This window comes from Streptomyces rimosus (assembly GCF_008704655.1).
GTDB classification, from domain to species: Bacteria; Actinomycetota; Actinomycetes; order Streptomycetales; family Streptomycetaceae; genus Streptomyces; species Streptomyces rimosus.
Genome location: NZ_CP023688.1, coordinates 171,385 through 632,757, shown reverse-complemented (window position 1 = coordinate 632,757; position 461,373 = coordinate 171,385). Strand labels below are relative to the sequence as shown.

At 72.4% G+C, this 461,373-nt stretch carries 309 protein-coding genes and 14 pseudogenes (2 of these 323 cut by a window edge); 184 read left to right on the top strand and 139 right to left on the bottom strand.

Features of this window, described 5'->3' with window-relative positions; genetic code table 11:
• Window positions 1-143, bottom strand: partial view of a MarR family winged helix-turn-helix transcriptional regulator gene (locus tag CP984_RS02360; RefSeq protein WP_063726413.1) — the 5' end (the start) only. Its footprint begins 349 nt before the window's first position; only the first 143 of its 492 coding nucleotides appear in the window; it begins with the start codon at window positions 141-143; its stop codon lies off the left edge, out of view.
• Window positions 144-288: 145 nt separating this feature from the next.
• On the opposite strand from CP984_RS02360, the gene otr(B) reads away from it, so the two are divergent.
• Window positions 289-1,980 carry an oxytetracycline resistance efflux MFS transporter OtrB gene (gene otr(B) / locus CP984_RS02355; protein WP_003981017.1) on the top strand — a complete coding sequence of 564 codons (1,692 nt, stop codon included), beginning with the start codon at window positions 289-291 and terminating at the stop codon, window positions 1,978-1,980.
• A 263-nt stretch (window positions 1,981-2,243) separates the two neighbouring features.
• The gene (locus CP984_RS02350) at window positions 2,244-2,999 is read left to right on the top strand and encodes an AfsR/SARP family transcriptional regulator (protein WP_032922872.1); all 756 of its coding nucleotides are present in this window, start codon (window positions 2,244-2,246) and stop codon (window positions 2,997-2,999) included.
• Window positions 3,000-3,013: 14 nt separating this feature from the next.
• On the opposite strand, the gene CP984_RS02345 is transcribed toward CP984_RS02350, so the two are convergent.
• From CP984_RS02345 to CP984_RS02325, 5 genes are all read right to left on the bottom strand, one after another.
• Complete coding sequence (locus tag CP984_RS02345; protein ID WP_003981014.1) at window positions 3,014-3,223, bottom strand: hypothetical protein; 210 nt, start codon at window positions 3,221-3,223, stop codon at window positions 3,014-3,016.
• A 237-nt stretch (window positions 3,224-3,460) separates the two neighbouring features.
• On the bottom strand, window positions 3,461-5,689 hold the full coding sequence (locus tag CP984_RS02340) for a xanthine dehydrogenase family protein molybdopterin-binding subunit (protein WP_003981013.1): 2,229 nt from the start codon (window positions 5,687-5,689) through the stop codon (window positions 3,461-3,463).
• Window positions 5,686-6,684 (bottom strand): FAD binding domain-containing protein, encoded by a 999-nt coding sequence (locus CP984_RS02335; protein WP_003981012.1) that lies wholly within the window; start codon window positions 6,682-6,684, stop codon window positions 5,686-5,688. The genes CP984_RS02340 and CP984_RS02335 overlap by 4 nt, the downstream gene beginning before the upstream one ends.
• Window positions 6,681-7,250: a 2Fe-2S iron-sulfur cluster-binding protein gene (locus tag CP984_RS02330; protein WP_003981011.1), complete on the bottom strand. Its 570-nt coding sequence runs from the start codon at window positions 7,248-7,250 to the stop codon at window positions 6,681-6,683. The genes CP984_RS02335 and CP984_RS02330 overlap by 4 nt, the downstream gene beginning before the upstream one ends.
• Before the next feature lie 195 nt (window positions 7,251-7,445).
• Window positions 7,446-8,888: a short-chain fatty acyl-CoA regulator family protein gene (locus tag CP984_RS02325; protein ID WP_003981010.1), complete on the bottom strand. Its 1,443-nt coding sequence runs from the start codon at window positions 8,886-8,888 to the stop codon at window positions 7,446-7,448.
• A gap of 202 nt (window positions 8,889-9,090) precedes the next feature.
• On the opposite strand from CP984_RS02325, the gene CP984_RS02320 reads away from it, so the two are divergent.
• From CP984_RS02320 to CP984_RS02310, 3 genes are read left to right on the top strand one after another with little or no spacing between them, the layout of a single operon-like run.
• Complete coding sequence (locus CP984_RS02320; RefSeq protein WP_003981009.1) at window positions 9,091-10,599, top strand: MmgE/PrpD family protein; 1,509 nt, start codon at window positions 9,091-9,093, stop codon at window positions 10,597-10,599.
• Window positions 10,599-11,504, top strand: coding sequence for a methylisocitrate lyase (gene prpB / locus CP984_RS02315; RefSeq protein ID WP_003981008.1), 906 nt, complete (start codon window positions 10,599-10,601; stop codon window positions 11,502-11,504). The genes CP984_RS02320 and prpB overlap by 1 nt, the downstream gene beginning before the upstream one ends.
• A gap of 50 nt (window positions 11,505-11,554) precedes the next feature.
• Window positions 11,555-12,694, top strand: coding sequence for a bifunctional 2-methylcitrate synthase/citrate synthase (locus CP984_RS02310; RefSeq protein WP_003981006.1), 1,140 nt, complete (start codon window positions 11,555-11,557; stop codon window positions 12,692-12,694).
• A gap of 65 nt (window positions 12,695-12,759) precedes the next feature.
• Here CP984_RS02310 and CP984_RS02305 read toward each other — a convergent pair whose 3' ends face one another.
• The 8 genes from CP984_RS02305 to CP984_RS02270 all read right to left on the bottom strand — a co-directional run bounded on the left by CP984_RS02305 (window position 12,760) and on the right by CP984_RS02270 (window position 24,709).
• Entirely contained in the window at window positions 12,760-13,629 is an 870-nt protein-coding gene (locus tag CP984_RS02305; protein WP_003981005.1) for a 3-hydroxybutyryl-CoA dehydrogenase, read from the bottom strand.
• Entirely contained in the window at window positions 13,626-15,224 is a 1,599-nt protein-coding gene (aceB, locus tag CP984_RS02300) for a malate synthase A (protein ID WP_003981004.1), read from the bottom strand. The genes CP984_RS02305 and aceB overlap by 4 nt, the downstream gene beginning before the upstream one ends.
• A gap of 133 nt (window positions 15,225-15,357) precedes the next feature.
• Window positions 15,358-16,641, bottom strand: coding sequence for an isocitrate lyase (aceA, locus tag CP984_RS02295; RefSeq protein WP_003981003.1), 1,284 nt, complete (start codon window positions 16,639-16,641; stop codon window positions 15,358-15,360).
• Window positions 16,642-17,019: 378 nt separating this feature from the next.
• The gene (locus CP984_RS02290) at window positions 17,020-18,042 is read right to left on the bottom strand and encodes a tellurite resistance/C4-dicarboxylate transporter family protein (RefSeq protein ID WP_030181490.1); all 1,023 of its coding nucleotides are present in this window, start codon (window positions 18,040-18,042) and stop codon (window positions 17,020-17,022) included.
• A complete protein-coding gene (gene narI / locus CP984_RS02285) occupies window positions 17,952-18,758 on the bottom strand; it encodes a respiratory nitrate reductase subunit gamma (RefSeq protein ID WP_003981001.1) in 807 nt (268 codons plus the stop codon). Before narI ends, CP984_RS02290 begins: the two co-directional genes overlap by 91 nt.
• A complete protein-coding gene (narJ, locus tag CP984_RS02280; RefSeq protein WP_003981000.1) occupies window positions 18,755-19,381 on the bottom strand; it encodes a nitrate reductase molybdenum cofactor assembly chaperone in 627 nt (208 codons plus the stop codon). The genes narI and narJ overlap by 4 nt, the downstream gene beginning before the upstream one ends.
• Window positions 19,378-21,018 (bottom strand): nitrate reductase subunit beta, encoded by a 1,641-nt coding sequence (gene narH / locus CP984_RS02275; RefSeq protein WP_078605237.1) that lies wholly within the window; start codon window positions 21,016-21,018, stop codon window positions 19,378-19,380. The genes narJ and narH overlap by 4 nt, the downstream gene beginning before the upstream one ends.
• Before the next feature lies 1 nt (window position 21,019).
• A complete protein-coding gene (locus CP984_RS02270) occupies window positions 21,020-24,709 on the bottom strand; it encodes a nitrate reductase subunit alpha (RefSeq protein ID WP_226048592.1) in 3,690 nt (1,229 codons plus the stop codon).
• Between the two features lie 413 nt (window positions 24,710-25,122).
• Between CP984_RS02270 and CP984_RS02265 the strand changes: the two genes are divergently transcribed.
• On the top strand, window positions 25,123-25,884 hold the full coding sequence (locus CP984_RS02265; RefSeq protein WP_003985582.1) for a MerR family transcriptional regulator: 762 nt from the start codon (window positions 25,123-25,125) through the stop codon (window positions 25,882-25,884).
• A gap of 459 nt (window positions 25,885-26,343) precedes the next feature.
• On the opposite strand, the gene CP984_RS02260 is transcribed toward CP984_RS02265, so the two are convergent.
• The 3 genes from CP984_RS02260 to CP984_RS02250 all read right to left on the bottom strand — a co-directional run bounded on the left by CP984_RS02260 (window position 26,344) and on the right by CP984_RS02250 (window position 30,355).
• Complete coding sequence (locus tag CP984_RS02260) at window positions 26,344-27,963, bottom strand: fibronectin type III domain-containing protein (protein WP_003985581.1); 1,620 nt, start codon at window positions 27,961-27,963, stop codon at window positions 26,344-26,346.
• Window positions 27,964-28,511: 548 nt separating this feature from the next.
• Window positions 28,512-29,330 carry an ABC transporter permease gene (locus tag CP984_RS02255; RefSeq protein WP_003985580.1) on the bottom strand — a complete coding sequence of 273 codons (819 nt, stop codon included), beginning with the start codon at window positions 29,328-29,330 and terminating at the stop codon, window positions 28,512-28,514.
• Window positions 29,327-30,355, bottom strand: coding sequence for a daunorubicin resistance protein DrrA family ABC transporter ATP-binding protein (locus CP984_RS02250; RefSeq protein ID WP_003985579.1), 1,029 nt, complete (start codon window positions 30,353-30,355; stop codon window positions 29,327-29,329). Before CP984_RS02250 ends, CP984_RS02255 begins: the two co-directional genes overlap by 4 nt.
• 268 nt (window positions 30,356-30,623) lie before the next feature.
• Between CP984_RS02250 and CP984_RS02245 the strand changes: the two genes are divergently transcribed.
• From CP984_RS02245 to CP984_RS02235, 3 genes are all read left to right on the top strand, one after another.
• Window positions 30,624-32,378 (top strand): glycoside hydrolase family 15 protein, encoded by a 1,755-nt coding sequence (locus tag CP984_RS02245; RefSeq protein WP_003985578.1) that lies wholly within the window; start codon window positions 30,624-30,626, stop codon window positions 32,376-32,378.
• A 253-nt stretch (window positions 32,379-32,631) separates the two neighbouring features.
• On the top strand, window positions 32,632-35,643 hold the full coding sequence (locus tag CP984_RS02240) for an FAD-binding and (Fe-S)-binding domain-containing protein (RefSeq protein WP_226048776.1): 3,012 nt from the start codon (window positions 32,632-32,634) through the stop codon (window positions 35,641-35,643).
• A 475-nt stretch (window positions 35,644-36,118) separates the two neighbouring features.
• Complete coding sequence (locus CP984_RS02235; protein WP_129820933.1) at window positions 36,119-36,409, top strand: hypothetical protein; 291 nt, start codon at window positions 36,119-36,121, stop codon at window positions 36,407-36,409.
• Window positions 36,410-36,519: 110 nt separating this feature from the next.
• On the opposite strand, the gene CP984_RS02230 is transcribed toward CP984_RS02235, so the two are convergent.
• Together CP984_RS02230 and CP984_RS02225 are read right to left on the bottom strand one after the other, a co-directional pair.
• Window positions 36,520-36,840: a hypothetical protein gene (locus CP984_RS02230; protein WP_129820932.1), complete on the bottom strand. Its 321-nt coding sequence runs from the start codon at window positions 36,838-36,840 to the stop codon at window positions 36,520-36,522.
• 148 nt (window positions 36,841-36,988) lie between these two features.
• Window positions 36,989-37,360: a helix-turn-helix transcriptional regulator gene (locus tag CP984_RS02225; RefSeq protein ID WP_003985573.1), complete on the bottom strand. Its 372-nt coding sequence runs from the start codon at window positions 37,358-37,360 to the stop codon at window positions 36,989-36,991.
• Between the two features lie 131 nt (window positions 37,361-37,491).
• On the opposite strand from CP984_RS02225, the gene CP984_RS02220 reads away from it, so the two are divergent.
• The 3 genes from CP984_RS02220 to CP984_RS02210 all read left to right on the top strand — a co-directional run bounded on the left by CP984_RS02220 (window position 37,492) and on the right by CP984_RS02210 (window position 39,862).
• The gene (locus tag CP984_RS02220) at window positions 37,492-38,274 is read left to right on the top strand and encodes an anti-sigma factor antagonist (protein WP_003985572.1); all 783 of its coding nucleotides are present in this window, start codon (window positions 37,492-37,494) and stop codon (window positions 38,272-38,274) included.
• Window positions 38,275-38,417: 143 nt separating this feature from the next.
• Window positions 38,418-39,404, top strand: a complete 987-nt coding sequence (locus tag CP984_RS02215) for an RNA polymerase sigma-70 factor (RefSeq protein ID WP_078575670.1) — start codon at window positions 38,418-38,420, stop codon at window positions 39,402-39,404.
• Window positions 39,392-39,862 carry an SRPBCC family protein gene (locus tag CP984_RS02210; protein ID WP_003985570.1) on the top strand — a complete coding sequence of 157 codons (471 nt, stop codon included), beginning with the start codon at window positions 39,392-39,394 and terminating at the stop codon, window positions 39,860-39,862. Before CP984_RS02215 ends, CP984_RS02210 begins: the two co-directional genes overlap by 13 nt.
• Here the strand turns inward: CP984_RS02210 and CP984_RS02205 are convergent.
• A complete protein-coding gene (locus tag CP984_RS02205) occupies window positions 39,835-40,725 on the bottom strand; it encodes an META domain-containing protein (protein WP_003985569.1) in 891 nt (296 codons plus the stop codon). The two genes, CP984_RS02210 and CP984_RS02205, sit on opposite strands and share 28 nt — an antisense overlap.
• A 242-nt stretch (window positions 40,726-40,967) precedes the next feature.
• On the opposite strand from CP984_RS02205, the gene CP984_RS02200 reads away from it, so the two are divergent.
• Window positions 40,968-42,212 (top strand): LPXTG cell wall anchor domain-containing protein, encoded by a 1,245-nt coding sequence (locus CP984_RS02200; protein WP_030180302.1) that lies wholly within the window; start codon window positions 40,968-40,970, stop codon window positions 42,210-42,212.
• A 96-nt stretch (window positions 42,213-42,308) separates the two neighbouring features.
• Window positions 42,309-42,908: a hypothetical protein gene (locus CP984_RS02195; RefSeq protein ID WP_003986683.1), complete on the top strand. Its 600-nt coding sequence runs from the start codon at window positions 42,309-42,311 to the stop codon at window positions 42,906-42,908.
• Between the two features lie 54 nt (window positions 42,909-42,962).
• Here CP984_RS02195 and CP984_RS02190 read toward each other — a convergent pair whose 3' ends face one another.
• The gene (locus CP984_RS02190; protein WP_032922286.1) at window positions 42,963-43,712 is read right to left on the bottom strand and encodes a DUF4253 domain-containing protein; all 750 of its coding nucleotides are present in this window, start codon (window positions 43,710-43,712) and stop codon (window positions 42,963-42,965) included.
• A 372-nt stretch (window positions 43,713-44,084) separates the two neighbouring features.
• On the opposite strand from CP984_RS02190, the gene CP984_RS41050 reads away from it, so the two are divergent.
• The 5 genes from CP984_RS41050 to CP984_RS02165 all read left to right on the top strand — a co-directional run bounded on the left by CP984_RS41050 (window position 44,085) and on the right by CP984_RS02165 (window position 48,902).
• Window positions 44,085-44,192, top strand: coding sequence for a keywimysin-related RiPP (locus tag CP984_RS41050; RefSeq protein WP_106970745.1), 108 nt, complete (start codon window positions 44,085-44,087; stop codon window positions 44,190-44,192).
• A 145-nt stretch (window positions 44,193-44,337) separates the two neighbouring features.
• On the top strand, window positions 44,338-46,194 hold the full coding sequence (locus tag CP984_RS02180; protein WP_003986679.1) for a lasso peptide isopeptide bond-forming cyclase: 1,857 nt from the start codon (window positions 44,338-44,340) through the stop codon (window positions 46,192-46,194).
• A gap of 22 nt (window positions 46,195-46,216) precedes the next feature.
• A complete protein-coding gene (locus CP984_RS02175; protein ID WP_003986678.1) occupies window positions 46,217-46,474 on the top strand; it encodes a lasso peptide biosynthesis PqqD family chaperone in 258 nt (85 codons plus the stop codon).
• A 45-nt stretch (window positions 46,475-46,519) separates the two neighbouring features.
• Complete coding sequence (locus tag CP984_RS02170) at window positions 46,520-46,936, top strand: lasso peptide biosynthesis B2 protein (protein ID WP_003986677.1); 417 nt, start codon at window positions 46,520-46,522, stop codon at window positions 46,934-46,936.
• 4 nt (window positions 46,937-46,940) lie between these two features.
• Window positions 46,941-48,902, top strand: a complete 1,962-nt coding sequence (locus CP984_RS02165; RefSeq protein WP_003986676.1) for an ABC transporter ATP-binding protein — start codon at window positions 46,941-46,943, stop codon at window positions 48,900-48,902.
• 75 nt (window positions 48,903-48,977) lie between these two features.
• On the opposite strand, the gene CP984_RS02160 is transcribed toward CP984_RS02165, so the two are convergent.
• Complete coding sequence (locus CP984_RS02160) at window positions 48,978-49,985, bottom strand: NADP-dependent oxidoreductase (protein WP_003986675.1); 1,008 nt, start codon at window positions 49,983-49,985, stop codon at window positions 48,978-48,980.
• 161 nt (window positions 49,986-50,146) lie between these two features.
• Here CP984_RS02160 and CP984_RS02155 point away from each other — a divergent pair, with 161 nt between their 5' ends.
• Complete coding sequence (locus tag CP984_RS02155; protein WP_032922287.1) at window positions 50,147-51,058, top strand: LysR family transcriptional regulator; 912 nt, start codon at window positions 50,147-50,149, stop codon at window positions 51,056-51,058.
• A 13-nt stretch (window positions 51,059-51,071) separates the two neighbouring features.
• Here the strand turns inward: CP984_RS02155 and CP984_RS02150 are convergent, their stop codons facing one another.
• Window positions 51,072-51,908 (bottom strand): AraC family transcriptional regulator, encoded by an 837-nt coding sequence (locus CP984_RS02150; protein ID WP_030180299.1) that lies wholly within the window; start codon window positions 51,906-51,908, stop codon window positions 51,072-51,074.
• Between the two features lie 289 nt (window positions 51,909-52,197).
• On the opposite strand from CP984_RS02150, the gene CP984_RS02145 reads away from it, so the two are divergent.
• Window positions 52,198-53,481 carry a hypothetical protein gene (locus tag CP984_RS02145; protein ID WP_032920718.1) on the top strand — a complete coding sequence of 428 codons (1,284 nt, stop codon included), beginning with the start codon at window positions 52,198-52,200 and terminating at the stop codon, window positions 53,479-53,481.
• Between the two features lie 71 nt (window positions 53,482-53,552).
• Here the strand turns inward: CP984_RS02145 and CP984_RS02140 are convergent, their stop codons facing one another.
• From CP984_RS02140 to CP984_RS02130, 3 genes are read right to left on the bottom strand one after another with little or no spacing between them, the layout of a single operon-like run.
• The gene (locus tag CP984_RS02140; protein ID WP_003981717.1) at window positions 53,553-54,047 is read right to left on the bottom strand and encodes an arsenate reductase ArsC; all 495 of its coding nucleotides are present in this window, start codon (window positions 54,045-54,047) and stop codon (window positions 53,553-53,555) included.
• Entirely contained in the window at window positions 54,040-55,161 is a 1,122-nt protein-coding gene (arsB, locus tag CP984_RS02135) for an ACR3 family arsenite efflux transporter (RefSeq protein ID WP_003981718.1), read from the bottom strand. Before arsB ends, CP984_RS02140 begins: the two co-directional genes overlap by 8 nt.
• Window positions 55,158-55,556 (bottom strand): ArsR/SmtB family transcription factor, encoded by a 399-nt coding sequence (locus CP984_RS02130; RefSeq protein ID WP_030180296.1) that lies wholly within the window; start codon window positions 55,554-55,556, stop codon window positions 55,158-55,160. Before CP984_RS02130 ends, arsB begins: the two co-directional genes overlap by 4 nt.
• A gap of 95 nt (window positions 55,557-55,651) precedes the next feature.
• On the opposite strand from CP984_RS02130, the gene CP984_RS02125 reads away from it, so the two are divergent.
• On the top strand, window positions 55,652-56,125 hold the full coding sequence (locus CP984_RS02125) for an ArsI/CadI family heavy metal resistance metalloenzyme (RefSeq protein WP_003981720.1): 474 nt from the start codon (window positions 55,652-55,654) through the stop codon (window positions 56,123-56,125).
• 429 nt (window positions 56,126-56,554) lie between these two features.
• On the opposite strand, the gene CP984_RS02120 is transcribed toward CP984_RS02125, so the two are convergent.
• From CP984_RS02120 to CP984_RS42745, 4 genes and pseudogenes are all read right to left on the bottom strand, one after another.
• Complete coding sequence (locus tag CP984_RS02120) at window positions 56,555-56,884, bottom strand: nuclear transport factor 2 family protein (protein ID WP_202480754.1); 330 nt, start codon at window positions 56,882-56,884, stop codon at window positions 56,555-56,557.
• Window positions 56,862-57,620: pseudogene (locus CP984_RS02115) on the bottom strand (GNAT family N-acetyltransferase). Before CP984_RS02115 ends, CP984_RS02120 begins: the two are co-directional and overlap by 23 nt.
• A gap of 375 nt (window positions 57,621-57,995) precedes the next feature.
• Window positions 57,996-58,988, bottom strand: coding sequence for an aldo/keto reductase (locus CP984_RS02110; protein ID WP_030180295.1), 993 nt, complete (start codon window positions 58,986-58,988; stop codon window positions 57,996-57,998).
• Window positions 58,989-59,293: 305 nt separating this feature from the next.
• Window positions 59,294-59,501, bottom strand: a pseudogene (locus CP984_RS42745) (NF041680 family putative transposase); the annotation flags it as partial.
• A 380-nt stretch (window positions 59,502-59,881) separates the two neighbouring features.
• Between CP984_RS42745 and CP984_RS02100 the strand changes: the two are divergent.
• From CP984_RS02100 to CP984_RS02085, 4 genes are all read left to right on the top strand, one after another.
• Window positions 59,882-60,790 carry a zinc-binding dehydrogenase gene (locus tag CP984_RS02100; protein ID WP_003981724.1) on the top strand — a complete coding sequence of 303 codons (909 nt, stop codon included), beginning with the start codon at window positions 59,882-59,884 and terminating at the stop codon, window positions 60,788-60,790.
• Window positions 60,791-60,813: 23 nt separating this feature from the next.
• Complete coding sequence (locus CP984_RS02095) at window positions 60,814-61,731, top strand: AraC family transcriptional regulator (RefSeq protein ID WP_030180292.1); 918 nt, start codon at window positions 60,814-60,816, stop codon at window positions 61,729-61,731.
• Window positions 61,732-62,146: 415 nt separating this feature from the next.
• Complete coding sequence (locus tag CP984_RS02090; RefSeq protein ID WP_050498857.1) at window positions 62,147-63,292, top strand: hypothetical protein; 1,146 nt, start codon at window positions 62,147-62,149, stop codon at window positions 63,290-63,292.
• Between the two features lie 351 nt (window positions 63,293-63,643).
• Window positions 63,644-64,627 (top strand): DMT family transporter, encoded by a 984-nt coding sequence (locus tag CP984_RS02085; protein WP_003981727.1) that lies wholly within the window; start codon window positions 63,644-63,646, stop codon window positions 64,625-64,627.
• Between the two features lie 4 nt (window positions 64,628-64,631).
• Here CP984_RS02085 and CP984_RS02080 read toward each other — a convergent pair whose 3' ends face one another.
• A complete protein-coding gene (locus CP984_RS02080; protein ID WP_003981728.1) occupies window positions 64,632-64,985 on the bottom strand; it encodes a cupin domain-containing protein in 354 nt (117 codons plus the stop codon).
• A gap of 238 nt (window positions 64,986-65,223) precedes the next feature.
• Here CP984_RS02080 and CP984_RS02075 point away from each other — a divergent pair, with 238 nt between their 5' ends.
• From CP984_RS02075 to CP984_RS02060, 4 genes are all read left to right on the top strand, one after another.
• The gene (locus tag CP984_RS02075) at window positions 65,224-66,711 is read left to right on the top strand and encodes an aminotransferase-like domain-containing protein (protein ID WP_003981729.1); all 1,488 of its coding nucleotides are present in this window, start codon (window positions 65,224-65,226) and stop codon (window positions 66,709-66,711) included.
• Window positions 66,712-66,863: 152 nt separating this feature from the next.
• On the top strand, window positions 66,864-67,544 hold the full coding sequence (locus CP984_RS02070) for a dienelactone hydrolase family protein (protein ID WP_003981730.1): 681 nt from the start codon (window positions 66,864-66,866) through the stop codon (window positions 67,542-67,544).
• Window positions 67,534-68,883 carry an erythromycin esterase family protein gene (locus CP984_RS02065; RefSeq protein WP_003981731.1) on the top strand — a complete coding sequence of 450 codons (1,350 nt, stop codon included), beginning with the start codon at window positions 67,534-67,536 and terminating at the stop codon, window positions 68,881-68,883. Before CP984_RS02070 ends, CP984_RS02065 begins: the two co-directional genes overlap by 11 nt.
• A 61-nt stretch (window positions 68,884-68,944) precedes the next feature.
• Window positions 68,945-69,631, top strand: coding sequence for a phosphoribosyltransferase (locus CP984_RS02060; protein WP_003981732.1), 687 nt, complete (start codon window positions 68,945-68,947; stop codon window positions 69,629-69,631).
• Between the two features lie 29 nt (window positions 69,632-69,660).
• Here CP984_RS02060 and CP984_RS02055 read toward each other — a convergent pair whose 3' ends face one another.
• Entirely contained in the window at window positions 69,661-69,954 is a 294-nt protein-coding gene (locus CP984_RS02055; protein WP_030180287.1) for a hypothetical protein, read from the bottom strand.
• The gene (locus CP984_RS02050; RefSeq protein WP_003981734.1) at window positions 69,951-70,418 is read right to left on the bottom strand and encodes a hypothetical protein; all 468 of its coding nucleotides are present in this window, start codon (window positions 70,416-70,418) and stop codon (window positions 69,951-69,953) included. The genes CP984_RS02055 and CP984_RS02050 overlap by 4 nt, the downstream gene beginning before the upstream one ends.
• 271 nt (window positions 70,419-70,689) lie before the next feature.
• Here CP984_RS02050 and CP984_RS02045 point away from each other — a divergent pair, with 271 nt between their 5' ends.
• The 3 genes from CP984_RS02045 to CP984_RS02040 all read left to right on the top strand — a co-directional run bounded on the left by CP984_RS02045 (window position 70,690) and on the right by CP984_RS02040 (window position 72,345).
• The gene (locus CP984_RS02045) at window positions 70,690-71,640 is read left to right on the top strand and encodes a GlxA family transcriptional regulator (RefSeq protein WP_030180285.1); all 951 of its coding nucleotides are present in this window, start codon (window positions 70,690-70,692) and stop codon (window positions 71,638-71,640) included.
• 168 nt (window positions 71,641-71,808) lie between these two features.
• Entirely contained in the window at window positions 71,809-71,982 is a 174-nt protein-coding gene (locus CP984_RS41045; RefSeq protein ID WP_156100317.1) for a hypothetical protein, read from the top strand.
• A 126-nt stretch (window positions 71,983-72,108) separates the two neighbouring features.
• On the top strand, window positions 72,109-72,345 hold the full coding sequence (locus CP984_RS02040; RefSeq protein WP_003981736.1) for an HAD-IA family hydrolase: 237 nt from the start codon (window positions 72,109-72,111) through the stop codon (window positions 72,343-72,345).
• A 27-nt stretch (window positions 72,346-72,372) separates the two neighbouring features.
• Here the strand turns inward: CP984_RS02040 and CP984_RS02035 are convergent, their stop codons facing one another.
• Window positions 72,373-73,224 carry a class I SAM-dependent methyltransferase gene (locus CP984_RS02035; protein WP_030180278.1) on the bottom strand — a complete coding sequence of 284 codons (852 nt, stop codon included), beginning with the start codon at window positions 73,222-73,224 and terminating at the stop codon, window positions 72,373-72,375.
• Window positions 73,225-73,334: 110 nt separating this feature from the next.
• Between CP984_RS02035 and CP984_RS02030 the strand changes: the two genes are divergently transcribed.
• From CP984_RS02030 to CP984_RS02020, 3 genes are all read left to right on the top strand, one after another.
• Complete coding sequence (locus CP984_RS02030; protein WP_003981738.1) at window positions 73,335-73,925, top strand: TetR/AcrR family transcriptional regulator; 591 nt, start codon at window positions 73,335-73,337, stop codon at window positions 73,923-73,925.
• Between the two features lie 195 nt (window positions 73,926-74,120).
• Entirely contained in the window at window positions 74,121-76,760 is a 2,640-nt protein-coding gene (locus tag CP984_RS02025; protein WP_078575671.1) for a SpoIIE family protein phosphatase, read from the top strand.
• A gap of 207 nt (window positions 76,761-76,967) precedes the next feature.
• Entirely contained in the window at window positions 76,968-77,510 is a 543-nt protein-coding gene (locus CP984_RS02020) for a GNAT family N-acetyltransferase (protein ID WP_003981740.1), read from the top strand.
• 67 nt (window positions 77,511-77,577) lie between these two features.
• On the opposite strand, the gene CP984_RS02015 is transcribed toward CP984_RS02020, so the two are convergent.
• Entirely contained in the window at window positions 77,578-78,366 is a 789-nt protein-coding gene (locus tag CP984_RS02015) for a GNAT family N-acetyltransferase (protein WP_003981741.1), read from the bottom strand.
• Window positions 78,367-78,406: 40 nt separating this feature from the next.
• Window positions 78,407-79,045, bottom strand: a complete 639-nt coding sequence (locus tag CP984_RS02010) for a YrhB domain-containing protein (RefSeq protein WP_003981742.1) — start codon at window positions 79,043-79,045, stop codon at window positions 78,407-78,409.
• A gap of 115 nt (window positions 79,046-79,160) precedes the next feature.
• Here CP984_RS02010 and CP984_RS02005 point away from each other — a divergent pair, with 115 nt between their 5' ends.
• The 3 genes from CP984_RS02005 (at window position 79,161) to CP984_RS01995 (ending at window position 80,723) form a co-directional block, all read left to right on the top strand.
• Window positions 79,161-79,382, top strand: coding sequence for a hypothetical protein (locus CP984_RS02005; RefSeq protein ID WP_003981743.1), 222 nt, complete (start codon window positions 79,161-79,163; stop codon window positions 79,380-79,382).
• Window positions 79,383-79,421: 39 nt separating this feature from the next.
• Window positions 79,422-79,805: a hypothetical protein gene (locus CP984_RS02000; protein ID WP_003981744.1), complete on the top strand. Its 384-nt coding sequence runs from the start codon at window positions 79,422-79,424 to the stop codon at window positions 79,803-79,805.
• 108 nt (window positions 79,806-79,913) lie between these two features.
• On the top strand, window positions 79,914-80,723 hold the full coding sequence (locus CP984_RS01995) for an SAM-dependent methyltransferase (RefSeq protein WP_003981745.1): 810 nt from the start codon (window positions 79,914-79,916) through the stop codon (window positions 80,721-80,723).
• Window positions 80,724-80,805: 82 nt separating this feature from the next.
• Here CP984_RS01995 and CP984_RS01990 read toward each other — a convergent pair whose 3' ends face one another.
• Window positions 80,806-81,390, bottom strand: coding sequence for an MSMEG_1061 family FMN-dependent PPOX-type flavoprotein (locus tag CP984_RS01990; RefSeq protein ID WP_003981746.1), 585 nt, complete (start codon window positions 81,388-81,390; stop codon window positions 80,806-80,808).
• A 288-nt stretch (window positions 81,391-81,678) separates the two neighbouring features.
• Between CP984_RS01990 and CP984_RS01985 the strand changes: the two genes are divergently transcribed.
• The 4 genes from CP984_RS01985 to ispH all read left to right on the top strand — a co-directional run bounded on the left by CP984_RS01985 (window position 81,679) and on the right by ispH (window position 86,135).
• Window positions 81,679-81,987: a hypothetical protein gene (locus CP984_RS01985; RefSeq protein ID WP_003981747.1), complete on the top strand. Its 309-nt coding sequence runs from the start codon at window positions 81,679-81,681 to the stop codon at window positions 81,985-81,987.
• Window positions 81,988-82,170: 183 nt separating this feature from the next.
• Window positions 82,171-82,947 carry an SDR family NAD(P)-dependent oxidoreductase gene (locus tag CP984_RS01980; protein ID WP_003981748.1) on the top strand — a complete coding sequence of 259 codons (777 nt, stop codon included), beginning with the start codon at window positions 82,171-82,173 and terminating at the stop codon, window positions 82,945-82,947.
• A gap of 386 nt (window positions 82,948-83,333) precedes the next feature.
• On the top strand, window positions 83,334-84,731 hold the full coding sequence (locus CP984_RS01975) for a hypothetical protein (RefSeq protein WP_003981749.1): 1,398 nt from the start codon (window positions 83,334-83,336) through the stop codon (window positions 84,729-84,731).
• A gap of 405 nt (window positions 84,732-85,136) precedes the next feature.
• On the top strand, window positions 85,137-86,135 hold the full coding sequence (gene ispH / locus CP984_RS01970) for a 4-hydroxy-3-methylbut-2-enyl diphosphate reductase (protein WP_003981750.1): 999 nt from the start codon (window positions 85,137-85,139) through the stop codon (window positions 86,133-86,135).
• 39 nt (window positions 86,136-86,174) lie between these two features.
• Here ispH and CP984_RS01965 read toward each other — a convergent pair whose 3' ends face one another.
• Complete coding sequence (locus tag CP984_RS01965) at window positions 86,175-87,332, bottom strand: FecCD family ABC transporter permease (RefSeq protein WP_003981751.1); 1,158 nt, start codon at window positions 87,330-87,332, stop codon at window positions 86,175-86,177.
• Window positions 87,329-88,417, bottom strand: a complete 1,089-nt coding sequence (locus CP984_RS01960) for a FecCD family ABC transporter permease (RefSeq protein WP_003981752.1) — start codon at window positions 88,415-88,417, stop codon at window positions 87,329-87,331. The genes CP984_RS01965 and CP984_RS01960 overlap by 4 nt, the downstream gene beginning before the upstream one ends.
• 142 nt (window positions 88,418-88,559) lie before the next feature.
• On the opposite strand from CP984_RS01960, the gene CP984_RS01955 reads away from it, so the two are divergent.
• The 4 genes from CP984_RS01955 (at window position 88,560) to CP984_RS01940 (ending at window position 95,081) form a co-directional block, all read left to right on the top strand.
• Window positions 88,560-89,537 (top strand): ABC transporter substrate-binding protein, encoded by a 978-nt coding sequence (locus tag CP984_RS01955; RefSeq protein WP_030180268.1) that lies wholly within the window; start codon window positions 88,560-88,562, stop codon window positions 89,535-89,537.
• A gap of 123 nt (window positions 89,538-89,660) precedes the next feature.
• The gene (locus CP984_RS01950; protein WP_003981754.1) at window positions 89,661-89,891 is read left to right on the top strand and encodes a phosphopantetheine-binding protein; all 231 of its coding nucleotides are present in this window, start codon (window positions 89,661-89,663) and stop codon (window positions 89,889-89,891) included.
• Entirely contained in the window at window positions 89,888-93,850 is a 3,963-nt protein-coding gene (locus CP984_RS01945; RefSeq protein WP_003981755.1) for a non-ribosomal peptide synthetase, read from the top strand. Before CP984_RS01950 ends, CP984_RS01945 begins: the two co-directional genes overlap by 4 nt.
• A gap of 142 nt (window positions 93,851-93,992) precedes the next feature.
• Window positions 93,993-95,081 carry a YncE family protein gene (locus tag CP984_RS01940; protein WP_003981756.1) on the top strand — a complete coding sequence of 363 codons (1,089 nt, stop codon included), beginning with the start codon at window positions 93,993-93,995 and terminating at the stop codon, window positions 95,079-95,081.
• A 19-nt stretch (window positions 95,082-95,100) separates the two neighbouring features.
• Here CP984_RS01940 and CP984_RS01935 read toward each other — a convergent pair whose 3' ends face one another.
• The gene (locus CP984_RS01935) at window positions 95,101-96,090 is read right to left on the bottom strand and encodes an ArsR/SmtB family transcription factor (RefSeq protein ID WP_003981757.1); all 990 of its coding nucleotides are present in this window, start codon (window positions 96,088-96,090) and stop codon (window positions 95,101-95,103) included.
• Between the two features lie 87 nt (window positions 96,091-96,177).
• Here CP984_RS01935 and CP984_RS01930 point away from each other — a divergent pair, with 87 nt between their 5' ends.
• Window positions 96,178-97,437 (top strand): MFS transporter, encoded by a 1,260-nt coding sequence (locus tag CP984_RS01930; RefSeq protein WP_050498852.1) that lies wholly within the window; start codon window positions 96,178-96,180, stop codon window positions 97,435-97,437.
• Here CP984_RS01930 and fes (CP984_RS01925) read toward each other — a convergent pair.
• Window positions 97,353-98,630: an enterochelin esterase gene (gene fes / locus CP984_RS01925; RefSeq protein ID WP_003981759.1), complete on the bottom strand. Its 1,278-nt coding sequence runs from the start codon at window positions 98,628-98,630 to the stop codon at window positions 97,353-97,355. The genes CP984_RS01930 and fes (CP984_RS01925) overlap by 85 nt on opposite strands.
• 71 nt (window positions 98,631-98,701) lie before the next feature.
• Window positions 98,702-99,304 (bottom strand): GNAT family N-acetyltransferase, encoded by a 603-nt coding sequence (locus tag CP984_RS01920; RefSeq protein WP_030180260.1) that lies wholly within the window; start codon window positions 99,302-99,304, stop codon window positions 98,702-98,704.
• A gap of 171 nt (window positions 99,305-99,475) precedes the next feature.
• Here CP984_RS01920 and CP984_RS01915 point away from each other — a divergent pair, with 171 nt between their 5' ends.
• A complete protein-coding gene (locus tag CP984_RS01915; RefSeq protein WP_003981761.1) occupies window positions 99,476-100,354 on the top strand; it encodes an alpha/beta fold hydrolase in 879 nt (292 codons plus the stop codon).
• Window positions 100,355-100,400: 46 nt separating this feature from the next.
• On the opposite strand, the gene CP984_RS01910 is transcribed toward CP984_RS01915, so the two are convergent.
• On the bottom strand, window positions 100,401-101,213 hold the full coding sequence (locus tag CP984_RS01910; RefSeq protein ID WP_078575823.1) for an AraC family transcriptional regulator: 813 nt from the start codon (window positions 101,211-101,213) through the stop codon (window positions 100,401-100,403).
• Between the two features lie 6 nt (window positions 101,214-101,219).
• Between CP984_RS01910 and CP984_RS01905 the strand changes: the two genes are divergently transcribed.
• Entirely contained in the window at window positions 101,220-101,795 is a 576-nt protein-coding gene (locus tag CP984_RS01905; RefSeq protein ID WP_003981763.1) for a class I SAM-dependent methyltransferase, read from the top strand.
• Between the two features lie 33 nt (window positions 101,796-101,828).
• On the opposite strand, the gene CP984_RS01900 is transcribed toward CP984_RS01905, so the two are convergent.
• The 8 genes from CP984_RS01900 to CP984_RS01865 all read right to left on the bottom strand — a co-directional run bounded on the left by CP984_RS01900 (window position 101,829) and on the right by CP984_RS01865 (window position 112,539).
• A complete protein-coding gene (locus CP984_RS01900) occupies window positions 101,829-103,061 on the bottom strand; it encodes a TolB family protein (RefSeq protein ID WP_003981764.1) in 1,233 nt (410 codons plus the stop codon).
• Between the two features lie 105 nt (window positions 103,062-103,166).
• The gene (locus CP984_RS01895) at window positions 103,167-104,240 is read right to left on the bottom strand and encodes a FecCD family ABC transporter permease (RefSeq protein ID WP_003981765.1); all 1,074 of its coding nucleotides are present in this window, start codon (window positions 104,238-104,240) and stop codon (window positions 103,167-103,169) included.
• Window positions 104,237-105,289, bottom strand: coding sequence for a FecCD family ABC transporter permease (locus CP984_RS01890; protein WP_391870097.1), 1,053 nt, complete (start codon window positions 105,287-105,289; stop codon window positions 104,237-104,239). The genes CP984_RS01895 and CP984_RS01890 overlap by 4 nt, the downstream gene beginning before the upstream one ends.
• Window positions 105,286-105,888 carry a dTDP-4-dehydrorhamnose 3,5-epimerase family protein gene (locus tag CP984_RS01885; RefSeq protein WP_003982090.1) on the bottom strand — a complete coding sequence of 201 codons (603 nt, stop codon included), beginning with the start codon at window positions 105,886-105,888 and terminating at the stop codon, window positions 105,286-105,288. Before CP984_RS01885 ends, CP984_RS01890 begins: the two co-directional genes overlap by 4 nt.
• The gene (rfbD, locus tag CP984_RS01880; RefSeq protein ID WP_003982091.1) at window positions 105,876-106,763 is read right to left on the bottom strand and encodes a dTDP-4-dehydrorhamnose reductase; all 888 of its coding nucleotides are present in this window, start codon (window positions 106,761-106,763) and stop codon (window positions 105,876-105,878) included. Before rfbD ends, CP984_RS01885 begins: the two co-directional genes overlap by 13 nt.
• On the bottom strand, window positions 106,760-107,758 hold the full coding sequence (rfbB, locus tag CP984_RS01875) for a dTDP-glucose 4,6-dehydratase (protein WP_003982092.1): 999 nt from the start codon (window positions 107,756-107,758) through the stop codon (window positions 106,760-106,762). The genes rfbD and rfbB overlap by 4 nt, the downstream gene beginning before the upstream one ends.
• Before the next feature lie 52 nt (window positions 107,759-107,810).
• Complete coding sequence (locus CP984_RS01870) at window positions 107,811-108,878, bottom strand: glucose-1-phosphate thymidylyltransferase (RefSeq protein WP_003982093.1); 1,068 nt, start codon at window positions 108,876-108,878, stop codon at window positions 107,811-107,813.
• 7 nt (window positions 108,879-108,885) lie between these two features.
• Window positions 108,886-112,539, bottom strand: a complete 3,654-nt coding sequence (locus CP984_RS01865; protein WP_078586881.1) for an ABC transporter ATP-binding protein — start codon at window positions 112,537-112,539, stop codon at window positions 108,886-108,888.
• 144 nt (window positions 112,540-112,683) lie between these two features.
• Here CP984_RS01865 and CP984_RS01860 point away from each other — a divergent pair, with 144 nt between their 5' ends.
• From CP984_RS01860 to CP984_RS01850, 3 genes are read left to right on the top strand one after another with little or no spacing between them, the layout of a single operon-like run.
• Window positions 112,684-113,844: a nucleotide disphospho-sugar-binding domain-containing protein gene (locus CP984_RS01860; protein WP_003982095.1), complete on the top strand. Its 1,161-nt coding sequence runs from the start codon at window positions 112,684-112,686 to the stop codon at window positions 113,842-113,844.
• Window positions 113,844-115,181: an enterochelin esterase gene (fes, locus tag CP984_RS01855; RefSeq protein ID WP_003982096.1), complete on the top strand. Its 1,338-nt coding sequence runs from the start codon at window positions 113,844-113,846 to the stop codon at window positions 115,179-115,181. The genes CP984_RS01860 and fes (CP984_RS01855) overlap by 1 nt, the downstream gene beginning before the upstream one ends.
• 36 nt (window positions 115,182-115,217) lie before the next feature.
• Window positions 115,218-116,189 carry an ABC transporter substrate-binding protein gene (locus CP984_RS01850; RefSeq protein ID WP_003982097.1) on the top strand — a complete coding sequence of 324 codons (972 nt, stop codon included), beginning with the start codon at window positions 115,218-115,220 and terminating at the stop codon, window positions 116,187-116,189.
• Between the two features lie 26 nt (window positions 116,190-116,215).
• Here the strand turns inward: CP984_RS01850 and CP984_RS01845 are convergent, their stop codons facing one another.
• Window positions 116,216-117,556 carry a cytochrome P450 gene (locus CP984_RS01845; protein ID WP_003982098.1) on the bottom strand — a complete coding sequence of 447 codons (1,341 nt, stop codon included), beginning with the start codon at window positions 117,554-117,556 and terminating at the stop codon, window positions 116,216-116,218.
• Between the two features lie 180 nt (window positions 117,557-117,736).
• Between CP984_RS01845 and CP984_RS41040 the strand changes: the two genes are divergently transcribed.
• The 4 genes from CP984_RS41040 to CP984_RS01820 all read left to right on the top strand — a co-directional run bounded on the left by CP984_RS41040 (window position 117,737) and on the right by CP984_RS01820 (window position 123,576).
• Window positions 117,737-118,333, top strand: coding sequence for a hypothetical protein (locus CP984_RS41040; RefSeq protein ID WP_226048590.1), 597 nt, complete (start codon window positions 117,737-117,739; stop codon window positions 118,331-118,333).
• Window positions 118,333-121,257 carry a M48 family metalloprotease gene (locus CP984_RS01830; RefSeq protein WP_003982100.1) on the top strand — a complete coding sequence of 975 codons (2,925 nt, stop codon included), beginning with the start codon at window positions 118,333-118,335 and terminating at the stop codon, window positions 121,255-121,257. The genes CP984_RS41040 and CP984_RS01830 overlap by 1 nt, the downstream gene beginning before the upstream one ends.
• Window positions 121,258-121,464: 207 nt before the next feature.
• Window positions 121,465-122,238, top strand: a complete 774-nt coding sequence (locus CP984_RS01825) for a helix-turn-helix domain-containing protein (protein ID WP_030180244.1) — start codon at window positions 121,465-121,467, stop codon at window positions 122,236-122,238.
• Window positions 122,239-122,400: 162 nt separating this feature from the next.
• The gene (locus tag CP984_RS01820; protein ID WP_003982102.1) at window positions 122,401-123,576 is read left to right on the top strand and encodes a 4-hydroxybenzoate 3-monooxygenase; all 1,176 of its coding nucleotides are present in this window, start codon (window positions 122,401-122,403) and stop codon (window positions 123,574-123,576) included.
• Between the two features lie 5 nt (window positions 123,577-123,581).
• On the opposite strand, the gene CP984_RS01815 is transcribed toward CP984_RS01820, so the two are convergent.
• Window positions 123,582-124,544 carry an RNA polymerase sigma-70 factor gene (locus CP984_RS01815; RefSeq protein WP_003982103.1) on the bottom strand — a complete coding sequence of 321 codons (963 nt, stop codon included), beginning with the start codon at window positions 124,542-124,544 and terminating at the stop codon, window positions 123,582-123,584.
• A 173-nt stretch (window positions 124,545-124,717) separates the two neighbouring features.
• Here CP984_RS01815 and CP984_RS01810 point away from each other — a divergent pair, with 173 nt between their 5' ends.
• Entirely contained in the window at window positions 124,718-125,206 is a 489-nt protein-coding gene (locus CP984_RS01810) for a carboxymuconolactone decarboxylase family protein (protein ID WP_003982104.1), read from the top strand.
• A gap of 59 nt (window positions 125,207-125,265) precedes the next feature.
• Here the strand turns inward: CP984_RS01810 and CP984_RS01805 are convergent, their stop codons facing one another.
• A complete protein-coding gene (locus tag CP984_RS01805) occupies window positions 125,266-126,093 on the bottom strand; it encodes an alpha/beta fold hydrolase (RefSeq protein WP_030180242.1) in 828 nt (275 codons plus the stop codon).
• Between the two features lie 357 nt (window positions 126,094-126,450).
• Between CP984_RS01805 and CP984_RS01800 the strand changes: the two genes are divergently transcribed.
• Window positions 126,451-127,974, top strand: coding sequence for a chitinase (locus CP984_RS01800; protein WP_003982106.1), 1,524 nt, complete (start codon window positions 126,451-126,453; stop codon window positions 127,972-127,974).
• Window positions 127,975-128,222: 248 nt separating this feature from the next.
• Here CP984_RS01800 and CP984_RS01790 read toward each other — a convergent pair whose 3' ends face one another.
• Complete coding sequence (locus CP984_RS01790; RefSeq protein ID WP_003982108.1) at window positions 128,223-129,950, bottom strand: RNA polymerase sigma factor; 1,728 nt, start codon at window positions 129,948-129,950, stop codon at window positions 128,223-128,225.
• Window positions 129,947-130,222 (bottom strand): hypothetical protein, encoded by a 276-nt coding sequence (locus CP984_RS41035; RefSeq protein WP_003982109.1) that lies wholly within the window; start codon window positions 130,220-130,222, stop codon window positions 129,947-129,949. The genes CP984_RS01790 and CP984_RS41035 overlap by 4 nt, the downstream gene beginning before the upstream one ends.
• Window positions 130,223-131,083: 861 nt before the next feature.
• Here CP984_RS41035 and CP984_RS01785 point away from each other — a divergent pair.
• The 11 genes and pseudogenes from CP984_RS01785 (at window position 131,084) to CP984_RS01740 (ending at window position 210,628) form a co-directional block, all read left to right on the top strand.
• Entirely contained in the window at window positions 131,084-132,115 is a 1,032-nt protein-coding gene (locus tag CP984_RS01785; protein ID WP_003982110.1) for a GDP-mannose 4,6-dehydratase, read from the top strand.
• A gap of 129 nt (window positions 132,116-132,244) precedes the next feature.
• A complete protein-coding gene (locus CP984_RS01780; RefSeq protein ID WP_003982111.1) occupies window positions 132,245-133,012 on the top strand; it encodes a thioesterase II family protein in 768 nt (255 codons plus the stop codon).
• A 132-nt stretch (window positions 133,013-133,144) separates the two neighbouring features.
• Window positions 133,145-136,048: a helix-turn-helix transcriptional regulator gene (locus CP984_RS01775; protein WP_003982112.1), complete on the top strand. Its 2,904-nt coding sequence runs from the start codon at window positions 133,145-133,147 to the stop codon at window positions 136,046-136,048.
• 19 nt (window positions 136,049-136,067) lie between these two features.
• A complete protein-coding gene (locus CP984_RS01770) occupies window positions 136,068-138,875 on the top strand; it encodes a helix-turn-helix transcriptional regulator (RefSeq protein ID WP_226048589.1) in 2,808 nt (935 codons plus the stop codon).
• Between the two features lie 13 nt (window positions 138,876-138,888).
• Window positions 138,889-141,621 (top strand): ATP-binding protein, encoded by a 2,733-nt coding sequence (locus CP984_RS42550; RefSeq protein WP_003982114.1) that lies wholly within the window; start codon window positions 138,889-138,891, stop codon window positions 141,619-141,621.
• Between the two features lie 308 nt (window positions 141,622-141,929).
• A complete protein-coding gene (locus tag CP984_RS01760) occupies window positions 141,930-142,691 on the top strand; it encodes a LuxR C-terminal-related transcriptional regulator (RefSeq protein ID WP_003982115.1) in 762 nt (253 codons plus the stop codon).
• A 369-nt stretch (window positions 142,692-143,060) separates the two neighbouring features.
• Window positions 143,061-171,482, top strand: a complete 28,422-nt coding sequence (locus CP984_RS01755) for a type I polyketide synthase (RefSeq protein ID WP_030180235.1) — start codon at window positions 143,061-143,063, stop codon at window positions 171,480-171,482.
• Between the two features lie 10 nt (window positions 171,483-171,492).
• Window positions 171,493-177,888, top strand: a complete 6,396-nt coding sequence (locus CP984_RS01750; RefSeq protein WP_003984482.1) for a type I polyketide synthase — start codon at window positions 171,493-171,495, stop codon at window positions 177,886-177,888.
• Window positions 177,889-177,914: 26 nt separating this feature from the next.
• A pseudogene (locus tag CP984_RS01745) lies at window positions 177,915-190,064 on the top strand (SDR family NAD(P)-dependent oxidoreductase); the annotation flags it as partial.
• Between the two features lie 209 nt (window positions 190,065-190,273).
• Window positions 190,274-190,351: pseudogene (locus CP984_RS43095) on the top strand (polyketide synthase docking domain-containing protein); the annotation flags it as partial.
• Window positions 190,346-210,628, top strand: a complete 20,283-nt coding sequence (locus CP984_RS01740; RefSeq protein WP_455569390.1) for a type I polyketide synthase — start codon at window positions 190,346-190,348, stop codon at window positions 210,626-210,628. The pseudogene CP984_RS43095 and the gene CP984_RS01740, both read left to right, overlap by 6 nt.
• Window positions 210,629-210,736: 108 nt before the next feature.
• Here the strand turns inward: CP984_RS01740 and CP984_RS01735 are convergent, their stop codons facing one another.
• Window positions 210,737-211,861: a tyrosine-protein phosphatase gene (locus CP984_RS01735; protein WP_043976681.1), complete on the bottom strand. Its 1,125-nt coding sequence runs from the start codon at window positions 211,859-211,861 to the stop codon at window positions 210,737-210,739.
• 241 nt (window positions 211,862-212,102) lie between these two features.
• On the opposite strand from CP984_RS01735, the gene CP984_RS01730 reads away from it, so the two are divergent.
• The 6 genes from CP984_RS01730 (at window position 212,103) to CP984_RS01705 (ending at window position 223,338) form a co-directional block, all read left to right on the top strand.
• Complete coding sequence (locus tag CP984_RS01730) at window positions 212,103-213,752, top strand: GMC oxidoreductase (protein WP_003985477.1); 1,650 nt, start codon at window positions 212,103-212,105, stop codon at window positions 213,750-213,752.
• A gap of 229 nt (window positions 213,753-213,981) precedes the next feature.
• A complete protein-coding gene (locus CP984_RS01725; RefSeq protein ID WP_003985476.1) occupies window positions 213,982-215,364 on the top strand; it encodes a glycosyltransferase in 1,383 nt (460 codons plus the stop codon).
• A 53-nt stretch (window positions 215,365-215,417) separates the two neighbouring features.
• Window positions 215,418-216,476 carry a DegT/DnrJ/EryC1/StrS family aminotransferase gene (locus CP984_RS01720; RefSeq protein WP_003985475.1) on the top strand — a complete coding sequence of 353 codons (1,059 nt, stop codon included), beginning with the start codon at window positions 215,418-215,420 and terminating at the stop codon, window positions 216,474-216,476.
• A gap of 28 nt (window positions 216,477-216,504) precedes the next feature.
• Window positions 216,505-217,767, top strand: a complete 1,263-nt coding sequence (locus CP984_RS01715) for a cytochrome P450 (protein WP_003985474.1) — start codon at window positions 216,505-216,507, stop codon at window positions 217,765-217,767.
• Between the two features lie 85 nt (window positions 217,768-217,852).
• Window positions 217,853-218,044 carry a ferredoxin gene (locus tag CP984_RS01710; protein ID WP_003985473.1) on the top strand — a complete coding sequence of 64 codons (192 nt, stop codon included), beginning with the start codon at window positions 217,853-217,855 and terminating at the stop codon, window positions 218,042-218,044.
• An 80-nt stretch (window positions 218,045-218,124) separates the two neighbouring features.
• Window positions 218,125-223,338: a type I polyketide synthase gene (locus CP984_RS01705; protein ID WP_003985472.1), complete on the top strand. Its 5,214-nt coding sequence runs from the start codon at window positions 218,125-218,127 to the stop codon at window positions 223,336-223,338.
• Between the two features lie 84 nt (window positions 223,339-223,422).
• Here CP984_RS01705 and CP984_RS01700 read toward each other — a convergent pair whose 3' ends face one another.
• The 3 genes from CP984_RS01700 to CP984_RS01690 all read right to left on the bottom strand — a co-directional run bounded on the left by CP984_RS01700 (window position 223,423) and on the right by CP984_RS01690 (window position 227,285).
• Window positions 223,423-225,102, bottom strand: a complete 1,680-nt coding sequence (locus tag CP984_RS01700; protein ID WP_076611972.1) for an IS1182-like element ISSdi1 family transposase — start codon at window positions 225,100-225,102, stop codon at window positions 223,423-223,425.
• Between the two features lie 129 nt (window positions 225,103-225,231).
• Entirely contained in the window at window positions 225,232-226,578 is a 1,347-nt protein-coding gene (ccrA, locus tag CP984_RS01695) for a crotonyl-CoA carboxylase/reductase (RefSeq protein WP_003980492.1), read from the bottom strand.
• Window positions 226,579-226,883: 305 nt separating this feature from the next.
• Entirely contained in the window at window positions 226,884-227,285 is a 402-nt protein-coding gene (locus tag CP984_RS01690; RefSeq protein ID WP_003980493.1) for a GNAT family N-acetyltransferase, read from the bottom strand.
• 51 nt (window positions 227,286-227,336) lie between these two features.
• Between CP984_RS01690 and CP984_RS01685 the strand changes: the two genes are divergently transcribed.
• A complete protein-coding gene (locus tag CP984_RS01685; RefSeq protein WP_003980494.1) occupies window positions 227,337-228,140 on the top strand; it encodes an alpha/beta fold hydrolase in 804 nt (267 codons plus the stop codon).
• An 11-nt stretch (window positions 228,141-228,151) separates the two neighbouring features.
• Here the strand turns inward: CP984_RS01685 and CP984_RS01680 are convergent, their stop codons facing one another.
• A complete protein-coding gene (locus CP984_RS01680) occupies window positions 228,152-228,271 on the bottom strand; it encodes a hypothetical protein (protein ID WP_003980495.1) in 120 nt (39 codons plus the stop codon).
• Between the two features lie 163 nt (window positions 228,272-228,434).
• Here CP984_RS01680 and CP984_RS01675 point away from each other — a divergent pair, with 163 nt between their 5' ends.
• Complete coding sequence (locus CP984_RS01675; RefSeq protein WP_003980496.1) at window positions 228,435-229,028, top strand: MarR family winged helix-turn-helix transcriptional regulator; 594 nt, start codon at window positions 228,435-228,437, stop codon at window positions 229,026-229,028.
• A gap of 44 nt (window positions 229,029-229,072) precedes the next feature.
• On the opposite strand, the pseudogene CP984_RS01670 reads toward CP984_RS01675, so the two are convergent.
• Window positions 229,073-229,599 (bottom strand): annotated as a pseudogene (locus CP984_RS01670) (gamma-glutamyl-gamma-aminobutyrate hydrolase family protein); the annotation flags it as partial.
• Between CP984_RS01670 and CP984_RS41795 the strand changes: the two are divergent.
• From CP984_RS41795 to CP984_RS01660, 3 genes and pseudogenes are all read left to right on the top strand, one after another.
• A pseudogene (locus CP984_RS41795) lies at window positions 229,591-229,759 on the top strand (fumarylacetoacetate hydrolase family protein); the annotation flags it as partial. The pseudogenes CP984_RS01670 and CP984_RS41795 overlap by 9 nt on opposite strands.
• A gap of 177 nt (window positions 229,760-229,936) precedes the next feature.
• The gene (locus CP984_RS01665; RefSeq protein WP_003980499.1) at window positions 229,937-230,578 is read left to right on the top strand and encodes a hypothetical protein; all 642 of its coding nucleotides are present in this window, start codon (window positions 229,937-229,939) and stop codon (window positions 230,576-230,578) included.
• A 310-nt stretch (window positions 230,579-230,888) separates the two neighbouring features.
• The gene (locus CP984_RS01660) at window positions 230,889-231,650 is read left to right on the top strand and encodes a DeoR/GlpR family DNA-binding transcription regulator (RefSeq protein ID WP_003980500.1); all 762 of its coding nucleotides are present in this window, start codon (window positions 230,889-230,891) and stop codon (window positions 231,648-231,650) included.
• Between the two features lie 46 nt (window positions 231,651-231,696).
• Here the strand turns inward: CP984_RS01660 and CP984_RS41790 are convergent, their stop codons facing one another.
• A complete protein-coding gene (locus CP984_RS41790; protein WP_003980501.1) occupies window positions 231,697-232,272 on the bottom strand; it encodes a sigma-70 family RNA polymerase sigma factor in 576 nt (191 codons plus the stop codon).
• 477 nt (window positions 232,273-232,749) lie between these two features.
• Here CP984_RS41790 and CP984_RS01650 point away from each other — a divergent pair, with 477 nt between their 5' ends.
• The 4 genes from CP984_RS01650 to CP984_RS01635 all read left to right on the top strand — a co-directional run bounded on the left by CP984_RS01650 (window position 232,750) and on the right by CP984_RS01635 (window position 235,808).
• Window positions 232,750-233,064, top strand: coding sequence for a hypothetical protein (locus CP984_RS01650; RefSeq protein ID WP_003980502.1), 315 nt, complete (start codon window positions 232,750-232,752; stop codon window positions 233,062-233,064).
• The gene (locus CP984_RS01645) at window positions 233,057-234,130 is read left to right on the top strand and encodes a polyprenyl synthetase family protein (protein WP_003980503.1); all 1,074 of its coding nucleotides are present in this window, start codon (window positions 233,057-233,059) and stop codon (window positions 234,128-234,130) included. The genes CP984_RS01650 and CP984_RS01645 overlap by 8 nt, the downstream gene beginning before the upstream one ends.
• Before the next feature lie 46 nt (window positions 234,131-234,176).
• A complete protein-coding gene (locus tag CP984_RS01640) occupies window positions 234,177-235,373 on the top strand; it encodes an oxygenase MpaB family protein (protein ID WP_003980504.1) in 1,197 nt (398 codons plus the stop codon).
• A 132-nt stretch (window positions 235,374-235,505) separates the two neighbouring features.
• Window positions 235,506-235,808 (top strand): DUF6506 family protein, encoded by a 303-nt coding sequence (locus CP984_RS01635; RefSeq protein WP_030183192.1) that lies wholly within the window; start codon window positions 235,506-235,508, stop codon window positions 235,806-235,808.
• Between the two features lie 81 nt (window positions 235,809-235,889).
• On the opposite strand, the gene CP984_RS01630 is transcribed toward CP984_RS01635, so the two are convergent.
• On the bottom strand, window positions 235,890-237,023 hold the full coding sequence (locus CP984_RS01630) for a hypothetical protein (protein ID WP_003980506.1): 1,134 nt from the start codon (window positions 237,021-237,023) through the stop codon (window positions 235,890-235,892).
• A gap of 305 nt (window positions 237,024-237,328) precedes the next feature.
• Between CP984_RS01630 and CP984_RS01625 the strand changes: the two genes are divergently transcribed.
• Window positions 237,329-237,766 carry an AAA family ATPase gene (locus CP984_RS01625; protein ID WP_106963015.1) on the top strand — a complete coding sequence of 146 codons (438 nt, stop codon included), beginning with the start codon at window positions 237,329-237,331 and terminating at the stop codon, window positions 237,764-237,766.
• Between the two features lie 43 nt (window positions 237,767-237,809).
• Here the strand turns inward: CP984_RS01625 and CP984_RS01620 are convergent.
• Window positions 237,810-238,181, bottom strand: a pseudogene (locus CP984_RS01620) (DNA-binding response regulator); the annotation flags it as partial.
• A 339-nt stretch (window positions 238,182-238,520) separates the two neighbouring features.
• On the opposite strand from CP984_RS01620, the gene CP984_RS01615 reads away from it, so the two are divergent.
• The 3 genes from CP984_RS01615 (at window position 238,521) to CP984_RS01605 (ending at window position 241,298) form a co-directional block, all read left to right on the top strand.
• Entirely contained in the window at window positions 238,521-239,549 is a 1,029-nt protein-coding gene (locus CP984_RS01615) for an NAD(P)H-dependent flavin oxidoreductase (RefSeq protein WP_003980508.1), read from the top strand.
• Entirely contained in the window at window positions 239,546-240,259 is a 714-nt protein-coding gene (locus CP984_RS01610; RefSeq protein WP_003980509.1) for an SDR family NAD(P)-dependent oxidoreductase, read from the top strand. Before CP984_RS01615 ends, CP984_RS01610 begins: the two co-directional genes overlap by 4 nt.
• Window positions 240,260-240,488: 229 nt before the next feature.
• Entirely contained in the window at window positions 240,489-241,298 is an 810-nt protein-coding gene (locus tag CP984_RS01605) for a bestrophin-like domain (protein ID WP_003980510.1), read from the top strand.
• A 127-nt stretch (window positions 241,299-241,425) separates the two neighbouring features.
• On the opposite strand, the gene CP984_RS01600 is transcribed toward CP984_RS01605, so the two are convergent.
• Window positions 241,426-242,175, bottom strand: coding sequence for a dienelactone hydrolase family protein (locus CP984_RS01600; protein WP_003980511.1), 750 nt, complete (start codon window positions 242,173-242,175; stop codon window positions 241,426-241,428).
• 107 nt (window positions 242,176-242,282) lie between these two features.
• Here CP984_RS01600 and CP984_RS01595 point away from each other — a divergent pair, with 107 nt between their 5' ends.
• Both CP984_RS01595 and CP984_RS01590 read left to right on the top strand, forming a co-directional pair.
• A complete protein-coding gene (locus tag CP984_RS01595) occupies window positions 242,283-242,762 on the top strand; it encodes a MarR family winged helix-turn-helix transcriptional regulator (RefSeq protein WP_003980512.1) in 480 nt (159 codons plus the stop codon).
• A gap of 125 nt (window positions 242,763-242,887) precedes the next feature.
• Complete coding sequence (locus CP984_RS01590) at window positions 242,888-243,631, top strand: CPBP family intramembrane glutamic endopeptidase (protein WP_226048587.1); 744 nt, start codon at window positions 242,888-242,890, stop codon at window positions 243,629-243,631.
• An 8-nt stretch (window positions 243,632-243,639) separates the two neighbouring features.
• Here the strand turns inward: CP984_RS01590 and CP984_RS01585 are convergent, their stop codons facing one another.
• The 3 genes from CP984_RS01585 to CP984_RS01575 form a co-directional block, all read right to left on the bottom strand.
• Window positions 243,640-245,424 carry an alpha/beta hydrolase gene (locus CP984_RS01585; RefSeq protein WP_078575818.1) on the bottom strand — a complete coding sequence of 595 codons (1,785 nt, stop codon included), beginning with the start codon at window positions 245,422-245,424 and terminating at the stop codon, window positions 243,640-243,642.
• A gap of 60 nt (window positions 245,425-245,484) precedes the next feature.
• A complete protein-coding gene (locus CP984_RS01580) occupies window positions 245,485-245,904 on the bottom strand; it encodes an SHOCT domain-containing protein (RefSeq protein WP_003980515.1) in 420 nt (139 codons plus the stop codon).
• Between the two features lie 192 nt (window positions 245,905-246,096).
• Window positions 246,097-246,648 carry a hypothetical protein gene (locus CP984_RS01575; RefSeq protein ID WP_003980516.1) on the bottom strand — a complete coding sequence of 184 codons (552 nt, stop codon included), beginning with the start codon at window positions 246,646-246,648 and terminating at the stop codon, window positions 246,097-246,099.
• A gap of 321 nt (window positions 246,649-246,969) precedes the next feature.
• Between CP984_RS01575 and CP984_RS01570 the strand changes: the two genes are divergently transcribed.
• The 4 genes from CP984_RS01570 (at window position 246,970) to CP984_RS01555 (ending at window position 252,808) form a co-directional block, all read left to right on the top strand.
• The gene (locus CP984_RS01570) at window positions 246,970-247,506 is read left to right on the top strand and encodes a SixA phosphatase family protein (RefSeq protein ID WP_003980517.1); all 537 of its coding nucleotides are present in this window, start codon (window positions 246,970-246,972) and stop codon (window positions 247,504-247,506) included.
• Between the two features lie 339 nt (window positions 247,507-247,845).
• Entirely contained in the window at window positions 247,846-248,835 is a 990-nt protein-coding gene (locus CP984_RS01565; RefSeq protein WP_003980518.1) for a polyphosphate kinase 2 family protein, read from the top strand.
• Window positions 248,836-248,873: 38 nt separating this feature from the next.
• Window positions 248,874-251,615 carry a cation-translocating P-type ATPase gene (locus CP984_RS01560; RefSeq protein WP_003980519.1) on the top strand — a complete coding sequence of 914 codons (2,742 nt, stop codon included), beginning with the start codon at window positions 248,874-248,876 and terminating at the stop codon, window positions 251,613-251,615.
• Window positions 251,616-251,923: 308 nt separating this feature from the next.
• On the top strand, window positions 251,924-252,808 hold the full coding sequence (locus CP984_RS01555) for a methyltransferase domain-containing protein (protein WP_003980520.1): 885 nt from the start codon (window positions 251,924-251,926) through the stop codon (window positions 252,806-252,808).
• Window positions 252,809-252,823: 15 nt separating this feature from the next.
• Here the strand turns inward: CP984_RS01555 and CP984_RS01550 are convergent, their stop codons facing one another.
• The 8 genes from CP984_RS01550 to CP984_RS01515 form a co-directional block, all read right to left on the bottom strand.
• Window positions 252,824-253,366 carry a flavodoxin domain-containing protein gene (locus tag CP984_RS01550; protein ID WP_003980521.1) on the bottom strand — a complete coding sequence of 181 codons (543 nt, stop codon included), beginning with the start codon at window positions 253,364-253,366 and terminating at the stop codon, window positions 252,824-252,826.
• A gap of 31 nt (window positions 253,367-253,397) precedes the next feature.
• On the bottom strand, window positions 253,398-254,126 hold the full coding sequence (locus tag CP984_RS01545; protein ID WP_003980522.1) for a CBS domain-containing protein: 729 nt from the start codon (window positions 254,124-254,126) through the stop codon (window positions 253,398-253,400).
• Window positions 254,127-254,175: 49 nt separating this feature from the next.
• Complete coding sequence (locus CP984_RS01540) at window positions 254,176-255,072, bottom strand: universal stress protein (protein WP_003980523.1); 897 nt, start codon at window positions 255,070-255,072, stop codon at window positions 254,176-254,178.
• Between the two features lie 24 nt (window positions 255,073-255,096).
• Window positions 255,097-257,790, bottom strand: coding sequence for a bifunctional acetate--CoA ligase family protein/GNAT family N-acetyltransferase (locus tag CP984_RS01535; RefSeq protein ID WP_003980524.1), 2,694 nt, complete (start codon window positions 257,788-257,790; stop codon window positions 255,097-255,099).
• 120 nt (window positions 257,791-257,910) lie between these two features.
• Window positions 257,911-258,750 carry an HAD family hydrolase gene (locus CP984_RS01530; protein WP_003980525.1) on the bottom strand — a complete coding sequence of 280 codons (840 nt, stop codon included), beginning with the start codon at window positions 258,748-258,750 and terminating at the stop codon, window positions 257,911-257,913.
• Window positions 258,750-259,034, bottom strand: a complete 285-nt coding sequence (locus tag CP984_RS01525) for a HypC/HybG/HupF family hydrogenase formation chaperone (protein WP_003980526.1) — start codon at window positions 259,032-259,034, stop codon at window positions 258,750-258,752. The genes CP984_RS01530 and CP984_RS01525 overlap by 1 nt, the downstream gene beginning before the upstream one ends.
• Window positions 259,035-259,040: 6 nt before the next feature.
• On the bottom strand, window positions 259,041-261,362 hold the full coding sequence (gene hypF, locus CP984_RS01520; protein ID WP_003980527.1) for a carbamoyltransferase HypF: 2,322 nt from the start codon (window positions 261,360-261,362) through the stop codon (window positions 259,041-259,043).
• A gap of 5 nt (window positions 261,363-261,367) precedes the next feature.
• Entirely contained in the window at window positions 261,368-261,907 is a 540-nt protein-coding gene (locus CP984_RS01515) for a hydrogenase maturation protease (RefSeq protein WP_003980528.1), read from the bottom strand.
• Window positions 261,908-262,114: 207 nt separating this feature from the next.
• On the opposite strand from CP984_RS01515, the gene CP984_RS01510 reads away from it, so the two are divergent.
• Window positions 262,115-262,996, top strand: coding sequence for a universal stress protein (locus CP984_RS01510; protein ID WP_030183216.1), 882 nt, complete (start codon window positions 262,115-262,117; stop codon window positions 262,994-262,996).
• Between the two features lie 45 nt (window positions 262,997-263,041).
• Here the strand turns inward: CP984_RS01510 and CP984_RS01505 are convergent, their stop codons facing one another.
• The 11 genes from CP984_RS01505 to ppk2 all read right to left on the bottom strand — a co-directional run bounded on the left by CP984_RS01505 (window position 263,042) and on the right by ppk2 (window position 272,750).
• Complete coding sequence (locus CP984_RS01505; protein ID WP_003980530.1) at window positions 263,042-263,749, bottom strand: response regulator; 708 nt, start codon at window positions 263,747-263,749, stop codon at window positions 263,042-263,044.
• A 7-nt stretch (window positions 263,750-263,756) separates the two neighbouring features.
• On the bottom strand, window positions 263,757-264,308 hold the full coding sequence (locus tag CP984_RS01500; RefSeq protein ID WP_003980531.1) for a flavodoxin domain-containing protein: 552 nt from the start codon (window positions 264,306-264,308) through the stop codon (window positions 263,757-263,759).
• A 21-nt stretch (window positions 264,309-264,329) separates the two neighbouring features.
• Window positions 264,330-265,361 carry a hydrogenase expression/formation protein HypE gene (gene hypE / locus CP984_RS01495; RefSeq protein ID WP_003980532.1) on the bottom strand — a complete coding sequence of 344 codons (1,032 nt, stop codon included), beginning with the start codon at window positions 265,359-265,361 and terminating at the stop codon, window positions 264,330-264,332.
• A complete protein-coding gene (gene hypD / locus CP984_RS01490; RefSeq protein ID WP_003980533.1) occupies window positions 265,358-266,470 on the bottom strand; it encodes a hydrogenase formation protein HypD in 1,113 nt (370 codons plus the stop codon). Before hypD ends, hypE begins: the two co-directional genes overlap by 4 nt.
• Window positions 266,470-267,153 carry a CBS domain-containing protein gene (locus CP984_RS01485; protein ID WP_003980534.1) on the bottom strand — a complete coding sequence of 228 codons (684 nt, stop codon included), beginning with the start codon at window positions 267,151-267,153 and terminating at the stop codon, window positions 266,470-266,472. The genes hypD and CP984_RS01485 overlap by 1 nt, the downstream gene beginning before the upstream one ends.
• Window positions 267,144-268,544, bottom strand: a complete 1,401-nt coding sequence (locus tag CP984_RS01480; RefSeq protein ID WP_003980535.1) for a Ni/Fe hydrogenase subunit alpha — start codon at window positions 268,542-268,544, stop codon at window positions 267,144-267,146. The genes CP984_RS01485 and CP984_RS01480 overlap by 10 nt, the downstream gene beginning before the upstream one ends.
• Window positions 268,541-269,326, bottom strand: a complete 786-nt coding sequence (locus CP984_RS01475) for an NADH-quinone oxidoreductase subunit B family protein (protein WP_003980536.1) — start codon at window positions 269,324-269,326, stop codon at window positions 268,541-268,543. Before CP984_RS01475 ends, CP984_RS01480 begins: the two co-directional genes overlap by 4 nt.
• 1 nt (window position 269,327) lies before the next feature.
• Entirely contained in the window at window positions 269,328-270,146 is an 819-nt protein-coding gene (locus CP984_RS01470) for an FAD/NAD(P)-binding protein (protein WP_030183222.1), read from the bottom strand.
• Window positions 270,143-270,619 carry a cyclic nucleotide-binding domain-containing protein gene (locus tag CP984_RS01465; RefSeq protein ID WP_003980538.1) on the bottom strand — a complete coding sequence of 159 codons (477 nt, stop codon included), beginning with the start codon at window positions 270,617-270,619 and terminating at the stop codon, window positions 270,143-270,145. Before CP984_RS01465 ends, CP984_RS01470 begins: the two co-directional genes overlap by 4 nt.
• Complete coding sequence (locus CP984_RS01460) at window positions 270,616-271,791, bottom strand: 4Fe-4S dicluster domain-containing protein (RefSeq protein WP_030183226.1); 1,176 nt, start codon at window positions 271,789-271,791, stop codon at window positions 270,616-270,618. The genes CP984_RS01465 and CP984_RS01460 overlap by 4 nt, the downstream gene beginning before the upstream one ends.
• Window positions 271,792-271,955: 164 nt before the next feature.
• A complete protein-coding gene (gene ppk2, locus CP984_RS01455) occupies window positions 271,956-272,750 on the bottom strand; it encodes a polyphosphate kinase 2 (RefSeq protein WP_030183228.1) in 795 nt (264 codons plus the stop codon).
• Window positions 272,751-273,048: 298 nt separating this feature from the next.
• On the opposite strand from ppk2, the gene CP984_RS01450 reads away from it, so the two are divergent.
• The 7 genes from CP984_RS01450 to CP984_RS01420 all read left to right on the top strand — a co-directional run bounded on the left by CP984_RS01450 (window position 273,049) and on the right by CP984_RS01420 (window position 281,316).
• A complete protein-coding gene (locus tag CP984_RS01450; RefSeq protein WP_100246501.1) occupies window positions 273,049-274,518 on the top strand; it encodes a serine hydrolase domain-containing protein in 1,470 nt (489 codons plus the stop codon).
• Window positions 274,519-274,628: 110 nt separating this feature from the next.
• Window positions 274,629-276,677 carry an APC family permease gene (locus CP984_RS01445; protein ID WP_003980542.1) on the top strand — a complete coding sequence of 683 codons (2,049 nt, stop codon included), beginning with the start codon at window positions 274,629-274,631 and terminating at the stop codon, window positions 276,675-276,677.
• A 105-nt stretch (window positions 276,678-276,782) separates the two neighbouring features.
• Complete coding sequence (locus tag CP984_RS01440; RefSeq protein WP_003980543.1) at window positions 276,783-278,516, top strand: GAF domain-containing sensor histidine kinase; 1,734 nt, start codon at window positions 276,783-276,785, stop codon at window positions 278,514-278,516.
• 65 nt (window positions 278,517-278,581) lie between these two features.
• Window positions 278,582-279,166, top strand: a complete 585-nt coding sequence (locus CP984_RS01435; protein WP_003980544.1) for an Rv1733c family protein — start codon at window positions 278,582-278,584, stop codon at window positions 279,164-279,166.
• A gap of 167 nt (window positions 279,167-279,333) precedes the next feature.
• Window positions 279,334-279,705 (top strand): substrate-binding domain-containing protein, encoded by a 372-nt coding sequence (locus CP984_RS01430; protein ID WP_317985633.1) that lies wholly within the window; start codon window positions 279,334-279,336, stop codon window positions 279,703-279,705.
• Window positions 279,706-279,820: 115 nt separating this feature from the next.
• Window positions 279,821-280,138, top strand: coding sequence for an NIPSNAP family protein (locus tag CP984_RS01425; protein WP_003980545.1), 318 nt, complete (start codon window positions 279,821-279,823; stop codon window positions 280,136-280,138).
• A gap of 374 nt (window positions 280,139-280,512) precedes the next feature.
• Window positions 280,513-281,316: a BPL-N domain-containing protein gene (locus CP984_RS01420; RefSeq protein WP_226048585.1), complete on the top strand. Its 804-nt coding sequence runs from the start codon at window positions 280,513-280,515 to the stop codon at window positions 281,314-281,316.
• 524 nt (window positions 281,317-281,840) lie between these two features.
• Here the strand turns inward: CP984_RS01420 and CP984_RS01415 are convergent.
• Window positions 281,841-282,560, bottom strand: a complete 720-nt coding sequence (locus CP984_RS01415; protein WP_030183246.1) for an SDR family oxidoreductase — start codon at window positions 282,558-282,560, stop codon at window positions 281,841-281,843.
• A gap of 652 nt (window positions 282,561-283,212) precedes the next feature.
• On the opposite strand from CP984_RS01415, the gene CP984_RS01410 reads away from it, so the two are divergent.
• From CP984_RS01410 to CP984_RS01385, 6 genes and pseudogenes are all read left to right on the top strand, one after another.
• Window positions 283,213-284,283 (top strand): cytochrome P450, encoded by a 1,071-nt coding sequence (locus CP984_RS01410; RefSeq protein WP_226048584.1) that lies wholly within the window; start codon window positions 283,213-283,215, stop codon window positions 284,281-284,283.
• Between the two features lie 367 nt (window positions 284,284-284,650).
• Window positions 284,651-294,181, top strand: a pseudogene (locus tag CP984_RS01405) (SDR family NAD(P)-dependent oxidoreductase); the annotation flags it as partial.
• Between the two features lie 3 nt (window positions 294,182-294,184).
• Window positions 294,185-295,447 (top strand): cytochrome P450, encoded by a 1,263-nt coding sequence (locus CP984_RS01400; RefSeq protein WP_003980550.1) that lies wholly within the window; start codon window positions 294,185-294,187, stop codon window positions 295,445-295,447.
• 27 nt (window positions 295,448-295,474) lie between these two features.
• Window positions 295,475-301,057, top strand: coding sequence for a type I polyketide synthase (locus CP984_RS01395; RefSeq protein ID WP_003980551.1), 5,583 nt, complete (start codon window positions 295,475-295,477; stop codon window positions 301,055-301,057).
• An 88-nt stretch (window positions 301,058-301,145) separates the two neighbouring features.
• Window positions 301,146-304,889 (top strand): annotated as a pseudogene (locus tag CP984_RS01390) (type I polyketide synthase); the annotation flags it as partial.
• Between the two features lie 440 nt (window positions 304,890-305,329).
• A complete protein-coding gene (locus tag CP984_RS01385) occupies window positions 305,330-305,863 on the top strand; it encodes a GNAT family N-acetyltransferase (RefSeq protein ID WP_003980553.1) in 534 nt (177 codons plus the stop codon).
• 341 nt (window positions 305,864-306,204) lie between these two features.
• On the opposite strand, the gene CP984_RS01380 is transcribed toward CP984_RS01385, so the two are convergent.
• On the bottom strand, window positions 306,205-306,831 hold the full coding sequence (locus tag CP984_RS01380) for a flavodoxin family protein (RefSeq protein WP_033019591.1): 627 nt from the start codon (window positions 306,829-306,831) through the stop codon (window positions 306,205-306,207).
• A gap of 119 nt (window positions 306,832-306,950) precedes the next feature.
• Window positions 306,951-307,100 (bottom strand): hypothetical protein, encoded by a 150-nt coding sequence (locus CP984_RS41030; RefSeq protein WP_156100281.1) that lies wholly within the window; start codon window positions 307,098-307,100, stop codon window positions 306,951-306,953.
• Between CP984_RS41030 and CP984_RS42905 the strand changes: the two are divergent.
• A pseudogene (locus tag CP984_RS42905) lies at window positions 307,093-307,299 on the top strand (IS481 family transposase); the annotation flags it as partial. The gene CP984_RS41030 and the pseudogene CP984_RS42905 overlap by 8 nt on opposite strands.
• 520 nt (window positions 307,300-307,819) lie before the next feature.
• Here CP984_RS42905 and CP984_RS01370 read toward each other — a convergent pair.
• The gene (locus CP984_RS01370) at window positions 307,820-308,209 is read right to left on the bottom strand and encodes an ATP-binding protein (protein WP_003985812.1); all 390 of its coding nucleotides are present in this window, start codon (window positions 308,207-308,209) and stop codon (window positions 307,820-307,822) included.
• 779 nt (window positions 308,210-308,988) lie between these two features.
• Between CP984_RS01370 and CP984_RS01360 the strand changes: the two genes are divergently transcribed.
• Both CP984_RS01360 and CP984_RS42900 read left to right on the top strand, forming a co-directional pair.
• Complete coding sequence (locus CP984_RS01360; protein WP_003979251.1) at window positions 308,989-309,327, top strand: MerR family transcriptional regulator; 339 nt, start codon at window positions 308,989-308,991, stop codon at window positions 309,325-309,327.
• Window positions 309,328-309,524: 197 nt separating this feature from the next.
• Entirely contained in the window at window positions 309,525-309,794 is a 270-nt protein-coding gene (locus CP984_RS42900) for a transposase (protein WP_003985811.1), read from the top strand.
• 271 nt (window positions 309,795-310,065) lie between these two features.
• On the opposite strand, the pseudogene CP984_RS41780 reads toward CP984_RS42900, so the two are convergent.
• Window positions 310,066-310,362: pseudogene (locus tag CP984_RS41780) on the bottom strand (SCO5918 family protein); the annotation flags it as partial.
• 460 nt (window positions 310,363-310,822) lie between these two features.
• On the opposite strand from CP984_RS41780, the gene CP984_RS01345 reads away from it, so the two are divergent.
• The gene (locus CP984_RS01345) at window positions 310,823-311,533 is read left to right on the top strand and encodes a hypothetical protein (protein ID WP_030186020.1); all 711 of its coding nucleotides are present in this window, start codon (window positions 310,823-310,825) and stop codon (window positions 311,531-311,533) included.
• Between the two features lie 207 nt (window positions 311,534-311,740).
• Here CP984_RS01345 and CP984_RS01340 read toward each other — a convergent pair whose 3' ends face one another.
• From CP984_RS01340 to CP984_RS01330, 3 genes are all read right to left on the bottom strand, one after another.
• Entirely contained in the window at window positions 311,741-311,944 is a 204-nt protein-coding gene (locus CP984_RS01340; protein WP_003985808.1) for a cold-shock protein, read from the bottom strand.
• Window positions 311,945-312,867: 923 nt separating this feature from the next.
• The gene (locus tag CP984_RS01335) at window positions 312,868-313,224 is read right to left on the bottom strand and encodes a hypothetical protein (RefSeq protein ID WP_003985807.1); all 357 of its coding nucleotides are present in this window, start codon (window positions 313,222-313,224) and stop codon (window positions 312,868-312,870) included.
• A 140-nt stretch (window positions 313,225-313,364) separates the two neighbouring features.
• A complete protein-coding gene (locus CP984_RS01330) occupies window positions 313,365-314,312 on the bottom strand; it encodes an SDR family NAD(P)-dependent oxidoreductase (RefSeq protein WP_030185314.1) in 948 nt (315 codons plus the stop codon).
• Between the two features lie 109 nt (window positions 314,313-314,421).
• On the opposite strand from CP984_RS01330, the gene CP984_RS01325 reads away from it, so the two are divergent.
• The 5 genes and pseudogenes from CP984_RS01325 to CP984_RS01310 all read left to right on the top strand — a co-directional run.
• On the top strand, window positions 314,422-315,087 hold the full coding sequence (locus tag CP984_RS01325) for a TetR/AcrR family transcriptional regulator (RefSeq protein ID WP_003985805.1): 666 nt from the start codon (window positions 314,422-314,424) through the stop codon (window positions 315,085-315,087).
• A gap of 221 nt (window positions 315,088-315,308) precedes the next feature.
• On the top strand, window positions 315,309-315,437 hold the full coding sequence (locus CP984_RS42545; protein ID WP_255304201.1) for a hypothetical protein: 129 nt from the start codon (window positions 315,309-315,311) through the stop codon (window positions 315,435-315,437).
• Complete coding sequence (locus CP984_RS42895) at window positions 315,434-315,709, top strand: DUF4357 domain-containing protein (protein WP_078575847.1); 276 nt, start codon at window positions 315,434-315,436, stop codon at window positions 315,707-315,709. Before CP984_RS42545 ends, CP984_RS42895 begins: the two co-directional genes overlap by 4 nt.
• A gap of 175 nt (window positions 315,710-315,884) precedes the next feature.
• On the top strand, window positions 315,885-316,313 hold the full coding sequence (locus CP984_RS01315; protein ID WP_003985803.1) for a hypothetical protein: 429 nt from the start codon (window positions 315,885-315,887) through the stop codon (window positions 316,311-316,313).
• 160 nt (window positions 316,314-316,473) lie between these two features.
• Window positions 316,474-317,162, top strand: a pseudogene (locus CP984_RS01310) (FAD-dependent monooxygenase); the annotation flags it as partial.
• A gap of 62 nt (window positions 317,163-317,224) precedes the next feature.
• On the opposite strand, the gene CP984_RS01305 reads toward CP984_RS01310, so the two are convergent.
• Window positions 317,225-319,027, bottom strand: a complete 1,803-nt coding sequence (locus tag CP984_RS01305) for a ricin-type beta-trefoil lectin domain protein (RefSeq protein WP_003985802.1) — start codon at window positions 319,025-319,027, stop codon at window positions 317,225-317,227.
• 506 nt (window positions 319,028-319,533) lie between these two features.
• On the opposite strand from CP984_RS01305, the gene CP984_RS41025 reads away from it, so the two are divergent.
• Window positions 319,534-319,905, top strand: coding sequence for a DUF4158 domain-containing protein (locus CP984_RS41025; RefSeq protein WP_156100264.1), 372 nt, complete (start codon window positions 319,534-319,536; stop codon window positions 319,903-319,905).
• A gap of 215 nt (window positions 319,906-320,120) precedes the next feature.
• Here CP984_RS41025 and exaC read toward each other — a convergent pair whose 3' ends face one another.
• From exaC to CP984_RS01275, 5 genes are all read right to left on the bottom strand, one after another.
• Window positions 320,121-321,644, bottom strand: a complete 1,524-nt coding sequence (gene exaC, locus CP984_RS01295; protein ID WP_003985801.1) for an acetaldehyde dehydrogenase ExaC — start codon at window positions 321,642-321,644, stop codon at window positions 320,121-320,123.
• A 251-nt stretch (window positions 321,645-321,895) separates the two neighbouring features.
• Window positions 321,896-323,155, bottom strand: a complete 1,260-nt coding sequence (locus CP984_RS01290; RefSeq protein WP_032923177.1) for a helix-turn-helix domain-containing protein — start codon at window positions 323,153-323,155, stop codon at window positions 321,896-321,898.
• Window positions 323,156-323,334: 179 nt separating this feature from the next.
• A complete protein-coding gene (locus CP984_RS01285; protein WP_003984170.1) occupies window positions 323,335-324,258 on the bottom strand; it encodes a hypothetical protein in 924 nt (307 codons plus the stop codon).
• Window positions 324,255-325,403 (bottom strand): DUF6114 domain-containing protein, encoded by a 1,149-nt coding sequence (locus tag CP984_RS01280; RefSeq protein ID WP_003984171.1) that lies wholly within the window; start codon window positions 325,401-325,403, stop codon window positions 324,255-324,257. Before CP984_RS01280 ends, CP984_RS01285 begins: the two co-directional genes overlap by 4 nt.
• Complete coding sequence (locus CP984_RS01275; RefSeq protein WP_003984172.1) at window positions 325,394-325,951, bottom strand: DUF6230 family protein; 558 nt, start codon at window positions 325,949-325,951, stop codon at window positions 325,394-325,396. Before CP984_RS01275 ends, CP984_RS01280 begins: the two co-directional genes overlap by 10 nt.
• Before the next feature lie 222 nt (window positions 325,952-326,173).
• Here CP984_RS01275 and CP984_RS01270 point away from each other — a divergent pair, with 222 nt between their 5' ends.
• Window positions 326,174-326,833 (top strand): TetR/AcrR family transcriptional regulator, encoded by a 660-nt coding sequence (locus CP984_RS01270; protein ID WP_030185321.1) that lies wholly within the window; start codon window positions 326,174-326,176, stop codon window positions 326,831-326,833.
• Between the two features lie 271 nt (window positions 326,834-327,104).
• Window positions 327,105-329,735 carry a PA14 domain-containing protein gene (locus CP984_RS01265; protein WP_003984174.1) on the top strand — a complete coding sequence of 877 codons (2,631 nt, stop codon included), beginning with the start codon at window positions 327,105-327,107 and terminating at the stop codon, window positions 329,733-329,735.
• A gap of 101 nt (window positions 329,736-329,836) precedes the next feature.
• Here CP984_RS01265 and CP984_RS01260 read toward each other — a convergent pair whose 3' ends face one another.
• Window positions 329,837-330,259 carry a MarR family winged helix-turn-helix transcriptional regulator gene (locus tag CP984_RS01260; protein WP_003984175.1) on the bottom strand — a complete coding sequence of 141 codons (423 nt, stop codon included), beginning with the start codon at window positions 330,257-330,259 and terminating at the stop codon, window positions 329,837-329,839.
• 214 nt (window positions 330,260-330,473) lie between these two features.
• On the opposite strand from CP984_RS01260, the gene eno reads away from it, so the two are divergent.
• Complete coding sequence (gene eno, locus CP984_RS01255) at window positions 330,474-331,781, top strand: phosphopyruvate hydratase (RefSeq protein WP_003984176.1); 1,308 nt, start codon at window positions 330,474-330,476, stop codon at window positions 331,779-331,781.
• Between the two features lie 917 nt (window positions 331,782-332,698).
• Here eno and CP984_RS01245 read toward each other — a convergent pair.
• A complete protein-coding gene (locus CP984_RS01245; RefSeq protein ID WP_003984178.1) occupies window positions 332,699-333,373 on the bottom strand; it encodes an SCO2322 family protein in 675 nt (224 codons plus the stop codon).
• Between the two features lie 367 nt (window positions 333,374-333,740).
• Between CP984_RS01245 and CP984_RS01240 the strand changes: the two genes are divergently transcribed.
• From CP984_RS01240 to CP984_RS01230, 3 genes are all read left to right on the top strand, one after another.
• Window positions 333,741-335,171: a cobyrinate a,c-diamide synthase gene (locus CP984_RS01240; RefSeq protein WP_003984180.1), complete on the top strand. Its 1,431-nt coding sequence runs from the start codon at window positions 333,741-333,743 to the stop codon at window positions 335,169-335,171.
• A 197-nt stretch (window positions 335,172-335,368) separates the two neighbouring features.
• On the top strand, window positions 335,369-336,922 hold the full coding sequence (locus CP984_RS01235) for a nitrilase-related carbon-nitrogen hydrolase (RefSeq protein ID WP_003984181.1): 1,554 nt from the start codon (window positions 335,369-335,371) through the stop codon (window positions 336,920-336,922).
• 215 nt (window positions 336,923-337,137) lie between these two features.
• Window positions 337,138-338,286, top strand: coding sequence for a M48 family metalloprotease (locus tag CP984_RS01230; RefSeq protein ID WP_129821022.1), 1,149 nt, complete (start codon window positions 337,138-337,140; stop codon window positions 338,284-338,286).
• Here the strand turns inward: CP984_RS01230 and CP984_RS01225 are convergent.
• Together CP984_RS01225 and CP984_RS01220 are read right to left on the bottom strand one after the other, a co-directional pair.
• Window positions 338,283-338,810: a hypothetical protein gene (locus CP984_RS01225; protein WP_139679681.1), complete on the bottom strand. Its 528-nt coding sequence runs from the start codon at window positions 338,808-338,810 to the stop codon at window positions 338,283-338,285. The genes CP984_RS01230 and CP984_RS01225 overlap by 4 nt on opposite strands.
• 95 nt (window positions 338,811-338,905) lie before the next feature.
• Window positions 338,906-339,262 (bottom strand): hypothetical protein, encoded by a 357-nt coding sequence (locus CP984_RS01220; protein ID WP_129821023.1) that lies wholly within the window; start codon window positions 339,260-339,262, stop codon window positions 338,906-338,908.
• A gap of 386 nt (window positions 339,263-339,648) precedes the next feature.
• Here CP984_RS01220 and CP984_RS01215 point away from each other — a divergent pair, with 386 nt between their 5' ends.
• A complete protein-coding gene (locus CP984_RS01215; protein WP_003984185.1) occupies window positions 339,649-340,482 on the top strand; it encodes a S1 family peptidase in 834 nt (277 codons plus the stop codon).
• A 606-nt stretch (window positions 340,483-341,088) separates the two neighbouring features.
• Here the strand turns inward: CP984_RS01215 and CP984_RS01210 are convergent.
• Window positions 341,089-341,658, bottom strand: a complete 570-nt coding sequence (locus tag CP984_RS01210; RefSeq protein WP_003984186.1) for a TetR/AcrR family transcriptional regulator — start codon at window positions 341,656-341,658, stop codon at window positions 341,089-341,091.
• A gap of 85 nt (window positions 341,659-341,743) precedes the next feature.
• Here CP984_RS01210 and CP984_RS01205 point away from each other — a divergent pair, with 85 nt between their 5' ends.
• Window positions 341,744-342,664, top strand: a complete 921-nt coding sequence (locus tag CP984_RS01205; RefSeq protein ID WP_003984187.1) for an NADP-dependent oxidoreductase — start codon at window positions 341,744-341,746, stop codon at window positions 342,662-342,664.
• A gap of 764 nt (window positions 342,665-343,428) precedes the next feature.
• Here the strand turns inward: CP984_RS01205 and CP984_RS01195 are convergent.
• Window positions 343,429-344,700: a glycoside hydrolase family 18 protein gene (locus CP984_RS01195; RefSeq protein WP_003984189.1), complete on the bottom strand. Its 1,272-nt coding sequence runs from the start codon at window positions 344,698-344,700 to the stop codon at window positions 343,429-343,431.
• Window positions 344,701-345,145: 445 nt separating this feature from the next.
• Here CP984_RS01195 and CP984_RS01190 point away from each other — a divergent pair, with 445 nt between their 5' ends.
• Complete coding sequence (locus CP984_RS01190; protein ID WP_003984190.1) at window positions 345,146-346,318, top strand: acyl-CoA dehydrogenase family protein; 1,173 nt, start codon at window positions 345,146-345,148, stop codon at window positions 346,316-346,318.
• A 37-nt stretch (window positions 346,319-346,355) separates the two neighbouring features.
• Here the strand turns inward: CP984_RS01190 and CP984_RS01185 are convergent, their stop codons facing one another.
• The gene (locus CP984_RS01185) at window positions 346,356-347,546 is read right to left on the bottom strand and encodes a pyridoxal-phosphate dependent enzyme (RefSeq protein WP_003984191.1); all 1,191 of its coding nucleotides are present in this window, start codon (window positions 347,544-347,546) and stop codon (window positions 346,356-346,358) included.
• A gap of 301 nt (window positions 347,547-347,847) precedes the next feature.
• On the opposite strand from CP984_RS01185, the gene CP984_RS01180 reads away from it, so the two are divergent.
• Both CP984_RS01180 and CP984_RS01175 read left to right on the top strand, forming a co-directional pair.
• Window positions 347,848-349,029 (top strand): hypothetical protein, encoded by a 1,182-nt coding sequence (locus CP984_RS01180; RefSeq protein ID WP_003984192.1) that lies wholly within the window; start codon window positions 347,848-347,850, stop codon window positions 349,027-349,029.
• On the top strand, window positions 349,026-350,126 hold the full coding sequence (locus tag CP984_RS01175) for a phosphotransferase family protein (protein WP_003984194.1): 1,101 nt from the start codon (window positions 349,026-349,028) through the stop codon (window positions 350,124-350,126). Before CP984_RS01180 ends, CP984_RS01175 begins: the two co-directional genes overlap by 4 nt.
• Window positions 350,127-350,150: 24 nt before the next feature.
• Here CP984_RS01175 and CP984_RS01170 read toward each other — a convergent pair whose 3' ends face one another.
• Window positions 350,151-350,564 (bottom strand): hypothetical protein, encoded by a 414-nt coding sequence (locus CP984_RS01170; protein ID WP_003984196.1) that lies wholly within the window; start codon window positions 350,562-350,564, stop codon window positions 350,151-350,153.
• 217 nt (window positions 350,565-350,781) lie between these two features.
• Between CP984_RS01170 and CP984_RS01165 the strand changes: the two genes are divergently transcribed.
• The 5 genes from CP984_RS01165 (at window position 350,782) to CP984_RS01145 (ending at window position 357,178) form a co-directional block, all read left to right on the top strand.
• Window positions 350,782-351,222: an Lrp/AsnC family transcriptional regulator gene (locus CP984_RS01165; protein ID WP_003984197.1), complete on the top strand. Its 441-nt coding sequence runs from the start codon at window positions 350,782-350,784 to the stop codon at window positions 351,220-351,222.
• A gap of 146 nt (window positions 351,223-351,368) precedes the next feature.
• Complete coding sequence (locus CP984_RS01160) at window positions 351,369-353,009, top strand: amidohydrolase (protein ID WP_030185343.1); 1,641 nt, start codon at window positions 351,369-351,371, stop codon at window positions 353,007-353,009.
• Between the two features lie 674 nt (window positions 353,010-353,683).
• A complete protein-coding gene (lnt, locus tag CP984_RS01155; protein WP_003984993.1) occupies window positions 353,684-355,294 on the top strand; it encodes an apolipoprotein N-acyltransferase in 1,611 nt (536 codons plus the stop codon).
• Complete coding sequence (locus tag CP984_RS01150) at window positions 355,291-356,049, top strand: polyprenol monophosphomannose synthase (RefSeq protein ID WP_003984994.1); 759 nt, start codon at window positions 355,291-355,293, stop codon at window positions 356,047-356,049. Before lnt ends, CP984_RS01150 begins: the two co-directional genes overlap by 4 nt.
• Window positions 356,050-356,212: 163 nt before the next feature.
• A complete protein-coding gene (locus CP984_RS01145) occupies window positions 356,213-357,178 on the top strand; it encodes an LLM class F420-dependent oxidoreductase (protein WP_003984995.1) in 966 nt (321 codons plus the stop codon).
• A gap of 92 nt (window positions 357,179-357,270) precedes the next feature.
• On the opposite strand, the gene CP984_RS01140 is transcribed toward CP984_RS01145, so the two are convergent.
• Window positions 357,271-357,516, bottom strand: coding sequence for a hypothetical protein (locus CP984_RS01140; protein WP_003984996.1), 246 nt, complete (start codon window positions 357,514-357,516; stop codon window positions 357,271-357,273).
• Between the two features lie 129 nt (window positions 357,517-357,645).
• Between CP984_RS01140 and CP984_RS01135 the strand changes: the two genes are divergently transcribed.
• Window positions 357,646-358,014: a VOC family protein gene (locus CP984_RS01135; protein ID WP_003984997.1), complete on the top strand. Its 369-nt coding sequence runs from the start codon at window positions 357,646-357,648 to the stop codon at window positions 358,012-358,014.
• Between the two features lie 140 nt (window positions 358,015-358,154).
• A complete protein-coding gene (gene fxsA, locus CP984_RS01130; protein WP_003984998.1) occupies window positions 358,155-358,742 on the top strand; it encodes an FxsA family membrane protein in 588 nt (195 codons plus the stop codon).
• Window positions 358,743-359,208: 466 nt separating this feature from the next.
• Here the strand turns inward: fxsA and CP984_RS01125 are convergent, their stop codons facing one another.
• From CP984_RS01125 to yczE (CP984_RS01110), 4 genes are all read right to left on the bottom strand, one after another.
• Window positions 359,209-359,592 carry an RNA polymerase-binding protein RbpA gene (locus CP984_RS01125; RefSeq protein ID WP_003984999.1) on the bottom strand — a complete coding sequence of 128 codons (384 nt, stop codon included), beginning with the start codon at window positions 359,590-359,592 and terminating at the stop codon, window positions 359,209-359,211.
• 392 nt (window positions 359,593-359,984) lie between these two features.
• On the bottom strand, window positions 359,985-360,806 hold the full coding sequence (locus tag CP984_RS01120) for a glycerophosphodiester phosphodiesterase family protein (RefSeq protein ID WP_003985000.1): 822 nt from the start codon (window positions 360,804-360,806) through the stop codon (window positions 359,985-359,987).
• 127 nt (window positions 360,807-360,933) lie between these two features.
• Entirely contained in the window at window positions 360,934-361,860 is a 927-nt protein-coding gene (locus tag CP984_RS01115) for an LLM class F420-dependent oxidoreductase (protein WP_003985001.1), read from the bottom strand.
• 170 nt (window positions 361,861-362,030) lie between these two features.
• On the bottom strand, window positions 362,031-362,744 hold the full coding sequence (yczE, locus tag CP984_RS01110; RefSeq protein ID WP_226048583.1) for a membrane protein YczE: 714 nt from the start codon (window positions 362,742-362,744) through the stop codon (window positions 362,031-362,033).
• Window positions 362,745-362,853: 109 nt separating this feature from the next.
• Between yczE (CP984_RS01110) and CP984_RS01105 the strand changes: the two genes are divergently transcribed.
• Complete coding sequence (locus CP984_RS01105; RefSeq protein ID WP_003985003.1) at window positions 362,854-364,356, top strand: SCO1417 family PLP biosynthesis transcription factor; 1,503 nt, start codon at window positions 362,854-362,856, stop codon at window positions 364,354-364,356.
• 34 nt (window positions 364,357-364,390) lie between these two features.
• Here CP984_RS01105 and CP984_RS01100 read toward each other — a convergent pair whose 3' ends face one another.
• The 4 genes from CP984_RS01100 to CP984_RS01080 all read right to left on the bottom strand — a co-directional run bounded on the left by CP984_RS01100 (window position 364,391) and on the right by CP984_RS01080 (window position 368,544).
• A complete protein-coding gene (locus CP984_RS01100; protein WP_030191251.1) occupies window positions 364,391-364,921 on the bottom strand; it encodes an HAD domain-containing protein in 531 nt (176 codons plus the stop codon).
• 414 nt (window positions 364,922-365,335) lie between these two features.
• A complete protein-coding gene (locus CP984_RS01090) occupies window positions 365,336-367,294 on the bottom strand; it encodes a hypothetical protein (protein WP_003985006.1) in 1,959 nt (652 codons plus the stop codon).
• Window positions 367,295-367,356: 62 nt separating this feature from the next.
• Window positions 367,357-367,551 (bottom strand): hypothetical protein, encoded by a 195-nt coding sequence (locus CP984_RS01085; protein ID WP_003985007.1) that lies wholly within the window; start codon window positions 367,549-367,551, stop codon window positions 367,357-367,359.
• Window positions 367,552-367,857: 306 nt separating this feature from the next.
• Window positions 367,858-368,544 carry a helix-turn-helix domain-containing protein gene (locus CP984_RS01080; RefSeq protein ID WP_202480496.1) on the bottom strand — a complete coding sequence of 229 codons (687 nt, stop codon included), beginning with the start codon at window positions 368,542-368,544 and terminating at the stop codon, window positions 367,858-367,860.
• 405 nt (window positions 368,545-368,949) lie between these two features.
• On the opposite strand from CP984_RS01080, the gene CP984_RS01075 reads away from it, so the two are divergent.
• From CP984_RS01075 to CP984_RS01045, 7 genes are all read left to right on the top strand, one after another.
• Window positions 368,950-369,828 carry a DMT family transporter gene (locus tag CP984_RS01075; protein ID WP_030191261.1) on the top strand — a complete coding sequence of 293 codons (879 nt, stop codon included), beginning with the start codon at window positions 368,950-368,952 and terminating at the stop codon, window positions 369,826-369,828.
• A 55-nt stretch (window positions 369,829-369,883) separates the two neighbouring features.
• Window positions 369,884-370,420, top strand: coding sequence for a GNAT family N-acetyltransferase (locus CP984_RS01070; RefSeq protein ID WP_003985011.1), 537 nt, complete (start codon window positions 369,884-369,886; stop codon window positions 370,418-370,420).
• Window positions 370,338-371,045, top strand: a complete 708-nt coding sequence (locus CP984_RS01065; RefSeq protein ID WP_078575836.1) for a serine hydrolase — start codon at window positions 370,338-370,340, stop codon at window positions 371,043-371,045. Before CP984_RS01070 ends, CP984_RS01065 begins: the two co-directional genes overlap by 83 nt.
• Window positions 371,046-371,230: 185 nt before the next feature.
• A complete protein-coding gene (locus CP984_RS01060; RefSeq protein WP_226048582.1) occupies window positions 371,231-372,868 on the top strand; it encodes a DUF2079 domain-containing protein in 1,638 nt (545 codons plus the stop codon).
• 135 nt (window positions 372,869-373,003) lie between these two features.
• Window positions 373,004-373,204, top strand: coding sequence for a DUF1918 domain-containing protein (locus tag CP984_RS01055; protein WP_030191267.1), 201 nt, complete (start codon window positions 373,004-373,006; stop codon window positions 373,202-373,204).
• A 220-nt stretch (window positions 373,205-373,424) separates the two neighbouring features.
• On the top strand, window positions 373,425-373,655 hold the full coding sequence (locus CP984_RS01050) for a cold-shock protein (protein WP_003985015.1): 231 nt from the start codon (window positions 373,425-373,427) through the stop codon (window positions 373,653-373,655).
• Between the two features lie 250 nt (window positions 373,656-373,905).
• On the top strand, window positions 373,906-375,831 hold the full coding sequence (locus CP984_RS01045; protein WP_052412569.1) for a SpoIIE family protein phosphatase: 1,926 nt from the start codon (window positions 373,906-373,908) through the stop codon (window positions 375,829-375,831).
• Window positions 375,832-376,050: 219 nt separating this feature from the next.
• On the opposite strand, the gene CP984_RS01040 is transcribed toward CP984_RS01045, so the two are convergent.
• Entirely contained in the window at window positions 376,051-377,154 is a 1,104-nt protein-coding gene (locus CP984_RS01040; protein WP_003986053.1) for a hemopexin repeat-containing protein, read from the bottom strand.
• Between the two features lie 350 nt (window positions 377,155-377,504).
• Here CP984_RS01040 and CP984_RS01035 point away from each other — a divergent pair, with 350 nt between their 5' ends.
• From CP984_RS01035 to CP984_RS01010, 6 genes are all read left to right on the top strand, one after another.
• The gene (locus CP984_RS01035; RefSeq protein WP_003986052.1) at window positions 377,505-377,987 is read left to right on the top strand and encodes a hypothetical protein; all 483 of its coding nucleotides are present in this window, start codon (window positions 377,505-377,507) and stop codon (window positions 377,985-377,987) included.
• Between the two features lie 117 nt (window positions 377,988-378,104).
• Window positions 378,105-380,246, top strand: coding sequence for a hypothetical protein (locus CP984_RS01030; RefSeq protein ID WP_003986051.1), 2,142 nt, complete (start codon window positions 378,105-378,107; stop codon window positions 380,244-380,246).
• A gap of 21 nt (window positions 380,247-380,267) precedes the next feature.
• Complete coding sequence (locus CP984_RS01025) at window positions 380,268-381,896, top strand: ABC transporter substrate-binding protein (protein WP_003986050.1); 1,629 nt, start codon at window positions 380,268-380,270, stop codon at window positions 381,894-381,896.
• 364 nt (window positions 381,897-382,260) lie between these two features.
• Window positions 382,261-383,091 carry a 2OG-Fe(II) oxygenase gene (locus CP984_RS01020; protein ID WP_003986049.1) on the top strand — a complete coding sequence of 277 codons (831 nt, stop codon included), beginning with the start codon at window positions 382,261-382,263 and terminating at the stop codon, window positions 383,089-383,091.
• 4 nt (window positions 383,092-383,095) lie between these two features.
• Window positions 383,096-404,623: a non-ribosomal peptide synthase/polyketide synthase gene (locus CP984_RS01015; protein ID WP_050504588.1), complete on the top strand. Its 21,528-nt coding sequence runs from the start codon at window positions 383,096-383,098 to the stop codon at window positions 404,621-404,623.
• A complete protein-coding gene (locus tag CP984_RS01010) occupies window positions 404,620-404,835 on the top strand; it encodes an MbtH family protein (RefSeq protein ID WP_003985596.1) in 216 nt (71 codons plus the stop codon). Before CP984_RS01015 ends, CP984_RS01010 begins: the two co-directional genes overlap by 4 nt.
• Before the next feature lie 147 nt (window positions 404,836-404,982).
• On the opposite strand, the gene CP984_RS01005 is transcribed toward CP984_RS01010, so the two are convergent.
• Entirely contained in the window at window positions 404,983-405,174 is a 192-nt protein-coding gene (locus CP984_RS01005; protein WP_125520498.1) for a hypothetical protein, read from the bottom strand.
• A 192-nt stretch (window positions 405,175-405,366) separates the two neighbouring features.
• Here CP984_RS01005 and CP984_RS01000 point away from each other — a divergent pair, with 192 nt between their 5' ends.
• Entirely contained in the window at window positions 405,367-405,669 is a 303-nt protein-coding gene (locus tag CP984_RS01000; protein ID WP_003985594.1) for a hypothetical protein, read from the top strand.
• 19 nt (window positions 405,670-405,688) lie between these two features.
• Here the strand turns inward: CP984_RS01000 and CP984_RS00995 are convergent, their stop codons facing one another.
• Window positions 405,689-405,889, bottom strand: coding sequence for a hypothetical protein (locus CP984_RS00995; RefSeq protein ID WP_003985593.1), 201 nt, complete (start codon window positions 405,887-405,889; stop codon window positions 405,689-405,691).
• A gap of 195 nt (window positions 405,890-406,084) precedes the next feature.
• Here CP984_RS00995 and CP984_RS00990 point away from each other — a divergent pair, with 195 nt between their 5' ends.
• From CP984_RS00990 to CP984_RS00980, 3 genes are all read left to right on the top strand, one after another.
• Complete coding sequence (locus CP984_RS00990; RefSeq protein ID WP_003985592.1) at window positions 406,085-407,302, top strand: serine hydrolase domain-containing protein; 1,218 nt, start codon at window positions 406,085-406,087, stop codon at window positions 407,300-407,302.
• A 115-nt stretch (window positions 407,303-407,417) separates the two neighbouring features.
• A complete protein-coding gene (locus CP984_RS00985; protein WP_003985591.1) occupies window positions 407,418-408,392 on the top strand; it encodes a hypothetical protein in 975 nt (324 codons plus the stop codon).
• Between the two features lie 63 nt (window positions 408,393-408,455).
• Window positions 408,456-408,869 (top strand): YchJ family protein, encoded by a 414-nt coding sequence (locus CP984_RS00980; protein WP_003985590.1) that lies wholly within the window; start codon window positions 408,456-408,458, stop codon window positions 408,867-408,869.
• A 208-nt stretch (window positions 408,870-409,077) separates the two neighbouring features.
• Here the strand turns inward: CP984_RS00980 and CP984_RS00975 are convergent, their stop codons facing one another.
• Window positions 409,078-409,452 carry an RNA-binding S4 domain-containing protein gene (locus CP984_RS00975; protein ID WP_003985589.1) on the bottom strand — a complete coding sequence of 125 codons (375 nt, stop codon included), beginning with the start codon at window positions 409,450-409,452 and terminating at the stop codon, window positions 409,078-409,080.
• A 54-nt stretch (window positions 409,453-409,506) separates the two neighbouring features.
• On the bottom strand, window positions 409,507-410,607 hold the full coding sequence (gene ku, locus CP984_RS00970; protein ID WP_030190374.1) for a non-homologous end joining protein Ku: 1,101 nt from the start codon (window positions 410,605-410,607) through the stop codon (window positions 409,507-409,509).
• 42 nt (window positions 410,608-410,649) lie between these two features.
• Between ku and ligD the strand changes: the two genes are divergently transcribed.
• From ligD to CP984_RS00945, 5 genes are all read left to right on the top strand, one after another.
• A complete protein-coding gene (gene ligD / locus CP984_RS00965; RefSeq protein WP_003985587.1) occupies window positions 410,650-411,537 on the top strand; it encodes a non-homologous end-joining DNA ligase in 888 nt (295 codons plus the stop codon).
• Between the two features lie 286 nt (window positions 411,538-411,823).
• On the top strand, window positions 411,824-412,489 hold the full coding sequence (gene snpA, locus CP984_RS00960) for a snapalysin (RefSeq protein WP_030190371.1): 666 nt from the start codon (window positions 411,824-411,826) through the stop codon (window positions 412,487-412,489).
• A gap of 280 nt (window positions 412,490-412,769) precedes the next feature.
• Window positions 412,770-413,081 (top strand): DUF2992 family protein, encoded by a 312-nt coding sequence (locus CP984_RS00955; protein WP_003985585.1) that lies wholly within the window; start codon window positions 412,770-412,772, stop codon window positions 413,079-413,081.
• 375 nt (window positions 413,082-413,456) lie between these two features.
• Window positions 413,457-414,659 carry a lycopene cyclase family protein gene (locus CP984_RS00950; RefSeq protein WP_003985584.1) on the top strand — a complete coding sequence of 401 codons (1,203 nt, stop codon included), beginning with the start codon at window positions 413,457-413,459 and terminating at the stop codon, window positions 414,657-414,659.
• Window positions 414,660-414,705: 46 nt separating this feature from the next.
• The gene (locus CP984_RS00945; RefSeq protein WP_043978170.1) at window positions 414,706-416,307 is read left to right on the top strand and encodes an FAD-dependent oxidoreductase; all 1,602 of its coding nucleotides are present in this window, start codon (window positions 414,706-414,708) and stop codon (window positions 416,305-416,307) included.
• Between the two features lie 75 nt (window positions 416,308-416,382).
• Here CP984_RS00945 and CP984_RS00940 read toward each other — a convergent pair whose 3' ends face one another.
• The 7 genes and pseudogenes from CP984_RS00940 to CP984_RS00915 all read right to left on the bottom strand — a co-directional run bounded on the left by CP984_RS00940 (window position 416,383) and on the right by CP984_RS00915 (window position 422,176).
• Window positions 416,383-416,526 (bottom strand): lasso RiPP family leader peptide-containing protein, encoded by a 144-nt coding sequence (locus CP984_RS00940; protein WP_106434794.1) that lies wholly within the window; start codon window positions 416,524-416,526, stop codon window positions 416,383-416,385.
• A gap of 204 nt (window positions 416,527-416,730) precedes the next feature.
• Window positions 416,731-417,726 (bottom strand): DUF5914 domain-containing protein, encoded by a 996-nt coding sequence (locus CP984_RS00935; protein WP_030190364.1) that lies wholly within the window; start codon window positions 417,724-417,726, stop codon window positions 416,731-416,733.
• A 150-nt stretch (window positions 417,727-417,876) separates the two neighbouring features.
• Window positions 417,877-418,539 (bottom strand): annotated as a pseudogene (locus tag CP984_RS00930) (phytoene/squalene synthase family protein); the annotation flags it as partial.
• A 140-nt stretch (window positions 418,540-418,679) separates the two neighbouring features.
• Window positions 418,680-420,230, bottom strand: a complete 1,551-nt coding sequence (gene crtI, locus CP984_RS00925; protein ID WP_003980253.1) for a phytoene desaturase family protein — start codon at window positions 420,228-420,230, stop codon at window positions 418,680-418,682.
• Window positions 420,227-420,376 carry a hypothetical protein gene (locus CP984_RS41020; protein ID WP_003980254.1) on the bottom strand — a complete coding sequence of 50 codons (150 nt, stop codon included), beginning with the start codon at window positions 420,374-420,376 and terminating at the stop codon, window positions 420,227-420,229. The genes crtI and CP984_RS41020 overlap by 4 nt, the downstream gene beginning before the upstream one ends.
• Window positions 420,373-421,545 carry a polyprenyl synthetase family protein gene (locus tag CP984_RS00920; protein WP_003980255.1) on the bottom strand — a complete coding sequence of 391 codons (1,173 nt, stop codon included), beginning with the start codon at window positions 421,543-421,545 and terminating at the stop codon, window positions 420,373-420,375. Before CP984_RS00920 ends, CP984_RS41020 begins: the two co-directional genes overlap by 4 nt.
• Before the next feature lie 409 nt (window positions 421,546-421,954).
• Complete coding sequence (locus CP984_RS00915; RefSeq protein WP_003980256.1) at window positions 421,955-422,176, bottom strand: helix-turn-helix domain-containing protein; 222 nt, start codon at window positions 422,174-422,176, stop codon at window positions 421,955-421,957.
• A 458-nt stretch (window positions 422,177-422,634) separates the two neighbouring features.
• On the opposite strand from CP984_RS00915, the gene CP984_RS00910 reads away from it, so the two are divergent.
• The 4 genes from CP984_RS00910 (at window position 422,635) to CP984_RS00895 (ending at window position 435,689) form a co-directional block, all read left to right on the top strand.
• Window positions 422,635-423,918 (top strand): MFS transporter, encoded by a 1,284-nt coding sequence (locus CP984_RS00910; RefSeq protein ID WP_003980257.1) that lies wholly within the window; start codon window positions 422,635-422,637, stop codon window positions 423,916-423,918.
• Window positions 423,915-427,316 (top strand): type I polyketide synthase, encoded by a 3,402-nt coding sequence (locus tag CP984_RS00905; RefSeq protein ID WP_003980258.1) that lies wholly within the window; start codon window positions 423,915-423,917, stop codon window positions 427,314-427,316. Before CP984_RS00910 ends, CP984_RS00905 begins: the two co-directional genes overlap by 4 nt.
• A gap of 47 nt (window positions 427,317-427,363) precedes the next feature.
• Complete coding sequence (locus CP984_RS00900; protein ID WP_050504590.1) at window positions 427,364-434,959, top strand: non-ribosomal peptide synthetase; 7,596 nt, start codon at window positions 427,364-427,366, stop codon at window positions 434,957-434,959.
• A gap of 304 nt (window positions 434,960-435,263) precedes the next feature.
• Window positions 435,264-435,689: a cold-shock protein gene (locus tag CP984_RS00895; protein WP_003980261.1), complete on the top strand. Its 426-nt coding sequence runs from the start codon at window positions 435,264-435,266 to the stop codon at window positions 435,687-435,689.
• A gap of 149 nt (window positions 435,690-435,838) precedes the next feature.
• Here CP984_RS00895 and CP984_RS00890 read toward each other — a convergent pair whose 3' ends face one another.
• Both CP984_RS00890 and yczE (CP984_RS00885) read right to left on the bottom strand, forming a co-directional pair.
• Window positions 435,839-436,810 (bottom strand): NADP-dependent oxidoreductase, encoded by a 972-nt coding sequence (locus CP984_RS00890; protein ID WP_003980262.1) that lies wholly within the window; start codon window positions 436,808-436,810, stop codon window positions 435,839-435,841.
• A gap of 48 nt (window positions 436,811-436,858) precedes the next feature.
• On the bottom strand, window positions 436,859-437,683 hold the full coding sequence (yczE, locus tag CP984_RS00885) for a membrane protein YczE (RefSeq protein WP_003980263.1): 825 nt from the start codon (window positions 437,681-437,683) through the stop codon (window positions 436,859-436,861).
• A gap of 178 nt (window positions 437,684-437,861) precedes the next feature.
• On the opposite strand from yczE (CP984_RS00885), the gene yczR reads away from it, so the two are divergent.
• The 6 genes from yczR to CP984_RS00850 all read left to right on the top strand — a co-directional run bounded on the left by yczR (window position 437,862) and on the right by CP984_RS00850 (window position 443,276).
• A complete protein-coding gene (gene yczR, locus CP984_RS00880; RefSeq protein ID WP_003980264.1) occupies window positions 437,862-439,349 on the top strand; it encodes a MocR-like transcription factor YczR in 1,488 nt (495 codons plus the stop codon).
• 158 nt (window positions 439,350-439,507) lie between these two features.
• Entirely contained in the window at window positions 439,508-439,996 is a 489-nt protein-coding gene (locus CP984_RS00875) for a hypothetical protein (protein WP_003980265.1), read from the top strand.
• Window positions 439,993-440,421, top strand: coding sequence for a transcriptional regulator (locus CP984_RS00870; protein ID WP_003980266.1), 429 nt, complete (start codon window positions 439,993-439,995; stop codon window positions 440,419-440,421). Before CP984_RS00875 ends, CP984_RS00870 begins: the two co-directional genes overlap by 4 nt.
• A 38-nt stretch (window positions 440,422-440,459) precedes the next feature.
• Entirely contained in the window at window positions 440,460-441,338 is an 879-nt protein-coding gene (locus CP984_RS00865; protein WP_078575769.1) for an ABC transporter ATP-binding protein, read from the top strand.
• Entirely contained in the window at window positions 441,335-442,207 is an 873-nt protein-coding gene (locus tag CP984_RS00860) for an ABC transporter permease (RefSeq protein ID WP_003980268.1), read from the top strand. Before CP984_RS00865 ends, CP984_RS00860 begins: the two co-directional genes overlap by 4 nt.
• 619 nt (window positions 442,208-442,826) lie before the next feature.
• Window positions 442,827-443,276, top strand: coding sequence for a nitroreductase family deazaflavin-dependent oxidoreductase (locus CP984_RS00850; RefSeq protein ID WP_003980269.1), 450 nt, complete (start codon window positions 442,827-442,829; stop codon window positions 443,274-443,276).
• A 304-nt stretch (window positions 443,277-443,580) separates the two neighbouring features.
• Here the strand turns inward: CP984_RS00850 and CP984_RS00845 are convergent, their stop codons facing one another.
• On the bottom strand, window positions 443,581-443,850 hold the full coding sequence (locus tag CP984_RS00845; protein ID WP_003980270.1) for a hypothetical protein: 270 nt from the start codon (window positions 443,848-443,850) through the stop codon (window positions 443,581-443,583).
• A 255-nt stretch (window positions 443,851-444,105) separates the two neighbouring features.
• On the opposite strand from CP984_RS00845, the gene hemC reads away from it, so the two are divergent.
• Both hemC and CP984_RS00835 read left to right on the top strand, forming a co-directional pair.
• Window positions 444,106-445,041 (top strand): hydroxymethylbilane synthase, encoded by a 936-nt coding sequence (gene hemC, locus CP984_RS00840; RefSeq protein WP_003980271.1) that lies wholly within the window; start codon window positions 444,106-444,108, stop codon window positions 445,039-445,041.
• A 131-nt stretch (window positions 445,042-445,172) separates the two neighbouring features.
• A complete protein-coding gene (locus CP984_RS00835) occupies window positions 445,173-445,757 on the top strand; it encodes a hypothetical protein (RefSeq protein WP_003980272.1) in 585 nt (194 codons plus the stop codon).
• Between the two features lie 155 nt (window positions 445,758-445,912).
• Here the strand turns inward: CP984_RS00835 and CP984_RS00830 are convergent, their stop codons facing one another.
• Both CP984_RS00830 and CP984_RS00825 read right to left on the bottom strand, forming a co-directional pair.
• Entirely contained in the window at window positions 445,913-446,812 is a 900-nt protein-coding gene (locus tag CP984_RS00830) for a CPBP family intramembrane glutamic endopeptidase (protein WP_063604354.1), read from the bottom strand.
• A 202-nt stretch (window positions 446,813-447,014) separates the two neighbouring features.
• On the bottom strand, window positions 447,015-447,977 hold the full coding sequence (locus CP984_RS00825) for a D-alanyl-D-alanine carboxypeptidase family protein (protein WP_030190356.1): 963 nt from the start codon (window positions 447,975-447,977) through the stop codon (window positions 447,015-447,017).
• 365 nt (window positions 447,978-448,342) lie between these two features.
• Here CP984_RS00825 and CP984_RS00820 point away from each other — a divergent pair, with 365 nt between their 5' ends.
• From CP984_RS00820 to CP984_RS00775, 10 genes are all read left to right on the top strand, one after another.
• On the top strand, window positions 448,343-450,007 hold the full coding sequence (locus CP984_RS00820) for a sigma-70 family RNA polymerase sigma factor (protein WP_003980275.1): 1,665 nt from the start codon (window positions 448,343-448,345) through the stop codon (window positions 450,005-450,007).
• Between the two features lie 634 nt (window positions 450,008-450,641).
• Entirely contained in the window at window positions 450,642-451,655 is a 1,014-nt protein-coding gene (locus tag CP984_RS00815; RefSeq protein ID WP_003980276.1) for a ParB N-terminal domain-containing protein, read from the top strand.
• A 137-nt stretch (window positions 451,656-451,792) separates the two neighbouring features.
• Entirely contained in the window at window positions 451,793-452,512 is a 720-nt protein-coding gene (locus CP984_RS00810) for a TetR/AcrR family transcriptional regulator (protein WP_003980277.1), read from the top strand.
• A gap of 31 nt (window positions 452,513-452,543) precedes the next feature.
• Window positions 452,544-452,948 (top strand): ester cyclase, encoded by a 405-nt coding sequence (locus CP984_RS00805; protein WP_003980278.1) that lies wholly within the window; start codon window positions 452,544-452,546, stop codon window positions 452,946-452,948.
• A gap of 28 nt (window positions 452,949-452,976) precedes the next feature.
• Entirely contained in the window at window positions 452,977-453,321 is a 345-nt protein-coding gene (locus CP984_RS00800; protein ID WP_030190354.1) for a hypothetical protein, read from the top strand.
• A gap of 155 nt (window positions 453,322-453,476) precedes the next feature.
• On the top strand, window positions 453,477-454,367 hold the full coding sequence (locus tag CP984_RS00795; RefSeq protein ID WP_043978225.1) for an SGNH hydrolase domain-containing protein: 891 nt from the start codon (window positions 453,477-453,479) through the stop codon (window positions 454,365-454,367).
• Window positions 454,368-454,539: 172 nt separating this feature from the next.
• Window positions 454,540-455,796, top strand: a complete 1,257-nt coding sequence (locus tag CP984_RS00790) for an acyltransferase family protein (protein WP_003980281.1) — start codon at window positions 454,540-454,542, stop codon at window positions 455,794-455,796.
• 126 nt (window positions 455,797-455,922) lie between these two features.
• Window positions 455,923-456,507: a TetR/AcrR family transcriptional regulator gene (locus tag CP984_RS00785; protein WP_003980282.1), complete on the top strand. Its 585-nt coding sequence runs from the start codon at window positions 455,923-455,925 to the stop codon at window positions 456,505-456,507.
• A 54-nt stretch (window positions 456,508-456,561) separates the two neighbouring features.
• Window positions 456,562-457,254 (top strand): nitroreductase, encoded by a 693-nt coding sequence (locus CP984_RS00780; protein ID WP_003980283.1) that lies wholly within the window; start codon window positions 456,562-456,564, stop codon window positions 457,252-457,254.
• Between the two features lie 220 nt (window positions 457,255-457,474).
• Window positions 457,475-458,806, top strand: coding sequence for a lanthionine synthetase LanC family protein (locus CP984_RS00775; protein WP_226048581.1), 1,332 nt, complete (start codon window positions 457,475-457,477; stop codon window positions 458,804-458,806).
• 99 nt (window positions 458,807-458,905) lie between these two features.
• Here CP984_RS00775 and CP984_RS00770 read toward each other — a convergent pair whose 3' ends face one another.
• A complete protein-coding gene (locus CP984_RS00770) occupies window positions 458,906-459,100 on the bottom strand; it encodes a hypothetical protein (protein WP_003980285.1) in 195 nt (64 codons plus the stop codon).
• Complete coding sequence (locus tag CP984_RS41015) at window positions 459,081-459,743, bottom strand: hypothetical protein (RefSeq protein ID WP_003980286.1); 663 nt, start codon at window positions 459,741-459,743, stop codon at window positions 459,081-459,083. Before CP984_RS41015 ends, CP984_RS00770 begins: the two co-directional genes overlap by 20 nt.
• A gap of 147 nt (window positions 459,744-459,890) precedes the next feature.
• Between CP984_RS41015 and CP984_RS41010 the strand changes: the two are divergent.
• Together CP984_RS41010 and CP984_RS00760 are read left to right on the top strand one after the other, a co-directional pair.
• A pseudogene (locus tag CP984_RS41010) lies at window positions 459,891-460,382 on the top strand (IS5 family transposase); the annotation flags it as partial.
• Window positions 460,383-460,436: 54 nt separating this feature from the next.
• On the top strand, window positions 460,437-460,859 hold the full coding sequence (locus CP984_RS00760; protein ID WP_003980288.1) for a VOC family protein: 423 nt from the start codon (window positions 460,437-460,439) through the stop codon (window positions 460,857-460,859).
• Window positions 460,860-460,886: 27 nt separating this feature from the next.
• Here the strand turns inward: CP984_RS00760 and CP984_RS00755 are convergent, their stop codons facing one another.
• Window positions 460,887-461,373, bottom strand: partial view of a serine hydrolase gene (locus CP984_RS00755; RefSeq protein WP_226048771.1) — the 3' portion only. The gene runs 95 nt beyond the window's last position; the window shows 487 of its 582 coding nt (coding positions 96-582); the start codon falls outside the window, past its right edge; it ends in the stop codon at window positions 460,887-460,889.

Genomic DNA, 461,373 nt, shown 5'->3' with positions numbered 1-461,373 from the left:
AGTCCGGCCACCTGCCAGCGCGCCGAGGTCAGCCCCGCGTGGGCGGTGAGGCTGTCGCCTTCGCGGAGCAGGCGGCCGTTGACCGCGAAGACCTCGGCGGTCACCTCGATCAGAGCGGCCAGGTCAGGGGCTGAGGAATCCATGGCCACAGCGTATGTACTCCCCGGAGAACGACAAGACCTTGTCAAAAGCCGCGGCGGTGATTACGCTCGGCACCCGGCCTCGGTGCCGATGGTGAACAACGTGTGTGTACGGGGCCGGAAGCGCCGGCCAGGAGAGTGAGGAACCGTGTCATCCGCAAATCCGGGCCCGGCGGGCACGGCGGACCAGGCAGGCGGGGCGTTCACGCATCGGCAGATCCTGACGGCCATGTCGGGACTGCTGCTGGCCGTGTTCCTCGCGGCCCTGGACCAGACGGTCATCGCCACCGCGATGCGCACCATCGCGGACGACCTCCACGGCCAGACCGAGCAGGCATGGGCGACGACGGGCTACCTCATCGCCTCCGTCCTGGCGATGCCGTTCTACGGCAAGCTGTCCGACATCTACGGGCGCAAGCCCATGTACCTGATCTCCATCGTGGTGTTCATCGGCGGCTCGGTGCTGTGCGGCACGGCCGGCTCGATGTGGGAGCTGGCCCTCTTCCGGGCCGTCCAGGGACTGGGCGGCGGCGGGCTGATGTCCCTGCCCACCGCGGTGGTCGCCGACCTCGCCCCGGTGCGCGAGCGCGGCCGCTACTTCGCCTTCCTCCAGATGGCGTGGGTGGTCGCCAGCGTCGCGGGCCCGCTGGCGGGCGGCTTCTTCGCGGAGGCGGGCCAGGTCTTCGGCATCGACGGCTGGCGCTGGGTGTTCCTGCTCAACGTACCGCTGGGCCTGCTGGCCCTGGTCACCGTGCGCAAGGCCCTGAACCTGCCGCACGAACGGCGCGAGCACCGCATGGACGTACTGGGCGCGGCGGCGCTGGCGCTGTTCCTGGTGCCCCTGCTGATCGTCGCCGAACAGGGCCGGACCTGGGGCTGGGGCTCGCCGGCCGCCCTCGCCCTCTTCGCGCTCGGCGCGGCCGGGCTGGCGGTCTTCATCCCCGTCGAGCTGCGGCGCGGCGACGAGGCCATCCTGCCGCTGGGGCTCTTCCGGCGCGGCAGCATCGCGCTGTGCTCCGCGGTCAACTTCACCATCGGCGTCGGCATCTTCGGCACGGTCACCACCCTGCCGCTGTTCCTCCAGATGGTGCAGGGGCGGACCCCGACCCAGGCCGGACTGGTGGTCATCCCGTTCATGCTGGGCACCATCGCCTCGCAGATGGTCTCCGGCAAGCTCATCGCGTCCTCGGGCCGGTTCAAGAAACTGGCGATCGTGGGCCTGGGCTCGATGGCCGGGGCGCTGCTGGCCATGGCCACCACCGGCGCGACGACCCCGATGTGGGGCATCGTCCTGATCGTCCTCTGGCTCGGCGTCGGCATCGGCCTGTCCCAGACCGTCATCACCCTCGCCATGCAGAACTCGGCCCCCAAGAGCCAGCTCGGCGTGGCGAACGGCGCCTCCGGCCTGTGCCGGCAGATCGGCGGCTCCACCGGCATCGCGGTTCTGTTCTCCGTGATGTTCGCGGTGGCGCTCGGCCGCCTCGCCGACCTGCTGCACACCCCGCGCTACGAGCGCCTCCTGACGGACCCGGCGATCACCGGCGACCCCGCCAACCACCGCTTCCTTGACATGGCCGAGTCCGGGCAGGGCGCGGGGATCAACCTTGACGACACGTCCCTGCTGAACGGCATCGACGCCCGGCTGATGCAGCCGGTGACGGATTCCTTCGCCCACGGCTTCCACATCATGTTCCTCGCCGGCGGCGTGGTGCTGCTGGCCGGGTTCGTCATGACCTGGTTCCTGCGCGAACTCCAGGAGGAGACCGCGCCGGAGGAGGAGCGGCCGGCCGAGAGCGGCGCCGGGGCGAAGAACGGGCCGCTGCCCGCGTCGGACGCCTGACCGTACGAAGACGGGCTCCGGCACCCGTACGACGCGCTCCGGCGCGGGGAACGTCCGATTCCCCGTGCCGGAACGGCCGGTTCCCGGCTCCCGGCCGCCCGTGCCGGGGTGTTCTGCCACCAAGGTTGCAGTTTCCCCTTCCGGTTTCCGCTGCCGGGCTGCACTTCCGTTGCCTTTGCTTGGGCCCCCGTTCCGCCGCCATTAGCGTCTGGATCCGTTCGGCCGACGGTGTGACCACAGATTCAGCGGAGGCGGAAGAAACCATGGACTTCAAGGCACTCGGCCCCATCCGGGCCGTCAACGACCGACTGGCCTACACCCCGAGCGCTCCGAAAGTGAAGCAGGTGCTCGCCCTGCTCGTGATGCGGGCCAACCAGATCGTCAGCCTGGAGTCCATCCTCGACGAACTGTGGGGCGACGCGCTGCCGCGTACCGCGGTCACCACCGCGCAGACTTACATCTACCAGCTGCGCAAGGACTTCATCGAGGAACTGGGCGTGGACCCGCAGGAGCGCGCCATCGTCACCGCGCCGCCCGGCTACCTGCTGCACACCCCCGAGGAGTCGCTCGACACCCACCACTTCGCGCGCCTGGCCGACCGGGCCCAGACCTGCTACGCCGCCCACGACGCCGCCGGCGCCGTCCGGTGGGCCGAGGAGGCGCTGGCCCTGTGGCGCGGCACCCCCCTCGCCGACGTGCCCTGCGGCCGGGCGCTGCGGGACTACGTCAGCAACCTCGACGAACGGCGCGTCTCCGTCCGCAAACTCCGCATCCAGGCAGCCATGGCCCTCGGCCGCTACGGCGAGCTGATCACCGACCTGCGCTCCCTGGTGATGGAGTACCCCTACGACGAATGGTTCCACGCCCAGCTCATGCTCGCCCTCGGCAAAGCCGGCCGCCGCGGCGAAGCCCTCCACGTCTACCACAAGGTCCGCCGCCTGCTCCGCGACGAACTCGGTCTCGATCCGTCGCACGATCTGCAACGTGCGCAAGAGGAGGTGTTGAGGTCGGCGTCTTGAGGGGGCCGGCGGCCTCACTGGCCGATCTGGGAGATGCCGTTCGCGAGGCTGCCCACGACCTGCAGGATCCAGCGGCCGAACCCGGTCTGGGCGACGAGTACGCCCAGGGTGAGGGCGAGCGCCACGGTCACGCTCTGGTCGACCCGGCTCCTGGCCTGTACACGCCGGCGTATGAGCAGGAAGACGATGACGGCGAGCAACACCGCCACGTTGATCGTCAGCACCGGCCGCTCCTCCCTCCGACGAGCACGTCCGCGCATTCCTGTGTAGCCCGAACGCAAAGGCCGGGTGGTGAGGTTGGCCAGGGTTGGCGGCAATATGTCCCTCTGGCCGAATCGTTCGGGCAGCGCGCGGTGAACGTGCTGCCGTCTGCGCCCGGGGCCGTGCCGACGGCTCCCGCACCCGGCCCCGTCGGCCGGGTGCGGGCAACGAACCGGCACGTCGTCCCGTACTCGCCGGGCTCAGTCCTCCACCGGCAGCCCGGGCAGCAGCTTCTCCAGCGTGATGGGGAAGTTTCGGACGCGGATGCCGGTGGCGTTGTGCACCGCGTTGGCGATCGCGGCGCCGGCGCCGCAGATGCCCAGTTCGCCGACGCCCTTGGCGCCGAGGGTGTTTGCCCGGGCGTCGTGGCCGTCCAGGAGGACGGCGTCGATGTCGGGGACGTCGGCGTGGGCCGGGAGCAGGTAGTGGGCCAGGTCCCGGGTGACGAAGGCGCCGGAGCGCGGGTCGACGACGGCCTCTTCCTCCAGGGCGGCGCCGACGCCCCAGATCATGCCGCCGATCAGCTGTGAGCGGGCCGTCTTGGGGTTGAGGGCGCGGCCCACCGAGAACACGCCGAGCATCCGGCGCAGCCGGATCTCGGCGGTGTCCGCGTCGACGCCCACTTCGGCGAAGTGGGCCCCGTAGGTGTGGATCGAGTACGCCGCGTAGTTCGGGTCGTCGGCCATGAAGAGGGTCTCGCCCACCGCCTCCAGTCCTTCGGGGTGGTGGCGCCGGACGAGCGCGCCCAGGGTCTCGGACGCATCGCCGATGCGTACGTGGCCGTCGGCGAACACGGCGCCCGCCGCGGGCAGCCCGTGCAGGGGCGAGTGCGGGTCGGAGCGTGCCGCGTCCAGCAGTTGGCTACGCAGGGCCGCGCAGGCGCGGTCCGTAGCGGTGCCGGAGTTGGCGGCGCCCCACGACCCGCCGGACCCCCAGCTGCGGGGATAGCCGGACCGGCCGAGCTCGATCCGTACCCGGTCGGGCGGCAGTCCGAGCCCGTCGGCCGCGACCTGGGTGAGGACGGTGTACGTGCCGGTGCCGATATCGGTCATATCCGTGCGGACGACGGCGGTGCCGTCCGCCTCCAGCCGCACCCGTACCGCTGTCGGCGCCTGGAAGTGCCCGCGGATGGCGGCCGCCATGCCGTAGCCGACCAGCCACCGCCCCTCGCGTACGCTCGCCGGAGTCGCGGGGCGGCGCTCCCAGCCGAACCGGCGCGCGCCTTCGCGCAGGCAGTCGACCAGGTGCCGCTCGCTGTAGGGCACGCCCCGCTCGGGATCGACGGTGGGCTCGTTGCGGATGCGCAGCTCGACCGGGTCCATGCCGAGCGCGTCGGCCAGTTCGTCCATCGCCGACTCCACCGCCAGCAGGCCGGGCGCCTCGCCCGGGGCGCGGACGTCCGCCCCGCGCGGCAGGTCGAGCGGCACCATGCGGTGGCTCGTCGCCCGGTGGGGCGCGGCGTACAGGCTGCGGCTGGTCGCGGCGGTCTGCTCGGCGTACTCCACGTCGGGGCTGGTGTGCATGGTGACGTCGTGGGCGATCGCGGCCAGCCGCCCGTCGCGCCCCGCGCCCAGCCGGACCCGCTGGCTGGACGTGGGGCGCATGCCGACGAGCTGGAAGAGCTGCTGCCGGGTGAGCGCGGCCTTGACCGGCCGGCGCAGGGCGCGAGCGGCCAGCGCCGCCAGGATCGTCTCGGCGTGGACGCCCAGCTTGGAGCCGAATCCTCCGCCGACATAGGGCGAGACGATGTGGATCCGCTCGGGGTCCATGCCGAGCGTGGCGGCGACCGAGGTCCACGCCGCGTCGACGATCTGGCAGCTGACGTGCACGATCAGATCCTCGCCCCGCGGTTCCACCAGGCACGCGTGCGGCTCCATCGGCATCGAGAACTCGTACGGCGTGGTGTAGCGCTGGTCGACGCGGACCGGCGCCCCGGCGAACCCGGCGGCGAAGTCGCCCACCGCGGTGTCGGCGGGGAGACCGGCGTTGACCACTTTCGGTACGTATGCCTCGGTTTCGTGCGCGGCGAAGTCGAAGCGTCCGCGCCCTTCGGCGTACTCCACGTGGATCAGGCCGGCCGCCCCGCGGGCCTCCTCGAAGGTGGTGGCCACGACGAACGCCACCGGCTCGCCGTGGTGGTGGACCTCCGGGCCGGTCAGCACCGGCTGGGCCCGCCAGTACTCGAACTGTATGGATTCGTCGCGCGGCCCCTGCGCCGGGGCGTTGCGATGGGTCATGACCATGCGTACGCCGGGGGCGCGTTCGGCCTCCGCGGTGTCGATGCGGGTGATGCGGCCCTTGCCGATCGTCGCGCCGACGACGACCCCGTAGAGCGGCTGCCCGGCTTCCCACTGCTCGTAGGCGTAGGTGGCCCGGCCGGTGACCTTCAGCGGGCCGTCGACGCGGTTCAACGCTCGCCCGGTGATCATCCCGCCTCCTCGGTCCGGCCGCCGGCCGCTTGCGCCAGTGTCCGGCACAGCGTGCGCCGGGCCAGCTCGATCTTGAAGTCGTTGTGCCCCTGCCCCACGGCGTCGCGCATCGCCGCTTCGGCGGCGGCGCGGTAGGTGCCCGTCGTGGCAGGACGGCCCCGTAGCGCGGCCTCCGCTTCGAGGGACCGCCATGGCTTGGGCGCCACGCCGCCGAACGCCACCCGCGCCGTGTCGATCGTGCCCTGGTCGGCCGAGACGACGACTGCCACGGAGACCAGCGCGAATTCGTAGGACGCCCGGTCGCGCACCTTGCGGTAGAGCTGCCGGCCAGGTGGCGAAGGCGGCAGGACCACGCCCGTGATCATCTCGGCCGGCCGCAGCACGGTTTCGATGTGCGGGGTGTCGCCCGGCAGCCGGTAGAAGTCCGCAATGGCCACGCGGCGTACGGACGCGCCGGGACCGAGCAGCTCGATCTCCGCCTCCAGCGCGGTCATCGCGACGGCCATGTCCGAGGGGTGGGTGGCGATGCAGGAGTCACTGGTGCCGAGGACCGCGTGGATACGGTTGAACCCGCCGATCGCCGAACACCCGCTCCCGGGCTGCCGTTTGTTGCAGCCCGCGGCCGTGTCGTAGAAGTACGGGCAGCGGGTGCGCTGCAACAGGTTGCCGCCGGTGGACGCCTTGTTGCGCAGCTGGCCCGAGGCGCCGGAGACCAGCGCCTGCGTCAGCACCGGGTAGCGGGTACGGACGCGGGCGTCGGCGGCCACATCGGAGTTGGCCGCCTGGGCGCCGATCCGCAGGCCGCCGTCCGGCAGCTCCTCGATGTCGCGCAGCGGAAGGCGGCTGATGTCGACCAGATGGGCGGGGCGCTCGATGCCGAGCTTCATCAGGTCGAGCAGGTTGGTGCCGCCGCTGATGAACTTGGCGCCGTCCCTGGACACCGCGGTGACGGCGGCCTCCGCCCCGGCCGCCCGCTCGTACGTGAAGGACCTCAACCCGGGCCCCCTTCCGCCACGCCGCGGATGGCCGCGACGATGTTCGGATACGCGGCGCACCGGCAGAGGTTGCCGCTCATCCGCTCGCGGATCTCCTCGTCGGTCAACGCGATCCGCGGGGCGGCCACATCGACGGTGGCGTGACTGGGCCAGCCCGCCGCCACCTCGCCGAGCATGCCGACGGCCGAGACGATCTGGCCGGGCGTGCAGTAGCCGCACTGGAAACCGTCGCACTCGACGAAGGCGGCCTGGAGGGGATGCAGGTCATCGGGGTCGCCCAGCCCCTCGATCGTCACCACGTCGTCGCCCTCGTGCATCACGGCGAGCGTCAGACAGGAGTTGACGCGCCGGCCGTTGACCAGCACCGTGCAGGTGCCGCACTGCCCGTGATCACATCCCTTCTTGGTCCCGCCCAGGCGCAGCCGCTCGCGCAGCGCGTCGAGCAGCGAGGTCCGCGGGTCCACCGCGAACCGCCGCTCCTGATGGTTGACGTACAGCGTGACCGTCGGGAGCCGGTCCCCCTCGTCCTGGCTCCGCCCCACGGCCTGCGTGACCGAATCGCTCATGGCAGCCCTCGCGGGTGTCGTCCGGATGATGTGCGCCGTCGTGCCGGGCGCGGCATTCGTCCTTAGATTCCCGCGAAGTCCCGGGTTTCGGGAGGGTTTGGTCGGAGACCGTTTCGCCGCCCGGGGGTCGTTGCTCTCACGCCCCGCCGCGCGGGGACCGCGCCGTCACGGCCCGCCGATCGGGGACGGCAGCCGTCACGGCCCGCCGGTCTCCACCGGGTACGGCACATACGTACGCCGGTCCGGGTCGATGGCCAGTCGCCCGCCGGCCGGGGGCCGTGCCCGCTGGGCGCAGTCGCGCCGTTCGCAGATCCGGCAGCCCAGGCCGATCGGTGTCGCGGCCCGCGGATCGTCCAGGGCGACGCCCTCGGCGTAGACCAGGCGGTGGGCGTGGCGCAGTTCGCAGCCGAGTGCGACGGCGAATTCGGCGCGCGGCGCGTGGTGCCCGAACCCGCCGCGGGTGATGGTCCGGGCGATCCAGAAGTACCGCTTGCCGTCCGGCATTTCGGCGACCTGGGTCAGGATGCGGCCGGGTGCGGAGAACGCCTCGTACACCGTCCACAGCGGGCAGGTTCCGCCGAGGCGGGAGAAGTGGAAGTCGGTGGCGGACTGGCGCTTGGAGATGTTGCCGGCCCGGTCGACCCGCAGGAAGGAGAAGGGCACGCCGCGGCGGCCGGTGCGCTGCAGGGTGCTCAGGCGGTGGCACACCGTCTCGAAGCCGACACCGAAGCGGGCGGACAGCATCTCGATGTCGTAGCGCACCTCTTCCGCGGACCGGTGGAAGGCGGCGTACGGCATGAGCAGGGCGCCCGCGAAGTAGTTGGCCAGGCCGATACGGGCGAGGGCCCGCGACTCGTGGGAGGACAAGTCGCCTGCTCCGTCGGCCAGTTGGCCGATCAGCGGCCCGTGTTCCAGCAGGGCGAGCTGGGTGGCGAGCTGGAAGGCGCGCTGGCCGTCGCTGAGCCAGGGGGAGAGGAACAGCAGCCGGGCGCCGGGGTCGAAGCGCCGGGCGTCGGCGGAGCGGCCCGGGGCCGCCTCGACCGCCCGGACGCCGTGCCGTTCGGCGAGCCGAGCGGCGAGCGCGTCCGCGGTCCGGCCCGGCCGCAGGCCCAGGGCTTCCGCCGCCCACTCGGCTTCGGTGTCCAGGGGCTCGAAGTGGTTGTGGTGGGCGTAGAAGAAATCTCGTACCTCGTCGTGGGGTTCGGCCGGGGGCAGCAGTGCGCTGCCCGAGCCGGGGGAGGCGAGGGCGGCGGCCTGTTCGGCGGCGTCCCGGTAGCGGCGGTGCAGCGCGACCAGGGCGCGGGCCACTTCCGGGTGATCGCGGGCGGCTTCGGTGATCTCCTCGGGCGCGGGCAGTGGCACGCCGCACGCCTCGTCGGAGAGCGCGGTCCGCAGGTCGGTGGCGAGTCGGTCCCCGTCGGCCTCGGAGAAGAACTCGGTGTCGACGCCGAAGACCTCCGCGATACGCAGCAGCACGGGCGCGGTCAGCGGGCGCTGGCTCTGTTCGAGCTGATTGGCGTAGCTCGTGGAGATGCCGAGGGCGCGGGCCATGTCGACCTGGTTCATGCCGTGCTCGCGACGCAGCCGGCGCAACCGGGCGTGGGCGTAGACCTTGCGGTCGGCCGGCCGTCGGGCCATGCCGCACCTCCTCCCGTCGCGGGCCGCCGGCCTCGGTGCCGGAGCGGCGGTTCTTGCGAACATAGCATTCGCAGAATTCGCAGGATTCGCGGATTCACCCGCCCGCGCTGTACGGATTCCGCAGATTGGAGCGGTGGTCCGGCAGACGCCGGAGGGGGCAGCCTCGGATACGTCAGCACCGACCGACAGCACGAGGAGTCCCGTGATCGAGCACCACGTCCGAGTCCACACCAGCGCCGACCGGCTGCCGCGCGAGGACCAGCTCGCCTGGAAGCTCGCGGCGGTGGCGACCGCCACCGGGGAACTGGACGCCGACAGCGTCACCATGGCCGTCAACCGCGTGATCGACAACGCCGCGGTCGCCGTCGCCTCCCTGCTGCGCCGCCCGGTCGCGGTGGCCCGCGCGCAGGCCGTAGCACACCGCGGCGCCGCCCCGGGGGCCTCGGTCTTCGGCACCAGCGTCCGCACCTCCCCGGAGTGGGCCGCCTGGGCCAACGGCACCGCCGTACGGGAACTGGACTTCCACGACACCTACCTCGCCGCCGACTACTCCCACCCCGGCGACAACATCCCGCCCCTCCTCGCCGTCGCCCAGCACACCGGCGGCACCGGCGCCGACCTGCTGCGCGGCATCATCGCCGCCTACGAGATCCACGTCGCCCTGGTCAAGGGCATCTGCCTGCACAAACACCGCATCGACCATGTGGCCCACCTCAGCGCCGCCACCGCCTGCGGCCTGGGCGCCCTGCTGCGCCTGCCGACGGAGACCGTGTACCAGGCCGTACAGCAGGCGGTGCACACCACGACCGCGACCCGGCAGTCCCGCAAGGGCGAGATCTCCAGCTGGAAGGCGTACGCCCCCGCCTTCGCGGGCAAGGCGGCGATCGAGGCCGTCGACCGGGCGATGCGCGGCGAGAACTCCCCGTCACCCATCTACGAGGGCGAGGACGGCTTCCTGGCCTGGATGCTCGACGGCCCGGCCGCCGACTACACCGTCCTGCTCCCGGAGCCGGACGAGCCGCGGCGCGCGATCCTCGACACGTACACCAAGGAGCACTCCGCCGAGTACCAGGCCCAGGCGATCATCGACCTGGCGCGGCGGCTGCGCGAGAAGATCCCCGCGCCGGACCACGTCCGCTCGGTGGTCCTGCACACCAGCCACCACACCCACCACGTCATCGGCTCCGGCGCCAACGACCCGCAGAAGTACGACCCCACGGCCAGCCGCGAAACCCTCGACCACTCGGTGCCGTACATCTTCGCCGTCGCCCTCCAGGACGGGGCCTGGCACCACGAGCGCTCCTATGCGCCCGAGCGCGCCCGACGCCCGGAGACCGTCGAGCTGTGGCAGAAGATCACCACGGTCGAGGACCCGGAGTGGACCCGCCGCTACCACGACCCCGACCCGGACCGCCGCGCCTTCGGCGGCCGCGCGGTGATCACCCTGGCGGACGGTTCGGTGATCGAGGACCAGCTCGCGGTCGCCGACGCGCACCCGGCCGGTGCCCGCCCGTTCGACCGCCCCGCCTACGCGCGCAAGTTCCGCACCCTCGCCGAGAACGCCGTCGCCCCGGACGGCCAGGACCGCTTCCTGTCCGCCGCCGAGCACCTGGCCGAGCTGTCCGCCCCCGACCTGGACGGCCTGTTCCCGGCTGTCGACACCGAGGCCGTCGCCGCGTACGACGCGAGCCTGCCGAAGGGCCTGTTCTGATGCTGCACACCCGCACCACCCCCGCCGAACGCCGCCGCGCGCTGCGCGAACGGCTGGCCACCGGCCGCCTGCTGCCCATGCCGGGCGCCCTCAACCCGCTGTCCGCCCGCCTCATCCAGGACACCGGTTTCGAGGCCGCCTACCTCTCCGGCGCCGTCCTCGCCGCCGATCTGGGCCTGCCCGACATCGGCCTGACCACGTCCACCGAGATCGCCGCCCGCGCCCAGCAGACGACCCGGGCCACCGACCTGCCCGTCCTCATCGACGCCGACACCGGCTTCGGCGAACCGATGAACGCCGCCCGCACCGTCCAGCTGATGGAGGACGCCGGGCTGGCCGGGCTGCATCTGGAGGACCAGGTCAACCCCAAGCGCTGCGGCCACCTCGACGGCAAGACCGTCACCTCGCGCGAGGAGATGGTCCGCCGGATCAAGGGCGCCGTCGACGCCCGCCGCGACCCGGACTTCCTGCTGATGGCCCGTACCGACGCCCGCTCGGTGGAGGGACTGGACGCGGCGGTCGACCGGGCGAAGGCGTACGTCGACGCCGGCGCCGACGCGATCTTCCCCGAAGCCCTCACCGGAGAGGCTGAATTCGAGGCGTTCCGCAAGGCGGTCGACGTACCGCTGCTCGCGAACCTCACCGAGTTCGGCAAGACGCCCCTGCTGGACACCCGCACCCTGGAGAACCTCGGCTACGACATCGCCCTCTACCCGGTCACCCTGCTGCGCCTGGCGATGGGCGCCGTCGAGGACGGGCTGCGCACGCTCGCCGCCGAGGGCACCCAGGAGTCCCTGCTGCCGCGGATGCAGACCCGCTCCCGCCTGTACGAGCTCCTCGGCTACGGGGACTACGCGGCCTTCGACTCGGCCGTCCACGACTTCACCCTCCCGCCCGGCACCTGACCCGCCCGGCACCTGAACCCCGGCACCTGACCCACGAAGGCAGGCACCCCATGTCCACCACCGCGCCCGCGATCCACCGCGGCCTCGCCGGTGTCGTCGTCGACACCACCGAGATCTCCACCGTCATCCCGGAGACCAACTCCCTGACCTACCGCGGCTACCCGGTCCAGGACCTGGCCGCCCACCGTTCCTTCGAGGAGGTCGCTTACCTGCTGTGGTACGGCGAACTGCCCGACGCCGCCCAGCTGCGCGAGTTCCAGGCCCGCGAACGCGCCCTGCGCCCCCTGGGCCGCACCACCTCCGAACTGCTGGCCCGGCTGCCGGAGACCTGCCACCCGATGGACGTGCTCCGTACGGCCGTCAGCTTCTTCGGCGCCGAGGACCCCACCGAGGACGACGGCAGCCCCGCCGCCCACCGCGCCAAGTCCCTGACCCTGCTGGCGAAGCTGCCCACCGTGGTCGCCGCCGACCAGCGCCGCCGCCGGGGGCTCGCCCCCGTCCCGCCGGACCCCGGACTCGGCTACGCCGAGAACTTCTTCCACATGTGCTTCGGCAGCGTGCCCGCCCCCGAGGTGGTCCGCTGCTTCGAGACCTCCCTCGTGCTCTACGCGGAACACAGCTTCAACGCCTCGACGTTCACCGCCCGCGTCGTCACCTCCACCCTCTCCGACCTCTACAGCGCGGTCACCGCCGCGATCGGCGCGCTCAAGGGGCCGCTGCACGGCGGGGCCAACGAAGCCGTCATGCACATGCTGGAGGAGATCGGCGATCCGCAGCGCGCCGCGGAATGGCTGGACGGGGCCCTGGCCGCCAAGCGCAGGATCATGGGCTTCGGACACCGCGTGTACAAGCACGGCGACTCTCGCGTACCGGTCATGCAGGAGGCCCTGGACCGTCTGGTGGCCCGTGCCGCCGACCCGGAGACGACCCGGCTGGCCACGCTGCACACCGCTCTCCGGAACGCCATGGCCGGCCGCAAGGGCATCCACCCCAACCTGGACTACCCGGCTGGCCTCGCCTACCACCTGATGGGCTTCGACACCCCCGTCTTCACCCCGGTCTTCGTGATGAGCCGTATCACCGGGTGGACGGCCCACATCACCGAGCAGCTCGCCCACAACGCGCTGATCCGGCCCCTCGCCTCGTACGCGGGGCCGGATCAGCGGGCGGTGCCGGCGATGGCCGGGTAGCGGGCCCGCCACCCTGCCACCCCCGTACCGCGGCGCGGGCCCCTCAGCCCGCGCCACCAGGTCCCTCAGCCCTGGCCGTAGGGGTGGAATCCCCGGCCGGTCTTGCGGCCGAGGAGTCCCGCCTCCACCATCCGGTGCAGCAGCGGCGGTGGCGCGTAGAGCGGTTCGCGGAACTCGTCGTAGAGGGACTCCGCGATCGAGGCGACGGTGTCCAGGCCGATCAGGTCGGCGAGCTTCAGCGGGCCCATGGGGTGGGCGCAGCCCAGTTCCATGCCCGTGTCAATGTCCGCGGCGGTGGCGAAACCGGACTCCGCCATCCGGATCGCGGCCAGCAGGTACGGGACGAGCAGCGCGTTGACGACGAAGCCCGCCCGGTCCTTGGAGCGGATCACGGTCCTGCCGAGCACGCGCGTCGCGAAGTCCTCGGCCGCGGCGGCCGTCGCGGCCGAGGTGTGCAGCGAGGTCACCACCTCCACCAGCGGCATGACGGGCACGGGGTTGAAGAAGTGCAGGCCCACCACCCGGTCCGCGCGGCCGGTCGCCATGCCGACCCGCATCACCGGGAGGGAGGAGGTGTTGGTGGCCAGCACGGCGGCCGGATCCTCGACGATCTTGTCCAGCGCGGCGAAGACCTCGGTCTTGGCGTCCGGGTTCTCCACCACGGCCTCGATGACGCAACTCCGGTCGGCCAGAGCTTCCAGGCTGCCGGTGAACACCAGGCGGGCCAGCGCGTCCCCGGCCGCGGCCTCCGTCAGCCTGCCGCGCCGTACCGCCCGGTCGAGCGATGCCGCCACCCGGTCCCGGGCGGCCCGGGCCGCGACCGCGTCCACCTCGCACACCACGGTGTCCAGCCCGGCCCGCGCGCACACCTCGGCGATGCCCGCGCCCATCTGCCCGCCGCCGACCACGCCGACCCGCCGGATGTCCGGGCTCATGCCCCGGCCTCCGTCCGCCGCACGAGGTGACGGGTGTACGCGTCCGGGGTGAAGAACAGCGGCAGCTCGCCCGCCAGCGCGGTCCGCTCGAACAGCGCGCGGATGTCGTCCACGGGCGCCCACGGATACTCCGCACCCAGCGCCGCGACCTCCTCGTCCAGCAGCCGCAGTACCGTCTCCCGGTCGATCACCCGGTGCCGCAGCCACTGCCAGATCTGCGCCCGCGCGATCTCGGCGGTGGCCGCGTCCTCCATCAGCCCGTACAGGGCGACGGCACCCTGGCCGCGCAGCCAGGCGGCGAAGTAGCGCAGCGCGACAGCGATGTCGGTGCGCACGCCCTCCGGGGTGGGCGGCCCGCTGATGCGGCGTACCGACAGCAGGTCGGCGGGCGTCACGTCCACGTCGTCGCGGGTGCGGTCGAGCTGGTGGGGCCGGCCGACGAGAACGCCGTCGAAGACCTCGCGGCACACCGGCACCAGGCCGGGATGGGCCACCCAGGACCCGTCGAACCCGTCCTCCGCCTCCCGCTCCTTGTCCAGCCGCACCTTGGCGAGCGCGGCTTCGTTCGCCGCCGGGTCCTTGCCGGGTACGTGGGCGGCCATGCCGCCGATGGCGTGGGCGCCGCGGCGGTGGCAGGTGCGGACGAGCAGTTCGGTGTAGGCCCGCAGGAAGGGCGCGGTCATCGTCACCTTCGCCCGGTCCGGCAGCAGGAAGTCGGCGCGGTGCCCGAACGTCTTGATCAGGCTGAAGAGGTAGTCCCAGCGGCCGGCGTTGAGCCCCGCACTGTGCTCGCGCAGCTCGTGAAGGATCTCCTCCATCTCGAACGCGGCGGTGACCGTCTCGATGAGGACCGTGGCACGGACCGTGCCGCGCGGTATGCCGAGCAGGTCCTGGGCGAGGACGAAGATGTCGTTCCACAGCCGGGCCTCGTGCCGGTTCTCCAGCTTCGGCAGGTAGAAGTACGGGCCGCGGCCGGCGTCGATCTGCCGCTGGGCGCAGTGGAAGAAGTACAGGCCGAAGTCGACGAGCGCGGCGGGGACGGGCCGTCCGTCGTACTCCAGGTGCTCTTCGTCGAGGTGCCAGCCGCGCGGGCGGACCATGACGGTGGCGAGCCGCGCGGGGTCCCCGAGCCGGTACTCCCTGCCCTCCGGCGTCACGAAGTCGATTCGCCGCCCGATCGCGTCGAGCAGATTGAGCTGACCGCCGATGACGTTCTCCCAGGTGGGCGAGGTGGCGTCCTCGAAGTCCGCCATCCACACCCGGGCACCGGAGTTGAGCGCGTTGACGGCCATCCGGCGCTCGGGCGGCCCGGTGATCTCCACACGCCGGTCGGTCAGACCCGGGGCCGGCGGCGCGACGCGCCAGGACGGGTCGGCGCGCACCGCGGAAGTGACCAGCGGAAAGTCGAGCGGCGAGCCCGACGCCAGACGCAACGCCAGCCTGCGGCGCTCCTTGAGAACGTCCCGGCGGCGATCCCCGAAGGCACCGGCCAGCCGGCCGACGAAGTCCAGGGCGGCAGGCGTCAGGATCTCGTCGTGCCGGTGCCCCGGAGCGGCGAGGACACGGACACGGTGGGTCAGTGCGCTGGTGAGCATCGGTTCTCCTGAAGAAAGGGGAGCGGAGGGGCGGGCGGGGACGATCGCCCGGCCCTCCGCTCGGGCGGAGGGGTGGGCCGCGCGGATGCTCGGGCCGCTGTGCGGCCTGGCCGGGGGCGGCCGCGAGGAGCGCCTAGTGGAACTGCTCCTCCTCCGTGGAGCCGGTCAGCGCGGTGGTGGAGGAAGCGGGGTTGACGGCACTGGCGACCAGGTCGAAGTAGCCGGTGCCGACCTCGCGCTGGTGCTTGACGGCGGTGAAGCCCTGCTTCTGGGCGGCGAACTCGCGCTCCTGGAGGTCGACATAGGCGGTCATGCCGTGCTCGGCGTAACCGCGGGCGAGGTCGAACATGCCGTGGTTGAGGGAGTGGAAGCCGGCCAGGGTGATGAACTGGAAGCGGTAGCCCATCGCGCCCAGCTCCCGCTGGAACTTGGCGATCTGGTCGTCGTCCAGCGCCGCCTTCCAGTTGAAGGACGGCGAGCAGTTGTAGGCCAGCAGCTGGTCGGGGTACTCGGCGTGGATCGCCTCGGCGAATTCCCGGGCCTGGGCCAGGTCGGGGGTGCCGGTCTCCATCCACAGCAGGTCCGCGTACGGGGCGTACGCCAGACCGCGGGCGATCACCGGGGCCATGCCGTTCTCGACCCGGTAGAAGCCCTCGGCGGTGCGCTCGCCGGTGCAGAAGCGGGCGTCGGTCTCGTCCACGTCGCTGGTCAGCAGCGTGGCGGCCAGGGCGTCGGTGCGCGCGACGAGCACGGTCGGCACATCGGCGATGTCGGCGGCGAGGCGGGCCGCGTTCAGGGTGCGGATGTGCTGGGAGGTGGGTACGAGGACCTTGCCACCGAGGTGGCCGCACTTCTTCTCGGAGGCGAGCTGGTCCTCGTAGTGGATACCGGCGGCACCCGCCGCGATCATCGCCTTGGTCAGCTCGAAGGCGTTGAGCGGGCCGCCGAAGCCGGCCTCGGCGTCCGCGACGATCGGCACCAGCCAGTCCAGGGCCTCCCCGTCCCCTTCCGCGGTGGCGATCTGGTCGGCGCGCAGCAGCGCGTTGTTGATACGGCGCACCACCTGCGGCACGGAGTTGGCCGGGTACAGGCTCTGGTCGGGGTAGGTGTGACCGGCCTGGTTGGCGTCGGCGGCGACCTGCCAGCCGGACAGGTAGACGGCCTGCAGCCCGGCCTTGACCTGCTGCACGGCCTGACCGCCCGTCAGCGCGCCCAGCGCGTGGATGTAGTCCTGCTCGTGCAGCTGACGCCACAGCCGTTCCGCGCCGCGCCGGGCCAGGGTGTGCTCCTCACGGACGCTGCCCGACAGCCGGACCACGTCCTGCGCGCCGAAGGTACGCTCGACACCCCGCCAGCGCGGGTCGGACGCCCACCGCCGCGCCAGTTCCGCGGCCGCCTGCGTGCTCGCTTCTGCCATGACCGTCTCCTTGCGTGCTGTTTCGTCTGCCAACCCGTGTGTCGCACCGCCACGGAATGGCACTGCGTGTCTCAACTGGGGTGCGGCCCGCTGCTGTGCCATGCGGCAAGGTGAGCAATGCTGCCGGTGCGGGCTGCCGTCCTGGCCGGGATCTCCGACGTCAGAGCGGGAATCGTGCCCCGGCCCCGGGCGGCTGCCGCCGGGCCCGGCGGGCCGCGTGGACACCACCCTGGCACTGGCACTGAGTGCCAACAAGGGTGTACGCATGCCAACCTTTGCGAATCTTCCCGCCGCGTTTTGCCAAGGTTGCGAAGGTCAGGGTGCGATGGCTGAGGGCGGCTCCGGCCGGCCTTCAGCGGTTGCCGGGCCCGCCCGCCGTCATTCGGCCACCCGACGGTGCGACCGTTCCACGAGTACGGCCGCGCCGACCAACGTCCACGCGCCCAGCGCCGCCCACGCCACCGCGTGCCCCGCGCCCTCCCACAGACCTGCCCCCGTCGCCCGGCCCGCCTGGTGCGTGGCCACGGCGTACATGCCGATCGGGAAGACCGCCGACCACCAGGACGGTTCGTAGCGCAGCGGTACGCGATGCCGGACGTGCCGCCACGCGCCGGCGGCCAGGAGCACCGGGATCAGCGCCGTCGCCCACCCGGCCACCGCCGTCAGCACCACGACGATCACCGCCCGGACCGGCCCGTCCCACGGCGTGGAGAGCAGTACGTCGGCTCCGGCCAGGACGCTGATGGCGCCCGCGCCCATGGCGATCCAGTACACCGGGGACAGGTCCGCCGGGGCGACACCGTGGCGGCGCAGGCGCGTCCACACCAGCGTGGTGATCGAGACGTACGCCAGGACGCCCGCCGCCCAGCAGCAGACCTCCGCCACGGCCGTCGTGGGCCCGGCCCGTAGCGCCGTGCCGGCCACGACGACCGACTGCGGCCCGACCACGAGCAGGAACCAGCTGCCGTCCGGCCGCACCGACCGGGACCGGGCCACGGTGACCAGCATGCGCGGGACCAGCGCAGCGCAGCACAGGGCGCCGCCGGTCAGCAGGGCCACGGCGAACGGGTGCCAGCGCCCCGCCGCCAGATCGGCGGCCAGCACGTCGGAGGCCGCCACGAACGTGAAGAACCCGAAGGCGCGGGCCGGATCGGCCGCGTCCCGCGCCACCCGGCCGCGGTACGCGGCGATCCGCCACCCGGTCGCGACGACGAGACCGGCGTAGAGGATCACGCCTACACCCAGCAGCACGCGGGCCACCCCTGCGCACCGATGGTGCCGTGCCGCCCGGGAGACGATGCCCGCGGCCATTACGGACGCGAAACATCCTGGCGGGAGTCGCGCGACGGCTTCCCGTGCCCGCGTCCGGCGGGTGTCCTGCCCGGCGGCCTCGTGGCCCATGGGTACTCCAGCTGCCTGGCTCCCGCGCGCCGGTATGGGCCGCGGCCACGGGAGCGGTAGACGACGTATGGGCGGAAGAGGTACCCGAGGGGCACGGTGAACGCGTGCACCAGACGGCTGAACGGCCACAGGGCGAACAGCGCCATGCCCAGCAGGGCGTGCAGTTGGTGGACGAAGGGCGCCCGGGCCATGGCGCCGACATCGGGTTCGAGGGCGAAGAGGCTCCGGAACCAGACCGAGACGCCCAGCCGGTAGTCGTACGGGTTGGTGACCGTGGAGGCGGTGGCCAGCAGCCCGGCGAGCAGGACGACGGCCAGCAGGGGATACACCAGGCGGTCGCTGCGGCTGGTCGCGGCGCGGACGGCGGGCACGCGCAGGCGGCGGTGGAGGAGGAGGGCCAGGCCCGCGACGGCGGCCAGGCCCGCCAGGCCGCCGATGGTCAGGGCCGTCAGGTGGTACAGGTGCTCACTGACGCGCAGCCGCTCGGTCAGCGCCTCGGGAACGAGCAGCCCCATGACATGACCGCCGATGACCAGGAACAGGGCGTAGTGGAAGAGCGGCCCGCCGATGCGCAGCAGACGGGACTCGTGCAGCTGGCTGGAGCGGGTGGTGAAGCCGAAGCGGTCGTAGCGGTAGCGCCAGGCGGTGCCGGCGACCAGGGTGGCCAGCACGAGGTAGGGCAGCACTCCCCACAGGGCGATGTGCGCGTGGGTCACCTGCGGGCTCCTTCCGTATGCGGCGATCCTGAGGCGGGAAAGGGATCGAGGCCCACGTTCTCGGTGGGCGGCCCGGTGCGGGCCAGGCCGAGGACGGCGGCGCGATCGGCGGCCGCGGGGGCCGGCAGGGTGTCGCGCACGGCGCGCAGCACGTCGGCGTAGGAGCTCCCGTACGTTTCCAGAGCGCGGCCGAGCAGGTCGAGTGCGGGCCGGTGCTCGCGCAGCAGAGAGAGCCCCGGCTCAGGACAGCGCGCGCTGAATTCCAGTACGGCGGGCAGGAAGTCGGGCAGCTCACCGCCGCTCGGCTGCCAGCCGTGGGCGCGGTAGAGGGCCTTGAGCCGGGCGAGGGCCGCGCCGCGGCGGCGGGTGTCACCGTCGGTGTAGTACGTCAGGTGCAGGGTGCGGCGTCGGCTGCGGTCGAAGGTGAGGACGTAACGGGCCGCCAGGTCGAGTGGCGGTACGGTCCGGGCGTAGGCGCAGAAGCGCGCTAGCGCGGCCGGTGACTCGCCCGGCAGCGCGCGCATCGCCTCGGTGACGGCGGCCAGCCGTACGGGCCAGTCGTCGTCGGGGTAGACCAGCAGCAGGGAAGCCGCCTGATGGACGGCGGGACGGACGGCGGTCACCGCTCGCTCTCCCGGCGGCGGGGGAACAGGCCGCGGGGAAGCCCCCTGCCGTCCCAGTTCAGCAGGTTGACACGACCGCGCAGCCCGTCGCCCGCCGCGACGGTTTCGGGAACCGGCGGGGCGTGGAAGGAGTCCATGCCCGGCAGGCCCGCGTCGTACATGCCCGGGCCGCCGTCCCCGTCCAGACTGCATCCGCCGTCCACCGAGTCCGGGGGAACCGTTCCTGTGTAGCTGGTCGGGATCACATAACGGTCCTCGTACTTGGCCAGGGCCAGCAGCCGGTACATGTCCTCGATGCCACGCTCGTCCAGGCCGACGCTCCGGGCGATCGCCGGATCACGAGGATCACCGAGGTTGATGCGCCGCATGTGGGCGCGCATCGCGGCCAGCCGGCACAGGGCGGCTTCGACGGGCGCCGGATCGCCCGCGGTGAAGAGATGGGCGAGGTAGTCCAGCGGGATGCGCAGCGCGTCGATGGCGGCGAACAGCTTGGCCGGGTCCTCGCCGTCGTGCCCGGTCGCGGTCAGCGACTCGACCACCGGCGACAGCGGCGGCACGTACCAGACCATCGGCATGGTGCGGTATTCCGGATGCAGCGGCAGCGCCACGCGGTAGTCCGTGATGAGCGCGCGGACGGGGGAGCGGCGGGCGGCGGTGATCCAGTCGTGGGGGATGCCGGATTCCTCGGCGGCGCGTGCGACGGTGGGGTCGTCGGGGTCGAGGAAGCAGGAGAGCTGGGCCTCGTAGAGGTCCTTTTCGTCGGGTGTGGCGGCGGCTTCGCCGACTTTGTCGGGGTCGTAGAGGATGACGCCGAGGTAGCGCAATCGCCCTACGCACGTTTCGGAGCACACGGTGGGCTGGCCTGCTTCGATGCGCGGGTAGCAGAGGGTGCATTTTTCGGCTTTGCCGGTCTGGTGGTTGAAGTAGACCTTTTTGTAGGGGCAGCCGGTGACGCACATGCGCCAGCCGCGGCAGCGGTCCTGGTCGACGAGGACGATGCCGTCCTCGATGCGCTTGTAGAGGGCGCCGGAGGGGCAGACGGCGACGCAGGACGGGTTGAGGCAGTGCTCGCAGATGCGGGGCAGGTAGAACAGGAAAGCCTGCTCGTATTCGAGGCGCACCTGGTCGTTCATTTTCTTCAGGACGGGGTCGTCGGCGAGGTGGTCGGGGCCGCCGCCGAGGTCGTCGTCCCAGTTGGGGCCCCAGGTGATGTCGGTGGGGCGGCCGTCGATGAGGGAGCGGGGCGGTGCGGTGGGCAGGTCGTCGCCGAGCGGTGCGGTGGTGAGGTTCGCGTAGTCGTACGTCCAGGGCTCGTAGTAGTCGCTCAGGGCGGGCAGTTCGGGGTTGGCGAAGAGACGGGCCAGTCGACGGGCCCGGCCGCCGCTGCGGGGTACGAGGCGGTCGCCCTTGAGCCGCCAGCCGCCCTTCCAGTGCTCCTGGTCCTCGTAGGCGCGGGGGTAGCCCTGGCCGGGCCGGGTCTCGACGTTGTTGAACCAGACGTATTCGGTGCCGGAACGGTGGGTCCAGGTCTGTTTGCAGGTGACCGAGCAGGTGTGGCAGCCGATGCACTTGTCGAGGTTCATGACCATGGCCACCTGGGCCATGACGCGGCGGGTGGGGGGTGTGCCGCGAGGCATGTCAGTACTCCACGTTCTGCGAGCGGCGTCGGATGGTGGTGACGGCGTCGCGCTGGTTGCCGGTGGGGCCGTAGTAGTTGGGGGCGAAGGACAGCTGGCCGTAGCCGCCGATGAGGTGGGTGGGCTTGATCAGGAGTTTGGTGAGGGCGTTGTGCACTCCGCCGCGCCGGCCGGTGGCCTGGGATTTGGGCACGTTCACCAGGCGTTCCTGTACGTGGTACATGAACACGGTGCCGGGCGGCATGCGGTGCGAGACGATGGCCCGTGCGACGACCACGCCGTTGGGGTTGACCGCCTCGATCCAGTCGTTGTCGGCCACCTCGATACGGGCCGCGTCCTGGACGCTGAGCCAGATGACCGGGCCGCCGCGGGCCAGTGTCTGCATGAGCAGGTTCTCCTGGTACTCGGAGTGGATGGACCACTTCGAATGCGGGGTGACATAGCGGACCGTCACCGAGCGCGCGCCCTCCACTCCTGCCGTCGGGGGGTGTTCGCCCAGGGAGGCGAGGTCCAGCGGCGGGCGGTAGACGGGAAGCTGCTCGCCGAGTTCGGCCATCCAGTCGTGGTCGAGGTAGAAGTGCTGGCGGCCGGTGAGGGTGTGCCAGGGCTTGCGGTGCTCGGTGTTGATCGTGAACGGCGCGTACCGGCGCTCCGGACCCTCCTTGCCCGACCACTCGAAACTGGCCCCTACCTGCACCGGGCGGGCCTGGGTGTCGGAGAAGACCACGCGCCGTTCGGCGACCGACTCGCCGAGCGCCGTCAGTCCGCTGCCGGGGCCGCAGCGTTCGGCGAGGCGCGCGAAACCCTCGGCGGCCAGCCGCCCGTTGGTGGTGCCGGACAGGGCGAGGATCGCCTCGCAGAACTTCACGTCCGTATCCAGCAGCGGCCGCCCGCTCGCCGCGCCCCCGGCGGCCGTCCCGCACCGGTCCGCCAGCCACCGGGCCTCCGCCCGCGGGTACACGGTCACGCCCTTGACGGTCATGCCCGACTCCTCGGCCAGCGGCCCCAGGCCGGCCAGCTTCGCGGCCACGGCCGTGTAATCCCGCTCGACGAGCGCGAACGCCGGCAGGTTGTGTCCTGGCCGAGGCCGACCCGCCTCCCGCCAGTCGGGCACCGTTCCGCCGGGCTGCGCCGTCTCGCCGGGGGTGTCGTGCGTCAGCGGGGTGGCCACCAGGTCGTACCGGGTGTCCAGGCGCCCACGGGCCAGTTCGCTGAGCTTCGACGCCAGGCCGTGGAAGATCTCGAAGTCGGTACGGGCCTGCCAGGGCGGGATGATCGCGGGCGAGAAGGCGTGTACGTACGGGTGCATGTCCGTGCTGGACAGGTCGTGCTTCTCGTACCAGGTGGCTGCGGGCAGAACCAGATCCGCCATCAGGGTCGTGGAGGTCATACGGAAGTCCAGCGCCAGCAGTAGGTCGAGCTTTCCGCGCGGCGCCTCCTCGTGCCAGGTGACATCGCGCGGGCGGGACTCTGGAGGCGCCTCTTCGGCACTCGCGTTGTCGGCGGCGCCCAGCAGGTGTCGCAGGAAGTACTCGTTGCCCTTGGCGGAAGAACCGATCAGATTCGCCCGCCACACGGTCAGCACCCGGGGCCAGTTCGCCGGATCGTCCGGGTCCTCACAGGCGAACCCCAGCTGCCCGTGCTGAAGCTGGTCGGCCACCCACTGCCCCGGTTCGCGCCCGGCGGCGCGGACCCGGTCCCCCAACGTCAGGGGGTTGTCGCTGAACGTGGGGGCGGAAGGCATCCAGCCCAGACGGGCGGACTGCGCCACCAGATCAGCGGTGTGCCGACCCGCGAACAGACCCCGGCCCGTCACCGAGGCCAGCGCATCGGCCCGGTAGGTCTCATACCGCCACTGGTCGGTGTGCAGGTACCAGAACGGTGTCCCGGCCATCTGCCGCGACGGCCGTACCCAGTCCGCCGCGCTCTGCAACTGCTGCCACCCGGCGTACGGGCGTACCTTCTCCTGGCCGACGTAATGCGCCCAGCCGCCGCCGTTGACGCCCTGGCAGCCGGTCAGCAGCAGGAGCGTCAGGAACGACCGGTAGATGGTGTCCGAGTGGAACCAGTGGTTGGTACCGGCGCCCATCACGATCATGCAGCGCCCGCGCGTCTTCTCGGCGGTGTGCGCGAACTCCCGCGCCGCCCGTACGACGGCGCCCGCCGGAACCGAGGTCAGCGTCTCCTGCCAGGCCGGGGTGCACGGCAGCGCTGCGTCGTCGTACCCCTGGGGCCACTGCCCCGACAGACCCTGACGGTGCACGCCGTACCGGGCCAGCAGCAGGTCGAAGACGGTCGTCACCCGGCGGCCGCCCAGTTCGCGCACCGGCACCGCCCGGCGCACGGTGCCGGCCTCACCTTCCGCGCCCTGGTCGAAGCGCGGAAGAAGGACCTCCACACTGGCCGCGCCCTGCGCCTCGTGGAAGGTGAGCAGCGGGTCCACGTCGCCCAGGTCGAGATGCCAGCGGCCCGCGCCGCCCTCGCTCCAGCGTTCCCCCAGCGTGCCGGGCGGAGCCACGGGAGCACCCCGCCCCGCGTCGAAAACCACCGGCTTCCACTGCCCGTTCTCCCCGCCGTCGTCCTCCTCGGACAGGCCCAGGCCGGCCGCCGTGACGAACTTCCCCGGCACGAAGGACGCGCCGCGCGGCTCCAGTTCGACGAGGAAGGGCAGGTCGGTGAAGGTTTTGACGTAGTCGGTGAAGTACGGGACCTGGCGTTGGACGAAGCATTCGCGCAGGATGACGTGGCCCATGGCCATGGCCAGGGCGCCGTCGGTGCCGGGGTGGGGATGCAGCCATTCGTCGGCGAATTTGGTGGCGTCGGCGTAGTCGGGGGAGACCACCACGACTTTCTGGCCGCGGTAGCGGGCCTCGGCCATCCAGTGCGCGTCCGGGGTGCGGGTGACCGGCACGTTCGAGCCCCACAGCATCAGGTAGGCCGCGTCCCACCAGTCACCGGATTCCGGGACGTCGGTCTGGTCGCCGAAGACCTGCGGGGAGGCGATCGGCAGATCCGCGTACCAGTCGTAGAAGGACAGCATGGGCGCGCCGAGCAGCGACATGAAGCGGGCGCCGACCGCGTGCGAGGCCATGGACATCGCGGGGATGGGGGAGAAGCCGGCGATCCGGTCCGGCCCGTAATGCTGGAGGGTGTGCACATGGGCGGCGGCCGCGATCTCCAAAGCCTCGTCCCAGCCGATCCGTACCAGGCCGCCTTTGCCGCGGGCCTGCTGATACCGGCGGCGTTTGGCCGCGTCCCCGGTGATCTCGGCCCAGGCCGCCACCGGGTCGCCGAGCCGGGCCCGCGCTTCCCGGAACATTTCCACCAGCACGCCGCGCGCATACGGATAACGCACCCGCGTCGGCGAGTACGTGTACCAGGAAAAGGACGCTCCGCGCGGACAGCCCCTCGGCTCGTACTCCGGGCGGTCGGGGCCCACCGACGGGTAATCCGTCTGTTGTGTTTCCCAGGTGATGAGCCCGTCTTTGACGAACACCTGCCAGGAACACGAGCCCGTGCAATTCACACCGTGGGTCGAGCGCACCACCTTGTCGTGCGCCCACCGCTCACGGTACGGCGCGTCATTGACTCCCTGATCCGCACGGAAGACCGCCCGCCGGTCCGCGGTCGTCGTGGTCCCCTGTAACTGTTGGCCCAGCCGCAACAGCCGCTCCGCCGCCGCACCGGCCACACGTTCCGTTGTCCTGCGTGATCCGCGATGCGCCACGGCCCGACGTCCCTTCTCTCCGCACAGCGACACCCTGTGTCCGCTCAGTGGGCAGGGCGCATTTCCGGCCCAAGTTTGACCCCGAAACCGCTCCTGGAACCACATCGCCGAGCACAATTGGACAGAGTTATACACAAGCTTCCATGTGCTTTGCTCTACATGCCGGGCACATATGCAAAGAGCGAATGCGTGTTTGTTTTGAGACACGAACAACGCGGGATATATGTTTCCCGCGACAGGCCAAGTAGGGGGTTTCCGGGACCGGTCGGCCCGCGCGGCCGGGGCTTTGTCCTTGAAGTTGCCGCAGCGGCAGCCTCTACCGTCCTGACCAGGGCCGGAAAACCGGCCCTGCCGAGCGTTTCGTGAAGGGGGCGGCGATGGCCTGGCCGATCGCGGAGGTGGCGCGGATGTCCGGTGTGACGGCACGGACGCTGCGCCACTACGACCACACCGGCCTGCTGCCGCCCGCCGGGACCGGCGCGAACGGGCACCGCTACTACGAGGAGCGGCAGTTGCTGCGGTTGCAGCAGATCCTCGTCCTGCGGGAACTGGGCCTGGGGCTGGCGGAGATCGGCCGGGTACTGGCGGCGCAGGTCGACGAACTGGAGGCGCTGCGCGGCCACCACCGTCGGCTGCTCGCCGAACGCGACCGGCTGGACGCCCTGGCCGCGACCGTGTCCCGCACGATCGGCGAACTGGAACGATCCAGGAAGGACGGCACCGCCATGGTCAGCATCAACCGGCCGGAGAACCTGTTCGAGGGCATCCGGCCGCCGCAGTACCTGAAGAGCCTGCGCGGCTTCCCCGAACTGGCCGCCGCCATCGAGCGGCACAACGCGGGCCTGGGCGAGGCCGAGATCGAGGCCGACCAGCGCGAGCGTACGGCGCAGATGGTCCGGCTGGCCGAGCTGCTGGCCGCCGGGGAGCCGGCCGGGGCCGACCCGGTGCAGGCCGAGATCGACCGGCAGCACCGTGCGCTGACCCGCATACGGAAGGTCAGCGCCGAGGAGTACCGCGCGATCGGACGCGCCTGCGTGGAGAACGAGCACTGGCGCGCCGCGTACGAGTCGATCGCACCGGGCCTGGCCGCGTACCAGCGGGACGCGATCGAGGCTTATGCGGAGGCGCGTCTGGGCTGAGGGGGACGCCGGGGCCGGGCTCCACCGGGGCTACATCGTGAAGGAGAACTCCTTCTCGTGCCCGCAGACGGGGCAGCGGCCCCGGTACCAGCTGGGCGACGCGGCGATGGCGTAGTTCTCGACGTCGTAACCGAGGTGGCCGCACGACTCGCAGTAGGTGCTCCCTATGGCCCGATGGGCTTCGGCGTTTGTGCGCGGGGGCCGGGGAGGCGCTGTGGGCGGTGGCCGGTGCGTGGCCCTGGGCGGGAGGGGCCCCGCGGAGTCCGCGGCCAAGGGCTTGGGAGCTGGGGGAGAGGGAGCAGGGTTCCGGCGTCGCTTACGGGAGCGGTGCCGGGACCAGGCCCTGGCCGTAAGGAGCTTGCGCCGCGGCGCAAAAGGGGGAACCGGCGCGCGCCTCGGTATCAGACACGGACGAACGACCGCACCGGGTGCGGCCGTTCGCCGGTGGACGAGGGCGTGTCACACCCGGGTCTGTGTCCCGATGGTCGGCGCTGCGCCGTTCTTGTAGAGGGCGATGAGCTTGCTGAAGTCGAACGGCCGCTGGTCCACGCAGGTACAGCGGTACGTGTCGCACGCGTCGCAGCCGACGGTGCACGGCGGCTGGACGTCGGGGTTGCCCTGGTTGTGGTCGCGGGTGGCGTCCCAGCCGGAGAGCGCGCCGAGCTGGTGCTCGTGGGCGAATTCGACCAGGCTGCGCTGGTTGTCGAGGGTGAAGACCCGCTTGTTGATGTTGCAGCCGAACATCGGGGTGGCGCCCGTACGGTGCCAGACCTTCCCGGCGTCCCAGGCGGACCACAGCGAACCGATCTGGCCGTGCATGGCCTTCAGTCCGATGACGCAGCACTCGTACATGTCCGGCGGCGCGCTCTGCCCGAACTCCATGAGCATGCCGTTGACCAGGCCGGGTTCGATACCGGCGGCGGCGACCTTCGCCAGGAACTTCACGCCGACCGGGCTGAAGCCCGCCGAGCCCTCACCGGGCTGCGCGTCGGCGGGGAGGGTGTACGAGACCTTGAGGCCGGGGTGCTTGACGAGGATCTGGGAGATCGCCGCGGTGTGCCGCAGGTGCGCCGCCTCGTCGGCCAGGAAGTCGCCCTCGAAGTCGAAGTCGATGCGCGCCACCCCGTAGTTGCGGAGGAACGCCTCGTACTGCTCGACGATCCTGGTGACGCTGGTCTCGACGGCCTCCAGCGGCCGGCCGGAGGCGCCGCCGCAGGAGAAGGCAACCCTGCCGCCGGTCGCGGCCAGCTGCTCGATGTCCTTCTTGCCGTACGAGCTCTGGTCGACCTCCCAGTCGGGACCGTCCTGCCCGGCCCACGCCAGCTTCTTGTTGTTGTTGGCGACGATGAAGCCCAGCATGAAGCCGTCCACGCCGGATTCCTGGGCGTACTGCGGCAGGCTCGGGTTCGGCCAGGCCATGTAGTCGACGTACGGCGCGCGCGGCATGTCCCAGGGGCCGCCGTCGGGGAGCTTGTCGGTCGTGGTGAACTCCAGCGGCTGCGACGGCTCGGAGCGGTTGCCCGCGAGGTCCACGGCCGTGACCCGGACCGTGTACTTGGTCGTCGGGGTCAGCCCGGAGATCACCGCGGTCTCGTCCTTGACCCGCAGGGGCTGCGGGCCGCCGTACGCCACCTCATAACCCATCACGCCGACGTTGTCGGTGGACGGGTTCCAGGACAGCGTGACCTGCGTCGGGCCGAGCGTGTCCGTGTGTACGTTGCCCGGTGTGCCCGGCGGGGTCCGGTCGTCCGGCACATCCGCAGGCTGGCCGTTGATCTTGAAATCGGTCGGCAGCGGGCCGGGGCCCGGCATCGACCGGGAGAAGCCGAGCCGGAACTCCTGGGTGCCGCGGTGCGGCGGTACGGTCTGCCGCTCGGGCACCAGGCGTCCGGTGATGACGTTGCCCTGCCGCTGCCAGACGAGTCCGTAGACGTTGGTGACGTTCTGGTCCGACTGCACGCGGAAGGAGATCTCGGCGTTGACGAGTGGTTCGCTTTCGAAATTCCAGACCGTGGCCTTCATGGTGCCGTACCACTCGCCAGGGGATTCCCATTCCGGTGTGACGTACTGCTTTGGCATGTCCACCCCTTCTTTTCGGCGTCCGGTTCCGGTGTGTTTCTCCCCCCGTTGCGACAGGGAACCTAGGCACCGCGAATTCCGGCGTCAATCACGGAATCAGGCCAGTGACGGACCGGCCGGAAGAATCCGCGAGGGCGGTGGAATTACGCCGCCGCCGGGCCGCCGGGGCGGACACGGAGGGTGTCCGGCCACCCGGCGGGCCCCATCCGGCCTGGGGGGAAGGCGGCATGGCGCGCTGCCGCCGATGACGCTCCGCCTTCGGCGCAGGCCCGTACGCGGCCTGTACCGGCTCCGGAATTCGACGGCACCACCGGGTCGCAACGGCTCCGAGGTGAGGGGGCGGAGAGTGATGCGATTGAGTGCGCCCGAATGAGCCCGCCAATTGCTGGGAGGGTCTGTGCCGATAAGGGCAGAGCAGCCGGGGGAGGGGAAACAAGGGAATTCAACTACCGCGAGGAGAGGCCCCTTGGCTGCTCCCCACCCAAGGCGGTCTGCGGGGACCGGAGTCGGCGGTCCGGCCCCCGCACGGCGAGGCTGAGCAGCCTCCCTTACGCGGACTTCCGGTAGGCCCGGAACGCCCGTGTCGCCAGGAATCCCATCACCAGAACCGCCGCCGCGAGCAGGGCCAGACGTCCCTGGACAGCGCTCCGGCCGGCCCCGCCGAGCATCGCCTGCCGGGCCGCGGCGACCGCCCACTCCACGGGGTTGTACGCGGCGGCGTCCCGGACCCAGCCCGGCGCGAGCCCGAGATCCATGACGGCCGAGCTGAGGAACATCAGCGGCAGCGTGGTGAACTGGGAGATCGCGGTCAGCGTGGCCTGCTGCCGGGTCAGCAGCGCGACGGCGTCGGACAGGGCCGAGAAGACCAGCGTCAGCAGGACCGCGGCGAGGACGGTGACGCCCATGCCGACGACGCCGCCGGGGAAGCGGGCACCGGCGAGCAGCGCGATGCCCACGATGACCAGGCTCTGGACGACGGTCTGGACCGCCTGGTGGACGAGGGTGGCGCACACCATGGCGCCGCGGCCGACGGGCGAGGTGAGCAGCCGGTCCAGCACCCCGCGGTCGATGTCCTGGAGGTATGTCGTCCCCGCCCAGGCGCTGGCGAACAGCGCGGTCATCATCACCACGCCCGGTGTGAGGAACTCCAGGAACCCGCCGCTGCCGGACGCGAAACCGGGCAGGTCCGCGACCGCGCGGAAGAGTTGCCCGAACAACAGCAGCCAGATCACCGGCTGGACGAGCCCGATGACCAGGAAGGCGGGCATCCGCCACAGCGTGCGCTGCAGACGGCCGGTGAGCAGTGCGGTGTGGGTGAGAAACGTGAGCGGACGTGCGGCGGCAGAGGTCGCGTACGAGGTGGTCACTTCGCCGCCTCCAGGGTCCGTACCGCCGCCGGGCCTTCCGCGCCCCCGCCGGCGGCGTCGAAGCCGCGCCCGGCGTGCCGGAGATAGACGTCGTCGAGCGAGGGGCGGGCGAGCGTGGCGGAGGTGACGGCGAATCCCGCTTCTTCGAGTGCGGCCAGTACGGCCGGCAGCGCCCTGGCGCCGTCGTCGGTGCGGCCCCGTACCGTAGCCCCGTCCATGGTGACGTCGCGCAGCACCGGCACCCGTTCCAGCACCGCCCGCGCCCTGGGGTCCGCCTCGGCGAGCTCGACCAGCACCGCGTCGCCGCGCAGGTCGCTCTTCAGCTCATCGGGTGTGCCCGAGGCGACGACGGTGCCGTGGTCGACGATCGCGATGCGGTCGGCGAGCCGGTCGGCCTCGTCCAGGTAGTGGGTGGTGAGCAGTACCGTCATCCGCTCGTCGGCGGCCAGCGTGGCGATCTCGTGCCACATCTCGCTCCGGGCCTGCGGGTCCAGCCCCGTCGTCGGCTCGTCCAGGAAGAGCACCTGCGGGCGGTGCACCAGCCCGAGGGCCACGTCCAGCTTGCGCGCCATGCCCCCGGAGTACGTACGAACAGGCCGGTGCGCGGCGTCCGTCAGCCCGAACCGGCCGACGAGTTCACCGGCGCGCGCCGTGGCGTCGCGGCGGGACATGCCGTGGATGCGGCCCGCGAGCAGCAGGTTCTCGGCCGCAGTCGCCATCGGGTCGGTGCCGGGCCGCTGGGCCACGACCCCGATCGCCCGGCGCACCCGGTCCGGCTCCGCCGCCACGTCGATCCCGGCGACGCGTGCCGAACCGGAATCGGCGGCCGCCAGGGTGGAGAGAATCTTCACCGTGGTCGATTTGCCTGCCCCGTTCGGGCCGAGGAGCCCGAACACGGTCCCCGGCGCCGCATGGAAGCTCAGCCCCCGCAACGCCCTGACCGGGGGTTTGTTCCTGCCTGCCGAGTAGGTCTTGAGCAGATCGACGGCTTCCAGAGCCGTTTCCGCGTGCCGAAGCGCAACCATCGCCGCACACCTTTGTCAGAAATCCGGTGTGACTCCCACCTTCCTGGTGTCACCGGACACGAGGAGGCTGATCGGCGAGGGCGGAACCCTACGGTGAGATGTCGCGGCAGAAGCTAGCAGGGCGTTCGAACAGCTGCAAGCGAGGCGTTCGGGCGGCCGGTGGTCATGCCGCGCGTGCGACGGGGTACTGGTGTGGCGTCCGAACGCCTACGGAGCGGACGAGGGCCGCGGTGCGGCCCCGGCCGTGCGCACCAGACGAAAGACGCAGATGGAAGACCTGCTCTCCGCGGCCGTGCCCGCCCCCGCCGTCCTGCGCGACTACGCGTTCCTCGGCGACGGCGAACGGGGCGCGGTCGTCGGCCCGCAGGGCGAGCTGGTGTGGCTGTGCGCGCCGCGCTGGCACGACGACGCGGTCTTCTCCGCGCTGATCGGCGGGCCGGGGCACTACACCGTACGGCCGCAGAACGTCTGGCGGGTGCGCGGCGGCCACTACGAGGACGGCACGCTCATCCACGTCAGCCGCTGGGTCACCGACGAGGCGGTCATCGAGAGCCGGGAGGCCCTGGCCCTGCCCGCCGCCCGCGACGGTCTGGTGCTGCTGCGCCGGGTGCGTGCCGTACGGGGCGACGCCCGCGTCCACCTCGTGCTCGACCCGCGGCCGGAGTTCGGTGCCGGAGTGATGGCGGAGGGACGCGACACGCCGGACGGCCACACCGCTGAGGGCGGCGGCCTGCATCTTCGGTTCAGCGGGGTGGCCCTCAAACGCAGGCCCGGCGGTGGCCGGCAGGCCGCCTTCACCGTCCCGGAGGGGCAGGAGCGCGACCTCGTCCTGTACATCGGCCGGCGGCCACCGGGCACCGCGCCGGATCCACGGCGGCTGTGGCGGGAGACGGAAACGGCATGGCACGAGGCCGTGCCCCGCTGCCTCGACACCGCCGCGCCCCGCGACGCCCGCCACGCCTACGCCGTACTGCACGGCCTGACCAGCAGCTCCGGCGGCATGGTCGCGGCCGCCACCACCTCCCTGCCCGAGCGCGCCGAGGCCGGACGCAACTACGACTACCGCTACACCTGGATCCGCGACCAGTGTTACGCCGGGCTCGCGGTGGCCGCCCACGGCCCGTACCCGCTGCTGGACCAGGCCGTACGGTTCGTGAGCGCACGTCTGCTGGAGGACGGCGACCGGCTCCGCCCCGCCTACACCGTGGACGGCGCCCCCGTCGCCGAGGAACGCCCGCTGCCCCTGGTCGGCTATCCGGGTGGCAGCGACTTCGTCGGCAACCGCGCGGGCCGGCAGTTCCAGCTCGACACGTACGGAGAAGCGCTGCAACTGTTCGCCGCGGCGGCCCGGCACGACCGGCTGGACCGGGACGGGCAGCGGGCGGCGGAGGTAGCGGTGCGGTGCGTCGAGCAGCACTGGCGGCAGGCGGACGCCGGGATCTGGGAGCTGGAGAAGCGCTGGTGGACGCATTCGCGGCTGAGCATCGTGGCGGGGCTGCGCGCCCTGGCCGACAGTGTTCCGGGCCCGGCGGCGCGGAGCAGGAGCGCGCTGGCCGACGCCGTCGAGGCGGAGACACGGCGGCGCTGCCTGCGGTCCGACGGCGTATGGCTGCGCGCGGAGGACGACGCGGGCGCCGAGGGCGCCCTGCTGCTGCCGCTGGCCCGCGGCTGCCTGCGCCCGGACGACCCCAGTACGTACCGCACCCGGCGTTTCATCGAGGAGCGGCTCGCCCACGACGGGTACCTCTACCGGTTCCGCCACGACGACCGGCCGCTGGGCGAGGCCGAGGGCGCGTTCCTGCTCTGCGGGTTCATGATGGCGCTGGCCGCGCAGGCCGGGGGCGACCGGGTCGGCGCCTTCCGCTGGTTCGAGCGGACCCGCAGCGCCTGCGGTACGCCGGGGCTGTTCGCCGAGGAGTACGACGTGGAGCAGCGCCAGCTGCGCGGCAACCTGCCCCAGGCGTTCGTGCACGCCCTGCTCCTCGAAGCGGGCGCCCGCCTGAACGGGCCGGAACCTGCCTGACCTCGGCCCCGGCCCGCGCGCGCCCGTCCACCGGACGGCGTAACGGCTGCCGGGCGAACGGAACAGATACGGCAAAGAGGGTAGAGCTCGCGTGGCGCGGTACCCGGTGGGAAGCGGAATCCGGCGGGGAACCGCCGTCGTACGTCAGGAAGCAGGAGGACGCCTCGTGGACAAGGGACCGGACGCAGGCCGCCGCACGCTCGCGCCGGGAGGAGCGAAGGACCAGGACGGCGGCGCGGCCCCGGCCGGGCTGGTGGACGCGCTGCGCCGGCGCGTGGACGGCGAGGTCCGTTTCGACGCCGGCAGCCGCGGCGCGTACACGACCGACGGGTCGAACTACCGCCAGGTGCCCATCGGCGTGGTCGTGCCGCGCACCGTGGACGCGGCCGCCACGGCCGTCGCGGTCTGCGCCGAACACGGTGTGCCGGTGCTCTCCCGCGGCGGCGGTACGAGCCTGGCCGGGCAGTGCACCAACGCCGCCGTGGTGATCGACTGGACCAAGTACTGCCACGGCTTGGTCTCGGTCGACCCGCAAGCACGTACCTGCGTCGTCGAACCCGGCATCGTCCTGGACGAGTTGAACCGTCAACTGGGCGAGTACGGCTTGCAGTTCGGCCCGAGGCCCTCGACGCACAGCCACTGCGCGCTGGGCGGCATGATCGGCAACAACTCCTGCGGCGCGTCGGCGCAGGCGTACGGCAAGACGGTCGACAACGTGCGGCGGCTGGAGGTCCTCACCTACGACGGCGCCCGCTTCTGGGCCGGCCCCACCTCGGACGAGGAGTACGAGCGGATCGTCGCCGAAGGCGGGCGCCGCGCCGAGATCTACCGGGGACTGCGCGACCTGGCCGACCGCAACCTCGCCGAGATCCGCCGCGGCTACCCGCGCATCCCGCGCCGCGTCTCCGGATACAACCTCGACTCGCTCCTGCCGGAGAACGGCTTCGACGTCGCCCGCGCCCTCGTCGGCAGCGAAGGCACCCTCGTGACCGTGCTGCACGCCGAACTGGAACTGGTGCCGGTTCCCGAGTACGAGGCGCTGCTCGTGCTCGGCTACCCGGACATCGCCTCCGCCGCCGACGACGTACCGAAGGCCCTGAAGCACTGCGAGCCCAGCCAGCTCGAAGCCCTGGACGGCCGGATGGCCCAGCTCATGCGCGAGGAGAACGCCCACACCGAATCCCTCGACAACCTGTCGGCCGGGGAGAGCTGGCTGCTGATCCAGTTCGCCGGGGACTCCCGCGAGCAGGTCGACCGGCAGGCGCACGGCCTGCTGGAAGCCATGGGACGCGGCGAGGACGACGACAGCGTGGCCTTCTCCGACGACCCGCGGCGCGAGCAGCGGATGCTCCGGGCCCGCGAGGCGGGGCTCGGCGTCACCGCCCGCCCGCCGGACGGACGCGACACCTGGGAGGGCTGGGAGGACTCCGCCGCACCGCCCGAGCGGCTGGGCGACTACCTGCGCGACCTCACCTCCCTCCTGCGCGAGTACGGCTACGAACACGCCACCCTCTACGGCCACTTCGGCCAGGGCTGCGTCCACACCCGTATCCCCTTCGGCCTGACCTCCGCCGACGGCGTCCGCGACTTCCGGGACTTCCTCTTCCGGGCCGCCGAACTCGTCACCTCCTACGGGGGCTCCCTCTCCGGCGAGCACGGCGACGGCCAGTCGCGCGCCGAACTGCTGCCGGTCATGTTCGGCGACCGGCTGGTACGGGCCTTCGGCGAGCTGAAGGCCCTCTTCGACCCGGACCACCGGATGAACCCCGGCAAGGTGACCAGCCCCTACCGCGTCGACGAGAACCTCCGCCTGGGCTCGCACTGGCGCCCCGCGTACGACGAGACCCACTTCGGCTACCCGGAGGACGACCACGACTTCACCCGCGCCGTCCTGCGCTGCGTCGGCATCGGCAACTGCCGCAGCCACCGCGGCGGCGTGATGTGCCCCTCCTACCGCGCCACCGGCGAGGAGGAGCACTCCACCCGCGGCCGCGCCCGGCTGCTGTTCGAAATGCTCGGCGGCCACGCGGACTCCGCGGTGACCGACGGCTGGCGCAGCACCGAGGTCAAGGACGCCCTCGACCTGTGCCTCGCCTGCAAGGGCTGCAAATCCGACTGCCCAACCGGCGTGGACATGGCCACCTACAAGGCCGAGTTCCTCGCCCACCACTACAAGGGGCGGCTGCGCCCGGCCGCGCACTACGCGCTGGGCTGGCTGCCGCTGTGGGCCCTGGCCTCCCGCGCCGCGCCCCGGCTGGTCAACGCGGCCCTGCACGCACCGGTGATCGGCAACCTCGGCAAGCGCCTGGCGGGTGTCGCCACACGGCGCGACGCACCCGTCTTCGCCGAGCAGTCCTTCCTCCAGTGGTGGCGCGCACAGGACCGGCCCGAGCCCGACCCCGCCGACCCCCGCACCGTCGTCCTGTGGCCGGACACCTTCAGCACGTACTTCCACCCGAACGTCGCCCGGTCGGCCGTCCGCGTCCTGGAGGACGCCGGTTTCCGGGTGACGGTGCCCACCGAAGTCGTGTGCTGCGGGCTGACCTGGATCTCCACCGGCCAACTCGACACCGCCAAACGCACCCTGCACCGCACCACCCGCATCCTGCGGCCGTGGCTCGAAGCCGGTACGCCGGTCGTCGGCCTGGAACCATCGTGCACCGCCGTCTTCCGCGCCGACGCCCCCGAACTGCTGCCGCACGACACCGACGTCCAGCGCCTGGCCGACCAGTTCCACACCCTCGCGGAACTGCTGGTGCGCCGCGCCCCCGACTGGCAGCCGCCCCAACTCGCGCGCGCCGCCACCGTACAGACGCACTGCCACCAGCACGCCGTCATGAAGACCGACCCCGACCGGGAGCTGATGCGCCGCGCCGGCATCGACGCCGACGTGCTGGACGAGGGCTGCTGCGGCCTGGCCGGCAACTTCGGCTTCGAGAAGGACCACTACGACGTGTCCATGGCCGTCGCCGAACAGGGCGTGCTGCCCGCCGTGCGCGACACCGCCCCCAGCGCCCTGGTCATCTCCGACGGCTTCAGCTGCCGCACCCAGATCGAGCAGTCCGGCACCGGACGGCGGGCCCTGCACCTGGCCGAGGTGCTCGCCCTCGGCCTGGACGGCGCCGCGCCCGCCCACCATCCCGAACGCAAGGTTCCCCGGCCCGGTGTGCGCGCCCGCGACGCCCGGATGATCACCGCGGCGGCCGTGACCGCGGCAGCGGCGCTCGGCTGCGGGGCGGTGGCTCTCGCCCGGCGCCGCACCTGAGGAACGGCCGCTCCCGGGTGGTCGCCCAGGGCGGTGTACGAACACGTCGGCGGCCGCGTTGGTGTCACCCGGCACGAGGTCGGCGGCTTCCGACGTGAAGGCCACTGCCTCGCCGTCCCGGGTGACCGACCCCGGGATGGCCCGTGCGGCCGGGCCGACCGCGGTACGTACGCCGGTACGCACGTCCAGCAGTGTGAGCCGGTCCTCCTCGGACAGCAGCACCTTCTGCCCGTCGCCGCTGACCGCCACCGCCGAGACGCCGGCCGGCGCGAGCCGTACGGTGGTGCCGGTCCGCAGGTCGCGGAGGTAGGCGTGCAGGCCCGGCTCGGTGGTCCCGGGGACCAGGTTGCCGGACGCGGAGTCGAAGAGCACGTAACGGCCGTCCCGGCTCATCCCCGCCAGCCGGCTCCGCCGGTCGTCCTGCACCCCGTCCAGCGGTACGTCCACCTGCCGCACGGTTCCGTCGGCCCGGTCCTTGACGAAGATGTCGTACGCGCCGCTGCGCGGGCCGGTGGCGAAGGCCAGCAGCCGCCCGTCACCGCTGAGCAGGCCCGTGCTGACGGTCGGCCGGCCCGTCGGGGTCTGCAGCGGGTCGATCTGCTCGTCGGTGCCGTCCGTCAGGTCGCGGACGAACAGCCGGGCGGGCCGGCTCGGGTTGCGGCTGCCGACCGTGACGGCGGCAAAGCGGCCGTCGGCGCTCAGCGAGTCGACGCTGCTCAGCTCGGAGCCGTTGGCCTGGGTGATCCGGCCGGTGACGCGGTCGTAGACGTAGGCCGAGGCGTAGCGGCTGCCCGACCCGTAGCCGACGTACCGGCCGTCGTCACTGATCGCCGTATAGCTGCCGCCGTACGTCCTGGCGCCGGGCACTCGCGTGACCTACCCGGACATCAAGTCCTTGACCAGCAGGGCGCGGTAGCCGTCGGCGCCCAGATTGGGCGCGGCCGACCAGAAGGCGACATACCGCCCGTCCGCGCTGATCGATGCCCCGTCGGACAGACCGTCGGCCTGGGCGCCGTCCGAGGTGGTGCTCACCCGCTCCGTACGTGCGGAACTGGCCGCGCCCGCCGTGTCCACTACGGGACGGGCCTGTGCCGCCGTGCCTGGCAGCAACACGGCGGCACAGGCCGAGGTCAGGACCGCGGCAGCGGCCACCCGCGTCCCGCGGGACGTACGCCCCGCGCGTAAGAGCCGTCTCATGGTCACCCTTCGGGAAGCAGGACACGTCCGCCCGCGCACACGGGACCCGCTCATCAAAGAGGCACCGGACGCCCCGGGCAATCAGCCGATTTCCGTACAACCAAGAGATGCCGTGAAGCGTCCTGCGGCGCCGGCGCGGACCATGCGCTCAGCCCGTGTGCTGACGCTGCCGCTCGCCGTCGGGGTGCGTGGTGCGGTGTTCCTCGTCCTGGACGAGCAGGGAGAGCAGCGAGGCGACGGTCAGTCCGGCTTCGGCGGGGTGGCGCAGCACCTTGCCGGGGTCGATCTCGTAGGTGTTGCTGCGGCCCTCGCGGGTGTGTGACAGGTACCCGTCGCGCTCCAGGTCGGAAATGATCTTCTGAACGGCGCGTTCGGTCAGCCTGCAGCGTGCGGCGATGTCGCGGATTCGGGCGTTGTGGTTGTCCGCGATGGCCGCCAGTACCCGGGCGTGGTTGGTCACGAACGTCCACCCCGTGTGCGGCTCGGGCACCCCGTTCTGCGTCTCGGACAGTCCATCCATGCCGTCATTCTAGCGACCCGGTGTTCATGTGTCCCGATACACGTACAGCTTTTCGTGTATTGGTTGACGTGTGTCCCTCGATCGGCAAGCCTGGAGGGAAACGGCTCAGCCGATGACGGGAAGGGAAGGTCATGCCGGAAGCTGCGCCCTGGGCGACTCCTCCCCCCGAGGTCGCCACCGGGACCGACGGGAGCAACGGCCCGCCGGCCCCGTACCCGCCCCGCCTGTCGCGGCTCGACGCCTTCTCGGGCAGCGGCCGGACCGGGGTGGCCGTACAAGGCGAACTGGACCTGCACGCCTGCGAGAAGGTCGAACACGGCCTGCGCGAGGCCCTGAGCCGGTCGGCCCAGGGCCTCGACCTCCACCTTGACGCCGTCCCGTTCTTCGACTGCTCCGGCCTGAACATGCTGCTGCGTCTGCGCGTGCGGGCCGTCGCACAGGGCAAGACCGTGGTCCTCCGCTCCAGCAGTCGCGCGGTCGAACGGCTGCTGGACCTGACCGGAGTCCGGAAACTGTTCATCTCTCCAGAGCCGTACGGGCAGTCCGCGCCGCCTTCCACCGACGGCGCGGTCCCGCACCAGGATTCCCGACAGGACGCGCACGAGGACTCCCAACAGGACTCCCACCAGGAGTTGCCCAAGGAAGTCGCCCAGTTGCGCCGCGCCATGCAGACCCGCCCGGTCATCGACCTGGCCCGCGGAATACTGATGGCCACCTTCACCCTGAGCCCCGACGCGGCCTGGGCCGTGCTGGTCACCGCTTCCCAGAACACCAACACCAAGCTGCACTTCCTGGCCCGGGAACTGGTGGACAGTGTGCAAGGGGGCGCGCTGCCGGAGGCGGTACAGGAGCAGTTGGCGGCCGCGGTGGCCAAGGCCAGGGAGACGTCCTCACGCGCGGCCACCGGCAGATAGCCGCGGCCGGCGGACGGCCGGAAAAAGCCGGGCCGCCCCTGTCACGTTTCGCCGCCGCGAAGTGTCCCGATGGGCAGGCGAAGAGAAAGGCAGGGCGATGTCGGTTCGTCACGATGGGGCCGGGGCGGGGGCGGGGGCTGGGCATGGTTGGTGACGCTGAGGTTGCTGGGGGCACTGACAGCACTGGGGACACCCAGGGACCTGCGGGCGCTGAGGGCCCTGCGAACCCCGCGCATGCCGGGGACGCATTCACCGAGCACCGCGGACTCCTGTTCACCATCGCCTACGAGATGCTGGGCAGCGCCACCGACGCCGAGGACGTGCTGCAGGAGAGCTATCTGCGGTGGAGCGCGGTCGATCCGGACACGGTCCGGCACCCGCGCGCCTACCTGGTGCGTACCGTGACCCGGCAGGCCCTCAACCACCTGCGCGCGGCCCGGGCGCGGCGCGAGGACTACGTGGGCGTCTGGCTGCCCGAGCCGATCCGTACCGCTCCCGAGGCGAGCGACGACGTGCTCCTGTCCGAGTCGGTGTCGATGGCCATGCTGCTCGTCCTGGAAACGCTGAGTCCGACCGAACGTGCCGTGTTCGTCCTGCACGACGTGTTCGGCTACACCCACGGCGAGATCGCCGAGTCGGTCGGCAAGAGCGAGGCCACCGTCCGGCAGACCGCCCACCGCGCCCGCCGCCACGTCCACGCGCGGCGCCGCCGTTTCGAACCGGACTCCGGCGCCGCCCGCGAGATCGTACGGCGGTTCCTGGACGCGGCGGCGACCGGCGACGTACAGGTGCTGATGGACCTGCTGGCGCCCGATGTCGTGCAGATCTCCGACGGCGGCGGAAAGGTGATCGCCGCGCGCCGCCCGGTCGTCGGCCGCGACGAGGTCGCCCGGTTCGTCCTCCGTGTCGCCCGTACGAGCCTCACGGCGACCCGTATCGAGCCCGCCACCTACAACGGCATGCCCGGGGCGCGGTTCCTGACCGACGGTGCGCTCGACTGGCTGCTGACGGCCGAGATCCACGACGGACGGATCACCGGCCTCTACGTCATCCGCAACCCCGACAAACTGCACCGCGCCGACATGGTGCGCCCCCTGGACAGGAAGGGACCCCAGCCGTGGAAACCGTGACCGTGGAACGCGTCATCCCCGCCCCGGTGGACGAGGTGTTCGCCTGGCTCACCACGACCACCCACTACACACGTTCGCCCCTGGCGCTCCGCTGCCGACTGACCCGCCCCGGTGAGGGCGCGCCTTACGGGGTCGGCGCGGTGCGCAGCCACCTCTGGCTGATCGGCTGGTTCCGCGAGCGGATCACCCGGTACGACCCGCCGTACGCCACCGAGTACGTCGTCGAACGCAGTTGGCCGCCGTCCCGTCACGAACTCGGCCGGATGACGTTCACCGCAACCGGCGACGGCACCCACGTCCGCTGGACCACCCGAGCCGAAGTCCGCCTCCCCCTGCTCGGCGCCCCTCTGACCCGCCTCCTCATGAGGCCCGTGCTCACCCGCACCTTCGGCAACATTCTTGCCACGGCCGAGGCTGCGCTGGCCCCGGATCAGTCGGGCAGCGCGGTGAACTCGTAGCCGTTGCGCAGCGGCGCGCCCTCGGACTCGTCGAAGGCGCTCATGGTGTCGTGGGTGACCGAGTAGGTGAATGTCTGCGGGTTCCGCTTCATGGAGAGCAGGTACCCCTCTCCCTTCATGATGTCCGGGGAACAGGTGCGTCGGCTGAGGCGGGTGGGCTCCCACATGGTCAGTGTGTCGCCCTCGAAGACGGCCTTGCTGGTGAAGTCGTTGCAGCCCAGGTTCCCGATGACCGTTCCGTCCTCGTGGAAGATGAAATACGCGCTCTTCGGCAGGTCCGGACTGTAGGTGTCGCCCACGATCAGCCTGGGCACCTGCCAGCGCCGGCCGTAGAACCCCTCGGGCTGCTGGAGTTTGATCGCCACGTAGTCGCCCTGCTGGTTCTTCAGGTCCAGCGTGAGATTGTCGACCCGGTAGGCGATCGTGAGCGGACCGTCGAAGACCTTCCGCAACTGCTCGGCGAAGGCGCGGTTCTTCGCCGGGCACCCGCCGTCCTCCGTCGCCTGTGTCCACTCCCCACCCAGGGTCAGCGCACTGTCGGTCAGGGTCGTGGACCTGCGGAAGGGCGCGCAGCCGTCGTTGCCCTTGACCGTGTTGTCGTAGTCGAACGCCATCCAGGAGGCGGCGTGTGGCGGCGCGCTGATCTCCCGGCCGTCGACGGTGACCCACTGGACCATCCAGCGCGCGCCCATCAGCAGTCCGCCGTATCCGCCCGGCCCCTTCTTGGCGGGCGAGGCCGAAGCCGGCTTGCCCTCGGCGGCCTTCCCGCCCCCGCCTCCCGCCGGTGACGGGCCGCATCCGGTGACGGTGAGCAGGGCGGCCAGCAGGGCGCCGGCGGCGGCGCCGGCTCGATGTATGCGCATGGTCGTACAAACGTCCGAGGCCGCTGCCCGGTTCCGACGATCTCAAGAAGTCACGTGTGCAACCTTTCCGTCGCATCGATGGTCTCGTATGAGGCGCAAGTATGTGCGAGTACACGCGTGTGCCTGCACGTACACCTGCGTCCCGCGCCTCGGCGTACGAGCCGAGGCGTGAACCACCGCACGACAATCGACGAGCGTGCCGTCCCGACGGAACGGCACGTGGGACCCGAAAGGTCTGCTGGATGAAGATTCGCCGCGCCCTGACGGCCGCCGCAGCGGCTGCCGTGATAGCGCCCGCCGCCGTACTGACCGCGCCCGCAGCCGCGTTCGCGACCGGAGCGGCCGGAGTGGAGACCGGTTCCGGTACGACTGCTTCCGGTACGACGGGTTCCGCCGGGACCGCGGCGACTACGGGGGGTGGATCGGAGGGGGCCGGGGAGAGCGGCGGCAAGGGCGGCACCTCGGACGGTGCGCAGCGCCCCGGTCAGGCCGGTGACGCCGGCGGGACGTCCCAGAACGGTGGCGGAACGGCGTCGTCCGGAGGCGCTGGGAAGGGTGGTACGGGCGGCTCGGGTGGTACGGGGTCGGCCGGTTCGACGGGGACGGGCGGTTCGACTGCCGGCAATGGTGGTACGACCGCCGGCACGGGCGGTACGACCGCGGGTGCGGGCGGTTCCGCCGGTACGGGAGGTACGGACAACGGCGCGGCCACCGGCGGGGGCAGCACCTCCGGTGACACCGGAGGCCAGACCTGCGACTTCGAGTCCGACCAGCTGCGGGTGACGGTCAACGGCCTGCCCTCCCAGCTGGTGGCGGGCGGCTCCTGGACCTCGTTCACCATGCGGCTCACCAACACCACGGGCAAGACGCTGACCGAGGTGCAGCCGTACCTGTACGTGTCCTCGGCCGAGGATGTCGACCGGCCGTACTGGGAACTGGACACCGAGTACCGCGACCGTAGGACGGGGGAGTGGAAGACGTTCCATGACGCCTCGCCCCAGGACCTGTTCGGCTCCCTCCCGATCGGCCCGCACAGCGTCGTCACGCTGACGCTGCGCACCCGCGTGGTCAAGGACGCCAAGCCCGGCGCCGGGTACGTGCTCGCGGCGGGCGATTTCCGCAACCGCGACGGCTCCTGTGGTTCGGCCAAGGAGGAGTGGTACGACTTCACCATCCTGCCCGTCGGCGGGAAGCCGACGGACAAGCCGGGCAAGCCCGGTAAGCCGGGCGGCGGTACGGCCGAGCCGACCGCCTCGGCCGAGCCCAGCGCGAGTGCCACCCCCGGTGGCGCCGCGGGTGGTTCGGGGTCGGGCGGCGGTCTCGCGGCGCAGGGCGGCGGCCACCTCGCCGCGACCGGTGCGTCCTCCGCGCTGCCGACGATCGCCCTGGCCGGCGCGGCCGCGGTCGCCGTGGGCGCGGGCGCGGTCTTCGCCGTACGCCGCCGCAAGCCCGCGACGGGCACCGGCCACACGGACGCCACCGCATAGGCGGCTGCCGCCGATTCTCTCTTTCCTCCTGGCCGACCGCGCTGAGAGCCGAGATCCGGGCCGGGTCCCGAGCCGATCCGCGAGAAAGAATTCCCCATGAAGCTGCGCCGCACCCTGTCCGTCTCGGCCGTGACGGCCGCCCTGATCCCGCTGGCGGTGGCCGCCGCACCGGCCACCCAGGCGGCCCCCGCCCCGAAGATGCCGACGTGTTCCGACGTCGACACCGCCTACGGGCAGTACCACAACAACTTCTTCGCCGGCCGGTCCTTCGGTGTGCCCGACACCGTTCGCCTCGGGGACGAGTGGCACGTCTTCACCGCCACGCTCACCAACGTCTCGAAGAAGGAACTGAAGTCCTTCAGCCTGCGGGCCAGGGTGGACAGCAACGTCTACAACGAGGGCGAGCACGGCCTGAGCCCCTACGCCGACCTCCAGTACTGGGATGCGGCGAAGCGCGAGTGGAAGACCCTGCGCCAGGGCGACGCCGCCACGGGCGGTATCCCCGGGCCCAGCACACTCAAGCCGCGCGAGTCCGTGCACGTACAGCTGCGGTTCCGGGTGCGCGAGGGACTGTCGCACGACCAGTCCTACGACTCCTACGCCTACCTCTACGGAACGTTCGTCGACCGGTACCGCGGCATCGACTGCACGACGAGCGATGTTGCCGGGTCCACCTTCAATCTCCGCTGGAAGTGAGGCCGGCTGCCGGCCGTGTCGGACATCGCGTGTCCGGCACGGCCGGCAGCCCGGTCAGTCCCACCAGAATTCCCAGTGCACGGCGCCGACGAGGCTTTCGGCGTAGGCGGCCAGGGTGCCGGGGCCTTGCCACACGAGATCCGGGCAGAAGGCGAAATGTTCCGCGGCGACGAGGAGCGCTTCCTCCGCGGATATCGGCGGTGCGGCAACGCTGAGGTGAAGGGTGTCGAACCCGACAGCCACCACACGCGCGCCGAATCGCCGCTCCCAGCCCCGTACGACCGCGGAATACTTGGCGGTGTCGTTGTCGTAATTGGCGGGGCCGCTCCAGCCGACGGCGGTGAGAGCGTCGGCGCCCCGGCCCGCGGCAACGAGCCCGAGACGTATGTACGGCCTGCGGGTGGCGAAGCCCTCGGCGAACTCGGCGGCCACTTCGTCGGGATGCCATTCGGGCTTCCGGCCCGGCGCGAGACCGGGCCACTCCTCCTCCCCGTACTTGTCCCACCAGGCTTCGAGGAGCGTGGCCGGATCATGGGCCTGTGGCGAGGACATGTCTTCCGGATACAGCTCGCCCGTTGCCCAGGGCCGGTATTCGCCCTCGTCGTCCGGCCGGAGCGGTTCGAGCAGCAGAGGCCACAGCCCGGAGCCGGCGTGCTCCTCGCGCAGGCGCTTCCACAGCCCGGCGGCCCCGGACACGGCGTCGTCGCTCAGCCACAGGACCGGTATGTCACCGCCGCCCTCGGCGGTGACCGTCCGGCCAGATGGGAGCACGACATCACGGGGCAAGCTCAGCTCAACGTTCACGCTATGGATGCTAGGGCCGGGGTCTGACAACGCCCGGGGAGCGGCTTCCCGTACGAACAGCGGCCCGCCTATCGCACGCCAGAAGCGGGCGATTGCCCGTCCCGCTCGCCGCGCATCACGGAATCGGTGCCTTCAAACCGGTCCGTGTCACCACTCGGGAGCGCGTGCATCACACCGCGCTTTCGCAACAGGAATTCACGCCCCCGGCGTACCACACGTCACCGCGAGCACATCATTGTGATGATGCGCTCAGCGCTCTTACGGTTGCGGCGCGGCATCAACCGCTCGCGGGAGTGCAGACGCAAATGCTTTCGCATGGCGTCGGTCCGGTCCCGTGATCCGCGTTATTCCTTGAGGAAAAGGAGTGCGACCATGACGTACGAGCGCCCCACACTCACCAAGGCCGGCGGCTTCCGCAAGGTGACGGGCGTCAAGAACACCGGCCCCAAGGATGTTCTCGGCGGCAAGCAGCTCCTCTGACGCGACCGGTGCGGAGCCGCTGAGCGGACCCGCACAGTGTCACGGGCCGGGCCGGTCTGCGCGCCGGCCCGGCCCGCGGCCGACCGGGCCCGCCCGCCGATGCCCCCTCCCGCTACCGACGTCACTTCGACCGAAGGCCGTAGCCGTGGAAGAGTCCCTGTCCTTGTCGGCCCTGTCCAGCTGGTTCGTCGTCCTTCCCGACACCGACGCGGCCACCACGGTTGCCGCGAAAGCACTTTCCCACGCGACGCACCACCTGCGTCATGCGTCCGGCAGGCCCTGGCTGGTGGGCCGTTGGACCGACCGGTCGGCCGTCGTGGGAGTGCACGGCAGGACCCGCGTCGCCGTGATCGGGGAGCATTCCGTCACCCCCCGGGAAGCCCGGCGTGCCGCCGCGGCGGCAGCCACCGCGTCGCTGACGGCGCTGGACCGGCACAGCAGCACCTGGGCGGGCAGCTTCCACCTCGTGGCCAGTTCAGGCGGACAGGTCCGGGTGCAGGGCGGAGTCGTCGATCTGCGGCGGGTGTTCCACGCCGAGGCCACGCCTCCGGTGTCCGCCCGGGTGAGCGTCGCGGCCGACCGGGCCGACGTGCTGGCCGAGCTGGTAGGCGCGGGGCTGGACGAACGCCGCCTCGCCCTGGAACTGCTCACCTTGGGCGTACCGCACCCGCTGTCGGGAGCACCGCAGTGGCGGGGCGTCCACGCTCTGCGCGGCGGCCACTGTCTGACGCTCGATGCCGACGGACGAGCGCGGCCACGCCGGTGGTGGTCACCGCCCGGCCCCGACGTCCCGCTGGCGGAGGGGGCCGTGCGCCTGCGTGAGGTGCTGACCGCCGCCGTCGATGTGCGCACGCGGGGACGTGACCTGGTGACGACGGACCTGGGCGGCCTGGACTCGACCGCCGTGTGCTGCGCCGCGGCACGCGGGGAGGCGAAGGTCGTCGCGTACACCGCCGCCCTCCATGACGAACTCGGTGACGATGTGCACTGGGCGCGGCAGACCGTACGGGCCCTGGGGTCGGTCGAGCATCACGTCGTACCCGCCCAGGATACGGCTCTGACCTTTAACGGTATCGATACGCTCCAGGACATTCTGGATACGCCCAGCATGCTCACGGTCGACCGCAACCGCCGCATGCACCTCCTGGAGCGGGCGGCCGTCCGGGGGTCCGGACTGCACCTGACCGGGCTGGGCGGCGATGAACTCCTGGCCGGAACGCCTGCCCGGCTGCACGCCTCGATATCCGCCCACCCTTTCCGCACCCTGCGGGACCTGCGCGGATACGCGGCCAAGTACCAGTGGCCCCGGCGCAAGGCGCTGCGCCAACTCGTGGACCGCCGCTCCTACCGGTCCTGGCTCGCCCGGGTCGCCCGTGACCTGATGGAGCCGGCGGCCGCCGCGGACGAACCGCTGCTCGACTGGTCCGTACCGCCCCGGATGCCGCCCTGGGCCACGCCCGAGGCCGTCGCGGCGGCGCGCGAGCTGCTGTCCGCCTGCCTGCCGGACGCCGAGCCGCGGGGGAGGGGCCACGGTGAACACCGGGAACTGGCCGCGATGGACGGTATTTCCCAGTGGACCCGGCACATCGGGCAGATGGCGGCACCCCTGGGGATCACCGTGGCGGCGCCGTACTACGACGATCGTGTCATCGAAGCGTGCCTCGCGGTCCGGACACCGGACCGGATCACCCCTTGGCGGTACAAACCGCTGATCGTCGAGGCCATGCGCGGCATCGTGCCCGAAGCCGTGCGCACGCGCGACACCAAGGCCAACGCCACCTTCGAGGAAGAGACCGGGCTGCGGCGCCACCGCGCCCGGCTGCTGGCGCTCTGCGAGGAATCCCGGCTTGGCCGGCTCGGCCTGGTCGACGTGGACGTCCTGCGGGAATGGTGCCGCCGCTCGCTGTCCGCGGAGACGGAGAGCTACCTGCTGCACCCGACCGTGGCCTGTGAAGCGTGGCTGCGCTCCCGCGAGATGACACCGGCACCGCCCGGCCCCTGACCTGACAGGAGAGGTGACGGCGATGTACGCGCTGAAACCCGGTGTTCTGCTGACCGAGACCGAGTACGGCATGGCGCTGCTCGACCAGAAGAGCGCCGAGTACTGGACCCTCAACCCCACGGCGGCAGTCGTCCTCCAGACCCTGCTGGACGGCCGCGGCATCGACCAGGCGGTGGAGGAACTGACCGCACACTACGAGGGCGTCGACACCGACCTGGCCACTCAGGACGTCACCCGCATCATCGACGACCTGCGCTCGGCTGGCCTCATCGCACCGTAGCCACCGCACCGGGCACACACCTGGCCCCCAGGGAAGAGGTACGCAATGTCGACGCCGGAAGCGGTCCCCTACCGCCCTCGCTCCATCCCCTTGGCCCGCCGCCTCACGGCCCGGGTGGCGGTGGGCTGCGCCCATGTACTGGCCACGCTGCCGCCCGGCCGTATCCGCGTCGTCCTGGGCTGGTTGCGGCGCGGGGCGGAGCCCGCCACGCTCGCCGAGGCCGCTCGCGCCCGGCAGACGGTCCTCGCGGTGAGCCTGGCCGCCGGAGGGAGCAAAGGATGCCTGCCCCGGTCCCTGGCCACGGTGCTGCTGTGCCGTCTGTACGGGCAGTGGCCCGCCTGGTGCGTAGGAGTCCGCGCCCGCCCGCCGTTCGCCGCACACGCCTGGGTGGAGGCGGAGGGTGAACTCGTCGGAGAGAACGTACCGGCCTCCTACTTCCAGCGCTTCTTCACCGTGGAGTGAGGCCGTGACCTCGGCGCCCCCGACCGAAGCCCGCCGCACCGACGGCCCGGCACACCCGGCGGAACAGCCGGCCGACCTCGCCGGCCACGGCTCCGCGTGGTCCGGCCTCCGGGCCCTCGCCGGTCACCTCCGGCCACAGCGCGGACGCATGCTCGCCGGTGTCGCGCTCGGCCTGCTGGGCAGCGTCCTGGGGCTGGCCCAGCCGCTGGCGGCCAAGCACGTCATGGACATCATCGGCCACGGGCAGCCGACCGCCGGCCCCGTGGTCGTCCTCAGCACGCTGGTGGTGGCCGGCGGACTTCTCGCGGGCCTCGGCCACTATGTGCTCGACCGCTCCGCCGAGTCCGTCGTCTGCGCCGTCCGGCGCAGGCTGACCCACCTGCTTCCGCGCCTGCGCGTACCGGTGATCGAACACACCGAGCCGGGGGACCTGATCGCCCGCGTCACCTCCGACACCGTACTGCTGCGACGCACCGCCCCCCAGGCTGTGTCGGCCGCGGTCACCGGCACTCTGATCACGGTGGCCACCGTCGTGATGATGGGGCTGCTGGACGCCGTCCTGCTCGGCGTCACCCTCACCGTGATCGCCTTCGTCGGCTGCGTCGTCATCGTGGTGACGCCGCACATCGGGCGGGCCACCCGGCACACCCAGGAAGCCGTCGGCCGCATGGGAGCCGGGCTCGAACGGACGCTGGGCGCGCTGCGCACCGTCAAGGCGGCGGGCGCCGAACAGGGGGAGACCGCGGCACTGCACCGTGCGGCCGAGCACGCCCGCCGTACGGGCGTCCGCGCCGCCGCGTGGGAGGCGGTGTCCGCGACCCTGTCGGCCGTCGTCCTCCAGGTCTGCTTCCTGGTCGTGCTCGGAGTGGGCGGCGCGCGCGTGACCTCCGGCTCCATCGGCGTCTCCACGCTCGTCGCCTTCCTGCTCTACCTCTTCGCCCTCACCCCCAGGATCGGGCAACTGGTCGAAGGCGTCGGGCAGTTGCAGATCGGATCAGCCGCGGCCGTACGTATCCGGGAGGCCGAGACGCTGGAGGCCGAGGAAGCGGAGGGCGGGGAAGCGGAGACCGGGGGAGCGGAGGGCGGGGAATCGGGGATCGGGGGAGCGGAGGGTGTCCAGGGGCGTGGCGACGAGGCCGCCGCGGCCCCGGGGCGGCCTTCCGGCTCTCATGAACGGCATCGGGACCGGCACCCCGCCACCGTGACCTTCCAGCAGGTGCACTTCGCCTACCGGCCAGGTCTCCCCGCGGTTCACCGCCATGTCTCCTTCGCCGTTCCCGCCGGCGGCGTGACGGCGATCGTCGGACCGTCCGGCGCGGGCAAGACCACCGTCTTCGCCCTCATCGAGCGTTTCTACGAGCCGGACACCGGCCGCGTGCTGCTCGACGGCACGGACATCCGCCGATGGCCTCTCGCCGAGCTCCGCGCCGCCATCGGCTACGTCGAACAGGACCCGACCGTCCTCGCCGGAACCTTGCGCGACAACCTGACGCTGGGCGCGGCCGACGCCACCGACGAGCAGATCGCCCACGTCCTGCGCGTGGCCCGGCTCGACACCGTGACGGGCCGTCTGCCGCACGGTCTGGACACCCAGGTCGGCCACCGCGGCAGCCGGCTCTCCGGCGGCGAACGGCAGCGGGTGGCGATCGCCCGGGCCCTGCTCCGACGGCCCCGGCTGCTCCTCCTCGACGAGGCCACCTCCCAGCTCGACGCGGCCAACGAGGCCGCCCTGCGCGAGACCGTCACGGACACCGCGCGCCGCACCACCGTCCTGGTCGTCGCCCACCGCCTGTCCACCGTGACCACCGCCGACCGCATCCTGGTCATGGAAGCCGGCCGGGTGCGGGCACGGGGAACCCACGCCGAACTGATGGCACATGACTCCCTGTACGCCGAGTTGGCGAGCACACAGCTGATCGCCTTCCGCCGGCGTCACGGCCCGTCGGCTCCGGTTCCGGAGTGCTGAGTCCCGCTTCGGGGCCCAGCTTCGGAGGGGCGGGAAGCCGCAGGGAGGCAGCGCCACCGCATGCCGATGCCGGCCCTAAAGCCGCTCCGCCCCCACCTCCACGATCATCTTCCCGCTGTTCGCACCGCCCAGCATGCCGAGGAACGCGTCCACCACGTTGTCAAAACCCTGCACCACCGTCTGCACGTCCACGACACGGCCCGCCTGAAGGTGGGGGACGAGGAAATCCTCCAGTTCGCGCTGGGCGTCGCGGTGATTGCGTACGAGGACGCCCTCCAGACGCAGGCTCTTCTCGACGATGTCGAAGAGGTTGCGGGGCGCGGCCGGCGGCCGGGCGCTGTGGTACTGCGCGATCGCGCCGATCCAGGCGATGCGGCCGAATTCGCGCAGGCCCTGGATGGCGCCCTCCAGGTGGTCGCCGCCGACGTTGTCCAGGTAGACGTCGATGCCGTCCGGAGCGGCCTTGGCCAACAGGTCGCCGACCGGGCCGTCGTGGTAGTCGAAGGCCGCGTCGAAACCCCACTCCTCGGTCAGCCGCCGGACCTTGGCCGGCGAGCCCGCGCTGCCCACGACACGGCCCGCGCCCAGCAGCCGGGCGAACTGGCCCGCCGCGCTGCCCACGCCGCCCGCCGCCGCGGAGACGAAGACGCTCTCGCCGGGCTTCAGGCGTGCCGTACGGGTGAGCGCGACGTAGGCGGTCAGGCCCGTACCGCCGAGAACGCCCAGGTAGGAGCGGGCCGGTACGCCCCGGTGGTCGGGCAGGACACGCACCTCGTCCGGCGTCACCAGGGCGTGAGTGCGCCACCCCTTGCGGTGGAAGACGAGGTCGCCCTCCGCCAGGCCCGGCGCGCGGGACACGGTGACGCGCCCGATGGAGCGCCCCTCCAGCGGGGTGTGCAGGTCCCAGCCACCGTCCATCAGCTCCCGCATGTACGGGTCGACGGAGAGATGGACGTTCTCCACCAGCGCCTGGCCCGGGGCGGGGGCGGGGACGGTCTCCTCGACGAAGGCGAAGTCACCGGCGGTCGGGAAGCCGTCGGGGCGCGAGATCTGGTGGACGAAGCGGGCGGCCGTGGCGGTCATGGGGGCTCCTTGGAGGGGGAGAGGGTATGCGGGGCGGCGGTACTCGGGTGATCTTCGGCCGCGCTCCGCTCACCGTAAGAAGCCGTCGCCGCCGTGGGCAGGGGCCCGCGTCGATGGAAGCGGGCTTTCCATGAATGCTGCTCATGGAATACTTGCGCGGCATGAGCGACCTCGCGCCGCACGAGCTGCGCATCCTGATCGCCGTCGAGCGGGAGCGGGGCTTCACCGCGGCGGCCGCGAGCCTGGGCATGACCCAGTCCGCCGTCTCCCATGCCGTACGCACCTGTGAACGCAAACTCGGGGCCGTGCTCTTCGACCGCGGCCGGCACGGCGCCCGCCCGACCGCCGCGGGCACCCGGGCGGTCGCCTACGCGCGCCGGATCGTGCGGCTGCTGGAAGCGATGGGACAGGAGGTGCGCGGCGCGGGCGACGGGGCGGTCACCGGCCCGCTGCGCATCGCGGCGTTCCGCAGCGCCGCCGCCCACCTGCTGCCCGCCGTACTGGAGCGGCTGACCGGCCGCCACCCGGGCCTGTCGCCCGAGGTGCGGATCGTACGGGAGATCGGCCGGGGCACCGCGGGGGAAGTCGCCGACGGGCGGGCCGACCTGGGCATCGCCACCCTGGACGGGGCGGGCCCGCCGCCGGGCCTGGTCGGCGCCCGGCTCTTCGAGGAGCCGTACGCGCTGGCGCACCCGGCGGGCGGCGCGCACGCCGATCCGCGGACCCTGCCGCTGATCGACTGGGACGAGAACTGCGGTTCGTACACCCGCGCATGGTGGGCCGGCCAGGACTGGATCCCGCCGGCCACGATCCGGGCCGAGGACGACACCGTGGTGTTGTCGATGATCGCCCGCGGCATGGGCATGTCGATCATGCCCATGATGACCCTGGCGGGCGCGCCCGCCGACGTCGCCGTCACCCCTCTGGCGCCGCGGCCGCCCCGGCGGGAAGTCGGTTACGTGACCACGCCCGAGGCGGCCGGGTCGGCGGCGGTACGGGCGCTGATCCGCGAACTCCGGTCGGCCGGGGCGGCCCCGGAGTGGGCCGCCGCCGGGCAGACCGCCGTGCGCTGAGCCGTGCCGGCGCTCAGGCGCGCCGGAAGGCCCCCGGCGTGATGCCGTACACGCGCTGGAACCACCGGCCGAAGTGCGCCTGATCGGCGAAGCCGCTGACCGAGGCTGCGTCGGCGGGCGTGGCACCGGCCCGGAGCAGCGTGCGCGCGTGGCGCAGGCGCAGCTGCCGCTGATAGTCGCTGGGCGCCAGACCGTACTCCGCGCGGAAGGCACGGTAGAGGGCGAACCGGCTGCACCCGGCGGCCTCCGCAAGGCGCTCGGCGGTCAGCCGTTCCAAGTAGGCGTCGTCCAGGAGCGCACGGGCCCGCCGGGCGGCCTGGCGGCGTGCGCGGTCGGCCGGGGTCCGGACGCGCAGGGGAGCGGCGACCGCGGACGCGCCACGCCGCGCCATGGCGGTGACGGCCGCGGCCAGCCGCTCGTCGCGCACCAGCGGATCCGCGGGACCGGCCAGCGCGGCGTGCAGCCGGGCGAGGGCCCCGGCGAGCCCATGGTCGGTCAGCACGGGGTCAGGGAACAGCGGCAGGGCGCCGGTACGCCCCTCCGTGGCGTCGCTGATCATGTCGCGGACCACGGACGGCCCGATGTGCACGATGCGGTACTGGTACCCCAGCTCGGCCGCGGCCCGCCCGTCGTGCACCTCGTCCGGGTTGAAGGCCATCACCATCCCCGCACCACTGGTGTGGTTGCCACCCCGGCAACGGAAGCGCTGCGCGCCGGCGTCGGTGATGCCGAACGAGTAGGTGTCGTGGCTGTGCGGCGGATAGACGTGATCGAAGAAGTGCGCGTGCATGGCCTCCACGGGACGGTCCCCGTCCCGCCAGTAACGCACCCAGCCGTCGGCCCTGGTCATGGAGGCATTATGGAAGACGCGACGGGGTTCGAGACGTGCGGGGGCGTGGCCGCCACAGACCGGCGCCTTTGTCCTGGTCATGAGCCACGTACGGGTGTGACTTCCACGAAACGCCACCACCCCGGAGCCGGGACCAACGGCCGCGAAATGGTCCGGCGTCCGTGCGCGCCAGGGGCGGAATAAGCCCCTCTATGATCCTTTTTGGCCAGTTCCGGGCTCTCGCCGCCACCCCCGTGGCCGCTACGTTCACCCCTTGACGGAACACACACAACCAGGGGGAAGGGCAACGATGCGCCCCATAAGACCCGTCAGCGGCATCGGCAGATCACTCATGGCGGTGACCGCTACGGCGGCCGCCTGGGCGGTCACCGCCATGGGCCTTGCCGCCTCACCGGCTGCTGCAGCACCCACCACCACGACGGCGCAGACGCCCGCGCCCGGCGACACCTGTACGGCGGCCGACCTCGGCACACGCCACCCGTACATCAAGTCCACCGAAGTGTCCCCGACGATCACCCACTTCAAGGGCTGGTACGTCACCGAGGGCACCACCGGCACCCAGACCGTCACCACCACCACCCAGACGACCATCACGGTCTCCGTCGGCCTCAGCGGCAAAATCGAGGGCGGTTTCGGCACCGAGGCCCTCGGCAAGGTCGGCGCGAGCCTGGGCTTTGACGTGAAGGTCGACTACACCTCCACCAGCAGCGAGACGAACGCGGTCACGTGGAACTTCAACCAGCCCGGCTACTACGGCGCCTACAAGGGCACCAAGAAGGTCACCGGTACGTACGTAAGCCTCAACTGCAACCGCGTCCAACAGGGCGACGGCAAGTGGGCGTTGAAGTGGATCGAGGGGCCCGACGGAGGTAACTTCACCACCTACACCACCCTTGAGGAAGGCGCGGTGCGCTGCCAGGACAAGGTGCCCGCAGGCAGCATCATGGCCAAGGCGCAAAGCCTCCTCGACTGCGGCTCGGCCGCCGCGAAGGCCGAGCACCCGGCGGGTGCGGTGGCGCCGACGGCGAAGCAGGTGCCAGACCGCCTCGCGCAGCGCCCGGCGCTCGCCGGCGGCACGTCCGCCGAACAGCCCAAGGCCACCGGGCGCGGCGCGCGGGCCGCTCTCGACTGCCAGGCCGAGGTCTACAAGATCGCCGTACCCGGCAAGCCCCTGTCCTGGGGCGCGCCGCTCCTGGCGTCGGACGGGGTCCGCCTGCGGCCCTCGTCGATCTTCAGCGCCCACCTGGACAACTGGCGCCTGTGCAACGTGACGGAGCGCAACGGGGTCATCGAAGCGTCCCTGTGGAACTGGGGCAACGGCGGGTGCGCGACCATCGCCGGGCAGAACGCGGGCACCGAACGGGCGGTCCTGCAGACGGCCACCTGTGCGGAGGACGACCTCCAGCGGTTCTACATCTACCGCGACGTACCCGGCAGCTCGAAGATCGGTGTGCAGAACAAGTACACCGGCTCCATGATGGGCCACGACCGGTACGCGGACGGCGAGTTCATACGCCAGTACTCCAGCGGCAGGCAGGACGGTACGGGTACGTACACCCTGATCGGAGTCTGACGGCCCACACCCCATGAGCGGCCCCGCACGGAACCCTGACCTCCCGGTTCCGTGCGGGGCCCTCCGCGTCCTTACTCCGAGCCCGGCCGGAACAACCCCCTCCCGCCAGTAGCCCGCGAGACCGTCCAAGGACAGGCTTCGCCGGGTCGGAGTTCGGCCGGCAAGCTCCGGACCCTTCGCTCGATCTCATCGCGGATCGGCCGGACGGCCTCGCCCCCCTGCCCGGCTGGGTCCGCGAGCTTCCAGTCCAGGTACTTCCAGTCCCGGTACTTCTTGCCGGGGAAGACGGGGCAGGCATCTCCGCAGTCCATGGTGATCACGATGTCGGACGCCTGCACGGTCTCGCTGGTCAGCACCTTGGGGATCCCGGCGGAGAGGTCGATCCCGGCCTCGGCCATCGCCGCCACAACGGCCGGGTTGACCGCGTCGGCCGGGGCCGAGCCCGCCGAGCGGACCTCGATGCGGCCCTGGCCGAGGTGGGTGAGGAAGGCGGCGGCCATCTGCGAGCGGCCGGCGTTGTGGACGCACACGAACAGTACCGACGGCTTCGGGGGAGTGTCAGACACGAGCGGAACCTTCCGCCTCGGCGGCGGCCGCGGGGTCCGGCAGGGGCTCAGGTCCGGGAAAGTACCGGCGGGCGGCGAGAGCGACATGGACCAGGCCGATCAGTACCGGCACCTCGATGAGCGGGCCGACCACCCCGGCCAGCGCCTGCCCTGACGTTGCACCGAAGGTGGCGATGGCCACCGCGATGGCCAGCTCGAAGTTGTTGCCCGCGGCGGTGAACGCCAGCGTCGTCGCCCGCGGATAGCCCAGCCCCGCGGCCCTGCCCAGGGCCATGGACCCGGCCCACATGAGGGCGAAGTACACCAGTAGCGGGAGCGCGATCCGCGCGACGTCCAGGGGCCGGGAGATGATCGCATCGCCTTGCAGGGCGAACAGGACGACGATCGTGAACAGCAGCCCGTACAGGGCGAACGGCCCGATCCTCGGTATCAGCTTGGCCTCGTACCAGGCGCGTCCCTTGGTCCTCTCGCCGATCCGGCGGGTCGCGAACCCGGCGACGAGCGGGATGCCGAGGAAGATCAGCACGCTGCGGGCGATCTCCCACACCGAGATGTCCAGCGTCGTCCGGTCCAGGCCGAGCCAGCCGGGCAGTACTTGGAGATAAAACCAGCCCAGCGCGGAGAACGCGATCACCTGGAACACCGAGTTCAGGGCGACCAGGACGGCGGCGGCCTCGCGGTCGCCGCAGGCCAGGTCGTTCCAGATGATGACCATGGCGATGCAGCGGGCCAGCCCGACGATGATCAGTCCGGTCCGGTATTCCGGCAGGTCCGGCAGGAAGATCCAGGCCAGGGCGAACATCACGGCCGGGCCGACGATCCAGTTGATCACCAGGGAGGGGATCAGCAGGCGGCGGTCGCGGGTGACGGTGTCCAGGCGGTCGTAACGGACTTTCGCCAGGACCGGATACATCATCACCAGCAGGCCCAGCGCGATCGGCAGGGAGACGCCGGTGACGCTGACCTTGGCCAGCGTGCCCCCGAGCCCGGGGACGAGGCGGCCCAGACCCAGGCCGAGACCCATGGCCAGCAGGATCCACATGGCGAGGAAGCGGTCCAGGAACGACAGGCGGGCTGCCACCGGTCCGGCGGCGGACGCGGTCGGGGCGGTCACGAGGCGGCCCCGGCAGGCTCGGCGGGTTCGGGCAGCGGCTGTTCGGCCGGACGGGTCAGGATGCCGGCGAGCCGGTCGGTCATCTCGGGCAGCAGCCAGTAATACACCCAGGTCCCGCGGCGTTCGCAGTCGATGAGCCCGGCCTGTCGCAGCAGCTTGAGGTGGTGGGAGATCGTCGGCTGGGACAGGTCGAAAGCAGGGGTCAGGTCGCATACGCACACCTCGCCGCCGGCCCGGGAGGCGATCATCGACAGCAGCCGCAGCCGCACCGGATCCCCCAGCGCCTTGAAGACCTTCGCCAGTTCGGTGGCCTGCTCCTCGTCCAGCGGGGCGGTCAGCAGCCCCGGGCAGCAGGCTTCGGTCCGGCCGGACACCTCAAGCTCTTGTTTCGACATGCTTCTATATTGACGACCGTCGATCCAGGGTGCAAGCTAACTTGCATCGGAGAGGCATCGAAAGCCATCGATGCAACGAGGTCAAGGAGGACGTCATGTCCCGTGTCCAGCTCGCCCTCAACGTCGCCGACCTGGAGGCGTCAGTGGAGTTCTACTCCAAGCTCTTCGGCGCCGAGCCGTCCAAGCGCCGCCCCGGATACGCCAACTTCGCCATCACGGAGCCGCCGCTGAAGCTCGTCCTCATCGAGGGGGAGGCGGGCCAGGAGACCCGGCTGGACCACCTCGGCGTCGAAGTCACCTCCACCGAGCAGGTCGCCGCCGCTACCGACCGCCTCAAGGAGGCGGGTCTGGTGACCTTCGAGGAGAACGACACTTCCTGCTGCTACGCCCTCCAGGACAAGGTCTGGGTGACCGGCCCCGGCAAGGAGCCCTGGGAGGTCTACGTGGTCAAGGCCGACGCCGACCAGCTGGGCAAGAGCCCCGCCCTGGGCGGCGACGCCTGCTGCGGCAGCGAAAGCACGGCTGCCGAGCCCATCCAGGGTGCCGCTGGCTGCGCCTGCGGTAGCTGACCTGCCGACACGACAGGGCAGCCGCGCGCCGCCGAGAACCCGCGCCGGAGACGCTTCGCGTAGAGAGAAGTGCAGCGAAGTCCGGAAAAGGACGATTCTCCAAACTCTCATTCGGTGCCGGAAACTCTCATTCGGTGCCGGTTCCTGGGCAGTGGCCCGGTTGGCGGAGCCGGTGGTGACGCACAGGGAGTGATCCAGGCAGCGTCGTACGGTCGTGCCGTGGTCGAGCGTGGCCCGCTCGGCGGATGTCAGCTCGGCGGCACGGGGGAGGGCGGTGACCTTGCCGGGCAAGTCGAGGTGACCGGTAGTTCCGGGCCGGATGTCCTCGGCGTCGGCGGCGTGCGGAAGGCGCGCGGGGTGTCCTCGGCCTCTGCGGCCCGCGGTCCGTCAATGCTCCCCGGCAAGGCCACCGTCAGGGGCCGCGTATCTCTAGGCCTGCCCAGTCTCGAAGCGGCTGACCTTGCCGTCCTCGACGGTGAATGCCCAGCGTGTCCGCATCGCGCCCCAGGTGTCGTTGCTGTAGAGAGCCGTCAAGGACCGCCCGCCATCTGCTTCGGACTCAACCTCCATGCGCCCGTTGGAGGAGAAGACCTCCCGTTCGGTCCAGTCGGCCAGGTCTCGCTCCGTACCATCGTCGGACATGGTCGCCCCCGGCGCGAGAGCGGCCTGAAACGCCCCTCGGTCCTGTGCGTTGAGGGCGGTGACGAAAGCGCGCACGGCGGGATCGGAAAGCCGGTCAGCAGCGATTGACACGATCATGCTCCCAAGAGTCGATAAGGCGAGGCTCGAGGCCGCAGGACAGTCCGAGCCTGCGATTGTCCGGCATACCCGTGCTCACCGGCACCACACGCGTCCGTGGGCCGATGAACCCGTTCGGGGCGGTGGAGTACTCACTGCGGTCGGTGGCGAGTGTGGCGATGTTGTAGGTCCCGGCGACGCCTGCGTGCAGGAAAACCTGGGCCGAGCAGACGGGACGGCCGTCGACGTAACCGATCAGGTAGCGGGTGGGTAGTCGGCGGTGAGTGCCAAATCGGCGGCATCCGCGAAGAACCGGCGCACCGTGGCGGCGGGTGGGTTCCAGTTTGCGGCGAGGACCGTGGCGTAGTCGGCGAGCTGCTCCGGAGCGGTCGTCGGGCGGATCTCCAAGCCGTCGACGTGCGCGTCGGGGAGGGGACCGCGTAGATCTCTCCACATGCCCGTCTCGGTTTCCGACGCTTGCAGGCCGACGGCCTCAAGGCACTCGGCGAGATTGCCCGGTGTGGAGGCGGGGCCCACCCACCAGGGGAAGGGGGGCGGCCGGTCGCGACCAAGGTCCGGACCGTCTCCGCGGCGCGAGCCGGGGCGGTGTTCGGGGCGAAGCGGGCCGCCGCGACGATGTTGGAGGTGTCATTGGCGAGACCGCTGTCGGCGGTCAGCAGGTCGCCGGTCTCGGTGATGGACGCGCTTTCCCAATCCGGTGCAGGTGGCAGGCATGCTCGGCGAGATTCTGCTCCATCGCGAGCGGAAGGTCGGATTCATTGGTCGACGGGAGATCCGCGGGCCTCGTGATGTTCCGGTCCAGCATGCTGACTGGGGTACTCGCAGGCGCTTATCTTGTCTTTTGCCCTCCGAGGCTGTCGCGCTCGGTGATGCTCCCCGGTCGCCTGATCGTCTGGTCGTTTTCCCGACGTCGTAGCGGGTTGTGGGCGGTGGTTCTTCGAGCCCAACGGCCCCCCTGGCCCGATCCTCCTTCCGGGAGCCCTCCACAACCAGGACGAGGACGCTTCCGTTCGTGGAACCGTCTCCGAGACGGTTCCACGAACGGAAGCGTTGGGACCACCTGCCCGCCGTCGGTGCGGTGACCTACGGTTTCAGGAGTCAGAACAGGCTTTCAGCGGCCGAACCGGGACTGCAACTGCTCAGGGAGACGTTCGCCCTGGATCCGGATGTTGGCCGCGGCTTCTTCGATCCGATGTAGGTCGCCGGTTGTCAGCTCGACGTCGAGTGCGCCCAGGTTCTCTTCCAGTCGGTGCAGCTTGGTGGTGCCGGGGATCGGGACGAACCACGGCTTCTGCGCCAGCACCCAGGCGAGAGCGATCTGGGCCGGCGTGGCTCCTTTGTCGTCGGCAATCTGCTGCAGCAGGTCGACCAGCACCTGGTTGGCTTGCCGTGCTTCAGGGCTGAAGCGTGGGAGCAGACGGCGGAGGTCGTTGTCGGCAAGCGACGTACTGGAATCGATCTTGCCGGTCAAAAACCCTTTGCCGAGCGGGCTGTAGGGCACCAGACCGATGCCCAGTTCCTCCAAGGTCGGAATGATTTCGGTTTCGTGCTCGCGCATCCAGAGCGAGTACTCGCTTTGCAGTGCCGTTACCGGCTGAACGGCGTGGGCGCGACGAATCGTCGCGGCACCGGCCTCGGACAATCCGAAGTGCTTCACCTTGCCTTCGGCGATCAGCTGCTTGACCGTGCCGGCCACGTCTTCAATGGGAACGTCGGGGTCGACGCGGTGTTGGTAGAGTAGGTCGATGCTTTCGGTTCGAAGACGCTTGAGCGAGGCCTCGGTCACTCGGCGGATCTGCTCGGGTCTGCTGTCGACCCCGGACATCGGGGTCGGCCCGTGCTCGCCGTGCTTGATTCCGAACTTGGTGGCAATCACCACCTGGTCGCGTACCGGCGCCAGCGCCTGACCGACCAGGTCCTCATTGGTGAACGGGCCGTAGACTTCGGCAGTGTCGAAGAAAGTCACGCCGCGGTCAACGGCCGCCCGCAGTAGCTTCGTCATCTCGGCTGTGTCTTGTGGCTGACCGTAAAAGAAACTCATGCCCATGCAGCCGAGCCCGAGAGCCGAGACTTCGAGGCCCTGCCCTAGTTTGCGTTGTTGCATCGGAGATGCTCCTGGGATATCGATCGCCTGGCTCCGGCTTCTTTCGTGTTTAGCCGGGAGCCGGCAGAGAACTTAGGCAGCCTTCCGGGGCGCTAGCGAGGCCCTGGTGCTACAGGCGTGCCCTCAACGCTATGGCCTTGGAGTGCACTCCAAGCAAGCGGAACAGGTAAGAGGGCGTTTTCTCCCGCCGCCCCACCGCGCATTAGCTTGTCACTTAACGATCGGCGCTGGCTCTCCGTGGTTTCGTGCCGACTTTGTGACGGGCGGGGCGGCGGTATGCCTCGCCGGTCGCGAGGACGCGGCCCACGTCGAGACGGCCGGCGATTCTTCGAACCAAGTGGCTCACCTAGTCCGGGCGTTGAGGATGACAGTGCGCTGGCTGGAGAGCCGGTCTTCGTGCGCAGGTTTCTGAACCCCCGTCGGACGCGAGCGGGGGGTAAGCCTGAGCGGTTCGGTCGATCTCTCCCAGGGCCCGCGGAGGTCGGTGGCCAGTGGCCGAGCGAGCCGGAGCCGGACGTCGGGGGGAGGACTGCCACCCCCCCCGTACGGAGACCCGGCGGAGCCCGCCGACCTGATCGAACGCGTCAGCAGAAACCGCACCTGGACACGCCATTGCTACATGCCACCCCCGACGAACCCAGCGATCCCCCCGGCCTGCCGCCCCGCCAGGGTGTCGCCGCGCCCGTCACAGCGTCATCCACCGTATGCGTGCAAAGTTCGCCGCCGCGCGCGAGCCGCACTGCTACAGATCGTCAACTGATCGACTCTCCCGGGACTGGTCGCTGAGCTGGTCCTGCGTAGGGTTTCCAGGAGACGGCAGTGCGACATTCGCGCTCTCCGTCCGTTGTCGCGCCGAGTGTTCAGGCGCATCCACGAGAGAAGGAAACACACGCATGCGCGCCCTTGTTGTCGATCACGGCGAGGCCGGGCCCGTCCGGTTCGCCGATGTCGATGAGCCCGTGCCGTCCAGCGGCGAGGTGTTGGTCGAGATACGGCATATCGGTCTCAACTTCGGAGAGCTGAATTACGTGGACCAGTGGCCGGCCGGGGCTGTGCACGGTCACGACGCGGCCGGTGTCGTGGTGCGCGCCGCGTCCGACGGCTCGGGGCCGCCCGAAGGTACGCGAGTCGCGCTCGGGATGTCCGCCCACGCGTGGGCGGAGCGGGTGGCGGTCAGCCCCGCCTCGCTCGGCATCGTCCCCGAGGGCGTGGATCTGGCCGACGCTGCCGCGCTGGGGATCGCGGGAGTCACCGCGCTGCGGGTGCTGCGCAAGCGTTCTCTGCTGGCGCGCGACGTTCTGGTCACCGGCGCCAGTGGGGGCGTGGGGCACTTCGCCGTCCAGTTGGCGGCGCTGGCGGGCGCCCGGGTGACGGCACTCGTGGGCTCGCCGGACCGGGCCGCCGGGCTCCGCGAACTCGGGGCCGACCAGGTCCTGACCGACCTGGCCGGGGCCGAGTGCCGGTTCGACCTCGTCCTGGACACGGTCGGCGGGCCGCTGGTGGCCCAGGCGTGGAGTCTCCTCGCCGAGGGCGGCACCATCCACGTGGTCGGTTACTCCTCGGGACAGGACACCACGTTCCCGTCAGGGGCCCTGTTCGGTTTCGGTGAACCGCGCACCATCGCCACCTACGGCGACATGACGCCGACCAGCGGGGAGCTGACGGACCTGCTGGGCCTCATGGCCGCCGGGAGGCTCTCGGCACCGGTCGGACTGCGAGGCAACTGGCTGGACGTGGACGACGCCGTCCGGGCACTGTTCGCGCGGAAGGTGCATGGAAAGATCGTTCTCGACGTGGTCTGACCCCCGTCGACGAGAAGGGAACGATGGACGTACTCGCGGAAGCCTTGCGTGTATCGGGTGCGCGAGGGGCGCTCGGGGTCGTACTGAAGGCCGGAGGAACCTGGGGCCTGCGGCTGGAGCCCTCTCCGGCAGCGGCACTGCACGTAGTGTCCCGCGGCACGATGTGGCTCCACGTCCCGGGCGGGAAACCTCTGGAAGTGCAGGCAGGAGACGCCGTCCTGTTGCCGCCGGGCACCGCCCACGGGATAGCCGGCGGGTCCGGTACGACGATGGGGCCCTGTGACCGGAAGGCGACGGACCAGGCACTCACCGACGGCAGCGCCCTGTACCTGGGCTCGACGCCGGCGCAGACGGAAGTGCTCGTCCTGCGCTATGAGCAGGACCCGGAGGTGAGCACGCCGGTGCTCACCTCCCTCCGCCGGCCGATGCACGTCACGAGCCGGGAGAACACGCAGTTCAGAAACACCGTCGAGCTTCTTACGGCGGAGCTCGCACAACCGCAGATCGGCACCACCGCCGCCGTCAACAGCATTGTCGACCTTCTGCTCATCCAGTTCGTACGGGCCTGGCTGGCCCGCCGCCCCGGGGAGCAGTCCGGCTCATGGCTGGGCGCGATGCGCGACCCGGCCGTGCGCGACGCCCTGGCATGTGTCCACGCCCGACCGGAACACCCCTGGACCACCGAGTCCCTGGCGGCCGCGACGGCGGTCTCCCGCACGACGCTGTCCAGGCACTTCCGGTCCGCGCTCGGACAGACGCCGGGCGCATACGTGACGCAGTGGCGCATGGACCTGGCGTCCGTCCGGCTCCGCGACACCGACGAGCCGGTCGAGTCGATCTCCGGCGCGGTCGGCTACGCCTCACCGCACGCATTCAGTCGTGCCTTCCGACGTGCCCGAGGCATGCCCCCGGGCGAGTACCGTTCCCGAATGCGCAAGTGATCGCAGGCAGGCGATCATCGGCGGCACTTGAGCACTGGTGCGGTCCGGGCAGGGGTGGGTAAGGGGGGCACTGCCGTCCAGTACCGGAGATAGTCGGAGATACGTTCCTGCCCTCGTCACGCGGCAACAGGACGTTGTCAGTAACGTCCCCCGCCTGGCCGCCGACTCGCACCACGAACGCGCCCTCCGGCCTCGCGTTTGAGGCCCCGACCGAAGGCGACATGCGGGGCCTCGTCCGCCTCGCGCAGCGCGACGAGATGCCGGTCGATGCTCTCGACGGCGTGGACCAACGGTGAGCCCTTCTTCGTGTGCTCGGGAGGCGAGTGCGGCGGCGCCTGGCACTCGGCAGCGCCGATGGATGACGAGCTGGCCGATTTCCCTTCGGGCCCCTGTGCGGCCCTGCGACGCTGAGTGCGTGACCTACGCCGTGACGGTGGATACCAGCATCCCGGTCGGATCGCCCGAGATGGACGCGCTGCAACGTGCCGGCGCCGTGGCACTCCTCGGAAAGGGCCTGGGCTCCGTGGAAGCCATCGAGGGGCCGGACGGTATGGAGGTCGACATCTTCGAGTCGATCGTGGCCGTTCATCCGGGCGGTGCGCTGTTAACGATCTTCGTCGATGCTCCGGCGCTGGAATTCGCCGAGGACGCGGTGCAGTCGGTGACCAGGGAGCTGCTGGAGCGTAGCGAGCTCTTGGCCGAGTGGACGGTCGAGCGGTGCGAGGTCCGGCTCCACCCGCAGCTCGCCCAGGAGAGCCTCGACGCCGCCGACGGCCCCGACACTCCGCCGGCCGACGCGGCCACCCGTAAGGCTCACCACGCCGCAAGGGAGACAGCCGCCGACGGTCGGGATGAGTGCGACGCGGAAGCAGAGGCAAAGGCTGCTCGGAACCGGATGCTGACCATGTCGGCTGAACTGCGTTCCTTCCCGCCGGTCATGTTCGGCGTGCTCGACCCCGAGGACGAGGACGGTGGGGAGGAAGAGGACGTCGAGGCCGGTGTACGGCCGGAAGATGCCCGGCTGGCCGCCGGCGCTCTGGTGTACGGGACCCATCTGCTGGTGGACGAACTCTTCCAGGACGTGCAGACCCTCACTCAGACGCGGAGCAACGTCGCTGAGTGCGAGAGGCCGCTGTGGCTGCTGGAGGAGCTTCCCGAGCGTTACGCCCTTGAATACGACGCGCACTTCGCACGCCGCTTCCTGGTGACGGCGATCGCCATGACCACCCGCTTCACGAACGGGAGTTTCCAGCAGCTCGGCTGTCTCGCGGAGGAACTCGCCTGGAGACTTCTGCTGCGCGAGGCGAGCGTCAGTCTGGAGACGTTCGGTCTCATGGACGAAGGTGTGGCGGTGGCCCTCGAAGCATTCGCCGAGAATGTCTACGAGGACCTGGACCACGAGTGGCTGTACGACGACTCGGTGGGCGAGATCGGCGAGGACGCCGCGGGAGAGGCTTTCGGAGTCACGCCCATGGCGATCGGCTCGTGGTTCACCCCCTTCAACGGGGGCCGGTACGCCCACCCGTACGCGATGGAAGCGTCGGAGGACGCGACGCAGTGAAGAGGCCCGTCGGTGTCGTGACGCGCTCCTGAACGCCGGTCAGGACCGCCGGTTCTGCCTTTCCCGTGGGCGGTCCGATCCCGGTCCGGCGTGCAACCGGGAAAAGCTTGGGAAACCGACGCGGTATATCGCGGCGAGGAACTACCGCGAGCTGCCAGAAACGGCGCGAAACAGTCGTGTGTGCGCGGGGGGGGGCACGGCAATACCTCCGGGCGCCCGTTCGTCACCCGCCGACTGCGTTTGCCCCCGCGCCCGAACGACCCCGACCGACAGCGGCGGTGGTCATGCCAAGCTCTGACAAGCGCACCAGCGTTCAAGACGCGTAGGCTCCACCGCCGCCATAGTCCCCCCATGACCAGAACGAAGGCCCCAACCAGCCCCTACCTCCTCCTGTCGATCACCATGGTGCTGTGGGGCAGCGCCTTCTCCAGCTCCAAGTCGGTGGTGGAACACCTGCCGCACTCCGTGGCCGCCCTCCTGCGTTTCGGCGGCGCCGCCCTGGCGCTGCTGATGGTGCCGGCGCTCTTCGGGAAGCGGTTCGGCGGTGCCAAAGGCAAGGTCTCACCCCGGGCCGCCGGCCGCCCCGCCCTGGCGGGCATCGTCGGCGTCTTTGCCTACAACGGCTTCTTCTTCTGGGGACTGTCGCTCGCACCCTCCCTGGACGCCGGCATCCTCATCCCGGTCATGAGCCCCGTCCTGACCAGCCTCTTCCTCCTGCTGACCCGGCGGGAACGGGCATCGAAGGTGCGCCTGGCGGGGCTCGGCCTCGGACTGGTCGGGGCTGCGATCTTCTTTCTGGGCGTGGGCGGCAGCGCGCACGGGAGTCCGACGCGGCTTGCCGGGGACGTGTTGTTCCTGCTCAGCGCGGTGTGCTGGGCGGCTTACACCCTCGCCGGCCCCCGCGTCCTCGCCGGTGTCGACCCGCTGCGCGCCACTACGTATGCCACCTGCGCCGGAGCCCTGCTGCTGGGCGTGGTCGCCGCCCCCGACCTTCCGGATGTGGACTGGAGCGGTCTGCCGTCCGCTGTCTGGTTGAACGCCGCCTATCTGGCGCTGGGTGCTGCCGCCGTCGCCAACCTCCTGTACTACCGGGGCGTCGCGGCCGTGGGGCCAGCCTCGGCCTCGCTGATGATGTTCACCGTGCCGGTGGTGAACACGGTGTGCGGCACGCTGTTCCTCGGCGAGACCTTCGGGCCCGTACAGGCAGTGGGTGCCCTGGTGCTGCTGGCGGGGGCCGTGCTCGCGGCGCTGCATGGACGACTCGCGCGGCGGAAGGGTACGCCGTTCGTTGCCGAGGAGGAGGGCAGGGGGCGGCGGGTCGTTGAGCGCTGCTAGAGCTTCAGTTCCCGTACTGCTTGGTGTCCGGGTGCTCGATGAGCAGGACGTGGGCGGCCTCCTCGGCCACGGGGCGGTGCCGTACTCCCGCGGGGACGACGAAGAGTTCGCCGGGCTTCAGCACCACCGGGTCGCGGCCCTCCAGCTCGACCCGGAAGGTGCCGTCCCAGCACAGGAACAGTTCGTCCTCGTCGTGGTAGTGCCAGGGGAACGAGCCTTCCAGGCGCGCGAGTCGGACGGCCGTGGTGTCGTTCACCCTCGCCAACTCGCGCTGCTGGAAGGGGCCGGGGAGCGCGGTGATGGCCTCCGGCACCGAGACGGCGGCGAGGTGGCCCGGGATCTCGTGTCGTGTCGTCATGTCATGATCCTCGCCGCCGCTCGGGGCGCGGCACAGAGCCAATGGGCGAGGATTGGTCCGCCCGTTGGGACGGACCCATAGCTGCCCGGCCCGGCGCGGTCGTACGAAAGCGTGTCTCCACGTACGAGGGCGTGCCTCCCCGTGCGAGGACGTGTCTCCCCCGTACGAGCGCGCACCCCCTACGAGGACATGCCCCTCCCCTCCATATCCACCACACCGAAAGCCGAAGCCCATGCCCATGGCCCCCACCGCACTGGCCGACCGCCTGGGCCGGTGGTCGTCCGGCCGCGGTCCGCTGTACCTCCTGCTCGCCGCGCGGCTACGGCGCCTCGTCGACCAAGGGGAACTCGCCCCGGGTACCGCGTTGCCGCCCGATCGGTCGCTGGCCGCCGCGCTTGCCGTGGGGCGTGGGACCGTCGTCGCCGCGTACGAGCAGCTGCGTACGGAAGGCCGGATCGTGCGGCGCCAGGGGAGTGGCACCCGGGTGGCCGGTCCGGTGCGCGACCGGCCCCGCGAGACGACAGGGGCGCCGGTTTTCCTTCATCTGCTGGAGCGGCAGGATGCCGATGTGATCTTGCTGGCGTGTGCCGCGCCCGCCGCGCCTCCGCCGGTTCTTCTGTCCGCGTACGAGCGGGCCGTGGCCCAACTGGCCCTGCTCACGGGTGACATCGGCTACCACCCGTCGGGCCATCCGCGGCTGCGCCGCGCTGTCGCCGACCACTACACGCGCCGTGGGGTGCCGACCGCCCCCGAGCAGATCCTCGTCACCAATGGTGGTCAGCAGGCCCTGTCCCTGCTCGCCCGCGCCTTTGTCGAGCCCGGTGGCGAGGTGCTGGTCGAAGCGCCCACGTATCCGGGCGCGCTGGAGGCGTTCCGTGAGCGGTCCGCCTTGCTGCGGACGCTGCCCGTCGGCCTGGACGGCTTCGAGACGGCGGTCCGCTCGCCGGCCCGCCGCCCCGATCTGGCCTACGTCGTCTCCACGCACCACAACCCGACCGGCGCGGTACTGCCGCCGCTGGCACGCCGTCGGCTCGCTGTCGCCGCGGGCGCGGCCGGTGTGCCGCTGATAGATGACGAAGTCCTCGCTCAGCTGGCCTTTCCCGGTGACGACACGCCGCCTCCGCTCGCGGCGTACGGCGCGACCGTGATCACCGTCGGGTCGCTCAGCAAGAGCGTCTGGGGCGGGCTGCGCGTCGGCTGGATACGGGCCACGGAAGCGATCGTGGACCGCCTCGCGCGGCTGCGCGCGGTGCATGACCTGGGCGGCAACCTTCCCGCGCAGCTCGCCGCCGCGGAACTGCTGCCCGGCCTGGAGCGGTGGTGCCGGGACACGGCGGCGGACCGCCGGGCACGTCACGATCACCTGCTCGCGGAGCTGGCGCGGCGGCTGCCGCAGTGGCAGGTCCGGCCGGTCGGCGGCGGTCAGACCCTGTGGGTACGGCTGCCCCACGGCGACGGGGACACCTTCGCGCAGACAGCCCTGCGGCACGGAGTCGCCGTACTGCCCGGCAGCGGACTGGACGCCTCCGGGGCGAGCAAGGACCACGTCCGTCTTCACTTTCTCGCCTCGCCGGACGACCTGACCGAAGCGGTACGCCGCCTGGCGGTGGCCTGGTGCGCGTACGGGGGCGGCCAAGGCGGGGGCGCTCCGGCCGGTGCCGGTGTGACGGCCCGGTCGTACGAGCGCTCGGCCGATAGGCGGAACCCGGTGCGGCGCACAGGATAAGAAGCGCGTGGCGCGGTACCTGACGAAGGCAGGTGGGCGTTTGTTTGCCCGGCGGGCCGTGAGGAACCCTCAGGGCCGAGGAGGAACGGTCCGGCCCGGGTGTGCGCGCGTGCGGCCGGTGCCTCGGGAGTGAGTGCCGGAAGGAGGATGCAGTGACAACGCAGGAAACCGTGTCCGCACCGGGCGGGGTGGTGCTCGACGGCGATCTGGAACTGCCGAATTCACCGCGTGCCGTGGTGTTGTTCGTCCACGGCAGCGGCAGTTCGCGGCGCAGTCCGCGCAACCGCGCGGTCGCCCTCGCGCTGCGTCACTCCGGCCTGGCCTCGCTGCTGCCGGATCTGCTGACCCCGCAGGAGGCCGAGGAGGACGCCGTCTCACGGAAGCACCGCTTCGACATCCCCCTGCTGGCCGAGCGGGTGGTCGCGGCGGTCGACTGGCTGGGCGAGCACCCGGCGACCCGGGAGCTGCCCCTGCATCTGTTCGGCGCGAGTACGGGCGCGGCGGCGGCCCTGGTGGCGGCGGAGCGGCGGCCCGCGCGGGTCCGGTCCGTGGTGAGCCGCGGCGGCCGGCCCGACCTGGCGGAGGAGTCGCTGGAGCAGGTACGGGCGCCTGTGCTGTTGCTCGTCGGCGAGCTGGACACCGACGTACTGCGGCTGAACCGTGAGGCGGCGGCGCGGCTCCAGGCGCCCTGCGAGGTGGAGATCGTGCCGGGCGCGAGCCACCTCTTCGAGGAGCCCGGGACCCTGGAGCGGGTGACCGAGTCCGCCCGGGACTGGTTCCTGCACCCGCCGGCGCCCGCGGGCAACCACGGGAGCGGCGGCGATGTCCGCTAAACCGGCGGCGTCGGACCTGGAGCTGATCCGCGGGACGGCCGTACCGCTGCCGGACCCCGGCGCGCTGGACCCGCTGCTGGACCGGATCGGTGACGCCCGCTACGTCCTCCTGGGCGAGGCGTCGCACGGCACCGCCGACTACTACTGGTGGCGGGCGCGGCTGACCGAGCGGCTGATCGCGGAGAAGGGGTTCTCCTTCGTCGCCGTCGAGGGAGACTGGCCCGACTGCCTCGACCTGCACTGCTCGGTCACCGCCGAGCCCGGCGCACCCGCGGACCCGCAGGCGGCCCTGGAAGGCTTCCGCCGCTGGCCGCGCTGGATGTGGGCCAACACCGACGTGGCCCGCTTCGCCCGGTGGCTGCGCGAACACAACACCGGTCTTCCGCCGCGGGAGCGGGTCGGCTTCTACGGTCTGGACGTCTACAGCATGTGGGAGTCGCTGGACGCGGTGCTGGCCTACCTGCGCGAACACCACCCCGACCACGTCGAGCAGGCGGTGGAGGCGTACCGCTGCCTCGAACCGTACGAGCAGGACCCGCAATCCTATGCCCTGGCGACCCGGATGCTGCCCTCCGGGTGCGAACCCGAAGTGGTCCGCCTCCTGGTGTCGCTGCGCGAACGGGCCCGGCGCCCGGAGGACACTTCGTCCGTCGCGGAACTCGCCGCCCTCCAGAACGCCGAGACCCTCGCCGGGGCGGAGCGGTACTACCGGTCGGTGGTCCACGGCGGGCCCGAGTCGTGGAACATCCGCGACCACCACATGGCCGACACCCTCGACCGGCTGACGGCCCACCACGGCCCGGACGCCAAGGCGGTGGTGTGGGCCCACAACACCCATGTCGGCGACGCGCGGGCCACCGACATGGCCGGCGCCGGACTGGTGAACATCGGGCAGCTCGTACGGGAGCGGCACTCCGCGGACGGCGTCGTGCTCGTCGGCTTCGGCTCGTACCAGGGGTCGGTCGTCGCCGGGAGCGAATGGGGAGCTACACCCGAGAACCTGACCGTGCCCGAGGCCCGTCCCGGCAGCGTCGAGGAACTGCTCCACCAGGTCTTTCCCGAGGAGCGGGCCCTCTTCGTCTTCCCGCCGCGGGACGCCGCCACCGGCCTGCACCCGGAGGTCCCGCGCCCGGCCGCCTGGTCCGGTGTACGGCGCGACCACCGGGCCATCGGCGTCGTCTACCGGCCGGAACGGGAGGCGTTCGCCAATTACGTGTCCACCACGCTCGACCAGCGATACGACGCTTTCCTGTACCTGGACCGCACCCACGCCCTGACTCCGCTGCACGCCGAGCCGCCCGCCACCGGTGAGGCCGAGACCTGGCCCACCGGCCAGTGACCCGCGCCCCGCCGCCACCGACTTCGAGCGCCCCTTCCGACCGAGGGCAAGGAGCAACACCATGCGCTTCACCGACCGCCGGCACGCAGGCCGGTCCCTCGCCGAGTGGCTGCGATCACCGGACGACGACACGGCCGGCGCCGCCGAGGCCGGTGTGTGGCCGTACGGGGCGGCCGATCCGCTCGTCCTCGCCCTGCCGCGCGGCGGCGTCCCGGTGGCGGCCGAGGTCGCCCGGGAGTTCCGGGCGCCCCTCGACGTCCTGGTGGCGCGCAAGATCGGCGTACCCGGCTCGCCCGAGACCGGCATCGGCGCCATCGTCGCCGAGGAGCCGCCCGTCTTCGACCGGCGGGCCCTGCAGTTCCTGGGTCTGGCCGAGGAAGAACTCGCCCCCTCCGTGGCCCGCGAACGCGCCGAACTCCACCGCCGCGAGGACCTGTACCGTCGCGGCCGCCCGGAGCCCGGCATCACCGGCCGGACCGTGCTCCTCGTCGACGACGGCCTCGCCACCGGCCTGACCGCCCTCGCCGCACTCCGCCATCTGCGCCGCCGGCAGCCCGCCCACCTGACACTGGCCGCACCCGTCGGCTCCCGCAACGCCGTCGGCGAACTCTCCGAGGAGGCCGACCGCGTACTCGTCCTGCACCAGCCGCACCACTTCCGGGCGGTCGGCGAGTGGTACGACGATTTCGGGCAGGTGAGCGATGACGAGGTGATCGCGCTGTTGGGGACGTCGTCTTCCGTGGCGTGAGGGGTGGTGCAGCCGGTTTCGGCCGACGTTCATTCCCGTACGGGAACCGGATCACCCCGCTCCGCGCCCCGCGTCAGCCGCCGTACGGCCAGCATGCCGCCGATGCCCGGCAGCAGGGACAGAGCGACGGCCGTGGCAGTACGGCGTGGATCGCGGGCGGTGGCGACCACGGTGAAGAGGTAGGCGCAGCCGTGCAGCGGGCCGGCCAGGGAGGAGATGGCGGGCAGGTGCGCGGTCGCGAGATTGCCCAGCAGGACGGCGAGCGAGGCGAGTTCGACGGCGGCGGCGATACGCAGCGCCCGGCGGTCGCGGTGCACGGTCACGCTCCCGTGGTGGAGCCGGGGCGGATGATCATGAGTACCGTCACCACGGCCCAGAGCAGGTTGAACGCGCCGGTGAGCATGGCCAGCCGCGCGGTGGCGCCGCGGTCCACCGGCGGCCCGGAACCGTCGAGCCGGCCGAGCAGCCGCTCCTGCCCCGGCAGGACCAGCAGCGCCAGCACCCCGGCCGCGGCGGCGGTGAGCACAATCGACGTGATCAGCCAGGCGTCGCCGAGGACCCCGAGGCTGCTGGCGGTGGCGAAACCGAACACCGGCACGGCCATGCCGAGGGCGGCGTAGACGCGGCAGATGCGGTGCAGCAGCCGTACGCCGGACCGGCCCGCGGCGTCCGGCCCGGCGGCCTGCGCACGGCGGACGGCCGCGGGGAACATGCTGGCCGCCACGGTCACCGGCCCGACCGCGATGATCGCGGCCAGGACGTGGATGGCGAGGAGGAACTTGGTCACCGGACGGCTCCGGACCGCTGAGTGGCTTTGTCGACAGACATGGGCATGGCGGAGTGCTCTTTCTCGTCGCTCAGGGGCGGGCGGTGCGCTTCTGCGCCACCGCCCGGGAACGTGCCGCGCCAGGCTAGGCCGGGCCTCGACCGGCACCCCAGGGGCTGAAACGACAATTTCCAACGGGTTCCCGCCACCGGGCGCTGCCTGCGGCAATCAGCAGACCCCCCACACCACCTGGGCATTTGTGAACGGCGGCTTCTCGTTTACCGTGTCCGGCATGCATACGGTGGCGGTCCTGGTGCTGGACCAGGTGGTGGCGGCCGACATGGCCTGCCCGGTCGACTCGTTCGGGCGCGCCCGGCTGGCGGACGGGCGCAACCCCTACCGGGTCCGGGTCTGCGCACCGGAACCCCAGGTGGCCTCCGAGGCTTTCACGATCATCGCGCCACACGGCCTGGAGGCGCTGCGGGACGCGGACACCGTGATCGTGCCCGGCTGTTCGGAGGCCGCAGCGCCGCCCGCCCCGGAGGTCCTCGACGCGCTGCGCGCGGCCGCCGCCGCGGGCACCCGTATCGCCTCCATCTGCACGGGCGCGTTCATCCTCGCCGAGGCCGGGCTGCTGGACGGGCTGCGCGCGACCACGCACTGGGTGGCGGCCGACCTGCTGGCCGAACGGTTCCCGCGCGTCGACGTACAGCCGGACGTGCTCTACGTCGACAACGGCCAGATCCTCACCTCGGCCGGGGCCGCCGCCGGGATGGACCTGTGCCTGCACCTCATCCGGCGGGACTTCGGCTCGGCGGTCGCGGCCGACTCGGCGCGGCTGGCGGTCATGCCGCTGGAACGGGAGGGCGGGCAGGCGCAGTTCATCGTGCAGGCCCGGCCGCCGGTGCCGCGGGGCTCGCTGCTGGAGCCGGTGCTCAAGTGGATCGAGGACCACCTCGCCCAGGAGGTGACCCTCGCCCAACTGGCCGCGCGCAGCGGGCTCAGCGAGCGGACGTTCAGCCGCCGCTTCCGGGAGCAGACGGGCACCACACCGTTGCAGTGGCTGCTGCGTGCCCGGGTGCGGCGGGCGCAGTTCCTGCTGGAGACCACCGACCACGGCGTCGAACGCATCGCCGCCCAGGCCGGTTTCGGCTCGCCCACCGCGTTCCGCGAACGGTTCAAGCGCGTCGTCGGGGTGACGCCGCAGTCGTACCGGTCGGCGTTCCGGGCCAACAGGTCCTGAGGGCGGCCGGACTTCTTTTCGGGCTGTGTACGGGGTGATGCCGGTGGGGCGGGGCGCGGGTGGACGGTCACCTGCCATGGACTCACCTGCCATGGGCATGGGCATGCCTGCGTACGACGTGGTGCTGTGCGACTTCGACGGGTCGTGAACCTGAGGGGCCCGGATGGAATGACCGCGTTGGACCGCTCCTGGGGGCCGGTCGGACGCTCCCTGGCCGCGGTGGCGTTCGAGGCCGGGCTGCTGGAGGCGGCCGTCACCGGACACCTCAGCGACGAGCAGTGGCGGCGCCGGGTCGTGGACGGCCTGACGCCGGTGTGCGGGGCTCGGCCGGGGGGCCCGTGATCTGGTCGCCGCGTGGAACGTGCTGACCGGGCGGGGGGACACCGAGGTCGTGGCCCTGCTGGCCGCGCTGCGCGGTACGGTGCCGGTGGTTCTGGGCTCCAACGCCACCACGCGTCTCTCGCCGCCGTGGGGCTGGCGGAGGCGTTCGACGCGGTGGTCAGCATCGCCCGTATCGGCGTGGCCAAGCCGGACCCGCGCGTCTTCACGACGGCCGCCGGCCGGGTCGGCACCGAACCGCGCCGCTGCCTGTTCGTCGACGACAGCCTCGGCAACGTCACCGCGGCCCGGGCGGTGGGCATGGCGGGCCTGCACTACCGGAACATCGGTCAGCTGCGGGAGGCGGTGGCGCCGCTGCTGGGGTGAGCGGCAGCGGCCCGCGTACAAACCGGCTCAGCTCTCCGCGTTCCGCTTCGCGGCGACCGCCAGCGTGCTGTACCGCATCGTGAAGCTGCCGCCCACCGCGTCGATGGCCGCGCCGATGCCCGCGAGCACCCTGTCCAGCTCGGCGGGAGAGAGCCGGGTGTGGCTGCCGGTGGTGGGGACCTGGTCCAGCCATGCGTCGCGGGTGTACGTGTGCTCCCAGTCGAAGCGCCACTGTTCCGGAGCGCCGTACGCGTTCGCCGCCCGTATGCCGTCGGCCGCCTTGGCGCACAGCGCTGCGTACCCGTCCACGGCCGAGGCCGACCACTGGCGGGCGGCGAGCGAGTCGGGCAGGAGGCGGCGATAGACCTCGGCGAAGGACGCCGCCAGTCGGGGCGGGGGACTGCCCGCATTCCAGAACACGGCCAGCAGTCCGCCGGGCCGCAGCGCCTGTGCCGCCTTGGCGGGCCCGGCCGCCGGGTCCACCCAGTGCCAGGTCTGCCCGGAGACGACGGCGTCGAAGATCCGGCCGGCCGGGTCCCACGCCTCGAACGCCGCGACCTCGGCTTCGAGCCCGTACTGCCGTGCCAGTCCGGCCATCCGCGCATCCACGTCGACTCCGAGCACCCGGCACCCGGCCGCCGCGAACTGCCGGGCCACGATGCCCGTGCCGCAGCCGACGTCGAGCACGCCGGTGCCGGGCGCGGCGGTGAGAATCCGGTCGATCAGGGCCCGGGGGTAGCGGGGGCGGGCCCGGTCGTAGCGTTCGGCGTCCGAGCCGAACGATTCGGCCACTTCGCGGTGCCGGTAAGGCTCCGGAGCGGGGCTGCGGAACGGTTCCCGGGCAGGAGGGAGCGAGCCCTCCGACGGTATAGTGGGCATGTGCCCACTATGAGTGGGCGAGCGCCCACTCGTCAACGGGGCATGCGGGATACGCGGGGATGCACGAGGTGCGCGGGGTACGCCCCGACGCGCGGAAGAGGAGACATACGGTGCCGACAGGGGTGGCCATCCGCGACGCACGCGAGCAGCTCTTCGACGCCGCCGAACGCGTCCTGCTCCGCGACGGGCCCAGCGCGCTCAGCAGCCGCGCGGTCACCACGGAGGCGGGCTGCGCCAAAGGCGTGCTGCACCGGCACTTCGACGACTTCGACGCCTTCCTCGCCGAACTCGTACGGGACCGCATCGCCCGGACGGACGGACGCGCCGCCGAGCTGCGTGATGCCGCCGGGACCGGCACCGTCGTCGGTCACCTGACCGAGGCGCTGACGGAGCTGTTCGGGCCGGTCGCGGTGGCGATCGTCGGTCTCGTCACCTCGCGGGACGAACTGCGCGCACGGCTGCGCCGTACCACGCCGGCCGGCATCCCCCTGCTCACCGAAGCCGCCGCCGCCCTGGCCTCCTACCTCGCCGCCGAACGCGAACTGGGCCGCATCGCGCCGGACGCCGACATCGACAGCCTCGCCCCCACGCTGATCGGGAGCGGGCATCTGCTCTTCGCCGACCGGATGGGGGAGCGGCCGGAGGGTGAGGCGGTGCGCAGGGTGGTGGCCGCGGTGATGGGCGGGGTTGTGCGGGAGTAGGCGTGGGCTTCCTGGGGTAACGCAGGGTGGCCGCCGGGGAGCCTCCCGGGTGTAACGCAGGGTGGCTGCCGGAGAGCCTCCCGGGCGGCCGGGTACCGGCCCCGCTCACCCGGTCGGCGGATTCCCGCGAGCGGGTCGGCGGAACTCGCTCCGCGGCGCAGAGCCCCGGGAAGCCGTGTGCAGCACACTGGCGGCATGGACCACATCAGTCAGCCGGAGGAGGCGTCCTCGCGGAGTTTTCCGCCACGGCCGGAGAGCGTGGCGTCGGCCCGGCACTTCGTGCGGGCCGCGCTCGCCGGGGCTGACCCGGACGCGGTGGAGACCGCCGAGTTGCTGGTCAGCGAGCTGGTGACCAACGCGGTGCTGCACGCGCGTACAGAGATCGACGTGTCGGCCCGGGCCCTCGACGGCGAGGTCCGGGTACGGGTCGCCGACCGGCGGCCGTGCCGCGCGCTGGTGCCGCAACGATCCCTTGCGCATGCCGGCCCCGGGCAGGGGCTGGCGATGGTCGAGGAACTGGCGTCCGCCTACGGGGTCGACACCGACGACGAGCGCAAGGCGGTGTGGTTCGCGCTGCGGAGTGACGGGCGGCCGCCCCCGCCGTCCGGATGGCAGACCGCCGAGCCGGCCTGCGGTCCCACCCGTACGGTGTCCCTCGTCGACCTGCCGGGCGCGCTCTACCTGGCGGCCCAGGGGCACCAGCACGCACTGCTGCGGGAGCTGACCCTCGCCGCCTTCGCCGGGACGGACACCGGCGTACGCCCGGAAGACCTCGCCATCGCCCACGACATGAACAACGTACTCGTCGCCGGTATGACGGCCGCGCTGGGGGAACAGCCGTCGGACACCCAGGGGCACTCCCTGAACGTATCCCTTCCGGCGGACGTCGCGCGGGCCCTGCCGACGCTCCGTCAAGTCCTCGACGCCGCCGAGAGACTGGCCCGGAACGAACGCCTGCTGGTCTGGCCGTCGCTGCCCCAGAACCGCGTCTTCCGGCAGTGGCTGTTCGACCAGATCACCGGACAGTTCGCGGGCGGGCCGCCCACCGCGTGGACCGTCATCCCCCGCGAGCCGAGCGCCAGCCCCTCGGACCTGGTGCCCTGGGACGCCAGCCACGCCTGGGCCAGCCGGGTCCCCACCATCGCCGCCGACGACGAGAACCGCATCATCGTGGCGAACGGGCCCGCAGCGGACATGCTCGGCTGGCAGACGGGCGAGCTGGTGGGGCAGCGGCTGACCGTGCTCATCCCGGAGCACCTGAGGGAGCGCCACATGGCGGCGTTCACCCGGCTCCTGCGCAGTGGGCAGCCGCACATCCTGGGCCGGTCCGTGCCGCTTCCGGCGCTGCACCGGGACGGCCGGCTGGTTCCCGTACGGCTGTTCATCCAGGCCCAGGGCACCGCGGACGGCCGTACGGTCTTCGTCGCGCAACTCGCCCCCAGAACGGCCCCGCCCGTCCCCGCACCGTTGTCACCGGGGGAGAGCCGGGCCGCGTCGCCGGAGCAGCCCGGCGGGCCGGACCTGACGCAGAGCCCGGAGCGCATCGCGACGAGTGCGGCAGGCGACGCGGCCGGCGGAGCGGCACTGGAGCGCAGACTGCTGGCCGACATCGGGGAGTCGCTGAGCAGCACCCCGAACCTGGACGAGGGACTGCAACGGGTCTGCCGGATCCTCACACGGCGGCTGGCCGACTGGTGCGTGGTGGACCTGCTCAACGACAGCGACCAGCTGGAGCGGTTCTGCGTCTCGCACCACAGCCCCACGCCCCTGCCGGCCGAGGCGTACGCGGGCCGGCTCCCGCCGGTGACGGGGGCCGCGCGGGGGCCGCTGGCCCGGGTGCTGCGCGGCGCCGGTCCGCTGCTGCTCACCGAGCCGCCGGAGCCGAGCGACGCCAGGAGCCCGCTCGACGCGCACTACGTCGAGCTGTTCGAGCGGGTGGGCGCGAACAGTGCCGTCGTCGCGCCGCTGCGGACCCGCGGAGCGGTCTTCGGCGCCCTGACCCTCGTCCGTACCGGCCGCAACCGGCCCTTCACCGAGGACTCGCTGCCCCTGATCGGCGATCTGGTCCGCAGTCTCGCCCTCGGGGTGGAACACGCGCGCCTCTACCAGGAGACCCGGCACATCGCCGAGCGCCTCCAGCGCTCCCTGCTGCCCGTACTGCCCGAGATCGAGCACCTTCAGATGGCCGCCCGTTACGCGCCGTCCTCCACGACCGCGCAGATCGGCGGCGACTGGTACGACAGCTTCGTGGTCCCCGGCGGGAAGACCGCCGTGGTCATCGGTGACGTCGCCGGGCACGACCTGGAGGCGGCCGTCGCCATGAGCCAGCTGCGCAGCATGCTGCGCGGCATCGCCATCGACCGGGAGGAGCCGCCCGACGAGGTGCTGCGCCGACTGGACATCGCGAACCACACCCTCTCCCAAGAGGCCACCGCCACCTGCATCTACGCCCTCGTCACGGGCCCCGCGAGCGGCCCGTGGGAGCTCAAACACTCCTCCGCCGGGCACCTGCCGCCGCTGCTGACCACCCGCGAAGGCGACACGCGCTATCTCGACGGAGGCTCGGGCCTGCTGCTCGGCATGGAACCGGACATGCCCCGCCCCGGCGCCACCGATGCCCTCCCGGCCCACTCGACCGTCCTGCTGTACACGGACGGCCTCATCGAACGCCGCGACGAATCCCTCGACCACGCCATGGACCGGCTCCGCCGCCACACCGCCGCCCTGGCCCGCGAACCCCTCGACGTCTTCTGCGACGAACTCCTCATCGGGCTGAGCGCCGACAGCGCCGATGACATCGCGTTGCTGGCGCTTCGGCCGGTGCCGCGGGGGTGAGGGGGCGGGCGGGGACCGTGGGGGTACCGCGCCTCCTCGATCACGACCCGCAGGAAGCCGAACGCTCACGCCGCTGCTTTGTTGCTCACCTCATGAGGGACGAAGTCCTCGGCTTTGGCGTCCACTTTGCCGATCAGCCGCCCGACCGCGTGGTGCATACGCTGATCGGCCACCGCTGTTGTCAGTGGCTGGTGCCACACTCCCGGGATGCACAACGACTCTCTTGAGCTGCGCCAGTTCGTGTCGTCCCATACGGTCGACGACCGGCTCCGTCAGGCCCTGATCGACTGCTGGGTCGATGTCACCAACGCCGGCGGGGCGGCCGGCTTTCCGCTCCCGCCCATCGACGACTGGCAGGCGGCACCCGCCCTCGACGCCATTCTCAGCAGCCTCGCCCCGGACACCTGCCGCCTGCTCGTGGCCCTGACCGAGGGGGAGGTGGCGGGCTGGCTGAACCTACGCCGCGACCCCTTCGCCCTCATCGCACACTGGGGAACCCTGCACCACGTCCAGACCCACCCCCGCCTCCGCGGCCGCGGCATCGGTGTCGCGCTGATGGAACTGGCCCAGCAGGTCGCCCGGGACGAGATGGGCTTGGAACACCTGCACCTCGCCGCACGCGGCGGAGTGGGGCTGGAACGCTTCTACGGACGGCTCGGCTGGAAGGAAATAGGCCGCTGGCCCGACGCCCTGCGTCTGGCTCCCGGGGACGACCGCGACGAGATCCTCATGATCCTCGCGCCTCTCTGATGGCGCGGCTTCAGGCGTCGCGGACTCGAACCGCCCCGGCCGGGACGGAACGGGGACTGCGTCAGGATTACGCCGCGAGGCGGGGGCGGTACACGTACGGAGTCGTGGTGGTCAGGGCGGTGAAGCCCAATCGTTCCAGGATGGGGCGGCTCTGGTCGGACGCGTCGACCTGGAGGTACTGGTAGCCGCGCTCGGCGGCGATGTGGGCGCGGAAGTCGATCAGTGCGCGGTAGATGCCGCGGCCGCGCCAGGCGGGCACCGTTCCGCCGCCCCAGAGCCCGGCGAAGCCGGTGCCCGGCACCAGTTCCATCCGGGCCGCGCTCACCGGCACGTCACCGGCCATGGCGACAACGGCGACGACCGTGTCCGGCCGCTCGGTGAGCTGAGCCAGGAGTTGCTGCCGGTGCCGGGTGCCGTCCCTGCCGAATGCCTCCTCCTGGGCCTGCGCCATCAGCTCCACCCCGGCGGCGTCCGTCACCGGGCGCAGTTCGATGCCAGTGGGGGGCGCGCTGCTGGTGGGGAGGTCGGCGATCCGCGCGACCATGAGCGTTTCCGGCTCCTCGGGGACGAACCCGGCGGCCTCCAGCCGATCGGCGAGGTCGTCCGGCTGGTCGTGACCGTACAGCTTCCACTCGAATTCCCGCCCGAGCGCCGTGTAGTGGTCCACCTGCTCCGCGATGGCCTCGTCCACGCGGGACCGGTCCAGCGCGGACCACAACACTCCGTTCCAGGCGGCGTCCGGGCCCGTCTGGCGCACCACGTCCCCTACCCGTTCGACGTACGCGCCGGGGGCGTCCGGCGGTGCGTTCTTCCTCATCCGGTCGTCGAACACCGCAAGCATCGTGTCGTGATCCATGCGCGAATGAGACCACCAGGGGTGCGCGTGCGGCAATCGGTTATGGAGTGGCGGGCCCGGCGGTGGGCGGCCTCCAGGGCAGGTGAACCGCGACGGATCGGAGCTGCCCGGGCTGAGGAGAGTGGTGGGTGGGCTGTGTCGCCCCGGCCTCCGGGCGCGCCGCGCGGACTGTCCGTACGCGATGGACGGGATTCGGTTCCGGGACGAGTGCTTTGGTGGCGATGGCTGCGAGAGGGGCGGGGGGAGGGCCGGAATGGAGGGCGGTTGTGTAGGTGGCCGCTTGGGTGGGGCTGAGGGCGGGGACTCGGGTGCGTAGCAGGCGTATGGCGGGGATGCGGCCGTGTACCGCCAGGGTTGCGCACAGTTCCTCGTGCAATGCGTCGACCGCTGTTCGCACCGGCAGCCTGCGGATGCGGGTGCGGTAGTCATGCTCCCATTCCCTGTTCAACGCGGCTGCCGATCCGACGGCATGCACGCTGCCGTCGACGCGGTCGACCACATAGGGGCCGTGGCCCACGAAGAAGTCCCGGTAGTCGCCGGAGCGGACGAATTCCGCGGACTGGAAGCTGACGATCCACACCAGTTCGTGTTCCTCGGCGCCGGTCACCAGCAGCCGGCCCGGGTTTTCGTGGTCCAGGATTTCCTGGACCGTGCGCATGGCGAATTCGCGCTCGATCATGGTGATAGTTTCCCGCACGCCCACCCGTCCCCATTCCGCGGCGGCGGCCGCCGGTTGGCCGAATCCGGGACGATGCCGGGTCGCGGTAGCCGGGGAGCGGGACCAGGGTGGGGGTATGACTGCGCCGATCACCGTGCACCGGCCGTCCGCGAGCGGCGGCCGGCGTGTTTCCGTGCGTACGGCCGGGCTCGACACCGACCTGGGCGTGGCGTACTCGGACGCCGATGTGGAGGAGTTCCTGCGGCGGGCCGGGCTGCCGGAAGGGGTGTCGCTGCTCGATGACCCGACGTGGGTGGACTGGTCCGGCGACCGCGGGTGGGATGCAGGGCAGCACTGACACCGCCCCCCAGGCGTGACGGGCAGCGGACCTGGCGATATGGCCCGGCGACCGGACCCGGAGTACGCCCCGGACCGGCTCACCGCATATGAGATTCCCCTGCGTACAGGCGACGCACTGCGCACACCGCACGACATCGCCGCCATCCTGCGCACCGTCCACACGGGCACCCACATCTACCCCCGCGACAAGCTCCCGGAGGCGCGTCTGTGCGGCTTCCTGTTCCTGGCCCCGGACCGGCTCCGTCTCTACCTCGACACCGAGGAGGCCCCCTCCGGAATGACGGCCGCCGACGTACGTCCCGGCGGCGCTCCGACGGCCCTGCTGGCGGCCCTGCCGTCGCTGCTCGACGAACAGCGGCTCACGACGACCGACGCCGACGATCCGCACTGTGCGCGTGTGGTCGACCTCACCGACTGGTAGGCAGCCGGTAAAACAGCAGGCCACTGGAGGGGCACTGATCGGCCGCAGCCTAGACTCCCCCTGGCACCGGACCGTCGTGGTGCCGTATGACCGTAAGGAGCAAGGGTGTTGGACCAGGGATACCCGGCGGACCGTATCGACACCGGTACGGCGCACTCGGCGCGTGTGTACGACTACATCCTCGGCGGCAAGGACCATTACGCCGTGGACCGCGAGGCCGGTGACGCGATGTGCCGGGAGTGGCCCGCGCTGCCCGTACACATGCGGGCCAACCGCAAGTTCATGCACCGTGCGGCCCGTTACCTCGCCCAGGAGGAGGGCATCGGGCAGTTCCTGGACATCGGCACCGGGCTGCCCACCTCGCCCAACCTGCACGAGGTGGTGCAGGGGATACGGCCCGACGCGCGGGCGGTGTACGTCGACAACGACCCGATCGTGCTGACCCACGCACGGACGCTGCTGACCGGCTCCGCAGAGGGCCGGACCGCGTACGTCGACGCGGACATGCGCGACCCCGAGGCCATCATCGGCTCCGCGGAGTTCCAGGAGCTGCTGGACCTGCGGAAGCCGGTCGGCCTGATGATCATCGGCATTCTGCACTTCATGCTTCCGCCCGAGGACCACAGCCTGGTGCGGCGCCTTCTGGAGCCGCTGCCCGCGGGCAGTTTCGTGGCCATGACGATCGGGACCGCCGACTTCGCGCCGCGTGAGGTCAACCGGGTCGCCGACGAGTACGCGAGCCGGGGCATGCCGATGAAGCTGCGGACGCGGGCCGAGGCCGAAGCGTTCTTCGCGGGAATGGACCTGGTCGCTCCCGGGCTGACGCAGGTGCATCACTGGCGACCGGACGCCGACCAGGAGGAGGTCGACGACCGGGACATCGCCATGTACGGGGCGGTCGCCCGCAAGACCGCCTGACGCGTATGTTCCGTAGCCCGTACGGCTCGTAGGCCCCCTCGGGGCGTCCGCGCCTCCGGCCCCGCACCGGCCCTCGCGCCGGTCAGCCGGAGGCGCTCCAGGTCTGCGGCTCCCACACGCCGGAGCGCCGCAGCGACGCGGGGCAGTGCAGGTAGATCTCGTCGATGTCGAGGAGCAGGGCGAGCGTCGGCCGCTGTCCCCGGACCGTCATGGCGTCGAAGAACGGCGCGTCGGTGAGGACGCGCGCCCTGCCGTTGATACGGAGCACGTCCTTGCTGCCCGGTATCAGATAGAGCAACCCGGCGTGCGGGTTCTCCAAGACGTTGTGGAAGGTGTCGGCCCGCCGCTTTCCCGGCCGGTCCGGCAGGGCCAGCGTGGTGGCGTCCAGGACGTGGGTGAAACCGGGCAGGTCGCCGCGCGGGGAGACATCGCAGTTGCCCTGCGCGTCGGACGTGGAGACCAGGCAGAACGGCGACCGGCCGAGCAGGTCGAGGTCGTCCGGCGTCAGGCGCTGCCGGACCTTGTCGATGACCAGCTGATGCGGCGGGCCGAGCAGCTCGCGCAGTTCCTCGGCGGAGCGCAGTTCGACGTGTCCGGCGCGGTCGGCGGGGCCGCGGGACAGTATGTCGCCGGCGGGGGTGGCGGGGGAGGGGGCGGTGGTCGGCAAGGTCTCTCCGGGGCGGCAGGGGCGGCAGGGGCGGCAGGACAGCAGGGGTGGCAGGGGCGGCAGGAGTCGGTTGGGAAGGGTTACCTTACTTGAGGGCCCGCAAAGGGGCGGCTGGTGGCGCGATTGGGTCGCTGACCTGCGGCTGAGCACCGTCCGGCCGTCCTCGGACACCGCCATACGGCGGAACACCCCCGGGGCACCCAGCTGCCTCCGCCGGCATGCGGCGGCCGGCGGGAGCGGGTGTGCTGAAGACGTACGTAGCTGGTTCACGACTTAGGAGCGATCTGCATGCGTATACGTCTCACCCTGGCCGGCGCGGCGCTGGCCGCGGTCACCGTCGTCGCCGGAGCCCCCGTCGCGGGAGCGACCGACGACCCCGGGGTACCGCCGAAGACGAACGGCCAGGCCGGCAAGACGAACGGCCAGGCCGGTAAGACAAACGGCCAGGCCGGTACCAAGAAAGACCCGGAAGCCACCGGTACCAAGAAGGACACGGCGGCCGCCGATACGAACACCAACACTCCCGACCTGGGCATGGCCGCGATTCCCGCGGGCAACCGGGAGCTCGTCGGGCGCATCATGACCGGCCTCGGCTGAGAGGGTTTCCCGGTTCCGGGACGCCGGCGTCAGCCCTTGGCGCCGGCGTCCTGCGGTGTGCGGTGCGGACCGCAGTGCTCGGTGTGGACCGCAGTGCTCGGTGCGGACGGGAACAGAAAGTCGGGCCCGTCAGTTCCCTGGGCAACAGCTTTCAGGTCTGCACCACTTGAGGGGACACTGATCATGAGCAGCGAGGGCCGCTTCGCCGGCAAGGTCGTGATCGTCACCGGCGCCGGGTCCGGGATCGGTGCCGCCACGGCGCACCGTTTCGCACGTGAGGGCGCCACCGTCGTCGCGGTCGGGCGTACGGAGGAGAAGCTGCGCCGGACGGTCGCCGGGGCGCCCGACGGTTCGACCGTCGTCGCCCACGTGGCGGACATCTCCGACGAGGCGGCGGTCACCGCCCTCGTCGAAGCGGTGACCGGCGACCACGGCCGGCTGGACGTGCTGGTCAACAACGCGGCGGTCGCCACCGGCGGCACCGTCGAGCACACCGACACGGCCAGTTGGCGCCAGATCATGAGCGTCGACGTGGACGGCACCTTCTACCTGTCCAGGGCCGCCGTACCGCATCTGCGTGCCGTCGGCGGCAGCATCGTCAACGTCGGCTCGGTCTCCGGCCTCGGCGGGGACTGGGGCCTGGCCGCCTACAACGCGGCGAAGGGCGCGGTGGTCAACCTCACCAACGCCATGGCGCTCGACCACGGGGCCGAGGGCATACGGGTCAACGCCGTACACCCGAGCATCACCGTCACGGAGATGGCCGGGCCCCTGCTCGCCGACGAGTCCCTGGTGGCCGCGTTCCGGCAGCGCATCCCGATGCGGCGCCCCGCCGAGCCCGAGGAGGTCGCCGATGTCATCGCGTTCCTGGCGAGCGACGACGCCCGGTTCGTCAACGGCGTGCACATCCCGGTCGACGGCGGCCTGAGCGCGTCGTCCGGCCAGCCCCGTATCTTCTGAGGGGGCGGACGCGGGGGTACGGCGCCCGACGGGCGGAATCCCGGAGCGGGCGCCTTCTCCGTACGCGGGAAACCCAGTGGTCTCATCTCATATTAGTAATTGCCCGATAGAGCGAATGTAGGGATATCGCTCACCGTGCGTGGGCATCGCGCCAGACGAAGAGTGCTCCCTGCATCCGCCTGGTCAGAAGGCGTCGCACGAATGCCACGCGTGCCGCCGCCGAGTCCCCGCTGACCGGTGCATACGCACCGGCGGGACGGCTTTCGAAGCCCTCCCGGCCGGACACGGAGGTGCGGGACACCTGCCAAGACGACGGGCGTTCAGCGGTGTGACGCTGCCCGGGTCGCGGCGAAATCCTGGTGTGTTCCACGCGTTGGAGGAGGGGGATGGCCGCCGACCGTCGCGCAGCCAACGATGCCCTGCGGGCACTGCTCTCGGCAGCCGGCTGGACCTATGAAGCCCTGGCAAGGAACGTCAACGCGCTCGGTGCCGAGAACGGTATACGGCTGCGCTACGACCGCACCTCGGTGGCGCACTGGCTGGCCGGTTCGGTTCCCCGCCCGCGTACCAGGGAATTGATCGCCGAGGCGTTCACCCGCAAACTCCGCCGCCCCGTTCCCCTCGGGGCATTGGGCATGGGGAAATCCGCCGCCCCTGATGTCCTCGGCAGCCTCGACGCGTACGTGCGGAAGGGCGCCGACGGGGAAAGGCGCGCGGTGCCGCTGCTGGCCATGCTGTGCGGAATGGACGCCGACCCCGCGCGGCGGCGTCTGGTGCAGCAGTCCGTCTACAACGCCGTGGAAATCGATGCGCCGGTGTGGCCGGGAAGGAGGGCCGAAAGCTCCGTTCCGGAGCGGCCGTTGCCGCGGAAAGACATCGGCCGCCCGGGAGGCGCCGCGGGACTGCGCAGCGCCACGGATTTCTTCCGCCGGGCCGGTGACTTCGGCGGCCGCCACGCCCGTTCGGCCCTGGTGTCCTATCTCCACGACGATGTCGTGCCCCGGCTGCACGCGGGAGGCCCCGAGAGCACGTACCTCCCGCTGCTGGCCGAGGCGGCGCGGCTGGTCCATGTGCTCGCCGGCATGTATGTCGACGACGTGCGCAACGGTGCGGCCCAGCACTATCACCGCGCCGCTCGCCTCCTGGCCGCCGAGGCCGGTGACCGTACGACGTACGCCGTCGTGCTGCGGAGCATGAGCGGCCATGCCCTCGACCTCGGCCACCGCCGTACGGCCCTGCGCCTGGCCGTGGCGGCCCTCGGCATCGCCACGGCCGACGCGCCCCCCGACGTGCGGGCGCCGCTGCTGGCCCAACTCGCCCTCGCCCAGGCCGCCGTCGGGGACCGCCGCCGCGCGCTGGCATCGCTGTCGGAAGTGGCGCGGCTGCAGTACGAGATGTCCGGTCGGCCCACGTCAGGGCGCTGCGTACCCGGTTCTTCCGGGGCCGCGCTCGCCTGCCGGAAGGGGCGGACGCTGGCGCTCCTGGGGGACCGTACGGCGGCGATCGCCGCCCTGCGCGCGTCCCTGGAGCAACGCTCGGCGACCGCGTACCTCCCCTGCGCGCTCACCCGCGCGGAGATCGCCCGGCTGCTCCTCGGCGACGGCTGGCTGGAGGAGGCGTGTGCGACCTGGCACCGGTTCCTCGACGACTACCTGCATCTGCGCTCCGGCCGCGCCGACCGCATTCTCGCCGGTCTGCGCGGGGAACTGCGGGTGCACGCCACGCGCCAACCGGTCCGGTCCCTGTTGCGCCGGGTGGACGCGTTCGTACGTAATCCGGAGTGAATGCCGCGCGTGCGAAGGCGCGTTGATGGGCCATTGCCGCACAACACGTTCAACACGCTGCGGTCGCCGAACCGGAATGAGGGCCTTTCGATGGGTGAACCCATGGAGTGACACCGCATTTTCCGCCGACGGGCCGGAGAGGTTCGCCCATGCGGACGTCCGGTCGTCGCTGAAAAGGGAGTCGCCGCACAGGGAAAGGCGGGAAAAGTGGGGAGCGGCCGGAGCCGTCCGTGCCGGGCACCCCACGCGCACAAACTCTCCGGCCGCGTCATCCGCCCCACGGGACGCGGCCGGAGGCCGGAATACGGCGCGCCCGGAACGTGCGGCTCCCTCGAAGGCTCCGTTCCCGTCGGCCGTACGGGCCGCGCCGTACCAGCTCGCCACCATCGCCACCGTGAGGACCCCATGCCGTACTTCGTATCGTCCGCTGCCCGTTCCGCCGCCGCGACCGCGGGCCCGGGGCGGGTCCTGCTCGCCTCGCCCCGCGGCTACTGCGCGGGGGCGGACCGTGCCGTCGTCACCGTGGAGAAGGCCCTGGACCGGTACGGGCCGCCGGTGTACGTCCGTCAGCAGACCGTCCGCAACGCGCATGTGGTCCGCGCCCTGGAGCGCAGGGGCGCGGTCTTCGTCGGGGCGACCGACGAAGTGCCCGAGGGCGCGGTGGTGGTCTGCCCGGAGCACGGGACCGCCTTCGAGGTCCACGCCGAGGCGGCGCGGCGCGGGCTCACCACCGTAGACGCGAGCTGCCCGCGGGTCACCAAGGTCCACCTGGAGGCCCGGCGGTTCGCCCGCGAGGGCTACGACATCCTCCTGATCGGCCGTGAGGGGCACGAGGAGGTGGTCGGCGCGTTGGGCGAGGCGCCGGACCGCGTCCACCTGGTGGGCGGTCCCGACGATGTCCCGTACCTCCGGGTCGCGGACGAGGGGCGGGTGGTCTGGCTGTCGCAGACGACGCTGTCGGTGGACGAGACGGCGGTGACCGTCCACGCGCTCAAGGCGCGGTTCCCCGCGGTGCTCGGCCCGCCCGGCGACGACATCTGCTACGCGACACGCAACCGGCAGGCGACGGTGCGACGGCTGGCCGGCATCTGCGACCTGGTACTCGTGATCGGCTCGCGGAAGTCCGCCGCCGCGGCCCGGCTGGCCGAGACGGCGGTCCTGGCCGGAGTGCCCGCGGCCCACCTGGTCGACTGCGCGGAGGAGATCGACCCGGCCTGGCTGCGGGGCATGTCCACCGTGGGCCTGACCAGCGGCGCTTCGGTGCCGGAGATTCTGGTTGCCGAGGCTTTGGACCGGCTTGCCGCGTACGGTTTCGATGATGTGGAGGTCATTGGTGCCGAGGCCGGGGGGCCGGAGTGGCGGCCTGCCGGGGTTGCTTGGTTGGGGGACGATCGCGGGTTCTGAGCCGGCCTGCCCGTACGGCAGTGCCCGCCACCCGCCGGGTCACCGCCGCCCCGTCCCCCGCTCCGGGCGGAAGAGCACCCACAGCAGGAAGGGTCCGCCGAGCACGCTGGTGACCACGCCGACGGGGATCTCGACGGGGGCGATCACCCGGCCCAGCGCGTCGGCCCCGGCGATCAGGGCGCCGCCCACCAGCCCGGAGGCCAGTACGGGTACCCGCGACCGGCCGCCCAGGCGGTCCGCGAGGACGGGTGCGGCCAGTGCGACGAAGGCGATGGGGCCGCCGACGCCCGCTGCCGCGCCGGAGAGCAGCACCGCGAGGGCCAGCGCCAGGGCGCGGATCCGGCGGACGGGCACGCCGAGTCCGGCGGCCGTGTCGTCGTCGAAGCGCAGCAGTTGCAGCCGGTTTCCGGCGGCGAGGGCGAACGGGAGCAGGAAGAGCAGGACCAGCAGCAGCGGCGTGCCGACCGACCAGTCGCGGCCGCTGAGGCTGCCGACCGTCCACAGGAAGACGCCGCCCGCGGTGTTGTCGTTCTGGCGGGACATCACGAGGTCGGTGACGGCCCCGACGACGGTCGAGACGCCGATGCCGACGACGAGGACGCGGTGGCCCCGGTGTCCGGCGCCGCCCGCGCACAGCACGACCAGCGCGGCGGCCAGCACCGCGCCGACCGGCCCGAGCCACCATTCGCCGATCATGCCGGTGGACGATCCGACGACGGAGGCGACGACGGCCGCGGTGGCGCCCTCGTTCACGCCGATGATGTCGGGGGTGGCGAGCCGGTTGCCGGCCAGCGTCTGGGTGAGGCAGCCGGCGATGCCCAGCGCCGCGCCGACCATGACGCCGACGGCGATCCGCGGCAGCCGGAAGTCCTGGACCAGCATCACGGTGGCCGGATCACCCGTACCGAACAGGCCGGAGAGCGTTTCGGCGAAGCCCATGCCGGTGGAGCTGGCGAAGGTGCCCAGCGCGACCAGTACCAGGATCAGCAGCCCCAGCGCCACGGCGACCAGCGCGCCGCGGCGGGGGAACAGCCAGGAGAGGGCGCCGGTCCGCAGGACGAGGCTGTCGGGCGGGGTGACGTCCGGGGGAGGTGCGGAAGCCGTGGTGGGGGCCGGGTCCGTACAGGGCCCGGCATCGGCGGGCGGCCTGGGGGAGGGGATACGGGCCGCCCGGTCCTTCGCCGTCGGGTCCGTCATGCTGTGCCTCCCGCCGTGGACAGCCGCCGGGAGCGGGCGATCCAGATCAGCAACGGTCCGCCGACGAAGGCGAGAAGGACGCTCACGGGGGTCTCCCAGGGGCGGATGGCGACCCGGGCGAAGATATCGGCCGCGATCATCACATCGGCGGCGATCAAGGCCGACAGGGCCAGCTGCGCCGCCATGCGCGGGCCGGTGACGGCGCGGGCGGCGTGCGGGGCCAGCAGGCCGAGGAAGGCGATCGGCCCGGCGATCGCCACCGCCGACCCGGCCAGCAGCGTCACCGCCCCGGCGACGACCACCCGGATCAGGCCGGGGCGGTGCCCCAGCGCCCGCGCGCCGTCGTCGCCGAGCGCCAGGGCGGCCAGCGGACGGGCAGAGCCGAAGGCGACCAGCAGGCCGATGACGATGAGCGGGATCAGCGGGTAGGTGTCGGAGGTCTTGAGGCCGGCCAGGGAGCCGATGGTCCAGTAGCGGAAGGTGTCGAAGGTCGACTGGGTGCTGAGCAGGACGTAGGAGGTCATGCCGTGGAAGGTGGCGCCGAGCGCGGAGCCGGCCAGCACCAGTCGCAGTGGTGACGCCGCGCCCCGGCCCGAGGCGGCGAGGAGCAGGACCACGGCGCTGGCGGCCATCCCTCCGGCGAGCGCCCAGCCCAGCAGGGCGTACGACGACCGCACCCCGAAGTACGTGAGGCCGATGACGACGCCGAGCGCGGCGCCCGAGTTCACGCCGAGCAGCCCGGTTTCGGCCAAAGGGTTGCGGGTGACGGCCTGGAGGAGGCAGCCGGCGGCGCCGAGGGAGACGCCGACGAGGACGGCCGCGAGAGTACGCGGCAGCCGTACATCGAGGACGGCGAGCCGGAGTTGGGCGTCGGCGCGGGCGGACGGATCGCCCATGAGGAAGTCCCAGGCGCGCGCGACGGGGCTGGAGCCGGTGCCGACGAGCAGGGACAGCACCGTCAGGGTGGCCAGCAGCGCGGTCAGGGCGACGGCGGCGGACAGGATGCGCCGGCGGGGTCCGGGCGGCCGGGGCGGAGGGGGCTCGGTGCCGCCGACGGGGGCCCCGGTCTCTTGCGCAACCAACATAAGGTTAGCCTAACCTAAGGCTCGATCGGGGCTTCTGTCGTCCGACAGGACCGAACACCTTGGTATTTCCGGCATGCCCCGTAACAACCGTTCCGTCAAACGCCGCTCCGGCGCCGGACTTCACCACTCGGAGACTACAGACATGTCCACGCACCCCTCGCCGCGCGTCCGCCCGACCGCGGCGGCCGCCGTCACCACCGCCCTGGCGCTGGCCCTCACCGCCTGCGGAGGGGACGGGGCCGGCGGCTCGGAGAAGGCGAAGAGCGGCGGCGCCGGCAAGGTCACCGTCACCGACGCCACCGGTACCGAGGTCGAGGTGCCCGCCAGACCTGCCAAGGTGGTCGCGCTCAGCGAGATGGACCTCGACTCCGCGCTGGCACTCGGCGTCAAGCCGATCGGGCTGACCGCGGGCCGCGGCCAGAAGGGCGCCCCCGAATACCTCGCCGGGCGCGCGGGCGGCATACCGGTCGTCGGCGCCGTCACCGGCCCCGACATCGAAAAGGTGCTGCGCGCCAAGCCCGACGTCATCCTGGCCGGGCAGCTCGCCGACCAGAAGGTGCTCCAGCAGCTGAAGGCCATCGCGCCGACCGTCGTCACCATCGGCCAGGACAAGGACTGGAAGAAGGCTCTCGACCTCACCGGCCGGGCCCTCGGCAAGCAGAACGAGGCCAAGGCCTTCGTCGCGGGCTACGACGCCAAGGTCGCCGAGCTGAAGAAGAAGCTGGGCTCGCACGCCGGCGCCACCGTCTCCGTCGCCCGCTACTCCGCCAAGGGCACCGCCGTGATGCAGCAGGGCGTCTTCATCAGCGATGTCCTGAAGGACCTCGGCTTCAAGCGGCCCGGCATCCAGAACGAGCGCGGCCAGGGCCACTCCACCCCGATCAGCGACGAGGACATCAAGCAGATCGACGGCGACTGGCTGTTCATCGGCACCCTCGCCGCCAAGGGCAAGGACGCGGACCTGTTCGCCGAGCTGAAGAACAAGCCCGCCTACCGGCAGCTCGGCGCCGTCCGCGACGGCCACGCCACCGAGATCGACGGTTCCAAGTGGACCAGCCTCGGTGGCGGTCTGGCGGCCATGTCCGTCCTGGAGGACATTGACAAGGCCATGACCACGTAACGGACCGCGCCGCCACCGGCCGGGCAGCGCCCCGGCCGGGCGCCCGCCCCGCGGCCGTCCGCCGACGTACGGCCCCCTCCCGGCCGGCCCCGCCGGCCACACGCTCAAGGAGAACGACACGCCATGGCACTGACCATCGATCACCTGCGCGCGGACGTCGCCGACGTGCTCGGCGAGGACCCGGCCGACATCCCGGTGGACGAGAACCTCGTGGACTACGGCATGGACTCGGTCCGCATCATGGCGCTCCTGGAACGCTGGCGGCGCGATCACGGCACCCGGGCCGGCTTCGTGGACCTCGCCGAGCAGCCCGCCATCGAGGCGTGGGCCCGCATCCTGGGCGTCGCCTCGTGACGGCGCCGGTCGACACCGGAGCGCGCGTCCGCGACACCGGTACGGACGGCCGCGACACCGCCGAGGGCCTGCCGCTGACGGCCGCGCAGACCGGCCTGTGGTACGCGCAGGCCCTGGACCCGGCGAGCCCCGCGCAGAACACCGCCGAATACCTGGAGATCCACGGGCCGGTGGACCCGGCGCTGTTCTCCGACGCACTGCACCAGGTCGTCGCCGAGGCCGACGCGCTGCGGGTCCGCATCGTCGAGACCGACGGCGGGCCGCGCCAGCTTCCGCTGAGCACCTGTCCTGCGCCGCTGCCGCTGCATCTGGCGGACCTGCGCGCGGAGGACGACCCCGACGGCGCGGCGCGCGCCTGGATGCGGGCCGACCTGTCCGAGCCGTTCGACCTGGCCGCAGGGCCGCTGTTCGCGCACGCGCTGTTCCGCGTCGGCGAGAGCCGCTGGCTGTGGTACCAGCGCGTCCACCACGTCGTCATGGACGGCTTCGGCTACTCGCTGCTGGCCCGCCGCACCGCCGAGGTCTACACGGCGCTCGCGGCCGGCGAACCCGTCGGCCCCAGCCCCTTCGGGCGGCTGACCGACCTGGTCGCCGAGGACGCCGCGTACCGGGCGGGGGAGACGTACGAAGCCGACCGGCGGCACTGGAACGAGGCGTTCGCGGACCGGCCCGAGGCCGTCAGCCTGGCCGGGCGCACCGCCCTGCCCTCCCGCACCCACCTGCGCCGCACCGTGCACCTGGACCCCGAGGCCACCGACCGGCTCAAGGAACTGGCCTCCTCGGTCCGTGCCACCTGGCCCGACGTGCTGCTCGCCGCCCAGGCGCTGTACCTGTCCCGGGCCACCGGCGCCGAGGAAGTCGTCCTCGGGCTGCCGATGATGGGCCGGATGGGCTCGGTGGCGCTGCGCGTCCCCGGCATGGTCATGAACGTACTGCCGCTGCGGCTGACCGCGAGCCCGGCCGCCACCTTCGCCGAACTGACCCGCCAGGTCGTCCTCGGCATCCGGTCGGCCCGTCGCCACCAGCGCTACCGGTACGAGGACATCCGCCGCGACCTCGGACTGCTCGGCGCGGACCGGGCGCTGGTCGGGCCGCTGGTCAACGTGATGCCGTTCGACTACGGCCTGGACTTCGCGGGCGCCCCGGCCACCGCGCACAACCTGTCCACCGGCCCGGTGGACGAACTGACCGTCAACGTCTACGACCGCGCCGACGGCCGCGGCCTGCGCCTCGACCACGACGCCAACCCCGCGCTGTACGAGGAGGCGGAACTCGGCCGCCACCAGGAACGGTTCCTCGACCTGCTCTCCCGGCTGGCGCACGCCGACCCGCACGAGCCCCTGGGCACGCACGGCATCGCCACGGCGGCCGAACGGGCCCTCGTACTGGAGACGTTCAACGCCACCTCCCGGCCGCTGCCGCCCACCACCCTCATCGGCCCCATCGAGGCCCAGGCCGCCCGCACCCCCGGCGCCACCGCGCTGGTCCACGGGGACAGCGCGTGGACCTACGCCGAACTCGACGCCCGCGCCAACCGGCTGGCCCGCCACCTGGCATCCCTGGGCGTGCGCCCCGGTACGTTGGCCGCCGTCGCCGTACCGCGCTCCGCCGACCTCGTCCTCGCCCTGCTCGCCGTCCTCAAGGCGGGCGGCGCCTACCTGCCGCTGGACCCCGACTACCCCGCCGACCGGCTCGCGTACATGCTCGACGACGCCCGGCCGGTGTGCGTGATCACCGACCGGGAGGGCCGGGTACCCGGCGACGGACAGGTGCCGCTGGTCGTCCTGGACGGCCTCGACCTGACCGCGTACCCCGGCACCGTCCCGCCGCGCCCGCTCACGCCGGACCACCCCGCGTACGTCATCTACACCTCCGGCTCCACCGGCCGTCCCAAGGGCGTCCTGGTCGGCCACCGGGCCATCGACAACCGGCTGCGCTGGATGCAGGGGCAGTACGGCCTGGAACCGGGCGACCGGGTGCTCCAGAAGACGCCCTCCGGCTTCGACGTGTCCGTATGGGAGTTCTTCTGGCCGCTGCGTCAGGGCGCCACGCTGGTGGTGGCCGACGCCGGCGGTCACCGCGACCCCGCCTACCTGGCCCGCGTCATCCGCGAACAGGCCGTCACCACGTGTCACTTCGTCCCCTCCATGCTCCAGGTGTTCCTCGCTGAACCGGACGCGGCGGCTTGTACGGGGCTGCGCCGGGTGTTCTGCAGCGGCGAGGCGCTGCCGCGCGAGACCGCCCGCGAATTCGCGCGGGCTCTGCCCGGTGTGGAACTGCACAACCTGTACGGCCCCACCGAGGCGGCCGTCGACGTCACGTACCACGCCTGCGCACCCGACGGTGAGGGGCCGGTGCCCATCGGGGCGCCCGTCTGGAACACCCGGCTGTACGTCCTGGACGCGGCCCTGCGCCCCTGCCCGCCCGGCGTCCCCGGCGAGCTGTATCTCGCCGGAACCCAGCTCGCCGACGGCTACCTGGGGCGGCCCGAGCTGACCGCGACCCGCTTCGTCACCGACCCGTACGGACCCGCGGGAAGCCGTATGTACCGCACCGGCGACCTGGCCCGCTGGACCGACCGCGGCGAACTGCTCTACCTCGGCCGCACCGACCACCAGGTCAAACTGCGCGGCCAGCGCGTCGAGCTCGGCGAGATCGAGGAGGCGCTGGCCGCCCTGCCCGCCGTCGGCGCGGCCTGCGCGGTGGTGCGCGAGGACCGGCCCGGCGACCAGCGGCTGACCGGCTATGTCACGCCCGAGAGCGGCGACGGCGCGGCCCCGCCCGATCCGGAGGAACTACGCGACGCGCTCGCCCGCACGCTGCCGGAGCACATGGTGCCCAACAGCGTGCTCGTGCTGGACGCGTTCCCGCTCAGCCCCAACGGCAAGCTGGACCGCAAGCAGCTTCCCGCCCCCGCCTTCACCTCGGGGCCCGGCCGCGCCCCGCGCACCCACCGGGAGGAGACCCTCACCCGGCTGTTCGCCGAGGTGCTGGGCCTGCCCCGGGTCGGCGTGGACGACGCGTTCTTCGACCTGGGCGGCACCTCGCTGCTGGCCGCCCGCCTGATGGCGCGCGTACGCGACACGCTCGGCGCGCGACTGGCCATCGGCGCGCTCTTCCAGGACCGCACACCGGCCGCGCTCGCCGCCCGCCTGGACGGCGACGGGTCCGGCGGCGACGCGCTGGACGTGCTGCTGCCGCTGCGCCGGACCGGCGACCGCGTACCGCTGTTCGTGCTGCATCCGGCGGGCGGCATCAGCTGGTGCTATTCGGGCCTGCTGTCCCGGCTCGACCCGGCGCAGCCGGTGTACGGCCTCCAGGCCCGCGGCCTGGCCCGCGACGAACCCCTCCCGGCGACGATGGAGGAGATGGCCGCCGACTACATACGGCAGTTGCGCGCCGTCCGGCCGCACGGCCCGTACCGGCTGCTCGGCTGGTCCGTGGGCGGCGTCCTCGCCCACACCGTGGCGGTGCGGCTCCAGGAGGCGGGGGAGGAGGTCGACTTCCTGGCCCTGCTGGACGCGTACCCGTCCGACCAGTGGCGCGACCAGGCCGTACCCAAGGAGACCGACGCGCTGACCGCCCTGCTGCGGATGGCGGGCTTCGAGCGGACGGACGAGCTGACGCGGGAGGACGTCCTGGAGACGCTGCGCCGCGAGGGCAGCGCGCTGGCCGGGCTGTCCGACCGGACGCTTTCGGCCGTCGTGGACATCGTCGTCAACAACGCCCGCCTCATGCGGGAGCACCGGCACCGGGTGTTCACCGGCGACGTGCTGTTCTTCACCGCAGCCGCCCCGCGCGCCGAGACCTGGCTGACCCGGGAGGCGTGGACGCCGTACGTGCAGGGCGAGATGGCCAACCACGATGTGGAGTGCCTGCATCCGCAGATGACGCAGCCGCGCTGGATGGACGGGATCGCGGCGGTGGTCGCGGAGCGTCTGGCCGCGCTGGACGTCTGAAGGCCGCGCTGGACGCCTGAAGGCCGCGCTGGACGTCTGAAAGAAGTGCAACTTAGGTAAGGCTAAGCTAACCTGTGATCGCGTCGGGGGATCCTCCTCCGACTTCCCTCTCCCGCCTGCCTCTTCAGGAGGAGTCCAGACCATGAGCGCCCCCAGGACGCCGAAGTCCCGCCCTGCCGCCCGCCGCCTCGTCCGCCACACCACCGCCCTCGCCGTCGCCGCGGGCAGCGTCCTCGCGGTGAGCGGCACCGCCGTCGCGCACGACCGGCCCGCGCACCAGCCGTCGTACCGCGTGGACACCGCCCAACTGGCCACCGGGCTCTACCAGTCGGCCTACTCCGAGCGCCACCACGTCCTGTGGGCCACGACAGCCGTCGGCCGCCCGCCGGTCACCCGGTCCGGACTGCTGAAGGTCGACCCGAAGACGCTCAAGACCAAGGCCGCCTACACGCCGCCGGTCACCGACCAGGCGACCGGCGCGGTCGAGGCGGTCTACGGCGTGGCCGTGGACGACGAGCACGACACCGTGTGGACCACCAACACCCGCAACAACTCGGTGGCCGTCTACAGCCAGCGCACCGGCAAGCACCTCGCCACCCTCCCGGGCGTCGCCCACGCCCGCGAGATCGTTGTCGACAAGCGCCACGACCTCGCCTGGGCCAGCGGCTTCGGCGACGGCTCCGTGGTCGCCTTCGACACCCGTACGTTCAAGGAGAAGAAGCGGGTCAAGGTCGAGGGCGCGGGCGCCGCCGGGCTCGCCGTCGACACCCACACCGGCACCGCCTACGCCACCGACCTGACCAACGACCGGATCATCGCGGTCAGCCCGTACAAGTCCGAGCCGCGCTTCATCCCCACCGGTGACGCCCCCATCGGCATCGAGCTGTCCGCCGACGGCCGCACCGCCTACACGGCCAACCAGGCCGCGGGCACCCTCTCCGTCGTCGACCTGCGCAAGGGCACCGTCACCCGGACCGTCACCACCGGCGCCGGCGCCATCTCCGTCGCCGCCGACCACCGCTCCGGCCGGGTCTTCGTCGCCAACCGGGGCAGCGGCACCACGACCGTCGTGGACCCGGAGAAGGGCACCGTCCTGGCCGACCTGGCCACCGGCCCCAACCCCAACCACGTCACGGTCCGCCGCGGCACGGCCTACGTCGTGGACAAGTCCGCGGCGGGCGCGGACCGCGTCGACTCGGTGCACCGCATCAGCCTCACGCGCTCGCGCTGAGGGCACGGACGTACGGCGGTCACCGCTGCGGGGCGTCCCCCGTCAGCTGATCGCCGAGGGGGCTGCGCCGGTACAGGACCTGCCGCCCGTGGCGGGCGCGCGTGACCAGCCCGGTGGCGTGCAGGACACGCAGGTGCTGGGACACGGCGCTGGGCGTCACCCGCAGGCGGCGGGCCAGTTCGACCGTGGGCAGCGGCTCCTCGAGGAGGGTGAGCAGTTTCGTGCGAGGGGCGCCGATCAGCGACACGAGGTCACGCGTGCCGGTGGTCGGCGCCGACGCCCAGAGCGTCCCGACCCCACGGCTGGGATAGACCAGGGACGGGGGCGCCTGCGGGCTGACCGGCGGCGCGGGCTTGTGGGCGAACACCGAGGGCAGCAGGAGCAGTCCCCGGCCCGAGGCCGCCGCGTGGTGCCTGCTGATCATCTTGTCGATGTACAGCACGCCGTCGTGCCACCGCAGGTTGGGATGCATGTCGGCGAAGAGCAGCCGGGTGCCGCCCATGGCCAGCTGCCGCGCGCGGTACGTCATGTCGGCTTCCACCACGAGCCGTATCTGCGGCCACCACGGCCGCACGGCGATCTCCCAGTAGCCCCGCAGCAGCTCACAGACGGTGTCCCGGAGCCGTACGGCCGACGCGTCGTCCTGCGCGGCCGCGTCGCGCAGCGCTTCGGGGAGCGGGTCCGGCGCATGGGTGGCGAGCAGGTCACGGCGTACCAGGTCCGGGGGAGTGCCGCGGACCTGGGCCAACTCTTCTTCGAAGGCCGGGGCGAAGCCCGCCGGCCTGGGCGTCAGGAAGTCCGGCAGCGTCAGTCTGCGCGCCACCAGGGACATCAGCAGGCCGGTGTCCAGCGCGCCGAGCCTGCCGAGCACGGACCGGCGCCACGGGAGATGCAGCGCGAAGAGCCCCGGACTGTGCAGGACCCGCAGGCTGAACACGGTTTCCTGCAACGGCGAGACGGCGAACCGGGTGTCCGCGAGGTCCTCGACATCGAGCGCGAAGCTGATCATTAAGCCCTACGCTACATCGATGGGCTCCGGTCCGCCGGTGCCGTGAACTACAACCATGACGCAGCCCCGCACCCCCGCGGCCCGCCGATGAGCCGCCGGCTGGTCCTGCTCCTGGCCGTCACCTGCGCCGTGGCCGTGGGCAACATCTACTTCCCGCAGGCCGTCACCCCGCTCCTCGCGGACGGGCTGCACGTGCCGTCCGACACGGCCGCGCTGGCCGTGACCGCCACACAGATCGGATACACGGCCGGCATCGTCCTGCTGGTCCCCCTCGGTGACCGGTTCGCGCACCGCTCGTTCCTCGTCGTCCTGCTCGCCCTCACCGGACTGGCCCTGCTGGCCGCGGGCTGCGCGTCCGCCCTGCAACCCCTTGTCGCGCTCAGCGCCGTGGTCGGCCTGACCACGGTGGCCGCTCAGGTCGTCGGCCCACTGGCGGCCGGTCTCGTGGCCCCCGACCGCCGGGGCGCGGTGATCGGCACCCTGCTGAGCGGATCCACCGGCGGCATGCTGCTGGCCCGTACGTTCAGCGGCACGCTCGGCGAATGGCTGGGCTGGCGGGCCCCGTACCTGGTGGCCGCGGCCGTGGCCCTGCTCCTCGCCACCGTGCTGGCGTTCGCGGTGCCCGCGACGGCTCCCGGCTCCCGGCAGTCCTACCCCGCGCTCCTGGCCGAACCGCTGCGCCTGCTGCGCACCGAGCCGCAGCTGCGCCGCTCCTGCCTGTACCAGGCGACCGTCTTCGCCGGATTCTCCGCCGTCTGGACCTGTCTGGCGCTCCTCCTCGACGGTCCGGCCTACCGGCTGGGCGCTCCGGCCGTCGGCATGCTCGCCCTGGTCGGTGCGGCGACCATGTTCTGCACTCCGCTCGTGGGCCGCCTGGTGGACCGCTTCGGGCCCGATCCGGTGAACACCGTGTGCCTGGCCGCCGTCCCCGTCTCGGCCGCGATCCTCGCCGCGGGCGCTCGCGGCGGCGCGCCGGGCCTGGCCGCGCTGGTCCTCGGCACGCTGCTCCTCGACGTCGCGATGCAATCCGGCATGGTCGCCAACCAGGCCCGGGTCTACGCCCTGCGCCCCGACGCCCGCAGCAGGCTCAACACCGCCTATATGACCTGCGCTTACCTGGGCGGCAGTGCGGGTTCCTGGTTCGGGGCGCGCGTCTGGAGCGGGGCCGGGTGGTGGGGCGTATGCGCGCTTGCGGCGGGACTCGCCGCGGTCGCTCTGGTCCGCCACCTACGGGCGCTGTACGCGGCCCCGTCCTGCCGCCGTCAGCCGTCGGCGGATCCCGCCGCCGCCCCCGGGCCGAGCAGCGCGCACAGCCCGTCGGCCAGTTCCGTACGCCAGCACAGGTAGTCGTGGCCGCCGTTGTACTCGCGGTAGACCGCGTCCTCGTAGCCCTTGGCCGCCAGGGTGTCGCGCAGCCGGCGGTTCGCGGGCAGGGCGACCCACTCCTGCTCACCCGCCGAGAGCCGGAACCGTACCGGCAGCCGCGGGGACGCGGCGATCCGCTCGGTCAGCCACTGGGCGCCGGGCCCGTTCGGCCACCAGAAGGAGCCGGACTGCGCCAGGACACAGCCGAACCGGCCGGGCGCGGTCACCGCGGTGTACGCGGCGGTCAGACCGCCCAGGCTCTGGCCCGCCACGACGGTACGGGCCGGGTCGGCGGCCAGCGGAAGGTCCGCGGCGGCCCACGGCAGCAGCTCGTCCGCGAGGAACCCGGCGAACCGCGGATCGCAGGTCATCTCGGCCCAGCGGGCGTCCGCGCCCAGGGACTCCGGCAGCAGCGCGACCAGCGGCGCAATCCTGCCGTCCGCGATGAGGTTGTCCAGCAGGGTGGCCACCCCGAGCCCCGGCTGCCACATCTCTCCGTCCAGGAGGACGAGGACGGGCAGTTCGGCGCCCGGTTCGGCACCGCGCGGCGGCGCGTATCGCCACACCCGGCGCGCGTTGCCCAGCCGGGCGCTGTGCACTGTATGCACGGAGATGCTGCCGCGGGGGACGCCCGGCCGCTCGCGCCACTCCTCGCCGCGCGGCGCGTCGGACAGCGCGACGCAGGAGGCCGGGGGTCCGCCCCAACGGCTCGCGAGGGTATGCGGATTGAGCGGGTCCAGGCGCCGCTGCGCACGCAGCCACGGCCAGTACGCCTCGTCGTCGGCGCCGGGACCGTCGCCCTCGTCCACACACAGCGTGTATGTGGCGTGCCAGTCCCGGCGCATCCGTACGGACCAGTGCCACACGTCCGTGCCGGGAACGCGGTCCATGAGATTGCCCGCCGGATCGCGCGGATCGGCGAGCTTGTTCGGCGACACCAGGACCGCGCGGGTGGTTCCGGAGCCACGCCACAGAAACGTGACCAGCGCGTGGTCCGCCGCGCCCCACGGATCCGGCCCGACCAGCGGCGTGCCCTCCTGCTCCACCGCCCGCCAGAAGTCCGCCCCGCCCGCCCGGCGGACCACCCGCTCGTCCGTGACACGCGGCACGGGGGAGGGCCGCGGTACCCGGGGAGGATGGCGCGGCGTGTCGGCGGGCGGGGCGGCTGCGGTCATCGGGACGGTCTCCGTGTCCGGGGCGCGGGTGGCCGGGCGGTCGATAAGGTAAGGCGAGCCTTACCTTATCGTCAGCGTTCCGGGCGTCGCATCATCCACAGCGTCGGCCCGTTCTCCGGCAGCTGCACCTCCTGCAGCACGGTGAAGCCGAAGTGCTCGTAGAAGGGCAGGTTGGCCGACTTGGAGGACTCCAGGTACACCGGCAGGCCCGCCGCGTCGGCCTTCGCCAGCCCCGAGCGCAGCAGGGCGGCCCCGTGCCCCTGCCCCTGGCCGGCCGGGTCGGCGCCGATCACGGCCAGGTACCAGTGCGGCTCCTGGGGCGCGTGCTCGGCGGCCGCCCCGACGGTCTTCCGGAACATGGGCCCGCGGCCGCCGAGGAGGCCATCGAGCTCCCGCAGTGTCTCCTCGTCGGGAACGGCCTTGTCCCGCGCCTCCGGGGGCACCCAGAAGGCGGCCGCCGCTCCGGTGCGCTCGCACACACCGTGATGGGCGTACTGCCGGGTGAAGATCGTGGTGAAGTAGCGGCCCAGCCGCTCCTCGCGGGCGTCCTCGCCGGGCAGGAACCAGTGCATCATCGGATCGTCGTCGAAGGCGCGGGCCAGGGTGCGGCCGATCATCGTGGCATCGTCGAGCGTCGCCGTCGTCGGCGTGTTCGGTATCGACATACGGGTCATTCTGCACCCCGGTGATCTTGGGTGGCGGGCGGGGTCGGGTTCCTCCCGGAGCCCACGCGGCGGCGGGGCGACGCCAGTTGGGAACTCCGCGCCCTGCGCCCGGGCGGGTGAGCGCGCCGGGACCGCCACCGCCCGCCGTTCAGGGCCGACCGCTCCGGCTACCCACCCGGGATGAACGATTACGTGGACACCGCCGCCCTGCGGATCGCCTACGACGTCAGTGGCCCGCCGGACGGGCGGCCGGTGGTGGCGGTGCACGGCTGGCCGGACGACATCCACTGCTGGGACGGGGTGCTGCCGTACCTGCACCGGGCCGGCTGCCGGGTCCACCGGCCGTATCTGCGCGGCTTCGGGCCCACCCGCTTCCGCTCCGCCGACCGGCGGCGCAGCGGGCAGATCGGCGCGCTCGGCCGCGACCTGGCCGACTTCGTCGAGGCGCTGGACCTGCATGACGTGGTGGTGGCGGGGCACGACTGGGGAGCCCGCGCCGGATACGTCGTCGGCGCGCTGTTCCCCGACCGGATCAGCGCGCTCGTCGCGATCTCGGCGGGCTACTCGACCAACCGGCCCGACAGCGCGGTGCCGTATCCGCTGGCCCACGCCTACTGGTACGAGTGGTACATGGCCACCGCCCGGGGGCGCCGGGCGATGACCGAGGACCGCCGCGGCTTCTGCCGCTATCTGTGGAGCACCTGGTCACCCGGGTGGAGCTTCGCCGACGCCGACTTCGAGCAGGCGGCCGAAGCCTGGGACAACCCCGACTGGGCCGACATCACCGTCCACGCCTACCTGCACCGCTGGGGCGAGGCGCCCGGCGATCCGGCCTACCAGGACATCGAGGACCGCCTCGCCGACCCGCCGCCCGTCCGCGTCCCCACGCTCGTACTCCACGGCGAGCAGGACGGGGACAATCGCGCCGGCACCACCGAGGGGCAGGAGGGCCTGTTCGCAGGCCCTTACGAACGCGTCCTGCTGCCCGGCATCGGGCACTTCCCGCCCCGTGAGGCGCCGCGGGCCACCGCCGACGCGATCCAGCACCTGATGTCCTGACCGGTCGAGTCGTCAGGGCGAGAAGACCGCCACGATGAGAGGACCGTCAAGGCGAGAAGTAGACCCCGGGCGGCACCCCCACCACCCGCCGGAACGCCGCCACGAACGCGCTCGGTGACGCGTAGCCGACCCGTGCGGCCGTGGCCGCCACCGTCGCGCCGCCCGCCAGCAGTGGCATCGCGGCCTGGAGGCGGACCCGGGTACGCCACTGACCGAACGGCAGGCCCGTCTCCGCGGCGAACGCGCGGGCCAGCGTCCGGGCGCTCGCGCCCACTTCGGCGCCCCACTGCGCCAGCGTCCGGTCGTCCGCCGGGTGCGCGCGCAGGGCGCGGGCGACGTGGCGCGCCCGCGGGTCCCGCGGCAGCGGCGCCAGTACGGTCGCCACCGACAGCGGCACCAGCTGGTCGAGTGCGACCGCTTCGGCCCGCTGCCTGGCGTCCGCGCTCAGACCGTCGTCGGCCAGGTACACGATCAGCTCGCGCAGCAGGGGCGGGACGCCCACGACGGTGGGCACCGACCAGTCCACCGGACAGCGGTCGGGCCGGCACCACAGGCTCCGGCCCAGGACCGGGCCGGACGCGCCGGTCGCGTGCTCGGTGCCGGCCGGTATCCACAGCGCCATGGTCGGCGGCAGCACCCAGGTGTTGCCCAGGGCGCGTACGGCGATGACCCCGCGCTCGGCCCAGGCCAGTTGGTGGGTCGTGTGCCAGTGCCGCCCGTACCACTGGCCGTCGCCCACCGCGAAGCTGCCGACGACGACGGCGGCCTGCGGATATCCGCCGCGCGGCGCCAGCTGTCCGTATCGCGACAAGGTGTGTCCCCCCACCTCGTGGTGGACATCCTCCGCGGTTCCTAGCATCGCCGCATGACCTCCATGAATCGGTTACACCAGTGGATCTGCAGCTCCGACAAGTGGGCCCGCGGGGTCGAACGGAGCCTGCTCCCGTGGGCCCTGGACGGAGTGGAACCCGGCGCCGCCACCCTGGAGATCGGCCCCGGCTACGGCGCCACCACCCGCGTTCTGGAACGGCGCGTGCCCGGCCGCCTCAGCGTCCTGGAAGTCGACGCGGACTTCGCGAAGGACCTTCAGGAGACGTACGGGGAACGGGTCGAAGTCGTGCACGGCGACGGGACGTCGATGCCGTTCCCCGACGGCGGCTTCGACACCGTCGTCTGCTTCACCATGCTGCACCATGTGCCGTCCCCGGAACAGCAGGACCGCCTGTTCGCGGAGGCCGGGCGGGTACTGCGCCCCGGCGGCGTCTTCGCGGGCTGCGACGGCTGCGCGAGTGTGACGTTCCGTCTGCTGCACCTGGGCGACACCTACGTGCCCGTACCGCCGGACACGCTGCCGCGGCGGCTGCGCGCCGCCGGGTTCGGGCAGGTCGACATCACCGTCACGAAGGGAAGGTTCCGCTTCCGCGCCGTACGGGGCAGGTGACCCGGGACCGCTCGCCCGCGGGGGAGGCGAGCGTCACCGGCACAGCAGGAACACGTCCTCGGTGTCGTTGGTGTCACCGGGCACCAGGTCCGTCGCCCAGGAAGAGAAGGCGATGCGCCGGGCCTGCGCGTCGGGCGCGGGCGGGCCGTGCCGTCCGGTGCCCGGGGCCTGCACCCGTCGCGTCCGGCCCGTTTCGAGGTCGCGCACGCTGATCCCCGTACCGTCCTGGAAGACGAGGTGCCGGCCGTCGGCGCTGAAAGCGCCCGCCGAAGTGCTCGCGCCGGGCTCGGTGGCGTCCAGCCGCCAGGTCGTGGCGCGGCGCAGGTCGCGGACGAAGACGTTGTCCCCCTGGTTGGTGTCACCGGGCGTGATCTTGTCGGAGCGGGTCCGGAAGAGGACATGGCGGCCGTCGGGGCCGATACCGGTCAGGGTGGACATCCGGTCCGAGGGTCCGGCTCCGTCGTACGGCACATCGACCTGCTGCGTGCGCCCGGTCTTCCGGTCGGTGACGTACACGTCCTGCACCGGCGGCCCGGACACCTTCGACACGTACAGCCCGTACGCGACGAAGCGGCCGTCCGCGCTGATCTTCGGGTCGGCGGCGCCCCGGGCCCAGTCGGCCGGCGGCGCGCTCACCCGCTGAGTGACTCCCTCGGTCAAGTCCCTTACGTAGATGCGCACTTCGCCCCGCACGCCGAGCGGGTACCACGGCGTGTCGTCCGCCACGAAGGCGACATAGCGGCCGTCCGCGCTGAGGGACGGGCTCCGGGAGACGATGCCGTAGCCGTCGTCCAGGCCGACGTTCGCCTTGACGGTACGGCCGGTACGCAAATCCCGTACGTACACGTCCGCGATCTCGCCCGGCGGGCCGGGCCGCCCGTCGTCGGTGTGCGAGACGGACGCGAACGCCAGGTGACGGCCGTCGGCGCTCAGTGCGGCCTCGTCCGTCCACGCGTCCGCGGGCGCGCCCACGTCCCGGGCGGTGACCCGGGCCAGGGCACCGGTGCGCAGATCCTTCCAGAAGACCTGCGGCCGGTACTTCACGCTGTCCGGCGCGAAGGTGGTGGCCTGGGAGGCGAAGGCGACGACACGGCCGTCGGCGCTGAGGGAGGGGGCATACGAACGGCCGTCGCCCTGGGTGCCGTTCGCGGTGACGCTGATCCGCTCGGTACGGGGCGGGCCTGCCGCCGCTGCCGGAGCCGCCACACCGCCGACCGCCACCACGACCGCCGCCAGTCCCGAAATCAGCGCGGCTCTGCCCCTCATGATCCCCCCAGAGCGACCGGTCTCCGGCCCCGCACCGGAGTACCCCGGAACACCCTCGCACCGCAGTCGCTGCGGCACCGCACTCCTTTCCGGCCATCCCGCGCCCTACACCTTCCCCGACCTTCGCTCCAGGAACAGCAGCCAGGCCAGATACGCCCCTCCGCCCACCCCGGTGATCACGCCCACCGGCAGGATGCCGGTGCCGGAGACGCGCTGGGCCGTCCAGTCGGCGAGGGTGACCAGGACGGCGCCCATCCACGCCGCGGGCAGGACGTTGGGGCCGGGGGAACGGGTGAGGCGGCGGGCCAGTTGGGGGGCGGCGAGGGCCACGAAGGGGATGGGGCCGGCGGCGGCGACGGCCAGGGCCGTCAGGCCGGTGCCGGTGGCGAGGAGGGCCAAGCGGCTGCGTTCGGGGGCCACGCCGAGTGCCGCCGCCGTGTCGTCGCCCATCTCCAGCAGGGTGAGACGGCGGGCCAGGGCCAGTACGGCGGGTGCCAGGGCGGCGACGCCGAGCGCGGCCACGCTCACGTCGGACCAGCCGCGTCCGTTGAGGCTGCCGATCATCCAGGTGGCGGCCTCGGCGGCCTTGCCGAGGTCGGCCCGTACGTACAGATAGCTGGTCAGCGAGCCGAGGACCGCCGAGCCGCCGATGCCGACGAGCACCAGCCGGTAGCCGTGCACCCCGCGCCGCCAGGCCAACAGGTAGACCGTGGCGGCGGTGGCCAGGCCGCCGAGCACCGCGCCGAGGGCGATCTGCGCGGTGCCGGCCTCCAGGAGGATGACGGAAACCAGGGCACCGGCCGAGGCGCCGCTGCCGAAGCCGATGACGTCGGGGCTGCCGAGCGGATTGCGGGCGAGTGACTGGAAGACCGCGCCGCTCATGCCCATGGCGAAACCGGCCAGCAGGCCGTCCAGCACCCGGGGCAGCCGCAGGTCCGTGACGACGAAGTCGGCGCCGGGCGGGCCGTCCCCGAAGAGGGTGGCGAGGACTTCGGCGGGGGCGAGGTGGTAGCTGCCCGTGCCGAGGGACAGGACGGCCACGACGGCGCCGGTCAGCGCCAGCAGCCCGCAGACCAGCAGGGCGCGGCGGCCCAGTCGCAGGGACAGCCCGCCGTGGGTGCGCAGCACCGTCGGGCGTGGCGCGGTACGGCGTACGGCAGGGGTACGGACGACGTTCACAGCTGGGCCACCTTGCGCCGCCGGACGAGATGGATGAACACCAGGCCGCCGCAGAACGCGGTGACCACCCCGACCTCGATCTCGGTCGGCGGGGCCAGCACCCGGCCCACGATGTCGGACCCGAGCAGCAGGACCGGGGCGAAGACGGCGCAGTACGGGAACAGCCACCGGGTGTCCGGGCCGCAGAAGGCCCGGACCGCGTGCGGGATCATCAGGCCGACGAAGCCGATCGGTCCGCAGACGGCGGTGGCGGCACCGGACAGCAGGGTGATGGCGACGATGGACAGCACCCGGGTCCGGCCCAGCCGCGCGCCGAGGGAGCGGGCGGTGTCCTCGCCCAGGGCCATGGCGTTCAGCGGGCGGGCCACCGCCAGTGCCAGGACGGCGCCCGCGAGCAGGAACGGCAGCGCGGCCGGCAGCAGGTCGCCGCGGCGGCCCGCGAGCGTGCCGACGGACCAGTGCCGCATGGTCTCCAGCGCGCCCAGGTCCGTCAGTTGCAGCCCGTTGACATAGCCGAAGAGGGCGGCGTTGACGGCGGTGCCCGCCAGGGCCAGGCGTACGGGGGTGGCAGCGCGGCTGCCGCCGAGCGCGTTGACCAGGACGGCCGCCACCCCGGCGCCCGCCAGCGCGAACCACAGATAGCCGGTGAACGAGGTCACGCCCAGCACGCTGATCGCGGTGACCACGGCGGCCGAGGCGCCCGCGTTCACGCCCAGGAGCCCGGGGTCGGCCAGCGGGTTGCGGGTGAGGGTCTGCATCACGGCGCCGGCCAGCCCGAGCGCGGCGCCCGCCGCGACGCCCAGCGCCGTACGCGGCAGCCGCAGCTCCCGCACGATCCGGTCGTCGGCGGTGCCGGTCCACCCGAACAGGCCGTGCCACACCTGGTCGAGCGGGATGGCCCTGGCGCCCACGGCGATGCTCGCCAGCACCACGGCGGCCAGCAGCGCCAGGCCCAGCAGCAGCCCGCCGGCCCGCACCGCCCGGCGCCCGGCGGGCGGCGCGGCCGGGACGGGCGGGGCGGCGCGCGGCGCGGTCACGGTCGTCGTCACGCGGCGCTGCCTTCCCGGACGGCCCGGTGGCGCACGCACTCCTCGTACGAGGGCAGCAGCCCCAGCCGCTCGGCCTCCGCCAGGGTGGGCGCGGCGGCGTCCTTCGCGGACAGCACCGGGTCGGCACCGGCCGGCCAGTCGATGCCCAGGTCCGGGTCCAGCGGGTGGATGCCGTGCTCGCGGTGCGGCTGGTAGCCGGTGGAGCACAGGTAGACCACGGTGGCGTCGTCGGTCAGGGCCATGAAGGCGTGCCCGAGCCCTTCGGAGAGGTACACAGCGCCCGACCCGTCCTCGTCCAGCGGTACGGCCTCCCACGCGCGGTAGGTGGGGGAGCCGGTCCGCAGGTCCACCACCACGTCCAGCACGGCGCCGCGTACACAGGTGACGTACTTGGCCTGACCGGGCGGCACCTCGCTGAAGTGCACGCCGCGCAGCACACCGCGGCGCGACACGGAACAGTTGGCCTGCGCCAGCACCGGGGCGAGGCCGGTCGCGCCGGTGAACTCCGGCCGCGTGAACCACTCGTGGAAGGAGCCCCGGTCGTCCCGGTGGACGAGTGCTTCCCTGACCCAGGCTCCCTCGATGCTCAGCGGGCGCACGATATGGCTCCTTCCAGCGTCGCGGTCACCGCGGCGAACTCGTCGGCGAGCGCGACGCGCCAGTGGCGGGGCGCGGGCAGCCCGGCGGCGGCCCAGCGGTCGTGGCCCAGCACGCTCCAGGCGGGGCGGCGGGCGGGGCGGTCCAGGGCGGCGCTGCCGGTGGGGTGGACGCGGTCCGGGTCGGAGCCCGCCAGCCGGTACACGTCGCGCGCCAGGTCGTACCAGGTGGTCAGCCCGCCGACGGTGGCGTGGAAAACGCCGGGGCGGGCGGGCCCGCGCCCCAGGGCGAGCAGCCGCTCGGCCACGTCACGGGCCGGAGTGGGCTGCCCCGTCTGGTCGTTGACGACCTGCACGGTGGCGTCCCGCAGCGCGCGCTCGGCCATGGTCCGTACGAAGTTGCGGCCGTGCGCGCCGTACAGCCAGGCGGTGCGCACGACGGTCCCGGTGTGCGGCAGCGCGGTCAGCACGGCGCGCTCGCCGGCCAGCTTGCTGCGGCCGTACGCGGTGCGCGGGCCGGTCGGCGCGTCCTCCGCGTACGGGGTGGTGGCGTCGCCCGCGAAGACGTAGTCGGTGGAGACGTGCAGCAGCCGGACGCCGCGGCGGGCGCAGGCCAGGGCCAGGCCGCGCACCGCGTCGGCGTTGACGCGCCACGCCTGCTGCTCGTGGGTCTCGGCCGCGTCCACGTCCGTGTACGCGGCGCAGTTGACGACGACGGTCGGCCGGGCCCGCCGCAGGGTGAACTCCACGGCACGGGTGTCGGTCAGGTCCAGGGACCGGCGGTCCAGCGGGAGCGCGCACTCGCCCTCGGCGGTCAGCAGACGGCACACCTCGCGGCCGAGCATCCCGCTCGCGCCGGTGATCAGCCAGCGGTTCACCGGGCGGCACCTCCCAGGGCGGGAGCCGCGGTGGCCCACCAGTCGGCGTGGTCGCGGTACCAGGCGACGGTTTCGGCGAGCCCGTCCTCGAAGGAGTGCCGCGGCTCATAGCCCAGCTCGGTACGGATCTTCGTCCAGTCCACCGAGTAGCGCCGGTCGTGGCCCTTGCGGTCGGTGACGTGCTCGACCCGGTCCCAGCCGGCGCCGCAGGCGGCCAGCAGCCGTTCGGTGAGTTCCCTGTTGCTCAGTTCGGTGCCACCGCCGATGTTGTAGACCTCGCCCGGCCGGCCGCCTTCCAGGACCAGGCGCAGCGCCCGGCAGTGGTCGTCGACGTGCAGCCAGTCGCGGACGTGCAGCCCGTCGCCGTACAGCGGGACGCGCCCGCCCGTCAGCAGCCGGGTGGTGAACAGTGGGATGACCTTCTCGGGGTGCTGGTAGGGGCCGTAGTTGTTGGAGCAGCGGGTCACCGACAGGTCCAGGCCGTGCGTACGGTGATGGGCCAGCGCGAGGAGGTCGGATCCGGCCTTGGAGGCGGCGTACGGCGAGTTGGGGGCCAGCGACTCGTCCTCGGTCCAGGAGCCTTCCGCGATCGAGCCGTACACCTCGTCGGTGGAGACGTGCACGAAGCGGGCGATGCGGTGCTGTACGGCGGACTCCAGCAGGACCTGCGTGCCCAGGACGTTGGTGGCGGCGAACTCGGTGCCGCCCGCGATGGACCGGTCCACATGCGACTCGGCGGCGAAGTGAACCACCGCGTCGTGCCCGGCCAGCAGGGAGTCCACCAGCGGCCGGTCGCGGATGTCGCCGTGGACGAAGGAGAACCGCGGGTCGCCTTCCACGGGGGCGAGGCTCGCGCGGTTGCCCGCGTAGGTCAGCGCGTCCAGGACGGTGACGTACGGCCCGCCGCCAGGGCCTTCGCAGGCGTCGGGGCCGAGCAGGGTGCGGACGAAGTGGGAGCCGATGAAGCCGGCTCCGCCGGTGACGAGAATTCTCAAGGCGTCAGTCCAAGAAGGGAAACGAATGGGGGCGGGGGGTGCGGACGCGGCCTCAGGGCGCTATCTGCACCTGGCTGTGGTCGCCGAGCACCAGGCGGTGCGCGCGGGGCGCGCGGGCGGCGCCGCTCATACGGACCATGCGGCCGATCAGCGAGCCCTCGATCCGGCCGGCGTTCTCGATCCGCGAGTCGTCCAGGACGATGGAGAACTCCACCTCGCTGCCGCTGATCACACAGCCGTCGGCGACGGAGGTGGAGGGGCCGATGTAGGAGTCGCGCACGACGCTGCCCGCGCCGATCACCGCGGGGCCGACGATCCGGGACCGTACGACGCTGGCACCGGCCTCGATACGGACCCGGCCGACCAGTTCGCTGTCGCCGTCCACCTCGCCCAGGACGGCCGGCGGCAGGGCCTCCAGCACGGTGCGGTTGACCTCCAGCATGTCGGTGACGTTGCCGGTGTCCTTCCAGTAGCCGGAGATGACGGTGGAGCGCACGGTGCGCCCGGCGTCGACCAGCCACTGGAGGGCGTCGGTGATCTCCAGTTCACCGCGCGCTGACGGCCTGATGGCCCGTACGGCCTCGTGCACGGCGGGCGTGAACAGGTAGACGCCGACCAGGGCCAGGTCGCTGCGCGGCTCGCGCGGCTTCTCCTCCAGGCGCAGCACGCCTCCTTCGGGGCCGAGTTCGGCGACGCCGAAGGCGCTGGGATCGGCGACCTTGGTGAGCAGGATGCTCGCGTCCGGGCGGGAGCGCCGGAATTCCTCGACGAGTTCGGTGATGCCGCCGACCACGAAGTTGTCGCCGAGGTACATCACGAAGTCGTCGTCGCCGAGCCAGTCGCGGGCGATCAGTACGGCGTGCGCGAGGCCGAGGGGCTGTTCCTGGGGGAGGTAGGTGACGCGCGCGCCGAAGCGGGAGCCGTCGCCCACGGCCGCGCGGATCTCCGCCGCGGTGTCCCCGACGATGATGCCGACGTCGGTGACACCGGCCGCGACCAGGGACTCGATGCCGTAGAAGAGCACCGGCTTGTTGGCGACGGGGACGAGCTGTTTCGCGGCGGTGTGGGTGATGGGGCGCAGTCTGCTGCCGGTGCCTCCGGAGAGGACAAGTGCCTTCATGAGCGGGTCATCCTTGGGGGGTGAGGGGCGCGGGTTCGGCGGACGAGTGGTGCTGCCACAGCCGGGCGTACAGGCCGTCGGCGGCGAGGAGCTGCTGGTGGGTGCCTTCCTCGGCGATCCGCCCGCCGTCCAGGACGACGATCCGGTCGGCCCGCGCCGCGGTGGCCAGCCGGTGCGCGACCAGGACGGTGGTGCGGCCGGTGGCCAGGCGGTCCCCGGCGTCGAGCACCGCGCGTTCGGTGGCCGGGTCGAGGGCGGCGGTGGCCTCGTCGAGCAGCAGCAGCCCGGGGTCCACGAGGTGGGCGCGGGCCAGCGCGATCAGCTGGCGCTGTCCGGCCGACAGGTGCTGCCCGCGCTCGCCGACGGGCTGGCGGAAGCCGTACGGCTGGGCGGCCACCGCGGGCAGCGCGCCCACCGCCCGTACGGCCTCCTCGACCTCCCGGTCGGTGGCCTCCGGGCGGCCGTAGCGGACGTTGTCGGCGATGTCGCCGGTGAACAGGTGGGCTTCTTGGGGGACGACGCCGAGCCGCTGCCGGTAGGCGGGCGGGTCGTAGGCGCGCACGTCCGTGCCGTCGACCAGGACGCGGCCCTCGGTGGCGTCGTAGAAGCGGGCGAGGAGCTTGACGACGGTGGACTTGCCGGCCCCGGTCGCGCCGACCAGCGCGACCGTCTCGCCGGGCTCGGCCCGCAGGCTCACCCGGTCCAGCGAGGGCCGCTCGGCGCCGGGGTAGCGGTGGGTGACCTCGCACAGCTCGATCGCGCCGCGCAGCCGGTCCGGTACGGGCTCCGGCTCGGCGGCGGGCCGTACGGAAGGCGTCATGCGCAGCAGGGCGAGGGTGCGGCGCAGGCCGACCGACGCCTGCTGATAGCTGTCGAAGGCGAGCGACAGCTGTTGGATGGGCGAGAAGAACATGCCGAGGAACAGCGTGAAGGCGACCAGGACACCGGGGCTGAGGCCGCCGTCCGCGACCCGGTGGGCACCGGCCAGCAGCACCGCGGCCTTGGCGAGTTCGGCGGTGAGGTTGACGCACGGGAAGTACACGGCGGCGTAGCGCTGGGCCCGCAGCCGGGCGGTGCGGTAGTTCTCGGAGAGCTTGCCGAACGCCTCGGCCGTCTCGCCCTCGCGGGTCTGTGCCTGGGCGACGCGCAGCCCCGAGACGTTCTCCTGGAGGCTGGAGTTGACCTCGCCGATGCGCCGGCGCGCGTCGGTGTACGCGGCGCAGGACAGCCGCCAGAAGACGGCGGTGGCCACGGCGATCAGCGGGACCAGGGCGAGCGCGGTCAGGGCCAGCGGCAGGTCGACGGCGAGCATCGCCACGACGGCGCCGCACAGCGTGGCCAGGGCGGCGACGGACGTCAGCAGATGGGTCTGGAGGAAGGCGGAGAGCGCGTCGATGTCGTTGACCATGGCGGTCATGATCTGGCCGCCGCGTTCCCGCTCGTAGAAGTCGAGCCCGAGTCGCTGGAGATGGGCGAAGGTTTTCACCCGCAGCCCGTACAGCACCCGTTCCCCGGCCCGCCGGGTGACGCGCGCCTGGAAGGTGAGCACGCCCCAGCCGGCCGCGACGACGAGCAGCGCGATCAGGACGGTGGCGGCGAGCACGGCGCCGTCGCCCGCACCGACCCCGGCGTCCAGGCCGTGCTGGACGAGCAGCGGCAGCGCGAGGGAGGCGAGGGAGTCGGCGACGACGAGCAGCAGGCCCAGCAGCAGCGCGGCGCGGACCGGGGCGAGCAGCCGCCGGAAGCGGGCGTCGGGGTCGGGGGCGCGCAGCCGGGCCTCGTCCAGGCGCGGGTCCTCGGCGGTCTCGTCCGCCGCGGCGTCCGGGGCGGCACCGGCCGGGGGTTCCGGCCACAGCTCCGGGGTGACGCCCCGGCCGGTGGTGTCCGGGGCGGCGGTGACCCGTACGTCGAGGGAGTCGCCGGGCCCGGCCAGCAGCTCGCGGAACAGCGGGCAGCGCGCGGTCAGCTCTTCCTGGGTGCCGGTGTCCACCACGCGGCCCTCGTCCAGGACGGCGATGCGGTCGGCGAGCTGGAGGGTGGAGCGGCGGTGTGCGATCAGCAGGGTCGTACGGTCACCGGTGACGGCGCGCAGGGTGCGGTGGATGGCGGCCTCCGTACCGGCGTCCACGGCGGAGGTCGCGTCGTCCAGGACCAGCACCCGCGGGTCGGCCAGCAGGGCACGGGCCAGCACCACGCGCTGCCGCTGCCCGCCGGACAGGGTCAGGCCGCGCTCGCCGACCGCGGTGGCGTAGCCGTCCGGCAGCGCCTCGATGAACTCGTGCGCCTCGGCGGCCTCGGCAGCCGCCCTGACCTGCGCGTCGGTGGCGTCCGGCCGTCCGTAGGCGATGTTGTCGCGGACCGAACAGGAGAACAGGAAGGGCTCTTCGAAGACCACGCCGAGGGTGGAGCGGAGTTCCGCGAGCGACAGGTCGCGCACGTCGACGGCCGCTCCGGGCGGGCCGACGCGCACGGAGCCGTCCTGCGGGTCGTAGAAGCGGGGGAGGAGCAGCGAGACGGTGGACTTGCCGGAGCCCGACGGGCCGACCAGGGCCAGCGTCTCGCCGGGCCGGACGGCCAGGGACAGGCCGTCGAGCACCGGGTCGCTCGGCGCGTACCCGAAGCGTACGCCGCGCAGTTCCAGACCGACCGGTCCGGCGGGCAGGGCGACCGGGGCGGCCGGTTCGGTGATGTCGGGCCGGGCGTCGATGAGTTCGTATACCCGCTCGGCGGCGGCACGGGCCTGCTGGGCGGTGACCAGGAAGCTCGCGAACAGCCGGGCCGGTCCGGCCAGCAGCGCCAGGTAGGCGGCGAAGGCGAGGAAGGTGCCGGGGCCGATCGTGCCGCGCAGTGCCAGCCAGCCGCCGAAGGCGAGGACACCGACCTGGCCGAGCGCGGGCAGCGCCGCGAGTGTGGCGGTGGCGCCGGCCTGGATACGGGCCACCCGCATCCGCCGCCCGAACAGTCCGCGGGCCGCGCGGGCCAGCCTGCCGACCTCGCGGTCCTCCTGGCCGAAGCCCTTGACCACCCGGACGCCGGTGACAGCCTCCTCGACCTGCTCGGCGAGGCGCGCCGCACCCGCCTGCGCCTCGCGGGTGGCGGGGACCAGCCGGGCCCGGCTGCGGGCGGCGGCCCACGCGGTGGCGGGCACCACAGTCAGCGCGACCAGGGCGAGCGGGGCGCACAGCCACAGCATCGCGCCGACGGCGACGAGGAAGAGGGCCGAGGTGCCCAGCGGGATCGGCAGCATCCCGAGCATGATCTGCACCTGCGTCAGATCGCTGTTGGCGCGGGAGACCACCTGGCCGGTGCGCAGCGCGTCCTGTTTGACGCCGTCCAGGCGCTGGAGGGAGTCGAACACCTCGGTGCGCAGCCGGTGCTGGACGCCGAGGGCGAGCTTTCCGGCGGCGTACCGGCGGGTGAACTCGGCACCGAACTGGACCAGGGCCAGTCCCGCCATGGCGGCGGCCAGCCAGCCGATGCGGCCGGTGTGCCCGGCCACGGCGTCGTCGACGCCGAGCCGGGCCAGCAGGGGGCCGACCGCCTCAAGTCCCGTGCCGCACACGGAGCTCACGGCGACGGCGAGGAGGAGTCGCGGGTGGTGGCGGCACGCGGCACCGAGCCTGCGCAGCCAGCCGGGGGACGTTGTTGATCTGCTGAGCACGTGGTTAGCTTAGGCTCACCTTAGTGCGGGTTGCCACCTCGGATGTGTGACCTGGCCCACACCCGCCGCTCCGCGCCACCTAGCCGCGCCACCCGTACCCCGTACGCCGCCTGACGGCCCGTCGGGGAGGAAAGCAGGTTGTCGATGCGTGTCCTGTTCGCCGGGCCGCCCTTCTTCGGGCTGCTCTACCCGATGGTGCCGCTGGCCCAGGCGTTCCGCGCCGCGGGCCACGAGGTCCTCGTCGCCACCTGCGGACGGGCCGTCGGCCACGCCGCCGCGGCCGGACTCCCCGCCGTCGACTGCGCGCCCGGCATCGACCCCGACGCCCTGTACGCCGCCATGGAGAAGGGCCGGCAGGGCAAGCCGCCGTCCCCGGGGGAGAAGAACGCCCCGCCCAAGGGGAAGGGATTCTCCTTCTTCAGCGACGAGATGGCCGACACCATGACCGGCATCGCCCGCAGCTGGCGGCCCCACCTCGTCGTGCACACCCCCAACGGCGTGGCCGGCCAGCTCGTGGCCGCCGCGCTCGGCATCCCCTCGGTCCTGCACGCGGTCGGCTTCGGCCACACCGGCCGGCACGTCGCGATGATGAACGACGCCCTCGCCGACGGGTACGCCCGCCACGGCCTGGCCGGGCCCGGGCCGATCGCCGCCTGGCTCGACGTGACCCCGCCCGGCATGAGCGTCACCGGCGAGCCGCACCGCCGCTACCTGCGCTACGTGCCGTACAACGGCGGCGGCGACCTGCCCCACTGGCTCTTCGGCAAGCGCGAACGCCCCCGGATCGCGGTCACCCTCGGCACCGTCCGCCCGGTCGTGGACGGTGTCTCGCCCATCGAGTGGGTCATCGACGCCGCGCGTGTCACCGACGCCGAATTCGTGCTCGCGCTCGGCGGCGCCGACCTTTCCGGGCTCGGCCCGCTGCCCGAGAACGTACGCCCCGTGGAGTGGACACCGCTCGGCGCGCTGCTCGCCGGCAGCGACGCCACCATCCACCACGGCGGCGCCGGCACCACCCTCACCGCCCTGGACTCCGGCCTGCCGCAGCTCGTCCTCGGTGAGGGCGCCGACCGGCCGGCCAACGCGGCGGCGGTCCGGGCACGCGGCTGCGGCCTGGTCCCGCCGGACCCGTCCGCCCTCGCTGGCCCCGACCGTCCCGGACGCGAGCTGGTCCGGCGGCTCCTGGAGGACGAGGCGCTGGCCACGGCCGCCCGCGAGACGGCCGAGGAGATGGCCGCCATGCCCAGCCCGGCGGACATGGTGCACCGGCTGGTGGAACTGGCGTCGGCGCACGGAGCGACCTGATGACCCGTACGAACAGCAGCGCCCCCACCGCCCTCCCGGCCACCCCGCCCCGCACGCCCCGACCCCACCCGGCCGAGACCGCGGAGAGCCCGCGCCTGACCCGTCTGGCCGCCGAGCTGGCCGAGGCCGGCTCGCCCCGCGCGCACGCCGCCGAACTGGCCCGGTTCTGGGCCGAGACGGCGGCCACCGGCACCCCGCTGGTCGAACCGCTCGACGGCGACCCCGAGCACCGCGCCGTCACCTTCCTGTGGCGCGGCGACCCCGCGACCCGCCAGGTGCTTGTGCTGGTCAACCGGCTGATGGACCGTACGGACCTCACCACGAGCCTGATGCGGCACCTGCCCGGTACGGACGTGTGGCACCTGACCTACCGCCTGCGCACCGACCACCGCGGCTCGTACCGCATCGCCCCCGACACCGGGGGGCGGCCACCCGGCGGCCTCGACCGGCTGGCCGCCACCGGCGTCCGCGACCCCCTCAACCCGCACACCATCGCCACCCGCTGGCACGGCCCGCCCGGCTCCGTCTTCGAGCTCCCGCACGCTCCCGCCCGCCCCTGGCCCGACCCCCCGCGACCCGGCATGCCGCGCGGTACGGTCCGGCGCCATCAGGTGCCCAGCGCGGCGCTCGGCGGGGACCGCGAGGTGTGGACGTACGAGCCGGCCGCGCCGCGAACGGGGCGCGCCGACGGGCACACCCTCGTCCTCCTCGACGGCGACATGTGGTTCGGCCAGCTGCACCTGGAAGACATCCTCGACGGCCTGATGTCCGACGGCACGGTCCCGCCGCTGACGGTGCTCGCCCCGCACGCGGTCGACAACGCCACCCGCGCCCGGGAGTTCGGCGGCCGTCCCGCGTACGTCGACTTCCTCGCCGGGGAGCTGCTGCCCTGGGCCGCCGGGCACCTGCCGGTCGCTACGGACCCGGCGCGCACGGTCGTCGCGGGACAGAGCCTCGGCGGGCTCACCGCCCTGTACGCCGGGTACGCGGCGCCGCACCGCTTCGGCAACGTCCTGGCCCAGTCCGCCTCCCTGTGGTGGCACCCGCCGGGCGAGCAGGCCGGGGAGACGGCGTGGATCACCCGCCGCTACGCCGAGGGGGCGCCGCGTGCGCTACGGCTGCACCTGGACGTGGGGCTCCACGAGTGGGGCATGCTCGAACAAACCCGTGACCTGCGCCACACGCTCCGCGCCGGCGGCCACACCGTCACCGGCGCCGACTTCAACGGCGGGCACGACTATGCCTGCTGGACCATCGCCCTGGCCCAGGGCCTGATCGCCCTGCTCGGACCGGAAGCCCCACCCAGCGACCCCCCTTCTCCTGTCAGACCTTCCTGACCCACACCCCTCCCGCACCCCCAAGGAGCACCACCGATGCGTTACCGCCGACCCGCCGCCCTGCTCGCCGTCGCCCTCGCCGGCGCCCTGACCCTCGCCGGCTGCGGGGACGGCGGCAAGGACGGCGCCGACGGCAAGGCGGGCGGCTCCGGCACCCGTACCGTCACCGACGCCAACGGCGAGAAGGTGAAGGTGCCCGCCGCCCCCCAGAAAGTGGTCACGCTCAGCGAGCCCACCCTCGACGCCGCGCTCGCTCTCGGCACCCGGCCGATCGGCGCCACCAGCGGCCGCGGCCAGTCCGGCGTCTCCGGCTACCTCGCCCCCAAGGCCGGGTCCGCCGAGATCGTCGCCAACACCGCCGAACCCGACCTGGACAAGCTCGCCGCCCTGCGGCCGGATTTGATCCTGCTCGACGAGACGGTGGGCGCCAAGCGCGTACAGGACAAGCTCCGCCGCATCGCCCCCACCGTGCTCACCGCCAAACTGAACGCCCCCTGGCGGGACGCCTTCACCGCGACCGCCGACGCCCTCGGCAGGAAGGCGGACGGCGCGAAGTGGCTCACCTCCTTCGACAGCCGCCTGAAGACCGTGAAGGACGGCCTCGGGCCCAACGCCGGAGCGGTCACCAGCGTCATCCGCTGGCAGAACGGCGCGCCCTCGATCGTCGGCAAGGGCAAGGGACACGTCGGCGACACCCTCGCCGCCCTCGGCCTCAAGCGGCCCCAGGGGCAGCAGGGCGAGAGCTCCGGCCACAGCGAACCGGTGAGCCTGGAGCGCCTGGACACCATCGACGGCGACTGGCTCTTCATCGGCGCGCTCGGCGACCGTGCCGCGGGCGACAAGGCTCTTGAGGAGGCCACCGCCGTACCGAACTTCACCAAGCTCAAGGCCGTCGAGAAGCATCACGTCGTGGTGATCGACGGCTCCGCGTGGAACAGCTCGGGCGGCCCGCTCGCCGCGCAGGCGGTTCTCACGGACGTCGAGAAGGCGCTGACGAAGAAGAGCTGAGCCGGGCGGGGGCGGGGACCGCGGACTCACGGGCTCCCCGCCCCCACCTCCCGCCGACTCACGAACATCCGGATGTCATCGGCCGCCCACAGCACGAACCGCTCGATCGGCGTCACCTCATGCCCTGGCACAGGCCGGAACCGGAAGCGCTTGAGCAGTACGGCCAGGACCAGTTGCGCCTCGACCGTGGCCAGACCGGCGCCCTCACAGCTGCGCGGCCCGAGGCCGAACGGGATGTACGCCAGCCTCGGACGCTTGGCCACCTCTTCCGGAAGGAACCGCTCGGGCACGAACCTCTCGGGCTCGGGCCAGTGATCGGGGTTCAGATGGACGGCCCAGAACGGATAGAAGATCACCGTCCCGGCCGGAACCTCGTACGCGCCCAGGACCAGCGCCTCGGTCGTCTCCCGTGCACCGTACGGACCGGGCGGGAACAGCCGCATCGACTCCTTCAGGACCATGTCCAGATACGTCAGGCGCCGCAGATCGGCGTACCCGGGCACCGCACGGTCGCCGAGCACGCGGTCCAGCTCCCCGGCGACGCGTTCGGCCACCTCGGGGTGGCGTCCCAGCAGGTGCAGGGTCCACGACACGGCCACGCCCGTCGTGTGGTGCGCGGCCAGCATCGCCACCATCACCGTGTCACGGATCCGCGCCGGGTCCTCACCGGCCGCCACGAGGGCCCCGATCAGATCGCTCCGGTCCGTACGGCTGTCAGGGCGGTGCGCCGTCAGCACCCGGTCGACGGTCGCCCGCAGATACGCGAGGGCCTGCTCCGCCCGCCGGGCGCGCTCCTCCTCCGTACCCGGCACGGGCACCTGGTAGAGCCGCCCCAGATACTCGGTGAGCACCTCCTCGAAGGCCGCGATGACCTTCTCCGGATCCGCCGCGTCGCCCCCCAGCGCGTACGCACCGATCATCCGCAACGACAGTGCGGTCAGTTCCTTCTGCAACGCGACCGGTTCCTGTTCGCCCTGCCCGGCCCACCGGTCCGCGAGGGACGTCGTCAGCTCGGTGAACCGCTCGAAGTGCCGTTCGTGCGACGGCCGCCCGGCCAGCACCGACAACAGCACCCGACGCCACGGGGTGTGCTCCTCGGCCGGCAACACCTGCAGATTGCCCGCCTCGCACAGCGGTGCCAGAAACTCGAACAACCGCTCCGGCCGCTTGTCGATGTGCGCCGTGGCCTCCAGCAGCACCGGATCCGCCACCGAAACGGCCGTCTCCGCCCCCGGCAGCTGGAACCGCACCACGGGCCCGTACTCGGCATGCAGCCACAACTGATACCGGTGCAGCCCACCCGCCGCCGCGACAGCATCCACCCCGCCGTCCGGCCGGGGTTCGGGTCCAGGAATGTGCGTACCCATGCCGTGCCTCCTAGCTGACAGGCTGATCCGGTGCCGGGAGTGCCCGATCGTGCGGGCCGGGCGTCCATCATCGCCCCTGGCAGCGCCCCGGCCCATGAATGCCTTCACCACTGTTTCCCCTGTGGCGAAGTGCTGCTCCAATGGTCTCAACTGGCTGCTGGGTATCGGGGGTTGATCACCGTGTACGTACGTGATCTGGTGCGCGAAGTGGTGGCGGAGCACGCGGCGCACGAGCTGCCGCTCGTCGACAGCCTGCGGAGGCTGGACGACGACCGGGTGATCCGCACCCTCACCGGCCGGGGACGGCGACGGGAACCGCTCGGCTTCGGGTACGCGGAACTGACCGCGCTGGTCACGCCCGTGGTCTGGCTGGTTCTCGACCAGGCGGCCCGCCGTACCGTCGACGCGGCCATGGAGAGCGTGACGGCGCGCGGCCGGGCCGGGATGCGCAGACTGTTCCGCCGGACACGGACTCCGGCCGCTCCCGACCGGGTACTGACCGGGCTGGACCCCGCCGAGCTGGCGCTCGTACGGCGGCACATCCTGGAGCGAGCGGCGGAGCGCGGCATCGACCTCCGGGAGGCGGAGGCCCTCGCGGACGGCGTCGTGGCGCGGATCGCCACGGCCGGCGGGGAACAGCCGGCGGTCACCGACGGCCCCGACGCGCCCCCTGCCCCGGATGCACTCCCTGCCCCCGGCGCTCCTCCTGCCCGGGACGAGCCCCCTGCCCCTGACACACCCTCTGCTCCGGCCCCCCTCAGGCCGCCCGGCGTCTGATGAAATCCTTCACCGCGCCCAGGAGCCTCACCGGAACCGGGGCGCGCTTCGCGCTGCTGATGGTGATGGTCACGGCGGCCGCCGTCCCCACGTTCGACATCCTTCTGTCGATCCTCCGGGACCGCGGCGACAAGGGCGTCTCCCAGCTGCGCGGCACCATGGGCTGCCTGTACGCCGCGGGTTTCGACCCGAGAGGCAGTGACCTGGACAACCTCATGGCGACCATGCGGCGGGGCGGGCTCCTGACGAAGTGCTTCGCCGAACACGCCGAACGGCCCTACGCGGGGCTGCTCGCGACCCTGGCGCTGTTCGTCCTGGCCGCGCTGGTGTACTGGTTCCTGCCGGCGGTACGCGACCGGCGGCGCCGCACCGTGGCCGTCGGCGAGGTCGACGCCGACGGCACGCTGGACGTCGAGCTGGCCGCGCTGCACGAGCGCACCGGAATCCGCTCGGCCCTGCGCTTCCGCGTCGATCCGGCCCGGATGACGTCCGGGGCCGCCGTCTACGGCCGTACCGGCAGCTACACCGTCTGCCTGCACGCGGGCCTGCTGGCCCGGCGCGGCACCGACCCCGAGGGCTTCCGCGCCGTCGTCCTCCACGAGCTCGCCCATGTGCACCACCGCGACGTGGACTACGCCTACGCCAGTACGGCCCTGTGGCGGGTCTTCGTCCTGCTCGCCCTGCTGCCCACGCTCGCCATGGACGCCTGGATCACCGTCCTCGCCCTGTCCGGCACCGACTCACCGTGGTGGCCCGACGCCGCGACCGTGATCTTCGCATCCGCCGGGTCCGGGCTGCTGCTCGCCGGACTGGTCCACCTGGCCCGGGCCGACCTGCTGCGGCGGCGCGAACTCCACGCCGACGTCCAGGCAGTGGAGTGGGGCGCCGACCCCGCGAAATGGGACCGGCCGGAGCCGCCCGGCAACGCGTCCGTGGTACCTCTGCTGTACCGCCTCACCGCACCGCTGCGCACCCATCCGGGCTGGGCGGAACGCCGGCGGGTACTCGTCGACACCGGCCGCCTCTCCCGGATCAGCCCGCTGGAGATGTTCCTGACCGGCGCCTCGGCGGCGCTGCTGACCAGCTCGCTCGGGACGCTCAACTTCCTGGGCGAGGGCAGTACGTCCCTGTGGCTCGCGGTCGCGCTGGTGGCTCCGGTGATCTGCCTCGTCCTGGGAGCGCCGATCATACGGGCGCGGCGCACACCGGTCGGGCGCACCGGCTCCGGCGCGGTCGCCGGTCTCTGGCTGGGCTGCGGGCTGCTCGTCGGCGAGTGGGTCGAAAGCGGGCGCTACCGGGTCGACTGGTTCATGCCGCAGCCGCAGTATCTGCTGGCGTTCCTGTTCATCGCGGCCGTCCCCACGGTGTGGTGGTCGCAGACCCTGCGCCTGTGCCTCGGTCTGCCCAGGCGGATGCAGCGCCGGGCGGCCGCGGTGCTCTGCGCGGCCGTGACCGCGGCGGTGCTGTGGAGCGGCCTGTGGTGGTGGGAGCTGGGCGGCCGGCGCATCGCGCTGGGCGGCGGCGACATGGGCGGCGGGGGACTGGCCAAGTACTACGCCAGGACCGTGCCGGGCTTCTGGCGCGAGTACACCATGGACCTGTCGGGCCTCTCCTGGGGATTGGCGCTGATCACGCCGTTGCACCGGGAACAACTGGCGGGCGCCGCGACGATCCTGATGTGGCTCGTACCGCTGGTCCTGCTGCTCCTGCACCGTCCGGGTGCGCGTCCACGGATGCGCCGGACACTGGTCGCCGGTCTCGCGGGCGGGCTCGTGGCCTGGGCGGGCGTGGCCCTGGCGTCGTTCATGCTCCACTTCCAGCGGCCCGGCACGCCCAAGGAACGGACCGGTCCGTTCCTCGTCGTCCACGAGTGGTGGACGATCGTGGCGGTCATGGCGGCCTGCCTGCTGACCGCCGCACTCGTGGCGGCCTTCTCCCGGCGGCACCAGTTGCCACGGGCACTGATCGCCGCCCAGGTCACCCAGCTGGCAGCGTACGCAGGGGTGTTCCTCCTGTACGCGGCCGACGGCTGCCTCGGGCCGCTGAACACGGTCTTCGACCGCTGCCAGTGGCACACCGACAACGGCCTGAACGTCGGCCGCGCGGTCGTCCTCCTCACCCTCGTCAGCACCGTTCTCGGCTCGGCTTGCGCTGCCTTGACGGGGGTGGGGGCGGCGGGAGCTGTTCGGTGGGTGCGGAGGCGGCGGGCGGCTGCGGGCGGTTCCGTACGGGCGCATGTCCCCGCCCCGGCCCCGGCGGCGGTCGCGCCGGTACGCAGGGCCGCGGTGCTCCTCAGAGCGGGTACGGTCCTGGCGCTCGGCGCCCCCGCCGTGCTCCTGACTGTTGTGGCGACCACAACGCCGACTTCCCCGGCCATGTCGGCCCGGCTCCAGCAGGAATCGACCGAGCAGGTCAAACAGCCGCCGGACAAGCAGCCAACCAAACCTCCGGGCAAGAACGAAGCAGAGACAGCCAAATTGCGTTCCTGGCAGACCTGGTCCTGGCTGAACAACGGCGGCGCCGTGCACGTACGGCAGGTGGCCCGCGCCGCGTTGTCCCTCAAAAAGGAAATCCTCAGGACCGCCGCGCAGGAACGGAATGTGAACGGCAAGGTCAATGTGGACGAGAAGACGTTCAACCGCCTGTGCGGCGCCTTGGGCAAGTGGGCCGCGGAGGCCGGGGACTACTTCCCCGTACCCGTACAAGACCTGCAGAAGCCATGGTCGAACGCGCTGAGCCGGTTGCGCCACGGAGCCCGCAACTGCCAGGCGGTCACGACCCCGCCCAACGGCAATCCGCCCCGCACACCTGCGGAACGCGAACGGCTCTTCAACGCCTCCCTCGACGAAGTCGTCAAAGGAATAACCGACCTGGGCAATGCGTACCGGAGCATCTACAAAACAGCCGACACACACGGCAAGTGAGGGATCGGAACGGGCGCGCGGACCCGGCCGGCAAGCGGCGCGGCGGTCCAGATTCAGCAACCCGGAACGAGGACCGATATGGGTCGGGACGGGTGCGACGACGGTGTTCCCGACGCTCTGCGACTGACTCTGGTGCTGTTGGCCGGTCATCGGAGCACCTTGGGCGGAGCCCTCGCAGGTGTCCTGCGGCCAGTAGGCTGGCGTCCGATGCTGAAAACCCGCCCCTCGTCGGCGCGATGGCCGACGACACCCCACGGCAGTGGCTGGATTCCGCACGGCTATCACCTCGCCCCGCACTCCCACCCGCAGGGACAGCTGGTGTACGCGGCCGCCGGCGCCCTGGCCACCACGACCGAGCGCGGTACCTGGGTCGCGCCGTTCAACCGGGTGACGTGGACGCCCCCGGGGTTCGTCCATTCCCACCGCATTTACGGGAAGACCGACGCCCGCCTCGTTGCCGTACCGGCCGACCGGTGCGGCGAACTCGCGGCGCACCCTTGCGTATGCGCGGTGAGCCCGCTGCTGCGGGAAGTGCTGCTGGTGCTGACCGATCGGGAAGAGGTCCGCCCCGGCGCCCATGACCGGCTGCTCGCCGTGGTGATCGACGAGCTCGCCGAATCGTCAGAACAGTCCCTGCACCTGCCCGAACCGCGCGACGACCGGCTGCGCGCCGTCACCGATCTGCTGCACGCCGATCCCGGCCGGGCCGCCACCCTGGTCGAGCTGGGCCGGACCGTGGGCGCGAGCGAGCGCACCCTGAGCCGGCTGTTCCACACCGAGCTGGGGATGAGCTTCCACCGCTGGCGCACCACGTTGCGCGTCCACCATGCCCTGGTCCACCTCACCAATGGCTGGTCGGTCACCGGGACCGCGGTGGAGTGCGGCTGGTCCAACCCCTCCAGCTTCATCGACGCCTTCAGCGAAGTCGTCGGCCAGACTCCCGGGCGCTATCAGGCGAATCTGCGGGGCGACGGACCGTAGCGCCCAGGTTGGCGGCTTTTCCGTATTCCGCGTCCCTTTACCGGTGGGCGACGTGGTGCCGTCCGGCCGACAGTGGTGGCCGGGCGCCGCTCCCCGAAGCGGCAGGCCGACACGCCCTGACGTGTCCGGCCCACGCCCCCGTCAAGAAAGGGCGCGTCACACATGACCGAAACACCGGAGAACACCGCCGTCGTGATCGTCGGGGCCGGAGTCGCCGGCCTCACACTCGGCAACTTCTTGCTGCGCAACGGCATCGACTGCGTCGTCCTGGAACGGCGCAGCCGCGCATACGTCGAGAAGCGGCAGCGGGCGGGCACCGTCGACGCCCGCGGGGTGCGCATGTTCCGCGAGTGGGGACTCGCGGCCGTGGTGGAGCCGGACTCCTTCACGGACTTCACGGGCGGGTTCTGGATCGACGGCGTGCGCCACCCGATGGATTTCGGGCAGGGCGAGGAAATGGAGAGCATTTTCTGCCCGCAGCAGGTTCTCGTCCGCAACCTCACCGATGTCTTCCTCCAGGGCGGCGGAGATCTCCGCTTCGAGGCCGCGGACGTCACCCTGGAAAATCTCCGGAGCGCACGCCCCACGGTGCGTTACCGGGACACCGACGGTTCGGAAAAGGCCGTGAGTTGCGACTTCGTCGCCGGCTGTGACGGCTACCGCGGCGTCAGCAGGGCATCCATCCCGGCCGGCGTCCTCACCCGCTACTCCCATGAATATCGGTACTCCTGGCTCAGCGTGCTGGCCGAGGTCCCGGCCAAGCCGTCCGGCATGGCCATCCACTCCCGCGGCCTGGCCGGCATGATGCCCCGCGGGGCGCACGCCAGCCGTATCTACCTGCAGTGCCCGGCCGACGAGCCGTTGGAGCAGTGGCCGGACGAGCGCATATGGAGCGAACTGGAAGCACGTTTCGGCGCCACCGTGCCGACCGGCCCGATCGTCGACAAGCAGCTCGTGCCCTTCCGGTGCGTGGTCCACGACCCGATGAGCCACGGCAGGCTGTACCTGCTCGGAGACGCGGCGCATATCGTCCCGCCGATGAGCGCGAAGGGCGTACACCTCGCTCTTTACGACACCGAGGTGTTCGCGCGCGCCGTTATCCACTGGTTCCGCACGGGCGACTCCGGCCTGCTCGACAGCTACTCGGAGACCTGCCTGCGCCACGTCTGGAATTACCAGGCATTCGCGGCATGGATCACCGAGCTGATGCACAACGCCGGTGACGGTTCCTACGAAGGAGAGTTCCGCAAGCAGGCCGCCCGCGCCGAATTGCAGCGGCAGTTCACTTCCCCGGCAGCGGGCCGCCTCTTCTTCGAACTCAGTGAAGGGGTGATCTAGGCGGATCAGCGGCGCAGGGCGGTCTCCCGGTGCATGTGCGAGAGCTTTTCGGGGTTGCGTACGGCGTAGAGCCCGGTGATCAGGCCGTCGTCGATGCGTACCGTCACGACGGTGTCGATGGCGTCGTCCAGCCGGAGCACCAGGGCGGGGTGGCCGTTGACCCGAACAGGGCGCAAGGAGCCCAGCGCGGCGACGTTGCCCAGGCCGGCGGCCAGCAGGCGGGCCACCTTGTCGGACCCGACGACGGGCCGCAGGACGGCCTGCTTGACCCCGCCGCCGTCGCCCAGGAAGACGACGTCCGGCGCGAGCAGATCGCACAGGCCCTGGAGATCGCCCGTTTCGGCCGCCCGCCGGAACGCCTCCAGCGCGCCTTCGGCCTCGGCGGCGGACACGGCGCCGCGTGGCCGGCGGGCCGCGACATGGGCCCGGGCCCGGTGGGCGATCTGGCGGACCGCGGCCGGGCTCTTGCCGACGGCCTCGGCGATCTCGTCGTACCCGAGGGCGAACACCTCGCGCAGCACGAACACCGCCCGCTCGGTCGGCGCGAGGGTTTCCAGCACGAGCAGCATCGCCGTCGAGACGCTGTCGGCCAGTTCGACGTCCTCGGCCACGTCGGGCGTGGTGAGCAGCGGTTCGGGCAGCCAGGGACCGACGTAGGACTCCTTGCGGCGGCCGAGCGTACGCAGCCGGCTCAGCGCCTGGCGGGTGGTGATCCGGACCAGGTACGCACGCCGCTCCCGTACCGAGTCGAGGTCCACCCCGGTCCACCGCAGCCAGGTCTCCTGGAGGACGTCCTCCGCGTCGGCGGCCGAACCGAGCATCTCGTAGGCGACGGTGAACAGCAGATTGCGGTGGGCGACGAAGGTCTCGGTGGCGGGGTCCAGGCTCCCGCCTCCGGCGGGCGGCCCGGCCGGGCCCGCCGTGGTTCCGCTGCGTCCGTCCGTGCCTTCGCCGTGCTCGCTCGTCACCGCTCGCTCCTGCCTGTCCGTTCCCGACTCCGTCACGCGCACAAGACGCCGGTCCCCGCGGTTCTGTGACACCGGTGCGCGGTGGCGTACGTCACACGGGCATCCCGTCACAAGGGGCGGCGCGTCGGCATCTTGTGGGCGTTCGGTTCGCTGCCAAGAGATGGGACGACGTCATGGACGCCCGGTTCAACCTGTTCGAGAACGAGTTCGCCGCCAAGTTCACCAAGCGGTTCGCCAATGCCGGCCTGCTGATCGCGCAGTCGGCCCTGCCGAAGACCACGCAGGAACTGGTGGCGCTGCGCGTCAGCCAGATCAACGGCTGCGGCTGGTGCGTGGACGCGCACGCCAAGGAGGCCGCGGCCGCCGGGGAGACCGCGGTACGGCTCAGCCTGATCGCCGTGTGGCGCGAGGCCACCGTGTTCACCGAGGCCGAGCGGGCCGCGCTGGCCCTCGCCGAGGAGGGCACCCGGCTCGCCGACGCCCACCAGGGCGTCTCCGACGAGACATGGGACCAGGTGCGCAAGCACTACGACGACGACCAGGTCGCCGCGCTGGTCACCTCGGTCGCCATGGTCAACGCGGCCAACCGGCTCGCGGTGATCGTGCACCAGAAGGGAGGCTCCTACGAGCCCGGTATGTTCGCGAACCACCTGTCGAACTGACCGGCGTACGCGCTCCGACCCGGCCCGGATGCGTTCGATCCGGGCCGGACCCGCCCGCTTCAGGAGGACGTTTCCGCGATGAAGTCGAGCAGGTCCTGATTGAGGCGTTCGGCGTGTGTGATGAAGACGCCGTGCCCGGCTCGGGGATATTCCTTGTAGCGGTTGTCCGGCACCAGTTGGGCCAGGCGGCGCCCGCACAGGGTGATGGGCGCGGAGGCGTCGGCGTCGCCATGGATGATCAGGACCGGCACCTGGAGTGCGGCGGCCTCCTTGCGGAGGTCGGTGGAGTAGCCCGTGCCGACCACCTCGACGGCGGCCTTGGCCGAGCAGTCGAGGCACTGCCGTACCGTCCACTCCATGAGTTCGGCGGAGATGTGGTTGCCCAGATGCGTGGCGAAGAACGCCTGGGCGTTCTGGGCCATCCATCTGGGGCGGTCCTGGGACCGTTCCGCCAGCAGGGCCTGGAACGCGGCCCGGTCGATGCCCTCCGGGTTGTCCTCCGTCCGCATCAGCAGCGGCGCGGTGGCCCCGATCAGCACCACCCGGCTCACCCGGTCCCGGCCGTGCCGGGACAGGTACCGGATCACCTCCCCGCTGCCCATCGAGTGCGCCACCAGGGTCACCTCGCGGAGGCCGAGGTGATCGAGCAGCGCCGCGAGATCGTCGGCGAGGGTGTCGTAGTCGAAGCCGTGGCCGGCCCAGTCGGAACGGCCGTGGCCGCGCTTGTCGAAGGCGATGCAGCGCAGGCCCTGTTCGGACAGCGGCAGCATCTGGAACTCCCATGAGCTGCTGCTGAGCCAGGCCCCGGCCACGAACACCACGGGCTTCCCCTGGCCCCAGTCGGTGTAGAACAGGCTTGTTCCGCCGGAGCCTTCGACGTACGGCATGAGCATTTCCTTCCTGGGCGATCCTGGGCGCTGAGGTGGTGGTGCGTGGTGGCAACTTTCGCCCAGGGCGGCGCACACCGTCGATTACACCGGGGGTAACGGCCCGGGGCGGACGAGACCGTTCACGGAACGCGTGGTCCAGGCAACGGATGTGGCGTAGCGGTACCTCGCAGAGCAGACGGGAAGCCCGTACCGCGGGCGCGCCCGGGCGGGTGTCCGGCAGCCACGACCCGATTGGTCTAGTCCCATCTTGGTCCAGACCATTGACATGGCCCTGCCCGTGCGGGAATTTCGTCCCGGCCCCGTCCTCCGTACGGGACCAGCGGTCATCCCCCTCGTCGGTTGGACACCACACCCATGAGACGCATCCCCTCCCTGCGCGCGGCGTTCACCGCCGCCGTCACCGCGGTCGCGGCGCTCGGCCTCGCCGTGACCGGTGCCGGCGGCGCGTCGGCCGCGACCCCCCTCCCCGCCCATGTCTTCGCCCCCTACTTCGAGGCGTGGACCGGCCAGAGCCCCGCCGCGATGGCCGCCGAGTCGGGTGCCAAGCACCTGACGATGGCGTTCATCCAGACGGACCGTAAGGGCTCCTGTACGCCCCTGTGGAACGGCAACACCGGCATGCCGATCTCCCCGGCCACCTTCGGCGCCGACATCAGGACCATCCAGGGCCGGGGCGGCGACGTCATCCCCTCGTTCGGCGGGTACACCGCGGACACCACCGGCACCGAGATCGCCGACAGCTGCACCGATGTCCAGCAGATCGCCGCCGCGTACGAGAAGGTCGTCACGACCTACGACATCAGCCGGCTCGACATGGACATCGAGGTCGACGCGCTCGACAACACCGCGGGCATCGACCGGCGCAACAAGGCCATCAAGCTCGTCCAGGACTGGGCGGCGGCCAACGGCCGGAAGCTGGAGATCTCCTACACGCTGCCGACGACCACGCGCGGTCCGGCCGCCAACGGGGTGGCGCTGCTGCGGAACGCGGTGAGCAACGGCGCCCGCGTCGACGTGGTCAACCTGATGACGTTCGACTACTACGACAACGCCACCCACAACATGGCGAACGACACCGAGACCGCCGCCCAGGGCCTGCACGATCAACTCGCGCGCCTGTACCCGGACAAGAGCGACGCCCAGCTCTGGGGCATGATCGGCGTCACCGAGATGCCCGGGGTCGACGACTTCGGACCGGCCGAGACCTTCACCCTGGCCAACGCGCGCCAGGTCTACGGCTGGGCCACCGCCAAAAAGATCAACACCCTGTCGTTCTGGGCGCTCCAGCGCGACAACGGCGGCTGCCCCGGCGGCCCGGCCTCCGACAACTGCTCCGGCATCGAGCAGCAGACCTGGGACTTCACCCGTATCTTCGCCCCCTTCACCAGCGGTTCCAGCACCCCGCAGAACGACTTCTCGGTGACGGCGGCACCCGCCACCGGATCGGTGACCGCGGGCGGTACGGCCACCACCACGGTGCAGACCGCGGTGACCGCGGGCGCGGCCCAGAAGGTGAACCTGACCGTCAACGGCGTCCCCGCCGGCGTCACCGCCTCGCTCAGCGCGGACTCCGTCAAGGCGGGCGGCTCCGCCACCCTGACCCTCGCGACGACCGCCGCGGCGCCGTCCGGCACCCACCGCATCACCGTCACCGGCACCGGCCCCTCCGGCAGCCACTCGGCGACCTACGCCTTGACCATCACCGGCGGCAGCGGCGGCCAGTGCACGGCCGCCCCCTGGGCCGCAGGCACGGTCTACACGGCCGGCCAGCAGGTGTCGCACAAGGGCCACACCTGGAAGGCCAAGTGGTGGACGACGGGCGAGGAGCCCGGCAGCACCGGCGAATGGGGCGTCTGGCAGGACCTCGGCTCCTGCTGACGTACGTACCGGCTGCTCACGGACGAGCCCGGCTCCGGTGGCGGAGCCGGGCTCGTCCGCATCCGCGTCGGCGGGCCCGCTCAGGCCAGGGCCGGCAGGCTGACGGTGACGGCCGCGGTGCCGAGGCCGACCGCCACCTTCGACGGCGACGCCGCCCGCGCCTACCGCGGCGCTGGCAGCGGAATCTGCCATTTGAGCATGACGGTGCGGCTGCCGCCCGGCCCCGGAAGGTGATCTCCGGTGGAGCGCTACCCGGGCTCGTCGCTGGTGGTGCTCGAATGGACGAGGAACTCCTGGAAGGCGGAGGGATGCTGGACGGAGGGGTCGACGGCGGACGAGCTGGACGATGACGACTGGGACGGCGTCTGGGAGGTCAACTGGGACGGCGTCTGGGAGGTTGACTGGGACATGGACGCCTGCATATCCGTGCTTCCGGTACCCGCGGCGGGGTCAGGGTCCGGGGCCGTCGGGAGTTGTTCGGACGGCTGGGTGCCCGCGGTCTCCTCGTGTGACGCCTGCTCCTCGGTGGCGGCTTGCGTCGACGCCGGGGGCGGGGAGCCGTCCGCCGGTCCGGTGGACCGGTGCGCCGCCTCATCCGCCTGCGAGGCGGGTCGGGTGGCCGGGCTCGCGGCGGCCGAGCTCTTCGGCGGCGGCGCGGGGGCGGCGCGCTCTGGACCCGTACGGTCACCAGATGTACGGCCGGCAGGCGTACGGCGTGCCGGGTCGCCACCGGACGCCGGGGGAGTGCCGCGGTGTTCTCCCGACGAGGCCGGAGAACTCCAGGGGAGCTGCGCCATCGGAAGGTCGGCGCCGCCGCTTCCGTACACGACACCGAGGCTCAATGCGAGCGCCACCAGGGTGTTCACCGTGATGCGGCGCCCGATGCCCGGCGACTTGCCCGGACGGCCGGACGAACCTCCGCACCGGTCACCGGTCCTGCCGCTGGACCGGCGGCTCCGCCTGCCCTTGACCTCCGTCCCCGTCCCGCCGTCGGCCGGGACACTCGCGGAAACCAGGTCGAACCGGTCACGGACCGCGTCCATGATCACATCGGTGAACGCGAAGGGTGCGACCGCCGGGAACCAGCGGGCGATGCTGCGCCGGGCGCTGCCCCGGCACGTGGGGCACTGGCCGGTGTGCCGCGTGACGGTACGGCACACGGCGTCCGGCAGGGCTTTGGTGCTGTCGGGGTCCGGATCGGCGAGGAAGCGTTCCAGGGCTTCCTTGGTGCGCCGCGCGCGGTCGGCCGCCGCAGGGTCTCCTGCCCGCTGTGCGTTCGCGGCCTGCGCGGTCCAGTACGTCACCGCGGTCGCCAGAAGGCCCGCCAGCCGGCCGCACGCCTTCCGGTTGTGCGGGTCCTTGGCCAGCACATTGGACCTGAACGCCGTCCGCAGCGCCTCGTTGTCCTCCTTGGTGCTTCCGCCGGCGCGCCCGAGCCGGCGTGCCAGCGTGTCGCCGGTCAGCTCCTCGCCGACGTACAGATCGAGGAAGCGCTGCCTGGTGGGGCCCTGTGCCGCCGCGATGTTCCGGACGAGCGCCAGGGCACGGCGGCGCCGGACCGCGAAGTCGGCGTCGTCCGCCGCGATCTGCCGCTGACGGCGGGCCGTCTCCCGGCCGGTGGACTCCTCCCAGCCGTCCAACGGCACCCCGGTGGCCCGGTCCCGCTTCCGCCGCTGCTGGGCGCAGCGCCGCCAGGCGATCTGGTAGAGCCAGGATTCCAGGGCCTCCGGATGCTCCAGCGTGTCCAGCTTCGTCCAGGCCGTGAGGAAGGTTTCCTGTAACGCTTCCCGCGCGGCGTCCCGGTCGGGAAGCAGACGTTTGAGGCAGAAGCCGTACAGGCGTTGGCGGTGGGTCGCGTAGAGCCTCTCGAAGAGGGCGTCGCGGGTCTGCGGGTCGGTGGTGGACCGGAAGCGCCGGACCAGGGTGGCGTCGTCCGCGTCGGTGATCGCTGTGCCGATGCCGGATAGTACGGTCACTGCTCCACCCCGTTCGTCTGTTCCAGGCCGCGGCACGAGCGTCGCACGCGGGCGCGTACGGTGAACCGCCGCGGGCGGGGCGCACCGGCGGGCGCGTACGGCGCACGGTGGTGCAAGGGGCGCGGACAGAGCGCGATGGCGCTGACGAGGGCGTCGGCGCACAACACCAGCAGGTCCCTGGGTGTGCCCGGAGGCAGCAACAGGTTCGCCAGAGCCATCACCGGACCCAGCAGCGCCACCCGCACCGCACCCGGCACCAGCTTCCGTTTCATGGTCCTTCTCCTTCGTACGCTCGGGATGAGAGCCGGTCGAAGGAGGAGGGCGTGCGGAGGGGGCCGTTGGGGGCACTTCCCCGCAAGATTTTTCGGGAGCCCCGGGTGCCGCCACGCCGGGTCGGGTCGCGCGGCAGCGGGCCGGACCACAGCGAGATGTCATGCAATTCGCAAAGGGAGCGGTCGAATCTCGCGCCTTCATGGTTTCGCGCACAAAAGCCCGTACGAAGCTGACTCCGGTGGTGCGTTCGCGCAGCGGACCACCCACCGGGCCCGGTCATTTCCGCCGACGGACGCAGAACGGATTCGTACGGCCGGGAATGTGCCCGAAAGCGACGGGGTGCGGAACCCGCCGCGCGCCACCGCGCCCATCGACGCCAGGATCTGCGCCGGTTGCGGCAGCCCCGGCAGTGCGACGGGGCGCCGGTGCGGCCGCAAGAAAATGGGCAGGAGGGTGAGCAGCACCGGGCGACGCTCCAGGAGACGGGCAGGCCCGGCCGGTGCCAGGGATGAGAGCGCCGGCCGGGCCTGGAGGGGGCACACCCGGACAGTGCAGCGCACCGCCCACCGGAAAATCCCTAGTGTGCCGCCGGGCGGGGGCCGCGGGCCGCGTTGGGGCCGGTGGCACCGGTGACAACGGGCCGCAAACGCGCGGTGACGGGCACTCGGGAATTCCCTAGAGTGCCCGGAATTCCTTGACACCGTGACCGGCCGCTTGCCAGCGTGCCGATTACCCAGCGTTCGGGACCACGGCATTCTGATGTCAGCCGGTGCCCTTTCGGGTCCCGGTAGCCAAGAGGTCAAGCAGCCGATTCGGCTCTGCGTTTGGGCGGTGTGTTCCATGTGGAGGAGAGGAATGAGATGTCCAAGCGTGCGCTGATCACCGGAATCACCGGGCAGGACGGCTCCTATCTGGCCGAGCATCTGCTTGCGCAGGGGTACCAGGTGTGGGGGCTGATGCGGGGGCAGGCGAATCCCCGCAAGTCGCGGGTGAGCCGGCTCGTTTCCGAGCTGAACTTCGTCGACGGTGACCTGATGGACCAGGCGAGCCTGGTGTCCGCCGTCGACAAGGTGCAGCCCGACGAGATCTACAACCTCGGCGCGATCTCGTTCGTGCCGATGTCCTGGCAGCAGGCCGAACTCGTCACCGAGATCAACGGCATGGGCGTGCTACGCATGCTGGAGGCGATCCGCATGGTGAGCGGCCTGAACGGCTCGCGCAGCGCCGACGGCAGCCAGATGCGCTTCTACCAGGCGTCCTCCTCGGAGATGTTCGGCAAGGTCGCCGAGACCCCGCAGTGCGAGACCACCATCTTCCGGCCGCGCAGCCCCTACGGCGTGGCCAAGACCTACGGGCACTTCATCACCCGCAACTACCGCGAGTCCTTCGGCATGTACGCGGTCTCCGGCATGCTGTTCAACCACGAGTCGCCGCGCCGTGGCGCGGAGTTCGTGACCCGGAAGATCTCCCTCGCGGTGGCCCGCATCAAGCTCGGCTACCAGGACAAGCTGTCCCTGGGCAACCTCGACGCGGTACGCGACTGGGGCTTCGCCGGGGACTACGTCCGCGCCATGCACCTGATGCTCCAGCAGGACGAGCCCGGCGACTACGTGATCGGCACCGGCGAGATGCACTCGGTCCGCGACGCCGTGCGTATCGCCTTCGACCACGTCGGCCTGAACTGGGAGGACTACGTCAGCATCGACCCCTCGCTGGTGCGCCCGGCCGAGGTGGAGATCCTGTGCGCGGACGCCGAGCGCGCCCGTACCCAGCTGGGCTGGGAGCCCACCGTCGACTTCCCCGAGCTGATGCGCATGATGGTCGACGCCGACCTGCGCCAGGCGTCCCGCGAGCGGGAGTACGGCGACCTGCTGCTGGCCGCCAGCTGGTAGGCGGGCGCGAACACTAGGTGATTTCCCGCGTTCTTCCCTGTGGAATGGACGTGAGGACCACCGGGCCGGTGCCGGCCGCCGCACACCGGCGCCGGCCCGGTGCCATCGCGAGGAGGAGGAGCCAGCACCATGACGACGACCACGGCGGACGGCCTCTGGGCCCGGAGCTACCACCCGGCGCCGGACCGCCCGCGCCAACTGGTCTGCTTTCCGCACGCGGGCGGTTCGGCCTCGTTCTTCTTCCCCGTGTCGGCACAGCTGGCGCCCGTGGCGGAGGTGCTGTCGGTGCAGTACCCGGGCCGCCAGGACCGGCGTACCGAGACCAGTCCCGATGACATCGGGACGATGGCCGATCTGGTGTACGCGGCCCTGCGGGACCGGATCAGGTCGCGGCCGACGGCGTTCTTCGGGCACAGCATGGGCGCGATGGTCGCGTTCGAGGTGGCCCGGCGGCTGGAGGCCGACGGCGGCGAACTGACGCACCTCTTCGCCTCGGGCCGGCGGGCGCCGTCGCGCTACCGCGCGGAGAGCGTCCACCGGCGCGACGACGAGGGCATCGTCGCCGAGCTGAAGCTGCTGTCCGGTACGGACGCCGCGCTGCTCGGCGACGAGGAACTGCTGCGCATGATCCTCCCGGCGATCCGCAGCGACTACACCGCGGTGGAGACCTACCGCTGCGATCCCGGGGCGGCGATCAAGGCGCCGATCACCGCGCTGACGGGGGACGACGACCCCAAGACCACACTGGAGGAGGCCGGGGACTGGCGCGCGCACACCACGGGCGCGTTCGACCTCAAGGTGTATCCGGGAGGCCACTTCTTCCTCAGCTCGCAGGCCCCCGCCGTTCTGGCGCTGCTGCGTGAACACCTCACGCATGGGGAGGAGTTCGCCAAGTAAGGGCACCCTGGCCACGAAGTCTGCTGATCATGTACTGTGGCGCACGTCGGACATCACTCTTTAGAGTGATTTACAACATGATGTGGTGACGCCCCGTCGCATCTGTTGTGTCTCTGAGGTGCGAGGAGCTCTATGGTGCAAGACCGGAGCACCACATCGTGCGCGGACAGCACCTTGGTCGGCCGGGCCGACGACATCGGGGCACTCGACCGGCTGGCCCGCGAGGCCCGGTGGGGCAAGGCGGGATCGGTCGTCGTCACCGGCCCGGCCGGTGTCGGCAAGTCCGCCCTCCTGCATGCCTTCCTGGACGGAGACGCCTGCCGGCACGCGAAGGTGCTGCGCGGTACCTGCGAGGAGACCACCGCGGGCGACTCCTTATACGCCTTGCGCGCGCTGCTCGGCCCGGCCGTACGGGACGCCTCCCGCGACGACACCGCCTGCCGCGCCCTCCTCGCCCTGACCCCCGGGGCGCTGGCCGACGACCCGCCGCACGCCCCCGCCGTACAGCGCGCGTTCCACGACCTGTACCGCCTCGCGGCGGACGAGCTGAGCCGCCACCCCCTCGTCCTGGCCCTGGACGATGTCCACCACTGTGACGAACTCTCCCTGCGCTGGCTGGACTTCCTGCTGCGCAGGGCGGACGGCCTGCCCCTGCTCGTCGTCCTCACCCGGCAGGCCGAGGGCACCGTCCTCTCGCGCGGCGCCCCGGCCCACCGCGCCCTGGCCGACCTCACCGCCCACCGCCGCACCACGATGCTGCGCCTGCTGCCGCTGACCGAGACGGACGTGGCCGAGGCCGTACGGCGGGCCTTCCCGGCGCCCGCCGCCCCCGTCTTCGTCTCCCGCGCCTGGGCCGTGACCGCCGGCAACCCGCGCCTCCTGGACCACCTGCTGCGCGAACTGCGGGCCGAGGGCGCCGGCTCGGGCGTGGTCGGCGCCGACCGGATTCCCGAGGTCGGCGGGCGCGTCCTGGCCCACTGGACCCGCACGTTCCTGGACCGCCGGCCGGCCTGGGTCGGCGAGGTCGCGCGGGCGGTGGCGGTCCTCGGCGAGCAGGGCACCGACCTCGTGGGCCCGCTGGCCGCCGTACCCGCCGATGTCGTCGAGGACGCCCTGACGGTGCTGCGCGGGGCCGGGCTGCTGCTGCCCGGCGGCCGGCACTTCACGGACGGCTCGGTGCGCGCGGCGGTGCTGGCGACGCTGGACACCCACACCCTGGTGTGCCTGCGTACCCGGGCGGCCCTCCTTCTGAGCGACGCGGGCCGGCCCGCCGAAGAGGTCGCGGGCCACATCCTGGAGCTGCCCTCGGTATCCGAGCCCTGGATGCCCGGCGTCCTGCGGGAGGCCGCCGTACGGGCCGGGAAGCGCGGCGCCCCGGAGGCCGCGGCCCGCTACCTGTACCGGGTCCTGGAGGTGGACCCCGGCAGCGTGGAGGTCCGCGCCCGGCTGGCCGGAGCGCTCGCCGAGACCGATCCGCCCGCGGCCATGGGGCTGCTCCGCGGAGCGCTGGCGCCCAGCGTGGACATCCGTACCAGGGCGCGGATCGCCGCGCAGTTCGGTACGACCTGCCTGGCCGCCCGCGAGGGCTCCGCCGCCCTGGGCATGCTCGAAGAGGTCCTGGACGCCCTCGACGCCGAACTCGGCCCCGACCCGCTGCCCGCCGACCGGGAACTGCGCACGCTCGTCGAGTCGGTGCTGCTGATCGTCGGCGCCCACAGCCGCAGTACGTTCGCCGGGGCCCGGAAGCGGGCCGCGGGGATGGCCGTGCCCGAGGGCGACACCCCCGCCCAGCGCCAGAAGCTGGGGGCGATGGCCGTACTGAGGGTGTTCGACGACGAGGCGGACCCGGAACCCGCGGTGCAGTGCGCCCTGCGCGCGGTCCGCTCGCCCCAGCTGCCCCTGAAGAACTGGTCGCTGATCAACTCCGGCTTCGTCCTGGCCCTCGCCGACCGTACCGACGACGCGCTGCGCGCGCTGGACCGCCTCCTGCGCCACGGCCGGGAGAACTCCGCCGTCTGGACCTACTCCCTGGCCCTGTCCATCCGCGCCCTGGTCCTGCACGGTCTGGGCTCCCTCCCGGACGCGCTCGCGGACGCCCGCAGGGCGGTGCAGATCAGCGAAGCGGAACAGTGGGGCGAGACGGTGGCCCTGCCGCGCCTGGCCCTGGCCGGCGTGCTGGTGGACCGGGGCGAGGCCGCGCGCGCCGAGAAGCTGCTGGCCGGCATCGACCCCGTATGGCGCGACCAGTACGTGTGGTCCTTCTACCGGTACCTGTTGGTCCACGGTCGTGCCCGACATGCCCTGGGCGACCCCGAAGGGGCGCTGGCACTGTTCCTCGAATGCGGCAGGTCGCTGGAGGAGGCCGAAGTGCGCAACGCGCTGTATCTGCCCTGGTGGGCGGAGGCGGCCTGTGTGCTCGCGGAACTCGGCCGCGCCGAGGAGGCCCGGGACCTCGCGGCGCACGGCACCCGGCTCGCACGGCGCTGGGGCACCCCGCGCGTCCTCGGCCTCGCCGCCCTGGCCCGCGGTGTGGCCACCCCCGGCGAGAAGGGCGTGGCCCTGCTGGGCGAGGCCGTACAGGCGCTGGCCGCCTCACCGGCCCGTGTGGAGCACGCCCGCGCCGAACTCGTCCTGGGGCAGACCCTGTTGGCGGCCGACGACCGGCGCGGCGCGCGCGAGCACCTGCGTGCCGCGGCCGACCTCGCCCAGCGCTGCGGAGCCCTCACCCTGGGGCAGAACGCCCGCGGCGCCCTGCTGGCGGCGGGCGGCCGCATGCGGAAGATGACCGGCTCGCCCCTGGACCTGCTCACCAGCATGGAGCGCAAGGTCGCCGGCCTCGCCGCCGGAGGCGCGAGGAACCGCTCGATCGCCCAGTCGCTGCACGTCAGCGTCCGTACGGTCGAGATGCACCTGACGAACGTGTACCGCAAGCTGGCCATCACCGAGCGCGCCCAGCTCGCCGCGGTCCTGCGCACTCCGGGCGTCCGCGGGGCGCGGGTGCCACGGCAGGCGTCGCGGACGCGCGGTCAGCGCTGAGACGGCCGGGGTGAGGTCGGTGACCGGGTTGAACGACGAGCAGCTATACGCGGGGTTCATACGGGCGGGACGGCTGCGCGCCGATCCGCCCCTGCTCGAACGTGAGGAACAGCAGGCCGAGTTGGGCCGTGCGGTGGTCGCGCTCGGCGAAGGCCGTCCCGCCGTCGTCTCCGTGACCGGCCGCCCCGGCTTCGGCCACAACGCGTTGCTGCGCTGGGCCGGCCGCCTCGCGGAGGAGCGCTCGGTACGCGTCCTGCGCGTCAGCGGCTCGCTGGCCGAACGCGATCTGCGCTACGGAGCCGTGACCCAGCTGCTCGGCCAGCTGGGCGAGGTGGCCGAACGCTCGTTACAGGATCTGCGGAGGGAGCAGGAGCCGGCCTGTCTGCCGGGCCTGCCCGAACTCCTGCACACCGCCCGCCGCACACCCACGCTGGTGACGGTGGAGGACGCGCAGTGGCTGGACCCGGCCTCCGTACAGTGGCTGCAGGCCCTGGTGCGCCGCCTGGCCAACGGCGTCCCCCTCGTCCTGATCGTCGGACGCACCGGGCTGTACCCGTACGGCCCCGACTGGCTGGCCGACGCCACCCCCTCCGCACGGCTGTTCCGCCGCCTCACCGTTCAACCCCTGAGCCCGCGCGCGGTCGCCGCCTTGACCGAGCGGATCTGCGGCACCCCGTGCGACGAGGCGTTCGCCGCCGCGGCCACCGAGGCGGCCCACGGCAGCCCCGCCGTCCTGAACGCGGCCCTGCGCTGCTTCGCCGACGCTGGCCACCGGCCGGCCGCCGACCGTGTTCCGCAGCTGCACACCCTGATCAATGGCATCGTCGGCGACCGCGCGGGCCGCGCCCTGCGCGGACTGACCGACGAGGCGACCGCCGTGCTACGCGCGTTGGCCGTCGGCGGCGACCTGCTCGACTTCCCCCTGATCTGCTCCCTGGCCGGGCTGCGCACCGTACGCGAATCCCGGCTGCGGGCGTCGCTGGAGATGGCCGGCTTCACCGTCCCCGAAGGCACCCACGAACGCCTGCGGATGCCCATCGTCCGGGCCCGCATCCTGGAGGACACACCCGCCGCCGAACGCGCCGCCCTGTACGCCCGCGCCGCCCACCTCGCCTATCAGATCGTGGCCGACGACGAGGACATCGCCCGCCTCCTGCTGGAGGCACCGCCCATCGGCGAGCCCTGGGCGGTGCACGCCCTGCGCGGCGGCTACGGCGCCGCCCTGCGCCGCGGCGACTTCGCCCGCGCCGCCACGTATCTGCACCGCGCCCTGGACGAGCCCCAGGACCCGCTGGAACGCGCCCACCTCGGCCTCGACCTGGCCGGCGCCGAGGCCGTGTCCGCTCCCGAAGCCGGCGACCGCAGGCTCATGACCCTCGTCCAGGCCCCGGACGAGGGCGAACCCTGGGCCCAGCTGCGTGTACGGGCCCTGGACATGGGCCTGGCCCGCGGCGACGACGCCTGGGGCCGCCGCGCCGCCGCGCACGCCCTCGCCACCGCCCACGGCAGCGAGCGCGACGAGCTGATCGCGCTGTACTGGTATGCGGCTGAGAGCGCTCCCGAGACCTGTGACCTGCCCGCCCCCGGCTTCCCCACCCTGCCCGAACACCCGCTGGCACCGGCCCAGGCCGGCGTCCGGGCCTGGCAGCTCGCCGCACGCGGCCGGCACCGCGCACGGGTCGCGGAGCTGGCCCGCCGCGCCCTGGACGCGGGCAACGCCGCCCCCGCACTGCCCCGCCTGGCCGCCGTCCGGGCACTGTGGGCCACCGATGCCGCCACCGAGGCCGAGGACCGGCTCGCCACCGTCATCGCCGAACTGCGCCGCCGCCACAGCCACCCCGTCCTGGCCCGCGCCCTGGCCCTGTCCGCCGAACTGCATCTGCGCGGTGGCCGCCTGGACGCCGCCGACCGCGCCGCGGACGCCGCCGAACGGGCCCTTCCCCTCGCCGCCTGGCACCCCCTGGCCGCCTCGCACCTCATCGCCGTACGCAGCACCATCGCCCAGGAGGACCGCCGGTGCGACGAGGCCCGCGCCCTGGCCCGTACCCCCCTGCCGCCCGGCGCCGAATACGGCGTCTACTGGCCCTATCTGCTGTACGCCCGTGCCCGCGTGGCCATGGAGGAAGGACACTGGGCCGAGAGCGCCGAACTGTTCAAGGAGAGCGGCCGCTGGCTGCTGCGCCGACAGTGGGCCAACCCCATCGTGCTGCCCTGGCGCTCGATGGCCGCCCGGGCCTGCCTCACGCTCGGCGACCAGGAACAGGCCCAGCGGCTGATCCGTGAGGAGCTGACCCTCGCCCGCCAGTGGGGTGCCCCCAGCGCACTGGGCCTGGCCCAGCTGGGCGCCGAAAGCGTCGACCAGCAGGAGCCGGCCGACGGCACGACCACCCGCCTCCTGGGCGAGCTGCCCACCCGGCTCGCCTACGCATGGGTTCTGGCGGACCTCGTCACCGAGGAGGTCACCAAGGGCCAGCGCGCCTCCGCGGCCCGCCTGCTGTCCGAACTGTCCCGGCTCAGCGTCACCCGTACCTCCGGCCGGCTGGCCGAACGCGTGCGGTGGCTGTCCGCCCAGCTGGACCAGCCGGCCGCTCCCGACGACGAGGCCCTTCCCGAGGGCTGGTCCGCCCTGTCGCCCGCCGAGCGGCAGACCGCCGAACTGGCCCGCCGCGGCCTGGGCAACCGCGAGATCGCCGAGCAGCTCATGGTGAGCCGGAGAACCGTCGAACACCGGTTGAGCAATACCTACAAGAAATTGCGTATCACCTCACGCAAGGAACTCCGCGCGCGGAGCCGGTCGACGGAAAGGGACGTAACGGATGCTGTATGAGCGGGAGGCCGAAATGACCCGCATCAATACCGCACTACGCCGGGCGCAGGCGGGCCGTTCGTCCGCCCTGGTGCTCACCGGACCCTTGGGCATCGGCCGGTCCACGCTCCTCCAGGAGGCCGGCGCCCAGGCCCCCGACACCGTACGGGTCCTGCGGGCCAACGCCGCACCCATGGAGCAGGACTTCGCCTACGGCATCTTCCACCAGCTCCTGGGGCCCGCCCTGTGCGCCGACCCCAGGGGCCAGGGCGCGGGCGGCGCCGCAGGGCCGTGCCCCGCCGGCCGCCTCCCGGCCCCCGGCGACCAGGACACGCCCGCCTCCGAAGCCGTACTGCACGACCTGCGCTCCGTACTGGCCGAGATCTGCGCCGACACCCCCGTACTCCTCCTCGTCGACGACCTGCAGTGGGCCGATGTGCCCTCCCTGCGCTGGCTCGCCTACCTGGTCCGGCGTCCGTTCGCCCTGCGCGTCGTCCTCGTGTGCACCCTGCGCGACGGCGACCCCCGCGCGCAGCACCCGCTCATCCGCGACCTCGCGGACGCCGCCGAGGTCCTGCGCCCCGCCCCGTTCTCGCTCGACGGCACCCGGGCCATGATCCAGCACCAGCTGGGCGAGCCCGCCGACGACGCCTACGCGCTCGCCTGCCAGGAGACCTGCGAGGGCAACCCGCTCTTCCTCGAAGCCGTGCTGCGCGAGCTGGCCCTGACCGGCCACCGCCCCACCGCCGAGCACGCCGACGAGGTGCGTGTGCAGGGCCCCGCCCAGTTCCGCGACCGCCTGGCGGGCTGCCTGTGCACCCAGCCGGGGCCCGTACGGAACCTGGCCGCGGCCATCGCCGCCTTCGGTGACCACGGCGACACCGACCTCTTCCGGCGCCACGCGCGCCTGGACGCCGTCGGCTTCCAGCAGGCCCTGCGCACCCTGCACCACCTCGGCCTGCTCGGCCCGCACGACACCCCGCGCTTCATCCACCCCGTGGTCCGCGACGCCGTCGACTCCTCTCTCACCGTCGCCGAACGCGAGCGCTCCCGCGAGGCCGCCGCCGAACTCCTCCATCAGGCCGGCCGGCCCGCCGAACACGTCGCGGACCTGCTGATGACCGTCACCGCCACCCACCATCCATGGGCCGTGGCGGTACTGCGGGCAGCCGCGCAGGCCGCCCTGCGCCGAGGAGCACCGGACACCGCCGCCCGCTATCTCCAGCGCGCTCTGCTGGGGAGTACGGGCTCCTTCGAGCGCGCGCGCCTGCTGATCGAGCTGGCCGGCGCCGAACGCGCCACCGACCCCGCCGCCTGCGAACGCCACATCGGCCAGGCCGTCCGCCTCCTGCCCTCGGCCACCGACCGGGCCGCCGCCACCCTGCTCATCCCGCCCACCTTCCTGGGCGAGGCGCCCGCCTCGGCGGTGGACCTGCTGCGCCGCGCGTCCGAGGACCTCGACCCCACGGCCGCGCACCGGGGCACCGCCCGGGAGATCGCCCTGCGCCTGGAAGCGCGGCTCTGGCACGCCGGGCACGAGAACCCGACGGAACTGACCGGAGCGGTGGAACGCCTGAGAGCACTGGGCACCCCGCCCCCCTTGGACACCGGCGGCGACCGCGAACTGGCGGCCGTGCTGACCAACGCGGCGACCCTCTCCAGCGCCCTGTCCGCCACGGATGTCGCCGCCCTGGCCGGAAAGATCCTGGAACGCGAGCCGGTGACCGCCGCACGTGCCTGCATCGCGCTCCCGCTGGTCGCGGTGGCCCTGTACGCCGCCGACACCGTGGAGGGCCTGAACGCCCGCCTGTCCGGCGAGCAGCACGCCGACCGCCCCGACGCGGTGGTGCACGCCGAGAACGCCCTGGTCCAGCTGGCCTGCGGCCGTCTGACCCAGGCCCGCGAACAAGCCGACCTGGCCGCCGAACTGGCGGACGCGGACTGGCGCGAGCCCACCACCGCCGTACGGGCCGCGGTGGCCATGGAGACCGGCGACGTCCAGCTGATCGAACACCTCCTGCGGGACGCCGGGCAGCGCTGGACGGGCGGTCTCGCGCTGACCGCCATGCTGCAACTCCTCAAGGCATCGCTCGACGCGCGTCGCGGCCGTGGCGCCCACGCGCTGGAATCCCTGCTGGGCTGCGGGCGCCAGCTGGAAGCGGCCGGCTGGCGCAATTCCGCCCTCTACCCCTGGCGGCCCCGCGCCATCGCCCTCCACCACCGCCTGGGCGAGCCCCGTGCGGCCCTGGCCCTGGCGGAGGAGGAGCTGTCCTGGGCGCGGCAGTGGGCGGCCCCCGCCTCGCTCGGCCGCGCCCTGCGGCTGAGGGCCCTGCTGCCCGGGGGAGGCGGCGTCGCCGCCCTGCGCGAGTCCGCCGACGTCCTGCGGGCGTCCGCCAACACGCTCGAACGGGCCCGTACACTGCTGCAGTTGGGCCGGGCGCTGGAGAGCGGCAAGGAGTCGAAGGCCGTCCTGCGCGAGGCCGCCGATCTCGCCACCGCCTGCGGCGCCCCCTGGCTGACCGAACGTGCCTACGCGGCCCTGGGGACCACCGCGCCGAGTGTGGACGCCTCCCTCACCCACAGCGAGCGCAAGGTCGTCTCTCTGGTGGGCAAGGGACTGACCAATCAGGAAATCGCCGATGAACTCGGTGTGAGTACACGGGCCGTTGAGAAGCATCTGACCTCGTGCTACCGGAAGTTGGGCGTGGCGGGGCGACGCGAGTTGCCGGGAAGCCGAAGTGCGGGCGCGGTGTTCGCCGTGGGGTGAGTCCGTCCTGGCCCCGTACGGCTTACCGGCGGTAAACGGTACGGGGTGTTCGGGGGCACCGAAAGAGTGGTGCGGGACCGTACCCCTCCGGGTGGCGACCACAGGTTTAGCCGTACCGGGCCGGGTGGACGTTGACGCTTGTCTGGACCTCTCCCTAGTGTCGAATGTGTTCGGGGAGGTCGGAATTCTCCCGCAACTGCCGGGCCTTCGGTCGGCCCGGGGCGTTTCATTCTCCGGATTTTCGCCACCTCGCTCGATTGCTCGTGCACTTCTGGTTACAGACGGGGGTTGGAAAGGATGTCGGTCCCTTGAAGTTTTCCGCTCTGGTGGATTCCCCGCAGATTTCGACAGGCCGGAGTGCGGCCGGCCCGGTCGCGACGGCCGTCGCCCCGGTACGGCGGGACGCGCGCCCGCCGGCCGACCGGCAGGGCGTGTGCATGGCCGTACTGGACCCCACACTGACGATCCGTCAGGCCACCCAGGACTTCTTCCGCAACTTCGCGACCCCCGACGAGACCGGCGCCGATGTGCTCGCCGGCGCACCCTCCGACTCCTCGACCACCACCGCCCCCGACGTGTGCGGCCGCGACTTCCGCGAGCTGGTGCACCCCAGCGTGCGACAGCCGCTCATGCGGCAGTTCGAACGGCTGCTGAGCGGCCGCTGCGACCGGTTCTCCGCGCACGTCGTGGCGCTGCGCTCGGAGGGCGACGCCTTCACCGGCAACCTCACGGCCACCGCGGTGAGCGGCTACGCCCCCGACCCGGCGGCGGTGCTCGTGCTGATGCGGCCGGGGCAGAGCGCCGAGGGCGACGCGGTGGTCGCGCCCCGCAAGAAATTACTCAGTGAGATCGACGCGAGAATCCTGGAGGGAATAGCGGCGGGCCTGTCCACGATTCCGCTGGCCTCCCGGCTGTATCTCAGCCGGCAGGGAGTGGAGTATCACGTCACCGGACTGCTGCGGAAACTCAAGGTGCCCAACCGCGCGGCACTGGTCTCCCGCGCCTATGCGATGGGGGTGCTGACGGTGGGAACCTGGCCGCCCCGTGTCGTCGAGGGCTTCATCAAGTAACGCACAAGCAACATTCCCGCAATCCCGCGGCTCGCCGAGCGCGGACCCGCGGGCCGGTCCCTGCCCCGTGCCCGGCCCATGGTCCGAATGCGAGCCGACGGGACACAAGGCGCCGGGTACCGCGGAGCAACCGCGGTACCCGGCGCCTCGTCGTGCTGCCGCTCCCGGGGCCCGGCCGATTCTAGGGAATTCCATGGCCGTCCTTGTCGAGACTGGGCAGGTGGCGTGCGGGAAGTCGAGCTGCCTCGTGCCGGGCACGCAGATATCTCATCAGTCGCTGTGGAACAACCGTCCCCAGTGCCGGATGCCCACAACGAAATCCTCTGCTGTCCGCCGGTCTTGAGATGGGTTGGGTTGAACGTGGCGAACATGGACCAGGAACAGAAACTCCGCGACTACCTGAAGCGGGCCAGTGCCGATCTGCGGCGCTCCCGGCAGCGGGTGGGCGAGCTGGAGGCGGCGGCCCGCGAGCCGATCGCGATCGTGGGCATGAGCTGCCGCTTCCCGGGCGGCGTGCGCAGCCCCGAGGAGCTCTGGTCCCTGCTCGCCGCCGACGGGGACGGCATCACCAAGGCGCCCGCCGACCGCGGCTGGGAGCAGGCGGCCGAGGACGCGGGGGACTTCTCCGGCGGCTTCCTGCACGAAGCGGCCGAATTCGACGCCTCCTTCTTCGGGATCTCCCCGCGTGAGGCGCTCGCCATGGACCCGCAGCAGCGGCTGCTGCTGGAGTCCTCCTGGGAAGCCTTCGAGCGGGCCGGCATCGACCCGGCGGCGGTCCGGGGCACCCGGACGGGCATGTTCGTCGGGGCGATGCCCCAGGAGTACCGGGTGGGCCCGGACGACGACGTCCAGGGCTTCGCCTTGACCGGCACCACCACCAGCGTCATCTCGGGCCGCCTCGCCTACTTCTTCGGGGCCGTGGGCCCGGCGGTCACCATCGACACCGCCTGCTCCTCCTCCCTCGTGGCCCTGCACCTGGCCGCCCACTCGCTGCGCCAGGGCGAGTGCTCCCTCGCGCTGGCCGCCGGTGTGACCGTGATGTCCAGCCCCACCACCTTCGTGGAGTTCAGCCGCCAGGGCGGCCTCTCCCCGGACGGGCGCTGCCGCTCCTTCGCGGACTCCGCCAACGGCACCGGCTGGGCCGAGGGCGTCGGCGTCCTGGTCCTGGAGCGCCTCTCCGAGGCCCGCCGCAACGGGCACGAGATCCTGGCCGTCGTACGGGGCTCCGCCGTCAACCAGGACGGCGCCTCCAACGGCCTGACCGCCCCCAACGGCCCCTCCCAGCAGCGGGTCATCGAACAGGCGCTGGTCAGCGCGCGGCTCTCGGCCGACGAGGTCGACGCCGTCGAGGCGCACGGCACCGGCACCACCCTCGGCGACCCGGTCGAGGCGCAGGCGCTGCTGGCGACCTACGGTCAGGGCCGCGACGCCGACAGCCCCCTCCTGCTGGGCTCCGTCAAGTCGAACCTCGGCCACACCCAGGCGGCGGCCGGCCTGGCCGGTGTCATCAAGATGGTGCTGGCCATGAAGCACGGCCTGCTCCCGCGCACGCTCCATGTGGACGCGCCGTCCTCGCACGTCGACTGGACGCAGGGGGCCGTACGCCTGCTCACCGAGCAGGTCCCCTGGCCGCAGGGTGAACGGCCGCGCCGGGCCGGCGTCTCCTCGTTCGGGCTCAGCGGCACCAACGCGCACACCATCCTGGAAGAGGCCCCGGCCGCACCCCAGGAGGACACCGAGGAGCCGGCCGCGCCCGAGCCCGTGGCGGCGGGCGCCGTCCCGTGGCTCGTCTCGGGCCGTACCCGCGAAGCGCTGCGCGCCCAGGCCGCGCAGCTCCTCGAACACCTCGCGTCCGCCCCCGCCGCCGCGCCGGTCGACGTGGCCTACTCCCTGGCCACCGCCCGCTCCGGCATGGAGCACCGCGCCGCGTTCACCGCGGCCGACCTGGACCGGGCGCGCGCCGCCCTCACCGCGCTGGCCGACGGCACGCCGGACCCGGGCCTCGTGCAGGACACCGCACGGACCCGCTCCAAGCTCGCCTTCCTCTTCACCGGGCAGGGCTCCCAGCGGCCGGGCATGGGCCGTGAACTCGCCGCCCGCTTCCCCGCCTTCGCCACCGCCCTCGACGAGGTCCTCACCCACCTCGACCAGGGCCTCGACCGGCCGCTGAAGGAGCTGCTGTTCGCCGAGGAGGGCACGCCCGAGGCGGCCCTGCTCGACCGGACCGGCTACGCCCAGCCCGCGCTGTTCGCCATCGAGGTCGCGCTCTACCGTCTCGCCGAGTCCTTCGGCATCAGGCCGGACCACCTCGCCGGGCACTCCATCGGCGAGATCGCCGCCGCGCACGTGGCCGGGGCCTTCTCGCTGGCCGACGCCGCGGCCCTGGTGGTCGCCCGCGGCCGTCTCATGCAGGCGCTGCCCGAGGGCGGCGCCATGATCTCCCTCGAAGCCACCGAGGAGGAGGTCCTGCCCCTCCTGGAGGACCGGCGGGACCGCGTCTCGATCGCCGCGGTCAACGGACCCGCCGCCGTCGTGGTCGCGGGGGAGGAGAGCGAAGCGGAGGCCGTCGCGGAGCACTTCGCCGCGCTGGGGCGCAAGACCAAGCGGCTGCGCGTCTCGCACGCGTTCCACTCCCCGCTGATGGAACCCGTGCTGGAGGAGTTCCGTACGGTCGTCGCCGGGCTCACCCCGCAGACGCCGGTGATCCCGGTCGTCTCCGGCCTGACCGGCACCCTCGCCACCGTCGAGCAGCTGGCCTCCCCGGACTACTGGGCGGACCACGCCCGGCACACCGTACGGTTCGCCGACACCCTCGCCTGGCTCGACGGCCACGGCACCGCCACCTACCTGGAACTGGGCCCCGACGGCGTCCTGTCCGCCATGGCCCAGAGCTGTCTGGCCGCGGCCGACGACGCCGCCGACGGCGTTCCCGCGACGCTCGCCGTCCTGCGCAAGGGCCGCCCCGAGGCCGAAACCCTCACCGCCGCGCTGGCGGGCCTGCACACCCGCGGCGTCGCCGTCCAGTGGGAGCCCTACTTCCAGGGCACCGGCGCCCAGCGCGTCGACCTGCCCACGTACGCCTTCCAGCGCCGCCGCTACTGGCCCCGGAACGTGCCCGGGGCGGGCGGCGACGTGCGCGCCGCCGGCCTGGGCGCGGCCCACCACCCGCTGCTGGCCGCGGCCGTGTCGGTCGCCAACTCCGACGGCCTGCTGCTGACCGGCCGGCTGTCGCGGCGCACCCACCCCTGGCTCGCCGACCACGCCGTACGCGGCACCGTCCTGCTGCCGGGCACCGCCTTCCTCGAACTGGCCGTACGCGCCGGGGACGAGGCCGGATGCGGCCGCGTCGAGGAACTCACCCTGGCCGCACCACTGGTCCTGCCCGAGGAGGGCGGCGTCCAGGTGCAGGTGTGGGTGGGCAGCCCGGACGAGTCGGGCCGCCGCGCCGTGAGCGTCCACTCCCGCCCCGACGGGCCGGAGGAACTGCCCTGGACCCAGCACGCCACGGGCACCCTCGTCGCCGGTGAGCACCGCGCCGACTTCGACGCCACGGTCTGGCCGCCCGCCGACGCGCGTCCGCTGGACCTCGACGGCTTCTACGACCGCATGGCCGACAACGGCTTCGGCTACGGGCCGCTGTTCCAGGGCCTGCACGCCGCCTGGCGCAGCGGCGACGCCGTCTACGCCGAGGTGACGCTGCCCGGGGCCGACGGCGCCGACGCCGCGTCCGCCACGTCCTTCGGCATCCACCCGGCCCTGCTGGACGCCGCGCTGCACGCCGCGGCCTTCGCCGATCTGGGCGAACAGGCCCGCGGCGGGCTGCCCTTCGCGTGGCAGGACGTGACCCTGCACGCGAGCGGGGCGAGCACGGTCCGCGTGAAGCTGACCCCGGCCGACGACGACGCCGTGGCGATCGCCGTCGCCGACACCAGCGGCGCCCCGGTCGCCTCCATCGGCTCGCTGGTCCTGCGGTCCATGCCCGACGAAGAGCTCGGCGGCGCTGCCGCCCTCGTCCGCGACGCCCTGTTCGAGCTGCGCTGGACCGAGGCGCGCCAGGCCGCCCAGGCGGCGCCCGCCGCGGTCGCCGTTCTCGGTACGGACCTCTTCGGCCTGGAGCAGGCCCTCGCCTCGCCGGACCGTACGGTTGCGGCGCTGCCCGGCCTGGACGCCATCACCGACGTGCCGGACGTGATCCTCGCGTCCGTCGCGGGTGCGGACGGCGACGAGGTCACCGACGCCGTACACGCCCGTACCGCCCACGCCCTGGAGCTTCTGCGGACCTGGCTGGCGGACGAGCGCTACGCCGCGTCCCGGCTGGTCCTCGTCACCCGTGGCGCGGTCGCCACCGGCGCCGGGCAGGCGCCGGACCCGGTGGCCGCCGCCGTCTGGGGCCTCGTACGGGCAGCGCAGAGCGAGCACCCCGGCCGCTTCGCGCTGCTCGACCTCGACCCGGGTGCCGCCGAGACCGCCGCCGAGCCGCTGTCGCGCGCCCTGGCCCTGTCCGCGGACGAGCCGCAGACCGCCGTACGCGGGACCAGTGTGTTCACCGCGCGGCTCGCCCGCGCCCAGGCGCCGCGTACCGCGGCGGAGTGGGACCCCGAGGGCACCGTGCTCCTCACCGGGGCCACCGGCGGGCTGGGCCGCGTACTGGCCCGGCACCTGGTCGCCGAGCGCGGCGTACGGCACCTGCTGCTCGCCAGCCGCCGCGGCGCCGACGCCGACGGCGCCGGAGAGCTCGTGGCCGAACTGACCGGGCTCGGCGCGCAGGTGACCCTCACGGCATGTGACCTGGCCGACCGCGCCGCCGTTGACCGGCTGCTGGCCGGCGTGCCCGACGCGCACCCCGTCACCGCCGTCGTGCACAGCGCCGGAACCCTCGACGACGGTGTGATCGAATCGCTCACCCCCGAGCGGATCAGCGCGGTGCTGCGGCCCAAGGCCGACGCCGTGTGGCACCTCCACGAGGCCACCCGCGACCTGGACCTGGCGGCCTTCGTCGTCTTCTCCTCCCTGTCCGGCACCGTGGGCGCCGCGGGCCAGGGCAACTACGCCGCCGCCAACGCCTTCCTCGACGCGCTCGCCCAGCTGCGCCGCGCCCAGGGCCTGCCGGGCCTCTCCCTGGCCTGGGGCCCGTGGGCGCCCACCGCCGGCATGACCGGCGGCCTCACGGACGACGACCTCGACCGGCTGGCCCGGATGGGCACCCCCGCCCTCACCGAGGACCAGGGCATCGCCCTGTTCGACGCGGCCACCGCCGCGGACGCCGCCGTCCTGCTGCCGACCCGGCTCGACCTGTCCGTCCTGCGCCTCCAGGACCAGCTGCCGCCGCTGTGGCGCGGCTTGATCCGCACCCCGGCCCGCCGCGCGGTGGTCTCGGGCTCGGAGGCCGCCGTCACCCTCGTACAGCGGCTGTCCCGGCTGCCGGAGACCGACCGCCGCGAGGTCGTGCTCGACCTGGTGGCCGGTCAGGTGGCCGGCGTCCTCGGCCACGCAGGCACCGCCGACATCGACCCGCGGCGCCCCCTGCGGGAGCTGGGCTTCGACTCGCTGACCGCCGTGGAACTCCGCAACCGGCTCAGCGCCGCCACCGGCCTGCGCACCGCCGCGACGGTCATCTTCGACCATCCGACCGTCGATGCCCTGGCCACCCACATCCTCGACGGCCTGATGGGCTCCGCAGCCGCCGCCGCGGTCCAGGCACCCCGTGCCGCCACCGACGACGACCCCATCGTCATCGTCGGCATGAGCTGCCGCTACCCGGGCGGCGTCGCCTCGCCCGAGGACCTGTGGCGGCTGGTCAGCGAGGGCACCGACGCCATCTCGGGGCTGCCCGCCGACCGCGGCTGGGACCTGGACGCGCTCTACGACCCGGACCCGGACCGCACCGGCACCTCGTACTCCCGCTTCGGCGGATTCCTGCACGACGCCGCCGACTTCGACCCCGCCTTCTTCGGCATGAGCCCCCGCGAGGCGCTGGCCACCGACTCCCAGCAGCGGCTGCTCCTCGAAGCGTCCTGGGAGGCCGTCGAGCGGGCGGGCATCGACCCGGTGTCCCTGCGCGGCAGCCAGACCGGCGTGTTCGCGGGCGTCATGTACAACGACTACGGCACGGTGCTCGCCGGCGGGCAGTTCGAGGGCCACCAGGGCAGCGGCACCGCCCCGAGCGTCGCCTCCGGCCGCATCTCGTACACCCTCGGCCTCGAAGGCCCCGCCGTCACCGTCGACACCGCGTGCTCGTCCTCGCTGGTCGCCATGCACTGGGCGATGCAGGCGCTGCGTGCGGGGGAGTGCTCGCTCGCGCTGGCCGGCGGTGTCACGGTCATGTCGACGCCGGGCGCCCTCATCGAGTTCTCCCGGCAGCGCGGCCTGTCCCCGGACGGGCGCTGCAAGGCGTTCTCCGACGGCGCCGACGGTGTCGGCTGGTCCGAGGGCGTGGGCGTACTCGTCCTGGAACGGCAGTCCGACGCCCGCCGCAACGGGCACCGCATCCTGGCCGTCGTACGGGGCTCCGCCGTCAACCAGGACGGCGCCTCCAACGGCCTGACCGCCCCCAACGGCCCCTCCCAGCAGCGCGTCATCCGGCAGGCGCTGGCCGCCGCAGGACTGACCGCCGCGGACATCGACGCCGTGGAGGGCCACGGCACCGGCACCACCCTGGGCGACCCCATCGAGGCGCAGGCCCTGCTCGCCGCCTACGGCCAGGAGCGCGACCCCGAAAGCCCGCTGCTGCTGGGCTCGGTGAAGTCCAACATCGGCCACACCCAGGCCGCCGCCGGTGTCGCCGGTGTCATCAAGATGGTCATGGCCATGGAGCACGGCGTACTGCCCCGTACGCTGCATGCCGACGAGCCGTCCTCGCACGTGGAGTGGGACTCCGGCGCGGTGCGCCTGCTCACCGAGGAGACACCCTGGCCGCAGGCGGACCGGCCGCGCCGCGCCGCCGTCTCCTCCTTCGGCTTCAGCGGCACCAACGCGCACCTCATCGTCGAGCAGCCCCCGGCCGCCACCGAGCAGCGCGAACAGCCCGCGCTGAGCCCGGCCGTGCTGCCCTGGACGCTGTCCGGCAAGAGCCGGGCCGCGCTGCGCGACCAGGCCGCCCGCCTGCTCTCCTTCCTCGACGAGCGCCCCGCCCTCGACCCGGCCGACATCGCGCTCTCCCTCGCCACCACCCGCTCGGCCTTCGACCAGCGCGCCGTCGTCACCGGCGACCGCGACGAACTGCTGCGCGCGCTGGCGAACCTGGCCGCCGACCGCCCCGACTCCGCACTGACCGAGGGCGAGACCGGCGGTGCGGGCAAGCTGGCCGTAATGTTCTCCGGACAGGGCAGCCAGCGCCCCGGAGCGGGCCGGGAACTCGCCGCCCGCTTCCCCGCGTTCGACCGCGCCCTGGACGAGGTGGCCGCCGCCCTCGACCCGCACCTGGACCGCCCCCTCAAGGACGTCCTGTTCGCCCCGGAGGGCAGCCCCGAGGCGGAACTGCTGGACCGCACCGAGTGGACCCAGCCCGCCCTGTTCGCCTTCCAGGTCGCGCTCCACCGGCTGCTGGGCACCTGGGGGATACGCCCCGACATCCTGATGGGCCACTCCGTCGGCGAGATCGCCGCCGCGCACGTCGCGGGCGTCCTCTCGCTGCCCGACGCGGCCCGCCTGGCCGCCGCGCGGGGACGGCTGATGCAGGAGCTGCCCGCCGGCGGCGCGATGATCTCCCTGGAGGCCACCGAGGACGAGGCCGCGCCGCTGCTCGCCGGCCGCGAGCACGAGGTGTCGCTCGCCGCCGTCAACGGCTCCCGCTCCGTCGTCGTCGCGGGCGACGAGGCCGCTGCCGAGGAGATCGCCGCCCACTTCACGGCGCAGGGCCGCAAGACCAAGCGCCTGAAGGTCAGCCACGCTTTCCACTCGCCCCTCATGGAGCCCGTCCTCGACGGCCTCCGCGAGGTCGCCGCCCAGCTCACGTACGGTACGCCGGAGGTGACCATCATCTCCGGGCTGACCGGACGGCCGGTCACCGACGACGAACTGCGCTCCCCGGACTACTGGGCCGCACACGCGCGCGGCACCGTCCGCTTCGCCGACACCGTGCGCGCCGCGCACGCCCGCGGCGCCGGCACCTTCCTCGAACTCGGCCCCGACAGCACCCTGTCCGCCCCCGCCCAGGACGCCCTGGGCGACGAAGCGGACGCCGACTTCCTGCCGCTGCTGCGCGCCGGGCGCGGCGAGGAGCGCTGCGCCGCCACCGCGCTGGCCCGCCTGCACGTACGCGGTACGGCCGTCGACTGGCCCGCGTACCTCGCCGGCACCGGAGCCCGTACGGTCGGCCTGCCCACCTACGCCTTCCAGCACGAGCGCTACTGGCCCGAACCGGCCCCGGCCCGCCCCGCGCAGGCCGCTGCCGACCCGGCGGACGCCGAGCTGTGGGGCTCCGTCGAGCGCGGCGACGCCGCCGCACTGGCCGACCTCCTGGGGCTGCGCGACGAACAGCACGCCTCCCTGTACGCGCTGCTGCCCGCCCTGTCGTCCTGGCGCCAGCAGCGGCACGAGAAGGCGCTGCTGGACTCCACCCGCTACCGGGTCGCCTGGCGGCCCGTACGGGCGGCCGCCGCGCCCGTGCTCGAAGGCACCTGGCTGCTCGTCACCGCCGACGGCATCGACAGCGACGAGATCCTGGACGCGCTGCGCGGCCACGGCGCCCAGTTCGAAACCCTCGTACTGGACGCCGCCGCCTGCCGCGACCGCGCGGAACTCGCCGCCCGGCTCGACGCCGTACGCACCGAGGAGCGCGCCTTCTCCGGCATCCTGTCCCTGCTCCCGCTGGCCGACGGGCCCGGGAACCGGCCGGGCGCCGAACTGCCGGCCGGGCTCGCGCTCAGCCTCGTACTGACCCAGGCGCTCAGCGACACCCCGCTCGACGCGCCCCTGTGGACCCTGACCCGCGGCGCGGTCACCACCGGCGCGGGCGACCCGCTCACCAACCCCCTCCAGGCAGCGGTCTGGGGCCTGGGGCGTGTCGCCGCCCTGGAGCACCCGCAGTTGTGGAGCGGCCTGGTCGACCTGCCGGCCACGCTCGACGCCCCCGCCACCCAGCACCTCGTCAGCGCGCTGGCCGCGCAGGGCGGCGAGGACCAGCTCGCGATCCGCGCCACCGGGGCGTTCGGCCGTCGCCTGGCGCGCCACCCGCAGGCCGAACTGCCCGCGGCCGACGCGTTCACCGCGCGCGGCACCGTGCTCGTCACCGGCGGTACGGGAGCCCTCGGCGCCGAGGCCGCACGCTGGCTCGCCCGCAGCGGCGCCGACCACCTCCTCCTTACGAGCCGCCGCGGCCCCGACGCTCCCCGCGCGGCCGAACTCGCCGCAGAAATCGAGGAGTTGGGTGCCGAGGTCACCATCGCGGCCTGCGACACCGCCGACCGCGACGCGCTCGCCGCCGTCCTGGCCTCCGTACCCGCCGAACACCCGCTGACCGGCGTCGTGCACGCGGCCGGCATCGGCCAGAACGCCGCCCTCGCCGACACCCCGCTGGACGAGGCCGCGGCGGCGATGGCCGCCAAGATGCTCGGCGCGGCCCACCTCGACAGCCTCCTGGACGACCACGACCTGGACTTCTTCGTCCTCGTCTCCTCGATCGCCGGCGTGTGGGGGAGCGCCGGGCAGAGCGCCTACAGCGCCGCCAACGCCTACCTCGACGCCCTCGCCGAGCACCGCGCGGCACGCGGCCTGCCCGCCACCTCGGTGGCCTGGGGCCCGTGGGCCGAGGCCGGCATGGCCACCCACGAGGCCGTCACCGAGGAGCTGCGCAGGCGCGGACTGCGCTTCCTCGTGCCCGCGACCGCGATGACCGAACTGCGGCGCGCCGTCGTCCACCGGGACGTCACGGTCACGGTCGCCGACATCGACTGGGAGCGCTACCACCCCGTCTTCACCTCCACCCGCCGCAACGTCTTCTTCGACGAACTCGGCGAGGTCCAGGCCCTCGTACGCGCCGAGAACGACGCCGAGAGCGCCGCGCCCGAGTTCGCCGCCCGCCTGCGGGGCCTGGCCGAGGACGAGCAGGAACGGCTGCTGGCCGATCTGGTGCGCGCCGAGGCGGCCGTCGCCCTCGGCCACGACTCCGCGGACGCCATCCCGGAGCGGCGGGCCTTCCGCGACGCCGGGTTCGACTCGCTGACCGCCGTCGAACTGCGCAAGCGGCTGGCCGCCCTCACCGGCCTCAACCTGCCCGCCACCCTCGTCTTCGACTACCCGACGCCCACCGTCCTCGCCCGCCACCTGCGCGAGGAGATCCTGGGCACCGGCGGCGCACAGGCCGCGGCCGTGGCAGCCGCATCGGGCGGCTTCGACGAGCCCATCGCCATCGTCGGCATGAGCTGCCGCTTCCCCGGCGGCGTCCGCTCCCCGCGGCAGTTCTGGGAGCTGATCTCCGACGGCGTCGACGCGATCAGCGACTTCCCCGTCAACCGCGGCTGGGACACCGGCCTCCACCACCCCGACCCGGACCACCCCGGCACCACCTACTCCAGCCAGGGCGGCTTCCTGCACGACGCGGGCGAGTTCGACGCCTCCTTCTTCGGCATCTCGCCGCGCGAGGCGCTGTCCATGGACCCCCAGCAGCGGCTGCTGCTGGAGACCACCTGGGAGGCGTTCGAGTACGCCGGAATCGACCCCACCACCGTCCACGGCAGCGCGACCGGCACCTTCATCGGCTCCACCTACCAGGAGTACGGGCTCGGCATCGAGGACGGCTCGGCCGGCCACCTGGTGACCGGCACCAGCCCCAGCGTGCTGTCCGGGCGCCTGGCCTACCTCTTCGGCCTCGAAGGCCCGGCGGTCACCGTCGACACCGCCTGCTCCTCGTCCCTGGTCGCCCTGCACCTGGCCTGCCAGTCGCTGCGCAACGGCGAAAGCTCCCTGGCCCTGGCCGGCGGCGCGACCGTGATGACCAACCCCAACCCGTTCGTCGCCTTCAGCCGCCAGCGGGCCCTGGCCGGCGACGGCCGCTGCAAGGCGTTCGCCGACGGCGCCGACGGCATGACCCTCGCCGAGGGCGTCGGCATCCTCGTCCTGGAGCGCCTGTCGGACGCACAGCGCAACGGGCACGACATCCTCGCCGTCGTCCGCGGCTCGGCCATCAACCAGGACGGCGCCTCCAATGGCCTGTCCGCCCCCAACGGCCCCTCCCAGCAGCGCGTCATCCGCCAGGCCCTGGCCAACTCGGGGCTCGCCCCGGCGGACATCGACGCCGTCGAGGCCCACGGCACCGGCACCGCCCTCGGCGACCCCATCGAGGCGCAGGCCCTGCAGGCCACGTACGGCCGGGACCGCGACCCCGAGCGCCCGCTGCTGCTCGGCTCCGTCAAGACCAACATCGGCCACACCCAGTCGGCGGCCGGTGTCGCCGGCGTCATCAAGATGGTGATGGCCCTGCGCGAGGGAACGCTGCCGCGCACCCTGCACGCGGACACCCCCTCCGGCCACATCGACTGGACGCCCGGCACCCTCGCCCTGCTGAACGAGCCCGCCGAGTGGTCCGAGGGCGAGCGCCCGCGCCGCTGCGCGGTCTCCTCCTTCGGCATCAGCGGCACCAACGCCCACACCATCATCGAAGAGGCCCCCCGCCCGCAGGAGACGGCTCCCACCGAGCCGGTGCCCCCGGCCGGTGACGCCGTGCCCTGGGTGCTGTCCGCCCGTACCCCGGGCGCACTGCGCGCCCAGGCGGCCAAGCTCGCCGCCCACCTCGACGGCGAGCAGGCACCCGGCGCGCTGGACGTCGCCCACAGCCTGGTGGCCTCGCGCACGCTCTTCGACCACCGCGCCGTCGTCGTCGGCACCGATGACACCGCACGGCGGGCCGCACTGGACGCCCTCGCCACCGGCGGCTCCGCGCCCGGCGTCGTGCAGGGCACGGCCGACACCGACGGCAAGACCGTCTTCGTCTTCCCCGGCCAGGGCTCCCAGTGGGTCGGCATGGGCGCGCGGCTCCTGGAGGAGTCCCCGGTCTTCGCCGAGCGCCTGACCGAGTGCGCCACCGCCCTGTCGGCCTTCACCGACTGGTCCCTGCTGGACGTACTGCGCCAGACCGAAGGCGCGCCGACCCTGGACCGCGTCGACGTGGTCCAGCCCGCGTCCTTCGCCGTCATGGTCTCCCTGGCCGCGCTGTGGTCCGCCCACGGCATCACCCCCGACGCCGTGATCGGCCACTCGCAGGGCGAGATCGCCGCGGCCGCCGTCGCCGGGGCGCTGTCCCTGGAGGACGCGGCCCGCGTCGTCGCGCTGCGCAGCCAGGCCATCGCCCGCGGCCTCGCCGGGTCCGGCGGCATGATGTCGGTCCCGCTGCCCGCCGCCGAGGTCGAACAGCGCCTCGCCGCGTACGAGCACCTGTCCATCGCCGCCGTCAACGGCCCCCGCTCCACCGTCGTCTCCGGCGCCACCGCGCCGCTGGACGCGCTCCAGGCCGAACTGGTCGGCGCGGACATCCGCGCCCGGCGCATCGCCGTGGACTACGCCTCGCACTCCGCGCAGGTCGAGATGGTGCGCGACGAGCTGCACACCGTCCTCGCGCCGGTCCGCCCGCGCCCGGCCGAGGTGCCCTTCTTCTCCACCGTCACCGGCGACTGGCTCGACACCACCGCCATGGACGGCGACTACTGGTACACCAACCTGCGCCAGACCGTCCGCTTCCAGCACGGCATCGGTGAACTCCTCGCCCAGGGCCACCGCTTCTTCATCGAGGTCAGCTCCCACCCGGTGCTGTCCATCGGCGTCCAGGAGACCGTCGAGGAAGCCGGCGGCACGGCCGCGGTGCTCGGCACGCTCCGGCGCGACACCGGCGGTGTCGACCGCTTCCTGACCTCGCTCGCCGAGGCTTTCGTACGGGGCGCCGGCGCCGACTGGGCCGCCGTCCTCGCGGACACCGGCGCCCGCCGCGTCCCGCTGCCCACCTACGCCTTCCAGCGTGAACACCTGTGGGCGATCCCCGAACGGACCGGGGCCAGGGCCGAAACGGATCCCGCGGACGCGGAGTTCTGGACGGCGGTCGAGCAGGAGGACGTCGATGCCCTCGCCTCCAGCCTGCGTCTCGACCAGGCCGCCCTGGCCCCGGTTCTCCCCGCCCTCTCGCACTGGCGCAAGCACCGCCGCGACCTGTCCACCGTGGACTCCTGGCGCTACCACGCCACCTGGAAGCCGCTGACCAGCCTGCCCACGGCCACCCTGACCGGCAGCTGGCTCGTCGTCGCCCCCGAAGGGACCGACACCGACGGCCTCACCGCCGTCCTCGCCGCCCACGGCGCCGAGCCGCGCACCCTCGTCCTGGACGATGCCTGCGCCGACCGCGCGGTCCTGGCCGAGCGCCTGACCGGCCTCGGCGATCTGACAGGTGTGGTGTCGCTGCTGGCCGAGGCAGAGGGGCGGAGTGCGGCGCACCCCGCGCTCAGCCGGGGCATCGCCCTGACCCTCGCGCTCGTCCAGGCACTCGGCGACGCCGGGATCGACGCACCCCTGTGGTGCCTGACCCGCAGCGCCGTCTCCACCGGCCGTGCCGACCGGCTGACCCGCCCCGAACAGGCCCAGATCCTCGGCCTCGGCTGGACCGCCGCCCTCGAACACCCGCAGCGCTGGGGCGGCCTGGTCGACCTGCCCGAACAGCTCGACCAGCGGGCCGGGGAGCGCCTGGCCGCCGTCCTGACCGGCCGTACGGGTGAGGACCAGCTCGCCCTGCGCGCCTCGGGCGTCCTCGCCCGCCGCGTCGTACGCGCCACCCCCGCGGACGCCACCCCCGCCCGGCCCTGGACGCCGCGCGGCACCACCCTCGTCACCGGCGGCACCGGCACCCTCGCCCCGCACCTGGCCCGCTGGCTCGCCGGGCAGGGCGCCGAACACGTCGTCCTCACCAGCCGCCGCGGCCCGGACGCACCCGGCATGGACGAACTCGTCCAGGAACTCGCCGAGCTGGGCTGCGAGGCCGGTGTCGTCGCCTGCGACCTGACCGACCGCGACGCGGTCGCGCGGATGCTCGACGGCCTGGCGGCCGAGGGCCGTACCGTACGCACCGTCGTGCACACCGCCGTCACCATCGAGCTGGCGACGCTGGAGGAGACCACCCACGAGGCGTTCGCGAAGGTCATGGACGCCAAGGTCACCGGCGCCCGGCACCTGGACGAACTGCTCGGCGACGACCTCGACGCCTTCGTGCTCTACTCGTCCACCGCCGGTATGTGGGGCAGCGGCGCGCACGCCGCCTACGTCGCAGGCAACGCCTACCTGAACGCCCTGGCGGAGCACCGCCGCGCCCGCGGCGCCCACGCCACCGCCGTCTCCTGGGGCATCTGGGCCGACGACCTCAAGCTCGGCCGCGTCGACCCCACCCAGATCCGCCGCAGCGGACTGGTCTTCATGGACCCGCAGCTGGCCCTCACCGGCCTGCGGCAGGCCCTGGACGGCGACGAGACGGTGCTGGCCGTCGCGGACGTGGACTGGGAGCGCTACCACCCCGTCTTCACCGCCGCCCGGCCCACCCGGCTCTTCGAGGACGTGCCCGAGGTCCAGCGGCTCGAAGAGGACACCACCGAGACCGCGGACACCGGCAGCGAGTTCGCCACCCGGCTCCTCGGGCTGGCCCCCGTCGAGCAGGACCGGCTGCTGCTGGACCTGGTGCGCACCGAGGCGGCCACCGCGCTCGGCCACGCCTCACCCGACGTGCTCTCCGAACAGCGCGCCTTCCGCGATGTCGGCTTCGACTCGCTGACCGCCGTCGACCTGCGCAACCGGATCGCCAGCGTGACCGGGCTCGCCCTGCCGAGCACCATGGTCTTCGACTACCCCAACCCGCTCGCGCTCGTCGCCTTCCTGCGCGAGTCGCTGGCCGGGTCCGCCACCGGCACCACCGCCACGGCCACCGGCACCACCGCCGCCGACGACGAGCCCATCGCCATCATCGGCATGAGCTGCCGCTACCCCGGCGGCATCGGCTCGCCGGAGGACCTGTGGCGCCTGGTCGCCGAGGGCGGCGACGCCACCGGCGAGTTCCCCACCAACCGCGGCTGGGACGCGGAGGGCCTGTACGACCCCGACCCCGACCGGGCCGGGCACACCTACTCGACCCGGGGCGGCTTCCTCCACGAGGCCACCGACTTCGACGCCTCCTTCTTCGGCATCTCGCCCCGTGAGGCCCTGGCCATGGACCCCCAGCAGCGCCTGCTGCTGGAGACCTCCTGGGAGGCCATGGAGCGCGCCGGGATCGACCCCGCGGCCCTGCGCGGCAGCAGCACCGGTACGTTCATCGGCGCCAGCTACCAGGACTACGGCGCCGGCGCCGGCAGCCCGGAGAACGCCGAGGGGCACCTGATCACCGGCACCATCTCCAGCGTCCTGTCCGGCCGCCTCTCCTACACCTACGGCTTCGAGGGCCCGGCCGTCTCCCTGGACACCGCCTGCTCCTCCTCCCTGGTCGCGCTGCACCTGGCCTGCCAGTCGCTGCGCAACGGCGAGAGCTCCCTGGCTCTCGCGGGCGGCGTCAGCATCATGTCCACGCCCGGCGCCTTCGTCGGCTTCAGCCGGCAGCGCGCGATGGCCGCCGACGGCCGCTGCAAGGCGTACTCCGACCAGGCCGACGGCATGAGCCTGGCCGAAGGCGTCGGCCTGGTCCTCGTCGAACGGCTCTCCGACGCCCGCCGCAACGGACACCAGGTCCTCGCCGTCATCCGGGGCTCCGCCGTCAACCAGGACGGCGCCTCCAACGGCCTGACCGCGCCCAACGGCCCGTCCCAGCAGCGCGTCATCCGGCAGGCCCTGGCCAACGCCAAGGTGGACCCGGACGGCATCGACGTGGTGGACGGCCACGGCACCGGCACCGCCCTCGGCGACCCCATCGAGGCGCAGGCCCTGCTCGCCACCTACGGCCAGGGCCGCGACCCCGAGCGGCCGCTGCTCCTGGGCTCCGTCAAGTCCAACATCGGGCACACCCAGATGGCGTCCGGCGTGGCCAGCGTCATCAAGATGGTCATGGCCATGCGCCACGGCGCCGTGCCGCGCAGCCTGCACATCGACCGGCCGTCCTCGCACGTGGACTGGAGCTCCGGCGCCATCCGCCTGCTCACCGAGCCGCTCGACTGGCCGAGCACCGGCCACCCGCGCCGCGCGGGCGTCTCCTCCTTCGGGCTCAGCGGCACCAACGTCCACACCATCCTCGAACAGGCCCCGCAGGAGCCGGCCGAGGACGCCACCGACGCCGCGCCGGTGCGCCCGGCCGAGCCCGCTCCCGTACCGCTGGTCCTGTCCGGACGCACCGAGGAGGGCCTGCGCGCCCAGGCCGGACGGCTGCTGTCGCACCTCGCCGACCACCCCGGCCTGCCGCTCACCGACCTCGCGTTCTCCCTCGCCACCTCCCGCTCCGCCCTGGAGCACCGCGCGGCCGTCGTCACCGACGACCCCGACGCCCTCACCCGGGCGCTGACCGCGCTGCGCGACGCGGACGCCGACGGCGCGCTGCTCACCGGCAGCCCGGACCGCGGCCGGCTGGCCTTCCTCTTCACCGGCCAGGGCAGCCAGCGCCCCGGCATGGGACGCGAGCTCTACGACACCCACCCCGTCTACGCCCAGGCCCTGGACGCCGTACTGGCCCGCTTCGACCTCGAACTCGACCGCCCGCTGCGGGACATCCTGTTCGCGGAGCCGGGCACGCCCGAGGCCGAGCTGCTGGACGACACCGGCTACACCCAGCCCGCCCTGTTCGCCCTCGAAGTGGCCCTGTTCCGCCTCGCCGAGTCCTGGGGCCTGCGCCCCGACTACGTCGCGGGCCACTCCATCGGCGAGTTCGCCGCCGCGCACGCCGCCGGGGTCCTCTCCCTGGAGGACGCCTGCACTCTCGTCGCGGCCCGCGGCCGCCTGATGGCGGCCCTGCCCCCGGGCGGCGCCATGGCGTCCGTCGAGGCCACCGAGGACGAGGTGGCCGCCGTGCTCACCGCGTACGAGGGACGGGCCGCGATCGCCGCCGTCAACACCCCGGGCTCGCTGACCGTCTCGGGCGACGAGGACGCGGTCCTCGCCGTGGCGGCGCACTTCAAGGAGCTCGGCCGCCGTACCAAGCGGCTGCGCGTCAGCCACGCCTTCCACTCGCCGCACATGGACCCGATGCTCGCGGACTTCGCCCGCGCCGTCGGCTCCGTCACCTGCCACGCGCCCACCGTGCCGCTGGTGTCCACCGTCACCGGCGCCCTCCTCACCCACGAGGAACTGGCCGCGCCGGAGTACTGGACCGGGCAGGTCCGCGGCACGGTCCGCTTCGCCGACGCCGTACGGCACCTCACCGAACACGGCGTGACGACCTTCTTCGAGCTGGGTCCCGACGCCGTACTCAGCGGCGCGGTGCGCGAAGGCACCGGTGAGCAGGACCGGGCCACCGCCGTACCGGCGCTGCGCCGCGACCGGCCAGAGGCCCCGGCGCTCACCACGGCGCTGGCCCGGCTCCACCTCCACGGGGTGCGGGTCGACTGGGAGGCCGTGTTCGCGGGCAGCGGTGCCCGCCGGATCGACCTGCCCACCTACCCCTTCCAGCGCGAGCGCTTCTGGCCCGAGCCGACCGCCGGGACGGCCGCACCCGCACAGCCCGCCGACGAGGCGGACGCGGAGTTCTGGTCGGCCGTGGAGCGCGCGGACCTCGCGTCCCTCGGCTCCTCGCTGGACCTGGACGACGACACCCTCACCGCCGTCGTACCCGCCCTCTCCTCCTGGCGGCGCAAGAGCCGGGAGCGCTCCACCGTCGACGGCTGGCGCTACCGGACCACCTGGAAGGCCCTCACCGGCCCGGCCGCCGGCGGACGCCCGTCCGGCACCTGGCTGGTGCTCGTGCCGGCCGCCGGGGCGGGGGAGTGGGCCGAGGCGGTCATCGGCGCCCTGGGCACCGATGCCGTACGTATCGACATCGCCGCACCGCAGCGCCAGGAGCTGGCCCAGCGGATGCGCGAACTGTCCGCCGAACACGGCGGGTTCGCGGGTGTCCTGGCCCTGCCGGCAACAGCCGGCGAAGGCGACGCGGACCCCGCGACCGAGGGCCTGCTGCTGACGGCGACCGCCGTCCAGGCCCTGGGAGACGCCGGAATCGATGCGCCGCTGTGGTGCGTGACCCGCACCGCCGTGGCCGTCGACCGCGCCGAACACCCGGCCCGCCCCGCCCAGGCCGCCGTCTGGGGCCTGGGCAGGGTGGCCGCGCTGGAGCACCCGCAGCGCTGGGGCGGTCTCATCGACCTCCCGGACGAGCTCGACAGCACCACCCTGCGCCGTCTGGCCACCGTCCTCGCCGACAGCGGCGGCGAGGACCAGCTCGCCGTACGCACCACCGCGGCCTTCGCCCGCCGCCTGGCGCACCACCGCGTCATGCCGGACTCCGAGGCGGGTACGTTCAGCCCCACCGGCACCGTGCTCGTCACCGGCGGCACCGGCGCTCTCGGCGGACATGTTGCCCGCTGGCTCGCCGAAGCGGGCGCGCAGCACCTGCTGCTGGTCAGCCGCCGCGGCGCCGACGCGCCCGGCGCGGGCGAACTGGCCGCGCAGATCGAGGACATGGGCGTACGGGTCACCCTCGCGGCGTGCGACACCGCCGACCGCGGCGCGCTCGACGCCGTACTGGCCGAGATCCCCGAAGAGCACCCGCTCACCGCGGTCTTCCACACCGCCGGGACCGTCGACGACGGCACCCTGGACACGCTCACCCCCGAGCAGTTCACCTCCGTCCTGCACGCCAAGGTCACCGCGACCCGCACCCTGCACGAGGCCACCCGCGACCTGGACCTGAGCGCCTTCGTGCTCTTCTCCTCCGTCGCCGGCACCCTCGGCGCACCCGGCCAGGGCAACTACGCCGCGGCCAACGCCTTCCTCGACGCCTTCGCCGAGCACCGCCGCGCCCACGGCCTGCCCGCGACCTCGATCGCCTGGGGTCCCTGGGCCGAGGACGGCATGGCGGCCGACGGCACCGACGTCCAGGCACGCATCCGGCGAGGCGGCTACAACCCGCTGCCGCCGCAGCTCGCCCTCACCGCCCTGCGGCAGGCGATCGAGCAGGGCGCCCCGACGCTCACCCTCGCGGACATCGACTGGCAGCGCTACGCGGAGGTGTTCACCGCGACGCGCCCCAGCCCCCTCGTCGGCGACCTGCCCGAACTGCGCCAGGCCACCGCACCCGCCGGGACAGCGGAGGCCGCCCTGCGGGAACCGGCCCTGCGGCAGCGGCTCGCCGGGCTCTCGCCGGCCGCGCGCCCGCGCTTCGTGCTGGATCTCGTACGGACCCGGGTCGCCGCGGTCCTCGGCCACAGCGGCACCTCGGGCATCGGCGCCGACCGCGCCTTCAGCGACCTCGGTTTCGACTCGCTGACCACCGTCGAACTGCGCAACACCCTCACGGCCGCCACCGGCCTGAAACTGCCCGCGACCCTCGTCTACGACTACCCGACACCGATCGCCCTCGCCGACTTCCTGCTCGCCGAACTCCAGGGCGCCCTGCCCGAGTCCGACCGGCTCGCCCCGGCCCCCGGAGGCCGCGCCGCCGACGACGACCCGATCGCCGTCGTCGGCCTGAACTGCCGCTTCCCCGGCGGCATCCGGTCCCCCGAAGACCTCTGGCAGCTGCTCGGCCGGGGCGAGGACGCCATCTCCGGCTTCCCCGCGGACCGCGGCTGGGACCTGGACGCCCTCGCCCAGGGCGGCTCCGCGACCCTCGAAGGCGGATTCCTCGACGGCGTCGGCCTCTTCGACGCCGCGTTCTTCGGCATCTCGCCCCGCGAGGCCCTGGCCATGGACCCCCAGCAGCGCCTGCTGCTGGAGACGTCCTGGGAGGTCTTCGAGCGGGCCGGCATCGACCCGGCCACCCTGCGCGGCAGCCGTACCGGCGTCTTCGTCGGCACCAACGGCCAGGACTACGCCACGGTCCTGCGCCGGGCGACCGGCACCGCCGACATCCGCGGGCACGTCGCCACCGGCAACACCGCCAGCGTCCTGTCCGGCCGCCTCTCCTACGCCTTCGGCCTGGAGGGCCCGGCCGTCACCGTCGACACCGCCTGCTCCTCCGCGCTGGTCGCCCTGCACATGGCGGCGAACGCCCTGCGCAGCGGCGAGTGCACCCTCGCACTGGCCGGTGGCGTCTCGGTGATGTCGAGCCCCGACTCCTTCACCGAGTTCACGGTGCAGGGCGGGCTCGCCCCCGACGGCCGCTGCAAGCCCTTCGCCGACGCGGCCGACGGCACCAGCTGGTCCGAGGGCGTGGGCGTCCTCGTCCTGGAACGGCTCTCCGACGCCCGGCGCAACGGCCACGAGGTGTGGGGCATCGTGCGCGGCACCGCCGTCAACCAGGACGGCGCCTCCAACGGGCTGACCGCGCCCAGCGGACGGGCCCAGCAGCGCGCCATCCGCCAGGCCCTCGCCGATGCCGACCTCGCCCCCGCCGACATCGATGTGGTCGAGGCGCACGGCACCGGCACCACCCTCGGCGACCCCATCGAGGCGCAGGCCCTCATCACCGCCTACGGGCCGGACCGCGAGCGCCCGCTGCTGCTCGGCGCCGTCAAGTCGAACCTGGGCCACACCCAGGCCGCCGCGGGCGTCGCGGGCACCATCAAGATGCTCCTGGCCATGCGCCACGGCGTGCTGCCCAAGACCCTGCACGTCGACGCCCCGTCCTCGCACGTCGACTGGTCGGACGGCACGGTCTCGCTCGTCACCGAGGAGCAGGCGTGGCCCGAGACCGGCCACGCCCGGCGGGCCGGCGTCTCCGCCTTCGGCGTGAGCGGCACCAACGCCCACGTCATCATCGAGCAGGCACCGGAGGCGGAGGAGCCCGAGGCGGACGGGCCCGCCGAGCCCACCACGGTGCCGGGCCTCGTGCCCTGGCCGGTGTCGGCCAAGTCCGAGGCCGCGCTGGCGGCACAGATCGAGCGGATCACGGCGCTGACCGGCCTCGCGCCCGCCGACGTGGGCCACTCCCTGGCCACCGGCAGGTCGGCGTTCACCCACCGCGCGGTCCTCGCGGCCGACGGTACGGGCGTACGGGAACTCGCCCGCGGCATCGCCCAGGAGACCGACGGCAAGCTGGCCCTGCTGTTCTCGGGCCAGGGCGCGCAGCGCGCCGGGATGGGCCGCGAGCTGTACGGCCGGTTCCCGGTGTTCGCCGAGGCGCTGGACGCGGTACTGGCGCACTTCGACGCCGGGCTGCGGGACGTGATCTTCGGTGACGCGGAGGGCCTGGACGAGACCGGGTTCACCCAGCCGGCCCTGTTCGCCATCGAGGTGGCGCTGTTCCGGCTGGCCGAGTCGCTGGGTATACGCCCGGACTTCGTGGCCGGCCACTCGATCGGCGAGATCGCGGCGGCGCATGTGGCAGGAGTGTTCTCACTGGCGGACGCGTGTGCGCTGGTGGCGGCCCGTGCCCGGCTGATGCAGGCGCTGCCGGAGGGCGGCGCGATGGTGGCGATCGAGGCCACCGAGGGCGAGGTCGGGCCGCGGCTGGCCGACGGGGTGTCGATCGCGGCGCTCAACGGCCCGGAGTCGGTGGTGATCTCCGGAACGCAGGACGCGGTCCTGCGGATCGCGGCGGAATTCGCCGACGAGGGCCGCAAGACCCGGCGCCTGTCGGTGAGCCACGCCTTCCACTCGCCGCTGATGGACCCGATGCTGGCGGACTTCCGGCAGGTGGCCGAGGGGCTGGCGTACGAGGCCCCGCGTATCCCGCTCGTGTCCAACGTGACGGGCGAACTCGCCACCGCGGAGCTGATCTGCACGCCCGGGTACTGGGTGCAGCACGTACGGGACACGGTGCGGTTCGCCGACGGTGTCCGCGCGCTGGAGGCCGAGGGCGCCTCGGTCTTCCTGGAGGTGGGCCCGGACGGGGTGCTGACGGCGATGGCCCAGCACAGCCTGGCCGACGCGGCCGTGGCCGTCCCCGCCCTCCGCAAGGACCGCCCCGAGGAAACCGCCCTGCTCACCGCGCTGGCGCAGCTGTACGTCACCGGGGTCGGCATCGACTGGTCCGGCGTCTTCGACGGCACCGGCGCCCGCCGCGTGGACCTGCCCACCTACCCCTTCCAGCAGGAGTGGTTCTGGCCGGAGACCGCGCCCGCGGCGAGCCCGGCGGACGGCTCGCAGGCTCCGGTGGACGCCGAGTTCTGGGACGCGGTGGAGCGCGAGGACCTGACAGCGCTCTCCGCCGACCTCGACCTGGACGGCTCCGCGCTGGGCGCCCTCGTACCCGCCCTGTCCGCCTGGCGCCGCAAGCGCGTCGAGCGCTCGACCGTCGACGGCTGGCGCTACCAGGTGACGTGGAAGCCGCTCACCGGCACCTCGGCGAGCACGCTTTCCGGGCCGTGGCTGGCGCTCGTCCCGGCAGGCGGTGCCGATGATGAGTGGACCGCCTCCGTGGTCGCGGCCCTCGGCGACGACGCCGTGAGCGTCGAGGCCGACCCGGCCGACTCCCGGGCGCTGACCGCCCGGCTGGCCGAACTGGCCGCGCAGGGCCAGGAGTTCGCGGGAGTCGTCTCGCTCCTGGCCGCCCGGACCGGCGAAGGTGTCGCCTCCGGCGGGGCGGCCTGGCCGGACGCGGCGGTACAGGCACTGGCCGACGCCGGTATCGGTGCCCGCCTCTGGTACGTCACCCGTGGCGCGGTGGCGGTCGGCCGCTCGGAGACGGACGTGGACGCCGCCCAGGCGGCGGTGTGGGGAGCGGGCCGGGTCGCGGCCCTCGACCACCCCGACCTCTGGGGCGGACTCGTCGACATCGCGGACGTCCTCGACCGGCGCTCGGCGGACCGGTTCCGTGCCGTGCTGTCCGGTACGGGCGGCGAGGACCAGGTGGCACTGCGGTCCTCGGGCGCCTTCGGACGCCGGCTGGTACGCGCCACGGCCGACACCCCGTCGACTCCGTGGCAGCCGTCCGGCACGGTCCTGGTCGTCGGCGGCGCGTCCGGCACCGGCGGGCTCTGCGCCCGCTGGCTCGCCGGACAGGGCGCCCAGCACATCCTGCTGGCCGGGCCCGCCACGCCCGAGGCGGACACCCTGCCTGCCGAACTCGACGGCCTCGGCGCTGAGCTGACGCGGGTCACCTGCGACCCGGCCGACAGCGACGCACTGCTGAACGCCCTCACCGCACTCCCGCCCACGGCACCGCTGACCGCCGTCGTCTACGCCGACGCGGAAGCACTGTCCGGCGACGGCGAGCCGGGCACAGCCCTGGCCGCGCTGCACACGGCCGTGGAGAACCTGGCGGCCGTCGCCGAAGCGGCGGCCGGCGAACGGCCCCTGGACGCCTTCGTCCTGTGCTCCTCGATCGCCGGTACCTGGGGTGCCGGCGGCCGGGGCGCGGAGGCGGCGGCCGGAGCCCTGCTGGACGCCCTGGCCCGGCGGTACCGCGCACGCGGACTGCGTGCCCTGTCCGTTGCCTGGGGCGCCTGGGCGGACACCACCGACGACAGCCTGGCCGCGCATCTGCGGGTCAACGGCCTGCCGGTGATGGACGCCGAACGGGCCCTGTCCGCGCTCTCCCGCTCCGCCGGTACCGACGCGGCCTCGGTGACGGTCGCCGACGTACGGTGGGACCGGTTCGCGCCGGCCTTCACCCGCAACCGGCGCGGCGCCCTGTTCACCGACCTGCCCGAGGCCAGGGCCGCACTCGCGGAACCCGGGAACGCCGGGCAGGGCACCGCGACCGGACTCGGGGCCCGGCTCGCCGGCCGACCGGCCGCCGAGCAGACCGAGGCGCTGCTGACCCTGATCCGCGGCGAGGTGGCCACGGTGCTCGGCTTCGCCGACGCCGACGCCGTCCCGTCCGGACCCGCCTTCAAGGACCTCGGCTTCGACTCGCTGACCGCCGTCGACCTGCGCAACCAGCTCGCCACGGCGACCGGCCTGTCCCTGCCCGCCACCCTCGTCTTCGACTACCCGACGGCGGAGGCGCTGGCCGGGCACCTGCGGACCGAGCTCTTCGGCGAGGACGGCGACGCGCTGCCCGCCGTCGGAGCGGTACGGGCGCGGGGCGCGGCCGACGACCCGGTCGTCATCGTCGGCATGAGCTGCCGCTACCCGGGCGGGGTCCGCTCGCCCGAGGACCTGTGGCAGCTGGCCATGGGCGAGGTGGACGCCATCGGCGGCTTCCCCGTGGACCGTGGCTGGGACCTGGAGACGCTGCTGAACGGCGACCGGGACGGCCGCGGCCGGACCGCCGTCCGCGAAGGCGGCTTCCTCTACGACGTGGCCGACTTCGACCCCGGGTTCTTCGGGATCGCGCCGCGCGAGGCCATGGTGATGGACCCGCAGCAGCGCATCCTGCTGGAAGCATCCTGGGAGGCGCTGGAGCGGGCGGGCATCGACCCGGCCGGGCTGCGCGGCGGTGACACCGGCGTGTTCATCGGCGGCGGCTCGGGCGACTACCGGCCCGAGGCGGGCCAGCTGGGCCACGCCCAGACCGCGCAGTCGGCCAGCCTGCTGTCCGGCCGGGTGGCCTACCACTTCGGCCTGGAAGGCCCGACCGTCAGCGTCGACACGGCCTGCTCGTCGTCCCTGGTGGCGCTCCACCTGGCCGCCCAGGCGCTGCGCAACGGCGAGTGCTCCGTCGCGCTCACCGGCGGTGTGACGGTGATGTCCAGCCCGGTGAACTTCGTCGAGTTCGGCGAGATGGGCGCCCTCGCGCCCGACGGCCGCTGCCGGGCCTTCGCCGACTCCGCGAGCGGCACCGGCTGGTCCGAGGGTGTGGGCGTCCTCGTACTGGAGCGCCTCTCGGACGCCCGCCGCAACGGCCACGAGATCCTGGCCGTACTGCGCGGCTCGGCGATCAACCAGGACGGCGCCAGCAACGGCATCACCGCGCCCAACGGCCCCTCGCAGCGCCGTGTCATCCGCCGGGCCCTGGCCGACGCCGGGCTTGCGCCGGGCGACGTGGACGCGGTGGAGGCGCACGGCACCGGCACCACCCTGGGCGACCCCATCGAGGCGCAGGCGCTGCTGGCCACGTACGGGCAGGAGCGTGAACTGCCGCTGTACCTCGGGTCGTTGAAGTCCAACATCGGCCACACCCAGGCCGCCGCCGGTGTTGCCGGCGTGATCAAGATGGTGCAGGCCATGCGGCACGGCGTGCTGCCCAGGACCCTGCACGTCGACGCGCCGTCGGCGCACGTGGACTGGGACTCCGGCGCCGTCGAGCTGCTGACGGAGGCGGCCGACTGGCCGCGTACGGACCACCCCCGGCGCGCCGGCATCTCGGCCTTCGGCGCCAGCGGCACCAACTCCCACGTGATCATCGAGCAGTTCGAGCAGCCCGAACCGGCGGTCACCACCGAACCGGTGGAGGCCCACGGCCCGCTGCCGGTGCCCGTGTCGGCCGCCGCGCCGCAGGCACTGCGGGCCCAGGCCCGGCAGCTGCACTCCTACGTGACCGCCCGGCCCGGACTCGGCACCGCCGACCTGGCCCGCGCGCTGGCCACCACCCGCTCGGTCTTCACCCACCGCGCCGCCGTCCTCGCGGGCGACCGCGACGAACTGCTGGCCGGCCTGGCCGCGCTCGCCGACGGCCGCACCGCACCCCAGGTCGTACAGGGTGAGGCGGCGGCCCGCCGCGGCAAGCTCGCGGTGCTGTTCTCCGGCCAGGGCACCCAGCGCCTGGGCATGGGACGGGAGCTGTACGCCCGCTTCCCGGCGTTCGCCGCGGCCTTCGACGCGGTGACCGCGCACCTGGACACCGAACTGGACCGCCCCCTGCGGGACGTGCTGTCCGAGGACGCGGAGCGGCTGAACGAGACCGGCTACACCCAGCCCGCGCTGTTCGCCATCGAGGTGGCGCTGTTCCGCCTGGTGGAGTCCTGGGGTATCCGCCCGGACTTCGCCGCCGGGCACTCGATCGGCGAGATCGCGGCCGCGCACGTGGCCGGGGTCTTCTCCCTGGAGGACGCCTGCAAGGTCGTGGCCGCGCGGGCCCGGCTGATGAACGCCCTGCCGTCCGGCGGCGCCATGGTCGCCGTCCAGGCCACCGAGGAGGAGGTGACGGCCCTGCTGACCGCGGGAGTGTCGATCGCCGCGGTCAACGGGCCGCGGTCGGTGGTCCTCTCCGGCGACGAGGGCGCCGTCCTGGACATCGCGGACAAACTCACCGCCGACGGGCGCAAGACTAGGCGTTTGCGGGTCAGCCATGCATTTCACTCACTGCACATGGACGCCATCCTCGACGACTTCCGGCGGGTCACCCGCAGCGTGGACTACCACGCCCCGCGGATCCCGCTGGTGTCCAACGTCACCGGCGAGGCGGCCACCGAGGAGCAGGTGTGCTCCCCGGACTACTGGGTGCGCCACGTCCGCGAGGCCGTCCGCTTCGGCGACGGCATCCGCACCCTCGCCGAGAGCGGCGTGACCGCCTTCCTGGAGCTCGGCCCCGACGGCGGGCTGTGCGCCATGGCCCAGGACACCCTGGACGCCCTGGCGTCGCGGGCCCTGGCCGTACCGGTCCTGCGCAAGGACCGCGGCGAGCAGGAATCCGCGGTCACCGCCCTCGCCCGGCTGTACGCCGACGGAGCGGCCCCGGACTGGGACGCCCTGCTCGCCGGGACGGCCACCGGGCCCCGCCGCAACGACCTGCCCACCTACCCCTTCCAGCGCCAGCGCTACTGGCCCGCCACCCTGCCGGGCGACGCTTCCGCAGCGCCGGAGGGCGCGGACGACGGCTTCTGGACGGCGGTGCGCGAGGCCGACTTCGCCTCGCTGGAGACGACGCTGAACGTCGACGGCGAAGCGCTGGCCAAGGTGCTCCCCGCCCTCGCCGACTGGCGCCGCCGGCGCGGCGAGGAGAACACCGTCGACGGCTGGCGGCAGCAGATCACCTGGCAGCCGCTGAGTCCGCAGCCCGCCCGCACCCCGGCAGGCACCTGGCTCGCCGTGCTCCCGGCCGGACACGCCGACGACCCCTGGGCCGCCGACGCCGTCACCGCGCTGGGACCGGACACCGTACGCCTGGAAGTGGCGGACCCCGACCGAGCGGCGCTCGCCGAACGGCTGCGCGCACTGGCCGCCGACGGGTTCGCGTTCACCGGAGTGGTGTCCCTGCTGGCCCTCGCCACCACGCCCGCGCCCGGCGCGGACGCCCCCGAGGCACTGGCCCTGACCACCGCCCTGATCCAGGCGCTCGGCGACGCGGACCTCGCCGCACCCCTGTGGTGCGTCACCCGCGGCGCGGTCGCCGCCGCGCCCTCCGAGCCGGTACCCGGGCTCGCCCAGGCCGCCGTCTGGGGCCTGGGACGGGTCGCCGCGCTGGAGCACCCGCAGCGCTGGGGCGGCATGGTCGACCTGCCCGACACCCTCGACGAGCGGTCCACGGCCCGCTTCGCCGACATCCTCGCGGCCCCCGGAGGCGAGGACCAGATCGCGGTCCGGCCCTCCGCCGCCCTCGGCCGCCGGCTGGTCCCCGTACCGGCCGGACGCGGCACGGCGGAGTGGGACCCCACCGGCACCGTTCTGATCACCGGCGGTACCGGGGCCCTGGGCGCCCACGTGGCACGCCGTCTCGCCGAGGCGGGCGCCCGGCACCTGCTGCTCCTCAGCCGCCGGGGCCCGGACGCGCCCGGAGCCGGCGAGCTGCGGACCGAACTCACTGCCCTGGGCGCCGAGGTCACCCTCACCGCCTGTGACGCCGCCGACCGCGACGCGCTCGCGGCAGTCCTGGCGGACATCCCCGAGGAAGCGCCGCTGACCGGCGTGATCCACACGGCGGGCGTCCTGGACGACGGTGTCCTCGACAGCCTCACCCCCGACCGCTACGAGGCCGTCTTCCACGCCAAGGCCGCCTCGGCCCTGGCCCTGCACGACCTCACCCGCGACCGGGACCTGGCCGTCTTCGCCTTGTTCTCCTCGTCCTCCGGCGCGGTCGGCAACGCCGGCCAGGCCAACTACGCCGCCGCCAACGCCTTCCTGGACGCGCTCGCCGAACAGCGCCGCGCCCAGGGCCTGGCCGCCACCTCGATCGCCTGGGGCGTGTGGGGCGGCGACGGGATGGCCGCCGACCAGCGGGCGGCGGACGTGGCCCGGCGTACCGGCATCCGCCCGCTCGACCCGGACCTCGCCGTCGTGGCGCTGCGCCGGGCCGTGCTGGACGGGCGGCCCACCGAGGTCGTCGCCGACATCGAACGCGACCGGTTCGTCCGCTCCTTCACCGCCGTACGGCCCAGTCCGCTCCTCGGTGAGCCGGCCGCGGCCGGACACCCGGCGGCGGACGGCGCGGGCGAGGACGCCACCGGCGACGCGCTGCGCGAGAAGCTGGCGGGCCTTTCGCCCGCCAAGCGCTCCGAAGCCGTACTGGACCTGGTGCGCACCCGGGCCGCGGCCGTACTCGGCCACCCCACGGCCGACGCGGTGGGCGCCGACCGGGCGTTCCGCGACCTCGGCTTCGACTCCCTGAGCGCCGTCGAACTGCGCAACCAGCTCGGCGCCGCGACCGGACTGAGCCTGGCCGCCACGCTCGTCTTCGACCACCCCAGCCCCGCCGGCCTGGCGGCCCACCTCCTGGGCCGGCTCGTCCCCGAAGCGGGGACGGGGGAGGGGACCGGCGACGGCGACCCGGACGCGGCCGGCATCAGGGCCCTGCTCGCCTCCGTATCGCTGCACCAGCTGCGGGAGATCGGCGTACTGGAGCCCCTGATGAAGCTCGCCGCCGAACAGACCGCGGCAGCCGGCGGCCAGGCCGCCGGAGCGCCGGAGACCGACGCCTACGAGGAGTCGATCGACGCGATGGACGTCGCCGACCTGGTGCAGGCGGCACTTGACGGCAATGCCCCCGAAGAGCGCTGAAAGAGGGACCATGACCACCTCCAGTGAGCAGATCGTCGCGGCCCTCCGCGCGTCGCTGAAGGAAGCCGAGCACTTGCGCCGGCAGAACCGCACCCTCGTCGCCGCGGCCACCGAACCGCTCGCGATCGTGGCGATGAGCTGCCGCTACCCCGGCGGCGTCAACTCGCCCGAGGACCTGTGGGAGCTGCTGGCCTCCGGCAAGGACGCGATCGGCGCGTTCCCCACGGACCGCGGCTGGGACCTCGACGCCCTGCGGGACGCCGGTGTCGACCAGCGCGGCAACGCCGTCAGCCAGGAAGGCGGCTTCCTCGACGGCGTGGCCGACTTCGACGCGGACTTCTTCGGGATCTCGCCGCGCGAGTCGCTGACCATGGACCCGCAGCAGCGGCTCCTGCTGGAGACCTCCTGGGAGGCGATCGAGCGGGCCGGCATCGACCCGGTGTCCCTGCGCGGCAGCCGCACCGGCGTGTTCGTCGGCACCAACGGCCAGGACTACGCCTACCTGCTGGTGCGCTCCCTGTCCGACGCCACCGGCGACATCGGCACCGGGATCGCCGCCAGCGCCACTTCCGGGCGGCTGTCCTACACGCTGGGCCTCGAAGGCCCGGCGGTGACGGTCGACACGGCCTGCTCCTCCTCGCTGGTGGCCCTGCACTCGGCGGCCCACGCCCTGCGGGCCGGTGAGTGCTCGCTCGCCCTGGTCGGCGGCGTGAACGTGATGTCGTCCCCCGGCTCCCTGATGGAGTTCAGCCGGCAGGGCGGCCTCGCGGCGGACGGCCGGTGCAAGGCGTTCTCCGAGGCCGCCGACGGCACCGGCTGGTCGGAGGGCGTCGGCATGCTCCTCGTCGAGCGGCTGAGCGACGCCCGCCGCAACGGGCACCCCGTGCTCGCCGTCGTCCGGGGCTCGGCCGTCAACCAGGACGGCGCCTCCAACGGCTTCACGGCGCCCAGCGGCCCGTCCCAGCAGCGGGTGATCCGCCAGGCCCTGGCGAGCGCGGGCCTGTCGGCCGCGGACGTGGACGTGGTCGAGGCCCACGGCACGGGCACCCCGCTCGGCGACCCGATCGAGGCACAGGCGCTGCTGGCCACCTACGGCCAGGACCGCGACCCCGAGCGCCCGTTGCTGCTCGGCTCGGTGAAGTCCAACCTCGGCCACACCCAGGCCGCGGCCGGAGTCGCCGGGATCATCAAGATGGTCCTGGCGATGCGGCACGGCGTACTGCCGCAGACCTTGCACGTGGATACGCCGTCGTCGCACGTGGACTGGGCGTCCGGCGCGGTGGAACTCCTGGCCACCGGGCCGCGGGAGTGGCCGGCGGCCGACCGGCCGTGGCGGGCGGGCGTCTCGTCGTTCGGCATCAGCGGCACCAACGCCCATGTGATCGTGGAACAGGCGGCACCGGCCGACGAACCGGCACCCGAATCCGAGGTGGCGCCCGCCGTGGTGCCCTGGCCGGTGTCGGCCAGGTCCGAGGAGGCCCTGGCGGCGCAGATCGAGCGGATCTTGTCGCTGCGGGGCGCGTCGTCCCCGGCGGACGTCGGTTTCTCGCTCGCCAACGGCCGTTCGGTCTTCGAGCACCGCGCGGTGCTGCTGGCGCGGTGCCCCGACGGCGAACTGTCCGAGGCGGCCCGGGGCCGCGCGGAGACGGGCCGCTCGCTCGCGGTGCTGTTCTCCGGCCAGGGCGCGCAGCGCGCCGGGATGGGCCGGGAACTGTACGGCCGGTTCGCCGTGTTCGCCGAGGCGCTGGACGCCGTGCTGAAGCACTTCGACGCCGGGCTGCGGGACGTGATCTTCGGTGACGCGGAGGGCCTGGACGAGACCGGGTTCACCCAGCCCGCGCTGTTCGCCATCGAGGTGGCGCTGTTCCGGCTGGTGGAGTCCTGGGGTGTCCGTCCGGACCACGTGGCAGGGCACTCGATCGGTGAGATCGCCGCCGCGCATGTCGCCGGGGTGCTGTCGCTGGAGGACGCGTGTGCGCTCGTCGCGGCGCGGGCGCGGCTGATGCAGGCCCTTCCCGCGGGCGGCGCGATGGTGGCCGTGCAGGCCACCGAGGACGAGGTGGCCGGGCGGCTGGTCGACGGGGTGTCGATCGCCGCCGTCAACGGCCCGGAAGCCGTGGTGATCGCCGGGCAGGAAGCCGAGGTGCTCCGGATCGCCGAGGAGTTCACCGGCCAGGGCCGCAAGACCCGCCGCCTGCCGGTGAGCCACGCCTTCCACTCGCCGCTGATGGACCCGATGCTGGACGACTTCCGGCAGGTGGCCGGGGAACTGTCGTACGCGGCCCCGCAGATCCCGATCGTCTCGAACGTGACCGGCGAGGTGGCCGACGAAGAGCTGGTGTGCTCGCCCGAATACTGGGTCCGGCACGTACGCGAGACGGTGCGCTTCGGCGACGGCGTGCGCGCGCTGGCCGACGAAGGCGCCTCGGTCTTCCTGGAGCTGGGCCCGGACGGCGTGCTGACGGCCATGGCCCAGCACACCCTGGACGAGACGGCCGTGACCGTCCCCGCCCTCCGCAAGGACCGCCCCGAAGAGACCGCCCTGCTCACCGCGCTGGCACGGCTGCACGTCACCGGGGTCGGCATCGACTGGTCCGGCGTCTTCGACGGCACCGGCGCCCGCCGCGTCGACCTGCCCACCTACCCCTTCCAGCACCAGCGGTACTGGCCGCAGCCCGCCGCGCTCTCCGGAGACGTGACCGGAGCGGGCCTCCAGCCCGCGGAGCACCCGCTGCTGGGCGCGACACTGACCGTCGCGGACTCGGGCCAGGTCGTGTTCACCGGCCGGCTGTCGTTGCAGGCGTACCCGTGGCTGACCGACCACAAGATGGGCGGCAGCGTCCTCTTCCCGGCCACCGGCTTCCTGGAGCTGGCGATGCGCGCCGGTGACCAGATCGGCTGCGACCGGGTCGAGGAATTCCTGCTGCTGACTCCTCTGGTCCTCACGGCGGAGGGCGCCGCACAGGTCCAGGTGGTGGCAGGTGCCCCCGACGAGACGGGCGCCCGTACGGTCTCGGTGCACTCGCGCCCCGGCGGTGCCGCCGCCGACGAGCCGTGGACCCAGCACGCCGAGGGAACCCTGACCAGCGGCGAGCGCATCGCTGACTTCGGTGTCCGTACCTGGCCCCCGCAGGACGCGGTGGCCGTCGACCTGGACGGCTTCTACGAGGGGACCGGGTACGGCCCGGCCTTCCAGGGCCTGCGCTCGGTGTGGCAGTACGAGGGCGGCGCCTACGTGGAGGTGGCACTCCCGGCGCAGGTGGCCGAGGACGCCGGTTCCTTCGGGCTCCATCCGGCGCTCCTGGACGCGGTGCTGCAGTCGCACCGGATGGCCGGGGTCGGCAGCGAGCACGAGGACGCCCTGCCGTTCGCCTGGCGGGGCGTCTCTCTGCACGCCGGGGGAGCCTCCGTACTGCGGGCCCGGGTCGCGAAGACCGGAGACGACTCGGTGTCCATCGCGGCCGTCGACGTCGAGGGCGCACCCGTCCTCTCCGCCGAGGCGATGGTGATACGGGCCTACCAGGACCCCGGTACCGGCCGGTCGGCGGGACAGCGCGGCACGGAGCAGGGAACGCTCCTGTCGCTGGACTGGGTGGCGGCGCCCGAGGTGGGTTCCACCGAGGTCCGGTGCGTGTCCCTGGGCGACGATGCATTCGGAGTGGGCGCGTCGGTCGCCTCCTTGGCGGACCTGACGGGGGACGAGGACCTTGTGGTCGTCCCCGTGTCCGGCGGTACGGGCGATGACGTACCCGCCGCGACGCACGAGGTGACGGCCCGGGCCCTGGGCGTGCTTCAGGACTGGCTCGGCCGGGAGGAGTCCGCTGCCACGCGTCTGGTGTTCGTCACGCGCGGTGCCGTCTCCGCCGACGAGGGCGAGACCGTACGGGATGTGGCCGCGGCCGCGGTGTGGGGTCTGGTGCGCTCGGCGCAGACGGAGAACCCCGGGCGGATCGCGCTCCTGGACCTCGAAGACGGCTGCGACCCGAAGGACGCACTCGCGGAACTCCCGGGCCTGCTGGCCACCGACGACGCCCAGTTCGTGGTCCGCGACGGCGCCGTCCGGGTCGCACGGCTGGCCTCTCTCAGCGGCAGCGCGGGCCTGCTGCCGCCCGCCGACGTGCCGTGGCGGCTGGACAGCGCGGCCAAGGGCAGCCTGGACAACCTGGTCCTCGCGCCGTGCCCGGAGATCCTCGACACGCTCACCGAGGGCCAGGTCCGCATCCAGGTCCAGGCCGCCGGCGTCAACTTCCGCGACGTACTGAACGCCCTGGGAATGTACCCGGGCGAGGCCGGACTGCTGGGCGCCGAGGCCGCCGGTGTGGTGACCGGAACCGGGCCCGGCGTGCACGGACTGCGCCCGGGAGACCGCGTCATGGGCATGGTCTTCGGCGGTTACGGGCCGGTGGGCGTGACCGACCAGCGGCTGCTGACCCGTATTCCCGAGGGCTGGGCACCCGAGCAGGCGGCGTCGGTGCCGCTGGTCTTCCTGACCGCGCTCTACGCCCTGAAGGACCTCGCCGGTCTGCGTCCCGGGCAGTCGATCCTGGTGCACGCCGGAGCCGGCGGTGTCGGTATGGCGGCGATCCAGCTGGCCCGGCACTTCGGTGCCGAGGTGTTCGCCACGGCCAGTGAGGGCAAGTGGGACACGCTGCGCGAACTGGGCGTCGCGGACGACCACATCGCCTCCTCCCGGACCACGGACTTCGAGGAGCGGTTCCGGGCGGTCACCGATGGCTGCGGCGTGGACGTGGTCCTCAACGCCCTGGCGGGTGAGTTCGTCGACGCCTCCCTGCGGCTGACCGCCCCCGGCGGCCACTTCCTGGAGATGGGCAAGACGGACATCCGCGACCCCGAAACCGCCGCCCCGGTCCACTACAAGGCGTTCGACCTCGCCGACGCGGGCCCCGACCGCGTACAGGGGATGCTGACCGAACTACTGGAGCTGTTCGGGGCGGGCACGATCCGCCCGCTGCCGGTGGCGACCTGGGACGTGCGGCGCGCACCGGAGGCGTTCCGGTACATGAGCCGGGCGCAGCACATCGGGAAGATCGTGCTGACGCTGCCCCGTGCCTGGAACCCGGACGGCACCGTGCTGATCACCGGCGGTACGGGCGGCCTGGGCGGTGAGCTGGCCCGGCACCTGGTGGCCGAGCGGGGCGTACGGCACCTGCTGCTGGCCAGCCGCAGCGGCCCGGACGCGCCCGGCGCCGAGGAGCTGCGGGCGGAACTGGCCGCGCAGGGCGCCGAGGTGACCATCGTCGCGGGCGATGTGGCCGGCCGGGAAGCGGCCGCGGGGATCGTGGCCTCGGTGCCCGCCGCGCACCCGCTGACCGCCGTGATCCACACCGCCGGCGTCCTGGACGACGGTGTGGTGGCGTCGCTGACGCCCGAGCGGCTGTCCGCCGTACTGCGTCCGAAGGTGGACGCGGCCTGGCATCTGCACGAGGCCACCAAGGACCTCGACCTCGCCGATTTCGTCATGTACTCGTCCGTCTCGGGCATCCTCGGCGGCGCGGGCCAGGGCAACTACGCCGCGGGCAACGTCTTCCTCGACGCGCTGGCCCGGCACCGTACGGCCCAGGGCCTGCCCGCCCACTCCCTGGCCTGGGGCGCCTGGGCCCCGAGCGGCGGCATGACCGCCACCCTCTCGGACGCCGACGTCCAGCGGATCGCCGCCTCCGGAGCCACGCCCCTGACCATCGAGCAGGGACTGACCCTGTTCGACACCGCCACCACGGCCGACGCCGCACACCTCGTGCCCATCGGACCGGTCACCACCGGCGCCCGGGACCGGGGCGCCGTACCTCCGGTCCTGCGGAACCTGGTCAAGGGCGCCCGCCGTACGGCGGCGGGCTCCGCGGGCGGCGCCGAAGCGGCCGCGACGCTCACCCAACGGCTGCGCGAGGCACGTCCGGAGGAGCGCCTGCGCATCCTGACCGACCTCGTACGCACCGAGGCCGCCGCCGTGCTCGGACACGCCTCGGCCAAGGCCATCGACACCCGGCGGGAGTTCAACGAGCTGGGCTTCGACTCGCTGACCTCGGTCGAGCTGCGCAACCGGCTCTCCACCGCCACCGGCCTGCGGCTGAGCGCCACCCTCGTCTTCGACTACCCCAACCCCGCCGCACTCGCCGGTCACCTCGTCCCGCAGCTCGTGGACGAGTCCGAAACGGGTCCCGACCTCCTCGCCGAGATCGACCGGCTCGACGCCGCACTCGCCGCCGGCGAGCCCGACGCCCGTACCAGGGCCGCCGTCGCCGGGCGCCTGGCGCAGCTCCTGGACGCCTGGCGCGGGGCCCCGGCGGAGGAGGACGGCGAGCAGGTCGCCGAGCGGCTCGAGGCCGCCAGCACCGACGAAATCTTCGCCTTCATCGACAACGAGCTCGGCCGGCACAGCGCTCGCTGAATCCGGCCCCCGCACATACACGGAAGGTTCCAGTCATGCCGAACGACAACAAGCTCGTTGACTACCTCAAGTGGGTCACGAACGACTTGCACCAGACCCGCCAACGGCTTCGGGAGGCTGAGTCCGCCAAGCAGGAGCCGATCGCCATCGTCGGCATGGCCTGCCGGCTGCCCGGGGGAGTCCGGTCGCCGGAAGAGCTCTGGCGGATGCTGGACGAGGGCCGCGACGGCATCGCGGCCTTCCCCACGGACCGTGGCTGGAACCTCGACATTCTCAGCGGTGACGGAAGCGGCAGCAGCGCCACCGCCGAAGGCGGCTTCGTGGACGCCGCCTCGTTCGACGCGGGCTTCTTCGGCATCTCGCCCCGTGAGGCCGTGGCGATGGACCCGCAGCAGCGGCTCCTGCTGGAGACCTCCTGGGAGGCGTTCGAGCGGGCCGGCATCGACCCGGTGTCCCTGAAGGGCAGCCGGACCGGTGTCTTCGTCGGCACCAGCGGCGTCGACTACATCAACGCGGTGCTGAACTCCCGCGAGGACATCGAGGGCCACGGCAGCACCGGCCTCGCGGGCAGCATCCTGTCCGGCCGGCTCGCCTACAGCTTCGGCCTGGAGGGCCCGGCCCTCACCGTCGACACCGCGTGCTCCTCCTCGCTCGTCTCCCTCCACCTGGCGGCCCACGCGCTGCGCAACGGCGAGTGCACGCTGGCGCTGGCCGGCGGTGTGACGGTGATGTCGTCGCCGATGAGCTTCGCCGGCTTCACCCGGCAGGGCGGGCTGGCCGGTGACGGCCGGTGCAAGGCGTTCTCCGACGACGCCGACGGCACCGGGTGGTCCGAGGGCGTGGGCATCGTCGTGGTCGAGCGCCTGTCCGACGCCCGCCGCAACGGCCACGAGATCCTCGCCGTCGTCCGCGGCTCGGCCGTCAACCAGGACGGCGCCTCCAACGGCCTGATGGCGCCCAACGGCCCCTCCCAGCAGCGGGTGATCCAGCAGGCACTGGCGAGCGCCGGTCTCACCCCCTCGGACGTGGACGCCGTCGAGGCCCACGGCACCGGCACGACCCTGGGCGACCCGATCGAGGCGCAGGCGCTGCTGGCCGCGTACGGCCAGGACCGCGACCCGGAGCGGCCGCTGCTGCTCGGCTCGGTGAAGTCCAACCTCGGCCACACCCAGGCGGCGGCCGGTGCGGCGGGGCTCATCAAGATGGTGCTGGCGCTGCGGCACGGCGTCCTGCCGAAGACGCTGTACGCCGAGGTGCCGTCGTCGCACGTGGACTGGACGTCCGGCGCGGTCGAGCTGCTGACGGAGTCCCGGCAGTGGCCCGAGGCCGACCGGCCGTGGCGGGCGGGTGTGTCGTCGTTCGGCATCAGCGGCACCAACGCCCACGTCATCCTCGAGCAGGCACCGGCTGCTGCCGAAGAGACCGGTGAGGAGTCCGACGAGGGCACCGGAGAGCAGGACGGGAGCGAGCCGAAGGCCGCTGCGCAGGCCGCTCCGGAGCCCGCGACGGTCGTTCCGGCGGCCGTGCCGTGGCTGGTCTCCGCCAGGTCCGAGGAAGCCCTCGCGGCACAGCGCGAGCAGATCACCGCGCTGACCGGCCTGTCGCCCGTCGACCTGGGATTCTCCCTGGCGACCACCCGCGCGCACCTGGAACACCGCGCGGTCCTGCTGGCCGAGGGCGGCGAAACCGTCGAGGTGGCACAGGGCTTCGCCGAGGACACGACCGGAAACGTCGCGGTGCTGTTCTCCGGCCAGGGCGCGCAGCGCGCCGGGATGGGCCGCGAACTTTACGGCCGGTACCCGGTGTTCGCCGAGGCGCTGGACGAGGTGCTGGCGCAATTCGACGGCGAACTGCGGGACGTGATCTTCGGCGAGGCGGAGGGCCTGGACGAGACCGGGTTCACCCAGCCCGCGCTGTTCGCCATCGAGGTGGCCCTGTTCCGGCTGACCGAGTCCCTGGGCATCCGCGCGGACTTCGTGGCCGGCCACTCGATCGGTGAGATCGCCGCCGCGCATGTCGCCGGGGTGCTGTCGCTGGAGGACGCGTGTGCGCTCGTCGCGGCGCGGGCGCGGCTGATGCAGGCCCTTCCCGCGGGCGGCGCGATGGTGGCCGTGCAGGCCACCGAGGACGAGGTGGCCGGGCGGCCGGCCGACGGGGTGTCGATCGCGGCGGTCAACGGGCCGCAGGCAGTGGTGATCGCGGGGGAGGAGGCCCAGGTTCTGCGGATCGCCGGTGAGCTGGCGGCCGAAGGCCGCAAGACCCGGCGCCTGCCGGTGAGCCACGCCTTCCACTCGCCGCTGATGGACCCGATGCTGGACGACTTCCGGCAGGTGGCCGAGGGGCTGTCGTACAAGGCCCCGCAGATTCCGCTCGTCTCCAACGTGACCGGGGACCTCGCCGACGACGAGCTGGTGTGCTCGCCCGAGTACTGGGTCCGGCACGTACGGGAAACGGTGCGCTTCGCGGACGGCGTCCGCGCCCTGGAGGCCGAAGGGGCGTCCGTCTTCCTGGAGCTGGGCCCGGACGGGGTGCTGACGGCGATGGCCCAGCACGGCGCGGACGAGGCCGCGGTCTTCGTCAGCGCCCTGCGCAAGGACCGGCCCGAGGAGTCGGCGCTGCTGACCGCGCTGGCGCGGCTGCACGTCACGGGCGTCCCGGTGGACTGGGCGGCGTGGTTCGCCGGCACCGGCGCCCGCCGAGTGGAGCTGCCCACCTACCCCTTCCAGCGCGAGCGGTACTGGCCCCGCCCCGCCGCGCTCTCCGGAGACGTGACCGGAGCTGGACTCCTCCCGGCGGAGCACCCGCTGCTGGGCGTGACCCTCACCCTCGCCGACTCCGGCGAGGTGCTGTTCACCGGCCGGCTGTCGTCGCAGACGTACCCGTGGCTGACCGACCACGTCCTGGGCGGCCGCGTCCTCTTCCCGGCCACCGGCTTCCTTGAACTGGCCCTGCGCGCCGGTGACCAGGCCGGCTGCGACCGGATCGAGGAGTTCGCCCTGCTCGCCCCGCTGGAGCTCACCGAGGAGGGCGCCGCACAGGTCCAGGTGCTGGTCGGTGCCCCCGACGAGGCGGGCGCCCGTACGGTCTCGGTGTACTCGCGGGCCGAGGGCGCCGCCGACGAGCCGTGGACGCAGCACGCCCAGGGCACCCTGACCAGCGGCGAACGGATCGGGGGCATCGGCTCCGAGGTCTGGCCGCCGGAGGGCGCCGTGGTCGTGGACCTGGAGGGCTTCCACGAGGGGACCGGTTACGGCCCGGCCTTCCAGGGGCTGCGCTCGGTGTGGCGGCGCGGTGACGAGATCTTCGTCGAGGCGGCGCTGCCCGGCCAGGTAGCCGAGGAGGCCGCGTCGTTCGGGCTCCACCCCGCACTGCTGGACGCCGTGCTCCAGTCCCACCGGATGGCCGGGGTCGGCGATGGCGGCGAACTCCTCCTGCCGTCCGCCTGGCACGGTGTGTCGCTGCACGCCGGGGGAGCCTCGGTGCTCCGGGCCCGGGTGACGAAGACCGGTGACGACTCGGTGTCCATCGCCGCCGTCGACACCGAGGGCGCACCCGTCCTGTCCGCCGAGGCGCTCGTCCTGAGCAGTCAACTCGATGCAGCAGGACGAGCGTTGACGGCGCGGCCGGGCGTGGAGTACGACGGGCTGCTGTCGCTGGACTGGGTGGCGGCGCCCGAGGTGGCTTCCACCGAGGTCCGGTGTGTGTCCCTGGGCACCGACGAACTCGGAATGGGCGCGTCCGTCGCCTCCCTGGCGGACCTCGCCGGCGACGAGGACTTCGTGGTCGTCCCCGTGTCCGGCGGTACGGGCGATGACGTGCCCGCCGCGACGCACCAGCTCACCACCCGGGTTCTGGGCCTGCTCCAGGACTGGGCCGGCCGTGAGGGGGCCGACGCCACCCGTCTGGTGTTCGTCACGCGCGGCGCCGTCTCCGCCGACGAGGGCGAGGCCGTACGGGACGTGGCCGCGGCCGCGGTGTGGGGCCTGGTGCGCTCGGCGCAGACGGAGAACCCCGGACGTTTCGTCCTCCTGGACCTCGAAGACACCGACCCGAGCGGAGTGTTCGCAGCGCTCCCGGGCCTGCTGGCCACCGACGACGCCCAGTTCGTGGTCCGCGACGGCGCCGTTCGCGTGGCACGGCTGGCACCGCTCGGCAGCAACGCCGGTCTGCTCCCGCCCGTCCGGACGCCGTGGCGGCTGGACAGCGCGGCCAAGGGCAGCCTGGACAGCCTGGCCCTCACCCCCTGCCCGGAGGTGCGGGAACCGCTGACCGAGGGCCGGGTGCGCCTCCGGGTCGAGGCCGCCGGCGTCAACTTCCGCGACGTACTGGCCGCCCTGGACATGTACCCGGGCGAGGCCGGGCTGCTGGGCGCCGAGGCCGCCGGTGTGGTGACCGAGACCGGCCCCGGCGTACGGGGCCTGCGGATCGGCGACCGCGTGACGGGCCTGGTCTTCGGCGGTTTCGGCCCGGAAGCCGTCGCCGACGAGCACCTGCTGGCCCGGATTCCCGAGGGCTGGACGGCCCCCGAGGCCGCCTCCGTGCCGATGGTCTTCCTGACCGCGTACTACGCCTTGAAGGACCTTGCCGGTCTGCGGCCCGGTCAGTCGATCCTCGTGCACGCCGGAGCCGGTGGCGTGGGGATGGCGGCGATCCAGCTGGCCCGGCACTTCGGTGCCGAGGTGTTCGCCACGGCCAGTGAGGGCAAGTGGGACACGCTGCGCGAACTGGGTGTCGCGGACGACCACATCGCCTCCTCCCGTTCGACCGACTTCGAGGAGCGGTTCCGCGCGGTCACCGAAGGCCGCGGCGTGGACGTCGTCCTCAACGCCCTCACCGGCGAATTCATCGACGCCTCCCTGCGGCAGACCGCCCCCGGCGGCCACTTCCTGGAGATGGGGCAGACGGACCTCCGCGACCCCGAAACCGCCGCCGGAGTGCGCTACCAGGCCTTCGACCTCGCGGAAGCGGGCCCGGAGCGCACCCGGGACATGCTCGGCGAACTGCTGGAGCTGTTCGCCGCCGAGAAGATCCGCCCGCTGCCGGTGACGACGTGGGACGTGCGGCGCGCCCCCGAGGCGTTCCGGTACATGAGCCGCGCGCAGCACGTCGGGAAGATCGTGCTGACGCTGCCCCGCGCCTGGAACCCGGACGGCACCGTGCTGATCACCGACGGCACGGGCGAACTGGGCGGCGAGCTGGCCCGGCACCTGGTGGCCGAGCGGGGCGTACGGCACCTGCTGCTGGGCGGCCACAGCGGCCCGGACACGCCCGGAGCGAGCGAGCTGGAAGCGGAACTGATCGCGCACGGCGCCGAGGTGACCTTCCTCGACGGCGACCTGGCCGACCGCGAGGCGGTGGCCGCCGCCGTCGGCGCGGTGCCCGCCGCGCACCCGCTGACCGCCGTGATCCACACCGCCGGCGTCCACGACGGCGCCGAGGTGACCTCGCTGACGCCGGAGCGGCTGTCGGCCGTGCTGCGTCCGAAGGCGGACGCGGCCTGGCACCTGCACGAGGCCACCAAGGACCTTGATCTCGCCGCGTTCGTCATGTACTCGTCCGTCTCGGGCGTCCTCGGCAGCGGCGGGCACGGCGACTACGCCGCGGCCAACGTCTTCCTCGACGCGCTGGCCCGGCACCGTACGGCCCAGGGCCTGCCCGCCCAGTCCCTCGCGTGGGGCGCCTGGGCGACGCCGGACGGGACGCCAAGCGCGCCGTCCGCCCCGGAGCGGATCGCGTCGCTGGACGTGCCCCCGCTGCCGGCCGAGCGGGGCGTGGCGCTGTTCGACGCCGCCACCGCGACCGACGCGGCGCACCTCGTGCCCATCGGACCCGTCGCCGCCAACGCCCGGGGCCGCGGCGCCGTACCGCCTGTGCTTCGCGGCCTGGTCAAGGGCGCTCGCCGTACGGCAGCGGGCTCCGCGGGCGGCGCCGCCGCGGCGGCGCGGCTCACCCGGCGGCTGACGGAGCTGGCCAGGGACGAGCGGACCGCCTTCACGGTCGACCTCGTACGCACCGAGGCCGCCGCCGTGCTCGGGCACGCCTCGGCCAAGGCCATCGACACCCGCCGGGACTTCAACGACCTGGGCTTCGACTCGCTGACCGCCGTCGAACTGCGCAACCGGCTCTCCACGGCCACCGGCCTGCGGCTGCCCGCCACCCTCGTCTTCGACTATCCCAACCCCGTCGTCCTCGCCGACCACCTCATCGCCGTCCTGCTCGACGAGCGGGGCGAGGCGCGCGCCGCCACCGCGGTCACCACGGCGTCCGCCGACGACCCGGTCGTCATCGTCGGCATGGCCTGCCGGCTGCCCGGCGGCGTGCGGTCCCCGGAGGACCTGTGGCGGCTCGTCACCGACGAGCGCGACGGCATCTCCGCCTTCCCGACCGACCGGGGCTGGGACCTGGAGACCCTGCTCGGCGGGGCCGAGGGCGACCAGGGCCGCAGCTCCGCGTCCAAGGGCGGCTTCCTGGACGGCCTCGGCGACTTCGACGCCCCCTTCTTCGGCATCTCCCCGCGCGAGGCCATGGCCATGGACCCGCAGCAGCGGCTGATGCTGGAAACCTCCTGGGAGGCCGTCGAACGGGCCGGCATCGACCCGGTGTCCCTGCGCGGCACCGAGACCGGCGTCTTCGTCGGCACCAGCGGCTCCGACTACGCCAGCATCCTGATGAACTCCGGCGAGGACGTGGAGGCCCACGCCAGCACCGGCCTCGCGGGCAGCGTCCTGTCCGGGCGGCTGTCCTACACCTTCGGCCTGGAGGGCCCGGCCGTCACCGTCGACACCGCGTGCTCCTCCTCGCTCGTCTCCCTCCATCTGGCGGCCCATGCGCTGCGCAACGGCGAGTGCTCGCTCGCGCTGGCCGGCGGTGTGACGCTGCTGTCCACGCCGATGAGCATCGCCGGATTCAGCCGGCAGGGCGCGCTGGCGACGGACGGCCGGTGCAAGGCGTTCTCCGACGACGCCGACGGCACGAGCTGGGCCGAGGGCGTCGGCGTCCTCGTACTGGAACGGCAGTCCGACGCCCGCCGCAACGGCCACGAGATCCTCGCCGTCGTCCGCGGTTCGGCCGTCAACCAGGACGGCGCGTCCAACGGCCTGACCGCCCCCAACGGCCCCTCCCAGCAGCGCGTCATCGGCCAGGCCCTGGCCAACGCCGGGCTGTCCGCCGACGAGGTGGACGCGGTCGAGGCACACGGCACCGGCACCTCGCTCGGTGACCCGATCGAGGCCCAGGCGCTGCTCGCCACCTACGGCCAGGACCGGCCCGAGGGGCAGCCGCTGCTCCTCGGCTCGCTGAAGTCGAACATCGGCCACACCATGGCGGCGGCCGGTGTCTCCGGCGTCATCAAGATGGTCCTGGCGCTGCGGCACGGCGTCCTGCCGCGCTCCCTGCACATCGACACGCCCTCCTCCCACGTCGACTGGACGGCGGGAGACGTCCGGCTCCTCACCGAGCGGACCGACTGGCCGGACACCGGCCGCCCGCGCCGCGGCGCCGTCTCCTCCTTCGGCATGAGCGGCACCAACGCCCACGCCATCCTCGAACAGGCACCGGCGGACGCCGGGCGGCCGGCCGAGGACACCCGGCCCGCCCAGCCGGGAGCCGTCCCGTGGCTCGTCTCGGGCAAGTCCGCCCAGGCGCTGGACGACGGGATCGGACAGCTTCGGGAGTGGGTCGCCGAGCGGCCGGAACTCGCGCCGGCCGACGTGGGCTTCTCGCTGGCCACCGGGCGGCCGCTGTTCGCGCACCGCGCGGTGCTGCTGGACGGTGCCGAGGTGGCGCGCGGCACCGCCGAGGACCGCTCGCTGGCCATGCTCTTCCCGGGCCAGGGCGGACAGCGCATCGGCATGGGCCGCGAGCTGTACGACCGGTTCCCGGTGTTCGCCGAGGCCCTGGACGCGGTACTGGCACACTTCGACGACGAACTGCGCGAGGTGATGCGCAGCGACGCCGAGCGGCTGGACTGCACCGAGTTCACCCAGCCGGCCATGTTCGCCATCCAGGTGGCACTGTTCCGGCTCGTCGAATCCTGGGGCGTACGGCCCGACTTCGTCGGCGGGCACTCGTTCGGCGAAATCGCCGCCGCGCACGTCGCCGGGGTCCTCTCCCTCAAGGACGCCTGCACCCTGGTGGCCGCCCGCGGGCGGCTGATGGGCACCCTGGAGGGCCGCGGCGCCATCATGGTGGCGGTCCAGGCGAGCGAGCAGGAAGTGGCCGCGCGGCTGGTCGACGGCGTCTCGATCGCGGCGGTCAACGGACCGGAGTCCGTCGTCATCGCCGGCGACGGGCCCGCCACCCAGCGCATCACCGACGCGTTCGCCGCCGAGGGCCGCAAGACGCGGCAGGTGGCGGTGCAGGTCGCCGGCCACTGCCCGCTGATGGACCCGATCCTGGACGAGTTCCGCCAGGTCGCCGAGGGCCTGTCCTACCAGGAGCCGCGCATCCCGCTCGTCTCCACCGTGACCGGCGGGCGGGCCCCGGAGGAGCTGATGCGCTCCGCCGACTACTGGGTCCGCAACGTGCGTGAGCCCGTCCGCTTCGCCGACGCGATCCGCACCCTGGCCGACGAGGACGTCTCGGCCTTCCTGGAGCTGGGCCTCGACGGGGCACTGACGGGCATGGTCCCGCACAACCTGGATGGCACCGCCGTCACCGTCAGCGCCCTGCGCAAGGACCACCCCGAAGAGACGGCCCTGCTCACCACCCTGGCGCAGCTGCACGTCGCCGGGGTCGACGCGGACTGGGCCCGCGTCTTCGACGGCACCGGCGCCCGCCGCGTCGACCTGCCCACCTACCCCTTCCAGCGCCAGCGGTACTGGCCCAAGCGCAGGGCCCTGGCGGGCGATGTGACCTCCGCCGGCCTGCTGCCCACCGAACACCCGCTGCTCGGCGCGGCGGTACCGCTGGCGGACGGCGGCGGCACGCTGTTCACCAGCCGGCTGTCGCTGGAAACCCACCCCTGGCTCAAGGACCACGTGGCGGGCGGCACGGCCGTCTTCCCGGCCGCCGGCTTCGTCGAGCTGGCCCTGAGCGCCGGGGACCGCTTCGACTGCGACCGGATCGCCGAACTGACCCTCGACACGCCGCTGGGGCTCACCGACGGCGCGGCCCTGGTGCTCCAGGTGTGGGTCGGCGCCCCCGACGACGACGGCACCCGGCAGATCCGGTTCTTCACGCGGCCCCAGGCCGCGCTGGACGAGCCCTGGGTCCGGCACGCCACGGGCATCCTCGCCGCCGACCGGCACACCGACACCCTCGACGTGTCCGGCTGGCCGCCCAGCGACGCGACCGAGATGGACGTGGACGAGTACTACGAGGGCACCGAATTCGGACCCGCCCTCCAGGGGCTGCGGGCGGTCTGGGTCCGCGACGACGAGACCTTCGTCGAAGCCGAACTCCAGGACGACGCCGCCTCCGACGCCCCGTCCTTCGGCCTGCACCCGGCACTGCTCGAAGCGGTCCTGCACGGCACCTCCTTCAGCGGCGTGGGTGACAGGGAGCACATCTCCTACGGCGCCTCCTGGAACGACGTGTCGCTGCACGCCTCGGGTGCCGCGGCGCTGCGGGCACGGATCACGAAGACCGGCGAGGACACCGTCACCGTCACCGCGGTCGACGCCGCCGGGGAACCCGTCCTGTCGGCCCGCACCGTCACACTGCGCGCGCTGGCCGAAGCCCCCGAGCGCACCTCCAGCGGCCAGAGCCAGAAACTGCTCCGCCTGGAGTGGATCCCCGCACCGCGCACGGAGGACGCGCCGAGCGCCCGGAGCACCGTCCTGGCGCCCCTGGGCACCACGTCCCTCGCCGGCCTCACGGACACCCCCGACCTGGTCGTGGTCCCCGTGCCCCGTACGGCGGACGGCTACCCGGAGGCCGTGCACGAGCTGACGACCCAGGCCCTGCTCCTGGTACAGCAGTGGATCGCCGACGAGCGCTTCACCACGTCCCAGATGGTGTTCCTGACCTCCGGCGCCGTCGACGGCGGCGACCTGGCCGGCTCCGCCCTGTGGGGCCTGCTGCGCTCGACGATCGCGGAACACCCCGGCCGTTTCGTGCTGGCCGACGTCGAGGACCCGGACGAGAACGGCGGCGACCTCGCCACGCTCCTCGACGCCCTGCCGGGTCTGCTGCCCACCGGTGAGACCCAGTTCGTCGTCCGCGACGGCGCGGTGCTCATGGGGCGGCTGGCCTGGCTGCCCGCCGACGCCGGCACCCGGCCGGCGCAGTGGGACCCCGAGGGGACCGTACTGATCACCGGCGGCACCGGCGGTCTGGGCATCGAGCTCGCCCGGTACCTGGCCACGACCGGCACCCGGCACCTGCTGCTGGTCAGCCGCAGTGGCCCGGCGGCCCGCGGGGCGGACGAACTGGCCGAAGAGCTGCGGGCCCTGGGCGCGCAGCCCACGATCGCGGCCTGCGACACGGCGGACCCCGCCGCGCTCGCCGGCCTGCTGGCCGCCATCCCCGAGGAGCACCCGCTGACCGCGGTCGTCCACCTCGCCGGCGTCCTCGACGACGGCGTGGTCACCGCGCTGACCCCGGAGCGCCTGACGCCGGTGCTGCGGCCGAAGGTGGACGCCGCCTGGCACCTGCACGAGGCCACCAAGGACCTCGGCCTGTCCGCGTTCATCATGTTCTCCTCCGTCTCCGGTGTGCTGGGCGCCCCCGGCGTGGCCAACTACGCCTCCGCGAACGCCTTCCTCGACGGCCTGATCCGGCACCGCGCCGCCCTGGGCCTGCCGGGCCAGTCACTGGTGTGGGGCCACTGGGACGGCGGCGGCATGGCCGACGCGATGAACCAGGCCACCGTGCAGCGCATGCGCCTCAACGGCATGGCGCCGGTCTCCATCGAGGAGGGCATGGAACTGTTCGACATCGCGCGCGGCTACGCCGAGCCCGTCGTGATGGCGGTGGGCCTGATCCCCGGCGCCCGTGTGCCGGAAGGACAGATCCCGCCGCTCTTCAGGGGGCTGGTGCGGCACAGCAGGCGGACCGCCGTCAACGCCGCGAGCACGTCCGCCTCCCCGGACACCTTCGCCCAGCAGCTGCTGGCGCTGCCGGAGGGGGAGCGCGTACGCCACCTCGTCGACCTGGTCCGTACCGAGGCCGCCACCATCCTCGGCCATGTCTCCGCCGAGGAGATCGAGGCCGGCCGGGACTTCTACGAGCTGGGCATCGACTCGCTGACCTCGATCGAGCTGCGCAACCGGCTCGCCACCGTCACCGGGCTCCAGCTCCCGGCGACCCTGGTCTTCGACAACAAGACCCCCGACGCCCTCGGCGCCCGGCTGCGCAGCGAGTTCGCCGCACAGCCCGGCCTGGGCGGCGGCGAGGGCGGCCTCCTGCTGGCCGGGCCCGACCCCGACTCGCTGGAGCGGATGTTCCTCGACGCGATGGACGAGGGCAGGTTCCCGGAGATCCGGCTCATGCTGCGGGCCCTGACCGGCCTGCGCACGACCTTCGAGAACACGGCCGAACTGGTGGAGCTGCCGCTGCCGACCACGCTCGCCGAGGGCCCCGCCGAGCCGCGGCTGATCTGCATCAGCACACCCACCGCCAACGGCGGTGTCCACGAATACGCCAGGTTCGCCGCGTCCTTCCGGGGCGAACGGCACGTCAGCGCACTGCCGCTGGTCGGCTTCGCCGCCGGGGAACGGCTGCCCGCCACACCCACCAGCGCGGTCAGGACCATCGCGGAGAGCGCTCTGCGCGCAAGCGACGGCAACCCCTTCATCCTGGTCGGACACTCCTCCGGCGGTGCGTACGCCTACGTGGCCGCCGGGCTGCTGGAGAGCACCTGGGGCATCAAGCCCGAGGCCGTGGTGCTGCTGGACACCGTCAGCATCCGGCACGACGACCGGGAGGACATCGACTACGACAACCTGATGCACCGCAACTTCCTCGCCGACCAGGAATCCCCGGTGCGGGTGACCAACTCCCGGCTGTCCGGGATGGGGCGGTACATGGGCCTGCTCGGGCAGCTCGACGTCCAGCACACCAGCGCTCCCGTGCTGATCGTCCGCGCCGCCCAGGAGACCTTCGCCATGGAGGGCACCGCGGCCGTCTCGCCCGACGACACGAAGAGCGACATGCTCCCGTCGGCCGATGTCCGCATCGTCGACGCGGACCACTTCTCCATGGTCCGCGACCACGCCCCGCAGACCGCGCAGATCGTCAAGGACTGGCTGGCCACCCTCGGCCAGGCATGACCCGACAGCGGTGACCAGCGCCCCGGCGGGCGGCCATCCGGCCGCCCGCCGGGGCGTATCCGCGCACGCATCTAGGGAAACCCGCAGTCCACCGCGGCGAAGATGGCGGGGCAACGGTCAAACGTGCGTGTCGGGTCCCCGGGCCGGCATCCCACCGAAAGATTGGCGTCCTGATGTCGAACGAGGAGAAGCTGCGCGAGTACCTCAAGCGCGCGATCGCGGACCTCCACGAGACCCGTCAGCAGTTGGACGAGACCGAGGCGAAGCAGCGCGAGCCCATCGCGATCGTCTCGATGGCCTGCCGCTTCCCCGGCGGCGTCCGGTCCCCGGAAGACCTCTGGGACCTGCTGCGGGACGGCGTCGACGCGATCTCCTCCTTCCCCCGCAACCGCGGCTGGGACCTGGACACGCTCTACCACCCCGAGCCGTCCCACCAGGGCACCACCTACGCCCGTGAGGGCGGGTTCCTGCACGAGGCGGGCGAGTTCGACCCCGGCTTCTTCGGGATCTCCCCGCGCGAGGCGCTGGCCATGGACCCCCAGCAGCGGCTGCTGCTGGAGACCGCGTGGGAAGCCGTCGAACGCGCCGGCATCGACCCGGAATCCCTCGCGGGCAGCAGCACCGGCGTGTTCGTCGGCACCGGCCACGGGGAGTACGACACCGAGGGCGGCCGGCGCGCCGACGAGGTCGGCGGGCACCTGCTGACCGGCAACCACATCAGCATCGCCTCCGGCCGGATCTCCTACGTGCTGGGCCTGGAGGGCCCCGCGCTGACCGTGGACACGGCCTGCTCCTCGTCGCTGGTCGCCCTGCACCTGGCCGCGCATGCGCTGCGGCGCGGCGAGTGCTCCATGGCCCTGGTGGGCGGCGCGACCGTGATGTCCACGCCGAAGATCTTCGTGGAGTTCTCCCGCCAGCGCGGCCTGGCGCCCGACGGCCGCTGCAAGCCGTTTGCGGCCGCCGCCGACGGCACCGGCTGGAGCGAGGGCGTCGGCATGCTGTGCGTCGAGCGGCTGTCGGACGCGGTACGCAACGGCCATCCCGTACTCGCCGTACTGAAGGGCTCGGCCGTCAACCAGGACGGCGCGTCCAACGGCCTGACCGCCCCCAACGGCCCCTCGCAGCAACGCGTCATCCGTCAGGCGCTCACCGGAGCCGGGCTGGCCGCCGCGGACATCGACGCCGTGGAGGCGCACGGCACCGGCACCACCCTCGGCGACCCCGTGGAGGCGCACGCGCTGCTGGCCACGTACGGACAGCAGCGCCCCGCCGACCGGCCCGTGCTGATCGGCGCCATGAAGTCCAACATCGGGCACACCCAGGCCGCCGCCGGTATCGCGGGCGTGATGAAGATGGTCCTGGCGATGCGGCACGGGCAGCTGCCCAGGACCCTGCACCTGGACGAGCCCACCGGGCACGTCGACTGGAGCGAGGGCAACGCCAGACTCCTCGCGGAGCCCGAGCCCTGGCCGAGCGCCGACCGGCCCCGCCGCGCCGCCGTCTCCTCGTTCGGCATCAGCGGCACCAACGCCCACGTCATCCTGGAGCAGGCACCCGCCCAGGACGCCACACCGGCCCCCGAACCGGCCGCCCGGCCGGGCGCGCTGCCCCTGGTCCTGTCCGCCCGCACCGAAGAGGCCCTGCGCGCCCAGGCCGAACGGCTCGGCCGCCACCTGCGGGACCGGGCCGACCTGGAACCGGCCGCGGTCGCACGCGCCCTCGCGAGCAGCCGTACGCTCATGGAGCACCGCGCGGTCGTCGTCGCGGACGACCGGGAAGCGCTGCTCAGCGGCCTGGACGCGCTGGCCGCCGGCCGTACCGCCACCGGCCTGGCCGGCGGCGTCGCCGTCAACGCCCCCACCGCGTTCCTCTTCGCCGGACAGGGCTCGCAGCGCGCCGGCATGGGACGCGAGCTGTACGCGGCGTACCCCGTGTTCGCCGCGGCCTTCGACGCGGTGTGCGCGGAACTCGACCCGCACCTGGACCGGCCGCTGCGCGACATCGTCTTCGCCGGGGAAGGCAGTGACGAGGCCGCCCTGCTGGACCGCACCGCCTACACGCAGACCGCCCTGTTCGCCCTGGAGACCGCCCTGTTCCGGCTGGTCGAATCCTGGGGCATGGCGCCCCGGTTCGTCGCCGGACACTCCATCGGCGAGCTGACCGCCGCCCACGTCAGCGGCGTACTGACCCTCCAGGACGCCGCACGGCTGGTCGCCGCGCGCGGCACCCTGATGCAGGCGCTGCCCGAAGGCGGCGCGATGGTGGCGATCCAGGCCACCGAGGAGGAGATACGAGGCCACCTCGCGGACCGCGAGAACGTGGCCCTGGCAGCCGCCAACGGGCCCGACTCCACCGTCATTTCGGGCGACGAGCAGGCCGTGGCCGAGATCGCGGAGCACTGGGCGGCGCAGGGCCGCCGCACCAAGCGGCTGCGGGTCAGCCACGCCTTCCACTCCCCGCACATGGACGGCATGCTGGAGGAATTCCGGCGCGTCGCGCGCGGCCTGACCTTCCACGCGCCCCGTATCCCCGTCGTGTCCACGGTGACCGGCGCGCTCGCCGCCGAGGAGGACCTGCGCTCGCCCGACTACTGGGTACGGCAGGTCCGCGAAGCGGTGCGCTTCTGCGCCGCGGTCCGCACCCTCGAAGCCGAAGGCGTCACCACGTACGTGGAGATCGGCCCCGGCGGCGTCCTGACGCCCATGGTCCAGGACAGCCTGACCACCCTCGAAGCGCCCGTGCTCGTCCCGCTGCTGCGCACCGGACGCCCCGAGGCGCACGCCCTCACCGAGGCCGTCGCCACCGCCTTCGCGCACGGCGAGCGTGTCGACTGGACCGCCTGCTTGGGCGCGCCCGGCACCTCGCACGTCGACCTGCCCACGTACGCCTTCCAGCGCCAGTGGTACTGGCTGGACCCGGCCGGCCGCGACGAGGAGCAGACGGCCGCCGCCGAAGCGGGCGAGGCCGGCTTCTGGGCGGCCGTCGAACGCGAGGACCTCCAGGAACTCTCGGCCGTCCTGGCCATCGACGGCAGCGAGGCGGACTCCCTCGGCAGCCTCCTGCCCACCCTCTCCTCCTGGCACCGGCAGCGCAGGACGCAGGCCGCCGCGGACCGTTTCAGCTACCGCGTCCACTGGACCCCGCGCACCGCCTCCGGCGGCCCCGCCGCCACCGGCCACTGGCTCGTCGTCCTGCCCGAAGGCGGCACCGACGACCCGTGGACCGCCCGCCTCCTGGACGCGCTGCACGACCTGGGCCTGCACACCGACGTACGCGAACTGCCCGCCGACCACGACCCCGACGCGCCCATCGCCTGGCCCGACACCCCGCTCGACGGCGTGCTCTCCCTCCTGGCCCTGGACGAGCGGCCCCACCCGGACCTGCCCTCCGTGCCCCGCGGCCTGGCCGCCACCACCACACTGCTGCACGCCCTGGAGAGCGCGGGCGTCCAGGCGCCGCTGTGGTGCGCGACCCGCGGCGCCGTCGCCGTCGACCGGCACGACGCGCTCGACAGCCCCGTACAGGCTCAGATCTGGGGCCTGGGCCGGGTGGCCGCCCTGGAAGCGCCGCAGAGCTGGGGCGGCCTCGTCGACCTCCCCGAGAACCTGGACCGGCGCGCCGTCTCCGCGCTGCTGGACGCCCTCGCCTCGGAAGAGGACCAGGTCGCGATCCGCCCGGCCGGGACCTTCGCCCGCCGCCTGGAAAGGATCGCCCCAGGCGGCGACACCGGCGCCCGGTGGAGCATCCACGGCACCGTCCTGGTCACCGGCGGCACCGGCGCCCTCGGCGGCCACCTCGCCCACTGGCTGGCCGACGCCGGGGCCGAACACCTCGTGCTCACCGGCCGCCGCGGCCCGCAGGCCCCCGGCGCCCAGGAACTCGCCGCCGCGCTCACCGACCGGGGCGTCAAGGTCACCCTCGCCGCCTGCGACGCCGCCGACCGCGAAGCGCTGGCGGCCGTCCTCGCGGACATCCCGCCGGAGCTGCCGCTGACCGGCGTCGTGCACGCCGCGGGCGTCCTGGACGACGGTGTACTGGCCGCGCTCACCCCCGAGCGCTTCGAGACCGTACTGCGCCCCAAGGCGCGCGCCGCACAGCACCTGCACGACCTCACCCAGGGCATGGACCTGGACCTCTTCGTCCTGTTCTCCTCGATCGTCGGCGTCCTGGGCAACGCCGGACAGGCCGGCTACGCCGCCGCCAACGCCCACCTGGACGCCCTTGCCGCACACCGCCGCCAACAGGGCCTCCCGGCCACCTCCGTGTCCTGGGGCCCCTGGGCGGGCGAGGGCATGGCCACCGACAGCGACGCGGCCGACCGGCTGAGCCGCGACGGACTGCTGCCCATGGCCGCGGCCCCCGCACTCGCCGCCCTGCGCCAGGCCCTCGCCCAGGACATGACGCACGTGACCGTGGCCGACATCGACTGGAGCGCGTACGCCCCGGCCCTGACCGCCGTCCGCCCCAGCCCCCTCATCGGCGACCTGCCCGAGGCCCGCCGCGCGCTCGGCCCCGCGGACGGCCCGCGCCGGGAACGCTCCCCCCTGCGCGACCGGATCGCCGCCCTGCCGCCCGCCGAGCAGGAACAGGCCCTCGTCACCACGGTCAGGGAAGAAGCCGCGAAGGTCCTCGGACACCCCTCGCCGGACACCGTCGACGTCCAGCGCGCCTTCCGCGAGCAGGGCTTCGACTCGCTGATGTCGGTCGACCTGCGCAACCGGCTCTCCGCCGCCACCGGCCTGCGGCTGCCCGCCACCCTGCTGTACGACCACCCCTCCACCGTCGCGGTCGCCGCGTATCTGCGCTCCGAGGTCCTGGGCGCCGCCGGCCCCGCCACGGTCGTCCAGGCGTCGGCCGCCGCCCTCGACGAACCGGTGGCGATCGTCGGCATGGCCTGCCGCTTCCCCGGCGGGGTGGACTCGCCCGAGGCCCTGTGGCGCCTGCTCGCCGAGGGCGGCGACGCCATCACCCGGATGCCCGCCGACCGGGGCTGGGACCTGGACCGGATCTACCACCCCGACCCCGACCACCAGGGCACCAGCTACACCCGCGACGGCGGCTTCCTGGACGGCGTGGCCGGCTTCGACGCGGACTTCTTCGGCATCTCGCCGCGCGAGGCCCTCACCATGGACCCCCAGCAGCGGCTGCTCCTGGAAACCACCTGGGAAGTCCTGGAACAGGCCGGTATCGACCCGGAGACGCTGCGCGGCAGCAGCACCGGCGTCTTCGCCGGCACCAACACCCAGGACTACGGCACGGTCCTGGACGCGGCCCAGGACGACTCCGGCGGCCACCGGATCACCGGTAACGCGATGAGCGTCGTCTCCGGCCGCGTCTCCTACACCTTCGGCTTCGAAGGACCGGCCGTCACGGTGGACACCGCGTGCTCCTCCTCGCTGGTGGCCCTCCACATGGCGGCCCAGGCGCTGCGCCAGGGCGAGTGCTCCCTCGCGGTCGCGGGCGGTGTGACGGTGATGTCCACCCCGTCCTCCTTCGTGGAGTTCGCCCGGCAGCGGGGACTGTCCCCCGACGGCCGCTGCAAGCCGTTCGCGGCCGCCGCCGACGGCACCGGCTGGAGCGAGGGCGTCGGCCTGCTGCTCGTGGAACGGCTCAGCGACGCCCGCCGCAACGGCCACCAGGTGCTGGCCGTGGTCCGCGGCTCCGCCGTCAACCAGGACGGCGCGTCCAACGGCCTGAGCGCCCCCAGCGGCCCGTCCCAGCAGCGGGTCATCCGCCAGGCTCTGGCCAACGCCCAGCTGGACGCCTCCGAGGTCGACGCCGTGGAGGCGCACGGCACCGGCACCACGCTCGGCGACCCGATCGAGGCCCAGGCGCTCCTCGCCACCTACGGCCAGGGCCGGCCGGCCGAGCAGCCGCTGCTGCTGGGCGCGGTGAAGTCCAACCTCGGACACACCCAGGCCGCCGCCGGTGTGGCGGGCGTGATGAAGATGGTCCTGGCGATGCGGCACGGCGTACTGCCGCGCACCCTCCACCTCGACGAGCCCACCGGGCACGTCGACTGGACCGCGGGCGCCGTCGAACTGCTCGCCGAGAACACCGACTGGCCCGAGACCGGCCGCCCCCGGCGCAGCGCCGTCTCCGCGTTCGGCATCAGCGGCACCAACGCGCACGTGGTCCTGGAGCTGCCCTCGGCCACGGAATCCGAAGCGCCCGGCACCGCTCCCGACGGGCCGGCACCGCTGCTGCTCTCCGCCAAGACCGAGAGCGCCCTGCGCGCCCAGGCGGCCCGCCTGCACGCCCACCTCGGCCGCGAGCCCGCGCCCCGGCTCACGGACACCGCGTGCACGCTGATGACGCACCGCACGGCCTTCCCCCACCGCGCGGCCGTCCGCGCCGACGACCACGGCGCCGCACTGCGCGCCCTGGCCGCACTGGCCGCGGGCGAGCCCGACCCCGCCGTGGCCACCGGCACCGCCCGGACCGGCCCGGACGCCGTCCTCTTCTCGGGCCAGGGCTCACAACGCCTGGGCATGGGACGGGAGTTGTACGACCGCTACCCGGCCTTCACGGAGACGTTCGACGCCGTGTGCGCCGCCCTGGACGAGCACCTGGACCGCCCCTTGCGAGAGGTCGTCTGGGGCGAGGACGCCGAGCTGCTGAACCAGACGGCCTACGCGCAGGCCGCGCTGTTCGCCATCGAGGTGGCCCTCTTCCGGCTCGTGGAGACCTGGGGCGTACGGCCGCAGTACGTGGCCGGGCACTCCGTCGGCGAGATCGCCGCCGCGCATGTCGCCGGGGTGTTCTCGCTGCCCGACGCCTGTGCGCTGGTGGCGGCCCGCGGCCGTCTCATGCAGGCGCTGCCCGCCGGCGGGGCGATGGTGGCGATCCGCGCCACGGAGGAGGAGGTCCTTCCGCAGCTGACGCAAGAGGTGTCGATCGCGGCGATCAACGGCCCGTCGTCGGTTGTGATCTCGGGCGCCGAGGAAGCCGTACTCGCGATCGCGCGGCACTTCGAGGAGGAGGGCCGCAAAACCACCCGCCTCCGGGTCTCGCACGCCTTCCACTCGCCGCTCATGGACCCGATGCTGGAGGAATTCCGGGCCGTCGCCGAGGGCCTTTCCTACGGCGAACCGGAACTGGCCGTCGTATCGAACGTCACCGGCGAACTCGCCACCCCCGACCAGCTGCGCACCCCCGAATACTGGGTGACCCACGTCCGCGCGGCGGTACGGTTCGCCGACGGCGTCCGCGCCCTGCGCGCGCAGGGCGTGACGCGCTTCCTGGAGCTGGGGCCCGACGGCACGCTGTCGGCGATGGCACGCGAGTCGCTGCCGGACGGCGCCGCCGACGGCAGCACTTCCGAGGAGGCCGTTCTCGTCCCCGTCCTGCGCAAGGACCGCGCCGAGGAGACGACGCTCCTGGCGGCGCTGACGGAACTGCACGTACACGGCGCCGGCATCGACTGGTCCGCGTTCCTCTCCGGCCGGGACGCGCACGCCGTCGACCTGCCGACGTACGCCTTCCAGCACCAGCGGTTCTGGCCGACCCCCGACCCGGCCCGTACCGGGGACCTCGGCGCCGCCGGTCTCGCGGCGGCCGGACACCCCCTGCTCAGCGCCGCCCTGGAACTGCCCGACGGCGACGGCCTGCTGTTCACCACGCGCCTGTCGCTCGCCTCCCACCCCTGGCTGGCCGGACACGCCGTCATGGGCGCGGTGCTGCTGCCGGGCACGGCATTCGTCGAACTCGCGATCCGCGCCGCCGACGAGGCGGGCTGCGACCGCGTGGACGAACTGACCCTGGCCACCCCGCTCGTCCTGCCCGAACACGGCGGCGTGCACCTCCAACTGCGCGTGGGCCCCGCCGACGAGACGGGCCGCCGCACGTTCAGCGCGCGCTCCAGGGCGGAGGGCGACGGCGACCACCCGTGGGTGCAGCACGCCACCGGTACACTCTCCACCGGCCCGCAGCCGCCCGCGACCGACATCGACTTCGCCGCGTCCTGGCCGCCCGCCGACGCCGAGCCCGTCGACCTGACCGGCCTCTACCCGGGCCTGGCCGCCCGCGGATTCGACTACGGCCCGCACTTCCAGGGCCTGCGCGCCGCGTGGCGCCGGGGCGACGAGGTCTTCGCCGAGGTCGCCCTGCCCGAGGAGGCCGAGGGCGACGCGCCCGGTTACGGCCTGCACCCGGCGCTGTTCGACGCGGCCCTGCACATCGTCAACGTCGACGGAACGCACGGGCAGGTCGTGCCCTTCTCCTGGGAGGGCGTCTCGCTGCACGCCTCCGGCGCCGCGGCGGTACGGGTGCGGATCACCCGGCACGACGCCGACACGGTCTCCGTGGACGTCGCCGACACCGCGGGCGGGCCCGTCGCCTCCATCGGCGCGCTCGTCGTGCGGGCGGTCTCCGCGGACCAGTGGGAGAGCGGCACCAACACGGTGGGCCGCGACGCGCTGTTCCGGCTCCAGTGGAACCCCGTACGGCTTCCCTCGGCCGGGGCCGGGGAGACCGTCGCGGTGCTCGGTTCCCTCGCGGACTCGTCGTTCGAGCAGTACGCGGACCTGGAGTCCTTGGCGGCGGGCGGTGTACCGGGTGCGGTGCTGATGGTGCCGACGGCCGGGGCCGCGGGGACGGTGGAGTCCGTTCACGCTGTGGCGGCCGAGGCGCTGGGTGTGATCCAGGCGTGGTTGGCGGATGAGCGGTTCGCGGCTTCGCGTCTGGTGTTCGTGACGCGGGGCGCGGTGTCGGGTGCGGATCTCGCGGGTGCGGCGGTGTGGGGTCTGGTGCGGTCGGCGCAGTCGGAGAACCCGGGCCGCTTCGGCCTGATGGATCTGGCGGACGACGCCGATGTGGCGCTGGTGCCGCGAGCACTGGCGACGGATGAGCCGCAGCTGCTCGTACGCGGCGGTGAGGTACTGGCGGCGCGGCTGGCGCGGTCGCAGGCGCAGCAGGCGATGACGTGGGATCCGTCCGGCACGGTTCTGATCACCGGTGGTACGGGTGGTCTGGGCCGCATTGTCGCCCGGCACTTGGTCGCCGAGCATGGAGTACGGAGTCTGCTGCTGGTCAGCCGCAGGGGTCCGGCTGCCGAGGGCGTAGAGGAGCTGGTGGCCGAGCTGCGGGGCCACGGCGCCGAGGCGGTGGTCGAGGCGTGCGATGTCACCGACGCGGCCGCCGTAACCGACCTGATCACGCGGCACGTTCCCACCTCGGTGGTGCATACGGCCGGTGTCCTGGACGACGGCGTGGTGGAGTCGCTGACCCCCGAGCGGCTGGCGTCCGTACTGCGCCCGAAGGTGGACGCGGCCTGGAACCTGCACGAGGCGACCAAGGACCTGGCCCTGGACGCGTTCGTCGTCTTCTCCTCCGTGGCCGGAACGATCGGCAGCGCGGGCCAGGGCAACTACGCGGCCGGTAACACCTTCCTGGACGCGCTGGCCCACCACCGCCGGGCTCAGGGCCTCCCGGCCACGTCGCTCGCATGGGGCCCGTGGTCCCAGGACAGCGGTATGACCGGCACCCTCACCGACGCCGACGTCCAGCGCATCGCCCGTCAGGGCATGCCGCCGCTGTCGGCCGAGGAGGGCGTTGCCCTCTTCGACGCCGCCGTCGGCGGCCCCGAGGCCATGGCACTCCCCGTCCGCCTGGACCTGGCGACCCTGCGCGAGCAGGGCGAGGTGCCCGCGCTGCTGCGCGGCCTGATCAGGACCCGTGCGCGGCGCTCGGTGGTCGCCGGCTCGGCCGCGGTCGCCGGGCTGGTGGAGCGCCTGTCCGGGCTGTCGACGGCGGAGCGGCGCGAGGCGCTGCTCGATGTCGTCCGTACGCAGATCGCGACGGTCCTCGGCCACGCGAGCCCGGAGACGGTCGATCCCGACCGGGCCTTCCAGGAGCTCGGCTTCGACTCCCTGACCGGCGTCGAGCTGCGCAACCGGCTCAACAAGGCGACGGGCATGCGCCTGTCGGCGACCACCGTCTTCGACTACCCCACGGCCGGTACGCTCGTCGACTTCCTGCTGGACGAGCTGTTCAGCGCGCAGACGGCCGCGGACGAGGCACTGCCGGCGCGGATGCCGGCCGCCACGGCCGACGACCCGGTGGTGATCGTCGGGATGAGCTGCCGCTACCCGGGCGGCGTCACCTCGCCCGAGGACCTGTGGCGGCTGGTGTCGGACGGCGTGGACGCCGTCTCGGACTTCCCCGCCGACCGCGGCTGGGACGTGGACGCGCTCTACAACCCCGACCCCGAAGCGCTCGGCACCTCGTACACCCGCTCCGGTGGGTTCCTGCACGAGGCGGGCGACTTCGACCCCGAGTTCTTCGGGATGAGCCCCCGGGAGGCCCTGGCGACGGACGCCCAGCAGCGGCTGCTGCTGGAGACGACCTGGGAGGCCATCGAGCGGGCGGGCATCGACCCGGCCACGCTCCGGGGCAGCCGTACGGGCGTCTTCGCGGGCGTGATGTACACCGACTACAGCGAAATCATGGTCGGCGACCAGTACGAGGGCTACCGGGGCAACGGCAGCGCCGCCAGCATCGCTTCCGGCCGCGTCTCGTACACCTTCGGCTTCGAGGGCCCGGCGGTCACGGTCGACACGGCGTGCTCGTCGTCGCTGGTCGCCCTGCACCTGGCCGCGCAGGCGCTGCGGTCCGGTGAGTGCTCGCTGGCCATGGCGGGCGGTGTGACGGTGATGTCGACACCGACGACGTTCGTGGACTTCTCGCGGCAGCGCGGCCTGTCGGCGGACGGCCGTTGCAAGGCGTTCGCCGAGGCGGCCGACGGCGTCGGCTGGGGCGAGGGCGTCGGCATGCTGGTACTGGAGCGCCTGTCGGACGCGCGCCGCAACGGGCACCGGGTGCTCGCGGTGGTACGGGGTTCCGCGGTGAACCAGGACGGCGCGTCGAACGGTCTGACGGCGCCCAACGGCCCGTCGCAGCAGCGTGTCATCCGGCAGGCGCTGGCCAGCGCGGGCCTGTCCGGGGCGGATGTGGACGCGGTCGAGGGCCACGGTACGGGGACGGCGCTGGGCGACCCGATCGAGGCGCAGGCGCTGCTGGCCACGTACGGCCAGGAGCGGCCCGAGGACCGGCCGCTGCTGCTGGGGTCGGTGAAGTCCAACATCGGCCACTCGCAGGCGGCCGCGGGCGTCGCCGGCGTGATCAAGATGGTGCAGGCCATGCACCACGGCGTGCTCCCGCGGACGCTGCACGTCGACGAGCCCTCGACGCACGTCGAGTGGAGCGCGGGCGCCGTGGAACTGCTGACCTCCGAGGCCCAGTGGCCGCAGGGCGACGGGCCGCGCCGCGCGGGCGTCTCCTCCTTCGGCATCAGCGGGACCAACGCCCACGTCATCCTCGAACAGCCCGAGCCGGTCGCGGCCGACACCGGAACGGACGTCCCGGCGACCGAGCCCGGCGCGACGGCGTGGGTGCTGTCCGGCAGGAACGAGGCCGCGCTGCGCGGCCAGGCAGCACGCCTGCTGCCCCTGGTCACCGGCAACGACACGCTGTCCGCCCGGGACATCGGCCACTCGCTGGTGACCGGACGGTCGACGTTCGCGCGGCGTGCCGTGGTGTGGGGCCAGGACCGCGACGCACTGGTGCGGGCCCTGTCCGCGCTCGCGGCGGGCGAGACCGACCCCGGCCTGGCGGAAGGCCCGGCCGGTGCGGGGAAGACGGCCTTCCTGTTCTCGGGCCAGGGCTCGCAGCGTCTGGGCATGGGCCGGGAACTGCACAGCCGCTACCCGGTGTTCGCGGAAGCCTTCGACGCGGTGTGCGCGGCTCTGGACGAGCACCTGGAGCACCCCCTGCGGGAGGTCGTCTGGGGCGAGGACGCGGAACTGCTGAACCAGACGGCCTACGCGCAGGCCGGGCTGTTCGCCATCGAGGTGGCGCTGTACCGGCTGGCGGAATCGTGGGGCGTCCACGCTGACTTCGTGGCGGGGCATTCGATCGGTGAGATCGCGGCGGCGCATGTCGCCGGGGTGTTCTCGCTGGGCGATGCTTGTGCGCTGGTGGCGGCGCGCGGCCGGCTGATGCAGGCGCTGCCCGCCGGCGGGGCGATGGTGGCGATCCGCGCGACGGAGGCCGAGGTCCTTCCGCAGCTGACGGAAGGCGTGTCGATCGCGGCGATCAACGGCCCGTCGTCGGTCGTGGTCTCGGGCGCCGAGGAAGCCGTACTCGCGATCGCGCGGCACTTCGAGGGCGAGGGCCGTAAGGCCACCCGCCTCCGGGTCTCGCACGCTTTCCACTCGCCGCTCATGGAACCGATGCTGGAGGACTTCCGCTCGGTCGTGGCACGGCTGTCGTTCGGCACGCCGGCGATCCCCGTCGTGTCCAACCTGACGGGCGAACTCACCGAGCCCGACCAGCTCGCCGACGCCGACTACTGGGTCCGGCACGTCCGCGAGGCCGTGCGCTTCGCCGACGGAATCGGGGCGCTGCGGACGGCAGGGGCCACGCGGTTCCTGGAACTCGGCCCGGACAGTGTGCTGACGGCGATGGCCCGCGAGACGGCGTCGGACGAGGCCGTACTCGCCCCCGTCCTGCGCAAGGACCGCCCCGAGGAGACGACGCTGCTGGGCGCCTTGGCGCAGCTGTACGTCCGGGGCGCGAGCGTGAACTGGGCGGTGCTGTTCGCCGGTTCGGGTGCGCGGTGGGTGGATCTGCCGACGTACGCGTTCCAGCACGAGCGGTTCTGGCCTTCGGGCGGGGCGGCGCGTGCGGGCGATGTGCGGTCCGCCGGCCTGGGTTCGGCGGGGCACCCGCTGCTGGGTGCGGCGGTGGAGCTGGCGGGCTCCGGTGGGCTGCTGTTCACCGGTCGGCTGTCGGTCTCGTCGCATCCGTGGCTGGCGGATCATGTGGTGCTGGGCTCCGTCCTGGTTCCCGGTACGGCGCTGGTCGAACTGGTACTGCGAGCGGCCGACGAGGTCGGCTGCGGCCTGCTGGAGGAACTGACCCTGGCCGCGCCCCTGGTGCTGCCTGCCTCGGGCGGCGCGGTCCAGGTGCAGGTCTGGGTCGGTGAGCCCGACGACGACGGGCGCCGACCGGTGTCGGTGCACTCGCGCGAGGGCGAGGCTCCCTGGACGCTGCACGCCGAGGGCGCGGTCACCACCGGAGCCGCAACGGCCTCCTTCGACGCTGCCGTATGGCCTCCGAAGGGCGCGGAGCCGCTGGAGGTGGCGGGCTGCTACGACGCGCTCGCCGACGCCGGGCTCACGTACGGCCCGGCCTTCCAGGGCCTGCGGGCAGCCTGGAAGACGGGCGAGGACATCTACGCCGAGGTGGCGCTCCCCGAGGGCACCGACGGCGACGCCTACGGTCTGCACCCCGCCCTCTTCGACGCCGCGCTGCACGCGGCAGCGCTGGGCGGCGGCGAAGCGGGCGCCGTCCCGTTCTCGTGGACCGGAGTGACCCTGCACGCCACCGGCGCCTCCCACCTCCGCGTCCGTATCCGCGGCGCGTCCGGCACGCTGTCGGTCGCGATCGCGGACACCTCCGGAGCACCGGTCGCCTCCGTGGACTCGTTGGTGATACGTCCGGTCTCGGCCGAGCAACTGCGGACCGCCGACCGCGACGCCCTCTTCACGGTCGAATGGGCCCCCGTCCCGCTCACGGACGAGCGGGTCGAGCCCGGCACCGGCCCGGAGGGCGAGCCGCTGCGCACCTACGCGGACCTGGAGGCCCTGACCGGCGCGGACGTGCCCAAAACCGTCCTGGTCGCGCCGCCCGCCGACACCGCCACCACGGTGGAATCCGTCCACGCGGCGACCGCCTGGGCGCTGGAAATGGTCCAGTCGTGGCTGGCCGACGACCGGTTCGCCACCTCGCGTCTGGTGTTCGTCACCCGCGGGGCGGTCACCGGCGCGGAGCTGGCGGGCGCCGCCGTACGCGGGCTGGTCCGGTCGGCGCAGTCGGAGAACCCGGGCCGCTTCGGCCTGGTGGACCTGGAGGGCGACGCCGATACGACGGTGCTGCCGCAGGCGCTGGCGACCGACGAACCCGACCTGCTGATACGCGGCGGTCAGGTGCTGGCGGCGCGGCTGGTCCGGTCGCAGGCGCAGCAGGCGATGACGTGGGATCCGTCCGGCACGGTGTTGATCACTGGCGGTACGGGTGGCCTGGGCCGGGTTGTCGCCCGGCACCTGGTGGCGGAGCACGGGGTACGGAGTCTGCTGCTGGTCAGCCGCAGGGGTCCGGCTGCCGAGGGCGTAGAGGAGTTGGTGGCCGAGCTGCGGGACCAAGGCGCCGAGGCCGTCGTGGAGGCGTGCGACGTGACCGACGCGGCCGCCGTATCCGACTTGGTGGCGCGTCATGTGCCCGCCGCTGTGGTGCATACGGCCGGTGTCCTGGACGACGGCGTGGTGGAGTCGCTGACTCCCGAGCGGCTCGCAGCCGTACTGCGCCCGAAGGTGGACGCGGCCTGGAACCTGCACGAGGCGACCAAGACCCTCGACCTGAGCGCCTTCGTCGTCTTCTCCTCCGTGGCCGGCACTTTCGGCAGCGCGGGCCAGGCGAACTACGCGGCCGGTAACTCCTTCCTGGACGCGCTGGCCCACCACCGTCGTGCAGCGGGCCTCCCGGCCACGTCCCTGGCATGGGGCCCCTGGGCCCAGGACAGCGGCATGACCGGCACCCTCACCGACGCCGACGTCCAGCGCATCGCCCGCCAGGGCATGCCCCCGCTGTCGGCCGAGGAGGGCGTGGCCCTCTTCGACGCCGCCCTCAGCAGTGCGGAGCCCCTGGCGCTCCCCGTCCGCCTGGACCTTGCGGTCCTACGCGAGCAGGGCGAGGTGCCCCCGCTGCTGCGCTCCCTGATCCGTACGAGGACCCGCCGTACCGGCGCCGTCGCGGCCTCCGGCATCGCGCAGCGCCTGGCCGGGCTGTCCACGGCGGAGCGGCGCGAGGCGCTGCTCGATGTCGTCCGTACGCAGATCGCCACGGTCCTCGGCCACGCGAGCCCGGAGACGGTCGCCCCTGACCGGGCCTTCCAGGACCTCGGATTCGACTCGCTGACCGCGATCGAACTCCGCAACCTGCTGGGCAAGGCCACCGGCCTGCGGCTCCCGGCGACGACCGTGTTCGACTACCCGACGGCCGACGCCCTGGCGAGCCACCTCCTCGACGAGCTGTTCGGCGCGGAGACCGAGACGCCGCTCCCGGTGTCCGCCCTCCCGTCCCTGACGGACGACCCGGTCGTGATCGTCGGCATGAGCTGCCGCTTCCCCGGTGGCGTCGCCTCGCCCGAGGACCTGTGGCACCTGGTCTCCGAAGGGGTGGACGCGGTCTCCGGCTTCCCCACCGACCGCGGCTGGGAGATCGACGACACCTACGACCCCGACCGCGAGGGCGCCATCGCCACCCGCTCCGGCGGCTTCCTCCACGACGCGGCAAACTTCGACCCCGAGTTCTTCGGCATGAGCCCCCGGGAGGCCCTGACCACCGACGCCCAGCAGCGGCTGCTGCTGGAGACCACCTGGGAGGCGCTGGAGCGCGCCGGCATGGACCCGGCCACCCTGCGCGGCAGCCGTACGGGCGTCTTCGCGGGCGTGATGTACCACGACTATGCGTCGCTGCTCGCCGGGCGCGAGTTCGAGGGCTACCAGGGCAGCGGCAGCGCGGGCAGCGTCGCCTCGGGCCGGGTGTCGTACACCTTCGGCTTCGAGGGCCCGGCGGTCACGGTCGACACGGCGTGCTCGTCGTCACTGGTGGCCCTGCACCTGGCGGCGCAGTCGCTGCGCCAGGGGGAGTGCTCGCTCGCGCTCGCGGGCGGTGTGACGGTGATGTCGACGCCGCTGACCTTCGTGGAGTTCACCCGCCAGGGCGGGCTCTCCCCGGACGGCCGCTGCAAGGCGTTCGCCGAGGCGGCTGACGGCGTCGGCTGGGCCGAAGGCGCCGGATTCCTGGTGCTGGAGCGTCTGTCGGACGCGCGCCGCAACGGGCACCAGGTGCTGGCCGTCGTCCGCGGTTCCGCCGTGAACCAGGACGGCGCGTCGAACGGTCTGACGGCGCCCAACGGCCCGTCGCAGCAGCGCGTCATCCGGCAGGCGCTGGCCAGCGCGGGCCTGTCCGCCGCCGATGTCGACGCGGTGGAGGCGCACGGCACCGGCACCACGCTCGGCGACCCGATCGAGGCCCAGGCACTCATGGCCACGTACGGCCAGGAGCGACCGGAGGACCGGCCGCTGTTGCTGGGCTCGGTGAAGTCCAACATCGGCCACTCGCAGGCGGCCGCGGGCGTCGCCGGCGTGGTGAAGATGGTGATGGCCATGCGCCACGGCGTCCTTCCCCGGACGCTGCACGTCGATGAGCCCTCGACGCACGTCGACTGGAGCGCGGGCGCTGTCGAGCTGCTGACCTCCGAGGCCGAGTGGCCGCAGGGTGACGGGCCGCGCCGCGCGGGCGTCTCCTCCTTCGGGATCAGCGGGACGAACGCACACGTGATCCTGGAGCAGCCCGAACCGGTCACGTCCGACACCGAACCGGGCGACGCCGGACCGGATGATGCCGAAAACCGGACGGCCGACTCCGATGCGCCGGTGCCGGTACTCCTGTCCGGCCGGAGCGAGCCGGCGTTGCGCGCCCAGGCGGCACGGCTGCTGTCCCGTCTGGACGGCGAGCCGGGCCCGCGGGTCACGGACGTCGCCTACTCGCTCGCGACCGGCCGCTCGGCGTTCCAGCACCGCGCGGTGGTCCTGGCCGCGGACCGGGAGGAGCTGCTGAGCTCGCTGTCCGCCCTGGCCGAGGGCCGCGGTGAAGCGGCCGTCGTCGCACAGGACCGGGCCCGCTCGGGCAAGCTGGCGTTCCTGTTCTCGGGCCAGGGCTCGCAACGCCTGGGCATGGGCCAGGAGTTGTACGACCGCTACCCGGCCTTCACGGAGGCGTTCGACGCGGTGTGCGCCGCCTTGGACGAGCACCTGGACCGCCCCCTGCGGGAGGTCGTCTGGGGCGAGGACGCGGAACTGCTGAACCAGACCGCGTACACCCAGGCTTCCCTGTTCGCCATCGAGGTGGCCCTGTTCCGCCTGCTGGAGTCGTGGGGCGTACGGCCGGATCAGTTGCTCGGGCACTCCGTCGGCGAGATCGCCGCCGCGCATGTCGCCGGGGTGTTCTCGCTGGGCGATGCCTGTGCGCTGGTGGCGGCCCGTGGTCGCCTCATGCAGGCGCTGCCCGCCGGCGGGGCGATGGTGGCGATCCGCGCTACTGAGGAGGAGATTCTTCCGCATCTGACGGAAGAGGTGTCGATTGCCGCGATCAACGGCCCGTCGTCGGTCGTGGTCTCGGGCGCCGAGGACGCCGTACTCGCAATCGCGCAGCACTTCGAGGCAGACGGTCGCAAAACCACCCGCCTCCGGGTCTCGCACGCCTTCCACTCGCCCCTCATGGAACCGATGCTGGAGGAATTCCGGGCCGTCGCCGACGGCATGACGTACGGAGAGCCACGCATCCCCGTGATCTCCAACGTCACCGGCGAACCCGCCGCCGCGGAACAGCTGTGCTCCGCGCAGTACTGGGTCGGCCACGTCCGCGAGGCCGTACGGTTCGCCGACGGGGTCGGCGCGCTGCACGCGCAGGGCGTCGTGGCCTTCCTGGAGCTCGGCCCCGACGGCGCCCTCTCCGCACTCGCCGCGGAGTCCGCCACGGACGATTCGGTCCTGGCCCCCGTCCTGCGCAAGGACCGGCCCGAGGCATCGGCACTGCTCACGGCCCTGGCCCGACTGCACGCCTGCGGCATGCCGGTCGACTGGTCGGCCGTCTTCGCGGGTTCGGGTGCGCGGTGGGTGGACCTGCCGACATACGCGTTCCAGCACGAGCGGTTCTGGCCTTCGGGCGGGGCGGCGCGTGCGGGCGATGTGCGGTCCGCCGGCCTGGGTTCGGCGGGGCACCCGCTGCTGGGTGCGGCCGTTGAACTGGCAGGTTCCGATGGCCTGCTGTTCACGGGGCGGCTGTCGGTGTCGTCGCATCCGTGGCTGGCGGATCACGTGGTGCTGGGGTCCGTCCTGGTCCCCGGTACGGCGCTGCTCGAACTGGTGCTGCGGGCGGCCGACGAGGTGGACTGCGGTGCGGTGGAGGAGCTGACACTCGCCGCGCCCCTGGTGCTGCCTGCCGCGGGCGGCGCGGTCCAGGTACAGGTAGGGGTCGGCGAACCCGACGACGAAGGTCGCCGCTCGGTGTCGGTGCACTCGCGTGAAGGGGAGGGCCCGTGGACGCTGCACGCCAGTGGCGCCCTGGCCCCGGCCCCCGCCGACACGGTGCCGTTCGATGCCACCGTGTGGCCCCCGCAGGGCGCCGAGCCGCTTGATGTGGCGGGCTGCTACGAGCGGTTCGCGGACGCCGGATTCGAGTACGGCCCGGTGTTCCAGGGCCTGCGCGCGGTCTGGCGGGCGGGCGAGGACATCTACGCGGAGGTGGCGCTCCCCGAGGGCACCGACGGCGACGCCTACGGTCTGCACCCCGCCCTCTTCGACGCCGCGCTGCACGCGTCCCTGGTGAGCGCCGGGGGAGCGGACGAAGGAGCCGTCCCCTTCTCGTGGAACGGAGTGACGCTCCACGCCACCGGCGCTTCCCGGGTGCGGGTACGCATCCGTCCCACCGAGGACGGCAGCTCGATCGCCGTCGCGGACACGGCCGGCGCCCCGGTGGTCTCGGTACGGTCCCTGACCGTGCGCCCGATCACCACCGGGCAGCTCCGGACCGGCGACCGTGACGCCCTCTTCAAGGTCGACTGGACCGGCGTAGCCCTCACGGGCGAGCGCGCGGACTCCCTCGCCCTGCTCGGCAAGGACACCGAAGGCATCCTCGACGGCCTCGCGCTCCAGCCCCGCACGGATCTCGACGACCTCGCGGAGGCAGGCGACCACGACACCGTGCTCGTCCCGCCGATGGCCGGGGGTGCCGGGACGGTGGAGTCCGTTCACGCCGTGGCGGCCGAGGCGCTGGGTGTGATCCAGGCGTGGCTGGCGGATGAGCGGTTCGCGGCTTCGCGTCTGGTGTTCGTGACGCGGGGCGCGGTGTCGGGTGAGGATCTCGCAGGTGCGGCGGTGTGGGGCCTGGTGCGGTCGGCGCAGTCGGAGCACCCGGGCCGCTTCGGCCTGGTGGACGTGGAAGACGACGCCGATGCAGCGCTGATACCGCAGGTATTGGCATCCGACGAGCCGCAACTGCTGATACGCGGCGGCGAGGTGCTGGCGGCGCGCCTGGCCCGTACGGAGGCCCAGCAGCCCCTGGGCTGGGACACCTCCGGCACGGTGTTGATCACCGGTGGTACGGGGGGTCTCGGCCGCATCGTCGCCCGGCACCTGGTGGCGGAGCACGGGGTACGGAGTCTGCTGCTGGTCAGCCGCAGGGGTCCGGCTGCCGAGGGCGCCGAGGAGTTGGTGGCCGAGCTGCGGGACCACGGCGCCGAGGCGGTGGGCGAGGCATGCGACGTAACCGACGCGGCGGCCGTCGCCGACCTCGTTACGCGTCACAAGCCGACCGCTGTGGTGCATACGGCCGGTGTCCTGGACGACGGCGTGGTGGAGTCGCTGACCCCCGAGCGGCTCGCGTCCGTACTGCGCCCGAAGGTCGATGCGGCCTGGAACCTGCACGAGGCGACCAAGGATCTGGTTCTGGACGCGTTCGTGGTGTTCTCCTCCGTGGCCGGCACTTTCGGCAGCGCGGGTCAGGCCAACTACGCGGCCGGTAACGCCTTCTTGGACGCTCTCGCTCACCACCGCCGGACGCAGGGCCTTCCGGCCACGTCGCTCGCGTGGGGCCCGTGGTCCCAGGACAGCGGCATGACCGGCACCCTCACCGACGCCGACGTCCAGCGCATGGCCCGCTCGGGCATGCCGCCGCTGTCGGCCGAGGAAGGCGTGGCGCTGTTCGACGCGGCCCTCGCCAGTGGGGAGCCCGCGACCGTGCCCGCTCGCCTCGACCTGGCGGCCCTGCGCCGGCAGGGCGAGGTGGTCCCGCTGCTGCGCGGCCTGATCAGGACCTCGGGCCGGCGTACGGCGGCGGCCGCGACCGACGGCGACGCCGCGGCCGCCTTCGCCCAGCGGCTGACCGGCCTGTCGGCGGCGGAAGGACGCGAGGTCGTCCTCGATGCCGTACGCGGCCAGGTCGCGGCCGTTCTGGGACACGGCGGGGCCACGGAGATCGATGAGGACCGTGCCTTCCTGGACCTCGGTTTCGACTCCCTCACCGCGGTCGAACTCCGCAACCGGCTGAGTGCCCTCACGGGAATCCGCCTGCCGGCGACGCTGCTGTTCGACTACCCGACGCCGGCGGAACTCGTCGACCACCTCCAGGCCCGCATCGCACCCGAGCCGTCCTTCGGCCCGGAAGCGCTCCTGGGCGAACTCGAAAGGCTGGAGAAGGGCTTCGGTGAACTCGTCATCACCGAGGAGGTGCACGAGCAGATAGCCGGCCGCCTGGAAGTCCTCCGGGCGAAGTGGCAGGCCCTGCGGGACACGGCCCCGGCGGCCGGGCGCGACGGCTCCCCGGCCGACGAGGACTTCGACTTCGAGTCCGCCTCCGACGAGGAGGTCTTCGACCTCCTCGACAACGAACTCGGCCTGAACTGACGGGACGAGCCGAAAGAAACGCCCCCTCCCCGATGTCCGTCGGGGAGGGGGCGTTTCTTTTCCTGCGGGCCGGTGGGCCGGCCGACGGCTGCCTTGCCGGTCAGCCGGTCAGTCGGTGAGCAGCGCCGCCCGCAGCCGCTCCAGCTCCTGCGCGTTCAGCCCCAGCCCCTCCCGCAGATAGGCGCCGAAGGTGCCGAAGCGCGCCTCGACCTCGTCGAAGGCGGCGTTCAGGTACGGGGCCCTGGTCTCCAGGACCGGCTTGAGGCGGGCGGCGATCTCGGGCGGCTGCTTGGCCAGTTCGGCGGCGTTGCTTGCGGCGAGATAGTCGTTGCTGGCCAGGTAGTCGCGCATGACCGTCTCGCGGTCCACGCCGAGGGCCGTGAGGAGGACGGCCGTCGCCCAGCCCGTGCGGTCCTTGCCGCTGGAGCAGTGATAGAGCAGCGGGTACGAGCCGGGCTCGGCGGCCATGCGGAACAGCGAACGGTAAGCCTTGGCGGCCGAGGGCCTGACGACGAACTGCCGGTAGGATTCGGCCATCAGCCGCTCGGACGCCTCCGCCGTGGGGGGCAGTTCGGCGGAGTTCTCCTCGCCGATGACATTGGCGACGACATAGCGTGCGCCCGCCGGTACCCGGTCCGGGGCCTTGGCCCGCTCGCCCGGCGTGCGCAGGTCGAAGTCCGTACGGATGCCCAGGCGCCGCAGCTTGGCCAGGTCGGCGTCGGTGAGCTTGTGCAGGGCGTCGGCGCGGTACAGCACGCCCATCTTCACCCACCGGCCGTCGGCGGTTCGGTAGCCGCCCACGTCACGGAAGTTGGCGGCGCCCTCCAGGTGCAGCGAGCGGTCGGCGAGGGTGAGCGGGTCGCCCTCGTCCGGCACGAGGCGGAACCACTGACGGTCGGCCGCGGGCAGCCGGCGTACGGTGATGGTGGCCTCGGCCCCGCCGTATGCCACGACCTTGCCGTCGGCGTAGACGGTCACGGAACCGGCGCCGGGCGCTTTCCAGGACACGGTGAAGGAACCGTCCTGCTGTCGGGCCACCGTGGCCTGGGTGAACGGAATCCCGCGCGTGGCACGCGGCGCCTGCGCCGCGTGCCGTCCCGCTTCGGTGTGCGGCGCGGCGACGGGCTCGGCCGAGGCGAAGGACGCGGTGACCCCCACGGCCGAAACGGTGGCGACGAACGACACGGCGATGCGGCGGGCGGTCTGCACGGCCGCCGTGGATGGTGAGTTCATAGCCGGGACCGTACGGCCGGAAACAGCACGGAATTACTAGAGCGGGCGCGGCGGGCCGAGCGGGGGCCAAAAGGCGACCGCGCACACCGTACCTTTAACATTTCCCTTAGTCTTTTGTGATCAGGATGGGGGCGCGCGGCGGCCCGGGGCCGGTGGACCAGGCCCGCATTCTTCTTGGTGGCGACGCCGCGGAACAGCCCTGCGGGGAAAAATCCTGTGGCGAAGGTTGGGTACTACCAGCGTGATCGAGAACCAGCACCTGTCACGGCGCCGTCTGCTCGGACTGGCCGCCCTCGGCGGCGCCGCCGTCGCCGGAATGACCACGATTTCCGTCGCCCCGCGCGCCGCGGCCGCCGGGCAGGGAAGCCCGCGGGCCGGTGACGGCGCGTTCGTACCGGCGGTGGTGATCGGCACCGGTTACGGTGCGGCGGTCTCCGCGCTGCGGCTCGGCGAGGCGGGAATTCCGACGCTCATGCTCGAAATGGGCCAGCTGTGGAACAAGCCGGCCGACGACGGCAACATCTTCTGCGGAATGCTCAAGCCCGACCGCAGGTCCAGCTGGTTCAAGTCGCGCACCGAAGCCCCGCTGGGCTCGTTCCTGTGGCTGGATGTCATCAACCGCAACATCGACCCGTACGCGGGCGTCCTCGACAAGGTGCACTTCGACGAGATGTCGGTGTACGTGGGACGGGGCGTCGGCGGCGGCTCGCTGGTCAACGGCGGCATGGCCGTCGTACCGAAGCGCTCGTACTTCGAAGAGGTCCTCCCACGGGTGGACGCCGCCCAGATGTACGACCGGTACTTCCCGCGCGCCAACTCCATGCTCAAGGTGAACCACATCGACAAGGGGTGGTTCGAGGACACGGAGTGGTACAAGTACGCGCGGGTCTCGCGCGAGCAGGCGGGCAAGGCGGGCCTGAGCACCACCTTCGTCCCCAACGTCTACGACTTCGACCACATGCGGCGCGAGGCGGACGGCACGGCGCCCAAGTCGGCGCTGGCCGGCGAGGTGATCTACGGCAACAACCACGGCAAGCAGAGCCTGGACAAGACCTATCTGGCCGCCGCGCTGGGCACCGGCAAGGTCACCATCGAGACGCTGCACCAGGTCAAGGCGATCCGGCGGCAGCCGGACGGCAGCTATGTGCTGTCCGTGGTGCAGAGCGACGCCGACGGCAAGACCATCGCGCAGAAGGAGATCGGCTGCCGCCACCTGTTCCTCGGCGCGGGCAGCCTCGGCTCCACCGAACTGCTGGTGCGCGCCCGCGACACCGGCACGCTGCCCGAGCTGAACGCCGAGGTCGGCGCGGGCTGGGGCCCCAACGGCAACATCATGACCGGCCGCGCCAACCACGTCTGGAACCCCACCGGGGCCCACCAGTCCTCGATCCCCGCCCTGGGCATCGACGACTGGGACAACCCGGCAGCCCCGGTCTTCGCGGAGATCGCGCCGATGCCGGCCGGCCTGGAGACCTGGGTCAGCCTCTACCTGGCGATCACCAAGAACCCCGAGCGCGGCACCTTCGTCTACGACAAGGCCACCGACCGGGCCAAACTGCGCTGGACCCGGGACCAGAACACCCCCGCGGTCAACGCCGCGAAGTCGCTGTTCGACCGGATCAACAAGGCCAACACGACGATGTACCGCTACGACCTGTTCGGTTCGCAGCTGAAGAACTTCTCCGACGACTTCAGCTACCACCCGCTCGGCGGCTGCGTCCTGGGCAAGGCCACCGACCTCTACGGCCGCGTCGCCGGCTATCAGAACCTCTACGTCATGGACGGCGCGCTCGTGCCGGGCTCCATCGGCGTCAACCCCTTCGTGACCATCACGGCCCTCGCCGAGCGCAACATCGAGCGGATCATCGCGGAGGACGTCAAGGCCGCGTAACCGTGCCCCGGTGACGGCTCGCCCCGGCGCGCGCGTCCGCGATCCCGGCCCTCCTCTCACGCGGAGGGCCGGTTCGCTGCTGCCCGGACACCTCACCGCCGCCCCGCACATCACCGCACAGGCTCTAAGGATTTTCCGGTGCACGGCGTGAGATCAATGGACGGTGCGGCCGGTCGATCCGCACGGGGTGTGCTCGCCGAACCCTGTTCATCAGCGCGAAAGGGAATCCATGGAATCCGCCCGACGGCCGATCCTCTTCGTCAGTCTTCCGGAGGCCGGGCTGGCCAATCCGCTGCTCGTCCTGGCCGAGGAACTCTCCCGCCAAGACGTGCCGGATCTCTGGTTCGCCACCGACGAGCCGCGGCGCGAGGACGTGAAGAAGATTTCGGTGGGGTCTCCGGTGGAATTCGCCTCACTGGGCGAGGTGGTCCCCGAACTGTCGGCCGTGACCTGGGGCGACGAGGTGTACCGGGAAGTCACCCAGTCGTCGCGGTTCAAGGCGCACCGCGCGGTGATCCGGCACTCGTACGTGCCCCGCGCGCAGGAGGAGAAGTTCCAGAAGCTCGCGGCCGTCGTCGACGAGATCCGGCCGGCGCTGATCGTCGTCGACTGCATCAGTTCGTACGGCGTGGAGCTGGCCATGGCGCGGAAGATCCCGTACGTGCTCAGCGTGCCGTTCACCCCGAGCAATGTGCTGACGGCGTTCACCCCCTTCGCCAAGGGCTACACCCCGAAGGACTTCCCCGTACCGCACACGGGGCTGCCCTATCCGATGAATCTCCCGCAGCGGGTGCGCAACATGCTCTTCAAACTGCGGACCCTCGCGATGTTCTGCAACCCCACGATGAGCAAGGTACTGGCCGAGGACAACCGGCGGCGCAAGGCGCACGGGCTCGGGCAGATGAGCCCGATGGCGCGGATCGACCACGCCGATCTGGTGCTGTGCAATTCCATCGCCGAGCTGGACTATCCCTTCGACATTCCGGAGAAGTTCCGGATGGTCGGCACGATGGTGCCGCCCCTGCCGGAGGCGGAGCAGGAGGACGAGCTCTCGCGGTGGCTGGACGAACAGCCCTCGGTCGTCTACGCGGGATTCGGAACCATCACCCGGCTCACCCGGGAACAGGTCCATTCCATGGTCGAGGTGGCCCGCCGGCTCCAGGGGCGGCACCAGGTGCTGTGGAAACTGCCCTCGGGACAGCAGCACCTGCTGCCGCCGAAGGAATCCCTGCCGGACAATCTCCGTATCGAGAACTGGGTCCCTTCGCAGCTCGATGTCCTCGCGCATCCGAACGTGAAGCTGTTCTTCACCCACGCCGGCGGCAACGGCTACAACGAAGGCGTGTATTTCGGCAAGCCGCTCGTGGTACGGCCGCTGTGGGTGGACTGCTACGACCAGGCCGTACGCGGCCGGGATTTCGGCATCAGCCTGACCCTCGACCGGCCCCGGGACCTCGATGTCGACGACGTCGTCGACAAGCTGACCCGAGTGCTCGAAACCCCCTCCTTCCGCGAGAACGCGGAGCGGCTCGGCGCCCTGCAGCGTGCGGCGGGCGGCCGTGCGGCCGCTGCCGAGGTGATCCTCGGACACCCGGCCCTGGCCCGGGCGTAACACCGCACGCACATCTGTCCGTGGACCACGAAAAGGCAAGGAAGAGACAGCGGATGTCGTTCAAGTATCCCGTGTCCAGGCCCGCTCTGGAGGGCAACGAGCTGGCGTATCTGACCGGTGCCGTCGAGGACGGGTGGATTTCCTCCCAGGGCCCGATGGTCGGGCGGTTCGAGCGTGCCTTCGCCGACTACAACGGCATCGCGCACGGCGTTTCCTGTTCCTCGGGAACGGCGGCGCTCACCCTCGCGCTGCGGGCGCTGGGCATCGGCCCGGGGGACGAGGTCATCGTCCCGGAATTCACGATGATCGCCTCGGCATGGGCGGTCACCTACACCGGCGCCACGCCCGTGTTCGTGGACTGCGGGGACGACCTCAACATCGACGTCACCCGTATCGAGGAGAAGATCACGGCGCGCACGAAGGCCGTGATGCCGGTGCACATCTACGGCCGGCGGTGCGACATGGACGCGATCATGGACATTGCGTACCAGTACAACCTGCGGGTCGTGGAGGACAGCGCCGAAGCGCACGGCATTCGGCCGGTCGGTGACATCGCGTGCTACTCGCTGTTCGCCAACAAAATCATCACGGCGGGGGAGGGCGGTATCTGCCTCACCGACGACCCGAAACTCGCCGGGCAGATGCAGCACTTGCGGGCCATGGCGTTCACCAAGGACCACAGTTTCCTGCACAAGAAGGTGGCGTACAACTACCGCATGACGGCCATGCAGGCCGCCGTCGCGCTCGCCCAGACCGAGCGCCTGGACGACATCCTCGAAGTGCGCCGCGGAATCGAGAAGCGCTACGACGAGGGGCTGGCCGATGTCCCCGGTATCACGCTGATGCCGCCGCGGGACGTGCTGTGGATGTACGACCTGCGCGCCGAACGCCGCGAGGAACTGCGGGAATTCCTGGCCGGGGAGTCCATCGAGACCCGGCTGTTCTTCAAGCCGATGAGCCGGCAGCCCATGTACTTCCACCCCGACTGGCCCTCGCTCAAGGCGAACACCTTCGCCGAGGACGGACTGTACCTGCCCACCCACACCGGACTGACCGCCGGCGACCAGGACTTCGTGATCGACCGGGTCCGCGCCTTCTACGGCGTCGGCTGACGGCCCGTCCGAAAGGGGAATTCCACCCATGACGCACACCGAACCGGCCGCGCCGGCCACCTGCCCGGTCACGGGAGCGACGGCCGGGGCCACGGACACGACGGATTCGACCGGGCACGGAACGGACCCGCTGGTCGTCGACTTTCCGCTGCGCGCGCCCGGCATACCCTTCCCGCCGCCCGAATACGCCGATTACCGCGACAAGAAGGGGCTGGTGCTCTCGCACCTGCCCGACGGCAAACGGGTGTGGCTGGTCACCCGGCACGAGGACGTACGCGCCGTCCTGACCAACCCGGCCATCAGCTCCAACCCCCAGCACCCGGGCTTTCCCAATGTCGGCGAGACGATCGGCGTACCCAGGCAGGACCAGATACCCGGCTGGTTCGTGGGAATGGACTCGCCCGAACACGACCGGTTCCGCAAGGCCCTCATCCCGGAGTTCACCGTGCGGCGCGTCCGCGCGATGAAACCCGCGATCGAGCGCACGGTGGACGCGCAACTGGACGCGATGCTGGCCGCGGGCAACACCGCCGACCTCGTCGCCGACTTCACCCTGCCCATTCCCTCCCTGGTGATCTCGGCACTGCTCGGCGTGCCGCCCGCCGACCGCGAGTTCTTCGAATCCAGGACCCGCGTCCTGGTCTCGTTCCGTGCGTACTCCGACGAGGACCGCCTGGCCGCCGGCAAGGACCTCATGCGGTACATCAACCGGCTGATCGAGATCAAGAAGAACTGGGGCGGCGACGACATCGTCACCCGGCTGCTGGCCACCGGCGCCATCGGTGCCCACGAAATGTCCGGCGTACTGATGCTGCTGCTCATCGCCGGCCACGAGACCACGGCCAACAACATCGCGCTCGGTGTGGTCACCCTGCTGAAGAATCCCCAGTGGATCGGTGACGAACGGGCCGTCGAGGAAACCCTGCGCTTCCACTCGGTCGCCGACCTGGTGTCCCTGCGGGTGGCCGTCGAGGACGTGGAGATCGCCGGGCAGCACATCAAGGCGGGCGAGGGCATCGTGCCGCTGGTCGCCGCCGCCAATCACGACGAGGAACTCTTCGCGTGCCCCCACGCGTTCGACCCCTCCCGCTCCGCCCGCGGCCATGTGGCCTTCGGCTACGGCGTACACCAGTGCCTGGGGCAGAACCTGGTACGGGTCGAGATGGAGGTCGCGTACCGCAAGCTCTTCGAGCGCATTCCCAACCTCCGGCTCGACGTGCCCGAGGACGGACTGAACATCAAGTACGACGGCGTGCTCTACGGCCTGCACGAGCTGCCCGTCCGCTGGTGACCTGACCAGAGAACCCGCGCCCGCCCGGCGGCACGCCTCACCGGCCGCCGGGCGGCCCCCATCCACCGCAGGAGAGAAACCCGACATGCGTATCACCGTTGACTCCGACCGCTGCGTCGGGGCGGGCCAGTGCGTACTGAACGCGCCCGCGGTCTTCGACCAGGACGACGACGGGCTCGTCACCCTTCTCGCCGAGCCCGGCGCCGACCAGGAGGCCGCCGCCAAACTGGCCGGTGCCCTGTGCCCGTCCGGGGCCATCACCGTGCACGAGGGCTGACGCCCGCCCGGGCAGGAGCTCGTGTCCGAACCCCGGCCCGCCCACCGACCGACGAGAGTGCTCAGAGCGATCCGGGAGTGATGGTGCCCGTCCACACAGCTGACTACGTGATCCAGCCGCCCACCGACGCGGCGGAGGTACGGGGCGGCCACACGCTGCCCGAGGTGTTCGAGACCGCGTCGAGGGCCGCCCCCGACGCGGTGGCCATCGTGGACGGGGACCGTTCGCGGACCTGGGCGCAGTGGCGGGCGGACGTCCGCGCGCTGGCCCGTGGCCTCCAGGAATCGGGCGTCGGGCCCGGTGACGTGGTGGCGGTGCGGCTGCCGAACAGCTGGGAGTTCCAGACCCTGCACCTGGCCGTCGCGGCCGTCGGCGCCGTACTGCTGCCCGTCCACGAGGGCACCCCGACCGCGGAGGTCCACGCGCTGCTGACCCGCGCGGAACCCGTACTCCTCGTCCTGTCGGCTTCCGGGAGCGAGGGCACGGCAACGGCCCGCTCGCTCCTGGAGAGCGTGCCGACGCTGCGCGGCGTGCTGCTGGCCGGGGCGTCGGAGGCGGAGTGCGAGGAGCCGGGGATCGGGGCGCTGGACGGGTTGCGGGCAGCCTGGACGGGCAGCGAGCCCCGGCCGGTGCACCTCACCCCCGACATGCCGCTCGCCCTGATCCCCTCGTCCGGCACCACCTCGGCGCGGCCCAAGCTGTGCGTGCACACCCACGGCGGCCTGCTGGCGAACACCGCGGCCGTCGTGGCCGATGCCGCCGACGCCTTCGGCGGCACGGTCCTGACCGCCTGCCCGATGACCCACCTGTTCGGGCTCCAGTCCCTGCACACGGCGCTGTTCGCCGCCCGGACGCAGGTCCTGCTCACCGGCTGGGACGTGGACCGCTTCCTGGAGCTGGCGCGGGAGCACAACCCCCGCGTCGTCTTCGCCGTACCCGCCCAACTGCGGGACATCGTCGCGCGACTCGCCAGGGCGGGCGAGCCGGCGGGCTTCGCGCCGCACCAGGTGCGTACGGCGGGCGCCGCCCTCGCACCCGCGCTCGCCGCACAGATACGCGCCGCCCTCGACTGCGAACCGGTCGTGGTGTGGGGCATGTCCGAGATCGGCACCGGCACCGCAACCCGGGCCCACCACCCCGACGGCAGCGTGGGAGAACCGGTCGACGGCGTGCGCGTACGGGTCGTCGACGAGCACGGCGCGGAGTGCGCGGCGGGGGAGACGGGCGAGCTCCAGTACCAGGGCCCGGCGATGTTCCGCGGCTATTTCCGCGAGCCGGAGCTGACGCGCTCGGCCCTCACCGACGACGGCTGGCTGCGGACCGGCGACATCGCCGCCATCGACGCGGACGGCGTGGTCGTCCTGCACGGCCGGGCGGCCGAAGTGATCGCCACCGGAGGCCGGAAGTTCGGCGCCACCGAAATCGAGAGCCTGCTCGCGGAGCTCGCGGGCCTGGGCCCGCTGGCCGTGGCGGGGGCGCCGGACGACCGGCTCGGCGAGTACCCGTGCCTGGTCGTGACCGACCGCGCGGACCGTACGATCGGGCTGACCGAGGTGACCGCGTTCCTGCGCCGGCGGGGACTCGCCGACCACAAGATCCCCCTCGAACTGGTCACCGTGCGCGAGCTGCCCTTCACCCCCGCGGGGAAGCTCGACCGCAGGGCACTCAAGGAGCAGCTGCGCACCGGCCTGGAAGCGACGCCCGTGGCGGCCCGTCTCGGCGCGGTCCCGCCGGAGACGGCCGAAGAGGCGCTGGAACTGGTACGCGACTGCGTCGGCCAGGTCCTCGGCAGCAGCGGCGACCCGGCCGGCCCCGCCGTCGGTGCGCCGGAATTCCCCGACACCGAATTCCGCCGGCTCGGCCTCGACTCCGTCCTCGCGGTGCGGCTGCGCAACCTGCTGCGGGAGGAGACCGGGCTGTCCCTCCCGGTCACGCTGGCCTTCGACTTCCCGACGCCGCGGGCCGTGGCGCACGCACTGGCCGAGCAGAACGACCCGGCTTCGGCGGCGGCATCGGGGAAGACGGCGGAGGAGGCGCGGAGGTTCCCGGCCGACGAGGCCGATCCGGTGGCGATCGTCGCCATGGCCTGCCGCCTGCCGGGCGGCGCCGACTCTCCCGACGCCCTGTGGGAGCTGCTGGCCGGCGGAACCGACGCGATGCGGCCCTTCCCGGACGACCGCGGCTGGGACCTGGACCGCCTCTTCGACGAGGACCCCGACCGGCCGGGCACCTGCTACGCACGCGAAGGCGGCTTCCTGCCCGGCGCGGGCGACTTCGACGCGGGCTTCTTCGGCCTGTCCGACCACGAGGCGACGGCCACCGACCCGCAGCAGCGCCTGCTCCTGGTGGCGGCCTGGGAGACCTTCGAGCGGGCGGGCATCGACCCGGCGTCCCTGAAGGGCACCCGTACGGGCGTGTTCACCGGCGCGATGGAGCGCGGCTACGGCGCTCTCGCGTCCGCCGTCCCCAGCGAGTGGGAGAGCACGCTCACCACCGGGGCCGCCAACAGCGCGATCTCCGGGCGCATCGCCTACACCTACGGCCTCGAAGGCCCCGCGCTGACCGTCGACACCGCCTCCTCGTCCTCCCTCGTCGCCCTGCACCTGGCCTGCCGCTCCCTGCGGTCGGGCGAGACCGACCTGGCGCTGGCCGGCGGCGTCACCGTCATGGCGACCCCGGCGCCCTTCACCCACTTCGCCCGGCTGCGCGCGCTCGCCACCGACTCGCGCGCCAAGGCGTACGCGGACACCGCGAACGGCTCCGCGTGGGCGGAAGGCGCGGGACTGCTGCTGCTGGAGCGGCTGAGCGACGCCCGCCGCAACGGACACCGTGTACTGGCGCTCGTACGGGGCTCCGCGGTGAACCAGGACGGCGCCTCCAACGGGCTCACCGCCCCGAGCGGCCCCGCGCAGCAGCGCGTCATCCGCCAGGCCCTGGCCGACGCCGGTCTGACGCCGCGGGACGTGGACGCGGTGGAGGGGCACGGCACCGGCACTCCGCTCGGCGACCCGATCGAGGCCCAGGCCCTGATGGCCACCTACGGCCAGGAGCGGCCGGAGGGACGGCCGCTGTGGCTGGGGTCGGTGAAGTCCAACCTCGGGCACACACAGGCCGCTGCCGGGGTCGTCGGGGTCATCAAGACGGTGCTCGCGCTGGGCCGCGGCGTCCTGCCCAGGACGCTGCACGTGGAGACTCCTTCCACCAAGGTCGACTGGTCCGCCGGGGCGGTACGGCTGCTGACCGAGGCGCAGCCCTGGCCCCAGGAGAGCGGGCACACGCGGCGGGCAGGAGTGTCGTCCTTCGGGCTCACCGGCACCAACGCCCACGTGATCCTGGAGGAGGCCCCGGACGGGACGCAGAGCGCGCCCGGATCGGAACCGGCCGACGACACCGCCGTACCGTGGGTGCTCTCCGCACGGAGCCGGACGGCGCTGCGCGAACAGGCCCGCCGCCTGGCCGAGCACGTGACCGCTCACCCCGGCCTGCGCACACAGGACATCGCCCACGCCCTGGCCACCACCCGCACCCGGCACCGGCACCGGGCCGTCGTCAGCGGCTCCGACCGGGACCGGATGCTGTCCGCGACGGCCGCGTTCGGGCGCGGGGAGCGGGCCGCGGACGTCACCCCGCTCGATTCCGCGCCGGGCGGCCTGGCCTTCGTCTTCTCCGGACAGGGCGGCCAGCACCCCGGCATGGGGCGCGGGGCGGCCGAGGCGTTCCCCGTGTTCGGGGAGGCGCTGCGCGAGGTGTGCGACACCCTCGACCCGCTGCTGGCACGTCCGCTGACCTCGGTGATGTGGGCGGACGCCGACTCCGAGGAGGCGACGCTGCTGCACAACGCCGAGTTCTCGCAGCCCTCGCTGTTCGCCCTCCAGGTCGCCCTCTACCGGCTGTACGAGTCCTGGGGCATGGCCCCGGACCGTCTCGCGGGCCATTCGGCCGGCGAGATCGCCGCCGCGCATGTCACCGGCATCCTCACCCTCCAGGACGCCTGCGCCCTGGTGGCCTCCCGGGGCAGGCTGATCAGCTCGCTGCCGGTCGGCGGCGCGACGGTGGCGGTGCGCATCTCGGAGGACGAGGTGCGGGGGTGGCTCGCCGAGGAGACGACCGGCTCGGTCTCGATCGCGGCCGTCAACGGGCCGCACTCCCTCGTACTCTCCGGTGCCGAGGCCCCGCTCATCGCCCTCACGGACCGGCTCCGCGACGCCGGCCACAAGACCCACCGCATCCCCATGAGGGTCGCGGCCCACTCACCGCTGATGGACCCCATCCTGGGGGAGTTCCGCGCGGTCGTCCGCACGCTGGCCTACGGCACGCCCACCATCCCCCTCGTCTCCACCGTCACCGGCCGCCCGCTGACCGACGAGGAGGCGCGCGACCCTGAGCACTGGGTACGGCACGTGCGGCAGCCCGTGCGCTTCAAGGACGCGATCGGCCGGCTCCGGGAGGAGCGCGTCACCGGCTTCCTGGAGCTGGGCGCCGAGCCGCTGCTCACCCCCATGATCGACGAGTGCCTGGAGGCGGCCGGCCCGCAGCACGGAACCGCCGTGGTGCCGAGCCTGAGCTCCGGCGTACCGGACCGGCAGATCCTGCTCTCCGCGGCCGCCCGGGTGCACACCCACGGCGCACCCGTCGACTGGGACGCGGTGCTGCCCGGGGCCCGGCCCGTCGACCTGCCGACGTACGCGTTCCAGCGGCGGCGGTTCTGGCTGGCGGCGGGGCCGGGTGCGGCCGCCGAGGCCGGTTTCGTGGGTGCCGCGATCGGCGCGGGCGCGCCGGCGGCCGATGCGGAGGAGCCGTCGGGCCTGGAAGCCCGGCTGGCCGGTCTCGAAGACGCCGAACAGGACGCGTACGTACGCTCCCTGGTGCTCGCCGAGACCTCGGCCGTGCTCGGCGGCCAGGAACCGCTCGACAGCGAAGGCACCCACACCTTCAAGGAGATGGGCATCAACTCGGTGAACGCCGTCGAGCTCCGCAACCGCCTCATCGCGGCCACGGACCTGCGGCTCCCCGCCACGCTCGTCTACGACCACCCCACCCCGAACGCGGTCGTCCGCCTCGTACGCGAACGCCTCGCGCGCCCGGCCACCGCCGCACGCGACGTGGACTCGGTCGTGGCCGAGCTGGAGTCCCTGCTCACGGCCGGCGCGGAGGTCTCGGCGGAGGCGGTGGCACGGCTGAAGGCGATGGCGGCGGGGCGGGACGGCACTACGGACACCGGTTCCGGCGGGCCCCTGGACCTGACGTCGGCCAGCGACGAGGACCTGTTCCGGCTGATGGACGCGGAGCACTGAGGGGGCGGGTGCGGGTGCTTTCCGGAGCACCCGCACCCCGCCGTTCATGGCTGAGGGGGCCGGTCCCGCAAGGACGCTGTTGGTTTATTCGGTCCCTGCTTGTGCCCCGTCGAGCGTCATCTCGGCGGGGCACAGTGCTGCGAAGTGGCTGGTGCGGGTGCGGGCTCGGGGTGTGCCGGTGAGGTGGGCGTCGATGCGGGCAAGGTTGATCGCGGCTCCGGTGAGCTGGTGCTGGAGGCTGGTCTTTGTCAGGCCCCGGTAGCGGGATCTGCGCAGGCCGCAGCGCCCGACTGCTTGGGAGATGCTGCCCTCGACCCCGGCACGGATCTTGTAACGGTCCTTCCAGGCATCGGTTTGCTGCTCGGCGCGGCTGTGTCGGATGATCTCGTGTTCCTCCCGGTGACGCAGCATGATCTCCCGGCGCTGGCCGGTAGCCGAGCCCACGCACTCGTGCCGGTGGGGACAGGGGCGACACTCGCTGTGGCGGAACCGCACGCGGATGACCGCGAGGCCCTTGGAGTCCGTGCGCGGATACCACTGGGTCGTGGTGACGCCGCCGGGGCAGGCCACCTGCTGCTGGTCCCAGTCGACGGTGAATGCGTCCAGGCCGTAGGGGCCCGCGGACTGGGCGGACGTGTTGGCAGCCATGGGCCCGTGCAGCGCGACGCCATGCTCGGTGCGGGCGGCCAGGACTTGAGTGGCGGTGGGATAACCGGCATCGACCCAGTGTTCGCCGGGCAGGCAGTCGCGGTCGGCGAGGCCCGCGTGGATCGACTGGCTCATCACGCTGTCCGAGACGGTGGCGACGGTGGTGGCCACGTTCGTGATCAGGTTCGGGGCGTCCGCCTCGCAGATCTCGGTGAGATGGACCTTGTAGCCGTCCCACATGATGTCCCGCTTCACGCTGCCACGGGCCTCGCGGTCATACGGGGTGACCAGGCGCATCATGCCCGGCGGACGGTCTTTTGGGTCCCGCCTGGCCACCTCGCCCTCCACCATGTGGAAGTGCTGGACCCAGACCTGCCGCAGGATCTCCACCTCATCGAGTGCGCGAAGCCGGTGCGGTGCAACGGTGGCGAAGACCTCCTCCAGCAGCCGCATCCCGTCCCTGCCGATCCGCAGGCCCACCTCGTCCCGCCTGGCACGGCCCTTGGGGAACCGGGACTCCTCGGCCCGGGTCGCGTAGTGCCGGAACCAGTCCGGCTCGGCGGCTTCGGCCAGCCAGCCGGGGGCAGCCTGGGCCAGTGCGTTCAGAGCCGATCGCAGCGTCTCCGCGACCAGCTCCAGCCAGTTCAGCTGCCGTGCCGAGGACAAGATGTGCGTGGAGTCGGTGCGGGCCCGGCCCGCGCTCTTGAGCAGCCCCTTCTCGCGGGCTGCCACCAGCACACCGTCCATGACCCGGCGCCCTCCATCGGCCCCGGCCAGCCGGTCCCTGAACTCCGACAGCACCGAGAAGTCGAAGCCGGGATCGCCCAGTTCCAGCCCGAGGGCGTACTTGAAGTCGATCCGCGCCCGCACCGCTTCCGCGGCCTGGCGGTCGGTCAGCCCGTCCACGAACTGGAGCACCGACACCAGCGCCAGACCGGCCGGAGACCAGGCAGGCCGGCCTCGTGAGGCGAACAGATCCGCGAAGTCCTCGTCCCGGAACATCGGCCCCAGCTCGTCCCGGACCCGGATCGCCAGGCTTCCCTTCGCAAACGCCGCCCGGGCCACCCGCACCGTCTCCGCCGGAATCTCCCCCGGCCCACTCGGACGCATCGACATCGACACCCACCCCACACAACAACGTCGGTCTCCACGACCACAACCGGATCGTGGAGACCGACGTCACGCGAGGGACCGAATAAACCAACAGCGTCCCGCAAGGGCCGGCCCCCTCAGGCATGGTGCGGATCAGTCCTCCAGCGTCCCGCGGAAGCGGTTGATGGCGCTGGCGTGCCGCGCCCGGAACTCGGCGTCCCGTACGCCGAGTCCTTCCTCGGGAGCGAGCGCCAGAATGCCGACCTTGCCCTGGTGGAGGTTGCGGTGCACGTCGTACGCCGCCTGCCCGGTCTCCCTCAGGGGGTAGGTCTGGGACAGCGTCGGGTGGATCCTGCCCTTGGCGATCAGGCGGTTGGCCTCCCACGCCTCGCGGTAGTTGGCGAAGTGCGAGCCCACGATGCGCTTGAGCGACATCCACAGATAGCGGTTGTCGTACTGGTGCTGGTAGCCCGAGGTGGAGGCGCAGGTGACGACCGTGCCGCCCTTGCGCGTGACGAACACACTCGCGCCGAACGTCTCCCGCCCCGGGTGCTCGAAAACGATGTCCACGTCCTCGCCGCCGGTCAGCTCGCGGATGCGCTTGCCGAACCGCTTCCACTCCCGGGGGTCCTGCGTCTGCTCGTCCTTCCAGAACCGGTACCCCTCGGCGTTGCGGTCGATGACCGCTTCCGCGCCCATGGACCGGCAGATCTCCGCCTTCTGGTCGTTGGACACCACACAGACGGGTGTGCCGCCGCCGGCCAGCACCAACTGCGTCGCGTACGAACCGAGTCCGCCGCTCGCGCCCCAGATCAGCACATTGTCACCGACCTTCATGCCCGCGCCGTTGCGGGACACCAGCTGGCGGTACGCGGTGGAATTCACCAGCCCGGAGGCCGCCGCCTCCTCCCACGTGAGATGGCCGGGCTTGGGCATCAGCTGATTCGACTTCACCAGCGCGAGTTCGGCGAGACCGCCGAAATTGGTCTCGAAGCCCCAGATGCGCTGCTCGGGGTCGAGCATCGTGTCACCGTGGCCGTCCGCGCTCTCCAGCTCGACGGACAGGCAGTGCGCGACGACCTCGTCACCGGGCTTCCAGACGGTGACGCCGGGCCCGGTGCGCAGCACGACGCCCGCCAGGTCGGAGCCGATGACGTGGTACGGCAGGTCGTGCCGCTTGGCGAGCTCGCTGCGCCGGCCGTACCGCTCCAGGAACCCGAACGTCGGCAGCGGCTCGAAGATCGAGGTCCAGACGCTGTTGTAGTTCACCGAGGACGCCATGACGGCCACCAGGGCCTCGCCGGGACCGAGTTCGGGGACGGCCACCTCGTCGAGGTGCAGCGACTTGCGCGGGTCCTTGTCGCACCCCGCGAGCCCCTCGAACATGTCGGTCTCGTCCTTGTGGACGGTGATCGCGCGGTACGACTCGGGCAGCGGCAGCGCGGCGAAGTCGGCGGCCGTGGTGTCCGGCGCCTGAATAGCGTTCAGTATTTCCTTCACGGGGAGCCTCCGGAAAAGGCGGGTCGGCAGTGCAGCGGTAAGGGCGAGGCGACTCCGGCCGCGTGATCACCATTCCCGTGCGTGAGGAGTCAACGCCTCCCCGTAATCCCCTTGGGCGGCCTTGGGAAGAACCCCGGAAAACCCGCCCCGCGGGAGCACGGAAAGACGGGCCAATCATGGCCGGAAGGCACTAGAGGAACGCCTAGTGTTCCCACCGGTAAGTTCGCGGCCGACCGGGCGCGTCCTGAATCCCGCCTTCCGGAAAACACATTCTTCCGCGCTTCTTTTCGTCCGGCCGGATGTTCTCAGAGTGCGATGAGACCCGCGTTCGTCGGCTGGAACCCGCAGGCGTCGAAGTAGAACGTGCGCAGTTCGTCGTCGAAGTCGACGTGCAGCCATTCGCACCGCGCCGCCCGGGCGCCCCCGACGGCCGCGGCGACCAGCCCGGCACCGATCCCGGAACGGCGCATGTCCGCCGTCACCACGGTGTCCAGGACGAACGCGTGGACACCACCGTCCCACGCGACATTGACGAAGCCGACGAGTTCACCGTCACGGTCGCGCCGGGCGCACACCCAGCCGAGACTGTGCCGGTGGACCTGCGCCACCCAGTCGATGTCCAGGCCCCGGTGGCCGAAGCCCTCCGCGTGCAGCCGGTTGACGGCCGCGTTCTCGAAGTCGCCCCGCCACTCGTACGTGATCGCCATGCCGTCAGCGTAGGGGGCGCGCGGTTTTCCCCGTGGCGCACAATGGTGCGCATGGCCGAGCTTGTCGCAACGTCCGTCGGTGGCACACCGATCACGGCCCTCGACGACGGCGAAGGACCGCCGCTGCTCCTCGTGCACGGGGGCGGTGGCGGCACCGCGTCCTGGGACGGCGTCATACGGTCGCTGGCCGACGGCTTCCGGGTGGTCAGGATCGCCCGCCGTATCTACGTCCCCGGGGCGACGACCCCGCCGTACTACTCGACGGCCGTCGAAGCGGCGGACATTCTGGCGATCGCCGGGCTCCTCGGCCGGCCCCCGCTGCTGGCCGGTCACTCCTCGGGCGCGGTCGCCGCGCTCGAAGCGGCGGTGCGTGCGCCCGAGGCACTGGCGGGCCTGTTCCTCTACGAACCGCCGGTGTCCACCCGGTCCCTGGCCGGAGGGGAGGCGGCCCGGCGCGCCCGTGCGGCGTTCGAGGCGGGAGACGCCCGCGAGGCGATGCGGATCCATCTGCGGTACATCGTCCGCGAACCCGCTGACCTGGTCGAAACGATGGTCGCGGACCCGAAGGCGCGGGCCGCGTTCACCGCGAAGGCGGCAGCGGGCTTCGCCGACATCGACGCGCTCGACGCGCTGGGAGTCGGCGTCGAGCGCTTCCAACGGCTCCATGTGCCGACCACCCTCCTACAGGGCGACAAAAGCCCGGCCCACCTACGGGAGCGCCTGGCCGACCTGGCGACCGCCCTGCCCGACGCACGGATCGTCACGCTCGCCGGGCAGGGGCACACGGCCCACCTCACCGCTCCCGCGGAACTGGCCGAGGCCATACGGGAGGCGGCCACGCGCGTCTTCCGCTGACGGCGCGGTGCCTACGCCAACGTGACCTCCACCGCCAGCTCCTTCAGCCCGTTGACCAAGTTGGAGCGGACGTAGCGGGGCTCGGCCGTGCGGCGGGTGTCGGAGAGGCGGGGGAGGAGTTCTTCGAACATCACCCGCAGTTCGAGGCGGGCCAGGGGGGAGGTCGGATTCGTCGACGAGATCGGGAGGGCCGGCGCGATGCGGGTTATCGTCTGAGTCCGTAAGGGTCGCGAACGGCAACGGTCGTACGGGAGCGGACACAACCCGGCGGAGGACCGCGGGAAACGGCGAGAGATGCGGGGAGAACACGACGTGACGGTGCACCGTTCTCTCCGGGAGACCGAGAAGGCCGTACAGGCCAAACTGGGCGACACACCGGTCCGGCACACGCAGATGGTCGCGGTGGCGAACATCTACCGTGCCGCCGCCGCGGTGCGGCAGCACTTCGAGAACTCCGTGCTGCGGGGCGCCGAACTGACCTGGACCTCGTTCGTCGTGCTGTGGGTCGTCTGGATCCGGGGCGAGATGGAGACCCGCCATGTCGCGGAGGAGGCGGGCATCTCCAAGGGCACCCTGACGGGGGTGTCCCGTACGCTCCAGAGCCGGGGCCTCCTCGAACGCAACAGCCACCCCTCCGACGGGCGCCTGGTGCTGCTGCGGCTGACGGAGCGGGGCGAGCAGCTGATGGCCGAGGTCTTCCCCGCGTTCAACGCGGAGGAGGTGTTCGTCGCCGAGCGGCTGACCGACGAGGAGTGCGGGACACTGGCCGATCTGCTGCGGAAGATCGTGATGCAGACGGAGGAGAACGGGGAGGAGCGGCGACTCGCCCTCCTCGACGGCGCCGACCCGCACCCGCGGCGCAGCGGACGCCGCTCTTCGCGGAGCTGAGGCGGTGACCGCGGGCGCCCCGGCCTCCGGCCCGGCACCGCCGGTCAGGAAACCCGCCCCCGGCTCGCCTCCACCAGCGCGCCGAACAGCCCCTGCTGCCCGGCGTCGGAGGCCGCCGTGTCCTCGGGCTGCCACTGGACCGCCGTGAACCAGGCGCGGTGGCCCGGCAGTTCGAGGGCTTCGACGGTGCCGTCCGCCGCGCGCCCGGTGACCGCGAGGCCGTCGCCCAGCCGGTCCAGGCACTGGTGGAGATAGCACGAGACCTCCACCTTGTCGGCTTCCCCTGCGGCTTCCGGAGGCCCTGCCGCGGCCGTCGCTGTGGCCCTGGCCGTCGCCCTCGCTCCCGCCATCGCCTTGGCGATCACCGACCCCGCCGCGAGCGCGACGCGGTGAACGCGATGCCGGCGGCCCGCCTCCTCGCCGCCCACATCCTGACGCAGCGTCCCGCCCAGAGCGACGTTGTTGACGACCTGGAGCCCCGGCAGACGGCCAGCAGCGGCAGTTCACTCGCCGGCGCGTGCCGCGCCACCGCGAGGTCGAACGCGTCCTGCTGGGCGTCCACGTCGTGGACGTCGAGGCGGAGGGCCTGGGACGGCTGACCAACCACATCGTGGCGGGCCTGACGCCCATACGGAACGACTGCGGCGCCCAGCCGACCGCCTCGGAGGAGGGACCTGTCCACGGCCCTCGGCGGCGACTGGGAGTACCGCGGCATCCGTCCGCCGCGCCGGTCCTGGACCCGGCGACTCCGCGGGCCCGGTGTGCGACCTGCGGATGACGGCGTGGTGCCCGGCGGGGGAAACGCGAGCGTGGCAGTGACGACTCCAGGTGGATGGGGAGACGGCCGCTGATCAGCAACGATGATGCGGCCGCGCGGCGCACTTCCCCCGGACACCAGGAGAATCCCCATGCGTTCTGTCATCCGTCGTAAGGTGACCGTCTCCCTTACGGCCCTCGCCACGATGAGCACCCTGAGTACGGCGTGTGCCACGTCGGCCGGCGCCAACGCCGGCAGCCGGGAGGCGAGACCCGCGTACGCGAGTGTGACCGGCAGCGCGGAGTTCACGCTGCCGTATGTCAAGGACGATGACGTCCGCTCGTTCACCTTCGACGCGCACGCCGCGCCCTACAGCAAGCCGCTCCCCGGAATTCCCACCGGCCTGCCCACCGATGCCCGCGGCACGGTGAAGGTTTCCCACTACTCGGCCGGGCGGGACATCACGTACACCTCGGAAGGCCGGGTGGACTGCCTGGTCACCGGCCCGCACACCGCCACGCTGACCGCCGTCATCACCAAGGTCAGCGCCGGGGGACCGCCCTGGGTGGGCAAGCGGCTGGGGTTCAGCGTCCATGACGGCGGCGCGGACCAGGGCCGCTCGCGCGACCGGGTGGGATTCTCCTGGGAGATGGTGAACCTGCTGCCGGGCGGCACCGCCGAAACGCCGGAGGCGCAGGTCGGCACCTGTATGGCACCGGCCCCGTACGCCCCCGTCACCAAGGGCGGATACACCGTCCACCACGCTGATCTGCTGCCGCCGCCCCGGGGCTGACTTCGAATCACGCCTGCGCGGGCCCGGACGGGTCGGACAGCAAGTGGTCGTGCGCACGGGGCGATCGGGCACGCCCGGTACGGGCGGCCCGTGCCCGGAGCGGGCCGGGCAACGGCCCTTCCCGTACGAGAACGGGCACGTTCGGGCAAGATGTGTGGTGCGACGGGCCGGACCGGGCGGCCCGGATACCGGTAGGAAGTGGGGCCAGGGCCGTACGGGGGAAGGAAACGGCGGTATGCCACACACCAGTTGAGCAGTCGGCACGAGTGCGGAGCGCCCGGTCGCCGGCGTCCGGGATCGGGGGTGCGCAGTGGAGGCCGAGGAGCGCCGGCGCCGCATCGTGGAGGCCGCCCGCGAGGCGGGATCGGTGGACGTCGGCAAGCTCGCCGCGGATCTCGGGGTGGCCAAGGAGACCGTACGGCGGGACCTGCGGGTGCTGGAGGAGCACGGACTGGTGCGGCGTACGCACGGAGGCGCGTATCCGGTGGAGAGCGCGGGGTACGAATCGACCCTGGCCTTCCGTACCACCATGCACCTGTCGGAGAAGATCCGGATCGCGTCCGCCGCGGCGTCGATGCTCAGCGACGCGGAGAGCGTCTTCATCGACGAGGGCTACACCCCGCAGCTCATCGCCGCGGCGCTGCCCGTGGACCGCCCGCTCACCGTGATCACGGCCTCCCTGGCCACCGCTGCGCTGCTGGCCGCCCGGCCCAGCGTCACCGTGGTGCTGCTGGGCGGCCGGGTGCGCGGCGGCACCGTGGCCACGGCCGACCACTGGGCGGCGGGCATGCTGTCCGAGTTCGTCGTCGACCTGGCGTACATCGGCGCCAACGGCATCTCCCGGGAGTACGGCCTCACCACCCCCGACCCGGCGGTGAGCCAGGTCAAACAGCAGGCCGTACGGGCGGCCCGGCGCCGGATCTTCTCCGGCGTGTACACCAAGTTCGGCGCGGTGAGCCTGTGCCGCTTCGCCGAGCCGGCGGACTTCGAGGCCATCGTCACCGACACCCGGCTGCCGCAGGGCGAAGCACACCGCTACTCGCTGCTGGGCCCGCAGGTTCTGCGCGTGTGACGGCGCGCCGTGAGGCCGGCTGACGGAGGCGCGACGACCAGGGCGGTCAGGCGGCGGTCAGGCCGCGGCTGCTGAGCCCGTCGCGCAGCGCGCGCATCGCGTAGTACACCCGCGACTTGACGGTACCGGGCGGCACCCCCAGCACTTCCGCCGTCTGCGCGAGGCTGCGTCCCATGAAGTACACGTGCACCAGCACCTCGCGGTGGTTCGGTGCCAGCTCCCGCATGGCCTCGACCACCACCCGCCGGGTCAGGGCGCGGTCGACCCCGTCGGGTACGGGCGAAACGGGCACCTCGGCGGCGCCGACCTCGGCGGGCCGGGCCTTGCGCGAGCGGTGACCGTCGATGACCAGGTTGCGGACCACGGTGAACAGCCAGGGGCGCAGCGCGTTCGTCGTCGGATCGAGGTCGTCGGCGCGCTGCCAGGCGCGGAACGCCACCTCCTGCAAGACGTCCTCCGCGCGGTGCCGGTCGCCGTCCAGCAGCCGGGCCGCGAAGCCCAGCAGGGCCGATCCGTGCCGTTCGTAAAGGGCGTCGAGGAACTCCTCGGCCTGTCGCGCCGAACGGGCCGGTACGGCACGGGAGTCCTTGGCGCGCCCGGTCAGCGGCAGCGGTGTCTCCACGGTGTGACTCCTCACGTTCACGTGCTGTGAGCTGGGGCGTTCGCCCCGGGCGCGCGGGGGAACACGCCACAGAAGACGTTGTAACGCCGCGGGAGCACGACCGGGGTGTCCGTGTGGGCGGGCAGCGTGACCGAGTTGGCGGGGCCGCCCGCTTCGGCTTCGTACGCCGACGTGCCATGCCGCGGGCCGGGCGCGCGGGGCGGTGCCCGGAGCGTCCGGCCCGGCGTCCGCCGTGCCCGAACCGTGGCCCGTTTCCCGCCCGTACGGGCAACGGGACCGGGCGGCAAGGTCCGGGAACTCCGGCCGGATGGCTCTGGCGCCGCACCGATGATGACCGAACAACGGGCCGATCATCACTCTTTCGCAGGAAACGATGATCTCGCACGGGGGACGGGGCGCCCGAAGCCCCGTGTGCTCCGCCGCCGGCCGGTTCACTGAAAGCTCCCCACAGGACTTCACCGCACAGGAGCACCGGACATGCCCGAACAGGGACAACAACGCGACACCCCGCCCCTCGGCGCGGCCGCACGGCACACCGCCGCCGGACTGGAACAGGCCCTCCTGCTCGCGGTCGGCGCCGCCGACCTCGTGCTCGACCACGTACGCCAGGCCGCCGAACGGGGCCAAGGACTGCTGCGCCGCTCCGACCTGCGGGAACTGCTCGCCGACGGGGTGGACGAACTGCGCACCCGCGGTGAGCTGGCCGCCCGGCGTGTCGGCCCGGAGACCGACAACTACCTGGAGCTGATGGCCTGCCGGGCCGTGCGGCGGGCCGGCGGGCCGCATGCATGACACCGGAGAGCTCAAGAAGAGGATCGATACGTGCCTGCGGCGGCTGGTCGACGAGGAAGAAGCCGAACTGCTCCGCGTATCGGACGAACTGGCCCCGCTGTGCCGGCAGCTGCGCGCCTCGCTGACGCGCGGCAAGCGGCTGCGCGCCGCCTTCCTGTACTGGGGCTGGCGCGCCTCCGGCCAGCCGGACTGCGAGGGCGTGGTCAAGGCAGCGGCCGCCATGGAACTGGTGCACGCGGCCGCGTGCACCCACGACGACATCATCGACGACAGCCGCCTGCGGCACGGCGCCCCCACGGCCCACGTCGCCTTCGCCGAGAGCGGTGCCCCTGCCTGGGGCACCGCGCCCGGAGCACCCCACGAGGTGCGCCAGGAACGCTCCGCCGCGCTCGCCATGATGCTCGGCGACCTGCTGATGGGATACGCGGGACAGGTCTTCGCCACCTGCGGCCTGCCCGGGGCGTATGTGGCGCGGACGGTGCCCCTGTGGTCGTCGCTGCTGCGCGAAACCATCGCGGGCGAATTCCTGGAGGTGCTGCGGACGGGAGGCGTCGTCCCCAAGGTCGCCGAATCGCTGGAAGTGGCCCGGTACAAAACGGCCAAGTACACCGTGGAACGGCCCCTGCACATGGGCGCGACTCTCGGCGGCGCGTCCCCGAGGGTGCTCGCCGTTTTCACCGCGTACGGGATGCCACTGGGCGAGGCGTTCCAGCTCCGTGACGACCTGCTGGGCGTCTTCGGCGACCCGGCCGAGACGGGCAAGTCGAACCTTGACGACCTGCGGGACAAGAAGCCCACCGCGCTGCTCGCGCTCACCGCCGCACTGCTGTCCGCCGACCAGGGGCAGCAGCTGCGCGAGGCGCTGGGCAAACCGGCGCTGGACGAGGCCGACGCCGCCCTCGTACGGCAGTGGATGGAGCGCAGCGGCGCCCGCCGGCGCATCGAGGACATGATCCAGGAGCGGATCGCGCGGGCCCGCGCGGCCCTGGACTCCGTGCCGCTGCCGCCGGAGGCCCGCGCGGCGCTCCGCACGCTGGCGGACTCGGCGACCAACCGGTCCCTGTGACAGCAGGGGCAACCGGCCCCGTGACAGCGAGAGAAACGAGGAGCCAGTGACCACCGAGACCACCGAGCCGGCCGCACGGTACACCGACGCCACCCTGGACGCGCTGCGCCTGCAAGGCGACCCGCTCGCCGACGCGACCGTCACGGCCATGTTCGAGCGCGGCGAGGTACGCGACTTCAACACGCTCATGCGCTTCTTCAGCACCGCGGGCAACAAACTGCCGCAAGGTCTGCCGCCCTCGGCGGCCTCCTACCTGGAGGCGACCGGCATGCCGCCCACGTGGGTGGACTGGGACATCATGGAGCGCGCGCGGCTGTTCTTCATGGACAACGCCGCACACATCAACACGGGGCTCTCCTTCGCGGCGATGCCCGCCACCTACGCCGTACCGCGCGTCGCGAAACTGCTCGCCTCGACGCACTCCATGGACTATCCCTCGCGCCGGATGGCGAACACGGGCCAGTTCGTCACGTACCTGATGCAGACCAACGCCTTCGAAGAAGGCAGCAAATTCATCCCGGCCGCCCAGAAGGTCCGCCTGCTGCACGCCGCGGTGCGCCGCCATCTGACCACGTCGGGCCGCTGGGACACGGAGCGCGACGGCACGCCGCTGTGCCAGGAGGACATGATCGGCGGGCAGATCTGCTTCTCGATCCTGGTACTGGACGCGATGCACCGCCTCGGCATCCACATGAGCGAGGAAGGGGCGGAGGCGTACTACTACGCGTGGCGGGTCGTCGGGTCGATCCTGGGCTGCGACATGGAGGCGGCCCCGGAGAACCTCACCGAGGCCCGCGCGTACGCCGACCTCTACCTCACCCGCAACCTGGGACCGTCCGAGGACGGGGTCCGGCTCAACGACCAGCTGATGCGGATGTACGAGGACGTCGTCCCCGGCACCCTCTTCGACCCGATCGTCCCGGCCACCATCCGCTTCCTGGTGGGCCCGACCATCGCCGACTGGCTCCGGATTCCCCGCAGCCCCTGGGACACGGCGGCCAAGGCCGTCCCCGTCCTCCTCGGTGTGCTGGAGACCATCGAGGACAGCAGCCCCTTGGGAGAGTGGGCCCTCGACAAGGCGGGCAACCTCCTCACCGCCTTCGAACTGGGCTCCCTCACCCGCGGCCGGGTCATGCAGTACGCGATCCCGGAGGAACTGAAGACTGACTTCGGGGTGCGCTCACAGCAGCACCGTAACCAGCGGTGGGTGCCGCCCGCTCCGACGGTGGTGGGGGTGGACTGACGCCGTGGGCGGCCGGGGCGGTGCGGAGCCGGTCGCGTACCATGCGTCGGCAGCTTGATCCGCGTTCCGCAAGCCCCCGCCCCGGCCGTCGTGAGCCGGCGGCATCAACGACCGCACGAGGGATGCACACCTATGGCGCTCACACATTTCGGTTTCATCTACACGGCTCCCGGCAGTACCGCCGGCGGCGATGTCAGCGTGGTGGACACCGGCGAGTGCCGCAGTGTCCTGGTCGGCGTGGCGAAGCCCGAGGAGGGTATCGAGGTCGCCCGCCGTCTGGTGAGCGAGGGCGTCCAACTGATCGAACTGTGCGGGGGGGGGTTCGGCCCGGTGTGGACCGGGCGGATCATCGAAGCCATCGACGGAGCGGTTCCCGTGGGCGCGGTCGGTTACGGACCGGAAGCGGTCGACCAGGTGCACGCCATCTTCTCCTGAGCGCCTTCTCCTGACCGTGCGGCCGGTGCCGTCCACCGCGTCACCGGTGTGCAGGGAGCCGTCCGGCTCCCTGCACACGTGTCACATACGGCCCGCTCCCTTACCGGAACGACGTGTCACCTCACGGCCTCCGGCCAGCCGCAGTGTCACGAAGGCCACCACCCCGGCGATGACGCCGAAGGTGAGGGCGGCCGGGACCCCGTCACCGAGTTTCGAGAACAGATGCGCGGGTCCCCATACGCTGACGGTGCCGTCCATCACCGTCTTCAGCAGCTGGCCGGCCAGCAGTCCCAGTACGGTCACGCAGACCGTGCCCACCGCCATCGCCGGCACCGTGATCCGCGTGAGCAGACCCGGCAGCAGCCGCAGCCCCCACCAGACCACGCCCAGCACGAGCACGTCGGTGAGCCGGTACAGCAGCCAGTCGCCGAGCGGCGTGTTCCCCGGGCCCGACCACCCGCCGAGCAGCAGCCATTGGCGCAGCAGATCGCCGGGCTCGGACAGCATCCCTCCGCCGCCGAACGAGGTCTGAATCCAGGCCGCCACCGCTTCGTACGAGAGGGCCACCAGCGACAGCGCGATCACCGCGGTACCGGCGCTCGCGGCCAGACGGGCGGCGCGCATCGGCACGCCCGGCCGGGGCGGGAGATCCGCGCCCTTGGCGGTGATACGCGCCACGGCCACCGTGAGCAGAGCAGCCAACAGCGCAGCGAACACCACGACCGGCCCGCTCGACGCGATCACGTTCGCCAGCTGCGGCAGGACCCGGAAACTGCCGCGTCCCCCGGATGCGATCAGCCATGGCGCGGAGACCGTCACGGCCAGCGTTCCGGCCACCGGGCCCCAGGCCCACAGTGCGAGCAGTGTGGCCGGTGTACGGCGCTGCGTCGGCGGAATCCTGCGGATCAGGAGCAACGCGCCGGCCAGGTAGAACGCGAAGACCGCCACGAATCGGACGTGCATCGCGGTGCGGTACAGATCGGCGTACTGGGCGCCCGCACCCGCGTCCGCGCTCCCACCGGACAGCGGCCCCGCCGGAGGGTCGTACGCCCAGGGCGCGAGCCAGCGCCGCAGCTCGTTCACGGTCTCGATGCCGAACACACCCGCGGAGCCCGGAAGTTGCAATGCCCGCACGCTCGCCCCCGCCCACCACAGCAACAACGTGACCAGCAGACTTCCGACGAGCGCCGGTATCACGGCACGCCGGTATGTCATGTTCTTACCCCCCTGCTTCGGCCCTGCGGCCTTTGAGCGATCTTGATCAGCAGAAGCGTACGGGGTGACAACGGCGCAGGTGACGGCGTCGGTCGCGCCGACGGCGACCAGGCGGCGGGCCGCGGGGCGTTGACGGCTTCCGCGGTCTCACAAAAGCCCCAGAAGTCCGTGCAACTGCCAAATGTCACGTCCCATCAAGAACCTGTCGGCCGTGGCCGCCTCCACCCTGCCCGGTGCCTGCCGCAGGGGATGGCCCGGGCCTGGCTCCGGCTCCGTACGAAGAAGATTGTGAGAGACCTCCAGCAATGACTCGGAGGACGATTCCGGTGCAGCTCGGTGCCCGGCACGCAGAGTGGCGTGCGTTCGATCGTTTGGTGACCTCGACGGCCGACGGGCGTGGTGGGGCCCTGGTGGTGGCGGGGGAGGCGAGCATCGGCAAGTCCGCGCTCATCGACGCCGTGGCGGAAGCACTGGACGGGTTCGAGGTGCTGCGGGCCGCCGGTACGGAGTTCGAGCGCGATCTTCTCTACGCGACGCCGCACCAGCTGTGCGCCCCGGTCCTCGACCACCGGCGAAGACTGCCCGCCGTACAGCAGCGGGCGCTGGAGGCGGTGTTCGGCCTCGGCACGGAGCCCTCGCCCGAGCCGCTGACGGTCGGCCTCGCCGTCCTGGGGCTGCTGCTCCGAGGTGGCCAGGCACGGGCCGGTCTGCTGTGTGGTGGACGACGCCCAGTGGATCGATGACGCCTCGCGGCGCGTGCTGGTGTTCGTGGCCCGGCGGGTGTCAGCCGAGCGGATCGCCCGCCGGATGGTCGCCGCCGCCCCGGTGCAGGCGCCCCACCTGGCTGATCAGCCGGCCCAGCAGGTCGGCGGGCAGATCGCCGCCGCCCTCGGCCGCGGTCAGCACCGCCTGCACCAGCCGGTGCGCGGTGGCCTCGCGGCGTCAGACGATGGCCCCCGCGCCGCACTCGATGACGTCCAGCAGTTCGTTCTCCCGGATCGTCCCCACGACGAGCACGGCCACGGAGGCGGACCCGGGGTCCGCACAGAGATCGACCTCCGGGTGGCGGCGCAGCTGACTGACGACCCCCTCGCGGCTGATCGGGTCGGATGCGGTGATCGTCACCCGCACCCGGCTCACGGTGGGTACGGCAGCCATGACGGCCGGGCGCGTGCTGAGCAAGTGATTCCCCCTCTTCCCTGTCCGGTCCATGGGGTCCATGGGGCCGGTACGTGGCAGTGCTGTCCACCATGCCGCCGGGGAGGGGAGTGCCGCGTCGGCGAGAACTACGTAAGCGGGGGCCTACGTAATGGGGAGACGTCGGTTTCGGGGTGGGACGGCCCGAGCCGGGCAGGGGCGGCCATACGACCGTACACGTGTATCCGCGCCGGACTCTGGCCTCGTACCGGCACCGGTGGGAACCTGCCGGATGGGGAGGTGCCCTCTCACCGGGGGTGCGGGGGCATCCGCTTGCCCGAAAGGCGCGAGGGGGCCGTCATGGGGGTGCTGTCCACCAGGTTCACCGAAAGGTTCGCCGTTCCGTATCCGTTCGCCTGCGCCGGGATGGCCTTCGCGGGCGGGACCGCCGATCTGGCGGTCGCCGTCACCACCGCGGGCGGCATCGGCGCGGTGGGGGCCGCGCTCATGCACCCGGACCACCTCCGGGAGCTCATCCACGAGATCCGCGCGGACGTGGGGGAAGCGCCGTTCCACGTCAACCTGATCACCTACTTCGACAACGCCGAGCACGTCCGCGTCTGCGTGGAGGAGCGGGTTCCGATCGTCTCGTACCACTGGGGGCACCCGCCGGCCGAGCAGATCGGGCGGCTGCGCGCGGCCGGGGTGTCGGTGTGGGAGCAGGTCGGCTCCGCGGAGGCGGCCGAGTGCGCCGTGGCGGACGGGGTGGAGGTCGTCGTCGCCCAGGGCTGGGAGGCGGGCGGGCACAACTACGGCGGCCTGCCCACCATGGTCGGTGTGCCCGCCGTCGTGGACGCCGTGGGGGAGCGGGCGCTGGTCCTGGCCGCGGGCGGGATCACCGACGGGCGCCAGGTGGCGGCGGCCCTGTGCCTGGGCGCCGACGGCGTGTGGGTGGGCACCCGGCTCCTCGCCTCGCCACAGGCGCAGGTGCATCCCGAGCACCACCGGCGGCTGATCGCCTCCCGGGGGGAGGACACGGTCCGTACGGCGGTGTTCGGCCCCGAATGGCCGGACTTCAACCCGATGCGGGTGCAACGCGACCGCGTGGTGGCCCAGTGGCACGACCGGCTGGACGAGGTGCCGGCCGACCGCCACGCCCTGGAGGAGGTCGGCACCACGGTCTTCCAGGGCGAACGGATGGTGCTGCGCAAGTTCAACGTGTTCCCGCCGGTGCCCGGCACGGAGGCCGACTGGGAGGAGATGCCCTGGCTGATGGGGCAGGGCGTCGGCCTCGTCCACGGGGTGCGGCCCGCCGGGGACATCGTCCGGGAGATGATGGGCGAGGCCGAGCGGGTGCTGAGCCGGTTCCGGTCCGGAGGCGCGTCATGAACGCACAGGGGCAGAAGGCCGCCGTCATCACCGGGGCGTCGCAGGGCATCGGCGCCGCGCTGGTCGCCGCCTACCGCAAGCTCGGATACGGCGTGGTGGCCACCTCGCGCACCATCTCCGCGTCCCGCGCCCCGGACGTCATCGCCGTCCGCGGGGACATCGCCGACCCCGCGACCGCCGAACGGGTCGTCGCCGCGGGCGTGCAGCGGTTCGGCCGTATCGACACCCTGGTCAACAACGCGGGCCTCTTCCTCGCCAAGCCGTTCACCGACTACACCCCGGAGGAGTTCGCCTCGGTGATCGGGGTGAACGTGACCGGCTTCTTCCACCTCACCCGGTCGGTCGTCCGGCACATGCTCGCGCTGGGCGGCGGCCACATCGTCACCCTCACCTCCAGCCTGGTCGACAACGCCGACTCCCGCGTGCCCTCCGTACTCACCTCGCTGACCAAGGGCGGCCTGCAGTCCGCCACCAAGTCGCTGGCCATCGAATACGCGACACGCGGCATCCGCGTCAACGCCGTCTCGCCGGGCGTCATCAACACCCCGATGCACCGGGAGGAAGAACACGCGGCCCTCAGCGGCCTGCTCCCGGTCGGCCGGATGGGCGCACCCGGCGACATCGTCGACGCGGTCCTGTACCTGGAGAACGCCACCTTCGTCACCGGGGAGATCCTGCACGTCGACGGCGGCCAGAGCGCCGGGAGCTGACGTACGGCCCGGTGCCCCGATTTCGACCGGCAGACAGCAGCACACCGCCGGCCGGTCGCCTGGCCCTCCCGGCGCCGCACCGGGACCGGTACCTCCAGGCGCTCCGAAAGCGTCGCTCGTACGGATGGCCGGGTGGGCGATCCCGTATGCCGGTCGCCGTGGTCAGGCAAAGGCAACGCGAAAGAAACCGCCGGCGTCGAGCCCTGACCCCGCTCCCGGAGACGCACTCATGATCGTCACCATCGTGGTGGCCGCCGTTGCCCTGGCCCTCGGCCTGACCGCCCACCACTTCCTGCGCCGCAACGACACCGACGCCGACGACGAAGGGTTGTCGGTACGGGACCTGATCAGCCCGGTACAGACCCTGACCGTACTGATCCTCGCCTTCGTCCTGGCCACCGCCGCCGGCTCCTACAACAGGGCCGAGGAGGCCGTGCACAACGAGGCCAACGCCGCCGACCACCTCGCGGAGACGGCGGACTTCCTCCCCAACGCCGCACAGCGCCGTCGGGTGCAGGCCGACGTCGTCTGCTACACCCGCGCGGTACGCCACTACGAATGGCCGACCATGGCCGACGGCCACGGCTCCCCGGTGCCCAGCGTCTGGACCGCCGACCTGCGTGCCGCCTTCAAGGACATTGGCACGGACCAAGGCGCCTTCGGCATGCTCGTCGGAGCGGACGACACCCGGGCCAAGGCCCGCCAGGCACGGCTGACGGAGTCGACCGCGGCGGTCCCCGCGGCGATCTACTGGTTCATGCTCGTCCTGCTCTCCATCACCGTGATCTCCCTGTGCCTGTGCATCCCCAGACGCCACAACCGTCCCCAGCTCGCCACCCTGGCCATGGCCACCGCCCTGCTCACCGCCACCCTGCTGCTCGTCCACGACGCCGAGCGGCCCTTCGGCGGCGCCATCACCGTCGCCCCCACCGCCATCACCGACGTCGAACACCAGACCACCCGCGACTTCCACACCGACGCCCCCGGCACCGCCCTGCCCTGCGACAGCCGTGGGCACAAGGAGAGCGGGAGCGCGTAGGGCCACGGGTGGCGGACGTGGCCACGCTGGCGCCTTCGCGAAGCCGGTGTACCGGACGGCAACGGCGTATTCGAGGCGTAAGCCTGCCCGCACCGCACCCTTCACCCTCTTCGGCGCCGCCGAATTCTCAGCCGGCTGTCAGCGTGCGATCGAGGAGAGGCAGCAGACGGTCCCAGTGGCGCTGTAGGGCGGAGGGGCTGTAAGCGGAGGTGTCGGACATGGTGAAACCGTGGACGGTGTCGGGGTAGATCTCGGTGGTGTAGTCGACGCCCGCGGCATCCAGGGCCTGGTTGAGTTCGCTCAGGGCCTCCGGTGTCAGGTCGCCTTCGGCGAGGCCGATGTGGACTTGGGCCGTGAGCCGGTGGGCGAGGCGGTGCGGGCTGTCGGGTGCGTCCGTGACCAGGAAGCCGGGGTGGAATCCGGCGACGGCGGCCACCTGGCCGGGGTGCGCCGTTGCGGTACGCATCGCCAGGGCGGCGCCCATGCAGTAGCCGATCGTGCCGACCGGCCCGGCACTGACCTCGGGCTGGGCGGCGAGGAAGTCGAGGTAGGCGTCGGCGTCGCGCAGGACCAGGTCGGTGGTGAGCCCCTCGACCAGCGGCATCAGCTGCGCGAAGACCGCGGACCGGTTCTCTTCCCCGATGTGGTCGGGAAGTTCGACCACCGGAGAAGGGCCGTGCCGGTAGTAGAGGTTGGGGACGAGTACGTAGTACCCGTGCTCGGCCAGTTCGCGGGCCTTGTTCTCCAGCTCGGGCCGCAGTCCGAAGGCGTCCATGTACAGCAGCACCCCCGGGTGCCGCCCGTCACGGTCGGGAAAGGCGGCGAAAGCGTCCGACCGGCCGTCGGCGGTGGGAATCTGCAGCGTCTTGGTGGGCAAAGTCTTCCTTCCTTGGAGCGCACTCCAACTTCATTTGTCGCTCTAACGGTTTGGCGCGTGTGAACGTACATCGTTAGGCGGACTAACGCAATGGGTAGGATGGCGCCATGATCAGAGCCGAAGCCGCGGACATACCCGACGACGGCGCGCCCCGGACGCCCGACAGACTGCGCCGGCGCGCGAGCCGACTGCTGTCACAGCTCACCGTACGGTCGGACCGGCTGATCACCGAGGGACTGGCCGAGGCCGACGCCCGCAAATGGCACTACGCGGTCCTCGCCTCACTGCTCGAACACGGGCCGGGCAGCCAAGCGGCACTGAGCCGGCGCACCGGCATCTACTGCAGCGACATGGTCGGCGTACTCAACGAACTGACCGAACGCGGCCTCGTCGAGCGGACCCCCGACCCCGAGGACCGGCGCCGCAACATCATCACGATCTCCGCCCGGGGCCGCCGCCGGCTGCACCACCTCGACAAGGTCCTCGACGACCTCCATGACCTGCTGCTCGCCCCATTGAGCCCCACCGAACGCGACCAGTTCGTACAGCTGTTGACCCGCTTGCTGGACCATCACGCCCGCAGTTGAGCGTTCCGCGCCGAGTGGCATCGGTCGGCCCGCTGTTCGCAAGCCCTCGACCGCCGCACCCCGCAGCTGCAGAATGCACACAACGACCGCACCATTCGACCGGCAACCTCATCAAGGACCATGCCGTGAGTCGGAAGAAAGTCGGCTCGGCCGGTGACGCCGTGCGTGCGTCGCGGCCGATGAGCACCGGTGCAGCAGTGGGTTTCACCGTGGCCGTGCTGGTGATTGCCAATGTGGTCAACAATCGGTGGGCGCCGGGGTTCGGGGTGCTGACTGCCGTTGTGTTCAGTGTGTTGCTGTTGGGGGTGCTGTTTCGGTCCGGAGGGACTTGGGCGGACGCTGGGATGGGCGCGGCGACGCTGAAGCGTGGGGCTCTCTGGGCGGTGGTGTTGATCGGGCTGGTTGGTGTGGGGTACGCGGTGGCCGCACTGCTGCCGGTCACCCGCGGGCTGTTCGCGGATGAGCGGTATGGCGGGCTTACCGGCGGTCAGGTGGCGTTGCGTGTTCTGGTGGCGGTGCCGGTCGGCACGGTGTTGTTGGAGGAGATCGCCTTTCGGGGCGTGCTGTATGGGTTGGTGCGTCGGGCGCGGGGCGCGGTGTGGGCGACGGTTGTGTCGAGTGTGTTGTTCGGGGTGTGGCATGTGCTGCCTTCGCTGGGGCTGGCGGTCGACAAGCCCGCTCTGACGCCGCTGTTCGGCCGTTCCGTGGCCGGTGCGGTGATCGCGGTGGTGGCGGCGGTGCTGTTCACCGGGGCGGCGGGTGTGCTCTTCTGCGAGCTGCGCCGCCGTAGCGGAAGTCTGCTGGCGCCCATGGGGCTGCACTGGGCGGTCAATGCGTTCGGCTACCTGGTTGGCTTCCTGCTGCGGTGAGGGGGCGGTTACTTCTCAGGCGCGATGATGTCCTTCAGGCGGCCGAGGTCCTGTGGCGTGATGTCCGGGGGTCGCATCACGGCGTTCCACGCGTCCACGTATTCGGTGGTGTAGGTGTGGCCGTGGCCTCTCGGGACGTCGGCGGCGAACGGGAGGTCCGCGGTGATCTGCCAGAAGGTGACGAACGGCAGCCACACCATCTGTTCCAGCACGTCGTCGCCCGGGTGCTGGCCGATCCAGTCCGGTTCGCTGTAGACGAGGTGCGGGCTCCACCAGACGATCGGGTCGGACGGGTGCATGAGGTAGAGGACGCGGCTTCCGTTCCAGGGGCGGTCCGCCGGCGGGATCTCCGCGGCCGGGTCGTTGGCGAACCGTACGGTACGGCCGTCCTTGTACACGGGCTGTACCTCGGGGCTGCCGGCGTCACGGCGGTCGCTGAACTCCCGGAACAGCGTGTTGAAGGCCGGCGGGCCGGCGAACAGGGTGCCCGCGGTGCGGTTGCTCAGGTCGTACTCCCCGCTGAACGCGGTCTCGCCGCCGAAGGACCCCAGGCTCTCCCCGGCGACGAACAGCCGCGGTCGCTGGCCGGACGGCAGCTTCGACCAGGTGTCGTAGACGGCGTCGAAGAGGGCACGGCCCGCCTCGCGGGCCTTGGTCTGGTCGACCAGGTAGGACAGCCACGACGGGAGGTAGGAGTACTGGATCGCGACGGTGGCGGAGTCGCCGCCGCTGAGGTACTCGAAGGAGTCCACCGCGGCGGGGTCGACCCAGCCGCTTCCGGTCGTCGTCACCACGAGCAGGTTCTTGCGCCGGAAGCCGCCCTGACGGGTCAGGTCGGCGACCGCCTGGGCGGCGCGGGCCTCGGTGTCGTCGGATGACGCCAGTCCGGCGTAGGCCCGGATCGGTTCCGTCGCCGGGCGGCCGGTGAACTTTCCGATGGCGGCAGCCGAGGGGCCGGTGCCGGTGAAGTTGCGTCCTTGCAGGCCCAGCGAGTCCCACGGTACGAGCGAGCCCGGCCCGCCGGAGCGCAGGGTCGTCGTGGGCCGGTGCGCCCCCTCCTCGGTCGTCGTGTCGCGCAGCGAGAAAGTGTCGTTGGCGAGGCCGACGAGGCCGTCGAGCAGCAGTCCGGTGACGATGGCCCAGACGAGTGCGGCGACCGCGGTCCAGCCGACGGCGGACGCGGCGCGCGGCCCGATCCACCGCTTGAGCAGGCGTACGAGCCGACGGTACAGGCCGCGGACGCCGCGCGCGATCAGCAGGAGGAGGGAGAAGACCAGGGCCGCGATGAGGGGTGACACCACGGCGAGCGGGACGTTGTAGTCGGTCACCCCCATCAGCCGGCGGATCTGGTACTGCCAGTACTGCCCGAAGCCGAAGGAGAGGCCGAAGAGGACGACCGCGCTGATGGAGAAAACGGTCCAGGACCTGGGCCGCGGGCGCCGCGGCCCCCGGTCGGCGAAGGCGCGCCACACCCACGCGGCGAGCACTCCGGCCGCGTAGCCGAGGGCCGCGTTGATACCGCAGATCAGGCCCTGGAGGAGGCCGCCGCGCGGAAGCAGCGACGGGGTGAAGGACAGGCAGGCGAAGAGGAGCGCACCCCAGCACCCGGGAAGGGTTACGGAGAACAGTCTCCGGCGCTTACCGGACTTCGGCGGCGGCGATGACGATGACGGTGGCGACGGCGGGCCGGAACCTTCGGCCGCTGCCGCGTCCGCACCCGAGTCCGCACCCGCGTCCGCATCATCCGCAGGTGGCAGCGGACCATCCGGTGTCCCTGACCCGTCTCCCGCCATGGCTACCTCCGTCCGGAAGACCCCACGAGGACAGCACGACGACCGCGTCCACCACGGAAGTCAGTGCAGGACCTTGCCCTTCGCCCGCTGGAACTCCTCCTCCGAGATGTCGCCGCGCTCCCTGAGCTGGGACAGCTTCGTCAGCTCGTCGGCCTGGGTGGTGCGGGGCGCGTCCTTCGCCGCGGTCCGGCGTACGTACGCGTCGAACGCCTCCTGCTGGGCCTGCGCCCTGCTCGCTTCGCGCCGGCCCATGCCACGGCCCCGGGCGAGGACGTAGAGGAAGACACCGAGGAAGGGCAGCACGATCACAAAAATGATCCAGCCCGTTTTGAGCCAACCGTTCAGCTGGTCGTCGCGGAAGATGTCGCCGATGACGCGGAAGAGCAGGAAGAACCACAGAATCCACATGAAGAGCCAGAACGTGGTCCAGAAAACGCCGAACAGCGGGTAGTCGTACGCGAGGGTGACGGAACCGCTCATGGTTCCTCGCCTTTCTCTGCGGGCTCGTTGCGGTGGGGCGGGTGACCGGCGTACGGATCTGTACGGACGCGGTCCCGGGTCCGTCGGCTGCGACCGTAGGGCTCCCGCGTGGAGGGAGCCCTAACAGGACGGGCCAAGAGCAGGACGGGCCAAAAGGCGGCGGTGTTCAGGTCCGCGTGCAGTACCGGGATTTCACGCCTGGCCCTTACGGGGGTCGGCCTCTTCCGCTGCTTTGTCCTCCGCCTCGTCCTCCAACCGCGATGCGGTCGCGAGCAGTTCGGCGGCGATGGGGGCGAGGGCTTCTTCGGTGAGGAACCCCTCGGCCACGGGCACGCCTCCCTGCTCGCGGACCGCGCGCCTCAGCTTCCTCGCCCATCGGTGTTCGAACAGCAGGAAACCTGCTGTGGTACCCGGCTCCAGTTCGTCGGCGAGCTCCCGGACGTCGTCCGGGGTGAGGCCGAAGGCGCGCCCCGGTGCCAGCGACGGGAACGCGGCCTCCGCTTCCCGCAAGCCGCCCGGACCCAGTCCGAGCAGCGCGCTGACCGTGTCGCCCATGCCTTCCGCCTGATAGCCGACGGAGACGAGGTCACCGCCGGCCTGCTTCTGTACGACCAGCAGGTCCAGCACGAGGATCTGGCCGGCGGCCATGAGCTCGTCCAGCTCCTCGACGATCCGCCCCTCGAACGTCGCGTCCGGGCCGAACGCGATCGTCAGCAGCTGTATGGGGCCGGTCTCGGTCGTCATGCGGTCTCCCTCGGTAGGAGTTCCCCGCCATTGAGCAGCGGACCGGGTCGGGCGGCATCCCCCGTAGAAGGTGAGTACACGGCGCGAGGGCGCGGCGCGCGGAGGCCCGACGGCTGTCCGAAAGACGTGAGGCGACACCTCCGGCAGGATCGACGCGCGCGGGCTCCGGGTACTGTGTGCTGCGCACCCGCAGTGCTCCGACGCTCCCGACCGCCACGGCCCGCGCCTTCGCGCACCGGCCCGACGCCAGGACGCGTCCCATCAGGACCAGCCGGACAGAACTTCCAGGGCTACGGCACTCTCGACGTGAGGTGTCCCGGTGTGACGATCTCGCCCCTGCGGCGCTTGCTGTTGTTGCGCCACGCCAAAGCCGCCCGTCCCCCGGGGACGGCGGACCACGAGCGGCCGCTGTCCGGGCGTGGCCGCCGGGACGCGCGGGCCGCCGGGCGTCTGCTGGCGAAGGAGGACTGGCTGCCCGACCTGGTGCTGTGCTCCACGGCCCGCCGTACGAGGGAGACGTGGGAGCTGGCCGCGGCGGAACTGGCGGGGCTGCCTCAGGTGCGCTTCGAGCCGCGGCTGTACCACCCGCCGGTGCCGCAACTCCTGGCCGTCGTGCACGAAGTGCCCGCCCACGTATCGACGTTACTGGTGATCGGCCACAATCCGAGCCTGCGGGACACGATCCTGATGGCGGCCGGTGACGGAGTCGGCCAGCGGGTCCGGGAGGTCGAGGAGAAGTTCCCGACCGCCGCGGTCGCCCTGCTGGCCTGGCGCGGAACGTGGGACGGACTCGACGCCCGTACGGCTCTGCTGACGGGGCTGGCCGTCGCCCGGGGAGCCCGGCCAGGGCCTTCGTGAACGGTGGCCGGCGTCCGACGGGGAGGCCGGCCGGACAGTGTTCCTCAAGCGGATGGTCCGCCGTACCCTCGTCCTACAGTTGTCGCCCCGGACCTCGGCGGCTCGTGTCACTGATGGACGTAAGACCCGGAAATGGGCAGCGGGTGATGCGACATGCGGCAGCGGGGCCTACCGTCGGCGGGGCCGGTGTCCGGGCCCGTGTGCTGCCCCGGGCCCGGCGAAGCGAAGTTCGTTGACTGCTCCGGCACAGGACCGCTGCGCCGTTCCGGCGGCGCGTGACGGGGCAGGGCGGGCGACGGGTGCTCGTGGGCCCGCTCACACCGAAAGGGCCGAGCGCGGATGACCGACACGACAGCGGAACGCATCGAGGCGTTCATCGAACAGCTGCGGATCCCTCCGGGCACGGAGGTGGACCTGACGCGGGACTTCGACCCCGGCTCCCGGGCGGGCATCGCGAAGAAGACGACCGGGGTCGAGCTGTTGCGGGTGGGGATCGAGCTGCTGGCCGAGTACCAGCGGCGGCTGGCCGCCGAGCAGACCTGGGGCGTACTGGTGTGTCTGCAGGCGCTGGACGCCGGCGGCAAGGACGGGACGATCCGCCATGTGATGAGCGGGCTGAGCCCGCAGGGCGTACGGGTGGCGAACTTCAAGGTGCCCTCCACCGAAGAGCTCGACCACGACTACCTGTGGCGTTACGCGCGTCAGCTGCCCCGGCGCGGCGAGATCGCCATCTTCAACCGGTCGCACTACGAAGAGGTCCTGGTGGTGCGGGTGCACCCGGAGAACCTCCACCGGCAGCGGCTGCCCGGGACGACACGGGACGGCGGGGTGTGGACGCGCCGCTACCGGGAGATCAACGCCTGGGAGCGGTACCTCGCCGAGAACGGCTTCAAAGTCGTCAAACTGATGCTGAATCTGTCGAAGGAGGAACAGCGGGTCCGGTTCCTGAAGCGGATCGACGTGCCGGAGCGCAACTGGAAGTTCTCGGCGGCCGATGTACGCGAACGCGCGCACTGGGACGCCTACCAGCGGGCCTTCTCCCAGATGCTCTCCGCCACCAGCACCCCTTGGGCTCCTTGGTACGTCGTACCCGCGGACCGCAAGTGGCTGGCGCGGCTCTGCGCGGCCGCCGTGCTCGCGCACACGCTGATCGGCATCGACCCGCAGTACCCGCAGATGAGCAAACCGGCCCGCCTGGAACTCGCCAGGGCCAAGAAGGAGCTGGAGAAGGAAGCGCCCAAGGGCGCACCGGCGGATCCGTACGCGGCGTCGGTCGCCGGCAAGAACCGCGAGCGCCACGGGAAGGACGGGCGCAAAGAGCAGGCGTAGGGCGCAGCCCGGGGACGACCGGAGCGGAGGCAGTCACGATGGCTGTGGAAACAGGTGCCCAGGACCATCGGGCAGTCGAGCCCGAGCGGTGGTACGCGCGGTCGCCGGAGGAGGTCGCGGCGGCCTTCGGGGTGGACCCCGCTGTGGGACTGTCCGCGGCGCGCGCCGCCGAACTGCTGGACCGCAATGGCCCGAACACGTTGCCGGCCGAGGAGCCCGAGCCGGGATGGCGGCGGTTCCTGGCCCAGTACCGCAGCTACATGCAGATCATCCTGGTCGTCGCCGCCGTGGTGTCCCTGTTGATCAGGGAGTGGGGGACCGCCGGGATCCTGCTGGTCCTGACGGTGATCAACGCGGTGATCGGCATGCGGCAGGCCGGCAAGGCCGAGAGCGCCATGAACGCCCTCAAGTCGATGATGAAGGCGACCGCCCGGGTACGCCGGGACGGGAGGGAAGCCGAGATCCCGGCCGAACAGGTGGTGGTCGGCGATGTCGTCCTCCTCTCGGCCGGGAGCGAGGTGCCGGCGGACGGCCGCATCATCGCGGCCAGCGCCCTGCAGATCGACGAATCGGCGCTGACGGGCGAGAGCGCGCCCGTCGCCAAGGAAGCGCGGACGCTGCCCGGCGAAGGGCCGGGGTCGGCGGACCAACGGCCGGGACCGGCCGATCAGTCGAACATGGCCTTCATGAACACCCCTGTCACGCACGGCAGCGGCGTCGTCATCATCACGGCCACCGGAACCGGCACCGAACTCGGGACCATCTCCGGCATGCTTTCCGCCACCCCCAAAGAGGTCTCGCCGCTGACCAAGGAGCTGGACCGGCTCACCCTGTGGATCGCGGGGGCGGCCGGCCTGACGATGATCGCGATGTTCGTCCTGGGGCGCAGCCGCGGCGAAGCCTGGGACGTGCTCTTCGTGAGCGCCGTCGCCCTGGCCATCGCGGCCATCCCGGAGGCGCTGCCCACGGTGGCGCAGACCATCCTCTCGATCGGGGCCGTCAACCTTGCCAGGGGGCACGCGATCGTGAAGGACCTGCCCTCGGTGGAAACGCTGGGGTTCACCTCGGCCCTCAACTCCGACAAGACCGGCACCCTGACGATGAACCAGGTGACGGCCGTGGAGGTGCTGACGCCGACGGACCGCTACACCATCTCCGGCAGCGGTTACGGTCTGGAAGGCACGGTGCACCACGCCGCGGGCAGTTCGGACTCCATCGAGCAGGCCGTTCTGCCGTACCTGGTCGCCTCCGACGCCACACTCGTCGGCGGCAAGGTGGTCGGCGACCCCACCGAAGGCGCGCTGGTCGTCCTCTGCCACAAGGCCGGCCTGGACATCGACGCCACCCGGGAGCGCCTGCCCCGGCTGGCGACTCTGCCGTTCGACCCGACGTACAAGCTGATGGCCACGTTCAACGCGGCGAGCGATGCCGCCGGGCGGCCGGTCGTACGGTGCTTCGTCAAGGGCGCGGCACCGGCGGTGACGGCTCGCGCGGCAACGGCCCTCTCCGACGGCCTGAGCTTCCCGTGGGACGCCGACCTGCGCGAACGGGCACAGGCGCACCAGGACCGCATGGCACGGCAGGGCAAGCGCGTGATGGCCGCCGCGGTCCGCGACCTGGACCCGGCCGGGTTCGACCCGTCCGGCGATCTCCTCGGGTACGTCACCGAGCTGCAGATGACGAGCCTGGTGGGGATGGTCGACCCGCCACGGGAGGAATCCCGGGCCGCGGTCGCCGCCGCGCAGGCGGCCCGTATCCGCGTCCGGATGGTCACCGGGGACGAGGTCACCACCGGCGCCGCCATCGCCGAACAGCTCGGCATCGAAGGCGACGCCGTCCTCGGCGCCGACTTCGCCGCCCTGTCCGAGCCCGACCGGCTGGCCGCCATAGAGCACATCGGGGTACTCGGCCGGGTCGCCCCCGAACACAAGGTGCTGCTCGCGGATACGTTGAAGAAGAAGGGCGACGTGGTGGCCATGACGGGGGACGGCGTCAACGACGCCCCGGCGATCAAAGCCGCCGATGTCGGTATCGCCATGGGCTCCGGTACGGAAGTGGCCAAGAACGCCGGTCAGATGATCCTTTCCGACGACAACTTCGCCAGCATCGTCTCCGCGGTTGAGCAGGGCCGGAAGATCTACGACAACCTCACGAAGTACATCCGCTTCGTCCTGGTCCTGCTGGTGGTCTTCGTCCTGACGTTCCTCGGCGCCGCCCTGTTCAACATCGCCGCCGGTGAACCGTTCACCGCAGCGCAGGTCCTGTGGATCCACTTCTTCGTCAACGCCGCCTTCGGCTTCGCCCTCGGCTTCGACCGGGAGAGCCCGGACCTCATGGGCCGCAAGCCGCGGCCCCGCGGCGAGCCCGTGCTCACTCCGGGGGTGATGGTCACGGTCGGCCTGGCGGGACTGGTCATCAGCATCGGCCTGCTCTGCATGATCCAGCTCGGCCGGTCGCTCTACGACAGCCTCCCCATCGGCAACTCCATCGCGTTCACGGCCTTCGCCCTGTGCCTGATCGTGGCCGCACTCGAATGCCGCAGCGAGACCGGCACCGCGCTGACGATCGCCAGTTTCGACAGCAAGCAGATGAACCGGGCGCTGCTCATCGAGTTCGCCCTCGCCATCGCGGTCACCCAGATGGACCTCTTCCACCGCCTGCTGGGCACCACCGAACTCGCCCTGCGGCACTTCGCGTGGGCCCTCGTACCCGCCGTCGCCCTGCTGCTCCTGTGGGAACTCGGCAAGCTTGTGGCCCGGGGGCGTGAGCGTGTCCGGTGATGGCTCATGACGACTGGCGAGCGGGGCGCGGGCGGGGGGCTTGCGGCGAATGTCGGTGGGGGCGTGCGCTGTGGGGGGTCTGCCCTGCTGTGGCTCTTACGCGCGGCTAGGAGCTGCCCGTACGGTCCGTCTACCGTGGAGACAACGATCAACGCAACGGCAGGGGGAGACACGATGACGGGTGGAGAGGACGACCGGCAGGCGGGTGACGGCCAGGTTGGCGGCCCGTATTCCTGTCCCGGGCAGCCGGGCAACCCGATGCCTGAGCCTGACGACACCGACGAAGACGACGATTAGCCGGCCGCGCGATGCCGCTGACCGCCGAGAACCTGCGCGTCCGCTGTGCCGAGGAGATGAGCCACCACCCCCGCGGGTTCAACGGCTGTGGTTGGCTCCGGGACGCGTTTCTGACCGTGCCGAGGGAGCACTTCGTGCCGGACCGGGTGTGGTGGCCTGCCCGTGGTGAGGATGGGCGTTATCGCCTGTACGACCGTGTCCGGCAGCCCCGGGCCTGGCTGAAGGCCGTCTACCTGCCCGGTGTCCCGCTGATCACACAGATCGACGACGGTTCCGTAGCACCCACCGGGCCCGCCGACGGGGCCTTCACCTCCAGCATCTCCGCCCCTGGCGCCGTGGTCGAGCTGCTCCGCCACCTCGCTCCCGAGCCCGGGCACACGGTTCTCGAAATCGGTACCGGCACCGGCTACACCACCGCCCTGCTGGCCCACCGGGCCGGCGCCGATCACGTCACCACGCTCGAAATCGACGCCCGCCTCGCCCACCACGCCCGGACCCGTCTCCACGCCCTCGGCCTGCGCCCGCACGCCATCACCGGGGACGGTGAGCACGGCCACCCGCCCCGCGCACCGTACGACCGCATCCTCGCCACCGCCTCCGTCCGTACGGTCCCCCCGGCCTGGCTCGACCAGCTGCGCCCCGGCGGCCTTCTGCTCGCGCCGCTGGACACCCCGTTCGGCCACGATCTTCTCCTGCGTCTGGAAGCCGACGGAGTCGGTCAGGCGCACGGGCGCTTCGTCGCCCCGGTGGAATTCATGCGCACCCGTGCGCAGCGCACTCCTCGCCCCTACGCCGACCTGGGCTGGCCCCCCGATGTCACTCGCGACCAGTGGCAGCACCTGCATGTCACCGTCGGGCCCGCGGGCCAGCGCATCCGCCACGCCCTCGCACCGTGACACCGGGGCCGCGGCTCACCGCTTGTCCACCGCCGGTCCGGCGTCTCCCGGAGCCCGCGACTGCCTGCGCAGGTCGGTCGCGACCGTGTGTGCCCAGGCGCGGATCTGGTCGAAGTCCCGCCAGTCGTGGGCCATTCCCCGCTTGGCCATGGAGCGGGCGAGCCGCCCTTCGGGGTGCGGGTCGAGGCGGCCGCCGAACGTGGTGTGGCCGCGCGCCTCGATGCGGGAGACGGCGCGCCGCACCGCCCGGGTCGGCGGGATCTCCTTCTGGGTGGCGGAGGCATCGAGCGGGCCGCTGCTGAAGCACCACACCGGGCGCTCCCGCAGCGGCGCCTTCAGCCTGCGGGCGAAGCGCCGGGCGTCGTGCTGCCAGCGGCCGGCGTACAGGCCGCCGCCGAGGACGACCGCGTCGTACGCGGACAGGTCGTCGACGTCCGCCGCCGAGCGGACCTCGGCGGCCAGGCCGTCCTTTTCGAGGATCGCCGCGATCTCCTCGGCGATGCCGGCCGTCGCACCGTTCAGGGATCCGTAGGCGACGAGAACGCGTTGTCCGGTCATGGGGCTCAACTCCTTCCAGAAATGGGGCCGGTCAGATCTTCCGCAGCCATTCCTCGGTGATGCCGTGCAGGGCCTGTTCGGTGGGACGCAGGTGGGAGTCGTCCTCCTGGTAGGAGAGGTGGTCGATGACGCTCACGACGCCGTCGACGCGGCCGGTCAGCCGAATCGCGATGGGGACCTCGCTGCGGCGCTGAAGCTTGCCCGTGAGGGTGACGACGCCGTCGAGGACGCGCACGTCGATGGTGTGCGGGGCGAGCCACAGCGTGCGCACGAGCACGTCCTCGACGATCTCGTCGCGTACCTCCCCGTCGGGACGGCGGAAGACGGAGAGCAGGTCGCTGCGGGTGACGATGCCCATGAGCCGTCCCTCCTCGTCGATCACCGGGAGGCGTTCGACGCGGTGCGCGGCCATGGTCCGGGCGGCCTCGGCGACGGTCCGGCGGGGGCCGATGGTGACGGCGGGAGAGGTCATCAGGTCACCGGCCGTCCGGCCTCCGGCCTTCGTCCGCGCCGCGCGGGCGCTCTTGGCGCGGCGGCGCAGCGCGTACCACGGGCGCGGCGCGTCGTCGTCCCGCGCGGCCTGGTGGGACATCAGGTCGGTCTCGGAGACCACGCCCAGTACCTTGTCGTCCCGGTCCACGACGGGCACTCCGCTGATGGCGTGCCGTGCCAGCAGGTCGGCGACCTCCTTGAAGGGCACTTCGGGAGACGTGGTGACGACGTCCCGGTTCATGACCTGGTCGATCAGCCGGTGCTTCATCTTCTGTGCTCCTTCCGGCTCCGTGGTGTGTCTCGGGACGGCCCGCCGCTCAGCCAACGGGTACGAGGACGACCGGGCAGTGCGCGTGGTGCAGCATCGCGTGGGTGACCGGGCCGAGTTGCAGGCCGATGTGACGGGGGCGGCGGTGGGCGGCCAGTACGGCCACGTCGGCGTTCCGGCTCGCTTCCACGAGGGCTTTGCCCGCGCCCAGGCAGACCGTGTCCGGGTGGACGTCGATGTCCGGGTAGGCCTCGCGCAGCGGTGCGACGGCGTGCTGCGAAACCGTTTCGGCTCCCTTGCGCAGCTGCTCCAGTTCGTCCCGGGACAGGTGGTACGACGCGGCGTGGGAGCCATGGGGTGCCGCGGGGGACTGCCAGGCGTGCAGCACCCGTAGGGCGCATCCGCGCCGCCTGGCTTCCCGGAAGGCGAAGTGGAGGGCGTCGGTGTCCGCGTCGGATGCGACGCCGATGAGGACGCGGTGGTGCTCGTCGGCGTCCTGATCGCCGCGTACGACCATGAGCGGCGTGGTGCAGTGGGCCGCCACGCGCAGGCTCACCGAGCCCAGCAGCAGTCCGGCGAAGCCGCCGTGGCCGCGGGTGCCGACCACGGTGAGGGCGGCGTCGCGTCCGCAGCGCAGCAGGGCGCGCGCCGCCGTCTCCGTCGTCAGGGTCTCGCTGACGGCCACCTGGGCGGCGCGGGCCCGCACGCGTTCGATGGCGGTGTCCATCATGCGGCGGGCGCTGCTGTAGAGGAGCTTGCCGGTGTCGTCGGTGACGCCGTAGTCGGGCAGCGGGTGCTTGCCCCAGGGCCAGCCGCAGATGATCTCCAGTGCGGTGCCGCGGCGGGCGGCCTCGTCGGTGGCGTGGTCGAGGGCGCGTACGGCAGGGTCGGAGCCGTCGAATCCGACGATCACCCGGTGGGAGAAGGGGGTTGATGCTCGGGTCATCACAGCCTCCTGGGGCGGAGCCGGTCAGCGGGCGCGCAGCCGGCGCAGATACGGGTTCCGCGCGGTGTGCGGGAGCAGGCGGATACGGACGTCCAGGGGCAGGACGGCGTCCGGCCGGACGAGTACGGGATTGAGGTCGGCCTCGGCCAGCTGGGGAAGGTCGCAGGCCATCCGGGACAGGCGCAGCAGCAGCTGTTCGAGCCCTTCGAGGTCCGCCGTCCGGCCGGTGCGGTGGCCGAACAGCAGGGGCGCGCACCGGGGAGCGGTGATCAGCGCGTGCGCGTCCAGGTCGGTGAGCGGCGCGAGGCGGGCGGCGTGGTCGGCCAGGACCTCGGTGGCGGTGCCGCCGAGGCCGAAGAGCACCAGGGGCCCGAACACCTGGTCCTGGACGACGCCCGCGACCAGTTCGATGCCGCGTGCGGCCATCGGCTGCACCACCGCCCCCGTCATCACACCGGCGAAGTTCCGGGCCAGTTCCGTGTACGCGTCGCGGATGCTCCGCGGTCCTTCCAGGTCCAGGCGCAGCGCTCCCACGTCGGTCTTGTGCAGCAGTCCGGGCCAGTACGCCTTGAGCGCCATCCGGCCGCCGCCGAGCCGTTCGGCCGCGGCCGCCGCCGCGTCGGGGCCGGTGACCCATGCCCACGGCGACTGCGGAATGCCGTACGCGTCCAGCAGCGCCGCGCACAACTGGGGCCCGGCCCAGCCACCGTTTGGATTGCGGGCCAGGAAGTCGGCCACGAGCGCGGCGGCCGTTGCGCTGTCCACGCCATCCAAGGCCGGTACCGTGCCCGACGGCTCGGCACGCCAGTGGGCGTACGAGACGGCGCGGGCCAGTGCCCGCGCGGCGGACGACGGTTCGGCGTACGCCGGAACGGTGGCGGCACCGCCTTGGAGCAGCCGTACGGGCTCGGCCTGGTCGAGGAGGACCGCGGCGAGTGGCCGGGCCCTCGTCCCGGACGGCGGGACGAGGGCCCTGGCCGGGTCGTCCCCGGTCGCGGCGGACAGGGCGGTGGGGACCAGCGCGACGATTACGGCGTCCACGGCGCCGTGCCGGGCCAGCAGGTCCAGGCAGGCCGCCAGCTGCTTCCCGGAGACGGCGGCCGTGGTGTCCACCGGGTTGACGGCCCGGGCCGTGGGCGGGAGCACGCCGAGCAGGTCGGCGATGAGCGGCCCCGGCAGCTCCGGGATCGTCAGTCCGGCTTCGGCACAGGCGTCGGCGGCCAGGACGGCCGCGCCGCCCGCGTTGCTGACCACGGCGACGCGCGCACCGGCCGGCAGTGGCTGGGAACGCAGCAGGGCGGCGGTGGCGACGAGATCACCGACGCTGTCGGTGGCGATGATCCCGGCCTGCTGGAACAGGGCCCGGCGGGTCATGGTGGGAGTGACGATCGCGGAGGTGTGCGAGGCGGCGGCACGGCGCCCGGCCTCCGAACGGCCCGCGTCCACGGTCAGGACGGGCACCGTACGGGCCACCCGGCGCGCGGTGCGGGAGAAGCCGCGCGGGTTGCCGAACGACTCCAGGTGCAGCAGCGCCAGATCGGTGACGCCGTCGCTCTCCCACCACTGCAACAGGTCGTTGCCGCTGACGTCGTACTTGTCGCCGAGCGAGACGAAGGAGGACACGCCGATGCCGAGCCGGGACAGCGCGCCGAGCAGCGCGATGCCCACCCCGCCGGACTGCACGGCGACCCCGGCGGTGCCCGCACGGGGTGGTGCCGCGGCGAAGGTCGCGTCCAGCCGTACGGTCTGCTCGGTGTTGGCCAGGCCCAGGCAGTTGGGGCCCACCAGCCGCATCCCGTGGCGCCGGCAGGCGGCCAGCAGCTCCGCCGCCTGGCCGTCGTCGAGTCCGGAGGCGACGGTGACCAGGGCCTTCACACCGTGTTTGCCGCACTGTTCGGCGGCATCGGGTACGGCGGTGGCGGGGACGGCCAGGACCGCCAGGTCCGGGACGTAGGGGAGTTGGCCGACGGACGGGTGACAGGGTGTGCCGTCGATGGCGTCGGCGTGCGGGTTGACGGCGGCGAGCTGTCCGGTGAAGCCGTGGGCCCGGAGGTTGCCGAGGAGTGCGCGGCCGACCGATGACGGTGACCGGCCGGCGCCGATCACGACGACCGAGGCGGGCCGCAGCAGCGGCTCCAGGCTGGCGACACCGGCGGCGCGCCCGCGTTCGTCCACCGCGCTCAGATACGGCTCGTCCTCGGTGAGTTCGATGGTGCAGCGGACCTCGGGGCCGTGGAAGCGCCGCGCGGTGCGCAGGCCGAGATCGGAGATCACCTTGAGCATGAGGTGGTTCTCGGTCAGGGCGTCGGCGGTGAACCTGCGGATGCCGGCAGCGCGGGCGGCGTGCACCAGATGCTCCAGCAGTAGGGTCCCGATGCCGCGGCCGTGCCAGGCGTCGGCGACCGCGAGCCCGATGTCCGCCGTCTCCCGGTCGGCGGGGGAGCGGTGGAACTCCGCCGTACCGGTGACCTCGTCACCCACCAGCGCGAGCAGAGCGTGGTCGCCCGGGGCGCCGGGGGAGCTGATGCGTTCCGCGGCTGCCTCCGCGGACCCGGGCCCCGCGGTGAAGAACCGCAGCCGCAGATTCTCCGGGGACATGCCGGTGAACAGGCGCAGCACCCGTTCCCGGTCCTCCGGGCAGGCGGGCCGTATGCGGACCGTGGTGCCGTCGGACAGCAGCGCGTACACACTGTTTCCGGGCCGCTCGGTGCTCGTCATCGCAGCTCCTCGGCTGGAACGGGTTCTGCTTCCAGATTCCGTGGCCCGCGCGGGGCTTCCCATGGGCCGTACGGGACCGGCCCGGGCCACTCGGCCCTGGCCCTCGGCCGAGGACGTACGTCAGGTGGCGGGAATCAGCTCGGCCAGCCCGCCCACCACGTGACCGGCGCCCCGCTCGTAGAGTTCGCCCGCGTACTCCGCCCGGCCCTCCCGGTCCAGGCCGACCACGAGACCGAAGCCGCACCGCCGGGCCGCGGTCACCCAGGCGGGCGCAGCGACCACCACGGCGGTGCGCAGGGGCGTGGCCCGCAACCGCCGGACGGCCTCCCGCAGCAGGGCCGGGTCGGGACCGGCGGAGTGGCGCGGACGGGCCCGGTCGCGCCCGTCCACCACGGCGTCGAAGCGGTGCTGTACGCCCGCCGCCGCCAGCAGGGCGTGCGCGCGGCGGGAGGCGGACACCGCGGCGACCGGCACCGCGTGCCGGCGCATGGCGCCGACCAGCCGCAGGCTGTCCGGCCAGACGGGCACACCGTGGCGCTGCATGTACGCGTCGAACAGCCGGTCCTCCTGGGCGACGAGCGTCCGCACGGTACGGCTCGCCGGTGCCCAGGCGCCTTCGTCCTCCGGCGGCGGGATGCCGCGCGCGCTCAGGAACGCCTGGACACCGTCGGCGCGGGCGCGTCCCTGGAAGAACCGGCGGAAGTCGCCGTCCGGATCGAAGGGCCGGGTGATGTGCCGCGGGAGGTGCTCGGCCCGCCGGAAGAAGGTGTCGAAGGTGCGCTGCCAGGCCCCGGCGTGGATGCGCGCGGTGTCGGTGACCACCCCCTCGATGCCGACGATCAGCGCGTGGTACCGGATGAGCGGCGAGGGACGGGTCTCGGCGGTGATGAGGGCCGAGCGGTGGGCCGTCGCACCGTGGGAGAGCGCGAACGGGCCCTGCTGGGGCGAGGTGGTGACCATTATCCTGACTCCTCGGTGGATTTCCCGGCGGGCAGCGGTTCGCCCAGCTCGCCCGCCACGGCGTCCGACATCGCCCGCAGTACGGCGAGCGTGCGGGCCGCCTCGGTCTCGTCGACGGTGGTGATGGCGAAGCCGACGTGCACGACGACGTAGTCGCCGACGCCGGCCTCCGGCGTGTACTCCAGGCACGCTTCGCGGCGGATGCCGCCGAAGTCCACGCGGGCCATGCGCAGTCCGGCGCTCTCGTACGTCTCCAGGACGCGTCCCGGGATGCCCAGGCACATGTGGTGTCAGCCCCCTTTCAGGCGGGCGGCGGCGATCACCGCCTGGCCGTAGCTGATGCCGCCGTCCCCGACGGGCACGGCGCTGCCGGCCAGCACCCGCATGCCCTGGGCGCGCAGCAGCCGCCGCACGTCGCTCAGCAGACGGCGGTTGACGAAGCAGCCGCCCGCCAGGCAGACGGTGCGCGGGGCGCCACCGGCGACGGCCCGCTCGGCCAGTGCGGCCGTGACTTCGGCGATCGTGGTGTGGAAGGCGGCGGCCAGCAGCGGTACGGGTGTGCCGGCGCCGAGTTGGCCGAGGAGGGCGGTCAGGGTGGGTGCCGGGTCGTAGACCCACAGCCCGTCGGCGCGGATCAGGCGCCAGGGCAGGGCGGCGTGGCGCGCGGTGCCGGCGGCGTTCTCCAGGGCTACGGCGGCCTGCCCCTCGTAGGAGATCTCACCGGGGACGAGTCCGAGCAGGGCGGCAGCGGCGTCGAAGAGGCGGCCGGCGCTGGAGGCGCGGGGGCAGTTGAGGCCACGTACGACCATGGTGCGGACCGTGGTGACCTCGCGTGCGTCCAGCCGCTCGGTGAACTGCCGGGCCAGTTCGGGTGACGGAGGCGGCACACCGAGCGGTTCGAGGCCGTGGAGGTAGCCGAGCGCCATCCGCGCCGGGCGCCGGACCGCGGCCTCGCCGCCGGGCAGCGGAGCGGTGGCGAAGCGGCCGACGCGCCGATAACCGGTGTAGTCGGCGACCAGGATTTCACCGCCCCACAGCGTGCCGTCGTCCCCGAAGCCCAGGCCGTCGTAGGCGATGCCGAGGAAGGGGCCGCGCAGCCGGTGCTCGGCGGCGCAGGCGGCGATGTGGGCGTGGTGGTGCTGGACCGCGACGCGCCGCTCGGGCGCGAAATGCGCAGCCGCCCACTGGGTGGACAGGTAGCCGGGGTGCAGGTCGTGTGCCACGGCCTGCGGAGTCACGCCGGTGAGGGCCACGAGGTCCGCGTAGCAGCGCTCGAAGGCTTCCATGGTGCGGGCGTCGGACAGGTCCCCGGTGTGCGGGCCCGTCACGGCGCTGCCGCCGACGGCCACCGTCACGGTGTGCTTGCTCTGCGCACCGGCTGCCACGACCGGCGTACGGGTCGGCACCGGGAGCCGCAGGGGAGCGGGGGCATATCCGCGGGCCCGCCGGATGGTCAGGACATGTCCTCGTACGGCCTGCGTCACGGAGTCGTCGTAGCGGGCGGCGATCGGACGGTTGTGGGCCAGGAAGCCGTCGGCGATCCCGGCGAGGCGTTCGCGGGCGTCGGCGTCCGCGGTCGCGATCGGTTCGCCGGCGAGATTGCCGCTGGTGACCACCAGCGGCCGGTCCAGGTCGCGCAGGAGAAGGTGGTGAAGCCCGGTCGAGGGCAGGAAGAGCCCGACGCGTCCGGTGCCGGGATGGACGGCCCCGGCGGCCGTCCCGCCGGACGGTCCGTCCGTGACCAGCACCACGGGCCGGGCGGGGGAGACGAGCAGGCGGCTTTCGGTACGGGTGGGCCGGGCGATGCGGTGGGCCGCGGCCAGATCGGCGACCATCACGGCGAGCGGTTTGTGCGGCCGGTGCTTGCGGCGGCGCAGGCGCAGCACGGCCGGTGCCTGTTCCGCGTCGCAGACGAGCTGGTAGCCGCCCAGACCTTTGACGGCGACGATACCGCCGTCCGCGATCAGTTCCTCGGCGGACCGGAGAGCGGCCGGACCGGTCGCGTCCCGCCCGTCCGCGTGCCACGACAGGCGGGGCCCGCAGGCGGGGCAGGCCAGCGGCTCGGCATGGAAGCGCCGGTCGGACGGGTCACGGTACTCGGCCGCGCACGCCGGGCACAGCGGGAAGGAGCGCATCGTCGTACGGGGCCGGTCGTAGGGGAGGCCCGTGATCACGGTGGCGCGCGGTCCGCAGTCGGTGCAGTTGATGAACGGGTAGCGGTAGCGCCGGTTCCGTGGGGCGAACAGCTCGGCCAGGCAGGCGTCACAGGTCGCCGTGTCCGCCGGGATCTCGCGCGGCGCCGGCCGCCTGTCGCCGGCGACGCTGGCGCGTACGGTGAACCCGCTGCCCGGCTCAGGGAGTTCGGGGACACCGCGAGAGCTGTGGATCCGGCGTATGACGGACAGCGGCGGCGCCTGAGCGCGCAGGGCGTCGGCGAACCGGCGCAGCGACTGCGAAGTCCCGGCGGTGTCGATGACGACATGGCCGTCGACGTTGCGCACCCAGCCGTCCAGGTGCAGCCCGGTGGCGAGGCGCTGCACGAACGGGCGGAAGCCGACGCCCTGGACCGTGCCGTACACCTCGAAGCGCCGTGCCTCCCGGTTGCTGCCCACGGCCCTCACCCGTCCGCCGGACGGGGCTCGCCGTCGACGCGGTGGCCGGTGCGCCGCGCACGGGCGTCGCGGTGCAGGGTGATCTCCGCCTCCACGGTCGCGGCGAGACGGTCGACGACCGCGGCGACGGCCGGCGTCAGTCCGGTGCCCAGGGAACGGTCCGCTCCCTCGACGGCGAGGACGAGCAGTCTGTCCGGCAAGCGGCCCAGCACGTTGGACAGCTCGATGGCTTCCCCCAGGCCCAGGCCGTGCGAACTGGTGGCGGCCGGGCTGGCGTACGGGCCTTCGAGGCCGAAGCGGTGGACGCGGCCGGGGCGGCCGGGGTGGGCATGGGCGGCGTCGATCACGATGGCCAGCTCCGCGCCTTCCCACAGGGACATCAGCCGTCCGCTCTCACCGTCACAGTCCGCGAGTTCGACCGACGGCGGCAGCGGGCGCTCCACGGCCCGCTCACGCAGCCGTCGCACGACGGCCGGTCCGATTCCGTCGTCGCGGCGGAACGTGTTGCCGACGCCGATCACCGCGATGCGGGGCGCCTGTGCCACGGGACTCTCCTGTCCGAAAGGCGACCGGTCGATGGACCTGCGGCCGGGCCGGGCTCCCGGTCACCGCCGGGGTGCCCGGGACGTCAGGCCCTGCCCCGCCAGAATGCGGCCTCACCGTGCCCGCCCGCTTGGGGCCGAATGGCCCTCGGCATGCCCCGAACCACCCCTGCGCGGCGGCAGCGGGCGGGCGCATGCTGCGGGCAGCCGATGTCCGGGAAGGCGGTGGCCGGGGTGGAACGACCTGTCGTGGTGGGCGTGGACGGATCCGACGCCGGTATGCACGCGCTGGACTGGGCAGCCGAAGAGGCCCGGCTTCGCGGCCTGCCGCTGCGCATCGTGCACGCGTCGCTCTGGGAGCGCTACGGAGAAGGGGCTGCCGAGGAGAAGAAGGCGGAGGAGCGGGTGCTCTCCGACGCGGTCGAGCGGGCCGCACGGTGGGCCGGCGGCCCGCAGGTGACGGCTCAGGCGGTGCCGGAGGAGCCCGCCGTAGCACTGACCGTGGAGTCCCGCGCCGCTGCGCTGCTGGTCGTGGGGCACCGGGGCCGCGGCGAACTGGCGTCCCTGCTGCTGGGGACGGTGAGCCTGACGGTGGCAGGGCGGGCGCATTGCCCGGTCATCGTCGTACGGGGCGAAGGGCGGACCGGGCCCCCACCGGGCCGGGGCGGCCGGATCGTCGTCGGTGTCGGCGAGGGCGCCGGCAGCGAGGCGACGGTCGCCTTCGCGTATGGCGAGGCGGCCCTGCGCCGCGGGGAGATCGAGGCCGTACACGTCTGGCGGTGCCCGGGCAGCGGGCTCGCCGAGGAGAGCGGGACGCACAACAAGCGGCGCGAGGAGCACATCCGACGCGCCGCGGACACCCTCGAAGCCGCTCTCGCTCCCGTGGCGTGCGAGCACCCCGAGGTGCCCGTGACGCCCCGGCCGGCCGAGGGCAACCCCCGCGATGTCCTCCTCGCCGCCGCGGCCGGCGCGGACCTCCTGGTGGTCGGCGCCGAACGCCACCGGCACACCCGCGGCCTGCAACTGGGCCCGGTCAACCACGCCGTGCTCCACCACGCCCGGTGCCCGGTGGCCGTCGTACCGCATGCCTAACCGGGCGCACCTGGGGCGGTCCGGAGAGTCCTCTTCTTCGGCCGCTCACCCCGGTTCGTCGGCTGCCGGATCGCGGTGCCGGATCTTTTCGGCCAGCACCGCGGCCTGGATACGGCGGCCGACGCCGAGCTTGGCGAGAATCGAGGAGATGCGGTTCTTGACCGTCTTCTCCGCCAGGTACAGCCGCTGGGCGATCTGCCCGTTGGTCAGGCCCTCGCCGACGAGTTCGAGGATTTCCCGCTCCCGGGGGGAGAGGCGGGCCAGCTCGGGCGGTACGGGGTCGGTCTCGCCGCGTACGCGGGCCATGAGCCGTGCGGTCGCGCCCGGGTCGAGCAGGGACGCGCCCGACGCCACCGTCCGCACCGCCGACACCAGGTCGGAGCCCTTGATCTGCTTGAGGACGTAACCGGACGCGCCCGCCATGACGGCGTCGAAGAGCGCTTCGTCGTCATCGAAGGACGTCAGCATCAGACAGGCCAGTTCCGGCATCCGGGCGCGCAGTTCGCGGCACGCCTCGATGCCCTCGTGGTCGCCTTCCGGACTGCCCGGACCGAGCCGTACGTCCAATAGCGCGACATGTGGTCGCAGGGCGGGCCCCCGGGCCAGGGCTTCGCGCCGGTCGGCGGCCTCGCCCACCACCTCGATGTCCGGTTCGCCGTCGAGCAGATCGCGCACGCCCCGGCGCACCATCTCGTGGTCGTCCAGCAGAAAGACCCGGATGGGGCCCGGCCCGGCCGGTTCGGATGCCGTCATCGGAACATCACTCCGTCGCTGCGGGTTGGTTCCGATGGTGCTCCTTCTCGGACGGGGCCGACAGCAGTCGGTGCGCGATGCCTTCGGCCCATGCGTCGATTTCCTGCCAGTCCCGGTGGTCCCCGTAGTGGCCGCCCATGGCCCGGAAGACCAGGTGCCCGAGAAGGGAGGTGTGCTCCCGCTCGAAGGCGCCTGCCAGCAGGCGGTGGTCCACGGGGGAGAGGAGGTCGCGTACGGCGGGCAGCGGGTCCGGGTTCCGGGACCACCGTTCGAAGGGGCCGCCGAGGACGCGGGCCAGGCCGACGCTGAACAGCCACAGGGGCCGGCGGGCGAGTTCGGGGGTGTAGCGGCGTACGTACTCGGCGGCCGCGGGCATCCAGCGGCCGTTGTGAATGGCACTGCCGAGCACGCAGGCGTCGTGGCCGGGGGCCGCGGCACACTCGTCGGCCAGATCCGCGATGTCCGCCTGAAGGCCCCGCCCGGTCAGCGTGGCCGCGATGCGTTCGGCGACGCCGCGGGTGGATCCGTGTTCTCCAGCGTAACCGATGAACACGCGCATGCTTCCTCCTCGTCCGGCCCGTCAGCAGATACGGGGCAGCTGCTCGCCCAGCGGCATGTCGACGACGCGCCGGGAGCCGACGCGGGTGAGCAGGTCCACACGTCGGGGATGGACGGCGGTCGTCCGGCCGATGCGCACCGCTGACGCGCCTTCGGGGGCGCGACGCATGGTGTGCAGCACGTCGTCCGCCCGGGCTTCCGGTACGTAGGCGACCAGGCAGCCCTCGTTGGCGACGTGCAAGAGGTCGAGTCCGAGCAGATCGCAGGCGGCGGCGACGGGGCCGGGCACGGGCAGCGCGCTTTCGTCGATCTCTGCTCCGGTGCCGGATGCCTCGGCGATCTCGTTGAGGGTCGCGGCGAGGCCGCCGCGGGTGGGGTCGCGCAGGGTGTGGAGGTCGTCGGCGAAGCAGGCCAGAGCCTTGACGAGGCGGTGCAGCGGGCGGGAGTCGGAGGTGATGTCGGCCTCGAAGCCCAGGCCCTCGCGGGTGCTGAGCACGGCGGTGCCGTGCAGGCCGATGGGGCCGGAGAGCAGGATGGCGTCGTGGGGTTGGGCGCGTGCCGCCGAGGGGTGGAGAGCGGGGATGCGCCGGCCGATGCCGGTGGTGGTGATGAACAGCCGGTCGGCGGCACCGCGCCCGACGACCTTGGTGTCCCCGGTGACCACCGGCACCTCCGCCTCGGCGGCGGCCTTGCCCAGCGATTCCACCACCGACCTCAGCTCGGCCAGCGGCAGGCCCTCCTCGATGATGAGGGAGACGGCGAGGGCGACGGGTTGGGCGCCGCGCATGGCGAGGTCATTGACGGTGCCGTGGACGGCGAGGGAGCCGATGTCGCCGCCGGGGAAGGACAGCGGGCTGACGACGAAGCTGTCCGTGCTGATGACCGGCAGGCCTATGGGAGGCAGGGTGGCGGCGTCCTCCAGCGGTCCGGCCGGCGCTCCGATGGCGGGGAGCAGGAGCGCGTCGAGGAGTTCGGCGGTGAGCCGGCCGCCCGCGCCGTGGCCGAGCAGCACCCGCTCGTCCTCGTGTCGCGGCGTGGTGCACTGGGGCGTCATGGTGGGCTCCCTGCGAGGGCGATGCGGGCGCGTCCGGCCGCGAAGTAGGCGGCGCAGGTGCCCTCGGCGGACACCATGGGCGCGCCGAGCGGAGTGCGCGGCGTGCAGCGGGTGCCGTAGGCGGCGCAGTCGGTCGGTTTCCGGGCGCCGGTGAGAATGGCGCCCGCGATGCACTCGGGGTGCTCGGCGGAGCGCAGGTCCGTGACGCCGAAGCGGCGTGCGGCGTCGAACTCCGCGTACTCCGGGCTGAGTTCGAGCCCGCTTTCGGGCAGCGGGCCGATGCCGCGCCAGGTGCGGTCGGTGATACGGAAGACCCGTCCGACGGTATGCCGGGCGACGGTGTTCCCGGTACGGCGTACGGCGCGCGCGTACTGGTTCTCGACCTCGCCGCGTCCGTCCTCCAGTTGCCCGACCGCCATCAGGACGCCTTCGAGGAGGTCGAGGGGTTCGAAGCCGGTGACGACGATGGGGACGTGCCAGTGGGCGGCGATCGGTTCGTACGGGGTCCAGCCCATCACGGCGCACACATGTCCGGCGGCGAGAAAGGCTTGTACTTCGCAGTCGGGGTCGGTCAGCAGGGCGGTCATGGCCGGGGGGACGAGGACGTGGCTGACCAGGACGGAGAAGTTGGCCAGGCCCAGCCGGCGGGCATGCAGGACGGCCATGGCGTTGGCGGGCGCGGTGGTCTCGAAGCCGACGGCCAGGAAGACCACCTGGCGCCGCGGTTCGGCCACGGCGGTCCGTACGGCGTCCATCGGGGAGTAGACGACCCGTACGTCCGCACCGCGCGCCCGTAGGGACAGCAGGTCGGTGTGGGTGCCGGGGACGCGCAGCATGTCCCCGAAGCTGGTGAAGGTCACCTCGGGGCGGGCGGCGATGGCCATGGCCCGGTCCAGGGTCTCCAGCGGGGTCACGCAGACCGGGCAGCCGGGCCCGTGGATCATGCGGATGCCGGCGGGCAGCAGTTCGTCGATGCCCTGGCGTACGAGGGTGTGGGTCTGCCCGCCGCAGACCTCCATGATGCGCCACGGGCGGGTCGCGACCCGCCCGAGCCGGTCCAGCAGGCTGCGGGCCAGTTCGGGATCGCGGTACTCGTCGAGGTAGCGCATCAGGGTCCGGCCGCCCCGGCAGCCCTCAGCCCGGCGGAGACCACGTCCACGACGCCCTCGACGGCGCGGCAGAGGCGGGCCGCGACGGGTACGAACGAGCTGTCGCGAATGGGTCCGCCGAGGGTCACCACGCCGTCCTGTACGTCGACGGTGACGTCCTGCCCGGGGAACACCCGGTCGACCACCACCCGGCGTACCTCCTCGGCGATGTCCGCGTCGGGGCGCAGAAAGACCTTGAGGAGATCGCTGCGGCTGATCACGCCTTGCAGCAGTCCCTGGGCGTCGGTGACCGGCAGGCGCTTGACGTGCCGTACGGCCATGATGCGGGCGGCCTGGGGGAGGGCCGCGTCGGCGTGGACGCAGATGGCGGGCGCGCTCATCAGCTCCCCTGCCGTCAGGGCCCCGGCCTTGGCCAGGTCCTCCAGACGGCGGCGCTGTTCGAACCGGGAGGGGTCGCTGTCGCGGAACTCTTCCTTGGGCAGCAGATCGGCCTCGGAGACGACACCGATGACCCGGCCTTCGCCTTCCAACACGGGAAGGGCGCTGACCTTCCACTGCTCCATCATCCGGACGATCTCCTTGAACGGCGCGTTGCGGCCGACGGCGACGACGGTGTGGGTCATCACGTCGCTCACGGTGTGCAGACCGTGTTCCTGCGGGTTGCCGGGGTCGGTCACGGGCATGGCGGGCTCCTTCGGGGACGGTCGACGGCCTCGACGGTGAGGTCCAGGAAGTGGGCGGAACAGGAGATGCACGGGTCGTGGTTGCGGATGCCGCGCTCGCACAGGGCGGTCAGCTCCGCCTCGGTGTCCCGTACGCCGGCATCCAGGCGGGACTGAACGAGGCGGCGCAGGTCGTCCTCGATGGCAGCCTGGTTCTGGGAGGTGGGCGGGACGAGCGTGGCGGCGGTGATCAGGCCGTCGGCGTCCAGCGTGTAGCGGTGGTACAGCAGCCCGCGGGGCGCTTCCGTGGCGCCGTGACCGGTCCCGGCGCGCGGCGGCACGTCCACGTACGGACGGCTCGGCGGCTCGTACGCGTCGATGATCCGCAGCGCCTCGTCGATCGCGTACAGCGCCTCGACGGCCCGCACGACGATGCTGCGGAACGGATTGCGGCACACCTTTCCGGCCGCCGGGTCGCCGAGCCCGCCCTCCCGCGCCGCCTCCTGCGCGAGCGGGGACAGCCAGCGCCCGCTGATCGCGTAACGGGCGAGCGATCCGGTCAGATAGCGCTCACCGCCCAGCGTCGCCTGGAGGGCGGTGGAATGAGGCACTTGCTTCTCGGTGACCTCGGCCGGGAACGCGTACACGGGAAACTGGCGAAGCGGTAGAGGAGCGGTCGAGGCGGCGGGGATGCCGTGCTCGCCGGGGGAGGCCATCACGGTCGGCATGCCGGAATCGATGGCGTAACGCCCCGGTTCGGCCAGCGCCAGCAGGGTGTGGTCCAGCCCGGCCTCCGGGAAGTCGAAGCCCGCGACCCAGCGCACCGTCTCCCACGCGTCGTCGCGGGCCCGGCGCAGCCGCTCGGCCAGCGGCTTCAGTTCCCCAGCGGCCGGTATGCGGTGGAAACCGCCGAGCCGGACGTTGACGGGGTGGATGGCGCGGCCGCCGAGCTGTTCGAGGATCGCGTTGCCCGCCTGCTTGATGCGCAACCCGCGCTCCACGTGGCCGCGTTGGGTGCGGGCGAGTTCGATCGCGCCGTCCACGCCGAGGAAGTCCGGGGCGTGCAGCAGATGGATGTGCAGGATCTGGCTCTCGATCCACTCGCCGCAGTACAGCAGCCGCCGCAGCGCCGCCAGCTGCCCGCCGACCGTCACCCCGCAGGCGTCCTCGACGGCTCTGCAGGCGCTCATCTGGTACGCGACCGGGCAGATGCCGCAGACCCGCGCGGTGATGTCCGGCGGCTCGGTGTACGCACGGCCGCGCAGGAACGCCTCGAAGAACCGCGGCGGCTCATAGATGCGCAGCTCGGCGCCCGTGACCGTGCCGTCGTCAACTGTCAGGTGCAGCGCTCCTTCCCCCTCGACGCGCGCGAGCGAGCCGACGTGCAGCACCCGCGAGCCACGGTGCGTCATGACGGCGCCCCCTCCACCTCGGCGAAGGAGGCGGCGTTGTACGTGCGCAGGGTGCGCCGTACGTCGTCCTCGCTCATGCCGTCCCGCCGCAGCAGCGGGATCAGCGCGGGCAGGTTGACCGAGCCGGACGGCCCGAAGCAGCCGTAGCAGCCGCGTCCGTACGCCGGGCAGATGGCGCCGCAACCGGCGTGGGTGACCGGCCCGAGGCACGGCGTGCCGTGGGCGACGGTCACGCACACGGTGCCGCGCCGCTTGCAGGCGAAGCAGACGCTGTGGTTCGGCACGTCCGGCTTGCGGCCCGCCAGGAACGCCGTGATCACTTCGAGGAGCTGGCCGCGGTCGATGGGGCAGCCGCGCAGTTCGAAGTCGACGGGGACATGGGCCGAGACGGGGGTGGAGGTGGCGAGGGTGGCGATGTACTCCGGCCGCGCGTAGACGGTGGCGCGGAACTCCTCCACGTCGGCGAAGTTGCGCAGCGCCTGGATGCCGCCGGCCGTGGCGCACGCGCCGATGGTGACCAGGAAGCGCGCGGCGGCCCGGATCTCCCGTATGCGTTGGGCATCCTGGGGCGTGGTGACGGAGCCTTCCACTAGGGCGAGGTCGTACGGTCCGGGCCGCACTGCGCTGGACGCCTCCAGGAAGTGCGCGATCTCCACCCGCTCCGCGACGTTGAGGAGTTCGTCCTCGCAGTCGAGCAGGGTCAGCTGGCAGCCGTCGCACGAGGCGAGCTTGAAGACGGCGAGTGCAGGGCGGCGACCGCCTTCGGGGCGCGGGGCACTCATCTCACAGCTCCTTCACGGCCAGAAGGGGTTCGGCGCGGTCCCAGCCGGTGACCGGTCCGTCGCGGCACAGCAGGAGGGGGCCCAGCTGGCAGTGTCCGCAATTGCCCTCCCCGCAGCGCATGTTGCGCTCCAGCGACACCTGGATGCGGTGCGGCGGGACGCCCGCCCGCACCAGGTCACCCGCGGTGGCGTGGATCATCGGCTCGGGCCCGCAGACGAAGGCGCAGGTGTCGGCGGGCGCCCACCCGCCACGCCCCAGCAGCCGGGTGACCACCCCCACGTCTCCGCGCCAGCCCGCCTCCGGCCGGTCCACCGTGACCGCCACCCGGGCGGCGGCGCCCCAGTCCCGGGTCTGCAACCGGTACAGGAGGTCGCTGGGCGTACGGGCCCCGATCAGCACGGTCAGCCGGCCGTAACGCCCGGCCTCCGCGAGCACTTCCAGAATCAGGGGCCGCAGCGGCGCGAGCCCGATACCGCCCGCGATCACCAGCACGTCGCGCCCCACGGCCTGCTCCAGGTCCCAGCCGGCACCGTAGGGGCCCTGGACTCCTACGCTGTCGCCCACTTTCACCTCGTACAGCGCCCGGGACACCGCCCCGACCGCCCGCACGGTGTGGACCAGGGCCGGTTCGCCCAGCGGCAGCCCGGACACCGACACGGGAATCCCGCCCACACCGAACGCGTGGAGCATCGCGAACTGCCCCGGACGGAAGGGCCTCAGCGCGGGGCCTCCCGGAAGCAGCTTGAACGTGGCCACGTCCGCAGTCTCCGGACATCGCCGTACGACGAGGTAGGGGAGGGGCGCACCGCCCGCGTTCATCGTGGCAGCCCGCTCCCGTACGGCCCGTACAGGTCCAGCAGCCGGGTACGGGCGCACTCCAGCCGGTGCCCGATGACCTCGGCGACCGCCAGCACCAGCGCGTGCCCCAGCTTCGGGTCCTCCCGGCACAGCCGGCGTACGGCTTCGGCGTCGAACTCCCAGGCCCGTACGGGGCTCTGGGCCTCGGCGCCCAGGTGCCAGTTGCGCGGGGGGAAGAGCCAGGACCAGCCCACCAGGTCCCCCGGCCCGAGGGTTTCGATCACCGCGGCCCGGCGGCCGGGGACGTGGAGGTCCAGCACGATGCTGCCGGTCCGCACGATCCAGAACCGGTCGGCGGCGCGGCGCTCCTCGAAAAGCCGCGCACCCGCCGGGAAGGACACCTCGTGGGCCAGTCCCATCAGCCGGACCCGCTGGTCCTCGGTGAGGGCGTCCAGCCGGCAGATCATGGTCTTCAGCCCGCTCCTGGTGGTCATGACGGTGCCTCCTCGTCGGTGGCTCGCGAGCCCTGGTCCTCCGCGTGGAGGGCGGCGGCCTCTTCGGTGATGTCGATGCCGGCCGGGCACCACACGATGCAGCGCCCGCAGCCGACGCAGCCCGATTCCCCGAACTGGTCGTGCCAGGTGCCGAGCTTGTGGGTGAGCCACTGCCGGTAGCGGCTGCGTGCGGACGCGCGGACCGGGCCGCCGTGCAGGTGGCTGAAGTCCAGGTCGAAGCAGGAGTCCCAGCGCTGCCACCGCTCCGCGTGGTCGCCGGTCAGATCGGTGATGTCCTCGGTGGTGGTGCAGAAGCAGGTCGGGCACACCATGGTGCAGTTGCCGCAGGTCAGGCAGCGTGCGGCGACGTCGTCCCAGCGGGCGGCGTCGTGCGAGCCGGCCATCAGGGTGTGCAGGTCGACCGGCGGCATGGCGCGCTCCATGTGCTCCGCGGCGGCGGTGACGGCCGTACGGGCGGCGGCGCGTGTCGCCGGGTCGCAGGTACGGCGGGGGAGCCGGGCGAGAACGCGTTCACCGGCCGGGCTTCCCGCCCGGGCCCGGAAGCGGTGCCCGTCGCCGTCCAGCACTTCGGTCAGGGCCAGGTCGTACGCGGGCGGACCGTCCTCCCCGACGCCCGGGCCCGTGCCCATCGACGTACAGAAGCACGTGGCGCCCGGATCGGTGCACTCCACGGCGACGATGAACGTACGGTCCCGGCGGCGCCGGTAGGCGGTGTCCGCGTGCGGACCGCCGCCCAGCACCCGGTCCTGGATCGCGATGGCCCGCAGATCACAGGGCCGCACACCGAGGAACGCGTACGTCGGTGGCTCGCCGTCCTCCGCACGGAAGGCGAGCCGGCCCCGGGTGTCCCGGTCCACCGCCCACAGCCGCTCGCGCTGCGGGTGCAGATACGCCTTCCACGACTGTGGCCCGGCACTGTGCGCGAAGATCATCGCGTCCGGGCGCCGCACCAGCCGATACCGTCCTGCCTCCAGCTCCACACCGCAGCCGTGCGGCAGGTCGTCCGCCGCGGACAGCTCCGCGAGGACGATCGCGCCGTCACGAAGGGTGGGCCCGATGACGGTGTGCTCCTCGGCGAGGACACCGACCAGTGTGGCCAGCCCCTCCGACGCGGAGATCACCGCGTCCTGTACGGGTGCCCTGTGGGACATCGGCGCCTCCTCGGCAGCGACCGCCGGGTCCATGCCCTCATCGTCGGGCCGACAGCTCCTGCGGGGAGGGGGCCGAACGGCCCTGGCGCGCGCCGCCCGGCCCGGAGGCCACCGGCCGTGACGGGGGCGGGTCACGGAAGCAGTGCCGTCCCTGCCCCGGGGCATCAGCCCGGCACGGGATGGTCCGGCACACGCGTCTGCGACTCCCTCGGCGGACGCCGGTAGCCGGTGGACGGCGGCCGGGGCGGCAAGGCGAGCGCCGGTTCCCGTACCTCGTGATAGGGGAGCGTGGACAGCAGGTGCGCGATCATATTGATACGGGCCCGCCGCTTGTCGTCGCTCTCGACGACGTACCACGGGGCCTCGGGACGGTCCGTGTGGGCGAACATCGTGTCCTTGGCACGGGAGTACGCCTCCCACCGCGTGACCGATTCCAGGTCCATCGGGGACAGTTTCCAGCGCCGCGTGGGGTCCTCCAGGCGGCTGCGGAACCGCTGTTCCTGTACGGCGTCGCTCACCGAGAACCAGTACTTGCGCAGCAGAATCCCGTCCTCGACCAGCATGCGCTCGAAGACCGGGCACTGACGCAGGAAGCGCCGGTACTCCTCCTCGTCGCAGAAACCCATGACGTGCTCGACCCCGGCCCGGTTGTACCAACTGCGGTCGAACAGCACGATCTCACCGGCGGTCGGCAGCCGCTCCACATACCGCTGGAAGTACCACTGCCCCCGCTCCCGCCCGGACGGCGCGGGCAGCGCGACGATCCGCGCGACCCGCGGGTTGAGGTGTTCGGCGACGCGCTTGATCACACCGCCCTTGCCGGCCGCGTCCCGTCCCTCGAAGACGACCACGAGCCGGGTGCCCTCGGCGCGCACCCACTCCTGAACCTTGACCAACTCCGTCTGAAGGCGCAGCAGTTCACGCTCGTAGGCCGCTCTGCGCAAGGTGCCCGCCCTCAGGGCGGAAACTGTCGCCGGAGCCGCGACGTCTTTGTGCTTCTTGCCCACTGCCTGCCCGACCTTCCTCCAGCGCTCGCCGTATCGGAGGTCCTCCTGGAGAGGCGCGGGTCCCTCCGGACCGAACCCTCTCCAGGCAGATCCCCTCCTTCGCCTGGTGCGGCTCGTCCTCCCCACCCTGGCGTCGACGCGGGTTTCCCGCTCCTGGGCCGGGTGCTTCTTTTTCTGCTCTCCCGGCCCCTTGACGGGCGGCAGCGCGCGCCCGATAACTGCGGCCACGCGCCGGAGGTGAGGAGGAGCCATGCTTCGGAAACTCGCGAGCGCGACGGAGGAATGGGTCGCCGGGATGCGCAACCGCCGACCCGTCGGAGGACTGGCTGTGGGAGTGGTGCACGACGGCCGTCTTGAGCACCTCTCCATGCACGGGTTCGCCGACGTGGAGATGCGCGAGCCGGTCGGCGACAACACGGTCTTCCGTGTCGCCTCCATCAGCAAGACCTTCACCGCGATCGCGGTGATGCAGCTGTGGGAGCGGGGCCTGGTCGACCTCGACGCCCCCGCTGCGGACTATCTCAGCGCCTACCCCCTCATCCCGGCCAGGCCCGGTTACCGTCCCCCGACCCTGCGTCACCTGCTGACCCACACCGCGGGCGTGGGCGAGCTGCGCACACCGGCCGACCTGCTGCGGCCCAACGCGGGGGAAGGCGTACGGGTGGGCCGGCCACTGCCGTCGCTCGCCGAGTACTACCGCCGCGGCCTGCGGATCGACGCGGAGCCGGGCACGCAATGGACGTACGCCAACCACGGATTCGCCACCCTCGGCCAGATCGTCGCGGACGTCAGCGGCGAGCCCTTCGACCACTACCTGCGCGAGCACGTCTTCACCCCCCTCGGCATGACCGACACCGACCTGATCCGCGCCGCACACATCCTCGGGCGCCTGGCGACCGGGTACGAACTGCGCGCCCGCGGCCTGAAAGCGGTCACCGACCGGGAGCGGGCGACCCCCGGTGCCTCGTCCGTCTACTCGACCCCGCGGGACATGGCCCGCTACCTGTCCGCACTCCTCGGCGGCGGCACCAACCAGCACGGCTCGGTCCTCGCCCCCACGACCCTCGCCACGATGTTCGACCCGCACTACCAGCCCGATCCGCGCGTGCCCGGCATGGGCCTGGCCTTCTTCCGCGGTGCGGCCGACGGGCACCGCTTCGTCGAGCACCAGGGCATCCTGCCCGGCTTCACCTCGCAGATGTTCGTCGCCCCGGACGACGGGCTCGCGGTGTTCGCCCTGACCAACGCCGCCCACCGCGCGCTGCTGTGGCTACCCGGCGAAACCGAGGCGCTGCTGCGCCGCCTGCTCGGCCTGCCGGAGCAGACGCTCCGCACCGATGTGCCGCACCGCCCCGAACTGTGGGGCGAGCTCTGCGGCTGGTACACCCTCGCCGGCCGGATCACGGACGTACGGGCCCGGGCCCTGGCCGGGCCCGCGGTGGAGGTGTTCGTCCGCGGCGGCCGGCTGATGCTGCGGAGCCTGATCCCCGTACCTCTGCTGCTCCGGGGCATCCCGCTCCACCCCGACGACGAAGACGATCCCCACGTCTTCCGGATCGACCTGTCGCGGTACGGCATCGGCAAGGTCAGGATCGTGTTCAGCCGCGGGCCGGAGGCCGGTACGTACGCGCTGCACTTCGTGCCCGTCCCTCTCTCCCTGCACAAGAGCGCGGTCACCCGGGGCGTTCGTGCATGCCTGACGCGGAATACGACGCCTTAGCGGGAACGGGTGACGCCGCAGGTCGGCGGCCGGTCGTTCCCGTCCGACACGCGGGCCGGGCGGCCGAAAGCGTCGCCTTCGGAGCCGGTCGCACGCCCTAGGATCGCCGCATGCCGAAGCTGCTGGACATGGTCAAGCGCATCGTGATCGGCCGGGCACTGCCCACGGAAGACGTCCAGGAGACGCTGCTGCCCAAGCGGCTGGCGCTGCCCGTCTTCGCCTCCGACCCGCTGTCGTCGGTCGCCTACGCCACCCAGGAGATCCTGCTGGTCCTCGCCCTGGGCGGGCTGGCCTACCTGTATCTGGCGCCGTGGGTGGCGGTCGCGGTGGTCGTCCTGATGGCCGTGGTCGTGCTGTCCTACCGCCAAGTGGTGCACGCCTATCCGTCGGGTGGCGGCTCGTACACCGTGGTGTCCACCAACCTCGGCCCGTCGGCGGGCCTGGTGGTAGCCGCCTCGCTGCTGGTGGACTACGTCATGACGGTGGCGGTGTCCGTCGCTTCGGGCGTGGACAACATCATCTCCGCGCTTCCGGCGCTGCACACGTACCGGACGCTGATGGCGGTGCTGTTCGTGGCCCTGCTGGCCACCCTCAACCTGCGCGGGGTGCGCGAGTCGGGGCGGGTCTTCGCCGCCCCCACGTACCTGTTCATCACCGCCATCCTCCTGATGTGCGCCACCGGCCTGCTGCGCTGGCTGCTGGGCGACGCGCCGGTGGCGGAATCGGCCCGCTACGGCATCCAGGCCGCACCAGGCCAGGACGACCTGGCCCCGCTCGCACTGCTGCTCCTGGCGCTACGGGCCTTCTCCAGCGGCTGCACCGCGCTGACCGGCGTGGAGGCCATCGCCAACGGCGTCCCGGCCTTCCGCCGGCCGAAGTCCCGCAACGCCGCCACCACGCTGGCCGTCATGGGCGGCGTGGCGGTGGCGATGTTCTCCGGCATCACCGCCCTGGCCCTGATCAGCAAGGTCCACATCACCGAGCACACCTGCGACCTCACCCCCGCCGTGACCGACTGCGCCCACACCCCGCAGCGCACCGTCATCGCCCAGCTCGCGGCGGCGGTCTTCGGCGGCCACGGCTTCGGCTTCTTCTTCGTCCAGGCCGCCACCGCCCTGGTCCTGGTCCTCGCCGCCAACACCGCGTTCAACGGCTTCCCGCTGCTCTCCTCGGTCCTGGCCCAGCACCGCTACCTGCCACGCCAACTGCACACCCGCGGCGACCGCCTCGCCTTCTCCAACGGCATCGTCTTCCTGGCCCTGACCGCCGGCGCCCTGCTGTGGGCCTACCACGCCTCGGTGACCAGCCTCATCCACCTGTACATCCTCGGCGTCTTCACCTCCTTCACCCTCTCCCAGGCGGGCATGGTCCGGCACTGGAAACACGCCCTGGCCACCGAGCGGGACCCGGCGGTGCGCCGGCGCCACCACCGCGCGCGGGCGACCAACGCCGTGGGAACCGTGGTGACGGCATCGGTTCTGGTGATCGTGCTGGCCACCAAGTTCACCCAGGGCGCCTACCTCGCGGTGATCGCGGCGGTGGTTCTGTGGCTGACGATGCGCGCGATCCACTGGCACTACACCACCGTCGCCGACGAGCTGAAGGCCGTCGACCCCGCTGCCGACCTGCGCTCACCCACCCGCGTACACGCCGTCGTCCTCGTCTCCCACCTGCAACGCCCCACCCTCCGGGCCCTCGCCTACGCGCGCGCCACCCACCCCGACATCCTGGAAGCCCTCACCGTCATGGTCGAACGGGAAGAAGCCGACACCCTGCGCTCGCAGTGGGACAGCCTCGGCGTCGACGTCCCGCTGCGGATGCTGCGCTCGCCCTACCGGGAGATCACCCGGCCGGCCGTGGCGTACGTACGCTCCCTCGGCCGCGCCGGCCCCCGCACGGTGGTCAGCGTGTTCATCCCCGAATACGTCGTCGGCCACTGGTGGGAGAACCTGCTGCACAACCAGTCGGCGCTGTGGCTCAAAAGCCGGCTGCTCTTCGTCCCCGATGTCATGGTCACCAGCGTGCCCTGGCACCTGACGTCCTCACACCGCAGGCGGCACCGGTCACCGGGGCAGGCCGCCGGCTCGGTGCGCAGGGGAGAGCCACCGTGGCCGGGCACGGCCGTTGACACGTGCGGCACAGGAGACTCCCCGCGGTGAACCAGAAGAACTGCCCGGCCCGGCCAATCCCCGGAACCGCACTGGCGGCCTCCCCGGGCTCACCCGCACGGAATACGCTGCCCTCAGAGTCCGGAGGTGAGAGCCATGACGGACAGGGCCGACGGGAGCGCGCGGCCGACACCACTCCCGCTGCCGCAGTTGCGCCTGGATGCGCTGCTGGAAGAGCTGCAGTCCAGGCTGGACGCCGCGCGTACCGTACAAAGCCGCATGTACAGCCTGCTGGAGGCGGTGCTCGGTGTCGGGCGCGAACTCGAACTCTCCGAAGTCCTGCGGCACATCGTGCAGGCTGCGGCGACCCTCACCAAAGCCGAGTACGGCGCGCTGGGCACCGTCGGGCAGGGCGCCTACCTGTCCGACTTCCTGCCCGTGGGCATGACGGATGAACTGATCGCGCGCATCGGGCCGCTGCCCGAGGGACACGGCATCCTCGGGGAACTGATCCGCCACCCCGAATCCCTCCGCCTGGCGGACCTGACCCAACACCCGGCGAGCCACGGCTTCCCCGAACACCACCCGGCCATGCGCACCTTCCTCGGCGTGCCGATCCGCGTCCGAGGAGAAGTCTTCGGCAACCTCTATCTCACCGAGAAGCGCGACGGGGCGCTCTTCGACGCCGACGACGAGGCCGTGGTGTCCACCCTTGCGGTCGCGGCCGGAGTCGCGATCGACAACGCGCGGCTGTACCACGAGAGCCTGCGGCGCGAACAGCGCCTGGAGGCCCTGGGGGAGATCACCCGCAGCCTGTTGTCCGGCGCCGGCATCGATGAGGTACTGGGCCTCATCGCCCGGCGGTCCTTGGAGGTCGCCCAGGCCGACTCCGCCGCCGTACTGCTGCCGCGCGACGCGGACGGGCTGACCGTCGAGGTGGCATCCGGCGCCGGCGCCGCCCTCATGGCCGACGCCGTCATCCCGTCCCAGGGCTCCCTGGTCGGACTGGCGGCCAGAACCGGCGAGCCCGTCGTGACGAGGGACATCCGTACGGACCCCCGCGCCTACGCCCTGCCCGACTTCGGCCAGGGAAGCGGCCCGGTCGTAGCGGTCCCCCTGACGGTAGGCGAGAACACTTCGGGCGCCCTGCGGCTGAGCCGGTCAGCCGGCCGGCCGCCCTTCGACGCCAGCGAGGTGCGGCTCGTGTCCGGGTTCGCCGGACAGGCGGCGCTCGCTCTGGAACTCGGCCGTCACCGGAAGGAGGCCGAGCAGGTGGCACTGCTGCACGACCGCGACCGCATCGCGCGCGACCTCCACGACCTGGCCATTCAACGGCTGTTCGCGACCGGTATGACGCTGCAGAGCGCCGGGCGGCTCATCGACCGGCCGGAGGCGGCCGACCGGGTGGGCAGGGCCGTGGACGACCTCGACGAAACCATCAAGATCATTCGCTCGACCATCTTCGAACTCCGCTCCGAGAGGGCCCCCGGGGCCGGGCGGGGCCTGCGCCGCCTGGTCGCCGACGTGGTCACGGCCGCCGCGGAACCGCTCGGCTTCTCCCCTTCGCTGAAGACGGAGGGCCGCATCGACACCGACATTCCGGCAGCGGCCGGTGAACACGTCCTGGCCGTGCTGGCGGAAGTCCTCAGCAATGTCGCCCGGCACGCGGACGCCCGGCACGCGGACATCACGCTCAGCGTCGCCGACGAGGTGGTCCTGGAGGTCGTCGATGACGGAACCGGTATCGGCGGCAGCGCCGCGGGCAGTGGACTGGGCAACATCCAGCAGCGAGCCGAACTCCTCGGCGGACAGGCAGACGTCCAGGACCGGGGGCCAACCGGCACGCACGGAACCCGCGTCACCTGGCGCATCCCGCTCCAGCCCGCCTGACGAGCCGGCCCGCTCCTCCACGCCGCCGGTCACCACCTCGTGCATGCCGAAGGAGGTGTCGCCCCATGCGCACCGCGAAAAGGTGGTGGCGCTGGCGCCGTAACCCGTTGCGCCGCAGGGTGGACGTTCTCGAAGCCTGGCTCGGCCTGTTGACCGCACTGCTACTGGCCGTCGGCGCCCCGGCAGCAGGCTTCGGCGCAGCATCCTGGGCCTACGAGACACAGAGCCGGACCGTACGGGAGCAGCAGCGGACACGCCATCCGGTGCCGGCGGTGCTGATGCAGGACGTAACGGCACGCAGATCCCAGCAGGCCGGCGCAGCGGACGGCGGATACCCGACAAAGGTCCGCTGGAAAGCGCCGGACGGTTCGTTCCACACCGGAGATACAAAAGTGAGCGCCGGCCAACGAAAAGGCACCCGCATCACGGTATGGGTCCTGCACAACGGCCGCCTCACCGAGAAACCCCTCGACCACAACGACGCCCTGTCCACGGCCACGGCAACCGGAATATGGGCCGCAACGGGCACGGGCACGGCCGTCTTCTCAGTCGCGTGGTGGATCCGCCGCATTCTGGAGCGCCGGCGTTTGGACGCCTGGGAGAGGGAGTGGGGTGAGGTGGGGCCCATGTGGCGGCGGCGGACGGGGTGAGTGGGGGCGGATAACCACTTGGTCACACTCGGACACCGCCGCATCGCGTTCGTCACCGCACGCTTCAGCCCGACCACGCAGGCACCGGACGCAGGGCGGCGGGAAACAAGCGTCTCCCTTTCCCTTGCCGCTCCTGATGGCCTCCGCTTCGGGGTCCTCCCTTACGGATCGGCAGGCTGGGCGGACGCCTACGACACCGTGCTGCGACGCTGCCGAGAGGCCGGAGCAAGGCCCTGTTCGTCCACTCCGACAGCGAGGCCATCGGCATGGTGGAACGGGCTCCGGACCGCGGCCTCACCGTGCGCGGGGGCCTGGCCGTCGTGTCGTACGACGACGAAGTCGCCGCGGCCTCCGGCCCGCCCTTGACCGCAGTGCGCACACAGAGACGCCGACTCGGCTCACAGGCCGCCGAAACGGTCTTGGCACGTATGGCCGATCCGACGAAACGCCCCACTCACTGCCTTGAGCTGTGGCCGACCCTGGCGGTCCGCGCGTCCTGCGGTGGCGAGGAGCGGGCCTCTTCCTCGTCCGACGGGTGACGGCGCGGCGGGACTCCGGCTACGGGCGCGACCTGGGCGTGCGGGCGCGTAGCGGGTGTGGCAGGCCCCGGTCCTCTTCCTCGCGCGTTAGCCTCGAAACGTGATTACTTGCGTGGTGGAATACGTGATCGATCCGGCGAAGACCGAATCCTTCGAGCGATTCGGTCGCCGCTGGATGGAACTGGTGGACAAGCACGGTGGCACGCACCACGGATACTTCCTGCCGGCGGAAGGGGCCAGTGACAAGGCACTCGCCCTGTTCAGCTTTCCCAGCCTCGCTGCCTACGAGGAGTACCGATCCCTGTTCGGCAAGGACGCCGAGTTCATCGACGCGGACCGGATCAGGGACGAGAGCGGTTGCGTACTGCGCTATGAGCGCACATTCATGCGCCCACTGCTCCCCGGATCACCCCGGCCGGCCCCGCCCGCCTGACCGGCCGGCAGCATCCGTACCCCCGTACGGAAACGCCCGTATCCCCGTACGGAAGTCAGCCCGCGTCCGGCTGAAGGACTTCCGCGTTCCGCCGCGGCATTTGGAAGCCGAGCGCGGTGAGCGGACCGCGAACGGCAAAATCAAGCGCGATGCCGTCGTGAGGACGTTCGCAACGCTGATCAACGAGACGTACGACGCGAATGACGACGCGGCGATCGCGCACCACGTCCGCCAGAGGCCGGACTAGGGAGGAACGGCCGACCTGGCACCAAGCCCCGGCCCAGGACGACGAAGATGGTCGGGTGCGGCATCAGGCAGCGGGGTCAGTTGTCACTGCCGTAGCACTGCCAGGACATCGCGAGGGGGAGCGGACCATGCCCGACAGGGAATCGAGCGTCGGCCCACGCGCGGCCGTTATGGACCGGCGTCGGCTGCTCTTCGGCATTCTCCCGGCCGCCGCCCTGCTGGTCACCGGCTGCGCCCGGTCGGATGCCGACGAGCGGAAAGCCCGACCGCCGCTCGCGCTGGTCTACAACGGCCCACAGGGCTGCACCGATTGCGCGCCGGCAGTGGCCGACTTGCTGCGCCGGGCACCGCGGCCGTTCGAGGTCACGTACGTGGGCCCCGGCACCGGAAAGCCTCTGACCGCCTCCGCTTTGGCTGCGGCGCAGCTGTACGTCCAGCCCGGGGGTGGTGCCGATCTGGCGAGAACCTGGCGGGACCTGCGCGATTCCGCCGATGTGGTCCGCGACTGGATCCGGGCGGGCGGCAGCTATCTGGGTCTGTGCTTCGGTGGCTACCTAGCCGGGCGCGATCCGGGCTTCGACCTGCTGCCAGGCGACACGTACGGGTACGCCGGTTCGCCCGGCTCATCGGTCCCCGACGACCGTGACACCGTGGTGAAAGTGGACTGGCAAGGCAAGCCGCGGCATATGTACTTCCAGGACGGGCCGGCTTTCCTCCTCGACGACGGCGCCGACGCCACCGTCCTGGCGACCTACGAGAGCGGGGCCGCCGCCGTGGTCGTCGCCCCGTACGGCAAGGGCCGGGTCGGGGTCAGCGGCCCCCACCCGGAGGCCGACGCCTCATGGTACGCAGCGGAGGAATTGCGCAACCCCGACGGCGTCCGCTTCGACCTCGCCCACGAATTGATCGAAGCGACCACTGGGCGACGGTGAACCCGGCCCCGCTGATCGTGTATTTCTCTCCTGAGGGGAGATCGCCAGCTGATTTGGGCGGCGCCTGGCGGTGACATCCGGACACGGGGCTGGGGGAGTGGCGTAGAGATCGCTCTTCTTTTCCGTGTGAAGCCACAGCAGGCATCTCGCCGCGCAGGGCAGTGCGGCTTGCTCGTTGCTGCGAGCTTTCGGTCAACCGAATGCCCTGGGCCAGTCCGGCGGACCGTCCTGTTTTCGGGCGACGGGTGGGTGTGACGGACCGGTCGGCTCGGTACGTCGTGCTTCAGAGAAGGGGAAAGTGAAACCTATTTCGGGAGTTGCGAACGGGTACCCGGCCGCGCACTGACCAGGTGGCCAGGGCCATCCAGTGGGCGAGTTGGAGGAATGCGTTGTGCATTCGTGTGTGACTGCCCGCAGTTGGACCCGCAGCTCTTGTGGAGCTCGTACCGCACGCCCGCCTGCTGCCACCTTCGGGGCGAGCGCATCAGTAAGCACCGCAGCAGTTCGAAGAACCCAGAAGCGCCCTACCGCCCGCCGAGACTGCTTCCGCCGTCGACGTCGAGGACGTGGCCGGTGATGAACCCCGCGTCGTCGGACAGCAGGAACGACACGGCCGCGGTGACGTCGTCGGGAGTTCCCAGGCGTCCCAGCGGTATCGAGGCGATCGCCTGGCGTTCCGCTTCGCTGCCGACGGGCCGCGTGCGGCGGAACAGTTCGGTCGCAGTGGGGCCGGGCGAGACCGCGTTGGAGGTGATGCCGTCCGGCGCGAGCTCCAGGGCCCAGGAACGGGTGCACCCCACGAGTGCGCTCTTGGCCGCCGCGTAGGAGGTCCGGTTCCTGGCACCGTACGTCGCCCGCGAGGTGATGTTGACGATGCGGCCGAAGCGCTGCGCGCGCATACCCGGCAGCAGGGCCTGGACGATCTGGACCGACGCGCGCAGGTTCAGGTCCACCACCTGCTGCAAGGTCGCCAGGTCGAGGTCTTGGAGGGCCTGGGGCTGAGCGATCCCGGCGTTGTTGACGACCCGGCAGATCGCGCGTTCCCGAGTGGCCTCTTCCAGCATCTGCGCGGTGGCGTCGGCGTCGGAGAGGTCGCAGTTCAGGAACAAGCCGGGGAACTCCCCCGCGGGCGCGTTCCGGGCGACGCCGATCACCTCGTACCCCGCCTTCGCGAGCCGCTGGGATATCGCGAGCCCGATGCCCTTGCCGGCGCCGGTGACCAATACCCGCGATACCTCTGACATGCCACTCACCTTGCTCACCGGTCTTCCGCTAGCCGTTCCTGCCCTTGCTCTTCCCATAGTCTGTATCACCCCCTCGCGTGGCCGACGGCTCACGAACCGGTACGGCCGCGCCGATCCCCCTGCTGCGCGCATGAGTGGTTCACAACGGTGCGCCCGGACTGGGCCTCCACCACGACCGCGGTGAAGGCCGATCGGGGCTTCCGGGCGTGGGCGCTCGCCGACGGGGGCGAAATACGTCGGGAACCGCAGCGATTCGCCCTCCTGCCCCGGCGGTCACCTCAGGTAGACACGGCGCCCGCTTGCCGGCCAACGAACCGGGTGTAGACATCCAGAAGCCCCCGGCAACACCCTCCCGACGCCCCAGAAGGTCAGCATCGGCACAGTCGCAGCCCCCCCGGGCGATTTGGACAGATGGCTGAATTCCGACCTCATCCGCCCTCAACGGGACTCTAGGGAAAATCGGGTATCACCAGTCATACGATCGTCCTCGACCTCCGAGAGAGCCGAGGTGGCGACCATGCGCGACCAGAGCCCGTTGCGGGCCGAGACGTGGCCGATGTCTCGGACCTGCCCGTTTTCTCCGCCGCCGGAATACGCCGGCTTGCGCGAGCGCCCCGGCCTGCCCAGGGTGACGGGCCCGAGCGGACGTACCGTGTTCGTTGCCGCACGCCATGAAGACGTCCGCGCTGTGCTCGGCGACGCCCGGTTCAGCTCCGACCGCTCGCACCCGGACTTCCCGTGGATGCGCGTCGGCGAGACCGTTTTCCCCGGCTTCAGGCCCTCGCTGATCGAGATGGACCCGCCCGAGCACGGCCCCGCCCGTCGTGCGGTCGCCGGCGAGTTCACCATCCACCGCATGCGGGAGCTGCGCCCCAAGATTCAGCGCATTGTTGACGGTCTGCTCGACGATGTGCTGGCCGGTGCCAAGCCCGCCGACCTGGTGTCCGCGCTGGCCGTGCCGCTGTCCGGTCTGGTGCTGTGTGAGCTGCTCGGGATCCCGACCGGTTACCGGGAGGAGCTCACCACCAACACCGCGGTGTTGGTGGCCCACGACTCCGCTGATGCGGATCGCGCCGAGTCCTTCCGCTCCCTGAGCGAGTATTTCGACGCGCTGTGTGCCACGAAGATGACCGAGCGGCCCGGGGACCTGCTGGGCAGGCTGGCGGGCCACCGGCTCTTCAGCGGTGACGAGAGTCGCTGGGCCATGGTCGAACTGTGCATACTCCTGGTCGTCGCGGGCCTGGAGACCACCGCCACGATGACCGCACTCGGAATCCTGGCTCTCCTCGAACACCCCGGCCAGCTCGCCCTCCTCACCGCCGACCCGGGCCTGACCCCGGGAGCGGTGGATGAATTGCTGAGGTTCTTCTCCATTGCCGAGCTGTCCCTGATGCGCCGCGCCACGGCGGACGTTGAGATCGGCGGCACTCTGGTACGTACGGGTGAGGGCGTCGCCGCCCTGTCCGCCGCCGCCAACCGCGACCCCGCGGTCTTCGCCGACCCGGACACGTTCGATGTCACCAGGGACAACCGCAGGCATCTGGCTTTCGGTTCGGGACCGCACCAGTGCCTCGGCAAGAACCTGGCCCGGATGGAGCTGCGCATCGTTCTCGATACCCTGTTCCGGCGCATCCCCACTCTCCGCCTGGCCACGCCACGCGACGAATTGCGCTTCGTCAACGGCTCCGGGTTCTCGGTATCGGCACTCCCGGTCACTTGGTGACGGAGACGAAAAGCGCCGACCGTCAGTCGTGTGTGCATCGAGTTGGGGGAGAGGGCTCGTTCAGGCGCGTACCTTGGACTTGTTGTGTAATTTGAGATTTGAGTTCCGGGTGGGGGCGCATCGTCCTGCTGCCCGGTGATGACCAGTGCGGCGGTAGAAAAGCCCGACAGCAGGCCGAAGTTTCTGGTGAAAGCCCCAGACTTCGGTCGGTTGGAGGTGTTGTGCGGAATGAGTCGAGGCGCTCATCATGCTGATGCACCTCGTTTTATCGGCGTTTGGTTAGCTGGTCGCGAGTTCGGTGAATGATTTTGCGCCCAGGGTAGCCGACACAGTCCACACTGCTCTGGGAGGGCACCGGATGCCGGGCGAACCGATCGCGATTGTGGGAATGGCGTGCCGTTATCCGGGCGGAATAGCCGATCCGGAAGCGCTCTGGCGTGTGGCCAGGGACGGGATCGACGCGATCGGCGAGTTACCGGACGACCGGGGCTGGGACCTGGCGGCTCTCTACGATCCCGACCCGGACCGGCCCGGTACCTCCTACGTCCGGCACGGCGGCTTCCTCTACGATGCCGGCCATTTCGACGCCGAGTTCTTCGGGCTCTCCGCCCGCGAGGCGTTGACCACCGATCCGCAGCAGCGCCTCCTGCTCACGACGGCGTGGGAGGCCCTGGAGAACGCGGCCATCGATCCCACCTCGCTGCGGGGCAGCCGCACGGCCGTGTTCGCCGGGTCGATGATGCATGACTACGCGCCCCGGGTGCATACCGTCCCGGACGGGCTGGAGGGGTACCTGATCACCGGGAACACCTCCAGCGTGGCGTCCGGCCGAGTGGCCTACGTGCTCGGCCTCAACGGCCCCGCGGTCACGGTGGACACCGGCTGCTCCTCGTCGTTGGTGACCACTCATCTCGCGGTGCAGTCGCTGCGTCTCGGCGAGTGTGACCTGGCCCTGTCCGGCGGGGTGACGGTGATGGCGACCCCGGAGATGTTCGTGGAGTTCTCGCGGCTGCGGGGCCTCGCCCCGGACGGCCGGTGCAAGCCGTTCTCCGCGACGGCGGACGGTACGGCCTGGTCCGAGGGCGTCGGAATGCTCGTACTGGAACGGCTCTCCGACGCCCTGCGTCACGGGCACACCGTGCACGCGCTGGTGCGCGGCACCGCGGTCAACTCGGACGGGGCCTCCAACGGGCTCTCCGCACCCAGCGGACCGGCTCAGGAACGGGTGCTGCGGGCGGCGCTGGCCGACGCCGGACTGTCCGAGGCGGACGTCGACGCGATGGAGGCACACGGCACGGGCACCAGGCTCGGCGACCCGATCGAGGCACGGGCGCTGCTGGCGGTGCACGGCCCCCAGCGGGCGCGCTCGCTGCTGGTGGGGTCGGTCAAGTCGAACATCGGGCACACGCAGGCCGCTGCCGGGGCGGCGGGCATCCTGAAGATGGTGCACGCCATGCGCGACGGCGTGCTGCCGCGCATCCTGCACCTGACCGAGCCCAGCCCGCACGTGGACTGGGAGTCCGGCAGGGTCAGCCCGCTCGCGGAGGACACACCGTGGCCGGAGACCGGACGCCCGCGCCGGGCCGGGGTCTCCTCGTTCGGCATCAGCGGCACCAACGCCCATGTGATCCTGGAACAGGCGCCGGAACCCGCGCCCGCCGCGGCACCGCGACCGGCGTCCGCGGTGCCGCTGCTGCTGTCCGCACGGTCGGCGGAGGCGCTGCGGGAGCAGGCCGGCCGGCTGGCCGAGCGGCTCCGCCAGGACCGGGTCGGCCTGCTGGATGCAGGATTCACGCTGGCGACCGGCCGGGCCGGGTTCGAGCACCGGGCCGCCGTCGTCGGCCGCGACCGGGATGCGTTGGTGCACGGACTGGACGCGCTCGCCGAGGGCGGTTCGGCACCGGGCACGGTCCTCGGGTCACCCTGCCGGGACACCGGTCCGGTGCTGTTGTTCCCCGGCCAGGGCACGCAGTGGACCGGGATGGCCACGGAACTGCTGGAGTCCAGCCCGGTCTTCGCCGGGCACATGGCGGCCTGTCAGGACGCGTTGGCGCCGTACGTGGACTGGAACCTGGGCGACGTGCTCACCGATGCGGACGCGCTGCTCCGGGTCGATGTGGTGCAGCCCGCGCTGTGGGCGGTCATGGTGTCGCTGGCCGGACTCTGGCGGGCACACGGGGTGCGGCCGGCCGCGGTGGTGGGCCACTCCCAGGGCGAGATCGCGGCCGCGACCGTGGCCGGAGCGCTGTCCCTGGACGACGGGGCGCGGATCGTCACGCTGCGCAGCAGGGCACTGCGGGCGCTCTCCGGTACGGGCCGGATGCTGTCGGTGGGGCTGCCGAGAGCGGCGGTCGAGGAGTCGATGGCCCGCTGGGGCGAGGATCTCTCGGTGGCCGCGGTCAACGGGCCGCGCTCGACGGTGGTCTCGGGCGCAGTCCAGGCGGTCGAGGAGTTCGCCGCCGTACTGGTCGCCGAGGGCAAACGGGCGCGCCTGCTGCCGGTGGACTACGCCTCGCATTCGGCGCAGGTGGAACTGCTGCGCGCGGAGCTGCGCGAACTGCTGGCGCCGGTGACTCCGATGGCGGCCGAGGTTCCCTTCCACTCGACCGTGACCGGCGGCCCGGTGGACACCACCGGGCTGGACGCGGACTACTGGTACCGCAACCTGCGCACCACGGTCGAGTTCGAGGCGACGGTGCGCGGGCTGGTCGCCGCCGGGCACACCACGTTCCTGGAGTCGAGCCCGCATCCGGTGCTGGCCGGCGGCGTACGGCAGATCCTCGGTGACTACCAGGAGGACCACGACGGGGGCGGCGTGGTGCTGGAGACCCTGCAACGGGACGAGGGTGGTGCCGACCGCTTCCTGCTGGCGGTGGCCGAGGCAGCCGTACACGGTGTGGACGTGCACTGGAACGGGCTGTTCGACGGCGCCCGGAGTGTGGAGCTGCCGACCTACCCGTTCCGCGAGCAGCGGTACTGGATGCTGCCCACCGCCGCCTCCGGGCCCGTCGCCGGGCACCCGATGCTGGACTCGGTGGTCCAGCTCGCCGGCGGTGGCCTGGTCGCCACCTGCCGGCTCTCTCTCACCCGGCACCCCTGGCTGGCCGAGCACGGGGTGCGCGGCACCGTACTGCTGCCCGGCGCCGCGTTCGTCGAACTGGCGCTGCACGCGGGGGAGCGGGCGGGGCTGCCGATGCTGGACGAACTGGTCCTGGAGAGCCCGCTGGTGCTGTCCGAGCGGGGCGAGACCGAGTTGCAGATCGCGATCGGCGAGACGGATCCGGGCTCGCTGGCGATGTACGCCCGGTCCGCGCCGGACGCGCCGTGGACCCGGTACGCGACCGGGGCGCTCCGGGCCGCGGAGGCCGGCGGCGCGACCCTGACGGAGTGGCCGCCGGCCGGTGCCGAGGAGATCGACCTCGACGGCGAGTACGCACAGCTCGACGAGCGGGGTTACGAGTACGGGCCGGCCTTCCAGGGGTTACGGCGGGCCTGGCGGCTCGGTGCGGAGCGTTGGGCCGAGGTCGAGCTGCCGGTAGATCCCGGGCGGTTCGGCCTGCACCCGGCCCTGCTCGACGCCGCGTTGCACCCGCTGCTGCTGGATGCGGGGGACGCGCCGGTGAGGTTGCCGTTCTCCTGGAGCGGGGTCGCACTCCATGCGGTCGGGGCCACAGCGTTGCGGGTGCGGCTGACTCCGCAGGGCAACGACTCGTTCGCCGTGGCGCTCGCCGACGCGGCGGGGGAAGCCGTTGCCACGATCAGCGCGCTCGCGCTCCGGCCCGTGGGGCCCGTACGGGCGGGGACGGCGGGCGTGGACCGGGCGCTGCACCGGCTGGACTGGGTGCCGGTCGCGCGGCGGCCCGCCCCGGCGATCGTGGACGCGCCGATCGTGGACGCGCCGATCGTGGACGTGGCCGGACCCGAGGAAGCACTGGCGCGCGTCCGCGAGTTCTTGGGCTCCGACGACGAGAAGGCGTCGGGCGGGCCCCTGATCGTGCGGACCCGTGGTGCGGTCGCGATCGCCCCGGAGGACGACCAGGGCCCCGACGCCGCGGCGGTCTGGGGCCTGGTCCGTACGGCACGTACCGAACATCCCGGCCGGTTCGTGCTGGTCGACCTGGACCGCCCTGGCGACACCGAGGACGACGGCTCCGCCCTGGAACTGGCGTTGGGCACCGGTGAGCCGGAGATCGCCGTCCGGGGCGGGCAGGCGTTCGCGCCGCGGCTGGCCCGGGTGACGCGGACGGGGGACCGGCCCGCCCTCGCCGGCGGTACGGTGCTGATCACCGGCGGGACCGGCGTACTCGGCCGGGAGCTGGCCCGGCACCTGGTCACCGAGCACGGGGTGCGGCACCTGGTGCTGGCGGGGCGGCGGGGCGCCACGGCGGAGCTGGAGTCCGGTCTCGAGGACCTGACCGGCACCGCCGAGATCACGGTCGCGGCATGCGACGTCGCCGACCGGGCCGCCCTCGCCGAGCTGCTCGCGGCGATCCCCGCGGACCGCCCGCTGACCGCGGTGATCCACGCCGCCGGGGTGCTGGACGACGGCACGGTGCGCTCCCTCACCGCCGAACGGCTGCACGCGGTGCTGCGGCCGAAAGTCGAGGGCGCGCGCAACCTGCACGAGCTGACCGAACACCTCGACCTGGCCGCGTTCGTGCTGTTCTCCTCCGTGGCCGGTGTCCTCGGCACGCCGGGACAGGCGAATTACGCGGCCGCCAACGCGTGGCTGGACGGGCTGGCGCAGCACCGCCGCTCGCGGGGGCTGCCCGCTTCGTCGATGGCGTGGGGACTCTGGGCTCAGGACACCGGCATGACCGGGCGGCTGGACGACACCGACCGGGCCCGGCTGCGGCGGACCGGGCTCGTGCCGATGTCCCGCGAACACGGGCTCGCACTGTTCGACGCGGCGCTGGGCAGCGACCTTGCGTGCACCGTGCCCGCCCGTTTCGACCTGGCCAACGTGCGTGCGGCGGGCCCGGAGCGGGCTCCGGTGTGGGCCGGGCTGCTCGGTGTCCGGCGGAGCGCGGCCCGGCCGGCCGCCGTGGCCGCGGCGCCCGTGTTCGTCTCCGGTGGCGAGCGGTCGGTGCTCGATCTCGTACTGGCCACGGTGGGCTCCGTACTCGGCGTGGAGCGCCGGGTGGACCCGGCGCGGGCCTTTCGCGACATCGGCTTCGACTCGCTGTCCGGGGTGGAGCTGCGTAACCGGCTCACCGCCGCGACCGGGGTGCGGCTCCCCGCGACCGCGGTGTTCGACCACCCCACCCCCACGGCCCTGGCCGGGTACCTGTCCGGGCAGCTCCCCGACGCGGTACCCGGCGGCCGGACACCGGTCGCCGGGCCCGGCTCGTACGACATGGACGACCCGGTGGTGCTGGTCGGCGCGAGCTGCCGCTTTCCCGGCGGGGTGTCCACCACGGACGAACTGTGGGAGCTGCTGGCCGCCGGGCGGGACGCGATCACCGAGTTCCCGGCGGACCGCGGCTGGAACCTCGACGAGGTCTACCACCCGGAGCCGGGCCGTGGCGGGCGCAGCTATGTGCGCCACGGCGGATTCCTGGACGGGATAGCCGAGTTCGACAACGGCTTCTTCGGTGTCGCCCCGGCCGAGGCGGTCTCGATGGACCCGCAGCAGCGCATCCTGCTGGAACTGGCCTGGCACGCGCTGGAGGACGCCGGGATCGACCCGACCGCAATGCGGGGCACCCGTACCGGTGTCTACCTCGGGCTGATGGGCAACGACTATGCGCGCCGCGCGCACCGGACGCCCGAGGACCTCACCGGCGACGTATCGATCGGCAACGCGGGCAGCGTCGCGTCGGGGCGGCTGGCCTACACGTTCGGCTTCCACGGCCCGGCGATCACGGTGGACACGGCGTGTTCCTCCGCGCTGGTGGCGATGCACCAGGCCGCGCAGGCGCTGCGGGCCGGTGAGTGCACGGTCGCGCTGGCGGGTGGCGTCACGGTGCTCACCACACCGACGCTGTTCGTGGAGTTCTCCCAGGTGGGGGTGCTCGCCCCGGATGGCCGGTGCAGGCCGTTCGACGCGGCGGCGGAGGGGACCGCGTGGAGCGAGGGCGCCGGCCTGCTGGTGATGGAGCGGCTCTCCACCGCGCGCGAACGGGGCCACCGGGTGCTCGCCGTCCTGCGCGGCTCGGCACTCAACTCCGACGGCGCGTCCAACGGCCTGACCGCGCCGAACGGATCGGCCCAGCAGCGGGTGATCCGGGACGCGCTGACCGCCGCGGGCCTGGCGCCCGGTGAGGTGGACGCGGTGGAGGCGCACGGCACCGGCACCCCGCTCGGCGACCCGATCGAGGCCACTGCGCTGCTGGCGACCTACGGGCAGGACCGGGAGCGGCCCGTGCTGGTCGGGTCCGCGAAGTCCAATCTCGGGCACACCCAGGCCGCGGCGGGCTTGGCGGGTGTGCTCAAGATGGTGCTGGCCATGCGGCACGGCCGGTTGCCCGCGACTCTGCACTCGAATGCCCCGAGCCCGCACGTGAACTGGGACGACGGCGCGGTGCGGCTGCTGGACGAGCCGGTGGACTGGCCGCGCGTGGACCGTCCGCGCCGGGCGGCGGTGTCCTCGTTCAGCCTCAGCGGCACCAACGCGCACGTGATCCTGGAGGAACCCGAGCCCGAGCCCGAACCGGAGCCCGCGACCGCCGCAGCCCCGCCGCTGATCCCGTGGGTACTCTCCGCGGCCACTCCGGAGGCGCTGCCCGCGCAGGCCGAGGCCCTGCTCCGCCGGCTGAACGAGGGCCGGCTGACCGACGAGGACGGGAACGGCTCGCCGTCCGCGCTGGACGTGGCGTACTCGCTGGCCACCACGCGGGCCCGGCTGCGTGCCCGCACCGTGGTGCTCGGCACGGACACCGGTGAGCTGACCGCCGCGCTGCGGGCCGGGACCGGCATCACCGGAGCGGCGGCCGACGGCGCGACCGCGTTCCTGTTCCCCGGCCAGGGAGTGCAGTACGCGGACATGGCCACGTCGCTCCGGGAACGGGTACCGGCGTTCGCGGCGGCCCTCCAGGAGATCGCCGCCGAGCTGGACCCGCTGCTGGACCGGCCGCTCGCCGAGATCCTCCGGGACGGACCCGGGGAACGCACCGACCATGCGCAGGCCGCGGTGTTCGCGGTACAGGTGGCGGTGTTCCGGCTGCTCACCACGCTGGGGGTGCGGCCGGACGCGGTGGCCGGGCACTCGGTCGGCGAACTCGCCGCGGCGCACGCCGCGGGCGTGTTCTCGCTGGCCGACGCCTGCGCACTGGTGGCCGCGCGCGGGCGGCTGATGCGCGAACTCGGCGGCGAGGGCGCGATGGTGGCGGTCCCGGTACCGGAAGCCGACGTGCCGGAACTGCTGCGCGGCCGCGAGGACCGCGTGGCGCTGGCCGCGGTGAACGGGCCCGCCTCGGTGGTGCTCGCCGGGGACGCGGACGCGGTGCGGGAGATCTCGCAGCGGGTGGCCCACGCGCACCGCCTGGCGGTGCCGCACGCGTTCCACTCCCACCACATGGACCCGGTTCTGGACCCCTTCCGGGAGGTGCTGGCCGGACTGGACTTCCGGACACCGGAGATTCCGGTCGTGTCCTCGGTGACCGGCGCACGGGTCACCGAAGAGCTCCGCGACCCGGAGTACTGGGTCCGGCATGCGCGGGAACCGGTGCGCTTCCACGACTGCCTGCGCGCTCTGGACGCGGCGGGCACCAGCACCTACCTGGAGCTGGGACCGGGCGCGACGCTCAGCGCGCTCGGCCAGGAGGCGCTGGGCGGTGACGGTTTCCTGCCGGTGCTACGGCAGGACGCCGACGAGGTGCACGGCCTGCTGACGGCGTTGGCGACCGCGCACACCCGGGGGGTCGACGTGGACTGGGCGGCCTGGTGCGCGGGCGGGCGGACGGTGCCACTGCCCGGTTACGCGTTCACCCGGCAGCGGTTCTGGCTGCCCGACGACGACGAGGCCGCCGCCGACCCTCTGCTGCACGGTGTCGAGTGGCCGCCGCTGCCCGTCCCCGGCCCGGTCGCCGACGCGCCGGGGCCGTGGCTGGTGGTGGCCCCGCCGGGCGCGGACTGGGACCGGCTCACCGAGGACGTGGCGGGCGTACTGGGCGAGGGGACCCGCACCGTGCGCGGCGATGCCGTGGACGGCGAGCACTGGGACCGGCTGCTGCCCGACCTGCCGGGCGGCGGCATCGTGTCCCTCCTGGCGATGGCCGAGGGCCCGGACACGCCGCGGGTGCCGACCGGCCTGGCCGCCACCCTGGCGCTGCTGCGGGCGCTGCTCTCCAGAGGCGCGGACACGCCCCTGTGGTCGGTCACCAGCGGCGCCGTACGGGCCGACACGGCGGACACCGTGCCGCATCCGGAACAGGCCGCCGTGTGCGGGCTGGTCCGGGTCGCGGGCATGGAAGCGCCCCGGCTGTACGGCGGCCTGGTGGACCTGCCGCCGCGACCGGCCGTGGAGGACCTGGCCGCGCTGCCCGCCGCGCTGGCCGCCAGGGACGAGATCGCGATCCGGGACGGGCGGCTGTACGCCAGGCGCCTGGTCCCGGTGCCCCGCACCGAACCCGCCACGACGGAGCCCATCGGCACCGTGCTGATCACCGGTGGGCTGGGCGGCATCGGCGCGCACGTCGCCCGCCGGCTGGCGGTCCGGGGCGCGGAACGCCTGCTCCTGGTCGGCCGTCGGGGCGTGGACACCCCTGGCGCGACGGAATTGCGCGCCGAACTCACCGCGCTGGGTACCGAGGTCGAGATCGCCGGCTGCGACGTGGCGGACCGCGAGGCGCTGGCCGGGCTGCTCGCCGGGCGGTCGCTCACCGGTGTGGTGCACGCCGCCGGTGTGCTTGACGACGGGGTGCTGGAGGCGCTGTCCGAGGACCGGCTGGCGCGGGTGTTCGCGGCGAAGGCGGACGGCGCGCGGTTCCTGCACGAGCTGACCGCCGGCCGGCCGCTGCGCTTCTTCGTACTGTGCTCCTCCCTGGCCGGCACCGCGGGCTCACCGGGACAGGGCAACTACGCCGCGGCCAACGCCGTCGTGGAAGCGCTGGCAGCCCATCGACAGGCCGGCGGCCTGCCCGCGACGAGCCTGGCGTGGGGCCCCTGGCTGGACACCGGGATGACCACGTCCTGGCCCGTCGGCCCGCAGTCGGACAGCGGCGCCACGCCGATGCCCGCCGACCGGGCGCTGGACGCGCTGGAGCGGGCACTGTCCGGCGGTGCGGCGCAGTACGTGGCCGGTGCCGTGGACTGGCCGCGGTTCGCCGCCGTACGGCCGGGGCGCCTGTGCTCCGGACTGCCGGGCGTGGGCGCGGACACCGGGCCCGAACCCGCGAGCGCGCTGCGGGAACGGCTGGCGGCCACCGAGCCGCAGCGGCGGTCGTCGGTGCTGCTGGAGCTGGTCACCGCCCGGGTCGCCGTCGTTTCGGGCCGGCCGGCCGAAAGCCTGGACGCGCACCGGCCGTTCAAGGAGCTGGGCCTGGACTCGCTGGCCGGGGTCCGGCTGCGCAACCTGCTCGGCGCGGACACCGGAGTGCCGCTGGCGGCCTCCGCGGTCTACGACCATCCCACCGCCGCCGCGCTGGCCCGGTACCTCGGCGACGCGCTCGGTGTCGACGAGGGCGACCCGGCCGAACGGGTCGTGCTGGACCGCCTGAGGGAGCTGGAGGCGGCCCTGCTCCGGCGGCCGCCGTCCGCGCCCGTCCCCGAGGAGATCACTACGACACTGCGGCGCCTGCTGCGCAGCCAGGAAGACGGCGCCGCCGATGAGCAGACCGCGGTGCCCGACCTGAGCGGCGCCACGGACGACGAGATGTTCAGGCTGATCGACGGAGTGCTCGACGACGCGAAAACGGACACCGGTCGCACTGCCGGCCGTGCCACGGACAGGAGTTAGCCCATGTCAGTGCCGAGCCGCCCGCCGGCCACCGTGCTCGACAACCCGCTGCACGCCCTGCTCGACCGGGAGGTGCTCGCGAACCCCTACCCGCTGTTCGAGCGGTGGCGGGAGCAAGGTCCGATGTGGACGTCGGACGGTTCCCTGCTGCTGAGCGACCACGCCAGTTGTCTGGCGGTGCTCAAGAGCCACCCGACCATGGGCAGTGACACGTTCAACGCGCCGGGGATGCGGGAACTCTTCGGCGACCGCGGCGACGAGCCGGTGCTCAACTCGATCTTCTTCATGGACGATCCCGGACACGGGCGGCAGCGGAACCTGGTCAGCAAGGCATTCACACCACGGATCACCGCGCGCTTCGAGCCGTGGATCCGCGAGATCGTGGACGAACTGCTTCGCGACTGCCTGGCCGACGGCGAGTTCGACGGCGTGCAGGACCTGGCCGCGGTGCTCTCGCTGCGGGTCATCGCGACGCTCCTGGGCATCCCGCGCGAGGACATCCCGATGCTGCGGGAGTGGTCCAGCGACATGGCGCTGTCCACGGAGCTGCCCACGCTGGTGGCCAGCTTCCACTCCACCGCGATGTTCGACCGCGAGGAACTCGTCCGCATCATCCGTACCACCACCGAACTGCACGGCTACTTCGCGAACCTCATCCACAAGCGCCGCCGCAACCCCGGCGAGGACCTCATCTCCAGTCTGATCTCCACGCAGGAGAACGGGCGCGGACTGAGCCGGCGTGAGGTGACGAACGTCGTGGTGACCGTGTTCACCGCGGCCCACGAGTCCACCACGAACCTGATCACCAACGGCCTGCTCGCGATGTCGCGCCACCCGGAGCAGTTCCAGCTGCTCCGGCAGAACCCGGCGATCGTCGGCGACGTGGTCGGCGAGGCGCTGCGCTACGACTGCCCGATCATGCTGACCGGCCGGGTCGCGCTGCGGTCCGACCGGATCAACGGCATCGACATCCCCGAGGGCTCGGTGGTCACCCTGGTCCTCGCGTCCGGCAACAGGGACGAGCGGGTGCACCCGAAGGCGGATCGGTTCATCGCGGACCGGAAGCCGGCCGTGATGAACCTCGCCTTCGGCGCCGGCGCGCACTTCTGCCTCGGTAGCAGTCTGGCCCGGCTGGAGGCGGAGATCGTGTTCGGTGAGCTGGCTCGCCGGCTGCGCGGCTTTCACGTGCACGAGGACTCACTGAGCTATCGCAGGCACGTGGTCGTCCGCGGCCTCGACACCGAACGGATCACTTTCCAACTCTGACCGGCCATCCGTCGCAGGGAGTCGCTCATGCCCGACGAAGTCAGTCCCGATGAAGTCAGCACGCTCCGGCACTATCTGAAAAGGGTCACCGCCGATCTGTTACGCACCCGCGAGCAGTTGCGTGACGCGACCGAGCAGTCCGCCGAGCCGATCGCGGTGATCGGCATGTCGTGCCGGCTGCCCGGCGACGTGGCCTCGCCCGCCCAGCTGTGGGACCTGGTGGCCGCGGGCACGGACGCCATCTCGGCTTTCCCCGAGGACCGGCACTGGCCGATCGAGGAGCTCTACGACCCCGATCCGGACTCCCAGCAGGCGCGGCGGACCTACGTGCGCGAGGGCGGCTTCCTGAGCGGAGCGGGCGATTTCGACCCCGCGTTCTTCGGGATCTCCCCGCGCGAGGCGCTGGTGATGGATCCGCAGCAGCGGTTGGTGCTGGAGCTGGCCTGGGAGGCACTGGAGTCCGCCGGCATCCTGCCGGACTCGCTGGTGGGCGAGCGGGCCGGGGTTTTCGTCGGCGCGTCCAGCAACGACTACGAGATGCTCTGGCAAGGCACCGACCAGTTCTCCCAGTACGGCATCACCGGCAACACCATGAGCGTGATCTCGGGCCGGATCAGCTACGCCCTGGGCCTCCACGGCCCGGCCCTCACCGTGGACACCGCCTGCTCGTCCTCCCTGGTCGCCGCCCACCTCGCGATGCGGGCCCTGCGCGCCGGCGAGTGCCCGATTGCGCTGGCGGGCGGTGTGACGGTGCTGAGCACTCCGGAGACGTTCGTCGAGTTCTGCGGCCAGGGCGTCACCTCCCGGGACGCCCGGATCAAGGCGTTCGCGGCCGGGGCGAACGGCTCGATCTGGGCCGAGGGGGCGGGTCTTCTCGTACTGGAGCGGCTGTCCGACGCGCGGCGGCACGGCCATCAGGTGCTCGCGGTGCTGCGCGGCTCGGCGGTCAACTCCGACGGCACCAGCAACGGGCTCTCCGCGCCCAACGGCACCGCCCAGCAGGAGGTGATCCGTACCGCGCTCGCCGACGCCGGACTGTCCGCCCAGGACGTCGACGTGGTCGAGGCGCACGGCACCGGCACCCCGCTCGGCGACCCGGTGGAGGGCACCGCGCTGGTGGCGACCTATGGACAGAACCGGCCGCCCGGCCGGCCGCTGCTGCTGGGCTCGCTGAAGTCCAACATCGGGCATACGCAGGCCGCGGCCGGCGTGGCCGGCATCATCAAGATGATCATGGCGATGCGGCACGGTCTCGCGCCGAAGACGCTGCACGTGGACAGCCCCACCCCGAAGGTGGACTGGGGAGTGGACGGGGTGAGCGTGCTCGCCGATGCGGTGCCCTGGCCGGAGACCGGCCGGGCGCGCCGCGCCGCCGTCTCCTCCTTCGGGATCAGCGGCACCAACGCCCATGTCGTGCTGGAACAGCACGTCGAGCCAAAGGCGCCGGAGCCCGCGGTGCCGTCCGCCGGTCTGGTGTGGACGGTGTCGGGCCGGACCGAGGACGCGCTGCGCGCCCAGGCGACCCGGCTGCTGGCCTTCGCCGAGTCCGGCCACGCTCCTTCCGCCGAGGGCCTGGCGTACGTGTTGGCCACCCGCCGCACCCACTTCCGCCACCGGCTGGCAGTGCCCGGCCGGGACCGGGCCGAACTCATCTCCGCGCTGCGCGGCCACCTCGACACCGGGCGTGTCCCCGATGTGGCGGTGGGCACCGCGGCCGGCGGCGGGGTGTGCGTGCTGTTCACCGGCCAGGGCGCGCAGCGGCCCGGCATGGGACGGCAGCTCGCCGCCTCCTTTCCGGTGTTCGCCGAGGCGTTCGACGAGGTGTGCGAGCTGTTCGACCGGGAGCTGGAGCGTCCGCTGCGGACCGTGCTCGATGGCGAACCGGACCTGCTCGACCGCACCGACTACGCCCAGGCCGCCCTGTTCGCGGTGGAGGTCGCGCTGTTCCGGCTGATGCACTCCTGGGGTGTGCGCCCGGACCTGCTGCTGGGACATTCGATCGGGGAGATCAGCGCGGCGCACGTAGCCGGGGTGTGGTCGCTGCCGGACGCGGTCCGGCTGGTGGCCGCCAGAGGCCGCCTGATGGCCGCGCTGCCCGAGGGCGGCGCGATGCTGTCTGTACAGGGCACCGAGCAGGACCTGGCCCCCTGGCTGGCGGGGCGCGAGCGGCGGGTGTCCGTCGCGGCGGTGAACGCCTCGGACACGGTGGTCGTCTCCGGCGCGGACGAAGACATCACGGAACTGGAGGCCGACTGGGCGGGCCGGGGCCGGCGGACCCGGCGGCTGCGGGTCAGCCACGCGTTCCACTCGCCGCTGATGGAGCCGATGCTGGCCGAGTTCGGCACGGTGGTGGCCGGGTTGACGGCGCATGACCCGGAAATCACGGTGATCTCCAACGTCACCGGCGAGCCGGCCACGGCGGAGCAGTTGCGCTCGCCGGAGTACTGGACTGAGCACGTCCGGCAGGCGGTGCGGTTCCACGACGGGCTGCGCACCGCACGCGAGGCCGGTGCGCGCGTCCTGCTCGAACTGGGCCCGGGCGCCGTGCTTTCCGCGCTGGCCGGGCGCGATGCCGGACCGGACGAGGCGAGGGTCCCCACCCTGCGCGGGGCCGATCGGGACGAGACCAAGGACGTGCTGCTCGCCCTCGGCGCGCTGCACACGCACGGCGTGGAGGTGGACTGGCCCGCCGTACTGCCCGCCGCGCCCGCCAGGACGGCGGACCTGCCCGGCTACGCGTTCCAGCACGAGAGGTACTGGCTGGTGCCGGACGGGAACGGGCTGAACCTGCGTTCCACCGGGCTGCTCCCGGTGGGCCACCCGCTGCTGGGCGCCATGGTGTCCGCGGCCGAGGGCGACGGCGTGCTGCTCACCGGCAGGCTGTCCCTCCAGTCGCACTCCTGGCTGGGGGGCCACCGGGTGCGCGGCATCCCCCTGCTGGCCGGCACCGGCTTCGTGGAACTCGCGCTGGCCGCGGGCGAGCACGTCGGCTGCGACCTGCTCGAACAGCTGACCGTCGAGGCGCCGCTGGTCCTGCCGGAGCACGGTGGGGTGTCGGTGCAGGTGGTGGTGGGCACCACCGAGGAGACCGGCCGCCGCCCGGTGCGGGTGTACTCCCGGCCGGAGGGCGTGGGCCGGACCGAGCCGGGCCCCTGGCGGTCCCACGCCTTCGGCTACCTGGGCATCCGCACCGCGACGCCGGACACGACCCTCGCGCACTGGCCGCCGCGGGATGTGCGGGAGATCCCGGTGGCGGACGTCTACGACGAGGTGGTGGAGGGCAGGCACTTCAGCTACGAGGGCGCGTTTCGAGGTCTGCGGACCCTCTGGCAGCGCGACCATCCCGACGGGAGCTCGGAGATGTTCGCCGAGGTCGCCCTGCCCGCCGAAGCGGCGGGGGACGCGAAGCGCTACAGCCTGCATCCGGCGCTGCTGGACGCGGCACTGCACGCGGTCGGCCTCGGCCCCCAGCTGGACGGGATCGACGAGGGCAACGGCTCGATGCCGTTCTCCTGGTCGGGACTGTCGCTGTTCCGGGCCGGAGCCTCGACGGTGCGGGTGCACGCCACCGGCGGGAACGGTGACGTGGCGATCACACTGGCGGACGAGACCGGTGCCACCGTGGCCACGGCGGACTCCCTGGTGTTCCGGCCGCTGCCCGCCGACGAGTCCTACCTGCTGGGACCGGCCGAGGACGGCGCGGAACTGCTCGTACAGGACTGGGTGCCCGTACACCGGCCATCCACAGTGGACGATTCCGGTGAGTGGCACGACCCCGGGACCGGCGGGCTCGACCTCGCGGCGCTGGCGGACGCGGAGGGCCCGGTGCCGCCGGTGGTGGTGCTACGCCCGGCCCGTCCCGCAGGGGACGACGTCACCGCACGGGTCCGCGCCGCGCTCACCGAGCTGACCGGATACCTGCGAAAGTGGCTCACCGACCAGCGGTTCGCCGGTTCGCTGCTGGTGGTCCGCACCGAGCGCGCGCTCGGCGTACGTACGGGTGACGAACCCGACCTGGCACTGTCCGCGGCCTACGGGCTGGCTCGCTCGGCACAGAACGAGTACCCGGGTCGCCTCCTGCTGGTCGACGTCGACGAGCCGGCCGACACCGCGTTGCGCGACGCGGTCGCCGTCGCGTCCGCGGCCCGTGAGCCCCAGGTGGCGTTGCGCGCGGGCGAGCTGCTGGTGCCCCGGCTGCACCGCGACGACCGTCCGGCGGAGAGCGACGACGGCTCGGCCGCCCGCACGCCCGATCCCGACGGCACCGTACTGATCACCGGTGGGCTCGGGTCGCTGGGCCGCACGCTGGCCCGGCATCTGGCAAGCCGGGGCGCCCGCAGGCTGCTGCTCCTCTCGCGCCGCGGCGCGGAGAGCCCCGGCGCCGCGGAACTGGTCGCCGAACTCGCCGAACTCGGCACGCACGTCGAGCTGGCCCGCGGCGACGTCGCCCGGCGGGACGACGTGGCCCGGGTGCTGGCCGAGGTGCCCGCGGCACACCCGCTCACCGCCGTGGTCCACGCGGCCGGTGTGCTGGACGACGGCTTGGTGGAGTCGCTGACCGAGGGGCAGGTGGAGAACGTACTGGCGCCGAAGGCCGACGGAGCCTGGCACCTGCACGAGCTGACCCGGGAGCTCGATCTCGCCGCATTCACGTGTTTTTCCTCCGCCGCCGGCGTGTTCGGCACCGCGGGCCAGGGGGCATACGCCGCGGCGAACGCCTTCCTGGACGCGCTCATGAACCAGCGGGCCGCCGCCGGACTCCCGGCCCGCTCGCTGGGCTGGGGCCTGTGGGCGCCGGACAGCGGGGCCGGCACGACCGACGGGATGGGCGGCGGACTGGCCGCCGCCGACCGGGCCCGCATGGACCGCACCGGTATCCGCGCCCTGACCGTCGCGCAGGGCCTGGCCCTCTGGGACACCGCGACCGGCTCGGACCGGGTCCACCTGGTGCCCATCGGGCTGGATCCGGTCACCGTGGCCGGCCTGGGAGAGGAGGGCATTCCGCCGTTGCTGCGCGACCTGGTCCGCCCGGCCCGCCGCCGGCGCTCCGCGCGGTCCGCCGCGCCCGCCGAATCCCCGGCGGACCTGGCCCGCAGGCTGGGCCGGCTGAGCCCCGCCGAACGGGACCGGCAGCTGCTCAACCTGGTCCTCGGGCAGATCGCGGCCGTGCTCGGCTACCCGTCCGCGGACGGGGTGCCCGCGGACGGTCCGTTCGGAGACCTCGGATTCGACTCACTGAGTTCGGTCGAGCTGCGCAACCGGCTCAACACCGCCACGGGTCTGAGCCTGCCCGCCACCTTGGTGTTCGACCACCCCACTCCGGCCATCCTCGCGGCGCACCTCGGTACGGAGGTCGCGCCGGATGCCGCCGGCGCGGAGGAACCGGCGGACGGCCCTGCCGAGCGCGGCCCGGATCGGCTCTTCGGACTCGCGCAGGCGGTGGAGGAGGCGCTGGCCGGCGAGGACGCGCAGCGTGACGCGCTGCGCGGACGACTGCGGGAGGCGCTGCGCGCGCTGGACGGCGAGCCGGGGCCCGGGGCGGACGAGCTGAGCTCGGCCTCCGTGGACCAGCTCTACGCCTTCGTGGACCGGGAGCTCGGCGATGCGTGAGCCGGCAGCCGGGGCCGCCCGGCCGAACGGAGAGGAATCGAAAGCTGTGGGCGAGGATCCGAAGCTCGTCAAGTACTTCCAGCGGGTCACCGCGGAACTCCAGCGCACACGGGAGCGGTTGCGGGAGCTGGAGAACCCCGTCGACGACCCGGTGGCCGTGGTCGGCATGGGCTGCCGGTTCGGCGGTGGGGTCGGCTCCCCGGAAGAGCTGTGGGAACTGCTCGCCGCGGAGCAGGACGTGATCACCGGGTTCCCGGCCGGCCGCGGCTGGACCGAAGACCAGATCTACCACCCGGAACCGGGCACGCCGGGCCGCTCCTACGTCCGGCACGGTGCCTTCCTCGACGACGCGGCCGACTTCGATTCCGAGTTCTTCGGCATCTCGCCGCGCGAGGCGCTCGGCATGGACCCGCAGCAGCGGGTCGCGCTGGAGGTCACCTGGCAGGCGCTGGAGTCGGCCGGTATCGATCCGGGCGGGCTGCGCGGCAGCCGTACCGGCGTGTTCCTCGGACTGTCCAACGCGGACTACGTCACGGGGGTCCGCGAGATGCCCGAGGACATGCTGGGCCAGCTCTCCATCGGCAACGCGGGCAGCGTGACCTCCGGCCGGCTGGCCTATGTGTTCGGCCTGCAAGGGCCCGTGCTCACGGTGGACACCGCCTGTTCCTCGTCCCTGGTCGGGATCCACCTGGCCGCGCAGTCGCTGCGCGCAGGCGAGTGCAGCCTGGCGCTCGCGGGCGGGGTGACCGTCCTGTCCAGCCCGCTGCTGTTCATCGACTACGCCCGGCATCGCGCCCTGGCGCCGGACGGGCGGTGCAAGCCCTTCTCCTCGGCCGCCGACGGCACCGCGTGGGGCGAGGGCGCCGGGATGCTGGTGCTGGAGAAGCTTTCCGACGCACGTCGCAACGGCCACCCGGTGCTCGCGCTGCTGCGCGGATCGGCGATCAACTCCGACGGCACGTCCTCCGGGTTGACCGCCCCGAACGGAACCGCGCAGCAGCAGGTGATCGCCGACGCGCTCGCTTCGGCCGGCCTGTCGCCCGCGGACGTCGACGCGGTGGAGGCGCACGGCGCGGGCACCGCGCTCGGCGACCCGATCGAGGCGCAGGCGCTGCTGGCCGGGTACGGCCGCCACCGCGGCGACCGGCCGCCGCTGCTGGTCGGCGCGGTGAAGTCCAACCTCGCCCACACCCAGGCCGCGGCCGGAGTCGCCGGCGTGGTGAAGATGGTGCTGGCCATGCGGCACAGCACGCTGCCCAGGACCCTGAACATCGACACGGCGACTCCCCGGGTCGACTGGGCGCAGGGCGGGGTCGAACTGCTCACCAGCGCGGTCCCGTGGCCGCGCGACGGGCGTCCCCGGCGGGCGGGCGTGTCCGCGTTCGGAGTCGGCGGCACCAATGCGCACGTGATCCTGGAGGACCCAGGGCCCGACCCGGACACCGGGCCCGGCGACCGGGCCGTCCCGCCACTGCTGGCCTGGACCCTGTCGGGCAGGACCGAACAGGCGTTGTCCGCGCAGGCCGCCGCGCTCCACGAGTACCTCGACCGGGCGCGCCCGGATCTGCTGGACCTGTCGTGGTCGCTGGCCACCGCCCGGGCGCACCTGCCGCACCGCGCGGTGGTGTTCGGCTCCCGCCCGGCCGACCTCGCCGCGGGCCTGACCGCGCTGAGCACGGGCCGGAACGACATCGGGAGCGTCACCGTGGCGGTCTCCGGCACCGCCGTGCGGAACGGCACCACCGCGTTCCTGTACCCCCACGAGTGCACCCCGGCCGTGGTGCGCGCGTTGGCCACGCAGTACGCCGAGGCCGAGCCGTTCGCCGAGCACCTCTCCGCATGTGCGGCAGTGCTGGCCGGGCTGACCGGCTGGTCTCTGACGGACGTGCTGCGCGGTGACCCGAACGTGCCATCACTGGACCGGCCGGACGTGCTGGCCCCGGCCACGCTGGCCGTGCTGACCGGCGTGACACGAGTGTGGTGCGCGTCCGGGGTGCGCCCGGCGGCTTTGGCGGGACACGGACCCGGCCGGCTGGCCGCGTCCTGGGCGGTCGGGTGGCTGTCCCTGTCCTCGGCGCTGCGGATCGCGGCCGGGCGCCCCGCGGGCGAGGGACCCGACGTCGTGGATGCCCCGCCCCTCGCACCCGGTGCGCCGGTGCTGTGCGGGGACACCGGCCGTTGGCTGCGGGACCGCCCGGCCGAGGACGACTACCGTACGGTGCCGGCTGCCGAACCCGGCTCGGCTGCCCGCGAGCTGTGGGCCGACGGCCACCGACTGCTGCTCGTGTTCGGTGGGGACACCGCGGGCATGGCCGCCGCACTGTCCGACGGCCCCGCCGTGCTGGCCGTGCCGGAGGAGACGGAGAGCGCGGTGACCGGATCAGCGGCGGTCGTGCGCGCGCTGGGCCACGCGTACGTGATGGGCGCGGCGGTGGACTGGCGTGCCGTCCTGGCCGGCGCCGGCGCGCGGCGTATCCCGTTGCCCGGTTACGCCTTCCAGCGCAGCCGGTACTGGATCGAGCGCGAGTGGACCATGCCGGTGCTGCTCTCCGACGATGCCGGGACACGCGAGCCCGATCGGCGCTCGCCCGCGGCTCTGCTGTGGGCACTGCCCGAGCAGGAGCGCACGCGCCACGTCGAGACGCTGGTGCGCGAGTGCCTCGACCGGGCGCTGGGCAACGGACCGGACGACCAGGTCGACGCCGAGGGCACGTTCCGCGATCTCGGGATGGACTCACTGGGCGCGGAGGATCTGCGCGATCAACTCACCACCGGCGCCGGTGTGGAGATCGAACTCGCCGACGTGCTGAACTATCCCACGGTGGTCGATCTCACCGAGCGCGTGCTGGAAAAGCTGGCCGCTTGCGCCGAGGAGGGCACGCTCGACGAGATCGCGGGGACCGCCCGGTCCGGGAACGAGGTCCCGCAATCCGGCACCGGGCCGGCGGACCCGGCGCCCGAGAACGCCGACGAGAGCGACGGCAGCCTGGCCTCGTTCTACATCCGGGCAATCCGCAGGGGCCGGATCAATGTCGCCCTCCGCCTGGCCCGCGCGGCCTCCGAAACCCGCGACACGTTCGACCAGGACGATCCGCGCGATCTCGCCGAACTGCGCAAGGTGGGGGCGGGCGCGGGCGGCCCCACGATCGTCGGCCTCACCCCGCCGATCTTCCCCAACCTGGACCTGCCCTACTCCTACCTGCACGCCGGGCTGGACCCCGCATCCGACGTATGGTCACTGTGGTCGCCCGGATTCGCGGGCGAGGCCCCGCTGCCCGACGACCGCGCCGCCCTGATGCGCATGCTGGCAAAACCGCTGCTCCGTGAGCTGGACGGCACCCCGCTGATCATCGCGGGCTACTCCTCGGGCGGCTGGCCGGCGCACGACCTGGCCAGGCACCTGGAACAGACCGGCGTCCCCGTCACCGCACTGCTCCTGCTGGACTCGTACCTGCCGGAGGAGCAGATGGACCAGACCGAAACCCGCAGCGAGTTCATGCGTGAGCAGATCCGACGACGCGACCTCATGGGCATGTCCCTCGACCGCCCGGACCGGACCGTGACCACCAGCGGCCAGATCGCGGCAATGGGCGGCTACAGCAGGATCTACAGCGACTGGCGGCCCGGCCCACTGAAGGCACCGATCCTGCACCTGCTGGCCAGCGAGGTCGTCGCGGGCGTGCCCACCAGCTCGGAGGACCACCCCTTCCCACCCGAACTGGCGCACCGCGTACGCAAGCTGCCCGGCGACCACTTCACCATTCTGTCCCAGCATGCTGATCTGATCTCAGCGAATCTGCATGACTGGTTGAGGGAGGTGCGGCCTGTGTGACTCCCGACGCTGCGGAGGTACTGGAGCGCTTCGCTTTCGGCCACGGTGGTGCTGTCGGTCGGATCGGCGAGCAGGGCCAGACGCGGGGATTCGCGGACGGTGGCTGCCTGGGCGCCCCCATGGCCTTCGTAATGCAGGGATTCTGTCCTCGATGAGGCTCGTGATCACGCCGACCACTGGGGCGCCTGGCCTGCACAAGTGCAAGTCAGGCGTCTTTCTTGGGAGGCGCATGGCGGCACTGACCTGGTGTGATGCCGGCTGCGGCCGCCGTTGGGGGAGTGCTGGTCCGTGTAGTGTCCTTGTTCAGGTTCAGTACGGTTCCGATGCTGGCCCAGTCGGTGCCGCGGCGGCGGGCGCGCCGGAAGCGGGCCGCGGCGGCCGGTGGTGGCACGGGGAGCGCCGATTACAGGTGAGGCGCTTGTCTTCGGCAGGATGGTGCCATGACCGAGATCCGCACCCCCCGCCTCCTGCTCCGTCGGTGGCACGACGACGACCTCGCGCCCATGGCGGACATCGACGCGGACCCGCGGGTCATGCGCTGGATCGACGACGGGTCGGTGCACGACCTGGAGCACACGGCGGAGGCCATCGAGCGCTGGGAGGAGGAGTGGGACGAGGAGGGTTTTGGGCTTTTCGCCGTTGAGCTGCTGGCCTCGGGGGAACTGGCCGGCTGCACGGGGCTGTCCGTGCCCGAGTTCCTGCCGCAGGTGTTGCCCGCCGTGGCGATCAGCTGGCGGTTCGGGCCGCAGTTCTGGGGCCAGGGTTACGCTTCCGAAGCCGCCCATGCCACGCTGGAGTTCGCGCTCCAGGACCGTGGCCTCGATCGTGTCATCAGCATCAGCCAGGTGGGTGACGACGCCTCCGAGAACATCATGCGCAAGCTGGGCATGGAGTGGGAAAGCGAGACGGCACACCCGGTCCACGGCCGTCCGCTGCGCGTCCATGCCATCGATCTCACAGAGTTCCAGGCGTGAACCGGTGCAAGGTCAGGGGCTTGGTCCCCTGTGCCTGAGGTCCGGTGCGAGCGTGCGGTAACCCTTGCCGCATCCGCCACGTACTGCGACCACGTGGTCAGGTTCTGCGGGCCTGCGTTCGGACCTTGCGGGCTGGCGGCGGGAGAATGCTGCTGGAAGAGGCCGGGGTGCACTGCCGGCCTCCCTTGGACCCGTGTCGCGGGTATGCGGCTCGTCACCGTTCGGGCCGGCTCGTCATGGCGTGTACAGGTCCCCGCGTACGGGCGGCACGCGCGGAACGGGGCGCGTGGGCCGGGCGCGGACCTCGCCCCCGCGGGTGCCCGGCACCGGCGGATGGCGGGTCAGGCGGCGACGGCGGCTCGGCCGGCGGCGTAGACCGCGGCCTGGGCGGCGACGCGGCGGCCGAGGTGGTCGGCGGTGGCTATGTCGGCCTTGTGGACGCCGTCGGGGCCCCGGTCGGTGTCGGTCTGGGCGCCGGCGCCCAGGTAGAAGCCGAGGCGGTTGAGGTCGTTCTCGGAGGCGGTGGTGGAGTGCCAGCCGGGCAGTAGGCCGAGGCTGACCCAGTGCATGCCGTGCTGGGCGGCCAGTACGGTGAAGAACTGCAGGGTGTGCAGCTTGTCGCCGCTCTTGGAGCCGGAGTTGGTGAAGCCCGCCGCGAGCTTGTCCTGCCAGGCGCGGGTCGTGTAGCGCTTCGAGGTGGCCTCGGCGAAGACATGGAAGGCGCCGGACGCGGTGCCCATGTAGGTCGGCGAGCCGAAGACGATCGCGTCGGCGGCGTCGAGCAGGTCCCACTGCTCCTCGGTGATCTCATCGACCTTGACCAGGTGGACGGTCGCCCCGGCATCGGCGGCACCGTCGCGCACCGCCTCGGCGAGCACCGCGGTGTGGCCGTACCCCGAGTGGTAGGCGACGGCGACGACGGGCGGGACGGCAGCGGCGGAAGAAGCGGTCGGGGCGGGCGTGGTCATGGCGGAGCTCCTCAAAATCGTGCCGCGTGGCGCGGGGCGAGGCGGTCAACTAGCCAAAGGGGAGCACTGAAATCTAAGAACCTTATTTAGATGTGCTGTCTCGGGAGGCTGGTGCCGCCTCAGCGCCGGGTGGCGGCGCTGCGGCGGACGGTGTCGGGGAGGGGCCGGCTGCGCCAGGTGGCGAGCTGGGTGTACGCGGGTGGGATATCGGCACTGATGCCGACTCGTCCGAGGGCCTTGGCGGCCGCTGCGGTGGTGTCGGCCACCATCCACCGCGTCCTGGTGCGACGCGGGCCGAACCGGCTGCGCGACCTTGACCCGCCGACCGGCCAGCATCCGCCCGAGGTCATCCGCTACGAGCACGACCGGGTCGGTGACCTGGTCCACGTCGACCTCAAGAAGCTCGGCCAGACGTATCTCCACTCCGCTCTCGACGACCATTCCCGGCTCGCCTACACCGAGGCCCTGGAGGCACGAGAAGGCCCCGCGCGGGCTTAGGTGGCGTTCGAGGGCGGGGAGGTAGTTCCAGCGCAGGCCGGGGTGGGCGGAGTGGACGTAGTGGTGGAGGTCGCCAGACAGGTCTTATGCCAGTCGCAGGCAAGGCTGGACATCAGCTGATGCGGGCTCCGTGTTTGGCCGCTGTCCCGCATCCGGGACCGGCAGGGGCGGCTCCTACGGCTGCCGTTTCGAACCCGTACGAGCCGCCCCGCCGGAACGGCGGCCCAGCCAGCGGGCACTCTCAGCCACCGCCCGGCAGCAGAATATGTTTCCGCAGCTCAACGACGCACGACAAGGGCGCACACGCCACCCGTACGGCGGCCCGGACCGGCCGCGGAGGCCTGGCTGAGAAGTCCTGTTCACCGGCACGGTCCGGGGCCGGCCGGGGGACGAAAAGTCGTACCGCACGGGCGGGCCAGAGGCCCGCGGTCCTTGGCATGCCGGCTTTCGGCAGCGGGTCTCAGCGACCCCAAGAGGGCCGACGGTGGCGCTACCGGGGGAGGAGGGCGCTGACGGTTTTGCCGCCGGAGGGCCTAGGGGTGATCGCGGTGGTGTGGGCGAGGCGGGTGACCAGGGGCCAGCCGAATCCTCCGGTGCGGCCGTTGAGGTCGGGGGTGCGCGGGCGTGGCGGCTGCGGGCTGGGGTCGTGCACGGCTACCTCGATGCCGTGCGGGTGCGCGGTCAGCTCCAGGGTCCAGGTGCCGCCCGCGTGGCGCAGGGCGTTGGTGACGAGTTCGGAGACGACCAGGAGCACGGTGCCCGCGGCCTCGGACGTGACCGGAGGCAAGAGGCCGTCCAGGAAGGCCCGGGCGCGCTCGCGGGCGTCGGCGGCGGAGTTCCCGGAGCGGGCGGGGGCGGCGCTGAGGTTCACCGTGTCCATCAGGTCACCTGGTCTCTGACTCGTCCATGCCCGGTCCCGCCTGTCTGCTGCGTGTGCCCCGGCCTGCCGCCCGCTACTCCGGCGGTGCGGGCTGCGCCTCGGCCCCGTCACCGTTCGAAGCCGATTATCTCTCGGTCGAACACGCAAAAATCTATGTCGGCCGGAGTAGACATTTGGCGGGGGTGTGGTTACGATTTCTCTCGTAACCAGAAGGACCGCAGGGCCCGGCAGGGACGAACTGCCGGGCAGCAGGACCCGCACATGCAGCATGCAGGACGGTGCGGCGGTGGAGTCCCGAAGCCACGGTTGCAGGATGGCGACGGGGCTGACGGCCGCACCGGGTGGCCCGCAGTGTCAGGGGCCGCCGTGAGCAGGACCCCGGTGAAGGCGTCGGCTGCAGGCGCGCGCACCGGACGTAAGGCAGTGAGCCTCACGCCGCAGGACGGGCAACGGGGCTGGCTGTCGGAAAGCGGCGCTGTCACAGGCCGCTGAGCAGTTCGCAGTACAGTAGTTGATCACTGAGGGAAGGACGGAGGAGCGAGCGCCATCAGGATCGCCCGGGCGCACGTGTGAAGTCCGGGTACCGCAGGACATCGATAGTGAGGTGGTCTCCGGTCAAGCAACCGCGATCCCCGCAGTCCCGGCAGCTTTTCGGCCGGGCCGGCGGATACAGAAGGCCGGCGCATTAGCAAGGCCGGCAGATGGTGTAGCAGTTCCTTCGGGGCCCGGGTGCCTGTACGGCATCCGGGCCCCTCGACGCGTTCCATGAAAGAGGTTCGATGACAGCAGACGACTCGTACGGCCGGATCGACGACGAGGACTACCCCGCGTACACCATAGGGCGGGCCGCCGAGATGCTCGGCACCACCCAGGGCTTCCTGCGCGCCATCGGCGAAGCGCGCCTGGTCACCCCGCTGCGCTCCGCCGGCGGCCACCGCCGCTACTCCCGCTACCAGCTGCGTATCGCCGCCCGTGCCCGCGAGCTCGTCGACCAGGGCACCCCTATCGAGGCCGCCTGCCGCATCATCATCCTCGAAGACCAGCTCGAAGAAGCCCAGCGGATCAACGCCGAATACCGCCGCGCCGCCGAACGGCCGAACCCGCCGACCGAGCCCTGAGACGGGCGGGGCCAGGCGGGCTTCACCGTCAGCAGAACCTGCGCGGCAAGCACCAACCGGTCAGCCCCCGACCGCCCCATCGGCCCGCACCATCACGCGCTGGCTCCTCACCCACCCCGACGCCCTTACCGAAGGCGACCGGCCCCACCTCAAGGTCGTCCTGGCCAACTGCCCCGAACTGACGGCGCTCTCCGAGCATGTGCGCTCCTTCGGCCACATGGTGGCCCACCTCCAGGGCCACCAGTTGCCCTTGGATCGAAGCCGCCACGTCCGCTGCCGGCCTGCCCAGCCTCCGGGGCTTCGCCCAGCATCTCGAACGCGACCTCGACGCCGTCACCGCCGGCCTCACACTGCCCTGGAACTCCGGCGTCGTCGAAGGCCACGTAAACAGGATCAAGATGCTCAAGCGCCAGATGTTCGGCCGCTCAGGATTCGAACTCCTCCGCAAACGCGCCCTACTGGCCTGACCTGGGAACCATCAGCTGCACGACCTCGCTCGCCCGCGTCCAAGTCCCGCTGAGCACCTGCGCGCATTCGACGGGCATCCGCAACCATGCGACGAGCTGTCTCACGCTGCTGCAGGGCATGCGCTCTCACCACGGAGTTCCGCTCGTGCATCTCCCGCCTCCAGGCCACGCTGCCCACCTCAAGCATTCCCATCACAGCCCCCTCGGGCCGAGCTCGCCGGGCCGGAGCATGGCGACAAGAGCCTGAATGCAGGTTACTCCGCACACCGAGGCCAGTGCTTACCAGCACGGAAGCGTGCTGGAGCGGGCTGAGGGCGCTTACGGGTGCGGCCTCGGGGAGGGTGTGGCAGGTGAAGCCGAGCCGCGTCATGGCCCGGACGGCTTCGTCGGCGGTGAAATCGCGGTGGTCCTGGCCGGTGATGACCTGGCCGACTTGCTTGACGGGATAGCGGCGGCGGCCGATGGCCACGAATTCACCGGTGCCGGCTTCGGGCGTGATGCCCTTCATCGACTCCAGCACGCCGCTCTTGGTGAGCTCGAAGGGGAAGCGGGCGATGACACAGCGCATGAGACCTCACAAGGAGAGGGGAAGAACGGCCCGGCCGGGGCGAAACCGTTCAGCGGGAGGAGGGGCGAGGACGCCCGGAGCTTCGCCTTGCTCATCGACCACCGGCAGGTACGGAATGAGCGCATCCGTCACCTGCTGCGCCAGCTCGCGTGTCGGTACGAGGATCACCCCCGGCAGCTGACCGGGCTCGGCACGCTGACCAGCGGTGCGGGCTGTCGGATGAGAGAAAAGAGTTCAGCGCCCGAGCTTTTGACCTGGGCACTGAACTATTGCGTGCGCGTTTCCGACCGGTCCTTTAGCGCACCTATCTGTTCAGCGCGCAGAGCGGGGCTGGCGATCTTGACTGGTTCGCCCGGTCGCGTTCGGTGCGCCGGCTGCGGCAGTGCCCGGCGGCGAACGTCCTGGTCGGTGTCATGCTGCGTGGGGCGTCCCGCCGTGAGCAGGGCTGGAGCTGACCGCGTTGGGAAGGCGGCTGACCAGTGAGCTGGAGGCGTTGTTCGGCAAGGAGCTGGTTGCTGAGTTCGGCCGGATCTACCAGGAGCCGGCCTCGCGGACGGGCGCCGCCTCCCTGTTCCCGGCGCTGGTCGTCGACCGTCCGCTGAAGGAGGGGATCGAAGCCGAGGAGGTGCTGACCGGCCGGGAAGAAGTGGTGGTGGTCACCGGGGCGCCGACCGAGGGAACCGAGTTCGAGATCGATCAGGTCTACGAGAGGCGGGTGAAGTTCGTACGGTTCCGCTGCGACCGCGAGTCCAACGAAGCCGGCAGCGACGAGGTCTACTGGGCGAGCGGCGCGGCCGGTGACAGCCAGGCCCAGATCGTCATGCTCACCCCCGAGTACGGTGAGATCCATACGGGCACGGTGAAGAATTTCGGGCCTGACGCGTTCTGGTGCAAGGGCGCGGCCGAGAAGTTCGTGGGCGGCAACATCCAGGTCTGGGAGGCCGACCCAGGCGGTGGTGGCAAGAACAAGGCGCGCCAGGTGCTGGCGGCCATCGCCCGCGAAGTCGCCAAATCCGGCCTGGAGGCCAGCCCCTCGTGGGAGGCGGTGTTCCTGGGGTTGGTGGCTGCCGCGGCATCCCTGGTCGGGGCGGCATGGAGAACTTCAAGTATGGACCGACAGCAAAACAAAACCGGCCGACAGGAAAGCGCGCGGGAGCAGGTGCTGGAATAGGTGACGCATCGAAAGGCGTAAAGCCCAGGCGTCGACTTCGGTGTAGCTCTTCAGGGTAATTCTGCACTTGCGAAACGGGGATCCGCATGTGGCGAGGCTGCACATTCCTCCGCGTCGTCCCGCCGGTGAAACCGCTGCGGGAATTGCGTGCAGCTGGGGCCCGCACCCCGAAGGATGCGGGCCCCAGCTGCGAAGTGTGCGTCAGTGTCAGGCCGGAACGATGTTCTCGGCCGTCGGGCCCTTCTGGCCCTGCGCGATGTCGAAGTTCACCTTCTGGCCTTCGAGCAGCTCACGGAAGCCCTGGGCGGCGATGTTCGAGTAGTGGGCGAACACGTCGGGGCCGCCACCGTCCTGCTCGATGAAGCCGAATCCCTTTTCCGAGTTGAACCACTTCACGGTGCCAGTAGCCATGTCATATCTCCTTTGGGGCAGTACATCGGGGTCCGCACTGCGCGGACGCCGTGTCGCCGCAATGATTACCCCGCCCGGAAAATGACCGGAAATACAAAAACGCTCCCACCGGCTGGAGCCGAGTGAGGGCACTTGAAGCTCGGGAACCACAACTGCAACTGAGATCGACAGTAGCACGCCGCAGCGGCCCCCGTCACTTGATTAATTCCACTCCGCTCACTGCGGCAAAAACTCTCATCACACGGTCCGTCAAACTTTCATCTCGCGGACACAGATATTGGCCAACCCGGAGTGCAACCTCCGGAAAAAGCGAAGACTTCAGCCGCAAGCGGGGCCGGCAGGCCGTGACGTCGCCCGGCCCTCCGCCGGACCTCCACCACACTGCGCAAGCTCGCCGCCGGCTGTCCGGAAACGAAAGCCGCCGTCACTCCCGCGAGCTGTTGGGGAAGCCGGTGGCCTTCAGGCGAAGACGGGGACACCCGTAATCGTCCTGGGCGACCGGGAGCCAGCCGCCAGCGGTCCGCCATGCTCGTGACTGCGAGTCGCAGGAGTCGTGCCGTGTGCCTTCTCGGCCGCGGCGGCGTCCTGCCCGGCGGCTTCGGCTGCGGCGCGGGCCCAGCGTGCTGCGGCGTAGGCACCGTCGACGTTCTCGGCGGCCTTGTGTAACAGCGCGGCGCCCCGCGGCCGGGCGATCACCCGGGCGCGGGGCGCCGACGACGAGTGGAGTGTGGCGACGTACGAGACCTGCCCCGGGCGGCGCGGCGCACTGCCCGGCCAGTTCCCGGCCGAGGCGTGCCGGTACTCGGGCGCGACCTCCTGTCGCGGAACCGACCGGCACTTCGGGTGCCGCTCCAGCCGCCCCGATCGGCCCCAGCTCGGCCGGGCCCACGCCGCGTGCAGCGGCTTACCGTCGCAGTGGTCGTTCAGTGGTCGGAATAGCTGAAATCGCCTACGGTCCAGGAACTGACGTCCTCGATCGCGACACGGTACATTCCGCCCGTCTCGGGGATCCCGACCGTGCCCTGCAGGATCCGGGCGACATGAAAGTGCAGATGCGTAGGCGGCCCGTTCATCACGGGGGTGTCGAAGACGGCGGAGAACTCGCCCACGCGGTCCGAATCCGTCAGTACCTCCGACACTCTCTGCCGCCACACGGCTTCGGGAGCCAGCCGACCGGTGATGACAGCACCACCGGTGACCACGGTCAGGGACATCTGAGTGCTTCGCCCGGACTCCACCAGGGCGGCGACCTCAACAAGCAGCTCGTCAGGCTTCGACATGGGACAGATTATATTTACCGGCCAGCCAGCTGCTTGACCAGCGGCTACCGGGCAAAACGGGTGCTTACTGTCCTGCCGCCGGAGCCCCGACCGTCGGGCGGCGGAGCGCCGGACGAGCCGGCGCCTCCTATCAGCGCGGGCTACATCGGGATGGCCGCTCCGGAGGAAAACGAGTTCTGCTGGGACTGAACGACGGGGAATTTCACGCCGGTGAGGTCTTCGGAGACGGCCCACAGCCGCTGTTGGACGGCTACCTCGTACGACTCCGGGCTGGAGGTGACCAATCGGGGGTGGCCCTTGACCTCGTTGCGCCCGCCGGGACCGTAGTACTGGCCGCCGAGCGCGCCGGGGTCGGTGGCGGCGCGCAGGGTGGGCAGGGCGCCCATGGCCGGCGTCTGGGTGATCAGCGGCGCGAGCCAGGTGACGGGCAGGCGGAGCGCGGCGGGGGTGTTGCGGATGAGGTCGGTGTTGGACACGCCGGGATGGGCGGCGACCGCGATGGTGGTGCCGTGCGCGGCGAGCCGGCGCTGCAGCTCGTACGTGAACATCAGGTTGGCCAGCTTGGACTGACCGTAGGCAGCGGCCCGGCTGTACGACCGCTCCCACTGCAGGTCGTCGAAGTGGATCGCGGCCCGGATGCGGTGACCGGTGCTGCTGACCGTCACCACGCGCGAGCCGGGCACCGGCAGCATCAGGTCCAGCAGTAGCCCGGTGAGCGCGAAGTGGCCGAGGTGGTTGGTGCCGAACTGCATCTCGAAGCCGTCGGCGGTGGTCTGCTTCGGGGTGTACATCACGCCGGCGTTGTTGATCAGCAGGTCGATCCGGTCGAGCCGGGACCGCAGCGCCGCCGCCGCGGTCCGGATGGAGTCGAGCGAGGTCAGGTCCAGCGCCTGCACGGTCACGTCGCCGGTCATGCGGGCCGCGGCCTGCTTGCCCTTCTCTGCGTTGCGCACGGCGAGCACCACTGACGCCCCGCGCTCGGCGAGCGCCTTGGCGGTCTCATACCCCAGTCCGGTGTTGGCCCCGGTCACCACGGCCACCCGCCCGCGCTGGTCCGGAGTGTTCACTGTCGTCCACTTCTCGCCCATGTCGGGCCCCCAGCCAGGTAACGTACCGGAGGTATCTTGTGTCGTCGACGTTAAAGTACCCCCGGTATGTTGTCAACGTACCGGAGGTACCTAATCTAGGCTGGGGAGCATGACTTTCCAGCGGGCGCGAACCGAAGAGCAGCGGGAGATCCGCCGACGGGCGATCCTCGACATGGCGTCGGCGATGCTCGATGAGATGCCTGTGGCTGCGGTCACCCTGAACGAGCTCAGCCGCCGGGTAGGTCTGGCGAAGCCGAACGTGCTGCGCTACTTCGAGTCCCGCGAGGCGGTGCTGCTGGAGCTGCTCGACCGCTATCTACGGGAGTGGCTGACGGAACTGGCAGGGGAGTTGGCCGCCGGCATCGACGAAGACCTCCCCATGCCCGAGCGAGCGGCAGCGGTGGCCGAGATCCTCAGTCGCTCGCTGTCCGGCCGAATGGTGCTGTGCGAGCTCTTCGGCGCACAGGGCAGCGTCCTGGAACGCAATGTCTCCGTCGAGGTCGTAGCACGCTACAAGCGCGCCTCCCTGGACCGCCTGGCAACCATGACCGCCCTGCTCCGGAAGTACCTGCCGGAACTGGGCGAGAACGCAACAATGTTCAGCCTGCAGACCATGGTCATGGCCGGCGCGCTGTCGGCGTACAGCACGCCCACACCCAGCCTGCAGGCGGCCTACGAGGCCGATCCCGATCTGGCCCGCTTCCACCTGGATCTGAAGGACTACTTGAAGCATGCCTTGACCGCAACCCTCCTGGGCGTGCTGCCCCGCCGCTGACCAGCGTTGTACGGAACAGGCCGAAACCTCTGTACCTCTTGAGCTGACCGCTAAGTGCGCCGGACCTGGCCCCTACTCGGGTTCGGTGGGTGTTCGAAGGCTTTGAGTCGGCTGGCGACATAGCTGGTGCGGTTTCCCCCGTTGAGCTTGACATCACTCTGTCTGTCGATGCCGTCCCGCAGAGCCCCTCCGGCGGCGGTGCTTCAGGCGAGGGGCGCTCCGTGGTTCCGCAGGGACCGCTGGCTGAGCTGCTGCTGAAGGGGATGGTGGCGCCGGGGGAGACCTTGTCGTTCCAGCAGCGCCGGGCGGGCCGGGAGGCGGTGCCGACGGCGCCCCCGACGGTCGGCTGATCGTCGAGGGGCAGGCGTCACCGTTCGCGTCGCTGTCGAAGGCGGCGTCCGCTGTCACCGGTACGGCGTCGAACGGATGGACGCTGTGGCGGACGGCCGACGGCCGCACCCTCGATGTCCTGCGCCAGCAGTTCGTGGAGGAGTACGCGAGTTCGGCGCCCCACCCCCGTCCCGTGGCCGATCCGGCGCGGCCGCCATGGTCGGTCGCGGCCACATCCGCTGCGGCTGCCGCGGTCGGCGACTGGTCCACGGACCTCACCCTCAGGGGGTGAGCCGCAGATGAGCTGAAGAACATAGCGTCGGGAAGGTAAGCGCCGTAGCCGGCTTCATCGTGCACCGGCGGTGGGGCTTCAACCCGGGCCGACAGCCAAGACGGGCCCGCAGGTGGTCCCATGAACTGCCGGGCACGCCCGGCCGGACCCGCCGATCCGAGGAGGGGAGCCTGTCATGAAGGCGCTCTCTGAGCAGCTCAGCGAACTGGCGGAACGAGCCAGGAAGGTCGAGGACGTGGTCGCCGCCGCACGCGAGGACAACCGTGCGCGGCTGGAGACCAAACAGCGCGAACTGCAACAGTCCGTAGCAGAAGGCAAGGCTAGGGCTGACCAGCGCATCACGGCCGCACGAGAGACGGAACGGAAACGGTGGAACGCCTTGCACGCATCGGTGGACCAGTGGTTCACCGAGCTGCGCGCCGACGCCGACAAACACCGTGCGGAGCGGGACGTCCGCAAGGCACAGCGCCGCGCGGACATGCTCGAGGAGGACGCCGTCAACACGATCAACCTGGCGCTCTACGTCCTCGACCAGGCCGAGTATGCCGTCATCGACGCCGTCGTCGCCCGCGCCGACGCCGACGACCTGACCCAGCACAGCTAGCATCCCGGGCAGCGCGCGCCGAGCGCCCGACCTGAAACGACGTCCGGACGCGTCCCCTCGGGAGTTGCCCGTTGCGCCTGTTGTCCGACTCGTCGTTGGCCTGTTGTTGTGCCGGTCGGTGGCGGGTCCGCTCGCGCCGGCGATGGCCGAAAAGCCCGGCCTGCTGGTCGGAGCGGACGGCGCCTGGTCCCGGACCCGTCTGCTGCTCTCGGACGCCGCCCGCGGCTATACGGGTGTGTCCTTCGTCGAGTCGGACCTGCTGGATGCCGATGCCCGCCACCCCGCGAGCGCGGCCGGGGCGGCGGCGGGACGCTCTTCGCGCTTGGCGACGGCAAGGGCTTCCTCGCCCACCGTGTGACCGACGGCAGCCTGCACCTCTACACCGCACTGACCGTCCCCCCGGAGTGGAGCGAGAGCATTGACACCACCGACCCTGCCGCCGCCAAGGCGGCCGTGTTGGCGCACTTCGCCGACGGGAACCCGAGCCTGCGGGTGCTGGTCGCCGACGCCGACGGCCTCCTGGTACCGCGGGCGATCCACGCCCTGCCGGCCGGCCACCGCTGGGACCGCGTCCCCGGCGTCACCCTGCTCGGCGATGCCCCCCACCTGATGTCCCTCTTCGCCGGCGAAGGTGCCGACCTCGCCATGCTCGACGGCGCCGAACCCGGCCGGGCCCTCGCCGCCCACCCCGGCGATACCGAGGCCGCCCTCACCGCCTACGAACAGGCACTCTTCCCCCGCAGCCAGGCCGCCGCCGCGATGTCCGCCGCCAACCTCCAGACTCGTTTCCGCGCTGACGCCCCGCAGGGACTGCTGGACCAGTTCGTCGCCCGCCACCAGGCAGCCTGACCCGGGCCACGGGCCGGGCCGCCTGGGCCGGTTGTGCGGTGGTCCAGGCGGCCCGGCGGGAGTCAGGGGCTGACCGTGTTCCAGCGTTCGGCGGGGATGTCCTGGCATTTGTAGAGGTTGACGCGGCCGTGGTTGGCGTCGGGGGCCAGCAGGCACAGGTGGTTGGCTTCGTTGCGGTAGCGGATGCTGCCGTCCGGGTATGCCTCGGCGAGCCAGCGCTGGCCGGCTCCGGCGACGCCGCGGGCGTCGTCACACCCATACAGCAGTGCAGCTGTCTGCGTGTTGGCGTTCACGTCCTGGCTGCCCAGGCATTGGTTGTTCCCGCTGAGGCTCTGGATGCGGACCAGGTTGTCGTCCCGGCTGATCCGCTGGATGTTCCAGCCGAAGTCCTGCTTCTCGTAGAACAGCCAGTAGATCCACCACGAGCGGGGCGGTGTGGGTGCGGTGTGGACGAAGGTTCCCGGGACGTTGCCGGCCCGGCGCAGCCGGCCGCCGAGGAAGGACGATTCCAGGCGGACGTTGTCGCCGGTGGTCTGCCAGCCGGCGGGCGGGGAGGCGGCGTTGTCCCACCACAGCTGGCCGGTGTCCTGGGTGCAGGGCGCGGCGCTCACCGTAGCGCCGTTCGGGGTGAGGCAGAGGCCGGGGACGGCCACGTTCCGCCAGCGTTGCGGTCCGCCGTTGTCGTCGTTCCAGGCCGAAGGGTCATCGAGGTGAGCGATGGTCCACTGCGCGCGCGGGTCGTCGCACCGTCCGGCGACGATCGGGGCGGACACGGCCCGGCGGGCGCTGGGCGCGATCGCGATGCAGTCACCCGTGCCGGTGTTCTGCAGGTAGTGGGTGAGTGCGTCGGTGGTGAACATCTGGAAGGTCTGGCTGCCGTTGTAGCGGGCCTGGCCGATCGTGATCGTACGGTTCGGATTCTCCTGCAGCAGGCCGCCGGTCGGGGCGGCCAGCACGCTGTGGAAGACGTGGGACGGGAGCGGCGCCCGGACGGGCGGCGGGGCGCGGGTGAACTCCACCGGCACGTGGTCGGACCCGCCGCCGCGGGGAACGGTCGCGGTGAACCCGCCCGGCGCACCGCGCGTGATCGCATAGTCCAGCTCGCTGGGTGTGTCGCCGCCGATGTACGTCGGCTGCCCCGTGCGCAGCAGGGCCTCATCCGCGCGCAGATGCAGCGACTGGTTGCGGGCCTCGGCGTCGGAGCGGTTGAGAATGTTCACGTTGAAGTCGCCGGCCAGCACCCAGTTCCGGCCGTCGGTGGCTGCGAAGTCGCGGACCTGGCCGAGCAGTCCTTGCACGTCTTCACCGCGGGCGTGGGTGTTCCAGTACCAGGTGCTGCCGAACCGCAGGCCGAGCAGGGGACGCGCCCGGTAGCGGTTGTTGGGGGCGTTGGGGTCCGGGTTGTAGGCCGGGTTCTCCAGCACCCGGACGTCATCGGCCGGCGTGTCGGCGACGAACGCCAGGTTCATCTGGCCGCCGTCCCACGTATCCAGGTCCGTACCGGCGACCCGGCGCGGGTTGGTCTGCAGGAAGTACACGTAGCGGTTGCTGCCGTTCGGGCCGCCCGCCCAGGTCACCCGCTGTACGGAACTGGGCTGCGGGGCACGGTTGGGAGTGAGCCGGATCTGGCGGAACTCGCTGCGGTCGTTGTCGTGCGCCGGCAACGGCGGCCCGGCACCCGCCTCCTGCAGCGCCACCAACTGGTTGGTCGCGGCCAGTGGTGCGACCTCCGATGTCCATCGTGAACCGTTGTCGGAGCCGTGCATGTTGTACGTGGCAAACGGCGACGTGCCGTCGCCATTCACGGCCCGGGCGGTGCTGGTGGCCGTGACGAGCCCCGCACAGGCCAGCAGGAATGCCGTCATGAGGGAGACGAGTGGGCGTATCCGCCGGGCTCTGCCCGGCGGGCGGGCGTCGGCGCCGGTGCGCCGAAGAAGCCGATCAGCGTGCATCAACGTTCCCTTCGGTCGGGACACTTGAGAGCACCAAAGAATCCGCGACCGACCGGAGCCGACACGCGGGACCGGCACCCAGGCGATATGAGACGCCACTGGGGAGAACGGCTCCGGCCCAACAGCGGTTCACCGTTTTCCCGCCAACCCCCGCGCCCCGACCGACATCAGCCATTCACCAGCGGACCTGTGAGAACAGGAGTATAACGGGCCACCACCGATCGGGGCGGCATTCTGTCAGCGGAACACTTTCCGAGTCGGCGCGTGACCTGACCTGGCGATTACCTCGCCCAATGCCGAGCCCACCAGTGCGGAACCGGGTGCGAGTAGTTGCGGTACAGAAAGTGCCGCTGAGATTGATCTTGATCGGTCAGCACACCCGCCGGGGCCCTCGCCGGGGTTCCCGGAAAGATCGTCGGGTGGGCGTCGGCGCCGGCTACAGTCCGGCCGTGCCGGTGGAGTTTTTGACTGATGAGCAGGCCGAGGCGTACGGGACGTTCACCGAGGTGCCCACGCGCCCGGAGCCGGAGCGGTTCTTCTTCCTCGACGATGACGACCGTGATCTGACCGCGCTGCGGCGTTCGGACGCTCGAAACGCTGTTCAAAGACCCGTCTCAGAGGCGTCGCCGGCCGCGTTCATGGCGTCGTTGATCACGCAGGGATTTCGTTCTGGTTGGCGTCCGGCGTCGACCCTGCCGAGTGCGCTCGCCGGGCCGGGTAAAGCATCCAGGTGCTGTTCCGCTACTACGCCAAGTTCCTCGCCGAGGCTCGTGATCACGCCAACCACCTGATTGAGGAATCGATGCGTTGGTGGGACGGCGGCACGGAGGCCGCAGCCGGGGGCTGAACGGGAATCTGGCCCGCGTATGGCCCGGAACGGCTGGTCAGGGCGGGTGTATGGGTGGGCATAGTGGGAGGAGGGGTGTATTTGGCCGGCTTTCCCTGGGGGAGGGCCGCGAAGGGCGCCTGGCTGCATAAGTGCAGTTCAGGCGCCCTTTTCGTACGTCTAGAAGAACCCCAGCTTCTTCGGCGAGTACGACACCAGCAAGTTTTTGGTCTGCTGGTAATGATCCAGCATCATCTTGTGCGTCTCCCTCCCGATCCCCGACTGCTTATAACCGCCGAAAGCCGCATGCGCCGGATACGCGTGGTAGCAGTTGGTCCAGACGCGGCCGGCCTGGATGGTGCGGCCGGCGCGGTAGGCGGTGTTGGTGTTGCGGGTCCAGACGCCGGCGCCCAGGCCGTAGAGGGTGTCGTTGGCGAGGGTCATGGCGTGGTCGAAGTCGGTGAAGGGGGTGACGGCCACTACCGGGCCGAAGATTTCTTCCTGGAAGACGCGCATGTCGTTGGTGCCCTCGAAGACGGTGGGGGTGACGTAGTAGCCGCCTTCGAGTTCGCCGCCCAGTTCGGCGCGGGTGCCGCCGGTGCGGATGCGGGCGCCTTCCTTCTGGCCGATGTCGAGGTAGGAGAGGATCTTTTCGAGCTGGTCGTTGGATGCCTGGGCGCCGATCATCGTGTCGGTGTCGAGGGGGTGGCCCTGGACGATCTGTTCGGTGCGGGCCACGCCGGCGGTCAGGAAGTCCTGGTAGTGGCCCTGCTGGATGAGGGCCCTGGACGGGCAGGTGCAGACTTCGCCCTGGTTGAGGGCGAACATGGTGAAGCCTTCGAGGGCCTTGTCGTAGAAGTCGTCGTCGGCGGCCGAGACGTCGTCGAAGAAGAGGTTGGGGCTCTTGCCGCCCAGTTCGAGGGTGACCGGCTTCAGGTTCTCCGAGGCGTACTGCATGATCAGGCGGCCGGTGGTGGTCTCGCCGGTGAAGGAGATCTTCGCGACGCGCGGACTGGAGGCGAGCGGTTTGCCGGCTTCCGCGCCGAAGCCGTTGACGATGTTGACGACGCCGGGCGGCAGCAGGTCGGCGACCAGGCTCAGCCAGTAGTGGATGGAGGCCGGGGTCTGCTCGGCGGGCTTGAGGACGGCGGCGTTGCCCGCGGCGAGGGCGGGGGCCAGCTTCCAGGCGGCCATGACCAGGGGGAAGTTCCACGGGATGATCTGGGCGACGACGCCCAGCGGTTCGTGGAAGTGGTACGCGACGGTGTCGTCGTCGAGCTGGGAGAGGGTGCCCTCCTGGGCGCGGATGGCGCCGGCGAAGTAGCGGAAGTGGTCGATGGCGAGGGGGAGGTCGGCGGCCAGGCACTCGCGGATGGGCTTGCCGTTCTCCCAGCTCTCGGCGACCGCGAGGGCTTCGAGGTTGTCCTCCATGCGGTCGGCGATCCGGTTGAGGATCTGGGCGCGCTCGGCCGGCGACGTACGGCCCCAGGCGGGCGCGGCGGCGTGTGCGGCGTCGAGGGCGCGTTCCACGTCCTCGGCCGTACCGCGGGCGATCTCGGTGAACGGCTGCCCGTTGACGGGGGTGGGATTCTCGAAGTACTGGCCCTTGGCGGGCGGTACGTATGCGCCGCCGATCCAGTGGTCGTAACGGCTCCGGTAGGACATCAGGGCGTCGGCGGCACCAGGGTTCGCGTAACGGGCCATGGGGACTCCCAATCGCTCTCGGCTCGCGCCTCCGCTCCCGCGGCGGGGCGCCGGTGCGCAGGCTAGGAGCGGGGACGTTGCGGGAAGGTTGCGGGGGGGGGCGGGCGCGGGGGCGGTTAGGGGACGGTGGCTGTGGGCGGGGGGCTTCTGCCGCTGATTTTTCGCTTTCTGGCAGTCGGCTTGTTCGCCTCCTGACAGTCGGCGACGTGCGGAGATGTCCGGGGGACTGGCGGGAGAGTTGGCGGGGGAACCTATGAGGACGCCGACGGCAGGTCGTAGGCCGTACGGAGTCGTGTCGCCGTGCGGGATGCTCGCCTGTCCTGGGGGCGGGCGGTCGTTTCCAGCGCTTCCCAGATCTCCAGGTCGTGTTCGCCCCAGGGCGTATCGGCCCACAGGCGCAGGGTCTCCGGGTCGCGCTGGGTGAGGACGGCCCGCCGTAGCCGGTCTTCCAGTACAGAGCGCAGGCGTCGTACGCCGGGGGCTTCGGAGAGGGGGAGCAGCGGGCCGCGGTAGTCGCGCAGCGCTGCCGTCAGGTCGCCGGCCGCCAGCTCCGTTTCCACCTGGGCCAGGTCCGTCTCCACCGCTCTGGTCAGGCGGTACGGGCGGGAGTCGAGCAGGGGACCGACCACGTGGCGCAGGCGGGACAGTTCGGCGCGCAGGGTCACCGGCCGGACCTCGCGTTCTCCGTAGAGGAGCATGGCCAGCTGGTCGCCGGTCAGGCCCTCCGGATGCCGGGCCAGCAGCAGCATGATCTCGCTGTGCCGGGGGCCGAGCCGCAGGCTGCGGCCGTCCATGGTCAGGACCGCTTCGTCCCGGGCGAGGACGGTCAGGTGGGCGGCGGGCGCGGTCCGTTCCGGGTACGTGGCGAGGTGGGCCTCGGCGGCGCGGGCGGTGGCCTGGACCAGGGCCAGGCTGTGCGGACTGGCGAGGTGGTCGCCGCCGGTGATGTCCACGGCGCCCAGCAGCCGGCCCGTCCGCAGGTCGTGCAGGGGAGCCGCCGCGCAGGTCCACTTCTGGACGCTCTTGTTGTAGTGCTCGGCCGCGAAGATCTGTACGGCGTGGTCGGCGGCCAGCGCGGTACCGGGCGCGTTGGTGCCGGCGTGCCGTTCGTCCCAGCGGGCCCCGGCGACGAAGTTCATGCGCTCCGCGTGCCGCCGTACGCCGGGATGGCCCTCCACCCAGAGCAGCCGCCCCTGTGGATCGCAGACGGCGAGCAGGTGGGCGCCGTCGTGGGCGATGGTGCCGAGCAGGTCCCGGAAGACCGGCATGGCGCGGGCCAGCGGGTGCGCGTCGCGGTAGGCACGCAGCTCCGGCTCGTCCAGGTCGATCGGGGCCGGTCCGTCGAGTGTCGCGCGCGCGGACGCCGACCGGCGCCATGAGTCGGCCACCACCTGGCGCACCGGTCGGGCCACCGCCCCGCCCGCCAGGAACTCCTCGTGGGCGAGCCGTACCGTACGGGTACGCTCCACGGGGTCGGCTCCCGACTCCATCGCCAGCCAAGGGTTGACCACGTCACCTCTCCGTTGCGGCTGCTGCCCATCGCCCAGGTTTACTGCCCAGGGCCTACTGCCTGTTGCCCCCGTCCCGTAGCCGATGGTGCTCGTACGGGGCGGGGCAGTAAAGCCCGCTGGAGGGTGGCGTGGAAGTGCGCCGGGCGCGGCGCCAGGCATGCTCAGCCGTGCCCGGTATGTCAGGAGCGTGCCGCGGTCGCCCTATTCTCCGGGAGCAGGTCCGCCGTCGCCCGCCAATGCCCCTTGGGGAGGCCCACCAGCCCGTACAGCCATCGGACGGGGGAGCGGCGCGGCAGCAGGAGTCCGCCCGCGATTGCGGCGAAGACCGCCAGGCCGACGGGATAGCCGAGGAAGCGGACGAGCGTGCTGGCCAGGAGGGCGCCGAGCAGCGGCAGCCCGTACAGGCCCGCGCCCGCGATGGCGACGGCGAGGAAACGCGGGACCTTCAGGTCCTGTGCGCCGCCCGGTAGGAGCCAGCCCTCGGCCAGCCAGCCGATCTCGGTCAGCAACAGCGTGCCGATGACGGCGGCGCCGAGGACCAGGAGGGTGAGGAAGGTGCCGGAGGTCAGGAAGCGCAGAACGCAGTTGATCACACTGTCCTCGGACCAGGCGCGCAGAGCGGCGCCGTCCGTACTGAGGAAGCGGCGGTAGCCCTGGCCGTCCCAGCCATGCACGAGGGTGCCGAAGAGCAGGAAGTGACCGGCCACGCAGTTCAGGTACGCCCAGTAGCCCGCGCCGACCAGGCACAGGGCCTGGGCGAGCAGGAAGCCGAGGAGGGTGGCGGTCACGACGCCGCCCGCGTAGAGGAGGGGCAGGCCCGCCCAGACGCCGCGGTGGCCGTCCGCGATGTGCATCGTCGACCAGGACGGGTTCTGCCACATAAGGAACAGCCCGGTCGGCGCCAGCAGCACCGCGGCGTACAGGAGCGTCAGGCACAGGTACGGGTTCGCGGCGCGGCTGATGAGGCGCGGGGCGAGCAGCCTGGGCAGCCCGGTGCGGTCGGCGGCTCGGCGTTCGAGGAACTGGAGCTGCCGGGCGGCGGCGAGCGCGAACGTCGAGCCGATGCCGTACGCCCAGAACAGCGCGGCCGGCAGGCCGATCATGCCGTCCCCGCTCCCGATGCCGTCCCGGACCCCATTCCCGGTCCCGCCCCCGCCGCTGTTCCCGCTCCCGTACCGGCGTTCAGCGTCAGCCCGTCCGCGACGATCAGGTCCGAGGTGACCAGGGCCTGTTCGGCGTCGACGTTGGTCATGAAGACGAACGGCGGTACGACCGGTGGCACCGGCAGCGTGTCGGGGGTGAAGGTCAGGCAGAGGATGCCCTCCAGGCAGCCGCTGATCTTGGTCAGGTAGAGCGTCACGTTGCCGCTCAGATCCAGGTTGCGGGCGCCGAGGCCCAGTTGGGGGCCGTCCGCGTCGCGGGTGATCAGCCGGTAGTCCGTGAGCGAGGCGGCCTTCATGCGCAGGACCATCGCTTTGACCGGGCCGTTGACGGTGGGCACCTCGGTGACGCCGGCCAGCGTGAAGCCCTTCGGTGCGAACATCGTGGTGGTCACGGTGGGCGGGGTGGGCGGCGCGGGAATGCCGGCCGCCGCGCGGGCGGGTGGGGCCGGGGTGCCGATGACTGCGACGAGGGCGATCGGGAGGGCTATGGAGAGGGCTCGGTTTCGGGGGTTGGGGGTGCTGTCGGTGGGGGTGGTTCCGTTGGGGGAGGGCCTGTCGGATACGGCCGTGCCGGGTGCGTCACCGCCGTCCGGCGCGTACCCGCTGGGCCCGGACCCAGACCCAGACCCGGACCCGGACCCGGACTCGGCCTCGGGCCCGGATTCGGCCGCGTTCGACCCCGTACGCTCCTCACCCCCCTCCACCACCGTCCACCCGAACCCCATCGCGCTCCCCGCGATCCCCAGCCCCATCCCCACCAGGAACCCGCCCAGGTTGGTCGCCGCGAAGGACAGGACGGACAGGATCAGCGCGTGCAGGCTCACGTAGTGGTGGGCGGCGGGGCGCAGCCACAGGAACAGCCCGGCCACGATCAGCGCGAGGCCGATGCCGATCGCGGCCAGTCCGCCCAGGCCGAGGTTGATCAGTACGGTCAGCGGTGACAGCGGTACGAGCAGCAGTTCCGCGCCGCCCAGGATCAGCAGCAGTCCGGCCCAGAACGGGCGGGTCCGCCGCCAGCCGCGGAACGCCGCCCGCCGCTCGGGCCAGGGAAGCCGGACGGCCGGGCGCCGGCTGCTCAGAAGCACTTCTTGCCGCCCAGGCTCACGTCGAGCCGCAGACCCTTGAGGCGGAAGTTGCCGCCGGTGGCGGACCAGGCGTGCGACCTGACGCCGGCGACCTCGATGTTCCCCGCCTGGAGCCCGAACTTGCCCTTCTCGCCCTGGACGCCGGGCACTTGGTCGAGGGTGGAGGCGTCCCGTCCGATCTGCGCCGTACCGAACCGGGCGTCGCCCACCAGGTCCTCGCCGTCGATGACGAGATTGTCGGCGGTGACCTGACCGGCGTCGCCGCCCGCGGTCAGCTTGAACACCACCGTGCCGAGCGGCGTCTTGACCTCGGCCGCCTGGCAGATGTCGCTCAGGACGGCCTTGCCCAGGCCGAGCAGGGCCACCGGGTGCCCCTTGCCGCCCGCGTCGCGGTCGGTGTGTACGTACGAGGCCAGGCCCTGGCTGGTCAGCTTGCCCGAGGAGACCTGGAAGTTGGTGCCCGAGACGGCGAACGAGGCGGCCAGCGCGCCCTCGGCCATCACCGAGGCCATCGCGCCGACGGCGAGCACCGCGGGGATCGCCGTCACCGCGGTCTTTCTCCAGGAAGTGCGTCCCTGAGGCAACGGCCGCTTGTTCTTGCTCACTGCTTCCTCCCCGGGGCAGCGATGGACCGGCTGCGAGCGCAGCCGTGGACACGTGCGAGCGCGCGAGGGAAGTGCCTGTGTGGAGCGGCTACGGGACGAAGCCGCAGGTGGCGTACCTCTGCCATACTGCGGAAAACCCGTGGCAGTTGGAGACTAGGGCTCGAATTGAATAATAGTCAACAGCGCGGACCAGGTACCCCACGGACCGCCCGCGCCACCGAGCGCTCGCAGGCGCGCCGTGCCGAACTGATCGCCATCGGAAGGGGGCTGTTCGCCGACACCTCCTACGACGCCCTGTCCATGGACGACATCGCCCGCCAGGCCGGTGTCGCCAAAGGGCTGATCTACTACTACTTCAAGAACAAGCGCGGCTACTACCTCGCGATCATCGAGGACGCGGTCGCCGGACTGGTCCAGCGCGCCTCCAGCACCCACGACCTGCCGCCCATGGAGCGGGTCCAGCACACGATCGACGGTTATCTGCGCTACGCCGAGCACCACCAGGCGGCCTACCGCGCCATCGTCACCGGCGGCGTCGGCTTCGACGCGCAGGTGCTCGCCATCCGCGACGCGGTCCGCGAGCAGCTGCTCGGCACCATCGCGCACGCCGCCTGGGGCCGCGCGGAGATACCCGCGCTCGCCCGTACGGCACTGGTCGGCTGGCTCTCCAGCGTCGAGGGCGTCACCCTCGAATGGATCGCGCGGCGGGAACTGGACCGGGGCACGGTCTGCTCGCTGCTCGTCCGGGGACTGGGGGGCACGCTGCGGCTGATCGAGGAGTACGAGCCGGCCTGCCCGGCGCCCACGCGGCCGCCCATTCCCTGACCGGGCGCGGGGCGCGCCGAGGTGCCTTGGAGGGGCGGGAGGCCATGACCTCCCGCCCCTCCGTCACGCCTCACCCCGAGCGGCCGGGAGCGGTTGAGAGCAATCGCGACCGGTTGCGGTCGGTCGGGATCGAAGAGTGCCCGGTCCTCGGCCAATTACCGTGCAGAACTGTTGTTTTACGGTGCAGGCTGTGCCTAACTGTTTGACTATGTTTCCTTCTTCGTATCGCCTGAGCCTGCGTGCCAGAGGCGTCCCCCGCTGGAGACACCGCGTGAGACGCACCCGGAGACCCTCCCCGCAACTCCTGCTCCCCACCCTGCTGTTCGCCCTCGCCGCGTCGCTGTCCGTCAGCGGCTTCGCGCTCCCCGCGCGGGCGGCGGGTCAGGCCGCCGGCCAAGTGGCAGAGGACCTGCGTGCGGGCGGACACGGCCTCAAGGGCGAGTACTTCCGGATGTCCAAGCCCGGTGCCCGCGACTTCGCCGAACCCGGCGCGACGATCCTGGAGCCGGCCGTCGACTTCCCCGACCTGAGCTCGACCTTCCGGATCGCCACGGGCCGCACCGAGCACACCACGGCCCGGTGGAGCGGCAAGATCGAGGTGCCCAGGAGCGGGAAGTTCACCTTCTTCGCCAAGGGCGACAACGGCTTCCGGTTCTTCATCGACGGCAAGCCGGTCATCGACCACTGGGTGCCCGACTGGGACGTCGAGATCAAGAGCGAAGCCGTCGAGCTCACCGCCGGCCGCCAGTACGACTTCCGGTACGAGATGTTCCAGGACAGCGGTGGCTCCAACATGCTGCTGAGCTGGCAGAGTCCGGACGTCAAGAAGCAGCCGGTCCCCGAGTCGGCCTTCACCCCGCCGGACGGCTTCGAGCCGTACCCGGTGGACCTCACCGTCGGCACCGACGGGCGTCGGCTGCGGGCGACGTTCGAGGGCGAGGCCGGACTTACCGAGGCGCTGAAGGACCACGTGACGCTGGAGGTCGACTCCACGGACATGCCCGTCGCGTCGGTCGTCAGGGACGAAGGCGACCCGCGCTCCGTGGTCCTCACGCTGGCCGGGCCCGTCCAGAAGGGGCAGCGGGTGCGCTTCGCCTACGACGGCAAGGGCGGGCTGACCAGCGGCGGGAAGCCCGTGCCCACGGTGATCCGCGCTGCCGGGAATCACTCCACCCACCGGCTGACCACGGCGTGGGGCGACAAGGTCGACCCGGACAACCCGCTGCCGGAATACCCCCGCCCACAGGAGAGGCGGGCGAAGTGGCAGAACCTCAACGGCCGCTGGGAGTTCGCCGGTGCCCGCAAGGGCGAGCAGCCCCCGTTCGGCAAGGCGCTGGGCGAGAAGATCACGGTGCCGTTCCCCGTCGAGTCGCAGCTTTCCGGGATCGAGCGGCACGAGGACCACATGTTCTACCGCAGGCTCATCACCGTCCCGAAGAGCTGGCACGTCGGCCACGCACAGCGCCTCAAGCTCAACTTCGGCGCCGTCGACTACGAGGCGCGGGTGTGGGTCAACGGCAAGCAGGTGGCCGAGCACACCGGCGGCTACACCGGATTCAACGCCGACATCACCGACGCGCTGAAGAGGGACGGCAAGCAGGAGATCATCGTCGGGGTCACCGACACCGGCGGCGGCAACCAGCCGAAGGGCAAGCAGACACCGCGCCCCGGGGGCATCTTCTACACCCAGTCCTCCGGTATCTGGCAGACCGTCTGGATGGAACCCGTCGCCAGGACGGCCGTCGACAGGATCGTCAGTACCCCCGACATCGGCAGCGGCACCCTCACACTGAAGGCGGAGTCCCGTAGCGCATCCGCGCGGGCGAAGGTCACCGCCGTGGCGCGGGACAAGAAGGGCAAAGTGGTCGGCAGGGTCACCGGAGCGGCCAACGCGGACCTGCGCCTGAAGGTGCGCGACCAGCACCTGTGGTCGCCCGACGACCCCTACCTCTACGACCTCGAAGTCACCCTCGGCGACCGCGGGTCGAAGGACGCCGTCAAGAGCTACTTCGGGATGCGCTCCATCGGCGTACAGAAGGTCGGCGGTCACCCCAAGCTCGTACTGAACGGCAAGCCCTTCTTCTCCCTCGCCATGCTGGACCAGGGCTTCTGGCCGGACGGCCTCTACACCCAGCCCAGCGACGACGCGCTCCGCTTCGACCTGGAGGGGCAGAAGAAGCTCGGCTTCAACGCGGTACGCAAGCACATCAAGGTCGAATCGCCCCGCTGGTACTACCACGCGGACCGGCTCGGACTGCTGGTGTGGCAGGACTTCGTCTCCGGCGACATCAGTGGCGAGCAGGGGCAGCACGCGTTCACCGACCAGGCCCGGGAGATGATGCGGCAGACGCACAACTCCCCGGCGCTCGGCGGCTACGTGGTCTTCAACGAGGGCTGGGGCGAGTGGGACCGCGACGCCACCGGCCGCCTCGCCGAGACCGTCAAGGCCGCCGACCCCTCGCGCGTCGTCAACGCGCACAGCGGCGTCAACTGCTGCAACTCCAAGGGCGACGCGGGCAAGGGCGACATCATCGACCACCACGACTACAACAACGTCGACCCGCCCGCACCCGACGACCGCCGGGCCGCCATGGACGGCGAACACGGCGGCTTCACCCTGCGCACCCCCGGCCACATGTGGCCCGGCACCCCCACCGTCATCTACAGCGGGGTGGCCGACACGGAGGCGCTGACCCGGAAGTACGTCGAGAACACCCGGACGTTCTACCTGCGCCAGGCGGGCGAGCAGCTGTCCGGCTCGGTCTACACGCAGGTCTCCGACCTGGAGAACGAACTCAACGGCTTCTGGACGTACGACCGGCGCAAGCTCAAGGTCGATCCTGACCGCGTCCGCGAAGTGAACCGCGAGGTCATCGCTGCCGGAGCAGCGGCAGGAAGCTGAGCGCCCCGCGCGTCCCGGGCCCTCGGCCGGGTCCGGGACGCGCGGGAACGGGGCGTGGCTACGGGGGCGGGCTTACGGGGCGAACGCTGCCTGCCAAAGCGTCAGCGCGCGGCGAGCCGCTCCAGCAGGGCGGCGCTCCGCGCCAGCAGCGCCCGCTCCTCGTCCGTCAGCTCGGCCTCGATGGCCTGCGCGAGCCAGCCGACCCTGCGGCGGCGCTCCGCTTCGAGCGCCGCCCGGCCCGCGTCCGACAGCTCGACCAGCGACTTGCGGCCGTCCGTGGGGTGCGCCCGGCGCGTGATCAGGTTCTGTTCCAGGAGCAGCCCCACCGCCCGGGCCATCGACTGCGGGCGTACGCGCTGGTCGGCGGCGAGGTCGCTGGTGGTCATGGCGCCGTCGCGGTCGAGCGCGCCGAGCACCGCGACCTGGCCCAGGGGGATGCGGTCCTCGTGCTTGACGCGTCGGGTGAGCTTGCTCATCGCGGTGCGCAGTTCGGCGGCGATGGCGGCGGCTTCCGGGTTGGGCATAGGGCACTTTACCTCGTCGGCCGGCGGAGCCGCGCATCCGACCTGCCACCTGACCTGCGCGTCTGCCGTCCACGGTGGTGCTGTACAGCAAAACTGCCCAGCCAAACTGCTCAGCAAAACTGTGCAGCAATGCTGTAGTGTTTGGTCCGTCGGGCTCAGCGCCAGCGTTGTCGCAGCCGGGGCCACGGCATACGACAACGGGAAGGACCTCCCCATGTCCGCACAGGCAGCCAAAACCGCCGGCGCCATCATCGAGACCGTCACCGCCCGCCGGATCATCGACAGCCGGGGCAACCCCACGGTCGAGGTCGACGTCGTCCTGGCGGACGGATCCCTGGGGCGCGCGGCAGTCCCGTCCGGCGCCTCCACCGGTGCCCGGGAGGCCGTGGAACTGCGCGACGGGGACTCCGCGCGCTGGCACGGCAAGGGCGTCGACCGCGCGGTGGCCCATGTCAACGGGGAGATCGCGGCGTCCGTACGCGGCCGGGACGCGGCGGACCAGGCGGGACTCGACGCCGCGCTGGTCGCTCTCGACGGCACCGCCACGAAGTCCCGGCTCGGCGCCAACGCGATCCTCGGCGTCTCCCTCGCCGCCGCCAAGGCCGCCGCGGCGGCCCACCGCCAGCCCCTCTACCGCTACCTCGGCGGCGCCGACGCACGCCTCCTGCCGCTGCCGATGATGAACATCGTCAACGGCGGCGCCCATGCCGACAATCCGCTGGACTTCCAGGAGTTCATGATCGCGCCCGTGGGCGCGGACACCTTCGCCGAAGCCGTCCGCATGGGCAGCGAGGTCTTCCACACCCTGCGCCGCGATCTGCTGGCCGCCGGGCACTCCACGGGCGTCGGCGACGAGGGCGGCTTCGCGCCCGCGCTGCGTACCGCCGAGGAGGCGCTCGACTTCGTGGTGAGCGCCATCGAGCGCACCGGTTACCGCCCCGGCACGGACATCGGCCTGATCATGGACCCGGCGTCGTCGGAGTTCTTCCGTGACGGGGTGTACGACTACGCGGGCGAGGGAGTGCGCCGTACCCCGTCCGAGAACGCCGACTACCTGGCCAAGCTCATCGACGCCTACCCGATCGTCTCCATCGAGGACCCGATGGCGGAGAACGACCTGGACGGCTGGCGCGAGCTGACCGCCCGCGTCGGCGACCGCTGCCAGCTCACCGGCGACGACGTGTTCTGCACCAACGAGGCGCTGCTGCGCGAGGGCATCCGCACCGGCGTCGGCAACTCGGTCCTGGTCAAGGTCAACCAGATCGGCACCCTGACCGAGGCACTGGCCACGGTGGCCACCGCCCACCAGGCGGGCTGGACGGCCGTCATGTCACACCGCTCGGGCGAGACGGAGGACACCACCATCGCGGACCTGGCGGTGGCGACCGGCTGCGGCCAGATCAAAACCGGCTCACTCTCCCGCTCCGACCGCACGGCGAAGTACAACCAGCTGATCCGCATCGAAGAGGAACTGGGCGATTCGGCGCGCTTTGCGGGGGGCTCGGTATTGCGGCGGGCGTGAGCAGTCGGCAGAGGTAGAGAAACGATAGGACGAGGCCGGGTCTGCATGGGGCGGGCCCGGTTTCGTGGTTCCGGCAACGGTGCGGTATGTCGTCCAGGGTTACCGGAGGGTGGACGTAATTCGTGCGCGTCCCTGGCGTTGAAAACGTCGAAGGGATGCGGGACCACGTATTCCGCTGGTCAGTTGCGTGGACGAGCAGCGTGGCCGGTGCGCGGAAGCCGCGGTTCGTTTGACCGACTGGGGCCAGGGCCCGTCTCCTCGCGCGCCGCGAGTGGACTGACGCCTGCTTTCCGGTGAGCTGTCCTTGCGCCGTGCGCGAGCTTTTCGTGTCGGGCCCTCCTGAAGGCGGGGCCAAGGGGGGCTTTGCGATATGTGTTCTAAGAGTGTTGCAAGCGTTTTCCGGCGGCAGCCCTTGGGATCCTGGCGTGGTTCTATCGACTACTCTGGAGCACGCGCATGCGTCATTCCGTCACTGCGGCAGCTTTCGTTTCAGCTCTTGCTCTGTCCACGCCGCTTGCGATCGCAGCACCGTCGACACCGATCCAAGGGGACGGCAAAGTCTGCTTCTATGCGGAGCCCGAGTACCGAGGCACATCCTGGTGCTACCGCCCATCGGGCTATGCGGAGGTACCGGATCAGCTCCACGGCCGCGCTCGGTCTTTCAGAGCCGCTTCAGGCCTGATCGTGTACGCGATCGACCACGGCCCCGACGGTAGGTGCTATGCCCGGAAGATCTGGGTCGATGACCGGTCCGCCGACTGGGCATGGGGAAGCAGAATGGACGGCGTCAGTACGGACAAGCAGGGCTGTGAAATCAGCTGAAGTATCAGTTCCCAACGTGAAGGCGTGAGGCCGGCCGGCAATCACCGGCACGAACGTTGGCCAGGTGGGCGTCGGCAAAGCCGACCGAGGTACGTTCAGGAGGCGTTGCGGCGGCGTCGGACCTGCCACGCGGTCGCCCCGACCAGGGCAGCGACGATGCCACCTCCGAGCAGCAGCCCCACGGACGGCCCGCCACCCGAACCGCCGCCGCTGCGAGGGCTGTCGCTGCCGCTCGCGCGTCCGGAGCGGTCGGTCACCGCTTCGCCACAGCCGCGCTGCGGATAGCCCGCGATGGCGCACAGCAACCCCGAGGGCGCGTACCGCAGTGGCGGCGCGGCCTTGGCCAGTACCTCCGCGGTGGTGGCTTGCGGCGGCAACTGTACGCAGTGCGAACGTAGCGACGGGGGCTTCTCTCCGGACGGGGCGTCCTGCGCCGTGCCGAAGTCCAGGACCAGGGCGACCCGCTTGGTGCCTGTCTTCGCCGGGGTGGAGGCGCAGATCGCCTTGAAGTCGGCGGGAGCACGGGGGACTACGGATTCCTTCGTGTCCGCTCGGAAGACGGCGAAGCGCAGCCCTTCCACAGCGCCGTCGGCCGGGCGGTAGGTACCCGGGCCCTCGGCTGTGGTGCGCCAGATGCCGTTGTCTCCGTGCCGTAGCGACCAGTAGCGGTAGTCATCGGCGTGGGCGGGTGCTGCGGCGGTCAGCGCGAGGGTCCCTGCGGTGACTGTTGTGGCCAGGCTGTAGGTGATAGGTCTGACGCTGCGTTTCACGGTGTCTTTCGCCTGCCTGCTGCGGACTGCTGTCGAGAGCTACGGAGTGCTGTGGGGGGCTGTGGAGTCCAGGAGATTCCGGCGGATCTTCTGGTGCTTGCCGGAATGGAGTGTATGTAGTCGGCCGCACACCGGGGACCCGATATCCCGCATCACGGCTCTCGTGGCCCGCGTCGCCGGCGGCCGGGGGAGGAGCGCCGACGAGATGACCGCCTGGAACCGGCCCCTTCACCGACCAGCGGGAAGCGCCCGAATCGCCGACTGGACAAAGGGAGCCCGGCGAACCGTATTTGACAGTGCGGGCCCGGAACCTGGCTGTACTCTGCGTCACTGCACTGAAGATCCGGCTCGTTCTGGAGGGGCAGCAGTGAACAACACGGCCAGCACCGATCCCGCACCGCGGTCGCGGCCCGCATTCGTGGTCGCCGCGACGCACAGCAGCGCAGGCAAGACGACCGTTACGGCCATTGTGCTGCGCCTCTTGCGTGAACGCGGTCTCAAGGTACAGGCGTTCAAAATCGGCCCCGACTTCATCGACCCCGGATATCACCGGGAGATCACCGGCCGCCCCTCGATCAATCTGGACCTGTGGATGATGGGGGTCGAGGGAGTGCGCGGCTCTTTCAGCCGCTGGTCCGCGGAGGCGGATGTGTGCGTGATCGAGGCCATGGGCGGGCTGTACGACGGGGAGAACGGCACGGAGAAGGGGAGCGCGGCGCATATCGCCAAGCTCCTCGGACTTCCCGTCGTGGTCGTCATGGACGTATGGGGCATGACGCGTACGTCCGGAGCCGTGCTCGGCGGCCTGATGGCCTTCGACCCCGAGGTCCGGATCGCGGCATGCGTCCTGAACCAGGTCGGCAGCCGCACCCACGCCGAGATGGTCCTCACCGCGCTGCCGGACCAACTGCGAGAGCTCGTGGCCGGCTGGGTCGAGCGCAGCGAGCACCTGCGTGTCGACGAGCGGCACCTCGGGCTGACCACGGTCGAGGAGAACCCGACCGCCGCCGCGGAACGCGCTGCCGCACAGGTCGCTTCCGGCCGCACGGTGGATGTGGACCGGCTGCTGGCGACCACCCGCACCGCACTGCCCGACCCCGGCGAGACATCCGCCCACCATCCGCCACGCGGAACCGGTCCCGGTGCGTCCCACGTACGACTGGCGGTGGCCCGTGACGCCGCGTTCTGCTTCTACTACGAGGAGAACCTGCGCGCTTTGGAGGACGCCGGGTTCACGTTGGTGCCGTTCCGGCCCACCGTCGATTCCCAACTGCCGGACGGAGCCGACGCGGTCTACCTCGGTGGTGGCTACCCCGAGAGTTTCACCGCCGAGCTGGCTGCCAACCGTTCACTGGCGCACGAGCTGAGGGCCCGCGCCGCGCACGGAATGCCGGTCTACGCGGAGTGCGGCGGGATGATGTACCTCGCCCGGTCGCTGACCGGATTCGACGGAAAAGCCGCGGCCATGACCGGTATCCTCCCGATCGACGTGGTGATGGACCGCCGGTACCTCGCCATCCACTACGTCGAGGTACGCACACAGGCGCCGTCTCCGCTCGGCGAGGCGGGGCAGCGTGCCCGCGGTCAGGAGTTCCACCAGTCCCGTATCACCACTGCCGAGATCGAGCCGAATCTGTACGAGGTGACCACGAGCACGGGGGAACGCCGCCGTGCAGGCTTTGTGCTCGACAACGTAGCGGCCAGCTATATCCATCTCCATTTCAGCATGCACCCGGAAATCCCGCGCAACTTCCTGAGTGCTGCTCTGAGGTACGCGAAGAAGGTGCCCGCCGTATGAGATCGGAGACATCCTTGAAGCGGATTCCGTTGTTCCGTCGTCACCGGGTCCGGTCTGCCGTGGTTGCGGCTGTTCTGGCAGGGCTGATTCCCCTGTTACCGGGCCACGAGCCCACGAGTGCCGCCGCGGCGAACGCATCACCAGCACCCAAGGCCCTCAAGACCGCGACGATTCACTTCGCCCCGGAGGAAGGGAAGGTGGAGAACAACCGCGCCAAGATGGTCGAGTTGGCCAACCAGGCGGCAGGCAAGGGCGCCAAGCTCATCGTGCTGCCGGAGATGGCCACCAGCGGATACTCCTTCTTCAGCCGTGCGGAGATGTCAAAGGCCGCGGAGGAGGTTCCCGGGAAAACGACCGACGCGCTCGGCGCTGTCGCCAGACAGCATCACGCCTACATAGCGTTCGGCATGCCCGTCTACGAGCCGGACACGAACCGGTACTACAACTCGGCCGTGCTCCTCGGCCCGGACGGCAGAACCCGCGGTGTCTATCACAAGCGCAACCACCTGATCGAATCCTCGTACAACGCCTCTTCCTTCGAGCCGATCCCGACCTTCGACACCGAGTACGGCAGGATGGCGCTGGTCATCTGCTCCGACATGTTCAACTCGCAGTTTCCCAGAGCGGCCGCGGTGCAGGGAGCGGACATCCTGATCGCGCCCGCCAACGTCGGGATCGACACCGACTTCGTCCGTGTCCGGACCTTCGAGAACGACTTCTCCATGATTGTCGCGAACCGCTGGGGCAAGGGCACCAAGGGAACCAAACCCGAGGTGTTCACGCAGAACACCTTCACCGTGCCGTCGCCGTTCCCCTACGACTTCGATTTCGGCTCGCGCAGCATCATCATGACGCCTGACGGCAAGGTCCTCGCGGACGTGAGCGGCCAGTCCGATCAGATCGGCTACGGCGAGGTTCCCGTACGCACGTCACGGACCTTCCCGGTGGAGCGCAAACCCGCGATGTACTCCCTGATGGGCCAGGACACCCTGGAGCCGTATACGCAAAAGCAGTTCCACCAGCCCGACCCGGCCACCTTCACCGCCGCCGCTGTCGACCCCGGCCCCAGCACAGCACCCTGGCAGGCAGCCCTCGATGCCGCGGCCAAGGCCGTATCCCAGGCCGAGTCCTCCGGCAAGAAACTGCGCCTGATCGTCTTCCCGGCCAATTACTTCCCCGGCTCCGACACGGCGGGCCTCGCGAAACTCACGTCGTTCGCCACGGGACGCGGGACCGACCTGCTCATCCACTACCCGGCCACCGGCACCGAGGTGCCCAAGAGCACCCTGATCGCCTCGACGGGGCAGTCCTACGACTACCGGCGCACCCACCACAAGCGCGGCGAAAAGCTCCCCGAGGACCGGCTGTCGGACGACTACCTCGTCATCGACCGCGACTACGCCAGGCTCGCCCTCATGCAGGACGTCGACATGATGCCGCCCGAGACCGCCCAGGTCCTCGCCCGTATGGGAGTCGACGTCGTCGCGATGAACACCGACTGGCGCGATCCGGTCCGCAGCGCCCTCTGGAAGAGCCGCACCGGCGACTACCTGCACATCGTCACAGCCAACAAGTCCGGCCCGGAGGGGATCTACCTCGGCGGCTACAAGGCGGACCCCAGCTTCACCGAGGACGAGGGCATCGTGATCCGCGACATCACCACCGGCGACGTCCGCGCCAAGCCCTCGGCCCGCTTCTTCGACCCCACCACCATCCTTGAGCCGTGCCGGGAAGAAGCACACACCTGCTAGCCGGGCTCGATCGTCGGCCGGGCGGGTGTCGGTGGCGGCTGCCGCGGTGGGAGGGGGGGACAGGCGCCGGTGCATCGGTACCGGCGCCGCTGAATCACTCGCGGACTGCCGGCCCGCGACACCCTCCGCGAAGTGGCGTGATCCGCATGAGGGCTGACACGGTGGCCCAACTGCCCCCAGACTGAAGGGATGCAGGAGAAACGGGGGGAAGTGCGATGACAACACGGACGGATGGGGCGCGGGCCTATCTGTGGGAACTCCAGGCGCAGATCGCGGACGCACAAGGACGGTGGGGCAGGCACGCGAACCAGCGTCGCGTGTCCGCCCTGCGCGAGCTCGTCGACAAGTTGCCCCCGGGGGAGCAGCCGGACGCGGATACTGTAGAGGCTTTGCGGCTTCAGCAGCGCTGGCCTCCCTGTGGCCCCGAGGAGTCGTATCACAGCCACTACATCATCCACTCGCTCGCCGACCGGATCGAGAAGTACCTTCCCGCCCCCTTCATTCGCCCGGTGCTCGGATCGCTGGACACCGGCGAGATCAACGCGGTGACACTGCTGGCACCTGACGCGCGCACCCATCTGGTCATCTTCGAGAGTGAACTCTTCACCTTCGCCAACCTGTTCAGCAAAGCCGTGGCCATGGCAATGCCCTTCGAGGACGCCGGAGGCGGGAGGACCGCGTTCTCCGTACACCCCGACAAGGTGCGCCGCCACCTGAAGCATTCCCCGGACGCGATCCTGCGCTTCGCCGATGTCGTCCGCGCGTATCTCTTCGAGGGCGAACCGAGCCGAGCGCGCCCGTATCACGCCCCCCATCCCATCGACGTGCAGGCAGCCATCCTCCGGGACGGGCTGGAGCTGTTCGTCCTCGGCCACGAATACGGACACGTCCTGCTCGACCACCTGGCAGAGAGCCAGAGCCCGCGGCGGGTGCCCGGAACAGCCGACGGGGAGCTCACCGAGGTCACCTGGAAATGGAAGCAGGAGCACGACGCCGACACACTCGGCTGGTTCCTGTGCACGAAGGTGATGACCGAGAAGTACGACCTGGCTTTCTCCCACGCGGGTACGGAACTGTTCTTCTCCGCCTGCGAGGTCCTCGAACGCGCCCTGTCCTTGCTGGTGGAAGGCCGGAGTGAGGCGCACCCTGTCTCCCCGACCCATCCACCCATCGCCGAGCGACGCGATGCCCTCCGCACGCTCCTCCGGGACGAGAGGCAGGGGGAGTCCGCCATCGTCCTCGGCACGGCGATCCAGGACATCGTCGACGTCCTCTGGGAGCCCACCGCTCCGCACCTCCTCGGCCTCCTCAAGCGTGGGCAACAACCCGACCCCCGCTGGACGGCCAACCTCACCACCCTCTAGGAGCAGTCCTCCACCGACTTCGCCGATCCGACCCGTCCCACCGGCACCCGCCGCTCCACCCCGTCGACCCGCAACCGCACCACCTTCGCGTCGACCCCGACGAGCGTGCCGCACAGCACGCTCCCGTCGGTCTCCACGACCCGTACCCCCGGCTTCCCCGGCCGCGGCCCGTACCAGGTCAGACCGACCCCCGCGGTGACCAGCGCCAGTGCCAGGAACCCCGCGGCGATGGCGCGCCGCAGGTCCCGTACCGCCTGGCGCACGGTGAGCCGCTCCCTGGTGAGCAGTTCCTCCAGCGAGGCATCGGCCAGTCGACGCCGCGGCAGCCCGAAAGCGGCCCGCATGGCGAAGAAGGCCCCGCACGCGGCGAGCAGCAGGCCGCCGAGCAGGAGCAGTCCCACGGCGGCCCGCGCTCCCCCGGACAGCCCTTGCACGGTGTCGGGCCCTTTGACGATTCCCACCGCGGTCAGCAGGCCGAGCAGACCTGCGAGGCCGTTGCGCCAGTTCTCGGCCTGGGAACGCACCCGGGCGAGCTCGTCGTCCAGTAGCCTGCGAGATTCTTCGGCCCGTAGCCGGCCGGCGGGCGTGCTGGGGGTACCGGCCGTGACGCGGACCGCCATCACACGCCCCACTCGACATGCAGCACCCAGGAGGCTCCGCATCCCTTGTGCTCGCCGGTCTCGGAGTGGGACGTCAGACAGCCACAGATGACCTCGACCTCCCGCGAGCCCGGTTCGGCGGCCCGGTGCCGCAGCACGCGGGCCAGCAAACTGGTACGGCTGAGCGCGTTGGCGTACGCGATGAGCGGCTCGGAGTGCACGGTCTCGTGACGGCAGCGCGGGCACGGCCCGCTGATCACGATGACCTCGGGCGCCGCCTCGTCCGGATGCAGACCGACCCGCGCCGTGCCGGCCGCGACGGTGTTCCAGTCCGGGTCCGACTCCACCCGGTACGGCATCTCCTGTTGACCCGTCACTCGCCCTCCCCGTGAGACGCCCTCAACCTAACGTTGCGTATGGGGCTGGTCCACTCGGGTGCGAGGGGGTGGCGCGATGCTACTGCCCAGTAGACCCTTCCTTGTTGCGCTGTCACACGAGTGCGCCCCCGTCACGTGCGGTCAGCTCGCAACACTGCATGTTCGGCCCGGAGTTCGCTGGTGCGAACTTTCCTTTCCCGAAGGTGGTGGGACTCTCCGTAGGGGTCGCTCGGTGGGGCGTCCTTGGTGAACCGCTCGGCCTGGGGCTATCCCTACCTTGGAGCGGGCGCTGACCGAACCCTGACAGGCCTGCTGGCCGGATGGATCAGTTCCTCTTGATGGCGGAGGCTGAGTGTGTCGCAAGCGCTCGTCCGATCGGAGAACCAGTGTTCAGTCTGAAGTCCTCGCGCCGCACGGTGGCGCGCGCCGCCGCGGTGGCCCTGGCGGGTGCGGTGGGCGCCACCATGATGACCGGCAGCGCCGAAGCCATCGTCAACGGCAAGGATTCCACGCAGCGTTACCCGTTCATGGTGTCGATCCCGGTGACGGGGGCGGATGACCCCGCGGTCAAGGGTTTCTGCGGGGGATCGCTGATCGACGCGAAGTGGGTGCTCACCGCGGCCCACTGCGTGGACCCGAAGCTCGTCACCCTGGACGGCACCGTCCGCATCGGCAGTGCGTGGAAGAAGTCCGGGGGCACGGTCCGCTCCATCGCCAGGACGGTGTCCCACCCGGGCTACAAGAACGGCGAGAACGTCGTTGCCAACCGCGACGACCTCGCTCTGCTCCGCCTGGACCGCCCGGTTGCCGAACGGCCCGTCCGCATTGCCGACAAGCCGGGGCGGCCCGGAACTCCGACCCGGATCCTGGGCTTCGGCACCATCGACGACACGGCCCCCGATCCCACCAAGTGGGTCTTCCCCCACCGTCTGCAAGAGCTCGACACGCGCAGTGCAGCGGTCTCCGAGTGCGCGCCGGGTTACGCGGGCAGCACCCGCCTGTGCACGGTCAGCCAGGTGCCGAAGGCCATGGCGTGCAACGGCGACTCGGGCGGTCCTCAGCTTCAGCGGAACCGGAAGGGACGCTGGGAACTCATCGGCGTCACCTCGGGCCCGGGCGTCCCGGGTGTGCGATGCAGCGAGGGCCCCGGGCTGTACACCAGCGCGCCCGCCTACGCGGGCTGGATCCGCAAGACGATGAGCGACAGCTCCGCCCTCTGACCGGCCGCACGGAGCACGGCGACGGCCCGTGCGGCCCGGGCTCCGGCGCCCGCAACACCTACCTCTGCCCGGTCTGCGGATCACGCGAGGAGACCGACCGCCACAGCCGCCCGGCCGCCGCCGGCCCGGGCCCGCCGTACCTCGTTCGTCTTCCCCGGGAACAAGGCGGACCGATCCTGCCCCGCCCTTCGGTCGCCATGCATGGCCAGTGATCCGGACCGCGGTCGCCCACAGGTCGGCCGACCGTGGTCTTCGGGATGGGTTCGCGGACGGTGGGCTCGGAGGTGCTGCCGGGGGCGCGGCGCACGTACAGAGTCGGCCGGGCACCGGGCGGCCGGCGCCACACCCACGGCCCGGGCCCGTTCTCGGGCCGCCGCGGCGGGACCTGCTCGGGTTCCTCGATCTGCTCGGTTACGCCTTTCATGCTGCGAGCGAGCACTGACCGCCCGGACGTCGGCAGCGGTGAAGGCTCCTCCCGAGCACTCCGGTGTCCCAGCGGCCACCTTGTCGGCGGGCGCCGCCGCCTTTGACCGCGGCCGACTGCGCACGGGATGCGAACCCGCTCGTGGCCGTACGGCTGCCCGGGCTCACAACGCGACACGCACCTCAGCACACGGCTTCGGCCGCGCGTACTTCGGCGAGCGCTTGCCGTGCCAGCGGGCCGAAGTCCTCGCCGGTGGTGGCGTCGATCCACTGGTCGTAGGCGATCTCCCAGACGAGCGCGCCCAGTTGCGCGGTCACGCGCGCGGTCGAGATGGGGACCCCGCGGCGTTCGAGGGCCTCGACCATCGCGGCGGTGAGGTCGATCCGCTTCAGGGCTTCGCGCTCGCGCAGCTCCGTGTTGGCGTTCAGCACGGCCTGGCGCCGGCGGCTGTACTCGCGGCGGTCGGCGGTGAAGAACGTCCGGCCGAGCGTGTCGAGGGCGTGCGCCACCGTGTCGAGCGGCCCGGCCTCCGCCGGCGCCGAGGCGATCCCTTCGGTGAGCAGGCCGGTAATCGTGCCCGCGCCGAAGAGCACCTCACGTTTGTCCGGGAAGTGCCGGAAGAACGTGCTCTTGGTGAGCCCCGCGCGCTCCGCGATGTCGATCACGGTCGTGTTGTCGTAGCCGTTCTCCTCGAAGAGGTCGAGGGCGGCGGCGGCGAGTCGTCCTGGTGCGTCGGGTTGCCAGCGAGCCATGGGAGCAGTGTACGGGACGTGGTCCCATCAGTGGTGTACGGTCGATGAGACCAAGTCCCATCACTGGCCAGGAGAGGTCACCAAAATGAGCAAAGCTGTCCGTTACCGCCGCTTCGGCGGTCCCGAAGTGCTCGAATTGCAGGAGATACCCGAGCCGCACGCCGCACCGGACGAGATCCGCGTCCGGGTCACGGCCGCCGGGCTGAATCCGATGGACTGGCAGATCACCACCCAGCCCGACATGGCGGCGCGGTTCGGCATCACCTTGCCGGCCGGGTTCGGCAGCGACTTCGCCGGAGTGGTGGACGAGGTGGGTGCCGAGGCCACGGGTTTCGCGGTCGGCGACCGGGTGTACGGGGCCGCGATCGGCCGGTCCGTCGCCGACTTCGTGCTGGTCAAGGCAGCCGCGGGAACGCTCTGGCACACCCCGCAGGGTGTCGGCGACGAGGTGGCGGCCACGCTTCCGGTGTCCGGTCTGACGGCCGCCGCCGCGCTCGCCGCGCTCGGGCTCCGCACCGGGGACACCGTCCTGATCGGTGGGGCGGCGGGTGGCGTGGGCGTCTTCGCCGTGCAGCTCGCGAAGCTCGCGGGTGCCCGGGTGCTCGGCACCGCCTCCGAGGGCACGTTCGGATTCCTGCGCGAGCTGGGCGCCGAACCCGTGGCGTACGGCCCCGGCCTGGCGGACCGGGTGCGGGCCCTGGCGCCCGAGGGGATCACCGCCGCAACCGACCTGTTCGGAAGGGACGCGGCCGAGACCGCGCTCAAGCTCGGCGTGGCACCCGAGCGGATCACCGTCGTGGCCGACGGCCCCGCCCCGCCGCCCGGTGTGCGCAAGCTGGGCGCCCTCGACGCGGCCCCGGGCACCCTGGAGCGGATCGCCGACGCGATCCGTTCCGGCGAGATCACGGTGCCGATCGCGGCGACCTTCCCGGTCGAGCGGATTCGCGAAGCCGTGACGACGCAGGCCGAAAGGCACGTGCACGGCAAGATCGTGATCGCACTGTAGAGCGGTGGTCTGTCGCCGGGTTCCGACCGGGAGATCCACCGTCGACGCAACACTGTCGAACGCCGCTTCAGCCGCCTCGAAGGCTTCCGCGAGATCGTTACTGGATACGACAAGACCGCCATCTCCTACGAAGCAACGGTCACCCTCGCGTCGTACGTGCTTCGGGCAAGGTCCGTTTGAGGAGGGAGCCTGGATCTGCGCCCGCGTACGCGAGGCACCATTCCACCCGCGCGAGCAGTCCTACGACCGATTTCGGTGAACCCGCCGTACGGTCACGCGTCCGCTGATGTACCGGCTCCTCAAGCCCATGAGAAGGAGCCGTGCGTGACCTACGGCAGGGGCTGCCCAGTGGAGGGGCGAGGCGCCTGGGTCCCGTTGGACCTGTGAACGGCCAGGGTGTGGGCAGACCCGTACGACGCGCGGCTGCGTCTGCTGCCGGGTGTGGTCACCGACGTAGACGCGCACACCTACCGCGGTGAGGCCTGCGTGACACCCGAGGCCGCGGCGGACGCCCTGCCCGGGTGCGCGGACCAGCTCACGGCCATGCTCCCGAAGCCGGCCGACCGCGACGGACGCCTGCGGTGGCAGCGGGTCCGCGACCACGGTCGCAGCGCCGCGTGCCGGCGCGATCAGCGCCGGCCCGTACCGACCCTGGACCTGGCCTCTCCCGCAGCGACGCGGTCTGTCCGCCTCCGTGAAACGGTGGCGGACAGACCGCGGCAGCCTCAACAGGCAAGAGCAGCGCCGTGCCGCTCAGCGACCGGTTACTTGATCGCCTTGATCAGCTCCCCATTGGCCGTGTCGCCGCTCAGCTCCCAGAAGAACGTGCCGCCCAGGCCCTGCTGGTTCTTGTACGTCATCTTGGAACCGATGGTCTCGGGGGTGTCATAGCTCCACCACTGGTTGCCGCACTTGGCGTATGCGGTGCCGCCGACCTTGCCGGTTGCCGGGCAGCGGGTCTTGAGGAGCTTGTAGTCCTCGATGCCGGCCTCGTACTTGCCCGGGGCCGCGCCCGTCGCGGTGCCGCCGGGGGCGTCCTGGGTCACGCCCTGCCAGCCGCGGCCGTAGAAGCCGATGCCCAGCAGGAGCTTGTTGGCGGGGATGCCCATGCCCTTGAGCTTATTGATGGTGTCGGTGGTGTTGTAGCCGGCCTTCGGGATGCCGTTGTACGCGGTCAAGGGGGAGTGCGGGGCGGTCGGGCCCTTGGCGTCCCAGGCGCCGAAGTAGTCGTACGTCATGGGGTTGTACCAGTCGACGTACTGGGAGGCGCCCTTGTAGTCGGCGGCGTCCAGTTTCCCGCCGGCCGAGGCGTCGGCCGCGATGGCCGCCGTCACCAACTTGCCGCCGAACTTGGCGCGCAGCGCCTTCAGTACGTTGGTGAGCGCTTCGCGGCCGCTGGTGTCGCAGGTCAGACCGCAGGCGTTGGGGTACTCCCAGTCGATGTCGATGCCGTCGAACACGTCGGCCCAGCGCTTGTCCTGGACGAGGTCCAGGCAGGACTGCGCGAAACCGTTGGGGTTCTTGGCGGCCTCGGCGAAGCCGCCGGACCAGGTCCAGCCGCCGAAGGACCAGATGACCTTCAGGTTCGGGTGGAGCTTCTTGAGCTTGCGCAGCTGGTTGAAGTTGCCGCGCAGCGCGCCCGCGTCCCAGGTGTCGGCCTTGCCGTCGACGCTCTGGTCAGCGGTGTAAGCCTTGTCGTAGTCGGCGTAGGCGTCGCCGATGGTGCACTTGCCGCCCTGGACGTTGCCGAAGGCGTAGTTGATGTGGGTGAGTTTGTCGGCCGAGCCGGACGTCTGGATGTTCTTGACGTGGTAATTGCGGTCGTAGACGCCCCAGTTGGTGAAGTATCCGACCACCTTGTTCCCGGCCGCGGCCTGGGTGCCGGCGGGGGCGGCCGCGGCCGTGGGGGCGGCGGATGCGGCGGGGTCCGCGGCGGCTGTGCCGGCGAACAGGGTGCCGGCCAGGGCCGCGGTACACAGTGCGGTGGTGGCGGCGATCATCCGGCGCGGCGATCGCGTACGGAGCGGTCTGGGCATGTCGTCTCCTCGGAGGGGGGTCGAGGTGGAGCGAACGGAAAACGCGTTCCGAATTGGCATGAACGCGTTGAGCGTTGCCGGAGAAGGTAGAAGGACTAGACCAGTGCGGTCAATGGTTTGGACCAATTTCCTGTCGCGTACAGCTTCCCGTTGCCGCGGCGTCCGGGCGTCGTGCCAGGTGAGGCGGGGGTGCGGCGGAGTGCCGGACCGGAGTCCGCGCGTCCGGAGCCGGTGATGACCAAGTCCGGTACGGGCCCGGAAGAGATGCAGGTCAACCAGTGACGTAGCGCTGCCGATCGGGCATACTCCTAGCGCCACAGCTGCAGGTCACCGCCTTCCGCGACCCGGTGCGCGATCATCTGCTGAGCACTGTGTGATCAACCGGCGGCGCCGCCTCAACCCTCGGGCGCGCCGTCGCAGCGCCCGACAGGGAGGAGAGCGCCGCATGAACGAGTACGGCCCCCGGCCGGTGGATCGCAGGCTGCCCACGGAGGAGGCCCGCGACCTGCTGACGCTGGTACGGGACCTTGTCGAGCGTGAGATCAGGCCGACCGCCGCGGAGCAGGAGGAGGCGGGACGTTTCCCCCGGCAGATCTTCACGCTGCTCTCCGAGGCCGGGCTGCTCTCCCTCCCGTACGGCGAGGAGTTCGGCGGCGGTGCGCAGCCCTACGAGGTCTACCTCCAGGTGCTGGAGGAGCTGGCGGCCGCCCGGCTGACCGTGGGCCTCGGCGTCAGCGTGCACACCCTCGCCTGCCACGCCACGGCCGAGTTCGGTACGAAGGAGCAGCGCGCCACGCACCTGCCCGCCATGCTCGGCGGCGGTCTGCTCGGCGCCTACTGCCTCTCGGAGCCTTCCTCCGGTTCCGATGCCGCCTCGCTGACCACCCGCGCGGTCCGCGACGGGGACGTCTGGACGCTGAACGGCACCAAGGCGTGGATCACCCACGGCGGCGTCGCCGACTTCTACACCGTGCTCGCCCGTACGGGAGAGCAGGGCCCCCGCGGCATCACGGCCTTCCTGGTGCCCGGCGACGCGGAAGGCCTGACCGCCGCGGCACCCGAGCGCAAGATGGGCATGAAGGGCTCGCCCACGGCCCAGCTGCACTTCGACGGCGTGCAGGTGCCGGACGCCCGCCGGATCGGGGAGGAGGGCCAGGGCTTCGCCATCGCCCTGTCAGCGCTGGACTCGGGCCGTCTCGGCATCGCCGCCTGTGCGATCGGCGTCGCCCAGGCCGCCCTGGACGAGGCGCTGGCGTACACCGCCTCCCGGCAGCAGTTCGGCCGCCCGATCGCCGACTTCCAGGGCCTGCGCTTCATGATCGCCGACATGGCGACCCAGATAGAGGCGGGCCGCTCGCTGTACCTGACCGCCGCCCGCCTCCGGGACGCCGGCCAGCCGTTCTCCAAGGAGGCGGCGATGGCCAAGCTGTTCTGCACCGACACCGCGATGCGGGTCACCACCGACGCCGTACAGCTCCTCGGCGGCTACGGCTACACCCTCGACTTCCCGGCCGAGCGCTACATGCGCGAGGCCAAGGTCCTCCAGATCGTCGAGGGCACCAACCAGATTCAGCGCATGGTCATCGCGCGCCACCTGGTGGGGCCGGAGTCCCGCTGACCGGCGCGGAAGCGGCGGGCGGGAGGCCGTCCGCCGCTCACTCCGCCGGGCCCAGCCCCTTCATGCCCGTCGCCGTACCGATCGCCACGACCGGCTCCGGCCGCTCGCGCAGCATCCGGCGGGCCACGGACACCGCGACGGCGGACGACGCCTCCAGCAGCAGGCCCTGCTGGGCGAGGCGGTGCTGTTCGGCCAGGAACTCCTTCTCCGCCACGGCGACGGCCGTGCCGCCGGACCGCCACAGCGCGTCCAGCCCTTGCCAGCACGGGCTGTTCTCGCCGAGCGAGAAGGCGGCGGTGGGGTGGCTCTCCACGCGCGTGCGCTCCTGGGCCGCGCGGTCGGCGTGGCGCAGCGCGGCGGTGAAGGGAGCCGCCCCCGCGGGTTCGGCGGCGATCATCCGCGGCGCCGCGGACACCAGGCCGGCCGCCGCCAGTTCGCGGAAGCCGCGCTCGATCCCGGCCAGCAGGTCCGCGCGGCTGGTCGGCACGACCACCGCGCCGATCCGCCGCCCCGCGAAGTCCCGCGCCAGCTCGTACGCGACCGACTTGTAGCCCTCGTTGGCATACGGATTGCCGCCGGGTGACGGCGAGGAGTAGCTGGTCAGGGGGTACCAGCCGTGTTCCGCCACGGCCTGCGCCATCGCGGCGTTGCGCTCCGGGAAGCCGCCCGCGCACCGCACCTGCTCGGCGCCCAGCAGATCGATCTGCGCGGCCAGCGCCGACGGCACGCTCTCGGTGGTGAAGACCACGCACCGCAGCCCGGCCCGGCCCGCGTAGGCGGCCGCCGCGGCGCCCGCGTTGCCGGACGACGCGGCGCACACCGTGTCGGCGCCGGTCTCCACCGCCGCGGCCACGCCCACCGCCATCGCCCGGTCCTTGTGCGAGCCGGTCGGGTTGCCGCCCTCGTACTTGACCCACAACTCGCTGCCGCACTCGGGCGCGCGTCCGTCACCGAGCGCGGCCGGGTCGGTGCGCAGCCGTATGTTCGGGGTGCCGCCCTCGCCGAGCGTCACCGGCGAGCCGCTGACCGGCAGCGTCTCCGGCCAGCCCCACGGCCCGCCCGGATATCCGGCCAGCTCCAGGCCGTCCAGGTCGGCGAGCGGCGGCATCGCGTTGGCGCCGATCCCGTCGGCCGCGCACCGGGGGCAGCCGGCGAAGCCCCTGACCTCCAGGCCGCAGCGCAGGCAGTGCAGGCCGCTCGGGTCCGGTACGGAGCTTGCCGTCGTCATGGTGTCCCCCTCGTTGCGTCGCCGCCGCTTCCCCGGCGTCCGTGATGACCTTCGCGCCCCACTCTACGGTGCCGTGTACGCCGTACAGCGGAGCCGGGCCGCCGTGCCCGCGCCCCTGCGGCGGCGGGGAGCGGTGTCGGGGTGCCGCGGGTGCCCTTCACGTCCTCGGGCGGGTACGGCTATGGTTCCGCGCGTACTCCTGACGTACCGTCAAATCCATTTGCAGAAACGGCCCTACGGCGTCGGCCCGGTGTCCGCCGCGGCCATCGGGCCGTGTGCCCGCGCGTCCAGGAGGTGTCCCGTGACCGACCGCCCGATCGGGCTCGACGAGTACCCGATCCACCAAGTGCCGCTGTCCATGCGGCACGTCGCCACCGGCGACCGCAACGCCTACGACCGCTGCATCTTCCATGTCCTGGACCACACCGGCCGCGCGCTGCTCATCGCCGGCCTCGGCGTCTATCCCAACACCGGTGTCATCGACGCCTATGCCACCCTCCGGCTCGGCGACCGCCTGCACGCCGTACGCGCCTCCGACGCGCTGGGCGACGACCGCCTCGCGCTCACCGTCGGCCCGCTGTCCATCACCGTCGATCGGCCCCTCGAACGGCTCCGGCTGCGCTGCGATGCCGACCCGGCCGACCCCGGCGGGCTCTCCTACGACCTCGAATGGCACGCCGCCTTCCCCGCCGTCTGGGAACCGCACCACACGCAGTACCGCGGCGGGCGGCTCACCCTGGAGGGCCGCCGGTTCGTGCAGGCCGGCACCTGTACCGGCACCGTACGGGCCGCCGGTACGGAACTGGCCGTCACGGCGGGGGAGTGGACCGGCACCCGCGACCGCAGCTGGGGCGTGCGGCCGATCCCCGGCGAGGACGGCGGGCGCGCCGCCGAGGAGGCACGGCCCGAGGGCTTCCACTGGATCTGGTGCCCGGTCCGCTTCGACGACCGGTTCGTGATGGTCATCGTCCAGGAGGACGCCGACGGGCACCGTACGCTCAACGAGGCGCTGCTCGTCCGCGACGGCGTCCCCGACGTCCAACTCGGCTGGCCCTACGCCGACATCACCTACCGGGCGGGGACCCGGCAGCCCGAGCGGGCCGTGCTGCACCTCACCGACCCGGCCCGCAAGCCCCTCGAACTCGCCGCCGAGATCCTCACCTCCTCACCGCTGGCCGTCGGCGCGGGCTATCCGCCCGCCGACGACTGGCAGCACGGCACCTGGCGCGGACGCGGCTGGACCGACCGCCGCACCTACGACCTCGGCGACCCCGCCGCCCATCCGCTTGCCGCCTACGGCGTCACCGACCACGCGGCCCGCTTCACCCTCGAAGGACGCACCGGATACGGGATCTTCGAGCACGGCAGCTTCGGCCGCCACGACCCCAGCGGCTTCACCGGCTACGGCGACACGGCACCGGCCCGGCCGGCCGCTCCCCGGCCCCGGCCCACCACCACGCAGCCGCGCGAGGACCGGTCATGAGCAGCACACCCCGGCCCCGCACCACCACCCGCGACCCCGGGGAAGTCACCCGGCGTCTGTCCGCCTGGCTGAGCACCCGCCTGCCCGGCGCGCGGGCGGTCGCCGCGACCGTCCCCGCCTCCAACGGCATGTCCAGCGAAACCCTGCTCTTCGACATCGACCACCCCCGTCCGCCCGTCCGCTCCTGCGCGCTGCGCCTCGCCGCCGACCCCGCCGCTTACACGGTATTCCCCACCTATGACATGGCCCGGCAGTACCGCACGATGCGCCTGGTCGCCGAGCACACGGACGTGCCGGTGCCGCGCACCCTCTGGCTCGAAGAGGACCCGGAGCCGCTGGGCGCGCCGTTCTTCGTGATGGAGCGCGTGGAGGGCCGCGTGCCGCCGGACGTCATGCCGTACACGTACGAAGGGAGCTGGCTGCACACCGCCACTGACGCGGAGCGCACCGCACTGGAAGCGGACACGGTCTCGGTCCTCGCCCGGATCCATGACCAAGTGCCCGCAAAGGAGACACAGTTCCTCGCCCTGCCCGGCCACGGGAGTGCGCTGCGGCGACATGTGGCGGCCCAACGCGCGTACTACGCCTGGGTCGTCGCGGGGCGCGAGCCGTCACCGCTGATCGAGCGCGGCTTCGCCTGGCTGGCGGATCATTGGCCAGCGGAGGCCGACGGCCCGGGCGACGCCGTGCTGACCTGGGGCGACGCCCGCATCGGCAACATCGTCTACGACGGGTTCAGGACCGCGGCCGTACTGGACTGGGAAATGGCGGCCCCCGGTCCGCGTGAACTCGACCTCGGCTGGATGATCTACCTGCACCGGTTCTTCCAGGACCTGGCGGTGAGCGGCGGGCAGCGGGGGCTGCCCGGCCTCCTGCGCCGCGACCGCGTCGAGGAGCGCTACGCCCGGCTCACCGGCCACACCCCGCGCGCCATGGACTTCCACACCCTCTACGCGGCCCTGCGGCACGCGATCGTCATGCTGCGCGTGGCCTACCGGCAGGTCCACTTCGGCGAGATGCCCGCGCCGGCCGACCCGGACGCACTGATCATGCACCGGGCCGCGCTGGAGGCGATGATCGAAGGCCGCTACTGGTGAGGAACGTCCCCGCGCCGTCCGGGTTCAGGGCCGGCGCATCCGCGGCACCCGCGTCGGGCGCGTGCCCGGGCCGCCCACGTGCGAGAACGGCTGCCGGCGCCAGTCCAGGCCCTCCGGGAGGGTCAGCAGCACCGCGGCGTCCTGCTCCTGGGCACGGAGCGAGTCGTCCGTCGCGGGCGCGTCGGAGACCGGCCGCCCGGAGCCCTCGCACACCGTCAGGCAGAAGGGGTTCCACGGCGTGGGGCACAGTGCGTGCTCGGGAAGGATGTCCTCGTCCGCGAGCAGCGCGATCGGCTGGGCGCAGTCCGGGCACGTCACCCGGAAGATCTCCATGGTCTCGAAGGAGTCGTCGAGCTCGTCCTCGGCCGCGAGGACGAGACTGTCGCCCTCCTGGACGTCGTGGCTGAGCGGCGCTGAATCGGTCTTCTGACGTCGCATGATGTTGTTCCCCCTCGGGTGGGCCGCGCGGGCCGCCGGCTTCCTGTGACGGGCGGCTCCGGCCAACAGCAGCAATTCCCCCCATGCCCCGCGCATAATCGCCGAGCCCTGAGGGATACGGGGTCACGCGTGTGGCATTGGTCACACGCCCCGCGCGGACGCGTCCACGATCCGGCGTACGGTGCGCACATACGCCCGAGCACAGTAGGTTGATCGCGTGGAGGAGCTGGACCGACAAATCGTGGAGCTGCTCGTCAAGGACGGGCGGATGAGCTACACCGACCTGGGCAAGGCCACCGGCCTGTCGACCTCGGCGGTGCACCAGCGGGTGCGCCGCCTGGAACAGCGCGGTGTGATCCGCGGCTATGCCGCGATCGTGGACCCGGAGGCGGTGGGGCTGCCGCTCACCGCTTTCATCTCGGTGAAACCCTTCGACCCCAGCGCTCCGGACGACATCGCCGACCGCCTGGCCGAGGTGCCCGAGCTGGAGGCGTGCCACAGCGTGGCGGGCGACGAGAACTACATCCTCAAAGTGCGGGTGGCCACACCTTTGGAGCTGGAGCACCTGCTGACCCGCATCCGCACCCTGGCCGGGGTTTCCACGCGCACCACGGTGGTGCTGTCCACGCCGTACGAGGCCCGGCCGCCCCGTATCTGAGGCGGAGCGGCGCGCCCTGGGGCGTTGTGGAGCGCCCGGGGGCGTCAGGGCGCGCGCGAAGGCGGCGTGCGCCACGCCTGTACGCCCGCGGCACGATCCCGACCCCGCGTGCGGGGCAGCCGCGCCCAGGGGCCAAACTGTCCGCTATGAGTGAGCGCACCCCCGACCCGGCCCGGCCCCGTACCGTCCTGCTGCGCGGCGGGGAGGTGCACAGCCCCGCCGACCCGTTCGCCACGGCCATGGTGGTCGAGGGCGACAGCATCGCCTGGGTCGGCGAGGAAGGCGCCGCCGACTCCTTCGCCGACGGCGTGGACGAGGTGGTGCACCTCGACGGCGCACTCGTCACCCCGGCGTTCACGGACGCACATGTGCACACGACGGCCACCGGCCTCGCGCTCACCGGCCTGGACCTGTCCGGCGCCCGTACGCTCCCCGACGCGCTGGCCCGCGTACGGGAGTACGCCGCGGCCCGCCCGGCGGACCGGGTCCTGCTGGGACACGGCTGGGACGCCACCGCCTGGCCCGAGGGCCGGCCGCCTTCCCGCGCCGAACTGGACGCCGCCACCGGCGGCCGGCCGCTCTACCTGACCCGGGTGGACGTGCACTCCGCGGTCGTCACCACCGCCCTCCTCGACCTCGTCCCCGGCCTCCGCGACCTGCCCGGATTCCACGCCGAGCAGCCGCTGACCGGCGCCGCGCACCACGCCGTACGGGCCGCCGCGCACGCCACCGTCACTCCCGCGCAGCGCGACGCCGCCCAGGCGGCGGCCCTCGCACACGCGGCGTCGCTGGGCATCGGCAGCCTCCATGAGTGCGCCGGACCCGACATCTCCAGCGAGGACGACTTCACCGCCCTGCTGGCGCGCGCCGCGCGCGAGCCCGGGCCGCGCGTCGTCGGCTACTGGGCGGAGACCGTCACCAACGCAAAGGACGCCGACCGGATCAGGGAGCTCGGCGCCATCGGCGCGGCCGGCGACCTGTTCGCCGACGGCTCCCTCGGCTCGCACACCGCCCACCTGCACGCCCCGTACGCCGACGCGGACCACACCGGAACTGCCCACTTGGACGCCCACGCCGTCGCGGCGCATGTGGCAGCCTGCACCGAGGCCGGGCTCCAGGCCGGTTTCCACGCCATCGGCGACGCCGCGCTGACCGCCGTCACCGACGGCGTACGGGCCGCCGCCGACCGGGTCGGCCTGGCCCGCGTCCGGGCCGCCCGGCACCGCGTCGAGCACGCCGAGATGCTCACCGGGGCCACCATCGCCGCGTTCGCCGAATTCGCGCTGACCGCCTCCGTACAGCCCGCCTTCGACGCGGCCTGGGGCGGCGAGGACGGCATGTACGCCGCCCGCCTGGGCGCCGAACGCGCCCGCACCCTCAACCCGTACGCCGCCCTGCTGCGCGCCGGCGTGCCGCTCGCCCTCGGCTCCGACAGCCCCGTCACCCCGCTGAACCCGTGGGGCACCCTGCGCGCCGCGGTCTTCCACCGCACCCGCGAGCACGGCATCTCCGCGCGCGCCGCGTTCACCGCGCACACCCGCGGCGGCTGGCGCGCCATCGGCCGCGACGACGCGGGCGTCCTGGTGCCCGGCGCGCCCGCCGACTACGCGGTCTGGCGCACCGGCGACCTGGTCGTCCAGGCCCCCGACGAGCGCGTCGAACGCTGGTCCACCGACCCCCGCTCCGGCACCCCCGGCCTGCCCGACCTCACGCCCGGCCGGGACCTGCCCGTATGCCTGCGGACGGTGGTCGGCGGTCGCACGGTGTACGGACGGCCGAACGAGTGACTTCACGGGGGCGCGTGCCGCGGCGGAATGCGCCCGCGGGCGCCCGCCCCACCTGGGAGAGCGGGCGCCGGCCTGGGGCGACGCGAAAACCACGCAGGCCGGGCAACTGTTGACAGCAGACGGTCGGCGGCCGGTAGGTTCGGCCGGGTCCACCACAGGACGTCAGACCGGGAGACCTCCGCGCGGTCGTCGAACGCAACTGGGCCATGGGACGGGGTGCCGCACCGGCACACCGCCACTGGGAGCCAGGTCCAGCCCCTGCGGCACGGGGACGACGGAAGGTTTCGGCCGGATGGGGGTCCCTCCCTGCTCGTCAAGGGCCAGGGAGAAGGTGCGACCCGGGTGGGGCCCGGTTGCTCAGTAGACAACGGCTTCAGGTCGACCCGCAGCCAGCGGGTCCCAGGTCGGCCCGAAGGGCACCGGGCCCCGATCCGCAGCGCACGAGCGCGCGTCCCGATCCGGTCCACGCCGCCCGCTGACGCGCCCCGTTCCGCATCTCACGGCGGTGCGCCGGTCCCCGGCCGCCTACGCCGGGCGGCGGAGCTTATACCCGCACGCACCCCCGGTCCGCAATTCCACGGCACCGTTGTACGGTCTGCTGACCACCGCACGACCTGCAAGGAAGGCCGACCGTGCCCGACACCACCGCACGACCTGCAAGGAAGGCCGGGACCGTGCCATCGGGCTCCGATACCGACGCGCCGGCCCGGCGCGGACGTGGCCGCCGGTTCGCGGCGCTGGTCCGCCGCGAGGCGCCGCGCACGGCAATCGCCGTCCTCGGCGGCCTCGTCCTCGCGCTGGCCTTCCCGCCGTACGACCTGTGGCCGCTGTCCCTCGTCGGCGTCGCGGCCCTCGGCCTGCTCACGCGCGGCCGGACGGCCCGGCAGGGCGCCTGGACGGGCTTCGCCTTCGGGCTGCCGTTCTTCTTCCTGCTGCTGAAGTGGCTGCACGTCGTCGGCTGGGACGCGGTGTTCGGACTGGCCCTGGTGCAGGCCCTGTACGTGGCCCTGCTGGGCGCGGGGCTCGCCCGTACCTCCCGCCTGAAGTACGGGCCGGTGTGGGCCGCCTGTCTGTGGGTCACCGAGGAGTGGGCGCGCGACCGCGTCCCCTTCGGCGGCTTCCCGTGGGGGCGGCTCGCCTTCGCCAACACCGGCTCGCCCTTCACGCCGCTCGCGGCCCTGGGCGGCGCGCCGCTGGTGACCTTCGCCGTCGCCCTCAGCGGCTCGCTGCTGGCCGCCGCGGCCGTCGTCCTGTGGCGGCTGCGCGGGAAGGGAAGGCCGGTGCGGGCGGCGCTGCCCGCGGTGGAGGCGGTCGGACTGGCCGCCGCGGTGTCGGTGTCCGGGCTGCTGGTGCCGGTGCACACCGGCGCGGACGACCGCGTCGACATCGCCATCGTCCAGGGCAACGTGCAAAAGCCCGGCATGGACTTCCTCGGCCGCCCGATGAAGATCCTGGACAACCACGCCACGGCGACGGAGAAACTGGCCGCCGATGTGAAGGCGGGCAAGGCGAAGAAGCCCGACCTGGTGATCTGGCCCGAGAACGCCTCGGATCTGGACCCGTTCCGCTACCCGCAGGCGTACGACCGCATCGAAGCGGCGGTCAAGTCGATCGGCGTGCCGGTTCTCGTCGGCGCCCTCGTCGACCACCCGGACAAGCCCGGCTATGTCTTCAACCAGGGCATCGTGTGGGACCCGGTGAAAGGCCCCGGCGCCTCGTACACCAAGCAGCACCCGGTGCCGTTCGGCGAGTACGTGCCCTTCCGCGAGCAGCTCAGCAAGGTCATCACCCGGTTCCAGCGGGTGCCGCGCGACTTCTACCCCGGCGACCGCACCGGGGTGCTCGCGGTCGGCCCCGCCCGGCTCGGCGACGTCATCTGCTTCGAGGTCGCCTACGACGAAATCGTCCACGACACGGTGAACGCGGGCGCCCGCGCGCTCGTCGTACAGACCAACAACGCCACCTACGGCCGCACCGGACAGCCGGAACAGCAGCTGGCCATGTCCAAACTGCGCGCCGTCGAACACGGCCGTGCCGTCGTCACGGCGGCCACCAGCGGCATCAGCGCGGTGGTGGCCCCCGACGGTACGGTCACCCACAAGATCCCGGAGTTCACCCAAGGGGTGTTGCGGGCGAGCCTCCCCCTGCGTGACGAAAAGACCGTCGCCGACCGCGTCGGTGCCGTTCCGGAGTGGGCGCTCGCTATCGTGGGGCTTCTGTCCTGCGTCGCCGCGGCAGTCGTGGGCCGGCGCGGGCGTAGCAAGGACGAGAAGGGGCAGCAGTGACAGACGGCGGTCAGCGGAAGTACGGTCCGCTCGGGACCACCTTGGTGATCATTCCGACGTACAACGAGGCGGAGAACATCAAGCCGATCGTCTCGCGGGTACGGTCCGCCGTGCCGGAGGCGCACATCCTCGTCGCGGACGACAACAGCCCGGACGGCACGGGCAAGATCGCCGACGAGCTGGCGGCGGCGGACGACCACGTCCAGGTGCTGCACCGCAAGGGCAAGGAAGGGCTCGGCGCCGCCTACCTGGCGGGCTTCCGGTGGGGCATCGAGCACGGCTTCGGCGTCCTGGTGGAGATGGACGCCGACGGCTCCCACCGCCCCGAGGAGCTGCCCCGGCTGCTCACCGCCCTCAAGGGCGCCGACCTCGTGCTCGGCTCCCGCTGGGTGCCCGGCGGCCGGGTGGTGAACTGGCCCAAGCACCGCGAGTACCTCTCCCGCGGCGGCAGCACGTACTGCCGCGCCATGCTGGACGTACCGCTGCGCGACGTCACCGGCGGCTACCGCGCCTTCCGCAAGGAGACCCTGGAAGGGCTCGGCCTGGACGAGGTCTCCTCGCAGGGCTACTGCTTCCAGGTCGACCTGGCCCGCCGCGCCGTCGAGAGCGGCTTCCACGTCGTCGAGGTCCCCATCACCTTCGTCGAGCGCGAGCGCGGCGACAGCAAGATGAGCAAGGACATCGTCGTGGAGGCCCTGTGGCGGGTCACCGGCTGGGGCGTCGGCTCGCGGGTCAACAAGCTTCGCGGGCGCTGAGCGGGGCGGCGGGGGCCGTCGCGCCCCCGCCCGCCGCTGGGTACGCGTGGTCCGGAGGTTCGCGGAAGCACATGCTAGGCCGGTCGGGCGGAGTGGCCGGGCCCCGCCGGTGATCATTGCGAGGCCGAGTTTTGCGGTCGCATGATCGGGAAACTCGCGGCATATGGTGCAAATCGGCTACACGATGATGACAGAGCAAGCGGGCCCGCGTGATCTCGTCGACCACGTCGTCCGGGCCGAGGAAACCGGCTTCGACTTCTCGGTGACCTCCGACCACTACGCGCCGTGGCTGACCTCCCAGGGCCACGCCCCATACGCCTGGAGCGTCCTGGGCGCCGCGGCGCAGGCCACCTCCCGCATCCCGCTGATGACGTACGTGACCTGCCCGACCGTGCGCTACCACCCCGCCGTCGTCGCGCAGAAGGCCGCGACCATGCAGCTGCTCTCCGAGGGCCGCTTCCGGCTCGGGCTGGGCGCGGGCGAGAACCTGAACGAGCACGTCGTCGGGCACGGCTGGCCGGGCAAGAACACCCGCCACGAGATGCTCACCGAAGCCCTGGAGATCATCCGGGCGCTCTTCGACGGCGGCAAGGTCACCTACCACGGCAACCACTTCGAGGTGGACGCCGCCAAACTCTGGGACCTGCCCGAGCAGGCTCCGCCGATCGGCGTTGCCGTCTCGGGGGAGCGGTCCTGCGAGATCGCCGGCCGCCTCGCCGACCTGGTCATCGCGACCGAGCCGAAGGGCGAGCTGATCAGCTCCTTCGAGAAGCACGGCGGCAAGGGCAAGCCGCGCGTCGGCCAGCTGCCCATCTGCTACGACCCCGACCGGGACGCCGCCGTGAAGCGCGCCCACGACCAGTTCCGCTGGTTCGCCGGCGGCTGGAAGGTCAACTCCGAGCTGCCGGACCCGGAGGGATTCGCCGGGGCCACCCAGTTCGTACGGCCGGAGGACGTCGCCGAGACCATTCCCTGCGGCGACAACGTGGACGACTTCGTCGAGGCGGTGCGCCCGTACGCGGAGGCCGGCTTCGACGAGGTCGCCGTCGTCCAGGTCGGCGGCGACCACCAGCGGGAATTCTTCGACTGGGCCGGCAAGAAGCTGCTGCCCGCGCTCCGGGAGCTGTAGACCGGGCCGGAAGCCGAACCGCGCGCCTCGCGGGGACGGTGCGTCCCCGCGGGCACGGCGGCCGGGCCCGCGGGGGCGGTCCGCGGTCCGCATCAGTCGGCGGGCTCGTCCGGGGTCGGCTCGTCGGTCTGCACGTCGTGTGAGCGCGGCGCGCCGCGGCGGCCCGTACCGGAGACATCGGTGTCGGGGACGTCCGTGTGCTCCTCCTCGTCGTCCCCCTCGTCGGGGCTGCGGCCCTCCCAGGGGTCCGGGGCGTCCCGCGGGTCCGCCTGCTGGTCCGGCAGGTCCCGGGGGATGGCGCTGCCGCCCTGCTCCGGCGTCTCGCTGCGCTTGTCCATCGCGTTCGGCCTCCTCGTGGGAAATCGGGAAAGGGTGTCCGGTACGGGTGCCCGACGGCCGGGGGCGCATGCGTTCCGCGGCGATCGGGGCACACGTACGGCCAGGGGTACGAGCGAGAGGAGTACGCGATGACCGAAGCGGCGCCGAAGGAGATCGTCGTGGTGCTGGACTGCGACGACCGGAAGACGCTCGCGGAGTTCTGGAGCCGGGCCCTCGGCTACCGGATCACGCGGACGGCACCGCCGTACACCGCCCTGACCGACCCGGCCGGACGCCACCCCGAGCTGCTGCTCCAGGAGGTGCCCGAGCCCAAGCGGGGCAAGAACCGCATGCACATCGACCTGCGGGTACCGGCCATGGAACCCGAGCTGAGCCGGCTGACGGCGCTCGGCGCGCGGGTGCTGCGCGGTCCGTTCGACGACGCGGGCTGCCCGACCACGGTGCTCGCCGACCCCGAGGGCAACGAGTTCTGCCTGATCGTCTTCGGCGGGGCCTGAGGCATTCGGCGGGGCCTGCGTCGTCCGGGGCGTACCCGCAGGGTGCCGGGGTGACCCGCGGGTGTTCCTCCACGGCCCGAACGCTCCGGGAGGCGGACCCGCGGGCGGGCGTGGCGGCCGGGGCCAGGCACACTTGAGACATGACGTTCGCAGCCACGCCGCCGCCCCGGTCCCGCCCGCCCCAGCGCTCGCGCGCCCGCCGGTTCGTCCCCTTGGGCGTCGCCGCCTGGGTGGTGCTGGAGATATGGCTGCTCACTCTTGTCGCCGACGCGGCGGGCGGACTGACGGTCCTTCTGCTGCTGGTCGCGGGCGTGGTCGCGGGCGGCTACGTGATCAAGCGGGCCGGCCGCCGGGCCTGGAAGAACCTCACCGAGAGCGTGCAGCAGGGCGGCCCCGCGGCCTCCGGGACGTCCGCCGGCCCCGAAGAGCAGAAGTCCTCGGGCAGCGGCAACACGCTGCCCATGCTCGGCGGCCTCCTGCTGATGTTCCCCGGCCTGCTCTCCGACGCCGCCGGGCTGCTCTGCCTCTTCCCGCCCACCCGCAAACTGCTCCACCGCCGCGCTGAGCGCCTGCTGACCCGCCAGGTCCGCTACACCCCGGGCGGGCTCGGCGATGCCTTCCAGCAGGCCCGTATGCACCAGCAGGACGGCAAGATCGTGCAGGGTGAGGTGATCCGCGAGGACGAGCCGCCGTCCCCGCGCCGCGACGACCCGCAGCTGCCGCGCTGAAGGGGCGGTAACTGACGGCGGGGGAGGGCCCCTTGGATACGGGGGCGCACACAGCGCGTGCGGTGTGTGGCACTCCGTAGCGGTGCGGCTGGGCCTGTCCCGGCCCGATGCGTTTGGGCGCCCCGCCGTACGAATGCGTGAGGCACTCCGCCGTATGAGAAAGCCCCGGCCAGTCGGGGGTACTGGCCGGGGCGGTCCGAAGGGCGGATACCGATGGCGGTCGCCTCTCGGCGAAAGGCTCCGTGGGGCTTCAGCCGAACGATCGTCCCCACGGGCGAATGGTGAGGCCCGGGGACACTGTCCCACCGGCACCCGCGACCGGTACAGCGCTGTGGCGGCCCGGATGATTCCGTGGGCCGGGAGTGACCTCGCGCACACCCCTGCCGGGCCGCCGAGGTGCGAAAACGGGCCGGGGCCACTGCGTGGTGCAGTGGCCCCGGCCCGTACGCGGTCGTGCGTCCGTTCGTCAGGCGGACTTGCGACTGTTGTTGTTGTCGCGCGGGTGCACGGCAATGTTCATGGTTCCGGAACGCAGGACGGCCAGCCGCTCGGCCAGCACCTCCTCCAGCTCCTCGCGGGTGCGCCGCTCCATGAGCATGTCCCAGTGCGTACGCGCGGGCTTGCCCTTCTTCTCTTCAGGGCCATCGCCATCCACCAGGAGGGCTTGTGCACCACATACCTTGCACTCCCACTCCGACGGAATCTCGGCCTCTACCGAGAACGGCATCTCGAATCGATGTCCGTTCTGGCATGCGTACTCCACCGCCTGGCGCGGGGCCAGGTCGATGCCGCGGTCGGTCTCGTAGCTGGTCACCACAAGTCGCGTGCCGCGAAGAGCTCGCTCACTCATGAATCGTGCCTCCCGGGCTTGTCGCCCACAGGACAGGTGTCGCTGTCGTCGTCATCCGGTCAACGTCCGGTCGGCGGTGAAGATTCCCGATACCGGGATATGTGCCCACCCGTCGCCCACCACCGCCTGATGGAGGCGCTGCGCGCCGCTGCCTTCCTTCGTGCCGCCCCTTGTTGTACCCACCAATGCCCGGTTTGTCACATCTGGCAGCAGATGTCACCCAGCGCTTTCTACAGTTCAGCGCGCAGTAACGGTCCGCCTGGTGAGCCAAAGGCGTACACTACCGGCCCGCAGCCGCCATCCGTAAATCAGGGTCCCCATCGCCGGGGCCATGGGGCTCTGGTAACAGCTCGTCAGAGCGGCGCGGACCCGCTCCGCCGGGCGTACGGGCCTCACTCGGCGGGCCAGGAGTCCCGGGCGGTCAGCACCTTCCGCAGGGCCGCGAGGTCATCGGTCATGATCCCGTCGACCCCGAGGTCCAGCAGCGCCGCCATCCGCCGCGGATCATTCACCGTCCACACATGCACCTGCAAACGCCGCACGTGCGCGGCCCGGATCAGCAGCGGATCCACCACCCGGATCCCGGACTGCCGCTCCGGCACCTGCACACAGACCGCGTTGCGCCGGACCGCCGCCCCCAGCAGCCGGTCCAGGGGTACGCCCCGGCCGTACGAGCGCATCCGCAGCCCCAGCACGCCGCGCGTCCCGAGCGAGGTCGCCAGCCGGGGGCCGGCCAGCCGCTGCGCCCGCGCGACCCGGGCCTCCGAGAACGACCCGACACACACCCGGTCCCAGGCGTCCGTACGGCGCAGCAGGTCCAGCAGCGGCCGCAGTGCCGCCTCCGCCTTGATGTCGACATTCCAGCGGGCCTGCGGAAACTCCTCCAGCAGCTCCTCGAAGAGCGGCAGCGGCTCCCGCCCGGCCACCCGCGCCCGGCGGACCGCCCGCCAGGGAAGGCGGCCGATCGCGCCGCCGCTGTCCGTGACCCGGTCCAGCGTCGCGTCGTGGAAGGCCACGAGCCGGCCGTCCGACGTGGCGTGCACATCGGTCTCCAGGTAGCGGTAGCCGAGCGCCACCGCGCGCCGGAAGGCCGCGGCGGTGTTCTCCAGCCCGTCCGCCGCGCCGCCCCGGTGGGCGAAGGCGAGCGGAACCGGATGGTCGAGATAGGGGTGGCGTACGGGGAAGCCGCGGCCGGCCAACTGCTGGGAGCGCATTGGCCAGAGGATATACAGGGCGGGTGTACGGCGCGTCGGCAACCGGCCACGGGGCGGCGTCCGTGGCGTGACCGGCCGGCGACGGGGCCGTACCGGTGCACGCGGGGCGCGTCCGGCCCGCCCGCCGTCAGCGCAGCGTCTCTCCCGGAAGGTCGAAGATCCGCTCGGCCGCGGTCTCCAGCTGGGCGAGGTCGTGCCGGGGGCTCTCCTCCGGCGGGACCGGCCCGGCGTAGCTCGACAGGAACGTGTCGAGGACGACGTACGGGACGTCCAGCTCCGCCAGTGCGGCCAGGTCGGCGCGGACCTGGTCGACCGTCCCGTGCCCCGGCAGGCGGGACGCCGCGTCCACCGGCCGCTCCGTGAGGTGCAGCGCGATCCGCGGCGTCACCGCGGGCGTCGGGCGGCCGGCCGCCTCCGCCGCGGCCTCCAGGACCGGCAGCCGCTCGCGGATCGCGTCCGCGCCCAGCGTGTACGGGTGCCAGGCGTCCCCGAAGCGTCCGGCACGGCGCAGCGCGGCGTCACTGAGGCCGCCGACCCAGACCGGCGGGTGCGGGCGGCGCACCGGGGCGGGCCCGGTGGTGATGCCGGAGTACGCGGCGTGCTCGCCCCGGAAGGAGACGACCGACTGTGTCCAGTGCTCCTTGATGCAGGTCAGATACTCGTCGGTGATCCGACCGCGGGCCGCGAAGTCGATGCCGAGCGCCTCGTACTCCTGCCGCGACCAGCCGATGCCCACCCCGAACACGAGCCGGCCGCCGCTGAACCGGTCCAGGTTGGCCGTCACACGGGCGGTCTGGAGCGGGTACCGGTACGGGAGCACCACCACCGTGGTGCCCAGCTCGATGGTGGTCGTCCGCCCGGCGAGCCAGGCCAGCGTGGTGAACGGGTCGTAGAACGGGGCCGGGAAGGCGTCCGCGACCTCCGGGGGCTGGGTCACATGGTCGGAGATCATCGCCAGGTGGTAGCCGAGTTCCTCGGCGCCGCGCACCCACGTCTCCATGCCCTCGGGGGTGGTGTCCGCCCCGTAGTTGAGGATGTTGACCCCGATCTTCACCCTGCGCTCCCTCCGGTCGGTGCCCACCCGCCGGACAGTAAAAGGCCAGCTCAGGCGGGTGGTTGGCGCGGCGAGCCTAACAGTCGGCAGGGAGCCCGCAAGGAGGTCGGGGGGCCGGCGCCGGGAGGGGCATACGGCGACGAACCGGCACCGACGCAACGAAGTTGGACTCAGCCGTGGGGGAGCGGTGCGGGCTCCGGCGCCGGCGTGGACGACGCCACGATCCGCCCGCCCGGTCCTTCGATGGTGAAGAAGCGCAGCGAGAACTGGGCCAGCGGGCCGATGGCCAGCGCGTACAGCACGGTGCCCACGCCCAGCGAACCCCCGAGCGCGAAACCGGCGGCGAGCACGGTGACCTCGATGCACGTCCGCACGAGGCGCAGCGGCCGGCCCGTACGGTGGTGCAGGCCGGTCATCAGCCCGTCCCGCGGCCCGGGGCCGAAGCGGGCGGAAATGTAGAGCCCGGTCGCCATGCCGTTCAGCAGTATCGCGGTGATCAGCAGCGGGATGCGGACGGCGAGGGCCGAGATGTCCGGTACGAGCGCGAGCGTCGCGTCCATCACCAGGCCCAGGATGACGACGTTGGAGACCGTCCCCAGGCCGGGGCGCTGCCGCAGCGGGATCCACAGGAGCAGGATCAGCGCGCCGGAGACGATGGTGACGGTGCCGATCGACAGGCCCGTATGGCGGGAGATGCCCTGGTTGAGGACGCTCCACGGCTCCAGGCCGAGGCCCGCGCGCAGCTGCAGGCCCATGCTGAGGCCGTAGAGGACCAGCCCGGTGTAGAGGTGGACGAGGCGGCGCGGCAGCCGCCGCCCGGCCGCCCGGTCCTTCCGGGCGCCCTCCTCCCCGCCGCTCTCCCCAGTGGCTGCCGAACTCCGCATGCTGAACAAAATCTTCCCCCTCCTGGCATGATTGGACTGACGCATGACACTCTGTGGCGCGTAGTTGATCAGGTTCCATGGCCAATTCGGGAAAGGTGGACTGCTCGCGATGGCGCAGTGGACTTCAGCGGTAGGCGCGTCGCAACTCGCCCGGCTGCTCCGGTCGCAGGACTCCCGCGACACCGTCACCCCGGCCGGCCGGCGGGTCCCCGCCTACCGCGGCCTCGCGGACGGCGTACGCCTGCTCGTCCTGGAAGGCCGCGTGCCGGTCGCCGCCCGCCTGCCCGCGGAACGCGAGCTGGCCGCCGCGCTCTCCGTGAGCCGTACGACCGTCGCCGCGGCATACGAGGCGCTGCGCGCCGAGGGCTTCCTGGAGTCCCGCCGCGGCTCGGGCAGCTGGACCGCCGTACCCGCCGGGAACCCGCTGCCCACCCGCGGCCTGGAACCGCTGCCGCCGGAAGCCGTCGGCTCCATGATCGACCTCGGCTGCGCCGCCCTCCCGGCCCCCGAACCCTGGCTGACCCGCAGCGTGCAGGGCGCCATGGAGAGCCTTCCGCTGTACGCCCACACCCACGGCGACTACCCGGCCGGGCTGCCCGCCCTCCGCCAGGCGCTCGCCGACCGCTACACGGCGCGCGGCATCCCGACCATGCCCGAACAGATCATGGTCACCACCGGCGCCATGGGCGCGGTCGCCGCCATCTGCCGCCTGCTCACCCGGCCCGGCGAGCGCGTCGCCGTCGACTCCCCCTCGTACGCCAACATCCTCCAGCTGATGCGCGACGCCGGCGCCCGGTTGGTGCCCGTCGCCCTCGCCGACCGGCTCGCGGGCTGGGACATCCCCGCCTGGCGGCAGGTCATGCGGGACGCGGCGCCCCGCATGGCGTACGTCGTCGCCGACTTCCACAACCCGACCGGCACCCTCGCCACCGAGGACCAGCGCCGCCGCCTGGTGGACGCCGCCCGCGCGGCCGGCACGGTCCTGGTCGCCGACGAGACCATGGCCGAACTGCGCCTGGACGACGTCGAACTGCCCCGCTCCGTCTGCGCCTTCGACCCGGCGGGCAGCTCCGTCATCACGGTCGGCTCGGTCAGCAAGGCGTTCTGGGCCGGGATGCGCATCGGCTGGGTACGGGCCGCCCCCGACATCATCCGCAGCCTGGTCGCCGCCCGCGCCTTCGCCGACCTCGGCTCGCCGGTCATCGAACAGCTCGCCATCGTCTCGCTCCTGGAAGGCGACGGCTGGGAACAGGCCGTGGAGATCCGCCGCGCGCAGGCCCGCGAGAACCGCGACGCGATCGTCGCCGCGGTCCGCCGCCACCTGCCCGACTGGGAGTTCAGCGTGCCGCCCGGCGGCCTCACCCTGTGGGCCCGCACCGGTGGCCTCTCCGGCTCCCGGATCGCGGAGGCGGGGGAGCGGCTGGGCGTACGGGTCCCCTCGGGCCCCCGCTTCGGCGTGGACGGCGCGTTCGAGGGTTTCGTCCGCCTCCCGTTCACGGTCAACGGCGCCGTCGCCGAAGAGGCCGCTTCCCGGCTGGCCGTCGCGGCCCACCATGTGGCCACGGGGACGGCCGCGGGGGAGGTCGAGGTGCCGCAGAGTTTTGTGGCTTGAGGGGGCGCCGTGGGGTGGGCGGCGGTCGTCATGGTCAGGGGCTGTCGGTCATGGCCCGCAGCCAGTGGTCGAGGGCGGTGAAGTCGGCGTCCGTGAGGCCCAGTCGGGCATCGACGCGGTGCAGGAGCGCGGGACCCGGGTGGTGCGCCCGCACCCACGTCCGGTCCGCATCGGTGATCTCGTCGTCGACCCAGGCGAACGGGCGGCCGGCGGCCAAGTCGACGAGCGCGTGGGTCTTCCAGTGCACGCCGTCCCGCGGGTCCTCGCCGTCCGGCTCAGGCCAGTCCACCACCGGCAGTTCCGGCAGCCCGAGCCACGGCGCGACGCAGTCGTTCGCATCCGACATCCACGTCGTGGCCCACACCAGCGTGCAGGGGAGCGACGCGAAGCGGGGGCCGTGGGCCGGATCGATTCTGGTGATCAGCGGATTCGCGTCGGCTCCCCGGGGCGCGTGCCCGCTCTCATAGGTCGGATACCCGTCCGGAAGCTGCTCCCTGGTCGCTCCGAAGGGCAGGAGAGGGCCATCCACGTCGAGGAAGAGGAGCGGGAGCCGGGAATCGATCACACCTGAACGGTACCGGGCGGCCAAGTAGTCTTCTTTCCCATGGGCTCGATCATTCCGTTTCTGATCCTGTTCGTTTTCTTCGCCGCCGTCCTGGCGCTCTGCACGGGCTTCGCCGTGCACGTACGCCGTCGCGGCGCCGCGGGCGGGGCCATGAGCGCGGCCCTGGCTTCGTACGAGGAGGCGTTCCGCGCGACATCCCACCAAGCGCATGTGGAGATCCAGGCTCAGGCGGAACGTGAGGCGCCGGTGCTGTCGCCCGACGGCCCCTGGCGACGTGGCCCGGGAGTTGCCGGGCGGGCGGGTACGGAGGGGCGTCGGCCGCTTCGGCCGGGTCCCCGCCGTCCGCGACGGGCCGTCGGCCGCTGGGCGGAACGGCTGAGGCGCGGCCGCTGACCGCCCTTCCGTACGGCCCGGTTACGCGCGCTCGGGCGGGACCGTGGCCTCCTGGGAGGCGGGCGGGGTGCTGGGCGGGGCGGGAGCGACGCCGCCGAAGAGGAGGTCGACGCCGATGGCTCCGCCGGTGCGGGGGGTGTTGTTCGGGGCGGTTGGTTTGGGGGTGGCGGTTGGGTCGGGCTTTGTGGTTGGGGTGGCCGTGGCGGTCGGGCTGAGCGTTTCGTTCGGGCTGGCCGTGGCGGTCGGGTTGGCCGTGGCGGTTGGGTCGGGTGTTCTGTCCGGAGCGGCCGTGCCGTTCGTGACGGCGCCGTTGTCGGCGTCCTCCGTCTCCGCCGTACGATCCGCCCCTGCCGTGTCCACCACGCTTGCCATGTTCGCCGTGCCCACCGTGCCGGCTGCGCCCGCCGCGTCCATGATGGCGGCTGCGTCCACCGTGTCTTCCAAGCCCCACGCGTCCCCCGCCGCCCCCACCGCGGCCGCGCGTTCTGGGAGGAGGGACAGTACGGCCTGCCGGTGTGCTTCGCTCGTGGCGTCGTCGAACGGGTCGGGAGTGACCGGGACTTGGAGGCGGTGCACCGGGCCGCTGCCGAGGCGGGCGTAGCCGCGGCCCGGCGGTACGTCGGCGGCCGGGGTGGTGTGCGGCGGCGCCCCGAGCACCGCCTCCACCTCCTCCGGCGCGGCCGGTCCGAGCACGACCCGGGCCCGGGTGTGCGTGAGCACCGGCTCGCTCAGCATCCCGGCGCAGTCGATCTGGTCGGCCACCACCACCGTCACGTACGCGGCCCGGCCGTGCCGCAACGGCACTTGCAGCAACCGCTGCGGGTCCTCCCGGCCTTCGGCCGCCGCGAGGTGGGCCAGCGCGGTCGGCCGGTCGATGATGATCCACAGGGGCCAGCGGATGTCGTCCGGGGCCTGCTGCCCGGCCTGCCGCGCGCGGTTGGCGGTGATCAGCCGCCGCTCGGTCTCGTGCGCCGCCCACTCCAGTGTCGCCATGGCCCCGGACAGCCCCGTCTCGACGCCCATGACGCCGGTCCGGCCCGCCAGGCACGCGTACTCGCCGGTACCGTTGCCGTCGATCACCAGGACGTCGCCGTAGAACAGGGCCTGGAGCGCGATGGATCGCAGCAGGGTCGTGGCGCCCGCGCCCGGCCGGCCCAGCACGAGCAGATGCGGCTCGGTCGAGCGCAGCCCGGTCCGCCAGATCACCGGCGGCTCGTCCCGCGTCGCCTCCCCGGCCGTCACCGGCAGCGTCCGCTGCACCGCGTCCGGGTCGGTGAACCCGAGGACGGTCTCCCCGTGCGTCGTCACGAACTGCTGCGCCGCGATGTCCGTGGGCAGCGGGGGCAGTACCGTCAGGGTCAGCTGGTTCGCCTCCTCGTCCCAGGCGAAGTGGTACTCCCGGCCGCGGCCCGACTTGGCGTGCAGCACCTGCTCGATGCGGGCCCGGGACGCGGCGTCGCCGTCGGTGAAGTACGGCGGGTACTTCAGCGTGAACCGGGACGGCCGCCCGGCCTCGTCGAACTCGTAGTCCGAGAAGACGCTCTCCCAGTCCCCGTCGTGGGCGTACAGGGGAGTGGGGTCGCCCTCGATCGCGAAGTACGGGACGAGGGCCTCGTACAGCGCCCGCAACCGGTCGGTCTCGGCGTCCGCGAGACCGGCGGGCTCCTCCGCGGATCGTTCCCGCCCCGCCCAGGCCGCCGCGCCCATGAGCGTGACCAGCGCGAGCAGCGGGCCGTACGGCACCAGCGCCACCGCCAGGACACTGCCGGCGGCCATGAACAGCAGCGAGCCCCGCCGGTCCTCGGGCGTGTCGGACCAGCGCCGCCGTCCGGCGGCCAGCAGCCGGCGCAGACCCCGGCTGATCATGATCAGCGGGTGGAACACGTCGGCGGCGCTGTCCGCGGCGCTGCGTGCGAACTCGCGGCCGCGCGCGACCGGCGTGCTGTCGGTCAGGATGCGGGGCAGTGGGCGCCGGGTCACATCGTCTCCTGGTGGTTCGTGACGCGGAGGGTGCGGTGGGTGCGCTGGGGACGGGGGCGCGGTCAGAGCTTGAGACCGCCCAGGAGGTTGGCCAGGCTCGCACCGCCGGCCTTGATGCTCGGGGCGATCGCGGAACCCGCGAGGTAGAACCCGAAGAGCGCGCAGACGAGGGCGTGGGACACCTTCAGCCCGTCCTTGCGGAAGAACAGAAAGACGATGATGCCGAGCAGAACGACGCCGGAGATGGACAGAATCATGGAGTTCTCTCCTCGGTGTGGGGACGGTCACCATGAGTCCTTCCAGCCTCACAGCAAGTATCAAGCCGCAAAAAGCTGCGAACGGGTGATTCTTCGGGTAAACCCCCCACCCGGAGCAATCGAACTGTCCCCGCGCCCCTCGGGGCCCACATAATTGCAGGTCAGGTAGGTGCCGGTGGGTCGGGAGGCGGGCGGCGTACGCAGCGGGACGTAGTCGCCGTCACCCCGCCCGCCGGCAAGGAAATGAGGTAGGCCCGAAGCCGAGGCGGTCGGCTGCTTCCCGGCCTCCACTCAGGTGGTCCCTCTTCAAGCCCACCCCCGACGTATCGCCTCGGCCCCGGCGCGGAAGCGGCTGTTGGTTTGGAGGAGGGTGAGGAGTTCGTTCACGCGGCGGCTGTAGGTGCGTGGGGACAGGGACAGGCGGGCGCCGGCCGCGTCGTCGGTGAGGCCGGCGAGCAGGCAGTCGAGAACCGGGAGCAGGTGGGCGGGCGGTCCGTCGGTGCGTTCGTGGGCTGCCGGGTCCTCGCTGGTCTTCCACCAGGAGCGGTGGGCGCGCACCAGCGCCCGTACCACCACCGGGTCCCGGATGATCGGCAGCCCGTTGAAGAAGGCGTCCAGGTCGGTGGGGAGGATGGCGACCGTACGGTCCATGACGGCCATGCGGAAGGGGATCTCGCGCATGACCCGGGCGTGGCCGCCGCTCTTCCAGGCGAAGGTGCCCAGCTCGGTGTCGTTGACCAGCCCGCGGCGGGAGGCGAGTTGGCGCACCGTCGGCACCCGGTCGACGGCCGTGCGCACGAGCGAAGCGGCACGTGCCAGGAGCCGTTCGGATATCTGCTGCTCCAGGCCGCCGGAAGGATCGTGCAGGCTCAGCAGCTCGCGCCGGGTGCCGGCGAGCAGCCGCGCCATCACCTCGCCCGCCTCCCGGCCGCCGCGCACGCGCTGGGCGGGCGGCCGGGCCTGCTGATCGATGTCGAACCGCGACTCGTTCATGAACGCGGCGAGTTCCTCACGTGTCCGCGTGCGCTCGTTCGCGCATGCCGGATATGCGGTGAACCCCATAGCCGAACCCCCGTTCTCGGCCCCAGTAGCCTCGTTACAAAGAGTAGCGGACGAAGGGCACTTGGTGACGGGTGGTCGCGGATTGAACCGCTGGCGAGTTCACGCCACCCCCACCCCTCACCCTCCGCCGTCACCCTTGACCACCGCCTTCGCTGCCACCCCACCGGCACGGAGAGGCGCACATGGCCGCACGTAGCCGCGCCTGGAGCCGGCGGGAGAGCCGATCGTGTGATCGACGGCTCGTCGCGGTGCTGCGGTTCCGGCACGCTTGACCGGTCTGGCACCGTGGGGGCAGTGGCGGCCGGTGACCGCTGCGCCGGACCGCAGGAGCCCTTTGTGTCAGCTGTGCTCTCCGCGCTGTTCGCCCTGCTGACGGCCGTGGCCAATGCTACGGGCACCGTGCTGCAGCGGATCGCGGCACGCAAGGTGCCGCCGGGCGACGCCTTCAGTGTCCGGCTGGTCCGGCACCTGCTGCGCAGCCCGGCGTGGCTGGGCGGCATCGCCGTCATCGTCGGCGCCGCGGCGTGCCAGGCGCTCGCCCTGACCCTGGGATCGCTGTCCCTGGTGCAGCCCATCCTGGTGCTGGAACTGCCGTTCACGCTGCTCATCGCCTCTGCGGTGGCCCGGCGCCGACTGCCCGCGATCGGCTGGGCGGCGTCGGTCATGGTGGCCGCCGGGCTCGGCCTGGGGCTGGCCGCCGCCGCGCCGTCCGGCGGCGGCACCGAGGTCTCCGCCGGGAAGTGGGTGCTCACCCTGGTGGCCGCCGTGGGCGCCATGGCCGCGTGCGTACTGGCCGCCCTGCCGCGGCCACGGGGCAAAGCGCGCGCCGCGTTCTTCAGCTCCGCCTCCGCGATCGGCTACGCGCTGACCGCGACGCTGATGAAGGCCGCGACCGACACCTTCGACCGGCACGGACCGGGCGCGTTCTTCGCCTCCTGGCAGACGTACGCCTTCGTCGCGGCGGGCGCGTGCGCGCTGTTCCTGCTGGCCAACGCCATGGAGTCCGGCCCGCTGGTCGCCTCGCAGCCCGCCCTGACCCTCGGTGAGGCGCTGGTCAGCCTGGCTCTCGGCATCGTGGTGTACGGGGAACGGGTGCGTACGGGATGGTGGCTGGTCCCGGCAGCGGTAGGGGCGGTTATGGTCACCTGGGGCATCGTCGTACTGCCACGGGCCGATACGGAGGACGCGGACGGTGCGGAGCCGTCCGCGACCTGATGGCGGGCGCGCGTAAGGGGCGACGGGGCCTCGGGGCGAGGGGGCGGAGGATTCGATGATCACCTGGCGACGGCTCGCCGAAGCCGACTTCCCGCTGGTGCGCCGCTGGCTGGAGCAGCCGCACATCGCGCGCTGGTGGAACCACGAGACCTCGCCGGAGGCGGTGGCACGCGACTTCGGCCCGGTCGCCAGGGGCGAAGAGCCGTCGGAGGACCTGCTCGTCCTCCTCGACGGCCGGCCCTTCGGCCTCGTCCAGCCCTCCCGGTTCGCCGACTACCCCGACTACCGGGCCGAGCTGGCCGCCCTGACCGAGGTGCCGGGGGAAGCGATGACACTCGACTACCTCATAGGCGATCGCGGCCAGGTGGGGCGGGGGCACGGTCCGCGCATGATCCGTGCGGTCGTACGGGCGACGTGGGACGACCACCCGCACGCACCGGCCGTCCTGATCCCCGTACCGGTCGCCAACCGGGCATCGTGGCGCACCCTGGAGAAGGCCGGTCTGCGCCGTGTCGCGGAAGGCGAACTCGAACCGGACAGCCCCACGGCCGGCCGCGCCCACTACGTCTATCGCGTGGAACGGCCGGGATGAGCGGGTAGGGGGCTCCAGTTGGGCGAACCGAAGGCCCTCACTCTTCGAGCCGCGCCGCGATCCCGACTGCCCCGACCGCTGGTCGGTCTCCTCCGACGGGTGGGGCCTGGGCTGGTCGCTGTATGACTGGAACGGCATCCGCGGGTACGGCCACGACGGCGCGTCGGTCGGGCAGTACGCGTATCTGCGCGTGGTGCCGGAGGCCGGTGTGGCCATAGCCCTGCTGACCAACGGCGGCAGTGCCCGCCGGCTCTGCGACGCGCTGTTCAGGGAACTGCTCGGCGAGCTCGCCGGGGTGCGGATGCCCGAGCCCTTCGGGCCGCCCGCACGGCCTCCCGTGGTGGACGTGACGCCGTACCTCGGCACCTACCGGCGCGCGGGCGTCGTCATCACCCTCTCCGAACGCGCCGGCACGCCGCATCTGACCTATGCGTTCGTCGAGGGAATGGCGCACTTCCACCCGCCACTCGAAATGGATGTGGTGCCGGTCTCCGAGACGGTGTTCGCGGCGCGCGGCGACGGCTCCTCCGTCAGTGAGGACTGGATGCCGGTGGTCTTCGCGACGCTGCGGGACGGCACTCCTTGTGCGTACATGGCGATGCGGGCGGCGCCGAAGGTGGGATGAGGGCCGCGGAACGGGGAGTGGCGGATGAAGCCCTAATTCCGGGATGGTGCGGGCGGTGGCATTCCGGGCCGTCCGCGCGGGAGTCGGTGCAGTGCCGGATGTCTTCACCCGGTGCGGGAAACAACGTCCGGAAAACGCTGCCTGGAACGTGCCGGTCCGCCAACTTCGATCATTAAAGTGCGCTGGTGATCATCGAGCCGCTCGTCATTACGGAAAGAACCGACCATCCGCGTACACATTCCGGCCTTTCCGGCCTGCGCGGGAAACTCCGCGCCCGCCTTCCCGCGTCCTCATGGCCGACCCTCCTGTGTTTCGCCGTCACCTGCGGGCTGGGTCTCCAGATGTGGCACACGGTGGGTGTCGGCGGATTCGACCTCGGCATCTTCGACCAGGGCGTGCGCGCGTACGCCCGCTTCGAGCTGCCGCGCTCCGAAATCAAGAATGTGCACCATGAGTTCCCGCCGCTGGTCTCCCTCCTCGGCGACCATTTCTCGCCGGTCCTGGCGCTGTTGGCCCCGCTGTACTGGGTGGGGAACGACCCGCGGGTGCTGATACTGGCCCAGTCCGCGCTGTTCGCCGCCGGGACACCGGTCGTCCGCCGGATGGCCTTGCGCTGTTTCGCCCACGCGGTACCGGCGACGCGCGATCGGGCGGCCTTTCTGGCCGCCCTTTCCTACGCGGTCGGCTGGCCGCTGCTGATGGCGGCCCGTAACGGCTTCCACGAAGTGGCCTTCGCGGTTCCGCTCACGCTCCTCATGCTGGAGCGCGGCCTCGCCCGGCGCTATGGCGCGGTGTGCGTCTGCGCCGTCCTCCTGTGCCTGACGAAGGAGGACCTCGGCCTCGTCGTGGGTGTATACGGCGCCGTTCTGCTGTGGCGCAACCGGCGCGGCGGCGGGGGCCGCGCCCGGCTGACGGGCGCGGCCCTTCTGGTGCTCGGACCGGCCATGACGGCCGTGACGGTGGGTGCGCTGATACCGGCGATGGGCGGGCCCCGGCAGTATTACTGGAGTTACGGTGAAGTCGGCGCGGATTTCGTCGAATTGGCGCATCGCGCCGTGACCGATCCGGGCGCCTTCCTCGCCGTCGCATTCGGCACCCCGGTGAAAGCCGGGCTGATCCTCTGGCTCGTGGCCACGCTGCTGTTCCTGCCGCTCGGCTCGGCCACGACGCTGTGTGCCCTCCCGCTGATCGCCGAACGCGTCCTGTCCGACAATCCCCACCACTGGCCGATCATCCACCATTACGATGCTTTCGCCTGGCCGTTCCTGCTGACCGCGGCGGTGGAAACCGCCGCGCGCATTCACCGCGCGGCGCAGGGGGAAGGGCGGGCATTTCGGCGGCGAGTGGCCGTGGGCGGGGTGTGCGCGGTGGGGCTCAACGCGGTGGTCGCCTGCTGCCTCGGCCTCGCCGCGCTGGTGAACCCGCATCATTGGGTGCCCTCCGCGCGTGGCCAGGCTCTGACCGAGGCCGCCGAGCGGGTACCGGACGGAGCGACGGTGGAGGCGGACAACAATGTGGCCGTACGGCTGACAGCACGTACCCGTACGATGATTCTCGACGCGGCGCCGCGCGGCGCCGACTATGTCGTCCTGCAAACCGCGGAGACCACTTTCCCGTTCACCTCGCCCGCGCAGCTGAAACAGCGCCAGGAACTGCTTCTGGCGAACGGCTACCGACGTATCTGGGCCAAAGGCGATGTGGCGCTCCTGTGCCGGGTGGACAGGACGGCTGTGGTTCCCGGCACGCGCGTACCCGGGCCGGACAGTACACCGGTGAAAGACGTGCCCGACCCGGCGTTGGGCAGGAGCCTGTTCACCGGATGAGCCGACGCGGATTCGGCCGCAACCACCTGAATGCCCCGCGCTGTGCGCACTCTGCCGTTCCGCGGGCACCACTAGGGTTTCCCCCGCAGAAGTGCGGTTTTACCAAGGGTTCGGACTTTGCAGAGAGGGTGCCGCATGCACGCCAGTAAGGGAGACCGCCTGGTGGTCCACGGGCGGGCCGTCGGGAACAGCGACCGCGTGGTGGAGATCGTCGAGGTGCTGGGAAAGGACGGCAATCCGCCGTACCGGGTCCGCGCGGACAACGGGCACGAGACGATCATGACGCCCGGCCCGGACAGCGTCGTCGACAACCGCCGGGGCGGCGAACGCTCCTGAGCCGACGCGCCGGGGCGGCCGAATCCCGGCGCGGGCCTGGGCGCGGACGCGGGCCCGGGCACCGGCACAGGCTCCGGAGCAAGGACGCCGTACGCCTGGATGAGGGGCTGTCCGGGCGCCGGGCGCGAGCTACGTGCGCCGGTGAGTGCGCTCCCTTAACCACCGGTGAGGGGGCACTCGTTGGGTGTACCGACCGCTCCGCCCGGCAGAGGTGATCGTTGTGCCCCATGGCATCGTCAAATGGTTCGACCATGAACGTGGTGCCGGCCTGGTCGCCCAGAGCGGCGGCGGCCCGGACGTGCTGGCCTACCGTTCGGCGATCCAGGGGGCCGAAGGGGCCCGAACGCTGCTGTCGGGGGAGAGCGTCTCCTTCAACCTCGTCGAGGACTTCGAAGGCATCCGGGCGGAGAACATCTACCGCCTCCGGCCGCAGGACCGCTCCCCGTCCTGAACAGGCCCCGCCGGATCAGTCCGGATCCATACGGAATCGGGCGGGAAAGTGGCAGGGCTCGGGCCAGTAGCGTCCAAAACTGAACAAACCCATTGAGGTCGCCCCGTGCGTGCTCCAATAACCGCACCCTCCGCAGGCATGGGTCTGCGGGGACGGCGGGGACCTGTCCGGGGGCCGGCCGCGGGTGCCGTAACGGCGAGTGTCACACCCGTTGCCCGGGAGCGGATGCGTCAGGCGAGATGAGGCACCGATGACGGCAATGGAGGCCCTGCGGAACGCCGCGGGCGAGCAGGGACTGTTCCGAGGGCTGGTGGAGTCCTCCCAGGACGCGATTTTGATCAAGACGTTGGACGGGCAGGTCACGTTCTGGAACGCGGCGGCGCAGCGGTTGTACGGGTATCGGGCGCAGGAGGTGGTGGGGCGGCACATCGGGTTGCTGATTCCGCCGGATCTGAAGGATGAGGAGGCGGATCTGCTGGAGCGGATCGGCCGGGGTGAGCGGATCGAGCATTACGAGACCCGGCGGACCACCAGTGACGGCCGGGTCCTGGACGTGGACGTGTCGCTGTGGCCGATCCGTACGCGGCAGGGCGTCGTCAACGCGGCCTGTTCCCTCACCCGGGACATCGGCGAACGCAAACGGTCCGAGGCGCGCATCGACGAGCTGGCCGTGGTGGTGGAGTCCTCCCAGGACGCGATTTTGATCAAGACGTTGGACGGGCAGGTCACGTTCTGGAACGCGGCGGCGCAGCGGTTGTACGGGTATCGGGCGCAGGAGGTGGTGGGGCGGCACATCGGGTTGCTGATTCCGCCGGATCTGAAGGATGAGGAGGCGGATCTGCTGGAGCGGATCGGCCGGGGTGAGCGGATCGAGCATTACGAGACCCGGCGGACCACCAGCGACGGCCGGGTCCTCGACGTCGACGTGACGCTGTGGCCGATCCGCAACCGTAACGGCGTCATCACCGGCGCCTGTTCCACGGTGCGCGACATCACCGAGCGCAAGAAGGCTGAACGGGAACTGGCCGAACTGTACGCGCAGCAGCGGCACATCGCGCTGGCCCTGCGCCTGATGGGCGCCTCCGAACAGATCCCCGGCGCCCGCGCCGCCACCCGCTATCTGCCCTCCACCCAGGGGCAGGGGGTGGGCGGCGACTGGCTCGACCTGATCGATCTCGGCGCCGGGCGGGTCGGCGTGATCATAGGGGATGTCATGGGGCGCGGCCTGGACGCGGCCGTCGTCATGGGGCAGCTGCGCTCCGCCGCCCGCGCGCTGGCACTGGCCGGGACCCCGCCGTGCGAGCTGATCCAGACGCTGGACACGTTCACGCGCGGGCTGCCGGAACAGTTCGTCACCTGCACCTACCTGGAGGCCGACCCGGCGCTCGGCGAGGTGACCGCCTGCTCGGCCGGACACCTGCCGGTCTGGCTCGTCGCGCCCGACGGAACGGTCAGCGCCCTGCCGGTGCCGACCGGCATCCCGCTCGGCGTGGGCGGCGTACCGCACCAGCAGGTACGGTTGCCGTTGCGCGCCGGAACGACCCTGGCCCTCTACACCGACGGCCTGGTGGAAACGCCCCACAGCGACATCGACGCGCAACTGGACCTGCTCACCGCCACCTTGCGGGAGGTCTTCGCCACCACCCCGGACCTGGAGGGCGCCGCCGACCGCGTCCTGCACACGATGCTGCCCGGCACCGCCACGTACGCCGACGACGTGACCCTTCTGCTGGTCGGCTTCCCCGCCGCCCCGCTGGACACCACGACGGCCGAACTGGCCGGCCGGCCGTCGTCGGTCCCCGAAGGGCGGCACTTCCTGCGGCGGACGCTGCGGTGGTGGGGCCTGACCGCACTCGCCGACACCGCGCTGCTGCTGGTCTCGGAGCTGCTGACCAACGCGGTCCGTCACGCGCCCGGGCCGCTGGCCCTGCGCGTCTGGTACAGCGCCCGCGAGTTGGGGGTGGAGGTCTCGGACGGCAGCACCCCGCGGCCGCGGGCCCGGCTGGCGGACAACGCGGAGGAGAACGGCCGCGGCCTGATGCTGGTCGAGGCGCTGGCCGACGCCTGGGGCACCCGCCCCGGCCCGACCGGAAAGACCGTGTGGTTCACCCTCCTGACGGCCGCCGCGCAGACCGCCGGCACCCCGCCGCGCGACCCGGCTGGGCTGTCCGGGTGATCGTCGCCACGGTGTGCATGGCGGCATCCGCGGCGGGCAGTATCGACTCGCCTCGTTCCTCGGGGAAGAAGAACGAGGCCCAGGCGGGCCGGGGTCGTTCGGCGGTAAAAGGCCGGTGACGACGGCGCCCCGGTCCGCCCCCTCCAGCAGCGGAGGCCGGAGAGCGCAAGGCCGGTTCCCACCGTGAGCACCCCACGGCGGGGACCGGCCAGGCGTGGTTCAGCTCGCCGGGGTGATGGTGATGTCGACGGTGACGTGTCCGTCGTCGCTGCTCACGGTGTAGGAGCCGTTGCCGGTGAAGTCCTTGGTGTCGCGGGCGAGGAAGTCGTCGCCGCTGGTCAGGTCGTATTCGTCGACCCAGAAGCCGACCTTGGCGATGTCGTTCGCGGTGAAGGGCAGGTTCATGGACGGGGCCGCGCTGTTGCGGGTCGGGGTGGAGTTTCCCTGGTTCTTCTGGGTCCAGATCCGGAAGTGGCTGCCGTCCTTGAGGTCCAGCCGGATCGAGCCGTAGGGCTCGGGTTCGTATTCGCCGTCGTTGACGAAGGTGATCCGGAAGTCGGCGCGTGCCTTGACCGGCGGGTAGGCCGGGGCGGGCGTGGCGGCGGTGAACTCGGTGCCCTTGAGGCCGGGCCACATGTCGGAGATGCCGCGGGCGCCGCTCAGCGGCTTCCACTCGTCGAGGTCGAACTGGAGCACCTGGTCGCCCTTGACGAAGTAGCACAGCCGGCGTTTGGTCCCGGCCAGCACCGCGGGCGGGATGATCTGGTAGACCACCGCGTCGAGGTCCCGGTCGAGCCCGGCCTCCTTCAGCCCGGGCCACTTGGCGGCGATGCTGTAGGGGCCGCCGCTGACCCGGTCCGTGAGGGCGTCGTAGGTGACGAACTTGTCACCCTTGAAGAAGTAGTACGTGTCCACGGTCCCGAAGGGGACGTCTTGCTGATCCAGGAACGCGGCGTCGAGGTCGCGCTCGAACCCGGCGTCCTTCATGCCCGGCCACAGCGGGGCGATTTCCAGGGGGCCGTAGAGGATCTGCTCGTTCGCCACGTCGTAGCGCACGTACTGGTCGCCCCGGAAGATGTAGAGGTAGTCCTTCTCGATCGGCAGGTCCATCGCCATGGGGTTGAGGCGCCACGAGAACGGGACGGCCGCGTCGATGGCGGTGGCGAACTGGGTGTCCTGCAGGCCCGGCCAGCCCGTGCTGATGGCCCGGGGGCCGACGCGCACGACGTTGTCGGTGAGGCTGTAGAGCAGGTACTGATCACCCAGGAACATGTACGTGTCCCACTTGAGCTGGGAGCGGTTGAAGGTGGCCTGGATCGTCATGGATCCTCCAAGACGCCAGGGGCGGGATGTCCGGCACAGCCCGGTTGCCGTACCGCGCTGCCGCCCATCGCCTGGGACGTTAGGAGCCCCGCCGGGCGAAGCCGCCGACGCCCACCACGAGCTTTCCCGGGCCGGGTGACGATCTCTGCCGGATTTCCTCCCGGAAGCGCAGAAAGCCCGCAGCGCGAATCTGTCCGATACCGGTACATATCACTTCTTCCTCAGCCACCCGGGCACTCCGCCGGGCCCCTGGCGGCGCTGGCATCTCTCTTCGCTGCGGGACGAGAAGCAAACAAAGTGTTCACAATAAATCGTTGACAGTGATCTGTGCCGGGCCCCATGCTCAACGCATGTCCTCCACACCCGAAACCCCGGAAACCTCCGACCAGGGCAATGCGCCCGGCACGGACCCCTTCGAGCTGCCGGACCCGCAACAGGCGCGTGCGCAGCGGGTGCATGCGTCGCTGTTCCGGATCGCGGAGCGGCACGCGGCGACCGACGCACAGCGCGCGCGGCAGGTGCACCCGACGGTTCTCGCGCCGCACGAAGCCGTCCGGCTGGTGGCGTTCCTGATGAGCGGGGCGGCGCGGCGGGACGAGGGCGAACCGGAGGTGGACCGGGCGGACATCACCGCGGCGCTGAGCCTGCTGCCGCTGGTGCGCGGAGAGCTGGACGAGCTGGAGGCCGGACTGCTGCGGATGGCGCGCGGGCGCGGCATGACCTGGCCCGACGTGGCCTTCGGCCTGGGGCTGGGCACCCCGCAGGCCGCCCGGCAGCGCTACGAGCGGCTGGTCGGCCGTACCCGCGCCGAGGGCGAGGCCGAAGAGGAGTGACCGAGGGGCGGGTCCCGGCCGCGGTTTCGGCCGGGCGAATCTCTCCCTAAAGCCCGGAGTGCTGCACTAATCTGACGTGTCATCACAGCGGTGCGGACAGGACGCCTCGGGGGGCCCGTGCCTGACGATCTCGGATTCGACAAGCTGCTCGATGACGACGGCTTGCTGGCCCGGCTGCTGGGCAAGACCCGCGCCGGGCGCAACCGGAAGCCGCTCTACGGCCCGGACCTGCCCGTGGTCCTGCTCGTCGGCGGCCCCGGCATGGGCAAGGGGCGGCTTCTGCGGTGCGTGCGCGGCGAGTTCGGCCGCCATGTGCCGACGGCGCACGTGGACTGCGACCTCACCATGTACCGGGAGCAGGCGGAGCAGCAGGCGCGGACCCGTTCGGTGACAACCGAGGTGTTGCGCGAGGTGGCCCGGCAGTTCGGCGCGTGGCAGGGCGACGGCGGGCCGGTCGCCACACCGCGCCTGTACGCGGGGCTGGCGGCGGTCGCGGCCAGCGATCCGCTCGCCGACACGGCCACCCTGGTCAGCGAGGTGCAGCGGCACGACGAACTGCTGCCGCGCGGCTCCTTCTGGCGCGGCGTGCTGAACCGGGCGGGCCGGGCCTACGCCGGCGTCGTCGCCGGGCTGGTGGCCCACCCCGGGGCCGTACCGTTCATCAACGCCGTGCTCGACGAACTGCTCGCCCGTACCTCCCAGGAGGGCAAGGCCGTGCTGGCGGCGTGCTACGGCGAGTACACCGGCGCCGGCGGCCACCCCAAGCTGGGGCTGCATTCGCTGGCCTCGCACTTCCAGCAGGGCGGCGAGGCGCGCGAGGTCGCGGAGGGCTTCCTGTTCCGCGCGCTGCGGGCGGACCTCGAGGCCGCGTACGTATCGCTTCTCGGCCGTCTCTCCCGCGCGGGCCGCCCGGCCCTGCTGCTGGACCACGCGGACAACGCCCTGGGCAGGCGGCTGCTGAAGCCCGTACTGGAGGACCGGGAGCGGGGGCTGTACGACCGGCTGGTCGTCATGGCGACCGCCCGGCGCGCGGACGGCGGACGGTTCCTGTACCACGCCGGGGACCCCGCTGGCACGGGCGACGACGCGCCGGTGAGCTGGCGGCCCACCGACGGCGGACTGCCGCAGTGGAGCCGCCCGGCCGGCGGCGTGCCCGGCCTCACCCCGCTGTCGCGGGGCGTCCTCCTCGTGCGGATGCCGGTGCTGACCCGGGACCAGCAGTCGCGCGAGACCGCCCGCTTGCAGATGCGGCAGGAGGGGGCCGCCAACGCCGCCCGGTTCCGTATCGACAGCGGTATCCACCGGCTGAGCGGCGGGCGCCCGCTGTTCGTGTCCCGGCTGGGCGAGGCGACCGCGTCCCTGTCGTTCCGGGAGCCCGACGACGGCACCGACTGGGCCCTGCTGGACGCCCGGGTGCGCGCGGGCGAGGAAGCGGAGGGCCGCCCGGTGGCGGACCTCCTGCTGGACGAGCTGATCAGCCGGCAGCCGCCGGAGGACCTGCCGCCCGAACAGCGCGGCCACTGGCTCGACCTGCTCAGCCATCTGTCGGTGGCACACGACACCGCATGCGCGCAGGTCCTGATGCGTGAGGTGCAGGCGGGCCGGGACGAGCGCCTGTCGGCGTACCGGATCGCGGAACTGCTCGGCGACAGCGGCTGGCCGCACTGCCCCCGCCACTTCATCGGGGACCTCGGCCTGCGCCGCCTGCTCATGCGGCGCCTCCACCGCCTGCGGCCGGACGGCGCGGCCTGGCGCGGCGACCACCTGCTGCTGCGCGACCACTACCGGGCCCTGGACGAAGCGGCCACCGACGAGCATTTCGGCTCGGCCGCCGCCCACGCCATGCACCACCACCTTGCCGCCGCCGGCGACGCCGATACGGTCACGGACTACCTCGACCGCACGTTCCTCACCCGCAGTGCGCGGCAGTGGTGCGAAGAACTGCTGGCCATCGGGGAGGCGCCGCTGCTGGGCGGCCCCGACGACCGGCGGGCCCGCGCCCTGGGCGACGCGGAGATCGCCGGAGACGTGCGGCGCAAGCGCATCGACCGGCTGCTGCACGCCGTACGGCTCTGCGAGGACCGTACGCAGACCCTCGACGACGCCGTGACCGACACCCTGCCCAAGCTGCTGGAACGGCTGGGGGAGGAGCCCGAGGCCGGGGCGGGGACGCTGACGCACACGGCCCGCGACTTCAGCGACCGGCTCGCCGGCAAGCAGCCGCTCAGACCGTGTACGTGCACGAGACACATCGGCTAGCTGACAGGGGAGGGTGCGGCGGTGCTGAACTGGCTTTACAACACGTTCTGGGCCACCTTGATCCGCAAGGTCTGCACGGTGCTCGTCGTACTGGCCGTCGTCGTCCCTCTCGCCCTCATCCTTCCGGGGCGGATCGGCGCGCCCGAATACTGTGCGGAAGGGGTCGAGCGGAGCGCCGGTGAATGCGTCGGCGTCAGCGGCTCCGGCTACGACTTCGGGACCGGGGAGATCCGGGAGGTGGCTCGCGCGATCGGCGCGGAGAACAAACGTATCTCCGAGCAGGAACGGGACCTTGTCACCATCGCGATGATGCTGCCCCTGCAACCGAAGTCAGCCGCCGAACGCAAACAGCTCCGCAGCGAATTGCAGGGCGCCTATCTGGCGCAGTGGCGGGCCAACCGTACGGAGAACAAGCCCCTGTTGCGGCTGGTGCTGGCCAATCCCGGCGCCGATTACGCCCAGCAGGACAAGGTGGTGGACCGGCTCGCCGCGATGGCGGATTCCCGGCGCGACAACCTGCGGGCCGTCACCGGGTTCAACCTCAGCCTCGGCAATACCAAGGCGGCCATCGACCGGCTGACCAATGAACTCCACATCCCGGTGCTCGCCAGCCGGGTCAGCGCCGACGAGATCGCCAATGCCGACAACGGGGGCAACAGGCTGAAGTTTCCGGGGCTGGCCCGGATCGTTCCCACCAACCGGCAGCAGGCGGCCGCGCTCGCCGATTTCCACGGCGGGCTCAGGGACGCGGAAACCGTCCTGGTCAAGGACATGCGACCGAACGACATCTACGACGAGTCGCTCGCCAAGGCGTTCAGCCGGCCGGAACCGGGCCCGCCAGGACCGAAGGACCAGGTGTTCACCTCGCCCGGCATCAACGATCCGGGCGACACCGGAAACGACTTCACGCTGATCGGGCACAACATCTGCGAATCCGACGCGAAAGTCGTCTATTTCGCGGGGCGTCCGGTCCATCTGCGGCTGTTCGCCCTGAAACTGGCCGAGGTGCCGTGCCACGGAAAGAAATACACGATCGTCAGCGGGTCGGGCGCGGCGACGCTGGACCGCTACCTGAGCGCGGCCGACTGGGAGAAACTGCGGGGTGACGACGGGGGCGGTTCCACGATCACCGTGCAGTACGCGGCCCCCGGCCACCCGGACGCCTGGAACGCGTCCCTGCGCCAGTGGGAGAAGGAGCAGCGAGCGCGCACGGACCGGGCACCGGCGGCCGGGGACCGGCCGGCGTACCTGACGGAACCACAGAAGGAGTTGCGGGAACTGAAGGGCCTGATCCGGCGGCAGGACGCGGGTGACATCGGGGACGTGGACCTGGAGGATTCCCGGACGATGCTGGTCCACGACGGCGTACGCGCCATCGCCGCCGCCGTCTTCCTGGCCAACTCCCAGGCCGCCGGCACGGTGCCGACACGGACCCGCGTCGCCGCCCAGTGGCCGCGCCTGGAGGCCCGGTACCGGGTGAAGGGCACCAGCGGCTGGATATGCCTGACCAACGGGGGCAACGCCTACGACAAACCGGTGGCCGTGGTGAGGCTGGACCCGGCCACCCGGCGAGTGGCGTTCGTCGGACTGGGCTGGCCGGAGAAGAAGCCGCAGCCGGCCGACTGCGTGGTGCCCAGCGGTACCGGCTGAGGCGCGCCGGAGAAAGAACCGGCTGGTCGCGCCTTTCCGGGCTTTCCTTCATTTCCGCAGTTTGTCGGAAGGTCCTTCCACCGGCACCCGTCCATGGCGGGCTCGCGCGTTCCCTCAATGGGACGGGACGGGCCCGAGTGTGGTGTGGCGGGCGGCGCGGCGAGGGAGTCTGGTCCCGGACGTGCCCGCGGTACCCGGAAGCGGTGTGCGCGCGGCCGGGAGCGGAAAGGAGCGGAGTGTTGCTCATATCCTCCGGCAGCACCCCGGTTTTCCCGTTCACGGGACCGGAGGCGGTCGTGCGGTGAGCTGCCGGCGGCTGCCCGGAATTCTCCCTGCCGTGCACCGTCGAGTGGAGTGTGACGACGTGACTTCGACTGCCTCGGACCCCGGCGTACGCGTCGCGGCCACCGCCTCCGGAGAAGGTGACTTCGCCCGCGAACTGACCCGGGATTCCCTGCTGCGGCTGGCCCGCCGCGAGATCGCCGCCATTCATGTACCCGGCTTCTGCGACCGGCGGATCGCCGGCGAAGTGGCCGGGAAAGCCGTCCGGCACAAGGCGCTGGGGAATTATCACAAGAAATACACGAGCACGGTGGGGCGGGTGTTCATGCCGCACATCGACACGGCGTGGAACCCGGAACTGACCGCCCGCTACCACGACGCCGCGCTGCCCTCGATCAGCGAGGTGCGCGCCCTGTTCGCGCCCTATCTGTCCCCGGTGGACCACCTACGGCTGCTCCTCCAGGAGTGCTGGCCGTCCGGCGCCAACCTGCTGCGCCTGCGCGGCCGTCCGTGCTTCGTCGGCGCCCTGCGCGTGTTCCATCCGACGACCTCGGTGTTCCACCCGCACAACGACCACATCGAGCAGGAGACGGACGCCCCGGAGATCGCCGGGGTGACCGAGCAGCTGGTCGCCAACGTCTACCTTCAGATGCCCGAGGAGGGCGGCGACCTCCAGCTGTGGCGGCGCGACCCCACGAGCGCGGAGACCCGGACGATCCTGGAGGTCGAGGGGCTGGACCCGGCCACCGTGGAACCACCCGTCCACGTGATCCGCCCCCGAGCGGGCGACCTCGTCATCTTCAGCTCCCGGATGCTGCACGCCGTCACCCCGGCCCGGGGCGGGCACCGGGTCGGCATGGCCGCGTTCATCGCCTGCAAGGGCCCCGGCGAGCCCCTGCAGTACTGGAGTTGATCCCGTGGCCGATGCCTCTGGCAGCACCGCCCGCGACCTTTCGTTCGCGACGCTGGACGAGCTGTTCACCCGGCAGGCGGGCCGGACGCCCGGCGCCGTCGCCGTGGTGTGCGAGGACGTGCGGATGACGTACGCGGAGGTGGAGGACGCCGCCAACCGGCTGGCCCGGGTCCTCCTCGGCCGCGGCGCCGGCCCGCGGCGGAAGGTGGCGCTGGCGCTCCCCCGCACCGCGGACCTGGTCGTGGCCGTCCTGGCGGTGCTCAAGTGCGGTGCGGCCTATGTGCCGGTGGACCCCGCGTACCCGGCCGAGCGCATCGCTTTCCTGCTGCGCGACACCGCGCCCGTCGCCGTACTGTCGTCGCGTGAGGTCTGCGGCGGCCTGCCCGCCGAGGCCGGTCCGGACGGCGTGCCCGTGGTCCTGCTCGACGACGACGGCACCCGGCTGCTGCTGGCCGACGCCTCGCACCTGCCCCTCACCTCCGTCGACCGCGGCGGCTGGCCGGACCCGTCCGACTGCGCGTACGTCATCCACACCTCGGGCTCCACGGGCACCCCCAAGGGCGTGGTGATCAGCCACCGCAACGTCGTCCGCCTGCTCACCTCCACCGCCCACTGGTTCGGCTTCGGCCCGGACGACACCTGGACCTTCTTCCACTCCCACGCCTTCGACTTCTCGGTGTGGGAGATCTTCGGGGCGCTCCTGACCGGCGGCCGGCTGGTGGTCGTCCCGTACCGGGTCAGCCGCGCGCCCGCCGAGTTCCTGGCCCTGCTGGCCCGCGAACGGGTCACCGTCCTGTCCCAGACACCGACCGCCTTCGCCGCGCTGCTCGCCGCCGACCGCGAACACCCGGCGCCGCTGCGGGACACCACGCTGCGGACGGTCGTCCTCGGCGGCGAGGCGTTCGACCCGGCCCGGCTCGCCGAGTGGTACGCCCGGCATCCGGACGACGCGCCCCGCATCGTCAACATGTACGGCACGACCGAGACCACCGTGCACGTCACCTACGCCGCCTACGGCCGCGGCATCGCCCGGCCCGGCGCGCCGAGCATCATCGGGGAGGCCATCCCCGACCTGGCGCTGTACGTCCTGGACGACCGTCTGAGGGAAGTGCCGCCCGGCGGGACGGGGGAGCTGTACGTCGCGGGCGCCGGGCTGGCGCGTGGCTACCTGGGCCGTCCCGGGCTGACCGCCGAACGCTTCGTGGCCTGCCCGTACGGCCCGCCCGGTGCGTGCATGTACCGCACCGGCGACCTGGTGCGGCGCGGGCCCGGCGGGCTGGAGTTCGCCGGCCGCGCCGACGACCAGGTCAAGATCCGCGGCTTCCGCGTCGAGCCGGGCGAGGTGGAAGCCGCGCTCGCGGCCCACCCGGACGTCGCCCAGGCGGCGGTGGCCGTCCACCGGGAAGCGGACCGCGGCCCCGGCCTGGTCGGCTATGTCGTACCGCGCCCGGATCCCGCGCCCGCCGACCCCACGGGCGGGCACACGCCGGGCACCGGCGAGGCGCTGGCGGTCTGGCAGCAGGTCTACGACGACCTATACGCCGGCTCGGCGGACCGGCCCGCGGCCCTGGGCGAGGACTTCGCGGGCTGGCGGAGCAGCGCCGACGGGCGGCCGATCCCACTGGAGCAGATGCGCGAGTGGCGGGACGCCACGGTGGGGCGGGTACGGGCCCTGCGGCCGCGCCGCGTCCTGGAGATCGGCGTCGGCACCGGTCTCCTGCTGGCCGGGCTGGCCCCGTACTGCGAGAGCTACTGGGGCACGGACCTGTCCGCCGAGGCCGTCACCGGGCTGCGCGGGAAGCTGGCGGCGGACCACGGGCTGGCCGCCCGCACCACGCTGACCTGCCAGGCCGCCCATGACATGCGGGGCCTGCCGGACGGCGCCTTCGACGTGGTCGTGCTGAACTCCGTGACGCAGTACTTCCCCGACACCGGTTACCTCCTCGCCGTCCTGCGCGGTGCCCTCGACCGCCTCGCGCCCGGCGGGGCCCTGTACGTCGGCGACGTACGCGACCTCCGGCTGGCCCGCCGCTTCCACACCGCACTGCACCGGCAGCGCACCGGCACGCGCGGCGGCGATGACGCCGCCCTGGCCGCCGCGGTCCGGCGGAGCATGGCGAGCGACAAGGAACTGCTCGTCGCCCCCGCTTTCTTCACCGCCCTGGCCGACGGCGCACTGCCCGCGCTGAGCGCCGTGGACATCCGCGTCAAGCGCGGGCGGTACCGCAACGAGATGAGCCGCTACCGCTATGACGTGGTGCTGCGCAAGGGCCCGGTCCAGGTGGTCTCCCTCGCCGACGCGCCCCGGGTGCGGTGGGGGAGCGAGATGCCCGGCCTGCCGTCACTGGTGCACCGGCTGCGTACCGGCCTGCCCGGCGCCTTGCGGGTGAGCCGCATCCCCAACGCGCGCTGGGAGGAGCCCGGCGCGGTCGGCGCCGTACCGGGCGCCGACCCGGACGACCTGTACGACCTGGCCGCCAGCGTCGGCTACCGCGCCCTGGTCACCTGGTCCGAAGCGGACGACGGCAGCCTGGACGCCGTGTTCCTGCCCGAGCCGGAGCGCGACGGTATGGCGCGCCGGCGCAGGGACGGGGACGCGGAACCCGTGGCGTACACCGACGTGTACCTCCCGCCGGTACGCGCCGGGGGCGACGCGCTTTCCCTGCGGGCGCTGACCAGCGAACCGGCCCGGCGCCGGGCCGCCGCCGCGCTCGGCGGCACCGTCCGCAAGTCCGTCGCGGCCCGGCTGCCGCACCACATGGTCCCCTCCGCCGTCCTGGTCCTCGACGCACTGCCGATGACCGCCAACGGCAAGCTCGACCGGCAGGCCCTGCCCGCGCCCGACCGGGACGCCGCCACCCTCCGCGATCCCGGCGCCCGCATCCCGGGCGACGCCCGCGAGGAGATTGTGTGCGGCCTGTTCGCGGATACCCTCGGCCTCGCCGAAGTCGGTCCCGACCAGGACTTCTTCGACCTCGGCGGACACTCTTTGCTGGCGACGGGACTGGTCAACCGGGTCCGCTCGGTCTTCGGTACGGAGCTGGGCCTGCGCGCGGTGTTCGAGACGCCGACCCCGGCGGGCCTGGCCGCGCGGGTGACCACCGCGGGCCACCGCCGCCCCGCGCCGACGGCCCGCGACAACCGCCCCGACCGGCTGCCGCTGTCCTTCGCGCAGCGCCGCCTGTGGTTCCTGCACCACCTGGAAGGGCCGCGCCCCACCCATCACGTCCCGCTGACCCTCGACATCGTCGGGCCGCTCGACCGGCGGGCGCTGACGGCCGCGCTGCGCGATCTCGTGGCGCGCCACGAGGTCCTGCGCACCGTCTTCCCGGACGACGGCGACGAGCCGCACCAGTTCGTCCTGCCCCCGGACGCCGTACGGCTGGAGATGCCGGTCACCAAGACCACCCGGGAGGCCCTGCCGGACCAGGTACGGGACGCCGCGGGCCAAGCCTTCGACCTCGCGGCCGGGCTTCCCGTACGGGCCCGTCTGTTCGCGCTCGGGCCCGAGGAGCACCTGCTGTCCCTGACGCTGCATCACATCGCGACGGACGGCTGGTCGCTGGCGCCCCTGTGGCGCGACCTCTCGCACGCCTACGGACAGCGCGTCCAGGGACGCCCGCCGTACATGGACCCGCTGCCCGTCCAGTACGCCGACTACGCCCTGTGGCAGCGCGACCTGCTCGACACCGACGATGGCACCGGCGCCACCACGGCCGCCGTGCAACTCGCCTACTGGACGAAGAAGCTCACCGGACTGCCGCCCCGGATCGCGCTGCCCTACGACCGGCCGCGCCCGCAGAATCCCACCGGACGCAGCGGGACCTGCTGCTTCCGGTGGGACGGCGCGCTCCTGGGCGCCGTGCGCGACCTGGCGCGGGAGTGCGGCGCGACCGTGTCGATGGTGGTGCAGGCGGGGCTCGCCGCGCTGCTGACCCGCCTGGGCGCGGGCGAGGACATCCCCATCGGCATCGCCGTCGCGGGCCGTACCGACACGGCGCTGCACGACCTGGTCGGCTTCTTCGTCAACACGCTGGTGCTGCGCGTGGACACCTCGGGCGCGCCCGGCTTCCGTACCCTGGTCGCCCGCGTACGGGAAACCGGCCTGGAGGCGTACGCGCACCAGGACGTGCCCGTCGAGCGGGTCGTCGACGCGCTCCGGCCGGACCGTACGGACGACCGCCACCCGCTGTTCCAGACCCTGCTGGTCTGGCAGAACACGCCCGACGCCGCGCCGGAGCTGACCGGCGCCACCACCGAGGCCCGGGAACTGCACACCGGCAGACTCGTCACCGACCTGGAGATCAGCGTCACGGAGACGCCCGGCCGCGAGCCGGGCGCGGACACGCTGGCCGGGGCCGCCCACTTCAACGCCGACCTGTTCGACCGCGCCACCGTCGAAGAGCTCCTGGACGGGCTGCGGCGCCTGCTGATGGACGTGGCCGCCGATCCTGACCGGCCCGTCGGCGGCCTGGACACGCGGGCAGCGGGGGAGCGCGGGGAGCGGGAGACGGCTGCGGCGGATGAGCTCCGCACTGGCCTGGCGGATGAGCGCCGCGCCGGTCTGGCGTACGAGCCCCGCACTGATTTGGTGGATGAGCGCCGCGCCGCTCCGGCGTACGAACCCCGCACTGTTCCGGCGGCGGACGAACCCCGCACCGCTCCGGCAGACGAACCACGTGCCGAGCAGCCAGCCCCGACGGCAGCGGCGCCCGCCCCCCTGCTCCCCGAGCTGTTCGCGGCCCAGGCGGCCCGTACGCCCGGCGCACCGGCCCTGACCTTTCAGGACACCACTCTCACCTACGGTGAACTGGACGCCGCGGCCAACCGGCTGGCCCGGCTGCTCATCGAACGGGGCGCCGGGCCCGAGCGGTTCGTGGCGCTGGAGCTGCCGCGCTCGGCCGACCTCGTCACCGCCGTACTCGCGGTGCTGAAGACCGGCGCGGCCTACGTGCCCCTGGAACCGGGCCGGCCCGCCGCACGCAACAACAAGATCCTGCGCGACGCCCGCCCGGTGCTGCTGCTCACCACCCGCACACCGACGGAGGCGTCCCCCGCCCCCTGTCTGCTCTGGAACGGCCCGGAGCTTGCCGACGCCCTCCGCCAGTGCCCCGACACACCCGTACGCGACCACGAGCGCATCCGCCCGCTGCTCCCCGCCCACCCGGCGTACGTCATCCACACCTCCGGCTCCACCGGCGCGCCCAAGGGCGTCGTCGTCCCGCACCACGCCGTGGCCCGTCTGTTCACCGACGCGCCCGGCCTCGACTTCCGCCCCGGCGACGTCACACCGCTGCTCCACTCCCACACCTTCGACCTCTCGGTCTGGGAGATGTGGGGCCCGCTGCTGCACGGCGCCCGCCTGGTCGTGGTGCCGCACGAGGAGAGCCGCGCCCCGGCCGAGCTGCTGCGGCTGCTCGTACGCGAAGGTGTCACCCAGCTCCACCACACCCCGACGGCGTTCGAGCAGCTGACGCACGCACTGCGCGAGCACCCCGGCCTCGCCGGGGAACTGGCCCTGCGCCGCGTCGAGTTGGGCGCCGAGTCGGTGCCCGCCCGTACCGCGCGCGAAGGCCGTGAACTGCTGCCCGGCGCGCGCTTCGTGCATGCCTACGGCCCCACGGAGACCACCGTGTTCGTGGTCGCCGGATTCCTCGACGGGCCACTGCCGGACGGCCAGGCCCCGCCTCTCGGCCGGCCGTTGGGCGGCATCCGCGCGTACGTCCTGGACGACGCGTTGCGCCCGGCATTGCCCGGCGTCACGGCGGAGCTGTACGTCGCGGGCGCCGGGGTGACACGCGGCTACCTGGGCCGGAGCGCGCTCACGGCGGAGCGGTTCGTGGCGTGTCCGTACGGTCCGCCGGGGGAGCGGATGTACCGGACCGGTGATCTCGTGCGGTGGCGGGACGATGGCCAGTTGGAGTTCGTCGGGCGGGCCGACGAGCAGGTGAAGCTGCGCGGTTTCCGTATCGAGCCGGGGGAGGTGCGGGCAGCGCTGACCGCTCATCCGCAGGTCGGCGCGGCGGCGGTCGTCGTACGCGAGGACCGGCCGGGGGACCGGCGGCTGGTGGCGTACGTGACCTCCGCGGCGGGCCGGGCCGCCGACCCGCCGGAGCTGCGCCGGTACGCGGCCGAACGGCTGCCGGAGCACATGGTGCCCGCCGCGGTCGTCGCCGTGGACGCGCTGCCGCTGACCGACGCCGGCAAACTCGACCGCGCCCGTCTGCCGCTGCCGGACTACGCCGCCGATTCCGCACGCCGGGCGCCCCGCGACGACCGGGAGCGGACGCTGTGCCGTCTCTTCGCCGAGGTGCTCGGCCTGGACACGGGTGCGGCGGGCGTGGACGACAGCTTCTTCGACCTCGGCGGGGACAGCATCGTCGCCATCCAGCTCGTGAGCCGGGCCCGGCGGGCCGGACTCGCCCTGACCCCGCGCGATGTCTTCCGCCACCCCACCGTCGCAGCCCTCGCCGCGCAGGCGGGGAGCGTGGCCGAAGTGCCCGACGTACCCGCCGCGCCCTCCGGGCACGACAGCGGTCCGCTGCCCCTCACCCCCGTCATGCACGCCCTCCGCGAGACCGGCGGTCCGGTCGCGGGCTGCCACCAGTCGGTGCTGCTCCAGGTGCCGCCCGCCCTCGGCCACCGCCACCTCGCCACCGCGCTGCGCACGGTGATCGAGCACCACGACGCGCTGCGGCTGCGGCTGACCCGGGTGGGCGACGTGGTCTGGAGCCTGGACATCGCCCCGCCGGACGCGGAAACGGGCACGGATACGGGTACGGACACCGCTGCGGACCCCGGCCCGGACCTCGCCCACCGGGTGGACGCCACCGGCCTGGACGCCACCGCGCTCAACGACGCCGTACGCCACCACAGGAACGCTGCCCGCGACCGGCTGGACCCGGAGTCGGGCCGGGCCGCGGGCCTCGTCCAGGCCGTCTGGTTCGACGCCGGACCCGACCGGCCGGGCCGGCTGCTCCTGACGATTCACCACCTCGCGGTGGACGGCGTGTCATGGGGAGTGCTGCTGCCCGACCTGAAGGCCGCCTGGGAAGCCGCCGTGGCCGGGCGCCCGCCCGCGCTCGAACCGGTGGGCACCTCGCTGCGCACCTGGTCCCAGAGGCTCACCGCACTGGCCGAGCACCACGACCTCATCGCCGAACTCCCCTTGTGGACCGGCATGCTCGACACCCCCGAACCGCCCCTGTCCCAGGTACCGTACGACCCCGCCCGCGACCTGTCCGGCACCGTACGGCGGCTGAGCGTGACCCTGCCGCCGGGCCGGACGGCCGCGCTGCTCGGCCCGGTCCCCGCCGCCCTGCACGGCCGGACCGACGACATCCTGCTCACCTCCCTCGGCCTCGCCGTCGCCGACTGGCGCCGCCGCCGTACGGGCTGCCCGGACACCGCCGTCCTGCTCGACATCGAACGGCACGGCCGCGAGGACCCGGAGGACGGGCCGGACCCGGACACCGGTACGGGGGAGGGCGCCGATCTCGCACGGACCGTCGGCTGGCTCACCAGCGTCCACCCCGTACGCCTGGACGCGGGCAACGCCGACGCCGCCCGGCTCCGCTCCGGCGGCCCCGCGCTCGACCGGGCCTACCGGCGCGTCAAGGAGCAGCTGCGCGCGGTCCCCGGCAACGGCATCGGCTACGGCCTGCTGCGCCACCTCAACCCGCAGACCGGCCCGTCCCTCGCCCGCGGCGCCCGCCCCCTGATCTGCTACAACTACCTCGGCCGTCTCACCAGTAGCGCCGGGGACTGGACACCGGTGCCCGGCTCCGGCGGCATCACCGGCGGGTCCGACCCCGCGCTGCCCGCCGCTCACCTGATCCAGCTGGACGCGCTGACGGAGGACGGGCCCGGCGGTCCGGCCCTGACGGCGACCTGGTCCTGGCCCGGTGCCCTGTTCACCGACGACGACGTACGCGACCTCGCGGACACCTGGCTCGGCCTCCTCACCGCCTTCGCGGACCGGGCCACGGCGCCGGACGCCGACGGCCGCACCCCCACCGACTTCCCCCTCGTCACCCTCACCGAGGACGAGATCGCACGGCTGACACGGGACTGCCCCGACCTGGCCGACGTATGGCCCCTGACGCCGCTCCAGGAAGGGCTGCTCTTCCACGCCCTCTACGACGAGCAGGCCCCCGACGTCTACACCAGCCAGCTCGCCGTCGACCTGCACGGCCCCCTCGACCCGGCGGCACTGCGCGCGGCGGGGCAGGGCCTCCTCGAACGCCACCCCGCCCTCCGCGTCGCCTTCCGGCACGACGGCCTGCGCACCCCCGTACAGGTGGTGCCGCACCCGCGCGCGGCCGCCCTCCCCTGGGCCGAGCACGACCTCGCGGACCTGTCCGGCGACGAACAGGCCGTCCGCGCCGCTCGCATCGCCACCCGCGAACGCGCCACCCGCTTCGACCCCGCCCACGGCCCCCTGCTGCGGCTCACCCTGCTCCGCCTCCGACCCGGCCACCACCGGCTGCTGCTGACCGCCCAGCATCTGATCATGGACGGCTGGTCCGGGCCGCTGGTCCTGCGGGACCTGCTCGCCGTCCACGCGGCGGGCGGCGACCCCACGGGCCTGGCCGCCCCCGCCCCGTACCGGGACTATCTGCACTGGCTCACCTCCCAGGACCGTACGACGGCCGAAGCGGCCTGGCAGCAGGCACTGTCCGGCGTGGACGGCCCGACCCTCGTGGTGGCCGGACACGCCGCCGACGGCACCGTGGAGCACGAACGCGTCTGGGCCACCCTGTCCGCCGGACTGACCGCGGACCTGCACACGCTCGCCCGCCGCCACGGCCTGACGCTGAACACCGTCCTCCAGGGCGCCTGGGCCGTGGTGCTGCGCTGCCTGACCGGCCGGGACGACATCCTCTTCGGCGCCACGGTCGCCGGGCGGCCCCCGGGGGTGCCGGGAGTCGAGGACATGGTCGGTATGTTCAACAACACCGTGCCGGTACGGGTACGGCTCGACGCCGCCCAGCCCTTCGCCCGCGCCCTGTCCCGCCTCCAGGACGAGCAGGCCGGACTGCTGCCCCACCAGCACCTCGGCCTCTCCGCACTGCACCGCCTCTGCGGCCACGACCAGCTCTTCGACACCCTCCTGGTCTTCGAGAACCTTCCCGGCGAGCCGACCGGGCCCCAGGGCCCGCTGCGCGCCACGGAACCCCGCATCACCAGCGGCACCCACTACCCGCTGAGCCTGGCCGTCCTCCCCGGCGCACGGCTGCGCCTCAAACTGGGCCACCGCCCCGATGTGTTCGACGCACGCGCCGCCGCGGCCGTCCTGGGCCGCCTGGTCCGCGTCCTGAAGGCGGCAGCCGGCGACCCGGACCGCACCGTGGGCGACCTCCCCGTCCTCTCACCCCCGGAACGCACCCGCCTCCTGCGCACCTGGAGCACCACACCCGGCCCCCGGCCCGCACCGCGCACCTGGCCCGCCCTCTTCGAGGCCCAGGCGGCCCAGACCCCCGGAGCCACGGCGGTACGGAGCGCCGACACCGCGCTGACCTACGCCGAACTCGACGCGGTGGCCAACCGGCTGGCGCACCTGCTCGTCCCGCACGGCGCGGGCCCGGAGCGGACGGTGGCCCTCGCGCTGCCCCGCTCCGCCGACCTGATCGTCTCGCTTCTGGCCGTCCTGAAGACCGGCGCCGCCTACGTCCCGCTCGACCCGTCCCACCCGGCCGAGCGCACCACCGCCCTGCTCCGCGACACCCGCCCGGCGCTGGTACTCACGGACAGCGCCACCGCCGGACTGCTGCCGCAGGGCCCCGAGCCCCGTCTCGTACTGGACGATCCGGCCACCCGCGCCCAACTCGCCGGCCTTCCGGCAACCGCCCTCCACGACGCCGAACGGATCACGCCCCTCAAGCCGCGGCACCCGGCGTACGTCATCCACACCTCCGGCTCCACCGGCGGACCCAAGGGCGTTCAGGTCACCCACGAGGGCATCGCCGCGCTCGCCGCCGCGCAGATCACCCGCTTCCGCACCGGCCCCGGCAGCGTCGTCCTGCTCTTCGCCCCGCCGGGCTTCGACGCCTCCGTGTCCGACCTGTGCACCGCCCTCCTCTCCGGAGCCACCCTCGCCGTCGCCCCCGCCGGCGCCCTCCTCGCCGGCGGGGAACTGGCCGAAGCCGTCGCCCGGTTCGGCGTGACCCACCTGAAGCTGCCGCCGAGCGTCCTCGCCGGACTGCCGCCCGACGCGCTCCCGCCGGGGACCGTGCTCGCGGTGGCGGGCGAGGCGTGCTCCGCCGAACTGGTGGCGCGCTGGGCACCGGGCCGCTCGATGACCAATGTGTACGGGCCGACCGAGGCGACGGTGTGCGTGACGATGTCCGTACCGCTGAAGGGTGACGGCGTTCCGCCGATCGGGACGCCGATCGCCGGGATGCGGGTGTACGTGCTGGACGCGGGGTTGCGGCCGGTGCCGCCGGGTGTGACGGGGGAGCTGTATGTGGCGGGTGTCGGGCTGGCCCGGGGTTACCTGAACCGTCCGGGGCCGACGGCGGAGCGGTTCGTGGCGTGTCCGTACGGTCCGCCGGGGGAGCGGATGTACCGGACCGGTGATCTCGTGCGGTGGCGGGAGGATGGCCAGCTGGAGTTCGTCGGGCGGGCCGATGAGCAGGTGAAGCTGCGGGGCTTCCGTATCGAGCCCGGGGAGGTGCGGGCAGCGCTGACCGCTCATCCGCAGGTCGGCGCGGCGGCGGTCGTCGTACGCGAGGACCGGCCGGGGGACCGGCGGCTGGTGGCCTACGCGGCACCCAGGGACGGAGCCGCCCCACACCCCGGCGAACTGCGGCGGTACGTGGGCGAGCGGCTGCCCGCCCACCTGCTGCCTTCCGCGGTCGTCGTGCTGGACACGCTGCCCCTCACCCCCAACGGCAAGCTCGACGCGCGAGCGCTGCCGGAACCCGGGCGTACCACCACCGGGCGGGAACCCCGCGACGCCCGCGAGGAAATCCTCTGCGGCCTGTTCGCCGATGTGCTCGGCCTGCCCGAAGTGGGCGCCGACGACGACTTCTTCGACCTGGGCGGCCACTCCCTCCTCGCCACCCGGCTCATCGGCCTCGCCCGCGCGGCGCTGGGCCGGGAGCTGACCATCCGCGCCCTGTTCGAGGCGCGCACCCCGGCCGCGCTGGCCCGGCGCGTGGACGGCGCGGCAGCCGCCCGCCCCGCCGTCGTACGCGCCGAACGGCCCGCCCGGTTGCCCCTGTCGTACGGACAACGGCGCCTGTGGTTCCTGCACCGGCTGGCGGGGCCGGGCGCGGGCTACAACGTGCCGCTGGTGCTGCGGCTGCGCGGCACGGTGGACACGGACGCGCTGGACGCGGCGCTGGGCGACGTGGTGGCGCGGCACGAGGTGCTGCGGACCGTGTACGCCGAGGGCGCGGACGGCGAGCCGTACCAGGTGGTGCGCGACCACGACGCGGGCCGGTCGTATCTGACGGTGACATCGAGCGGGGCCGCGTTGCCCGAGGCGGAGCGGGCCGCGCGGTATGCCTTCGACCTGGCGGCGGAGATTCCGTTCCGGGCCGAATTGTTCGTGGGTGACAGGGATGAGTCGGTGTTGGTGGTGCTCGTGCATCACATCGCGGCGGATGGGTGGTCGTTGGGGCCGTTGTGGCGGGATGTGGTGGTGGCGTACGAGGCGCGGAGGGCTGGTGGTGCGCCTGAGTGGGACGCGTTGCCGGTGCAGTACGCGGATTTCGCGTTGTGGCAGTTGCTGGACTGCAGTGAGGGGCAGGCAGAGTTCTGGCGTGCCGAGCTGGCCGATTTGCCGGGTGAGCTGGAGCTCCCGTACGACCGTCCGCGTCCTGTCACTCCCGATCACCGGGGTGCGACGGTGCCGTTCCATTGGGACGCGGAGTTGCACGGCCGTGTGGTGGCGCTGGCTCGGGAGTGCGGGGCGAGTGTGTTCATGGTGGTGCAGGCCGCCTTGGCGGCGCTGCTGACCCGGCTGGGGGCGGGTACGGACATTCCGCTGGGGTCAGCGGTGGCGGGCCGTACCGACGCTGCGCTGGACGAGGTGGTGGGCTTCTTCGTCAATACGCTGGTGCTGCGTACCGATACCTCCGGCGATCCGTCGTTCCGTGAGCTGCTGCGGCGGGTCCGGGAGACCGACCTACGGGCGTACGCACACCAGGATCTCCCCTTCGAGCAGCTGGTCGAGGCCCTGAACCCGGACCGCTCCGCCGACCGCAACCCGCTCTTCCACGTCGCCCTCACGATGGACAACGCGGCCGGGACCGGATACGGGCTGCCCGGCGCCGAGGCCGAGGAGATCCATGTCTCCACCGGCACCGCGAAGTTGGACCTCACCTACGCCGTACGCGAGCGCCGGGGCGCCGGGCGGACTCCGGGCGGGCTCGAAGGGGAGGCGGAGTTCCGTACCGACCTGTTCGACGCGGCCACCGTCGAGGGCCTGCTCGCGCGTCTGCGCAGACTGCTCGAAGCGGCCGTCGCGGCCCCGGAACGGACCATCGGCAGTCTGGAGATCCTGACCGCCGCCGAGCGGCACGCGCTGCTGGAGACCGCGAACGCCACCTCCCGCGCACTGCCTGCCGCGACACTGCCGGACCTCTTCGAAGCGCAGGTCGCCCGGACACCCGACGCGGTGGCGCTCACATCGCCGGACACCCGGCTCACCTACGCCGAGCTGAACGCCCGCGCCAACCGCCTGGCCCGGCTGCTGGCCGGCCGGGGTGCCGGCCCTGAAGGCGTGGTGGCGCTGGCACTGCCGCGCTCCGCCGGACTGATCACGGCCGTGCTCGCCATCCTGAAGACCGGCGCCGCCTGCCTCCCCGTCGACCCCGGTTACCCGGCCGCACGCATCACCTACCTGCTCCGCGACGCGTCCTGCGCGCTCCTGGTCACCGACCACGCGACCGGCGCCACGCTGCCGGACACGTCCGTACCCCGCCTCCTCCTCGACACGGGCGACACGGAACGCGCCCTCGCGACCGTTCCGGACACCGACCTCACCGACGCCGACCGCAGGGCCCCCGCACTCCCCGCCAACCCCGCGTACGTGATCCACACCTCCGGATCGTCCGGCACACCGAAGGGCGTGGTGGTCTCCCACAGCGGCTTCGCCTCCCTCGCCGCGGCGATGGACGACTGCTTCGACGTCGGCGTGGACAGCAGGGTGCTGTACTCCGCCTCGCCCAGCTTCGACGCGTCGTTCTGGAACCTGTGCATGGCCCTGCTGACGGGCGCCCGCCTCGTCGTCGTACCGGCGGACCGCCTGCTGCCGGGCGCACCGCTCGCCGAGACCGTGACCGCGTACGGCGTGACGCACCTGACCCTGCCGCCCTCGTCCCTGGCGGCGCTCGCCCCCGGCAGCCTGCCCGAAGGCGTCACGCTGGTACTGGCGGGCGAGGCGTGCCCCACCGAGCTGGTGGCGCGCTGGTCGTCCGGCCGCCGCATGATCAACGCGTACGGACCGACCGAGACCACGGTCTGCGCGACCCTGTCCGGGCCGCTGACGGACGGCGGCGTACCGCCGATCGGGACTCCGGTCGCCAACACGCGGGTGTACGTGCTGGACGCGGGGCTGCGGCCGGTGTCGCCGGGTGTGACGGGGGAGTTGTACGTGGCGGGTGCCGGATTGGCGCGGGGATATGTGGGCCGTCCGGGGCTGACGGCGGAGCGGTTCGTGGCGTGTCCGTACGGTCCGCCGGGGGAGCGGATGTACCGGACCGGTGATCTGGTGCGGTGGCGGGCGGACGGGCAGCTGGAGTTCATCGGCCGGGCCGACGATCAGGTGAAGCTGCGGGGCTTCCGTATCGAGCCGGGCGAGACCGAAGCGGTCCTCACCGCTCACCCCGGAATCGCCCGCGCCGTCGTCGTCGTACGCGAGGACCGGCCCGGGGACCGGCGGCTGGTGGCCTACGCGGTGCCCGCCCGCGCGGCCCAGCGGCCGGACGACGACGGACCCGACCCCGCGGACGTACGGGAATTCCTGAGCGCCCGGCTGCCCGGCCACCAGATCCCGGCCGCGGTCGTATTCCTGGACGCCCTGCCGCTGACCGCCAACGGCAAACTGGACCGCCGCGCCCTGCCCGCGCCGGACACCGGCGTGCGGCCCGCCGGACGCGCGCCCCGCGCACCCGAGGAAGAGGCGCTGTGCGGCCTGTTCGCCGAGGTGCTGGGAGTGGCCGAGGCCGGTCCCGAGGACGGGTTCTTCGCGCTCGGCGGCCACTCGCTGCTGGCCACCCGGCTGGTCAACCGGGTGCGCGCCGTACTGGGCGCGGAACTCGAACTCCGCGCCGTCTTCGAGACACCCACCCCCGCCGCCCTGGCTGCCCGCCTCGGCACCACGGCCCGGCCCCGCCCCGCGCTCCGCCCGCAGCCCCGGCCCGACCGGGTGCCGCTGTCGTCCGGGCAGCGGCGCCTGTGGACGCTGCACCGCATGACCGGCCCGAGCGCGGCGTACAACGTGCCGTTGGTGCTGCGGCTGCGCGGAACCGTGGACGCCGACGCGCTGGACGCCGCGCTGGGGGACGTGGTGGCGCGGCACGAGGTGCTGCGGACGGTGTACGCCGAGGGCGCGGACGGCGAGCCGTACCAGGCGGTGCGTCCGGCGGACGGCCCCTTCCTCGTACGGACACCGGCGGCGGACCGGACTGCCGACGCCATGACGGCCGCGGTACGTCGCGCGACACGCCATGCCTTCGACTTGGCGGCGGAGATTCCGTTCCGGGCCGAGTTGTTCGAGTGCGGCGGGGATGAGTCGGTGTTGGTGGTGCTCGTGCATCACATTGCAGCTGATGGGTGGTCGTTGGGGCCGTTGTGGCGGGATGTGGTGGTGGCGTACGAGGCACGGAGGAACGGGAGTGTGCCTGCGTGGCGCCCGCTGCCGGTGCAGTACGCGGACTTCGCGCTGTGGCAGTTGCTGGAGGGCAGCGAGGAGCAGCAAGAGTTTTGGCACGCCGAACTGGCTGACCTGCCGGGCGAGTTGGCGCTGCCGTGCGACCGCCCGCGTCCAGCCGCTCCCGATCACCGGGGCGCGACGGTGCCGTTCCATTGGGACGCGGAGTTGCACGGCCGTGTGGTGGCGCTGGCCCAGGAGTGCGGGGCGAGCGTGTTCATGGTGGTGCAGGCCGCCTTGGCGGCGCTGCTGACCCGGCTCGGAGCGGGAACGGACATTCCGCTGGGCACCCCCGTGGCAGGCCGCTCGGACGCAGCCCTGGACGAGGTGGTGGGCTTCTTCGTCAACACGCTGGTGCTGCGTACCGATACCTCCGGAAACCCCTCGTTCCGTGAGTTGCTGCGGCGGGTCCGGGAGACCGACCTACGGGCGTACGCGCACCAGGACCTTCCCTTCGAGCAGCTGGTCGAGGCCCTGAACCCGGACCGTACCTCCGGCCGCAATCCGCTTTTCCAGGTCGCCCTGGCCGTGGACACGCCCTCCGGAGGCGCCCTGTCCCTGCCCGGCGTCGCGGTCGAGCAGGAGGAGGCGCACACCGGAACCGCCAAGTTCGACCTGTCCTTCCGGCTCACCGAGCGCCGGGCGCCGGGCGGGGCGCCCGCCGGGGTGGACGGGTCGGTCGAGTTCGCCACCGCGCTGTTCGACCGCAGTACCGCCGAGGGGCTGGCCGTACGGCTGCGGCGGCTCCTGGAAGCGGCCGTCGCTCGGCCCGAGATCCCCGTCGGGCAGGCGGACATTCTCTCCCCGGGGGAGCACCGCCTGCTGTTGCAACGGTGGAGCGGTCCGGCGCGCGGGCTGCCGACAGGACTGCTTCCCGCGCTGTTCGAGGGGTGGGCCGCCCGGGGGCCCGACGCGCCCGCCCTGGTGGAGGGGGCGTGGTCGGCGACGTACGCGGAGGCGAACGCGGATGCCAACCGCCTCGCGCACCTGCTGATCAGCCGTGGCGCGGGGCCCGAGCGCGTCGTCGCCCTCTGCCTGCCCCGGTCCGCCGCGGCCGTCCTGGCCGCCCTCGCCGTGGCCAAGACCGGCGCCGCCCACCTCCCCGTCGACCCCGCGCTGCCCCGGGAGCGCATCGCGTACCTGCTGCGCGACACCGCACCCGTCCTCGTCGTGACGACCGCCGGCGCCGCCCGCGAACTGCCGCCCGACGGGCCGCCGTGTGTGGTGCTGGACGCCGAGCCCACGCCCGGCCTGCTCACCGGGCAGCCGGACCACAACCCCACCGACGCCGACCGGCTCGCGCCCCTCCGGCCGTCGCACCCGGCGTACGTCATCCACACCTCCGGCTCCACCGGCGCGCCCAAGGGCGTCGCGGTGCCCCACACCGGCATCCACGCCCTCGCCGCCGCTCAGGTGGCCCGCTTCGGGCTGCGGCCGGGCAGCCGGGTGCTCCGGTTCGCCTCGCCCAGCTTCGACGCCTCCGTGATGGAGACGCTGATGGCGTTCGCGTCGGGCGCCACGCTGGTCGTGCCGCCGGCCGGGCCGCTGGCCGGGGCCGCGCTCGCGGACTTCCTGGCCCGCGAGCGGGTCAGCCACTGCCTGATCCCGCCGACGGTGCTGGCCGGCGTTCCGGCGGCGGCGCTGCCGGACCTGGAGACCCTGGTCATCGGCGGTGAGGCGGGCACCCCCGAGCTGGTGGCCCGCTGGTCGCCGGGCCGTCGCATGATCAACGCCTACGGTCCGACCGAGGCGACCATCTGCGCCACGCTCAGCGAGCCGCTGCACGGCTCCGGCACCCCGCCGATCGGCGCGCCCGTCACCCACAGCCGGGTGTACGTGCTGGACGCGGGCCTGCGGCCGGTGCCGCCGGGTGTGACGGGGGAGTTGTACGTGGCGGGTGCCGGACTGGCGCGGGGATATGTGGGGCGTCCGGGGCTGACGGCGGAGCGGTTCGTGGCGTGTCCGTACGATCCGCCGGGGGAGCGGATGTACCGGACCGGTGATCTGGTGCGGTGGCGGGCGGACGGGCAACTGGAGTTCGTCGGGCGGGCCGATGACCAGGTGAAGGTGCGGGGGTTCCGTATCGAGCCGGGGGAGATCGAGGCCGCGCTGACCGCCCACCCCGCCGTCGCCCGCGCCGCGGCCGCCGTCCGTACGGACGCGTCGGGCACCGCGCGGCTCGTCGGCTACGTGGTCGCCACACCGGAAGCCGCCGCCCCCGAACCGGGCGCCGTACGGGACTTCCTGCGCGCCCGGCTGCCCGAGCACATGGTCCCGGCCGCCGTCGTGGTGCTGGACACGCTGCCCACCACGGTCGGCGGCAAGCTCGACCGGCGTGCCCTGCCCGCCCCCGAATTCGCCGCCTCGGCGGCCGGACGCGCGCCCCGCACACCCGAGGAGGAGGTGCTGTGCGGCCTGTTCGCCGAGGTGCTGCGGCTGCCCTCGGTCGGGGTGGACGACAGCTTCTTCGACCTCGGCGGCGACTCCCTGCTGGCCACCAGGCTGGCCGCACGCATCCGTACGGTCCTGGGCACCGAACTCGACCTGCGGACCCTCTTCGCCGCACCGACCGTCGCCGGTACGGCCGGACGGCTGCGCGCCGCCCGCCGTCCCCGGCCCGCGCTCCGCCCCGCCACCCGGCCGGACACGGTGCCGCTGTCCCACGCCCAGCGCCGCCTGTGGTTCCTGCACCGCCTCGAAGGGCCGAGCGCCACCTACAACGTTCCCCTGGCCCTGCGGCTGACCGGCGCCCTGGACGCCCAGGCGCTGTGCGCCGCGCTGGTGGACGTGATCGACCGGCACGAGGTGCTGCGCACGGTCCTGCCCGAGACCGACGGCGTACCCCGGCAGATCGTGCTCGGCCGGGACGCCGCGCACGCCGCCGTCACCCTCGCCGACCTGACCGGCGCCGATCACGATGAGGTGAGCGCACGCGTCCGCGCCGCCGCCCGCCGGGCCGTCGACCTGACCCGCGAACTCCCGCTCCGCGCCGAACTCCTCGCCCTCGGCCCCGAGGAACACCTGCTGCTCTTCGTCGTCCACCACATCGCCGCCGACGGCTGGTCCTTCGGTCCCCTGTGGCGCGACCTGGCCCACGCCTACACCGAACGCCGCGCGGGCCGCACCCCCGAACTGCCGCCCCCGCCCGTCCAGTACGCCGACTACGCCCTCTGGCAGCACGAACTCCTCGGCGACGCGGACGACCCGGACAGTCTCCTCGCCGAACAGCTCAGGTACTGGACCGCGCATCTGCGCGACCTGCCCGACCAACTGACGCTGCCCACCGACCGGCCGCGCCCGGCACAGCCCGGCGGCCGCGGCGGACACCTCGCCTTCTCCTGGGACGCGGCCGCGCACCAGCGGCTCGCCGCACTCGCCCGGGACTGCGGGGCGAGCGTCTTCATGGTCGTACAGGCCGCGCTGGCGGCCCTGTGCACCCGGCTGGGCGCCGGTACGGACATCCCCATCGGCACCCCCGCCGCGGGACGGACCGACGAAGCGCTGGACGAGGTGGTCGGCTTCTTCGTCAACACCCTCGTCCTGCGCACCGACACCTCCGGCGACCCCACCTTCCGCGAACTCATCGGGCGCGTACGGGACGTCGACCTCGCCGCCTACGCCCACCAGGACGTCCCCTTCGAACGCCTCGTGGAAGCCCTCAACCCGCCCCGTACGGCCGCCCGCCACCCGCTCGTCCAGACGCTGCTCACGTGGCAGTCCGCCGCCGGCCGTGACCTGGAACTGCCCGGCCTGGACATCACCCCGGTGCCCGCCGGCACCGGCACGGCCCGGCTCGACATGGAGATCAACGCCACCGAGCACCGCGCGCCCGACGGGACCCCCGCCGGGGTCGAGGCCGCGGTCGAGTTCAGCAGTGACCTCTTCGACCGCCCCACCGTCGAGGCGTTCGTGGCGCGGCTGCGCCGCATCACCGACGCCGCGACGGCCGACCCCGGGCAGCGCATCAGCCAGGCCGACATCCTCTCCCGCCAGGAACGCCGCACCCTGCGCGAACGCAACGACACCGCGCACGGCGTCCCCGACACCGTCCTCCCGCGCCTCTTCGAGGACCGGGCGGCCACCGATCCCGGCGCCCCCGCCCTGTACTACGCCGACCTGACCCTCACCTACGCGGAACTCAACGCCGCGGCGAACCGCCTCGCCCGCCTGCTCGCCGCACGCGGAGCCGGGCCCGAGAGCGTCGTCGCGCTGGCCCTGCCCCGTACGCCCGCCATGGTCACCGCCGTTCTCGCGGTCCTCAAGGCCGGAGCCGCCTACCTCTTCCTCGACCCGGACTACCCCGCCGGGCGCCTGGCCTTCATGCTCGGCGACACCCGGCCCGTCCTGCTCGTCACCGACCGGGCCACCGCACCGGCCCTGCCCGCCACGGACATCCTCCGTCTTGTCCTGGACGCGGACGCCACGGTCGAGGCGCTGCGCACCCTGTCGGACACCGACCTCACCGACGCCGACCGGCGCGCCCCGCTCAGGCCGCCCCACCCCGCGTACGTCCTCTACACCTCCGGCTCCACCGGCACCCCCAAGGGCGTCGTCGGCCTGCACCGGGGGTGCGTCAACCGGCTGCTGTGGTGCTCCCGTACGTATCCCTGGCACGCCGGACAGCCGGTGCTCGCCAAGACCACTCTGAGTTTCATCGACGGCACCACCGAACTGCTCGGTGCCCTGCTGCACGGCGCGCCGGTCGTCCTCGCCGACTCCCTCACCGCCCGCAGCCCGGCGGACCTGGCCGCCCTCGTCGCCCGGCACCGCGCCACCCGTATCACCGTCGTGCCCAGCCTGCTCGCCGCCCTCCTCGACGGCGACACCGGCCTGCTGGCGACCTGCACCCTATGGGTGACCAGCGGCGAAGCACTCCCGCCCGCCCTTTCCCAGCGATTCGCCGACGCCCTCCCGCACGCCCGTCTGGTCAACTTCTACGGCGCCTCGGAAGCCGGCGGCGACAGCCTGCACGCGGTCGCCGACGGACCCGACGTGGCCGCCGGAACGCCCATCTGGAACACCCACGTCCACGTCCTGGACGCCGCACTGCGCCCGGTGCCCCCCGGCGTACCCGGCGAGATCCACCTCACCGGCACCGGCCTGGCCCGCGGCTACCTGCACCGCCCCGCCCTCACCGCCGAACGCTTCGTGGCCGACCCGTACGGCGCGCCCGGCGAGCGCATGTACCGCACCGGCGACCTGGGACGGCAGCGTCCCGACGGCGTCGTGGAATACCTCGGCCGGATCGACGACCAGGTGAAGATCCACGGCGTACGGATCGAACTCGGCGAGGTGCAGGCCGCGCTGCTCGCCCACCCCGGCGTGGACCGCGCCGCCGTGGCCGTCCGCGAGGACACCCCCGGCCGCAAGCAGCTCGTCGCGTACGCCGTCCCCGCACCCGGCACCGAACCGGACCCCGCACAACTGCGCCGGTTCCTGCGCGAGCGGCTGCCCCGGTTCATGGTCCCCGCCGCCGCGGTCCTCCTGGACGCCCTGCCCCTGACCGCCAACGGCAAGCTGGACCGGCGCGCGCTGCCCGCCCCCGACGTCACCGCCCCGGAAGGCGGCCGGGCACCGGGCAGCCCGCCCGAGGAACTGATGAGCGCGCTGTTCGCCGAAATCCTCGGCCTGCCCGCGGTGGGCGCCGACGACGGCTTCTTCGACCTCGGCGGCGACTCGCTGCTGGCGGCCCGCCTCATCAGCCGCGTCCGTACGGTCTTCGGCGCCGACCCCGGAATCCGCGCCCTGTTCGATGCGCAGACGCCCGCCGGGCTCCTGCGCACCCTGCACGAGGCGTCCACCACGACGGCGGACGCCCTGGACGTCCTGCTGCCGCTGCGAGCGCGCGGCAGCCGCCCGCCCCTGTTCTGCGTCCACCCGGCCTCCGGCATCAGTTGGCCGTACGCCGGACTGCTGCGCCACCTCCACGACCGCCCCGTCATCGGACTCCAGGCACGCGGCCTGACCGAGCCCGGCGCCCGGCCCGCCACCATCGACGCCATGGCCGCCGACTACCTCGACCGCATCCGCACCGTCCAGCCGACCGGTCCCTACCACCTGCTCGGCTGGTCCTTCGGCGGCGCCGTCGCCCACGCGATGGCCACCCGCCTCCAGCAACAGGGCCAAAAAGTGGCGTTCCTGGCCCTCCTGGACGCCGCGCCCCTCCAGGTCGACCCCGACCGCGTCCTGCCCCGCCACACCGCCCGCGACGTGGCCTTCCTGTTCGCCGACGCGGTCAGCCCCGGCACCGCCCACCGCGGCCTCGACCCCGCACGGGCCGCGGACATCCTCCGTGGCCAGGGCAGCGCGCTGGCCGCCCTGCTGGAGGAACCCCTCGTCACGGCCGTGGCGCAGACCCTGACCGACAACACCCGCCTGCGCTGGTACACCTTCCGGCCCGCCGTCTACGAGGGCGACCTCCTGCTGTTCAAGGCGGAACCCGAACGCGGCGAAGCGCACTGGCCGGCGGAGGCGTGGCAGCCGTACGTCTCCGGCACTGTCCACACCCACGACGCGCGGTGCGAACACGGCCACATGATGCAGCCGCACGCCCTGGACCGCATCGGGCCCGTCCTCGCCGCCGCACTGGCCGGCACGGCACCGGCCCCGTACGAACCCGTCCCGCCGACACACCTCAGGAGCCGTACATGACCAACCCGTTCGAAGACCCGGACGCCGCCTACCTGGTCCTCGTCAATGACGAGAACCAGTACTCCCTGTGGCCCGCTGCCGCCGACCTCCCCGGCGGCTGGGCCGTCGTCCACGGCGAGGACACACGCCAGGGGTGCCTGGACCACGTCTCGGAACGCTGGACGGACATGCGGCCGAAATCCCTGGTGGAGGCCATGGAGGGGGAGACCTGACGGAAAATCGCCGGGGACAGGGCCCGGGTGGCCCCGGCAGGGGCCGGGCCCGCCGCTTCGCGTGAAGACGGCGGGCCCGGCTGCTTCCGGGGAGACGGCGACGCCGGCGGTTTCCGCCGGGCAGTCCCGGCCGTCTCCCTCACGTGCTCAGCCGCTCCTGCCGGGCGGCGTCTCCTGATCCTCCGCGGGATCGAGCCCCAGGGCATCGATGAGCATCGCCAAGTCCTCCGCGCTCTCCGCGCGCCCGGCGAGCACCAGCCGCGCCCGCCGTCGCTCCCGGTCATGTGTACGCCGTGCCGCCTCCGGGGCCGGCCCCGTGGTGTGGGTCTCCTCGCTCATGCCGGCCATGATCGGTGATCGGGGCCCCGCGGCGCGGAGCGGAGGGGTCACTTTGGCCAAGTCTCTTCTGCGGCCCATCTGCGTCGCTCACCTTTCCTTCCGCGGTCCCGGCCCGCATTCCCCCGGCCACTGTGAGACACGACTCGGCGCAACGGCTGGCCCCGGGCCGCCCCCGGTTGTTAGGGAGGGGACATGAGTACACAGCACGAGACCACGACGGGCACCGCCACCGATATGCCGCCCACCCTCACCGTGACGGCGGTGAGCACGATCGAGCCGACCTCCCCGGAGGACCGGGGCTCCGACTCGTGGATGGTCATCGAGACCGCCGAGCGGGGCCAGTTCCTCCTGAACCTGCCCGGCCCGCTCCATCAGGCGGTCAAGCAGGCCACCTACCTCCCGTCGCACCTCGCGGGCGACGGCCGGCTGCCGCTCAGCGAGGCGGACAGTGCCGCCTACCGCAGGCGCATCGCCGCCCTGGCGCACCGCGACTGAGCCGCCACCGCCGCGGGGGCTACGGCAGATACCGTTCGATGGCCGCCGCCCCCTTCTCCTCGATGAGCCGGCGGGCCTCCTCGACCCGTTCCGGCGTCGGCTCCAGTCCCCTGGCCATGACCAGGTCCTCCGGATCGAACGGGCGCTCACCACCCGTATAGAGCTCGCGCAGCCGCGCGGCGCGGGCCTCGTCGGAATCCGGAGTGCTGTCCTTGTCCATGGCGCCTCCCGAAAGATCGCTCGGGTCCGGAGGGACCACCGGGCCGGCAGTGCCTCCGCTGCTTCCATCATGGGGCCGGTCCCGCACCACCGCACGGCGGCCGCACCTCCGGCGCTTCAACCCCGGCCCGCCCTGCGGCGTCATTCCCGCCACAGGGATGCGCTCGGCTCCCTCAAGACGCCGGAGACACCGCCCATGAAGCAGCGGACCTTACGCACCGCCTTGCTCGCCCTCACCACCGTCGCCGCACTGGCCACCACGACCCTGACACCCGTGTACGCGGCGACGCCCGCCCCGCAGGCGCCCGGCCACGAAGCCACCCGGGCCGCCCTCCGCCAACTGGTGGAAGCGGGCCGCATACCCGGCGTCGCCGCCGAGGTCCGCGACGGGAAGGAGAGATGGTTCGGCTCCGCGGGTGTCGCGGACGTCGGTACGGGGCGCAAGCGCTCGGTCCACGACCGTTTCCGGGCGGCGAGCATCACCAAGCCGTTCATCGCCACCGTCCTCCTCCAACTGGAGGCCGAGGGGCAGCTGAGCCTCGACGACACGGTCGACACGTGGCTGCCCGGCCTGGTGCGCGGCAACGGCAACGACGGCCGCACGATCACCGTGCGCCGGCTGCTCAACCACACCAGCGGCCTGCCCAGCCACACCGGCGACCGGGAATTCCAGACCAACTCCTCCGGCAGCGGTTTCCCGGAGCACCGCTACGACAACCACACGCCCGAGGAGCTGGTCGCCATCGCGCTGAAGTATCCGCCGGTCGCGGCGCCGGGGGAGAAGGCCAGCTATTCGAACACGAACTACGTCCTCGCCGGAATGGTCATCGAGGCGGTGGCCGGGCATCCGTACGCCGACGAGGTCGAGCGCCGCATCATCGAGCCGCTGCGCCTGCGCGGCACGTCGTTCCCCGGCAGCGACCCGAGCATGCCGGACCCGCACCCGGTCGCCTACTCACGGCTGCACGACCCGGCCCCCGGCGCGCCGGTCCACGACGCCACCGAGCAGAACATGACCTGGCTGGGCGCGTCCGGCGACATGATCTCCACCCTCGGGGACCTCAACACCTTCCAACGTGCGCTGCTGCGCGGCGAGTTGCTGCCCCGCGCGCAGATGAGGGAACTGCTCGACGCGGTGCCGGCGGGCAACGGATTCGCGTTCGGCCTCGGCGTGGAGACCATCACCCTGTCCTGCGGGGTGCCGGTGGTGGGCAAGACAGGCCGCACCAACGGCTCGATGTCCGCCACGGTCACGACGCGGGACGGCGGCCACCGGCTCACGTTCAACATGAACGGCGACTGGCTGTCGGACGGCGCCCTCTATGTCAACGTGATCGAGGCGGAGTTCTGCGGCAGGATCCCGGCACCGGCCGACCGGCGGCACGGGGCCCTGCCGGCCGCGCTCGCCGAGTAGCCGGGCGGTCTTCCCGCCTGGCTCCCGGTGTGCTTCCCTGGTCTGCCCGTGCCGGTGTGAAGTGCACCTGACATGAGCCACCGGCCGTACGCGCGACGCGACCAGGGGCGGCCCGATGACCCAGCGCTGGCTGGTACCGCTGCTCACCGTGGTGGCCCTGGCCCTGGTCGGGGCCTTCGGCTGGGGCGTCGTCTTCGCCTCCGACCCCACGGACGCGCCGACCGGACCCGAGAGCGCCCCGCCCCCGGCCGCGACCGCACCGGCGCCCGGCGGCGGTACGCCCGTACCGCTGCCGCACCCCACCACCCCCGGCCGCACGCCGTCCGGCCCGGCCGTCCCCGCGCTGTACCTCGGCGACTCCCTGGCCATGGAGAGCCAGGACGTCCTGGCCGAACGGCTCGCCGCGACCGGGCGCGCCACGCTGCACGCCGCCCCGCACTCCGGCACGACGCTGTGCGACTACCTCACGTCCTGGCGCGGCAAGTCGCTCGTCCCCGCCCGGGACAAGGCGGCAACGCTCGTGCGCACGGTGCGGCCGCGCGTCGTGATCCTCCAGTTCTGGGGGAACGCCTGGGGCTACACGCCGTGCATGGCCGGCGCCACGTACGGCACAGCGGGCTACTACCAGCGGTACGCGGCCGACGCGCGGGCGCTGACCGAGGAGATCACCGCGGCGGCACGGGACGCCGGCCTCGCCCGGCCGAAGATCGTCTGGGCCTCCCAGGGGCCCGACGCCTTCCACCCGGACCGCATCCGCCGCGTCAACGCCCTGTACGCCGACCGCGCCGCCGCGGCAGGTGACCTCTACGCGGACGCGGGCCGTACGCTCGGCCCGGCCGGCGACCGCTACCGCTGGACCCGCCAACTGCCCTGCGACGCCTACGAACGCGCCCACCCCGCGTACTGCACCCACCCGGCCCCCGGCGGCGGCACCACCGACCTGCACCGCACCGACGACGCCCTGCACTTCTGCCTGGCGCCGACGACCACCACGCCCCGCCCGTGCCCCGTGCGGTCGCCGGGCATCGACCGCTTCGCCCGCGCCGTGACGGCCACGGTCGACGGCTGGCTGCGCGGCGCCACCGGCTGACCGCCACCGGCCGGTCCCGGCCCCGCCGCCCGGCCGGGCATCCGAAGCGGTCACAATCGAGAGGTGTCCAAGAACCACGCACGCCGGCGACCGGCGATCGACCCCACCTCCCCCTGCCCCTGCGGCCTGGAAGCCTCCTACGCCGAGTGCTGCGCCCGCTTCCACCGGGGCGAGGCCGCCGCGCCGACGGCCGAGCGGCTGATGCGCTCGCGCTACAGCGCCTTCGCGGCCGGTGACGCCCCGTACCTGCTGCGCACCTGGCACCCCGCGACGCGCCCGGCGGGCGTGGAGTTCGAACGGGGGCAGCGGTGGACGCGACTGGAGATCGTCGGCACAACGGGCGGGAGCGCGTTCCACAGCGAGGGCACCGTGGAATTCCGCGCCCACTACACGCTGCGCGGCGAGCCCGGCGTACAGGAGGAGAACAGCCGCTTCGTGCGGGACGAGGGCGCCTGGGTGTACCTGAGCGAGCTGTGAGCGGGGCGGGCGTTCCCGTAGGGGCGACCTTTCGCCCGTACGGGAGCGCCCGGCTCTCAGGGCCTGTGTCATACCCCGGCCGGGGGCCCAGCGAGGACGCTCCGGCGCCTTGCGATCGGCTTCCGTAGGACCGATGGCGCCGAGACGGAGGGCGGCGGAGTGCACCGGACGGCGTGCACTGATCCGACCAGGGCTGTGACACAGGCCCTCAGCGGCCCCGCAACTGCTCCATCTCGCGCCGGTCGCGCTTGGTGGGCCGGCCGGTGCCCCGGTCGCGCTGGGGGACCGCGACGATCTCCTCGCGGGGCGGCGGCGGGGGACTGTTGTCGACGAAGCACTCCGCGGCGACCGCGGCGCCGACCCGCTTGCTCACGAGGCGCGAGACCACGACGATGCGCTCGCGCCCGGCGTGCCGCAGCCGCACCTCGTCGCCCGGCCGCACCCCGTGGGCGGCCTTCACCCGTTCACCATTGACCCGAACATGCCCACCGCGGCAGGCCGTCGCGGCCATCGAACGCGTCTTGGTCAGCCGGACGGACCAGATCCAGCTGTCGACGCGCACCGTTCCCTCGTCTGAAGCCATGCACCGACTCTAAGCCTGCCGGGCCCCGCTCCGGGCCCGCCCGCCTCACACCCCTCAGGCCGACGCCTTCCTGCCGCTCTTCTTCGCGGTGCTCTTGTTCGCGGTGCTCTTCTTGGCGGCGGACTTCGACGCCGAGGATTTCGCCGCGGCCTTCTTCCCGCCTGCCGCGCTCTTCTTCCCGCCGGAGGCGGCCGACCTGCCGGAGGCGGACTTCTTGGCCGCGGACCCGGACGTCTTGCGGGCCGCCGTCTTCTTGGCGCCGCTGCCGGACGCGGTCTTCGCCGCGGCCTTCTTCGCCGTCTTGCGGCTCCCGATCGGCGTGACCGAGGCCCGGTCCGCCTCGTCCGCGTCCTCCCCGGCGGCCCCGCCGCCCTCCCCGCGCGACTCCCGCGCCGCCCGCACACTGTTCTCCAGCGCGGCCATGAGGTCGATGACCTTGCCGCCGCGCGGGGCGGCCTTGGGCGCGGCCGGCTCGCCGCCCTCCAGCTTCGCGGTGACCAGCTCCTCGACGGCCTCCCGGTAGTCGTCGTGCAGCTCCGACTCGTCCAGCTCACCGAGCGAGTCCATCAGGGTCTCGGCGAGGGTCAGCTCGTTCTCCCGGATCTCCACCTTCTCGCTGGGCGCGACGGCATGTGCCGAGCGGATCTGGTCCGGCCACAGCAGCGTGTGCATGGCGATCGCCCCGTCGTGCGCCCGCAGCATGGCCAGCGTCTCCCGCCCGTGCATGGCCACCTTGCCGATCGCGACCTTCTCCTGGTGCTCCAGGGCGTCCCGCAGCAGCGCGTACGGCTTGGTGGCGGCGGCACCGTTGGGCCCCAGGAAGTAGGACTTGTCCAGCTGGAGCGGGTCGATCTCGTCCGCGCCGACGAAGGCCAGGATGGTCAGCGTCTTGGTCGTCGGCAGCGGCAGCTTGGCCAGGTCCTCGTCGGTGATCGGCACGATCGTGTCGTCCGCGGCCTGGTAACCCTTGCCGACCTCCTCGGTGGGGACCTCCTCCCCGTCCAGCTCGCAGACCTTGCGGTAGTGGATCCGGCCGCCGTCCTTCGCGTGGATGCGGACGAACGAGACCGAGGCCGTGCGCTCGGTCGCGCTGTAGGTCTTCACGGGGATGCTGACCAGCCCGAAGGAGATCGACCCGTTCCACACCGATCGCATGTCTCATCCCCTCGCATGGGATTCGTATGGGATTGTCATGGTATGTCGCCAATCACCGTCGTGGAGGGGCGGCGGCTGTCGCTCACCAACCTGGACAAGGTCCTGTATCCGCGGACCGGCACCACCAAGGGCGAGCTGCTGCACTACTACGCCACCACCGCAGGCGCGCTGCTCGCCCACATCCACGACCGGCCCGCGTCCTTCCTGCGGTATCCCGACGGTCCCGACGGCGAGACGTTCTTCACGAAGAACGTGCCGCCCGGGACGCCCGCATGGGTGAAGACCTGCGACGTACCCGGCAGCACGGCCAAGAACCGACGGCAGGTGCTGGTACGCGACGTACCGACCCTGATGTGGGCCGCGAACCTGGTCGTGGAGCTGCACACCCCGCAGTGGCCCGCCGATACGCCGCGCGTCGCCGACCGCCTCGTGTTCGACCTCGACCCCGGCGAGCCGGCCACGATCGTGGAGTGCTGCGGGGTGGCCCGGTGGCTGCGCGAGCGCCTGATGGCCGACGGCCTGAACGTCTACGCCAAGACCAGCGGCTCCAAGGGCCTGCACATCCTCGTGCCGATCGAACCGGCGCCCTCGGAGGACGTCACCGCGTACGCCAAGGACATCGCCGTCGAGGCCGAGCGGACCCTGCCCGGTCATGTCGTGCACCGGATGACCAAGGCACTGCGGCCGGGAAAGGTCTTCATCGACTTCTCGCAGAACTCGGCGTCGAAGACCACCGCCGCGCCCTACACGGTGCGCGCCCGCGCGCAGCCCACCGTCTCCGCGCCCGTGACCTGGGACGAGATCGAAGCCTGTACGGACCCCGGGCAGCTCACGTTCCTGTTCGACGAGGTCGCGGCGCGCCGCGAGCGCGACGGCGATCTGCTCGCGCCGCTGCTCAACCTCAACCGCGCCCGGCCGCTGCCCCGCTGACGCCCCTTCGCCCGGGCGCCCGCGCCCGCATCGATCGTAGGCCGCCTACGTCATTTGACGGGGAACGTGATGACGCGGGCAGGTGCCACGTTCCCATGCCGCAGATGTGAACGGCGCCTTCCGCGCCCGCACCACCCTGTCGCGACACGGCTGTTGTGCCCTTCCGAACGGTCGGGCGGGTGGGGTGATGTCACCGTGCTATCGCCAATAGCTGTCATCCATGGGGACCTTGATTCCTCCACAATCCCGGTACCAAATCCCTCCCACGGATGAAGAGGTTTCCCCCATGAGACCCATGCGTACGGTTCTCACCTCCGTGCTCGGCCTCGGCCTGGCCGCCTCCCTCGGTACCGTCCCCGCCACCGCCGCTTCCGCTCCCGCCGCCCCCTCCGGCGCGAGCGTCTCCACCGCGGCCTCCATAGCCAAGTACGCCGGCTCGGCCGAGGAAGCCAAGGCCAACAAGGCGTTCTTCCAGGCCGTCATGAAGGCGGCCGCCGCCAAGCGCGCCGCCAACCCCGGCGTCCTGGCCGTCACCGTCACGTACAACGCCTCCAGCGCGCCCACCTTCCGCAGCCAGATAGCGCGCAGCACGCAGATCTGGAACAGCTCCGTGAACAACGTGAAGCTCCAGGAAGGCTCCCGGGCCGACTTCACGTACCGCGAGGGCAACGACGCCCGCGGCTCCTACGCGAGCACCGACGGTCACGGGCGGGGCTACATCTTCCTCGACTACCGGCAGAACCAGCAGTACAACTCCACCCGTGTGGTGGCCCACGAGACGGGCCACGTGCTCGGCCTGCCCGACCACTACTCGGGCCCCTGCAGCGAGCTGATGTCGGGCGGCGGCCCCGGCCCGTCCTGCCAGAACACCAACCCGAACGCGCAGGAGCGCGCCCGGGTGGACGCCCTGTGGCGCAACGGCATCGCGGCCCGCCCGGCCCCGGCCGCCTGAACACCTTCCCCCTGATCACCTGATCCCCCGACGGCCGCCGCGCGGCGGGCAGTATCCGCCGCGCGGTGGCCGTATGGCTGTGGCCGTACGAAAACCGGTTGTCCGGAGAGGCGGCAGCCCGCACCATCGATGGCTGGACCTGGATCATGCACAGGACGAACGAAAACACGGCCCGGTCGGTAGTCCGGGCGCCCTCCCCTTTCGCAGGGTACGGGTCAGTAACCTCCCTCCCAGGGTGTCCGGTTCGTCCTCTCACGCACCACCATGGGAGGACAACACCATGCCGAGCACGTTCACCGTGTTCTTCGAGGACCCCTACTGGGTCGGCGTTCTGGAGATCGCCGGGCCGGACGGCGTACGCGTACGCGCCGCGCGCCCGTACCGTCCGAACCCGAAGCGGCTGGCCCGCGCCGCCGCCCGGGAGCAGGCGGCCCGCCCGCTGAGTACCGCCGCGCAGGAAGCCCTCGCCCGGAGTTTCGCGCAGGCGAAGACCGAGAACCGGGCCGCGGCCAAGCGGCGGCGGGCGGCGGAGGACGAGCGGCGCAGGTCGCGGGCGCGTGAGAAGGCGAAGGCCCGGCATCGGGGGCGCTGAGGTGTGCGTCGGGGTCGGCCGACGGGTGCGCGATATGCGTCACATCCGTCCGGTTTGGCGGAAAGGCGTTCGGTGGTTTATCGTTCAATTGACCACGGGCTTGATGGACCCTCGCCGATCAGGTGACCGGCGTCCCGCCCGTGCCCCGACTGCCCCGGCCAGCTCCCCCCGTCTGGCCGGGGCTTTCTCCGTTCCGCGGCCCGCATGCGGGCCGGGCTTCCGATCGGGCGGCTTCGCCCGGCGACCGGCGTGGTAGTGGCCGGGACGGCGTTTCCCCCGGTAGAAACCGTGCGGACGGGCACCCGAAGACCTGGTGTGCCCGTCGGCGCGGTGCGGGCACGGACGTGGTGCCGGGCAGGACGGGAGGGAGTCGGCGTGTACGACACGGAGGTGGCCGTCGTGGGCGGCGGCGCCGCGGGCCTGTCCCTCGCCCACCGGCTCTGCGCCCCGCTGCCCGGGGCCCGCGGCCCCCGGGTGACCGTCGTGGACGCGCCGCCCGGACCGCTCCGTCCCCCCGAGCGCACCTGGTGTTACTGGGAGGTGCCCGGCGGCGAGTACGACGGCGTCCTGGCGGCCTCCTGGGACCGGCTGCGCGTGCACGGCGCCGACGGCGCTGAGGTCACCGGGCGCCCCGGGCCGCTGCGGTACAAGATGATGCGCTCCGGCGCGTTCGAGCAGCTGGTGGGGGCCCGGCTCGCCGCGACACCGGCCGCGGACCGGCTGACGGCCGTGGTCGAGGACGTACGCGCGCTGCCGGACGGCGCCGAGGTCCGCGGCGTGACGCCGGAGGGCGGCCCGCTGCGGCTGCGCGCCCGCTGGGTCTTCGACTCCCGGCCGCTCCCGGCCCTGCCGCCCGCCCGCACCACCCTCCTCCAGCACTTCCACGGCTGGTTCATCCGCACCGAACGCCCCGAGTTCGACCCCACGACCGCCGACCTGATGGACTTCCGCACCCCGCAGCCGGACCACGGCCTGTCGTTCGGCTACGTCCTTCCGCTCAGCCCGTACGAAGCGCTGGCCGAGTACACCGAGTTCTCCGCCGCCCCGCTCGACGAGGCCGCCTACCACCGCGCGCTGCGCCACTACCTGGCGGAGGTCCGCGCGCTGGGCCCGTACCGCATCACCGCCTCCGAGCAGGGCGTCATCCCGATGACCGACGCGCGCTTCCCGCGCGCTGCCGGGCCCCGCGTCTTCCGTATCGGCGCCGCCGGCGGCGCCACCCGGCCGTCCACCGGCTACACCTTCGCCGCCGTCCAGCGCCAGACCCGGGCCATCGCCACCGCCTTCCACCAAGGCCGTACCCCGGCCCCGCCGCCCCCGCACTCCGCCAGGTCGCGGCTGATGGACGCGGTCCTGCTACGGGCCCTGGACAGCGGGCGCATCGACGGCGCCGACTTCTTCACCGGGCTGTTCCGCGGCGTACCGATGGAACGGCTGCTGCGCTTCCTGGACGGCGGCACCCGCCTGCGCGAGGACCTGTCCATCGGCCTGCATACTCCCGTACGGCCCATGCTGCGCACCGTGGCGGAACTGCCCAGGCTGCGCCGCCGCCCGCCCGCGCGCCCGGCCCGTACGTAACACCCCCGCACGCAGGCCCCGCCCCCGACAGGAAGAAGACCGCCCGATGACGACCCCGCCGCCTGACGCCGTACCGACCGCCGCCGGGCGCTCCCGCCGCTCCGCCCGCCCCGCCGCGCCGCGCCGGGGCCGGGACCGGCGGGCCCGCGTCGTCCCGCCCCCGCCGGGCCGGGCCGGGATCAGTGGCGAGGCGCCGCACACGGCGGTGATCGGCGGCGGTATCGCCGGGCTCGCCGCGGCCACCGCGCTGGCCGAGCGGGGCGTACGGGTCACGCTGTACGAGCGGGAGGCGGGCCTCGGCGGGCGGCTGTCCGGCCGTCAGGTGCAGCTCGCCGACGGCTTCCGCGCGACGATGACGCGCGGCTTCCACGCCTTCTTCCGCCAGTACTACAACCTGCGGGGCCTGCTGCGCCGGGCCGACCCGGCGCTGGGCATGCTCACCGGGCTGCCCGACTACCCGCTGCGCCACAGCAGCGGCCTGCGCGACAGCTTCGCGCATGTGCCGCGCACCCCGCCGTGGAGTGCGCTCGGCTTCGCCCTGCTCAGCCCGACCTTCACCCTGCGCGAGATGGCCAGGATGAACCCGCGCGCCGCGCTGCCACTGCTCGACGTCCGTACACCCGGGGTCTACGAGCGTCTGGACGGCGTCAGCGCACGCGACTTCCTGGACCGCATCCGCTTCCCCGAAGCGGCGCACCACCTGGCGTTCGAGGTCTTCTCCCGCAGCTTCTTCGCCGACCCCGGGGAACTGTCCGCCGCCGAAATGGCGTTGATGTTCCACATCTATTTCCTCGGCTCCAGCGAAGGGCTGCTGTTCGACGTACCCGACGAACCGTTCCCGCAGGCGCTGTGGGAGCCGCTGGGCCGCTACCTGACCGGCCACGGCGTCGCGGTGCACACCGGCTGCGCGGTGGAGACCGTCGAGCCCCGCCCGGACGGCGGCGTGACCGTACTGGGCTCGCACGGCGCGGCGCGCCACGACGCGGTGGTCCTCGCCCTCGACACCGCCGGACTGCGCGGCCTGGTCGCCGCCTCGCCCCGGCTGGGCGACCCGGACTGGCGCGAGCGGGTGCGGCGGCTGCGGACCGCGCCGCCGTTCCTCGTCTCCCGGCTCTGGCTCGACCGGCCGGTCGCCCCGGACCGGCCGGGCTTCCTCGGCACCAGCGGCTTCGGCGCGCTGGACAACGTCAGCGTGCTGGAGCGCTGGGAGGGGGAGGCGGCCCGCTGGGCGTCCCGCACCGGCGGCTCGGTGGTCGAACTGCACGCGTACGCGCTGCGTACGGACACCGACCGGCGGGCCCAGCAGGACCGGCTGCTGGACCAGCTGTCGCGCGTCTACCCCGAGACCCGCGGGGCGAAGGTGGTCGACGCGCAGCACGAATGGCGCGCCGACTGCCCGCTGTTCCCGGTGGGCGGCTACCAGGACCGCCCCACCGTCCGCACGCCCGACCCGGCGGTGATGGTGGCCGGTGATCTCGTACGTACGGACCTTCCGGTGGCCCTCATGGAACGCGCGGCCACCACGGGCTTCCTCGCCGCGAACGCGCTGCTGGCGCGGTGGGGCGTACGCGGCCAGACGCTGTGGACGGTGCCGGACCGCGGCCGGTCGGCGGTGCTGAGGGGGATGGCGCGGGTGGCGGGAGCCTGAGAGCCGGGCGCACTCGTTCCCGGGCAGGGGAGGGGCCCCGCCGCACCGCGACGGGGCCCCGGGCCGAGCGGGAAATCACCACCACCCGTGGCCGCGCCCGCCCCAGCCGTCCCAGTGGTGCCCGTGGAACCCGAGCGTCAGCTCGGTGAAGTCCCCGGCCTCGACCAGCTCCGGCGCCTCGTATTCGACCGTCTCGTATGCTTCCTGGGTTTCCGGCATGGTGGGTGTCTCCTTCCCGAAGAAGTACCGCGCGGCCGTCGGACGCCACATGTGTCCGGTGGGCTGCGCGGCGCGTCCGAGAACGATGCTGCCAGCGTCAACGCCTGCTTGCCGTTGCCCCTTACGGGTGATGCAGGGGCGCGTGGGGTCACCTGGGGGTGACGACCGGCGTCCGTGAGGCACCGGCGTGTGCGCCGCGCACGTTCACCCCGGAAACCTCCCCGCCCGCCGCAGCTCCCACCGCCGCTCCGCGTACGCCATGTCGTCGCGCCACAGCCGTCCCGCCGTGGCCCGCATCAAAGGGCGCAGCAGCGGGGCCGCCGCGCGGGCCACCGCGAAGCCCGGACGGTCGCTGGCCGCGACGACCGCTTCGACTACGGCGGTGCGCGGCCGGCCGGACGCGTCGGTGCCGAGCGGGGTGGCGTGGGTCTCCACCACGCTGCCCGCGCCCTCGCCCTCGGTGATCCGCATGACCACGGTGCGCGGCCCCGGAGCGGTGAACTCCGCGCGCACGGGGACGACCAGGCGCCCGGCGACCTTGAAGGACACGTCCACGGTGAACGCGTCCGAGGGGCCCGCCGGGCCGTCCGTCACGGTCAGGTCGACGAAGGAGTACGGGTGGAACCACGCGCCGTGCCACGGGTCGAGCCGGTTGGCGACCACGTCGTCCGGCTCGCAGCGCCCGACCCCGGTGTGGACGGCCGCGACGGCGGCGGCCGTGTCCGGGCGCTCCGGGACGCGGGGCCGGTCCAGCGGTTCCTCGCCGCCCGCGTGGTCCAGGCGCACCCAGACCAGCACCCCGTCGTCGTACACCGGATACGGCTCCCACCCGGCGAACGGGCCGCCGTCCAGGGCGAGTCCGTGCCAGTGGCAGACGAGCGTGCCGCACCGCACCGGACTGTCCTTCAGCGGCGCCCCCAGGTGCGGACAGGCCCCCGGGCCGCCGCGCAGCCGCCCGTCGGCCGCGCGCCACAGCACCACCTCCGTACCGGCGACGGTCCGGCCCAGGGGGCGGTCCCGGCCGACCTGCCGGGAGGCACCCACGGCGTACCAGTTGCCGGACGGCCGGGCCTTGGCGCGTTCCAGCGCGCCGGCGATGACGCCGGGCGCGGCGTCCCGCCAGGTGGGCCGCTGGCGCTCCCAGGCCACGGGCCGCCGCCGCAGGCTGAGCGGGTACCGGCCGCGTCGGGGAGCGTCCACGGTGCTGCCTTCCGGTGCGACGGTTCTGGCATGGGTACGGGCCGCGGTCACCCGTACCAGCCCGTCGAGGGCCACGGTCGCGCGGACCGGGCGGGATACGACGGCGCGGCGGTGCAGCACCGCGTAGCCGTCGGCCTCCACGGCGTCCAGGATGCCGCGGTAGAGGATGAACGCGGTGCGGATGCACGGCCGGGACGCCGGGGCGAGCATGGCGACACCGGGCGCGGCCCGGCGGTAGACGCCGCGGGTGAGGTCGGCGGCGGCCCGCAGCGCGGCGGTGATCCGCGCGTCCTCGGTGCCGGTCAGCCGGCTCCACTGGAGCAGTTCGCGGTCGACGCCGTGCGCGGCCAGCAGGTCGCCGGGCAGGTAGACGCGGCCCCGGTCCAGGTCCTCGCCCACGTCCCGCAGGAAGTTGGTGAGCTGGAAGGCCGCGCCGAGCGCGGCGGCGTGCGGCGCGGCCTCCTCGCGCGGCGTGACCGTGCCGAGGACGGGCAGCATCTGAAGGCCGATCACCTCGGCCGAGCCGTACATGTAGCCGCGCAGGTCCGCGTAGGTCGGATAGTCGGTCACCACCAGGTCGGCGCGCATGGAGGCCATGAAGGCGGTGAAGTACGCCGGGTCGATGCCGTAGGTGGCGCTGGTGTGTGCCAGGGCCCGTACCACCGGCTCGTCGCCGCCGCCCCGCGCGAGCCCGGCGTGCAATTGCGCCTCCAGCGCGTGCAGGGCCGCCGCGCGCTCCTTCGGGGTGGCGTCGTCGTCCACGCTGTCGACGATGTCGTCGGCCCAGCGGGCGAAGCCGTACAGCGCGTGCACGGCGGGCCGCCGGGCGACCGGCAGCAGCCGGGTGGCCAGGAAGTACGTCTTCCCGTGCCGGGCATTGAGCCGGCGGCAGTGGGCGTAGGCGGCGCGCAGTGCGGGCTCGGTGATGCCCGCGGCGTCGAGTTCCCGGGCGGTCACGGTCTTGCCTCCGGCGTACGGGCGGGACGGCGCGCGCCGAGGTCGGTGATCCGGGCGCGCCGCGCGGAGACGCCGCCGGTCACCCGGGCGGCGGCCAGCTTCCCCGAGACCAGCACGGTCGGCACCCCGACACCCGGCGTCGTGCCGCACCCGGCCAGTACGGCGTTCTCGGTGCCCCGTACGAGGTTGCGCGGGCGGAACGGACCGGTCTGCGCGAAGGTGTGCGCGGCCGAGAACGGGGTGCCGGCGCCGTGCCCCTGACGGCTCCAGTCCTCCGGGGTGACCAGGCATTCCGCCTCGGCCGCCGCATCCAGACCGGTGAAGCCGCGCCGTTCGAGTTCGGCGAGCAGCGCGGTGCGGTAGCGGGGGCCGAGGTCGCGCCAGGCGTGCGCGCCGGGCCCGACGTCGGTGTTGGGGCAGGGCGCCAGGACGTAGTGCAGATGGCGGCCCGGCGGAGCCAGCGACGGGTCGGTGGCGGTCGGCCGGGTCAGCAGCAGCGAGGGATCGCTCATCAGGGCCCCGGTCCGGGTGAGCTCGTGGAACGTACGGTGCCAGGCGGCGCCGAACGAGATGGTGTGGTGGCCCGGCTCCGGCCAGGTCGCGGGCGTGCCCGCGTGCAGGACGACGGCCGAGGGGGAGCGGCGCAGCGGCAGCGGGCGGCGCGGCCGGCGCCCGAGCAGCCGGTACGCCTCGGGCAGGTCGGCGGTGAGCACCACCGCGTCGCACGGCAGGCGCCCGGCGTCGGTGACGACGGCGGTGACCCGGCCGCCGGAACGTTCCAGCGCCCGTACCGGATGCCCGTAGCGGAACTCCGCACCCGCCTCGGCCGCCGCGTCCGCCATGGCCCGGGGCAGCGCGTGCATCCCGCCGCGCGGAAAGTACACCCCGGCCACCGTGTCCATGTACGCGATGACGGCGTAAGCGGCGAGGGCACGGGCCGGCGGCACACCCGCGTACAGCGACTGGAACGAGAAGACGCGGCGCACCCGCTCGTCCGTCAGAAACCGGCCGATCCGGGCGTCGAGGCGTCCGAAGCCGCCCAGGGCCGCGAGGCGGGCCAGGTCGGGATGGAGCAGTTGCAGCGGCGAGTCGAAGTTGGCGTCGATGAAGCGCCGCATCTGGACCGCGTACAACCGGCCGAGCCAAGCGCGCAGCCGACGGTACCCCGCGGCTTCCCGGGCCCCCGCGAACCGTTCGATCTCCGCCTCCATGGCCGCCGCGTCGGTGTGCACGTCAAGCGCGCTGCCGTCGGCGAACCGCGCACGGTAGGCCGGGTGGAGCGCAACAAGCTCCAACCGCCCGGCCATCGAGGCGCCCACCGCCGAGAACGCCTCCTCGACCAGGTCCGGCATGGTCAGTACGGTCGGCCCGGTGTCGATCCGGTAGCCGTCGCGCTCCAGGAGGCCGCATCGGCCGCCGGGCCGTGTATCGCGTTCCACGACGGTGACCCGTCGTCCGGCTCCGAGCAGGTGGAGTGCGGCGGACAGTCCGGAGAGGCCGGCGCCGATGACGACGACGTGGTCGGTGGGTCCGGGGAGGGTTTTCATCGCTCGCCTCCGTGGGCCGCCGCGTCGGTGTGGGGCTTGGTCGGTACGGTCGGGCCGGTGTCGATCCGGTAGCCGTCACGTTCCAGGAGGCCGCATCGGCCGCCGGGCCGCGGGACGTGGTCGGTGGACCCGGATACCGTCTTCACCGTTCACCTCCATGGGCAGCCACCGGCGTCCGTGTGCTCGCGCCCGATGTGGCGCGCAGCAGGGCGTGCAGGGAGCGGAGGGCGGACGGGGCGGCGTCGTGCAGGTCCGCCAGATGCGCTGTGCTCCGGTCGGCGAGGAGCGCGATCTTGTCCTCCAGCGCGGCGCGGGCCCCGGTCGAGACCAGCACCTCTCGTACGCGGTCCATGTCGGCGGCCGTGAGGTCAGGGGCGCCCAGCGCCGCGTCGAGGGTGCCGAGCGCCGCGTGGTCACCGGTGGCTTCGGCGCGGGCGCGGGCGACGGCGGTGAGGTAGGTCAGCTTGCCCTCCCGGATGTCGTCTCCCGACGGCTTGCCGGTTTCCGCCGGGTCGCCGAACACTCCCAGCAGGTCGTCGTACAGCTGGAAGGCGAGACCGGCGCAGCGGCCCGCCGCACGCAGGGCGCCGGTGGCCCGGTCGTCCGCGCCTGCCAGGGCGGCGCCCAGCAGCAGCGGCCGTTCGACCGAATAGCGGGCGCTTTTGAGGCGGGCGGTGTGCAGCGCCCGGGCGGGGGAGTGGGACACGGTGGCCTGGGCGTGCAGGTCCAGGTACTGGCCTGCCACCATCTCGGTCCGCATGGTGCGCCACAGGGCGTGGACCGCGGACCGGGCGTGGCCGGGGACGAGGGTGTCCAGGACGGTGTCGTCGGCCCAGGCCAGCGCGAGATCGCCGGCCAGGATCGCCGCGGACCGGCCGAACGCCGCGGCGGACCGGGCGCCGTCACCGGTCCCGGCGCGGCGCCCGTATTGCGTCCGTACCTCGGCGTGCAGCGCCGGGCCGCCCCGGCGCAGCTCGGCCCCGTCCATCACGTCGTCGTGCACGAGCGCGCAGGTCTGGAGGAGTTCGAGCGCGGCGGCCAGCCGCAGCGCCGCCCCGGCCGCTTCACCACCGCCCCCGCAGACCCGCAGCCCCCACCACACGAACCGTCCGCGCAGCCGCTTGCCACCGCCCAGCGTGAAGCGGGCGACGCGTTCGGCGATATCGCGCGCGAACAGGGCGTCGGCCGCCGCGGCGTCCGCGAGCCGCTCGGCGAGCACCCCGTCGAGCGTCTGCTCGACGGCGCCCGTGACATCGGTGTCCACGGCGCGGGCCTCGACCGCGCCGTGCGGGTCCCCTGCCCGGATAGGGCGCATCACACGTCCTCCCGTCGAACCGGTCGGTGGGCGCCGACGCGGTCGGACGGGCCGGGCGCGCCTCCCGCCCCGCCGGCGCCGTTCCCGCAGTTCACCACGGGGTCCCGCGTGCCGCCGGGACGCCACGTCCGGGTCTGGTCCCTTCGGGGGACGCCGGTACGGGCAGGCCGGGCCTGCGGTACCGGTGCTGCGCAACACGTGGCCAACAGGCGCCCCTTCGGTCGGGTTCGGCGTCCGGCGGCGGGTACCCACCGCCGCCGGGGGAAACCCGCTGCCACCGACCGTTCGCGGACACGGGGCACGGGGGAAGGCGGTGACCCGTCACGTGTGAGGTTGTCCGGATATCGGCCATTGGTGGGACGGAATCCGGCCAACATCGCGTGTCGGAATGCCGTCCGGCCGCGAACCGTCAGCCGCGGTGCTGCGCCAGGCCCAGCCGTACGAGGTGGGCGAGCGTCGGCGCCGGGTGCTTGGCCCGTATACGGCGCAGATACGTGCTGACCGTGTGGACGCTGATACCCAGCCGCCTGGCCGTCTGGTCGTACGTCAGACCGTCGGCGATGTACGACAGCACCTCCCGCTCCCGCGGGGACAGCACCGGTGACATGGTGTGCGCACTGTGATCCGACATCTCTTCTCCAAGGGGGTGACGGAGGAGCAGGGAAGGTCCGGCGGCCCGCGGACGTCAGGACGGTCGGTCCGGCGGCGCGGGCGGGGCGGGACGAGGCCGTGGTACGGCCGCCGCCCGGTGGGGCCCGTACGGGCTCATCGGCTCGTCGCCAGGGGGAACGGCCCGTGCGGGACCGGCCATGGTGCACCCTCCCGCGCGTTGCGGAGCGGAACTGCCGACGGTGTCGCGCGAGGATGGCACACCCCCCGTGACATGCGGATTGATCTAACCACGGACGCGGCAAAACGCAAGGAGTCCGGCGGCCCGTCCGGCCGGCCCCTACACGCCGGGTAAAGCGCGGGTCAAGTCACCGGATGATGCGTCTCCAGGCGCCCCGCGAACCGGGCGACCGTATTGACGCCTCCGCCGTCGGCGCGGGGGCCGCAGGACGGCACCGGGCGTTAAGGGGGACATCCAGAGTGGGGCACTTCCGGCTGCTCGTCGTCGGCAACGCCATCTCCGCGTACGGCAGTTATCTGAACATGGTGGCGCTGAACGTCTTCGTCTACCAGGTGACGGGCAGCGCGCTGACCGCCGGTCTGTTCATGGCCGTACGCCTGATCACCAGCGTCCTGTCCGGGTTCGTCAGCGGCCGCCTGGTGTCGCGCTACGACCGCAAGCGGTTGATGGTGTGCGCGGACGTGACCCAGGCCGCCGCCCTGGTGGTGCTGCTGCTCGCACCCGACGGCGCCCGCGTCGCGCTGCTCTTCGCGCTGGCCGTGGGAACCGGCGCCTGCTCGACGCTCTCCCAGGTGGCGCTGCGCAGCAGCGTCCCGGAGATCGTCGGCGCCGATCTGCGGACCCGGGCCAACGGCCTGCTGGTGACCGGCCGGTCGCTGGCCATGATCGCCGGCTTCGCGTCGGCCGGCGTGGTCGTCGCGGAGTTCGGCTACACCGCCGCCTTCGCGCTGGACGCCGGCACCTTCGCGGTCTCCGCGACGATCCTGTTCCTGCTGCCCATCCGTACCCGGGCCGCCGCCGGGCACGACGCGGCCGGGAGCACGGCGGCGGACGCCGCGGGCACCGGCCGCTGGGCTTCCCTCGCGCTCCTGAAAGCGGCACCCCTGCTGGCCGTGATGGTGGCGGTCCGCGCCGCCGACGGCCTCGGCTCCTCGTCGCACAACGTCGCGCTGCCCATCTACTCCAGCGCTCTGGACCCGTCGCATCCGGCCACCTTCGTCAGCCAGTTCTGGGCGACCTGGGCGATCGGCAACATCGTCGCGCAGCAGGTCTGCTCCCGCCGCACCCGCAAGACCGGGTGGTCGCCGGGGGAGCGCGCCTTCGCCCTCGGTTCCTGTGTGATGTCGGCGGCGTTCATCGTGGTCTTCAGCGGCCTGCCGGCCGTCCCCGCCGCGGTCGCCGCGCTCGTCGCCGGCATGGCCGACGGCTTCACGGAGATCGCGTATGTCTCCCGGCTCCAGGCCGCCCCCGACGAGCAGCGCGGCCGCCTCTTCGGCCTGTCCGCCTCGGCCGAGAACAGCGGCTTCGGCCTGGGCATGATCGTCAGCGCCGCGCTGCTGGAGCGCTACTCGCCGCTCCAGGTGGTCGGCGCGTTCCAGGGCCTGGCCATCGTGCTGTGCGTCGCCCTGCTCGTGGTGCTGTCCCGGGGACGCGCGCTGTTCCCGAAGGACCCACCGGCCCGGGAGAGCGGCGGCCCGGCGCCCGGCCGGGAAGTGACCGCCGCGGAGGGCGGCACCTCATGAACGCACCGGCCGACGCGCGCGTCGCGGTCATCGGCATGGCCTTCCGCTTCCCGGGGGCCGACACCCCCGAGGAGTTCTGGCGGGCCGTCCGCATCGGGCGGGACTGCGTACGGCGGTTCACCGAAGCGGAACTGGAAGCCGCCGGCGTACCCGCCGAGAAGTACCGGGCGGACGACTTCGTCGGCGCCAGCGGCATCCTGCACGACATCGCCGGGTTCGACGCCCCGTTCTTCGGCATGAGCGTACGGGAGGCACGGCTCACCGACCCGCAGCACCGGATGTTCCTGGAGTGCGCCTACCACGCCCTGGAGGACTCCGGCTATCCGCGAGAACGCGACGGGCTGCGCACCGGTGTCTTCGCCACCACCGGATACCACCTGTACACGATGGAGAACTACCTCCTGAACAACGTCCTGAAGAGCCCCATCGGCGACGACTGGCTCTCCCGGATGCAGGTCATGGTCGGCAACTACACCGACTTCACCGCCACCCGCGTGTCCTTCCGCCTCGACCTCACCGGCCCCGCCGTCAGCGTCCAGACCGGCTGCTCCAGCTCGCTGGTGGCCCTCCAGACGGCCGCGCAGTCGGTGGTCACCGGCGACAGCGACATCGCGCTGGCGGGCGCCACGGCCGTCCACGTACCGCAGGTGCTGGGCTACGAGTACGTCAAGGGCTCCATCCTCTCCAAGAGCGGCCGCCTGCGCGCCTTCGACGCCGGGGCGGACGGCACGGTGGGCGGCACCGGTGTCGCCGCCGTCGTCCTCAAACGCCTGGACCGGGCGGTCGCCGACGGCGACACGATCCACGGCGTCATCCGCGGCTGGGGCGTCACCAACGACGGCGCGTCCAAACAGGCGTACACCGCGCCGAGCGCGGCGGGCCAGCGCGCCGCGATCCGCCGTGCGCTGGAGCACGCGGGCATCGGCGCGGACACCGTCGGCTACCTCGAAACCCACGGCACGGGCACGCTCAAGGGCGACCCGATCGAATTCGAGGGCGCCGTTTCCGCGTACCGCGCCGACACCGACCGCACCGGCTACTGCGCCCTCGGCTCGATCAAGGCCAACATCGGCCACCTCGACGTGGCCTCGGGACTGGCGAGCTTCATCAAGACGCTGCTCGTCCTCAAACACGGCGTCATCCCGCCGATGGCCAACTTCAGCGAGCCGAACCCCGCGCTCGACCTCGACAACAGCCCCTTCTACATCCCCGAGACCGCCCGCCCCTGGCCGCAGGGCGACACACCCCGCCGGGCGGGCGTCACGTCGCTGGGCGTCGGCGGCACCAACGTCCACGTCATCGTGGAACAGGCCCCCGAGCCCGCGCCCCGCTCCGCCACAGTGGCCCCTCCGGGCATTGTCGTCCTGTCCGGCCAGTCGGAGGCCGCCCGTACGGCCAATGCAGAGGCTCTGCGCGACCACTTGACGCGCCACCCTGACATGAACCTCGCCGATCTGGTGACCACCGCTGCGGGACGCATCCACCACCGGCACCGCCTGGCGGTCCGCGGCACGGACCCGGCGAGCCTCGCCGCGGCCCTGGACAGCTGGCTCGCGGGCACCGGCGCCCCGGCCGGGCCCGCCGCCGTAACGACCGGCGAAGCCCCTCGGGAAGCGCGCGCGGGCATCGCCTTCCAATTCACCGGCCAGGGCAGCCCGTACCCCGGCATGGCACAGCCGCTGTACGAGCGCTTCACCGTCGTACGCGACCTGCTCAACACCTGCGAGCGCCACCACCAGCGGTTATACGGCAGCTCCCTGCTCGACGTGCTCCTCGACCCCATCGCCGACCGCGCCACCACCGAAAACACCCGCATCGCCCAACCGGCCCTCTTCGCCCTGCAATACGCGCTCACCGGACTCTGGCGCCAGGCGGGCATCGTGCCGGACGCCGTCGCCGGACACAGCGTCGGCGAGTACGCGGCCCTCTGCGCGGCGGGTGCCCTGTCCGTCGAGGACGGCCTGCGGCTCACCGCGGAGCGCGGCCGGCTGATGCAGGAGCACTGTGCTCCCGGCGCAATGGCCGCGGTGTCCGCGGACCTGCGGACCGCCGAAAACCTGGCCGCAGAGATCGCCGGCCTCGAACTCGCGGTCGTCAACGGAGAACAGCGGCACGTGCTCGCCGGACCCGTCACGGCCGTGGACCGGCTGTCGGCCCTCCTGGAGGAGCGCGGCATCCCCGGACAGCGGCTGCCGGTGACGCGCGCCTTCCACACCGCGCTGATGGACCCGGTCCTGGACAAGTTCCGGGAACTGCTCGACGGCGTCGCCTTCCGGCCCGTCACGACCGGCTTCGTCAGCGGCCTCGACGGGCGCCTGCACGAGCCCGGCTGGGTACCGGACGCCGACTACTTCGTACGGCAGACACGCGAGCCGGTGCGGTACGACGCGGTGCTGCGCACGCTCGGCGACACCGGCCCCGCGGCACTGGTCGAACTCGGCCCCCACACCACGCTCAGCGGCCTCGCCCGTACCGCCCTGCCCACCGTACGGGCGGTGCCGACGCTGCGCCGCGGCGCCGGGACCGGCCCCTTCTGGGACGCGGTGGCGCGACTGCACTGCACGGGCGCGGACCTGGCCTGGCCGGTCCTGCTGGCCGGAACCGGCGGCCGCAGAACCGCACTGCCCGGCTACCGCTTCCAGCACACCGACCACTGGACGGGACCCCGGCCCACCGTCGTCCCGGCCGGTCAACAACCCCTGCGAGAACCATCGAGAGAAGAGGAAGACGTGGCACAGGACGAGGCAGTGTTCGGGCGGGTGCTCGCGCACGTCATCGAGTTGGTGGCCAAGCACCTCGGGCACGACGCGGCCGCGGTCACCGGGGACACCTCCTTCTTCGACCTCGGTGCGGACTCCCTGCAAATGATCAGCGTGCTGCGCGAGCTGGAGCAGGAACACCGGGTCAAGGTCGCGATGCGGGAACTGTTCGAGGAGGCGAGCACTCCGGGGCAGCTGACGGAGCTGATCGTGGGGCGGATGGTGGGGGGAGCGGGTGGTTCGGGGATGCCGGGCGGTTCGGGTGCTTCCGGTGCTTGGGCCGGATCGGGTGAGGCCGTTGCCGAGGAGCCCGTACGCCACGAGCCGCCGGTCGCCGAGGAGCCCGTACGGTACGAACCGCCCATCACCGAGGAGCCCGTACGCCACGAACCGCCTGTCGCCGCGGCGCCCGCCGAGCCCGTACGCGCCCAGGAGTCCGCGCCCGCCGTGCCGCCAGGCCCGGAACACCCGGTCACACGCGCCGAGCTGACCGACCTCGTCCGCCAGGTGCAGCAGCTCTCCCAGATCCAGCTCCAGATGATGTCCCAGATCCACCAGCTCTCCCAGCTGCTGACCGCGCAGGCGACCAGCGCCCTGACCGGCGGCGCCGTGTCCAACGGAAAGGCGGGCGGGCAGTGACCGGCCTGAGCGCCGCGACCGCGGCGGTGGACCAGGACCTGGCCGCCATGGCCGACCTCTCCCGGCAGATCGCGCAGCGGATCGAGGCGGCGGCCGGGACCGCCAACACGGAGCAGCCGGCGGCGCGGGAGGAACCGGCCGCCGAGCAGCGGCAGCGCGTACACGGCCCCCGGGTGACCGTCGCCCGGGCCTCCGGCATGGTGGGCGGCTCCGCCTCCGAGGCCCAGCAGGCCCACCTCGACGACCTGGTACGCCGCTACACGGCCAAGACCGCCACCTCCAAGGAGATCGCCCAGCGCTACCGCCGGGTGCTGGCGGACAGCCGCGCCGTCGTCGGCTTCCGCAGCAAGACCAAGGAGATGCTGTACCCGATCGCCGGCCGCCGGGCCCGCGGCTCCTGGCTGGAGGACGTCGACGGCAACCGCTATGTCGACATCACCATGGGCTTCGGCGTCCTCCTCTTCGGCCACGAGCCCGAGTTCGTGAGCGAGGCGGTCCGCGAGCACCTGTCCCGCGGCATCCAGCTCGGCCCGCGCAACGTCGAGACCGGCGAGGCCGCCGAACTGCTGGCGGAGCTGACCGGCATGCAGCGGGTGGCGTTCGCCAACTCCGGTACGGAGGCGAACTCCGCCGCGATCCGGCTCGCCCGCGCCGCCACCGGCCGCAGCCGTATCGTCACCTTCCACGGCGCCTACCACGGCCACGCCGACAACGTCCTGGGCCGCTCCACCGGCACCGGCGCCGACCGCACCACCGTCCCGGTCTCCACCGGCATCCCGCACAACAGCGTCGCCGACCTGCTGGTGCTCGACTACGGCAGCCCCGCGAGCCTGGAGGCCATCGCCGCGCACGCGGACGACATCGCCGCGGTCATCATCGAACCCGTACAGAGCCGGCACCCGTCGCTGCAGCCCGTCGAATTCGTACGGCAGCTGCGCGAGCTGACCCGCCGCCACGGCATCGTGCTCATGTTTGACGAGATGCTGACGGGTTTCCGCCCGGCGCCGCGCGGCGCCCAGGAACTGTACGGCGTCACCCCCGACCTCGCGACCTACGGCAAGCTGCTCGGCGGCGGCTTCCCGATCGGCGCCATCGCGGGCCGCGCCGACATCATGGACGGGGTGGACGGCGGCTTCTGGCAGTACGGGGACGCCAGCTACCCGCCCGCCGACACCACGTTCTTCGGCGGTACGTACATCCAGCACCCGGTGTCGATGGTCGCCGCCCGCGCGGTGCTGACCCACCTCAAGGAGCACAGCCCCCGGCTCCAGGAGCGGCTGAACGCCCGCACCGGCGAACTCGCGGGCTCGCTGAACCGCTTCCTGGAGGACGAGGAATTCCCGCTGCGGGTGAGCCACTTCGGCTCCCAGTTCCGCTTCGAGCACCGCGCGGACATGGAGCTGCTGTACCACCACCTCATGCTGCGCGGGGTGCACGTGTGGGAATGGCGCAACTTCTTCCTGTCGACCGCCCACTCCGACGGCGACATCGAATGCATCGCCGACGCGGTGCGCGGCTCGCTGCGGGAACTGCGCGGGGCGGGCTTCTTCCCCGGCGGGCCGAAGCCGGTGCCGGTTGCTCCGAAGCCGGTTCAGGCCGCTCCGAAGCAGATCACCGCTCCCGCTCCGGCGCCCCGGCCCGAGAAGCGCGTGGTGGACGCGGCCCCCGGCGTGGCCTGGAACGCGGCCGCCGCCCGTAAGGCCGCCGTCCCCTCCGTACCCGCCCGCCGCGCCCCCGACTTCAGCATCTATTTCTTCGGCGACTACCCGCAGGACGATGCCGGGCCGGCCACCGGCCAGGGCAAGTACGACCACATCCTGGAGACCGCCCGCTTCGCCGACCAGCACGGATTCCACGCGCTCTGGATGCCGGAACGGCACTTCCACTCCTTCGGCGGGCTGTTCCCCAACCCCGTCGTGCTCGTCGCCGCCCTCGCCCGCGAGACCCGGCGCATCCGCCTCAACGCGGGCTCCGTCGTACTGCCCCTGCACGACCCGGTCCGGGTCGCGGAGGAGTGGTCCATGGCCGACAACCTCTCCGGCGGCCGCGTCGGCATCGGCTGCGCCGGCGGCTGGCACGCCAACGACTTCGTCTTCTTCCCCGAGCGCTTCGGGCGGCACAAGGAGATGATGTACGACCAGGTGGCGCAGGTCCGCCGGCTCTGGCGCGGCGAGGCCGTGCGGCGCGCCGGCGGCGACGGCGAGACCGAGGTCCGCCTGTTCCCGCGCCCGGTCCAGGACGCTCCGCCCATGTACACGGCGGTCGTCGGCAATCCCGACTCGTACGCGGCAGCCGCCCGGCACGACGTCGGCGTGGTCACCAACCTGATGACCCAGAGCGTCGAGCAGCTCGCCGAGAACATCGCCCTGTACCGCCGCACCCGCGCCGAACACGGCCTCGACCCGGACGCCGGACGGGTGGCCGTCCTGCTGCACACCTACCTCGCCGCCGACCACCGCACCGCGCGCACCGAGGCGTACGAGCCGCTGGCGCGCTACATGCGCGCCTCGCTCTCCCTGTTCGGCAACGTCGCCAACAGCCTCGGCCACAACGTCGACCTGGCCGCGCTCAGCGAGGACGACCTCGACGTGCTCTTCCACCGCGCCTACGAACGCTACTGCGACCAGCGGGCGCTCATCGGCACGGCCGACACCGTCGCCCCGGTGGTGGACGCGGTCGGCGCGGCGGGCGCCGACGAGATCGTCTCGCTGGTCGACTTCGGCGTGGCCCCCGACGCGCTGCGCACCGGCCTCACCCACATCGACACGCTGCGCCGCCGGTACCACGAGCCGCGCGCGGACGTCCGTACGACGCCCCGGCCGTCCGCCCGCCGGACCGCGCCGCCCGTCCGTACGACGGTCGAGGCACCGGTCGCTCCCGTGGGTACGACGATCGAGGAGCCCGTACACGAAAGCGCCGCCCCGCTCTCGCCCGGACAGCAGCGCATCTGGTTCCTCGAACGGATGCTGCCGGGCCGCACCGCCTACAACGAGACCAAGGCCATCCGCCTCGACGGCCCGCTCGATGTCCCCGCGCTGCGCACCGCGCTGCGCGGGCTGGTGGCGCGGCACGAGGGACTGCGGACCGTCTTCCGCGAGATCGACGACGAGCCCTGCCAGCTCGTCCGGCCGCCGTCCGCACCGGACTTCGCGGTGCTCGACCGTACGGACGCGGGCCCGGCCGGTGAGGACGCCGCGATCCGTGCCGTCCTGGAGGCGGAGAGCGCCCGGCGCTTCGACCTCGTGGACGGGCCGCTGTTCGTCACCCGGCTGATCAAGCTGGGCGAGGAGCGGCACGTCCTGGTCTTCTCCCTGCACCACATCGTCGTGGACGCGGCCTCCGCCTCCGTCCTCGCCCGCGACCTGTCCGCCCTCTACCGGGCCGCGCACGACGGCTCCGACCCGGGCCTCCCCGCGCTCACCAGCACGTACGCGGACCACGCCCGCGCCCAGCTGAGCACGTCGGCCGACTCCCGCGGCGCCGCCGCCCTGAAGTACTGGCTCGGTACGCTGGGCGGCGAACTGCCGGTCCTGGAACTGCCCTGCGACCGCCCGCGCCCCGCGGCCATGACGTCCAACGGCCGCGCCGTCTTCCACCGGCTGGACCCCGAACTGTCCGCCCGGCTGCGGGACCTGAGCAGGCAGCGGCGCGGCACCCTCTTCATGACACTGCTCGCCGGCTTCATCGCGATGCTCCACCGGGTCACCGGACAGCGGGACATCGTCGTCGGCACCCCGATATCGGACCGCCCGCAGGGCACTGAGGACCTGCTCGGATTCTTCGTCAACACCCTCGCGCTCCGCTTCGACCTGTCCGGCGACCCGGACTTCGGCGCGTTCCTCGACCGGGTGCGGGGCGTCGCCCTGGACGCGTACGACCACGCGGACGTGCCCTTCGAGACGGTGGTGCGGGAGCTGGCCCCGGCGCGTACCACCGACCGCACGCCGGTCTTCCAGGTGCTCGCCGAGTTCGAGAGCAGCGATCCGTTCCGCTTCGACCTGCCCGGCGTCCGGGCCACCGTGATCGACGCGGGGCCGGACAAGGCCCTCACCGACCTCGCCGTGTACTTCACGGACCAGCCCGAAGGCATCCGCTGCCACCTGGAGTACAACACCGACCTCTTCGACGCGGACACCGTGGACGGCTTCTTCGATACCTTCCGCGATCTGCTGGAAGCCGCCGTACGGGACCCCAGGACGCCGCTGTCCCGCCTCGGCGTCAGGGAGACGCGGCGGGCCGAGAGCCCCGCCGTGACGACCGCGCCCACCGTCGAGCCGGTGCCCGCCGAATGGCAGCAGGGTCCGGCCCGCCCGGTGGCCCGCGCCACCGTCCACGAGCTCATCGCCCGGCGCGCCGCGGACGCCCCGTACCGCACCGCCGTCCGCTGCGGCGATGACCTCCTCAGCTACCGCGACCTGGACACCCGCGCCGAACGGCTGGCCACGGCCATCAGGGAACGCCGCGCCCCCGCACCGGCGGGCAGCGGTACGGACGAGGTGGTGGCCCTGTGGCTGCCCCGCTCCGCCGACCTCGTCGTGGCCATGCTCGCGGTACTGAAGTCCGGCCGGGCGTACGTGCCGCTGGACCCGTCACTGGGCCGGGCCCGCGCCGCCACGGTGATCGCGGAATGCGGAGCCCGCATCCTGCTGAGCACCGGAGCCGAGGCCGACGCACTCGATCTGCCCGCCGGGGTGACCGTCATCGACGTCACCGACCGCCCCGGCCCTGGCCGGACTGCCGACCGGGCCGCCGATGGCACTGCTACCGCCGGTCCCGAGTCCCTCTGCTACGTCATCTACACCTCCGGCAGCACGGGCACGCCCAAGGGCGTCGCGGTACCGCACCGCAGCGTCGTCGACCTCTGCCAGTGGCACCACAAGCGCTTCGCCTTCACCTCGGCCGACCGCAGCGCGCTGGTGTGCAGCCAGAGTTTCGACGCGTCGGTCCTGGAAATCTGGCCCGCGCTGACCGCGGGGGCCTCGGTCGTCATCGCCGATGACACGGTCCGCACGGACCCGCTCACGCTGGCCCGCTGGTACGCGCGGGAGCGGGTGACCTTCTCGATCCTGCCCACGGCCCTCGGGGAGGCCCTGCTCTCCCTGCCGCCCGCCGAACAGCCGCCGCTGCGCCACCTGCTGCTGGGCGGTGACGTGCTGCGCACCCGGCCGCATCCGGACGTGGCGTACGAAACGGTCAACGTGTACGGGCCGACCGAGACCACCGTGCTCTGCACCACCGAGACCGTCGGCCCGCGGACGCCGGAGACCGGCACCGCCGCCATCCCGATCGGCCGCCCGGCCGACAACGTACGCCTGCGGGTTCTCGACGCGTCGGGCGCGCCGGTGCCGCAGGGCGCGGTGGGGGAGCTGTACGTCGGCGGGCCGGGCGTGGCGCGCGGCTATCTGGGCGCGCCCGAACTGACGGAGGAACGGTTCGGCGCGGATCCTTGTGGCAGCAGGGGCATGGGCGCGGGCGGCGGCGGACCGGCCGACACCGTGTACTACCGCACCGGTGACCTCGTGTGCTGGACCGAGGACGGCGCGCTGGAGTTCCGCGGGCGTCTCGACGACCAGGTGAAGATCCGCGGATACCGGGTCGAGCCGGAGGAGACCGCCCGCGCGCTCAACGCCCTGGACGGCGTGCGCGAGGCCGCCGTACTGGCACGCCGCACCAGCCGTGGCGAGGCGTACCTCGCGGCCTACGCCGTACCGGCCGAGCGGATCGCCGAGGACACCACCACCGCGGCCGGCCGCCAGGCGTACGCCGACCGGCTGGCCCGCGACCTCGCCTCCCGGCTGCCGGACTACCTCGTACCGCGGTCCTGGGCCGTGCTCGGCGCGCTGCCGCTCGCGGGCAACGGGAAGCTGGAGCGTGCGGCGCTGCCGGATCCTGAGATCGTTACGGGGGCGCGGCCGTCGGCCGTGCGGGCGGCGGTCGAGCGGTCCGGGGGCGAGCGGTTCGGTACCACCCGACCTGCGGCTGGTACCGGTGCGGGTACCGGCCTCCGCACCCGGTTGGAGGGCCGTCTCCGGGCCCTCTGGGCCGAGGAGTTCGACCTCACGGCCGACGCCATCGGCCCGGAGACGTCCTTCTTCGACCTGGGCGGCCACTCGATCGCCGCGATCCGGCTGGTCAACCGGGCCCGGGAGGTGTTCGGCCAGGAGTACCCGATGGTGCGCTTCTATCAGGAGCCGACCGTACGGGCCATGGCGGCCTACCTGGCCGGGGAGTCCACGGACGCCGGGGAGGCCGCGGCCGACGGGGACACCGCAGACAGCGGGGAGCCTGGGGAACCGGCCCGCGCCGCGGACACCGCCGCCGAAGTGGTCGGCCGGGCCCCGGCCACCTTCCAGCAGCGGAACTTCATCGAGCAGCACCACCGTCACGCGCTGCCGCAGGTCTTCAACGTCGCCCTGCGCATCACCCTGACCGGTGACCTGGACATACCGGCGCTGCGTACCGCCCTCACCCAGCTCTGCGCCCGCCACGAGTCGCTGCGCACGCGGTTCGTGAAGGACGGCGAGGAGTGGTGGCAGGAGATCCTCCGGCCGCGACCGGTCGACCTTACGGTCGAGGATCTGACCGGCCCGGGCGACACTGCGGACGGGTCCGTGGCGGAAGCCGACGAGGCCGAGGTCAAGCGGATCAGTGCGGAGGTCGCCGAGACCCGCTTCGACCTCGCCGAAGGCGTGGCGCCCAAGCTCCGCCTGCTGCGCACCGGCCCGTCGACCTGGGTGCTGCTCTTCCTCCTGCACCACTCCACCTGCGACGGCTGGGCCGTCAGTATCCTGCTCAGCGATTTCGCGGCCCTCTACGGAGCCGCGGTGACCGGCGAGCCCCACACCCTGGCCAGTACGGTGCCGCAGCCGACCGAGTACGCGCGCTGGCAGCGGGAGACCATCGGGGACAAGGCCGACCAGCGCGTCCTGAAGTACTGGGCCCGCGAACTGGAAGGGGCGTCCTTCCCGCACGGCCTGCCCCTGGACCGGCCGCGCCCGGAAACCCTGAGCGGACAGGGGCGCGTCGTCTTGTTCCACGTGGGCGCCGACGTACGCGCCGACGTGGAACGGCTGGCCAGGAAGTGCGGCACGACCCCGTACGCGGTCACCATCGCGGCTCTGGGGCGGCTGGCAGGCAAGCTGTCCGGCAAGCCGGAAACGGTCGTCTTCGTGTCCTACGCCAACCGTGAACGCCGTGCCTTCGAGTCGCTGATGGCCTGCACGGTCGCGGGCTTCCCGCTGCGCGTACGGACCGCCGCCGAGGAGACCTTCACCGGTCTGGTCCGCCGGGTCACCCTCGCCACCACCGAGGCCATCGACCATGTCATGCCGCTGCGGAGGCTGGCCAAGGCGCTGCGCGAGGACCTGGGGGTCGAGATACCGGACCGGGTGCCGCTCGGGTTCCAGTACCAGAACTCCCTGGAGACCGACATCGAACTGCCCGGCGTGACCGCCGCCGTCGAGGACCTGGCCGTCCCGGCCTCCCGGTCGGAGTTCAACCTCGGTCTCGTCCCGGCGGGCGACGCGCTGGCCGGATACGTCGAGTACTCGACCGACCTGTGGGACCACGCCACAATCGAGGGCTGGGCCGCCGACTATGTGTCCCTGCTGGCCGAGGAGGTACGGGCCGCCCTGGCCGAGTGAGCCGAGTGCCCCCGCCCGCGACGGGACGGTGCCGATCCGACGGGACGGTGCCGTCCCGTCGTACCGGTACCGTCCCCGCGTACCGGTGTGTGCCGCCCCGCTTACGCCGGTGGGAGCCATGGTCGGCACCGGGCTGGACGTTCCGCCGCGGCTCGGCAATAGTATGGGCGGGACATCCACCGAATCGTCCCCGCCCTCGGCGATTACCTCTGCCGGTGCGCCCGGCGGGAACGGCACCGCCCGGACGGCGGCGGGTGTATGCGAAATTGCGGGCAGTTGTGGAATTGGGGTTTGGGGCACTGTGATGGTTTCGGGCAAGGTCATCCGGTTCGACGAGGTACGCGGCTACGGATTCGTCGTTCCCGACCACGGCGGAGAAGACGTCTTCGTGCACGTCAACGACCTCGAATTCGACAAGGGACTGATGGCTCCCGGCGTCAAGGTCGAATTCGTGGTGGACGAGGGCGACCGAGGACCCAAGGCGTCCAACGTACGGTTCCTGGAAGGTGCCCCCGGCCGCTCCGGCGGCCTGCACCGCTCCCAGAGCGCGCTTTCCGACGGGCCTTTCGAGGACGGCGTCCTCTGCGACACGCTCTCCGCACAGGAGTTTCTCGACGAGGTGACCGAACTCCTCGTGACGGGCGTTCCGAGCATGACCGGCGAGCAGATCCTCCAGGCCCGCCAGCGCCTCCTCAAGCAGGCCCAGTCGCACGAGTGGGTCGACGCATAAAACCGCCGCTTCCGCGGCCGGCCGGGTACGCGGCACATTCCGCTCCGGGAATACCGGCCGGATGATGCCCGCGGACCCGCTGTCCGCGTAAAAACGCGATGGAATAAGGCAATCGCTGTTTCCCCCCGGCGTGCGGTGGCCGCGCGTCCTTAAGAGGCGACCCGCAGCACGAGCTTCCCCCGAGTACGGCCCTCTTCGCCCCGCCGGTGCGCCTCACCGGCCTCGGCCAGCGGCAGCACGTCCTCGACCTCGACCGACACTGCCCCCTCCTCGATGAGGTCACCGATACGGGTGAGCGCCGCGCCGTCCGGCTCCACCAGGAAGCCGCTCGCCCGCAGCCCCTGGGCGCGGGCCTTCTCCATGAGGCCGGGCGAGGCGCCGGAGGGGACGGCGATGAGCGTGCCGCCGCGCCGCAGCGTCCGCAGGGAACGCGTGCTGGTCTCCTCGTGCTCGTCGCCCACCAGATCGATGACGACATCGACGTCCCGTACCGCCTCCTCGAACCGCTCCTTGGTGTAGTCGACCAGCTCGTCCGCGCCGAGCGAGCGCAGCCAGTCGTGCTTCGCCGTCCGGGCCGTACCGATGACCTGCGCGCCCAGATGCTTGGCGAACTGCACCGCGAAGTGCCCGACACCGCCCGCCGCCGCGTGGATCAGCACCCGCTGCCCCGCCTCGACGCGCGCCGCGTCCACCAGGGACTGCCAGGCCGTGAGCGCGGCCAGCGGCACGGCGGTCGCGCGGTCGTGGTCGAGCGTCGTGGGCTTGCGGGCGAACTGCCGCGACGGCGCGGTCACGTACTCGCCGTACGCGCCGGCCTGCCGCGGGAACCACGGCATCCCGTACACCTCGTCGCCCACCCCGACCGTGTGCACACCGAAGCCGACCTCCTCCACGACACCGCTGACGTCCCAGCCCACACGGAACGGCGGATCCCCGAGGACCTGCGCCATGCCGCCGCCCTGCCGGGTCTTCCAGTCGACCGGGTTCACCCCGGCGGAGTGCACCCGGACGAGCACCTCGGTGGGCAGCGGCGCGGGCCGGGCCACCTGGGTGAGGTACAGCACCTCGGGGCCGCCGAACGAGTCCTGGGTGATCGTGCGCATGGTCGGTTCGTTGCTCATGCCGTTTCTCCTGAGGGGCGCGGGGCGCGCGTACGGCCCGGTCATCGATCATCCACGTACGGAGAACCGATGTATCCGCCGACGGGCGCCGTAACACCTCCGGGGCGGCGGACTCCGCCGCTCGGCGGCGCTCCGGCACGCGAACCAGGGCACGAAGAACTGGGTCACCGGGCCGACCGCGAACGCGTACAGCACGGTCCCGGCCCCCACGCTCCCGCCGAGCCCCCACCCCACGGCCAGCACGACGACCTCGATCAGCGTACGGACGGCCCGGAGGGAGCGCCCGGTCGTGGCGGCCGCTCCGGTCATCAAGCCGTCCCGGGGGCCGGGACCGAAACGCGCGCCCACGTAGACGGCGACGGCCAGACCGTTGAAGAGGACACCGCCCGTGAGCAGCCCGACCCGCGCGGGCAGCCCGAAGTGCTGGGGCAGGAGCCGAAGGCCGAGGTCGGACGAGCACGCCAGCACGACGACATTGGCGAAGGTGCCGAACGTCGGCCGCTGCCGGAGCGGAACCCACAGCAACAGCACGAGGACGCCCACGACGGCACTGATCATGCCGAAGCTCAGCGGCGTGCGGCGGGCCAGCCCGTCGTACAGCACGCTCCAGGGATTGACGCCCAGCGAAGCCCGCACCATGAGCGAAAGGCTGAACCCGTAGAGGGCGAGGCCGATGAACAGCTGGGGCAGGCGCCACAGGGGGCGCTCGGTGAGGGGGAGGCAGGTGAGCGGCGGCAGCCGGGAGGGAGGCTCCGGCGGGCCGGTCCGCGATGCGGCGGGCAGGGGCGCCCGGTTTCCGACGGCTGCTCCCTTCTCGTAACCGCGCCGTTCCGCGCACTCGTACAGGACCTCTTCCGGGTGTCCCTGCCGCATGGGCGACCGCCTCCACTTCGTCCGTTGCTCGCCGGGGCGCTGGTACGCCTGCGAGGCCATTGGGGCGACTCTGTACAGTGATTGGCCTGGAGAACATGGCCAATTCGCGGGGAGTGGTACGGCGCGAGCGGGCCGACACCAGAGGGACGGCGTGGCCAGGGACGGCCGGGGGAGTGGCATGGCGCATACGAAACGGACCCGGCCCGCGCACCGGGCCGGGCGCACGGACCGAACCCTGGGAAGCCGGCAGCTGGCCGCGCTGCTGCCCGATCCGGCGGAGGCCCGCCCCGCCTACCGTCACCTGGCCCAGGCGATCAGCGCACTGATCCTGGACGGACGCATCGCCCTGCACGTCAGGCTCCCCGCCGAACGGGAGCTGGCCACGGCCCTGAACACCAGCCGCGCCACCGTCACCGCCGTCTACGACCTGCTGCGCGAGAGCGGTTACGCGCACAGCCGCCAAGGTTCCGGCACCTGGACCGCCCTCCCCGAAGGCCGGGCACCCCGGGGCGTCGCGCGGCTCCTCGGCCCGCACGACACCGCGATCGACCTGGCCAGGGCCGCACCCAACCTCTCCCGGCAGACGCTCACCGACGCCCTCGCCCGCGTCTCCCCGCAACTGGCCGAACACGTCGACACCCCCGGCTACCACCCCTACGGCCTGCCGGAACTGCGCGCCGCCATCGCCGAACGCTTCACCCGGCGAGGCCTGGCCACCGTGCCCGAACAGATCCTGGTGACCTCCGGGGCGCAGCACGCGCTCACCCTCGTCCTCGGGCTGCTGGCACGGCCCGGCGACCGGATCATGGTCGAGAACCCGTCCTACCCGAACGCCCTGGAGGCCATCCGGCGCGCCCGGCTGCGCACCGTGCCGGTCCCCGTGACCGACACCGGCTGGGACACCGGGACCATCGAGGCGGCCCTGCGCCACGCGGCGCCCCGACTGGCCTACCTGATCCCCGACTTCCACAACCCCACCGGCTGCCTGATGCCCGAGTCGCAGCGCGCCCGCACCCTGCGCGCCGCGCAGCGCTCCGGCACCTGGCTGGTCATCGACGAGACCCTGACCGAACTCGCCCTCGACGTACCCGCCCCGCCGCCCTTCGCCTGCCACGCCGCGCCGGGCGGCACCGGCCAGGTCATCGTCACCGGCTCGATGAGCAAGACCCACTGGGCGGGCCTGCGCATCGGCTGGTTGCGCGCCCCGGCCCGGCTCGTCACCGAACTCGCCGGTCAGCGGGTCGCCACCGACATGGGCGGCTCGGTCCTGGACCAGCTCCTGGCCCTCGACCTGCTGGACCGCTCCGAGGAACTGCTGCCCCAGCGCCTGGAACAGTCGCGTCGTCAGCGTGCCGCCCTGACCTCCGCGTTGGCCGAACACCTCCCGCAATGGACCTGGCATCTGCCGCCCGGCGGTCTGTCCCTCTGGGTGGACCTGGGCGAGCCTGTCGCCGCCGCGCTGGCGGAGCGGGCGCTCGACTACGGGGTACGGATCGAAGGGGGCGCCTACTTCGCCACCGACCCGGGCATCTTCGAGCAGCGCCTCCGCATCCCCTACACGACCCCGCCCGAGACCCTCCGCGAAGCCGTGCACCGCATGGCCGCCACCCTCGCCGACGGCCTGACCTCCTCGTCCACGGGCCGCCGCCCGCACTGGATCGCCTGAACAGCGGTGCTGGTGCGGCCCCTTGCGCGCCGTATCGACTTTTTACTTGCCCGGCAGGAAAGTCTGCGCTAACTTTCCTGGTGGGAAAGTCGGCGGTGCGGGGTTGGCTGCCGGGGGATTCCGATTCGGCACGTCAACGTCTTGGGGAGGCGATGGATATGAGCGCACCGGTCGACGCCGAACGCGCTTGGGCGGATCTGCAACGGATCCGTGTACCGCAGGAGCGGGTCTACGACGAACTGGAGCGCTGCTCAGGGAACGGGTGGCGGTCGTACCTGCCGATCGCCGTCGCCATGTGGGTCTACGTGGCGGTCAGCGGACTCGACCTGCCCGGGTGGGCCGTCTGGGCGGTGCTCGCGGCATATGTGGCCGCGCTGGGAGCCATGGGCGTACGGGCCGCCCGCAAGTCCCGCATGCGACTGCACCGATCGCGCTACACCTGGCGTACGACCGCCGTCTTCTTCGCGAGCGCCATAGCGGGCGGAGGCAGCATCCTGGTCACCGGATGGCTCGTCGAGTGGGCCGACCTGGCCTACGGCAGCCTCGTGCAGGCCACCGTATGCGCCGGCCTCTTCCTGCTCGTCACGGCGCCCGCCAACCGGTGGGCCTTCGCCCCCGTACGCAGCTACGACGGGAGCGGCCGGTGAGCACCCCCTCCGGATTCGACGAACTGATCCACCCGTCCACGCGGCTCTCGGTGGTCGCCCTGCTCGCCGCCACCGAATGGGCCGACTTTCCCTTCATCCGGGACAGCCTCTCGCTCAGTGACTCGGCGCTCTCCAAGCAGCTTCACACGCTGGAGGAAGCCGAGTATCTGGAAATCCAGAAGGAGGGCGGCGGGCGCAAGCGCCGCACGAAGGTCCGGCTCACCGACCGGGGCAGGAGTGCGTTCGAGGGGCACGTGGCGGCCCTGCGCGCGATCGTCGAAGGCGCCACCAAGAGCCCGCCCCCGGGCAGCACGTCGGCGTCCGGGTCCGAGAAGCTCTCGGACCGCGCGAAATCCGGAGCGGGTGGGCGTAGCGGTGCCGTGGGGACGGAATCCGCTCCGACGCGTACGGAGGCCCGCCGGTGACCGCGACCGAAGCCGTCGTAAGGGTCCGCGACCTGCGGATGTCCTACGGCTCCAGAGACGTGCTCCAGGGCGTCGACCTGGACATCCACCGCGGCGAGATCTTCGCCCTGCTCGGCCCGAACGGTGCGGGGAAGACCACCACCGTCGAAATCCTCGAAGGGTTCCGCCGGCGCTCGTCCGGCGAGGTCCGCGTCCTCGGCACGGACCCGTTGCGCGGCGACGACGCGTGGCGCGGACGGCTCGGCCTCGTCCTGCAGTCCTGGCGCGACCACGCCAGATGGCGGGTCGGCGAACTCCTGGGCCACTTCGCCGCGTACTACCCCGACCCGCGCGACCCCGTCGCGCTGCTCGAACTCGTCGGCCTGACCGGCCAGGCGGACCAGCAGGTGAGCCGGCTCTCCGGCGGCCAGCGCCGCCGCCTCGACGTCGCCCTCGGCATCGTCGGCCGCCCCGAACTCCTCTTCCTCGACGAGCCCACCACCGGCTTCGACCCGGAGGCGCGCCACGACTTCCACGTCCTGGTCGAGAAACTGGCCCGCGACGAAGGCGTCACGGTCCTGCTCACCACCCACGACCTGATCGAGGCCGAGCGCCTCGCCGACCGTATCGCCGTGCTGGTCGACGGCCGAATACGGGTCTGCGGCAGCCCGGCCGAACTGGCCCGCCAGGCCGCGGCGCGCGCGGAGGTGCGCTGGACGGCCGAGGACGGGACACCGCGCCGGGAACGTACCGACGACCCCTCCCAGCTGGTGTGGGAACTGCACCGCGAAGCCGGGGGACCGATAGCCGACCTGGAGGTGCGCCGCCCGACGCTGGAGGACACCTACCTGCACATGGTCAACGCCGAGAACCGACACGCACACCCGGCGCACGCACACCCGGCACACGCACGCAACCGAGAGGACGAGGCCGCATGAGGGGGACGGGACCGCAGCGATATCTGCGGGCGGGGGTCCGGCGCGGGGGCATCGAACTGCGCCAGCTCCTGCGCACGAAAAAGGAGCTGAGCGGTCATCTCGTCAACATCGGCGTGGCGATCGTGCTCGCCATGACGATCAGCAGCTCCGTGCCCGGCACGGAGCTGCCCATGGGCCATCTGATGATGGCCGGATTCGCCGCCTATCTGCTCTTCCAGCTCGGCGTGCTGAACATCCCGCAGATGCTCGTCACCGAGCGCGAAGAGGGCGTACTCCTGCGGCTCCGCGCCACACCGGGCGGCATACCGGCGTACCTGGTGGCGAAGGCGCTGCTGATCCTCGGCCTGGCCGTCGGCACCCTCGTGCTGCTGCTCACGGCCGGCGCGCTGCTGGCCGACGGCCCGCTGCCGGCCACCCCCGCCCAGTGGCTCACCCTGGTCTGGGTCACCGGCCTGGGACTGCTCGCGGTCGTACCGCTCGGCGCGGCCATAGGCGCCGTCCTGCCTAACCCCCGCGAAGCGCTCGCCCTGATCATGCTGCCCGCCATGGCGCTGCTCGTGACCTCGGGAACGATGTTCCCCATCAGCCGCCTGCCCCACCTCGTGCAGCAGATAGCGTCCCTGTTCCCCCTCAAGTGGATGGCACAGGGCCTGCGATCAGCGCTCCTCCCCGACAGCGCACTGGCCGCGGAGCCGACGGGTTCCTGGGAACTCCCCATGGTCGCCCTGGTACTCACCCTATGGACCATCGTCGGCTTCCTCCTGGCCGTACCCCTCCTTCGCAGAACGACCCGCCGGGAATCCGGCTCCCGCCTGGCGGGCCGTCAGCACAAGGCAGCGATGGCAGGAGCGGGCGCGCCGGGCCGGTAGAGGGGGAGGGGCGGCGGGGTGCGGAGCGCCCGGCACGCCTGGGGTCCGGCTCAGCGGCGCGGCGTCCAGTCCAGCGCTTCCCGCCACCGGGCCGGTCGGCAGCCCAGGCCGCCAGTACGGACGCCACGGTCTCGTGGCCCCGGTGGTCGAACGGACCGGGGACATGCGCCTGGAAGTGCTGGGCGGGCCCGCCGTCACGGTATTCCACCTGATAGCTCATGTCGTCGTTCAGATGGACCTGCATGTAGTACTGACCCGGCTGCCCGCGGTCGAGCCGGTCCACGATCACGAACCGGTGCCGCAGGTTCATCTCGCTGAGCAGATCGAACAGCTTCTCTTCGGAGGGGGCGTCGACGGTCGTTCCGTCCCACGTCTCCGCGCGTATCACCGGCGTCACCATGCCCACGACCCTAACGGCCCCTCGCCGGCCCGCCCCAGCCGCCCGCCACCGCCGTCCGCCCCCGTCTCAAGTCCGTCACCAGCCACGACACCCGCCGGGATGATTGCGTATGCCCCTCGTGTTGAGGAAGGGTCAGGTCGGTCGCGGGTGGCCCGGTGGGCCGGGGCCGCGACGGTACGACACCGAAGCACCATGGACGACGACGATGGGACGGATGCCATGCCACTTGAGGGCGAGTACGAGCCGAGCCCGGAGAAGTGGGTACGCGACCAGGTCGAGCTGTACGAGAGCAGCGGCGGCACCAAGGGAACGACGATGCGCGGCCTGCCCGTCATCATCCTGACGACCCGGGGCGCCAAGTCGGGCAGGATCCGCAAGACGCCGCTGATGCGGGTGGAACACGAGGGCACCTACGCCGTGGTCGCCTCCCTGGGCGGCGCCCCCAAGCACCCCGTCTGGTACCACAACGTCGTGGCGGACCCCCGCGTGGAACTCCAGGACGGCCCGGTCCGCATGGACCTGGTGGCCCGTGAGGTGACGGGCGAGGAGAAGGCCCTGTGGTGGGGGCGTGCGGTCGAGGCGTTCCCCGACTACGCCGACTACCAGAAGAAGACCGACCGCGAGATCCCGGTCTTCGTCCTGGAGACTCCGGAGACGAGCCACAGCTGACGCCGGACGTCCAAGCCATCACAGACACCAGAACGGCCCCCTGCCCGCGTGCTGCCGGGCAAGGGGCCGCGCTGTCTGCGTTCCGTCATCCGCCACGGAGCGCCGGGGCCGTGGCACAGACTTCGTGCGTGGCAGCGACCGCCGTCGCGATGCCTCGATGACAGGCATCGACGTGTGTGCGAGAAGGGGAGGGGTGACGGCCGGCTGCTGCCACGGGGCCGTCGGCGGGCCCGGACGCGCCCCCGCGCCGTAGCACGGACGCGGGGCGCAGCCGTCGGGCGTACCGACGCGAGCAGGACCGGGCTCAGTGCCAGACGGCCTTGAAGTAGCGGCCGTAGTCGAACTCGCCGGCGGCCTTGCTGTGGGCGTATTCGGCGCCGGTGGCGGTGACACCCGAGGGGCCGCCGACGTTGTAGTGGCGGTATCCGCCGAGCGTGTTCTGCGACGCGTAGGCGCCGGAGCCGTACGCGCCGCCCGCGGCACCGCCGCCGTGCGAGTCTGCGGCAGCGGGCCCGGCGGCCAGGAATCCGGCCGCCGTGACACCGGCGAGGGTGATCGCGACGTTACGAAGCATGTGACTCTCCTGAAGATGATGTAGGTGGACCTGACGAGATGACCTTGACCCAGCCCTCGCCGGTCCGCACGCCGGGGCGGGCGAACGGGGTGACGCCGCGCTCCGCCACCCGCTTCGGGACACGCCCCCGACGTCACCACCGGACATCACCGCCGGGACGAGCGCGGCCGAAGCGGCGCCTCATGAGGGGCGATGTGCCGCCCCGCGTCCAAGTGACCGCACCCCGGCCCCGCCCCACGCCCTATGGTGTACGCCATGCCCGCCCCAGAACTGATCCGCATCGTCTCGCGTTCCTCGCCCATGGCACTCGCTCAGGTGGAGCGCGTACGGGCCGAACTGACCGCCCGGTACCCGGCGACCCGTACCGAGGTGGTGCCCGTCACCACCTCCGGTGACCGCTGGATGGGTGATCTGTCCAAGCTGGGCGGCAAGGTGGCGTTCACCAAGGAGGTGGACGCCGCGCTGCTGGCCGGGGAGGCGGACCTCGCGGTGCACTGCGTCAAGGATGTGCCGGCCGACCGGCCGCTGCCCGCCGGAACGACCTTCGCCGCGTTCCTCAAGCGCGACGACATCCGCGACGCGCTCATTCACCCCGGCGGTCTCACCCTCGACCGGCTGCCCGCCGGTACGCGCATCGGCACCTCCTCCGTACGCCGGATCGCGCAGCTCGCCGCGTCCTACCCGCACCTCACCTGCGTACCGATGCGCGGCAACGCCAACCGCCGCCTGGAGAAGCTCCACGCCGGGGACGCCGACGCCCTGCTGCTCGCCGTGTCCGGGCTGGAGCGCATCGGCCGACGCGAGGTCATCACCGAGGTCCTGTCGGCCGAGACGTTGTGCCCGCCCATCGGCGCCGGAATTCTGGCGCTGCAATGCCGTGAGGACGACACCGGCACCATTGACGCGGTCAGCGCGCTCGGTGACCGGGATGCCTTCCGGGAGGCGACGGCCGAGCGGATGTTCCTCCACGTCCTCCAGGGGCACTGCAATTCGCCGATCGCCGGCTACGCGAAGACCGAGCGCAACGGGGAACTGTCGCTGCGGGCCTGTGTCTTCACCCCGGACGGCAAGACCGTGCTCAACGCCCACGAGTGGGCCGGGCCGCTCGACCCGGCGACCCTGGGCACGTCCGTCGCGGTCGCCCTGCTGCGCCAGGGGGCGCGCGACCTGATCGACTCCATCGCGCACTGACGTAAGGATTGACATACCGGCGGCAGCCCGGCCCGTAACTCCAATGGGTCTGCTTTTGCCGGATCGGGTCATGTATGGGACCGGCCGATCCTACGGTGCCGTTGTAACGCACACGGCAGGGGAGGATCGCAATGACCCAGTCCATCGACCTGGAAGAACTGGCCTTTGTGGCGGCCGTCATGGAACGGGCGCACCGGCTGCTCGTAGCCGAGGAGAAAAAGCTCCCGCCCCGGACGGCGGACGGGGACGAAGGCCCCGGCAGCCCCCATCAGACACTTCTCGGCGCCGGGGAGCTGACGCGCGGTGCGGACGACGCGGTGCGGCGGATCGCCCTGGCGATCGGATACGCCTGCGCCGGTCTGCACGCGCACGCGCTGCGGGCGACGAAAAGCGCGCATATCTCGCCGCGCAGTGTGCCGGGCGGCACCGACCGCATGGCCAGGCCCCTCACTTCCGGCACCATCGAGGCGCTGAAACTGGTGCGCCAGGTTTCCGACTTCTTCGGAGAGGGGCTGCGGGAAAACATCGACAAGGCGCTCGCGGCCCGTACGGCGACTTGGCCGCCCGCGGACTGGACGCATTACGAGGAGCAGCGCGCGAAATCCGCCGCCACGGCAGTTTCCGCCACGCATACGGCGGCGACTTCCGCGGCGGCCACCCCTCCCGCCGTTTCCGGCTGCCGAGCGGTGTCCGGCTCATCCGTCGCCGATCAGTGACGGTGCCCGCCGTTCCGGCATCCCGCTGCTCCCCGTACCGCACCGGCCGCAACCCACGCACACCTCCTGGTGACCGACCGGCCCGCCCGACTCGCGCACATGGGCGCTGATCGCGAACGCGCAGCTGCCCGGATGGCACCGCGGCCCGATCGCCCCTACCCGTACGCCGACGGCCGCAGCCGCCCCGTCAGCGCGAGGAAGGCGACGAACGCGCCGGTGGCTATCCAGCCGGGCCAGCCGGTCATCCCCATGTGCAGCGGGTCCACCGGGGCGTTCGGCGCGGCGAACTCCTTGACCATGCTCACGCTCGCCGTGCTGACGAAGGCGTGGCCGACGACCGCCGGCACCACCGACCCGGAGCGCAGGCGCAGCCAGGTGAAGACCGGCAGGATGAGGACGCAGCTGACGACTATCGCGAACACGGACACATACCAGTGGCGGCCGGGGTACTGCCCGCCCATCAGGAGCGTGGGCAGGTGCCACAGCGCGAAGGCGGCGCCGGTGCCCACGTACGCCCACACCAGGCGCGAGCCTTTGCCGCGCCCGGCGAGACGCGGGAAGAGATAGCCCTGCCAGCCCAGTTCCTCGCCGAGGAACAGCGGCAGCGACACCACCATCTTGAGCAGCAGGCCGATCGCCCAGGCGCCGAGCCCGCTCCAGGGGACGTGGAAGGGGTAGTGCCCCGTCGTGGCCCCGATGACGAGCGCGGCGACGGTCAGGAGGGCGGGGACCACGAGGGCCGGCAGGCAGGAGCGCGCGACGTGGGCCCACGACCGTGACGGCCGCAGGGCGAGGACGTCCCGTATCCGGCCGGCGGGCTCCACGTACTTGACCACGAGGAGAGCGGCGAGGGCGGGCGCGAACATCGCGGCCGAGACGCAGACCTGCTCCAGTGTTCCCATGCCCGACCGGGCGCTCTCCCGCTGGAAGCCGGTGGCCAGGAGAGGCGTCATGGCCACCCACATGCCCAGGTAGGCCACACCGAGGAACACCAGCGGCCCGCGGCGGCGGGGTGACAGGGGCGGCGGTGTCAGGGTCCGCAGGGATTGGGTCATGGCTATGACGCTAGAGACCCACGAGGGCCCGGGGAATGCGGTATTCCACCGTTTCGACCTGAAGACTTCTGCACCCCGATTCGGCACTCAACAGCCGTAACCTCCCGGCCGACGGCAGGAGAAGAGCCCGCGCGCCACCGCCCCGGCAACAACAGGGGCCTGCCCGTGGCCGGATGCCACGGGCAGGCCCCTCTGCCGTTCGCTACTTCGCGAAGCCGTAGTCCAGCAACTTCTTCGCGTCGGCGGTGCGGTTGGCCACCGAGGAGGAGGCCAGGACCGTACCGATGACCGTCTTGCCGTTCCGGGTGGCGGCGAAGACCAGGCAGTACTTGGCCTCCGGACCCGAACCGGTCTTCACGCCGATGGTGCCGGCGTAGCTGCCCAGCAGGTTGTTGGTGTTGGTCCACGACATGTAGCGGTAGCCGCCGCTCTTCGTGGTGACCTTCTGCTTGGTCGACTTGGTCCCCACGACGGTGCGGAACGTGGCGTTCTTCATCGCGTTGGAGGCCAGCTTCGTCAGGTCGCGCGGCGTCGAGTAGTTCGCGCCGTTGCCGATGCCGTCGAACGAGTCGAAGTGGGTGTTGTTCAGGCCGAGGTTCTTGGCCGTGGTGTTCATCTGGCCGATGAACGACTGCACCCGCGCCGCCCGCGTGGACCCGCTGCCGAACTTGTCGGCGAGCGCGTACGCCGCGTCGCAGCCGGACGGGAGCATCAGCCCGTACAGCAGCTGGCGGACGGTGACCTTGTCCCCGACGATCAGACCGGCCGACGAGGCGGTCTTGGAGACGATGTAGTCGCTGTACGCCTTGTCGACCGTGACCTGGGTGTCCAGGTTGAGGTTGCGCTGCGACAGCACCACCTGCGCGGTCATGATCTTGGTGGTGGACCCCATGGAACGGCGGGAGTCCGCCGCCTTGGTGAACGCGGCCGCGCCGGTGGCGTTGTTCATCACGAACCCGCCCGCCGCGGTGATCGTGGGCGCCTGGGGCGTGCCGGCCGTCGCCCGGGCCTGCTCGGCGGCCTTGGTCGCCGCGGCCCGCAAGGTGGCGGCCCCGGGTGTCGCGGCCTGTGCCGGAGCGGCGAACGTCCCGGCCATCAGCACCGCACCCGCGGCGGTGACGGCCGTCGCGGACAGACGACGTACGCCCTTAATGCCAGTTTTCAATGCAAATTCTCCAATTGTACCTGTAGTACGGCCACATGAGGAAGTGGCTCGCTCATGAGACGCGGGAAACAGGCCGAAGGATGCGTGCCACACGGGAAAAATTGGCCGGTGTTGTACTGATGCGCCACCGGTGAAGAGGCGGGACGCGCCTCCGGCTTCGCCGCCGCGCCCCTGGTCACAGGCCCGGTACGGGCAACGTCCGCCGCCTCGGACAGCCCGTACGGCAGGACCCGCCACCCCCGCCGCATCGCTGCTCCGTACGATTTCCGCGGACGGTTGCTCGATTTCTGTTATCCGCCCGGTCGCCGCAGCATCTCCTGGGTGTGGGACGCAAGAGGCCCTAGTCGAAAGAGAGTGGACACAGCGTGAGCAGCGAACTCGACCCTGCGGTGATCGCCGCCGCCCAGGCCGGGGACGGTCAGGCCAGGGACCGGCTCGTCACCGAGTCCATGCCCCTGGTGTACAACATCGTGGGGCGCGCGCTGCACGGCCACGCGGACGTGGACGACGTGGCGCAGGAGACGATGCTCCGGGCCCTCGCCGGCCTCGGGGAACTGCGCGATCCGGGCAGTTTCCGGTCCTGGCTGGTGGCCATCACGATGAACCAGATACGCGCGCACTGGCGTCAGGACCAGGCCGCACCCGTGGACGGCGGCCTGGACACCGCTTACGACGTCGCCGACCCCCGCGCCGACTTCGTCGGGCTGACCATCGTCCGTCTCGGCCTGTCCGGGCAGCGCCGGGAGGTCGCCGAAGCCACCCGCTGGCTGGACGAGGCCGACCGGGCCCTGCTGTCGCTGTGGTGGCTGGAGGCGGCCGGTGAACTGACCCGTGCCGAGGTCGCCACGGCCATGGAGCTTTCGCCCCAGCACACGGCCGTACGGGTCCAGCGCATGAAGACCCAGCTCGAAGCCTCCCGCGTGGTGGTGCGCGCGCTGTCCGCGAACCCGCGGTGCGTGCTGCTGGAGACCGTCGTCGAGCAGTGGGACGGCGTGCCCTCCGCGCTGTGGCGTAAGCGCATCGCGCGGCACGCCCGCGAGTGCACGGTCTGCTCCTCCTTCTCCTCAGGACTGGTGCCCGCGGACAAGCTGCTCGTCGGTCTGGCGCTGGTGCCGCTGGCCGCCACGCTCGCGCCGGACACCCTGGAGTCCCCGGTCCTCGCGGGCGCCACCACCCAGCAGCCCGCCATGACCCCGGCGCCAGACGGGTCGGCGGCTCCCTCGGTGGGCGGCCCCACCGCCGCCGGGGGACGGGCCCAACTCCGTGACGCGCTGCGCGAGAGCCGCCGCGTCCGCCGCCGACGCGCCGTCACCGCGGCCGCCGTGGCCGCCGCCGCTCTCGCCACCGTGGGCGGCGTCCTCCCGCTGATCACTTCCGGACCGGACGAGGAACCCGGTGCCACCCGCGCCGCCACGGAGCCCGAGTCGGCGCCGCTGGCCGGGCAGCCGCCGCGCAGCCCCTCCGCGAGCCCTTCGCCCTCCGGGAAGAGCCACAGTCCGACGCCCACTCCGTCCGCTTCGGCCTCCCATTCCAAGGAGCCGCACACGCCCAGGAAGAAACGGACCCCCACGGAATCGGCCACCCCGGCTCCGCGCCCGTCGTCCGCCGCACCCGCCCCGGCCGCCGGTTCCTCGAGCGGCCAGTCGCCGTTCGCGCAGCAGGTCACCGCTCTGGTCAACACCGAACGCGCCAAGCAGGGCTGCGCGCCAGTACGCGGCAACAGTCAGCTCGACACCGCGGCAGGGCGCCATTCGCAGGACATGGACGCGCGCAATTACTTCGACCACACCAGTCCGGACGGAACGGACCCGGGCGACCGGATCAAGGCCGCCGGATACCAGTGGAGTACTTACGGGGAAAACATCGCCCGGGGACAGCGGTCCGCCGCCGAGGTGATGAACAGCTGGATGAACAGCCCCGGCCACCGGGCGAACATTCTCAACTGCGCTTTCAAGGAAATCGGCATAGGCACCCACGAAGGGTCCGGCGGACCGACCTGGACGCAGGTGTTCGGCGCACGCGGCCAGTAGGGCAGAGGGCCGGGTAATGCGCGGGGCGGACCTGCCGGCCCGCGCAACGGCCGGTTGCCCGGGCCCGCTTCCGTAACCGGTCCCCGCAGCAGCCGTCTTCCCTCGCGCGCTCTCACACTTGTCTCAGGGAATTCCTTCCGAACAAACCTCGCGAGATTGTCCGGATCTGCCGCCTGTACCCGGGCTGAGCAGGCCGGACAAGTGCTGGACAAGTCCTGGACAATGGCCCTCTTCCCGGGCCCGGCCGACCGCCTCAGCATCATCACCAGACGGCGACTTCGAGCCAGGTGCGCACGGTAGGCAAACCGCACCCGCGCCGAACGGAGTCGCCGGGCACCCACGGCCGACCGGCGACGACCGGCCGTGGCGGCGCGGCGGCGGGCCATCGGCTTGGGGACGGGCCGCCGGTTTCCGGCCCGCCGCGCCGAGCAGTGCCGAAGCGGGGGGACCGGGCCCGACGCGGACGCGCCGTACCGCGCGATTCCTTTTCTCCGCTGCTCCGCAATCCGCAGACGCAAGGCGAAACACCGTCCGCCGCCGTCGGCCCTATCCGAAACGAGGGGGCAGGCCGTAAGCCGTCCGGCATTCCGGAACAAGGGCAGCCAACGGCGAACGCGAGCCTAGGAGGGAAGCATTGGAACCCGGGCAGTCGCAGGTCGACCTGAACACGGTCGTCGAGGTCGAGATCAGTGCCCTGTCGGTGAGTGATTCGCCGAGGATCGCTGGGGAGAGTGCGGAGCACATCGAATTGCTGGCCGTGGCCGACGGACCGCTGCCGCCCATCCTCGTCCACCGGGACACGATGCGGGTCATCGACGGCATGCACCGGCTGCGCGCGGCCCTGCGGCGCGGCCAGGAGACCATTCCGGTTCGGTTCTTCGACGGTGACGAGGCGGACGCCTTCGTCCTCGCCGTCGAGTCCAACAGCGCCCACGGGCTGCCGCTGACCAAGGCGGACCGCAAGCGCGCGGCCGAACGCATCATCACCTCGCATGCCACCTGGTCCAACCGGATGATCGCCGCGATCGTCGGCCTGGCCCCGGCCACGGTGGCCAAGGTCCGCCGGAAGATGCCGGGCAGCGCGACGCCGGAGCGCGGACGCGTCGGCCAGGACGGCCGGTTCCGGCCGCTCGACGGCGCCGAGGGCCGCAAGCTTGCCGGTGATCTCATCGCCGAGAACCCCGACCTCTCGCTCCGCCAGATCGCCCGGGCGACGGGCATCTCACCGGAAACCGCGCGCGACGTACGCAACCGGATCCGCCGCGGCGAGGAACCCCTGCTGACGGGACCGCGCACTGGCCCGCGCGGCCAACGTGGCGGACAGCGGGGACCCGGACGGCCCGTCGGCCGGCGCCGGGGGACCGCCGGCGCGGTGACGCCCGTACGGATGCCCGCGGTGGACCGGAGCAGGACCGTGCGGCGGCTCAAGGACGATCCGGCGCTGCGGTACAGCAATACCGGCCGCACCCTGCTGCGGCTGCTCGGCATCCACACGGTCAGCCCCCAGGAGTGGGAGAGGATCACCGCGGACATTCCGGCGGACTGCCGGCGCACCGTAGCCGAACTGGCCCGCGCCTGCTCGGACAACTGGTCCGAACTGGCCCAGCGGGCGGCGGAGCACCAGGCCGGAGAATCCGTGGGGGCGTGATCGTGGCCCGGGCGGAGGAAACGTGCCTGCGGACCCGGAGACCGACGAGCGGTCCCCCTGCGTACGCCGTCCGCCTCCGCCCGTAGGCCGTCCCCTCGCGAACCGGCCCCCTCACCCCCCAATGCCACACTGCTCCCGTGAGCGACCACAGCACAGCGGGTACGGAACGGAGCGCGACCGCCGGGCGGGGGCCGGGACGCCGGGGACGGCCGGCCCGCCTCTCCCGTGACCGGATCATCGAAGCGGCCCTCGGCATCGTCACCGGGGAAGGCAGCGCGGCGCTGACCATGCGCCGGGTCGCCGAGGCGCTGGGCAGCTCCCCGATGAGCATCTACCGGCACGTACGGGACAAGGACGAACTCCTGGTGCTGCTTCTGGACCGCATCGTGACCGATCTGCCCCGGCCCGCCCTGCCCGACGAGCCCCGGGCCCGCCTCCTGGCGCTGCTGACCTGGCAGCGCGACGAGCTGGCGGCCCGGCCCTGGATCGTGGACGTACTGGCCCGCGGTGACCTGATGGCTCCCTCGGTCCTGTGGCTGCTGGAGGAGATCTACGCCGCCTGGCGGGCTTGCGGCCTGTCGCTGGAGGAGGCGGCCACGGCCAACCGGATCGTCTGGAACTTCCTCCTCGGCGACCTCGCCCAGCACGCCGCGCACCCCGAGGGCCGCTCTCCGTACCAGGCCGGCCTGCCCGCCGAGGCCGACGCCGAGCGGTATCCCACGGTGGCCGCGCTGCGCCCGTACTGGCTGTCCCCGGACCGCCGCGGCCACCTCGCCGACGATCTCGCCACGCTGGTGACGGCGCTGACGGCGACGCTGCCGCAGCGTTGCGCGGCGCGCCCGGCCGCCGGTGGTTGACCCGTTGCGTACGCGTACACAAAATGGCGGTATGAACGTCGTCGAAACGCTCTACCGCCGCTGGCTCTTCGACCTCTGGCACGGCGATTTCGCCGTGGCCGAGGAGATCCTCACCCCCGACTTCGTGGGCCACTGGCCCACCATGGACGTGCACGGACCGAAGGGCGCGGCCGACCAGATCCGCCAGTCGCACGCGTACTTCACCGACATCCGCAACACCCTCGACGTCGGCCCGGTCATCGGCGACGGCCTGGTGGCCGCGCACTGGACCTTCCACGGCTCGTACCGCGGCGGCATCCCCGGCGCCACCGCCGAGCCCGGCACCCGCGTCTCCTTCGCCGGGCAGGACATCTTCCGCGTCGTCGACGGCCGATTCGCCGAATACTGGGTCGTCTCGGACGGGCTCGGCATGATGACGGCGCTGGGGGCGATCTGAGCCGAGTCGTCGCACAGGGGGGAGCATCGTGGCAGGGAACGATCCGCACATTCATGTCGAGTCGGAGGTGGTGCACGGCGACGCCGCTGCCCGCACGATGCTGGCCGCCACGTTCGGCCTGGCCGGCGACCTGCCGAGCCGGGTCACCACCGGATGCGGGCTGCGGGTGCCATATGCGATGACCTCGCCGCGCCCGGACCGTGTCACGTGCCTGGCCTGCCGCGAGCACGCGCGGCGCGTGCACCTGCGCCTCGCGGAGGAGGCCGAGCGCCTGAGCCGGATGCTCGGATCGGTCATCAGCCCCGCTCAGGGAAAGTCAGCGGCGGACTGGCACCGTGATCTCGCGGAGAAGTTCTCCGGCGCGCAGGGGTGACACGTCCCGTACAGCGCGCCGAGCGCGCTTCTGACGGGCCTTCCGAGCCGGAATTCCGCCGCCCCGTGACCGTCGTATGACGGAAATTTCCGCGGTATGTGACCGGAGAATGACAGGCCCCCGTACGGGCCGTGCGCCGTGCTTACCTCGAAAACATGCACAGCAAGCACATCGCGGACAGCCCGTCGTCATCGCAGCAGTTCCCCACCCCCGCCGCTTCCCCGCGCCGCCCCGGACGGCGCGGGCGCCCCGCACTGGCCGCCGGTGCCCTCCTGATCGCGGGCGTGTCCCTCGTCGCCCTCACCGGCTGCGGCAACTCGGCGTCTGGCAACGGCGACAACGCCGACTCCGCCGCTTCCGCCCCGCCCGCCGGGAAGAACGGCGGAAAGCAGCTCTCGAAGCTGCTCTGGATGGGCGACTCGATCGCCGAGGCCGAAGCACCCGCCCTCGAAGCGGCCGTCAAGGCGGGCGGCGCGGAATTCAAGTCCATCGCTTCCGCGGGCGGCGGTACGGTCGTCAAGGGCGAAGGCCCGACCGCCAAGTTCGCCGAGGACACCTACAAGGAACTGGCCAACACGGCCAAAACCTTCCATCCGGATGTCATCGCCTACCAGGTCACCACGTACGACTGGGGCACCGCCGCCCAGCAGACCAGCTCGTACGAACACCTCGCCAAGGTCGCGAAGGACGCCGGCGCCGAACTCGTCATCGTCTCCGCGCCGCCTTTCAAGATCGACGACTTCTACAAGAGCCACGAGGCCGCCATCAAGTCCGCGCCGAAGGCGGCCCAGGACGCCGCCGCCAAGAACGCGGGCCAGGCCCGCTTCTTCGACGCCGCGGCCCTGTGGGGCACCGACAGCGCCGCGGCCAAGGCCCAGCGCAGCCAGGACGGCATCCACACCTGCCAGCAGGGCGCCGCGGCGTTCGCCAACTGGTTCGGGGGCCAGCTGAGCAGGCACTACTCCTTCACCCCGGCGGCCCCGGAGAAGTGGGCCAAGGGCCCCTGGACCGGTTCCAAGGTCTACGGCCAGCTCAAGTGCGGCTGATGCCCGTACGCCGTCGCCCGGGTGCCGCGTCCGTACGTACGGAGGTGCACCGGGAGCGACGGCGGTGAGCGGACCACACGCCCGCCAACGCGTCGAGGGCGCTGCTCCAACAGCCGGAGCGGCGCCCTCGGCCGCCGTCTCCCACGCTCCCCGCTGCTCCGAGGACCCGTATATGCCGACGACCACACCCACGACCACGCCGCCCTCCCACCGCTCCGGCCAACGCCGCCGACCGCGCCCGACGGCCCGGCACATCGCACCCCTGGACGGCCTGCGCGGCCTGGCCGTCCTCGGCGTCCTGTTCTTCCACGCCGGACACTTCGGCGGCGGCTTCCTCGGCGTGGACCTGTTCTTCGTCCTGTCCGGCTTCCTGATCACCGGCCTGCTGCTCAAGGAGGCCGGTGACCGCCGGGGCAGCATCGACCTCGCCGCCTTCTGGGAACGCCGGGCACGCCGCCTGCTGCCCGCACTGACGGTGATGATCGTCGGGACGCTGCTCCTCGTCGCCGTGGGGCCGCCGTACCTGCTCGGCTTCGCCCTGGAGGACGGCCCGTGGGCCGCGCTCCAGGCGACGAACTGGCACTTCATCAGCGAGCAGGTCGGTTACTGGAACGACGCCGACACCCGCGTCTTCAGCCATCTGTGGAGCATCGGCGTCGAGTGGCAGTTCTACGTGGTCTGGCCGGTGGTGGTCGCCGTCCTCGTCCGGGGTCGGGCCACGCGCCGTCTGGTGCCGGTGATCGCCGCCGCAGGTGCCGTCATCTCCCTTGCGGTCATGATCGCGCTCGCTCACGGCCCGGACACCACGCGCGTGTACGAGGGCACCGACACCCGCGCCTTCTCGCTGCTGCTGGGCGCCCTGATGGCCACCGCCCCGGCCCGCGGCCTGCTGGCCAGGGTGCCCGGTCGGGTGGCCGGGGGCCTCTGTGCCGTCCTGGTGTGCGGCCTCGGGACGTACTGGTTCCTTACCGACGGCCCCAGTTCGCCCTTCCTCTTCCGGGGCGGCCTCTTCCTCCATGCCCTGGCCGCCGCCCTCCTCATCGCCCTTCTCGCGCACGCCCCGGGCGGCCTGGTCGGCCGTCTCCTGGGCAGCCGGCCCCTGCGATGGCTGGGCGGCATCTCCTACAGCCTCTATCTCTGGCACTGGCCGATCTATCTGCTGCTCTCCGAGAAATTCCTGGGATTCGGCGGATGGGGCCGTACGGCGGTCCTGGTTCCCGTCTCCCTCGCAGTCGGATTCCTTTCCAAGGTCCTGGTGGAGGACCCGATACGGTTCAAGGCCCGCTGGGCCCGGGGCCGTACGGGAATGGTCTGCTTCGCCGCCGCACTGGCGGCCGTTGCCGCCGCCTGTCTTTTCCTTCCCGCACCGAACCAGGGCGCGGACTCCGTGGACCTCACCCAACTCACCGCTGCTTCCGGCCGCCTGTAGCCGGTGGTTTGACGCCCTGCGTACCGATCGGTACTGTCGCATGCGTACCGATCGGTACGCATGGGTGCGGTGCCGCCTCCGATTCCGCTGTCGGCGGCAACGCGGCGACCACTTCGAGGAGTTCTGATGGCGGACGGGCAACCGCGGCACTCGCCGGCCGGGCAGCGTGTGTGGGAGACCGCGTGCGACCTCTTCTACCGGGAAGGCATTCGCTCGGCGGGCGTGGCCGAGATCGCGGAACGCTCGGGCGTCGGAAAGCCGAGCATCTACCGCAACTTCGAGTCCAAGGACGGCCTCGCGCTGGCCTATGTGAAAGCGAAGGCGGTCCCTTCGCGCGTATGGCTGGAAACCGCGCGCGCCGCCTGCCCGGACGACCCGCTGGGGCAGCTCCGCCACGTCATCGCCGAAATAGCGGAGCAGATCAGCGCGCCCGGCTACCGGGGCTGCCCGCTGGTGAACGCGTCCGTCGAGTTCCCCCACCGTGACCATCCGGTGCGGGTGGCCGTCGACGAACTGAAGGCCGAGTATCTGGAACTGCTGGCCGAACTCGTCTCCCGGCTTCCCGTACGCGACCACCGCACCCTGGCCTACATGCTGCAAATGCTGGTGGAGGGCGCCAGCGTCACCACCCAGATCTATGAGGCGGAGAAATCCGCGACCGCACTGAAAGAAGCGGCGGACCGCCTCATCGACTCCTACCTGGAGCGGTGAGCCCCGACCGCCCTCATTCCGTCTTAGTCCGTTCTTTCGCGAATCGAGACCGTCATGCCTGCCACCACCGCCACTCACCTCCCGGACTACGCCGAGCAACTGATACGCGGTCGCCGCGCGACCCGCGCATTCCGGCCGGACCCCGTGCCGGAAGACACCCTCCGGGCCGTCTTCTCCCTGGCCGGTGCGGCTCCTTCCAACTCCAACACCCAGCCCTGGCACGTGGAAGTGGTCAGCGGGGCGGCCAGGGACCGCCTGGGCAAGGACCTGATCGCCGCGCACACGGACCGGCGCATGTCGCTGGACTTCCCTTACCGCGACGACCTCTACACCGGTACGTACGCGCAGCGGCGCCACGAGGCGGGCGCCGCGATGTACGGCGCACTGGGCATCGGCCGCGACGACCACGAGCGGCGCGAGGCGTTCAACGCCGAGAGCCTGAATTTCTACGGCGCGCCGCACGTGGCACTGCTGTTCCTGCCGCCGAACGCGGAAGAACGCATGGCCGCCGATGTCGGCATGTACGGGCAAACGCTCCTGCTGGCCCTGACCGCGTACGGTATCGCCAGTTGCCCCCAAGGGCTCCTGAGCTTCTACGCCGACACCATCCGGGAATCACTGGGCATCGTCAGCGACAGGAAGATCCTCTTCGGCATCTCCTTCGGATTCGCGGACACCTCGGCGCCCGTCAACAACATCACCGTCCCCCGGGCCGAACTGGCGGAAACGACCCGCTTTCACGTCTAGGCCCGTACTTCGCGGGTCGTTGATTCGTTTGGTGTGACCGGTTCGGTGGTGTCCTGGGCCGGTGGTGTGGCGTTGGATCGGGTGTGTCGATGACTTCCCGGTCTCCGCGGCCACGGGCTCAGCGTCAGCGTCTTGACCGGTCCTCCGCGACCGCTGGAACTGACGGAGCGGCAACACCGCACCGCACGGGCCGGTAATCCGGCGGTTGGAGCGTGGCGTGGTGAGAAGCGACGTATATCGGGATGTGGGCGAGGCCGCGTGGTCGTGGGTGCTGGACCACGTGCGCGAGGACGAGGGCCCGTGGCTGGTGCAGGCCGTGGTGGAGGGCGGTCCTGAGGCCACGTCACCTGCCCAGGACCGCGACTCGCTGTACGCGGGGATCGCCGGCCTGGCCCCGGTGCTGGCCGAGATCGCGCAGTACCGGGAGCTGGGCGTACGGGAGACGGCACTGGCGACCGGCATCGTGACCAGACTGTCGGCCCAGGCCGGGCGGCGAACGGAACCCTCGCTGTACGACGGCCTCGCGGGCGACGCGACGGCGCTCAGACTGCTCGCCCCGGGCGAGGAAGTGGTGGCACTGCGGCGGCTGGCCGCCCTGGCGACCGGCGACGGATGGAAGACCACGCTCGACTTCGAGCCGGGCTCCGACACGCCCCTCACCGACGTCGTCATGGGCACCGCGGGCGTGGTGATGACGGCGGTCTGGGCGAAGAGCGAGTTCACCGAGGTGATCGCGACGACGGGAGGCGAGGCCCTGCTGCGGGCGGCGGACCGCACGGAGGCGGGCCTCGACTGGGGCATGACACCGGGGGCGGCGTCGAGGGCGCCGAACTACTCGCACGGAACCGCCGGGGTCGCGGCCGCTCTGGCGGTCGCGGGCGCCGCCCTGGACCGCGAGGACTTCGTCGAGGCAGCGGTCGCGGGCGCCCGGCACGTCCTCTCGGTGGGGTCGTTGAAGGATGCGGGCTTCGTCGTCCCGCACACGATCCCGCCGTCGCGCCGGGAGGTGGAACCGGTGACGTACACGTGGTGCCACGGCCCGGCGGGCACCTCGCACCTGTTCACCGCGCTGGCGCACGCAGGGGTCACCGAGGTGGCCGGCCACGGCGTCGACGAACTGCGGCACCGCTGTATGACCTCGATCCTCACCTCGGGTCTGCCGGAGCGCCTCCGTCCCGGCTTCTGGGACAACGACGGCCGCTGCTGCGGAACGGCGGGCGTCGGAGACGTCCTGCTGGACGCGGCCCAGGACTGCCGGGCGCCGGAGAGAAGACAGACCCTGCTGCGGGCCGCGCACAGGATGGGTGACGCGTTGGTCGACCGGGTCATCAGGGATGAGGCGGGCGCCCGTTGGCGATTTCTGGAACACCGCGAGGACCCGCCGCTGCTGCCGCCCGGCACGACGTGGATGCAGGGCGCGGCAGGCATCGCGGCCTACCTTCTGCGCCTCGCCCGATATGGCGAGACCGGCCCCGACGCCCCGGTCGTCGACCGCCCGGACCAGTGGTGGGCCGTGCCGGCACACCTGCGCACTACACGTACGGGTGCATGAGCGACCAGTCCCATGCGAGACAAGTAATCCATAACGATCTCGGCCCAGGCATTGTGTGAGGCGTGGTTCCCTCTGGCCCCGGACTTCGCGGTCCCCGTTTCAGGCCTGCGGCCAGCGGGTCTGTTCGATGTCGGTGTCGAGCAGGTCGAGGAGGTGGGGTTGGACGCCGCGGGTGATCCGGACGGTGGGCGGGTCGGTGATGTTCCCGATCTGCAGGGTGAGTTCGCCGAGGTGGTAGAAGGTCATGCGGCCGGTGGGGCGGACGCGGCGGTTGTCAGGGTAGAGACCGCTCATGGTCTGCTCGGGGCCGAGCGCCCGTCTGACCTGCCGCTCGATCAGACAGAAGACCAGCAGGGCCAGACAGATCACCTGGACGAGGGCGGCGACGCGCCGGTTGTGCTGGACGAAGACCGGCGCAACCGCGAGCGGGCCCTTGAAAGTCGTGGTAGCGGCGCTCGACCGCGCCCTGGCCCTTGTAGTGGACCAGGACCTGCCCGGCATCCGCCTGGTCCGCGGGGACGGACGTCAGCAATGCGTACCAGCCGTCGACAGCGGCTTCGGCGTCCAGTACGCCGGCGTCGAAGTGCCAGGCCAGGACCGGGGTGCCGTCCTCGTTGCCGGTGACGGTCCAGCGCAGGCAGGAGGTGACGCGGCGCCTGGCGGCGATGACACCGATCCGGGTGACGATCTTCTCCCGGGTCCTGTAGTGGCGACCGCCGGCCGCAGCGGTGAGCTTGTTCAGGTCCTCGGTGGCCTTGGCCAGACGTTTGCTGCGGGCGGCCTGCCGGTCGGCGGCGTTCGCGGTGGAGTGGACCAGGATCCTTCGCACGGTGAGCGGCGGATCGCTCTTGCGGGGCCCGGTCAGGGTGTGGGTGTCCTCCAGCACGCGGTGGGTCTCGCGCAGTTCGGCGGGCTTGCCCATGTCGCCGGACGCCACCCGAGACGTCCGCGCACCGAGATAAGGCTGGGCCGGCCACGCACCATCCCAGGACGCACACATGCCCACACACCGCTTGACCCGGCCCCTCAAACAGATAAGGGGGCTGTCAGTCCAGGCCGGACGAGTCCGGACGGGCTGGTGGCCGAGCCGGACGATCACGCATTCGGCCGCTCGCGAGGTGGACTGACCACCAAGATTCATCTGGCCGTCGACGCCTCCTCCCGTGTCCTGGCCATCGTGGTCACCGCTGGACAGCGGGCTGATACCCCGGTGTTCGCCGAGGTCATGGCCCGCATTCGCGTTCCGCGGATCGGCGGCGGATATCCGCGCACTCCACCCGCTCACGTTCTGGCCGGCCGCGCTTACTCCTCCCGGAAGATCCGCGAGTCCCTACGCCGCCGGCAGGCCCCTCACACCATTCCGGAGAAGCGCGACCAGGTCGGCCACCGCCGACGCCGGGGTTCGGCCGGCGGCCGCCCACCCGGCTTCGACCGTGAGAAATGCAAGGCCAGACACAAAGTCGAGTGCCGGATCGGGCTCCTCAAGCAGGCGCGGGGTGTCGCGACACGGTACGAGAAGCTTGCCGTCCGCTTCGAAGCCGCGACCCAACTCACCTTGATACGCCAGGCGCTGTGACATCTCAATCGCGACCCAGGTGCCCTCCAGCGGCTGCACTACAGTTGGCCCACCATGCCCGAACTCTTCGGAATCAACCATCTGACTCTGTCCACGACCGACCTCGACCGGCTCGTGGCGTACTACACGGAGTTGCTCGGAGCAGTGCTCGCCTTCGAGCGCGCCGCGACCCCTTCTGACCCTCGGATCGCAGTCATCGATGTCGGCGGCGATGACCACCTGATGCTCGTCGAAACCGCTACCGCCCCCACCGCTGATCTCGATCCCCTCGGCAAGGCCGGATGGGGGCTGCGCGTGGGAACACATGCCCAACTATGTGAGGTCCGCGAACAAATCCTGGGTGCCGGGTGGCCGGTCGGACAGATCGAAACACTGCCCACGCAGTGGACGATGACAGCTCGCGATCCCGATGGACGCCCTGTGGACGTTCGAGCCCATCGCCCACGCACTTCATCGCCGTCACCAACCACTGGCTAACGGCTACTCCAACTTTCAAAACACGCCCTAGCCGAGCGTATCCACCACGTATGCGGCGGCATCGGCGATGAGCGCCTGGTCGTAAGCGGCGTCCTTGGTGGATTTGCTGGACATGAGGGAGTTGAGCAGCGGCGGCGCGGACTTGGTGTGCCACACGATGTCGATGTCGTTGAGCGTCCCGTAGTTACCGGTGCCGGTCTTGTCGGCCACGGTCCATCCTCGCGGAACGGCGGCCCGGATGCGTTGCGCGCCAGTGGTGTTGCATTCCAGGAGGTCGCGGAGGAAGGCGCGCTTATCGGCGGCCAGGACATTCCCCAGCACGACCTTCCGGTAATCCGCACCGAAGGCCCAAGGAGAGGTCGTGTCGCGCGGATCCCCTGGAGTGGCTTCCGTGATCGCCGGCTCGATCCGATCCATCCGGGTGACCGTGTCCGTCCGCCCGATGGGTGACCGTGCCTCCCGTATCAGTCGCGAGGGCGTACACCCCCAGCCACGTGTCGTACTTCCGCCCCAA

Excerpts from the sequence above, each read along its gene's own strand:
- CP984_RS01725 (WP_003985476.1), top strand. The coding sequence starts at position 213,982 with ATGGAATCCGCCCGACGGCCGATCCTCTTCGTCAGTCTTCCGGAGGCC.
- CP984_RS01385 (WP_003980553.1), top strand. The coding sequence starts at position 305,330 with ATGACCGAGATCCGCACCCCCCGCCTCCTGCTCCGTCGGTGGCACGAC.
- CP984_RS01440 (WP_003980543.1), top strand. The coding sequence starts at position 276,783 with ATGACGGACAGGGCCGACGGGAGCGCGCGGCCGACACCACTCCCGCTG.
- CP984_RS01750 (WP_003984482.1), top strand. The coding sequence starts at position 171,493 with ATGACCACCTCCAGTGAGCAGATCGTCGCGGCCCTCCGCGCGTCGCTG.
- CP984_RS02340 (WP_003981013.1), bottom strand. The coding sequence starts at position 5,689 with ATGATCACCGGGCGAGCGTTGAACCGCGTCGACGGCCCGCTGAAGGTC.
- CP984_RS01080 (WP_202480496.1), bottom strand. The coding sequence starts at position 368,544 with ATGAACGAGTCGCGGTTCGACATCGATCAGCAGGCCCGGCCGCCCGCC.
- CP984_RS00975 (WP_003985589.1), bottom strand. The coding sequence starts at position 409,452 with ATGGCTTCAGACGAGGGAACGGTGCGCGTCGACAGCTGGATCTGGTCC.
- CP984_RS02215 (WP_078575670.1), top strand. The coding sequence starts at position 38,418 with ATGGTTGGTGACGCTGAGGTTGCTGGGGGCACTGACAGCACTGGGGAC.
- CP984_RS02325 (WP_003981010.1), bottom strand. The coding sequence starts at position 8,888 with ATGGCCCGACGGCCGGCCGACCGCAAGGTCTACGCCCACGCCCGGTTG.
- CP984_RS01920 (WP_030180260.1), bottom strand. The coding sequence starts at position 99,304 with ATGACCCGTATGTCGATACCGAACACGCCGACGACGGCGACGCTCGAC.
- CP984_RS02155 (WP_032922287.1), top strand. The coding sequence starts at position 50,147 with ATGAGCGACCTCGCGCCGCACGAGCTGCGCATCCTGATCGCCGTCGAG.
- CP984_RS01585 (WP_078575818.1), bottom strand. The coding sequence starts at position 245,424 with ATGGCGGGAGACGGGTCAGGGACACCGGATGGTCCGCTGCCACCTGCG.
- CP984_RS00900 (WP_050504590.1), top strand. The coding sequence starts at position 427,364 with ATGGCCGACCTCTCCCGGCAGATCGCGCAGCGGATCGAGGCGGCGGCC.
- CP984_RS01805 (WP_030180242.1), bottom strand. The coding sequence starts at position 126,093 with ATGCCGTACGTCGAAGGCTCCGGCGGAACAAGCCTGTTCTACACCGAC.
- CP984_RS01580 (WP_003980515.1), bottom strand. The coding sequence starts at position 245,904 with ATGAGCGGTTCCGTCACCCTCGCGTACGACTACCCGCTGTTCGGCGTT.
- CP984_RS01675 (WP_003980496.1), top strand. The coding sequence starts at position 228,435 with ATGCGGGGAGAACACGACGTGACGGTGCACCGTTCTCTCCGGGAGACC.
- CP984_RS01145 (WP_003984995.1), top strand. The coding sequence starts at position 356,213 with ATGGTGCAAATCGGCTACACGATGATGACAGAGCAAGCGGGCCCGCGT.
- CP984_RS01650 (WP_003980502.1), top strand. The coding sequence starts at position 232,750 with ATGCCCGAACAGGGACAACAACGCGACACCCCGCCCCTCGGCGCGGCC.
- CP984_RS01680 (WP_003980495.1), bottom strand. The coding sequence starts at position 228,271 with ATGTTCGAAGAACTCCTCCCCCGCCTCTCCGACACCCGCCGCACGGCC.
- CP984_RS01635 (WP_030183192.1), top strand. The coding sequence starts at position 235,506 with ATGGCGCTCACACATTTCGGTTTCATCTACACGGCTCCCGGCAGTACC.
- CP984_RS01690 (WP_003980493.1), bottom strand. The coding sequence starts at position 227,285 with ATGGCGATCACGTACGAGTGGCGGGGCGACTTCGAGAACGCGGCCGTC.
- CP984_RS01615 (WP_003980508.1), top strand. The coding sequence starts at position 238,521 with ATGGGGGTGCTGTCCACCAGGTTCACCGAAAGGTTCGCCGTTCCGTAT.
- CP984_RS02095 (WP_030180292.1), top strand. The coding sequence starts at position 60,814 with ATGGACGTACTCGCGGAAGCCTTGCGTGTATCGGGTGCGCGAGGGGCG.
- CP984_RS01850 (WP_003982097.1), top strand. The coding sequence starts at position 115,218 with ATGCGTTACCGCCGACCCGCCGCCCTGCTCGCCGTCGCCCTCGCCGGC.
- CP984_RS01605 (WP_003980510.1), top strand. The coding sequence starts at position 240,489 with ATGATCGTCACCATCGTGGTGGCCGCCGTTGCCCTGGCCCTCGGCCTG.
- CP984_RS01540 (WP_003980523.1), bottom strand. The coding sequence starts at position 255,072 with ATGACCCGAGCATCAACCCCCTTCTCCCACCGGGTGATCGTCGGATTC.
- CP984_RS02205 (WP_003985569.1), bottom strand. The coding sequence starts at position 40,725 with ATGCGCATACATCGAGCCGGCGCCGCCGCCGGCGCCCTGCTGGCCGCC.
- CP984_RS02110 (WP_030180295.1), bottom strand. The coding sequence starts at position 58,988 with ATGCAACAACGCAAACTAGGGCAGGGCCTCGAAGTCTCGGCTCTCGGG.
- ku (WP_030190374.1), bottom strand. The coding sequence starts at position 410,607 with ATGCGATCGGTGTGGAACGGGTCGATCTCCTTCGGGCTGGTCAGCATC.
- CP984_RS01505 (WP_003980530.1), bottom strand. The coding sequence starts at position 263,749 with ATGACGGCATCCGAACCGGCCGGGCCGGGCCCCATCCGGGTCTTTCTG.
- CP984_RS02065 (WP_003981731.1), top strand. The coding sequence starts at position 67,534 with ATGTCCGCTAAACCGGCGGCGTCGGACCTGGAGCTGATCCGCGGGACG.
- CP984_RS01005 (WP_125520498.1), bottom strand. The coding sequence starts at position 405,174 with ATGAGCGAGGAGACCCACACCACGGGGCCGGCCCCGGAGGCGGCACGG.
- CP984_RS01915 (WP_003981761.1), top strand. The coding sequence starts at position 99,476 with ATGAACGATTACGTGGACACCGCCGCCCTGCGGATCGCCTACGACGTC.
- CP984_RS01735 (WP_043976681.1), bottom strand. The coding sequence starts at position 211,861 with ATGAACTCACCATCCACGGCGGCCGTGCAGACCGCCCGCCGCATCGCC.
- CP984_RS01775 (WP_003982112.1), top strand. The coding sequence starts at position 133,145 with ATGGTGCAAGACCGGAGCACCACATCGTGCGCGGACAGCACCTTGGTC.
- CP984_RS00875 (WP_003980265.1), top strand. The coding sequence starts at position 439,508 with ATGAGCGCACCGGTCGACGCCGAACGCGCTTGGGCGGATCTGCAACGG.
- eno (WP_003984176.1), top strand. The coding sequence starts at position 330,474 with ATGTCCGCACAGGCAGCCAAAACCGCCGGCGCCATCATCGAGACCGTC.
- CP984_RS01480 (WP_003980535.1), bottom strand. The coding sequence starts at position 268,544 with ATGACGCACCGTGGCTCGCGGGTGCTGCACGTCGGCTCGCTCGCGCGC.
- CP984_RS01645 (WP_003980503.1), top strand. The coding sequence starts at position 233,057 with ATGCATGACACCGGAGAGCTCAAGAAGAGGATCGATACGTGCCTGCGG.
- CP984_RS01230 (WP_129821022.1), top strand. The coding sequence starts at position 337,138 with ATGACAACACGGACGGATGGGGCGCGGGCCTATCTGTGGGAACTCCAG.
- CP984_RS00895 (WP_003980261.1), top strand. The coding sequence starts at position 435,264 with ATGGTTTCGGGCAAGGTCATCCGGTTCGACGAGGTACGCGGCTACGGA.
- CP984_RS00835 (WP_003980272.1), top strand. The coding sequence starts at position 445,173 with ATGACCCAGTCCATCGACCTGGAAGAACTGGCCTTTGTGGCGGCCGTC.
- CP984_RS01140 (WP_003984996.1), bottom strand. The coding sequence starts at position 357,516 with ATGGACAAGCGCAGCGAGACGCCGGAGCAGGGCGGCAGCGCCATCCCC.
- hypE (WP_003980532.1), bottom strand. The coding sequence starts at position 265,361 with ATGACGCCCCAGTGCACCACGCCGCGACACGAGGACGAGCGGGTGCTG.
- CP984_RS01160 (WP_030185343.1), top strand. The coding sequence starts at position 351,369 with ATGAGTGAGCGCACCCCCGACCCGGCCCGGCCCCGTACCGTCCTGCTG.
- aceB (WP_003981004.1), bottom strand. The coding sequence starts at position 15,224 with ATGCTCACCAGCGCACTGACCCACCGTGTCCGTGTCCTCGCCGCTCCG.
- CP984_RS01500 (WP_003980531.1), bottom strand. The coding sequence starts at position 264,308 with ATGCGCGTGTTCATCGGTTACGCTGGAGAACACGGATCCACCCGCGGC.
- CP984_RS01450 (WP_100246501.1), top strand. The coding sequence starts at position 273,049 with ATGCTTCGGAAACTCGCGAGCGCGACGGAGGAATGGGTCGCCGGGATG.
- CP984_RS01630 (WP_003980506.1), bottom strand. The coding sequence starts at position 237,023 with ATGACATACCGGCGTGCCGTGATACCGGCGCTCGTCGGAAGTCTGCTG.
- CP984_RS02145 (WP_032920718.1), top strand. The coding sequence starts at position 52,198 with ATGCGCCCCATAAGACCCGTCAGCGGCATCGGCAGATCACTCATGGCG.
- CP984_RS01800 (WP_003982106.1), top strand. The coding sequence starts at position 126,451 with ATGAGACGCATCCCCTCCCTGCGCGCGGCGTTCACCGCCGCCGTCACC.
- CP984_RS01340 (WP_003985808.1), bottom strand. The coding sequence starts at position 311,944 with ATGGCTACTGGCACCGTGAAGTGGTTCAACTCGGAAAAGGGATTCGGC.
- CP984_RS01870 (WP_003982093.1), bottom strand. The coding sequence starts at position 108,878 with ATGAAGGCACTTGTCCTCTCCGGAGGCACCGGCAGCAGACTGCGCCCC.
- CP984_RS01700 (WP_076611972.1), bottom strand. The coding sequence starts at position 225,102 with ATGTCGATGCGTCCGAGTGGGCCGGGGGAGATTCCGGCGGAGACGGTG.
- CP984_RS01445 (WP_003980542.1), top strand. The coding sequence starts at position 274,629 with ATGCCGAAGCTGCTGGACATGGTCAAGCGCATCGTGATCGGCCGGGCA.
- CP984_RS00850 (WP_003980269.1), top strand. The coding sequence starts at position 442,827 with ATGCCACTTGAGGGCGAGTACGAGCCGAGCCCGGAGAAGTGGGTACGC.
- exaC (WP_003985801.1), bottom strand. The coding sequence starts at position 321,644 with ATGGCCCGTTACGCGAACCCTGGTGCCGCCGACGCCCTGATGTCCTAC.
- CP984_RS00790 (WP_003980281.1), top strand. The coding sequence starts at position 454,540 with ATGCCGACGACCACACCCACGACCACGCCGCCCTCCCACCGCTCCGGC.
- CP984_RS01715 (WP_003985474.1), top strand. The coding sequence starts at position 216,505 with ATGACGCACACCGAACCGGCCGCGCCGGCCACCTGCCCGGTCACGGGA.
- yczE (WP_226048583.1), bottom strand. The coding sequence starts at position 362,744 with ATGCGGAGTTCGGCAGCCACTGGGGAGAGCGGCGGGGAGGAGGGCGCC.
- CP984_RS01260 (WP_003984175.1), bottom strand. The coding sequence starts at position 330,259 with ATGCCCAACCCGGAAGCCGCCGCCATCGCCGCCGAACTGCGCACCGCG.
- CP984_RS02010 (WP_003981742.1), bottom strand. The coding sequence starts at position 79,045 with ATGATCGAGCGCGAATTCGCCATGCGCACGGTCCAGGAAATCCTGGAC.
- CP984_RS01415 (WP_030183246.1), bottom strand. The coding sequence starts at position 282,560 with ATGTCAGAGGTATCGCGGGTATTGGTCACCGGCGCCGGCAAGGGCATC.
- hypD (WP_003980533.1), bottom strand. The coding sequence starts at position 266,470 with ATGCGCTACCTCGACGAGTACCGCGATCCCGAACTGGCCCGCAGCCTG.
- CP984_RS02130 (WP_030180296.1), bottom strand. The coding sequence starts at position 55,556 with ATGTCGAAACAAGAGCTTGAGGTGTCCGGCCGGACCGAAGCCTGCTGC.
- CP984_RS02250 (WP_003985579.1), bottom strand. The coding sequence starts at position 30,355 with ATGGTTGCGCTTCGGCACGCGGAAACGGCTCTGGAAGCCGTCGATCTG.
- CP984_RS01285 (WP_003984170.1), bottom strand. The coding sequence starts at position 324,258 with ATGATCGGCCTGCCGGCCGCGCTGTTCTGGGCGTACGGCATCGGCTCG.
- CP984_RS41030 (WP_156100281.1), bottom strand. The coding sequence starts at position 307,100 with ATGGTGGCCGACACCACCGCAGCGGCCGCCAAGGCCCTCGGACGAGTC.
- CP984_RS01435 (WP_003980544.1), top strand. The coding sequence starts at position 278,582 with ATGCGCACCGCGAAAAGGTGGTGGCGCTGGCGCCGTAACCCGTTGCGC.
- CP984_RS01825 (WP_030180244.1), top strand. The coding sequence starts at position 121,465 with ATGCTGAAAACCCGCCCCTCGTCGGCGCGATGGCCGACGACACCCCAC.
- CP984_RS02160 (WP_003986675.1), bottom strand. The coding sequence starts at position 49,985 with ATGACCGCCACGGCCGCCCGCTTCGTCCACCAGATCTCGCGCCCCGAC.
- prpB (WP_003981008.1), top strand. The coding sequence starts at position 10,599 with ATGCTGCACACCCGCACCACCCCCGCCGAACGCCGCCGCGCGCTGCGC.
- CP984_RS00915 (WP_003980256.1), bottom strand. The coding sequence starts at position 422,176 with ATGTCGGATCACAGTGCGCACACCATGTCACCGGTGCTGTCCCCGCGG.
- CP984_RS01980 (WP_003981748.1), top strand. The coding sequence starts at position 82,171 with ATGAGCAGCGAGGGCCGCTTCGCCGGCAAGGTCGTGATCGTCACCGGC.
- CP984_RS00985 (WP_003985591.1), top strand. The coding sequence starts at position 407,418 with ATGACCCAGCGCTGGCTGGTACCGCTGCTCACCGTGGTGGCCCTGGCC.
- CP984_RS01380 (WP_033019591.1), bottom strand. The coding sequence starts at position 306,831 with ATGACCACGCCCGCCCCGACCGCTTCTTCCGCCGCTGCCGTCCCGCCC.
- CP984_RS01705 (WP_003985472.1), top strand. The coding sequence starts at position 218,125 with ATGGTGCCCGTCCACACAGCTGACTACGTGATCCAGCCGCCCACCGAC.
- CP984_RS01905 (WP_003981763.1), top strand. The coding sequence starts at position 101,220 with ATGACCTCCATGAATCGGTTACACCAGTGGATCTGCAGCTCCGACAAG.
- CP984_RS01305 (WP_003985802.1), bottom strand. The coding sequence starts at position 319,027 with ATGACGGCATTCCTGCTGGCCTGTGCGGGGCTCGTCACGGCCACCAGC.
- CP984_RS01040 (WP_003986053.1), bottom strand. The coding sequence starts at position 377,154 with ATGACGATCCAGGCCACCTTCAACCGCTCCCAGCTCAAGTGGGACACG.
- CP984_RS01055 (WP_030191267.1), top strand. The coding sequence starts at position 373,004 with ATGCACGCCAGTAAGGGAGACCGCCTGGTGGTCCACGGGCGGGCCGTC.
- CP984_RS01070 (WP_003985011.1), top strand. The coding sequence starts at position 369,884 with ATGATCACCTGGCGACGGCTCGCCGAAGCCGACTTCCCGCTGGTGCGC.
- CP984_RS01470 (WP_030183222.1), bottom strand. The coding sequence starts at position 270,146 with ATGAACGCGGGCGGTGCGCCCCTCCCCTACCTCGTCGTACGGCGATGT.
- snpA (WP_030190371.1), top strand. The coding sequence starts at position 411,824 with ATGAGACCCATGCGTACGGTTCTCACCTCCGTGCTCGGCCTCGGCCTG.
- CP984_RS01785 (WP_003982110.1), top strand. The coding sequence starts at position 131,084 with ATGTCCAAGCGTGCGCTGATCACCGGAATCACCGGGCAGGACGGCTCC.
- CP984_RS01860 (WP_003982095.1), top strand. The coding sequence starts at position 112,684 with ATGCGTGTCCTGTTCGCCGGGCCGCCCTTCTTCGGGCTGCTCTACCCG.
- CP984_RS01960 (WP_003981752.1), bottom strand. The coding sequence starts at position 88,417 with ATGTTGGTTGCGCAAGAGACCGGGGCCCCCGTCGGCGGCACCGAGCCC.
- CP984_RS01710 (WP_003985473.1), top strand. The coding sequence starts at position 217,853 with ATGCGTATCACCGTTGACTCCGACCGCTGCGTCGGGGCGGGCCAGTGC.
- CP984_RS01510 (WP_030183216.1), top strand. The coding sequence starts at position 262,115 with ATGTCCGGGAAGGCGGTGGCCGGGGTGGAACGACCTGTCGTGGTGGGC.
- CP984_RS01190 (WP_003984190.1), top strand. The coding sequence starts at position 345,146 with ATGAACGAGTACGGCCCCCGGCCGGTGGATCGCAGGCTGCCCACGGAG.
- CP984_RS01610 (WP_003980509.1), top strand. The coding sequence starts at position 239,546 with ATGAACGCACAGGGGCAGAAGGCCGCCGTCATCACCGGGGCGTCGCAG.
- CP984_RS42900 (WP_003985811.1), top strand. The coding sequence starts at position 309,525 with ATGTGCGCTCCTTCGGCCACATGGTGGCCCACCTCCAGGGCCACCAGT.
- CP984_RS02045 (WP_030180285.1), top strand. The coding sequence starts at position 70,690 with ATGCATACGGTGGCGGTCCTGGTGCTGGACCAGGTGGTGGCGGCCGAC.
- CP984_RS00955 (WP_003985585.1), top strand. The coding sequence starts at position 412,770 with ATGCCGAGCACGTTCACCGTGTTCTTCGAGGACCCCTACTGGGTCGGC.
- fes (WP_003982096.1), top strand. The coding sequence starts at position 113,844 with ATGACCCGTACGAACAGCAGCGCCCCCACCGCCCTCCCGGCCACCCCG.
- crtI (WP_003980253.1), bottom strand. The coding sequence starts at position 420,230 with ATGAAAACCCTCCCCGGACCCACCGACCACGTCGTCGTCATCGGCGCC.
- CP984_RS01910 (WP_078575823.1), bottom strand. The coding sequence starts at position 101,213 with ATGCTAGGAACCGCGGAGGATGTCCACCACGAGGTGGGGGGACACACC.
- CP984_RS02085 (WP_003981727.1), top strand. The coding sequence starts at position 63,644 with ATGACCAGAACGAAGGCCCCAACCAGCCCCTACCTCCTCCTGTCGATC.
- CP984_RS41045 (WP_156100317.1), top strand. The coding sequence starts at position 71,809 with ATGACCGCGTTGGACCGCTCCTGGGGGCCGGTCGGACGCTCCCTGGCC.
- CP984_RS01325 (WP_003985805.1), top strand. The coding sequence starts at position 314,422 with ATGACTTTCCAGCGGGCGCGAACCGAAGAGCAGCGGGAGATCCGCCGA.
- CP984_RS01685 (WP_003980494.1), top strand. The coding sequence starts at position 227,337 with ATGGCCGAGCTTGTCGCAACGTCCGTCGGTGGCACACCGATCACGGCC.
- CP984_RS02200 (WP_030180302.1), top strand. The coding sequence starts at position 40,968 with ATGAAGATTCGCCGCGCCCTGACGGCCGCCGCAGCGGCTGCCGTGATA.
- CP984_RS02020 (WP_003981740.1), top strand. The coding sequence starts at position 76,968 with ATGCACAACGACTCTCTTGAGCTGCGCCAGTTCGTGTCGTCCCATACG.
- CP984_RS01555 (WP_003980520.1), top strand. The coding sequence starts at position 251,924 with ATGCCGCTGACCGCCGAGAACCTGCGCGTCCGCTGTGCCGAGGAGATG.
- CP984_RS00995 (WP_003985593.1), bottom strand. The coding sequence starts at position 405,889 with ATGGACAAGGACAGCACTCCGGATTCCGACGAGGCCCGCGCCGCGCGG.
- CP984_RS01315 (WP_003985803.1), top strand. The coding sequence starts at position 315,885 with ATGAAGGCGCTCTCTGAGCAGCTCAGCGAACTGGCGGAACGAGCCAGG.
- CP984_RS01000 (WP_003985594.1), top strand. The coding sequence starts at position 405,367 with ATGAGTACACAGCACGAGACCACGACGGGCACCGCCACCGATATGCCG.
- CP984_RS01420 (WP_226048585.1), top strand. The coding sequence starts at position 280,513 with ATGCCCGACAGGGAATCGAGCGTCGGCCCACGCGCGGCCGTTATGGAC.
- CP984_RS02245 (WP_003985578.1), top strand. The coding sequence starts at position 30,624 with ATGGAAGACCTGCTCTCCGCGGCCGTGCCCGCCCCCGCCGTCCTGCGC.
- CP984_RS01755 (WP_030180235.1), top strand. The coding sequence starts at position 143,061 with ATGGACCAGGAACAGAAACTCCGCGACTACCTGAAGCGGGCCAGTGCC.
- CP984_RS02225 (WP_003985573.1), bottom strand. The coding sequence starts at position 37,360 with ATGGATGGACTGTCCGAGACGCAGAACGGGGTGCCCGAGCCGCACACG.
- CP984_RS00990 (WP_003985592.1), top strand. The coding sequence starts at position 406,085 with ATGAAGCAGCGGACCTTACGCACCGCCTTGCTCGCCCTCACCACCGTC.
- CP984_RS00770 (WP_003980285.1), bottom strand. The coding sequence starts at position 459,100 with ATGAGCGGTCTCTACCCTGACAACCGCCGCGTCCGCCCCACCGGCCGC.
- CP984_RS01845 (WP_003982098.1), bottom strand. The coding sequence starts at position 117,556 with ATGGGTACGCACATTCCTGGACCCGAACCCCGGCCGGACGGCGGGGTG.
- CP984_RS01955 (WP_030180268.1), top strand. The coding sequence starts at position 88,560 with ATGTCCACGCACCCCTCGCCGCGCGTCCGCCCGACCGCGGCGGCCGCC.
- CP984_RS01010 (WP_003985596.1), top strand. The coding sequence starts at position 404,620 with ATGACCAACCCGTTCGAAGACCCGGACGCCGCCTACCTGGTCCTCGTC.
- CP984_RS02150 (WP_030180299.1), bottom strand. The coding sequence starts at position 51,908 with ATGACCAGGGCCGACGGCTGGGTGCGTTACTGGCGGGACGGGGACCGT.
- CP984_RS02265 (WP_003985582.1), top strand. The coding sequence starts at position 25,123 with ATGGCCTGGCCGATCGCGGAGGTGGCGCGGATGTCCGGTGTGACGGCA.
- CP984_RS41050 (WP_106970745.1), top strand. The coding sequence starts at position 44,085 with ATGACGTACGAGCGCCCCACACTCACCAAGGCCGGCGGCTTCCGCAAG.
- aceA (WP_003981003.1), bottom strand. The coding sequence starts at position 16,641 with ATGGCAGAAGCGAGCACGCAGGCGGCCGCGGAACTGGCGCGGCGGTGG.
- CP984_RS01105 (WP_003985003.1), top strand. The coding sequence starts at position 362,854 with ATGGCGCAGTGGACTTCAGCGGTAGGCGCGTCGCAACTCGCCCGGCTG.
- CP984_RS01810 (WP_003982104.1), top strand. The coding sequence starts at position 124,718 with ATGGACGCCCGGTTCAACCTGTTCGAGAACGAGTTCGCCGCCAAGTTC.
- CP984_RS01535 (WP_003980524.1), bottom strand. The coding sequence starts at position 257,790 with ATGACGAGCACCGAGCGGCCCGGAAACAGTGTGTACGCGCTGCTGTCC.
- CP984_RS02035 (WP_030180278.1), bottom strand. The coding sequence starts at position 73,224 with ATGCCCACTATACCGTCGGAGGGCTCGCTCCCTCCTGCCCGGGAACCG.
- CP984_RS01045 (WP_052412569.1), top strand. The coding sequence starts at position 373,906 with ATGACGGCAATGGAGGCCCTGCGGAACGCCGCGGGCGAGCAGGGACTG.
- CP984_RS01170 (WP_003984196.1), bottom strand. The coding sequence starts at position 350,564 with ATGCGACGTCAGAAGACCGATTCAGCGCCGCTCAGCCACGACGTCCAG.
- CP984_RS01935 (WP_003981757.1), bottom strand. The coding sequence starts at position 96,090 with ATGATCAGCTTCGCGCTCGATGTCGAGGACCTCGCGGACACCCGGTTC.
- CP984_RS00865 (WP_078575769.1), top strand. The coding sequence starts at position 440,460 with ATGTCCTACGGCTCCAGAGACGTGCTCCAGGGCGTCGACCTGGACATC.
- CP984_RS42550 (WP_003982114.1), top strand. The coding sequence starts at position 138,889 with ATGACCCGCATCAATACCGCACTACGCCGGGCGCAGGCGGGCCGTTCG.
- CP984_RS01565 (WP_003980518.1), top strand. The coding sequence starts at position 247,846 with ATGACCGACACGACAGCGGAACGCATCGAGGCGTTCATCGAACAGCTG.
- CP984_RS01205 (WP_003984187.1), top strand. The coding sequence starts at position 341,744 with ATGAGCAAAGCTGTCCGTTACCGCCGCTTCGGCGGTCCCGAAGTGCTC.
- CP984_RS02080 (WP_003981728.1), bottom strand. The coding sequence starts at position 64,985 with ATGACGACACGACACGAGATCCCGGGCCACCTCGCCGCCGTCTCGGTG.
- ligD (WP_003985587.1), top strand. The coding sequence starts at position 410,650 with ATGTCGCCAATCACCGTCGTGGAGGGGCGGCGGCTGTCGCTCACCAAC.
- CP984_RS01525 (WP_003980526.1), bottom strand. The coding sequence starts at position 259,034 with ATGTGCCTGGGCATCCCGGGACGCGTCCTGGAGACGTACGAGAGCGCC.
- CP984_RS02230 (WP_129820932.1), bottom strand. The coding sequence starts at position 36,840 with ATGAGACGGCTCTTACGCGCGGGGCGTACGTCCCGCGGGACGCGGGTG.
- CP984_RS01125 (WP_003984999.1), bottom strand. The coding sequence starts at position 359,592 with ATGAGTGAGCGAGCTCTTCGCGGCACGCGACTTGTGGTGACCAGCTAC.
- CP984_RS00845 (WP_003980270.1), bottom strand. The coding sequence starts at position 443,850 with ATGCTTCGTAACGTCGCGATCACCCTCGCCGGTGTCACGGCGGCCGGA.
- CP984_RS02075 (WP_003981729.1), top strand. The coding sequence starts at position 65,224 with ATGGCCCCCACCGCACTGGCCGACCGCCTGGGCCGGTGGTCGTCCGGC.
- CP984_RS00945 (WP_043978170.1), top strand. The coding sequence starts at position 414,706 with ATGACGACCCCGCCGCCTGACGCCGTACCGACCGCCGCCGGGCGCTCC.
- CP984_RS00785 (WP_003980282.1), top strand. The coding sequence starts at position 455,923 with ATGGCGGACGGGCAACCGCGGCACTCGCCGGCCGGGCAGCGTGTGTGG.
- CP984_RS00760 (WP_003980288.1), top strand. The coding sequence starts at position 460,437 with ATGCCCGAACTCTTCGGAATCAACCATCTGACTCTGTCCACGACCGAC.
- yczR (WP_003980264.1), top strand. The coding sequence starts at position 437,862 with ATGGCGCATACGAAACGGACCCGGCCCGCGCACCGGGCCGGGCGCACG.
- CP984_RS01575 (WP_003980516.1), bottom strand. The coding sequence starts at position 246,648 with ATGACGACCGAGACCGGCCCCATACAGCTGCTGACGATCGCGTTCGGC.
- CP984_RS02170 (WP_003986677.1), top strand. The coding sequence starts at position 46,520 with ATGTCGACGCCGGAAGCGGTCCCCTACCGCCCTCGCTCCATCCCCTTG.
- CP984_RS00905 (WP_003980258.1), top strand. The coding sequence starts at position 423,915 with ATGAACGCACCGGCCGACGCGCGCGTCGCGGTCATCGGCATGGCCTTC.
- narH (WP_078605237.1), bottom strand. The coding sequence starts at position 21,018 with ATGCCTCGCGGCACACCCCCCACCCGCCGCGTCATGGCCCAGGTGGCC.
- CP984_RS01120 (WP_003985000.1), bottom strand. The coding sequence starts at position 360,806 with ATGCGCTCCCAGCAGTTGGCCGGCCGCGGCTTCCCCGTACGCCACCCC.
- CP984_RS01900 (WP_003981764.1), bottom strand. The coding sequence starts at position 103,061 with ATGAGGGGCAGAGCCGCGCTGATTTCGGGACTGGCGGCGGTCGTGGTG.
- CP984_RS01460 (WP_030183226.1), bottom strand. The coding sequence starts at position 271,791 with ATGTCCCACAGGGCACCCGTACAGGACGCGGTGATCTCCGCGTCGGAG.
- CP984_RS01985 (WP_003981747.1), top strand. The coding sequence starts at position 81,679 with ATGCGTATACGTCTCACCCTGGCCGGCGCGGCGCTGGCCGCGGTCACC.
- CP984_RS01330 (WP_030185314.1), bottom strand. The coding sequence starts at position 314,312 with ATGGGCGAGAAGTGGACGACAGTGAACACTCCGGACCAGCGCGGGCGG.
- CP984_RS02015 (WP_003981741.1), bottom strand. The coding sequence starts at position 78,366 with ATGGATCACGACACGATGCTTGCGGTGTTCGACGACCGGATGAGGAAG.
- CP984_RS01360 (WP_003979251.1), top strand. The coding sequence starts at position 308,989 with ATGACAGCAGACGACTCGTACGGCCGGATCGACGACGAGGACTACCCC.
- CP984_RS01830 (WP_003982100.1), top strand. The coding sequence starts at position 118,333 with ATGAAATCCTTCACCGCGCCCAGGAGCCTCACCGGAACCGGGGCGCGC.
- CP984_RS01950 (WP_003981754.1), top strand. The coding sequence starts at position 89,661 with ATGGCACTGACCATCGATCACCTGCGCGCGGACGTCGCCGACGTGCTC.
- CP984_RS01085 (WP_003985007.1), bottom strand. The coding sequence starts at position 367,551 with ATGATTCTGTCCATCTCCGGCGTCGTTCTGCTCGGCATCATCGTCTTT.
- CP984_RS00940 (WP_106434794.1), bottom strand. The coding sequence starts at position 416,526 with ATGCCGGAAACCCAGGAAGCATACGAGACGGTCGAATACGAGGCGCCG.
- CP984_RS01550 (WP_003980521.1), bottom strand. The coding sequence starts at position 253,366 with ATGACCGGACAACGCGTTCTCGTCGCCTACGGATCCCTGAACGGTGCG.
- CP984_RS00780 (WP_003980283.1), top strand. The coding sequence starts at position 456,562 with ATGCCTGCCACCACCGCCACTCACCTCCCGGACTACGCCGAGCAACTG.
- CP984_RS01195 (WP_003984189.1), bottom strand. The coding sequence starts at position 344,700 with ATGCCCAGACCGCTCCGTACGCGATCGCCGCGCCGGATGATCGCCGCC.
- CP984_RS01975 (WP_003981749.1), top strand. The coding sequence starts at position 83,334 with ATGGCCGCCGACCGTCGCGCAGCCAACGATGCCCTGCGGGCACTGCTC.
- CP984_RS01185 (WP_003984191.1), bottom strand. The coding sequence starts at position 347,546 with ATGACGACGGCAAGCTCCGTACCGGACCCGAGCGGCCTGCACTGCCTG.
- CP984_RS01665 (WP_003980499.1), top strand. The coding sequence starts at position 229,937 with ATGCGTTCTGTCATCCGTCGTAAGGTGACCGTCTCCCTTACGGCCCTC.
- CP984_RS00805 (WP_003980278.1), top strand. The coding sequence starts at position 452,544 with ATGAACGTCGTCGAAACGCTCTACCGCCGCTGGCTCTTCGACCTCTGG.
- CP984_RS00860 (WP_003980268.1), top strand. The coding sequence starts at position 441,335 with ATGAGGGGGACGGGACCGCAGCGATATCTGCGGGCGGGGGTCCGGCGC.
- CP984_RS01545 (WP_003980522.1), bottom strand. The coding sequence starts at position 254,126 with ATGAAGCACCGGCTGATCGACCAGGTCATGAACCGGGACGTCGTCACC.
- CP984_RS01465 (WP_003980538.1), bottom strand. The coding sequence starts at position 270,619 with ATGACCACCAGGAGCGGGCTGAAGACCATGATCTGCCGGCTGGACGCC.
- CP984_RS01560 (WP_003980519.1), top strand. The coding sequence starts at position 248,874 with ATGGCTGTGGAAACAGGTGCCCAGGACCATCGGGCAGTCGAGCCCGAG.
- CP984_RS00830 (WP_063604354.1), bottom strand. The coding sequence starts at position 446,812 with ATGACCCAATCCCTGCGGACCCTGACACCGCCGCCCCTGTCACCCCGC.
- fxsA (WP_003984998.1), top strand. The coding sequence starts at position 358,155 with ATGACGTTCGCAGCCACGCCGCCGCCCCGGTCCCGCCCGCCCCAGCGC.
- CP984_RS02100 (WP_003981724.1), top strand. The coding sequence starts at position 59,882 with ATGCGCGCCCTTGTTGTCGATCACGGCGAGGCCGGGCCCGTCCGGTTC.
- hemC (WP_003980271.1), top strand. The coding sequence starts at position 444,106 with ATGCCCGCCCCAGAACTGATCCGCATCGTCTCGCGTTCCTCGCCCATG.
- CP984_RS01780 (WP_003982111.1), top strand. The coding sequence starts at position 132,245 with ATGACGACGACCACGGCGGACGGCCTCTGGGCCCGGAGCTACCACCCG.
- CP984_RS41035 (WP_003982109.1), bottom strand. The coding sequence starts at position 130,222 with ATGAAACGGAAGCTGGTGCCGGGTGCGGTGCGGGTGGCGCTGCTGGGT.
- CP984_RS01370 (WP_003985812.1), bottom strand. The coding sequence starts at position 308,209 with ATGGACACGGTGAACCTCAGCGCCGCCCCCGCCCGCTCCGGGAACTCC.
- CP984_RS02310 (WP_003981006.1), top strand. The coding sequence starts at position 11,555 with ATGTCCACCACCGCGCCCGCGATCCACCGCGGCCTCGCCGGTGTCGTC.
- CP984_RS01820 (WP_003982102.1), top strand. The coding sequence starts at position 122,401 with ATGACCGAAACACCGGAGAACACCGCCGTCGTGATCGTCGGGGCCGGA.
- CP984_RS02125 (WP_003981720.1), top strand. The coding sequence starts at position 55,652 with ATGTCCCGTGTCCAGCTCGCCCTCAACGTCGCCGACCTGGAGGCGTCA.
- CP984_RS00890 (WP_003980262.1), bottom strand. The coding sequence starts at position 436,810 with ATGAGCAACGAACCGACCATGCGCACGATCACCCAGGACTCGTTCGGC.
- CP984_RS01595 (WP_003980512.1), top strand. The coding sequence starts at position 242,283 with ATGATCAGAGCCGAAGCCGCGGACATACCCGACGACGGCGCGCCCCGG.
- CP984_RS01395 (WP_003980551.1), top strand. The coding sequence starts at position 295,475 with ATGCCCGACGAAGTCAGTCCCGATGAAGTCAGCACGCTCCGGCACTAT.
- fes (WP_003981759.1), bottom strand. The coding sequence starts at position 98,630 with ATGACCGCAGCCGCCCCGCCCGCCGACACGCCGCGCCATCCTCCCCGG.
- CP984_RS01400 (WP_003980550.1), top strand. The coding sequence starts at position 294,185 with ATGTCAGTGCCGAGCCGCCCGCCGGCCACCGTGCTCGACAACCCGCTG.
- CP984_RS01135 (WP_003984997.1), top strand. The coding sequence starts at position 357,646 with ATGACCGAAGCGGCGCCGAAGGAGATCGTCGTGGTGCTGGACTGCGAC.
- CP984_RS02350 (WP_032922872.1), top strand. The coding sequence starts at position 2,244 with ATGGACTTCAAGGCACTCGGCCCCATCCGGGCCGTCAACGACCGACTG.
- yczE (WP_003980263.1), bottom strand. The coding sequence starts at position 437,683 with ATGCGGCAGGGACACCCGGAAGAGGTCCTGTACGAGTGCGCGGAACGG.
- CP984_RS02120 (WP_202480754.1), bottom strand. The coding sequence starts at position 56,884 with ATGATCGTGTCAATCGCTGCTGACCGGCTTTCCGATCCCGCCGTGCGC.
- CP984_RS02260 (WP_003985581.1), bottom strand. The coding sequence starts at position 27,963 with ATGCCAAAGCAGTACGTCACACCGGAATGGGAATCCCCTGGCGAGTGG.
- CP984_RS02175 (WP_003986678.1), top strand. The coding sequence starts at position 46,217 with ATGTACGCGCTGAAACCCGGTGTTCTGCTGACCGAGACCGAGTACGGC.
- CP984_RS01210 (WP_003984186.1), bottom strand. The coding sequence starts at position 341,658 with ATGGCTCGCTGGCAACCCGACGCACCAGGACGACTCGCCGCCGCCGCC.
- CP984_RS01335 (WP_003985807.1), bottom strand. The coding sequence starts at position 313,224 with ATGTCGAAGCCTGACGAGCTGCTTGTTGAGGTCGCCGCCCTGGTGGAG.
- CP984_RS00795 (WP_043978225.1), top strand. The coding sequence starts at position 453,477 with ATGCACAGCAAGCACATCGCGGACAGCCCGTCGTCATCGCAGCAGTTC.
- CP984_RS01175 (WP_003984194.1), top strand. The coding sequence starts at position 349,026 with ATGAGCAGCACACCCCGGCCCCGCACCACCACCCGCGACCCCGGGGAA.
- CP984_RS02220 (WP_003985572.1), top strand. The coding sequence starts at position 37,492 with ATGCCGGAAGCTGCGCCCTGGGCGACTCCTCCCCCCGAGGTCGCCACC.
- CP984_RS01475 (WP_003980536.1), bottom strand. The coding sequence starts at position 269,326 with ATGAGTGCCCCGCGCCCCGAAGGCGGTCGCCGCCCTGCACTCGCCGTC.
- CP984_RS02005 (WP_003981743.1), top strand. The coding sequence starts at position 79,161 with ATGACTGCGCCGATCACCGTGCACCGGCCGTCCGCGAGCGGCGGCCGG.
- CP984_RS00920 (WP_003980255.1), bottom strand. The coding sequence starts at position 421,545 with ATGCGCCCTATCCGGGCAGGGGACCCGCACGGCGCGGTCGAGGCCCGC.
- CP984_RS02195 (WP_003986683.1), top strand. The coding sequence starts at position 42,309 with ATGAAGCTGCGCCGCACCCTGTCCGTCTCGGCCGTGACGGCCGCCCTG.
- CP984_RS02330 (WP_003981011.1), bottom strand. The coding sequence starts at position 7,250 with ATGAGCGATTCGGTCACGCAGGCCGTGGGGCGGAGCCAGGACGAGGGG.
- CP984_RS01625 (WP_106963015.1), top strand. The coding sequence starts at position 237,329 with ATGACTCGGAGGACGATTCCGGTGCAGCTCGGTGCCCGGCACGCAGAG.
- CP984_RS02305 (WP_003981005.1), bottom strand. The coding sequence starts at position 13,629 with ATGAGCCCGGACATCCGGCGGGTCGGCGTGGTCGGCGGCGGGCAGATG.
- CP984_RS02000 (WP_003981744.1), top strand. The coding sequence starts at position 79,422 with ATGGCCCGGCGACCGGACCCGGAGTACGCCCCGGACCGGCTCACCGCA.
- CP984_RS01485 (WP_003980534.1), bottom strand. The coding sequence starts at position 267,153 with ATGCCCGTGACCGACCCCGGCAACCCGCAGGAACACGGTCTGCACACC.
- CP984_RS01940 (WP_003981756.1), top strand. The coding sequence starts at position 93,993 with ATGAGCGCCCCCAGGACGCCGAAGTCCCGCCCTGCCGCCCGCCGCCTC.
- CP984_RS01930 (WP_050498852.1), top strand. The coding sequence starts at position 96,178 with ATGAGCCGCCGGCTGGTCCTGCTCCTGGCCGTCACCTGCGCCGTGGCC.
- CP984_RS01530 (WP_003980525.1), bottom strand. The coding sequence starts at position 258,750 with ATGGTCACCACCTCGCCCCAGCAGGGCCCGTTCGCGCTCTCCCACGGT.
- CP984_RS01965 (WP_003981751.1), bottom strand. The coding sequence starts at position 87,332 with ATGACGGACCCGACGGCGAAGGACCGGGCGGCCCGTATCCCCTCCCCC.
- CP984_RS01035 (WP_003986052.1), top strand. The coding sequence starts at position 377,505 with ATGTCCTCCACACCCGAAACCCCGGAAACCTCCGACCAGGGCAATGCG.
- CP984_RS02060 (WP_003981732.1), top strand. The coding sequence starts at position 68,945 with ATGCGCTTCACCGACCGCCGGCACGCAGGCCGGTCCCTCGCCGAGTGG.
- ispH (WP_003981750.1), top strand. The coding sequence starts at position 85,137 with ATGCCGTACTTCGTATCGTCCGCTGCCCGTTCCGCCGCCGCGACCGCG.
- CP984_RS01720 (WP_003985475.1), top strand. The coding sequence starts at position 215,418 with ATGTCGTTCAAGTATCCCGTGTCCAGGCCCGCTCTGGAGGGCAACGAG.
- CP984_RS02290 (WP_030181490.1), bottom strand. The coding sequence starts at position 18,042 with ATGGGCCACGAGGCCGCCGGGCAGGACACCCGCCGGACGCGGGCACGG.
- CP984_RS02025 (WP_078575671.1), top strand. The coding sequence starts at position 74,121 with ATGGACCACATCAGTCAGCCGGAGGAGGCGTCCTCGCGGAGTTTTCCG.